The organism is Sphingomonas sp. R-74633 (assembly GCF_013416555.1).
Lineage (GTDB): Bacteria > Pseudomonadota > Alphaproteobacteria > Sphingomonadales > Sphingomonadaceae > Sphingomonas.
Genome location: NZ_JACCFG010000003.1, coordinates 328,065 through 681,984, shown reverse-complemented (window position 1 = coordinate 681,984; position 353,920 = coordinate 328,065). Strand labels below are relative to the sequence as shown.

The 353,920-nt window shown below is 66.9% G+C and carries 363 protein-coding genes, 3 tRNA genes and 2 riboswitches (1 of these 368 running past the window's edge); of the genes, 193 read left to right on the top strand and 173 right to left on the bottom strand.

Features of this window, described 5'->3' with window-relative positions; all coding sequences use genetic code 11:
- Positions 1-493: 493 nt before the first annotated feature.
- Entirely contained in the window at positions 494-823 is a 330-nt protein-coding gene (locus HZY97_RS13565) for a hypothetical protein (RefSeq protein ID WP_180144457.1), read from the top strand.
- 16 nt (positions 824-839) lie between these two features.
- Here HZY97_RS13565 and putA read toward each other — a convergent pair whose 3' ends face one another.
- Positions 840-4,424, bottom strand: coding sequence for a trifunctional transcriptional regulator/proline dehydrogenase/L-glutamate gamma-semialdehyde dehydrogenase (gene putA / locus HZY97_RS13560; protein ID WP_180144454.1), 3,585 nt, complete (start codon positions 4,422-4,424; stop codon positions 840-842).
- Positions 4,425-4,522: 98 nt separating this feature from the next.
- On the opposite strand from putA, the gene HZY97_RS13555 reads away from it, so the two are divergent.
- Complete coding sequence (locus tag HZY97_RS13555) at positions 4,523-4,984, top strand: Lrp/AsnC family transcriptional regulator (RefSeq protein WP_180144452.1); 462 nt, start codon at positions 4,523-4,525, stop codon at positions 4,982-4,984.
- Between the two features lie 70 nt (positions 4,985-5,054).
- On the opposite strand, the gene HZY97_RS13550 is transcribed toward HZY97_RS13555, so the two are convergent.
- Genes HZY97_RS13550 through HZY97_RS13535 form a run of 4 tightly spaced genes read right to left on the bottom strand, consistent with a single transcriptional unit; the run spans position 5,055 to position 9,343 of the window.
- The gene (locus HZY97_RS13550) at positions 5,055-5,876 is read right to left on the bottom strand and encodes an FkbM family methyltransferase (protein WP_180144448.1); all 822 of its coding nucleotides are present in this window, start codon (positions 5,874-5,876) and stop codon (positions 5,055-5,057) included.
- Positions 5,876-6,922, bottom strand: coding sequence for a hypothetical protein (locus HZY97_RS13545; RefSeq protein WP_180144446.1), 1,047 nt, complete (start codon positions 6,920-6,922; stop codon positions 5,876-5,878). The genes HZY97_RS13550 and HZY97_RS13545 overlap by 1 nt, the downstream gene beginning before the upstream one ends.
- Positions 6,919-8,010, bottom strand: a complete 1,092-nt coding sequence (locus HZY97_RS13540; protein ID WP_180144444.1) for a polysaccharide biosynthesis/export family protein — start codon at positions 8,008-8,010, stop codon at positions 6,919-6,921. Before HZY97_RS13540 ends, HZY97_RS13545 begins: the two co-directional genes overlap by 4 nt.
- Positions 8,003-9,343, bottom strand: coding sequence for a glycosyltransferase family 1 protein (locus HZY97_RS13535; RefSeq protein ID WP_218943030.1), 1,341 nt, complete (start codon positions 9,341-9,343; stop codon positions 8,003-8,005). Before HZY97_RS13535 ends, HZY97_RS13540 begins: the two co-directional genes overlap by 8 nt.
- Before the next feature lie 111 nt (positions 9,344-9,454).
- Here HZY97_RS13535 and HZY97_RS13530 point away from each other — a divergent pair, with 111 nt between their 5' ends.
- The gene (locus HZY97_RS13530) at positions 9,455-10,123 is read left to right on the top strand and encodes an ABC transporter ATP-binding protein (RefSeq protein ID WP_180144442.1); all 669 of its coding nucleotides are present in this window, start codon (positions 9,455-9,457) and stop codon (positions 10,121-10,123) included.
- Here HZY97_RS13530 and HZY97_RS13525 read toward each other — a convergent pair.
- From HZY97_RS13525 to HZY97_RS13510, 4 genes are read right to left on the bottom strand one after another with little or no spacing between them, the layout of a single operon-like run.
- A complete protein-coding gene (locus HZY97_RS13525; protein WP_180144440.1) occupies positions 10,120-11,271 on the bottom strand; it encodes a hypothetical protein in 1,152 nt (383 codons plus the stop codon). The genes HZY97_RS13530 and HZY97_RS13525 overlap by 4 nt on opposite strands.
- A gap of 25 nt (positions 11,272-11,296) precedes the next feature.
- A complete protein-coding gene (locus HZY97_RS13520) occupies positions 11,297-12,076 on the bottom strand; it encodes an ABC transporter permease (RefSeq protein WP_180144437.1) in 780 nt (259 codons plus the stop codon).
- Entirely contained in the window at positions 12,076-13,203 is a 1,128-nt protein-coding gene (locus HZY97_RS13515) for a glycosyltransferase family 4 protein (RefSeq protein WP_373684363.1), read from the bottom strand. The genes HZY97_RS13520 and HZY97_RS13515 overlap by 1 nt, the downstream gene beginning before the upstream one ends.
- Positions 13,200-14,462 (bottom strand): capsular biosynthesis protein, encoded by a 1,263-nt coding sequence (locus tag HZY97_RS13510; protein WP_180144434.1) that lies wholly within the window; start codon positions 14,460-14,462, stop codon positions 13,200-13,202. The genes HZY97_RS13515 and HZY97_RS13510 overlap by 4 nt, the downstream gene beginning before the upstream one ends.
- Before the next feature lie 70 nt (positions 14,463-14,532).
- Here HZY97_RS13510 and HZY97_RS13505 point away from each other — a divergent pair, with 70 nt between their 5' ends.
- A complete protein-coding gene (locus HZY97_RS13505; protein ID WP_180144431.1) occupies positions 14,533-15,276 on the top strand; it encodes a 3-deoxy-manno-octulosonate cytidylyltransferase in 744 nt (247 codons plus the stop codon).
- On the opposite strand, the gene HZY97_RS13500 is transcribed toward HZY97_RS13505, so the two are convergent.
- Positions 15,259-16,425, bottom strand: coding sequence for a phosphatidylserine/phosphatidylglycerophosphate/cardiolipin synthase family protein (locus tag HZY97_RS13500; RefSeq protein ID WP_180144642.1), 1,167 nt, complete (start codon positions 16,423-16,425; stop codon positions 15,259-15,261). The two genes, HZY97_RS13505 and HZY97_RS13500, sit on opposite strands and share 18 nt — an antisense overlap.
- Positions 16,426-16,616: 191 nt before the next feature.
- Between HZY97_RS13500 and rpoZ the strand changes: the two genes are divergently transcribed.
- Positions 16,617-16,961, top strand: a complete 345-nt coding sequence (rpoZ, locus tag HZY97_RS13495; protein WP_180144428.1) for a DNA-directed RNA polymerase subunit omega — start codon at positions 16,617-16,619, stop codon at positions 16,959-16,961.
- A gap of 86 nt (positions 16,962-17,047) precedes the next feature.
- The gene (locus HZY97_RS13490) at positions 17,048-17,479 is read left to right on the top strand and encodes a hypothetical protein (protein ID WP_180144426.1); all 432 of its coding nucleotides are present in this window, start codon (positions 17,048-17,050) and stop codon (positions 17,477-17,479) included.
- Position 17,480: 1 nt separating this feature from the next.
- Here HZY97_RS13490 and HZY97_RS13485 read toward each other — a convergent pair whose 3' ends face one another.
- From HZY97_RS13485 to HZY97_RS13475, 3 genes are read right to left on the bottom strand one after another with little or no spacing between them, the layout of a single operon-like run.
- The gene (locus HZY97_RS13485; RefSeq protein WP_180144423.1) at positions 17,481-17,768 is read right to left on the bottom strand and encodes a hypothetical protein; all 288 of its coding nucleotides are present in this window, start codon (positions 17,766-17,768) and stop codon (positions 17,481-17,483) included.
- Complete coding sequence (locus tag HZY97_RS13480) at positions 17,765-18,448, bottom strand: RlmE family RNA methyltransferase (RefSeq protein WP_373684362.1); 684 nt, start codon at positions 18,446-18,448, stop codon at positions 17,765-17,767. Before HZY97_RS13480 ends, HZY97_RS13485 begins: the two co-directional genes overlap by 4 nt.
- Positions 18,445-19,476 (bottom strand): Ppx/GppA phosphatase family protein, encoded by a 1,032-nt coding sequence (locus HZY97_RS13475; RefSeq protein ID WP_257215038.1) that lies wholly within the window; start codon positions 19,474-19,476, stop codon positions 18,445-18,447. Before HZY97_RS13475 ends, HZY97_RS13480 begins: the two co-directional genes overlap by 4 nt.
- Before the next feature lie 187 nt (positions 19,477-19,663).
- Between HZY97_RS13475 and HZY97_RS13470 the strand changes: the two genes are divergently transcribed.
- Positions 19,664-19,737, top strand: a tRNA-Gln gene (locus tag HZY97_RS13470).
- A 305-nt stretch (positions 19,738-20,042) separates the two neighbouring features.
- Positions 20,043-21,077, top strand: a complete 1,035-nt coding sequence (locus tag HZY97_RS13465) for an acyltransferase (protein WP_180144414.1) — start codon at positions 20,043-20,045, stop codon at positions 21,075-21,077.
- 60 nt (positions 21,078-21,137) lie between these two features.
- On the opposite strand, the gene HZY97_RS13460 is transcribed toward HZY97_RS13465, so the two are convergent.
- The 6 genes from HZY97_RS13460 to HZY97_RS13435 form a co-directional block, all read right to left on the bottom strand.
- A complete protein-coding gene (locus tag HZY97_RS13460; RefSeq protein ID WP_180144411.1) occupies positions 21,138-21,683 on the bottom strand; it encodes an RcnB family protein in 546 nt (181 codons plus the stop codon).
- Positions 21,684-21,737: 54 nt separating this feature from the next.
- Positions 21,738-22,802, bottom strand: coding sequence for a pyrimidine utilization protein A (gene rutA / locus HZY97_RS13455; RefSeq protein ID WP_180144409.1), 1,065 nt, complete (start codon positions 22,800-22,802; stop codon positions 21,738-21,740).
- A 4-nt stretch (positions 22,803-22,806) separates the two neighbouring features.
- Positions 22,807-23,583 carry a pyrimidine utilization protein D gene (gene rutD / locus HZY97_RS13450; RefSeq protein WP_180144405.1) on the bottom strand — a complete coding sequence of 259 codons (777 nt, stop codon included), beginning with the start codon at positions 23,581-23,583 and terminating at the stop codon, positions 22,807-22,809.
- On the bottom strand, positions 23,583-23,966 hold the full coding sequence (locus HZY97_RS13445; RefSeq protein WP_180144402.1) for a Rid family hydrolase: 384 nt from the start codon (positions 23,964-23,966) through the stop codon (positions 23,583-23,585). Before HZY97_RS13445 ends, rutD begins: the two co-directional genes overlap by 1 nt.
- Positions 23,967-23,969: 3 nt before the next feature.
- A complete protein-coding gene (gene rutB, locus HZY97_RS13440; RefSeq protein WP_180144400.1) occupies positions 23,970-24,710 on the bottom strand; it encodes a pyrimidine utilization protein B in 741 nt (246 codons plus the stop codon).
- Between the two features lie 379 nt (positions 24,711-25,089).
- The gene (locus HZY97_RS13435) at positions 25,090-25,572 is read right to left on the bottom strand and encodes a TlpA disulfide reductase family protein (protein WP_306670065.1); all 483 of its coding nucleotides are present in this window, start codon (positions 25,570-25,572) and stop codon (positions 25,090-25,092) included.
- Positions 25,573-25,681: 109 nt separating this feature from the next.
- On the opposite strand from HZY97_RS13435, the gene argH reads away from it, so the two are divergent.
- Genes argH through HZY97_RS13410 form a run of 5 tightly spaced genes read left to right on the top strand, consistent with a single transcriptional unit; the run spans position 25,682 to position 30,268 of the window.
- Positions 25,682-27,076 carry an argininosuccinate lyase gene (gene argH / locus HZY97_RS13430; RefSeq protein ID WP_180144395.1) on the top strand — a complete coding sequence of 465 codons (1,395 nt, stop codon included), beginning with the start codon at positions 25,682-25,684 and terminating at the stop codon, positions 27,074-27,076.
- On the top strand, positions 27,073-27,309 hold the full coding sequence (locus tag HZY97_RS13425) for a hypothetical protein (RefSeq protein ID WP_180144393.1): 237 nt from the start codon (positions 27,073-27,075) through the stop codon (positions 27,307-27,309). Before argH ends, HZY97_RS13425 begins: the two co-directional genes overlap by 4 nt.
- Positions 27,310-27,327: 18 nt before the next feature.
- Complete coding sequence (lysA, locus tag HZY97_RS13420) at positions 27,328-28,590, top strand: diaminopimelate decarboxylase (RefSeq protein WP_180144390.1); 1,263 nt, start codon at positions 27,328-27,330, stop codon at positions 28,588-28,590.
- Complete coding sequence (locus HZY97_RS13415; RefSeq protein ID WP_180144387.1) at positions 28,587-29,318, top strand: bifunctional precorrin-2 dehydrogenase/sirohydrochlorin ferrochelatase; 732 nt, start codon at positions 28,587-28,589, stop codon at positions 29,316-29,318. The genes lysA and HZY97_RS13415 overlap by 4 nt, the downstream gene beginning before the upstream one ends.
- Complete coding sequence (locus HZY97_RS13410) at positions 29,315-30,268, top strand: CorA family divalent cation transporter (RefSeq protein WP_180144384.1); 954 nt, start codon at positions 29,315-29,317, stop codon at positions 30,266-30,268. Before HZY97_RS13415 ends, HZY97_RS13410 begins: the two co-directional genes overlap by 4 nt.
- 13 nt (positions 30,269-30,281) lie before the next feature.
- On the opposite strand, the gene HZY97_RS13405 is transcribed toward HZY97_RS13410, so the two are convergent.
- Both HZY97_RS13405 and HZY97_RS13400 read right to left on the bottom strand, forming a co-directional pair.
- The gene (locus HZY97_RS13405; protein WP_180144381.1) at positions 30,282-30,833 is read right to left on the bottom strand and encodes a PleD family two-component system response regulator; all 552 of its coding nucleotides are present in this window, start codon (positions 30,831-30,833) and stop codon (positions 30,282-30,284) included.
- A gap of 62 nt (positions 30,834-30,895) precedes the next feature.
- Complete coding sequence (locus tag HZY97_RS13400) at positions 30,896-31,432, bottom strand: NADPH-dependent FMN reductase (protein ID WP_180144378.1); 537 nt, start codon at positions 31,430-31,432, stop codon at positions 30,896-30,898.
- A 97-nt stretch (positions 31,433-31,529) separates the two neighbouring features.
- Here HZY97_RS13400 and HZY97_RS13395 point away from each other — a divergent pair, with 97 nt between their 5' ends.
- Entirely contained in the window at positions 31,530-32,609 is a 1,080-nt protein-coding gene (locus HZY97_RS13395) for a CaiB/BaiF CoA-transferase family protein (protein WP_180144375.1), read from the top strand.
- On the opposite strand, the gene fliS is transcribed toward HZY97_RS13395, so the two are convergent.
- From fliS to HZY97_RS13305, 18 genes are read right to left on the bottom strand one after another with little or no spacing between them, the layout of a single operon-like run.
- Positions 32,606-33,004 carry a flagellar export chaperone FliS gene (fliS, locus tag HZY97_RS13390; protein WP_180144372.1) on the bottom strand — a complete coding sequence of 133 codons (399 nt, stop codon included), beginning with the start codon at positions 33,002-33,004 and terminating at the stop codon, positions 32,606-32,608. The two genes, HZY97_RS13395 and fliS, sit on opposite strands and share 4 nt — an antisense overlap.
- Positions 33,004-34,425, bottom strand: a complete 1,422-nt coding sequence (gene fliD, locus HZY97_RS13385; RefSeq protein WP_180144369.1) for a flagellar filament capping protein FliD — start codon at positions 34,423-34,425, stop codon at positions 33,004-33,006. The genes fliS and fliD overlap by 1 nt, the downstream gene beginning before the upstream one ends.
- Positions 34,426-34,473: 48 nt before the next feature.
- Positions 34,474-35,610, bottom strand: coding sequence for a flagellar type III secretion system protein FlhB (gene flhB, locus HZY97_RS13380; protein WP_180144366.1), 1,137 nt, complete (start codon positions 35,608-35,610; stop codon positions 34,474-34,476).
- Complete coding sequence (gene fliR / locus HZY97_RS13375) at positions 35,610-36,383, bottom strand: flagellar biosynthetic protein FliR (RefSeq protein WP_306670064.1); 774 nt, start codon at positions 36,381-36,383, stop codon at positions 35,610-35,612. The genes flhB and fliR overlap by 1 nt, the downstream gene beginning before the upstream one ends.
- Positions 36,384-36,390: 7 nt before the next feature.
- Positions 36,391-36,660, bottom strand: coding sequence for a flagellar biosynthesis protein FliQ (gene fliQ, locus HZY97_RS13370; protein ID WP_180144363.1), 270 nt, complete (start codon positions 36,658-36,660; stop codon positions 36,391-36,393).
- A gap of 2 nt (positions 36,661-36,662) precedes the next feature.
- Positions 36,663-37,490: a flagellar type III secretion system pore protein FliP gene (gene fliP / locus HZY97_RS13365; protein WP_180144636.1), complete on the bottom strand. Its 828-nt coding sequence runs from the start codon at positions 37,488-37,490 to the stop codon at positions 36,663-36,665.
- A gap of 2 nt (positions 37,491-37,492) precedes the next feature.
- Entirely contained in the window at positions 37,493-37,756 is a 264-nt protein-coding gene (locus tag HZY97_RS13360; RefSeq protein WP_180144360.1) for a flagellar biosynthetic protein FliO, read from the bottom strand.
- Position 37,757: 1 nt separating this feature from the next.
- Positions 37,758-38,054: a flagellar motor switch protein FliN gene (fliN, locus tag HZY97_RS13355; protein WP_180144357.1), complete on the bottom strand. Its 297-nt coding sequence runs from the start codon at positions 38,052-38,054 to the stop codon at positions 37,758-37,760.
- The gene (locus HZY97_RS13350) at positions 38,051-38,998 is read right to left on the bottom strand and encodes a flagellar motor switch protein FliM (RefSeq protein ID WP_180144355.1); all 948 of its coding nucleotides are present in this window, start codon (positions 38,996-38,998) and stop codon (positions 38,051-38,053) included. The genes fliN and HZY97_RS13350 overlap by 4 nt, the downstream gene beginning before the upstream one ends.
- A 3-nt stretch (positions 38,999-39,001) precedes the next feature.
- The gene (gene fliL / locus HZY97_RS13345; protein ID WP_180144353.1) at positions 39,002-39,634 is read right to left on the bottom strand and encodes a flagellar basal body-associated protein FliL; all 633 of its coding nucleotides are present in this window, start codon (positions 39,632-39,634) and stop codon (positions 39,002-39,004) included.
- Between the two features lie 18 nt (positions 39,635-39,652).
- Positions 39,653-41,095, bottom strand: a complete 1,443-nt coding sequence (locus HZY97_RS13340; RefSeq protein WP_180144351.1) for a flagellar hook-length control protein FliK — start codon at positions 41,093-41,095, stop codon at positions 39,653-39,655.
- Positions 41,096-41,123: 28 nt separating this feature from the next.
- The gene (locus HZY97_RS13335) at positions 41,124-41,549 is read right to left on the bottom strand and encodes a hypothetical protein (protein ID WP_180144349.1); all 426 of its coding nucleotides are present in this window, start codon (positions 41,547-41,549) and stop codon (positions 41,124-41,126) included.
- A complete protein-coding gene (locus HZY97_RS13330) occupies positions 41,542-42,870 on the bottom strand; it encodes a FliI/YscN family ATPase (protein WP_180144346.1) in 1,329 nt (442 codons plus the stop codon). Before HZY97_RS13330 ends, HZY97_RS13335 begins: the two co-directional genes overlap by 8 nt.
- Positions 42,864-43,595, bottom strand: coding sequence for a FliH/SctL family protein (locus HZY97_RS13325; protein ID WP_180144343.1), 732 nt, complete (start codon positions 43,593-43,595; stop codon positions 42,864-42,866). The genes HZY97_RS13330 and HZY97_RS13325 overlap by 7 nt, the downstream gene beginning before the upstream one ends.
- Complete coding sequence (gene fliG, locus HZY97_RS13320) at positions 43,588-44,604, bottom strand: flagellar motor switch protein FliG (RefSeq protein ID WP_180144340.1); 1,017 nt, start codon at positions 44,602-44,604, stop codon at positions 43,588-43,590. The genes HZY97_RS13325 and fliG overlap by 8 nt, the downstream gene beginning before the upstream one ends.
- Positions 44,601-46,295: a flagellar basal-body MS-ring/collar protein FliF gene (gene fliF, locus HZY97_RS13315; RefSeq protein ID WP_180144337.1), complete on the bottom strand. Its 1,695-nt coding sequence runs from the start codon at positions 46,293-46,295 to the stop codon at positions 44,601-44,603. The genes fliG and fliF overlap by 4 nt, the downstream gene beginning before the upstream one ends.
- Before the next feature lie 3 nt (positions 46,296-46,298).
- Positions 46,299-46,670: a flagellar hook-basal body complex protein FliE gene (gene fliE, locus HZY97_RS13310; protein ID WP_180144334.1), complete on the bottom strand. Its 372-nt coding sequence runs from the start codon at positions 46,668-46,670 to the stop codon at positions 46,299-46,301.
- Positions 46,667-47,923: a sigma-54-dependent Fis family transcriptional regulator gene (locus tag HZY97_RS13305; protein ID WP_180144331.1), complete on the bottom strand. Its 1,257-nt coding sequence runs from the start codon at positions 47,921-47,923 to the stop codon at positions 46,667-46,669. Before HZY97_RS13305 ends, fliE begins: the two co-directional genes overlap by 4 nt.
- Positions 47,924-48,145: 222 nt before the next feature.
- On the opposite strand from HZY97_RS13305, the gene HZY97_RS13300 reads away from it, so the two are divergent.
- Positions 48,146-48,964 carry a flagellin gene (locus tag HZY97_RS13300; protein ID WP_180144328.1) on the top strand — a complete coding sequence of 273 codons (819 nt, stop codon included), beginning with the start codon at positions 48,146-48,148 and terminating at the stop codon, positions 48,962-48,964.
- Positions 48,965-49,081: 117 nt separating this feature from the next.
- Here HZY97_RS13300 and HZY97_RS13295 read toward each other — a convergent pair whose 3' ends face one another.
- From HZY97_RS13295 to HZY97_RS13255, 9 genes are all read right to left on the bottom strand, one after another.
- Positions 49,082-50,449 (bottom strand): M28 family metallopeptidase, encoded by a 1,368-nt coding sequence (locus HZY97_RS13295; protein WP_257215037.1) that lies wholly within the window; start codon positions 50,447-50,449, stop codon positions 49,082-49,084.
- Positions 50,450-50,768: 319 nt separating this feature from the next.
- Complete coding sequence (locus HZY97_RS13290) at positions 50,769-51,503, bottom strand: sigma-70 family RNA polymerase sigma factor (RefSeq protein WP_180144325.1); 735 nt, start codon at positions 51,501-51,503, stop codon at positions 50,769-50,771.
- A 29-nt stretch (positions 51,504-51,532) separates the two neighbouring features.
- Complete coding sequence (flhA, locus tag HZY97_RS13285) at positions 51,533-53,584, bottom strand: flagellar biosynthesis protein FlhA (protein ID WP_180144629.1); 2,052 nt, start codon at positions 53,582-53,584, stop codon at positions 51,533-51,535.
- 36 nt (positions 53,585-53,620) lie between these two features.
- Positions 53,621-54,514 (bottom strand): lytic transglycosylase domain-containing protein, encoded by an 894-nt coding sequence (locus HZY97_RS13280; RefSeq protein ID WP_180144323.1) that lies wholly within the window; start codon positions 54,512-54,514, stop codon positions 53,621-53,623.
- Positions 54,515-54,599: 85 nt separating this feature from the next.
- A complete protein-coding gene (locus HZY97_RS13275) occupies positions 54,600-54,911 on the bottom strand; it encodes a flagellar protein FlgN (RefSeq protein WP_180144321.1) in 312 nt (103 codons plus the stop codon).
- Positions 54,898-55,191, bottom strand: coding sequence for a flagellar biosynthesis anti-sigma factor FlgM (flgM, locus tag HZY97_RS13270; protein WP_180144318.1), 294 nt, complete (start codon positions 55,189-55,191; stop codon positions 54,898-54,900). Before flgM ends, HZY97_RS13275 begins: the two co-directional genes overlap by 14 nt.
- 69 nt (positions 55,192-55,260) lie before the next feature.
- Positions 55,261-55,791 carry a flagella basal body P-ring formation protein FlgA gene (locus tag HZY97_RS13265; protein ID WP_180144315.1) on the bottom strand — a complete coding sequence of 177 codons (531 nt, stop codon included), beginning with the start codon at positions 55,789-55,791 and terminating at the stop codon, positions 55,261-55,263.
- A complete protein-coding gene (locus HZY97_RS13260) occupies positions 55,788-56,288 on the bottom strand; it encodes a flagellar motor protein MotB (protein ID WP_180144312.1) in 501 nt (166 codons plus the stop codon). The genes HZY97_RS13265 and HZY97_RS13260 overlap by 4 nt, the downstream gene beginning before the upstream one ends.
- Positions 56,285-56,947: a motility protein A gene (locus HZY97_RS13255; protein ID WP_180144309.1), complete on the bottom strand. Its 663-nt coding sequence runs from the start codon at positions 56,945-56,947 to the stop codon at positions 56,285-56,287. Before HZY97_RS13255 ends, HZY97_RS13260 begins: the two co-directional genes overlap by 4 nt.
- A 230-nt stretch (positions 56,948-57,177) precedes the next feature.
- On the opposite strand from HZY97_RS13255, the gene flgB reads away from it, so the two are divergent.
- The 13 genes from flgB to HZY97_RS13190 all read left to right on the top strand — a co-directional run bounded on the left by flgB (position 57,178) and on the right by HZY97_RS13190 (position 68,020).
- Positions 57,178-57,531 (top strand): flagellar basal body rod protein FlgB, encoded by a 354-nt coding sequence (gene flgB / locus HZY97_RS13250; RefSeq protein WP_180144308.1) that lies wholly within the window; start codon positions 57,178-57,180, stop codon positions 57,529-57,531.
- A gap of 2 nt (positions 57,532-57,533) precedes the next feature.
- The gene (flgC, locus tag HZY97_RS13245) at positions 57,534-57,944 is read left to right on the top strand and encodes a flagellar basal body rod protein FlgC (protein WP_180144305.1); all 411 of its coding nucleotides are present in this window, start codon (positions 57,534-57,536) and stop codon (positions 57,942-57,944) included.
- Positions 57,945-57,946: 2 nt separating this feature from the next.
- Positions 57,947-58,660 carry a flagellar hook assembly protein FlgD gene (locus HZY97_RS13240; protein WP_180144302.1) on the top strand — a complete coding sequence of 238 codons (714 nt, stop codon included), beginning with the start codon at positions 57,947-57,949 and terminating at the stop codon, positions 58,658-58,660.
- 27 nt (positions 58,661-58,687) lie between these two features.
- On the top strand, positions 58,688-59,995 hold the full coding sequence (locus HZY97_RS13235) for a flagellar hook protein FlgE (protein WP_180144299.1): 1,308 nt from the start codon (positions 58,688-58,690) through the stop codon (positions 59,993-59,995).
- A gap of 26 nt (positions 59,996-60,021) precedes the next feature.
- Positions 60,022-60,765: a flagellar basal-body rod protein FlgF gene (flgF, locus tag HZY97_RS13230; protein WP_180144296.1), complete on the top strand. Its 744-nt coding sequence runs from the start codon at positions 60,022-60,024 to the stop codon at positions 60,763-60,765.
- Positions 60,766-60,780: 15 nt separating this feature from the next.
- The gene (gene flgG / locus HZY97_RS13225; RefSeq protein ID WP_180144294.1) at positions 60,781-61,569 is read left to right on the top strand and encodes a flagellar basal-body rod protein FlgG; all 789 of its coding nucleotides are present in this window, start codon (positions 60,781-60,783) and stop codon (positions 61,567-61,569) included.
- A gap of 10 nt (positions 61,570-61,579) precedes the next feature.
- Positions 61,580-62,278 (top strand): flagellar basal body L-ring protein FlgH, encoded by a 699-nt coding sequence (locus tag HZY97_RS13220; protein ID WP_257215036.1) that lies wholly within the window; start codon positions 61,580-61,582, stop codon positions 62,276-62,278.
- A 16-nt stretch (positions 62,279-62,294) separates the two neighbouring features.
- On the top strand, positions 62,295-63,392 hold the full coding sequence (locus HZY97_RS13215) for a flagellar basal body P-ring protein FlgI (RefSeq protein ID WP_180144288.1): 1,098 nt from the start codon (positions 62,295-62,297) through the stop codon (positions 63,390-63,392).
- Positions 63,389-63,745 carry a rod-binding protein gene (locus HZY97_RS13210; RefSeq protein WP_180144286.1) on the top strand — a complete coding sequence of 119 codons (357 nt, stop codon included), beginning with the start codon at positions 63,389-63,391 and terminating at the stop codon, positions 63,743-63,745. The genes HZY97_RS13215 and HZY97_RS13210 overlap by 4 nt, the downstream gene beginning before the upstream one ends.
- A complete protein-coding gene (gene flgK / locus HZY97_RS13205) occupies positions 63,742-65,085 on the top strand; it encodes a flagellar hook-associated protein FlgK (protein ID WP_180144284.1) in 1,344 nt (447 codons plus the stop codon). The genes HZY97_RS13210 and flgK overlap by 4 nt, the downstream gene beginning before the upstream one ends.
- 6 nt (positions 65,086-65,091) lie before the next feature.
- Positions 65,092-65,991, top strand: coding sequence for a flagellin (locus HZY97_RS13200; RefSeq protein ID WP_180144282.1), 900 nt, complete (start codon positions 65,092-65,094; stop codon positions 65,989-65,991).
- A gap of 187 nt (positions 65,992-66,178) precedes the next feature.
- Positions 66,179-67,042, top strand: a complete 864-nt coding sequence (gene motA / locus HZY97_RS13195) for a flagellar motor stator protein MotA (protein ID WP_180144280.1) — start codon at positions 66,179-66,181, stop codon at positions 67,040-67,042.
- A gap of 3 nt (positions 67,043-67,045) precedes the next feature.
- Complete coding sequence (locus HZY97_RS13190) at positions 67,046-68,020, top strand: flagellar motor protein MotB (RefSeq protein ID WP_180144278.1); 975 nt, start codon at positions 67,046-67,048, stop codon at positions 68,018-68,020.
- Positions 68,021-68,166: 146 nt separating this feature from the next.
- Here the strand turns inward: HZY97_RS13190 and HZY97_RS13185 are convergent, their stop codons facing one another.
- Positions 68,167-71,217, bottom strand: a complete 3,051-nt coding sequence (locus HZY97_RS13185) for a TonB-dependent receptor (RefSeq protein WP_180144275.1) — start codon at positions 71,215-71,217, stop codon at positions 68,167-68,169.
- Between the two features lie 152 nt (positions 71,218-71,369).
- A tRNA-Leu gene (locus tag HZY97_RS13180) sits at positions 71,370-71,456 on the bottom strand.
- 128 nt (positions 71,457-71,584) lie between these two features.
- On the opposite strand from HZY97_RS13180, the gene HZY97_RS13175 reads away from it, so the two are divergent.
- The gene (locus HZY97_RS13175) at positions 71,585-72,937 is read left to right on the top strand and encodes an MATE family efflux transporter (protein ID WP_257215035.1); all 1,353 of its coding nucleotides are present in this window, start codon (positions 71,585-71,587) and stop codon (positions 72,935-72,937) included.
- A 6-nt stretch (positions 72,938-72,943) separates the two neighbouring features.
- On the opposite strand, the gene HZY97_RS13170 is transcribed toward HZY97_RS13175, so the two are convergent.
- Positions 72,944-73,684 (bottom strand): MJ0042-type zinc finger domain-containing protein, encoded by a 741-nt coding sequence (locus tag HZY97_RS13170; protein WP_180144272.1) that lies wholly within the window; start codon positions 73,682-73,684, stop codon positions 72,944-72,946.
- 201 nt (positions 73,685-73,885) lie between these two features.
- Here HZY97_RS13170 and ftsE point away from each other — a divergent pair, with 201 nt between their 5' ends.
- The 4 genes from ftsE to HZY97_RS13150 are packed head-to-tail and all read left to right on the top strand — an operon-like array spanning position 73,886 to position 76,681.
- The gene (gene ftsE / locus HZY97_RS13165; protein ID WP_180144269.1) at positions 73,886-74,590 is read left to right on the top strand and encodes a cell division ATP-binding protein FtsE; all 705 of its coding nucleotides are present in this window, start codon (positions 73,886-73,888) and stop codon (positions 74,588-74,590) included.
- Positions 74,587-75,471: an FtsX-like permease family protein gene (locus HZY97_RS13160; RefSeq protein WP_180144267.1), complete on the top strand. Its 885-nt coding sequence runs from the start codon at positions 74,587-74,589 to the stop codon at positions 75,469-75,471. Before ftsE ends, HZY97_RS13160 begins: the two co-directional genes overlap by 4 nt.
- Positions 75,468-75,998, top strand: coding sequence for a YdcF family protein (locus tag HZY97_RS13155; protein ID WP_180144265.1), 531 nt, complete (start codon positions 75,468-75,470; stop codon positions 75,996-75,998). The genes HZY97_RS13160 and HZY97_RS13155 overlap by 4 nt, the downstream gene beginning before the upstream one ends.
- Entirely contained in the window at positions 75,998-76,681 is a 684-nt protein-coding gene (locus HZY97_RS13150) for a 1-acyl-sn-glycerol-3-phosphate acyltransferase (RefSeq protein ID WP_180144262.1), read from the top strand. Before HZY97_RS13155 ends, HZY97_RS13150 begins: the two co-directional genes overlap by 1 nt.
- Here the strand turns inward: HZY97_RS13150 and HZY97_RS13145 are convergent.
- Positions 76,678-77,586: a prephenate/arogenate dehydrogenase family protein gene (locus HZY97_RS13145; protein ID WP_180144259.1), complete on the bottom strand. Its 909-nt coding sequence runs from the start codon at positions 77,584-77,586 to the stop codon at positions 76,678-76,680. The two genes, HZY97_RS13150 and HZY97_RS13145, sit on opposite strands and share 4 nt — an antisense overlap.
- Complete coding sequence (gene hisC / locus HZY97_RS13140; protein WP_180144256.1) at positions 77,586-78,683, bottom strand: histidinol-phosphate transaminase; 1,098 nt, start codon at positions 78,681-78,683, stop codon at positions 77,586-77,588. The genes HZY97_RS13145 and hisC overlap by 1 nt, the downstream gene beginning before the upstream one ends.
- Positions 78,684-78,768: 85 nt before the next feature.
- On the opposite strand from hisC, the gene HZY97_RS13135 reads away from it, so the two are divergent.
- The 5 genes from HZY97_RS13135 to HZY97_RS13115 are packed head-to-tail and all read left to right on the top strand — an operon-like array spanning position 78,769 to position 83,347.
- On the top strand, positions 78,769-80,316 hold the full coding sequence (locus HZY97_RS13135; RefSeq protein WP_180144253.1) for an NAD(P)/FAD-dependent oxidoreductase: 1,548 nt from the start codon (positions 78,769-78,771) through the stop codon (positions 80,314-80,316).
- Positions 80,317-80,348: 32 nt separating this feature from the next.
- On the top strand, positions 80,349-81,470 hold the full coding sequence (locus HZY97_RS13130) for a homoserine O-acetyltransferase (protein ID WP_180144249.1): 1,122 nt from the start codon (positions 80,349-80,351) through the stop codon (positions 81,468-81,470).
- Positions 81,467-81,904 (top strand): GNAT family N-acetyltransferase, encoded by a 438-nt coding sequence (locus HZY97_RS13125; protein ID WP_180144246.1) that lies wholly within the window; start codon positions 81,467-81,469, stop codon positions 81,902-81,904. The genes HZY97_RS13130 and HZY97_RS13125 overlap by 4 nt, the downstream gene beginning before the upstream one ends.
- Entirely contained in the window at positions 81,901-82,488 is a 588-nt protein-coding gene (gene metW / locus HZY97_RS13120; RefSeq protein ID WP_180144243.1) for a methionine biosynthesis protein MetW, read from the top strand. Before HZY97_RS13125 ends, metW begins: the two co-directional genes overlap by 4 nt.
- Before the next feature lie 4 nt (positions 82,489-82,492).
- On the top strand, positions 82,493-83,347 hold the full coding sequence (locus tag HZY97_RS13115) for a pirin family protein (RefSeq protein WP_180144240.1): 855 nt from the start codon (positions 82,493-82,495) through the stop codon (positions 83,345-83,347).
- Here the strand turns inward: HZY97_RS13115 and HZY97_RS13110 are convergent.
- Both HZY97_RS13110 and ssb read right to left on the bottom strand, forming a co-directional pair.
- A complete protein-coding gene (locus HZY97_RS13110) occupies positions 83,344-83,778 on the bottom strand; it encodes a hypothetical protein (RefSeq protein WP_180144237.1) in 435 nt (144 codons plus the stop codon). The two genes, HZY97_RS13115 and HZY97_RS13110, sit on opposite strands and share 4 nt — an antisense overlap.
- 17 nt (positions 83,779-83,795) lie before the next feature.
- Positions 83,796-84,353, bottom strand: coding sequence for a single-stranded DNA-binding protein (ssb, locus tag HZY97_RS13105; protein WP_180144234.1), 558 nt, complete (start codon positions 84,351-84,353; stop codon positions 83,796-83,798).
- Positions 84,354-84,395: 42 nt separating this feature from the next.
- On the opposite strand from ssb, the gene HZY97_RS13100 reads away from it, so the two are divergent.
- Positions 84,396-84,569 (top strand): DUF4169 family protein, encoded by a 174-nt coding sequence (locus tag HZY97_RS13100; protein ID WP_180144231.1) that lies wholly within the window; start codon positions 84,396-84,398, stop codon positions 84,567-84,569.
- A gap of 219 nt (positions 84,570-84,788) precedes the next feature.
- Here the strand turns inward: HZY97_RS13100 and HZY97_RS13095 are convergent, their stop codons facing one another.
- The 4 genes from HZY97_RS13095 to HZY97_RS13080 are packed head-to-tail and all read right to left on the bottom strand — an operon-like array spanning position 84,789 to position 88,536.
- A complete protein-coding gene (locus tag HZY97_RS13095) occupies positions 84,789-86,639 on the bottom strand; it encodes a ferrous iron transporter B (RefSeq protein ID WP_180144222.1) in 1,851 nt (616 codons plus the stop codon).
- On the bottom strand, positions 86,636-86,905 hold the full coding sequence (locus HZY97_RS13090; RefSeq protein WP_180144218.1) for a FeoA family protein: 270 nt from the start codon (positions 86,903-86,905) through the stop codon (positions 86,636-86,638). Before HZY97_RS13090 ends, HZY97_RS13095 begins: the two co-directional genes overlap by 4 nt.
- Positions 86,906-86,950: 45 nt before the next feature.
- The gene (locus tag HZY97_RS13085; protein WP_180144624.1) at positions 86,951-87,607 is read right to left on the bottom strand and encodes a COQ9 family protein; all 657 of its coding nucleotides are present in this window, start codon (positions 87,605-87,607) and stop codon (positions 86,951-86,953) included.
- Positions 87,607-88,536, bottom strand: a complete 930-nt coding sequence (locus HZY97_RS13080; protein WP_180144215.1) for a DMT family transporter — start codon at positions 88,534-88,536, stop codon at positions 87,607-87,609. The genes HZY97_RS13085 and HZY97_RS13080 overlap by 1 nt, the downstream gene beginning before the upstream one ends.
- A 56-nt stretch (positions 88,537-88,592) precedes the next feature.
- On the opposite strand from HZY97_RS13080, the gene HZY97_RS13075 reads away from it, so the two are divergent.
- Positions 88,593-89,687 carry an alkene reductase gene (locus HZY97_RS13075; protein ID WP_180144212.1) on the top strand — a complete coding sequence of 365 codons (1,095 nt, stop codon included), beginning with the start codon at positions 88,593-88,595 and terminating at the stop codon, positions 89,685-89,687.
- Here HZY97_RS13075 and HZY97_RS13070 read toward each other — a convergent pair.
- The 8 genes from HZY97_RS13070 to gltX all read right to left on the bottom strand — a co-directional run bounded on the left by HZY97_RS13070 (position 89,684) and on the right by gltX (position 95,745).
- Complete coding sequence (locus HZY97_RS13070; RefSeq protein WP_180144209.1) at positions 89,684-90,148, bottom strand: hypothetical protein; 465 nt, start codon at positions 90,146-90,148, stop codon at positions 89,684-89,686. The genes HZY97_RS13075 and HZY97_RS13070 overlap by 4 nt on opposite strands.
- A gap of 5 nt (positions 90,149-90,153) precedes the next feature.
- Positions 90,154-90,573 (bottom strand): 6,7-dimethyl-8-ribityllumazine synthase, encoded by a 420-nt coding sequence (gene ribH / locus HZY97_RS13065; RefSeq protein WP_180144206.1) that lies wholly within the window; start codon positions 90,571-90,573, stop codon positions 90,154-90,156.
- A gap of 1 nt (position 90,574) precedes the next feature.
- Positions 90,575-91,711 (bottom strand): 3,4-dihydroxy-2-butanone-4-phosphate synthase, encoded by a 1,137-nt coding sequence (ribB, locus tag HZY97_RS13060; protein WP_180144204.1) that lies wholly within the window; start codon positions 91,709-91,711, stop codon positions 90,575-90,577.
- Positions 91,698-92,306 (bottom strand): riboflavin synthase, encoded by a 609-nt coding sequence (locus HZY97_RS13055; protein WP_180144202.1) that lies wholly within the window; start codon positions 92,304-92,306, stop codon positions 91,698-91,700. Before HZY97_RS13055 ends, ribB begins: the two co-directional genes overlap by 14 nt.
- Entirely contained in the window at positions 92,306-93,232 is a 927-nt protein-coding gene (ribD, locus tag HZY97_RS13050; RefSeq protein ID WP_180144621.1) for a bifunctional diaminohydroxyphosphoribosylaminopyrimidine deaminase/5-amino-6-(5-phosphoribosylamino)uracil reductase RibD, read from the bottom strand. Before ribD ends, HZY97_RS13055 begins: the two co-directional genes overlap by 1 nt.
- A 14-nt stretch (positions 93,233-93,246) precedes the next feature.
- Positions 93,247-93,603 carry a hypothetical protein gene (locus HZY97_RS13045; RefSeq protein ID WP_257215034.1) on the bottom strand — a complete coding sequence of 119 codons (357 nt, stop codon included), beginning with the start codon at positions 93,601-93,603 and terminating at the stop codon, positions 93,247-93,249.
- A gap of 55 nt (positions 93,604-93,658) precedes the next feature.
- Positions 93,659-94,333, bottom strand: a complete 675-nt coding sequence (locus tag HZY97_RS13040) for an energy transducer TonB (protein WP_180144200.1) — start codon at positions 94,331-94,333, stop codon at positions 93,659-93,661.
- An 86-nt stretch (positions 94,334-94,419) separates the two neighbouring features.
- Positions 94,420-95,745 (bottom strand): glutamate--tRNA ligase, encoded by a 1,326-nt coding sequence (gene gltX, locus HZY97_RS13035; RefSeq protein WP_180144199.1) that lies wholly within the window; start codon positions 95,743-95,745, stop codon positions 94,420-94,422.
- 129 nt (positions 95,746-95,874) lie between these two features.
- Between gltX and HZY97_RS13030 the strand changes: the two genes are divergently transcribed.
- Positions 95,875-96,810 (top strand): ribose-phosphate pyrophosphokinase, encoded by a 936-nt coding sequence (locus HZY97_RS13030; protein ID WP_180144197.1) that lies wholly within the window; start codon positions 95,875-95,877, stop codon positions 96,808-96,810.
- A gap of 1 nt (position 96,811) precedes the next feature.
- On the opposite strand, the gene HZY97_RS13025 is transcribed toward HZY97_RS13030, so the two are convergent.
- Positions 96,812-97,561, bottom strand: a complete 750-nt coding sequence (locus tag HZY97_RS13025) for a sulfite exporter TauE/SafE family protein (protein ID WP_180144194.1) — start codon at positions 97,559-97,561, stop codon at positions 96,812-96,814.
- A 55-nt stretch (positions 97,562-97,616) separates the two neighbouring features.
- Between HZY97_RS13025 and HZY97_RS13020 the strand changes: the two genes are divergently transcribed.
- Positions 97,617-97,940 carry an antibiotic biosynthesis monooxygenase gene (locus HZY97_RS13020; protein ID WP_180144190.1) on the top strand — a complete coding sequence of 108 codons (324 nt, stop codon included), beginning with the start codon at positions 97,617-97,619 and terminating at the stop codon, positions 97,938-97,940.
- The gene (locus HZY97_RS13015) at positions 97,937-99,223 is read left to right on the top strand and encodes an MFS transporter (RefSeq protein ID WP_180144187.1); all 1,287 of its coding nucleotides are present in this window, start codon (positions 97,937-97,939) and stop codon (positions 99,221-99,223) included. The genes HZY97_RS13020 and HZY97_RS13015 overlap by 4 nt, the downstream gene beginning before the upstream one ends.
- A 90-nt stretch (positions 99,224-99,313) precedes the next feature.
- Here HZY97_RS13015 and HZY97_RS13010 read toward each other — a convergent pair whose 3' ends face one another.
- On the bottom strand, positions 99,314-101,608 hold the full coding sequence (locus tag HZY97_RS13010) for a CDC48 family AAA ATPase (RefSeq protein ID WP_180144184.1): 2,295 nt from the start codon (positions 101,606-101,608) through the stop codon (positions 99,314-99,316).
- A 287-nt stretch (positions 101,609-101,895) separates the two neighbouring features.
- On the opposite strand from HZY97_RS13010, the gene HZY97_RS13005 reads away from it, so the two are divergent.
- Positions 101,896-102,795 (top strand): LysR substrate-binding domain-containing protein, encoded by a 900-nt coding sequence (locus tag HZY97_RS13005; RefSeq protein ID WP_180144181.1) that lies wholly within the window; start codon positions 101,896-101,898, stop codon positions 102,793-102,795.
- A gap of 47 nt (positions 102,796-102,842) precedes the next feature.
- On the opposite strand, the gene HZY97_RS13000 is transcribed toward HZY97_RS13005, so the two are convergent.
- Positions 102,843-103,274, bottom strand: a complete 432-nt coding sequence (locus tag HZY97_RS13000) for a peptidylprolyl isomerase (RefSeq protein WP_218943062.1) — start codon at positions 103,272-103,274, stop codon at positions 102,843-102,845.
- Between the two features lie 136 nt (positions 103,275-103,410).
- Between HZY97_RS13000 and mgtE the strand changes: the two genes are divergently transcribed.
- The 3 genes from mgtE (at position 103,411) to HZY97_RS12985 (ending at position 105,876) form a co-directional block, all read left to right on the top strand.
- A complete protein-coding gene (mgtE, locus tag HZY97_RS12995; RefSeq protein ID WP_180144175.1) occupies positions 103,411-104,820 on the top strand; it encodes a magnesium transporter in 1,410 nt (469 codons plus the stop codon).
- Positions 104,821-104,851: 31 nt separating this feature from the next.
- Positions 104,852-105,250: a DUF1489 domain-containing protein gene (locus HZY97_RS12990; RefSeq protein WP_180144172.1), complete on the top strand. Its 399-nt coding sequence runs from the start codon at positions 104,852-104,854 to the stop codon at positions 105,248-105,250.
- 65 nt (positions 105,251-105,315) lie between these two features.
- Entirely contained in the window at positions 105,316-105,876 is a 561-nt protein-coding gene (locus HZY97_RS12985; RefSeq protein ID WP_180144170.1) for a sugar O-acetyltransferase, read from the top strand.
- Here the strand turns inward: HZY97_RS12985 and msrA are convergent.
- From msrA to pabB, 3 genes are read right to left on the bottom strand one after another with little or no spacing between them, the layout of a single operon-like run.
- On the bottom strand, positions 105,873-106,529 hold the full coding sequence (gene msrA, locus HZY97_RS12980) for a peptide-methionine (S)-S-oxide reductase MsrA (protein ID WP_180144167.1): 657 nt from the start codon (positions 106,527-106,529) through the stop codon (positions 105,873-105,875). The genes HZY97_RS12985 and msrA overlap by 4 nt on opposite strands.
- Positions 106,530-106,555: 26 nt before the next feature.
- Positions 106,556-107,755 carry a pyridoxal phosphate-dependent aminotransferase gene (locus tag HZY97_RS12975; RefSeq protein WP_180144165.1) on the bottom strand — a complete coding sequence of 400 codons (1,200 nt, stop codon included), beginning with the start codon at positions 107,753-107,755 and terminating at the stop codon, positions 106,556-106,558.
- A 34-nt stretch (positions 107,756-107,789) separates the two neighbouring features.
- Positions 107,790-109,547: an aminodeoxychorismate synthase component I gene (gene pabB / locus HZY97_RS12970; RefSeq protein WP_180144163.1), complete on the bottom strand. Its 1,758-nt coding sequence runs from the start codon at positions 109,545-109,547 to the stop codon at positions 107,790-107,792.
- 80 nt (positions 109,548-109,627) lie between these two features.
- Between pabB and HZY97_RS12965 the strand changes: the two genes are divergently transcribed.
- A complete protein-coding gene (locus tag HZY97_RS12965) occupies positions 109,628-110,290 on the top strand; it encodes an MBL fold metallo-hydrolase (RefSeq protein WP_306670062.1) in 663 nt (220 codons plus the stop codon).
- On the opposite strand, the gene HZY97_RS12960 is transcribed toward HZY97_RS12965, so the two are convergent.
- Positions 110,287-110,715 (bottom strand): MAPEG family protein, encoded by a 429-nt coding sequence (locus HZY97_RS12960; protein ID WP_180144161.1) that lies wholly within the window; start codon positions 110,713-110,715, stop codon positions 110,287-110,289. The two genes, HZY97_RS12965 and HZY97_RS12960, sit on opposite strands and share 4 nt — an antisense overlap.
- Before the next feature lie 188 nt (positions 110,716-110,903).
- On the opposite strand from HZY97_RS12960, the gene rpmF reads away from it, so the two are divergent.
- From rpmF to HZY97_RS12935, 5 genes are all read left to right on the top strand, one after another.
- Positions 110,904-111,083, top strand: a complete 180-nt coding sequence (rpmF, locus tag HZY97_RS12955; protein ID WP_180144159.1) for a 50S ribosomal protein L32 — start codon at positions 110,904-110,906, stop codon at positions 111,081-111,083.
- Between the two features lie 26 nt (positions 111,084-111,109).
- Entirely contained in the window at positions 111,110-112,141 is a 1,032-nt protein-coding gene (plsX, locus tag HZY97_RS12950; RefSeq protein ID WP_180144157.1) for a phosphate acyltransferase PlsX, read from the top strand.
- A 10-nt stretch (positions 112,142-112,151) separates the two neighbouring features.
- Positions 112,152-113,123 carry a beta-ketoacyl-ACP synthase III gene (locus HZY97_RS12945; RefSeq protein WP_306670061.1) on the top strand — a complete coding sequence of 324 codons (972 nt, stop codon included), beginning with the start codon at positions 112,152-112,154 and terminating at the stop codon, positions 113,121-113,123.
- 114 nt (positions 113,124-113,237) lie between these two features.
- Positions 113,238-113,537, top strand: a complete 300-nt coding sequence (locus HZY97_RS12940) for an integration host factor subunit alpha (protein WP_257215033.1) — start codon at positions 113,238-113,240, stop codon at positions 113,535-113,537.
- 11 nt (positions 113,538-113,548) lie between these two features.
- Positions 113,549-113,911: a MerR family transcriptional regulator gene (locus HZY97_RS12935; RefSeq protein WP_180144153.1), complete on the top strand. Its 363-nt coding sequence runs from the start codon at positions 113,549-113,551 to the stop codon at positions 113,909-113,911.
- A 1-nt stretch (position 113,912) separates the two neighbouring features.
- Here the strand turns inward: HZY97_RS12935 and HZY97_RS12930 are convergent, their stop codons facing one another.
- Genes HZY97_RS12930 through HZY97_RS12920 form a run of 3 tightly spaced genes read right to left on the bottom strand, consistent with a single transcriptional unit; the run spans position 113,913 to position 118,230 of the window.
- Positions 113,913-114,446 carry a histidine phosphatase family protein gene (locus HZY97_RS12930; protein ID WP_180144151.1) on the bottom strand — a complete coding sequence of 178 codons (534 nt, stop codon included), beginning with the start codon at positions 114,444-114,446 and terminating at the stop codon, positions 113,913-113,915.
- Positions 114,447-114,457: 11 nt separating this feature from the next.
- The gene (locus HZY97_RS12925; protein ID WP_180144149.1) at positions 114,458-117,160 is read right to left on the bottom strand and encodes an ATP-dependent DNA helicase; all 2,703 of its coding nucleotides are present in this window, start codon (positions 117,158-117,160) and stop codon (positions 114,458-114,460) included.
- Positions 117,157-118,230: a hypothetical protein gene (locus HZY97_RS12920; RefSeq protein WP_180144147.1), complete on the bottom strand. Its 1,074-nt coding sequence runs from the start codon at positions 118,228-118,230 to the stop codon at positions 117,157-117,159. Before HZY97_RS12920 ends, HZY97_RS12925 begins: the two co-directional genes overlap by 4 nt.
- 102 nt (positions 118,231-118,332) lie before the next feature.
- Here HZY97_RS12920 and HZY97_RS12915 point away from each other — a divergent pair, with 102 nt between their 5' ends.
- The 3 genes from HZY97_RS12915 to nhaA are packed head-to-tail and all read left to right on the top strand — an operon-like array spanning position 118,333 to position 121,644.
- A complete protein-coding gene (locus HZY97_RS12915) occupies positions 118,333-118,737 on the top strand; it encodes a hypothetical protein (RefSeq protein ID WP_180144145.1) in 405 nt (134 codons plus the stop codon).
- 46 nt (positions 118,738-118,783) lie between these two features.
- Entirely contained in the window at positions 118,784-120,361 is a 1,578-nt protein-coding gene (locus HZY97_RS12910) for a lysine--tRNA ligase (protein WP_180144143.1), read from the top strand.
- Complete coding sequence (nhaA, locus tag HZY97_RS12905) at positions 120,358-121,644, top strand: Na+/H+ antiporter NhaA (protein ID WP_180144142.1); 1,287 nt, start codon at positions 120,358-120,360, stop codon at positions 121,642-121,644. Before HZY97_RS12910 ends, nhaA begins: the two co-directional genes overlap by 4 nt.
- On the opposite strand, the gene HZY97_RS12900 is transcribed toward nhaA, so the two are convergent.
- Together HZY97_RS12900 and HZY97_RS12895 are read right to left on the bottom strand one after the other, a co-directional pair.
- Positions 121,545-122,720, bottom strand: coding sequence for an MFS transporter (locus HZY97_RS12900; RefSeq protein ID WP_180144140.1), 1,176 nt, complete (start codon positions 122,718-122,720; stop codon positions 121,545-121,547). The genes nhaA and HZY97_RS12900 overlap by 100 nt on opposite strands.
- A gap of 72 nt (positions 122,721-122,792) precedes the next feature.
- The gene (locus tag HZY97_RS12895; RefSeq protein WP_180144138.1) at positions 122,793-123,689 is read right to left on the bottom strand and encodes an HNH endonuclease; all 897 of its coding nucleotides are present in this window, start codon (positions 123,687-123,689) and stop codon (positions 122,793-122,795) included.
- 144 nt (positions 123,690-123,833) lie between these two features.
- Here HZY97_RS12895 and HZY97_RS12890 point away from each other — a divergent pair, with 144 nt between their 5' ends.
- Together HZY97_RS12890 and HZY97_RS12885 are read left to right on the top strand one after the other, a co-directional pair.
- Complete coding sequence (locus HZY97_RS12890; RefSeq protein WP_180144136.1) at positions 123,834-125,069, top strand: MFS transporter; 1,236 nt, start codon at positions 123,834-123,836, stop codon at positions 125,067-125,069.
- Positions 125,070-125,118: 49 nt separating this feature from the next.
- Positions 125,119-125,778, top strand: a complete 660-nt coding sequence (locus HZY97_RS12885) for a hypothetical protein (protein ID WP_180144134.1) — start codon at positions 125,119-125,121, stop codon at positions 125,776-125,778.
- A gap of 64 nt (positions 125,779-125,842) precedes the next feature.
- Here HZY97_RS12885 and HZY97_RS12880 read toward each other — a convergent pair whose 3' ends face one another.
- From HZY97_RS12880 to sucC, 3 genes are all read right to left on the bottom strand, one after another.
- The gene (locus tag HZY97_RS12880; RefSeq protein ID WP_180144133.1) at positions 125,843-126,772 is read right to left on the bottom strand and encodes an electron transfer flavoprotein subunit alpha/FixB family protein; all 930 of its coding nucleotides are present in this window, start codon (positions 126,770-126,772) and stop codon (positions 125,843-125,845) included.
- The gene (locus HZY97_RS12875) at positions 126,769-127,521 is read right to left on the bottom strand and encodes an electron transfer flavoprotein subunit beta/FixA family protein (protein ID WP_180144131.1); all 753 of its coding nucleotides are present in this window, start codon (positions 127,519-127,521) and stop codon (positions 126,769-126,771) included. The genes HZY97_RS12880 and HZY97_RS12875 overlap by 4 nt, the downstream gene beginning before the upstream one ends.
- A 282-nt stretch (positions 127,522-127,803) precedes the next feature.
- Entirely contained in the window at positions 127,804-129,006 is a 1,203-nt protein-coding gene (sucC, locus tag HZY97_RS12870; protein ID WP_180144130.1) for an ADP-forming succinate--CoA ligase subunit beta, read from the bottom strand.
- Between the two features lie 159 nt (positions 129,007-129,165).
- On the opposite strand from sucC, the gene HZY97_RS12865 reads away from it, so the two are divergent.
- The 4 genes from HZY97_RS12865 to HZY97_RS12850 are packed head-to-tail and all read left to right on the top strand — an operon-like array spanning position 129,166 to position 132,836.
- On the top strand, positions 129,166-129,654 hold the full coding sequence (locus HZY97_RS12865) for a hypothetical protein (RefSeq protein WP_180144128.1): 489 nt from the start codon (positions 129,166-129,168) through the stop codon (positions 129,652-129,654).
- Between the two features lie 23 nt (positions 129,655-129,677).
- A complete protein-coding gene (locus tag HZY97_RS12860; protein WP_180144126.1) occupies positions 129,678-130,178 on the top strand; it encodes a sterol desaturase family protein in 501 nt (166 codons plus the stop codon).
- A gap of 34 nt (positions 130,179-130,212) precedes the next feature.
- On the top strand, positions 130,213-130,644 hold the full coding sequence (gene msrB / locus HZY97_RS12855) for a peptide-methionine (R)-S-oxide reductase MsrB (RefSeq protein ID WP_180144609.1): 432 nt from the start codon (positions 130,213-130,215) through the stop codon (positions 130,642-130,644).
- A gap of 41 nt (positions 130,645-130,685) precedes the next feature.
- Positions 130,686-132,836, top strand: coding sequence for a transglycosylase domain-containing protein (locus tag HZY97_RS12850; protein WP_180144124.1), 2,151 nt, complete (start codon positions 130,686-130,688; stop codon positions 132,834-132,836).
- A 50-nt stretch (positions 132,837-132,886) separates the two neighbouring features.
- Here the strand turns inward: HZY97_RS12850 and HZY97_RS12845 are convergent, their stop codons facing one another.
- From HZY97_RS12845 to HZY97_RS12835, 3 genes are read right to left on the bottom strand one after another with little or no spacing between them, the layout of a single operon-like run.
- A complete protein-coding gene (locus HZY97_RS12845; protein ID WP_373684365.1) occupies positions 132,887-133,564 on the bottom strand; it encodes a M48 family metallopeptidase in 678 nt (225 codons plus the stop codon).
- Entirely contained in the window at positions 133,558-133,992 is a 435-nt protein-coding gene (locus tag HZY97_RS12840; protein WP_180144122.1) for a YcgN family cysteine cluster protein, read from the bottom strand. The genes HZY97_RS12845 and HZY97_RS12840 overlap by 7 nt, the downstream gene beginning before the upstream one ends.
- Positions 133,989-134,570, bottom strand: coding sequence for an SCO family protein (locus tag HZY97_RS12835; protein ID WP_257215032.1), 582 nt, complete (start codon positions 134,568-134,570; stop codon positions 133,989-133,991). Before HZY97_RS12835 ends, HZY97_RS12840 begins: the two co-directional genes overlap by 4 nt.
- Before the next feature lie 69 nt (positions 134,571-134,639).
- Here HZY97_RS12835 and HZY97_RS12830 point away from each other — a divergent pair, with 69 nt between their 5' ends.
- Entirely contained in the window at positions 134,640-135,254 is a 615-nt protein-coding gene (locus tag HZY97_RS12830) for an ankyrin repeat domain-containing protein (protein ID WP_180144118.1), read from the top strand.
- A gap of 3 nt (positions 135,255-135,257) precedes the next feature.
- Here the strand turns inward: HZY97_RS12830 and HZY97_RS12825 are convergent, their stop codons facing one another.
- The 11 genes from HZY97_RS12825 to HZY97_RS12775 all read right to left on the bottom strand — a co-directional run bounded on the left by HZY97_RS12825 (position 135,258) and on the right by HZY97_RS12775 (position 142,081).
- On the bottom strand, positions 135,258-135,755 hold the full coding sequence (locus HZY97_RS12825; protein ID WP_180144116.1) for an MmcB family DNA repair protein: 498 nt from the start codon (positions 135,753-135,755) through the stop codon (positions 135,258-135,260).
- 49 nt (positions 135,756-135,804) lie between these two features.
- Positions 135,805-136,440, bottom strand: a complete 636-nt coding sequence (locus HZY97_RS12820) for a cell wall hydrolase (protein ID WP_180144115.1) — start codon at positions 136,438-136,440, stop codon at positions 135,805-135,807.
- Between the two features lie 155 nt (positions 136,441-136,595).
- The gene (locus HZY97_RS12815) at positions 136,596-136,937 is read right to left on the bottom strand and encodes a DUF1491 family protein (protein WP_180144114.1); all 342 of its coding nucleotides are present in this window, start codon (positions 136,935-136,937) and stop codon (positions 136,596-136,598) included.
- A complete protein-coding gene (locus HZY97_RS12810; RefSeq protein ID WP_180144113.1) occupies positions 136,934-137,437 on the bottom strand; it encodes a PaaI family thioesterase in 504 nt (167 codons plus the stop codon). Before HZY97_RS12810 ends, HZY97_RS12815 begins: the two co-directional genes overlap by 4 nt.
- Entirely contained in the window at positions 137,397-137,864 is a 468-nt protein-coding gene (locus HZY97_RS12805) for a PTS sugar transporter subunit IIA (RefSeq protein WP_180144112.1), read from the bottom strand. Before HZY97_RS12805 ends, HZY97_RS12810 begins: the two co-directional genes overlap by 41 nt.
- A gap of 43 nt (positions 137,865-137,907) precedes the next feature.
- A complete protein-coding gene (gene hpf, locus HZY97_RS12800; RefSeq protein WP_180144110.1) occupies positions 137,908-138,495 on the bottom strand; it encodes a ribosome hibernation-promoting factor, HPF/YfiA family in 588 nt (195 codons plus the stop codon).
- A gap of 72 nt (positions 138,496-138,567) precedes the next feature.
- Complete coding sequence (dnaQ, locus tag HZY97_RS12795; RefSeq protein ID WP_180144108.1) at positions 138,568-139,260, bottom strand: DNA polymerase III subunit epsilon; 693 nt, start codon at positions 139,258-139,260, stop codon at positions 138,568-138,570.
- Between the two features lie 7 nt (positions 139,261-139,267).
- The gene (gene coaE / locus HZY97_RS12790) at positions 139,268-139,861 is read right to left on the bottom strand and encodes a dephospho-CoA kinase (RefSeq protein WP_180144107.1); all 594 of its coding nucleotides are present in this window, start codon (positions 139,859-139,861) and stop codon (positions 139,268-139,270) included.
- Positions 139,858-140,667: a shikimate dehydrogenase gene (gene aroE, locus HZY97_RS12785; protein ID WP_180144105.1), complete on the bottom strand. Its 810-nt coding sequence runs from the start codon at positions 140,665-140,667 to the stop codon at positions 139,858-139,860. The genes coaE and aroE overlap by 4 nt, the downstream gene beginning before the upstream one ends.
- The gene (locus HZY97_RS12780) at positions 140,664-141,260 is read right to left on the bottom strand and encodes a nucleoside triphosphate pyrophosphatase (RefSeq protein ID WP_180144103.1); all 597 of its coding nucleotides are present in this window, start codon (positions 141,258-141,260) and stop codon (positions 140,664-140,666) included. The genes aroE and HZY97_RS12780 overlap by 4 nt, the downstream gene beginning before the upstream one ends.
- Positions 141,257-142,081, bottom strand: a complete 825-nt coding sequence (locus HZY97_RS12775; RefSeq protein ID WP_373684358.1) for a pyruvate, water dikinase regulatory protein — start codon at positions 142,079-142,081, stop codon at positions 141,257-141,259. Before HZY97_RS12775 ends, HZY97_RS12780 begins: the two co-directional genes overlap by 4 nt.
- 302 nt (positions 142,082-142,383) lie before the next feature.
- Here HZY97_RS12775 and hemE point away from each other — a divergent pair, with 302 nt between their 5' ends.
- The 4 genes from hemE to HZY97_RS12755 all read left to right on the top strand — a co-directional run bounded on the left by hemE (position 142,384) and on the right by HZY97_RS12755 (position 146,151).
- Positions 142,384-143,406 (top strand): uroporphyrinogen decarboxylase, encoded by a 1,023-nt coding sequence (gene hemE / locus HZY97_RS12770; RefSeq protein ID WP_180144603.1) that lies wholly within the window; start codon positions 142,384-142,386, stop codon positions 143,404-143,406.
- 5 nt (positions 143,407-143,411) lie between these two features.
- Positions 143,412-143,864, top strand: coding sequence for a CopD family protein (locus HZY97_RS12765; RefSeq protein WP_180144099.1), 453 nt, complete (start codon positions 143,412-143,414; stop codon positions 143,862-143,864).
- 222 nt (positions 143,865-144,086) lie between these two features.
- On the top strand, positions 144,087-145,343 hold the full coding sequence (rho, locus tag HZY97_RS12760) for a transcription termination factor Rho (RefSeq protein ID WP_180144097.1): 1,257 nt from the start codon (positions 144,087-144,089) through the stop codon (positions 145,341-145,343).
- A gap of 106 nt (positions 145,344-145,449) precedes the next feature.
- Complete coding sequence (locus HZY97_RS12755) at positions 145,450-146,151, top strand: TerC family protein (RefSeq protein WP_180144095.1); 702 nt, start codon at positions 145,450-145,452, stop codon at positions 146,149-146,151.
- 48 nt (positions 146,152-146,199) lie between these two features.
- Here HZY97_RS12755 and HZY97_RS12750 read toward each other — a convergent pair whose 3' ends face one another.
- Both HZY97_RS12750 and HZY97_RS12745 read right to left on the bottom strand, forming a co-directional pair.
- Positions 146,200-146,901, bottom strand: a complete 702-nt coding sequence (locus HZY97_RS12750; protein WP_180144094.1) for a dienelactone hydrolase family protein — start codon at positions 146,899-146,901, stop codon at positions 146,200-146,202.
- A complete protein-coding gene (locus HZY97_RS12745) occupies positions 146,898-147,374 on the bottom strand; it encodes a methylated-DNA--[protein]-cysteine S-methyltransferase (protein ID WP_180144092.1) in 477 nt (158 codons plus the stop codon). The genes HZY97_RS12750 and HZY97_RS12745 overlap by 4 nt, the downstream gene beginning before the upstream one ends.
- A 48-nt stretch (positions 147,375-147,422) precedes the next feature.
- On the opposite strand from HZY97_RS12745, the gene HZY97_RS12740 reads away from it, so the two are divergent.
- The 7 genes from HZY97_RS12740 to HZY97_RS12710 are packed head-to-tail and all read left to right on the top strand — an operon-like array spanning position 147,423 to position 153,281.
- Complete coding sequence (locus tag HZY97_RS12740) at positions 147,423-147,656, top strand: DUF6489 family protein (RefSeq protein WP_180144090.1); 234 nt, start codon at positions 147,423-147,425, stop codon at positions 147,654-147,656.
- Positions 147,656-148,939: a tRNA uridine-5-carboxymethylaminomethyl(34) synthesis GTPase MnmE gene (mnmE, locus tag HZY97_RS12735; RefSeq protein ID WP_180144088.1), complete on the top strand. Its 1,284-nt coding sequence runs from the start codon at positions 147,656-147,658 to the stop codon at positions 148,937-148,939. Before HZY97_RS12740 ends, mnmE begins: the two co-directional genes overlap by 1 nt.
- Before the next feature lie 57 nt (positions 148,940-148,996).
- Positions 148,997-150,829, top strand: coding sequence for a tRNA uridine-5-carboxymethylaminomethyl(34) synthesis enzyme MnmG (mnmG, locus tag HZY97_RS12730; RefSeq protein ID WP_180144087.1), 1,833 nt, complete (start codon positions 148,997-148,999; stop codon positions 150,827-150,829).
- On the top strand, positions 150,826-151,449 hold the full coding sequence (gene rsmG / locus HZY97_RS12725; RefSeq protein ID WP_180144085.1) for a 16S rRNA (guanine(527)-N(7))-methyltransferase RsmG: 624 nt from the start codon (positions 150,826-150,828) through the stop codon (positions 151,447-151,449). The genes mnmG and rsmG overlap by 4 nt, the downstream gene beginning before the upstream one ends.
- A complete protein-coding gene (locus HZY97_RS12720; protein WP_180144083.1) occupies positions 151,446-152,228 on the top strand; it encodes a ParA family protein in 783 nt (260 codons plus the stop codon). Before rsmG ends, HZY97_RS12720 begins: the two co-directional genes overlap by 4 nt.
- On the top strand, positions 152,225-153,106 hold the full coding sequence (locus HZY97_RS12715) for a ParB/RepB/Spo0J family partition protein (RefSeq protein ID WP_180144081.1): 882 nt from the start codon (positions 152,225-152,227) through the stop codon (positions 153,104-153,106). Before HZY97_RS12720 ends, HZY97_RS12715 begins: the two co-directional genes overlap by 4 nt.
- Positions 153,107-153,110: 4 nt before the next feature.
- On the top strand, positions 153,111-153,281 hold the full coding sequence (locus tag HZY97_RS12710) for a hypothetical protein (protein ID WP_180144079.1): 171 nt from the start codon (positions 153,111-153,113) through the stop codon (positions 153,279-153,281).
- A gap of 16 nt (positions 153,282-153,297) precedes the next feature.
- On the opposite strand, the gene holA is transcribed toward HZY97_RS12710, so the two are convergent.
- The 4 genes from holA to HZY97_RS12690 form a co-directional block, all read right to left on the bottom strand.
- Entirely contained in the window at positions 153,298-154,314 is a 1,017-nt protein-coding gene (gene holA / locus HZY97_RS12705; RefSeq protein WP_180144077.1) for a DNA polymerase III subunit delta, read from the bottom strand.
- On the bottom strand, positions 154,311-154,826 hold the full coding sequence (lptE, locus tag HZY97_RS12700; RefSeq protein WP_180144075.1) for an LPS assembly lipoprotein LptE: 516 nt from the start codon (positions 154,824-154,826) through the stop codon (positions 154,311-154,313). Before lptE ends, holA begins: the two co-directional genes overlap by 4 nt.
- Positions 154,823-157,291: a leucine--tRNA ligase gene (gene leuS / locus HZY97_RS12695; protein ID WP_180144600.1), complete on the bottom strand. Its 2,469-nt coding sequence runs from the start codon at positions 157,289-157,291 to the stop codon at positions 154,823-154,825. Before leuS ends, lptE begins: the two co-directional genes overlap by 4 nt.
- Positions 157,292-157,414: 123 nt before the next feature.
- Positions 157,415-157,852: a DUF3576 domain-containing protein gene (locus HZY97_RS12690; RefSeq protein ID WP_180144073.1), complete on the bottom strand. Its 438-nt coding sequence runs from the start codon at positions 157,850-157,852 to the stop codon at positions 157,415-157,417.
- 221 nt (positions 157,853-158,073) lie between these two features.
- Between HZY97_RS12690 and HZY97_RS12685 the strand changes: the two genes are divergently transcribed.
- Positions 158,074-158,802, top strand: a complete 729-nt coding sequence (locus HZY97_RS12685) for a hypothetical protein (RefSeq protein ID WP_257215030.1) — start codon at positions 158,074-158,076, stop codon at positions 158,800-158,802.
- 3 nt (positions 158,803-158,805) lie between these two features.
- Here the strand turns inward: HZY97_RS12685 and HZY97_RS12680 are convergent, their stop codons facing one another.
- Entirely contained in the window at positions 158,806-159,288 is a 483-nt protein-coding gene (locus HZY97_RS12680; protein ID WP_257215029.1) for a thiamine phosphate synthase, read from the bottom strand.
- Positions 159,289-159,346: 58 nt separating this feature from the next.
- Here HZY97_RS12680 and HZY97_RS12675 point away from each other — a divergent pair, with 58 nt between their 5' ends.
- Both HZY97_RS12675 and HZY97_RS12670 read left to right on the top strand, forming a co-directional pair.
- Positions 159,347-160,015: a YggS family pyridoxal phosphate-dependent enzyme gene (locus HZY97_RS12675; protein ID WP_180144067.1), complete on the top strand. Its 669-nt coding sequence runs from the start codon at positions 159,347-159,349 to the stop codon at positions 160,013-160,015.
- Complete coding sequence (locus HZY97_RS12670) at positions 160,012-160,674, top strand: HAD family phosphatase (protein ID WP_180144065.1); 663 nt, start codon at positions 160,012-160,014, stop codon at positions 160,672-160,674. The genes HZY97_RS12675 and HZY97_RS12670 overlap by 4 nt, the downstream gene beginning before the upstream one ends.
- Here HZY97_RS12670 and HZY97_RS12665 read toward each other — a convergent pair.
- The 5 genes from HZY97_RS12665 to HZY97_RS12645 form a co-directional block, all read right to left on the bottom strand.
- The gene (locus HZY97_RS12665) at positions 160,671-161,048 is read right to left on the bottom strand and encodes a hypothetical protein (RefSeq protein WP_373684357.1); all 378 of its coding nucleotides are present in this window, start codon (positions 161,046-161,048) and stop codon (positions 160,671-160,673) included. The genes HZY97_RS12670 and HZY97_RS12665 overlap by 4 nt on opposite strands.
- Before the next feature lie 59 nt (positions 161,049-161,107).
- Positions 161,108-162,151: a GTP cyclohydrolase II gene (gene ribA, locus HZY97_RS12660; RefSeq protein WP_180144064.1), complete on the bottom strand. Its 1,044-nt coding sequence runs from the start codon at positions 162,149-162,151 to the stop codon at positions 161,108-161,110.
- A complete protein-coding gene (locus tag HZY97_RS12655; RefSeq protein WP_180144062.1) occupies positions 162,148-162,930 on the bottom strand; it encodes an exodeoxyribonuclease III in 783 nt (260 codons plus the stop codon). Before HZY97_RS12655 ends, ribA begins: the two co-directional genes overlap by 4 nt.
- 224 nt (positions 162,931-163,154) lie before the next feature.
- The gene (locus HZY97_RS12650; RefSeq protein ID WP_180144060.1) at positions 163,155-163,772 is read right to left on the bottom strand and encodes an outer membrane lipoprotein carrier protein LolA; all 618 of its coding nucleotides are present in this window, start codon (positions 163,770-163,772) and stop codon (positions 163,155-163,157) included.
- Positions 163,773-163,859: 87 nt separating this feature from the next.
- Complete coding sequence (locus tag HZY97_RS12645) at positions 163,860-166,190, bottom strand: DNA translocase FtsK (protein ID WP_180144058.1); 2,331 nt, start codon at positions 166,188-166,190, stop codon at positions 163,860-163,862.
- 132 nt (positions 166,191-166,322) lie between these two features.
- Between HZY97_RS12645 and HZY97_RS12640 the strand changes: the two genes are divergently transcribed.
- From HZY97_RS12640 to HZY97_RS12630, 3 genes are read left to right on the top strand one after another with little or no spacing between them, the layout of a single operon-like run.
- The gene (locus tag HZY97_RS12640) at positions 166,323-167,540 is read left to right on the top strand and encodes a UbiH/UbiF/VisC/COQ6 family ubiquinone biosynthesis hydroxylase (protein WP_180144056.1); all 1,218 of its coding nucleotides are present in this window, start codon (positions 166,323-166,325) and stop codon (positions 167,538-167,540) included.
- A gap of 17 nt (positions 167,541-167,557) precedes the next feature.
- Complete coding sequence (locus HZY97_RS12635; RefSeq protein WP_180144053.1) at positions 167,558-168,187, top strand: hypothetical protein; 630 nt, start codon at positions 167,558-167,560, stop codon at positions 168,185-168,187.
- Positions 168,184-168,498, top strand: coding sequence for a hypothetical protein (locus HZY97_RS12630; protein ID WP_180144051.1), 315 nt, complete (start codon positions 168,184-168,186; stop codon positions 168,496-168,498). Before HZY97_RS12635 ends, HZY97_RS12630 begins: the two co-directional genes overlap by 4 nt.
- 4 nt (positions 168,499-168,502) lie before the next feature.
- Here HZY97_RS12630 and HZY97_RS12625 read toward each other — a convergent pair whose 3' ends face one another.
- Positions 168,503-169,126 carry an LON peptidase substrate-binding domain-containing protein gene (locus HZY97_RS12625; protein ID WP_180144049.1) on the bottom strand — a complete coding sequence of 208 codons (624 nt, stop codon included), beginning with the start codon at positions 169,124-169,126 and terminating at the stop codon, positions 168,503-168,505.
- Positions 169,123-170,025 (bottom strand): tetratricopeptide repeat protein, encoded by a 903-nt coding sequence (locus tag HZY97_RS12620; protein ID WP_180144047.1) that lies wholly within the window; start codon positions 170,023-170,025, stop codon positions 169,123-169,125. Before HZY97_RS12620 ends, HZY97_RS12625 begins: the two co-directional genes overlap by 4 nt.
- 177 nt (positions 170,026-170,202) lie before the next feature.
- Here HZY97_RS12620 and HZY97_RS12615 point away from each other — a divergent pair.
- The 5 genes from HZY97_RS12615 to HZY97_RS12595 all read left to right on the top strand — a co-directional run bounded on the left by HZY97_RS12615 (position 170,203) and on the right by HZY97_RS12595 (position 175,439).
- Positions 170,203-170,277: transfer RNA gene (locus tag HZY97_RS12615), tRNA-Gly, on the top strand.
- 133 nt (positions 170,278-170,410) lie between these two features.
- Positions 170,411-170,812, top strand: coding sequence for a DUF2147 domain-containing protein (locus HZY97_RS12610; protein WP_180144045.1), 402 nt, complete (start codon positions 170,411-170,413; stop codon positions 170,810-170,812).
- A gap of 201 nt (positions 170,813-171,013) precedes the next feature.
- Positions 171,014-171,352 (top strand): DUF2147 domain-containing protein, encoded by a 339-nt coding sequence (locus HZY97_RS12605; protein ID WP_373684356.1) that lies wholly within the window; start codon positions 171,014-171,016, stop codon positions 171,350-171,352.
- A 59-nt stretch (positions 171,353-171,411) separates the two neighbouring features.
- Positions 171,412-172,212, top strand: coding sequence for a DUF72 domain-containing protein (locus tag HZY97_RS12600; RefSeq protein ID WP_180144041.1), 801 nt, complete (start codon positions 171,412-171,414; stop codon positions 172,210-172,212).
- A gap of 266 nt (positions 172,213-172,478) precedes the next feature.
- Positions 172,479-175,439, top strand: a complete 2,961-nt coding sequence (locus tag HZY97_RS12595; protein WP_180144039.1) for a TonB-dependent receptor domain-containing protein — start codon at positions 172,479-172,481, stop codon at positions 175,437-175,439.
- Positions 175,440-175,501: 62 nt separating this feature from the next.
- On the opposite strand, the gene HZY97_RS12590 is transcribed toward HZY97_RS12595, so the two are convergent.
- From HZY97_RS12590 to hemC, 6 genes are all read right to left on the bottom strand, one after another.
- The gene (locus HZY97_RS12590) at positions 175,502-176,608 is read right to left on the bottom strand and encodes a CaiB/BaiF CoA-transferase family protein (RefSeq protein ID WP_180144037.1); all 1,107 of its coding nucleotides are present in this window, start codon (positions 176,606-176,608) and stop codon (positions 175,502-175,504) included.
- Entirely contained in the window at positions 176,605-177,123 is a 519-nt protein-coding gene (locus HZY97_RS12585; protein ID WP_180144035.1) for a GNAT family N-acetyltransferase, read from the bottom strand. The genes HZY97_RS12590 and HZY97_RS12585 overlap by 4 nt, the downstream gene beginning before the upstream one ends.
- A complete protein-coding gene (locus tag HZY97_RS12580; RefSeq protein ID WP_180144033.1) occupies positions 177,123-178,307 on the bottom strand; it encodes an acyl-CoA dehydrogenase in 1,185 nt (394 codons plus the stop codon). Before HZY97_RS12580 ends, HZY97_RS12585 begins: the two co-directional genes overlap by 1 nt.
- 89 nt (positions 178,308-178,396) lie before the next feature.
- Complete coding sequence (locus HZY97_RS12575) at positions 178,397-179,230, bottom strand: hypothetical protein (RefSeq protein WP_180144031.1); 834 nt, start codon at positions 179,228-179,230, stop codon at positions 178,397-178,399.
- 44 nt (positions 179,231-179,274) lie between these two features.
- Entirely contained in the window at positions 179,275-179,943 is a 669-nt protein-coding gene (locus HZY97_RS12570; RefSeq protein WP_180144029.1) for a uroporphyrinogen-III synthase, read from the bottom strand.
- A complete protein-coding gene (gene hemC / locus HZY97_RS12565; RefSeq protein ID WP_180144027.1) occupies positions 179,940-180,854 on the bottom strand; it encodes a hydroxymethylbilane synthase in 915 nt (304 codons plus the stop codon). Before hemC ends, HZY97_RS12570 begins: the two co-directional genes overlap by 4 nt.
- A 106-nt stretch (positions 180,855-180,960) precedes the next feature.
- Here hemC and tsaD point away from each other — a divergent pair, with 106 nt between their 5' ends.
- The 3 genes from tsaD to HZY97_RS12550 are packed head-to-tail and all read left to right on the top strand — an operon-like array spanning position 180,961 to position 183,493.
- A complete protein-coding gene (gene tsaD / locus HZY97_RS12560; RefSeq protein ID WP_180144025.1) occupies positions 180,961-181,986 on the top strand; it encodes a tRNA (adenosine(37)-N6)-threonylcarbamoyltransferase complex transferase subunit TsaD in 1,026 nt (341 codons plus the stop codon).
- Positions 181,983-182,960 carry an NAD(P)H-dependent glycerol-3-phosphate dehydrogenase gene (locus HZY97_RS12555; protein ID WP_180144023.1) on the top strand — a complete coding sequence of 326 codons (978 nt, stop codon included), beginning with the start codon at positions 181,983-181,985 and terminating at the stop codon, positions 182,958-182,960. The genes tsaD and HZY97_RS12555 overlap by 4 nt, the downstream gene beginning before the upstream one ends.
- Positions 182,957-183,493 carry a DUF1697 domain-containing protein gene (locus HZY97_RS12550; protein ID WP_180144022.1) on the top strand — a complete coding sequence of 179 codons (537 nt, stop codon included), beginning with the start codon at positions 182,957-182,959 and terminating at the stop codon, positions 183,491-183,493. Before HZY97_RS12555 ends, HZY97_RS12550 begins: the two co-directional genes overlap by 4 nt.
- Here the strand turns inward: HZY97_RS12550 and HZY97_RS12545 are convergent.
- Entirely contained in the window at positions 183,490-183,642 is a 153-nt protein-coding gene (locus HZY97_RS12545; RefSeq protein WP_180144021.1) for a DUF1674 domain-containing protein, read from the bottom strand. The two genes, HZY97_RS12550 and HZY97_RS12545, sit on opposite strands and share 4 nt — an antisense overlap.
- Before the next feature lie 35 nt (positions 183,643-183,677).
- Between HZY97_RS12545 and HZY97_RS12540 the strand changes: the two genes are divergently transcribed.
- From HZY97_RS12540 to purH, 4 genes are read left to right on the top strand one after another with little or no spacing between them, the layout of a single operon-like run.
- Positions 183,678-184,964 (top strand): RsmB/NOP family class I SAM-dependent RNA methyltransferase, encoded by a 1,287-nt coding sequence (locus tag HZY97_RS12540; RefSeq protein WP_180144020.1) that lies wholly within the window; start codon positions 183,678-183,680, stop codon positions 184,962-184,964.
- Positions 184,965-185,007: 43 nt separating this feature from the next.
- A complete protein-coding gene (gene rpe / locus HZY97_RS12535) occupies positions 185,008-185,664 on the top strand; it encodes a ribulose-phosphate 3-epimerase (RefSeq protein ID WP_180144019.1) in 657 nt (218 codons plus the stop codon).
- Positions 185,661-187,394: a heparinase II/III family protein gene (locus tag HZY97_RS12530; RefSeq protein ID WP_180144018.1), complete on the top strand. Its 1,734-nt coding sequence runs from the start codon at positions 185,661-185,663 to the stop codon at positions 187,392-187,394. The genes rpe and HZY97_RS12530 overlap by 4 nt, the downstream gene beginning before the upstream one ends.
- Before the next feature lie 57 nt (positions 187,395-187,451).
- Positions 187,452-189,023: a bifunctional phosphoribosylaminoimidazolecarboxamide formyltransferase/IMP cyclohydrolase gene (gene purH / locus HZY97_RS12525; RefSeq protein ID WP_180144016.1), complete on the top strand. Its 1,572-nt coding sequence runs from the start codon at positions 187,452-187,454 to the stop codon at positions 189,021-189,023.
- Between the two features lie 31 nt (positions 189,024-189,054).
- On the opposite strand, the gene HZY97_RS12520 is transcribed toward purH, so the two are convergent.
- The 7 genes from HZY97_RS12520 to nadB form a co-directional block, all read right to left on the bottom strand.
- Positions 189,055-190,581, bottom strand: coding sequence for a lipopolysaccharide biosynthesis protein (locus tag HZY97_RS12520; RefSeq protein ID WP_373684355.1), 1,527 nt, complete (start codon positions 190,579-190,581; stop codon positions 189,055-189,057).
- Complete coding sequence (polA, locus tag HZY97_RS12515) at positions 190,578-193,349, bottom strand: DNA polymerase I (protein WP_180144014.1); 2,772 nt, start codon at positions 193,347-193,349, stop codon at positions 190,578-190,580. Before polA ends, HZY97_RS12520 begins: the two co-directional genes overlap by 4 nt.
- A 43-nt stretch (positions 193,350-193,392) precedes the next feature.
- Positions 193,393-194,013 (bottom strand): hypothetical protein, encoded by a 621-nt coding sequence (locus tag HZY97_RS12510; protein ID WP_180144012.1) that lies wholly within the window; start codon positions 194,011-194,013, stop codon positions 193,393-193,395.
- A 61-nt stretch (positions 194,014-194,074) separates the two neighbouring features.
- The gene (locus HZY97_RS12505; RefSeq protein ID WP_180144011.1) at positions 194,075-194,767 is read right to left on the bottom strand and encodes a 2OG-Fe(II) oxygenase; all 693 of its coding nucleotides are present in this window, start codon (positions 194,765-194,767) and stop codon (positions 194,075-194,077) included.
- 55 nt (positions 194,768-194,822) lie between these two features.
- Positions 194,823-196,004: a serine hydrolase gene (locus HZY97_RS12500; RefSeq protein ID WP_373684354.1), complete on the bottom strand. Its 1,182-nt coding sequence runs from the start codon at positions 196,002-196,004 to the stop codon at positions 194,823-194,825.
- 160 nt (positions 196,005-196,164) lie between these two features.
- A complete protein-coding gene (locus tag HZY97_RS12495; RefSeq protein ID WP_180144010.1) occupies positions 196,165-197,553 on the bottom strand; it encodes a hypothetical protein in 1,389 nt (462 codons plus the stop codon).
- A gap of 68 nt (positions 197,554-197,621) precedes the next feature.
- Entirely contained in the window at positions 197,622-199,226 is a 1,605-nt protein-coding gene (gene nadB, locus HZY97_RS12490) for an L-aspartate oxidase (protein ID WP_180144009.1), read from the bottom strand.
- Positions 199,227-199,427: 201 nt separating this feature from the next.
- Between nadB and HZY97_RS12485 the strand changes: the two genes are divergently transcribed.
- Entirely contained in the window at positions 199,428-200,198 is a 771-nt protein-coding gene (locus HZY97_RS12485; RefSeq protein ID WP_257215028.1) for a PHB depolymerase family esterase, read from the top strand.
- Positions 200,198-200,719: a hypothetical protein gene (locus HZY97_RS12480; RefSeq protein WP_180144007.1), complete on the top strand. Its 522-nt coding sequence runs from the start codon at positions 200,198-200,200 to the stop codon at positions 200,717-200,719. The genes HZY97_RS12485 and HZY97_RS12480 overlap by 1 nt, the downstream gene beginning before the upstream one ends.
- Here the strand turns inward: HZY97_RS12480 and HZY97_RS12475 are convergent.
- Both HZY97_RS12475 and HZY97_RS12470 read right to left on the bottom strand, forming a co-directional pair.
- A complete protein-coding gene (locus HZY97_RS12475) occupies positions 200,716-201,639 on the bottom strand; it encodes an ABC transporter ATP-binding protein (RefSeq protein WP_180144006.1) in 924 nt (307 codons plus the stop codon). The two genes, HZY97_RS12480 and HZY97_RS12475, sit on opposite strands and share 4 nt — an antisense overlap.
- Positions 201,640-201,679: 40 nt before the next feature.
- Positions 201,680-202,774, bottom strand: a complete 1,095-nt coding sequence (locus HZY97_RS12470) for a sensor histidine kinase (protein ID WP_180144005.1) — start codon at positions 202,772-202,774, stop codon at positions 201,680-201,682.
- 87 nt (positions 202,775-202,861) lie between these two features.
- On the opposite strand from HZY97_RS12470, the gene HZY97_RS12465 reads away from it, so the two are divergent.
- The 5 genes from HZY97_RS12465 to HZY97_RS12445 are packed head-to-tail and all read left to right on the top strand — an operon-like array spanning position 202,862 to position 206,187.
- Positions 202,862-203,095 carry a zinc-finger domain-containing protein gene (locus HZY97_RS12465; protein ID WP_180144003.1) on the top strand — a complete coding sequence of 78 codons (234 nt, stop codon included), beginning with the start codon at positions 202,862-202,864 and terminating at the stop codon, positions 203,093-203,095.
- 18 nt (positions 203,096-203,113) lie between these two features.
- Positions 203,114-204,541 carry a metalloprotease TldD gene (tldD, locus tag HZY97_RS12460; protein ID WP_180144001.1) on the top strand — a complete coding sequence of 476 codons (1,428 nt, stop codon included), beginning with the start codon at positions 203,114-203,116 and terminating at the stop codon, positions 204,539-204,541.
- Positions 204,538-205,041 carry a type II CAAX prenyl endopeptidase Rce1 family protein gene (locus tag HZY97_RS12455; RefSeq protein ID WP_180143999.1) on the top strand — a complete coding sequence of 168 codons (504 nt, stop codon included), beginning with the start codon at positions 204,538-204,540 and terminating at the stop codon, positions 205,039-205,041. The genes tldD and HZY97_RS12455 overlap by 4 nt, the downstream gene beginning before the upstream one ends.
- A 10-nt stretch (positions 205,042-205,051) precedes the next feature.
- Entirely contained in the window at positions 205,052-205,984 is a 933-nt protein-coding gene (locus HZY97_RS12450) for a DUF5996 family protein (protein WP_180143997.1), read from the top strand.
- The gene (locus HZY97_RS12445; RefSeq protein WP_180143995.1) at positions 205,984-206,187 is read left to right on the top strand and encodes a DUF2007 domain-containing protein; all 204 of its coding nucleotides are present in this window, start codon (positions 205,984-205,986) and stop codon (positions 206,185-206,187) included. Before HZY97_RS12450 ends, HZY97_RS12445 begins: the two co-directional genes overlap by 1 nt.
- On the opposite strand, the gene HZY97_RS12440 is transcribed toward HZY97_RS12445, so the two are convergent.
- On the bottom strand, positions 206,184-206,783 hold the full coding sequence (locus tag HZY97_RS12440; RefSeq protein ID WP_180143994.1) for a TetR/AcrR family transcriptional regulator: 600 nt from the start codon (positions 206,781-206,783) through the stop codon (positions 206,184-206,186). The two genes, HZY97_RS12445 and HZY97_RS12440, sit on opposite strands and share 4 nt — an antisense overlap.
- Positions 206,784-206,844: 61 nt before the next feature.
- Between HZY97_RS12440 and HZY97_RS12435 the strand changes: the two genes are divergently transcribed.
- The 6 genes from HZY97_RS12435 to HZY97_RS12410 all read left to right on the top strand — a co-directional run bounded on the left by HZY97_RS12435 (position 206,845) and on the right by HZY97_RS12410 (position 212,188).
- Positions 206,845-207,459, top strand: a complete 615-nt coding sequence (locus HZY97_RS12435) for a glutathione binding-like protein (RefSeq protein ID WP_180143992.1) — start codon at positions 206,845-206,847, stop codon at positions 207,457-207,459.
- A gap of 123 nt (positions 207,460-207,582) precedes the next feature.
- Positions 207,583-208,746: a lycopene beta-cyclase CrtY gene (gene crtY, locus HZY97_RS12430; protein WP_180143990.1), complete on the top strand. Its 1,164-nt coding sequence runs from the start codon at positions 207,583-207,585 to the stop codon at positions 208,744-208,746.
- Entirely contained in the window at positions 208,743-210,221 is a 1,479-nt protein-coding gene (locus HZY97_RS12425) for a phytoene desaturase (RefSeq protein WP_180143988.1), read from the top strand. The genes crtY and HZY97_RS12425 overlap by 4 nt, the downstream gene beginning before the upstream one ends.
- Positions 210,218-210,661 carry a T6SS immunity protein Tdi1 domain-containing protein gene (locus tag HZY97_RS12420; RefSeq protein WP_180143986.1) on the top strand — a complete coding sequence of 148 codons (444 nt, stop codon included), beginning with the start codon at positions 210,218-210,220 and terminating at the stop codon, positions 210,659-210,661. Before HZY97_RS12425 ends, HZY97_RS12420 begins: the two co-directional genes overlap by 4 nt.
- Before the next feature lie 4 nt (positions 210,662-210,665).
- Positions 210,666-211,247, top strand: coding sequence for a TIGR00730 family Rossman fold protein (locus HZY97_RS12415; RefSeq protein WP_180143985.1), 582 nt, complete (start codon positions 210,666-210,668; stop codon positions 211,245-211,247).
- Positions 211,244-212,188 carry a phytoene/squalene synthase family protein gene (locus HZY97_RS12410; protein WP_180143983.1) on the top strand — a complete coding sequence of 315 codons (945 nt, stop codon included), beginning with the start codon at positions 211,244-211,246 and terminating at the stop codon, positions 212,186-212,188. Before HZY97_RS12415 ends, HZY97_RS12410 begins: the two co-directional genes overlap by 4 nt.
- On the opposite strand, the gene HZY97_RS12405 is transcribed toward HZY97_RS12410, so the two are convergent.
- Together HZY97_RS12405 and HZY97_RS12400 are read right to left on the bottom strand one after the other, a co-directional pair.
- Positions 212,185-212,529: a hypothetical protein gene (locus HZY97_RS12405; protein ID WP_180143980.1), complete on the bottom strand. Its 345-nt coding sequence runs from the start codon at positions 212,527-212,529 to the stop codon at positions 212,185-212,187. The two genes, HZY97_RS12410 and HZY97_RS12405, sit on opposite strands and share 4 nt — an antisense overlap.
- A 57-nt stretch (positions 212,530-212,586) precedes the next feature.
- Positions 212,587-212,826, bottom strand: a complete 240-nt coding sequence (locus tag HZY97_RS12400; RefSeq protein ID WP_180143978.1) for a hypothetical protein — start codon at positions 212,824-212,826, stop codon at positions 212,587-212,589.
- A gap of 81 nt (positions 212,827-212,907) precedes the next feature.
- Between HZY97_RS12400 and HZY97_RS12395 the strand changes: the two genes are divergently transcribed.
- Both HZY97_RS12395 and HZY97_RS12390 read left to right on the top strand, forming a co-directional pair.
- Complete coding sequence (locus HZY97_RS12395) at positions 212,908-214,734, top strand: ABC transporter ATP-binding protein/permease (protein ID WP_257215027.1); 1,827 nt, start codon at positions 212,908-212,910, stop codon at positions 214,732-214,734.
- A 10-nt stretch (positions 214,735-214,744) separates the two neighbouring features.
- Entirely contained in the window at positions 214,745-215,662 is a 918-nt protein-coding gene (locus tag HZY97_RS12390; protein WP_373684353.1) for an alpha/beta fold hydrolase, read from the top strand.
- Here HZY97_RS12390 and HZY97_RS12385 read toward each other — a convergent pair.
- The 3 genes from HZY97_RS12385 to HZY97_RS12375 form a co-directional block, all read right to left on the bottom strand.
- Positions 215,659-216,531 carry a hypothetical protein gene (locus HZY97_RS12385; RefSeq protein WP_180143974.1) on the bottom strand — a complete coding sequence of 291 codons (873 nt, stop codon included), beginning with the start codon at positions 216,529-216,531 and terminating at the stop codon, positions 215,659-215,661. The genes HZY97_RS12390 and HZY97_RS12385 overlap by 4 nt on opposite strands.
- Before the next feature lie 64 nt (positions 216,532-216,595).
- The gene (locus tag HZY97_RS12380; protein WP_180143972.1) at positions 216,596-218,053 is read right to left on the bottom strand and encodes an ATP-binding protein; all 1,458 of its coding nucleotides are present in this window, start codon (positions 218,051-218,053) and stop codon (positions 216,596-216,598) included.
- A gap of 57 nt (positions 218,054-218,110) precedes the next feature.
- Positions 218,111-219,481, bottom strand: a complete 1,371-nt coding sequence (locus tag HZY97_RS12375; protein ID WP_180143970.1) for a glycoside hydrolase family 47 protein — start codon at positions 219,479-219,481, stop codon at positions 218,111-218,113.
- Between the two features lie 98 nt (positions 219,482-219,579).
- On the opposite strand from HZY97_RS12375, the gene HZY97_RS12370 reads away from it, so the two are divergent.
- Genes HZY97_RS12370 through HZY97_RS12350 form a run of 5 tightly spaced genes read left to right on the top strand, consistent with a single transcriptional unit; the run spans position 219,580 to position 223,187 of the window.
- Positions 219,580-220,110, top strand: coding sequence for a hypothetical protein (locus HZY97_RS12370; RefSeq protein ID WP_180143968.1), 531 nt, complete (start codon positions 219,580-219,582; stop codon positions 220,108-220,110).
- Between the two features lie 38 nt (positions 220,111-220,148).
- Positions 220,149-221,921 (top strand): DNA helicase RecQ, encoded by a 1,773-nt coding sequence (gene recQ, locus HZY97_RS12365; protein ID WP_180143957.1) that lies wholly within the window; start codon positions 220,149-220,151, stop codon positions 221,919-221,921.
- Positions 221,918-222,400, top strand: coding sequence for a hypothetical protein (locus HZY97_RS12360; RefSeq protein ID WP_180143955.1), 483 nt, complete (start codon positions 221,918-221,920; stop codon positions 222,398-222,400). The genes recQ and HZY97_RS12360 overlap by 4 nt, the downstream gene beginning before the upstream one ends.
- Positions 222,397-222,828: a TIGR01244 family sulfur transferase gene (locus HZY97_RS12355; RefSeq protein WP_180143953.1), complete on the top strand. Its 432-nt coding sequence runs from the start codon at positions 222,397-222,399 to the stop codon at positions 222,826-222,828. Before HZY97_RS12360 ends, HZY97_RS12355 begins: the two co-directional genes overlap by 4 nt.
- Positions 222,825-223,187: a hypothetical protein gene (locus HZY97_RS12350; protein WP_373684352.1), complete on the top strand. Its 363-nt coding sequence runs from the start codon at positions 222,825-222,827 to the stop codon at positions 223,185-223,187. The genes HZY97_RS12355 and HZY97_RS12350 overlap by 4 nt, the downstream gene beginning before the upstream one ends.
- A gap of 5 nt (positions 223,188-223,192) precedes the next feature.
- Here HZY97_RS12350 and HZY97_RS12345 read toward each other — a convergent pair whose 3' ends face one another.
- On the bottom strand, positions 223,193-223,681 hold the full coding sequence (locus HZY97_RS12345) for a hypothetical protein (RefSeq protein WP_180143951.1): 489 nt from the start codon (positions 223,679-223,681) through the stop codon (positions 223,193-223,195).
- A 74-nt stretch (positions 223,682-223,755) separates the two neighbouring features.
- On the opposite strand from HZY97_RS12345, the gene HZY97_RS20980 reads away from it, so the two are divergent.
- Positions 223,756-224,721 (top strand): sterol desaturase family protein, encoded by a 966-nt coding sequence (locus tag HZY97_RS20980; protein WP_180143949.1) that lies wholly within the window; start codon positions 223,756-223,758, stop codon positions 224,719-224,721.
- Positions 224,655-226,232, top strand: coding sequence for an FAD-dependent oxidoreductase (locus HZY97_RS12335; RefSeq protein ID WP_180143947.1), 1,578 nt, complete (start codon positions 224,655-224,657; stop codon positions 226,230-226,232). Before HZY97_RS20980 ends, HZY97_RS12335 begins: the two co-directional genes overlap by 67 nt.
- 245 nt (positions 226,233-226,477) lie before the next feature.
- On the opposite strand, the gene HZY97_RS12330 is transcribed toward HZY97_RS12335, so the two are convergent.
- Together HZY97_RS12330 and HZY97_RS12325 are read right to left on the bottom strand one after the other, a co-directional pair.
- The gene (locus HZY97_RS12330) at positions 226,478-227,893 is read right to left on the bottom strand and encodes an ammonium transporter (protein ID WP_180143945.1); all 1,416 of its coding nucleotides are present in this window, start codon (positions 227,891-227,893) and stop codon (positions 226,478-226,480) included.
- Positions 227,894-227,906: 13 nt separating this feature from the next.
- Positions 227,907-228,245: a P-II family nitrogen regulator gene (locus HZY97_RS12325; RefSeq protein ID WP_086127851.1), complete on the bottom strand. Its 339-nt coding sequence runs from the start codon at positions 228,243-228,245 to the stop codon at positions 227,907-227,909.
- Positions 228,246-228,436: 191 nt separating this feature from the next.
- Between HZY97_RS12325 and HZY97_RS12320 the strand changes: the two genes are divergently transcribed.
- The 7 genes from HZY97_RS12320 (at position 228,437) to HZY97_RS12290 (ending at position 234,878) form a co-directional block, all read left to right on the top strand.
- Positions 228,437-229,171, top strand: coding sequence for a hypothetical protein (locus HZY97_RS12320; protein WP_180143943.1), 735 nt, complete (start codon positions 228,437-228,439; stop codon positions 229,169-229,171).
- Complete coding sequence (locus HZY97_RS12315; protein WP_180144583.1) at positions 229,171-229,893, top strand: sterol desaturase family protein; 723 nt, start codon at positions 229,171-229,173, stop codon at positions 229,891-229,893. The genes HZY97_RS12320 and HZY97_RS12315 overlap by 1 nt, the downstream gene beginning before the upstream one ends.
- 102 nt (positions 229,894-229,995) lie before the next feature.
- Positions 229,996-230,844 (top strand): MipA/OmpV family protein, encoded by an 849-nt coding sequence (locus tag HZY97_RS12310; RefSeq protein WP_180143941.1) that lies wholly within the window; start codon positions 229,996-229,998, stop codon positions 230,842-230,844.
- 34 nt (positions 230,845-230,878) lie between these two features.
- Positions 230,879-230,988: riboswitch (TPP riboswitch) on the top strand.
- Between the two features lie 34 nt (positions 230,989-231,022).
- Complete coding sequence (gene thiC, locus HZY97_RS12305; protein WP_180143939.1) at positions 231,023-232,882, top strand: phosphomethylpyrimidine synthase ThiC; 1,860 nt, start codon at positions 231,023-231,025, stop codon at positions 232,880-232,882.
- Positions 232,883-232,940: 58 nt separating this feature from the next.
- Positions 232,941-233,714 (top strand): hypothetical protein, encoded by a 774-nt coding sequence (locus HZY97_RS12300; protein ID WP_180143937.1) that lies wholly within the window; start codon positions 232,941-232,943, stop codon positions 233,712-233,714.
- Between the two features lie 75 nt (positions 233,715-233,789).
- Entirely contained in the window at positions 233,790-234,266 is a 477-nt protein-coding gene (locus tag HZY97_RS12295; protein ID WP_180143936.1) for a DUF1579 domain-containing protein, read from the top strand.
- Positions 234,267-234,434: 168 nt separating this feature from the next.
- Positions 234,435-234,878, top strand: a complete 444-nt coding sequence (locus HZY97_RS12290; protein WP_180143935.1) for a hypothetical protein — start codon at positions 234,435-234,437, stop codon at positions 234,876-234,878.
- A gap of 48 nt (positions 234,879-234,926) precedes the next feature.
- Here HZY97_RS12290 and HZY97_RS12285 read toward each other — a convergent pair whose 3' ends face one another.
- The 3 genes from HZY97_RS12285 to HZY97_RS21130 all read right to left on the bottom strand — a co-directional run bounded on the left by HZY97_RS12285 (position 234,927) and on the right by HZY97_RS21130 (position 236,455).
- The gene (locus HZY97_RS12285; RefSeq protein ID WP_180143934.1) at positions 234,927-235,832 is read right to left on the bottom strand and encodes an ImmA/IrrE family metallo-endopeptidase; all 906 of its coding nucleotides are present in this window, start codon (positions 235,830-235,832) and stop codon (positions 234,927-234,929) included.
- 73 nt (positions 235,833-235,905) lie between these two features.
- Entirely contained in the window at positions 235,906-236,238 is a 333-nt protein-coding gene (locus tag HZY97_RS12280; RefSeq protein WP_180143933.1) for a hypothetical protein, read from the bottom strand.
- Positions 236,231-236,455, bottom strand: a complete 225-nt coding sequence (locus HZY97_RS21130; protein WP_180143932.1) for a colicin E3/pyocin S6 family cytotoxin — start codon at positions 236,453-236,455, stop codon at positions 236,231-236,233. The genes HZY97_RS12280 and HZY97_RS21130 overlap by 8 nt, the downstream gene beginning before the upstream one ends.
- A gap of 288 nt (positions 236,456-236,743) precedes the next feature.
- Here HZY97_RS21130 and HZY97_RS20975 point away from each other — a divergent pair, with 288 nt between their 5' ends.
- Positions 236,744-236,878, top strand: a complete 135-nt coding sequence (locus tag HZY97_RS20975) for a hypothetical protein (protein WP_257215025.1) — start codon at positions 236,744-236,746, stop codon at positions 236,876-236,878.
- Positions 236,879-237,110: 232 nt separating this feature from the next.
- Here the strand turns inward: HZY97_RS20975 and HZY97_RS12270 are convergent, their stop codons facing one another.
- From HZY97_RS12270 to nth, 5 genes are all read right to left on the bottom strand, one after another.
- Positions 237,111-237,491: a hypothetical protein gene (locus HZY97_RS12270; protein WP_180143930.1), complete on the bottom strand. Its 381-nt coding sequence runs from the start codon at positions 237,489-237,491 to the stop codon at positions 237,111-237,113.
- Positions 237,488-238,144 carry a hypothetical protein gene (locus tag HZY97_RS12265; protein WP_180143928.1) on the bottom strand — a complete coding sequence of 219 codons (657 nt, stop codon included), beginning with the start codon at positions 238,142-238,144 and terminating at the stop codon, positions 237,488-237,490. The genes HZY97_RS12270 and HZY97_RS12265 overlap by 4 nt, the downstream gene beginning before the upstream one ends.
- Positions 238,145-238,238: 94 nt before the next feature.
- Positions 238,239-239,669, bottom strand: a complete 1,431-nt coding sequence (locus HZY97_RS12260; RefSeq protein WP_180143926.1) for a S41 family peptidase — start codon at positions 239,667-239,669, stop codon at positions 238,239-238,241.
- A gap of 68 nt (positions 239,670-239,737) precedes the next feature.
- Positions 239,738-240,439, bottom strand: a complete 702-nt coding sequence (gene ung / locus HZY97_RS12255) for a uracil-DNA glycosylase (RefSeq protein ID WP_180143925.1) — start codon at positions 240,437-240,439, stop codon at positions 239,738-239,740.
- A gap of 30 nt (positions 240,440-240,469) precedes the next feature.
- Positions 240,470-241,174: an endonuclease III gene (gene nth / locus HZY97_RS12250; RefSeq protein ID WP_180143923.1), complete on the bottom strand. Its 705-nt coding sequence runs from the start codon at positions 241,172-241,174 to the stop codon at positions 240,470-240,472.
- Between the two features lie 58 nt (positions 241,175-241,232).
- Between nth and HZY97_RS12245 the strand changes: the two genes are divergently transcribed.
- The 4 genes from HZY97_RS12245 (at position 241,233) to HZY97_RS12230 (ending at position 242,926) form a co-directional block, all read left to right on the top strand.
- Complete coding sequence (locus HZY97_RS12245) at positions 241,233-241,580, top strand: GFA family protein (RefSeq protein ID WP_180143920.1); 348 nt, start codon at positions 241,233-241,235, stop codon at positions 241,578-241,580.
- Between the two features lie 39 nt (positions 241,581-241,619).
- Complete coding sequence (locus HZY97_RS12240; RefSeq protein ID WP_180143919.1) at positions 241,620-241,991, top strand: tRNA-binding protein; 372 nt, start codon at positions 241,620-241,622, stop codon at positions 241,989-241,991.
- A gap of 78 nt (positions 241,992-242,069) precedes the next feature.
- Positions 242,070-242,645: a hypothetical protein gene (locus tag HZY97_RS12235; protein WP_180143917.1), complete on the top strand. Its 576-nt coding sequence runs from the start codon at positions 242,070-242,072 to the stop codon at positions 242,643-242,645.
- A gap of 68 nt (positions 242,646-242,713) precedes the next feature.
- Positions 242,714-242,926 (top strand): DUF4287 domain-containing protein, encoded by a 213-nt coding sequence (locus HZY97_RS12230; RefSeq protein WP_180143915.1) that lies wholly within the window; start codon positions 242,714-242,716, stop codon positions 242,924-242,926.
- Here the strand turns inward: HZY97_RS12230 and ubiG are convergent.
- Complete coding sequence (ubiG, locus tag HZY97_RS12225) at positions 242,923-243,654, bottom strand: bifunctional 2-polyprenyl-6-hydroxyphenol methylase/3-demethylubiquinol 3-O-methyltransferase UbiG (RefSeq protein ID WP_180143914.1); 732 nt, start codon at positions 243,652-243,654, stop codon at positions 242,923-242,925. The genes HZY97_RS12230 and ubiG overlap by 4 nt on opposite strands.
- A gap of 84 nt (positions 243,655-243,738) precedes the next feature.
- On the opposite strand from ubiG, the gene HZY97_RS12220 reads away from it, so the two are divergent.
- Positions 243,739-245,019 carry an aspartate kinase gene (locus HZY97_RS12220; RefSeq protein ID WP_180143913.1) on the top strand — a complete coding sequence of 427 codons (1,281 nt, stop codon included), beginning with the start codon at positions 243,739-243,741 and terminating at the stop codon, positions 245,017-245,019.
- Positions 245,020-245,022: 3 nt separating this feature from the next.
- Here HZY97_RS12220 and HZY97_RS12215 read toward each other — a convergent pair whose 3' ends face one another.
- Positions 245,023-246,180 (bottom strand): aspartyl/asparaginyl beta-hydroxylase domain-containing protein, encoded by a 1,158-nt coding sequence (locus HZY97_RS12215; RefSeq protein WP_180143912.1) that lies wholly within the window; start codon positions 246,178-246,180, stop codon positions 245,023-245,025.
- A 188-nt stretch (positions 246,181-246,368) separates the two neighbouring features.
- Here HZY97_RS12215 and HZY97_RS12210 point away from each other — a divergent pair, with 188 nt between their 5' ends.
- Both HZY97_RS12210 and HZY97_RS12205 read left to right on the top strand, forming a co-directional pair.
- Positions 246,369-247,097 (top strand): hypothetical protein, encoded by a 729-nt coding sequence (locus HZY97_RS12210; protein WP_257215024.1) that lies wholly within the window; start codon positions 246,369-246,371, stop codon positions 247,095-247,097.
- 41 nt (positions 247,098-247,138) lie between these two features.
- Positions 247,139-248,170: an NAD(P)H-dependent flavin oxidoreductase gene (locus tag HZY97_RS12205; RefSeq protein ID WP_373684350.1), complete on the top strand. Its 1,032-nt coding sequence runs from the start codon at positions 247,139-247,141 to the stop codon at positions 248,168-248,170.
- 14 nt (positions 248,171-248,184) lie between these two features.
- On the opposite strand, the gene HZY97_RS12200 is transcribed toward HZY97_RS12205, so the two are convergent.
- Together HZY97_RS12200 and HZY97_RS12195 are read right to left on the bottom strand one after the other, a co-directional pair.
- Positions 248,185-249,141, bottom strand: a complete 957-nt coding sequence (locus HZY97_RS12200) for a hypothetical protein (protein WP_180143910.1) — start codon at positions 249,139-249,141, stop codon at positions 248,185-248,187.
- Positions 249,141-249,482: a PadR family transcriptional regulator gene (locus tag HZY97_RS12195; protein WP_218943027.1), complete on the bottom strand. Its 342-nt coding sequence runs from the start codon at positions 249,480-249,482 to the stop codon at positions 249,141-249,143. Before HZY97_RS12195 ends, HZY97_RS12200 begins: the two co-directional genes overlap by 1 nt.
- A gap of 207 nt (positions 249,483-249,689) precedes the next feature.
- On the opposite strand from HZY97_RS12195, the gene HZY97_RS12190 reads away from it, so the two are divergent.
- The 6 genes from HZY97_RS12190 to ftsH all read left to right on the top strand — a co-directional run bounded on the left by HZY97_RS12190 (position 249,690) and on the right by ftsH (position 257,780).
- Positions 249,690-250,307 (top strand): hypothetical protein, encoded by a 618-nt coding sequence (locus HZY97_RS12190; RefSeq protein ID WP_180143907.1) that lies wholly within the window; start codon positions 249,690-249,692, stop codon positions 250,305-250,307.
- Positions 250,308-250,376: 69 nt separating this feature from the next.
- On the top strand, positions 250,377-252,656 hold the full coding sequence (ptsP, locus tag HZY97_RS12185) for a phosphoenolpyruvate--protein phosphotransferase (protein ID WP_180143906.1): 2,280 nt from the start codon (positions 250,377-250,379) through the stop codon (positions 252,654-252,656).
- A 107-nt stretch (positions 252,657-252,763) separates the two neighbouring features.
- Positions 252,764-253,702: a helix-turn-helix domain-containing protein gene (locus HZY97_RS12180; RefSeq protein ID WP_180143904.1), complete on the top strand. Its 939-nt coding sequence runs from the start codon at positions 252,764-252,766 to the stop codon at positions 253,700-253,702.
- 89 nt (positions 253,703-253,791) lie between these two features.
- Entirely contained in the window at positions 253,792-254,775 is a 984-nt protein-coding gene (locus HZY97_RS12175; protein WP_180143902.1) for a tol-pal system YbgF family protein, read from the top strand.
- Positions 254,776-254,779: 4 nt separating this feature from the next.
- Positions 254,780-255,751 (top strand): tRNA lysidine(34) synthetase TilS, encoded by a 972-nt coding sequence (gene tilS, locus HZY97_RS12170; protein ID WP_218943026.1) that lies wholly within the window; start codon positions 254,780-254,782, stop codon positions 255,749-255,751.
- Positions 255,752-255,818: 67 nt separating this feature from the next.
- Entirely contained in the window at positions 255,819-257,780 is a 1,962-nt protein-coding gene (gene ftsH, locus HZY97_RS12165) for an ATP-dependent zinc metalloprotease FtsH (protein WP_180143898.1), read from the top strand.
- A gap of 175 nt (positions 257,781-257,955) precedes the next feature.
- On the opposite strand, the gene HZY97_RS12160 is transcribed toward ftsH, so the two are convergent.
- Positions 257,956-259,020, bottom strand: a complete 1,065-nt coding sequence (locus HZY97_RS12160; RefSeq protein WP_180143896.1) for a DUF3667 domain-containing protein — start codon at positions 259,018-259,020, stop codon at positions 257,956-257,958.
- Positions 259,021-259,060: 40 nt separating this feature from the next.
- On the opposite strand from HZY97_RS12160, the gene HZY97_RS12155 reads away from it, so the two are divergent.
- The 9 genes from HZY97_RS12155 (at position 259,061) to HZY97_RS12115 (ending at position 265,859) form a co-directional block, all read left to right on the top strand.
- Positions 259,061-260,323, top strand: coding sequence for a glutamate-5-semialdehyde dehydrogenase (locus HZY97_RS12155; RefSeq protein ID WP_180143894.1), 1,263 nt, complete (start codon positions 259,061-259,063; stop codon positions 260,321-260,323).
- Entirely contained in the window at positions 260,320-260,949 is a 630-nt protein-coding gene (locus HZY97_RS12150; RefSeq protein ID WP_257215023.1) for a nicotinate-nucleotide adenylyltransferase, read from the top strand. Before HZY97_RS12155 ends, HZY97_RS12150 begins: the two co-directional genes overlap by 4 nt.
- Positions 260,950-261,029: 80 nt before the next feature.
- Positions 261,030-261,338: a ribosome silencing factor gene (gene rsfS, locus HZY97_RS12145; RefSeq protein WP_180144577.1), complete on the top strand. Its 309-nt coding sequence runs from the start codon at positions 261,030-261,032 to the stop codon at positions 261,336-261,338.
- A 23-nt stretch (positions 261,339-261,361) separates the two neighbouring features.
- Entirely contained in the window at positions 261,362-261,784 is a 423-nt protein-coding gene (locus HZY97_RS12140) for a 23S rRNA (pseudouridine(1915)-N(3))-methyltransferase RlmH (protein ID WP_180143890.1), read from the top strand.
- 4 nt (positions 261,785-261,788) lie between these two features.
- The gene (locus tag HZY97_RS12135; protein ID WP_373684349.1) at positions 261,789-262,961 is read left to right on the top strand and encodes a murein hydrolase activator EnvC; all 1,173 of its coding nucleotides are present in this window, start codon (positions 261,789-261,791) and stop codon (positions 262,959-262,961) included.
- A gap of 68 nt (positions 262,962-263,029) precedes the next feature.
- Positions 263,030-264,382: a S41 family peptidase gene (locus HZY97_RS12130; protein WP_180143888.1), complete on the top strand. Its 1,353-nt coding sequence runs from the start codon at positions 263,030-263,032 to the stop codon at positions 264,380-264,382.
- 4 nt (positions 264,383-264,386) lie between these two features.
- Positions 264,387-264,869, top strand: a complete 483-nt coding sequence (locus HZY97_RS12125; RefSeq protein ID WP_180143886.1) for a disulfide bond formation protein B — start codon at positions 264,387-264,389, stop codon at positions 264,867-264,869.
- On the top strand, positions 264,866-265,399 hold the full coding sequence (locus HZY97_RS12120; protein ID WP_180143884.1) for a demethoxyubiquinone hydroxylase family protein: 534 nt from the start codon (positions 264,866-264,868) through the stop codon (positions 265,397-265,399). Before HZY97_RS12125 ends, HZY97_RS12120 begins: the two co-directional genes overlap by 4 nt.
- Before the next feature lie 52 nt (positions 265,400-265,451).
- Positions 265,452-265,859 carry a hypothetical protein gene (locus HZY97_RS12115; RefSeq protein ID WP_180143882.1) on the top strand — a complete coding sequence of 136 codons (408 nt, stop codon included), beginning with the start codon at positions 265,452-265,454 and terminating at the stop codon, positions 265,857-265,859.
- Positions 265,860-265,971: 112 nt separating this feature from the next.
- Here HZY97_RS12115 and HZY97_RS12110 read toward each other — a convergent pair whose 3' ends face one another.
- On the bottom strand, positions 265,972-267,192 hold the full coding sequence (locus HZY97_RS12110) for a glycosyltransferase 87 family protein (protein WP_180143880.1): 1,221 nt from the start codon (positions 267,190-267,192) through the stop codon (positions 265,972-265,974).
- A gap of 72 nt (positions 267,193-267,264) precedes the next feature.
- On the opposite strand from HZY97_RS12110, the gene HZY97_RS12105 reads away from it, so the two are divergent.
- The 5 genes from HZY97_RS12105 to HZY97_RS12085 all read left to right on the top strand — a co-directional run bounded on the left by HZY97_RS12105 (position 267,265) and on the right by HZY97_RS12085 (position 272,719).
- On the top strand, positions 267,265-268,512 hold the full coding sequence (locus HZY97_RS12105) for a putative DNA modification/repair radical SAM protein (RefSeq protein WP_180143878.1): 1,248 nt from the start codon (positions 267,265-267,267) through the stop codon (positions 268,510-268,512).
- A gap of 30 nt (positions 268,513-268,542) precedes the next feature.
- Positions 268,543-269,025 (top strand): hemerythrin domain-containing protein, encoded by a 483-nt coding sequence (locus tag HZY97_RS12100; protein ID WP_180143877.1) that lies wholly within the window; start codon positions 268,543-268,545, stop codon positions 269,023-269,025.
- A gap of 68 nt (positions 269,026-269,093) precedes the next feature.
- Complete coding sequence (locus HZY97_RS12095) at positions 269,094-270,287, top strand: parallel beta-helix domain-containing protein (RefSeq protein ID WP_180143875.1); 1,194 nt, start codon at positions 269,094-269,096, stop codon at positions 270,285-270,287.
- A complete protein-coding gene (locus HZY97_RS12090) occupies positions 270,284-271,303 on the top strand; it encodes an SO2930 family diheme c-type cytochrome (protein WP_180143873.1) in 1,020 nt (339 codons plus the stop codon). The genes HZY97_RS12095 and HZY97_RS12090 overlap by 4 nt, the downstream gene beginning before the upstream one ends.
- Positions 271,304-271,324: 21 nt before the next feature.
- Positions 271,325-272,719, top strand: coding sequence for a UdgX family uracil-DNA binding protein (locus HZY97_RS12085; RefSeq protein ID WP_180143871.1), 1,395 nt, complete (start codon positions 271,325-271,327; stop codon positions 272,717-272,719).
- Between the two features lie 145 nt (positions 272,720-272,864).
- Here HZY97_RS12085 and HZY97_RS12080 read toward each other — a convergent pair whose 3' ends face one another.
- Positions 272,865-273,554 (bottom strand): DJ-1/PfpI family protein, encoded by a 690-nt coding sequence (locus tag HZY97_RS12080; RefSeq protein WP_180143869.1) that lies wholly within the window; start codon positions 273,552-273,554, stop codon positions 272,865-272,867.
- Between the two features lie 20 nt (positions 273,555-273,574).
- A riboswitch (ZMP/ZTP riboswitch) is annotated at positions 273,575-273,654 on the bottom strand.
- Between the two features lie 64 nt (positions 273,655-273,718).
- On the opposite strand from HZY97_RS12080, the gene HZY97_RS12075 reads away from it, so the two are divergent.
- The 7 genes from HZY97_RS12075 (at position 273,719) to HZY97_RS12045 (ending at position 281,104) form a co-directional block, all read left to right on the top strand.
- A complete protein-coding gene (locus tag HZY97_RS12075) occupies positions 273,719-273,877 on the top strand; it encodes a hypothetical protein (protein ID WP_180143867.1) in 159 nt (52 codons plus the stop codon).
- 112 nt (positions 273,878-273,989) lie between these two features.
- Positions 273,990-274,613, top strand: a complete 624-nt coding sequence (locus HZY97_RS12070) for a CerR family C-terminal domain-containing protein (protein WP_180143865.1) — start codon at positions 273,990-273,992, stop codon at positions 274,611-274,613.
- Positions 274,610-275,617: an HlyD family efflux transporter periplasmic adaptor subunit gene (locus HZY97_RS12065; protein ID WP_180143863.1), complete on the top strand. Its 1,008-nt coding sequence runs from the start codon at positions 274,610-274,612 to the stop codon at positions 275,615-275,617. The genes HZY97_RS12070 and HZY97_RS12065 overlap by 4 nt, the downstream gene beginning before the upstream one ends.
- A 132-nt stretch (positions 275,618-275,749) precedes the next feature.
- A complete protein-coding gene (locus tag HZY97_RS12060; RefSeq protein ID WP_373684348.1) occupies positions 275,750-277,474 on the top strand; it encodes an ATP-binding cassette domain-containing protein in 1,725 nt (574 codons plus the stop codon).
- Positions 277,471-278,598 carry an ABC transporter permease gene (locus HZY97_RS12055; RefSeq protein ID WP_180143861.1) on the top strand — a complete coding sequence of 376 codons (1,128 nt, stop codon included), beginning with the start codon at positions 277,471-277,473 and terminating at the stop codon, positions 278,596-278,598. Before HZY97_RS12060 ends, HZY97_RS12055 begins: the two co-directional genes overlap by 4 nt.
- Complete coding sequence (locus HZY97_RS12050; RefSeq protein ID WP_180143859.1) at positions 278,599-279,702, top strand: ABC transporter permease; 1,104 nt, start codon at positions 278,599-278,601, stop codon at positions 279,700-279,702.
- Between the two features lie 4 nt (positions 279,703-279,706).
- Positions 279,707-281,104 carry an efflux transporter outer membrane subunit gene (locus tag HZY97_RS12045; RefSeq protein ID WP_180143857.1) on the top strand — a complete coding sequence of 466 codons (1,398 nt, stop codon included), beginning with the start codon at positions 279,707-279,709 and terminating at the stop codon, positions 281,102-281,104.
- On the opposite strand, the gene HZY97_RS12040 is transcribed toward HZY97_RS12045, so the two are convergent.
- Genes HZY97_RS12040 through HZY97_RS12030 form a run of 3 tightly spaced genes read right to left on the bottom strand, consistent with a single transcriptional unit; the run spans position 281,074 to position 284,998 of the window.
- Entirely contained in the window at positions 281,074-282,693 is a 1,620-nt protein-coding gene (locus HZY97_RS12040) for a sensor histidine kinase (protein WP_373684347.1), read from the bottom strand. The two genes, HZY97_RS12045 and HZY97_RS12040, sit on opposite strands and share 31 nt — an antisense overlap.
- Positions 282,678-283,379: a response regulator transcription factor gene (locus HZY97_RS12035; protein WP_180143854.1), complete on the bottom strand. Its 702-nt coding sequence runs from the start codon at positions 283,377-283,379 to the stop codon at positions 282,678-282,680. Before HZY97_RS12035 ends, HZY97_RS12040 begins: the two co-directional genes overlap by 16 nt.
- 11 nt (positions 283,380-283,390) lie before the next feature.
- Positions 283,391-284,998 (bottom strand): DUF4173 domain-containing protein, encoded by a 1,608-nt coding sequence (locus HZY97_RS12030; protein ID WP_180143852.1) that lies wholly within the window; start codon positions 284,996-284,998, stop codon positions 283,391-283,393.
- Between the two features lie 111 nt (positions 284,999-285,109).
- Here HZY97_RS12030 and HZY97_RS12025 point away from each other — a divergent pair, with 111 nt between their 5' ends.
- The 11 genes from HZY97_RS12025 (at position 285,110) to HZY97_RS11975 (ending at position 301,049) form a co-directional block, all read left to right on the top strand.
- The gene (locus HZY97_RS12025; protein ID WP_180143850.1) at positions 285,110-286,399 is read left to right on the top strand and encodes an Hsp70 family protein; all 1,290 of its coding nucleotides are present in this window, start codon (positions 285,110-285,112) and stop codon (positions 286,397-286,399) included.
- A gap of 128 nt (positions 286,400-286,527) precedes the next feature.
- A complete protein-coding gene (locus HZY97_RS12020; RefSeq protein WP_180143848.1) occupies positions 286,528-287,130 on the top strand; it encodes an RNA polymerase sigma factor in 603 nt (200 codons plus the stop codon).
- On the top strand, positions 287,096-288,082 hold the full coding sequence (locus tag HZY97_RS12015) for a FecR domain-containing protein (protein ID WP_257215021.1): 987 nt from the start codon (positions 287,096-287,098) through the stop codon (positions 288,080-288,082). The genes HZY97_RS12020 and HZY97_RS12015 overlap by 35 nt, the downstream gene beginning before the upstream one ends.
- An 89-nt stretch (positions 288,083-288,171) precedes the next feature.
- Complete coding sequence (locus HZY97_RS12010) at positions 288,172-291,519, top strand: outer membrane beta-barrel protein (protein ID WP_180143844.1); 3,348 nt, start codon at positions 288,172-288,174, stop codon at positions 291,517-291,519.
- Between the two features lie 23 nt (positions 291,520-291,542).
- Entirely contained in the window at positions 291,543-292,988 is a 1,446-nt protein-coding gene (locus HZY97_RS12005) for an alkaline phosphatase family protein (RefSeq protein ID WP_180143842.1), read from the top strand.
- Positions 292,988-293,311, top strand: a complete 324-nt coding sequence (locus tag HZY97_RS12000) for a c-type cytochrome (protein ID WP_257215057.1) — start codon at positions 292,988-292,990, stop codon at positions 293,309-293,311. The genes HZY97_RS12005 and HZY97_RS12000 overlap by 1 nt, the downstream gene beginning before the upstream one ends.
- A 2-nt stretch (positions 293,312-293,313) precedes the next feature.
- Positions 293,314-294,585: a serine/threonine protein phosphatase gene (locus HZY97_RS11995; protein ID WP_257215020.1), complete on the top strand. Its 1,272-nt coding sequence runs from the start codon at positions 293,314-293,316 to the stop codon at positions 294,583-294,585.
- A 202-nt stretch (positions 294,586-294,787) separates the two neighbouring features.
- Complete coding sequence (locus HZY97_RS11990) at positions 294,788-296,257, top strand: sulfatase (protein ID WP_180143836.1); 1,470 nt, start codon at positions 294,788-294,790, stop codon at positions 296,255-296,257.
- A 23-nt stretch (positions 296,258-296,280) separates the two neighbouring features.
- On the top strand, positions 296,281-298,038 hold the full coding sequence (locus HZY97_RS11985) for an arylsulfatase (protein WP_180143834.1): 1,758 nt from the start codon (positions 296,281-296,283) through the stop codon (positions 298,036-298,038).
- Between the two features lie 48 nt (positions 298,039-298,086).
- Positions 298,087-300,054, top strand: coding sequence for a glycoside hydrolase family 2 protein (locus tag HZY97_RS11980; RefSeq protein WP_257215019.1), 1,968 nt, complete (start codon positions 298,087-298,089; stop codon positions 300,052-300,054).
- A gap of 86 nt (positions 300,055-300,140) precedes the next feature.
- Positions 300,141-301,049 (top strand): formylglycine-generating enzyme family protein, encoded by a 909-nt coding sequence (locus HZY97_RS11975; RefSeq protein WP_180144562.1) that lies wholly within the window; start codon positions 300,141-300,143, stop codon positions 301,047-301,049.
- Between the two features lie 241 nt (positions 301,050-301,290).
- Here HZY97_RS11975 and HZY97_RS11970 read toward each other — a convergent pair whose 3' ends face one another.
- Positions 301,291-302,739 carry an arylsulfatase gene (locus HZY97_RS11970; RefSeq protein ID WP_180143832.1) on the bottom strand — a complete coding sequence of 483 codons (1,449 nt, stop codon included), beginning with the start codon at positions 302,737-302,739 and terminating at the stop codon, positions 301,291-301,293.
- Between the two features lie 152 nt (positions 302,740-302,891).
- Between HZY97_RS11970 and HZY97_RS11965 the strand changes: the two genes are divergently transcribed.
- Entirely contained in the window at positions 302,892-304,694 is a 1,803-nt protein-coding gene (locus HZY97_RS11965; protein WP_180143831.1) for an arylsulfatase, read from the top strand.
- Positions 304,695-304,730: 36 nt separating this feature from the next.
- Here the strand turns inward: HZY97_RS11965 and HZY97_RS11960 are convergent, their stop codons facing one another.
- The 4 genes from HZY97_RS11960 to HZY97_RS11945 are packed head-to-tail and all read right to left on the bottom strand — an operon-like array spanning position 304,731 to position 309,203.
- Positions 304,731-305,549 carry a class I mannose-6-phosphate isomerase gene (locus HZY97_RS11960; RefSeq protein WP_180143830.1) on the bottom strand — a complete coding sequence of 273 codons (819 nt, stop codon included), beginning with the start codon at positions 305,547-305,549 and terminating at the stop codon, positions 304,731-304,733.
- The gene (locus HZY97_RS11955) at positions 305,546-306,451 is read right to left on the bottom strand and encodes an ROK family protein (protein ID WP_257215018.1); all 906 of its coding nucleotides are present in this window, start codon (positions 306,449-306,451) and stop codon (positions 305,546-305,548) included. The genes HZY97_RS11960 and HZY97_RS11955 overlap by 4 nt, the downstream gene beginning before the upstream one ends.
- 9 nt (positions 306,452-306,460) lie before the next feature.
- Positions 306,461-307,759, bottom strand: a complete 1,299-nt coding sequence (locus HZY97_RS11950) for a sugar porter family MFS transporter (RefSeq protein WP_180143829.1) — start codon at positions 307,757-307,759, stop codon at positions 306,461-306,463.
- 25 nt (positions 307,760-307,784) lie between these two features.
- Entirely contained in the window at positions 307,785-309,203 is a 1,419-nt protein-coding gene (locus HZY97_RS11945; RefSeq protein WP_373684346.1) for a glycoside hydrolase family 125 protein, read from the bottom strand.
- A gap of 128 nt (positions 309,204-309,331) precedes the next feature.
- Between HZY97_RS11945 and HZY97_RS11940 the strand changes: the two genes are divergently transcribed.
- Complete coding sequence (locus tag HZY97_RS11940; RefSeq protein ID WP_180143826.1) at positions 309,332-310,516, top strand: glycoside hydrolase family 76 protein; 1,185 nt, start codon at positions 309,332-309,334, stop codon at positions 310,514-310,516.
- A gap of 16 nt (positions 310,517-310,532) precedes the next feature.
- A complete protein-coding gene (locus HZY97_RS11935; protein ID WP_257215017.1) occupies positions 310,533-311,258 on the top strand; it encodes a FadR/GntR family transcriptional regulator in 726 nt (241 codons plus the stop codon).
- A gap of 1 nt (position 311,259) precedes the next feature.
- Here the strand turns inward: HZY97_RS11935 and HZY97_RS11930 are convergent, their stop codons facing one another.
- Positions 311,260-312,480 carry an ROK family transcriptional regulator gene (locus tag HZY97_RS11930; RefSeq protein ID WP_180143824.1) on the bottom strand — a complete coding sequence of 407 codons (1,221 nt, stop codon included), beginning with the start codon at positions 312,478-312,480 and terminating at the stop codon, positions 311,260-311,262.
- A 355-nt stretch (positions 312,481-312,835) separates the two neighbouring features.
- On the opposite strand from HZY97_RS11930, the gene HZY97_RS11925 reads away from it, so the two are divergent.
- From HZY97_RS11925 to HZY97_RS11900, 6 genes are all read left to right on the top strand, one after another.
- A complete protein-coding gene (locus HZY97_RS11925; RefSeq protein WP_180143822.1) occupies positions 312,836-315,529 on the top strand; it encodes a TonB-dependent receptor in 2,694 nt (897 codons plus the stop codon).
- A 62-nt stretch (positions 315,530-315,591) separates the two neighbouring features.
- The gene (locus HZY97_RS11920; protein ID WP_257215016.1) at positions 315,592-317,568 is read left to right on the top strand and encodes a glycoside hydrolase family 2 protein; all 1,977 of its coding nucleotides are present in this window, start codon (positions 315,592-315,594) and stop codon (positions 317,566-317,568) included.
- Positions 317,569-317,628: 60 nt separating this feature from the next.
- Positions 317,629-319,143, top strand: coding sequence for a sulfatase (locus HZY97_RS11915; RefSeq protein WP_180143820.1), 1,515 nt, complete (start codon positions 317,629-317,631; stop codon positions 319,141-319,143).
- A complete protein-coding gene (locus HZY97_RS11910) occupies positions 319,143-320,732 on the top strand; it encodes a sulfatase (RefSeq protein ID WP_180143818.1) in 1,590 nt (529 codons plus the stop codon). Before HZY97_RS11915 ends, HZY97_RS11910 begins: the two co-directional genes overlap by 1 nt.
- Positions 320,733-320,761: 29 nt before the next feature.
- The gene (locus HZY97_RS11905) at positions 320,762-321,601 is read left to right on the top strand and encodes a hypothetical protein (protein ID WP_180143816.1); all 840 of its coding nucleotides are present in this window, start codon (positions 320,762-320,764) and stop codon (positions 321,599-321,601) included.
- Positions 321,602-321,877: 276 nt separating this feature from the next.
- On the top strand, positions 321,878-323,302 hold the full coding sequence (locus tag HZY97_RS11900; protein WP_180143814.1) for a hypothetical protein: 1,425 nt from the start codon (positions 321,878-321,880) through the stop codon (positions 323,300-323,302).
- 71 nt (positions 323,303-323,373) lie between these two features.
- On the opposite strand, the gene HZY97_RS11895 is transcribed toward HZY97_RS11900, so the two are convergent.
- Positions 323,374-324,339, bottom strand: coding sequence for a hypothetical protein (locus HZY97_RS11895; RefSeq protein WP_218943025.1), 966 nt, complete (start codon positions 324,337-324,339; stop codon positions 323,374-323,376).
- A gap of 298 nt (positions 324,340-324,637) precedes the next feature.
- Between HZY97_RS11895 and HZY97_RS11890 the strand changes: the two genes are divergently transcribed.
- Positions 324,638-325,387, top strand: coding sequence for an SDR family NAD(P)-dependent oxidoreductase (locus tag HZY97_RS11890; protein ID WP_180143812.1), 750 nt, complete (start codon positions 324,638-324,640; stop codon positions 325,385-325,387).
- On the opposite strand, the gene HZY97_RS11885 is transcribed toward HZY97_RS11890, so the two are convergent.
- Complete coding sequence (locus tag HZY97_RS11885) at positions 325,384-326,022, bottom strand: response regulator transcription factor (protein ID WP_180143810.1); 639 nt, start codon at positions 326,020-326,022, stop codon at positions 325,384-325,386. The two genes, HZY97_RS11890 and HZY97_RS11885, sit on opposite strands and share 4 nt — an antisense overlap.
- Entirely contained in the window at positions 326,012-329,119 is a 3,108-nt protein-coding gene (locus HZY97_RS11880; RefSeq protein ID WP_180143807.1) for a sensor histidine kinase, read from the bottom strand. Before HZY97_RS11880 ends, HZY97_RS11885 begins: the two co-directional genes overlap by 11 nt.
- Before the next feature lie 91 nt (positions 329,120-329,210).
- Here HZY97_RS11880 and HZY97_RS11875 point away from each other — a divergent pair, with 91 nt between their 5' ends.
- From HZY97_RS11875 to HZY97_RS11860, 4 genes are all read left to right on the top strand, one after another.
- Positions 329,211-329,672, top strand: a complete 462-nt coding sequence (locus HZY97_RS11875) for a hypothetical protein (protein ID WP_180143805.1) — start codon at positions 329,211-329,213, stop codon at positions 329,670-329,672.
- Between the two features lie 75 nt (positions 329,673-329,747).
- Positions 329,748-330,413, top strand: a complete 666-nt coding sequence (locus tag HZY97_RS11870; protein ID WP_257215015.1) for a response regulator transcription factor — start codon at positions 329,748-329,750, stop codon at positions 330,411-330,413.
- Between the two features lie 82 nt (positions 330,414-330,495).
- Complete coding sequence (locus HZY97_RS11865; protein ID WP_218943024.1) at positions 330,496-330,861, top strand: response regulator transcription factor; 366 nt, start codon at positions 330,496-330,498, stop codon at positions 330,859-330,861.
- The gene (locus HZY97_RS11860; RefSeq protein WP_180143803.1) at positions 330,855-332,480 is read left to right on the top strand and encodes an ATP-binding protein; all 1,626 of its coding nucleotides are present in this window, start codon (positions 330,855-330,857) and stop codon (positions 332,478-332,480) included. Before HZY97_RS11865 ends, HZY97_RS11860 begins: the two co-directional genes overlap by 7 nt.
- A gap of 41 nt (positions 332,481-332,521) precedes the next feature.
- Here HZY97_RS11860 and HZY97_RS11855 read toward each other — a convergent pair whose 3' ends face one another.
- Positions 332,522-333,343 (bottom strand): alpha/beta fold hydrolase, encoded by an 822-nt coding sequence (locus HZY97_RS11855; RefSeq protein ID WP_373684344.1) that lies wholly within the window; start codon positions 333,341-333,343, stop codon positions 332,522-332,524.
- 353 nt (positions 333,344-333,696) lie between these two features.
- Between HZY97_RS11855 and HZY97_RS11850 the strand changes: the two genes are divergently transcribed.
- The 8 genes from HZY97_RS11850 (at position 333,697) to HZY97_RS11815 (ending at position 339,226) form a co-directional block, all read left to right on the top strand.
- Positions 333,697-334,530 (top strand): SDR family oxidoreductase, encoded by an 834-nt coding sequence (locus HZY97_RS11850; protein WP_180143801.1) that lies wholly within the window; start codon positions 333,697-333,699, stop codon positions 334,528-334,530.
- Between the two features lies 1 nt (position 334,531).
- Entirely contained in the window at positions 334,532-335,293 is a 762-nt protein-coding gene (locus HZY97_RS11845; RefSeq protein ID WP_180143799.1) for an SDR family oxidoreductase, read from the top strand.
- Positions 335,290-335,739 carry a hypothetical protein gene (locus HZY97_RS11840; protein WP_257215014.1) on the top strand — a complete coding sequence of 150 codons (450 nt, stop codon included), beginning with the start codon at positions 335,290-335,292 and terminating at the stop codon, positions 335,737-335,739. Before HZY97_RS11845 ends, HZY97_RS11840 begins: the two co-directional genes overlap by 4 nt.
- 23 nt (positions 335,740-335,762) lie before the next feature.
- On the top strand, positions 335,763-336,227 hold the full coding sequence (locus HZY97_RS11835) for a carboxymuconolactone decarboxylase family protein (protein WP_180143797.1): 465 nt from the start codon (positions 335,763-335,765) through the stop codon (positions 336,225-336,227).
- Positions 336,228-336,295: 68 nt separating this feature from the next.
- On the top strand, positions 336,296-337,030 hold the full coding sequence (locus HZY97_RS11830) for a sensor histidine kinase (RefSeq protein WP_180143795.1): 735 nt from the start codon (positions 336,296-336,298) through the stop codon (positions 337,028-337,030).
- Positions 337,027-337,656: a glutathione binding-like protein gene (locus HZY97_RS11825; protein ID WP_180143793.1), complete on the top strand. Its 630-nt coding sequence runs from the start codon at positions 337,027-337,029 to the stop codon at positions 337,654-337,656. Before HZY97_RS11830 ends, HZY97_RS11825 begins: the two co-directional genes overlap by 4 nt.
- Entirely contained in the window at positions 337,653-338,426 is a 774-nt protein-coding gene (locus HZY97_RS11820) for an SDR family oxidoreductase (RefSeq protein WP_180143791.1), read from the top strand. The genes HZY97_RS11825 and HZY97_RS11820 overlap by 4 nt, the downstream gene beginning before the upstream one ends.
- A 20-nt stretch (positions 338,427-338,446) precedes the next feature.
- Complete coding sequence (locus tag HZY97_RS11815) at positions 338,447-339,226, top strand: alpha/beta fold hydrolase (RefSeq protein WP_180143789.1); 780 nt, start codon at positions 338,447-338,449, stop codon at positions 339,224-339,226.
- 151 nt (positions 339,227-339,377) lie between these two features.
- Here HZY97_RS11815 and HZY97_RS11810 read toward each other — a convergent pair whose 3' ends face one another.
- The 3 genes from HZY97_RS11810 to HZY97_RS11800 are packed head-to-tail and all read right to left on the bottom strand — an operon-like array spanning position 339,378 to position 345,873.
- Positions 339,378-341,900 (bottom strand): TonB-dependent receptor, encoded by a 2,523-nt coding sequence (locus HZY97_RS11810; protein WP_180143787.1) that lies wholly within the window; start codon positions 341,898-341,900, stop codon positions 339,378-339,380.
- Positions 341,900-345,664, bottom strand: a complete 3,765-nt coding sequence (locus HZY97_RS11805; RefSeq protein WP_180143785.1) for a PAS domain-containing protein — start codon at positions 345,662-345,664, stop codon at positions 341,900-341,902. Before HZY97_RS11805 ends, HZY97_RS11810 begins: the two co-directional genes overlap by 1 nt.
- Positions 345,661-345,873 carry a hypothetical protein gene (locus tag HZY97_RS11800; RefSeq protein ID WP_180143783.1) on the bottom strand — a complete coding sequence of 71 codons (213 nt, stop codon included), beginning with the start codon at positions 345,871-345,873 and terminating at the stop codon, positions 345,661-345,663. Before HZY97_RS11800 ends, HZY97_RS11805 begins: the two co-directional genes overlap by 4 nt.
- Before the next feature lie 68 nt (positions 345,874-345,941).
- Here HZY97_RS11800 and HZY97_RS11795 point away from each other — a divergent pair, with 68 nt between their 5' ends.
- A complete protein-coding gene (locus tag HZY97_RS11795) occupies positions 345,942-346,610 on the top strand; it encodes an NADPH-dependent FMN reductase (protein ID WP_306670059.1) in 669 nt (222 codons plus the stop codon).
- Between the two features lie 52 nt (positions 346,611-346,662).
- Here the strand turns inward: HZY97_RS11795 and HZY97_RS11790 are convergent, their stop codons facing one another.
- Together HZY97_RS11790 and HZY97_RS11785 are read right to left on the bottom strand one after the other, a co-directional pair.
- Complete coding sequence (locus HZY97_RS11790) at positions 346,663-347,289, bottom strand: isochorismatase family cysteine hydrolase (protein ID WP_180143779.1); 627 nt, start codon at positions 347,287-347,289, stop codon at positions 346,663-346,665.
- A 27-nt stretch (positions 347,290-347,316) separates the two neighbouring features.
- Positions 347,317-347,841 carry a hypothetical protein gene (locus tag HZY97_RS11785; protein WP_180143777.1) on the bottom strand — a complete coding sequence of 175 codons (525 nt, stop codon included), beginning with the start codon at positions 347,839-347,841 and terminating at the stop codon, positions 347,317-347,319.
- A gap of 215 nt (positions 347,842-348,056) precedes the next feature.
- On the opposite strand from HZY97_RS11785, the gene HZY97_RS11780 reads away from it, so the two are divergent.
- From HZY97_RS11780 to HZY97_RS11770, 3 genes are read left to right on the top strand one after another with little or no spacing between them, the layout of a single operon-like run.
- On the top strand, positions 348,057-348,293 hold the full coding sequence (locus tag HZY97_RS11780) for a 4-oxalocrotonate tautomerase family protein (RefSeq protein WP_180143775.1): 237 nt from the start codon (positions 348,057-348,059) through the stop codon (positions 348,291-348,293).
- Positions 348,290-348,763: a DUF3237 domain-containing protein gene (locus tag HZY97_RS11775; protein ID WP_180143773.1), complete on the top strand. Its 474-nt coding sequence runs from the start codon at positions 348,290-348,292 to the stop codon at positions 348,761-348,763. The genes HZY97_RS11780 and HZY97_RS11775 overlap by 4 nt, the downstream gene beginning before the upstream one ends.
- Positions 348,764-348,769: 6 nt before the next feature.
- On the top strand, positions 348,770-349,627 hold the full coding sequence (locus HZY97_RS11770) for an alpha/beta fold hydrolase (RefSeq protein WP_180143771.1): 858 nt from the start codon (positions 348,770-348,772) through the stop codon (positions 349,625-349,627).
- Between the two features lie 53 nt (positions 349,628-349,680).
- Here HZY97_RS11770 and HZY97_RS11765 read toward each other — a convergent pair whose 3' ends face one another.
- The 5 genes from HZY97_RS11765 to HZY97_RS11745 all read right to left on the bottom strand — a co-directional run.
- Positions 349,681-351,021, bottom strand: a complete 1,341-nt coding sequence (locus HZY97_RS11765) for an epoxide hydrolase family protein (RefSeq protein WP_180143769.1) — start codon at positions 351,019-351,021, stop codon at positions 349,681-349,683.
- A gap of 137 nt (positions 351,022-351,158) precedes the next feature.
- Positions 351,159-351,989, bottom strand: coding sequence for an enoyl-CoA hydratase/isomerase family protein (locus HZY97_RS11760; RefSeq protein ID WP_180143768.1), 831 nt, complete (start codon positions 351,987-351,989; stop codon positions 351,159-351,161).
- 15 nt (positions 351,990-352,004) lie between these two features.
- Positions 352,005-352,715, bottom strand: coding sequence for an SDR family NAD(P)-dependent oxidoreductase (locus HZY97_RS11755; protein WP_180143766.1), 711 nt, complete (start codon positions 352,713-352,715; stop codon positions 352,005-352,007).
- 43 nt (positions 352,716-352,758) lie between these two features.
- Entirely contained in the window at positions 352,759-353,790 is a 1,032-nt protein-coding gene (locus HZY97_RS11750; protein WP_257215012.1) for an MBL fold metallo-hydrolase, read from the bottom strand.
- 116 nt (positions 353,791-353,906) lie between these two features.
- A protein-coding gene (locus tag HZY97_RS11745) for an SDR family oxidoreductase (RefSeq protein WP_180143764.1) crosses the window boundary here: on the bottom strand, positions 353,907-353,920 show its 3' end. Its footprint extends 802 nt past the window's final position; only the last 14 of its 816 coding nucleotides appear in the window; its start codon lies beyond the right edge, outside the window; its stop codon occupies positions 353,907-353,909.

Sequence of the window (353,920 nt, the reverse complement as noted above, 5' to 3'; positions counted from 1 at the left end):
TCCGACAAAGCTAAGCCCATGGAACGGCTTGGTTTATCTGAGTTACTCACGCCTAGAAGCCGTGAGACCCAGGGCCGCCGCCCACATGTCCCTTCATCAAAATCACAATGTCAAAGAGCGCGTCCTTGCTCGAAGCGAACTTCGAACATCCCCTGGAGGGGCCCAAGTCAGTAAGGCGAAAGCCCTACCAGCTAGTTGAGAACTGCCCGGACCGAGGCCCGGAAGAGCGGAGAAGCGAGTGCCTCGCCGCCGGGAGGTGGGCATCTATGAGCCCAACCGATTCGCGTCAACCGCTAAAATGCAGTTTTTTTCGGAATCTGAAAAAACATCGCGAAACCGAACCGGCCCGCGTGCATTCATACGGGTTCAGGCCATGGTGCCGCGCCTGGCGACAGCGCGGCCTCCGTGGCGTCGTGCGCATTGGCGAAACCTTCCAGTCTGTTTTGTGGTACAGTAATGGGGTGGAGCCCGCACGGATGCGGACGGGGCATGCATGAACAAGCAGCATGACTATTATCAGGCGCGTGCAGCGCATCAGCGCGAGATGGCCGCTGAGCTAACGGGGAGCGCCAAGGAGCAACACCTGACGCTCGCCGCGATGTATGAGGCGCTGGCGACCGAGCCCAAGGCTCCGCAGCCCTCCGCCAAGGCGGAAGAAGCCAGGCCGGAAATAGCAGAAGAGGAAGACGAGCGGGCCTATCTCCAGCGCCGCGCCCGGGAAGAGCGCGCACGGGCAGCCGACACCGACGACCCTGCGGTACGCCGCATCCGCTTCGAGATGGCCGACGAGTATCTGCGGCGCGCCGAAGCGGCCGGGGACTAGCCCCAGCCGCCCGCCTTCAGCCGATGGTCATCAAACTGGCATTGCCGCCGGCCGCGGTGGTGTTGATCGAGATCGACACTTCCTCGAGCAACAGGTCGAGCGGATAGCCAGCCTCGCCGCGGGTCAGGACCGAGACGATCGGGCCGTCCAGCGCCGCCATCTGCTCGGCGAGCGGCTTTGGATCGCCTTCGACGAGCGCCGATGCGGGGTGCGTACCGGATGCAGGGGCGAAGACTGCGGCGATGCGCGGCGGCAGGCCCTGGGGCAACGTCATGCCCTCCAGCGCGCCGCGATTGCCCGTCGCCAGTACGGCGGCGATCTGCTCGAACAGGCCGGCCCGGGTTTCGGGGCGCATCAGGATGCGGCCGCGCGGATGAAGCGCATAGAGGTTGCGCTCGCCGACCGGACCGGGAAGCTCGCGCTCTACGCCCAGCGCCGAGGCTGCTCCATAGCGGCGCGCGGTGGCGGCGGCATCGGCCTCCCCTTGCCCATCGAGCCAGTCGGCGAATTCGGTCAGCAACGCCGGCGTGGCGCCGGGCTCGACTGCCACAGGGGCGTCGTGGGTCAGGCGGCCGAGATAGAGCGGCCCGCCGGCCTTGGGCCCGGTTCCCGAAAGCCCGCGCCCGCCGAAGGGCTGCACGCCGACGATCGCGCCGATCACGTTGCGGTTCACATAGAGATTGCCGGCGTTCACCCGCGACGTGACTTCGGCGATCGTCTCGTCGAGCCGGGTGTGGAGGCCGAAGGTAAGGCCATAGCCGGTGGCGTTGATCGCATCGATCAGCGCGGAGAGGTCGTCTCGGGCATAGCGCAGCACGTGGAGGACGGGACCGAACACTTCGCGCTCGACATCGGCGATCGTATCGATCTCGATGATCGTCGGCGCGACGAAGGTGCCGTGCGCGGCGCTCGCCGGCAGCGCCTGTTGCTCGATGCGATGCCCGCGTCCGCGCATCGTCGAGATGTGATGCTCGATATTGGCCTGCGCTTCGGCAGTGATCACGGGGCCGGTATCGACCTGGAGTGCGTCGGTGCGGCCGATGCGCAGCTCCTTGAGCGCGCCCTTGAGCATCGCCAGCGTGCGATCGGCGACTTCTTCCTGCAGGCACAGGATGCGGAGTGCCGAGCAGCGCTGGCCGGCGCTGTCGAACGCCGAGGCGAGAACATCGGCGACAACCTGTTCGGCGAGCGCCGAGCTGTCGACGATCATCGCATTCTGACCACCGGTCTCGGCGATCAGCGGGATCGGCTTGCCGGCGGGCGACAGGCGCGGGGCGAGCTGGCGCTGGATCAGCCGGGCGACGTCGGTGGAGCCGGTGAACATCACGCCGGCGGTCTGCGGCGCCCCGACCAAAGCGGCGCCGATCGGGCCATCACCGGGGACAAGCTGGAGCGCATCGGCGGGAACGCCCGCCTCGTGGAGCAAGGCCACCGCCTGCGCGGCGATCAATGGGGTTTCCTCGGCCGGCTTGGCGAGCACCGGGTTGCCCGCGACCAGCGCGGCGGCAACCTGGCCGGTGAAGATCGCCAGCGGGAAGTTCCACGGGCTGATGCAGACCACGGGGCCGAGTGGCGCCTGGGCCGGGCCGAAGGTGGCGCGGGCGCGGGCGGCGTAATAGCGCAGGAAGTCGATCGCTTCGCGTACTTCGGCAATGGCGTTGGGCAGCGACTTGCCGGCTTCGCGCACGATCAGGCCGAGCAGGACCGGCATGCGCGCCTGCATCGCATCGGCGGCGCGTTCGAGTATCGCCGCCCGATCAGCGACGGGGGTCGCGCTCCAGGAAGACGCGGCGGCGCGGGCAACGGCGGTGCTGGCGGCCTCTGACGAGACTTCGACGACGATGCCGACGGTGTCGCGGTGATCGGCAGGGTTCAAAACCTTGCGTTCGGTACCCTGCCCGTCCGCCGGCGCGGCGCGCCAATCGATCGTGGCGCTGTACTGGAGCGCTTCGGTAAGTGCGGCAAGCGCATCCTCGTTGCTGAGATCGAGCCCGTCAGAATTGCGGCGATCGGGATAGAGCGCGCGCGGCAGCGCGATCAGATCGTGATGCGCGCCAGGGTGCGACATCGCCTTCACCTGCTCGGCGGGATCGGCGACCAGCTCGGAAACCGGCACGTCGGGATCGGCGATGCGGTTGACGAAGGAGGAGTTGGCGCCGTTCTCGAGCAGGCGGCGGACCAGATAGGCGAGCAGTGTCTCATGCGTGCCGACCGGGGCGTAGATACGGCAGGGGCGGTTCAGCTTCTCCTTGCCGACGACCTGCTCGTAGAGCGGCTCACCCATGCCGTGCAGGCACTGGAATTCGTACTTGCCGACCGCGAAGTCAGGGCCGGCGAGCTGGTAAATCGTCGCCAGCGTCTGGGCGTTGTGCGTGGCGAATTGCGGGAAGACGCGGTCGGTGGCGGCAAGCAGCTTCCGCGCGCAGGCTATGTAGGCCACGTCGGTGTGGATCTTGCGGGTGTAGACCGGGAAATCGGGCAGCCCATCGACCTGCGCGCGCTTGATCTCGGCATCCCAATAGGCGCCCTTGACCAGCCGGACCATGATCCGGCGATCAGCGCGTGCGGCGAGATCGATGATCCAGTCGAGCACATAGGGGCAGCGCTTGCCATAGGCCTGGACGACGAAGCCGAGGCCGTTCCAGCCGGCGAGATCGGGGTCAAGCGCGAGGCTTTCGAGCAGGTCGAGCGATAGTTCGAGCCGGTCGGCTTCCTCGGCATCGATGTTGAGGCCGATATCGTAGCTGCGGGCCAGTGCCGCGAGCGTCTTCACCCGGGGGAGCAGCTCGCCCATCACCCGCTCGGCCTGCGAGCGGGCATAGCGCGGATGCAGCGCCGACAGCTTGATCGAAATGCCGGGACCTTCATAGATGCCACGCCCGGCCGACGCCTTGCCGATCGCGTGGATCGCATTCTCGTAATCGCGGTAATAGCGCTCGGCGTCAGCACCGGTGGTCGCCGCCTCGCCGAGCATGTCATAGCTGTAGCGGAAGCCCTTGGCCTCCTCGTGGCGGGCGCGCTTCAATGCCTCGGCGATCGTCTCGCCGGTGACGAACTGCTCGCCCATCATCCGCATCGCGATATCGATGGCGCGGCGGATCACCGGCTCACCGGCGCGGGCAACGAGGCGCATCAGCGCGGCGCCCAGCCCTTTGTCGTCGGCGGTACCGACCAGCTTGCCGGTGACCACCAGCGCCCAGGTCGCGGCGTTGACGAAGAGCGGCTTGCCGCCGAGATGCGCGCGCCAGTCGCCATCGGCGATCTTGTCGCGGATCAGCGCGTCGCGGGTGGCATCGTCGGGGATGCGAAGCAGTGCCTCGGCGAGGCACATCAGCGCGACGCCTTCCTCGCTCGACAGCGCATATTCCTGGACCAGCGATTCGACCGCGCCACTGCGCTTGCGGGCGCGCAGGCCGGTGACCAGCTGAGTCGCCGTCTCGCGCACCGCCGCCCGGGTGGCCTCGTCGAGCGTCGCGGCTTCGATCAGCGGCGCTAGCGCTTCCGCCTCGTCGCGGCGATAGGCAGCGGTGATCGCCGCGCGGAGGGGAGTCGCCAGGCGGACGGGCGGGGCGAAGGCGGCGAACGGAGCGGACAGGTTCATGTGCTACGTATACGCCTAAATCGCTAGTCGATCCGACTTATCGGGGCCCCATCATAGGCGGAATGGCCATATTGCCGGGCACATGCTAGGCCAAATGTATGAAAAAGGACGCACCCGCAGTCGAACTGGATGAGTTCGATCGCAAGATAGTGGACGCTCTGGTCGGAAACGGACGGATGACGGTTACCGAGCTGGCGAAACAGGTCGGGCTTTCGAAGACTCCGGCGCAGGTGCGGCTCAAGCGGCTGACCGATTCAGGGGTCATCCGCGGCTTTCGTGCGATCATCGATCCGGCGCGGATGGGTCTCGACCATATCGCCTTCACCGAAGTGAAGCTGGCCGACACGCGCGAAAAGGCGCTGCAGGAGTTCAACGCGGCGGTGCGGCGCATTCCCGAGGTGGAGGAGTGCCATATGCTGGCGAGCAACTTCGACTATCTGCTCAAGGTGCGCACCGCGGACATCCGCCGCTACCGGATCGTGCTGGGCGAGAAGATCTCGAGCCTGCCGCATGTCGCCAGCACCTCGACCTATGTCGCGATGGAGACGGTGAAGGATTAGATCGCATTCACGTCTCGTGAGGCCGTCGGCGTTCCGCAAATCCTCTCCCGCAGGGAGAGGATTCCTATGGTTAGCGGCTGAGGCAGAGCATGTGATCGATCGTGTGCGGACCGTCGAGTAGCTCGTCCGGGGCGATCGGGCGGATCTGCCCGTCATGATGGATCAGCCCGAGCGCAAAGCCCTCGCCGAGAATCTCGGACAGGAAGCCCGCCGGATCGGGATAGCGATTGACGGTGAACTCCATGAACACGGTGAGCGGATTGCCGCGCGCCAGGATGCCGGTCATCCCGCGCCACACCTGCTGCTCATGCCCCTCGACATCGATCTTGATGAACTCGGCATCGAGCGCTTCGGGGAAGCTGTCGAGCCGGCGGATCGGGATCAACCCGGCGCCATCCTCGCGAACCCGCGCGCCGCCCGGCGCATGGGTCTCGACGTCGAGCGCGACCAGCCCCTCAGCGGCGCCGAGCGCGCAGCGATGGAGCGCCGTGAAGGGGCCGAAGCCGTTGACCGCGATGCTCGACGCCAGCCGCCCCGCCAACCCGTCATTGGGCTCGAAGGACAGCACCCGGCCCTCCGGCCCGGTCAGATCGGCGAGCAACAGCGTGAAGAAGCCGAGATTGGCGCCGACATCGATCACGGTGGCCCCGCGCCGCACCGTGCGCAGCATCGCCTCGGTGACCCACATCTCCCAGAAGCCATCGAGCATCAGATGCGCGGCGATGCCGGTGTCGCGCGTGTCGACATAGAGCTTGTAGCGGCCAAGGACGCGGGCGAGCGCCGTGTGATCGCCGCAATAGGCGGTGCGGCACAGCGCGCGGATCTCGGCCTCGACCTGGTCGCGCGGTTCGGACAGCAGGCGCCAGATGTCGTAGATCGGTGCCGTTTCCATCATCGCTCCCTTGCCCGGCGGGCGGCATGCCATGCAGCCAGATGCGCGGCAATCGAGGCGCGCGGGCTTTTCGGACCGGTTCGGGCCAGTGCCTCGACAAGATGCTCGGGCGTGCAGCGCGCGCCGGTCACCGGATCGGCATATAGCGGATAGGCGATCAGCGCGGCGGCGGCGAGTTCGGCGAGCGAGCGGCGACGGGTGCGGCGCGCCGGCGCGGCATGGTCCCGCGTCAGGCCCCAGCCGGCATAGAAGGGAGCGCCGTGCACCACCACATCGCGGCCACGGACCAGCGCCTCGAACCCGGCGAGCGAAGTGAGCGTGTGTACCGCGTCGGCCCGATCGAGCAGGCGCGGCAAATCGGCATAAGGCAGGATCAGGTCCGCCTCCGGTGCGGTGAGCGCGCCGCTGCGCAATCCGGCGACAACATCGGGATGCGGCTTGTAGACAAGATAGGCATCGGGCTCCTCGACACGCGCGCGGGCGAGCAGATCGGCGGTGGAGAGCCCCAGCCCGCCGAGCAGCATCGAGCGATCGTCCTCGACCTGGCCGATCGCCAGCACGATGCGGCGTCCGCGGGGCAGATCGGGCGTCGGGCCGGCGAGGTTGTACTTGGTCACCGCGGTCTCGCGCAGCCGGGCGAGGAGATGTTCGGCGCGGGCGATCTCCTCAGCCGTGAAATCGCGTGTCTCGAGCATGACTTCGAGATCGCTCGGGCCGGCTGCGTCGTAATGCGGACGGCGGCTGTCTAGCGTGATCGAGCAGGGCGGCACCAGCGCTGCGCCCAGCCCCGCCGAGCGGATAAAGCCATCCTCGATCCACCAGATCGGCACGTCCGCAGCAGCGGCTTCGGCCTCCAGACCGGCAGGCGCCCGCGAGGCCCAGCAGGCGATCGCGCCGCCGCGCCCTCTTGCCGTCTGCACCGCCTGATGCGCCGTGTTTGCAAATACCGGTCCGTGCGCGTTGCAAAGCATCGCGGCGAGCCGCTTGCGCTTCCACTGCGCGATCCCGGCGAGGCATGCGATGCCTTCGACCCGGGGGTCGGTCACCGGGTCAGCAGTTCGACGGTGAGCGCCGGCGTGATCAGCGTGTTGAGCAGCTGGACGAGCTTGCCGAACTGCGCCGAGCGGGCATTGGCGATGAGCAGCACGTCCTTCTCGTGCATGCGGAAGCGCTGCGCGGCGAAATAGCTGCGCGGATCGATCAGGTTGAGCCGGTAGATCACCGGCAGCTCCTTGCGAACGCCATCGACCAGTGCCGGCTCATAGCGGAAGACGAACACGCCGGTGGCATCGGCCTGGCTGTCGAGCGGGCCGCCGGCGCGGGCGAGCGCCTCGGCAAGGCTGAGCGCGTCGCTGTCGAACGGCAGCTCGGAGACGGTGCGCGCGGCACCGAGCACGGTGACCGAGCGGACCGCGCGGAGCAGCTCGACATGGTCGCCGGGGGCAAGGCGGACATTGGCGGACGCGCCGACGCGCAGCCGATCGAGGCGGATCTCGGCAGACTGGTCGGCGCGGGTGAGCCGCACCGACGTGTCGGCGGAACGGGCGGTGGGGCCGCCGGCGACCGCGATCACATCGAGCAGGCGTTCGCCCGCAGCGGTGAGCGGCTGGCGGCCGGGCGTCTTCACGTCGCCGCTGACCACCACGCTGCGCGCCGGGCCGCGATCGACAGTGACGCTGGCCTGGGCGTTCTGCGACAGGCCGCGCAGGCGCCGTTCGACATCGCCTGCAACTGCCTCCGGCGTGCGGCCGAGCACCGGGACGGTGCCGATATAGGGCAGGTCGATCGTGCCGGCCTCGCCCACTTCCATCCGGGGCAAGGCGCGGCCGGCGGCGCTGGGCGCGGCGTCGTCCTTCGCTGCGCCGAACAGGGCATAGCCGACCTCGAAGACAGTGACGCTCAACCGGTCACCGACCGCAATCGCATTGTCGGCCGGAGCGGCGTCGGCGATCGGCCAGACGGGCGCTTCGGGCTCGGCTTCGGCGGCGAGGCCGGGCGCATCGACGATGTCGATCACGGTGACGCCGGCGGCTGCGGCCGGATCGACCACCTGGTGCGCGGTGGGCGCGGCGGCGGGCAAGGCCGCGCAGCCCGAGACCAGCAGCAGCGCGCAAAGGAGCAGGCCGCTACGCATGGGCGGGCCGCAGCGTGCCGGCACGGGCGCGTTCCTCGAACAAATCGCCATAGAGGCGGGCGAGGCGTTCGCTGTAGCGTTCGGGCGAGAAGAATTCGGCGCGGACCTTGCCGGCCGCCGACAGCCGCTCGCGCAGCTCCGCATCGCTGTCGAGCGCGCGCAGGCCGGCGGCGATCGCGGCGGGGCTGTAGGGATCGACGAGCAGCGCCGCATCTCCCGCAACTTCGGGGAGCGCGCTGGTGTTCGAAGTCAGCACCGGCGTGCCGAGCGCCATCGCCTCGAGCACCGGCAGGCCGAAGCCTTCGTAGATTGACGGGAAGGTCACTGCCTTTGCGCCGCGGACGAGGCGCAGCAGCAGGCTGCGCGGGAGATAGTCGATCCGGCGGACATTGCGGAACTGCGCGACCAGCGGGTTCAACTCGTCGCGGCGGAGCAGGCGCAATTCCTGGCGGCTGCCGAAACTGCGCTGTCCCACGATCACCAGCGGCGTATCGGTGCCGAGCGAGAGATAGGCCTCGATCAGCCGCGCGAGGTTCTTCTTGGGCTCGATCGCACCGAAGAACAGGAAATAGCCGCGCCAATCGAGCCCGAAGATGCTGCGCACGGCGCGGGCCACTTCCTCCTCGGGGTCCTCGGCAGCGCCTGCGGGCAGGCGAACGGCCTGCCAGGTGTTGACCAGCCTGGGCTCGGCCTCCGGGAAGAGCTGAAGGATGTCGGCGCGGCTCGCCTCGGAGACGGTGACGATCCGGTCTGCCGTCGCCACGACCTTGCGGATCAGCCTAGCGTAGAAGCGTTTGTTGTCCGCGCTCGCATAGGGGAGCTTGAGCGGCACCAGGTCGTGAATCGTATAGAGATTGGGCACACCGGGCATGCGGACCGGCAACGGGTAGGTCCAGTGCATCACATCGGGCGCGCCGCCGGGGATCATGGCGCGGGTGAAGAAGCCGGTCCGCTTGAAGTTGCGCGCGGCGAGGTCGAACAGGTCGGGCGAACTGTGGAGCGCATCGAAGCGCGGCAACCGGTGCGCGAATTGGCGGGCGACCACCTGGCCGTCGATCGGGATGGCGCGGGCGCGGCGCGGAGTGGCCAGCCAGCCGAGCTCGCGCAGCCATGCCGGGCTGGCGGGGAAGGGCCGGCGGGTCGCATGGCCGTTGCCGAGCGCTTCGTAGAACAGCACTTCGCGCAACCGCGGGTTGAACGGCGCCTTCAGGCCGTACAGCCCCTCGACTCCGATCCCGAGCGCCTGCGCGGCGGAAGCGAGCTGATGGCCATAGGTGGCCACGCCCGTGCCCTGGGGGAGCGCCAGATTATAGCCGTCGATCATCAACCGCATGCGGCGCCGTCCCCCTTTCTTCCGCCTGTCGTACAGGGGTGGGCGGCATGCCGTAAAGCGCTTGCGAAGCCTGCACTTTCACAAGCTGCGCCAGCAGTTTAGCCTGACGCCATGATTCGCTTCGACCGCGTCGCCAAATCCTACCCGCTGCGCGGCGGCGGGCGGCGGAACGTGCTCGAATCGGCGAGTTTCCTTATCCTGCCCGGCCAGTCGATCGGCATTTGCGGGCATAACGGCGCGGGCAAGACGACATTACTGCGCCTGATCGCCGGGGTGGAGAAGCCGAGCGCTGGCACGATCGAGCGCGACATGCGCGTCTCCTGGCCAATCGGCTATGCCTCGAGCTTCCAGTCGACGCTGAGCGGCGCCGACAATGTCCGCTTCATCGCGCGCATCTACCGCCGGCCGGTGGACGAGGTACTGGGCTTCGTCGAGGATTTCGCCGAGCTGGGCGACTATCTGTTCATGCCGATCCGCACCTATTCGGCGGGGATGCTCGCGCGGCTCGCCTTTGCCGCGAGCCTGGCGGTCGATTTCGACTGCTATCTGATCGACGAAGTCATTGCCGCGGGCGACGAGCGCTTCCGCGCGCGCTGCCATGCCGCGCTGATGGAGCGGCGGCGCAAGGCCAGCCTGGTGCTGGTGAGCCACGAGATGCAGACGCTGCGCGACTATTGCGACACCGGCGCGGTACTCGAAGGCGGGCGGCTGACCTTTTACGACCATATCGAGGAAGCGATCGCGCGGCATTTCAGCGCCCGCGAGGTGAAAGTCGCCTAGGCCTGGTGCTCGCGCAACCCGGCGAGCAGCATCCAGCCGATGCCATAGGCGATGACCAGCGCGGCGAAGATCAGCAGGGTCGTGCGCCACGGCGTGGGGCGATCGGGCTTTTCGGGGAGGTTGGGCTCTACGACAGGGACGACGAACAACCGCTCTTTGACCGCGCGGGCGCGGGCTTCCTCGAGCCGGGCGCGGGCGGCTTCGTAGCGCTTGGCGGCGAAATCCTGGCGCAGGCGCAGCTCTTCGTAATTGCCCAGCCGCGCGGCGACCGCACCGGGCTGGCCGGCGATCCGGCCGCGCGCCGCGGCGACTTCGGCCTGCAGCGCTGCGACGCGGCCGGCGACGGCGCGGACCTGGGGGCTGGCGGGGCTGAGCTGGCGGCGCATGTCGGCAAGCAGCGCGCGCTGGCGGCCGAGATCGACTTCGGCTTCCGCCAATGCTTTCTGCCCCGCCGCACCGCTGGCGGCAGGATCGATGTCGGCATTGCCCTGGCGGAAGGCGGAGAGCTGGCGCTCGACGGTGCCGAGTTCCTGTTCGGCGGCCTGGGTATCGGCTGCCGCGGCGCGCAGCGAGGCGTCGAACAGCCGGGCGTTGAAGGCATTGACCCGTTCCTCGCCGAGCTGGAGCAGCGCCCCGGCGATCCGACGGGCATCCTCGGGCGCGAAGGCGCGGACCGAGAGGCGGGTGATATTGTCGTCGGGATCGAAGGTCACGTCGACATGGCCGCGATAAAAGTCGAGCAACGTCTCGGCGCGCGGCCGGGCGGGGCGCAGGTGCGAGAGCCAGTCGATGCCGGGCCGGGCGTAGAGCGCGGCAAGGTCGACGCCCTTCCCCTTGAGCGCCGCCACGGCGTCATGCGAGCGCAGATATTCGCGGACGCTCTGCGCCTCCTGTTGGCCGGGCGCGAGCGCACCGCCCAGGCCGAACAACTGGCCCATGCCGCCGACGCGCGGCCCCTGCGCCTCGAGCCCGCGCACCACGAACTGCGCTTCGGAGGCATATTGCGGGCTGGCGATCGCGAAGAGATAGAGCGCGGCGAGCAAGGTCGGCAGGATCACGGCGAAGGCGAACGGATGGCGCCACCAACGCTTACGGTCGGCGAGCGGAACCGCGTCCTCGGCCGGGGAAAGATGGACCATGCGGTTCATGCCCGCCATCTCGGCTGAAAGCGCATCATAGTTCAAGCCGCCCGCGCAGATGGGCGAGCGCGAACAGCCCGAGCAAAGTGAGCACGCCGCACCAGCCGATCACATACCCGATATCGGCATAGTGCGAGGTGAAACCGGCGAATTGGCCGATCTTGAGCAGCTCGAAAATATGGACCAGCGGGATCCAGGCGAGCCAGGCGCGCACGTCTTCGGGCAGCCAGGCCATGGCGAAGAAGGCGCCCGATGCTGGCATCGAGAGATAGAGCAACGGGTGGACCAGCCGCCCGATAATCGGCGCGGCATGCGACGCGGCGGCGACCAGCATGCCGAGCGCGAAGGAAAACCACGCCATCAGCAGCACCGCGAGCAGCACCGCTTCGGGCCGGGCGGGCGGATCGGCGAGGCCGAGCGCGGCGGCGGTGCCGAGCAGCACGACCAGCACCACGATCGTGCTGGCCAGTTCGAGCAGCGAGCGCGCGGCGAGCATGTCGAACAAGGTGACCGGGCGGTGGTGGAGCAACGGCCGGTTGGCCTCGAGCACGGTCTCGGCGCGCGAGATCACCGATCGGAACATGATGAACAGCCCATAGCCGCCGATCGCGAAGGGGATCGGCTTCACGCCGCCGCTGATCGGCAGGTGGCTCGATCCGTGAAGCAGGGCGACCGCGGCGGCGAGCAGCATCGGCTCGGCGAACAGCCAGAGATAGCCGATATTCTCGCGCCCGAAGCGGGTGTGCAGTTCGCGCAGGATCAGCGCGCGGATCACGGCGCCCTGCGTATCGGCGGCGGCGAGCAGCGCGCGCATCACAGATTGTCCAGGAAGGGCAGGACGGCGGCGAAATGCGCGTCCCAGCTGGGAGGCTGCCAGCTTTTCAGCCGCTCGAACTGGGCCGCGCGGGGCACGCTGCCGGGTGCGGCATAGTCGCGGATCGCCTGGGTCCAGCCGGGGCCGTCGAGCGGGTCAAGATAGTCGGGGACGGAGCCACCTGTCTCGCGCAGCGCGGGCAGGTCGCTGGCGATCACCGGCACGCCGGCAGCAAGCGCCTCGGCGACGGGCAGGCCGAAGCCTTCGGCGAAGCTGGGCATCAGCACGGCGCAGGCGCCCGCGACCAGACCGCCGAGCCGCGCATCGCCGACCCGCCCGGCCTCGACCACCAGCTCCCGGATTGCCGGGCTGCGCTCGAGCATGTCGACGACATTCTCATTCTCCCAGCCGCGCCTGCCGACAAGGATTAGCCGGGGTGCGCCCGCCTCACCAGCCAGGTTGCGCCAGATATGGAGGAGGAGAAGGTGGTTCTTCCGCGGCTCGATCGTGCCGAGGCAGAGGAAATATGGCCGGTCCTGTGCTTCGGGCGCGACGGCGGCACGGCGGGGCTCGACACCGAGTGGAGCGACCAGCAGCGGTGGCCGGCGCGCCTGGAGGAAGCGATCGAGCGACGCCGCGGTGGCGTGCGAATTGACCAGGATCGCATCGGCGAGCGCGGCAGCGTTGCGCAGGCGGCGTTCGTGCTTCTCAGCACCGCCGGGGCGCGCGTATTCGGGAAAGTCGGCAGGGATCGCGTCATGGATATAGACGCAGGTCTTCGCCTCCGGGCGGTGGCGGCGCTCGAGCTCGGCGAGATGGTGATGCGAGACGAGCAGGCGGACTTCACCGTCGCGCGGCTGACGCAGGCGCAGGCCCGAGAGTGCGATTCCGGACGCCTCGCCGGCGGCCCAGCGCGCCTCGATCTCGGGGAGCAAGACTTCCAGCGCGGCGCGGGCATAGCCGCAGGCGCCGACGCCGGGCACCCAGGCCTCGAACGCGACCGGGCGATCGCGCGCGGCGAGCAGCGCGCGGGCATAGGCCAGCTCGAGCCGGTCGATGCCCGTCGGCGTGGCGTGGCGGCGGCGGAGCAGCAGCCGGGTGATGTCGAGCGTCAGCGGACGCTTCACGCGAGCAGCCGCTCGGCGCTGCCGCGAACCAGCAGGTCGAGCCCACCCGCGCTATGGAATCCGCCATTGACCAGGCATTTGGCGCGCAGCACCCGGCAGAACAGCGCGAAATTCGCGGCGTCCACCATCGGCGGATCGCGCCAGAATTCGGCAAGGCTGCACGCGGCGGTGATCCCCGGCATCCGGTAGATCGCCGCGCCGAGCGCCAGCACCGGTACGCCCTCGGCCAAAGCGAGCGGACCGACCGTGCTGTTGATCGTCACGACACCGCGCGCGACGCGCAGCAAGGGCAACAGGTCGCCGCGCTCGATAAAGGCGACCTTGTCGCCCACGCCGATCCGGTGCGCTGCTTCGGTAACCAGCGCGCGCCAGCGGATCACGCCGGGATCGAGCGGGTGCTGCTTGACCAGCAGCCGCGCCTCGGGCGGGGCTTCGCGAAACGCTTCGAGGACATGCTCAACCGCCTCGGCGACCGAGGCGAAGGGCGAATGAACCGCGAGCTGCGAATCGCCTTCGATCTGGAGCGGGAGGAGGAAGGTCGGGCGGCCGGCAAGGCTGGCGAGCGCGTTCAGGCTGTCGCGGCGCTCGCGGTGCCGGTGGAGCCGCCGGCCGAGCCACCCCGCTGCCTCGCGCCAGGCCGGCCAGAAACGATGGTTGCTGTGATGCGGGAAAAGCGGGCGACCGAGCAGCGAGAAGAGATGATGGAGCACCGCCTCGCGCGCCCGAGGCGCGAAATCGCCGCGGACCTGCACCGGATCGGCGGGCGGCGGGATCCGCTTGTCCAGCAGGCGCAGCGCGTGCAGCGAACGCGGGAAGCTCGAATGACCGTTCACCCCGCCGCGTTCGAGAGTGACATGGTCGGGGCGCAGATAGCCTTCCTCAAAGGCATGGAAGCGCAGGCCGCGGCGATCGGCGAGTTCGCGGGCGGCGACATGCGGGCCGCGGCAATCGCCGAACACCACGATGTCGGTCACGCCGCGCGCGGTGACAAAGGCCTCCAGCCAGGCGGGGAAGTCGGCCGCCGCGCCGCGAAAGCCGGTGCCGCCGGGCCAGTCCCACCAGTCGCCGCCGCTGAAATTGACGCGTGACACACTGGCGCCTTCGCCGCGCAGATGGCGGCCCAGGATGCGGAGAAAGGGGCCGGGGAGGCCCTGGAGGAACAGGAAATGGCGGGGGCGCTCGACCAGCCGCAGCGGCGCGCGCGCGGCATGGGCCCCGGCCATCGGCCCGTCCTCGACGCTGCTCGGCCCTGTCGCCACTGATTCCCCCTTGTCCCCAGTCTCTTACGACGCGCATCGCCTTTGCGGAAGCGCGCTCCTAAGAGGAGGCATGGCCGATGTGCTGATCGTCATCCCCGCGCGGTTCGCCTCGACGCGCTTTCCCGGCAAGCCGCTGGCGCTGCTCGGCGGCAAGCCGCTCGTCCAATGGAGCTGGGAAGCGGCGATGCGCGCCGCGGACCTGGGCGAAGTGGTGGTGGCGACTGAGGATTCGCGCATCGCCGATGCGGTGCGCGGCTTTGGCGGCACGGCGGTGATGAGCAGCGCCGACGCGCGCAACGGCACCGAGCGCTGCGCCGAAGTGGCAGCGCTGCGGCCGGAGGCAAGGCTGGTGGTCAATCTCCAGGGCGATTCGCCTTTGGTCCGGCGATCGGACATCGCCGCGCTGGTGGCTGCCTGGCGCGAGACCGGGGCGCCGATGCTCACGCCCTGTATCGCCTGTGACGCGGCAACCGAGGCCCGCCTGCTCGCCGATGCCGCCGCCGGGCGCGTCGGCGGAACGACGGTGGTGGCGGACCGGGCGGGCAATGCGCTCTATTTCTCCAAGCGCGTGTTGCCGCATGGCGGGCGGCCGAAGCTGCACATCGGCCTTTATGCCTATGCGCCCGAGGCGCTCGCCGCTTATGCCGGCTGGGGTCCGGGCCCGCTCGAGATGGCCGAAGGGCTCGAGCAGCTCCGTTTCCTCGAGAATGGCGCGCCGATACGCCTGGTCGAGGTGCCTGCGCCCGCGACCGGCTTCTGGGAAGTCAATAATCCCGAGGACGTGGCCTTGGTCGAATCAGCCCTGGGGGCGTGAGCCGCGCCCGAAATTGAGCCGGCGGGTGACGTTATAATCGAGCACCGCCATCACGAAATAGGCCGCTGCCTGCTTCACCCGCGTCCAGGGACCGGTGCGCGCCTTGTAGAGCTCGGGCGTGATCCGCTCGGAATTCGCCACCTCGCCATCGATGAAGCCGCGGACATAGGCGGCAAAGCCCGGATCTTCGACGCGGAACATCAGCTCGAGGTTCAGGAACATCGAGCGGATGTCGAAATTGGCCGAACCAATGTTCACGACATCGTCGAGCAGGAACAGCTTCGCGTGGAGCTTGGTCGGCTGATATTCGTAGATCTGCACGCGCTTCCGGAGCAGGCCGGCATAGGTGAAGCGCGCCGCCCAGATCGCCGCACCGTGATCGAGCTTCGAGGGAAGCACGAGCCGCACCTGCCCGCGCTGCCCGGCACGATCGAGGCGGCGAAGCATCGCCGGGTTCGGCGCGAAATAGGCGGCGATGATGTCGATCGACTTCGCTCGTTCCATGTCGCGCTTCACTTCGCGCGCCCAGGGCGAGAGCCGGCGCATCGGGCCGCCGAGCAACCAGCGGGTGGCGCCTTCGGGCTCGCTCCACGCGCGCAACGTCCTGGCGAGCTTGCGCAGCGAGGGCTTGGGGCGCTTGGCCCAATTGGACAGCGCATCGAAATAGCCGACCAGCCGCCCGGCCGCCGGCCCTTCGATCAGCAGCCCGAGATCGCGCCACGCCTGTTCGGCGACGGTGCCGAAATAACTGTCTTCGATGTTGAACCCTCCGACGATCACCCGCGCCTCGTCGGCAAGCGCGAGCTTCTGGTGGTTGCGCAGCAGATAGCGCCGCCCCCAGCGCGGCACGAAGCGGCAGACATCCACCCCGGCTTCGTGGAGCGGATCGAAGAAATTGTGGCTCTGGGCATGTTCGCTGCCGAGCCCGTCGACGATCAGGCTGACGCTGACGCCACGCGCCGCCGCCTCGATCAGCGCCTGACGCACTGCGGCGCCGGCATCGTCGTCGACATAGATATAATAGAGCACGCGAAGCGAGCGCGTGGCGCCGCGGATCAGGTCGAGCAACGCCGCCAGCCGCTCGGGGCCGTCGGGCAGCAGCGTCAGCCGGTTGCCGTCTACGTCGTGGCTCGGCTGCGAGAACTCCATCCCGGCGTGATGGGGGAGCGATGCGGCGGCGGCAAGGGGGGCGAGCGCTTCCATGATGTCCTGAGTCGTTGCGATTGCGTTCCCAACGCGCATCGCCCCGATTTGTTCGCCGCCCGATTTTCTTGACTTTTCCGCGAGCCAACCCTAGATCGCCGGCTTTCCCGGATACTCCGTTTTTCAAGGAAGCGTAGATGGCGCGCGTCACAGTCGAAGATTGCGTCGACAAGGTTCCCAACCGTTTCGACCTGGTGCTGTTCGCGGCGCAGCGTGCCCGCCAGATCTCTGGTGGCGCGGACCTGACCATCGATCGCGACCGCGACAAGAACCCGGTCGTCGCGCTGCGCGAGATCGCCGAGGAGACGGTTCGCCCGACTCACCTCGAAGAGCAGGTGGTCGCAAGCCTGCAGCGCGTCCAGATCGACGATGAGGAAGCCCCGGACGAGGTCGGCTCGATCGCAGCTTCGGCCGAGGCGCTCCGCCTCACCGCCGCTGCCCCGCCGCGCAACCAGAATCTGGGCGGCGACTACGACGGCTGAGCCGGCGAATCGCTGAATATATGCAAAGGGCCGGGGGCAACTCCGGCCCTTTTGCTTTTTGGCCGCCGGCGCGGTTAGAACGGCGCATGGCCAGCGCTTCCCCGCATCATATCGACAGTTCGTTCCTGCTGGATGCGCTCGATGCGCTGAAGCAACGCCAGGCAACGCTGCCGAACCAGGACGTAGCGCCAGCCATCCACCGGGCCATCGAATTTCAAGGCGGCGTTCCCCGCGCGCGAATCGAGATCCTCTTCCAGCAATGCCGCAGCCAGATGCTGTCGATTCACCTCTGGGAGGATCGCGCGATCTCGCTCCATGCCGGCGAGGCGATGCCGAATGGCGGCTGGATGTTCCGATATGGCAGCGCCGGACGCTTTCCCGGGCCGAATGAAGGGCCGGAACTGATGGCGGCCGCCGAAGCATCGCTCCTGGCAATGTCCGACAGCAGCGAAGCGGATCCCGAGCGGCTGGAAGCGATCTGGCGGCCGCTGATCGCCAAGGGGCCAAGGCTGGCCTGAGCTAGGCCGTGCGGCCGAAGCGGCGCCAGACCATGATCGGCACCGCGACCAACACAAAGGCCATCAGCAGCGGATAGACGACCAGCCCGGCGCGATCCTGCTCGATCCAGGCGACAAGGATCAGGCAGGGCACGGCGAGGATCGGCGTGATCTTGGTCGCCCACCAGAGCCGGCGGCCCTGCCGGGTGGCGAGCCGCGCCTCGGGCGGGCGGCCGAGCAGGATCAGCGTGGCGATCACCTTGAGCCCGAGCAGCAGGATCACTGCCAGCCAGAGCAGGCCGACGATCATTCCTCCGCCGGTTTCGCGACGCGCCCCTTGAAGCCCTGTGCCACCACGAACCACTCGACCGAGCCCTTGCGGCTGGCGGCTGGCTTGGCGTGCTTCACGGTCGCGAAGCTGCGCTTCATCTGCGCGACGAATTGCGAATCGGCACCGCCCGCGAACACCTTGGCGACGAAATCGCCGCCCGGCTCGAGCACCTGGATCGCGAAGTCGAATGCGGCTTCGACCAGGCCCATGGTGCGGAGCGCGTCGGTCTGCGGGTGGCCGACGGTGTTCGCTGCCATGTCCGAGATGATCAGGTCGGGCGCGCCGCCCAGTTCCTCGATCAGCCGATCGGGCGCGGCATCGTCCATGAAGTCCATCATCAGGATCGTCGCGCCGTCGATCGGATCGACCGGCAGCAGATCGATGCCGACTACCGCGGCCTTGGGCAGCTTGCGGCGGATCACCTGGGTCCAGCCGCCCGGCGCGATGCCGAGGTCGAGCACGCGCTTCTTGCCACGCAGGAAGGCGAATTTCTCGTCGAGCTCGGTGAGCTTGTAGGCCGCGCGGCTGCGATAGCCCTCGGCCTTGGCGCGCTTGACGTACGGATCGTTGAGCTGGCGCTCGAGCCACCGCGTCGATTGCGCGGTGCGCTTCCGCGCCGTCAGAACGCGCGTATGGCCGCGTGCGCCGCCTCTGCTCACAAGGTTCTCCCGTTGATCAAACGGCGGAGGATGCCCTCGCGGATGCCGCGGTCGGCGATCCCAAGCCGTTCGGCGGGCCATAGATCGAGAATCGTTTCGAGGATAGCGCAGCCGGCAACGACGAGGTCGGCCCGCTCCGAGCCGATGCACGGCACCTGGCTGCGCTCGGCCATGCTCATCGCCGAGATGCGCTGGCTCACTTCACGCATCGCCGGCGCCGGAACGATAAGCCCGTCGACCACCGAACGGTCATAGGCGGCGAGCCCGAGATGGACGCTGGCGAGCGTAGTGACGGTGCCCGAGGTGCCGAGCAGCCGCCTTGTGCCGCGCGGCACGCGCAGGCGCCTGGCGAAGGGGGCGAAGCTCTCCGAGACGCGGGCACGCATGCTGGCATAGAGCGCGGCGCGATCCTCGGCGCTCTCCGCGCTGCCCGACGCCTCGGTGAGCGAGACGACACCCCATGGCGCGCTATGCCAATCGAGGATGCGGGGCACTTCGCCGCGCGAATCGACCAGCACCAGCTCGGTCGAGCCGCCGCCGATGTCGAACACTAGGGCCGGGCCGTCGCCCGGCTCGAGCAGCGCGTGGCAGCCGAGCACGGCGAGGCGGGCCTCTTCCTCGGCGGTGATGATGTCGAGCGCGATGCCGGTCTCGCGATAGACGCGCTCGATGAATTCGGTGCCGTTGACCGCCTGGCGGCAGGCTTCGGTGGCGACCGAGCGGGCAAGCAGGACGTTGCGGCGCTTCAGCTTCTCGGCGCAGACGCGCAGGGCGGCGATGGTGCGCTCGATCGCAGCATCGGAAAGCCGGCCGCTGGTGGCGAGCCCCTCGCCCAGCCGGACGATTCGCGAAAACGCATCGACCACCGCGAAGCCCGATCCTTGCGGACGCGCGATCAGCAGGCGGCAATTATTGGTGCCCAAATCGAGCGCCGCATAGTGGCGCCCTTCGGGCCAGCGGCCGCGAACCGGCCTTTCGGCAGGCGGCGCGGGCTTCCGGGCTCTGCCGGGATCCCGGCCGCGGGGCATATTGGCGGTGCCATCCCCCATTACATCACTCGCTTATGTTCTGTTCCGTCACGGCTTTTCGCCGCCGGTGCTTGGAAGCGAGGCTAGCGGAGACCGTCGCGCGGAGCAAGGCATCCGCCTTTTCCCGCGTTGACAGCGCCGTTTGCCCGCCTTATTGGCCCCCGCCTGCGGTTCTGATGCCGCGTGATGCCCTGTCGTCTAAAGGTAAGACTACGGACTCTGACTCCGTTAATTGAGGTTCGAATCCTCACGGGGCATCCAATTCTCTTCAGCCAAGCATTTGATAACAAGGGAAGTCGGCCTCTTGCGCCGCCTACCCCGCATCGTTCCCACATTTCCATCCAGGCCTAGGCGATCCCACGCTTGCTTTGGCGGCCGATTCTCAGCGTGCGTCGCGCAATGACGACAGGTCATCCCCGGAAATCGAAATTTAAGGCAGCGCCGCTAGGGTCACGCGCGTGCAAACCAGCGATTGCCACCTCCCTGAAGAACCGCTCGAGAAGCGGACAGCCCGGAGGTGGCGAGGCGTCGAACTGACGCGAATCCTGAAGCGGCCTGGATCGCCGATGCCCGCAGCCGGGCATGTCGCCTGGCTGGATGGCTGGCGAGGCCTGTGCATCCTCTTGGTCCTGCTTGGCCATTTCGCGCCACGGCATCTCGGCCATCTGGCACCGCTTGGGGTAGAAATGTTCTTCGTTCTCAGCGGCCGGCTGATGGCGGAGCTGCTGATCGTGCGCCGACAGGCGCTGCCGAGCTTTGCCCTGCGCCGGGCATCGCGCATCCTCCCCCTGCTGATGCTCTATGTAGGCGTGATCGGCACCGGGCTTGCCCTGGCAGGCCTGATTGCGGGCACGGCGGTGAACTGGCTGAGCATCGTCGCGTCGCTGCTGTTCTTCAGCAACTATCTCTCCGATCCCTCGCCGCTGCTCGAACACACCTGGTCGCTCGCAGTGGAGGAGCATAGCTATCTGCTGCTCCTGCTCGTCGCCGGCATTTCCGCTCGAAAGCCGGGCATCGCGGCCTGGCTTGCCTTCGCGCTTGCCGGCCTGATGCTGCTGAACGGCGCGCTGCTCTTTCACGCCGGGCACGAGAGCGGCCCCTATGTCTTCTGGCGATCGGACGTTCGCGGCGCCTCGGTCCTGCTTTCCTTCGCGCTCTTCCTGATGCTGCGGCAGTGGAAACCGACGGCATGGGCGCCCGTCCTGCCCTGGCTGTCGCCGGCCTGCCTCCTCCTGGGCGCAGCGAGCATGATCCCTGCCGACCCGGTGACGCCGCTGCAAATGACCGCCTGCACGGTGTTCGCGGTGATCGCCGTCAACACGATCGAGTTCGCGGCGCCGGCCTATCGGCGGCTGTTGTCGACAGGTCTGCTGACCTGGCTGGGGCTGCTCTCCTTCTCGATCTATATCTGGCAGCAGCCGTTTTTCCTGGCGACCAAGGCCGGGTTCCCCGCGATCCTGGCGCTGCCCCTCGTTCTGGCCTGCGCGATCTGGAGCTATGCCCGGGTGGAAGCGCCGGCGCGGCAGTATCTCAATCGGCGGTGGGGCGAGACGCGTACCGGCATGCAGGGGCCCGCGTCCGCGGCAAATCACGCGGGATAGCGCGGGGCCGACGGGGCGGGAAAAAGGGGCGCGATCCGGACTCGGATCACGCCCCCTCGGTCAGTAGAAGGCGCCGTAGATCACGTCGACCACACGGCGCGTGCGCAGATTGACCAGCAACAGATCCGGCCCATAGCGCACCCAGCGATAACCCATCGGCGGCGCGCCGATGCCGAGGCCGTACCAATCGTCATAATAATAGCTGTTCGACAGGAAGGGCGTCGGCAGCAGGACGCCGATCGACCAGCGGCGGTAATTATAGCCGGGCGGATAGCGATAGGGCGGGCGGTGCACCGGATGGAAGTTCGGCGGACGCCCGGCGCCCGGGCGATGTGGCGGGCGCGAGGGCGGCCGGGCTATCGGCGGGCGCGGCGCGGGCGGACGCGTGCCCGGGCGGCCCGGTTGTGAGGGACCCGTGCCGGGGCGCCCGGGCTGTGACGGACCCGGCGCAGGCGGACGGGCGCCGGGGCCGCCAGGCTTGCCCGGTCCGCCCGGCTTGGGCCCCGAAGGGGGGCGCTGGCCCTGGCCGGGACCGTGATTCTGCGCCTCGGCGAGCGGCGCCGCGACCAGGATCGCCATCGCGGCGAGGGACAGGAGCTTCTTCATTCTCTCTCTCCGGCAGTGAAGGATCTTGAACGCGTATCCCCCGCAAACAGGCCCTCAGCGTGCCGCGCGGCTCTTCATCAGCGGCTGGATGCGCGTGCCGAAATTGTCGACGCCTTCGAGGAAGTTGTCGAACGTCAGCAGCACGCCGCCGGTGTTGGGAACCTCCGCCATCTCGTCGAGCATCCGCGCGACGCTCTCATAGCTGCCCACCAACGTGCCCATGTTGATGTTGACCGCGCCCTCGGGCGCGGCGAGCTGGCGGACGTTGGTGGTGGGGTTGTTCTTGTCGGCGGCGCCCTGGTCGATCAGCCAGCGCACCGCGTCCACGTCGAGGCCGTCGCGGTACGACTGCCACTTGGCCATTGCCGCTTCGTCGGTCTCGTCGGCGATGACCATCACCAGCACGAACACCTTCACGTCGCGACCGGTCTTTGCGGTGGCTTCGGCCAGCCGCTCGTTGTTGAAGGCGAAGGCAGTGGGGGTGTTGACGCCCTTGCCGAGGCAGAAGGCATAGTCCGCCCATTTCGCCGAGAAGGCGAGGCCCTCGTCCGACGAGCCGGCGCAGATGATCTTCATGTCGCCCTGGGGCGTCGGACGGACGCGGCAATCGTCCATCTGGTAATATTGGCCCTTCAAATCGCTACGACCGGTCTCCCACAGCTCGCGCAGGATCTGGGCATATTCGTCGAGCATCTGGTAGCGGTTGCGGAAATGCTCGTCTCCTGGCCACAAACCCATTTGGCTATATTCTGGACGCTGCCACCCAGTGATCAGGTTAAGTCCGAAACGGCCATGGCTGATCGAATCGATCGTGTTGCACATCCGCGCCGCGAAGGCCGGCGGGATCACCAGCGTGGGGCAGGTGGCGTAGATCTTGATCTTCTCGGTGACCGCGGCGAGGCCGGCCATCAGCGTGAAGCTCTCCAGACCGTACTCCCAGAACTCGGTCTTGCCGCCGAACCCGCGCAGCTTGATCATCGAGAGCAGGAAATCGAGGCCATGCTCCTCGGCCTTCTGGGCGATCGCCTTGTTCATGTCGAAGCTCGGCATGTACTGCGGCGCGCTCTCGCTGATCAGCCAGCCATTGTTGTTGATGGGAACGAAGACGCCGACTTCCATGTGATTAGCTCCCCAGAAATTCGAGCACGCGGGCCTCGAAGCCCGTCGGATCGGTCACGTTGCAGGCGTGCCCGCCCCAAGGCATCCGGACATGCTGCGCCCGCGGAATCGCTTGTGCAAGCCGCGCCGAGCAGCGGGGCGGGACGAGCGCGTCGTCGTCGCTGGCGAGCAGCAGCACCGGGGTGGCGAGGGGGATGGCTTCGAGCCGGTCGAGCAGGTCGAACGCAAGCGCTTCGAGGATGCGCGCCTCGACCATCTCGACGGGGAAGCCCGCGACATGGTGCTTCGCCTCCTCGTCGAGCCGGGCGCTGTTGTCCGAGATCCATTGCGGCGGAAACAGGAAGATCGGCTGGGCATCGACATATTTGCCCGGGCCATAGGCGCGCAGCAGCGCCAGCCGCGCGTCGAAGCAGCGCTTCGTATAAGGATCGAGCCGCCCCCAGCCATTGACCACCACCAGCTTGTCGACCCGATCCGGCGTGTCGAGCGCAAGGCTCAATCCGCCCATCCCGCCGATCGCGTGGCCGAGGATCGCAGCCTTTTCGATGCCGAGTTCATCCATCAACCGGCGGATGTCGTCGCCGATGCTCTCGAGGCGCGGGGTGACGGTGCGGTCCGAACGGCCGGTGCCGCGATGATCGTAGAGGATGACGCGGTGGCGCTGGGCCAGTGCAGCCAGATTGGGCCGCCAGTAATTGCCCGAGCCGCCCATGCCGGCCGAGAGGATCAGCGGCGGGCCGCCGCCATGTTCCTCATAATAGAGCCCGGCCGCCTCGGGCATCAGCCGATATGTGCCACCGAGGCGATCTCGACCAGGCAATCGGGCTTCACCAGATCGGCCTTGATGCAATAGCGCGCCGGCTTGGCGCCAGGGAAATACTCGGCATAGATCTGGTTGAAGACAGGATAGTCGGCGAAATCCTTGAGGAAGATGTGGTTCATCGCCACGTCCTCGAGACGAGCCCCGGCCGCTTTGAGCGTGGTCTTGATTACCTCGAGGATATGGCGAGTCTGGCCGGCGGCGTCGCCGATATGGAGGACGATTCCGCCCTCGCCCAGCGCCAGCACGCCGGAGACATAGACCGTGTTGCCCGCCTTGGCGCCCGCCGAATAGGGGGCGATCGGGGTGGGGAATTGGGGCGGATTGATCGGCTCGAACGGCATCGCTTACTCTCCTGAATCCTGGCTCGGCAATTGGCCGAAGCTGCCGCAGAAGTCGGCGGTGGTGGAGACCCAGCCGAAGAACTTCTCGACATTGTAGACGGTGGCTTCCTGCATCATCGGCGGGCCGAGATGGTGCGTCGCATCCTCGAGCATCACTCCGAAATATTCGAGGTGGAAGCCGTCGCGCAGCGTGCTCTCGACACAGACATTGGTGGCGATGCCGACAAACACGATGTTGCGGATGCCGCGCGATCGCAGCGTCGAATCGAGCTGCGAGTTGAAGAAGGCGCTGTAGCGCGTCTTGTGGAGGCGGATGTCGCCGGGCTTGGGCGCCAGCGCGTCAACCAGCTCGTAATCCCAGGTGCCGCGGGCGAGCAGCTTGCCGCTGAGTTCGGGCTTCGCGCGCATCGTCTTGAGCGCATTGGACTTGTGCCAGTTGGGCGAGCCGGGACCGCCGGCCTCGACATAATCGGCATCCCAGCCGTTCTGCAGATAGATCACCGGCATGCCGGCGGCGCGGGCGGTGTCGAGCACCGCGGCAATCTTGCCGATCGTCCCCGCAGAACCCGAAATGTCGAACCCCGCCTGATCAACATAGCCGCCGGGCGAGGCATAGGCGTTCTGCATGTCGATCACGACGATCGCGGTCTCGTCGGCAAGCACGCGGATCGGCTCGGGCCGGGCGGGAAGCGTGACGACCCGCGGACCTTCGAGGTCGCGGCCGACGGTAGGTTCGCCTGTCATTTCGGGGAGTGTTCCCGAGAATGGCGCGGCGCACAAGCCCCGCCCCATGCCTTCCAACATCCGGCGCGGCGCCGACTCGCCAAAGTAGATGAACTAGGGGCCGAAAGCGGGTTCTCGCGGTGCTTGCGTTGACTCGGTTCGGGGAAACGGGCCGCGTCTCGCAACATCCTTGCGCGAGCGGGATCCTATCTTTCCTACAGCGTCAAAGAGCGGCCGATCCTGAGACCGGCCGAGAGAGCCAAGCAGGCGAAATCCTACATTGCAAGGTGGGCTATCCGCTTTCTGCTCCCCGGCGAAAGCCGGGGCCCAGGGTCACAAGCGATCCGGAAGAGAAACCCTGGACCCCGGCTTTCGCCGGGGAGCGAGGAAGGGAAAATTCCTAGCTGGCCTCCGCCAGCAGCGCCGCTGCCTTGGCGCCGGCCCAGTCCATCTCGCCCGAGACGCGCCAGACTTCCTTGCCCGCAGAATCATAGAGGATCGTCGTCGGCAGATTGGCCCCCATGTTCAGGCTGAAGGCGGCGTCGGTATCGGTCCAGGGCTTGAGGTTCTTGAACCCGGCCTTGGCGAAATAGGGATCGACTTCGGCGCGGCCCTTGAAGTCCTGGCTGAGCGTGATGACCGGCAGCGCGGCGCCCTTCTGCCCGGCAAGCGCGTCGAGCGTGGGCATTTCGGCGCGGCACGGGATGCACCAGGTCGCCCAGAGATTGAGCAGCACCGGCTTGCCCTTGAAGACGGCGAGCGTCGTCTTCTTGCCTGCGGGATCGGTGAACGCGGTGTCGGGCGCAGCCTCGCCCTTGTGGCTGCGGTCCACCGTACCCTTGTCGGCAGTCGCCGCGCCCGATGTGGCATTGGCCGACGGCAAAGTTTCGTTTGCTTGGCTTCCGGGCCCGGAGCGCTTATCGCACCCCGCGATTGCCAGCGTGGCCAGAAGGAGAAGTGAGATCGCCGAGCGCAAGGACAGCTCCAATGCAATGTGGGGTGGGCGCTTCGCTGAGGGCCCGTCTGCAGTCATGCGCGAGATTAACGCCTCGATCCCGTTCGACAAGCGGATGTGGCGCCAGGATCTGCGCGGCAGTCAGGCGCATGTGACGATGCTGGGCGCGCAGGGCATTGTGGCGGCCGAGGATGCGGCGGCGATTCATGCCGGGCTCGACCAGGTCGCCGCGGAGTTCGAGGCCGAGGGCGTGCCCGAGGATCTGGCGCTCGAAGACATTCATATGCTCGCCGAATCGCGGCTGTCGCAGAAGATCGGGCCGACCGCGGGCCGCCTGCACACCGCGCGCTCGCGCAACGACCAGGTTGCGACCGATTTCCGCCTGTGGGTGCGTGACGCGGTCGACCAGGCCGAAGCGGCGCTGGGCGCGCTGCAGGACGCGCTGCTGGCGCGCGCCGAGGAACATGCCGAGAGCGTGATGCCGGGCTTCACCCACCTTCAGGTCGCGCAGCCGGTGACGCTCGGCCATCATCTGATGGCCTATTTCGAGATGTTCGCGCGCGATCGCTCGCGGCTTCGCGATGCCCGGGCGCGGCTCAACCTGTGCCCGCTCGGTTCGGCCGCGCTCGCCGGCACCGGCTTCAACCTCGACCGCGAGGCTACCGCCAAGGCGCTCGGCTTTGACGGGCCGACGCGCAACTCGCTCGATTCGGTCTCCGACCGCGACTTCGCAATCGAGTATCTGACTGCGGCTGCACAGACCGCGCTCCACCTGAGTCGTCTCGCGGAAGAGTTCGTGATCTGGGCGAGCCAGCCCTTCGGTTTCGTCAGCCTGAGCGACCAATGGTCGACCGGCAGCTCGATCATGCCGCAGAAGCGCAATCCCGACGCGGCCGAACTGGTGCGCGGCCATTCGGGGCGGATCACCGGGGCGCTCGTCAGCCTGATGATCACGATGAAGGGCCTGCCGCTCGCCTATTCAAAGGACATGCAGGACGACAAGCCGCCGGTGTTCGAGGCGCATGACCTTTTGGGCCTCAGCATCGCGGCGATGACCGGGATGGTCGAGAGCGCGACCTTCCGACTCGACCGGATGCGCAGCGCCGCCGAGGCCGGCTTCTCGACCGCGACCGACCTGGCCGACTGGCTGGTGCGCGAGGGCGGCATCCCGTTCCGCGAGGCGCATCACATCACCGGGCGCGCGGTGGCGGCGGCGGAATCGGGCGGAATCAGGCTCGATCAGCTATCGATCACGCAACTCAAGGAAATCGACGCGCGGATCGATGAACGCGTATATGACGTTCTCAGCGTCGATGCTTCGGTATCGAGCCGCACCAGCTTCGGGGGCACTTCCCCCAGGCGCGTGCGCGAGGCGATCACGGCCGCACGCCAGACTCGGTTTGAGGATGGCCGCGAGGAGGAAGGGCGATGAAGCGACTGGTAGTGCTGGCTCTGGGTCTTACCCTGGCAGGCTGTGGCAACCGCGCCGAGCTCAAACCCGCGGCGACGGCATCGCTGCCGGTAGCGCCCGAGGGTGCGAAAGCGACGCCGTCGCCCGGAGACCTGCTCAAGCCCCCCGTCCAGACGCGCCCGGCACGTAGCGACGACCTTATCGAAAGCACGAATGAGCGGCGAAGCGACAAGTACGATTTGCCGCCGCGCTAAATCCAGGAAGTCTGTTCAGTGTCCCATTTCGAAGTCATCGGCGGCCAGCTGCACGCCGAAAATACTCCGCTCGCGCGCATTGCCGAGCAGGTCGGCACCCCGGTCTATGTCTATTCGACCGAGGCGTTTCGCGAAGCCGCCCGCGCGTTTCGCGACGGGCTGAAGCCGGTCGGGCGCCACCATGTCGCCTTTGCGGTGAAGGCCAATCCGAATCTGGCGGTGCTCCGCCTGCTCGCCAATGAAGGCTATGGCGCCGACGTCGTCTCGGGCGGCGAGCTGTCGCGCGCACTGGCGGCGGGCATCCCGGCGCATGACGTGGTGTTCTCCGGCGTCGGCAAGACCCGCAAGGAACTGCACCAGGCACTCGACGCCGGGATCGGCCAGTTCAACCTCGAGCTCGAGGAAGAAGGCGTCGTCCTCGCCGAGATCGCCGCGTCCAAGGGCATGACCGCCCCGGCGGCGTTGCGCGTCAATCCGGACGTGGACGCGGGCACGCACGAGAAGATCTCGACCGGCAAGGCCGAGAACAAGTTCGGCCTGCCGATCGACCAGGCCCCGGCGATCTTCGACCGGCTGGCCAAGCTCGAAGGCATCAATCTGCGCGGCGTCGCAGTGCATATCGGCAGCCAGCTGCTGAGCCTCGCCCCGCTGGAGGCGGCGTTCGAGCGCGTCGGCAAGCTGGTTGCCGAGCTGCGCGCCGCGGGCCACACGATTACCCATGTCGATCTGGGTGGCGGCCTGGGCGTCGCCTACCAGCCCGGCGACGTGCCGCCGACTTCGGAAGCCTTTGGCGAGATGGTCGCGCGCATCACCAGGGACTGGGACGTCGAGCTGATGTTCGAGCCGGGCCGGCATATCTCGGCCAATGCCGGGGTGCTGCTCACCGAAGTGCTGTGGGTGAAGCCGGGCGTGACCAATCCCTGGGTGGTGGTCGATGCCGCGATGAACGACCTGCAGCGCGTGGCGCTGTACGACGCCTATCACGGCTTCGCCTCGGTCACCCCGACCGGCGAGACGATGGTCGCCAATGTCTGCGGGCCGGTGTGCGAGAGCAGCGACGTGTTCCTCAAGAACCGCGAGATCGACGTGCTGAAGGGCGGCGACCTGGCGGTGCTGCAGAGCGCCGGCGCATACGGCGCGACGATGGCGAGCACGTACAACAGCCGCGCGCTGGTGCCCGAGGTGCTCGTCTCGGGCGACCGCTTCGAAGTGGTCGCCGGGCGGATCACCGCCGAGACGATCATGGGCGAAGAGCAGATTCCGGACTGGCTGAAGGCATGACCCTGACCGCCCTGCCGATCTTTCTGAGGCTGGCAGGGCGGCCGGTGATCCTGATCGGCAGCGGCGAGGCGGCGGACGCCAAGCGCCGGCTGCTTGAGCGGGCGGGCGCGGTGATTGTCGGCGAGGAGGCCACGGCCTCGCTCGCCATCATCGCGACGGACGACCCCGAACCCATTGTCGCGCGGTTGCGTTCTCGCGGCATGCTCGTGAATACCGTCGACCGCGCCGATCTGTGCGATTTCACGCTGCCGGCGATCGTCGAGCGCGATCCCGTGCTGGTCGCGGTCGGCACCGGCGGGGTTTCCGCCGGGCTGGCAGCGGCGATCCGGCAGAAGCTCGAGGCCGAGCTGCCCGCCGATCTGGGCGACACCGCCCGGGCGCTGCACGCAGCGCGACCCGAATTGCGCGCGCGCTTCCCCGACATCGCCGATCGGCGCCGCGCGATCGGCGCCGCGCTGGCCGAGGGACTGGGCAGTGACGTGATCGCGCGGATGCGAGACCCGCAGGCCGAGCGGCTGGAGCGCATCGTCCTGACCTCCGCCGATCCCGACGAACTGACGCTGCGCCAGGCGCGCGCGCTTGCACAGGCCGAGCGGGTGTATCACCTTCCCGCGGTGCCGACCGCGATCCTCAACCGCGCCCGGGCCGATGCCCCGCGCATCGCCTGCAGCGCGCCCCCTGAAACCCTTGGGCCGGGTCTCTCGATCTGGCTGGAGATCGCCGAATGAGCGGCTTTGCGTATATCGTGCATGACGGGAAGGTCGATCAACCGGTGCTCCACGAGGCGCTCGGCAAGGATGCCGGGCTGAGCTGGATCCACCTGACCACCAATGACGAGCGCGCCCAGCTGTGGCTCGGCGGCGAGGCCAAGCTGCCCCAGCCGGTGATCGAGGCGCTGACCGCGACAGAGACGCGCCCGCGCTGCGACATGTTCGGACCGGCAGCGCTGGTGAATTTGCGCGGCATGTCGTCGGAGACGCTCGACAGTTCCGACCCGCTCGCCTCGATCCGGATGTACGCGCATGGCGGCTGCGTATTCTCGGTGACGCGCAAGCCGCTCAATGCCGTCGCGCCGGTGCGCAAGCTGGTCGAGGACGGCAAGATCCTCGATCCCGGCGACCTGATCGCCGCGATCGCGCAGGCGATCACCGAGGAGCTCGACCCGATGGTCGCCGAGCTCGGTGATTCGCTCGACGATTGCGAGGAGCAGATCTCGAAGCATCGTGCCTTCGACCTGCGCCGGATGGTCAATGCGACGCGCGTCAAGGCGATCGGGCTCAGGCGCTTCCTTTATCCGCAGCGCGCCGCGCTGGAGAAGCTGGCCGGGCTGCCGGTCGAATGGCTGGCCGAGGATGACCGGCTCCACCTCACCGCCGCCGCCGACCGCGCCGCGCGCATGGCCGAGGAACTGGAGAGCATCCGCGAGCGCGCCGCGCTGACGCACGAGACGCTGACCGACCTGCGTTCGGAGCTGATCGACCAAAGATCGCTGATGATCGCGATCGTGGCGATGGTGTTCCTGCCGCTGACGTTCATCACCGGACTGTTGGGAATGAACGTCGCCGGCATACCCTTCGCGCACGAACCCTGGGCCTTTGCCGGCGTCGTGGTGATGTGCGTGGTGATGGCGGTGGCGATCGCCGGCTATTTCCTGTGGCGGCACTGGTTCGAGGGCTAAGGCCCCCGGGGTTTCAAGCGCGCTGGCGGCGCTCCAGCTCGGCGCGGGCTGCTGCGAGTTCGCTGCGGACCTCACCCAGTTCGATCGCGCGGGCGGCGATGCGGGCGTCAAGCGCCAGGTTGGAGCGCTTCAGTTCCTCCATCCGTGCGGCGCGGGTCAACGTGCGCTCGATCCGGGCGGCGAGGACTTCGAAGGCATAGGGACGCGAGAGATAATCGTCGGCGCCGGCCTGCAATGCCTCGACCGCGCCTTCGGGATGGTCCTGGCTGGTGACCATGATCACCGGCAGGTCGGCGGTATCGCGCGAGCCGCGGATCTCCTGGAGCACGTGCAGGCCCGAAACCTCGGGCATCACGCAATCGAGCAGCACCATGTCGAAGCCGCGCGCCGAGATCAGCTCGAGCGCCTGGGCACCGCGATCGGCGAGGACGACGAGATAGCCGAGCTGGCCGAGCCGGTGCGCGAGGACATGCAGGTTGGTGCGACTGTCATCGACCGCAAGGATGGTGCGCGTGGCGCGACGGCGCGCACTGCTGATCCCCTCCTGTGCCGAAGCTTCGTCCATGGCCGCTGCTGTACGCCAGCAACAATCACGAAACAGTTAAACGGGGTGCAACGCTTCTTGGATCAGCGTTCCAGGAAGTTGAAGATTTGTCCCACCATCAGCGCCATCGGGCCGCTGCACTTGGCGATCGGGTCGCCCGGCTCGACGGTGTTGATTGCCAGGCCCATCGGCGTGGGCCAGCCGCGCAGGGCATGGGTGATCGTGCGCAGCGCCTGTAGCGTCGAGACCGCCGCCTGCCAGCCCGCGGCGGTGGCGACGAGGCCGACGGGCAGGCCGTCGAAATAGGGACGCTCGTCCTTGCTCAGCGCCTCGACATAGTCGAGCGCGGTCTTGACCAGGCCGGAAAGCGTGCCGTGATAGCCGGGCGAGCCGACGATCACTGCGTCGGCCGAGCGCAGCGCCTCGAGATAGCGCATCACCGCGGGGTTACCCTCGACATTGCCGGGTTCGTAATGCGGGAAGGCGATCGCCTCGCCGGTGAGCAGAGTGGTGCGGGCGCCACGCGCCTCGGCCATTTCCAGCGTGGCCGCAAGCAGGCGCCCGGTGGCAGATTCAGCGCGCAAGGTGCCGCCCAGCGCGACGATATGAGGTGCCGTCATGCCCCTTGCGCTAGCCCAAAGGCGGGGCGAGCGCCAGTCCGTGGACCCGGGGGCCGGGCAGCGGCTATGCAGGGGCAGAATCGCGCGCGGGGAACATATGGTTGCAGCAACGCACGGGCCCCTTTCGGGCGTGCGCATCGTCGAGTTCGATAGCCCGGGCACGATATTGTTCGCCGGCATGCTGCTTGCCGATCTCGGCTGCGACGTGGTGCGGATCCTGCGCCCCGGGCAGGAGGGCAGCGGCGTCGCGGCCAGTCTGTATCGCGGGCGTTCGCAGCTGGCGCTCGACCTGACCCAGGCGGCGGGGCGTGAGCAGGCATTGTCGCTGATCGCCGAAGCCGACGGCGTGATCGAGGGCTATCGGCCCGGCGTCGCCGAGCAGGTCGGCCTCGATCCGGCGCGTTGCCTCGCGCTCAATCCGCGGCTCGTCTATGCCCGCACCAGTGGCTGGGGACGCGAGGGACCGCTCGCGGGTGCCCCGGGCAACGACATCAACCATCTGGCACTGTCGGGCGCGCTCCACGCGATCGGCCCGGGGCCCGGACCGGTGCCGCCGCTCAACCTGATCGGCGAATATGCCGGCGGCGCGCTCTATCTGGCGCTGGGCCTCGTCTCCGCGATCCTCGCCGCGCAGGCGACCGGCAAGGGGCAGGTGATCGAGGCGGCACAGATCGACGGGGCGGCATCGATGATGACGCTCTATTACGCGCTGCACGGCGCCGGGCGCTGGGCCGATGCCCGGGCGGCGAACATGATCGACGGCGGCGCCCCCTATTATCGCTGCTATGCCTGTGCCGACGGGCGGCATGTCGCGGTGGGCGCACTCGAGCCGGCGGCGTTTCGCGCGCTATGTGCGGGCCTCGGCATCGCGGCGGACGCGTTCGACCCATATGACCGCGCCTGCTGGCCGGCGCTGGGTGAGGTGCTCGCCGCCGGCTTCGCATCGCGCGGACGCGACGACTGGGCAAAGCTGTTCGAGAGTGGCGAGGCGTGCGTGACGCCGGTGCTTTCGCTCACCGAGGCGCCGCTCCATCCGCACAACCGGGCGCGCGGCAGCTTCTCGGCACAGGCTGGCGTCATGCAGCCAGTGCCGGCGCCGCGCTTTTCGGCGACGCCCGCGGAGGCGATTCCGGCGATGGACGAGACGATAGCGGACGTGCTCGCCCGCTGGGCTTAACCAGCCTTGAGGCTGTTCCAGGCCTTGGCGATTTCCTCGAGGCTGTCGGCCGCCGTCCGGAACGGTGCGGGATCGATGCCGGTGGCCGCCTGCAATATCTCGCCGCGCAGCCCGTAGTAGAAGGTGCCCAGCGTCTTCGCGACGTCGCCGCCCTTGTCGAAATCAAGCCCCGCCTCGAGCGCGAACAGCACTGCGGTAGCCCGTGCCACGCGCTCGCCCTTGACCGCATAATTGCCGCGCTCGGCGGCCCAGGCAGCGGTGCGCAGCGCAGCCACGCCTTCCTCGTAGAGCAGGCCGACCAGCGCATGCGGATCGCCGCCGGCGCCGCGGCCGACCAGATCGATCTGGCGATAGGTGGCCGCCGGATTGGCGGCGAGAGCCGAAGCGTAGCGCATCAGTTGTTCTGCGCGTTCCAGGCTGCGATCTGCTGGGTGAGGAAGCTCTGGGTCGACTTATAGGCCGCCACCTTGGCATCCATCGCGGCGAACTGCTGGGTCATCCGCTCGGTCATCGCCGCGCTATCGGTGGTCACCTTGTCCTGCTGTTGCGCAATCTTGTCCTGCTGCTTGGTATAGGTAGCCGTGCTCGAGGCGAGGCCGGTTTCCTTGCCGGAGGTGCTGCTGCCGATCGCGGTGGCGACGAGCGTCGACAGCGCCTTGCTGATGCCGGCACTCTCGCCGAAAATCGCCTCGACATCGTCCGGATAGGTCGACAGCACCTTGGACAGACGCGCTGAATCGACCGAGAGGCTGCCGTCGCGGTTGGTCTTCACGCCGATATCGGCGAGCTTGTGGGGCACGTCGTCAGTGGCGCCGGGGATCAGCTCGGTCAGCGTCAGCCCCTTGAGCTGGCGCAGCAGGTCCTTCGCCGCCGGATCGGTGCGCAACGGCCCGCTGATTGGGTTGGTCGCGTCGGTCACCGCCTTGAGCACCTGGTTGTAGGTGTCGACGAAGTTGCTGACCGCCTGGCTGATCGCCGTAGTCGGCGCGGCGGCGCCGATCGCCACCTTGGTGCCGACCGAAGCGGCGACGAGATCGATCCGCGCGCCCGGGATGAGGCCCGAAATGCTGTTGGTCGGGTATTTCGCCTCGACTCCGTCCATCGCCACGCGCGCGTCCTGCGCGACCTGGTTGACAGAGGAGGCGCTCCCGACGCCGACATTGAGCGCGGAGAGATCGCCGGTGCCGCTGAGTGTGAATGCCTGCGAGGCGCCGGTCGCGCTCTTCAGCACGAGGCGCGCGCCATTATTGTCGCTGAGGATCGAGGCCGTGACACCGGCCTTCTTGGCGTTGATCGCGTCGGCGATGCCCTTGAGCGTCGTGTGCGTCGAATCGATATCGATATCGATCGAAGCGGCGGGCCCTTGGGTGAAATCCGTCATCGCGCCGTCGGTGACGGTGCCGGTGCCGAAGGAGACGGTGAGCTTGCCGGTGCCGATCGTGGTGCCGCTGCCCCCGCTGAACAGCTGCGAGCTGGTCACCTGGCCTTGGGCGAGCTGGCGGACTTCCACCGTCGCACTGAGACCGGCAAGGTCGGCGCCGGGCAGGCGGGTGATGCTGAGGATGCCGGAGTTCGAGCTGGTCGGCTGAGTCGCGAGCGAACCCGAGCCGGTCAACGAAGTCAGCGCGGAGGCGAAATCGCTGATGTTGCTCTTGAGCATGCCGATCGCCGAGATCTGCGCGGTCAGCGCATCGTTCTGGGTCGTGAGCGTGTGGTTCTTGTTGGCATAGGCATTGGTGACCAGCGACTCGACCAGCGCATTGGTGTCGATCCCGGATCCGGTGCCCAGCGTCTTTGCGATCGATTCGACGGCCATCTTCGTTCCCCCTGCTCTCTTCGTTAAACGGCCGCCGCCGCGCAGATTTTAGTGCGCGCGCGCCTGTTTGCGGCCGTGTTCGTCGAAAAGTGCCGTCTCGGGCACGGTGATCGCCGGCATGACCGCGCCGGCGCGCTTGCTGAGCTGGAAAACGAAGGCGAGCACGGTGGCGACCGCCATGTAGAGATCGTCGCGGATCTCCTGGTTTTCCTTGCTGGTGTAATAGACCGCGCGGGCGAGCTGCGGATATTCGAGGATCGGCACGTCGAGCTCACCGGCCAGTTCGCGGATCGCCAAAGCTGTCGCACCGCGCCCTTTTGCGACCAGCACCGGCACCTGGTCCTTGCCCGGTTCGTAGCGCAGCGCGACGGCGAAGTGCGTCGGGTTGGTGATCACTACGTTCGCGGTGGCGACCGACTTGCGGAAGCCGCCCTTGAGGATCTGGCGGGCACGCTGGCGCTGCGCCTGCTTGGCCTCGGGCGAGCCTTCGGCTTCCTTGTGCTCGTCCTTCACTTCCTGCTTGCTCATGCGCAGCCGGTTCATGTGGCGGATGATCTGGATCGGCAGGTCGATGCCGGCGATGAGCAACAGCCCGCCCGCCATGACGAAGAGAAGGTGGATGAACTCGCCGCCCATCGCGCCGATCGCGCCGTGCAGATCGGCCTCGACCAGCCCGAGCGAACGCTGAGTCATCGACCAGAGCAGCCAGGTGCCGATGCTGCCGAGCAAGGTGACCTTGAGCAGGCCCTTGCCAAGCTCGATCCAGCCATTGGGGCCGAACATCCGCGCCAGACCCGAGGCCGGGTTCACGCGCGAAGCCTTGGGCGCGAACAGCCCGGAGTTCCAGCGCAGCCCGGCGAGCCCGGCATGGCTGAGCACCGCGCCGACCACCGCGACGAGCAGCAGCGCGCCGATCGGCAGCGCCAACTTCCAGCCGGCTTCCATGAGCGGGCGCCAGGGCTCGAAATCCTCGACATCCGCCACCCCGAAGGTGAAGCTGCCGACCATCACTTCCTTGCACGCGCGGACCAGCGAGGGTCCGAACATCGCCATCCAGGAACAGCCGAGAAGGACGATCAGCGCAGTGCCGAAGTCCTTCGAGCTGAGTATCTGGCCTTCTTCTTGCGCCTTGCGTTTGCGCTTGGCTGTTGGGGCTTCTGTCTTTTCGCCAGCGGACTCCGACATCAGCCGAGCACCAGCTGGGGCATCATCGTGAGCGCTTCACGGACGATGACGACGAGATAATCCCCCATCGCAGGCAGCGCGAGCAGCATTGCGACCACGCCGAACAACAGGCTGGCGGGCAGGCCCACCGCGAACAGGTTGAGCGCGGGCGCGGCGCGGCTGAGCATGCCGACGATCAGATTGAGGCAGAGCAGCAGGAAGCCGATCGGCAGCGAGAGCAGAAGGCCGGCAAGGAAAGTATAGCCGCCGAACATCGCGATGCCGAGCAGCCGCTCGGGCGCGATCCACGTCCCGGGGGGCATGACGGCATAGCTGCGCACCACCAGGTCGACGAGGACCAGATGGCCGTCGACCGCGAGGAAGAGCAGCGTGAGCATCAGCGACAGGAAGGTGCCGATCGCAGGCGTGGGATGGCCGACGGTCGGGTCGACCGTGTTGGCGAAGCCCAGGCCCATCGACATCGAGATGACTTCGCTCGCCACCATCGGCGCGGCGAAGGCGACCTGGAGCACGAAGCCCATGGCAAGGCCGATCAGTGCTTCGGCGGCGACAGCCAGGAAGGTGGTGAGCGAGAAGATCTCGGCGGGCGGGGTGATGTGCGCGACATTCATCGCCAGCACGCCGATCGCGCCGGTGAGCGCGATACGCGCCGGCAGCGGGATCGCCATGTTGCTGAACACCGGCGCCGCGATGAACGCCGCGCCCACCCGCACCATGGCGAACAGGAGCGCCCAGAGCTGCGGCTCGATCGAGAGGCCGAAGCCCATCATCATCGCTAGATTACTTCACCAGATCCGGAATGCGCTCGAAGATGCTCACCGTGAAATCGCCGAGCAGCCCGAGGATCATCGAGCCGAAGATGATCAGGCTGAGCCCGACCACGATCAGCTTGGGCACGAAAGTGAGCGTCTGCTCCTGGATCGACGTGGCCGCCTGGACCATGCCGAGGACGAGGCCCGCGAGCAGCGCCGGCACGAGGATCGGGGTGGCGGCAAGCGCCAGCACCCACATCGCCTCGCGGCCGACGGTGAGGAAATAATCGGCGTCCATGGCTAACTCACGAAGCTCGAGGCAAGCGAACCCATCGTCAGCGCCCATCCGTCGACCAGGACGAAGAGCAGCAGCTTGAAGGGCAGCGAGATGATCGTTGGCGACATCATCATCATGCCCAGCGCCATCAGCACGGTGGCGACGACGAGATCGATGACGATGAAGGGCAGGAAGATGAGGAAGCCGATCTGGAAGGCGGTCTTCAACTCGCTGGTCACGAAGGCGGGGAGCAGCACCGAGAAGGGCACGTCCTGCGGCTTCGCATAGGGGCCGCTCTTGGCCAGACCGGCGAACATGGTGACGTCCTTGGTGCGGGTCTGCTTGATCATGAAGCCGTGGAGCGCGTCGCCCGACTTGGCGATCATCTCGCTCGCGCCGATCTTGCCGGCCGAATAAGGCTGGATCGCGGTGGTGTTCATCGTGGTCAGCGTCGGCGCCATCACGAAGAAGCTGAGGAACAGCGCTAGGCCGATCAGCACCTGGTTCGGCGGAGTCTGCTGGAGGCCGAGGGCCTGACGGAGCAGCGACAGCACGATGAGGATCCGCGTGAAGCTGGTCATCATCAGCAGGATGCCCGGCAGAACCGAGAGCAGCCCCATGATGATGAGGACCTGCAGCGACAGGCTGAGCGGCGCATTGCCACCGCCAAGATCGCCGAGTGCGCGGTCGACCGCCTCGCCCACGCCCGGGGTGGCGACCGGAGTCGGCACTACCGGCGCCGCGCCCTGCGCGAAGGCCGGGAAGGCGAAGAGGACGAGGAAGGCGAGCAGCCCGATAAAGACCGCGGCGCGCCCACCGATCGTGCGCGGGGCCGGGATGACGGCGCGCATCATCACTCTGCCTGCCCTTGGGCCTGCTTGTCCACGAGCGTGACACCGCTGCGGCTCACCGAGACGAGCAGCTTCTGCCCTTCGAACTCGAGCACCGCGAGACGTAGGCCCGGGGAGAGCATCATCGTCTCCTTGAGCTGCACCATGCGGGTCTGCTGATTCTTGGGCAGCCGCGATTCGAGCTTGCGCCAGGCATAGAGGCAACCGACCAGCAGACCGCAGACGAGCGGCAGCAGTACGATCAGCTTGATGATGTACCAGGTCATGTTAGCGGCCCGCGCGCTTGTCCGGGCTGACCAACTCGGTCATCCGCACGCCGAACTTCTCGCCGACCGTGACGACTTCGCCGCGGCCGATCAGCGTGCCGTTGACGAACACGTCGAGCAGCTCATTGGCGTCGCGGTCGAGCTCGATCACGCTCTCCTCGCCGAGCGCGAGCAGCTCGCGCAGGGTCAGGCGGGTCGAACCGATCTCGACGGTCAGCTTGACATCGACGTCCTGCAGCAGCCGGAAATTGGCCGCCAGCGCCGTGTCGGCCTGAAAATTGGCCGTCATGTCGTTCATTGGAAGTCCTCTGCGCTAAACTGTTCGAGTTGGGTGAGGCGGACCGCGGCGCGGCCGTTGGCGGTGCCGACAAGGCCGGTGCCGAGGCGGCGCTTCGCCACCATCACCGGAACCTCCGGACCGAAATCGATCGGGATGACGTCGCCTTCCTTGAGCTCGAGCAGGCGGCCGAGTTGCATGGTCGGTTCGGCGAGCACCGAGCGGACGGGCAGCGTCACTGCCATCACTGCGCGGGTGAGGCCCGAGCGCCATTCGGGCTCGACCTCTTCCTTGGGCCCGTGAACCTTGACCATCAGCGCGGCGCCGTGCGGCTTGAGCGCGGCGACGGGATAGAGAATGTCGAAGAAATGCGGCTTGCCCTCGCCGGCGGCGAGGCCGAAGCGCGTGACGACCACCGGATCGTCATTGGCGAGATCGGGCGCGGCGGCGAGATTGGCCGCGGTCTCGGCGCGGAAGGCAACGCGCGAAAGCGGCTCCCAGGCCTTGTCGAGCAGCCCCGAGGCCGACTGGGCGAGGCGGCCGACCAAAGCTTCGGCGGCGGGCGTGAATTCGGTGGGCAGCGGGTGCGAGGCTTCGCCGTCGCCGCCGAAAAAGGCGTCGAGCATCTCGAAGACCAGCCCGGCATCGAGCACGAACTGGGCACGGGCGCGGGCAGGACCCATCGCCAGCGGCTGCCAGGCCGAGAGGGCGCCGCCACGCTCGGCCTTGTAATCGGCGAAGCGCTGGACCGAGAGCGGCTCGGCCCAGGCGCGGAGGTCCTTGCGCAGCAGCCCTTCAAAGGCACCCTTTAACGACTTGGCGAGCCGCGCACTCAGGTGCTGCAGGGTGACCAGGTCGCCGAACGGATTGAGATTGACCGTCCCCAGCGCCGGCGCGTGTTCCGCGCTGGTCCGGGGGCGTTCGCGCCGTTCGGCCGAGCCGTCTGGTGAAGGGCTGTTAACCATGTCTCACTGAACGATGAAATTGGTAAAGTAGACGTTACTAACCCCGCCAAAACCTTCCTTTTCCTTCAAAACGCCGTTGATTGCCTTCGCCAGGCGGTCCTGGATGTGGCGCTTGCCCTCGGCGGTGAAGACTTCGTCCTCGGTCGTCTCGCCCAGCGCCATCAAAATGGCCGAGCGGATCGCGATCTCATGCGTCTTGATGTTCTCGAGAACACGCTCGTCATAGGGCGTCGACACGGCGACGCCGACCTGGACGAAATGGACGCTGTCCTGGAGGTTGGAGGTGAACTCCTTCTCCATCGGATAATAAGTCGAGGCGTATTTGTCGCCGCCTTCGCCCTTTGGCGTGGGCATGCCGCCATGGCCGGGTGCTTCGCCGCCCTCGCCTTCGCCGCCGCCATGCCCGCCCTCGCCGGCTTCCTTGGCCGAGGCGCGCTTCTCCTCGCTCTTCGGGACGAGCTTGGGGTCGTTATTCTCCTCGGCATGGGCCGCGGCGCTGAACCAGCCGGCCTGCATGCCGTAGAAGGTGACCCCGCCGCCGGCGCCGAGCAGCACGACGGGTGCGCCGACGAGCAGCAGCAGCTTGCCCTTTTTCTTCTTCGGCGCCGCGGCGCCATCGGTCTTGGTGTCGGACATCATCTATCTCCGGGAAACTCAGGCGACCCGTTCATCGCTGTTGGTGGAAGACTGGGCCTCGCGGCGCGCGCTGGGCGGCGCCGAAGGCTGGTTGCGCTGGGGCTGCGCGTCGTTGCGCTGGCCCTGGTTCATCTGCGGATTGGTGTTCGAGCCCGCGCCGGTACCCCCATTGGTTCCCGACGCGTTGGATTCGACGCTGGTCGAGCCCAGTCGGATGCCGCGCTCCTGCGCGATCTCGGCAAGCTTGGGCTGGGCATCGGCGATCACCTGGCGCGCGGCCTGGGTGTCGGTGTTGAACTGGACGTGGAGGCTGCCGGCATCGTCCTGGCGGATCGAGATGTCGACCTTGCCGAGCCCCTCGGGCATCAGGCTGAGCCGGGTCTCGCGGACCGGGCCGCCGCCCTGCAGCGTCTCGATCTTGTCGATCATCTTCGCGGTCCATTGCTGGTCACGGGTATCGAGCGTGGCGTCCTGGCCCTGGCCGGTGGCCGTGACCGCCGCGACGGTCTGGGTGCCGGTGGCGGGCGCGGCCACGGTGGAGAGATCGACCTGCGGTTCCGCTGGCGCACGCGACGTCCGCGTTTGGGGCAGCTCGAACGCGGCGACGATCTGGTCGGCGAGCGGAGGGGAGGCGGGTGCGGTTGCCGCCTGGCGCTGGTTCTGGGTGATGTCGGCGATCGACAGCTTCTGCTGCGGCTCGGGCTTGTCGAGCGCGATGCGGACTACGGGCGCATCGGCTGCGGCCTTGCGCAATTCGCGCGGCGGCTGGGCGAGAACGGGCTGGGCAGCCGCTTCCTTGTCGGTGTCGCTGGACGCCTTGGGCGCTTCGCTGCCGGCTTCGACCACCGGCACTTCCGCCGGATCGACGGGCGCCGTGGCGTCCGCCTTGGGCTGGCGTTGCACGTCGCCGCGGCGAGCCGGCTGCGGCTTGGCCTGGGGCATGACCGGCGGAGTCGTGCTAACGGTAGCCGGCGCGGCGGTCTTCGCTTCGGCGGGCTTGGTCTCGCCGGCCTCGACAATCGGCACCTGCACGTCGGGACGCGCGCGCTTGCCAGCGGTATCGATCGTCACGCCGGCAGGCGCCTCGACCTTGGCTTCCGGCTGGGCAGCGGGTGGCGGGGCGATCGCGAACCAAGCGAAAGGCGGCGGCGGCGCATCCTCGGCGCTCGTATCGTCGCCGCCATCGGCTTGGGCTTCGGGCTGATCCTCGCTCTTGCCGTCAAGGCCCAGCACCGCATCCGGCAATTCCTTGCCGGGTTCGGCAAGATCCTGCCCCTCCGGCAACGGCACCGCGGCGTCGCCCGCCTTGCCCGGCAGGCCGACAACCGGCGCGGCGATCTTGGGCATCAGCGCTCCCAGGGCCAGCGCAAAGCCGCTCGCATCCACGGAAATCGCGGCGTTCGGCTTTACGGGCCCCACGGAAATTGCGGGAAGCGCGGTGGCAAGCTGGATCAAGTTCAAGTCCCCGTGACACGAGTTCACAGGGTACTCAGCAAATATCGTGCCGGTTTTTGCCCATGGGCGGAAGAGCTTCAAGTTCGCGCAATGCCTTGAGCGCGGCATCGGCTTCGGCACGGGTGAGCAGCTTCTCGATCGCGCTCTGATCGCGGCGCGCCTCGCGGGTGGCGGTGCGGGCAATCTCGAGGCTCTGCTCGGCGACTTCGACGCGCTTGTCGGCGGCGAAGGCGGACTGGTGGAGCCGGTCGCGGAAATTCGCGGCGGCGGCGAGGCTCGATGCCGATTCGGACGCGCTGGCGACCGGAGCGACATTGGCCGCGAGGCTGGCGATACGATCGCGCAGCCTGGCTTCCTGATCGACCTTGGCGACCGCGCGAACTTCGTCGGCGCGGACCAGATCGAGCTGGAGCGTGCGGACGCGGAGCAGCCGATCGAGCTTCTTGACCGACCTAGCCATGACCGAACACGCCGACCAGCTCGGTCACTGCGTCGGGCAGGGTCACGATCTCGTCCGAACCCTGGCGGATATATTCCATCACCGCCGGATGGCAGGCGATCGCCGCGTCGATCTCGGGATCGGCGCCGGCGCGATAGGCGCCCATCAGCACCAGGTCGCGATTCTCTTCATAGGTGGCGAGGTGCCGGCGCAGCACGCGGGCGGCGGCGACATGCTCCCTGGGCGCGATATCGGTCATCACGCGGCTGACCGACGGGCCGAGGTCGATCGCCGGATAGACGCCGCGCTCGGCAAGGGCGCGCGAGAGGACGATATGGCCGTCTAGGATCGAGCGGGCGGAGTCCACCACCGGATCATTGCCGTCATCGCCATCGGCGAGCACGGTGTAGATCGCGGTGATCGATCCGCCGGTGTGGACATCGGTGCCGGCGCGCTCGATCAGGCTCGGCAGCATCGCGATGGCCGAGGGCGGATAACCGCGCGCCGAAGCCGGCTCGCCCAGCGCCAGGCCGATCTCGCGGCCGGCATGGGCGACGCGCGTGAGCGAATCCATGATGAGGAGGACCTTCTTGCCCTCGTCGCGGAATGCCTCGGCAATCGCAGTGGCGCGCAACGCGCCGCGGATGCGGAGCACCGGCGAATGGTTGGCGGGAACGGCGACGACGACCGAGCGCGCGCGGGCCTCGCCCGCTACCTTGGTCTCGAGAAAGTCGGCGACTTCGCGGCTGCGCTCGCCGATCAGCCCGATGACGATCACATCGGCCTGGGCGGCGCGGACCATCATACCGAGCAGCACCGACTTGCCGACGCCCGATCCGGCCATGATGCCGACGCGCTGGCCCTGGCCGATGGTGAGCAGCCCGTTGATCGCGCGGACGCCGACATCGAGCGGCTGGAGCACGCGGCCACGATCGAGCGGCGACTGAAGCTTGCCGGCGAGCGGCCATTTGCCCGCGCCGCGGATCGGGCCGAGCCCATCGATCGGCTTGCCCGAGCCATCGACCACGCGGCCGAGCATCGCGGCGCCGACTTCGGCCTCTCCGGGAGGGCCGATCGGGCGGACTGGGGCGTTGGGCAGCAGCGCGGCGGGGCCACCCAGATTCATCAGCAGCGTCTTGCCCGAGCGGAAGCCGATCACTTCGGCTTCGACTCGGCTCTCGCCATCGCCGATCGCGCAGACGGTGCCGACGGGAAGCTGCAGGCCCACGGCCTCCATCAGCAGCCCGTCATAGGAAGACAGCCGGCCCGAGATCCGCGGCTTCGCCACGAAATCGCCGAGGCCGAGGCCCTCCAGATAATTGTCGGTGAAGCGGTTCAGCATGCGGGCGGGATCGGCACGCGATCGATCGCCTGGGCGAGCTGCTCGAGCCACAGATCAGGGCCGTCCTCGACAATGGTCGAGGCGCTCTCGATCACGAAGCCGCCGCGGGCGATATGCGGGTCGCCAACCGGAAAGACGGTGGCGGGAAGCTTGCCGTGGACGAAGGGAACATCCTCCGGATTCATGCGAAGCAGCGCGGATTCTGCGCTGTCCGCGAGCATGTCGACGGCGGCGTTGATCCGCGCAGCAAGGACATCGGGCGCTACGCCGACTTCGCCGACCATGCGGGTCACGAGGTGCAACACCGTCTGGCGCAGCTGGCCGGCCATGCGCTCGCGATCGAAATGCGCACCGGTGGCGAGCGCAGTCGAGACCTGGTCGAGCAGGGCGGACTCGCGCGCCTGTGCAGCCTCGATCTCGACGACCGCCGCGGCATGGCCTTCGGCAAAGCCGGCCTCATGCGCCGCCGCGATCGGATCGACGAACGGGCCGTGCTCCTGCGCGTGCTGCGTGTCGGCAGCAAAGGGATCCCAACCCTCGGTGGGGTTGGCATCGGGATTGGCGGGCGCGAAATGACGCGGCTGGGCCGGCGCCTCTTCGAAGACCCGGCGGCCGATCCGCTCGACTTCCGAGGGCGCGAAACCGGCGCCGTCGCCGAATGCGCGCTGGAGAACATGGCCGGCCGCGCTGATCCGGCCGGCAAAGCCCGGCGCGAAATCAGACATAATCGTCGTCTCCGCCCTTCGACGGCATCTGCAGCGTGCCGTCCTTCACCAGGCCGCGCGCGATCGCGATCATGCCCTTCTGCGCCTCGAGCACATCGGCCATCTTCATCGGGCCGAGCGCCTCCATCTCGTCGCGGATGCCATCGGCGGCGCGGCTCGACATGCAGCCCAGGAACCGCTCGCGAACCTCTTCCTCGACGCCCTTCAGGGACTTGACCAGGATCGTGGTGTCGACGTTGCGGATGAGCGTCGACAGGTTCTTGTCGTCGAGCTCGAGCAGATTGTCGAAGACGAACATCGCCTCTTCGATCGCGCGGGCAACCTCACGGTCGATCTTGGCGAGCTTGGGCATAACGCGCTGCTCGGTGACCTTGCGGGCACCCGACAGGATCTTGGCCGCCTCACGCGTGCCGCCGAGCTGGAGGCCGCCGCTCGACTTGCGTCCGCCGGCACCGGCACGGCCCTTGAGCATCGTCTTCAGCGTCTCGATCGCCTCGGGCGGGATCGGGCCGAGCTTGGCGATGCGGCGCAGGATCTGCGGTTGCGCGGCTTCGGGCAGATGCTCGAAGACCTTGGCGGCGATATCGGGATCGAGATTGGCGAGCAGCACCGCGGCGATCTGCGGATGCTCGGCCTCGATCATCCCGGCGATCTCCTCGGGCTCGAACCAGTCGAGCCACTCGATCGACGCGGCCTGGCTGGCCGGCATCACCCGGGCAAGCACGCCCGAGGCGCGCTCGGGGCCGAGTGCCTTGTTCATGATGCTTTCGATGCGCGGCGCCGGATCGAAGGAGACGCCGGTGCGCTCGCGCGCCTTGAAGACGAAATCGTCGAGGACGATCTCGACCTCGGCCTCGCTGACATCGGCGACGTTGAACATCGCCTTGCCGAGCGAGCGGACCTCGTCGGGATCGAGCTTCTGGAGGATGGCCGCGGCCTCTTCCTCGCCGACCAGCATCATCAGGACAGCGGCGCGCTCGACGCCGTTGAAGCTGCGAATGGCGTTCATTGCGCGTCTGCCTTGATCATGTCGCGGACCGCCAGCGCGGCGCGTGCCGGATTGTCGCGGGTGAAGCCGCGGACCAGGCCCACGCGCTCGTCATAGCTGTTATGGCTGCCCTCGAGCATGTCGATAGACACCGGCGCACCGCCGCCGTTTTCGTGGCCATCCTCGCCGGGCGCGCCGCTCATCGCCAGCGCGGGGCGATTGCCCGCCGCTATCGGCTCCTCGCGCTTCTTGAGCAGCGCCTTGGTGAGCGGGCGGACGCCCAGGAACAGGACCAGCAGCGCAATCACCAGCGCAGTGGCGTTGCGCGCGGCGAGCGGCACCCAATCGGCTTCGTACCAGGCCGGGCCCTTTTCGGCGGCGCCGGCGACGGCGTTGAACTTGCGGCTGATCACGGTCACCTGATCGGCGCGGCCCTGATTATAGCCGACCGCGGCCTGGACGAGCTGGGTGATCTGCTGGATCTCGACGGTCGAGCGCGGCTTGCCGCCCTCTTCGCGCAGCAGCACCGCGACCGACAGGCGCTTGATCGCGCCCGGGGCCTGGCGGGTGACCGAGACCTGCTTGCCGGTCTCATAGGTGCGGGTGAAGCTGTCGCTCTGCTTTTGCGGCGTCGACTGGCTGGTGCCGGCGGCAACCGTGGTGCCGGGTGCGGCGGGCGCGGCGCCGGGCGTGGGCTGCGCATTGGGCGCGGTGATCACACTGGCCGGCGGCGGCGTGTTCGACAGCGCGCCGGGGATACCGCCGGGCGCATTGCCGTCCTTGTTGCCGGTCCACGCACCCTGCTCGGCAGCGAGCACGCCTTCCTTGTCATAGCTTTCGCGCGTCGCCTGATTCTCGTCCAGGTCGACATCGGCCTGCACTTCGGCGGTGAAATTGCCGGCGCCGACGAGCGGCGTCAGCAGCTGGTTGAGCTGCTCGCGATACTTGTCCTCGATGCGGCGCTGATAATCGATGCGCGCGTCGCTCGCCGAATTGGCCTCATTGCCCTTCTTCGAGAGCAAGGCACCCATCTGGTCGACGATGGTGACGTTCTCCGGCGCCATGCCGGGCACCGACGAGGCGACCAGATTTACGATCGCGCGGGTCTGCGCCTCGCCCAGCGCGCGGCCGGGCTGGAGCTTGAGGATCACCGAGGCGGTGGGCACCGCCTTGTCGCGCACGAAGACACTGGCTTCGGGCGTGGCGAGATGGACGCGAGCCTCTGCCACCGCATCGATCTCCTCGATCGAGCGGGCGAGTTCGGTCTCGCGGGCCTGGCGCAGGCGCTCGCCCTCGACGGCGCGTGAAACGCCCATCGGCAGCTGGTCGAGAATCTGGTAGCCGCCCGGCGCTGCCTTGGGCAGGTTCTGGCTGGCGAGCAGCATCCGCGCCTTGTGATAATCATCCTCGGCAACGGTGATCGAGCCCGAGCTGTCGATGCTCGACTTGATGCTGGCACCTTCGAGCGCCGTGCTGATCGCGGCCTTGTCGGCATCGGTCACGTTGGCGAACAGGATCCGCTGCGGCGACGTCGCGACCAGCGACCATGCCAGGAAGCCGGCGGCGATGAGGCCGAACAGGAAGATCAGGGGCATGGCGCGCTTGACCGCGGGCTGGCCAAGCAGGCCGCGCATCTGTGCGAGCGGCGCGCCAAGGCGGCCTGCAGTGGCGGGCAGGATCGACGCATCGGTGGGGGTGAGGGCGTTGCTCATGGATTACACCGGCATGCTCATGATGTCCTTGTATGCGGACAGGAGTTTGTTGCGGACCTGGAGGGTCGCTTCGAAGCCGACCGATGCCTGCTGGCGGGCGAGCATCACCTTGGCGATGTCGACCGTGTCGCCGCGCTCATAAGCCTCGGACAGTGCACCGGCCTGGTTCTGGGCGGCGTTGACCTGCTTGAACGCGTCTTCCATCGACGCGGTGAAGCTCGTGGCCTTGCTGTCCGAGGCGCCGGTGACGGCACCCGCGGGCGTCTCATTGGCCTTGGCGAGCGCGGTGTTGCGCTCGAGGATCGAAGCGCGGAGCGCCATGACCCGGTCGACGCTCATCGCGCCGCCACCCCCGATACCGTCGATACCGCTCATGCCGAGGCCCTCGCCTTGCTATCGATCTGCTCGCCCTGCTCGCGCGCCTTGGCGAGGCGGTAGCGCAGGGTGCGTTCGGAGATGCCGAGCCGCTTGGCGGTCTCGATCCGGCTGCCGCCGCATTCGGCGAGCACTTCGCGGATCGCGGCGAACTCGTGCATCTGGACGATGTTGGAGAGCGTGCCCGACGCCTCGACGTCGAGGCGCGGTGCGCTCGGGCGGTCGAAGATCAGATGCTCGGGATCGATCGTGCGGCCGCCGCAGAGCAGCAGCGCGCGCTGGATGACATTCTCGAGCTCGCGGACATTGCCCGGCCAGTCATGGTCGCTGAGCGCCTCGAGCGCGGCGTTCGAGATCCACGGCATCGCGCCGCGGCCGCCGGCGTGGCGCACGACCATCGCGGCGGCGAGCGCGGCGATGTCGCCCTGACGCTCGACGAGCGCCTTGGTCATCAGCGGGAAGACCGACAGGCGGTAGTAAAGATCGGCGCGGAAGCGGCCGGCGGCGACTTCGGCCTGGAGGTCGCGGTTGGCGCAGGCGACGACGCGGACATCGACCTTCTCCGGCATCGTGCCGCCGATCGGCACCACTTCGCGCTCCTGGAGCACGCGGAGCAGCTTGGCCTGGAGGGCCAGCGGCATCTCGGCGATCTCGTCGAGCAGGATCGTGCCGCCATGCGCGGCGCGGAAGAAGCCCTGGCCGCCCGAGGAGGCGCCAGTGAAGGCGCCCTTCTGGTGGCCGAACAGCATCGCCTCGAGCATCGTCTCGGGCAGTGCTGCGCAGTTGATCGCGACGAACGGCCCGTCCTTGCGGGTCGAGCCATTGTGGATGGCGCGGGCAAGGACTTCCTTGCCGGTGCCGGTCGGGCCGTTGATCAGCACGGTGATGTCGGAAGCGGCGACGCGCTCGGCCAGCGCCAGCAGCGCCAGGCTCTCGGGGTCGGCGGCAACCGGCTCGTGCGGCCCACGCAGCAGCGCGGTGGCGAAGCCGGCGCCGACGGCGCTGTCTTCGCTGGTGTAGGAAAGGCGGGCGGGGTTGCCGTCGCCGAACGCGATCGCCTGGCGGCCTTCGTCGCCGAGGATCAGCGTGCGGGCGGCTGCGGGAGGCACTTCGCCCTCGGCCACCAGGAAGAGATCATTCGCGGAAGGGCGGCCTTCCTCGCAGGAGCCGACGGCGAAACCCTGGGCACGCAGCGACGACACGAGCGCATATTTCTGGCGCAGCACGGCAGCGGACGGAACGATGGATCGCATTGGTAAACCCCCTGGACACCATCCTTTTGGCGCTAGGTTGGTTAACGGCGCGTAAATTTACGTAATCCGCCACCACCTTGGTCCGGGCGCGTCTACGCGTGCGCATGTAGAGGCGAAATTTTTTGCTTAAGTCGGTCACGCAGCGGCCGTTCCTTGGCTTGGCGGCTCCGAGCTCCCGTTCAGGGGGGTAAATGGGAAGCCGACGAGCATGGAGTAAAGAACATGACTGTTATCGGAACCAACACCGCGGCGCTGCGCGCCGCCAATGCTTCGACCGGTGCCAACAGCGCGCTGGCCACTTCGATGGAGCGCCTGTCGACCGGCAAGCGCATCAACAGCGCGAAGGACGACGCCGCCGGCCTGGCGATCGCCTCGACCATGACCGCGTCGATCCGCGGCATGAACCAGGGCATCCGCAACGCCAATGACGGCATCTCGATGGCGCAGACCGCCGAAGGCGCGCTCGGCGAAGTCACCAACATGCTGCAGCGTATCCGCGAGCTGTCGGTCCAGTCGGCTTCGGGCACCTATTCGGACGACGACCGTTCGAACCTGCAGACCGAAGTCACCGCGCTGACCACCCAGATCACCAACATCCTGACGAACACCACCTTCAACGGCGTGGCCCTGTTCGACGGTTCGGCCGGTGACTCGGGCAGCGTGACCATCCAGACCGGTTCGACCGCAGCTGACACCGTCGACCTCGACTTCAGCGAGATCGATCTCGACGACGCCGTCGCGATCGACATCTCGGACAAGGACGATGCTTCGGACGCGCTGGATACGCTCGACGACGCACTCAAGACGGTCAACACTGCCCGCGCCGCCCTCGGCGCCGGTCAGAGCCAGCTCGAGTCGGTGGTCAACAACCTCCAGTCGAACGTGGCAAACCTGAGCGACGCACGCAGCCGTATCGAGGATACGGATTACTCGACCGAGACCGCGGCGCTCGCCAAGGCTCAGATCCTGTCTCAGGCTTCGACGGCGATGCTCGCCCAGGCGAACCAGAGCCAGCAGTCGGTCCTCAAGCTTCTTCAGTAAGCGCGTGCCGGTCGGGGTGTCACCCCCCTGACAGGCACCAAGGCCGGTCACCCCTTCTTGCCGGAGGGGGCGCATGGGGAGCCCCGGTGGTCCTAGTGACCACCGGGGTTTTTCCTTTTACTTCTTCTCGGGCTGCCCGCCCGGCTTCCATTGCGGCTTGTCGGCGCTGTTGGCGAGGCTGCGCACGGGCGCGATCAGCGACTGGATCGCGCGGGTCATGAACGGAATGTCGAGGTTGGCCAGCGTGTCTTCGGGGCTGTGATAGGTCGGAACCACCGCCCAGCCCGACAGCGTGTGTGCAACCACGCCGACCTTGGCGAGCGAATAATTGTCCGAGCGCTCGAAGAAATGCTGGTCGGGATAGGGATCCGCGGCGACCAGCGCGCCATGCGCCTTGAGCGTGTCGCCCAGCGTCGAGCGCTCCATCCCCGTCATCATCATGTGCCCGGCCGGGAGCTTGGGATCCTGCGCGCCGATCATCTCGATCTCGATATTGGCGACGATCTGGTCGATCGGCACCGGCGGATGCTTGCCGAACCAGGTCGATCCGAACCCGCCAATCTCCTCGCTGCCATAAGCGACGAACAGGATGCCGCGCTTCATCGGCTTGCCCGAGGCGAGCGCGTGCGCCAGCTCGAGCACCGCGGTGGTGCCCGAGGCATCGTCATTGGCGCCGTGCATGATCACGCCATCGGGACGCACGCCCAAATGATCGAGATGCGCGGTGAGGAGCAGATACCCCGCCGCCGGATCGGTGCCGGGCAGATAGCCGATCGCGTTGGTGGTAACGCTCGTCTTCTTCTCGACATCGAAGCTCGCGGCAACCGTGGCGCCTGGCTTGGCCGCTAGCGCGTCGAACGCGGCGGCGGGAAGCACGAGCAGCGCCGGGCCGTTGCCGTCCATCCCGGCCTGCCCGTCATCGAGATAGGTCGGCATGCGCGGCTTGCCGCCGAACTTCTCCAGCGTTTCCTTGGTCGCGGCGTTTTCGCGGACGATCACCAGCTTCGCACCATTGGCACCGGCGGCGCGGTAAAGGCCGAACATCTGCATGCCGGGGCCGTCGACACGCGCCAGGACGACGTCCCCCTTGGGCAGCTTGGCCAGATCGGTGCCGGCAAAGACAACCGTCTTGCCCGACACCGGCTGGAGCCCGCCGACCAGCACCGAGGTTCCGCCGATCGCAGCGCCATCAGCAGTGAGCGTTACGCCTTTCAGGCTGGTACGCACGATCGTCGCGGGCTGAAGATAGCCGGGCATGCCCGGCGCGGTCTTCAGCCCGAAACCCTCGAACTGCGATGCGACATAGGCGGCGGCGATCGCTTCATCGCGGGTCGCGCTGCCGCGGCCCTGCAGGGCATCACTCGCCAGGAAGCTCTCATGCGCGCGCACCCATTCGGGGCGGACGGTCCACTTGTCCTGGGCAAGGGCCGGCGTTGCCAGCATGCCGAACGCGATCGCGCCGGCCAGGAACAGATGCTTGGTCAATGGAAATCCCCCAAATGGTTCGTTGGGCGGATTTCTGGGGCAAGCCTCGGGGTCGCGCAAGCGGAGACACGGCGCCGAAAGTCACGAAAGTCACGACACTCACGCGCGGGCGTACGCGCGCGCGTGAGAAGAAGCGGGTGCGGAGCGAGCGCGGAAGAGGATGCTGCCAAGGCCATGGAAGGAGCCTTGCAGACGAAATCCTACATTGCCAGCCGCTTATTCCCCGGCGAAGGCCGGGGCCCAAGACCACAAGCGCCCGAGCAGAGAAACCCTGGGCCCCGGCTTTCGCCGGGGAGCAAGGAAGGAGATGACGAAGGGGTTACCCCAACCGCCGCGCCAAGCCTTTCTTCAGCCGGGCATGCGCGCTCGCCTTGATCTGGCAGATGCGCGCGGCGCCGACGCCGAGGACCTGGCCGATCTCCTCGAGGTTCAATTCCTCGACATAATAAAGCTGGATCACCTGCTGCTCGCGCTCGGGCAGCTCGGCGATCGCTTCGATCAGCGCCTCGCGCTGGCCGCTTTCGGCGAGCTGCTCAAAGGCATTGGGCTCGTCGGACATGAACCAGGGGCTCTCGTCCGAATAAGCGTCGTCGATCGAATCGAAGCGCACCGCCTCGGCATTGGCATAGTCGGTGCGCAGCTTCTCGGGCGTGACGCCGAGCCGGGCGGCGAGCTGCTCGTCATCGGGCGCGTGGCCAAGCTCGGAGGTGAGCGCCGAGACCGCCTCATGATAGGCCTTGCGCCGGCGCATCGCCCCGCGCGTGGTCGTCGCCTGGCGGCGCAGTTCGTCGATCATCGCACCGCGCAAGCGCGTGGCGAGATATTGCTCGAACGTGACCTGGCCGCGATCCTCGAAATTCGCCGAGGCCTCGATCAGCGCGACGAGCCCGATCTGGATCAGGTCCTCGACCTCGACGAGCGAACTCATCGAGCCGTGGATGTGCCACGCAATCCGCCGCACCAAAGGCAAATGCTTGCGCACCAGTGCCTCGGGATCGCGCCGGGGCGGCGCGGGCGTGTAGGTCAGCGGTGGGTCAAGTGCCAATGAAGCCATGGCGTCTAGTTTCCCTGGGGTGAAAGCGTTCATGCGGGCAGCGCCTCCGGCGCACCGATCACGGCGACGACTTCGACGGCCTTGTCCTCGGGCACTTCGAAGAAGCTCATCACCGGCGTGTCGGGCAGGACGTTGCGGATCAGCTTGCGGATCGCGATGCGGATCGACGGCTGGACGACGAGCGCAAAGGGCTTGGCCTCGGCGATCAGCGGCTGCGCGGCGTGCTGCAGCGCATCGGCGATGCGGCGGCCGAGATCGGGCTCGATCGTGTGGCGCTTCGACGGATCCGAGCGGACCGCCTGGCCGAGCAGCCCCTCGAGCTGGCCCTCGAGCGTCATCACGCGCAGCGGCTCGCGCACGCCGCACAGGCGCTGGATGATCAGCGGGCCGAGCTCGGGACGGATCAGCTCGATCAGTTCCTCGGCATCGAGCGTCCGCTGCGCGGCGACCGCGATGGCGGCGGCGATGCGGCGGAATTCCTTGAGCGGGATGCTCTCGGCGAGCAGGCCGCGCAGCACCTGGGTGAGCGTGGTGAGCGGCAGCGGCGACGGGCAGAGCGCGGCGACCAGCTGGGCAGAGCGTTCCTTGAGCCCGTCGAGCAGCGACTGGACTTCGTCCGGGCCGAGCAGATCGGTGGCGTTCTGGATCAGGCACTGGTTGAGATGCGTGGCGACCACGGTGCCCGGATCGACGACGAGATAGCCAAGCCCGGTGGCGGCATCGGCGTCGCCGGTCGCGATCCACTGCGCGTCGAGCCCGAAGGTGGGATCCTTGACCGGCTTGCCGCCGACACGGCCCGAAGCCTGGCCGGTATCGATCGCCAGCATCTCGTCGGGCGAGACATTGTCTTCGGCAACGACGACGCCGCCGATGACGATGCGATAGGTGAAGGGTGCCAGGTTGATGTCGTCGCGCACGCGCACCTGCGGCACGACGAAGCCGAGCTCCTTGGAAAGCTGGCGACGCACGCCGGTGATGCGGCCCATCAGCGGCCCGCCGCGACGCTCGTCGACGAGCGGGACGAGGCCATAGCCGATGTCGAGCATCACCTGCATGTTGTCGGTGACTTCGTCCCAGCCGATCTTCGACAGATCGGTCGGCTCGGCCGGCGGCGCGGCGACGATCTTGGGGCGGTTGGCGATCTTGCGCAGGCGCCAGGCGGCAAAGCCGGCACCGGCGGCGGCGGGCAGCATCAGGAAGTGCGGCATGCCGGGGAAGACGCCGAGCAGACCGAGGATGACCGCGACCGGCATCCAGGTCTTGTAGCTGGCGAACTGGCTGCCGATCTGGCCGGCAAGGTCGTCGCTCGACTTGACGCGCGTGACGATGGCGGCGGCGGCGATAGAGAGCAGCAGCGCCGGGACCTGCGCGACGAGCGCGTCACCGATGGCGAGCAGTACATAGGTCGAAGCCGCCTCGCCCACCGCCATGTGATGGCTGGCGACGCCGAGGATCAGGCCGCCGACGACGTTGATCGCGAGGATCAGCAGGCCGGCGACCGCATCGCCCTTCACGAACTTGGACGAACCGTCCATCGCGCCGTAGAAATCGGCTTCGGTCGAGACTTCGAGGCGCTTGGCGCGCGCGTCGTCGGGCGTGATCAGGCCGGCGTTCAAATCGGCGTCGATCGCCATCTGCTTGCCGGGCAACGCATCGAGGGTGAAGCGCGCGCTGACTTCGGAGACGCGGCCCGCACCCTTGGTGACGACGATCATGTTGATGATCACGATGACCGCGAACACGACCAGGCCGACGACATAGTCGCCGCCGATCATGAAGGTGCCGAATGCCTCGATCACATGGCCCGCGGCGCTCTCGCCCTCATGGCCATGGACCAGCACGACGCGGGTCGAGGCGACGTTGAGGCCGAGGCGGAACAGCGTGGCGAACAGCAGGACGGTGGGGAAGGCGGAGAAGTCCAAAGGCTTCTGCGCGTTCAGCGCCACCATCAGCACCGCGAGGCTGATCATGATGTTGAGGATGAAGAAGGCGTCGAGCAGGAAGGCCGGGATCGGCACGACCATGAGCGCGACGAGCAGCAGGATCGCGCCGGGCAGCGCGAAGCTCTTCAAGGCAGGCACCGTGCCCTGCGGAAGCGTGATTGCGGACACTGGGCGTTACGCTCCGAGGTTTGCGAGCATGAGATAGGCGAGCCGGGCATTTTCCGGCGTCGGGCGCAGCGGATCGATGCGGCGGCCGAGCGGATCGGTGGCCGCGGCGCCATCGGGACGCGAGACGTTGAGCTGGGCGAGGGTGTTCTGCACCCAGTGCCGGTCGTTATCGACCGCGCCATTGCCGAGCACGACTTCATTGTCGCCGTCGGTAAAGGCACGGGCGGCGGCGTCGAAGCTGCCGTTCAGGCCATCCGACGCGGCGCCGGTGGCACCGCCGGCGGCGGCACCCTGGTCGAGCTTGCCGGCGAAGCGGCTGTAGATTTCCGACAGCGTGCGCGGCTGGCCGTTCGACGCGTAGAAGACGCTGCGATTGGCGCGCGCGGCGGCGGGGAACATGCCGGCGCCGGTGCGGTCGGGGCTGTCGGCCATCGCGCTGAGGAACTTGTCCGCGCCGCCAAGGCCGAGGAAATGCGCCATGTAAAGGTCGGTGCCGGTCGCCGGGCGGCCGAGGCTGTCCTCGAGCCTGGCCTTGTTGTCCGAGGCGTGCTCGGCGGCCATCAGCGCCGCGGTCTGCGGGTCGCTGCGCATATTGAGGATCGCGGTGCGCGCGGCGGGATCGCTGACGACATAGCGGCCATTGCTGGTCTGCTTGATGCTGTCGGCGGCCCAGGACAGGCCGTGCTCGGCACCGTGCTGCTTGACCACGCCGAGCCAGCTCTGCTCGATGAACTGATAGAGGCCGGTGGCGGACGAGGTGCCGGCGCGCGCATCGGCCTTCAACCCGCTTTCGACCTGTGCCTGGCCGAGCAGATAGTTGAAGTCGATGCCGGTCTTGCGGCTCGCCGTGGCGATCGCCGTCTGGACGCTTGCCCTGGAGTTGACCGAAGTGACGCTCATCTAATCCCGATCCGGATTGCCCTTATTCGGGGCCATCGGAGCAAGGACCGTGCCAGTTCTGGTTAATGCGCGTTATCCACGCCCGTCAGGCGAGCGCGTAGCCTGCAGCCTTGTAGGCCGGCGCCTGCTGACCGGAAAGAAGTTGCAGGCGGCGGCGAACATTTGCCGCCATCAGGTTCACATAGATGCGGCAGGTCTCGTTGAGCTTGTGCGCCTCGGCGGCGAGCTCGCGGACCTCGGGGCCCGGGGCCTCGCCGTCATAGAGCGCGACCGTGTCGATCGCGACGATCTTGTCCTGGGTGGCGCGCTCGAGCGCGGCGACGTCGTTCGCCTTCAGCGCCGCGATTTCGGCGTGCAGGCATTCGATCACCTGGATCAGCGCTTCACGACGGGTCACGGGACTTCCAATCGAGCTTGAAGGCGAGCAGCCGGTCGGCGATCGTCGACGGCGAGAGCGGGAACTTGTTGTCCTGGATGGCCTTGCGGATCCGGGCGACACGCTCGGTATCGACCGGGGGCTGGGCCGCGGCCTGGCCGGAGATTTCCGCCGCTGCGCTCTGCACCGCGGGGCTATCGGCCGCCACGGCGCGGACCGCCGCCACTCGGGCAGCGGGTTCAACGGGCACAGTGCGACGGTCGGTGACCGCGCCTGCCTTCGTGCCGATTGATTCCACCATTGCCTGCAATCCTTGCTGTGCCTGCAATGCTTCAAACGACCGCAGGCGCGCAGGCTTTACAGAAAAATTTCAGTCGCCCTCGGCAAAGCCCGGCAGGCGGGCGCGGCCGGGCTCGATCGCGATCGCCTGGATCGGCGGCTGCTTGTCGTCGACCTTGACGCTGATGCGGCCGCCGGGAGGGGCGTCGTTCATCGCCACGCCCTGGCGCGAGATCGAGAAACCCTCGGATCCGGCCTCGACCGTGACGGCGTCGCCGCGCTTGATCACCGGCTCGACCTTCACCGGCGCAGTGGGGCGGACGACGACGTTGGCCGGCATCGGCGCGGGGACGGCGGCCTTGGGCCTGGGCACCGCGGCGACGGGCACGAAGATCTTCCATGCGGGTGCCATGCAGCGGATCACGACGGCGTCATGGGTCTCGCTGCGCCAGTCGAGCTGGGGCGCGGCGCAGGCGGCGAGCTTGAGGCGGCGGTCGATCGGGGCGATCGCCCCGCCCTGCTCGCCGACGTCCTTGCCGGTGAACTGGGTGACGACAGTGTCGAGCGCAGTGGTGGACTGGAAGTCCTGCGCGGCGAGGCTGAGCGCGAGGGCGAGGATCATGGCCGGTCTCCTTCGAAGCCGAGAGTAAGGACGGCGCGGCGCTGGCCGCGGCCGGTGGAAATCACGATGCGCGAGGGGTCGATCGCATGCGCGCGAACAAGCAAGGCGGCGACGGCGCGGGCGCGGTCGGCGGCGAGGATCGGACCGCTGCCGGTCGCGGGGTCGACATCGGCGGGCGAGCCATCGACTTCGCCGGTCACGCGCAGTCGCGTACGCGGGTCCCGCGCGGCGGTGCGCGCCCATTCGAGCGCGGAACTGGTGTCCGTGGGCAGCGCTGAGCCGGGTGCAAACCCGGTGGCGGTGGCAAGGTCGACCGGCATCGGCGCCGGCCCTGCCTCGCTCGCGCCGAAGCCCGAGCGGATGCCGGCGGCGAGCTTCATCGGATCGACCTGGGTCGCCTGGAGGAAGACGAAGAAGCCGACGAGCAGCAGCGACAGATCGGCCAAAGTGACCAGCCAGGGCGCGCGCGCGGGCTCATCTTCGTCGAACACGGTCACGCGGCGATCTCCTTGAGCGACCCGATGCCGGGCTCGACCGCGGCCAGCGCGGCAAGGCCGGGCTGGAGGCGGAGGCGCTCCTGCGCCTCGTGGCGGGCGCGGCGCTTCAAACGGGTCGCGATCGGCAGCAGCACGAGATTGGCGAGCAGCGCGCCGTAGAGCGTGGCGAGCAGCGCGACGGCCATTGCGCCGCCGATCGCCTGCGGGTCCTTCATCGCGGCGAACATGCCGACCAGGCCGAGCAACGTGCCGACCATGCCCATCGCCGGCGCCAGCTCGGCGGCACCCGACCACAGCTCCCAGGCGCCGCGGTGGCGCTCGAAGCGCGTGCAGCGGCGCTGCTCGAGCAAGGTCTCGACGTCCCTGGGCCCGGCGCCATCGACGATCGCGGCGACTGCGGCAGCGATGTCCGGATCCTCGATCTTCGAGCGATCGAGCGCGATCACGCCGTGGCGCCGCGCGATCCGGGTGAGCGCGGCGACCTGGCCGATCAGCGGCTCGGCATCGAAGCGGCGGCGCGGCAGCACGGCGAGCGCCGCGACACCGCGGACGAGGTCGCCCGACGCAGTGCGCAGCACGGCGCCAGCAGCCACGCCCCCGCCGACAATGGCGAGTGCGAGCGGATCGAGGAAGGTCCCGAGCGCGGGAAGCACATTCATATCCATGCCTGCGTGGGTGCAAGAGACGGGCCAATTGCACGCACGAGGGCGGACGGCAGCCAAGGCCCCAAAAGGCGGCAACCGGCTGCCGACACACCGGCAAAAGCTTGCCGCCGCTTGCCGCTCCTGAGGGGAAAGGCGGTTTTTTCACGCTCCCAGCCAAATTGGCACGACGGTTGCAAAGAGGTCCGCAAGCCATCTGGCGAAACCTTTTGTGCGGGAGACGTGCAATGCCCAACGACAGCCTCTTCGGCGTACATGGCGCAGCGCTGACTGTGCGCTCGCAGCGCATGGGCATGCTCGCGTCGAACATCGCGAACGCCTCGACCCCTGGCTACAAGGCCAAGGACGTCGATTTCCGCGCGGCGCTCAACAGCGCCACCACCACCGGCGGCTCGCTGGACGCGGCGATCGACAGCAACACGCTCTACCGCGTGCCGCTCCAGCCCTCGGCCGACGGCAACACCGTCGAGCTGACCACCGAGCAGACCGCCTTCGCCGAGAACGCCGTCGCCTATCAGACCACGCTGTCGTTCCTGAACGGCCGCATCGGCCAGATCACGCGCGCGCTGAAGGGAGAATAACCATGGGTGACCAGCCCCTTTCGATCTTCCAGGTCTCCGGCCGCGCGATGAGCGCGCAGCTGGTACGGATGAACACGACGGCGTCGAACCTGGCCAATGTCGGCAATGTCGCATCAAGCCCCGAGGCTGCCTATCGCACGATCAAGCCGGTGTTCCGCACCGCCTTCGACCAGGCGAGCGGCATGTCGACCGTCGATGTCGAGCAGGTCGTCACCGCGGGCTCCGATCCCACCAAGCGCTACGATCCCGGCAACCCGATGGCCGACAAGGACGGCAATGTCTGGGAAGCCGCGGTCGATGAGACTCGGGAGCTGGTCGACATGATGGAGACCTCCCGGAACTACCAAAACAATGTCGAAGTGATGCAGACTGCCAAGCAGCTCATCGTCGACACCCTCAAGCTGGGTCGCTGAACATGAGTGATTTCGATTCCACCCTCGCCGGTCTGGGCATCAACCGCTACAACGGCAGCACGACGTCGTCGTCGGGCACGACGCTCAACAACACCACCGACACGTCGAAGACCGGCACCACCGACATGGACGTCTCCGACTTCCTGTCGCTGATGACCGCGCAGCTGAAGAACCAGGACCCGTTCGCGCCGGTCGACAACACCCAGATGGTCGCCCAGATGGCGCAATTCTCGTCGCTCTCGGGCATCACCGAGATGGGCTCGACGCTGAAGACGATCGCGGGCCAGCTCGGCACCAGCACGCTCAACGATGCGATCGGCTATGTCGGCAAGAACGTGCTCGTCGAGGGCTCGACTGCCTATCCGCGCACCTCGGGCGGCCTGGCCGGCGCCGTGGCGCTGGAGGACGACGCGACCAATGTCAGCGTCACCATCAAGGATCAGGACGGCAACACGCTGAAGACGATCGAGATGGGCAAGGAAACCGCAGGCGCGGTCGCCTGGGACTGGGACGGCAAGACCGACTCCGGCGAAGACGCCGGCGCAGGCCCGTTCAACGTCAGCGTCACCGCCACCGACGGCAGCGGCAACGTCAAGGCGCATCCGCTCGTCTGGGCGCCGGTCACCGCGGTCTCGATGGGATCCGACGGCAAGCCCCTCCTCACGCTTCCGGGCATCGGCAACGTGTCCACCGACTCCGTCTGGCAGGTCGGCTGAATCAGTTTTTCCAAGGAGTAACGGAAAATGTCCTTCTTCACTTCGCTCTCCGGCCTTCAGGCGGCTCAGACCGACATGTCGACGATCTCGCATAACCTTGCGAACGTGCAGACCAACGGCTTCAAGAAGAGCACCACCCAGTTCGCCGACGTCATCGCGTCGACCGCCAACATGAACCCGAGCCAGATGGTCGGTTCGGGCGTGGTCGTGAAGGCAGTGCGCCAGCAGTTCGGCCAGGGTGGCTTCACCCAGAGCTCGTCGGCGCTCGACGTCGCGATCTCGGGCGACGGCTTCTTCATCGTCAAGGGCGACGAGAAGAGCGGCAACGGCGTGTCCTATACCCGCAACGGCAGCTTCCAGGTCGATGCCGACCGCTATGTGGTCGACGCCCAGGGCAACAAGCTGCAGGTCTATCCGGTGGACGGCTCGGGCGCGGTGGTCGCGACCGGCCTTTCCTCGACGGTCAGCCTGCGCCTGCCGCAGACCAGCGGCACGCCCGAGGAGACCGAGAACGTCAAGCTCGGCCTCAACCTCAACGCCGGTTCGGCGATCCCGTCGGACAACGTCAAGTTCGACGATACCGAATATAAGTTCGACCGTTTCGACCCGACCACCTACAACCAGTCGGTCCAGACCACGGTCTATGACGCCAACGGCAACGCGCTGACGCTGACCAATTATTTCGTCCGCGAGACCAAGCCGGCCGGCACCGACGCGACCAGCACCTGGAAGGTCTATTCGTTCGTCGGCGACCAGCAGCTCAACGCCGGCGACGATCCCAACACGATGAAGCAGATCGAGCTGACCTTCGACAGCACGGGCAAGCTTTCGGACCCGACCACGCCGATCACCTTCATGGGCTTCCTGGCGCCGGGCGCGACCTCGGAGCAGGTGCTCAAGCTCGACCTGACCGCGGGTACCACCCAGGTCAGCTCGCCGTTCAGCCTCAACTCGACCAGCCAGGACGGTTCGCCCGTCGGCCAGATCGAAGGCGTGACGATCGGCGACGACGGCACGGTGACCGCGAGCTTCTCGAACGGCGACACCCAGGCACTGGGCAAGGTCGTGCTGGCCAGCTTCACCAACAATGCGGGCCTGCGCCAGCTCGGCAACTCGACCTGGGCCGCCACTGGCTTCTCGGGCGATGCACGCCTGGGCGAACCGGGCACCAACGGCTTTGGCGGGCTGATGTCGGGCGCGATCGAGCGCTCGAACGTCGACATCACCGAAGAGCTGGTCAATCTGATCGCGGCACAGCGCAACTTCCAGGCGAATGCCAAGGCGCTCGATACCGCCAGCCAGATGTCCCAGACCATTTTCAACATCCGCAGCTGATCGGTTCGGCTGAGGAGGAGTAAAAAATGGACCGGCTTGTCTACACCGCGATGTCAGGGCTTCGGAGCCAGATGCAGTCGCAGGCGACGATCGCGAACAACATCGCGAACGCCTCGACCATCGGCTTTCGTGCCGAGCGCGTCAGCTTCGACCGGCTGGTCCTTCAGGGTACGGGCCTGGACTCGCGCCAGTTCGCCGCGGAGGAAGTCAACGACTTCGACCGGACGAAGGGCACGATGGTGCAGACCGGCAACCCGCTCGACGTTGCGGTGAACGGCGATGCCTGGATGGCTGTCCAGGCGACCGACGGCACCGAAGCCTATACGAGGCGCGGCGATCTCAAGATCGCGGCCTCGGGCGTGCTGGAAACCGGAGACGGTTTCCCGGTGATGGGGTCGGGGGGCCCCATCACCGTGCCGCCCGCCGACAAGATTTCGATCGCCGAGGACGGCACCGTCTCGATCGTGCCGCGTGGCGGCGATCCGACGCAGCCGCAGGTGATCGACAAGATCAAGCTGTGCAGCACCGACGGCAGCCAGACTGCCAAGGGGCTGGACAATCTCCTCCATGTGAAGGGCGGCGGCGTGCTGCCCGAGGACATGGACGCCAAAGTTGCCTCGGGCTCGCTCGAGCAATCCAATGTGAACCTGACGCAGGCGCTGGTCGACATGATCGAGAACCAGCGCGCCTACGAAGTACAGGCAGGCATGCTCAAGGACGCAAAGAACATGGACGAAAGCTCCGCATCGCTGATGCGGATGCCGTCCTGATAGGGAGTTAGACCGATGGGTTCGGCAGCAATGCACATCGCGCGTACGGGTCTCGACGCGCAGGATACCCGGATGCGGGTCATCTCGAACAACCTCGCGAACGTGAACACCACCGCGTTCAAGAAGGATCGCGCGAGCTTCCAGACGCTGGCCTATCAGGTCGTCACTGCGCCTGGCGCCGCCTCGACCGCGGAGACGAAATACGCGACCGGCCTGAACCTCGGCACCGGCGTGCGCACCCAAGGTACGCAGCGCATCGAGACGCAGGGATCGCTCCAGACGACCGGCAACGGCCTGGACATGGCGATCGACGGCAATGGCTATTTCCAGATCCAGCTGCCCGGCGGCGGCATGGGCTATACCCGCGCGGGCAATTTCTCGCGCTCGGCGGAAGGCCAGCTGGTCACCTCCGAGGGCTATCAGGTGATGCCCGGCGTCACGATCCCCGAGGGCGCGATCTCGGTCACCGTCGGCAGCGACGGCACGGTCTCGGCGCAGATGCCGAACCAGACCGACCTCACCCAGATCGGCCAGATCCAGATCGCGAGCTTCCCCAATGCGGCGGGCCTGCAGGCGGTGGGCGACAATTATCTGATCGAGACGCCGGCGAGCGGCACGGTCGCGCTGGGCAATGCCGGCGTCGATGGCCGCGGCACTGTCCGCCAGGGCATGCTCGAAGGCTCGAACGTCAATGTCGTCGAGGAGCTGGTCGACATGATCGAGACCCAGCGCGCCTATGAGGTCAACTCGAAGATGATCTCGGCGACCGACGAGATGCTCAAATATGTCAACCAGAACATCTGAGGGCGCAGCCATGAAGTTTCTCACCGGCCTCGCCGCCGGCGCGCTCATCGCCGCCGGACTCGCCTTCACCGCGACGCCCGCCAAGGCGCAGTTCCTTGGCATCGGCGGCAAGAAGAAGCCCAAGGAGGATTACTCCGTGACGCTTCCGACTGCGGCGCCAGCCGCGCCGCCGGCCAATGGCAGCATCTTCCAGGCGAGCGATGGCTATGCCGCGCTCTACGAGGGCCAGCGCGCCCGCCGCATCGGCGATCCGCTGAGCATCCTGCTGGTCGAGAAGACCGCCGCGTCCAAGTCGGCGGGCAGCAAGCTCGACAGCTCGGGCGGGTTCGGCATCACGCCGCCGACCACCGGCAATCTCTCGCTGTTCAAGGACACCGATGCGAGCGTGAGCGGCAAGCGCAACTTCTCCGGCACCGGCGCCGCCGACCAGTCGAACGCGCTGTCGGGCGAGATCAGCGTCACCGTTGCCGCGGTCTATCCGAACGGCACGATGCTGGTGCAGGGCCAGAAGCGCGTGACGCTCAATCGCGGCGACGAGTTCGTCCAGATCAAGGGCATCGTCCGCGTGGCGGACATCGATGCGAACAACCGCGTGCTCTCCACGCGCGTCGCCGATGCCCGCATCGCCTATACCGGCAAGGGCGACGTCGCCCGCGCCAGCCGTCAGGGCTGGCTGAGCCGGTTCTTCTCCGTGATCAGCCCCTTCTAAGAGCCGGAGCAGACCTATGATCCGCCGCTTCCTCGCACTCGCCGCCCTGGCGCTTGCCGCCGCTACGCCGGCCCAAGCCCAGCGCGTGAAGGACCTGGGCAATTTCCAGGGCATCCGCACCAACCAGCTCACGGGATACGGCGTCGTCGTCGGCCTGCCGGGCACGGGCGACGACAATCTGGAATATACCGTCCAGTCGATGAAGGGCGTCACGTCGCGCTTCGGGCTGCAGCTGCCGCAGGGCGTCGCGCCGGGGCTCAAGAACGCCGCGGTGGTGATGATCACTGCCGAGCTGCCCGCCTTCGCCAAGCCGGGCCAGAAGCTCGACATCACCGTATCGTCGATGGGCAAGGCCAAGTCGCTGCGCGGCGGCACGCTGATCCTGACGCCGCTCCAGGGCGCCGACGGCCAGATCTACGCGATGGCGCAGGGCAACCTCGCCGTGGGCGGACTTGGCGCCGAGGGTGCCGATGGCTCGAAGATCGTGGTGAACACCCCCTCCTCGGGTCGCATCCCGGAGGGCGCCACGGTCGAGCGCAGCGTCGATACCGGCTTCGACAAGTCGCCCTTCATCACCTTCAACCTCGCGCGTGCCGACTTCACCACGGCGCAGCGCGTGCAGGACGCGATCAACACCCGCTTCGGCCCGGGCCGCGCCCGCGCGATCGACGGCGTGTCGATCGCGATCCAGGCGCCCGAAGGCCTGGACGTACGCTCGGAGATGATGAGCGAAGTCGAGAACCTCCAGGTCGAGGCGGCCGAGGCGGCTGCCCGCGTCATCGTTAACGCGCGTACCGGCACGGTGGTGATCAACTCGGCCGTCCGGGTGAGCCCCGCCGCGGTAACACATGGTAAACTCACCGTTCGTATTGATGAAAATCAGCGCACGAGCCAGCCCGCGCCGTTCAGCAAGGGCGAGACCCGCACCGAGCAGCACAGCACGGTCGGCGTGGAGGAGGAGAAGCACCCGATGTTCCTGATGGCACCCGGGCCCAAGCTGTCCGACGTCGTCAAGGCGGTGAACGCGATCGGCGCGTCGCCGGCGGACCTCGTTGCGATCCTCGAGGCGCTCAAGGAAGCCGGCGCGCTCAAGGCCGAGCTGATCATCCTGTGAGCAACGCTATCGCCCCCATCGGCAGCCCGTCGGGCGGCGTATCGACCGATACGTCGCGCCTGGCGTCCAAGGAGAATCTCGACGCTGCCGGGCAGCGCTTCGAAGCGGTCTTCACGGGCATGATGCTGAAATCGATGCGCCAGGCGAAGCTGAGCGACGGGCTGTTCGACAGCAAGGGCGAGGACCAGTTCCGCGACATGCAGGACCAGCAGCTCGCCCAGAGCATGGCCGCGCACGCCCCGATCGGCATCGGCAAGGCGATGACCGCCTTCCTGGCCAAGAACCTCAAGACCGATGCCGGCGCCGAACCGGCCGCCGCGCCGGCTGCGCCTGATGGAGGCACCGTCAAATGACCGACCTGCTGTCGATCGGCGCCAGCGGCGCGCGGGCCTATCAGTCCGCGCTCGCCACCACGTCCGACAATATCGCCAATGCCGCGACCACGGGCTATTCGCGCCGCGTCGCCACCGTGCGCGAAGTCGTCGCGATCGGCGGCAATACCAGCGCGACGACGTCGGGCCTGGGCGCCAATGTGGGCGGCGTCGTCCGCTCGGCCGACCAGTTCCGCGCCGCCGAAGTGCGCAGCTCGAGCTCCGATCTCGCCCGCACCATGGCCGGCGCGACCTGGCTGGGACGGATCGATTCCGGCCTTACCCAGAACAAGCTGGGCGACCAGCTCACCGCCTTCTTCACGTCCGCCAAGGCCGTGGCGGCGGACCCGACAGCCCTGCCCGCGCGCGCCAACATGCTGGAGAACGCCTCGAGCGTCGCGGCGGCGTTCAGCGCGACCGGCAAGGCGCTCGACGGCGCGATGACCGATCTCAAGGCCTCGGCCGACACGGCGGTGACGCAGCTCAACAATCTTTCCGCCAGCCTCGCCAAGGTCAATGCCGGCCTTGCCCGCGCCACCGAAGGCACCGCCGGCCAGGCCGCCCTGCTCGACCAGCGCGACCAGATGCTCGAGCAGATGAGCGCGCTCACCGACGTGACCGTAAGCTTCGACACCTATGGCCGCGCCACCGTGCAGGCGGGCAACAACACCGGCCCCAAGCTGGTCGAAGGCGCGCAGGCGGCAATCGTCTCGGTGACGAGCAATGACGAGGGCGCCTTTTCCTTTGCGGCGAAGCAGGCCAGCGGCGCGGTGCAGGCGATGTCGCCGAACGGCGGTGCGCTGGCAGGCATCGCCGAGAGCGGCGCCCGTATCGGCGCGGCGCGCGACGAAATCGGCCAGATGGCCCAGGACTTTGCCGACGGCGTCAATGCGGTCCAGGCTGCCGGCAGCGATCTGCAGGGCAATGCCGGCCAGCCGATGTTCACCGTCGGCGACCCGCCCTATCAGCTGAGCATGGCGATGACCGATCCGCGCGGCATCGCTGCCGCCGCATCGGGCGGGGGCACACGCGACAACGCCAATCTCGCCGGGCTCGACGCGCTGCGCACCAGCGGCAATTTCGAACAGGGCGTGACCGACCTGACCGCGGCCAATGGCGCCGCGCTCGCCGGCCGCAACAGCATCGTCGATGCGCAGACCTCGATCCGCGACGCCGCGGTATCGGCGCGCGATTCGGTGAGCGGCGTCAATGTCGACGAGGAAGCGGTCGATCTGATGCGCTTCCAGCAGGCCTATCAGGCGTCGGCCCGGGTGATCCAGGTCGCGCGCGAGACGCTCCAGTCCATCCTCGATATCAGGTAAACGATCATGCGCATCTCCACTTCGCAGATGTATACCCGGCCGGTGTCGCTGATGACCCAGCTCACCGCCGAGGCCGACAAGACCCAGACCCAGATCGCCACGACCAAGCTGGGCGTGACTGCGGTTTCGGACGCGGCCGCCTATGTGAAGCTGCAGCAGATCCAGCGCGCGACCACGGGCGATGCGACCTACAAGTCGAACATCAACGTAGCACAGGGTGTGCTCTCCCAGGCCGACCAGACGCTGGACAGCGTCGAGACGCAGCTCCAGCGCGCGCTCGAACTGGCCACCCGCGCCGCCAACGACACGCTTTCGGACTCGGACCGCGCCGCGATCGGCGAGGAACTGGGCGCGATCCGCGACACGATCTACGGGCTGGCCAACACCAAGGACGATATTCGCGGCCAGCCGCTGTTCGGCGGCGCGACCGGCGACACCGCCTATGTGAAGAACGCCGACGGCTCGATCAGCTTCGCCGGCACCGGCGAGCCTTCGGGCATCCCGGTTGCAGACGGCGAGAGCATCCAGCCTTCGATCAGCGGCCAGCGCGTGTTCACTACCGCCGATGCCGACATGTTCGCGATCATCGGCAATCTGGCCGATGCGCTGAAATCGGGCACCGATGTGAAGGCCGCTGCGGGCACCGCGCTTACCGGCATCAACACGTCGCTCAACACAGTCGCGCTCGCCCGCGCTTCGGTGGGTGCACGCGGCGCGCGGCTCGACCTGAAATCCGAGCAGATGACCAACGTGGCCGAGACGCGCGAAGTGGCGCGATCGGGCATGGAGGATACCGATATTCCGACGGCGGTGGCCAATCTCCAGAAGACGCTGACCGTGCTTTCGGCGACCCAGTCGACCTTCACCAAGCTGACCAGCATGTCGCTGTTCAACTATCTCAAATAACGCGTCGAAAAATCGGGATTTTCCACCGCGCCGGTCGAAAAGCCGGGCGCCGTTAGACAGCGCACGGGCGAAATCCAAGCAAAAACCGCAAATTATTCGCGCCGGTAACGAATTAACCATGTTTTTCCGCTGAAGATCACGGCGAAACGGTCGTTAACCGTGATGACAATTCGGGGGTTTCGCGCACATGTTTCCGGCAATCGGCCTAGTCATCCTGCTAGCGATGGTCTTCGGTGGTTTCGCAATCACCGGCGGCGCGCTCGGCCCCGTGCTCGAAGCAATCCCGCACGAGATGCTCATCATCGGCGGTGCCGCCGCAGGCGCGCTCATCATCGGTAACTCGATGAAGGAGCTGAAGGCGCTCGGCGGCGGCCTGGGCAAGGTGCTCAAGGGGCCGAAGTACAAGAAGCAGGACTATCTCGACACGATCTTCCTGGTCTCCAAGCTGATGAAGATGCTGCGGACCGAAGGCCCGATCGCGCTCGAGCCGCATGTCGAGGACCCGAAGTCCTCCGCGATCTTCTCCGAATATCCGCGCCTGCTCGCCGATCACACGCTGATCAACCTGATCACCGATACGCTGCGCCTCGTCGTCGTCTCGTCGGGCACGCTCGACGTGCACGCAGTCGAAGAGGTGATGGATAATTCGATCAAGACCCACCACCACGAAGTGCAGGGCCCGCAGACGACGCTCCAGTCGCTGGGCGATGCGCTGCCGGCGCTCGGCATCGTCGCCGCGGTGCTCGGCGTGGTGAAGACGATGGGCTCGATCGACAAGCCGCCGAGCATCCTCGGCGCGATGATCGGCTCGGCGCTGGTCGGCACCTTCATGGGCGTGTTGCTGGCCTATGGCATCGTCGCACCGCTGGCCGGCCGCCTGCAGCAGGTGATCGACGCCGATTCGGCGATCTATCATGTGGTGAAGCAGATCATCATCGCCTCGCTCCACGGCCACCCGCAGCCGCTGGTGATCGAGGCCGCCCGCTCCAGCATCGCGCACGCCAACCAGCCGGGCTTCGGCGAAGTGTTCGACGGACTCCGGGGCCGCTAAGCGATGGCCGCGGCACGCGCACCTCATGGCGTAAACGCGCCGCCCAAGATCATCGTCAAGAAGATCTATATCGAAGGGCATGGCGGCCATCACGGCGGCGCCTGGAAAGTTGCCTATGCCGATTTCGTGACGGCGATGATGGCGTTCTTCCTGCTGCTGTGGATCCTCGGCGCCACCACCGAGAAGCAGCGCAAGGCACTGGCCGATTATTTCGCGCCGACATTGGTCGAGCTGAAGCAGAACAGCGCCGGCTCGAACGGGCTGTTCGGCGGCGAGGCGATCAACCAGCGCGACAATTATCCCGGCAAGGCATCGCAGACCGGCACCAAGTCGCTCACCGTTCCAGTGGGCGGCAGCGGCGGCAAGGATGTCGGCACCGGCGCCAAGGGCACGCTTAAGGACCAACGCGCGCTGACCCAGCAGGACCAGAAGAATTTCGACGACGCGGTGAAGCGGATCCGTCGGCGCATGCAGATGACGCCGTCGCTGTCGAAGCTCGCCAACCATATCCGCTTCGTGCCGACGCGCGACGGGATGCGGATCGACCTGCTCGACGACGCCAATTATTCGATGTTCAACCTGGGCACCACCGCGCTGGTACCCGAGGCGAGCGCGCTGGTCGGCACGATCGCGGACTCGATCAAGGGCATGGAAAACCCGATCATGATCCGCGGCCATACCGACAGCGTGCCCTATGGCGACCCGCTGGCGATGAACAACTGGATGCTCTCGAGCGGCCGCGCCGAAGCCACCCGCCGGCGCCTGCTTTCGGGCGATGTCACCGAGATGCGCTTCGAGCGGATCGAGGGCGTTGCCGACCGCGAGCCGCTGATCGTCGAGAACCCGACCGACCCGCGCAACCGCCGTGTCTCGATCACCCTGCTCTATCGCCGGATCATGGACCAGGACCAGCAGGGCCGCTTCCGCCCGGGCCTGCGCGCCAGCCGCGAAGCCGACGCGCCGCTCGCGACGCACTAAAACGGATCGCCATGCGGCCTGGCTGCTCCCCGGCGAAGGCCGGGTTCAGTTGCAAAGGTCTTCGAGAGGTTCGACTACCTCACCAACTGCGCCGAGACTGGGCCCAGGCCTTCGCCGGAGAACCAGAATGATCGATGGCTACTGGCTTAGAAGAACTGCTTGCGGAAGGTCAGCTTGACCGTGCGGCCGATCGGGTCGCGCAGATTGGGCGCATAGGCCGCCGGGGTCAGGCCATTGTCGTCGGTCACCCGCTGGCGCGCATCGAAGACATTGTCGACCCGCAGCTGAATTCGCGAGCCGCGGAACCAGGGATGCTTGAGCAGGAAATCGATGTCCTGGCCCGGGTTGAACTCCGCGAGGAGCCCGACCTTGGCGAGGCTGCCGAAATGGAGCTCGCTGCTGTTACCCGGCGTGCCCGTGGTCGTATCGGTACCGCTCGTCCAATTGCCGTTGAGCTGGAAGAGCAAAGCGTCGCGCTTGACGCCGGCGATCACGTCGACGCGGTGTGAGGCGATCGTCTGCGCGCTCGATCCGTCGAGCCGGTTGATCACGGGCAGGCCCGGGCGGATCATCACTTCGTCCTTGAGCACCCAGGTGTGATAGGCGCTGAAGATCAGGCGATTGCCACCGCCGCCGAAACCGCCCCGGCTGCTGCTGCGGCCACTGCCGCCCCCGAAGCTGCTGCGGCTGCGGCCGCTGCTCTGGCCACCGCCGGCATTACCGCCGGACTGCTGGCCCGGGCTGTCGGTCTGCGTGCGCGGCTGGCCCTGATCCTGGCTGCCCTGCGCCTGCGAAGTACTCTGCGACGAGCCCTGCTGGCCTTCGCCGCGCTGGCTGCCCTCCGGCCGACGGCCACCGCCATATTGGCTGCTCAGCGACCCGCCGAACAGGCTCGACTGCTGGCCGAGCTTGCGGAACTGGTCGAACATCGCAGTCATTTCCGCAGGCATCGGCTGACCGGTGCGGCGCGATTCCTCGCGCGCCTTCATGAACGCCTCGCGGCGCTCGCGCATCCGCGTCGCCTGGGGCGAGGCGATCGGCAGGAACAGGTTGAAGCCCCAGCGCAGCTCCTGATGCTCGGTGCGGTCGTAATTGACCGGGCGATAGTCGACGCTGAGCAGCTCGCCCGCACCGTTGCGCACGAAACGATCGGGGAAGGCCGCCTCGACTTCGGCCGAGGCGCCGGGGAAGCTCTGCACCGCGTTACGGAAGCGCGTGCTGGTATAGTTCACGACGATGCCGAGATTGGTCTTGTCGAGCGGGCGGATGTTGAGCCCGGCGCGAAACACCTTGCGGCTGTCAGCCGTCAGCGTGGGATTGCCGCCGGTGATCTGGGTGATGTCGACGCTCTCGTTGCGCACATAGTCGAACACGCGGACGTTCGGCGTGACCACGGTGGGATTGCCGAGCTGGCCGGGCGACGGCGCGTTGCTGTCGTCGATGAAGCTGACGATCGCCTGGACCTGGGTGATCGGCGACCAGTTGAAGCCATAGCCGGTGGTGGTCAGCCGGCCGAAGTCCGAGAGCTGCTCGACTTCGAAATTGGCATTGACCGACAAGTCGCCGATCGCGTCGAGAAAGGCGCGGCGGCGGCTGGTCAGCGGGATGCTGATATTGCCGCGCACGCTGCCGGTGTCGCGCGAGACGGCGCCCGCAGTGACGACGCCGAGGCGCGAGGAGGTGCTCGACAGATCGTTGGTCCGCCCCGCGACGCGCAGGCTGGTGGTGATGTCGCCCGCCGGCAGCTTGAGCAGCGAACCGTTGGTGAGGAACTCGATATTGCCGACCTTGGTGGTCGATTCGTTCCAGCTGTCGGGCCGGTTGCCGAGCAGCTCGACGGGAACCGGGCCGAACGGATTAAAATTGGGGTCGCGCGCGTCGAGCCGCGCCTGGATCTGGGCGGGATCGAAGCTGACCGTGGTGGTCTGATCGCTGCCGGTCTGCTGGTAGTTGGCGTTGACCGACCAGCGCCAGCTCTTGATCCACGGGGCGCTGTCGCCGTTGACCGTCAACTCGCCGCGCAGCGACTGGCTGCCATTGCCGCGCGAGAGCGGATTGAGATTGTCGTAATAGCGCAGCAGCTGCACGTCGCGGCTGAACGGCGACCAGGGATTGCCCGCGGGCAGGGTCAGCGTCGCGCTCGGCAGGCCGAGCAGCGATTCGCTCTCGGTCACGTCGAGGTTGATCGTGGCGGTTGCGGAGACGTTGGACGACAGCGCACGGTTGTAGATGCCGCTCACCGTCAGGTTTTTCGCCGGATTCACCAGGGTGCGATAGGGCGAGAGATCGGTGACGTTGGGATCATTGGCATTGGCGGCATAGGCGCCGAGCCCCTGCGGGCCGCCCGTGGCGCCCACCGGCACGCCCGCGATGGTCACCGGCGTACCCGCCAGCGCGCTGAGCGCGGGGTCGATCTCGTAGCGCTGGCCGGTGATCGGATCGATCACACGGTGCTGGCCGGTGACCGGATCGATCGGGCCGAGGCCGCCGATATTGCCGACGGTATCGAACAGCGAGCTGCTCGCGCGCGTCACGCCGCGCTCGCTTTCGAGGATGCCCGAATTCTGGTTGTACTTCACATCCAGCGTCACTCGCCCGTTGCGGTTGAGCTTGAGGATGTTGACGTTGCCGCTCCCGGTGAAATTGCCGCCGGCGGTGGGCATCTGCCCCTCGAGCACGGTGGTGACCGCCTGGAAGCGGGTGCGCAGGACGAAATTGATCACCTTCTGCGTGGCCGAATAGCCATATTGCAGCGCGACTTCCTCGGGCAGGATGTCGATCCGGTCGATCGCCTCGGTCGGCAGGTCGCGCACTTCGTTCATGCTCGAGCGGCGCCCGCTGATCAGGATCACCGGCTGCTCGTCACCGCGGCCCGAGCTGCTGCCGAGCTGCGCCTGGAGCGCCGTGATCAGCTCGGAAACATTCGAAGCGCCATAGGCGCGGATATCCGCCGGGTTGAGCTGCACCTCGGGCTTCACATCGGTCTTCACCGCGCCGGGCAGCACGCCGTTGACGACAATCGCGCCTTCGTCGCCCAGCTCGTCGCTGCCGGTATCCTGCGGGACGGCAGGTGCCGAATGGGTCGAGGGCGGCGTGGGCGTGGAAGTGGTCTGCTGCGTCTGGGCCAGCGCTGCTCCCGGCATCGCACCGACGAGCAAACCGGCAACCGCACAGCCCAGCATCAACTTCGAACGCATCGAATTCCCCACTCTTTCGCAAACCCCGCGGCGCACCTGACACCGCTCGCATGAACGATGGGTGGCTAACCGCGACATGTCGCAGAAATGTGCCGGGGTCCCGAAAAAATTGCGGCACCGCGGCGAGATCGCCGGGTGCCTGCATTTTTCAGTGGTGCGGTCGAGAAGACTCGAACTTCCACGGCCTTTCGGCCACAACGACCTCAACGTTGCGCGTCTACCAGTTCCGCCACGACCGCACGTGAAATCCGTCAGTTGGGATACCGACGGCTGGTAAGGCAGCGGCCCCTAGCAACGCGTTTCAGGCAATGCAAGCCAATACGCCGCGCTTTCCACAACAGGCCGAAATCGGTAGGCCCGCCGTCCCATGTGGCCATCCCCCGCCCTTTCCGCCGAGACGCGGCGAATCCTGGCCCTGGCCTGGCCGGTGATGCTGACCAGCCTCAACTGGACGATCCTCCATGTCACCGACGTCGTGGTGGTCGGGCTCACCGGGACCGAACAGGTCGCGGCACTGGGTGCGAGCCGGGCGCTGACCTTTCCGGGAATCGTGATGGGGTTGGGGGCGCTGACCGGCGTGCTCGTCCATGTCTCGCGCGCCGATGGCGCCAGGGACCTGCCGGAAACCGGCCGCGTGCTGCACCAGGGCGTGCTGCTTGCAATCGCGCTGGGCCTAGTCAGCGCATTGCTGCTCTTCGCATTCGCCGAGCCGATGCTGCTCGGCATCGGCGTGGCGCGCGAGGTCGCACCGCTCGCCGCCGATGTCGTCAAGGTAATGGCGCTCGCCTATCCCTTCCAGCTGCTGATCGTCACCGGCAGCTTCTTCCTCGAGGGCGTGAGCCGGCCGCAACGGGTGACGGTGGTCAACCTCGCCATATTGCCGATCAACGCCGTCCTCGCCTGGGCGCTGTCGGGCGGGCATCTCGGTCTGCCCGAAATGGGCGCGACCGGCGCGGCACTGGCTACCGCGATTGCCTCCGCACTGGGTGCCGCCGGCATGATCGGCGCGGCCTGGACCTTGCCCCGGGCAAAGCAGCGCGGCGTGCACGACCTCGCCGACATCTTCAGCCGCGAATCGCTCAGGGGCGCGCTGGGGCTCGCCAGGTTCGGGCTGGTGCCCGCCATTGCCTCGGGGCTCGAGCTGGTCGGCTTCTCGATCCTGATCGCATTGTCGACCGAGCTGGGCGACGTGACGACCCATGCCTTCCAGATCGTCTTCTCGATCCACAATGTCACCTTCTCGGTGGCGCTGGGGCTCGGATCGGCGGCGGGCGTGCGCGTCGGCAATGCCGTGGGCGAAGGCGTGCCCCAGGCAGCCGCGCGGCGCACCGTCATCGCTGCCGCGCTTGCCGCGCTGATGACCGGCGGGCTCGCGATCCTGCTGATCCTCGCCCCCTGGCCCTTTGTCGCGCTGTTTCCGTCCGTACCCGCGGTCCATACGCTCGCGCTGGCGATGCTGCCGGTCTGGGCGCCGTTCATCCTGTTCGACGGGATGCAGGTGGTGTTCGTCTATGCGCTGCGCTCGCTCGGCGACCAGGTCGTGGCGGGGTTCAACTCGGTGATTGCCTTCTTCATCGTCACCGGCGGCGCGGGACTGGCGCTTGTCCATCTCGCCGGATGGGGCGCCTATGGCCTCGTAATGGCATCGGGCAGCGGGATGGTGGTCGCCGCGACGCTCCATGGCGCGCGGCTATGGGTGGTCAGCCGAAGATTGCGCTAGCGGCGGTCAGCCGCCGATTTCAGTCGCGAAGGTCAGCCGCGCCGAACGCGCACTGCGCGGCGGATCGAGCTGCGCCGAATTGAACTCGATCGTCTGCTTGGGGCCGAGCTCGCGGACCTGCGGCGTGACCCGCCAGCTATAGACCAGCCGATCCTGCTCGTCCTTCAGCTCGATGCGGATGTCGGGCACATGCTGCTTGTCGGCCGTCGGGTTGGCGACCTTGCCCGAGATGATGAACAGCTCGCTGCCATTGGTCTGCGGCTTCAGTTCGACATTCTTGTCGGTGAACAGCAGCGGCGTATCGACTTCGGCGCCGAGGCCCAGGCCGAGCTGCGCGGCAAGGCCGGGCGCGCCCGAATAGAGAATCGCGCCGGTACCGAGCAACATCGAGAAGCCGGCGACGAACGCCGCGGCAGTCCAGCGCCGGGCCGGATTCCGTCGCGGCTTGAACGGCGGCTGGGTCGCAAAGGGATCGTAGTCCGGCGAAGGACCCGCCCCGGCCGCTGCGGCTGCGGTGATCGAGGCATCGTCGAACACGCGCGGCCTGGGCGCCTCCGCCTCGCGCCGGTGCGGAGCGGTGACCGGGCCGTCGCTCACCGAGGCACGCGTCGTCAGGTCGAGCGCGGCAACGGGAGCCTGGAACCAGCTATGCTTGCAGCTCGCGCAGCGCACCGTGCGCCCATCGGCGCCGATGGCGCTGTCGGGCACCAGATAGCGTGTACGGCACTGGCTGCATTCGAGGATCATTACGCGTCTCACGCCACCAGGCGCCCTGTCGCCCGATTGTCACGATTCTAGACCCATCGATTCGCGCGAACAAGAGTCCCCATCGCCTGTATCCCCAGCTTCTTCGGCAATGGTGTCGATCGGGACACAGCGGCAAGCACCGTGCTTGAGCCCGTCAAATCCCTGTGCGATGGCTGGCACAGGGGAAGCGCCGGGAGCCAGATGGCCAGCATCGTTCAATTCGAGAATGTCGGCCTGCGCTATGGTTCGGGCGACGAGACTCTCTCGGATGTCAGCTTCTCGCTGAACACCGGCAGCTTCTATTTCCTCACCGGCCCCTCGGGCGCAGGCAAGACGTCACTCCTCAAGCTGCTCTACCTTGCCCAGCGGCCGAGCCGCGGCACGGTGCGGCTGTTCGGCGAGGATGCGGGCGCCCTGCCCCGCGCCCGCCTGCCCGGCTTCCGCCGCCGCATCGGCGTGGTCTTCCAGGACTTCCGGCTGGTCCCGCATCTTTCCGCCTATGACAATATCGCCCTGCCCCTGCGCGTCGCCGGCGTGTCGGAGAGCGATATCGAGGCGCCGGTGCGCGAGATGCTCGCCTGGGTCGGGCTCACCGATCGCGGCCGCGCCAAGCCGCCGACGCTTTCGGGCGGCGAGCAGCAGCGCATCGCGATCGCCCGTGCGGTGATCGCCCGGCCCGAACTGCTCGTCGCCGACGAACCCACCGGCAATGTCGATCCCGACATGGCCGAGCGGCTGCTCCATCTGTTCGACAGCCTCAATCGCCTCGGCACCACCGTGGTGGTGGCGACGCACGACTTCCATCTGCTCAACCGCATCCCCAACGCGCACATGATGCGGCTCGAGAAGGGCCGGCTCAACGATCCCACCGGCGCGCTGCGCAACCCGCCGCGAGGCGCGCAGTGAAGCTGAGCCTCAACCCCAATGCACCCGACCGGCGCCTGCTCGACGAGAGCCGGCGGACACGCGCCATGACCTGGATCATGGCGATCATGCTGTTCCTCACCGTGCTCGCCGGCGCGCTGGGCCTCGGCATGTTCGCCGCGACCGCGCAACTCGACCGCCAGCTCGCCGGACGGCTGACCATCCAGATCGTTGAACCCAATGCCACGGTACGTGACGGCGAGGCGCGGGATATCCGCATCGCCGTCTCCAAGCTGCCCGGGGTAGTGCGCGCGCAGGAAGTCGACCGCCAGCGGCTGGCCGAACTGCTCAAGCCCTGGCTGGGCGATACCGGGCTCGATCCCGACCTGCCGATGCCCGCGATGATCGACGTCGAGACGCGCGGAGGGAATACCAGCGCGGTCGAGCGGGCCGCGCGCGAGATCGTGCCCGGCGCGCGGATCGACCGGCATGCGCAGTGGCTGTCGCCGGTGCGCAGCTTCATGACCACGATGAGCTGGCTCGCGGTGGGGCTGATGCTGCTGATCGCCACCGCGACCGCCGCCGTGGTGCTGCTCGCCGCGCGTTCGGGGCTGGACACGCACCGCGACACCATCGATGTGCTCCACATGCTCGGCTCCACCGATGTCCAGATTGCCCGCCTGTTCCAGCGGCGGATCGCGTTCGACACGCTGCTAGGCGGCCTGCTTGGCACCGGGGCCGCGCTGGGGCTCGTATGGTTCCTGCAATCCCGCATGGCGCTGGTCGGCTCGGAGATGCTGAGCGGCGTGGCGCTGCAGCAGCGCGACTGGTTCCTGCTCCTGCTGCTGCCGCTTGGCTTCGCGCTGCTCGCCACCTTTGCGGCGCGCAACACCGTGCTGCGCGCGCTCGGCCGTACGCTGTGATCCTGCGCCTGATTGCCTTGGTGGTGATCGCCTGGCTGCTGGGCTTCGCCGCGTTCATGCTGTCGCTCGGCAAGCCGCTCGAGGGTCGCAAGACCGATGCGATCGTGGTGCTGACCGGCGGCCCGAAGCGGATCGACCGCGGGCTCGAAGTGCTGCGCGCCGGCGACGCCCAGCGCATGCTGGTCAGCGGCGTCGACCCGGACGTGCGCCCCGGCGAGTTTGCAGCGGAATACAAGATCGACCGCAAGCTGATGCGCTGCTGCGTCGATCTTGGCTGGCAGGCGGTCGATACGCGTTCCAACGCCGAGGAGACGGCGGAGTGGGTACGGGAGCACAAGTATAAGACGGTGCGCCTGGTGACCTCCGACTGGCACATGCCCCGCGCCCGGATGGAGTTGGCGCACACGCTGAACGGCGTCGAAGTGGTCGGTGACCCGGTGCGCAGCCAGCCCGGCTTCGCGATGCTGTTCCGCGAATATCACAAATATCTGGTGCGGCGAATCGCACTGCTGCTCGGCGCGAACTGATGAACCTGCTGCGTACGATCCTCTTCACGATCGTCTTCTATGGCCTGTCGGTGGTGCTGGTAGCGCTTGTCCCGCTGGTCGCGCTGCTTGGCGGCGATTCGCTCCGGACTTATGCGATGGCCTGGGTGGGGACGATGACCTGGCTGGCGCGCTGGATCATGGGGATCCGCGTGCGGATCGAGGGCGAGATTCCCAAGGGGCCGGTGCTGTTCGCCGGCAAGCATGAAGCGATCTTCGAAGCGATGGAGTTGAGCCGGCTGCTCGGCTCGCCCGCCACGGTGATGAAGCGCGAGCTGGCGCGGATCCCGCTCTGGGGCTGGGCCGCCAGGCGCTATGGCGTCATCATCGCCGACCGTACGGCCAATGCCGCGGCGCTGCGTTCGATGATGAAGGACGCGAAGGCGGCGCTGGCCGAGGGCCGATCGGTGCTGATCTTCCCCGAGGGAACGCGGGTGAAGCCCGGCGAAGCGCCGGAGCTGCGCTCGGGCTTTGCCGGGCTCTACCGCATGCTCAACCTGCCGGTGGTGCCGATCGCCGTGAGGAGCGGCCATGTCTGGCCCAAGCACGGGATCAAGAAGCGGGGTGTAATCACCTTCCGCTTCCTCGAGCCGATCCCGCCCGGCCTGCCCCGCGCCGAAATCGAGGCCCGGGTCCATGCGGGAATCAATGACCTGAACGCCTAGTCGTGCGAGCGCCCGAAATCGGGCGCGGCGTCGTCCTGGCCCTGCTCGATGATCGAGCGGCGGATCGTGCGGGTGCGGCTGAACAGTTCGAACAGCTCGTCGCCCTTGCCCCAGCGGATCGCGCGCTGGAGCGCGGTGAGATCCTCGGAGAAGCGCTGGAGCATGTCGAGCACCGCTTCCTTGTTCGCCAGGAACACGTCGCGCCACATCGTCGGGTCCGACGCGGCGATGCGCGTGAAGTCGCGAAAGCCGCCGGCCGAATATTTGATGACTTCGGACTGAGTGACTTCCTCCATGTCCGATGCGGTGCCGACAATCGTATAGGCGATCAGATGCGGCAAATGGCTGGTAACGGCGAGGACGCGGTCGTGGTGATCGGGGGCCATCGTCTCGACTTCGGCGCCCAGGCGGCGCCAGAATTCGAGGACGCGCTCGACGGCGAACGGGGCAGTGCCCTCCACCGGCGTGACGATGCACCAGCGGCCGTGGAACAGCGTCGCAAAGCCCGCCTCGGGTCCGCTATTCTCGGTGCCCGCAACCGGGTGAGCGGGGACGAAGACGGCGTCGGGCAACGCTGCGTGCACCGCCTCGACCACGCTCGCCTTGCACGAACCCACATCGCTGACGATCGCGTCGGCAGGCAGATCCGCGGCGATATCCGCCGCCACCGCGCCCATCGCGCCGACGGGGACGCAAAGGATGACGAAGTCGGCATCGATCACCGCGGTGCCGGCGGTGTCCGCGATATCGTCGCACAACTGGATGCGCACGGCAGTCTCGCGCACGGTCGGATCGGCGTCATAGCCGGTCACCCGCACGGTCGGCATGTGCTGCTGCACCGCGCGCGCGATCGATGAGCCGATCAGGCCCAGCCCGATGACGGTGACGCGCGCGAAGGGCAGCATCAGTCCTCGCCCGCCATCTTGCGGAGCGACGCCATCACGCCGCGCGTCTCTTCCTCGGTGCCGATGGTGATGCGCAGGCCGTGCGGCAGCCCTTGGCCGGGCAGCCAGCGGACGATATAGCCGGCGTCCATCAGGCCCTTGTATGCCGCCTCGGCGGTGAGCTGGCCCTCGAACAGCACCAGCACGAAATTCGCCTGGCTCGGCACGGCGCGCAGGCCCTTGTTGCCCAGCTTGGCGATCTCGTCGGCAAACCAGCGGCGCCACTTGGCGTTGTGCGCCTTGGTGTGTGCGACGAAGTCCTCATCGCCCAGCGCCGCGACGGCCGCCGCAGTGCCCGCGATGGTGATCGAGAAAGGCAGGCGGATGCGGTGCATCGCCTCGATGATCGGCGCCGAGGCATAGCCCCAGCCGATCCGCTCGGCGGCGAGGCCGTACATCTTGGAGAAGGTGCGCGTCACCAGCACGTTCGGCGCGGTACGGGCCAGCTCCATGCCGCCGTCATCGTCGTCGCCTTCAATATACTCGGCATAGGCGTGGTCGAGGACGAGCAGGATATCGCTGCGGAGTCCGGCGTGGAGGCGCAAGATCTCCGCGCGCGGCGCATAGGTGCCGGTCGGATTGTTGGGGTTGGCGACGAAGACGATCTTGGTCTTGTCGGTCACCGAGGCAAGAATCGCATCGACGTCGGTCGCGTAATCCTTATCGGGCGCGACCACCGGGATCGCGCCGACGCGCCGGGTGGCGATCGGGTACACGGTGAAGCCGTAATGGACGTAGATGATCTCGTCGCCCGGACCGGCGAACGCGCCGGCGGCGAGGTGGAGGACCTCGTCCGAGCCGTTGCCATAGATGATCCGCGCAGGATCGAGGCCGTATTTGGCGGCGATCGTGTCGCGCAGCTCGACGGCGCTGGCGTCCGGATAGCGCTCAAGGCTGGTCGCGGCGGTCAAAAATGCCTCGCGGGCCTTGGGCGAAGTGCCGAGCGGATTCTCGTTGGACGAGAGCTTGGTCACCTTGCGGCCGTCATCGGTAGTGGAGCGCCCCGGCACATAGGGGGCGATTTCCATGATCCAGGGCTTGGGAATAGGTGCGGTCATGGCCGCGCGGCTTGGCGGAATGGTTACCGGATGGCAAGGGTCAGCCACTAGGGCTTCATGGTTAAGCGAAGGCCGAGGAGGGGCAATGCGGGGAAACGGGATCGTCTGGCGCGCACTGGAAGCGGCGCGACGACGTAATCTGGAAGCGGCGGGTGAGGCGCAGCCGGTCAAGGGCACGAGCGGCGCCACGCGGCGCGGCGTGCTCAAGGCAATGGCGGCGGCACCGCTCGCGGGCGCCCTGCCCCGCCCCGCCATGGCCCGACCATCGGGTCGCGTCGCGATCATCGGCGGCGGCATTGCCGGCCTGACCGCGCTGCATCACCTGCGGGAAGCGGGCGTCGACGCGTTCCTCTACGAGGGGCGCAATCGCACCGGCGGGCGGATGTACACCCACAAATCGGGCGACTGGACGTTCGAAGTGGGCGGCCAGCTGGTCAACACCGACCATTATGACATGCACGCGCTGCTGAAGCGCTTCGACCTCCCGCTGATCGACCGCAAGGCCGAGCCGCACGACACGCTGATCCTAGCGAATGGCCGGCTGATCACCGACGATGAGCTTGCCGAGGCGCTGCGTCCGATCGCCGCGCAGATCGGCAAGGACGCTGACCGGCTCGACAAGGATCAGGCGCGGGTGGCGCCCGATCTCGATCGCATGTCGATCCACGATTATCTCGACAAGCATGCCCGGCTGATTCGCGAGCCCTGGCTGCGGCAATTGCTCGAGGCGACCAGCCGCACCGAATATGGCGTCGAGCCGAAGCGCGCCTCGGCGATCGAGCTGATCTTCAACCTGCCGACAGTGGAAGGCGAGCGCGCCGAAGTGCTGGGCGGCGCCGATGAGCGCTATGTGATCGAGGGCGGCAGCTCGGCTTTGGTCGAGGCGATGACCGCCCATTATTCGGACCGGATCGCGACGGGCAGGCGCCTGCTCCGGGTTGAATCGGGGCTGAAGCTTCATTTCCTCGACGGTTCGGTCGAGACGGCGGACACGCTGATCGTCGCGGTTCCCGCGCCGCTCACCCGCCAGATAGACTTCCGCGTGCCGCTCCCCGCCGAATGGCGCGCCTTCATCCAGGTGATGGAGCTGGGCTTCAACGAGAAAGTCCAGTCGGGCACCAATGCGACGCCGTGGCGCCAGCCGATGGGGGTCGGCGGCGAGCTGTGGCAGACCGATGCCGATGCCGGCTGGGCACTTGGCTGGGATGGCAGCGTCCACCGCAAGGAAGGGATCTCGCCTGTCTGGACCTGGTTCCTGGGTGGCGACGAAGTGCTCCGCGCCGAGAGCGAGGCGCCGTCGGAACTGGCCAGGCGCTTCGCCGCCAGCGCCGCACCGGCAATCCCCGGGCTGATCGAGGCGGCGACCGGCCCTTTCACCCGCACCAACTGGCACGCCCAGGCGCTGACCCTCGGTGCCTATTGCAACTACGCCCCCGGCCAGCTCACCCGCTTCTCGAAGCTGCTTTGCGTCGAGGACGAAGGCGGCAATCAAACGCCGCATGCCGGGCGGGTCTGGTTCGCCGGCGAGCATCTCTCCGATGCCTTCCCGGGCTATATGAATGGCGCGGCGCAGACCGGGCGGATGGCCGCAGCGGGGATCCTCGGCAAGCGGATCGACGCCAAGGTCGCTTGAACCGGCGGGCGCAGGCCCCTAACGACCGGGGAATGTCCGTCGATCCGCGCTTTGGCACTGGCCGCTCGGTGACGCTGCCGGGGCCGCTGCGCCTCGACGGCGGCGTGCTGCTGTCGCCGGTCGATATCGGTTATGAGACATACGGCACGCTCGCCCCCGATGGCGGCAATGCGATCCTGGTCTGCCACGCGCTGACCGGCGATCAGCATGTCGCCTCCAGCCACCCGCGCACCGGCAAGCCCGGCTGGTGGGCGCGGATGGTCGGGCCGGGCAAGCCGATCGATACCGACCGTTATTTCGTAATCTGCTCAAACGTACTGGGCTCATGCCTTGGCTCCTCCGGCCCGGCGACGATCAATCCAGCGACGAGCAAGCCCTGGGGCATGAGCTTCCCGGTGATCACCATCCGCGACATGGTCCGCGCGCAGGCGATGCTGCTCGACCATCTCGGGGTGGAGAAGCTCTTCGCCGTCGTCGGCGGGTCGATGGGCGGGATGCAGGCACTGAGCTGGGCAGCGACCTTCCCGGATCGCGTCGCCTCGGCCGTCGTCATCGCCAGCGCTGCGCGGCACTCGGCGCAGAACATCGCCTTCCACGAAGTCGGCCGCCAAGCCGTGATGGCCGACCCGAAGTGGCGCGGCGGCGATTATTATGAGTCCAACGATCCGCCCGTTGCCGGGCTGGCAGTCGCGCGGATGGCGGCGCACATCACCTATCTTTCCGAAGCAGGCCTCACCGCCAAGTTCGGGCGCAAGCTGCAGAGCCGCGAGACCAAGACCTTCGGCTTCGACGCGGACTTCCAGGTCGAGAGCTATCTGCGCCACCAGGGACTGGCGTTCGTCGACCGGTTCGACGCCAACTCCTATCTCTACATCACCCGGGCGCTCGACTATTTCGACCTGGCCGAGGAGCATGGCGGGCTGCTCGCCGATGCCTTCAAGGGCGCCGACACGCGCTTCTGCCTGGTGAGCTTCGACACCGACTGGCTCTACCCGACCGCCGAATCGCGCACGATTGTCCATGCACTCAACGCTGCCGGCGCGCGGGCGAGCTTCGTCGAGCTGAAATCGCCCTTCGGCCATGATGCCTTCCTGCTGGAGAGCCCTGAGCTCGACCGGGTGCTGGGCGGCTTCCTCGAGGCGGGCAAGCCATGAACGACTATCGCATCTCGCTCGACAAGGCCGAGCTCGACCTCGACCTGATCCATGCGTTCCTGAGCGGCTCCTATTGGGCCAAGGGCATTCCCCGGCACATCGTCGAGGCCTCGATCAAGCACAGCTTCTGTGCCGCCGTGTTCGCCAAGGACGAAGCAGGCCAGGACGAACAAGTCGGCTTTGCCCGTCTAATCACCGATCATGCGACCTTCGCCTATCTGGCCGATGTGTTCGTGCTGCCCGCCCATCGCGGCAAGGGCGTGGCGATGCAGATGCTCGAAGCGGTGCAGGCGCATCCTGAGCTGACGGGCCTGCGGCGCTGGCTGCTGTTCACCCGCGACATGCAGCCGCTCTACGCCAAGCTCGGCTGGGCACCGATCCCGCATCCGGAGCGCTGCATGGAGCGGCACGATGTGGACCTCTACACGCGATGAGTCTCCGCCCCGACCTTGCGATCATCGCGGCGAACGTGGCGGCGGGCAGCCGGGTGCTCGATGTCGGCTGCGGCGACGGCGCGCTGATGGCGGCGCTGCGCGACACCCGCCAGGTCGACGCGCGCGGGCTTGAGCTCGACGCGGGCGATGTGGCGGCCGCCGTAGGTCGCGGGCTTTCGGTGGTGCAGGGCGATGCCGATACCGACCTGTCCGACTATCCCGATGGCAGCTTCGACTATGCCATCCTGAGCCAGACGCTGCAGACCACCCGCCGCCCCGATATGGTGCTCGAGAACCTGCTGCGCATCGGCAAGCACGCCTTCGTCTCCTTCCCCAACTTCGCGCATTGGCGGGTCCGGGCCTCGCTGCTGTTCGGCGGGCGGATGCCGGTGACGCGGCTGCTGCCGATCGCCTGGTACGCCACGCCCAATATCCACCATGTCACGATCGACGATTTCCGCGCGCTGGTGGCCGAGCGGGGGATCATGATCGAGGGCAGCTGGTTCCTGTCGGGCGACCAGCATTGTGGGTCGGCGATGGCGAATCTGTTCGCCGAACATGCGGTGTTCCTGCTCAGGAGGTAGTGCGATGCGGACGGTGAAGCGGGTCCATCCGGCGTTTCGCGACGACATCGGCGACCTCGTCACGCGGCGGCCGGTGCCGGGCCCGGCGATCGGGCATGTCGGCGCCTTCCTGTTCCTCAATCATCACGGCCCGCAGAGCTATCCGCCGAACAATCGCGGGCTGCCGTTCGGCCCGCACCCGCATCGCGGCTTCGAGACAGTAACCTTCATCCTCGAGGGCGAGCTGGCGCATACCGACAGCGCGGGCCATGCCAGCATCATCCGCGCCGGCGGCATCCAGTGGATGACCGCGGGCAGCGGCATCGTCCATGCCGAGATCTCGCCGCCCGACTTCAAGCGCGACGGCGGGCCGATGGAGATCCTCCAGCTCTGGGTGAACCTGCCCGCGCGGCTGAAGATGACGGCACCGCGCTATATCGGCGCGCAGACGGAGACGATTCCGGCGGTGCGCGCCGAGGGTGCGACAGTGCACCTGATCTCCGGTGACTTTGGTGGGGCGAAGGGCGTGGTCGAGTCGTTGACCGGCGTGTTCCTGACCTGGGTGGAGATGCAGCCCGGCGGCAGCGTGACGTTCGACGGGCTCGAGGGGCGCGACGTCTTTCTTTATTGCGCGCGCGGCATGTTCCACGTGGAAGACACTGCGGTGCAGCATTTCCACCTCGCCGAACTGACCGACGGCGACAGCGTAACGATCACCGCGACCGAGCCCGCGCTCTTCCTGTTCGGCCATGCCGAGCCGATCGACGAGCCTATCGTGGCGCATGGGCCGTTCGTGATGAACAGCGAGGCGGAGATCCGCCAGGCGTTCATCGACTACCAGGCCGGCAAGTTCGGCGTCGCCGAGATCGTGGAAGCCTAGTTCGCCACGCCCCAGTTGACGGTGACGTTGGTGGTCGCGGTCCCCGCCTCGGCCATCACCTTGAGCGTGCGCTTGTCGCCTTCGCCGGCGCTGAACGACTTGCCGTCCTCGATGCTGAGCGACAGACCCGAGGCGATCGCCTGCTGCTTCGACCAGGTGAGGATCGTCGAGGGCGAGGCGAAGTCGGTGTAGATTACGGTACCGCTGCGCTTGCCCGTCACCGTGACGTTGGCGCTGGTGCAGCTGATGACCTTGGCTTCCTTGAAGATCGGCACGAAGTCGGGCTTGCTGTCGCAGGTGCCCGCGGCAACTGCGGCGGGCACGCCCTTGCTGGTCGCGTCGATGACATTCTGCGCGGCGGGGTCGTTGGTCGTCTTGGGGCCGCCACAGGCCCCGGCCAGCAACGCCAGCCCGATCACCACACCACGCATCAGCTCATCTCCCGGGCTCAGAACGGAACGTCGTCGTCCAGATCGTCGGGGAAGCCGCCGCCGAAGCTGTTGCCGCCACCGGCCGCCGCGCCGCCCGAGCGCTGGCCGCCGCTGTTGAAATTGCCGCCGCCACGGCTGGACGACTGACCAGCAAACTCGTCGCCGCCGCCCGCGTTCCAATCGTCCCCGCCACCGCCGCGCGAGGCGCCGCCGCCGGCACCCGGTGCGCCGTCGAGCATGGTCAGCACCGAATTGAAGCCCTGGAGCACGATCTCGGTCGAATAGCGGTCTTGGCCTTGGGCGTCCTGCCACTTACGGGTGGTCAGTGCGCCTTCGATATAGACCTTGCTGCCCTTGCGCAGGAAACGCTCGGCGACATTGGCGAGGCCTTCGTTGAAGACCTTGACCGTGTGCCACTCGGTCTTTTCCTTGCGCTCGCCCGAGTTGCGGTCCTTCCAGCTTTCGGACGTGGCGATGCGCAGCTCGACCACCTTGCCGCCGTTCTGGAAGCTGCGGCTTTCCGGGTCACGCCCGAGATTGCCCACCAGGATCACTTTGTTGACGCTGCCGGCCATGGAAACTCCGCTTCTTATTCTCTATTCGGTTGATCCGAGGATATGGCCGAGATCATCAACTTCAACAAGGCGCTGAAGGCCAAGGCGAAGGCGGACAAGGCGATCCGTTCACAGGAAAATCGCGCGCGCTTCGGCCGCACCAAGGCCGAGAAGCAGGCCGAGGCTGCCGAGAAGGCGCGGATCGCCAAGGTGATCGACGACGCGAAGCGCGACTGACGTCCTACATCGCGGCGCCGCGCGACTCGTCAAAGTACATGAAGGTCACGCCCGGAGCGGGTTTTGCAGCGGCTTGGCTTGACTCTGTTCGGGCAAACGGGCCGCATCTCGCAACATTCTTGCGCGCAGATGATCCAATCTTTCCAACAAGCCAAAGAGCGGCCGGGCAGTTGCTCCCGGCCGGCAAGGCAAGCAGGCGAAATCCTACATTGCAAGGGCCTAGAGCCCCAGCGCCACCGCGCTCCAATAGGTGAGCCCCGCCGCGACATAGGCGAGCGCGAAGAGATAGCCGATCATGAACGCCGGCCATTTCCAGCCATTGGTCTCGCGCCGCGTCACCGCGATCGTCGAGATGCATTGCGGCGCGAAGACGAACCACATCAGGAAGGCGAGCGCGGTCGGCAGGCTCCAGCGGGCACGGATATTGTCGCGGATCGTCGTCTCGCCCTGCGCATCGTCGGGATTGTCGACCGCATAGACGGTGCCGATCGCCGCCACCGCAGCCTCACGCGCGGCCATCGCGGGGAGGAGCGCCAGCGAGATATCGTGGTTGAAGCCGATCGGCTTGACGACGACCTCGATCCCGCTCGCGATGCGGCCGGCGATCGAATATTCGCTCTGCTTCTGGCCGGCAGGCGCCTGGGGGAAGGTGGTGAGCAGCCAGAGGATCGCGACGGTGGTGGCGATGGTGGTGCCCGCGCGCTTCAAAAAGATCATCGCGCGCTGCCACAGGCCGAGCGCGACGTCGCGGATGCTCGGCATCTGGTATTTCGGCATCTCCATCATGAAGCCCGAAGTCGCGCCTTTGGTCACCGTGTGCCGCAGGAACAGCGCAGCGCAGAAGGCGCCGAGGATGCCGAGGATGTAGAGGCCGAACAGCACCAGGCCCTGCAATCCGATGCCGGGCAACACCGCGCGATCGGGGATCACCGCACCGATGACGATCGCATAGACCGGCAGGCGCGCGGAGCAGGTGGTGAGCGGGGCGATCAGGATCGTAGTGAGCCGCTCCTTGTCGTCCGAGATCGTCCGCGTCGCCATGATGCCGGGGACGGCGCAGGCAAAGCTCGAGAGCAGCGGGATGAAGGCGCGGCCGGACAGGCCGACGCTGGCCATCACCCGGTCCATCAACATAGCGGCGCGGACCATATAGCCGGTCGCCTCCAGCACCAGGATGAAGGCGAACAGGATCAGGATCTGCGGCAGGAAGACGACGACCGCGCCGACGCCGGCGATCAGGCCCTGGACGAGGAAATCGCGGATGAAGCCATCGGGCAGCGCGGCTGCCACGGTGTCGGAGAGCCAGCCCATCCCGGCCTCGATCGCGTCCATCGGCGCCGCCGCCCAGGCGAAGACCGACTGGAACATGACGAACATCAGCGTGAGCAGGATCGCCATGCCGAATACCGGATGGAGCGCGATCGCGTCGATCCGGTGCGTCCAGCGGCGCGCGGCGGTCTCGGAGACGGTGACCGCCGTGGCGATCTGGCGGGCGCGGCGCTGGAGGACGACGATGTCGTGCTGGACGCCGCCGCCTTCGCGCAACTTGTGATTGCCCTTGAGGACTTCGGCGAGCCGATCCTTGAGCGCATCGAGCCCGCGCTTGCGCACGGCGACGGTGGAGACGACCGGCACGCCGAGCTCGCGTTCGAGTGCCTCGGCGTCGAGCACGAGCCCGTCGCGCTCGGCCATGTCGACCATGTTGAGCGCGACAACCATCGGCAGGCCGAGCGCGGCGAGCTGGAGCGTGAAGCGCAGGTGATTGTCGAGATTGGTCGCATCGACCACGACGATGATGCCGTCAGGGAGCTTCTCGCCTTCCTGCTTGCCGAACAGCACGTCGCGGGTCACCGCTTCGTCGGGCGAGGAGGGATCGAGGCTGTAGGTGCCGGGCAGGTCGAGCAGCTCGACCGGTCGGCCATCGGGCAGCGCGAGCCGGCCGGCATGGCGCTCGACGGTAACGCCGGGATAATTGCCGACCTTCTGCCGCGCACCGGTCAGCGCGTTGAACAGGGCGCTCTTGCCGGCATTGGGATTGCCGACCAGCGCAACCAGCGGGGCGGGGTTCATGCGCCGGGACTGACGTGGATGGCAGCAACGACGTGGCGCCGCAGCGCGACGGTCATGCGGCCGATGCGGCAGGCGAACGGCCCGCCGAGCAGGCCCGAGCGATGAAGCAGCTCGACCTCGACGCCTTCATCCAGCCCGAGCTCGCGCAGGCGCCGGCTCTCGGGCTCGCTCAGCTTGCCCCAATCGACGCTGGCGACGGCGCCGGGCTTGTGGCGGGGCAGGCTGGCGAGCGGAATCGGCACGGGAATCGCAGCGGGGGCATTCATGCTGCGAGTCATTATCAATTGCGGGTGCGGTGCGCCAGTGCGGTTTTATACCGCGGGGTAGCGAAGCCGGCCAACGAAGCGCGAGAGGCTGAAGCGATGCTCGGGCGGAGTCAGCCATTTGGCCTTGGCGCGCTCGAACTGCATGATGTTCTCGATCCGGCGGCCGAGAAAGGCGCGCGTATCGGCATGGCCCTCGCTCTCATCGTCGAGGAAGACGGCGATCGTCGAGGCATAGACGGCACCGAGCGTCATGCGCTTGGAATAATGGTTATAGTCGGTCGCGGTGTCGCCGGCGGCGCGCCACATCGCATCGGCGGCGCGCCAGCCGAGCTGGGCGCCGCGGGCGACGTTCTGCGGCATGGCAAGGATGGCGAGCGCGCGACGGAGCGCATCGCGGTGGGGAGCGGCGAGCTCGAGCCGGGCTTCGACCAGCGCCGTGATACGCGCGCGGATCTTCATCGCGGCGAGCTGCTCGGGGGTGAAGCGGGCGAGCATGCCGGCATCGATCGCGGCGAACCAGGCGTCGATCATCGCGACCGGGCCGTCGGTGAAAGCGAGGCGGGCGACGTCATGATCGACACCGAGCGCATCCGCCGCGGCATCGAGCGCGCGGTTGTTCCAGCCGTCGAACGCGGCGTTTGCCGCCACTTGCGGCGCCAGCGCGGCGCGCAGTTCGTCGAGAGTCGCGTCCTGAAGGTCCATCATGCCGGTTTAGGCTCCTGCGCTTCGGGCGCAACCCGTGGGCCGCCGCTGCGGACCAGTACCAGCGCGATCGCGACGAGGACGGCACCGAGGAAATCGGCGGGGCCGAGCGTCTCGCCATAGACGATCCAGCCGACGGTGCCAGCGATGACCGGCTGGGTGAGCAGCGCGATGCCGACGATCAGCGGCGAGAGATGGCCGATCGCGTAGATCATCAGCCCCTGCCCCACCACCTGGCTGGCCAGCGCCAGGCCGATCAGCACGCCCCAATGGCCGGGCCAGACCTTCTCGCCGAGCAGCAGCGCGGCGATCAGCAGCGGGAACACGCTGGCGAGCGTGGAGAGCGCGAGCGTGGGGATCGGCGCCATCGCGGCGCGCGCCCTGGCCATCAGCACGAAATAGACGGTGTAGAGCGTGCCCGCGAGCAGGCAGAGCAGGTCGCCGACCAGATGCTTGGGCGAGAGCTGGAAGGAGCGGCCGAGCAGCAAGGCGGCACCGGCGGCGGCAAGCGCGAGCGCCAGGCCCTGCGTCTTGCTCGGCCAGGCGCGCGCGACGAAGAAGCCGTAGATCGGGAACATCAACGTCGCCGAATTGCCGAACAAGGTGGCGTTGGCGAGCGTGGTCTGGAGGATGCCGACATGCCAGCTCGCCAGATCGGCCGCGAAGGAGACGCCGCCCAGCGCGATCGGCAGCCACAGGCCTTTTGCGGCGGCGAACGGCTTGCGCTGCACCGCAAAGGCGAGCGCGACGAGGATCGGTGCCGCCAGCGCGATCCGCCAGAAGCCCGCCGCGACCGGGCCGACATCGGTCAGCCGCACGAACCACGGGCCGAAGGCGAGCGCGAGATTGCCGCAGAGCAGCGCCGCGATCGGCAACGCATGGGCGGTTTGCGGGGGCGTAGCTTTTCTTGTGGACGCGGGGCGATGCATGCGGCCCCTTAGCGCCCTATTTCCTGCCGTCACAGTCGTTAGGGAATTAGCCGACAATGCCGAGCCTGTTCGATCCGATCCAGTTGGGCGCGATCCATGCCCCGAACCGCATATTGATGGCGCCGCTGACCCGCGGGCGCGCGACCCGGGGCCATGTGCCGACGCCGGTAATGGCAGACTATTATGCGCAGCGGGCGAGCGCCGGGCTGATCATCACCGAGGCGACGGGCATCAGCCAGCAGGGGCTGGGCTGGGCCTATGCGCCGGGGCTCTGGTCGGACGAGCAGACCGATGCGTGGAAGCCGGTGGTCGAGGCGGTGCACGCAGCCGGCGGGCGCATCGTCGCGCAACTCTGGCATATGGGGCGGCTGGTCCATCCCGATTTCCTCGGCGGCGAAGCGCCGGTGGCGGCTTCGGCGAACACCGCGCCGGGCACCGTGCGGACCTATCCAGCCGAGGAGAGCGGCGAGATCAAGCGGCCCTATGCTGAGGCGCGGCCGCTGCGCACCGACGAGATCCCGGGCCTGCTCGACGATTATGCGCGCGCCGCGAACAACGCGATCCGCGCCGGGTTCGACGGGGTGCAGGTCCATGCCGCCAATGGCTATCTGATCGACACCTTCCTGCGCGACAACGCCAATTTCCGCGACGATCAATATGGCGGCTCGATCCCCAACCGCGTGCGGCTGCTGCGCGAGGTCACCCAACGCGTGGTCGACACGATCGGCGGCGACCGCACCGGCGTGCGCCTCTCGCCCAATGGCGAAGTGCAGGGCGTCAATGACAGCAACCCCGCGCCTTTGTTCGAAGCCGCCGCCGCAGCGCTCGACGAGATCGGCATCGCCTTTCTCGAAATGCGCGAGCCGCGGGCGACGGGGACGCGCGGCAAGCCCGATCATCCGCCGGTCCATCCGGGGATGCGCAAGGTCTTCAAGGGACCGCTGATCCTCAATTCGGATTATCATCTCGACGACGCCCAGGCGGCGCTGGATTCAGGCGAGGCCGATGCGATCGCCTATGGCCGCACCTTCCTGGCCAATCCGGACCTGCCGCGCCGCCTGCGCGAGGGGCTGCCGCTCAATGAACAGCGCGAGGACTTCTTCTATATCGGCGGGGCCGAGGGCTACACGGACTATCCGGTGGCAGCCTAGCCCTCGTTCGCGTCGAGCGCAGTGAGCCAGGTCGTGGCGGCGGTGCGAAGGCCGCCACGGACCTTGGGGTTCAGCACGAGGAACGCGAGCACCAGCGCGATCGGCCAGCCAATGATCGCGATGAAGAAGCCGCCGACCACCAGCATCACGATCAGGACTATGCCGAGCTGGGTCTGGCCGTCCTGACTGACGCGGATCGTGCGTGGGCCTTCATTGTCGAACCAGCGCGCGGTGGTGAAGCTGAGCCCCTCCCCGCCCGCATAGCGGCCGCGCAGTTCGGATCGCGGGGCGGGTCGCGCGGGCGCGGGCGCGGGCGGCGGCGCCTGCAGCGCGCGGCGGCGCTCGCCGGGCATTTCCGGCGGGCGCGCCGTGTTCTGGACCGGGCCGCCGGTCCAGTTATCGATGACGACGAGACGACGCCCCTGCTCCACTACACGGTAGCGGGTCGGGGGCATGTCCATGCCGCTCAGCCGAACTTGCTTTTGAGCGCCAGCATGGCGAGCGCGGCCTTGGCAGCCTCGCCGCCCTTGTCCTTCTCGTCGGGCTTGGCGCGTGTGAGTGCCTGCGCCTCATTCTCGACCGTCAGGATGCCGTTGCCGATCGGCAGCGAGTCCATCGCCAGCGCCATCAGGCCGCGGGCGCTCTCGTTCGAGACGATCTCGAAATGATAGGTCTCGCCGCGGATCACGACGCCGAGCGCGACGAATGCGTCATAGCGGCCGGTCTCGGCGGCCATCGCCACTGCGCCGGGGATCTCGAGCGCACCGGGGACGGTGATCGTCTCATGGCTGTGGCCCGCTTCCTCGATCGCGGCGCGTGCACCCTCGAGCAGCAGGTCATTCAGATGCGCGTAGAACCGCGCCTCGACGATCAGTACACGTGCCAAGTCATTCTCCGGTGTCGATGGGGCGCTCGCCGACGATCGACAGGCCATAGCCGTCGAGCCCCACGAGCGTGTGGTGGGTGTTGGTGAGCAGGATCATGTCCTGCACGCCGAGTTCGGTGAGGATCGTCGCGCCGACGCCATAGTCGCGCAGCTCGTCCATGTCCTTGGGCTCGAGCGTGCCGGCACGCGCTTGGAGTGCCATGGTGAACTGGTCGGGACGCGGCTTGTTGATCACCACGACCACGCCCGCGCCCTCTTCGCTGATGATCTCCATCGAGCGGCGCAGCAGCCCGCCGCGATCGCCGCCTTCGCCGAAGATGTCGGAGAAGGGCGAGAGGCCGTGCATGCGGACCAGGGTCGGCTTGGACGGATCGATCTTGCCCTTGACGAGCGCGACCTGCTCGCTCTCGGTCGCCTTGTTCCAGAAGGCCATCGCGGTCCACTCGCCGCCCCACTCGCTTTCGAAGCGCGTCTCGGCGCGCTTCTCGACGAGATGGTCGTGGCGGCGGCGATACGCGATCAGGTCGCGGATCGTGCCGAGCTTGAGGTTGTGGAATTGCGCGAAGGCGATGAGATCGTCGAGACGGGCCATCGTCCCGTCGTCCTTCATGATCTCGCAGATCACGCCCGACGGATTGAGCCCGGCCAGCCGCGCCAGGTCGACCGCCGCCTCGGTATGACCGGTGCGGACGAGGACGCCGCCGTCGCGGGCGATCAGCGGGAAGACATGGCCGGGCGAGGTGATCGCATCGGGGCCGTTGGCCGCATCGATCGCCACCGCGACGGTGCGCGCGCGATCGGCGGCCGAGATACCGGTCGAAATGCCTTCCTTCGCCTCGATCGAGACGGTGAAGGCCGTGCCCAGCGGCGTGCCGTTGACGCGCGCCATCGGCTCCAGTTGCAGCTGGCGCCCACGCTCGGCGGTGAGCGCAAGGCAGATCAGCCCGCGTCCGAAACGCGCCATGAAGTTGACCGCATCGGGAGTCGCCATCTGGGCGGGGATGACGAGATCGCCTTCGTTCTCACGGTCCTCGTCATCGACCAGGATGACCATCCGGCCGTTGCGGGCCTCGTCGATCAGCTCCTCGGGCGAGGAGAGGAAACCGTGCTTGAGACGGGCGAGTTCAGGCTTTGCCACGGAGGGACTCCATACGCTGCAGATAGCGGGCGAGCACGTCGATCTCGAGATTGACGGCCTGGCCGGCTTCCAATGCCCCGAATGTAGTGACGGAAGCGGTGTGGGGAATGATGTTGAGGTCGAATTCGACACCGGCATCGGTATCGCGAACCGCATTGACGGTGAGCGAGACGCCGTCGACGGTGATCGAGCCCTTGGGCGCGATGTACGGAGCCAGCTCCGGTCCCGCGAGGATCACGATGTGATGCGAGCCGCCGATCTCCTCGATCGACTTGACCGTGCCGATGCCGTCGACATGGCCGGTGACGATATGCCCGCCCAATTCGTCGCCGAGGCGCAGCGCGCGCTCGAGGTTGAGCTTGCGGCCCGAGGTCCACATGCCTTTCGCCGTGCGGCTGATCGTCTCTCCCGAGACGTCGAACGCCACCCAGCCAGCAGCCTTGTCGACCACCGTCAGGCATACGCCCGAACAGGAGATCGAGGCGCCCAGGTCGATGCCTGTGGTTTCATAGGCGGTGGAGACGCGGACATGCAGGTCACCCTGCTTCTCCGTGGCCTCGACCGTGCCGATATCGGTGACGATTCCCGTGAACATTACGCGCGCTCGTAGACCTCCATCCTGTCACTGCCAAGCATGCGGCTATCCTGCAGCTTCCAGCGGCCATGCGCATCGCCCAGCCGGGTAAGCCCGATATCGCCGAGCGCGGCCTTGCCCGCGCCGATCAGGATCGGAGCGCGATAGAGCAGCAGGCGGTCGACCAGGTCGGCGCGGAGAAAGGAGGCGGCGGTTTCGGCGCCGCCTTCGACGAAGAGATGGTCGATGGCTTCGAGAGTGGCGATGTCCTCGGGGCGCTTGAGGTCGCCGGTCGAGGAAAGCGTCAGCCGGCGCGGCGAGCGGTCCTCCAGCCCGGGCAGGCGGACGTCGAGCCGGGGATTGTCGGCTTCCATCGTGCGGCGGCCAACCAGGATCGCCTCGTGCCGGGCGCGTTCGAGATGCGTGTGGGCGCGCGCCTGAGCACCGGTGATCCACTGGCTTTCGCCCGAAGCGAGCGCGATCTGGCCGTCGAGCGACGTCGCGAGCTTGAGCGTGACGAAGGGACGGCGCTTTTCCAGCCGCGTCAGGAAGCCGGCCATCGAGCGGCGCGCTTCGGCGGTGCGAACGCCCTCGGTCACGTCGATTCCGGCGGCACGCAGGCGCGCAGCCCCTGCCCCATTGGTTCGCGGATCGGGATCGCCGAGTGCGATCACCACACGGGCGACCCCAGCCTCGATCAGCAGGTTAGAGCAGGCCGGGCCGCGCGCGGATGCGTGCGCGCAGGGCTCGAGCGTGACATGGACAGTTGCGCCGCGCGACTTTTCGCCCGCCTCCGCCAGCGCCTTCGCCTCGGCATGGGGGCGACCGCCCGGCTGGGTCCAGCCGCGGCCGACGACGACGCCGTCACGAACGATGACGCAGCCGACATTGGGATTGGGCGCAGTCCGGCCCCGCCCGCGCTCGGCCAGAGCCAGCGCGGCGCCCATCCGGCGCGAATCGCTCAGAAGCCGTGGTTGGTCAGCCAATCGTCATATTTCTTGAATTCAGCGGCGCGCTTTTCCTGGCGTGCCTTGAAATCGGCCTTGGCCTTGAGTTCGCCGGGCAGATCCTTGGCCTGCTGCGCCTTGATGTCGGCATCGGTGCGATCGAGCCGCCACTGCTGCACATAGATGATGTCGCGCTTGTAGGGCGTGGGAACGTGCGAGTCCTTCACGAACACGTACAGCACGACCAGCGTGATCCCCATCGAGAGCATCATGAACCACAGCTCATGCGGCTTGCGCTGGGCAAGGAAGCGCCGGAGGTCGCGAATCGCGCGCAGCGGGGAAATATACTTCAGGAAGGTCATCTCGGGCATGAAGATAGGGGCGCGGGGGCCCGAGAGCCAGCCCCCGCGCCCCCTCCAAGCCCTGTTACTGGTCCTGGATCCGGAAAGTGACGGTGAGCGTCATCCAAGTCTCCTGCGCCACGCCACCGCGCGTCGCCGGCTTGAAGCGCCATTTGGACAGCGCCTGGCGCCGGGTCGCATCGAAGAATGCCGAGCTGGTGGCACTGAGCTGCTCGACGGCCTTCACCCGGCCATTGGTACCCACAAGCACTTTGACCGAGACGCTGCCGTCGCGCTGGAGACGAAGCTCCGACGCCGGATATTCGGGCTGGAATTCCGCGCGGCCATCGCGGGTTGCGCCGATCAGGGGCGGGGCCGGCTCGACGCGAGGCTCGACCCGGGTGACAGGGCCGGGATCGAGCGGCTTGACCGGATCGGGGAGCGCGTCGGGAATCTTGTCCGTGGTCTTCAGATCGAGATTGCTGTCGGTCTTGAGGATCGGATCGGGGGCAGTGATGGGCGGCTGGGTCGGCGACTTTTGCTCGACCTTGGGCTGCTCCTTGGGCGGATCGATCGGCGGCGGCGGCGGCAGATCGCGGACATTATAGGTGTCCATTGATCTGGGAAGCACGGTTTTGACGAAGTCGGGCGCCGAATAGATCATTCCGGCGATGATCGCGCCGTTGATCAGGAAGGCGGCACCCAGGCTGACCGCGCGCGGCTTGCGGGGCTGATAGCCAGTTTCGGCATAGGTGGACATGGCGTTGCACTCCTTCTCCAACGCCGGTCTTTGGCCGGCATAAGCGATGATACAACATTACATATCCCGGGTAAATAGTTCCCGAATCAGCCGCTACGGAGACGATCCAAGGCATTTTCCTTGCCGATCAGCGGCAGCAACGCGGCCATGTCGGGGCCATGTTCGCGCCCGGTAAGCGCGAGTCGCAGCGGCAGGAACAGCGCGCGGCCCTTGCGGCCGGTGGCTTCCTTGAGCGCGCCGGTGAGCGCGGGCCACGGGTTCGACCAGTCGATGGTGTCCGCGATTTCGGCGGCCTGGGAGATGAAGGCGTGGTCTTCCTCGGCGATCGTCGCGGTCACCGGCCCCTCGACCACCTGCCACCAGTCCGCCGCCTCGGCGACACGCGTGAGGTTGGGGCGGATCGCGGCCCAGCCCGCCTCGGTCATGCTCGCGGGGAGCCGGTCGCGGACCGCGGCATAGTCGAGCTGGTGGACGATGCGGGCATTGAGCTGGGCGAGCTCCTCCTCGTCGAAGCGCGCCGGCGCGCGGCCGAAGCGGGCAAAGTCGAAGGCCTCGATCAGCGGGGCGGAGTCGACGAGCGGCTCGACGGGATCGCTGGTGCCCAGCCGGGCGAGCAGGGCGATCAGCGCCTGGGGCTCGATACCTTCCTCGCGGAAATGCGCGATACCGAGCGAGCCGAGGCGCTTGGAGAGCTTGCCCTCGGCGCCGGTGAGCAATGCCTCGTGCGCGAACCGGGGCGCGGAAGCACCGAGCGCCGCGAACATCTGGAGCTGGCTGGCGGTGTTCGAGACATGGTCCTCTCCACGCACCACATGGCTGATCCCCATGTCGATATCGTCGATCACCGAGGGGAGGAGATAGAGCCAGGAACCGTCGGCGCGGCGGACGACGGGGTCGCTCATCGTCTTCGGATCGAAGCGCTGGGGGCCGCGGATCAGGTCGTCCCATTCGATCATGGCGTCATGATCGAGCTTGAAGCGCCAGTGCGGGCGGGTGCCTTCGTCCTCGAGTTTGGCGCGGTCCTCGTCGCTGAGCGCGAGCGCGCTGCGGTCATAGACCGGAGGCAGGCCGCGGCCGAGCAGCACTTTGCGCTTGAGCTCCAGCTCCTGCGCGGTCTCATAGGCCGGATAGACGCGGCCGGCCGCCTTCAGTTCCGCGAAGCGCGCCTCGTAAAGATCGAAGCGGGCGGACTGGCGCGCCTCGCCATCGGGATTGAGACCCAGCCAGGCGAGGTCGGCGCGGATCGAGTCGACGAAATGCTCCTGCGACCGCTCGCCATCGGTATCGTCGATGCGCAGCAGGAAGCGGCCGCCCTTGGCTTTCGCGAACATCCAGTTGTGGAGCGCGGCGCGCAGATTGCCGACATGGAGATTGCCGGTGGGGCTGGGCGCGAAACGGGTGACGATGGTCATTGAGCGGCCTTAGCCCCGCCGCGAGCCCCACGCCACCGGCGCATTTGCCGTGTATAAGCCATTCCCCGGCTTGCCCCGCCCGGAATCGGCTGACAAAGGGGGCGTCGAGGGACACGCGGGAGATTTTCGATGAAACTGTTGGCCGGCAATTCGAACGCGCCGCTCGCCAAGGCGATCGCCGAGTATCTCGAGATTCCGCTGACGCAGGCCAACGTCCGCCGCTTCGCCGATGAGGAGATCTTCGTCGAGATCCTCGAGAATGTCCGCGGCGAGGACGTGTTCGTGCTCCAGTCGACCTCGTTCCCGGCGAACGACAACCTCATGGAAATGCTGATCATGGTCGACGCGCTGAAGCGCGCATCGGCGCGGCGCATCACCGCGGTGCTCCCCTATTTCGGCTATGCCCGCCAGGACCGGAAGCCCGGCCCGCGCACTCCGATCTCGGCCAAGCTGGTTGCCAACCTGGTGACCACCGCCGGCGCCGACCGCGTGCTCTCGGTCGACCTGCATGCCGGGCAGATCCAGGGTTTCTTCGATATCCCGACCGACAATCTCTTCGCCGCGCCGGTGATGAGCGCCGACATCCATAGCCGCTTCCCCGGCAAGCAGTGGATGGTCGTCTCGCCCGACGTGGGCGGCGTGGTCCGCGCCCGCGCGCTGGCCAAGCGGCTCGACAATGCGCCGCTCGCCATCGTCGACAAGCGCCGCGAGCGCCCGGGCGAGTCCGAAGTGATGAACATCATCGGCAATGTCGAAGGGCGTTTCTGCATCCTGATCGACGACATCGTCGATTCGGCCGGCACCTTGTGCAACGCCGCCGCCGCACTCAAGGCATCGGGCGCCGAGGGCGTGGTCGCTTATTGTACCCACGGCGTGCTTTCGGGCGGCGCGGTGGCGCGGGTCGACGGATCGGCGCTGACCGAGCTGGTGATCACCGACTCGATCGGCAACCATGCGGTGATCGCCGAGAGCAGCAAGATCCGCCATCTGACGATCGCGCCTTTGCTCGCCGAGGCGATCAAGCGGATCGCGGACGAAAGCTCGGTCTCCTCGCTGTTCGACTGAGCTAGCGAATCGCCTCGGCAACGAGTGCGGCCCCGACCAGCATCATCAACACATAGATCGCGGTGTAGAAGCGCGCCGCGTCGACCCTTCGCACCAGCCACACACCGGCGACGGTGGAGACCAGCGCCAGCGGCAGCAGCGCGGCTGACGTCATGACGTTGGCGGGCGTGAACTGGCCGAGCGCCCAATAGGCCGGGACCTTGATCCAGTTGGTCGCCGCGAAGAACAGCGCGGTGGTGCCGACGAGCAGGTCGCGCGGCAGGTTGCGCGGCAGCACCCAGAGCTGGAAGGGCGGCTGGCCGGCATGGGCGATCTGGCTGGTGAAGCCCGAGGCCACGCCGAACAGCGAGCCGATCCAGTCGGGCCAGTGCGCGGTGTCGCCCGGTGTCTTGTGGCGCGCGGCCCAGAGGCGATATGCGCCGAACAGAATCGAAATCGCGCCGACCATCGCCATCACCGCGGCCGAGGAAACACTCGCCGCGAACCAATAGCCGAGCGCGATGCCGAGCATCGAGCCAGGGAGCATCCAGGCCAGCAGCCGCCAGTCGACCGTACGGCGGAACGCCCAGACGCCGACCACGTCCTGCGCGATCAGGATCGGCAGGGTGATCGCGGCGGCGCGTACCGGATCGATCGCGAAGGCGAGCAACGGGAGCGAAAGCGCCCCCATCCCGGCGAACCCGCCCTTGGAGAGGCCGAGGAGGATCACCGCGGGCACGGCGAGCGCATAGAAATGCCAATCGGTGATCATTTCGCAGGCGGTAGCGGGTTTGCGCGCACGGACAAACTGCCTAAGCGGGTGAGCCATGGCTGAGGATCGCACCGGGCAAACCGCCGTCCTGTTCATCTCCGAGCGCACCGGCGACGATGCCGAGGGCTATGCGATCGCCGCCGCCGCGATGGACGCGCTGGCCGCGCAGCAGCCGGGCTATCGGGGCGTCGACCATGTCGGCGACGCTGCGGGCAATGCGATCACGCTCAGCTATTGGGCCGACGAAGCCAGCGCGGTCGCGTGGCGCAAGCATCCCGACCATGCTGAGACACGCGAGGCCGGGCGCGGGCGCTGGTACAAATGGTACATGCTCCACGTCGCCGAGATCGGGCGCAGTTATAGCTGGGAGCGGAAATGAAGCTTCGGCATTTCGACCGGACCTTCGGCCTGCTTTTCACCGTCATGCTCGTCATCGCGGCGGGGAATACCGCGCTGCAATCGGTGCTGCCGGCGCTTGGCCGCTCACTCCATGCGCCGGACAGCGCGGTCGCCGCGGTCTTCTCCGTCTCGGCGCTGCTCTGGGTGATCGCCGCACCCTTCTGGGCCAACCGATCGGACCGGCATGGGCGGCGCGCGATGGTGCTGGTCGGGATCGCCGGCTTTACCGTGTCGCTGGGAATTTGCGGACTGTGCCTGGCGATGGGAATCAACGGGCTGCTCGGACCGGTGGCGACCTTCATCGCCTTTGTCGCCGGGCGGGTGATCTACGGGACATTCGGATCGGCCGCGCCGCCCGCGGTGCAGGCTATCGTCGCGGGGCGGACCAGCCGCACGGAGCGGACGCAGGCGCTGACCTTGCTCGCCTCGGCCTTCGGGCTCGGCACGATCCTGGGCCCGGCGATCGCGCCGCTGCTGGTGATGGGGCGGCTTTGGCCGGACGGACCGATGATCGGACTCGCCGGACCCGCCTTTGCCGCGAGTGCGATCGGGATCGTGATCTGGATCGCGGCGGCGCGCGGACTTTCCAAGGACGAGGGCAATGCGCATGGCGCGGCGATCTCCTATCCGTCGATCGGCGGGCAGGGCACCGGCGCCAACGTCACCGCGGCGACGAGCGAGCCGAGCCAGCCTGTGCGTTATTTCGACCCGCGCATCCGCGCCTGGATCATTGCCGGGCTGATCATCGGCCATGCCCAGGCGATGACCGGCCAAGCGATCGGCTTCCTGATCATCGACCGGATGCAGCTGGCGCCGGTGGAGGCGATTCATCCCACGGGACTTGTTTTGATGATCGGCGCGGGATCGTCGCTGCTCGCCCAATGGGGCCTGATCCCGCTGCTCGACCTGAAGCCGCGCGCGCTGATCCTGACCGGCTCGGCGCTGGGCGCGGTCGGCTGCATCGCGACGGGGACAGCGACGACGCTCTACGGGATCGCGATGGGCTATGCGCTGCTCGCGCTCGGCATGGGGCTGGCGCGGCCGGGTTTCACCGCCGGCGCTTCGCTGGGCGTCGGTCCCGAGGCGCAGGGTTCGGTGGCGGGCAAGGTCACGTCGGTGAACGGCGCGGCGTTTGTGCTCGGCCCGTCGCTGGGGGTGGGGCTGTACGAGCTGTGGCGGCCGCTGCCCTATCTCACTGCGGCGGGGTGGCTGGGGTGTCTGCTGGTCTATGCGTGGATGGCGACGCGGCGCGTCCCCAAGTGATCGTCACCCCGGGAAAGCCGGGACCCAGAGCCAAACAGGACATCGCCCGTGACCCTGGGCCCCGGCTTTCGCCGGGGGTGACGACCAAGGTCAGTCCGTGCCCTTCGGCCCGTGCCCGCGAAGCATGCCGGGGGCGATGAAGCCGATCGGCTGGATCGCCGAGGCCTGCTGCTTGAGCCGGCCCGACATGGCGAGATATTCCTCCTCCATCTCGGGCGTGACCGTGGCACGCGAATCGGCGAGCGCCGCTTCGAAATGCGCTTGGGTCACTTCCTTAGTCTGGAGCGACTCGCGGAGCGCGATCAGGCCGGCGCGGCGAACCACATCCTCCAGATCAGCACCGGTATAACGCTCGGTCTGGCTCGCGACCGCCTTGAGATCGACATCGCTGGCGAGCGGCATCTTCTCGGTCTGGATCTTGAGGATGCGCTCACGCCCGGCCGCATCGGGCACGCCGACATAGATCAGCTCGTCGAACCGGCCCGGGCGCAGCAGCGCCGGATCGATCAGATTGGGGCGATTGGTCGCACCGATCACCACCACCGACTGCAGCTCCTCGAGCCCGTCCATCTCGGACAGGATCGTGTTGACCACGCGTTCGGTCGCCTGCGGCTCGCCCAGGCCGCCGCCGCGCGCGGGGACCAGCGAATCGAGCTCGTCGATGAAAATCACGCAGGGCGCGACCTGGCGGGCGCGGGCGAACAGCCGGGCAATCTGCTGCTCGGACTCGCCATACCATTTGCTCAGCAGGTCGCTCGACTTGGTGGCGATGAAATTCGCCTCCGCCTCGCGCGCGACCGCCTTGGCGAGCAGGGTCTTGCCGGTGCCGGGCGGGCCATAGAGCAGGAAGCCCTTGGCCGGGCGGATGCCGAGGCGGCGGAACGCGTCGGGGTCCTTCAAGGGCAGCTCGACGCCTTCCTTCAGGCGCATCTGCGCATCATCGAGCCCACCGACATCGTCCCAGCGGACGCGCGGCGCCTCGACCATCACTTCGCGCATCGCCGAAGGCTGGACGCGCTTGAGCGCTTCGAGGAAATCCTCGCGGGTGACGGCGAGCGTATCGAGCACCTCGGGCGGGATCGTGCCCTTGTCGAGATCGAGCTTGGGCATGATCCGGCGCACCGCCTCGATCGCCGCCTCGCGGGCGAGTGCGGAGAGGTCGGCGCCGACAAAGCCATAGGTCGTGCGCGCGAGCTCGCCGAGATCGACGCGGTCGCCGAGCGGCATGCCACGCGTGTGGATGCCGAGGATCTCGCGGCGGCCGCGCTCGTCCGGCACGCCGACGACGATCTCGCGGTCGAAACGGCCGGGACGGCGTAGCGCCTCGTCGATTGCGTCGGGACGGTTGGTCGCGGCGATCACGACGATATTGGCACGCGATTCGAGCCCGTCCATCAGCGTGAGCAGCTGGGCGACAAGGCGCTTCTCTGCCTCGCCCGAGACCTGGCCGCGCTTGGGCGCGATCGAATCGATCTCGTCGATGAACACGATCGACGGTGCCGCCTTGGCCGCTTCCTCGAAGATCTGGCGCAGGCGGCCTTCGGACTCGCCATAGGCCGAGCCCATGATCTCGGGCCCGTTGATCAGAAAGAACTGCGCATCCGATTCGTTCGCGACGGCCCGGGCGAGGCGCGTCTTGCCGGTGCCGGGCGGGCCATGGAGCAGCACGCCCTTGGGCGGATCGACACCGAGGCGCTGGAACAGCTCGGGATAGCGCAGCGGCAGCTCGACCATCTCGCGCAGCTGGTCGATCGTGGCGGCCATACCGCCGATATCGTCATAAGTGACGTCGGCGCGGCGCGCATCGCCGCTGGCCTCCTCATATTCGGGGCGCAGCTCGACCTCGGTATTCTCGTCGATATGGACGATACCCTTGGGGGTCGCCGAGACCACGGTGAGGCGGATCTCCTGCAGCGCATAAGCGGGCGCGCGGAGGAACTGGGCGACCTGGGGCGGGATGTCCTGGCGCTGCTGGCCGGCAGTGGCGACAACGTCGCCCTGCGCGAGCGGGCGCTGGAAGAAGACGCGCTTGAGCGCCTCGCCGCTGCCCTGGAGGCGCAGATTCTGCTGGGCGGGGGCGAACACCACGCGCGTCGCGGGCTTCGAGACCGCCTTGCGGATCTCGACGAAATCGCCCGAGCCGACGCCGGCATTGGCGCGCTGAAGGCCATCGATGCGCAGAATCTCGAGGCCTTCGTCCTCGGCATAGGGGAGCACGGCGAGCGCCGGGGTGGTGCGCTTGCCGACGATCTCGATCACATCGCCTTCGGTGAGGCCGAGCCGCGCCATGAGCGTGCGCGGCAGATGCGCAAGGCCGCGGCCGCTATCCTCGGGCCGGGCATTGGCAACCTGCAGCTTGATCGGCTGCGCTTCTTCGTCCGCCATTTTCTGTTCTCCCCAGGCGTGAAGCGCGGAACGTGGGGAATCGTTCAAACAAAAAAAAGGCCGATCACGAGGACCGGCCGGGAAAGTTTTAGGAGAGGATGCCTGAAAGGCACGTGCTTTGTGCAGTGCGGCCGGTTTTTGTGCAAGTGCGAAGATAAACATTAACGCGTGCATAACTTGCAATCGCGAATAACAAGGGCGATATATGCGCTACACCCAAAAGGGCATTGGCGTGGGGCGAAACCCGCGCCAAGGATAATGACGCAGCGCAACAAAAAGAGAGCGAAATGCGACGACTTCCTCCCCTCACGGCAATCGAGGCTTTCGTGCAGGTGGCACGGCTGGGCTCCATCAAGGCCGCTGCCGAGGAGCTGGCGCTGTCTTCGCCCGCGCTCAGCCGGCGCGTCCAGGCGCTCGAGCGCTTCATCGGCAAGCCGCTATTCGAGCGGCGCCACCAGGCGCTCAAGCTCAACGATGACGGCGACCGGCTGCTCGGCATGATCGCCCCGGCGCTCGATACCATGGCCGATGCGGTGGAAACGATGACCAGCGGCACCGAGCTGCTCCGCCTGCGTCTTGGTCTTTTGCCATTGTTCGCGACGCAGCGGCTGATGCCGCATTTCGGTGACCTCAAGCGCAAGCACCCCGAGCTGCACCTCGATGTCGACACCGGCGCGCATGCGGTGGCGCGGCTCGGCGACGGGCTCGACGCGGCGATCGTGGTGGCGCGCGACATCGATCCGACGCTCTACGCCAAGCGACTCGACCGCAATCGCGTCTATGTGATCGGCGCGAAATCGCTGCTCGAGGGGCCCGATCCGATCACCAAGCCGGAGCAGCTATCGAAGCTGACCGCGCTTGTGCACCGCGACATGGCGGACACCTTCACCGCGTGGCGCGCGGCAGCGGGTCTCGCCGAAACCGAGATCGAGCCTGCCGCGGTCGACCATTTCGATTCGGGCACGCTGATGCTCGAGGCGGCGGCGCAGGGGCTGGGCGTGGCGTTCATGCTCGAATCGCATTTCGAGGCGGCGCGCGACGACCGGCTGGTCCAGCTCTTCGACCTGACCGTGGACAGCGACTACAGTTACTGGTTCGTCTGCCGCCCGCGCGCACTGACGACGCGGCCGGTGAAGCTGTTCCACGACTGGCTGATCGCGACGCTCCATGCGGAGCAGGTCGAATAGGCAAGAAAAAACCCCTCCCGGACGGGGAGGGGTTCTTCTGCTTCGGTTCAGGCCTCGGTGCGGGCCTTGACGATCTTGCCCGGGTTGCGCGGCGGCTCGCCCTTGGGAAGCGCGTCGACATGCTCCATGCCCTCGGTGACGACACCCCAGACGGTGTACTGGCCGTCGAGGAAGGTCGCATCGTCGAGGCAGATGAAGAACTGCGAATTGGCGCTGTTCGGATCCATCGTGCGCGCCATCGAGCAGACGCCGCGGACATGCGGCTCGCGGCTGAACTCGGCCGGGAGGTTGGGCAGCTTCGAGCCGCTCATGCCGGTGCCCGAGGGATCGCCGCCCTGGGCCATGAAGCCGTCGATCACGCGGTGGAACACGACGCCGTCATAGAAACCCTCGTCCGCGAGGGTGGCGATGCGCTCGACATGCTTGGGCGCGAGATCGGGGCGCAGCTGGATATGCACGTCGCCGGTATCGAGGGTCATGACAAGCTTGGTCGGTTCGGACACGATATTACTCCTGAGAACGATTTGCACCGCAAGTAAGCAGCCTTCCGGCGACTTGCAAATCCCGCCATAGGGTGGCAGCGGCGGGACAGGGGCCAAACAGGGAGGTCGGACGATGAGCGAGACCGAACTTCAGGCGGATAGCCTGGCACCCGAGCCTGTCGGCCAGCTCGACGAAGACGATCGGCTGCGGCCGCAATTCGTCGATGCGGTGCTCGATGCCGTCCATGCCGGCGACGCCGCGCGTGCGCATGAACTCGCCGAGCCGCTCCACCCCGCCGACATCGCCGATCTGGTCGAGCTCACGCCGTCCGAGGACCGCGCCGCGCTGGTCAGCGCGATCGCCGACCTGATCGACGGCGACGTGCTGGCGGAGATGAACGACTGGGTGCGCGAAGCGCTGGTCGAATCGCTTACCGCTACCCAGGTGGCGGACATCGCCGCCGAACTCGATACCGACGACGCCGTCGCGATCATCGAGGACATGGACGTCGAGGATCAGCGCGAGGTGCTCCGCGCACTCGATCCGGACGACCGTGCGGCGATCGAGGAAGCGCTTTCCTATCCCGAGGAGTCCGCCGGCCGCCTGATGCAGCGCGAGCTGATCGCGGTGCCCGAGCATTGGAGCGTCGGCGACGTCCTCGACTATCTGCGCAAGAACGAGGACCTCACCACCGATTTCTGGGAGATCTTCGTGGTCGACCCGGCGCACAAGCCGGTCGGCACCTGCCAGCTCTCCTGGGTGCTGCGTACGCCACGCGTCGTCTCGATGGGCGATGTGATGAAGCGCGAGCAGACGCTGATCCCGGTCGACATGGACCAGGAGGAAGTGGCGCTGCGCTTCCAGAAATACGCACTGATCTCCGCCGCGGTGGTCGATCCCAATGGGCGACTTGTCGGCATGATCACGGTGGACGACATCGTCCACATCATCTCCGAAGAGGCAGGCGAGGACGCGCTGCTGCTCTCGGGCGCCGGCGAAGGCGACATCAACGAGCCGGTTCTGGACAGCTACAAGGGCCGGGTACGCTGGCTGCTGACCAATCTCCTCACCGCGCTGGTGGCGGCGACGATCATCAGCCTGTTCGAAGGCACGATCCAGAAGATGGTGGCGCTGGCGGCGCTGATGCCGATCGTCGCGGGCGTGGGGGGCAATGCCGGCACCCAGACCATGGCGGTGACGGTGCGCGCGCTGGCGACCAACCAGTTGACCCAGTCGAACACGATGCGAGCGATACGGCGCGAAATCTCGATCGCCCTGCTCAACGGGGTGACCGTGGCAGTGGTGATCGGCACCGCGGTCGGCCTGTTCTATCACCATGCTGCACTGGGCGGAGTGATCGCGGCGGCGATGATGACCAACATTTTCATCGCCGGGCTGGCCGGCGTGGTCGTGCCACTCACGCTCGACCGGTTGAAGGCCGATCCGGCAGTGGCGTCTTCGATCTTCGTGACAATGACCACCGATTCGATGGGCTTCCTCGCATTCCTGGGCCTGGCCAGCGCGAGCGGCCTCGTCGGTTGATTGGCGCGGGCAGAGCGCCCAGATTAGCGCCGTGCCACTTCACCTGACCAAGGTCGCCTTCGGTTGCGACTCCGTAGACTATCTCGCCCAGCGCCTCGCCGCCCGGAGCAATCCATGGGAGCTGACGACGCGCTATCTGCCCAAAAGGCATGAAGAGATTGGCGGGCAGGGCTCGCTGTTCTGGATCCTCAAGCACCAGCTGATCGGGCGCACGCCGATCATCGGCTTCGGCGAGGCGGACGGCGGGCGCACTGCGATCCTGATGGAGCCGCGGCTGATCCTGGTCGCCAACCGCCCCAAGCGCGCCCACCAGGGCTGGCGTTATCTCGAGGATGCGGACGCGCCGAAGGACCTGGGCGCGGCGGGGGCCGGACTGGACGAATTACCGCCCGCGCTGATGGGCGAGCTGGCGGGGCTGGGGCTGATCTGATTCGGCGGATTCCGGTGTCGGCACCTTGCGGCTAGGCTGACGGATCAGCCGCGCGAGGGAGCCGAATGTCGAACACCACTGCCAGGATGATTCGCCGCAGGACGCCGGAATCGGCCGCGATGGCCGCCAGCGTGCAACGGGCGATGGCGATCACGCCGAGGCTCAACCGACTGGCCTATGACGACGCGGCACAGATTCGCGCGGTGTTCGGCGAACTGATCGGCGCGGCGCTTGACGACGGCTTCTCGCTGATCCCGCCCTTCTACACCACCGGCGGCGAGAATATCCGCATCGGACGTGGCGTTTTCATCAACCAGAATTGCACGATGTATGACCTGGGCGGGATCACCATTGGCGATGACGTGCTGATCGGCCCCAATGTGAGCCTGATCACCTCCGGCCACCCCATCGAGCCTGCGCAGCGACGCGACGGCGTAACCGCGGCACCGATCGTGATCGAGCGCAACGTCTGGATCGCAGCCGGCGCGATGGTCATCGGCGGGGTGACGATCGGCGAGAATTCGGTGGTGGCGGCCGGCTCGGTAGTGACGCGCGACGTGCCGCCGAACAGCCTGGTCGGGGGCAACCCGGCCCGGCTGATCCGCACGATCGGCGAACAGGCTTAGTTCACCAGCATCGGATAGGCGTTGCGGAACGCAGCCACCTTGGGCTTGTCGTAGCGCACGATGTAGGGGTGCGTCGGGTTCCGCCAGAAGAAGTCCTGGTGATAGGCCTCGGCCGGGTAGAAGGCGCCGGTCTCGAGCTTGGTCACGATCGGCTTGGGGAATGCCTTCGCCTTGGTCAGCTGGGCGATATAGGCGGCGGCGACGCCGCGCTGCTCGTCATCCTGCGGGAAGATCGCCGAGCGATAGCTGGGGCCGGTATCGGGATATTGGCGGTTGAGCTGGGTCGGGTCGTGCGCGACCGAGAAATAGATGCGCAGCAGCGTGCCGTAGCTGACCTTGCGCGGATCATAGACGACGCGCACCGCTTCGGCATGGCCGGTTCGCTCGGTCGAGACCTGGGCATAGGTGGCGGTCTTGGCGGTGCCGCCGGCATAGCCGGTGGTTACCGAATGGACGCCCTTCACCGACTGGAAGACCGCTTCCATCCCCCAGAAGCAGCCGCCGGCCAACACCGCGACCTGTTCGCCCTTGCTCGGCTTCACATCGAGCGCAGGCACGGGCACCGGAACGGCGCGTTCGACGGCGCTCGACGCAGGGGCAAGGAACAGCGCGGCTCCCAGGAGCGCGACAACGGGGATCGACCATTTGAGCATGGCCGTAATGTCGGGCTTCGAAGGCCTCAGCGCAAGGCCGCGCAGGCTTCCTGAATGCGGCCGCATGCCTCGGTGAGCAAAGCCTCCGAGGTTGCGTAGCTGATGCGGAGCGCCGGCGAGAAGCCGAACGCCGCGCCATGCACCGCCGCGACCCGCGCATCGTCGAGCAGATAAGTGACCATCTCCTCGTCGGTGGTGATCTTCACCCCCTTGGGCGTGGTCTTGCCGATCAGCGCTTCGAACTCGGGATAGACGTAGAATGCGCCTTCCGGACGCGGGCAGGTCATGCCGTTGATCTGGTTGAGCATCGACACGACGAGATCGCGGCGGCCCTGGAAGGCGGCGACGCGTTCGGCAAGGAAGCTCTGGTCGCCGTTGAGCGCCGCCACCGAAGCGGCCTGCGAGATGCTCGACGGGTTCGAGGTCGACTGCGACTGGAGCTTGCCCATCGCCTTTATCAGCCAGGCCGGGCCGCCGGCATAGCCGATGCGCCAGCCGGTCATCGCATAGGCCTTGGACACGCCGTTGGCGGTCAGCGTGCGGTCGAACAGCGACGGACAGACCTGCGCGATCGTGGCGAACTCGAAGCCGTCGTACAGGATGTGCTCGTACATATCGTCGGCATAGATCAGCACATGCGGGTGGCGCTCGAGCACTTCGCCCAGCGCCTTCAGCTCAGCAGCGCTATAGGCCGCACCCGTCGGGTTGGACGGCGAGTTGAGCACGACCCACTTGGTCTTCGCAGTGATCGCGGCCTCGAGCTGCTCGGGCTGGATCTTGTAGCCCTGCGCCGCGCCGGCCGAGATGAAGACCGGCTTGCCGCCGGCGAACTCGACGACGTCGGGATAGCTGACCCAATAGGGTGCCGGGATCACGACTTCGTCGCCCGCGTCGATCGTCGCGCAAAAGGCGTTGAACAAGGTGTGCTTGCCGCCCGAGTTCACGCTGATCTGGTTCTCGGCATAGGTCAGGCCATTGTCGCGCGCGTATTTCGCGACGATCGCCTGCTTGAGCTCGGGCGTGCCGTCGACATTGGTGTATTTGGTCTTGCCCGCGCGGATCGCCTCGATCGCGGCTTCCTTGACGAAGTCGGGCGTATCGAAATCGGGCTCGCCGGCGCCGAGGCCAATCACGTCGATCCCCTGGCGCTTCAGCTCGAACACCCGGCTCGTCATCGCGAGCGTGGCGGAGGGCTGGATGCGATTGAGCGCGGCCGAGGTCTGCATGAAAGGCGCCTTTTCCGAAGGGGAGACGCCGCGCCTATAGGGCCGCGTTTACGGCCTCCGCAACCGTTACGGCTGAAACCAATCCCCGGAGCGCATTTCCGACGTAAAAGCCGCCTGCGAGATCGGCTGCACTGAGGTCGCCCTCAACCGCGCGACCGCTCTCGATCAGCTCGGCACGAAGCACCCCCGGAAGCAGCCCGCGGGCAAGCGGCGGGGTGACCAGGGTGCCGCCGCGTTCGACGAAGATCGACGTGAAGCTGCCCTCAGTGAGATAGCCGTCCGCATCGGCAAACAGCACTTCCCAGGCGCCCGAGGCCTTGCGCGCCTCGTCATAAAAACCGCGGCGGCTGGTCTTGTGGGCAAGGCGAAAGTCGTCCCGCGCGACTTTGCGCGGCTGGATCGCGACCTGGACCGGGCCCGAAGGCGCTTCGGGCAGCGGCGCGATGCCGATGGCGATGGCGCCCGAGGGAGCCAAGAGGAGCCTCACGCGCGCGGGCGCGCGAAGACGGAAGGTCGCGGCCTGCAGCTCGTTGCGCGCCGAATGGCGATCGAACTCGAAACCGAAGGCATTGGCGCTCGCCTTCATCCGCGCCAGATGCCGCTCGAGCAGCACCAGCCCGGCGAGCGGATCGAAGCGCATCGTCTCGATCAGGTCGAATGGCGCTTCACCGGACGTGACGAAGGCGCCCTTGGCCAGGCACTCGTCCCATTCCTCCGCGGCGTTCGAATCAGCAACCACGCCCGATCCTAACCCGAGCAGCGCGCGTGTCGCCCCCTGATCTATGGTCAATGTGCGGATCGCCACGTTGAACAGCGCCGAGCCGCCGGGCGCGATCGCGCCGATCGACCCGGTATAGACGCCGCGGGCATCGCCCTCGACCTCGGCGATCACTTCCATCGCACGCAGCTTGGGGGCGCCGGTGACCGAGCCGCAGGGAAAGAGCGTGGAGAGCGCATCGACCGCGGTGATGCCGTCGGCCGGCTGGGCGACGACCGTCGAGACCATCTGGTGGACCGTCGGGTAGCGCTCGACTTCGAACAGCGAGGGCACGCGTACCGTCCCCGGGCGGGCGACGCGGGTGAGATCGTTGCGCATTAGATCGACGATCATCAGATTCTCGGCGCGCTGCTTGGGATCGGCGGCGAGCTGGGCGGCGAGGGCGTCGTCCTCGGCCGGCGTGGCGCCGCGGCGCGCGGTGCCCTTCATCGGCTTCACGGTGAAGCCGATGTCGCCCAGCGTGAAGAACAGTTCGGGCGAGAAGGACAGGATCCAGCGGCTGCCGGTGAAGACCAGCGCGCCATAGCCCGCACGCGCGCGCCCGCGAAGCAGCGCGTAGAGTGCTGCCGGATGTCCGGCGAAGGGCACGTCGGCTCGGAAGGTGAGGTTGGCCTGATAGATGTCGCCGGCTCTTATATATTCGGCGACACGCGCGAACTGTCCTTGATAGGCGGCGCGGCTGGTCCGCGGGACCGGCGCGCCGGCCCAGGCGCCGGCGGGATCGGGGAGCAGCGTTTCGAGATCGACAGGCTCGCACTTGGCGAAGCTGCCGAACCACAGGCAGGGCGCGGTGCCTTCCTGCGTCGCCGCGCGCGGCTCGATGCCGGAGGAGGCTTCATAGGTAAGATAGCCGGCGCGATGGCCCTGGCTTGCGCGCAGCTTCGCCAGCGCGGCCGCGACGTCGCCCGGCATCTCCGCCTGCACGATTTCCTGCACATCATAATAGAGTCGCGCACCCGCGCCGCCGGGGCGGGCGTCATCGAGCAGCACGAAGGGAGTGTCGGGCAGAGTCATGCCACGACCCGCATGCAACCCCGCGCCGCCGACGGCAAGCCCATGTTGCCGTGCGGCAAGTCGGGCCCTATCTCGCGACCATGTCCAATACTCCGATGCGCGCCGCGGTGATCCCGGTCACTCCGCTCCAGCAGAATTGCTCGCTCCTGTGGTGCACCGAGACGATGCGCGGTGCGTTCGTCGATCCGGGCGGCGATCTCGACAAGCTGCGCGCTGCGGCGAAGCAGCACGGGGTGACAGTCGAGAAGATCCTCGTCACGCACGGCCATATCGATCATTGCGGCGCCGCCGGCGAGTTCGCCAAGGAACTGGGCGTGCCGCTGGAAGGGCCGCACGAGGCCGATCGCTTCTGGATCGCGCGACTCGATGAGGACGGGCGCAACTACGGCATTCGCGGCACCGTGTTCGAGCCCGATCGCTGGCTGGAGAATGGCGACCAGGTAACGATCGGCAACCTCACGCTCGACGTCTATCACTGTCCCGGCCACACGCCGGGCCATGTCGTGTTCCACCATCCCGAATCGAAGTTCGCGACGGTGGGCGACGTGCTGTTCCAGGGATCGATCGGGCGCACCGACTTTCCGATGGGCAATCACCAGGACCTGATCGACGCGATCATCACGCGGCTCTGGCCGCTCGGCGACGAGACGGTGTTCGTGCCCGGCCACGGCCCGCTGAGCAATTTCGGCCACGAACGGAAGACGAATCCCTTCGTGGCCGATTCGGTGCTCGCCAAGGCCTAGTTCTTCGGGCCGATCTTGAAGACGGTGGTCGGGGCCGCCTGCGCAGTCTGGCTGATATAGATGCCATAGGCAGCCAGGCCGAGCATCGTCAGCATGGTGAGCGCGATGCCGATTCGGCGGCCGAGCCCCCAGCCGTCCATGCCGAAGGCGTGGCAGATGCGCCCGACAATCAGCGCCGCGCCGACACCCCACAGCCAGATGCTGGTGCCCGCCGCCAGCTCGACCAGCGCGAGCAGCACCAGAATCAGCGGCACATATTCGGCGAAGTTGAGTTGCGCGCGCATGCGGCGGACGAGTCGGTCGTCGCCGCCATCGCCGACGAAGATCTTCTCGGCGAGTCGCAGCCGGCTGATTCGCAGGCCGAGCCAGAAGTTGATCACGGCGGCGGCGCCGGCGGTGCAGAGCGTTACGGGTAATAGGATCATATAAGGTGTCCCCTCCAAGGGGATCACTCCTACACTCCCTTGCTTCCCCTGCAAGAATCGCTATACGCGCGCACTCGCTTTCGTGACCGTCTCCTGGTCCGGCGAGCGCCGGATCCCTCCGTCGCTTGCCCGCTGGACCCTGTGGGCGTATCGCGATTTAGACTTTGGTTTCGTTAGAAGGTGCCGAAATGGCCGTTCCCAAGAGAAAGACCTCGCCGTCGCGGCGTGGCATGCGTCGCGCTCATGACGCCCTGGTGCCGCAGGCATTCCAGGAATGCCCGAACTGTGGCGAGCTGAAGCGTCCGCACGTGCTGTGCGGTTCGTGCGGCCACTATAACGGCCGCGAGATCGTTTCGGCCGAAGACTGAGCCGAAACGCGCGGGGGCATGCGGGTATGACGAATTCCTCTCGAATCGCCGTCGATGCGATGGGCGGTGACGAGGGAATTGCGGTGATGCTCGCCGGTGTCGCCCGTGCGCGCCGTCGATTCGAAGGCATGGAGTTCATCCTCGTCGGTGACGAGGCACAGATCCGCGAGGGTCTGAAGAACCACCCGAATCTGACGGCCGCCTCCGAAATCGTCCACGCACCGGACGTCGTCGCCTCGGATGAGAAGCCGAGCGCGGCGATTCGGCGCGCCAAGACCACGTCGATGGGAATCGCCATCGACCTGGTAAAGAAGGGCAAGGCGGGCGCCGCCGTCTCTTCGGGCAATACCGGGGCGCTGATGGCGATGGCCAAGCTGTCGCTGCGCACCATGCCGGGAATCGATCGCCCCGCGCTCGCCGCGCTGATGCCGACTCTCGGCGACAACGACACGGTGATGCTCGACCTCGGCGCCAATACCGAAGTCGATGCGCGCAACCTCGTCCAGTTCGCGGTGATGGGTGCCGCCTATGCGCGCACCGCGCTCGACCTGGAAAATCCCCGCGTCGCGCTGCTCAACATCGGCACCGAAGAGATGAAGGGCACGGACAATATCCGTGAGGCCGCCGCCGAGCTGCGCGCCGCCGAGCATCTCCGCCTCGATTTCCGCGGCTTCATCGAAGGCAACAAGCTGTCGCGCGGCGAAGTCGATGTGATCGTGTGCGACGGCTTCTCGGGCAATATCGCGCTGAAGACGATCGAAGGGACCGCGCGCTTCGTGGCGGACCTGCTCAAGCGCGCCTTTTCGAGCTCGACCCGCTCGAAGATCGGCTTCCTGATCTCCAAGCCGGCGACCGAGCTGCTGCGCACCCATCTCGACCCCAACAACCATAATGGCGCGGTCTTCCTCGGCCTCAACGGCATCGTCGTGAAGAGCCATGGCAGCGCCAACGAACTCGGCGTCGATACCGCGATCGGTTTCGCCGCAAAGATGCTGCGCGACGACCTCAATCGCCGCATCGCCGAGGATCTCGGGAACTTCGAAGCAAAGGCGGCGTAGACACTGTAAGATGACCCTGCGTTCCGTCATCACCGGTACCGGTTCCGCCCTGCCGCCCCGCCGCGTTTCCAACGCCGAACTCGCCCAGGAAGTGGATACGAGCGACGAGTGGATCGTCGAGCGCACCGGCATCCGCTTCCGCCACATCGCGGGCCCGGACGAGACCACCGGCACGCTGGCCACCGAAGCCGCCAAGGCCGCGCTGGCCAAGGCCGGCACCGCCGCCGCGGACATCGACCTGATTGTCCTCGCCACGGCGACTCCGGACCAGACCTTCCCCGCCACCGCAACCAAGGTGCAGGCCGCACTCGGCATCAACGACTGCGTGGCGTTCGACGTCGCCGCGGTCTGCTCGGGCTTCCTCTATGCCGTGCAGGTCGCCGATTCGATGCTGCGCGCGGGCGTCCACAAGCGCGCGCTGGTGATCGGCGCCGAGACCTTCAGCCGCATCCTCGACTGGGAAGACCGCGCGACCTGCGTGCTTTTCGGCGACGGCGCCGGCGCAATCGTGCTCGAAGCACAGGACACGACGGAAGAGGGCGGCCGCGGCATCCTGGCGACCAAGCTCCACGCTGATGGGCGCTATAACGACATGCTCTATGTCGATGGCGGCCCCTCGACCACGCAGACCGTCGGCAAGCTGCGCATGAAGGGCCGCGAAGTGTTCCGCCACGCCGTGGTCAACCTCGCCTCGGTGATGTCCGAGTCGCTCGCACTGGCCGGGCTCGAGGCATCCGACGTCGACTGGGTGGTGCCGCACCAGGCCAATGCCCGAATCCTCGACGCGACGGCGCGCAAGCTCGACCTTCCGGCTGAAAAAGTGATCGTCACCGTCGACCAGCACGCCAACACTTCCGCCGCCTCGGTACCGCTCGCGCTCGACGCCGCGGTCAACGACGGACGTATCCAGCAAGGAGACCTGCTGGTATTGGAAGCTATGGGCGGCGGCTTCACTTGGGGCGCCGCGGTGGTGCGTTTCTGAAGTCTGCGCAAAAACGCAGATAATCATTTCGGAACCACAATGTTCCCGTTTGCTGTGTCGAAACAATCTGATACGACCGACTCGACACAGACCAACTCAAGGGGGAGTTGCCGCATGACGGCCTCGGGCACGCTGACCAGAGCCGATCTCGCAGAATCACTGCACCGCGAGGTTGGTCTCTCGCGCGCCGATGCCGCGCGGCTGGTCGAGCAGATCCTCAGCCATATGTGCGAAGCGCTGTCCAAGGGCGAGAACGTCAAGATCTCGGGCTTTGGCAGCTTCATCCTGCGCGACAAGGGCGAGCGCGTGGGCCGCAACCCGAAGACCGGTGTCGAAGTGCCGATCGCACCCCGCCGCGTCCTTACGTTCCGTGCCAGCCAGATGATGCGCGACCGCATCGTCTCGGCCGACTGAGGGGTTTGGCGATGCCAGGGCCGGAAAAGGCTGCTGGCGCGCTGCGAACGATAGGCGAGCTCGCCCAGGAGATCGGGCGGCCCCAGCACATCCTGCGTTATTGGGAAACGCGCTTCCCGCAGCTGCGCCCGCTCACCCGGGCGGGCAATCGCCGCTACTACCGGTCCGAGGATGTCGCGCTGGTGCGGCGCATCCATGACCTGCTTTCCAACCAGGGCTACACCATCCGCGGCGTGCAGAAGCTGCTCGTGGCGGAGAAGGGCAGCCGCACCGCGCGCGCCGCGGCAGGAACCGCCACCGCGCCCGTAGGGGACAAGAAAGGTCTGGAGGCGGTACGCGATTCGCTCGCCCAGGCGCTGGACGAAGACAGCTGAGCTAGTTGTAGTCCGGCCCCAATGTCGGATCGAGATCGCGCGGGCGGGTGAAGCGCAGCAGCTCGCCGCCGCCCGGCTTCACATCGGCCCAGCGCACCACATCGAAACGCATCTCGGCAAGGCTCGCGGTGGGGAACTTCACCTCGACCGAATCGCGCAGCGCATTCTCGCCGGACAGCAGCAGCACCAGCTCTTCCAGGCCGGGGTTATGCCCGGAGAACAGCACTTTGTCGGCGCCGTCGGGCAATTCGTGGACGACGTCCAGCAGCGTGCCCGCCGAGGCGAGATAGAGTCTTTGGTCCCAATGTGGCGCGAGATCGCTGCCATAGCCAGTCGCGACCTGGCCCAACGTTTCGATCACGCGCACTGCGGGTGAGGCGACGACATGATCGAACGCCAGCCCCTCGGCGCGCATGTGCCGCCCGACCATCGCGGCGGCGCGCTGGCCCTTGGGGTTGAGCGGACGATCGAAATCGCGGGCGACCGGATCGTCCCAACCCGATTTGGCATGGCGGAGCAGGGTGAGCGTCTTCATGGAATCCCCGGTCAGGCGTTCGCGGGGGCCTCTTGCCCCAGCTTCGCCGACAAGGAAAGCCGAACCCGCTCGACGGCCTGATCGAGCGTGACGCGCGTCACTCGCGTGCCCGGCGGAAAGGCGTCGAGCAGCCGCGACGGGCTGGCGGCTGAGAGCAGGACGAAGGTGCCGCGATCGTCGGCACGGCGAATCAGCCGGCCGAACGCCTGAGCAAGACGGGCGCGGACGATGCGGTCGTCATAGGCGGTGCCGCCCCCGGCCAATCGCCGCGCGGCGTGAAGCACGCTCGGCTTGGGCCAGGGAATCCCCTCCATCACCACCAGCCGCAGCGAATCACCGGGGACATCCACCCCATCGCGCAGCGCATCGGTGCCGAGCAGCGAGGCGCGCGGATCGTCGCGGAAGATGTCGACCAAAGTGCCGGTGTCGATCGGGTCGACATGTTGGGCGAGCAGCGGCAGCCCCTCGCGCGCCAGCCGATCGGCGATTCGCGCATGGACGGCGCGCAGGCGCCGGATCGCCGTGAACAGGCCGAGCGTGCCCCCTTCGGCGGCGACGACCAGCCGGGCATAGGCATTGGCGAGCGCGGGCATGTCGCCGCGCTTCACATCAGTGACGATCAGCACCTCTGCCTGTTCGGCATAGTTGAACGGGCTGACCGCTTCGAAGCGCTGGGCGGGGCGCATCAGATGGACCGCGCCCGATCGCGCTTCGGCCACCTCCCAGTCGCCGCCCGCGCGCAGCGTCGCGGAGGTGACCAGCGCGCCATGTGCCTGCTTCAATACGGTTTCGGCGAACGGCTTGGAGGGATCGAGCCAGTGGCGATGCAGCCCGACATCATATTCGCGGCCCTCGACACGATCGACCGCGAGCCAGTCGACGAACGCCGAATCGGCCGGACCGCCGATCCGCGCGATCAGCGCGAGCCAGGCGCCGACAGTATCGGCACGCCAGCCGAGCGAGGCGACCGCGCCTTCGATCCGGGCACGGGCCTGGCTGTCCATCCAGTCGGGCGCTTCGGTGAGCACCGCTTCGAGGCGTCGGCCAAGATGGACGAGCGGGCGGAGCAGCGCATCGAGCGCTTCGCCGGCAGGCCCTGCCGCATCGACCAGCGCGCCGTCGGGCTCGGCCAGTTCGGTCTCCAGCCCATAGCCGGCGTCGGCGGCGCCATTGACGTCACGGGCGTAGACCAGCCCGCGCACCGCCGCGAGGAGATGCTCGACGGGGCCGAAGGGCTCGCCTTCGTTGAGGCGCTGGAGCCAGCCGTCGCTCGGCAACGCGCGCGCAGCATCGACGGCCTCCGAAATCGCCCCGCCGCCTTCATCGTCATAACTGGCGACGTCGGACAGGCGCGCGGCGAGACCCCGGCGTCTTCCGCGCGAGCCCGATTCGGGGCCGGTGACCCAGCGGCGGATCTCGATCGCTTCCTGACCAGTGAGCGCGGCGGCGAACATCGCGTCGGCGGCATCGAACAGATGATGCCCCTCGTCGAAGACATAGCGGGTGGGGCGGCTCGCCGTTTCGCGCCCGCGTGCCGCGTTGACCATCACCAGCGCGTGATTGGCGATGACGATGTCGGCGTCGGCGGAGGCGCGGGCGGCGCGCTCGATGAAGCATTTCCGGTAGTGCGGGCAGCCGGCATAGATGCACTCGCCGCGGCGATCGGTGAGTGCGGTCGAGCCGTTGCGGCGGAACAAAGTGGGCAGCCAGCCGGGCAGATCGCCGCCGATCATGTCGCCGTCCGCCGTATAGGCCGCCCAGCGCGCCACCAGCTGTGCAAGGATCGCCGCGCGCCCCTGGAATCCGCCCTGCAGCGCATCCTCGAGATTGAGCAGGCAAGCGTAATTCTCGCGGCCCTTGCGGGTTACGATCTTCTTCTTGCGCAGCTCGGCATCGGGGACCAGCCGCTCACCCTCATGCCCCAATTGCCGCTGCAGCGCCTTGGTGAAGGTGGAAACCCACACCGCGCCGCCGGCCTGCTCGGCCCAGAGCGAGGCGGGGGCAAGATAGCCGAGTGTCTTGCCAATGCCCGTGCCGGCCTCGGCCAGCACGACATTGGGCGATTCGCGCATGTCGCGCGGGGCGAAGGCGCCCGCGGCCGCGGCGGCATAGTCGCGCTGGCCCTGGCGGCGCTCGGCACCGCTGCCGGTGAGCCGCGCAAGCCGCTCGGCAATGTCGGTATCGCTCAGCGTCACGGTGCGCGGCGGCACGCGTGGCGGCTGTTCGGTCCATTCGGGCAGCTTCGAGAACAGCCAGCGCTCGGCGCGTTCGGGCTTGGCGATGGCCTGAGAAAGCGCCGGCGCCCAAGGCCAGCGCAGGCGGAACAGCGATTGCACGCCGTGCCAGGCGCCCTCGCGCTCGGGCCACTCGCCCTTGGCCAGCGCGATCAATGCCTCGGCCGCCTGGCGCAGGAACGGCGCGACTTCGGTATCGGTTTCCGGTGCGCCGAGCCCGGTGACGCGGGCGAGCCCCTTGGGCGTCGGCACCATGAAGCGCGCCGGATGCAGGAAGGCGAACAGCTCGAGCAGATCGAGGCCCGACAGCTCCGCATAGCCGAGCCGCTGGCCGATCAGCGGCGCGTTGAGCAGGATCACCGGCGTATCCGCGGCAATGCGGATCGCCTCGCCCCGGCTGATCGCGCGGCATTCGCCCTCCGGCGTGGCGAGCCAGACGCCGCCATGGCTGGCGTGAAGGGCTGGATAGGGGAGGCTCATCGCGCGCGCAGGTCCACCGCGGCGAGGAAAGCTTCGGCATCGGGCACGCCGCGCAGGTCCTGCTCGCGCACATCCTGCGCGCCCTTGCGCACGGTCAGGGCGATCCAGGCGCGGCGCCCGCGTTGCTCGACGATCGCGGCATCGACGAGCTCGGAGAGCATCAGTTCGCGGTAGAAGTGGCCGGAGCCGGGCGCTGCCCAGGCGATACGCCGGTCGGTCACCACAACGGCGCCGAACGCATCGAACAGCCAGACGCGCAGCCGCCCGGAATAGGTGATTAGCGCGGCCAAAGACGGCCAGCCGAACAGCGTGAGCACGAAGACCGTCAGCATCAGGCCGAAAAAGGGTTCGGGGTCGCTTCCCCACAGCCAGAGGAGCACGCCGACGAATATCGCGAAGGGCAGCAGGATGCCGACCACGCTGATCGCCCGGCCCTTGTCGAACGAAGCCAGGCCGGGCCGCCCCCGCCAGCGCACCGGTTCACCGGTGGCGAGCCTGGGCTTGCTGGCAGGCAGCTCGATCGCATCGAGCGCGCCGCACGGCACGCCCAGCCCCTGCAGCACCGAAAGCACGTGCACCGCATCTTCCGCGCCGAGCAGCATCTCGATGCGCTGCCGGTTGACGCCGGTGATCCGCACTCGCTGCCAGCCCAGGACCTCCGACGCCGAGACGCGGCGTATGTCGGAAATCGCGATGCCGGCTATCACGCCGTCCGCCGCCACTTCCGCGGTGCGGCCGTCGATGCGGTAGCGCTGCCGCACCGCCTTCATCGTCGCCGCGACGGCCACGCAGATGACGACGGCGAGGATGAAGAGGATCGCGCCGGGGAGCAGCATCGCAGCGCCCGGATCGAGCGGATATTGCTCCCAGCCGCCGACACCGCGGATCCGAAGATATTTGGGCGCCGGATTGAGCATGAAGAGGAGGGTCAGCGCCGCGAAGATCGCGAGGAGGATGACACCAGGGAGCAACTTCGCCAGCGCCGGCCCCGGTGTGGCGCGCCCTTCCCACAACGCGGGGCCGCGCGGCGCATCGCCATGGCTGGCGTCAAGGTCGGAACCAGATGTCATGTACGCCTTTCGTTCTAGCCTTGCTTGCACGGCAAAGGGAAGGAGGCGGGCGAAACTCTTTTTGCTCTGCCCCGTGTCGCCGGGCCGCGCCATAAGACGGGGATGCACGAGCTTTTCCCCAATTCGCCAGCTTATCGCGAGCTCCAGCCGCTGCGCATCCCGGCGGGCTGGGCGATCGCGTGGAACGAGCTCTCGACGACGGGGCGGGTGGAAGACGGGTATTACGGCGGGTCTTCGGTTTTCTACGCTGTCAACAAGGCGCGCCGCTTCGCGATCGACGTGGCCTTCTCGCCCGAGTTCGATCCGGCGGGCTGTTTCCACCTGAATGTGATCTACCAGCCTTGGCCGCGCACCGAGAAAGGCCGCCGTCGGCAGGACCTGCCCTTCGACTTCGACGACAAGGCCGAAGACATCCACAGCTTCGAGACCAGGTCCTATGTCCAGTTGATCGTCGCGCTGGAGCATTGGATCGCGAAATGCACGGTCTGGGAGCGCGAGGGCAACTAACCCGAGTCTGGCCCCCGGCGCCGCTCTTCGCTATCGCGCCAGAACCATGACAGACGAAGCTACCCTGCGCGCCGCCGCATTCGAGTCCAAGGCCTGGCCCTATGAAGAGGCGCGCAAGCTCGTCAAACGCTATCCGGACGGCAAGCCCGACGGTTCGCCGGTGCTGTTCGAGACCGGCTATGGTCCTTCGGGTCTGCCGCATATCGGCACCTTCCAGGAAGTGCTGCGCACCACGATGGTGCGCCACGCCTATGAGGAAATGACCGGCCACAAGACGCGGCTGATTGCGTTCAGCGACGACATGGACGGGCTGCGCAAGGTGCCCGACAATGTGCCCAACCAGGCGCTGCTCGCCGCGCATCTCGGCAAGCCCTTGTCGCGCATCCCCGATCCGTTCGAAAAGTTCGACAGCTTCGCCGCGCACAACAACGCGATGCTGCGCGAATTCCTCGACCGCTTCGGCTTCGAATATGAGTTCGCCTCATCGACCGACTATTATGGTTCGGGCCGCTTTGACGACACGCTGCGCACGGTGCTGCGCAACTATTCGGCGATCATGGACGTGATGCTGCCGACGCTGCGTGCCGAGCGCGCAGCGACCTATTCGCCGGTGCTGCCGGTGAGCCCCAAGTCGGGCGTGGTGCTGCAGGTGCCGGTCGAGGTGGTTGATGCCGAAGCCGGGATCATCCGCTTCGTCGATGAAGGCGAGACGATCGAACAGTCGATCTTCGGCGGCCAGGCCAAGCTCCAGTGGAAGCCCGACTGGGGCATGCGCTGGGCAGCACTCGGCGTCGATTATGAGATGTACGGCAAGGATCTGATCGACAGCGGCGTGCAGAGCGGCAAGATCGCCCAGGTGCTGGGCGGGCGGAAGCCCGAGGGGCTGATCTACGAGCTGTTCCTCGATGCCAAGGGCGAGAAGATCTCCAAGTCCAAGGGCAATGGCCTGTCGATCGACGAGTGGCTGACCTATGGGCCGGATGAGAGCTTGTCGTTCTACATCTATCGTGAACCCAAAAAGGCCAAGTCGCTGCATCTCGGGCTGATCCCGCGCGCGATCGAGGAATATTGGCAGTTCCGCGCGAACTATCCGACCCAGGAACTCGCGCAGAAGCTCGGCAACCCGGTGCACCATATCCACAATGGGAACGTGCCGGCCGAGACTCTGCCGGTGACCTTTGGGCTGCTGCTCAACCTGGTCAGCCTGCCGGGCGTGGGCAATCGCGAGACGATCTGGGGCTTCCTGCGCCGCTATTCGCCAGACCTGTCGCCGGAGAGCCATCCCGAGCTCGACCGGATGGTCGGCTATGCGATCCGCTATGCGAAGGATTTCGTCGAGCCTACGCTCCAGCGCCGCGCGCCGAGCGAAGCCGAGGCGGGCGCGCTGCGCCAGCTCGACGCACAGCTCGCCGAATTGCCCGAGGATGCCTCGGCCGAGGACATCCAGAACATCGTCTATGAGATCGGCAAGACCGACGCGTTCGAGAATCTGCGCGACTGGTTCAAGGCGCTCTATGAGACGTTGCTCGGCAGCGAGCAGGGGCCCCGCATGGGCAGCTTCATCGCGCTCTACGGGATCGAGAACAGCCGCAAGCTGATCGCCGAGGCGCTCGCCAGGGCATGAGCAAGCTCGAGGAGGAAATCGAAGCGGTCGCCGAAGCCGCGAGCAACGCGGAATCGGCACTGCGCGACTTCCTCAAGAGCGAAGCGGCGGGCGGCATCTTCCTGATCGTCGCCGCGATCCTGGCGATGGTCGCCGCCAATGTGCCGGCGGTCGCCACCACCTATTTCCATCTGCTGCACATGGTTGTGGGGCCAACGCTCTCCGCCGCGCATGGCCCGATGACCGTGCATCTGTGGATCAACGACGGGCTGATGGCGATCTTCTTCCTGCTCGTCGGGCTGGAGATCAAGCGCGAGTTCGTCGACGGGCGGCTGGCGAGCTGGGAGCGGCGACGCCTGCCGGTGGTGGCCGCGGCGGCGGGCATGGTCGGTCCGGCGCTGATCTATCTGGCGATCACTGCGGGCACCCCGGGGCTGAGCCAAGGCTGGGCGATCCCGGCGGCGACCGACATCGCGTTCGCGATTGGGGTCCTCGCGCTGCTCGGCAGCCGCGTGCCCGCTTCGCTCAAGCTGTTCCTCACTACCGTGGCGATCGTCGACGACATGGGTGCGGTGGCGATCATCGCGCTGGCCTATACCGCGCATATCAGCCTGCTGGCGCTGGCGGGGGCGGCGATCGTGCTCGCGGCGATGTATGCGCTCAACCGCAGCGGCGTGCGCAGCCTTGCGCCCTACCTGCTGCTCGCGGTGCTGCTGTGGGTTCTGGTCTTCCTGTCGGGCGTGCACGCCACGGTCGCCGGGGTCGCGGCGGCGATGATGATCCCGATCGTCCCCTCGCCCGCCGCGCCCGATGCCGCGCACTCGCCGCTGCACCGGCTCGAGCACGCGCTGCATCCCTGGTCGGCCTATCTGATCGTGCCGCTGTTCGGCTTCGCCAATGCCGGTGTTTCGCTGACCGGCATGTCCCCCGGCGTGCTGCTCGAGCCGCTGCCGCTGGGCATCGCGCTGGGGCTGTTCGCCGGCAAGCAGCTGGGCATCTTCGGCGGCATCTGGATCGCGGTGCGCACCGGCTTTGCCAGCAAGCCCGGCGGCTGGCGCCAGGTCTACGGCATCTCGCTGCTCGCCGGCATCGGCTTCACGATGAGCCTGTTCATCGGCGGCCTCGCCTTCCCGGACCGGCCCGAGCTGATCGATCACGTCAAGATCGGCGTGCTCGCTGGATCGATCCTGTCGGCGCTCGCCGGTTACCTGCTCCTGCGCTCGACGAGCACCGCCACCACCAGCACCGCAAACCCGCCGAGCGAGAGCAGTGCCCCGACCCAGCCGGTCGACGTCCAGCCATAACCCGCCGCGATGGCGAGGCCGCCCAGCCAGGGGCCGAGCGCATTGGCGAAGTTGAACGCGGAGTGGTTGAGCGACGCCGCGAGCCCTTGCGCTTCGCCGGCGACGTCCATCAGCCGGGTCTGCAGCACCGCCCCCAGCGCGCCCAGGAAGCCGATCGCGGCGATATCGAGCGACAGGCTCCACAGCTGGCCGGCGGCGAAGGGGAACAGCGCCAGCGCCACCGCACTGCCGAGCAGCAGCACCGCTGCTGTGGGCATCAGTGCGCGATCGGCGAACTTGGGCACGATGATGCTGCCCGCGGTCGCGCCGACGCCGAAGATCGCCAGGACGATCGGGATCACGCTCGCCGGCGCCTTAGTCACTTCGAGCAGCGTCGAGGCGACATAGGTATAGACGCAGAACATGCCGCCAAAGCCGATCGCGCTGATCCCGAGCGTGAGCCACACCTGGCCATTGGCGAGCGCGCCGAGCTCCTTGAGCGGGCTCGCGCCATGCTGGGGCGGGTCGCGCGGGGCGAGCGCGGCGACCAGCGCCACCGTCGCCAGCGCGAGCACGCCGACCACAACAAAGCCCCAGCGCCAGCCCACCGCCTGGCCCAGCCAGTTGGCGAGCGGCACGCCGAGGATCGTCGCGACGGTCAGCCCGAGCATCATCCGCCCGACCGCCTGCGAGCGCTTGTTCGCGGGCACCAGCGACGCGGCGACCAAGGCGGCAATGCCGAAATAGGCACCGTGCGGCAGGCCGGAAAGGAAACGGAAGAGCAGCAGCCAGTGATAGTCCGGCGCCAGCGCGCTCAGCGTATTGAACAACGCGAAGCTGGCCATCAGCAGGATCAGCAGGAACCGCCGCGACAGCTTGGCGCCGGCAACCGCGATCAGCGGCGCGCCGACCACAACGCCCAGCGCATAGGCGCTGATGACATGGCCGGCGGACGGCACGTCGATCCCGAGGCCCTGCGCCATATAGGGCACCAGACTCATCGTCGCGAATTCGGTGGTGCCGATCGCGAAGCCGCCCATCGCCAAGGCGAAATGGACGAGGCCGACATTGTGAGTTCGGGGTGCGGGGGCGTGCATCGATGCCAAGTGGTCATGCTGCACTGCAGCGTCAATGGTTATGCGGCACACATACGAATGCAGCGGATGCATTCAGCCCTTGAAACAGGTTTCGCGATGCCAGCCGAGGAACAGCGGATGCGGATGATCCGCCGCCCGCGCAGGAAGCCGGGCGTGGCCCGAGCGATTGAGCAGCGCCATGATGCTGTCGCGGTCGTTGACGTGGCGCGAGACAAGGATCGAGAGATCGTCGCCGAGCGACAGCAAGCCACGATCGAACATCCAATGCACCGTCCCCGACAGTGCCAGGCCGTTGGAGACGATGTCCGGGCCATTGGCTTCGACCGGGCGGATATGTGCGGCTTCGGCTTCTGCGCGCCCGCCGCCATTGATCAGCTTGAGACCGGTCAGCGCGCACCGGGCGTCATAGGCATCGAGCACAGTGCGGCGGAAGGCGCGATCCCGAAGCGGGCGTGAAACCAGTTGCTGGACGCGCTCCCGCTCTTCGAAATGGAAGGCGGGTCCGTCCTCGCGCACGCGATTCTCGGCCGCCGGTTCGTCCCGGCGGGGCAGCATCTCGTCCTCGTCGCGCAGGCCCAGGTTGACGATCCGGATGAAGTCCTGGGTCGAGATCGGGCGCACCGCCGCCTGGGCACGACCGGAGATCTTTGCTTGCTCGTTGAGCAGGCCGCGCTCGACCACCGTCCCATCAAGGACAAATGGCACCGGCGTGCTGAATTGCAGGAAGCTGCCGGGCTCAATCATCGCATAATACATGCCGGGCTGATCCGGATCCGGTACGACCGATTCCACTCGAGCGATCGCCCAATAGCCGCGGCTCTGCCGCACCTTCACCGGCTCGTAGTAGAGAATCCAGTCGCCGATACAGGCCCGCGCCCGCTCGAGATATTGCTTGGGGAAATGATAGCTGACGGCCGGCGTGTCCCGATAAATCGAGTCCTCGCGGTGAATGAAGACGCCGTTGGCCATGCGCGCCCGACTATGGCCCCCGATCGGGCTTTGGCAAGCCGGCCTCGACACCGCATGTGCTGCGCACTTGCCCTATAAGGAAGTGTAGCTGCGAAAAATGCAGGTGCGCCGTGTACTTGAGGGGTTCAGACGCGTTGGCCAACCATGACTGAACCTGGCGGCTACGCGCGCGGCACCCCCGGCTATAGGCGATTGACGCTCGCGATGCTGTTCGCGGGCTTCTCGACCTTTTCGCTGCTCTATTCGGCCCAGCCGCTGCTGCCGCTGTTCGCCAGCGAGTTTCACCTCAGCGCCGAAGCGGCGAGCCTGGCGATCTCGCTCGCCACCGGGCCGCTCGCGGTGGCGATCGTCATTGCCGGCATGCTCTCCGACAAGCTGGGCAGGCGCCCGCTGATGGTGGGCGCGATGTTCGGCGCGGGGCTGCTGACCATGCTCACCGGGCTGGCGCCGGGCTGGGATACGCTGCTCGGCCTGCGCTTCCTTACCGGGATCGCGCTCGCCGGGATGCCGGCGGTCGCCATGGCCTATGTCAGCGAGGAGATCGAGCCGCGCTCGGTGGGGCCGGCAATGGGGCTCTATATCGCCGGCAGCGGCATCGGCGGCATGGCCGGGCGGCTGGGGGTGAGCGTCGTCACCAGCCTGGTCGACTGGCGCTGGGGGCTGATCTTCGTGGGGCTGGTCGGCCTCGCCATGGCCGAGGGCTTCCGCCGCCTCGCCCCGCCCTCGCGTCGCTTCGTGCCGCAGGAAGTCCATCCGAGCGCGGTGCTCGCGGCCGGGCGCGAGCTGTTCAAGGACCGCGCCATGCCTTTGCTCTATGCCGAGGCATTCCTGCTGATGGGCGTCTTCGTCACCGTCTACAATTACGTCGGTTTCCGCCTGCTCGCGCCGCCGTTCGGGCTGAGCCATGCGGCGATCGGCGCGATCTTCCTGCTCTATCTGCTCGGCTCGGTCAGCTCGACCTGGTTCGGCCATCTCGCCGAGAAGCGCGGGCGGCGGCTGATCTTCTGGATTCCCACCGGCATGCTGCTGATCGGAGTGGCGCTGACCGCGTCGAACTGGCTGACACTGGTGGTGGCGGGAATCGGCATCGTCACCATCGGTTTCTTCGGCGCGCACTCGATCGCCTCGAGCTGGGTCGGCCGTCGCGCACGGGCGAGCCGGGGGCAGGCGGCCGCCTTCTACCTGTTCTTCTATTATCTCGGATCGAGCCTGCTCGGCTCGGCGGGTGGGGTTGCCTGGACCGGCTGGGGCTGGAACGGCGTGGCGCTCTATTGCGGGGTCCTGACGGTGGTGGCGCTGGCGATTGCAGCGAAGCTGTCGACCGTGCCGCCGCTGGCGTTGCCCGAAGTCACGCCGCCCCGACCGATGGGGGCGGATTAGGTTGCAAGACCAGATGGCAGGATCGCCGAACACGCGTTAGCTTTGCGGGATGGATCCTTGGGTCATTGCCATTGCCGCAGGCGCCGGGGTCGCGTTTCTGGCGTTGCGCGGCGTGCGGCAGCTGTCCGCCGTCACCGGAGAACCCGGGCCTGCCCGGCGCGACACAGCGGTGCCCTCTCCTCCCGCCCAAATCGCGTCACGCGATTTCCACTATTATTCGGGCCTGCCGAGGGATGGCTATGTCCGCTACACCGACAGCGTCGCGATGCAATATGCATTGAACCACGCGCTGCTGGACCTCGCGCCGGACGCGCAATTCGAGCGGACAGGGTTCGCGCAGGGATTCCTCGCCGCGCTACTGGCACGCATCGATGAAGGGGAAGACCCGCGAGAGGCCGACTTTCAGGCAGACCGCGCTTCGGACGAGGAAGCGATCCTCATCGGATGGCTCGGCCGCCTGCAGACCCAGGGTACCGACAATGCGGGACCCTCGACGCGCCATATGCGTGGAATCGTCGACCGGGTGGCAAAGGAGCTTTTGACGACGGGGCCGTATCGCCATGCCTATTGGAGCAAGGCAAAGGGCGAAGCCAGGGAGAGCCTTGCCGAGTCCGGCTTGTCGGACGAGCAGTTCGCGGGCCTCTCGGAAGCGATGCAGCGCGCGCGCTGGCAGGGCGAAAGGCTGGCAGCTAGCGCGAACCGCATTTGAACGGCCAAATAGAAAGGGGCGCCCCTTTCGGAGCGCCCCATCCTGTCGTTTCGGCGATTGCGCCTCAAAGCTTCTCGGTCAGCTCCGGCACCACCTTGAACAGGTCGCCGACCAGGCCATAGTCCGCCACCTGGAAGATCGGGGCGTCCTCGTCCTTGTTGATCGCGATGATCGTCTTGGAGTCCTTCATGCCGGCGAGGTGCTGGATCGCGCCCGAGATGCCGATCGCGACATAGACTTCCGGAGCGACGATCTTGCCGGTCTGGCCGACCTGATAGTCGTTGGGAGCATAGCCCGCGTCCACGGCGGCGCGCGAGGCGCCGACGCCGGCGCCGAGCTTGTCCGCCAGCGGATCGATCAGCGCGTGGAACTGCTCCGACGAGCCGAGCGCGCGGCCGCCCGAGACGATCACCTTGGCGCTGGTCAGCTCGGGACGCTCGGACTTGGCGATCTCGGCACCCGCGAAGGTGGAGAGGCCCTTGTCGCCCTCGCCCGACACGGCTTCGATCATGCCCGAGCCGCCGGTGGCCGAAGCCTTGGCGAAGGCAGTGCCGCGCACGGTGATCACCAGCTTCTTGTCGCTGGTCTGCACCGTGGCGATCGCGTTGCCGGCATAGATCGGACGGGTGAAGGTGTCGGCACCCTCGACCGAGAGGATGTCCGAGATCTGCATCACGTCGAGGCCGGCGGCGACGCGCGGCGCCACGTTCTTGCCCGTGGTGGTTGCGGGGAAGAGGACCGCATCATGATCGGCCATCAGGCCGGTGATCAGCGGTGCGACGTTCTCGGCGAGGAAATGCTCATAGGCCGCGTCATCGGCGACATGGACCTTGCCCACGCCTTCGATCGCCGCCGCCTGCTTGGCCACGCCGTCGACGCCCTTGCCGGCGACGAGGAGATGGACTTCGCCCAGCTTCGCAGCGGCGGTGACCACGGCGAGCGTTGCGTCCTTGAGGTTCTGATTGTCGTGCTCGACCCAGACCAAAGTCTTCATTTCACGACTCCCAGACCCTTGAGCTTCTCGACCAGCTCGTCGACCGAGCCCACCTTGATGCCGGCCGAGCGCTTGGCCGGCTCGACGACCTTGAGCGTCTTGAGGCGCGGGGCCACGTCGACGCCGTAATCCGCGATGGTCTTCTTCGCGACCGGCTTGGACTTGGCCTTCATGATGTTCGGCAGCGTCGCATAGCGCGGCTCGTTGAGGCGAAGATCGGTGGTGACGATCGCGGGGAGCTTGAGGTCCACGGTCTCGAGGCCACCATCGACTTCGCGGGTGACCTGCACGCCCTGTCCGCCCAGCTCGACCTTCGAGGCAAAGGTGCCCTGCGGCCAGCCGAGCAGCGCGCCCAGCATCTGGCCGGTCTGGTTCGAATCGTCGTCGATCGCCTGCTTGCCGAGGATGATCAGCCCGGGCTGCTCTTCCTCCGCGACCTTGGCGAGGAGCTTGGCGACGGCCAGCGGCTCGATCTCGTCATCGGTCTGGATCAGGATCGCGCGGTCGGCACCCATGGCGCGCGCAGTGAGCAGCACATCGGTTTCCGCCTTGGCGACGCCGATCGTGACAACAACGACTTCGGTCGCGGCGCCCTTTTCCTTCAGGCGCACGGCTTCCTCGATCGCGATCTCGTCGAACGGGTTCATGCTCATCTTGACGTTGGCCAGGTCGACCCCGGTCCCGTCCGCCTTCACGCGAGGCTTCACGTTATAGTCAAGCACGCGCTTGACCGGCACCAGAACTTTCATTGAAATCCCTCTCCCTCGGTGGAAGGTCGGCAATGCCGATCGCTAATGAACGAGAATCGATTCAAGTCCACCCCAAAAGCGCGTCCAGCATACCCGATCATCGAAAAAGCGGCGCGAACTGCCTTGTTACGGAGACGAGACGGACTCACCGTATATTCGGGAGCGACGTAGCGGCGCCCTAGCGTCGAGCGCCCGCAGGGACCGGACGCAAAAAGGGCGGAAGACCGGGTTCCGGTCCTCCGCCCATTTTTTCGGAAAATCGCCGCGAGCGGCGAAGCAGGCTCAGGCGGCCAGCTTCTTCACTTCGGCCACGATCTTCTTCGCGGCATCGCCCAGGTCGTTCGCCGGAACGATGGCGAGGCCCGAATTGGCGAGGATTTCCTTGCCCTCGGCGACATTGGTGCCCTCGAGGCGCACGACCAGCGGCACCGAGAGGTTCACTTCCTTCGCCGCGGCAACGATGCCCGCGGCGATGATGTCGCACTTCATGATGCCGCCGAAGATGTTGACCAGGATGCCCTTCACGTTCGGATCGGCGAGGATGATCTTGAACGCCGCGGTCACCTTCTCCTTCGAAGCGCCGCCGCCGACGTCGAGGAAGTTGGCCGGGAACATGCCGTTGAGCTTGATGATGTCCATCGTCGCCATGGCGAGGCCGGCGCCATTGACCATGCAGCCGATGTCGCCGTCGAGCTTGATGTACGCCAGGTCGTACTTCGAAGCTTCGAGCTCGGCGGGATCTTCCTCCGACTCGTCGCGCAGTTCGGCGAGATCCTTGTGGCGGAACATCGCATTGCCGTCGAAGCCGACCTTGGCGTCGAGGACGAGGAGGTTGCCCTGCTCGGTCAGCGCCAGCGGGTTGACTTCGATCTGCTCGGCGTCGGTCGCGAGGAACGCGGCGTAGAGCGACGAGGCGACCTTGGCCGCCTGCTTGGCGAGGTCGCCGGTCAGGCCGAGCGCGGCAGCGACGGCGCGGCCGTGATGCGGCATGAAGCCGGTCGCGGGATCGACCGAGAAGCTGTGGATCTTCTCCGGGGTCGAGTGGGCGACTTCCTCGATGTCCATGCCGCCTTCGGTCGAGACGACGAAGGCGACTTCGCTGGTGGCGCGATCGACGAGGAGCGCGAGGTAGAATTCCTTGGCGATGTCGGCGCCGTCGGTGATGTAGAGGCGGTTGACCTGCTTGCCATGCTCACCGGTCTGAATCGTCACCAGCGTGTTGCCGAGCATGTCGGTTGCGTGGGCGCGGACTTCGTCGAGCGAGAAGGCAAGCCGGACGCCGCCCTTCGCATCGGGGCCGAGCTCCTTGAACTTGCCCTTGCCGCGGCCGCCGGCATGGATCTGCGACTTCACGACGAAGAGCGGCCCAGGCAGCTTCTTGGCGGCCTCGACGGCCTCCTCGACGGTGAAGGCGGCAAAGCCGGCAGCGATCGGCGCGCCAAACTTCGCGAGCAGTTCCTTGGCCTGATATTCATGGATGTTCATGGGGACGCGCCCTCGTCTTTTGTGGGGAAGGGGTTTGCGGCTGCCTTAAGCACGGAGCGCTGGGGAATCCAAATCTTTTCGGCGCAAATGCGATTGCGAGGTAATTGCAATAGTAGCTTGTGGTGGCCGCTCCCGGAACCCATTGCTAGGGGCGCATTTATGACTCTCGCCCTTGCCACTGCGCTGTTCCTCACACCCGCTCCGGATCCCGCCCATGCCGCACTCGATGCGCTTGTCGGCTGCTGGGAAGCGCCGGGCGAAGTAATGGGCAAGCGCGTGGCGACTCGCGTGCGCGCCGCGTGGCGCCTGGGCGGGCGCTATCTCCTGCTCGAGTCGCACGGGCTCGACCCCGCCGATCCCTATGACGCGGCGATCGTCATCGGTGACCATGACGGCGACAAGCTCAGCGCCTGGTGGATGGACAGCTTCGGCGCCGGCTACAGCGCGGCGGGCAAGGGGCGGACCGAGCAGGGCGGGCTCGCGATCGATTATGCCTATCCCGATGCGGTCTACGCCAACCGCCTGGCGCCCGAGGGCAAGAGCTGGCGCTGGACGATCACCGCGCGCAAGCCCGATGGCAGCGAGAAGCCGTTCGCTTCCTATACGCTGACGCCCGCCAAATGCGGCGACACTGGGTTCGCCTTCTGAACGAGAGCGCCTATCTAGCGATCATGCCCGTCTGGATCGGCCTTGCCCTGTTTTGCGCGACCATCGCCGCGATGGAGAGCTTTGCCTGGGCGATGCACCGCTGGGTGATGCACGGGCCGGGCTGGTTCCTGCACGCCAGCCACCACCGCGCCCGCAGCGGCTGGTTCGAATGGAATGATCTCTATGCAGTGATCTTCGCCATCCCCTCGATCATCCTGCTCTATGGCGGGGTGCAGGCGGGCTGGTGGCCGGGCTCTACTTGGATCGGCGCGGGAATCGCCGGATATGGCGCAATCTATTTCGGCTTCCACGACGTGATCGTCCACCAGCGCGTGGCGCACCGCTATGTGCCGCGCTCGCGCTACATGAAGCGAATCGTCCAGGCGCACCGGTTGCACCACGCCGTCGAATCAAAGCACGGCACGGTCAGCTTCGGCTTTCTCTGGGCGCCGCCCGCCGAGGAATTGAAGCGGCAATTGAAGGTCAACAAGGGTTTAGCCCGCTTCCGCGCGAACCCGGATTGACGCGGACCCCGGGCACGCACACATGCTTGATGCCATGGAGCATCTGAACCTCCCCGAGTCCGAATGGCGCAAGCGCCTGACCCCGGAACAGTTTCACGTGCTGCGCGAGGCGGGTACCGAACGCGCCTTTGCCGGCCGTTACACCGACAACAAGGCCGACGGCGTCTATGCCTGCGCCGCGTGCAAGCTCGAGCTGTTCGACAGCCTCGACAAGTTCGACTCGGGCTCGGGCTGGCCGAGCTTCACTCAGCCGATCGACCCGGCCAATGTTTCCGAACACGCCGATGTCAGCCATGGCATGCGCCGCGTCGAGGTGCGTTGCGCGCGCTGCGACGGGCATCAGGGCCATGTCTTCCCCGACGGCCCACCGCCGACGGGACTGCGATATTGCATCAACTCGGTGAGTCTCGATTTCCGTTCACGTGGCGGAAACCCGGCTTCGGCTAGCGACTCCACCACCGCCTGAACCTTGTGACCAGGCCGAATAGGGCTTAATCGACCCCCCCGATGGCATCCAACCTGCCCGCAGTCATCCGCAGGTCCAAATGGCGTGACCTCGCCTTTTGGAAGCGTGTAACCTTCTGGACGCTGATCGGCGGCGGCAGCCTGGCGCTGCTTGCCTTCATCGCGCTGCTCATCGCGGTCTATTCGACCAAGTCGACGCTGCCGAGCTTCGACGAGCTCAAATCCTCGCCCAACGGCCAGATGATCCGCGTCCATGCCGCCGACGGCACCGTGCTCGTCTCGCTCGGACCGAGCTATGGCGAGTGGATCAAGTACAACCAGATCCCGCAGGTGATGAAGGACGCGATCATCGCGACCGAGGATCGCCGCTTCGAATCGCACTGGGGCGTCGATCCGGTCGGCGTCGCCCGCATGTTCTGGCGCGCCAAGCAGCTGCATGACGAGGGCCGGCGCCTGCAGGGCGGCTCGACGATCACCCAGCAGGTGGCGCGCACGATCTTCCTGTCGAACAAGTACGACCTCGGCCGCAAGGTGCGCGAAGGCGTGATCGCGCTGGCGATGGAGCGCAAATTCTCGAAGGACGAGATCCTCGAGCTCTATCTCAACAAGGTCTATTTCGGCGGCGGCGCCTATGGCATCGACGCGGCGAGCCGGAAGTTCTTCGGTCATTCGGCGACCAATTTGACCTTGGCCGAGGCGGCGGTGATCGCCGGCCTGGTCAAGGCGCCCTCGCATTATTCGCCGACCGCCGACGCAGACGCCGCGATCAGCCGCGCCAGCGTGGTGCTCGACCTGATGGCCGAGACCGGCAAAATCAGCGACGCCCAGGCAAAGGCGACCGATCCGCGCACCGTGGCGCTCGCCCCCGAGCCCAAGCAGAACAGCGTGCGCTATTTCACCGACTGGGCGCTGCCCCAGCTCGAAGTGCTGATCGACGAGACCGAGGCCCCGCTCGAAGTGTGGACCACGCTCGACCTCTCGATGCAGCGCGCCGCCGACGATGCGATCCGTGCCAATGCGCCGAAGAATGCCCAGGGCGCGCTGATCGCGCTCGACCGCGACGGTGCAGTGCGCGCGATGGTGGGCGGCAAGGATTATGTCGCGTCGATCTACAACCGCGCGACTCAGGCGACCCGCCAGCCGGGCTCGGCCTTCAAGCTGTTCGTCTACCTGACTGCGCTCGAAGCGGGCCACAAGCCCGATGACCTGGTGGTCGACGAGCCGGTGACGATCAACGGCTGGAGCCCGCGCAACAGCTCGGGTGCGTTCCGCGGCGAGATGAACATCCGCACCGCCTTCGCCTATTCGGTCAACACGATCGCGGCGAAGCTCGGCCAGGAAGTCGGCTTCGGCGACATCGCCAATATGGCGCGCCGCTTCGGCATCACCACCCCGGTGGACACCCATCCGGCCATGGTGCTCGGCACCTCGGACGTGCGCCTGATCGACATGACCCGCGCCTTCGCCTCGGTGGCGAGCAAGGGCGTGGCGGTGACGCCCTATGGCATCACCCGCGTCACTGCGAACGGCGCAGTGATCTACCAGCACGAGGTCGACACCAGCCATGTGCTCGTCGCCCCCTATGTCGCCGCGCAGATGACCGACCTGATGCAGACGGCGGTGGCCACCGGCACCGGCCGTGCCGCGCAGATCGGCCGTCCGGTGGCGGGCAAGACCGGCACCACCACGTCGAACAAGGATGGCTGGTTCATCGGCTTCTCGAGCGGAATCACCACCGGCGTATGGATGGGCCGCGACGATGCCAAGGTCGTTCCCGGCCTGCAGGGCGGCACCGCCCCGGCACGCGCCTTCCATGATTTCATGATCAAGGCGGTGGCGAAGCGCCCGGCCGAGGCCTTCGACACGCAGGTGACGCTGCCCGAATATCAGCTCGACGAAGAGAACAGCGCCTATGGCGAGCCCGACAACGGCATGTTCGTCGACCAGGACGGCAATCCGCTGCCCCAGGACCAGCAGCCGCGCGGCGACGGCACCGACCAGCAGGAGCAGCCGCAGCCCGGGCAGCAGCAGCCCCAGGGCGACGAGCAGCTCGACCAGGACTGGATCGACCGGATGACCGGCAAGCGGGCTCCAGCACCTGCACCCGCCCCGGCGCAGCGCGATCCGCGCGATGCCCCCCGCCAGCCGGGTCCGGCACCGCGGAACGAAGCGCCGCGCGGCGAGCAGCAATAATCCCGCGCCCTTCCTGATCCCCGGCGAAGGCAGGGGATCAGTTCAGGCGGTTACTTGCCGTACCAGTGCAGCCCGGAACCATTGCGCCGCAGCCACGCCCGCGCGCGGTCCGGATCGCCTTCGTAGAGCTCCGCGACCACGCGGTGGAACGCGGGCGAATGATTCATATGGATGCGGTGCGCGACTTCATGCGCGACGGTGGAGCGGCGGACGAAGCTCGGCGCCAGCAGCAGCCGCCAGCTGTAGCGGATCTGGCCCGACGAGGCGCAGCTGCCCCAGCGTCCGCGCGGGTCGCCGATCGAGACCTTGGTGACGCTCACCCCGGCCCGCTCGGCATATTCGGCGGTCTCCTCGCTCAGCAAATCGAGCGCCGCCTGGCGAAGCCAGCGCTCGATGCGCTTCTCCAGCCCCTCGCGCGGGCCGCCGCAGAGCAGCCGGTCGCCGTCGAGCTTCGGGGTGCGGCCGCAGCCGGCCGCGGGCCAGACGATCTCGACCTCGGCATCGCCCAGCGGAATCTTGGCGCCGGGCTCAAACGGCCGCGCCTCGGGCATTTTCGCCTGCTGCAACGCGATCCAGCCCTGTTGTTCGCGCGCCCAGTCCATGGCCTTTTTCAACGAGGCACGCGGCGGGAGCGTGAGCTTCACCTTGCCGCTGCGGGGATCGACCGAGAGCCGCATCCGCCGCGCACGCGCGTGACGGACGACTTCGATCTCCGGCTGGGTCACAATTCGCGGTCCACCAGATGATGCTCGAAATCGATCACATCGTCCTCGCTGACCGTCCAGCCCCGGGTCGACTGGCCCGCGGCATGGACCGACTCGGGGTCGCCGCTCACCAGATAATGCCAGTCGGGCAGCGGCTTTCCTTCACCGCGCAGGCGATAGGCGCAGGTGGAGGGGAGCCACTCGATGTTGCCGACGTTGTTGGCGTTCAGCCGCACGCATTCGGCGACATAGGCGTGGCGATGCTTATAGTCGGAGCAGCGCCCCATCCGCCGGTCGAGCAGGCGGCAGGCAACATTGGTGGCGAGGAGCTCACCGGTCTCCTCGTCCTCCAGCTTGTGGATGCAACATTTGCCGCAGCCGTCGCAAAGGGATTCCCATTGCGCCCGGTCGAGCTTTTCCAGCGGCAGATCTTCCCAGTATTTTCCGGTCATCGCACCCAATGGTCGAGCTGCGCCACCATTGCCGCAGCATCCTTCTCGATCGGCAGCGACGTGATCGGCTTGCCGTCCGGATCCATTAGATAGGCAATCTGGCTGTGCCCTACCAGATAGCCGCCGCCGGCACCGGGGGCTTCCTTCCTGGCATAGACCGCATATTGCTTCTCGACCGCCGCGATCGCCGCCGGGCTGCCGGTGAGGCCGACGACGCGATCGTCGAAATTGCGGACGAACTCGCCGACCACCTGCGGGGTGTCACGCTCGGGGTCGACAGTGATGAAGATCGGCACGATCTTCGCCGCCTTGGCCGGCGCGCTCTTGTCGAGCGCCTTCATCGCCTGGCCGATCTTGAGCATGTCGGTCGGGCAGATGTCCGGGCAATAGGTGTAGCCGAAATAGACGATGCGATATTTGCCGGCGAAATCGCTGTCGCGCACCGGCTTGCCTGCCTGGTTGGTCAGCGTGAACGGCCCCCCGATCCGCGCGCCGGTGAGCGGCGCTTCCTCGGACACACCGCTGCAACCGGAGACGATCAGCAGCAAAGGTGCAAAGCTTTGAAATATCCTGCTCATGGTATCCACAGCCATGATCTGATAGTCCGGGGCTTGCAAGCACTGCCGCTATGGGGTTTGGGCAAAGACATGATGGTTCGCGTAATCGGTGCCGCCGGCGCCGCCCTGCTGACGCTCGCTGCCGTACCGGCATCGGCCCAGCAATTCTCCGACAGCTATAATTTTCTCCAGGCGATCCGCGAGACGGACGGCACCAAGGTGAACAAGTTCCTCGAGGACAAGTCGCTGCGGATCGTCAACACCAGGGACCGCAATACCGGCGACGGCGCGTTGCACATCGTCGTGCGGCGCAGTGACTCGACCTATCTGCGCGTGCTGCTCCAGCAGGACGACATCAACGTCAATCTCCAGGACGGCCGCGGCAACACGCCGCTGATCATCGCGGCCGAGCGCGGCTGGGACGAGGGCGTGCAGATCCTGATCAAGTACGGCGCCAATGTGAACATGCCCAATTCAAGCGGCGAAACCCCGCTGATCCGGGCCGTCCAGGTCCATGATGCCGATGTCGTCCGCGCGCTGCTGACCGCGGGTGCCAATCCGGACCGTACCGACAATGTCACTGGCAAGTCGGCACGCGACTATGCCCGCGACGAGACGCGCTATCCGCAGATCGCCAAGCAGCTCGCCGATGCTCCCAAGGGCGGCAAGTCGGGCGGCATGGGCGCCGCGGGACCGAAGCTCTAAGCCTTAGAAGCTCGCTTCCGCATCGGGATCGAGGATCTGGATGACCCGGCGCGCAGCGCGCCGGGCAAAGGCCAAAGTGCATTTCTTGCGGGTGGGTGCCGGCAGCGGCACCGTCGCCGCCTCGCGCATCACCGCCGCATCATAGCGATCGGCGACGATGATCCCCGCGCGCGCGGGCAGGAAGCCTTCCTGCTCGAGCGGGCGCAGGTCGAAGCCCTCGGGCACCGCCCAGAAGAAGCGGTCGCAATGCGCGAGATAGTCGGTCCATTTGCCGTCGCCGAGCAGATCGGCGCGCGAGACCTTGATCTCGACGATCACGATATTGCCGCGCGCATCGATCGCCATCAGGTCTGCGCGCCGGCCGCCCTCGAGCGGTACTTCGGCGAGCGCGACGCAATCGTGGCGAAGGAGAAGACGGGTGACGCCGCGCGCCACCTCGGCGGCGATCAGGGGATCATTGGGAAGCGGGTCTTCCTGAATCGAAACAGCCGGAGAGTTCATCCCCGGCTGCTTAGAACATTAGGCGAACGCGGGAAACCCCGCGACTCACTCAACGATAGAAAACGTGATTGCCCACCGAACCGACGCGCGGGCGCTTCCAGCTCGGCTTCACATAGCGCGCGTGGAAATAGAGCGCTTCCGGAACGGGCGAATTCCACTGTTCCTTCATCGCCACCTGGGCAACGGCGAGCGCCTTCTTCCACTGGCCATTTGCCGGCGGAGTCGGCAGCTTGCCGCCGCGCACGAACGAGAACTGGCCGCGCTGGGTGACCACACCGCAGACCGAGCGCGGGAAGCGACCCGATTCGGTGCGGTTGAGGACCACGTCCGCCACGGCGAGCTGGCCGGCGAGCGGCTCGCTCTTGGCTTCGTAATAGACGCTCACGGCGAGGCAGTTGAGCTCGCTGTCGAGCGACGCGGGCGCGTCCTGCGCTGCCACGGCTTCGGACAGGGAGTCGAAATCTTCGTCCGCAGTCGCATTGGGGATCTGCTGGACAATCTCCCCCTTGATGGGGAGCGGCGCGGCCTGGGCGGCCGGCGTGGGAACAACCTGGTGTTCCAGCGAGTTGACCATCTGAACCGGCGAATCCTGGTTCAGCGTCACATCGAGCGTGGCGGCGTTCGCAAGCGCGCCAGCGCAAAAAGTCACGGTCGCGAAAGCCGCGACGCGGTGGATGAGCTTCATTATTATTCGTTACTGTGCGGTTGGTGCGCGGCCGGTCCGGTTTCTCATGTGGACCGCCGGGCTTCCCCCCCGACTGCGTAACCGACCGACTTCACACCCCGGGCAGCACAACGCGATTGATAGTGGAGCGCCTTTCGCTTCGCGCGGGCGCAAAGTCAATTCGCCGCGATCGTTTCAGCGGCGAAGCGTTCCGCATCCGCGATGTCCAGTTCAACCACCCAAAGGTCGGAATCGCTGTTCCGACGCCTTTTCCAATAGGCGGTGACCTCGGTGTCATCGGCGAAATCGCGGGGTCCGGCGGGGATCAGGGCGGCCTTGCCGGAGGCGCCCAAGCCGCGCTCGACGAAGCGCGGATTGGCGCCCCGCTCGACTAGCAGGAGCAGGATTGCCCCCGCCGTCGCATCACCCTTGGCCAGCACCATCGCGCCACCGCCCGCCCCCTCGGCACGCCGGATCAACGCATTGACCAGCACGCCGGTGGCCAGCCGGGACATCATCGCTTGGTATAGCCGGGCAGCGAGGAGAGCGGGATGCGCGAGCGCATGAAGGTACCAGTGCCGCGCGCCGCTTCCTCGCCGGTTGCGTCGATCAGCCGCGCCTCGCCGACGAACACGCGGCGCTGGCCGCTGACCCAGCGGCCTTCCGCGACCACCGGGCCGGGGCCGAGCGGCTTGGTGAGCAGCAGGTTGAACTGCGTGGTTAGCACGAAGCGATCGGTGACCAGGCTGTTCACTGCATAAAAGGCGGCATCGTCGAGCATCTTGAAATAGCTCGTGCCGTGCGCCGCGCCGGCGGCATGGAAATAGCGCTCGTCTATCGTGAAGCGGATACGCGCGACGCCGGGCTCCGGAATCTCCAGAACCGAATCGAACAGACGGTTGATCGGCGCCGCGGCATAAAGCGACTCCAGGGCCCGGAAATGCGCCTCCGCCCCGGTGGCTTCAGGCCCGGTCACCTCAGGCAGCGTCACGCGCCTCCACGCCGGCGAGCAGCGCATAGAGCGCGTCCTGCGAGCCCGCCCCGCGCAGCTTGGCCGCGGTGGTCTTGTCACGCAGCGCGCGCGAGACACAGGCCAATGCCTTCAGGTGATCGGCGCCTGCGCCCACCGGCGAGAGCAGCATGAAGACAAGGTCGACGGGCAGCTCGTCCACCGCGCCGAAATCGACGGGCTTTTCCAGCCGCACGAACACGCCGCAGACGCGGCGGATCGCATCGAGCTTGCCATGCGGAATGGCGATGCCCGCGCCGAAGCCGGTCGAACCCAGCTTCTCGCGTTCGGCGAGCGTTTCGGTCACGGCACGCGCGTCGAGGCCGTAAGCCTCGGCGGCGGCAGCCCCCAGCGCAGTGAACAGCGCCTTCTTGCTAGCAACACTCACGCCGGAGAGCACAGCCTCCGGCACGAGCAATTCAGTGATGGTCGTCATCGATAGTCCAGTTGAGGTCCGCCCCCCGGGGCCTGCCTAATACTCAGGCCGCGCGATTGGGTTCCACCCAGCCGATCGTCCCGTCGCCGCGCCGATAGACCATGTTATGGGCACCCGTCGCGCTATTTCGAAACAGCAGCGCGTTGGTGTGGCGGAGATCGAGCATCATAACTGCGTCCGAAACGGTGGCATCGGGCACGTCGACCCGGGTTTCGGCGATGATCAGCGGTGCATCCGAAGGCTCGTCCTCATCGGCCGCCTCCTGGAAGAGCGTGTAGCCCGCATTATTGTCATAGGCGCCATTCTCGGCGAACGCGCTGACCACGCCGTTCTGGCGATCCTTCAGCCGGCGCGTGTAACGCCGCAGCTGCTTGTCGATCCGGTCGGCGGCACCGTCGAAGGCGCCATGCGCCTCCATGCCCTTGTTGGTCGCCTTGAGTACCAGCCCCTGGGTCACGTGCATCACGATGTCGCAGGTGAAGCCATTGTCGTGCGGCCCCTTGCCGAAGGTCGCCTGGGACGAGATGGCGCGCGAGAAATACTTTCCCGCAATCCCCTGGAGCCGTTCGTTGACCTGCGCCTTGAGCGCAGCGCCCGTTTCGACCTGATGCCCAGAAACCCGGATGTCCATCTTCACCTCCGCTTTTACGAGGACGTTAGCTGGGGCGGGGTCCCAGCCCTTTGACCCTGGCCAAAGCCGGGCTCAACTGGCTGCGGCGGCGCCCCAGAGCGGCTCCTCCATCTTAGAGAGAAAGGCTGCGTGGCGCTCAAGTTCCGCCGCGCTCGCCGTAAACTGTCGCGCGGGGCGCACATGTACCCGCATCGGCGCTTCCGCCGGGGTCTCGCGCATTACCGGCGCGTCCACCGCCAGCCCCAAAGTGATCTGCCGGCCGCCGGTCAGCTCGACATAGACCTGCGCCAGCAGCGAGGCGTCGATCAGCGCGCCGTGCAGCGTGCGCTGGGTAAGGTCGATGCCGTAGCGCGAACACAGCGCGTCGAGTGTGTGCTTGGCGCCGGGATGCTTCACCCGCGCGATTGCCAGCGTATCGACCATACGGGAGAGGTCGACGATCGGCCGGCCGCACTTGATCAGCTCGCCATTGACGAAGCCGAAGTCGAAATTGGCGTTGTGCGCGATCATCGGGCTGTCGCCGATGAACTCGAGCATGTCCTCGACCACGTCGTGGAACAGCGGCTTGTCCGACAGGAACACTTCGGAGAGGCCGTGGACGTTGAACGCCTCGATCGGCATCGGCCGCTGGGGATTCACATAGGCGTGGAACGTCCGCCCGGTCATCACCCGGTTGACCAGCTCGACACATCCGATCTCGACCAGCCGGTCGCCACCCGAGAAGCTGAGCCCGGTGGTTTCGGTGTCGAACACGATTTCACGCATTTGTCACTTATCCTCCCGTGCGGCCCGCTAGGCAAGCGATGACATCGCGCACCGCGGCGCGCGTCTCATCCAGCGAACCGCCTGTCGGAATCACGAAGTCCGCCCGGGCGCGCTTGCCGGCATCGGGCAGCTGGCGGCCGAGGATCGTCTCGAAACGCTCCACCGTCATGCCCGGCCGGGCGAGGGTCCGCGCGCGCTGGACCTCCAAAGGTGCGGAAACCACCGCGACTCGATCGACTCGGGCATCGCCGCCGGTCTCGAACAGCAAAGGCACGTCGAGCACCACCAGGCTCGCCTCGGCATGGCGGCTCAGGAACGCCTCGCGCTCTTCGCCAACCGCTGGGTGGACAATCGCCTCGAGCCGGGCAAAGGCCGCCGCGTCGCCGAACACCCGCGCACGCAGCGCGGGGCGGTCGACGCCTTCGGCACCGGTGGTCCCGGGAAACACTTCCTCGATCGCCGCGACGATGCGCCCGCCCGGCCCCTGAAGCGCGTGGACTGCTTCATCGGCGTCGAACACCGGTACGCCCTCGTCGCGGAACATGCCCGCAACGGTCGACTTGCCCATGCCGATCGAACCGGTGAGGCCGAGCCGAATCATGCGATCAGCAGGGCCCGCAGTTCCTCGTCGCGGTCGCGCGGCGGCTCGGCGCCGAAGAACAGCTCGAAGGCGAGCGCGGCCTGGCCGACCAGCATTTCGAGCCCGTCCACCGTATCGAGCCCCCGATCATGCGCCTGGGCGAGCAGATCGGTCTCGAGCGGCGCATAGACCGCGTCATAGACCACGGCATCCTCCGGCAGCGGCGAAAGGTCGATCGCGAGCGGCGGCTGGCCGATCATGCCGAGCGCACTGGCATTCACCAGCAGCGCGGCGGACGGCAGCTTGCTGTTCAGGGGGAGCGCCTCGCCCTTGATCCCGAAGCTGGAAAGCAGGGCCGCGCCCTTGAGCACATTGCGGTTGAGCAATGTCACTCGGCCGATCCCCACTTTGGACAGTGCGAACAGGATCGCCCGCGCTGCGCCACCGGCACCGATCACCACTGCGTGCGCACCGTCGAGATCGAGCCCGGCGATCGGGGCATAAAAGCCCCCCGCATCGGTGTTCGTCCCGATCAGCACGCCGTCCTCGGCACGCAGCACGGTATTAATCGCACCGATCGACTCGCGGATGCCGCCGCGGTCCTCGACGAATTCGAGCGCGGCCTGCTTGTGGGGCAAGGTGATGTTGCAGCCGCGCCAATTCGGATCCTGACGGCGCGAGTCGAAATATGCGGCGAGACCTTCGGGCGTCACATGCGCGCGGCGATATTCGGCCTCGATGCCGAGCTGCTTCAGCCAGAAACCGTGGATCAGCGGCGACTTGGACTGGGCGATGGGGTCGCCGATCACTTCGGCATAGGCTGTCATGACGTCAATATTCCCCGGGTGCGCAGATAGGAGAGGATCGGCAGCAGCGGCATACCGAGGATGGTGAACTGGCTGCCGTCGGTGCGGCTGAACAGCTGGACGCCGGGACCTTCGATCCTGAAGCAGCCGACGCAGCCGGCGATCGCCGGCCATTCGACATCGAGATATTGCTCGATGAATTTCTCGGAAAGCGGGCGGACATGAAGCTTGGCGCGATCGACATGGCGCCACACCGCGCGGCCGCCCTCGGCGATCACGGCGGCGCTGTAGATGTCATGCGTCCTGCCGGACATCCGGCGGAGATGATCGGCGGCCTGTTCCCGGCTCTCCGGCTTGTCGAGCAGCGAGCCGTCATCGAGCGCGACCAATGAGTCGCCGCCCAACACCAAAGCGCCGGGCACCAGGCCGGAGACCTTCAATGCCTTGAGCTCGGCCAGCGCATCGGCGAGATCGCGCGGGGAGATACCGTCAGCGAGCAGCGATTCCTTGGCCGAGGCTTCATCGACCTGCGCCGTCACTGCCTCATGCGGCACCCCGGCATCGTTGAGCATCGCCCGGCGCGAGGCGCTTTGCGACGCGAGTACGAGTTTCATTGGTTTCCTTTTTCGAGCGTACGCTCGTTGCAGAGCTGGATGATCGCCGCGGCGGTCTCTTCGATCGAGCGGCGCGTCACGTCGATCACCGGCCAGCCATTGTCGGCGAACATCCGCCGCGCATAGGCAACTTCGCGCGTCACTGCGTCCTGCTCGACATAGCTCGTCTCGGTCGCCTGATTGAGCGAGAGCAGCCGGTTGCGGCGGATCTGGATCAGCCGGTCGGCACTGGTGGTGAGGCCGACGATCAGCGGATGCTTGAGATGATAAAGCTCGGGCGGCGGCGGCGATTCGACCACGATCGGGATGTTGGCCGTCTTGTAGCCGCGGTTGGCCAGATAGATCGAGGTCGGCGTCTTCGATGAGCGCGACACGCCGGCGAGCAATATGTCCGCCTCTTCCCAATCCTCGGCGAGCAGCCCGTCGTCGTGCGCGATCGTGAACTGGATCGCATCGACGCGCGCGAAATAGGCGGCGTCGAGCGTGTGCTGGCGGCCGGGGCGCGCCTTGGCTTCCTGGCCGAGCAGGTTGGATAGCGCGTGGTTGACCGGATCGAGCGGCGCGATCGCCGGCAACCCCATCGCCCGGCAGCGGCTTTCGAGCGTGCGGCGCGTCTCGGGATTCACCAGCGTGAACAGCACCAGCCCGGGGTTCTGCGCGATCTCCTGGAGGATCCGCTCGAGATGCGCTTCGCTGCGTACCATCGGCCAGAAATGGCGGAGCGTCTCGACGTCGTCATATTGCGCGAGCGCCGCCTTGGCGATGTTCTCCAGCGTTTCGCCGGTGGAGTCGGAGAGGAGGTGGAGGTGTAGGCGCATCACACCGTTGGTGAATCTGTGGAGAACATGCCCCACAGTCACTAGCGCAACCGGACGCACGAACCAATCGAGTCAAATCCGGGACTCGTGCTCGTGATTCGTCCACAACCACGTCCCCAGCCTGTCGTTCCGATCCACACTCTGTGGATAATGGGGATAGCGCCGCCGAATCCGGGGACTTCCGTGGGGCGGCTGGAGTCAATCTGTTGGCAAGTCGCGGACGAGTGCATAAGCCCCGGCTTTCACGCACCAACAGACTCCAACAATCCTTAGATTCTCTTCTTTATAGTTTTAGGACCGAGGCCCTGACCGCACTTTCCCCCAAGCCGCTGCTCGAAACGCTGAAGGGCGTTCGACAGGAGATTCCGCCCGTCTGGCTGATGCGTCAGGCCGGTCGCTATCTGCCCGAATATCGCGCGCTCCGGGCCGAGAAGGGCGGGTTCCTCGCACTGGCGCTCGATCCCCACGCTGCTGCCGAGATCACCCTCCAGCCGATCCGCCGCTTCGGCATGGACGGTGCGATCCTGTTCTCCGACATCCTGATGGTGCCGATGGCGCTTGGGCAGGAGCTGTGGTTCGAAACCGGCGAAGGGCCCCGCCTGGCACCGACCGTGACGGCCCGCACCATCCTGGATAGCCTTGAATCGCGTCCTGAGGCCCTGCAGCCGGTCTATGCGACCGTCCGGCAGGTGTCGGCCGCCCTAGACGCCAAAACGACCTTCCTGGGCTTTGCAGGCAGCCCCTGGACCGTCGCCACCTATATGATCGCCGGCCAGGGCAGCCGCGAACAGGCCGAGGCACGACGGCTGGCCTATAGCGACCCCGGGCTGATGCAGGCGCTGATCGACCGGATCGCCGATTGCACGATCGACTATCTCACGGCGCAGATCGATGCCGGCGTCGAGGCGGTGCAGTTGTTCGACAGCTGGGCCGGCAGCCTCAGCCCGGAGCAGTTCGAGCGCTGGGTGATTGCGCCTACCGCGCGGATTGCTGCTGCGATGAAGGACAAGGCGCCGGTGATCGGTTTCCCCAAGGGTGCCGGCGGCAAGCTCCCCGCTTATGCCCGCGAGACAGGCGTCGACGCGCTCGGGCTCGACGAGACGGTCGATCCCGTCTGGGCGAATGCCGTTCTTCCCGAGGGCCTGCCCGTGCAGGGCAATCTCGATCCGCTCGCGCTCATCGCCGGCGGTGAGACGCTGGATCGTGCGGTCGACCGGATCCTTTCGGCCTTCCCAAGCCGTCCGCATGTCTTCAATCTGGGCCACGGCATCCAGCAGGACACGCCGATCGCGCATGTTGAGCGGCTGCTGGCACGGATCAGGGGATAAGCGAAATGGCTGGCTGGCTGGGCAATGCCTATTTGTGGGTCAAGGCGTTCCACATCATCTTCGTGATCTTCTGGATGGCCGGCCTCTTCCTGCTGCCGCGCTATCTCGTCCATCACCAGGAAGCGCTGGGCACGCCCGAGGCCACTGCCTGGGAAAAGCGCGAGGCGCTGCTCCGCAGGATGATCCTGTCGCCGTCGATCGGCATGGTCTGGCTGCTCGGCCTCGCGCTTGCCGCCAATGTCGGACTGTTCGACGGGCTGCCGGGGCTCGGCTGGCTCCACACCAAGCTGCTGATCGTCATCCTGCTTTCGGGCTATCAGGGCTGGGCGGTCGGCTATTCGAAGAAGCTGGCGAAAGGGCAGGGCAAGATCGCCTCGCGGCGCCTGCGAATGATCGGCGAATTGCCCGCGCTGGCAGTGATCCTCATCGTGATCCTGGCGGTGGTGAAGCCCTTCTGAGCGTTCGCGTAACAAAATTGCGCCATACTCTCGTCGTCCGCAACTTGAAGTCTGTCGCAAAAGCGCATCACAGACCGTCGGGACCGGTTGACTTGGGGGTGCGCCACTCCTAATTCGACGCTGTGGACCGGGTCACCGGGACATCCCTCCTCCAAGCATCGACTTTCGCGCGCGACCTTACCGCCGACCGACGCTCCCCCCAGATCAACATCCGGACTCCAAATGCACCTCAAGGAACTCAAGAAAACCCCGCCCGCAGAGCTGGTCTCGATGGCCGAGGAGCTGGGCGTCGAGAGCGCGTCGACGCTGCGCAAGCAGGACCTGTTGTTCGCGATTCTCAAGGCCCAGGCCGAGAATGGCGACCAGATCATGGGCGAGGGCACGATCGAAGTGCTGCCGGACGGCTTCGGCTTCCTGCGCAGCCCCGAGGCGAATTATCTCGCCGGCCCCGACGATATCTATGTCTCGCCCAACCAGGTCCGCAAGTTCGGCCTGCGCACCGGCGATACGGTGGAAGGCGAGATCCGCGGACCCAAGGACGGCGAGCGCTATTTCGCGCTGATCCGCCTGGTCTCGGTCAATTTCGACGATCCCGACGCAGTCCGCCACCGGGTCAATTTCGACAATCTCACCCCGCTCTATCCCGAGAGCAAGCTGACGCTCGACCAGCTCGACCCGACCCAGAAGGACAAGTCGGCGCGCGTCATCGACATCGTCTCGCCGCAGGGCAAGGGTCAGCGCACGCTGATCGTTGCGCCGCCGCGCGTCGGCAAGACGGTGATGCTCCAGAACATCGCCAAGGCGATCACCGACAACCATCCCGAAGTCTTCCTGATCGTGCTGCTCATCGACGAGCGCCCCGAGGAAGTTACCGACATGCAGCGCTCGGTGAAGGGCGAGGTGATCTCCTCGACCTTCGACGAGCCGGCGCAGCGTCACGTGCAAGTCTCTGAAATGGTGATCGAAAAGGCCAAGCGCCTGGTCGAGCACAAGAAGGACGTGGTGATCCTGCTGGACTCGATCACCCGTCTCGGCCGTGCCTACAACACCGTGGTCCCGTCGTCGGGCAAGGTGCTGACCGGCGGTGTCGACGCGAACGCCCTGCAGCGCCCGAAGCGCTTCTTCGGCGCCGCGCGCAACATCGAGGAGGGCGGTTCGCTCTCGATCATCGCTACTGCGCTGATCGACACCGGCAGCCGCATGGACGAAGTCATCTTCGAAGAGTTCAAGGGCACCGGTAACTCGGAAATCGTCCTCGACCGCAAGGTGGCCGACAAGCGCATCTTCCCGGCGCTCGACGTCGGCAAGTCGGGCACCCGCAAGGAAGAGCTGCTCGTCGACAAGGCCAAGCTCACCAAGATGTGGGTCCTGCGCCGTATCCTCATGCAGATGGGCACGATCGACGCGATGGAGTTCCTGCTCGACAAGATGAAGGACTCGAAGACCAACGAGGACTTCTTCGACTCGATGAACCAGTAATCTCGCTTCGCTTTCCTGCGAGGGAAGGGAGCCGAGGATCGGACAAGCGAAGGCCGGGCGTGCTGCCCGGCCTTTTCTTTTGCCCGCGCCGCGCTAGGGCTTTGGGATGCTCGACATGCTCCTCAGCGCCGCGACGGCCGGCATCGGTTCCCCGCTCGACATCTGGCACCATATCGTCGCCGATTTCTCGAACATCACCGAGCCTGCCGCGCTCGCCGCCTTCGGCTCGGTGCTGATGATCGACCTGGTGCTGGCCGGCGACAATGCGATCGTCGTCGGCGCGCTTGCTGCCGGCCTGCCTGCGGACGAGCGCAAGAAGGTCATCCTGATCGGCATCGGCGCGGCGCTCATCCTGCGCATCATCTTCGCGCTGGTGGTGAGCTGGCTGATGGGGATCGTCGGTCTGATCTTCGCCGGCGGCCTGCTGCTGCTCTGGGTGAGCTGGAAATTCTGGCGCGAGATCCGCGAGGGCGGGCCGCATGCCGACGAACATGAGTCGGGCCTGAAGCCAGCCAAGAGCTTTGCGGCTGCCGCCTGGGCGGTCGCAGTCGCCGACGTCTCGATGAGCCTCGACAATGTCCTTGGCGTTGCCGGCGCCGCGCGCGAGCATCCCGGCATCCTCGTCGTCGGCCTTTTGCTCTCGGTGGCGCTAATGGGCTTTGCGGCGAACCTCATCGCCCGCCTGATCAACCGCTATCCCTGGATCGCCTATTTCGGCCTGGCAGTGATCGTCTTCGTTGCGGTGCGGATGATCCATGAAGGCTGGGTCGGCACGCCGCAGACGCCGGGGATCACCAGCTTCTTCTGAGGATCCGGTATCCCCCGGCTTCCGCCGGGGGCTCGCAAACTCAAGATCTTAGCCGAGGTTCTTCGCAAAGAACTCGGCCGTCCGTCCATCGGCCAGCCTGGCAGCCGCGTCGGAACGGCGCTTGCCGAAAGTATCGGCGAAGCCGTGGTCCTCGCCGGCATAGTCGAACAAAGTCACCTTGGGATGGTCGTCCAGCCCCGCATGCATCGCCGCCTGTGCTTCGGGGCTGACGAAATGATCGGCCTGCGGAATGTGCATCAGCACCGGGCGCGAGATGCCGTGCTTCTCGCCGAGCAGATTGTCGATGCCGACGCCGTAATAGCCGACGCTCGCGTCGCTGTCGGTGCGCGTCGCGGTCATGAATGCCAGGCGGCCACCCAGGCAGAAGCCGACCACGCCGACCTTGCCGCCATCACCGAGCAGCTTGCGCGCCGTCTTGATCGTCGCCTCGATGTCGCGGATGCCGGCGTCCTGGTTGAACTTGCCCATCAGACCAAGCGCCTGCTGGAACTGCTCGGGGACATCCGCGTCGAGCACGATGCCCGGCTCGAGCCGCCAGAACAGGTCGGGCGCTAGGCTCAGATAGCCCTTGGCGGCCCAATCATCGCACTTCTGGCGGATTCCCGGGTTCACGCCGAAAATCTCCTGGATCACGATGATCGCGGCCCTGGGCGCGCCTTCGGGACGGGCGACATAAGCCTGGAAGCTGCCGCTGCCGTCGATCGTGTCGATGCTGATCATTTCGCTCATAATAAGGTCCTTCCGGAGAGGCGGCGCTCATGCTCGAGCAGCCAGGATTTGGTCTTGGGTCCGTCACCGCCCGAATAATTGCCGAGCTTGCCGCCATCGGCGAGCACGCGGTGGCAGGGGACGAGGATCGGAAAGGGGTTGTTCGAGCAGATCTGCCCGATCGCCCGCGCGCTGGAGCCGGTAAGCCGGGCGAGTTCGCCATAGCTCAGCGTTTCGCCATAGCCGATGCCGATCATCGCCTGGCGCAGCTCTTCTCCGCGCGGCGTGGGCAAGGGCTGGAGCGGAAGATCGAAAACCTGCCGTTCGCCGGCGAACCAGGCTCCAAGCTGTGCGATCGCTTCTCGGACCGCGGCGGCGCTGCCCGGGGAGGGCGATCCCTCGCCAATCTGGACCGAGACAAGCGCAGTTTCGCTGCCCTCGACCCGCACCGGGCCGATGGGCGTTGCGATCACACCATGGTCGCGCGCATACATGGCCTTTGGACTAGCAGCCGCGGTGCGGCGCGCGCAACGGAGATGCCCATGAAGATCAACGTCGAGGTGGAATGCACGCCCGAGGAAGCGCGGCGGGCAATGGGGCTTCCCGATCTCGCACCGGTGCATGAGCGCTATGTCTCGATGATGGTCGATGCGATCGACAAGCAGGGCAGCCCCGAGGCCTTCCAGCAGATGCTGCAGAGCTGGTCGCCTATGGGTGAAGCGAGCATGGGCCTGTGGCGCGCGATGTTCGACGCCGGGAGCAAGACCGGGAAGTAATGGATACGATCTATGCGGTTTCCAGCGGCGCCCCGCCCGCCGCGATTGCGGTGCTGCGCGTCAGCGGGCCGCAGGCGTTCGCGGTGGTGCGCGACTTTGCCGGGGACCTGCCGGCTCCGCGCCGGGCTGCGGTGCGGGCGCTGCATGATCCTAGTGACGGTGCGCTGCTTGATCGCGCGCTTGTGCTCTGCTTCCCGGGGCCAAACAGCGCGACCGGGGAGGACCTTGCCGAATTCCATCTTCATGGCGGACGCGCGGTGGTCCGTGCGGTCGAGACGGCGCTGGCTGCCCGGTCGGGTCTCCGGTCAGCCGAGCCTGGCGAGTTCACGCGCCGCGCGCTGCTGCACGGGCTGATCGACCTGAGCGAGGCAGAGGGGCTGGGCGACCTGCTGTTGGCCGAGACTGAGGCGCAGCGCCGGTCGGCGATCCGGTCGGCGGAAGGGGCGGTGCGCTGCGAAGTCGAAGGCTGGACCGATCGGTTGCTCGGGTTGGCCGCCCGTGTCGAGGCCGAGCTCGATCATAGCGACGAGGACGATGTCGCCGACGCGGCGCTGTTGCCCGCGATCCGATCGGGTGCGGTGGCGTTGGCGGCGGACATTGCGGCGGTGGCAAGCCGTCCGCCGGTCGAACGGCTGCGCGACGGCATACGCGTGGTACTCGCCGGCCCGCCCAATGCGGGCAAGTCGTCGCTGTTCAATGCAATGGCTGGTCGCGATGCCGCGATCGTCTCGCCGATCTCCGGCACGACCCGCGACCGGATCGAGGCACCGGTGGTCCGCAGCGGGATCGCTTGGCTGCTGATCGACACCGCCGGCCTGGCAGAACTGCCCGGCGACGCGATCGAGGCGATCGGTATTGCCCGTGCTCAGGCCGCTCAGGCCGAGGCGGATATTCTCCTGTGGCTGGGCGATGAGGTGCCGCCCGCACATGACAATCTCCTGTGGCTCAATCCTCGCGCCGATATGCCGGGGCGCGGTACCGATGCGCTGCGCCTCTCGCTGTCTTCATTGACCGGGGAGGGCATGGATCGGCTTTGGGAGGCGATGGCAACCCTTGCCGGAAAGTTGCTCCCGCCACCCGATCAGATGGCGCTCAACGCCCGCCAGCGAGAGCTCTGCCAGGCGGCGGCGGCATCGCTTTATGCGGTCGAGCGCGAGGCCGACCTGCTTCTCATCGCCGAGCATATCCGCAGCGCGATGCGTGCGTTCGACGGAATCACCGGCCGAGCGGGGGTAGAAGCGATGCTCGATGCGCTGTTCGGCCGGTTCTGTATCGGCAAATAAACTGTTCCACGTGGAACGGTTTTGACGCGCGGCGCCGGATTCTGTAGCGCGCGGGCAATGGACTTCGACGTCATCGTCATCGGCGGCGGCCACGCCGGGACCGAAGCGGCTGCCGCTTCGGCGCGCCGCGGCGCGCGCACGGCGCTGCTCAGCTTCGACCTGGCGAAGCTCGGGGCGATGTCGTGCAACCCGGCAATTGGTGGGCTCGGCAAGGGCCATTTGGTGCGGGAAGTCGACGCCTTCGATGGGCTGATGGGCCGCGCCACCGACGCTGCCGGCATCCATTACCGGATGCTCAACCGCTCCAAGGGTACCGCGGTGCAGGGGCCGCGCGTCCAGGCCGACCGGGTGCGCTACGCTGCTGCGATCCAGAAGATGCTCGCGGAACAGCCCGATCTCCACCTCGTCGCGGGGGAGGCGGAGGCGCTGGAACTGGCGAACGGCGCTATCGCCGGGGTTCGCCTGGCCGATGGCACGCTGCTATCCTGCCGAGCGGTAGTGCTCGCGACCGGCACCTTCTTGGGCGGCCGCATCTTCCGGGGCGAGGAGCGCGAGACCGGCGGCCGGGTAGGCGAAGGCTCTGCCATCCGCCTAGCCGAGCAACTGCGTGAGCTCAGCCTTCCCATGGCCCGGCTCAAGACCGGCACGCCGCCGCGTCTCGACGGCCGCACGATCGACTGGGCGCGGATCGAGGAGCAGCGCTCCGACAGCGATCCCTGGACGATGTCGCCGCTCACCCGGGCACGTCTCCTCCCGCAGCTTCACTGCGGCGTCACCCGCACCACCCATGCCACGCATGATGCGATCCGCTCCGGCCTCGACCGCTCGCCGCTGTTCACCGGTGCGATCGACGCGCAGGGGCCGCGCTACTGCCCGTCGATCGAGGACAAGATCCATCGCTTCGGCGATCGCGACGGCCATCAGATCTTCCTGGAGCCGGAAGGGCTCGACACCCACTTGATCTACCCGAATGGCATGTCGACTTCGCTGCCGGTTGATATTCAGGTCGCGATGGTCAACTCGATCCCGGGGCTGGAGGCGGCGGCTATCGTCACCCTTGGCTATGCGGTGGAGTACGACCATATCGACCCGCGTGCGCTCGACGCCACACTGGGCCTCCCGGCGATCGCGGGTCTGTGGTGCGCCGGACAGATCAACGGCACCACCGGCTATGAAGAAGCGGCGGGGCAGGGGCTCGTGGCCGGCCTCAACGCCGCCGCGCATGCCCGCAGCCTCGCCCCGCTGATCCTCGACCGGGCGACTTCCTATCTTGGCGTCATGGTAGATGACCTGGTGCTGCAGGGCGTCACCGAGCCCTATCGCATGCTCACCGCCCGCGCCGAGTTCCGCCTGCGTCTCCGCGCGGATAACGCCGGCACCCGCCTCGGCCCGATCGCTGCCGAACTCGGGTGCCTGGGGGCCGAGCGGCTCGCCTGGCTCAAGGATCGCGAACAGGGCAGGGCCGCGCTCGACCAGCTCTTCGCCGTTGAGCGCACCGCCTCCGCACTTGGCAACCGCGGCGCTCCGGTATCCCAGGATGGCGCTCGCCGGCCCGCACGCGACTGGCTACGCTTCCCCGGCATCGAGCTCGAGCATCTCGACGTGCAGCCCAACGCCGATCCGGCGCTGCTGGCCGAATATATCGAGGATGCGCGCTATGCGCCCTATCTCGAGCGCCAGGAGGCGGAGGTTGCCCAGCTCCACGCCAATGATGCCGTGAAGCTCCCTGAAGCCATGGACTTCACTGCAATCGCCGGCCTCTCCAACGAGATGGTCGAGAAGCTCACCGCCTCCCGCCCCGAGACCATTGGCGCGGCAGCGCGTATCCGCGGCATAACGCCGGCGGCGCTGTCCGCCATTCTCCTCCACGCGAAACGGCGAGCTGCATGACTGAAGACGAAGCCCGGGGCTGGATCCGTGCACATTTCAATGTTTCACGTGAAACGCAGCTACAAAAGTTCGCAGAGATATTGCGCGAAGAATCGACCCAACAGAATCTGATTTCGGCGTCGTCGTTCGACACGCTTTGGGCACGCCACTTCGTCGATTCCGCCCAGCTTATCCCACTGGCTGAAGAAGCCGGAGAGGGCGCTTGGGTTGATGTCGGCACGGGCGCCGGCATGCCCGGCCTGATCGTTGCGCTGCTGATCGACCGCCCGATGGTGATGGTCGAGCCCCGCATTCGCCGCGTCGAGTTCCTTCGCGCGGCTGTCGAGGCGCTGGGTATCGGCGATCGAGCAAAGGTCGAGCACGCCAAGATCGAAGCGTACAAGCCCAAGCGCAAGGCGGCGGTCATTTCGGCCCGTGCGGTCGCTGCATTGCCCGATCTGTTCAGATCCACAGGCCATTGCACAGACTCATCCACAATATGGTTGCTTCCCAAGGGGCGTAGCGCGCATTCGGAGGTGGAAGCCGCGCGCGCGAAATGGCAGGGTGTGTTTCACGTGGAACCCAGCATTACGTCGCCTGAGTCAGGTATCGTGGTCGCGCGAAAGGTACGCCCGAGATGATCGTCATCGCTATCGCCAATCAGAAGGGCGGGGTGGGCAAGACCACCACGGCGATCAATGTCGGCACCGCGCTCGCCGCCACCGGCCAGCGCGTGCTGCTGATCGACCTCGACCCGCAGGGCAATGCCTCAACCGGCCTCGGCATCAGCCGCGCCGAGCGCGAGCATTCGAGCTATGATCTGCTCGTCACCGATGTCGATCTGGTCGATGTCGCCTCGCCGACCAAGGTGCCGGGGCTCGACATCGTTCCCGCGACGCAGGATCTGTCGGGCGCGGAGATCGAGCTGATCGAGTTCGAGGCACGCACCCATCGGCTCGACGCGGCGATCGCGCGGCACAATGCGCAGCGCTGGGATGTGATCCTGATCGATTGCCCGCCGTCGCTTGGCCTGCTGACCGTCAACGCGATGGTCGCGGCGCACGCGCTGCTCGTGCCGCTCCAATGCGAGTTCTTCGCGCTCGAAGGCCTTGGTCAGCTGCTCAACACCGTCGAGCGCATCCGCAGCCGCTTCAACCCCGGCCTGTCGATCCTCGGCGTGGTGCTCACCATGTATGATCGCCGCAACCGCCTGACCGATCAGGTTTCGGACGATGTCCGCGCCGTGCTCGGCCGCGTCGTGTTCGATACGGTAATCCCGCGCAACGTCCGCCTGTCCGAGGCGCCGAGCCATGGTTTGCCGGCGTTGATCTACGATCATCGCTGCCCGGGCTCCGAAGCCTATATCGCGCTGGCCCGCGAAGTGATCGATCGCCTGCCCAAGCTCAAGAAAGCCGCATGACCGAAGCAACCCGCAAGCCTCGCCCCGGCCTCGGCCGCGGGCTCTCCTCGCTGCTCGGCGACAATGTCCCCGAAGCCCCGGTCTCGGGCACGCCCGAGGCGAATTCCGGGCTGCGGATGCTGCCGGTCAGCTCGCTGGTGCCACATCCGGACCAGCCGCGCCGCCATTTCGACGAGGAAGCGCTCGAAGAGCTCGCCCAGTCGCTCAAGCAGCGCGGGCTGATCCAGCCGATCGTCGTTCGCCCGTTCGGCCATAACTACCAGATCGTCGCCGGCGAACGCCGCTGGCGCGCGGCGCAAAAGGCGCGGCTGCACGAAGTCCCGGTAATCGTTCGCGATTTCGACGATACCGAGACGATGGAAATCGCGCTGGTGGAGAATATCCAGCGCCAGGACCTCAATGCGATCGAAGAAGCCGAGGCCTACGCCCGGCTGATCCGCGAGTTCGGCCACAGCCAGGAAGCGCTGGGCAAACTCGTCCACAAGTCGCGCAGCCACATCGCCAATCTGCTTCGCCTGCTCGATCTGCCCGAAGGCGTTCGCCAGATGGTCGTGGTCGGCGATATCGACATGGGCCATGCCCGCGCGCTGATCGGTGCGCCCGAGGCAGAGAAGCTTGCCCGTGAAGTCGCCAGCAAAGGGCTGTCGGTGCGCGAGACCGAAAAGCTGGCCCGCCACGCCAAGCCCAATTCGAAGCGCAAGGCCGATCCCAAGATCCGCGATGCCGATATCATGGCGCTCGAGCACCAGCTCGGCGATGTGCTCGGCCTCAACGTCAAGATTGCCCATAGCGCCAAGGGCGGCACGCTGGTGCTCGCCTATTCGACGCTCGACCAGCTCGACATGGTCTGCCAGCGCCTGAGCGGCGAGCGGATCTGATCCGATGGGTGAGCGGCTCCAGCTGTTGCGGGACCGCTATACGCTGTTCCTCGGTCCGCTGGTGCTGCTGATGGCCATCGGTATCGCAAGCGCCGCGGTGCTCGCTTGGGTGGCCGGTATTTTGTTGCTGCTACTTACGCTGAACAAGCTGGTCGGGCTGGCAGCGAAGAAATAGCCGTGATCCCGGCGCTCTAGCCCCGAGCTCGCGCTGCCTGGCGTGCGATCGTGACGGCTTCCGCTTCCGCCAGCACTTCGCCGGCGCTGCCCGAATGCATCAGGGCCCGCTCGGCTTCGCGGACGCGATCGATTGCGCGAGCGAGCTGGACGCTGTTCCAGCGGCGGAGCGCGCGGCCGGTCGATGCCTTTTCGCGGAAGAAAACGCGATGTTTTTCAAGTACTTCGTCTATGTCGCCGCCGCGATCGAGGTCGATGCGCATATCGGCCATGCCCTGTAGCCGCCGGGCGAGCTGGCGCATCAGCGGCACGCCGATGCCCTCGCCCAGCCGGGCAAGCTCGGTGCCGATGTCGCTCACCCGGCCGTCGACCACCGCAGTGATTGCGTCGCTCAGGTCCGAATCGCCCAGATCCGCGCCGATTGCATCCAAAGCGGTGCTATCGGCATCCTTGGGCCGCTCAGGCGCTGCATCGAGGTAAAGCGCCAGCTTCTCGATCTCGCGCGCCAGGATCGCGCGGTCGCCCGCGGTTGCTGCGGCCAGCCGCTGCGGCACGTCGCCCATCAGGCGGAGGCCGTGCTCGCGCGCGACATTGGCCGCCAGGCGGGTCGCGTCCATGCCCTCGGGCACGTAACAGGCATGGGCATAGGCATTCTGCGCGGCGATCACCGCCTTGACCAGCTTGCCGCTCGCCTTGAGCCCCGGGCCGATCGCCACCACCGGATTGCCGGCGCGCTCGGCGCTGAGCAGCAGCCCGATCGCCTCGGCAGCGCCTTCCTCGGCACCAAGCAATCGGATGAAGCGCGTTCCCCCGAACAGCGACATCGACGCGGCCTCATCGGCAAGCCGCCCCGGCTGCTCGCGCAGCATCTTCATGTCGAGATCGACACGCTCGGCGTCGGGACCCAGCGCCTGGCCGAGCCTGGTGGCAAGATCGGCGGCGCCAGCCTCGTCGGGGCCGTGGAACAGGTAAAGCCGCGTGTCGGGCTTGGGCTTCTCGATCGCGGCGCGGATCTGCGTCGCGTTGGCCTTCACTGGCCGCCCGCCGCGGGCGCGGTCTGCGCATAGCGGGCGACGCGCGCCACGATCTGGTCCGCGACGATGCCCGAAAGCCGCTCGAGCGCGGTCTTCTCGGCGGCGATCGTCGCATATTCGCTGCCGACCACGTCGATACCGGCGTCCGAGCCGGCGGTGGCGTCAAGCACGACATTGCCGTTGCTCAGGTCGACGAGCTGGTAGCGCGCGCGCAGGATGCGCCGCTCGCGCGTCACCGAGTCATCGCGGCGCACGCCGAGGCCAGAAATCTGGTCGTCGAGCTGGACGTCGAGCCGGTAGCGCGCGGTGCCGCCATGATCGAGCCGGTCCTTGAGCGCATTGGCGACCAGCCAGCCCGACTGGCCGCCCTGGATCGGCGCGACTTCGATCGCGGAAAGCGTGGAGCGCACCGTGCCGTCGGGTCCGCCGCCATAGAGCGGACGCAGGCCACAGCCCGAAAGCGACACGGACAGGGCCAGCGCGGTGGCGGCGAGGAGCGCTACTCGCTTCATGCGACGATATTGACCAGACGATCGGGCACGACGATCACCTTCTTCGGTTGGTTGCCTTCGAGCGCCCTAACGATCTTCTCGCTGGCAAGTGCCGCGGCCTCGACATGATCCTTGGCCGCGCCCTTCGGCATTAGCAGCGTATCGCGCAGCTTGCCATTCACCTGGACGGCGATCGTCACTTCATCGTCGACGAGCAGCGCGGGGTTCACTTCGGGCCAGTCCGCGTCGGCGATCAGGCCGGTCTGGCCCATGGCGGCCCAGGCTTCCTCGGCGATATGCGGCACCATCGGCGCGACGATGCGGGCGAGTGTACGGATTGCGTTCGTTCTGGACGCCGAAGCTTGCGCCTTCTCGATCGCGCCGACCAGTTCGTACAGCTTGGCGACCGACTTGTTGAAGGTCAGCGCCTCCACATCCTCGGCGACGCCGGCGATCGTACGGTGCAGGCGCTTGTCGAGCTCCTTGTCCTCGCCGGTGCCAACTTCGTCTTCCGTAACGCTATGGAAGAGTCTCCACAGCCGGTTCACGAAGCGCCAGGCGCCTTCGATGCCGTTCTCGCTCCACTCGAGATCGCGCTCGGGCGGGCTGTCGGAGAGCATGAACCAGCGCACCGCGTCGGCGCCGTACTGGTCGACGATCGGCTCGGGATCGACGGTGTTCTTCTTCGACTTGGACATCTTCTCGATGCGGCCGATCTCGATCGGCTCGCCCGAGGCACGTTCCACTGCGCCGGCGCTGTCCTTGCGGATCTCCTCCGGCGAGAGCCAGCGGCCGTCGAGGCTCTTATAGGTCTCGTGCGTCACCATGCCCTGGGTGAACAGGCCCTGGAACGGCTCGGCCACGTCGAGCTTGCCGATATGGCGCAGCGCCCGGGTGAAGAAGCGCGCATAGAGCAGGTGCAGGATCGCATGCTCGACACCGCCGATATACTGGCCGACCGGCAGCCACTGTTCGGCCACTGCCTTGTCGAACGGCTTGTCCGCAGGCTGGCTGGCGAAGCGAATGAAGTACCAGGAGGAATCGACGAAAGTGTCGAGCGTGTCGGTTTCGCGCCGTGCGGGCGCGCCGCACTTCGGGCAGTCGACATGCTTCCAGGTCGGATGCCGGTCGAGCGGGTTGCCGGGGATGTCGAACGACACGTCCTCGGGCAGCACGATCGGCAAAGAGTCGCGCGGGGCGGGGACCACGCCGCAGCTCTCGCAATGGATGATCGGGATCGGCGTGCCCCAATAGCGCTGGCGGCTGACACCCCAATCGCGCAGGCGCCACACTGTCTGGCCCTTGCCCCAGCCGCCATCCTCGGCACGCTGGATCACCGCGCGCTTGGCGTCGGTCACGTCCATCCCGTCGAGGAAGTGCGAGTTCACCAGCGTGCCCGGGCCGGTATAGGCCTCAGCATCGTGGAATGCGGACTCGGTCTTGTCGCCTTCGGAGACGACGCGACGGATCGGAAGCGAATATTTGCTGGCGAACTCAAAGTCGCGCTGGTCGTGCGCGGGCACGCCGAACACCGCGCCGGTGCCATAGTCCATCAGCACGAAATTGGCGATGTAGACCGGAACTTGCCAAGCGTTATCAAAGGGATGCGTGGCAGTGAGGCCGGTGTCATAGCCCAGCTTCTCCTGCGTCTCCAACTCGGCCGCGGTGGTGCCGCCCTGCTTGCACAGCTCGATGAACGCGCCAACTTCCGCGTTCGAAGCGGCCAGTTTCTGTGCGATCGGATGGTCGGCTGCGACGGCAATGAAGCTCGCGCCGAAGATCGTATCCGGCCGGGTGGTGTAAACTTCGAGAGCTTCGCCGTCTGAAAGCGTCCAGTGGAACTGCAGGCCTTCCGACTTGCCGATCCAGTTCTCCTGCATCAGCTTGACCTTGTCGGGCCAATGCTCGAGCCCGCGCACGCCCTCGAGCAGGTCGTCGGCGAACTGGGTGATCTTGAGGAACCATTGGCTGAGCTTGCGCCGCTCCACCAGCGCACCCGAGCGCCAGCCGCGCCCGTCGATCACCTGCTCATTGGCGAGCACGGTCATGTCGACCGGGTCCCAATTGACCGCCGATTCCTTGCGATAGACCAGCCCGTTCTCGAAGAAATCGAGGAAGATCGCCTGTTCGTGCCCGTAATAATCGGGCTCGCAGGTGGCGAGCTCTCGGGTCCAGTCGAGCGCGAAGCCCAGCCGCTTCAGCTGCGCCTTCATCGTCGCGATATTGGCGCGGGTCCAGTTGCCCGGATGGACCTTCTTCTCCATCGCCGCATTCTCGGCCGGCATGCCGAACGCGTCCCAGCCCATCGGGTGGAGCACTTCCATGCCCTTCATCCGCCGGAAGCGCGCAAGCACGTCGCCCATCGTGTAGTTGCGGACGTGGCCCATATGGATGCGCCCCGACGGATAGGGGAACATCTCGAGGACGAAGCTCTTGGGCTTGGGCGAATCGTCACGCGCGGCGAAAGTGCGGTTCTCTTCCCACATTTTCTGCCACGCGGCGTCCGCCTTCAACGGGTTGAAGCGAGACAAATCAGTTCCTGCTGCTCTCTTGCGATGCCGGCCTGCTTCGCCGGACGGGAGAGCAGGCAGGTACCGCCACTAATGAAATTACTTGGTCGCCACCGCGGCACGGCGCAGATCGCGGGCGCGGGTAAGGATGATGTCCTCGAGCTTCTGCACCGTCGCGGCCTGGACCGGCGCGGCGACCCAGGCGCCGCTGCGGTTGACTTCGCGAAGGGCGGCCACGCGCAGCGCATCGGCACGGAGATCCTGGTCGAGGATCGTCACGGTCACCTTCATCCGCTCCGTCTGGACGTTCGGGTTCACATACCAGTCGGTCACGATCACGCCGCCGTTCGAATCGGTCTGGAGCAGCGGCATGAAGCTCAGCGTGTCGAGGCTGGCGCGCCACAGATAGGAATTCACGCCGATCGTGGTCACCTTCGACGCGGCGAGGTCAGCCTCCACGCCCTTGTTCTTATGGCCGCACGCGGTGATCGAGAGAGCAAGCGACCCCAGGATCGCGGTGCGCAACAGGCGGTTCATCGTCACATTCCTACCAGGCAAAAAGTCGAAAGCATCTATAGGGGCTCATGTGGCGGGAGCAAGGCGGAAGCCGAGAGCCGATTCGTGCGTTGGGACAGGGTGGTTAAGGCCCTGAAAAGCGGAATCTGTGGGTCTTGGGCAACACCGTCACGAAATTTGTGCCACCGGTGGAACCTCGGTTCTGAATCATGGTAGGCGATCCTATCTAGGGAAACATGCTGATGCGAGTCGTACAGGTCAGGACAGGGATTGCACTGGGGGCGCTTAGCGTCGCCGGGCTCCTGCTCGCGCCTGCGATTCAGGCGCAGACCAGCAGGACCGAGCGTGTGGCCCCGGCCAAGCGCGCGGCGCTTCCGCTGCGCGGCGACATCGGTACTTTTACCCCCGCCGCGGCTGATCCCAAGCTCGCTGCGGTGCTCGCCCGTTCGGGCCTGCCCGAAGGCAGCTTCCGCTTCACTCCGGCTGAATCGCGCGGCAATGCCCGCGGCGTGACGGTTGCAGTCCGCTCGAGCACGAGCCGGGCGCTGCGCAGCCGTGACGTAACGCGCGAAGTCGCGTCGGCGGCGCCGGTCAGCCTGGCGCCGATCTCCTACAATCTCGGCGTCTCGGTCGGCTGGAAGCGTCTCGCCGTTTCGGGCGACGTGACTCGCGTCGAACTGGTCGATCAGCCGGGCAGCCGTGAGCGTGCTGATGTCGGCGTCAGCTATACCGGCAAGCGCCTCAGCGGCCGCGTCAGCGCCGCCGCCGATCGTCCGCTGGCCAACACGCCGGTGTTGATCGGCGACAAGCCGAGCTACTCGATCGATGTCGGCGGCAGCTATTCGCTGACCCGCAACCTCGATGTGACCGCCGGCGTGCGCTATCGTAGCGAGGAAGATCGCCTGCCCAAGCTCAACGACACCCGTCGCGAGAGCCAGGCCGTCTATGTGGGCACCGCCTTCCGCTTCTGAGCGTTAGCGGGTCCAGGCGTCGATCGCCGCCCATCCATATAGTCCGAACGGCTTGAGGCTCGCAGCCTTGCGCGCGTCCATGCCGCCCAGAGCAATCACCGGCACGTCGAGCCCGCGCACCAGCAGCCCGAACCGTACCCGGCCCAGCGCCCGCGCGCCGGGGTGCGAGCGGGTGGGGAACGCTGGTGAGACGAACAGCGCGTTTGCGCCTGCGCGCAGTGCTGCGACCGCCTCGCGCCGGTTATGCGCCGGCGCGGTGCGGAGTCCGCGACCACGCCTGCCATGCGCGCCTGCTTCGCCGCGCATCGGCTGCGACCCTGCGCGGACCAGCACCAGCCCGCGCCGCCTGGCGACCTTCAGCACCCTCGCGAACAGCGCCCGGCGTTCGACAGCGGCCAGGCCATAATGCCGGAACACCACGCCGGCGCCGCGCGGCAGCCGCTCGAGCGCATCCCACAGCGCTTCGCCCATGCGTTCGTCGGTCATCAGCCAAAGGCGCGGGAGGGGGTGGCGGCGGCGCATCGCCCTGCCTATAGCGCGGACCATGCCGATAGACGAAACCAGTCAGCGCCTTGCCGATGTGCGCGCCCGAATCGCGCGTTCCGCGAAGATCGCGGGGCGCAAAGCCGATGATGTCACGCTGATCGCCATCTCCAAGATGCACGACGTCGACGCCATCCAGCCGCTGATCGACGCCGGCCAGCGCGTGTTCGGCGAGAATCGCGTGCAGGAAGCCGAAGCCAAGTGGCCGAAGTTGCGCGAGACGACTCCCGACATCGCGCTCCATCTGGTCGGGCAGCTCCAGTCGAACAAGGCGGACGAGGCCGTCGCGCTGTTCGACGCGATCCATTCGGTCGACCGCCCCTCGCTGGTCGCTGCGCTGGCCAAGGCAATGGACAAGGCCGGCAAGCGCCCGGACTGCTTCCTCCAAGTCAATATCGGTGACGAAGAACAGAAGGGCGGCTGTCCGGTCGCCGATCTGCCGGCCTTGCTCGTCGAGGCGCGCGCCGCTGACCTGCCCGTACAGGGCCTGATGTGCGTGCCTCCGCTCGAGCTCGAGCCCGCGCCTTATTTCGCCCTGCTCGCCAAGATCGCCCGCGACCACGGCCTCACCGGCCTGTCGATGGGCATGTCGGGCGATTTCGAGACCGCCGTGACCATCGGCGCGACGCATGTCCGCGTCGGCACTGCCCTGTTTGGAGTTCGTGGATGAAGTACGACGCGATCCTGTTCGATTTCGATGGCGTGCTGCTCGAGAGCGAAGCGGCCGGCAACCGCCAGATCGCGGCGTATCTGACCAGCATCGGTCACCCGACGAGTCCTGAGGACTCGATGGCCAACTTCATGGGCCTGGCGGGTGCCGATTTCCTCGGCGCGGTCGAGAAGTGGATCGGTCGCGCGATCCCGGATGACTTTCACACTGCCCGCGCCGAAGAGGATGCCCGCGTGCTGGAAGAGGGCCTGCCCGCCGTCGCCGGTGCGATCCGTTTCGTCGAAGGATTGCCGGCTTCGTTGCCCCGCGCGATTGCCTCGTCGAGCACGACGCACTGGATCAGCAGCCATCTTGAGCATCTCGGCATCCGTGCCGCGTTCGGCGACCATATCTATAGCGGCCGCGAGCACGTTACGCGCGGCAAGCCCGCGCCCGATCTCTACCTTTATGCCGCCGCCCAGCTCGGCGTGCCGATCGAGCGTTGCGTGATCCTCGAGGATTCGCCGGTGGGCGTCACCGGCGCGGTGGCGTCCGGCGCGGATGTGATCGGCCTGTGCGCCGGCTCGCACTGCGCGCCCGACCATGCCGAGCGGTTGCGGGCGCTCGGGGTGACGCTGATCGCGCACGACTTCGACGAAGTCGCGCGGTTGGTCGCTTAAAAGCCCTTCGCCTCTCGGGCGAGGAGATAGTCGCGTAGCGCCATGGCGTCAGACAGTGCGTTGTGCGGGCGTTTGCTGAGCGCGGCGCTGTCGAAGCCGAAGGCGTCGCACAGCTCGAAGCGGATGCGGTCGATCGGATAGCGATGCCCCGGTGCCGCGATCAGCAGCGTCGCGGCATGGGCGATATCCTCGGGCCAGTCGGCAACCAGCAGCGGATCGGGATCGTCGCCGAGATAGGCCGCGAAGGCCCGCCCCATCGCCTCGCGCGAGATCGGCGCCACGTCGAGCGCGGGCAGGATATGCTCGGCCACCCAGTCGGTGGGGTCGGGGCAGGGCAGCGCCGCGTAGAAGGGCGCGCCGCCATCCTCGGGCACCAGCGCCAGCGCGATCAGCGCCCCGCCGAATCCGTTGAACTCGGTGTCGAGGAAATACCTCAGAACTGATGCCCGGTGCGGTCGCGCTTGGTCGCGAGATAGCGCTCGTTATGCGGGTTCGGCGGCAGGAAGTGGGGGACGCGCTCGGCGACCTCGATCCCTGCGGCCTCCAGCGCCGCCACCTTCTCCGGATTGTTGGTCAGCAACCGGATCCGTCGCTGGCCGAGCAGCGACAGCATCCTGGCCGCGGTGGCGAAGTTGCGCGCGTCTACCGCGAAGCCCAGCCGAGTATTGGCATCGACCGTGTCGAAGCCCTGATCCTGCAGCGCATAGGCGCGCAGCTTGTTGATCAGCCCGATCCCGCGCCCTTCCTGGCGCAGATAGAGCAGGATGCCCCAACCGCTCGCCTGGATCTCGCGGATCGCCGCCTGGAGCTGTGGCCCGCAATCGCATTTGAGGCTGCCCAGCACGTCACCGGTCAGGCACTCGCTGTGCAGGCGGACGAGCGGCGGATTGCCGTTCGGCTCGCCGATCAGCAGCGCAACATGCTCGCCGGGCATCTCGTCGGTACGGAAGGCGACGATCTCGCTGTCTTCGGCATCGAGCACCGGCAGATGCGCACGCGCGACGATGCGCAGGCGGTCAGCATCTTCGTGTGCGTCGATATCGGCCGGGGTGATTGTCTCCTCGCTGGCAGCGGGACGGACGAAAAAGGCCGGCAGCAGCCCCGCCACCCGAGCGAGCCGCAAAGCAGCGGCGGCCAGTTCGGGCTCGACCAGCGGAATCGCGCGGAAGGGCCCCTTCAAGGGTGTGGCGAGATCGAACTGCGGGTCGGCCAGCGCCGTCGCAGTATCGAAGTCGAGCCAGGGCGCACGCTCGACCAGCACCGGGGCGTCCGGAGTCGCGGCATCGCGCTGGTTGGCGAGCTTGAGCGTCGCCGCGCGGCCGGCGGACAGCAGCAGATCGGCGGTACCCGCTTCATCGAACGCCGCCAGCCGCCGCGCATCGGCAGTCTCCACCGCGAGCAGCGCCAGCTCGCCGATCGCCACGGGCCAGCCGCGGCGCAGCGCGTCGACGGCACGGGCGGCGGCGTGCGCGCTCAAAAGGCGAACTCGGTGATGATCGGGACGTGGTCGGAGGGCTTGAGCCACGAGCGGCACGGCTCGCACACCTTGTGGCTGGTCGCCTTGGCTGCGACGTCGCGGCTCGCCCACATATGATCGAGCCGGCGCCCGCGGTCCGATGCGGCCCAGTCCTTGGCGCGGTAGCTCCACCAGGTGAAATTGCGCGTCGGCGCGGGGATGAAGTGGCGGCCCAGATCGACCCAGTCGTTCGCCGCCTGCAGCCGGCCCAGCGTCTCGACTTCGATCGGGGTGTGGCTGACCACGTCGAGCAGCTGCTTGTGGCTCCACACGTCGCTCTCCAGCGGCGCGATGTTGAAGTCGCCGGTCAGGATCGAGGGGACGTCGAGGCCTTCGGACCAGCCGATCATCCGCTCGAGGAAATCGAGCTTCTGGCCGAACTTGGGGTTCACCTCGCGATTGGGCACGTCGCCGCCGGCAGGGACGTAGACATTCTCGAGTCGCACGCCGTTCGGCAGCCGCACGCCGACATGGCGGGCCTCGCCATTGGCCTGCCAGTCGAACCGGTCGTCCTCGACCACCGGCACGCGCGCGATGATCGCCACGCCGTGGTGCATGCGCTGGCCGTGCTTGATGATGTGGTCATAGCCCATCGCGCGGAAGGCGCCTTCGGGGAAGTCCCCGTCGATCACCTTGGTTTCTTGCAGGCACAGGATGTCGGGAGCCTCTTCGCGCAGGAACTGCTCGACGATCTCGATGCGGAAGCGGACGGAGTTGATGTTCCAGGAGGCGATCTTCATCGCGCCGGATTTAGGGAGTGTTTCGCCCGCGCACCAGTCCAAGTCCATCAGACAAGGAAAGGCCCTCGCTCCGGGGGCATTGGAACGAGGGCCGACCTAGCGTTCGTCACGCAGGCGGGGTGTGAAGATCCCGAGCAACAGGGGGAAAATCCCGGGTACGCCCTCACATCCGCAAGACAGGTTCTATGCCCGGCTACCTGTCGCCAGCATGAACGGTGTTCAGCCTAGCGCGGACCCTGCTTCCGCGGGTCGTTCCAGCGGAACGCTCCGTCGCTGATATTGGCATTGAACTGCTGGTTCGACAGCCGGATCGTCGTGCGGTTGTTCTGCGAATCCAGCGCCACCCAGCCCTGGAGCATCAGCCCGCCGGGCGCCGAGGCGTTCTTCTGGAAGATCATCGTGATCCGGCCATATTCGGGATGGTCCGAATCATGGACCTCGATCGAGACCAGCTGGGGGCTGCCCGTCGGCACCAGCTTGGCGAATTTGGTGATGTCCTTCTTCGGGTTGAGCAGCACCGCCAGCGGCGAATTGCCGATCGGCCAGCGATCAACCTGGCGCACCTGGTAATCGATGAAATAGAGGCTGCGCCCGTCCGCCACGATCAGCTGGGGGACGCCCTTCTGATATTGGAAGCGGATCTTGCCGGGGCGCTTGAGCGTCATCGTGCCGGTGAGCGTGCGGCCGTTGCGGTCGGTCTGCGCGAAACCGGCGGTCATCGAGGTCACGCCCGAGAGATGCTGCTGCACCTGCGCGAGTTCGCCAGCTGCGGGCGCGGCAGCCGCAGAGATCAGCGCAGGCGCTGACAGGGCGAGGCTGAAGGCGAGGGGCCGTGCAAACACGTGTTCATTCTCCAGATTGCGGGGAATGCCCCTGAAGGGCGGGGCTTGAATGTCCCCTGAACCCCCTGAGCCCGCTTTTCGATCCGTTTAGAGCTGCCGCCCGTCGGTATCCATCAGCACTTCGCGGCGGCCGACATGGTCGGGGCGAGAGACCAGCTCGTCCTTTTCCATCCGCTCCACCAGCCGCGCCGCGGAGTTGTAGCCGACGCGCAGCTGGCGCTGCAGCCACGAGGTCGATGCCTTCTGGCTTTCCGCCACCAGCTGGATCGCGCGGCGATAGAGCTGGTCCTCCGGCGAATCGTCACCCTCGGGCGCGCCGTCGAGGCTGAACCCGCCATCCTCGGGCTCCTCGGTGACCGCAGTGATATAGTCGGGCGTCCCCTGCGAGCGCCAGAAATCGGCGACCGCCTGGACTTCGTCGTCGCTGACGAACGGGCCGTGGACGCGGACCAGCTGCTTGCCGCCCGGCATATAGAGCATGTCGCCCTTGCCGAGCAGCTGCTCGGCGCCCTGCTCGCCTAGGATGGTGCGCGAATCGATCTTGCTGGCGACGTAGAAGGAGAGGCGGGTCGGCAAATTCGCCTTGATCACGCCGGTGATGACGTCGACCGAGGGGCGCTGCGTCGCCATGATCAGGTGGATGCCCGCCGCGCGCGCCTTCTGCGCGAGGCGCTGGATCAGGAATTCGACTTCCTTGCCCGCGGTCATCATCAGGTCGGCGAGCTCGTCGACGATCACCACGATCTGCGGCAGCGGCTGCAGGTCAAGCGCCTCTTCCTCGTAGATCGGCTTGCCGCTGTCGGGGTCGTAGCCGACCTGCACCTTGCGCCCGAGCTTCTGGCCCTTGGCCTTGGCCTGGCGCACCTTGTCGTTGAACGAGGCGAGGCTGCGGACATTGGCATGCGCCATCATCCGGTAGCGGTCTTCCATCTGCTCCACCGCCCATTTGAGCGCGCGCACGGCCTTGGCCGGCTCGGTCACCACATCGGCGAGCAGATGCGGAATGTCCTTGTACATGCTCAGTTCGAGCATCTTGGGATCGATCATGATCATCCGGCACTGCTCGGGCGTCAGCCGGTAGAGCAAAGAGAGGATCATCGAGTTGAGGCCCACCGACTTGCCCGAGCCGGTGGTACCGGCGACGAGCAGATGCGGCATTGGCGCGAGGTCGGCGATGACGGGATCGCCGCCGATATTCTTTCCGAGCACCAGCGGCAGCGTCGCGCCCTGGTCCTCGAATGCCTGGCTGGCGATCAGCTCGTGCAGATTGACCGGCTCACGGATAGCATTGGGCAGCTCGATGCCGATCACGCTGCGCCCCGGGATCGTCGCGATGCGCGCAGAGGTGGCGGACATGTTGCGCGCCACGTCGTCGGCAAGCTGGATCACGCGGCTTGCCTTGATGCCGGCGGCAGGCTCGAGCTCATACATGGTGACGACCGGGCCGGGGCGAACCTCGACGATCTGGCCCTTCACGTTGAAATCGTCGAGCACGCTCTCGAGCAGCCGGGCGTTGCGCTCCAGCGCCGCCTTGTCGATCCCGGCATTCTTGTTGACCGGGGGTGCCTTGAGCAGGTCGATCGGCGGAAGCTGATAGCTGTCCTTGAAATCGAGGCTGGTCTGAGTCGGCGGCTTGGTCCGCGCAGGAGAGGGCGCGACCATCCGGTCGGCGATCACCGGGCCGGGGCGATTGTCGGGCACCACGGTCTTGCGCGGCTCGCGGCCCTCGCGGATCTTCGGTTCGGCGACTTCACGTTCGCGCTCGCGCGGCTCGGGCCCGCCGATCAACGCGGTCTTGCCCGGCCCCTTCAGGCTCGGGATGCTCGGCATGCGGATCGCGCGCTCGGGCAGAGTGAAGTCGAGGCTGCGCCACCAGATGAACAGGCCGATCAGCCCGCAGACCAGGCCGAGCCCGCGTCCGGCCCACCAGCTTATGCCCGGGTCGCCGGCAAAGCCGATCGCCCAGTTGAACAGCCCGGCGATGCTGAGCCCGACCACGCCGCCCCAGCCGCCCGCCAGCGAGAGCACCGCATCGGTGGAGAAAAAGGCGAGCGCGGTGGCGACGAAGATCACGCCCACGCCGACGCCGCGGAACATCGTGCCCCAATTGCCCACCGGCCGGTCCTTGAGCAGGCGATAGGCGACGATCAGCCCGATCGGCAGGAACAGCCACACCGCGGGTCCGAGCAGCGCATAGAGCAGGTCGGCGATCCACGCGCCGGGCTCGCCCATCCAGTTGCGCGCCGGGCCTGCCGCGGCGGTGTTGAGCGACGGATCGGTCGGCTGATAGCTGCCCAGCGCGACGCCGAGCGCCAGCACGCCCAGAAACAGGGCGGCTCCGCCGATCACCGCGCCACTGCGGCGCGCGCCGGCCTTCATCGTTTCGCGCCAAAGCGGCGCCTGTGCCCGGGACGCCATGCCCAGCCTCCAGAATTTCAGGGGGTGCGAGCCGGTTAATCGCCTGCCGGGACTCCGCCGTCAAGCGTTCCCGCCACGTTCCGGCGCATCCGTGCCATTGGCAGTCCGTTCGTGCCACGCTACGGCACGCCTATGGATCGCGCAGATGTCCTCATTCTCGGCGGCGGGCTGGTCGGCTCGGCGCTGGCCACCGCGCTCGATGCGCATGGCATTTCCTCGATCGTCGTCGATCCCGCCGATCCGGCGCAGATCCTCGCTGCGAAGCATGACGGCCGCGCCTCGGCGATCGCCAGCGCGCCGATGCGGATGTTCGAAGCGATCGGCGTTGCGCCGCGCCTCGCCGGCAAGGGGTGCCCGATCCAGGGCATCCGCGTCTCGGACGGGCTCGAACCCGGCAAGCTCGATTTCGCGCCGGGCGAAGGCGATGGCGCGCTCGGCCATATGTTCGAAAACCGCATCCTGCGCACCGCGCTCTACGAAGCCGCGGTCGCCGCACCGCTTGCCGATGTGCGCATGCAGACCCGCGCGCTTCACGTGGAACGCAGTGAATTCGGCGTCACCGCGCAGCTCAGCGACGGCACCACCGTCCACGCCCAGCTGCTGATCGGCGCCGAGGGCCGCAACTCGCCGACGCGCGAGGCCGCCAATCTCAGCACCGCGCGCTGGAGCTATGATCATGCCGCCATGGTCGCCACGCTCGGCCACGAGCGCAGCCACGAGAATATCGCCTTCGAGATCTTCTATCCCGAGGGGCCGTTCGCGATCCTGCCGCTGCTCGACGATGAGAATGGCCATCGCTCTGCAGTGGTGTGGACGGTCAACGCCCGCGATGCCGCCGGCATGATGAAGATCTCCGAGCGCGCCTATCTGCACGAGGCGGAGAAGCGGATGGGCGGGTTCCTGGGCAAGCTCGGCCCGCTTACCGCGCGCTTCAGCCATCCGCTGGGCTTCCACCACGCCGCCTGGATCACGAGCGACCGGCTGGCGCTGGTCGGCGATGCCGCGCACGGCATCCATCCGATCGCCGGCCAGGGCGTCAATGTCGGCTTCCGCGACGTTGCCACGCTGGTCGAGGTGCTGGTCGACGGCAAGCGCCTCGGCCTCGACATGGGCGACCCGCAGCTGCTCGCGCGCTACCAGCGCTGGCGCGGGCTCGACACCTTCATGGTCGCCGCTGCCACCGACGGGCTGACCCGGCTGTTCGGCATCCCCGGCAAGACCGCCAGCGCCGTCCGCCGCTTCGGCCTCTCTGCGGTCGACAAGCTGCCGCCCTTGAAGGACTGGTTCATGGCCGAGGCGCGCGGCGAAAGCGGCGATGTGCCGAAGCTGCTGCAGGGAATGACGGTCTAGCTTTTCGGGGGATTGGGATGTCGGTTTTGGTGCTAGCGTTGCTTCTCCAGGCCGTACCCGACGCACCGCTGCCCAAGGGCGCGCTAGTTCAGGTCAAGCCCGGCCCGCAGCGCTTTTTCTATGACGATGCCGAGCGAAAGGGCTGCCCCGCGCGCACCCCTGTCTGCCGGCGCAAGGCCTATGTCCTGCCCGGCGACCAACTCGTCGCCACCGAAGTTCGCGGGAACTTCACCCAAGTCACCTATGTCGCGCCGGGTCGGAGCGACCCAACCAGCGGCTGGATCGAGAGCGATGCTCTGCGCGCAGTTGCGCTACCCGCACCGGCGCCAGGCTCCTGGCTGGGCAGTTGGAAGAGCTGGGACAACGACATCGACATCACGCGCAGCCCGGCTCGCGGCGCGCTTCACATCACCGGCAGCGCATTATGGGGAAGTCGCGACCGCGACAGGGTGGAGCGCGGCGGGGTCCATGTCGGGCAGATCGAAGGCGATGCGACGCCGATCGCCGGCATGCTCACCTACTACAACGACGCGTTCAGCGACGATTGCCAGGTCCGGATCAAGCCGCTGGGCGCGTATCTCGTCGTGACCGACAATAATCGTTGTGGCGGCGCGAATGTCAGCTTCACGGGCACTTATCGGAAATGAGTGATCGCCTTGCCGCGCTGCCCGACTGGAAATTCGCGGTTATCCCGGCCACGCAGCTCATGGCGTGCGTTATTGGCGTCCAGTTGGTGTTCGGCACGCTGCTCTGCACCGATGCGTCAGACCCGGGGCATCGCGCCGCCGCGGTCTTTGTCTGGTGCCTGCTCGCCGCATCGCTGCCGATCGGATTTGTTGCGATCGCGGCGCGCCAGTTGCGGCTGGCCTATCTGATTCTGCTGGCGCTGATGCCGGTTGCCCTGGCGGCGCAGCAATGGCTGCTCGACCGCGGCGTGCTGAGCTGCGACTGGGTCTAGCCCGCTATTGCAGCGTTCCGCCCTCGTCGCCGTCGTGGCGGCCGTAGAATTGCATCAGCTGCACGATCAGCTCGCTGCGCTCCGCCAGCGAATCGGCCTCGAGCAGCGCCTGTTTCGAGGCCACGTCGAACGGCGCAATCTGCGCAATGCCGTTGACCAGCGATTCGTCGTCGAGCCGGCTTACCGCTTCCCAGTCGACCGCATAGCCCAGCCCCTCGGCGAAGCGGCGCGACTCGATTTCCAGCGCGGCGCGCTCGGCGATGGCGAGGATCTCGCTCTCCGCCACGCTCTCCAGCTCGGCTTCGACCTGGCGGAACGGCGTCGTGACGTCGAGCTCGCGCAGGATCGCGAAGCGGGCCAGCCCTTCGAGCACGATGTCGAAACGGCCGTCGTCGAGCGCCTCGACTTCCGCAATCCGGCCGACACAGCCGATCTCGAACAGCCCCGGCGGGGAGTTCGTATCGCGCGGCTGGATCATGCCGATCCGCCGGTCGCGGGCCAGCGCGTCCGACACCATCGCCCGGTAGCGCGGTTCGAAAATGTGGAGCGGCAGGTGCATCCGCGGCAAGAGCAACGCGCCGCCCAGCGGGAACACCGAGAGGCGCGTGGTCTTGCCCGATCCTATCATCCGAACAGGATCGCGGAGAGCTTGCGGCGCTGCGCTGAGACCCAGGGGTCTTCGAGGCCGACCGCTTCGAATAGCTTGAGCAGCCGCTGGCGCGCGGCGCCCTCGTTCCATTCGCGATCGTCCTGCACCATGGCGAGCAGCGTCTCTGCCGCGGCGTCGCGGTCGCCCGAGGCCATCTGGCCGCCGGCGAGCTCGTAGCGCGCTTCCATGTCGCCGGTCGCGGCCTGCGCGGCGAGGCCGGACAGGTCCTCGACCGGAGTCGCTTCCTTCGCCAGCGCGATTGCGGCGCGGGCCTGCTCGATCTCGGCGCCTTTGGCGTCCTCGGGCAATGCAGCGAGCACCGACTCGGCCTCGTCGGCGCGGCCGAGCGCGAGCAATGCGCGGGCTCGGCCGGCGGCGACCTGGACATGCTCGGGCGCCAGTTCTGCGATCTGCTCGAAGATCGAGAGCGCGCGTTCGGCATCATGTTCGGCCAGCGCCTGCTCGCCCATCGCGATCAGCGGCTCGAGCTCAGCTTCCGCCTGCGCTTCGGTGCTGTCCACCGGCAGCTGGCGCAATATCTGGTCGAGCATCGTGCGCAGCTGCGTCTCGGTGCGCGCCGTGCTCAGGTCGGCGACAAGCTGGCCCTGGAACATCGCATAGACCGTCGGGATCGAGCGGACCTGGAACTGGTTGGCGATGAACTGATTCGCATCGACATCGACCTTGGCGAGCAGCACGCCCTTGCCGGCATAATCCTCGGCCACCTTTTCCAGCACCGGGGTCAGTGCCTTGCAGGGGCCGCACCACTCCGCCCAGAAATCGATGATGACGAGCGCGGTCATGGAGGGCTCGACGACGTCGCGGCGGAAGGCGTCGACGGCTTCCTTCTCCGCGGGGGTGAGTCCAAGCGTGGCCAAGGCGCGTGCTCCTGAAATAGGCTAGGTTTAGGTCAGCGCGCTATGTGGGCTTTCGCACGCGATGCGCCAAGCCTCTAAAAAAGTTGCGTCCATGGGGTTGCCCACCCCCAAAGCCGGTGCTAGTGGCCGCGCCTCACCCAGCCCGGAGCGCTCGCCGCCCGGTGCTAGAACGCCAGAGCGGGCGTAGCTCAGGGGTAGAGCACGACCTTGCCAAGGTCGGGGTCGAGGGTTCGAATCCCTTCGCCCGCTCCAGCGTTTCTCGCCGCATTTCATGCGGTTATCCGAGAAACTTCAGAAGCCATTCCCGAAGCCGGATGCTGCGCCCCTGGGCCTACCCTTTTGGATGGGTTGCAACGCCGCGGGCGCAGATGACAGAAGGCGCGCGATGATCGCACGGCTCGTATTGGCGCTCGGCGCCGCTTTCCTCCTTTCCGCTGCCCCGCTTCCGGACGGAATCGAGGGCGTCTGGGCCAATCCGCACAACAGCGTGCACATCCGCTATGAATCCTGCGGCAAGGGCGCGATCTGCGGCACCGTCGTCTGGGCCAGCGACAAGGCGAAGGCGGACGCCAAGCGCGGCGGCACCGACCAGCTGATCGGCACCCCGATCTTCCGCAATCTCTACAAGGACGGCCCGAATCGCTGGAAGGGGAAGGTCTTCGTGCCCGATATCCGCAAGACCTTCTCGGGCACCGTGACGATCGAGGGCGACAAGATGACCGGCCGCGGCTGCCTGCTGCTCGGCGTCGGCTGCAAGGCGCAGACCTGGTCGCGAATCCCGGACTGACACGCACCGGCTGATTCGAGAACGCTGCGTTTCCGAAACGCCCCTTGTCCGGGGCCGCCGCGATTTCCACTTCACCGTGCGTACAGGTTCCAACCGCAAGAAGCCCCCATCATGTTCGGTAAGATTCTCCGGGCGATTCTGCCCGCGCTCGCACTTTCCTCCGCTTTTGCGCTCCCCGCCGCTGCCGGCTCTCCGCCGGACGTGGCGCCGATCGCCAGCGAGTGGCGCAATCCCAGCAACAGCGTGCATGTCCGCATCGACCGGTGCGGCGGCGCAGTCTGCGGCACGATCACCTGGGCCAGCGACAAGGCAATCGCCGACGCCAGGCGCGGCGGCACCGACCAGCTGATCGGCACGCACCTGTTCCGCGATCTCAAGCCCGCCGGCCCCGGCAAGTGGAGCGGCAAGGTGTTCGTGCCGGACATTCGCCAGACCTTCTCGGGCACGATCGAGTTCCAGGACGGCAACAAGATGGTCGGCAAGGGCTGTGTGCTGTTCGGCATCATCTGCAAGGCGCAGACCTGGTCGCGCGTGCACTGATCCGGTTTGGCCGCAGCCTTCGGGCTGGCGGCGCCAACCGGAGCAGCTAGGGTGCCGGCATGAGCATGGCACCCATTCGAGTCGGCATTGGCGGCTGGACCTTCGAGCCCTGGCGGGGCGGCACCTTCTATCCGGAGAAGCTCTCCCAGAAGAAGGAGCTCGAATATGCCTCGCGCCAGCTCACCGCGATCGAAGTCAACGGCACCTACTATTCCACCTTCAAGCCGGCGACCTTCGAAGGCTGGGCGAAGACGGTGCCCGACGGCTTCGTATTCGCAGTGAAGGGCTCGCGCTTCTGCACCAATCGCAAGGTGCTCGCCGAAGCCGGCGAATCGGTCGCGCGGTTCGTCGGCCAGGGCATAGTCGAGCTGGGCGACCGGCTCGGGCCGCTGATGTGGCAGTTCATGGCCACCAAGAAGTTCGACGCCGCCGATTTCGGCGCGTTCCTCGATCTGCTGCCGCGGACCCACGAGGGCGTGCAGCTCCGCCACGCCGTGCAGGTGCGGCATGCGAGCTTCGCGGTGCCTGAGTTCATCGATCTCTGCCGCAACGCCGGCGTAGCGATCGTCTATGCCGATTCGCCGCAATATCCTGCGATCGCCGATGTGACCGGCGACTTCGTCTATGCCCGGCTCGAGGCCGGCCAGGACGAAAACCCCTTTTGCTACCCCGAAGGCGATCTGCCGCGCTGGACCGAGGCGGCGAAGACCTGGGCCGCAGGCGGCCGCCCGGCCGGCCTGCCCTATGTCGAGGACAAGGACCCACCGAGGACCAGTCGCGAAACCTTCATTTTCTTCATCCATGGCGGCAAGGTGCGGGCTCCCGCAGCCGCGCAGGAGCTGATTCGCCGCATCGGTTGAGCAGCACCGGAGCTGCGACAACTGGTTGCATTTGAGCATTTCCGCGCAACATAGTTACAATGTTGCAAAGCAGCAGAAACAAACCAGTCACGATCCGTGCCTTTCCGGCTACAGCCGGGGGCGAAAGTGCGGCGTTCATGCGACTGCTGCTTTACGTGCGATTCCCACGCTCTCATCGATTGCGCCGCGCGTGTCGTTTTGGACGGCATGTGCCGGTTCGTTCCCCCAGGCAATGTGCGCGTGGGGCAGTATGAAAGTAGGGTAACATGTTTACGCGTAATATCGCTCGCACGCTGCGTGCGGGGACCGCCCTGTCGGCGCTCACCCTGGCCACCAGCCTCCTCGCCGTCCCCGCCTTCGCGCAGGACACCGCCCCCACCCCCAGCACCGATCAGACCGCTCCGGCCACGCCGGCGGCCGACGAAGCCCCCGAAATCGTCGTCACCGGTTCGCTGTTCGCGACCAAGGTGACTGCGTCGCCGGTGACCACCGTCACCGCCGAGTCGCTCGACGCTCGCGGCATCACCACCGTTCAGGACGGCCTGCAGCGCCTCGCCGCCAATAACGGCCCGACCCTCACCAACAGCTTCTCGGCCAATGGCGCGTTCGCCGGCGGTGCCTCGGCGATTTCGCTCCGCGGCCTGTCGACCAACTCGACGCTGGTGCTGTTCGACGGCTTGCGCGCCGCTTATTATCCGCTCGCGGATGACGCGACCCGCAACTTCGTCGATCTGAACACGATCCCGGACGACATCATCGACCGTATCGAAGTCCTGAAGGACGGCGCTTCGTCGAGCTACGGCGCCGATGCGATCGCGGGCGTGGTGAACATCATCACCAAGCGCAGCTTCACCGGCATCTCGGCCCGTGCCGAAGCCGGCGTCTCGCAGAACGGCATCGCCGCGACGCAGCGCCTGTCGGTCACCGCCGGCACCGGCGATCTCGATCGCGACGGTTTCAACGCCTATATCAGCGCCTTCTACTATCACGCTGACTCGGTCAGCACGAAGGATCTGCCCTATCCGTTCAACTCGGATAACCAGACCGGCATCGGTGGTCCGAACAACCTGGTGAACGCCGAGAATTTCGCGCCGACCTATGCCGGCTCGAACGTCTATGTCGCGCCGGGCGCGGGCGGCCGCTACCAGCTGCTCCAGAATGGCTGCGTCAACGGCAACCTGACCCAGACCACGGCGGCCCAGCAGGCTGCCGACGGCATGCTGCCGACCTCGATCTGCCAGCAGGACCTGATCAACCAGTATGGCGTGGTTGCGCCGCAGATCGATCGCTTCGGCTTCTCGGCGCATGTCGCCAAGACGCTCGGCGATTCGGCCGAGGCCTATCTCGAAGTGAACTTCCAGCAGTCGCGCAGCCAGTATAGCGGCCTGGCCTCGTCGATCTATGCCAATGCCCCGGCGGGCATCTACTACGCGCCGTATTCGACGCGTGGTTCGGGTGCGGCCTTCGCGGCCGGCTCGGGCGCGCTGACGCTTCCGGTTTATGTTTGCGCCGCGCGCGTGAACTGCACCGCGGCCAACGGCACGCTCAACCCGAACAACCCGTTCGCGGCGACCGGTGACACGGCGACCGTGATCGGCGCGATGCCCAACCTTACTCGCTTCGACGAGACGCGCAGCCGCGTGTACCGTGCAGCGGCAGGCATCAAGGGCAGCTTCGGCGACGACTGGAACTACAAGGTCGACGCGACGGCGATGCACACCGACCTGCGTCGTACCTCGGAAGGCTATATCTACATCCAGCACCTGCTCGATGTGATCGCCGACGGTTCGTACAACTTCGTGAACCCCTCGGCGAACAGCCAGTCGGTGCTCAACTATCTGGCCCCGACGCTCAACGTCGATGCGTCCTCGGATCTCTACCAGATCCAGGCGAGCGTGAATAAGTCGCTGTTCCAGCTGCCCGGCGGCCCGGTGCAGGTCGCACTCGGCGGCTCGCTGTTCTACGAGGCGGTCGATTCGCCGTCGGCAAACAGCGACGTCAACGGCCCGACCGAGCGCTACTTCACGATCAACGCGTTCGGCACCGAAGGCCACCGCACCGTCGCTTCGGCGTTCGGCGAAGTCAGCATCCCGGTGTTCAAGCAGCTCGAGCTCAATGCATCGGGCCGCTACGATCACTATTCGACCGGTCAGAGCACCTTCTCGCCGAAGGTCGGCGCGAAGTTCACGCCGTTCGACATGCTGACGCTGCGCGGCAACTGGTCGCGTGGTTTCCGTATCCCGTCCTTCGGTGAGGCGAACGCGCTGCCGACGACGGGCTATGTCACCAACTCGGCCGGCCTGTTCAACGATGCGTACCTCTCGCAGTACGGTTGCACGGTCGCGACGTTCAGCACCGCCTGCCCGCAGTATCTGCGTACCGCGAGCTATGGTGCCACCACGCTCGCGTCGCCGGATCTGAAGCCGGAGAAGTCGCGCAGCATCACGCTGGGCGCCGTCTTCCAGCCGATGCGCAACGTCTCGCTCTCGGTCGATTACTTCAACATCAAGAAGACCGACGCGATCACCTCGCTCTCCTCGGCAGCGGCCCTCCAGGCCTATTATGCCGGCGAAGCGATCCCGACGGGCTACACGATCATCGCCGACGCGGTTGATCCGGCCCATCCGGGTGCGCTGCCGCGCGTCGCCTATGTGCAGTCGCACTATGTCAACGCGAACACGATGAAGTCGGAAGGCATCGACTTCGGCGCCAATGCACGCTTCCGCTTCGGCGACGTGACCTGGACGTCGAACCTCGACGCCACGCTCCTGCTCGAGCTCAGCACCACGCTGGCCGACGGCACGCGCGAGACCTATGTCGACACGATCGGCAACTACAACCTGACCGCCGGCTCGGGCACGTATCGCTGGAAGGGGAGCTGGATGAACAGCTTCGCGATCGGCAACTACACGCTGACCGGTACGGCGAACTACACCTCGGGCTATGACCTCTCGGCCATGGACCAGGGCAATGCGTATGAGGATTGCGGCCTCGCGCCGTCGCCCGCGTACACGGGTTGCCGCGTGAAGAGCTACTTCACCTTCGACCTCAACGCGACCGCCAAGATCGCCGACAAGTTCACGATCTATGCGAACGTGCTCAACCTGTTCGACCGTCTGCCCGACGTCGATCCGGTCACCTATGGCGCGTATCTCTACAACCCGGTCCAGGCCGGCGAAGGCATCTATGGCCGCCGCTTCACGGTCGGTGCCAAGGTCAACTTCTGATCTTCTGAGGAGAGGAGAAGGGGCGGTTCCGCAAGGAGCCGCCCTTTTTCTATGCGCGGCTTTTAGGGGCGCCGGGGGCTCGGCGTGTCGGCGACCATGCGCTCGCCGTCGATCGTGATCGGCGAGGCGATGCCCGGCACGCCGTCGCGCTCGATCCGCATGCCGCGCGCGATCACCTGCGGGTCGGCGAACACTTCGTCGACCGTGTTGATCGCCCCGGCCGGCACGCCCTCGGCCTCGAGCGCCTCGTAGAGATCGGCCTTGGCCCATTGCCGGATCGCCGCCTCGAGCAGCGGCAGCAGCGTCTCGCGGTGCATCACCCGCTGCGGGTTGGTCGCGAAGCGCGGGTCGGTGCCGTAATCGAGCCCGAGCACCCCGCAGAGCTTCCTGAACTGCGAGTCATTGCCGACCGCGATGATCAGCTCGCCATCCCTCGCGTGGAACGCCTGATAGGGCACCAGATTGGCGTGGCCATTGCCCATCCGGTGCGGCACCTTGCCCGAGGCCATCCAGTTGAGCGCCTGGTTGGCGAGCACGCCGACCTGCGTGTCGAGCAGCGCCATGTCTATATGCGCACCCTCGCCCGAGACGTCACGACGTCGCAGCGCGGCAAGGATCGCCACCGCCGAATAGACCCCGGTGAAGATGTCGGCATAGGCGATGCCCGCCTTTTGCGGCGCGCCGTCGGGCTCGCCGGTCAGCGACATGAAGCCGCCCATCCCCTGGATGATGAAGTCGTAGCCGGCGCGCGGCGCATAGGGGCCGGTCTGGCCGAAGCCGGTGATCGAGCAGACCACCAGCCGGGGGTTGAGCGCCCGCAGCGAAGCCGCGTCGAGCCCATATTTGACCAGCCCGCCGACCTTGTAATTCTCGATGACGACGTCCGCGTCCGCCACCAGCGCGCGCACCGCTGCTTGCCCCTCGGGCGTAGCGATATCTATCGCCTGCGAGGTCTTGCCCCGGTTGCAGGCGTGGAAATAGGCCGCGTCGCGATTCTCGCCCTGCGCGTCATGCAGGAAGGGCGGCCCCCAATGCCGGGTATCGTCGCCTTCGCCCGGCCGCTCGATCTTGATCACCTCGGCGCCAAGATCGGCGAGCAGCTGCCCGCACCACGGCCCGGCGAGGATCCGCGCCAGTTCGACGACCCTGATCCCCTCGAGCGGCTTCATGCCCGGTGGATCTCGTAGATCACATGCGGCTTCATCTCACCCGCCATCAGCCGGTCGACCGTCCCTGGCCGCACCGTCCCGCCGATCTTCTCCATCGCTTTCCGCGAACGGATATTGTCGACCCCGACGGTGAACACCGCGGTGCGTACGAAGCGGAGGATATGGTTGAGCATCAGCCGCTTGATCTCGCGGTTGTAGCTGCCGCCCCAATAGGCGCGCGCCAGATAGGTCCAGCCGATCTCGATCTCGTCGGCCTCGGCTTCCCAATTGTCGAAGCGCGAAGAGCCGATCACCTGGCCCGTCGCCTTGTCGACGATGGTCAGTGCGCCACCACTGGCCAGCCCCGCGTCGAAATAGGCGCGGAACACCGGCTCCTGCCAGCGGTCATGCGCCGGATGGACTTCCCAGACCAAAGGGTCGCTCGCCACCGCGAACAGCGCGTCCCAGTCCCCGGGCGTGCTCGGGCGCAGCAGCACCCGCTCGCCTTCGAGGATCGGTTGCCGCTCGGGCGTCATCAGAACGCCGCGATGCCGGTGATTGCGCGGCCGAGGATCAGCCCGTGCACGTCGTGCGTGCCTTCATAGGTGTTGACCGTCTCGAGGTTGATCGCGTGGCGCAGCACATGGAATTCGGCGGAGATGCCGTTGCCGCCATGCATATCCCTGGCAATGCGCGCGATATCGAGCGCCTTGCCGCAATTGTTGCGCTTGATGATCGAGATCGCTTCCGGCGCCAGCGTACCTTCGTCGAACATCCGCCCGCAGCGCAAAGCCGCCTGCAGCCCGAGTGCGATCTCGGTCTCCATATTGGCGAGCTTCAACTGCACCAGCTGGGTGGCGGCGAGCGGCTTGCCGAACTGCGCCCGGTCGAGCGTGTATTGCCGCGCGGCATGCATGCACGCTTCGGCCGCGCCCATCGAGCCCCAGGCGATGCCGTAGCGCGCGCGGTTGAGGCAGCCGAACGGCCCCTTGAGCCCCTGGACCTCGGGGAGCAGTGCGTCTTCGCCCACTTCCACGCCGTCCATCACGATCTCGCCGGTGATTGAGGCACGCAGCGAGAGCTTGCCCTCGATCTTCGGCGCCGACAGGCCCTTCATGCCCTTTTCGAGCACGAAGCCCTTGATCCCGCCGCCATGCGCCTCGCTCTTCGCCCAGACGACGAACACGTCGGCGATCGGCGAATTGGTGATCCACATCTTCGACCCGGTCAGCCGGTAGCCGCCGTCGATCTTCGCCGCGCGGGTGCGCATGCCGCCCGGATCCGAGCCCGCATCGGGCTCGGTCAGCCCAAAACAGCCGATCCATTCGCCGGTCGCCAGCTTGGGTAGGTACTTCCGCTTCTGTTCTTCGGTGCCATAGGCATTGATCGGGTGCATCACGAGCGAGCTCTGCACCGACATCGCCGAGCGATAGCCCGAATCGACCCGCTCCACTTCGCGCGCCACCAGGCCATAGGAGACATAGCCCAGGCCCGCGCCGCCATATTCCTCGGGGATCGTCGCGCCGAGCAGCCCTAGCGCGCCCATCTCGGACATGATCTCGCGGTCGAAATGCTCGTCGAGATAGGCGCGGGTCACGCGCGGCAGCAGCTCGCCCTGCGCATAGTCGCGCGCGGCATCGCGTACCATCCGCTCCTCATCGGTGAGCTGCGCATCGAGCCCGAAGGGATCCGCCCAGTCGAACCGGCCCATCTCTGCCATTTTCCTCGTCCTTCTTTCGCTACTCAGCCGTCCTAACGGCTCCGCATCCCGATACGTGTCGGGATGCCTTCATGGGGTATGCGGTGCGGCTATCCTGCCTGGGGGGCAGGAGCCGGTGGCGGCAGGTCCATCGCCGCGCGTTCGATCTCGGTGAGCGCGGTGCGGGCCGCGACATAGCGGCGTGCGGCGCCGGTCCAGCTCTCGGCCAGCGATACGCCGGGCATATGCGCCACTTCGGCCAGCGCCGCCTCGACGTCGCCGCGGTCGAGCGCGCGCCGCGCGCGGCGCAGCCGCTCGGCGGGCAACGGGCTCGGCGTGTCGGCCTGACGCAGTACCACCAGATTGCCGAGCATCCGGCGCACCCGGTTCCACAGGCTGTCGCCCGGATCATTGGCCAGGCGCGGCCCCAGTGTGTCGAGCGCCAGGCGCAGATCCTCGAGCGTCACCGGCTGCGCTGCGGCGCGCAGGATCGCTGCCACTGCCTCATTGTTGCGCTCGCCGAAGCGTGCCCGCAGCTGGCCGTCGAGCGCCCCCAGCGGCTGGCCGCGTTCGATCGCGCGGCGGGTGGCAAAGGCCACCATCATCCGCTCGGCGCGGGTCGCATAGCTCGCGGCACTCCGCGAACTGGCGTCCGCATCCTTCATGCGCAGCTCGATCTGGTCGAGCTTGCCCGCCAGCGTGGTCTCGCGTGCGGCCAGCGTCGCCAGGTCGGTGCCGGGCGGCAGTTGCGGGATCGTTACCTGCGCGCTCGCGCTCGGGCTGGGCATCGGCACCGGCGCCGGATCGCGGGACGAAAGCCCGCCCGCCAGGCCGAAGGCGCCAAAGGTCACGCCGACTCCGCCGACAAAGGCGATCGTTCCAATCAGGCTGGCACTGCGCCACCAGGGCACGCGCGGCGGCGGCACGAGGGTCTCGTCGCTCATGCGCCCTTATTCGCCGCGCCAAAGCGTCTGGTCAATGCGTGCGGTCAATCGGCGAGCTGCAGTGCAAGCTCGATCAGCGTGTCGGGCCTTGTGTCCGCAGCGACTTCGATCCGCCGCCAGCCGGGGCCTGCCGCCTCAGCCGCGCGCGCGCTGATTGCCGCGACGCTGGTGATCGCACGGTGGTCGGGCGCCACCAGTTCGGCCAGCCGTTTCGCCGCCCGCGCGGACTGGACCAGCACCACCGCACCGCGCAGCCGCACTGCCTGCGCGGGATCGATCTCCAGCGCCTCGCTCGCATAGACGGTGATCGCCTGCGCCACCACGCCGCCGGCGCCCAGCATCCGTTCGCGCCCGCCGAGCAGCAGCGCCCGGCGCACGCCCGCCGCCTCGGCAGCCGTCACCAGCTCGGCCGCGCCCCCGGTGCCGATATGCGCCACCTGGAAGCCGATGCGCCGCGCCGCCTCGGCGGTGACATGGCCGACGGCATAGACGGGCAAATGGAGCAGCGCGTCGAGCTGCGGCCCGCCGTGGCGCAGCGCATTGGCGCTGGTAAGCAGCAGCGCGTCGAAAGCGGCGGGGTCGAGCACCGTCCACGCGACAGGTCTGGCGGTGAACAAGGGCAGGCGGATCGCCTCGCGCCCCGCCGCTTCGATTGCGGACGCCGTCACGCGGTTGCCCGGCTCGGGCCGCAGCACGGCGATCGGGCGGCTCACCCCTCGAACAATCGGCGCACCGCTTGCGGCGCCCGCGCCAGCAGGTCCCGGGCAAGCGCAGCCGGCAGCGCGGGGTCAAGCGGGGCGCCTTCGATCATGCCATGGACATGCTCGGCGCCGTCCTCGCTCAGCAGCTCCGCCTCGATCGTCAGGATCGCCCCCTCGATGCGCGCCAGCGCGGCGACCGGCGAATGGCAATCGGCCTTGAGCGCGGCGAGCAAGGCGCGCTCGGCAAGGACGCAGCGATGCGTCTCGGCATGGTCGATCCCGCCGACCAGCTCGCGGGCACGCGCATCGTCGGCGCGGATCTCGATGCCCACTGCGCCCTGTGCGGGGGCGGGAAGAAGCACATTGGTGGGGATCTCGACGCCGACGTCATGACGTCCCAGTCGCTCCAGCCCGGCCGCGGCGAGCAAGGTCGCGTCGGCCTCGCCCGCGGCAAGCTTGGCCAGCCGCGTGTCGACATTGCCGCGGAACAGCACAGTCGAAAGATCGGGCCGCAGTCGCTTCACCTGCGCGGCGCGGCGCGGCGAGCTGGTGCCGAGCACGCCCCCCTGCGGGATCGCGTCTATGGATGCCGCACCGACCAGCCGGTCGCGCACATCGGCGCGCGGCAGGATCGCGGCGATCGCGATCATTTCCGGGCGGAAGGTCTCGACATCCTTCATCGAATGCACCGCGCAGTCGATCTCGCCGCCGAGCAGCGCGCGGTCGAGCTCCTTGGTCCACAGCGCCTTGCCGCCGATTTCTGCGAGCGCGCGGTCCTGCACCTTGTCGCCCGTGGTCCTGATCACGACGATCTCGAAGTCGCTGGCGGGCAGGTTATTCGCCGCGGCCAGCGCGTCGCGCACCAGATTCGCTTGCACCAGCGCCAGCGGTGAACCCCGCGTCCCAAGTTTGAAAACGGTCATGGCCCCGCCCTTAAAGGCTCGCGCGGTGCTTGTCGAAAGGGCGCGGACTTCGACAATCGCGCTCCGGCACACTAGATGCGCAAACAACGAACGTACGGAAGTGTAAATGGCCCTGATCCTCGGCCTCGAATCGAGTTGCGACGAAACGGCTGCCGCCCTGGTCACCAGCGATGGCCAGGTTCTGGCGCATAAACTGGCGCGCCAGGAGGCGGCGCACCGTCCCTATGGCGGGGTCGTGCCAGAGATCGCGGCGCGCGCGCATGTCGAGGCGATCGGCCCGCTGATCCAGGCCGCCTTCGAAGAAGCGAACGTTTCGCTCGCCGATGTTGACGCTGTCGCTGCAACGGCCGGTCCCGGACTGATCGGTGGCGTCATGGTGGGGCTGGTCGCCGGCAAGGCGCTGGCGCTCGCCGGGGGCAAGCCGCTGATCGCGGTCAACCATCTCGAAGGTCATGCGCTCTCGCCGCGGCTCACCGACCGTGACCTTCAATTTCCCTATCTGCTGCTGCTTGTCTCGGGCGGCCATTGCCAGCTGCTGCTCGTCGAGGGGGTAGGGCGCTACCAGCGCCTCGCCACCACGATCGACGATGCCGCGGGCGAGGCGTTTGACAAGACCGCCAAGATGCTCGGCCTGGGCTTTCCCGGTGGCCCTGCGGTCGAGGAAGCGGCGGCGCGCGGCAATCCCAAGGCGGTGCCGCTGCCGCGCCCGCTGCTGGGCTCGGCCGAGCCGCATTTCTCCTTTGCCGGGCTCAAGAGCGATGTCGCGCGCAAGGTGGGGCTCTACAGCGCCGAGGATATTGCCGCCTCCTTCCAGCAGGCAGTGGTCGATTGCCTGATCGACCGCACCCGCCGCGCGATCGAGAAGGTCGATGCGACGGCTCTCGTCGTCGCCGGCGGCGTTGCGGCGAACAAGGCGGTGCGCGGCGCACTGGAACAACTTGCCGCGGAAGTTGGCATGCGCTTCGTCGCGCCGCCGCTCTGGCTCTGCACCGATAATGGCGCGATGATCGCCTGGGCGGGAGCGGAGCGCTTCCTGGCGGGTTACAGCGATCCGCTCGACGTGGCGGCGCGGCCGCGCTGGCCGCTCGATCCGAATGCGGAGAAGGTGCGCGGGGCAGGAGTGAAGGCATGAGGATAGGTGTCATCGGCGGCGGCGCGTGGGGAACGGCCCTGGCCCAGGTCGCGGCGCGCGGCGGGCAGGACGTCCTGCTCTGGGCGCGCGAGCCCGAAGTTGTCGAGAGTGTCAACATCCGCAACCGGAATGAGCTGTTTCTCTCTGGGGTCCCTCTGAGCCCCTCGATCCGCGCTACCCGTGAACTTAGCCAACTTCGGGATACGGAAGCGTTGCTTGTCGTCGCCCCCGCCCAGCATGTCCGATCGGTCCTGACCGAGCTTGCGCCGGGCGACACCCCCTTGGTCCTCTGCGCCAAGGGCATCGAGGCCGGCACCAAGCTCCTCGTGGGCGAAGTCGCCCACCAGGTCGCTCCCCAGGCCCCCCTCGCGGTCCTCTCCGGCCCGACCTTCGCCCATGAGGTCGCCGCCGGCAAACCCACCGCCGTCACCCTCGCCTGCGAGGACGAGGCCCTGCGCAATGCCCTTTCCGAACGGCTCGCCGGTCCCGCCTTCCGCACCTATGGCTCGGCCGATGTCGTCGGCGCGGAGATCGGCGGCGCGGTCAAGAACGTCCTCGCCATCGCCTGTGGCGTGGTCGAGGGGGCAGGGCTGGGCCTCAACGCCCGCGCCGCGCTTATCGCGAGGGGTTTCGCCGAGATGACTCGTTTCGGCCTCGCCCGCGGCGCCCAGGCCGAGACGCTGACGGGCCTGTCGGGCCTAGGCGACCTCGTCCTCACCTGCTCCTCCACCAACTCGCGCAACTTCTCGCTCGGCCTGGGCCTCGGCCAGGGCAGGAGCGCCGCCGAGCTGATGGCCGACCGCAAGACCGTCGCCGAGGGCGCGCATACCGCCCCAGTCCTGCGCGAAGCCGCCAAGGATGCCAGAGTCGACATGCCGGTGACCGAGGCGGTCAACGCCCTGCTCGAAGGCGCGCCGGTGGCAAAGGTCATCGAAGCGCTGCTGACCCGCCCGCTCAAGGAAGAGGCACTGTGAAGTGGGCGGCGATGCTCCGGGGGATCAACCTCGGCAAGCGCCAGCTCAAGTCGGCCGAACTCAAGGCCGTGGTCGAGTCGATGGGCTTCACCGCGGTCAAGACGATCCTCGCCTCCGGCAATGTCGTGTTCGAGGCCGGCGATGCGGAGCCCGAAGCGCTGGAGCGCGACCTCCACGCCGCGCTCGAAAAGGCGACCGGCCTCAAGTCCGACGTCTATGTGCGGAACCGCGCCGATCTCGAAAAGCTGGTCGAGGCCAATCCCTTCCCCAAGGAAGCGGAGGAGCGTCCGAGCTTCCTCGTCGTCAGCTTCCACCGCGAATCGCCCGATCAGGCGGCGATCGACAAGCTGCTCGAAAGCTATGACGGCCCCGAGCGGATGGTGATCCTCGGCCGCGAGCTGTTCACCGATTTCCCCGACGGCCAGGGCCGCTCGAACCTGATTCCGGCGATGCAAAAGGCGAAGCTGTCGCACGCCAATACCGGGCGCAACTGGAATACCGTGCTGAAACTGCTCGCAGCGGTGCGCGCCTAGAAGTCGACTGCCACGCCCTTGCGCTCCCAATCGCCATAGCGAGTCGGGTCGAGCGCATCGGGCTTTTCGGTCGCCGGCGCGGGCTTGGGCACAGGCGTGCTCGGCGTAAGATACGCGGGCGGTTTCACATTTGCGGGGCGCTGGGCCATAGGCGGCAGATCGTCCTTCCAATCCAAGAGGTCAAGTGCAGCCACCGCGTCGCCCCAATACCCGCCAGAGCGCCCCCGACGGGCCCGGCGTTCCCACCCGCCGTGCAGCGCTGAAGCTGCTCGACGCGGTGCTGCGGCGTGGGCTGGCACTCGAGCAGGCGCTCGACTCGGCTGCGCAGGGGCTGGCGCCGAATGACCGCGGCCTCGCCCATGCCATCGCCGCCGAAGTGCTGCGCCGGCTGCCCGATCTCGACGCGATGATCGATTCGGCGACCAAGCAGACTTTGCCCGACGATGCCAAGGCACGCTTCGCGCTCCGCATCGCGCTCGTCCAGGCGCTCGCGCTCGGCACGCCGGGCCATGCCGCGATCTCCACCGTGCTGCCGCTGGTCGATGGCGGCCCGCGCAAGCTGGTCCACGGCGTGTTCGGCACGCTGGTCCGCCAGGGCGTGACGCTGCCCGAGCCGCCGACGCTCCCCGACGCGGTGGCGCTGCGCTGGCACGCCGCCTGGGGCGACCAGATGATCGAAGATGCCGAGCGCGCCATTGCCGTGCCGCCGCCGCTCGATCTTACCCTGCGCGACCCGGCCAAACTGCCCGATCTGCCCGGCAAGAGCCTGATGCCCGGCCATCTCCGCCTCGACGAAAAGGGCCAGGTGGTGATGCTCGACGGCTATGCCGAGGGCGACTGGTGGGTGCAGGACCTCGCTGCCTCGCTCCCCGCCCGGCTGATCGGCAAGGGCAGCGGCACCGCGCTCGACCTGTGCGCCGCGCCCGGGGGCAAGACGCTCCAGCTCGCCGCGGCCGGCTGGCAAGTGACTGCGGTGGACGTCTCCGAAAGTCGTCTGGCGCGACTTCATGAGAATCTCGAGCGCACCGGCCTCAACGCCGAGGTGGTCGAGGCCGATCTGCTCAAATGGAAGCCGGCCGCCCCGGCCGATGCGGTGCTGCTCGACGCGCCGTGCAGCGCCACCGGTATCTTCCGCCGCCACCCCGACGTGCTCCACCGCGTGCGCCCCAGCCTGATCCGCGAGATGGCCGAGCTGCAGGGCAAGCTGCTGTTCCGCGCGGCGGAATGGGTGAAGCCCGGCGGCACGCTCGTCTTCTCCACCTGCTCGCTCGAGCCGGAAGAAGGCGAGGCCCAACTCGCGACGTTCCTCAAGGCGCGCTCCGACTATGCGATCGTGCCGGTTAAGCCAGAGGAGCTCCCCCATGGCGTCATGCCGCGTGAAGACGGCAGCTTGCGCCTGCTGGCGGGAACGCTGGCCGATGCCGGCGGGTTGGACGGGTTCTTCATCGCGAGGCTTACCCGCAAGGCCTAGAAGGCCGGTTGCGCGCGAATCGCGGGGTGCCTAAGGATTCATCATGGCCGTCCGCATTGCACCTTCGATCCTCTCCGCCGATTTTGCCAAGCTGGGCGAGGAAATCCGCGCCATCGACGCCGCCGGCGCCGACTGGATCCATGTCGACGTGATGGACGGGCATTTCGTACCCAACATCACGATCGGACCGGGGGTGATCAAGGCACTGCGCCCGCACACCGCAAAGCCGTTCGACGTGCATTTGATGATCGCGCCGGTCGATCCGATGCTCCAGGCGTTCGCGGATGCCGGAGCGGACTGCATCTCGGTGCACCCGGAATCGGGCCCGCACCTCCACCGCACGCTCCAGACGATCAAGGGCCTCGGCAAGCGCGCGGGCGTGGTGCTCAACCCCGCCACCCCGGTCGAGAGCATCGACTATGTCATGGACATGCTCGATCTGATCCTGGTGATGAGCGTCAACCCGGGCTTTGGCGGCCAGAAGTTCATCGACAGCCAGCTCGGCAAGATCGCAGAGCTACGCAAGCGGATCGACGCGAGCGGCCGTGCGATCGATCTTGAAGTTGATGGCGGGATCGACCGCGTCACCGCCCCACTCGCGATCCAGGCCGGCGCCGACGCGCTGGTCGCCGGTACCGCGACCTTCACCGGCGGGCCTTCCCAATATGCGGCGAACATCGCCGCATTGCGGGGCGGGTGAATGATGGCCCGACCGACTCCGGAGCCGACGGAGTCGAGCAGGGCAAGCGGCTTATCCGGACGGGCGGCGAGCGCGGCCTCAGCCTGGCCGAGCGCGTCTCCGAACGTTTCCAGCGCCTCGCCTGGCGCACGCCGCTCCACAATATGCGGCTGAGGGGCCGGCACCCGCTCAAGCTGATCGCCGTCGGCGAAGACCCGTTCTTCGGCGATGTCGAGCGCGGCAATGCGCTGCTTGACGGTATGGTGAGCTTCCGCGGCGAGGAACGCTCGATCGCCGGCCTCGATTTTGCCCGGCCCGACTGGTCGGTGGCGATGGGCGAGTATCTTCACAGCTTCGGCTGGCTGCGCGACCTCTCCAGCGTCACCACCCGCGTCACCGCCGCACCGATCGCCGAGGGGCTGATGGCGCGCTGGCTCGCCGTGCATGGCGACAAGGTCTCCGATCCCGCCTGGCGTGCCGATCTCGTGGGCCGGCGCATTCTCGCCTGGACGGCGCATGCGCCGCTGATCCTCTCGGCCAACGACCTGGTCTATCGTTCCTCGGTCCTCCACGCGCTGGCCAAGGGCGCGCGCCATCTCGATCGTGCCGCGGACCGCGTTTCGCTTGGCGTGCCGCGCATTGCCGCCTGGTGCGGCGTGCTGGTGGCGGGCCTGATGATCCCGGGCGGCGACCCGCGCCGTTCCTTCGGCGAGACGGGCATGCGCCGCGCGCTCGAGCAATCGATGTTCGAGGACGGCGGCACCGTCGGCCGCTCGCCTTGGGGCCAGCTCGACGCCATCCAGCAGCTCGCCATTCTGTCCAACGCCTATGCCGCGCGTCGGCTCGAGCCGCCCGCCTTCGTCTCCTCGGCGCTGAACCGCATGGTCACTGCGCTGCTCGGCGTCTGTCACGGCGACAAGGGGCTCGGCAGCTGGCAAGGCTGTGCGCCCGTATCCGGTGCGCTGATCGAGCAGGTGGTGGAGGCCACCGGGGTCCGCACCCGTCCGCTCAAGCAGGCGCGCGAATGGGGCTATCAGCGCCTGAACGCCGGCGGCACGGTGCTGATTGTCGATGCGGCGCCTCCGCCGCTCGCCCGCCTCGCCGCCGGCGGCTGTGCGTCGACGCTCGCCTTTGAGCTTTCCGACGGCCCGCACCGGATCGTCGTCAATTGCGGCGGGTCGAACATGGCCAGCGCATCGCTGCCCGCCGCGCTCACCGAAGGGCTGCGCACCACCGCGGCGCATTCCACCCTGGTGCTGGCCGACAGCAATTCGACCGCGATCCATCCCGATGGTTCGCTCGGTCGCGGCGTGGTCGAAGTCGAGCTGGCGCGTACCGAGAGCGAGAATGGCAGCCGGATCGAGGCCAGCCATGATGGCTATGTCCGCCGGCTGGGCTTCCTCCACCGCCGGCTGATCGCGCTGGGCGGGGACGGGCGCGACGTGCGCGGCGAGGACATGCTGCTCCCCGCCGACAAGCGCAAGCGCAAGACCAGCACACCCTTCGCGATCCGCTTCCATCTTGCGCCGCAGGTCGAGATCTCGCCTACCGCCGACGGCCAGGCCGCGATCCTGCGCCTGCCGAGCGGCCATCTCTGGCAGTTCCGCTGCAAGGGCGGGGCGCTGGCATTCGAGGACTCGATCTGGATCGACGGCACCGGCAAGCCCGTGGCGACCCGCCAGCTCGTCATCACCGGCGAATCGCTTGCCGGCGGAGCGAATGTCAGCTGGCTGTTCCACCGGGCGAAGTAAGCCCGCGGGCGTTTAAGGGTTGCCAGCGGCCCCCCGATCCGTAGAGGGGCTTGCCGCATGGACCAGATCAAGATCAGCCGTGCGCTACTCTCCGTCTCCGACAAGACCGGGATCGTCGAACTCGCAACCGCGCTCGCCGCGCAGGGTGTGGAGCTCGTCTCGACCGGCGGCACCGCCACCGCGCTGCGCGATGCCGGGCTCACGGTCCGTGACATCTCCGATCTCACCGGTTTTCCCGAGATGATGGACGGTCGGGTGAAGACGCTGCACCCCAAGGTCCATGGCGGCCTGCTCGCGGTGCGCGGCAATGCCGAGCACGAAGCCTCGATGGCCGAGCATGCAATCGGCCCGATCGACCTCGTCGTCGTCAACCTCTACCCCTTCGCCCAGACCGTGGCGCGCGGCGCCGACCGCGAGACGATCATCGAGAATATCGATATCGGCGGCCCCTCGATGGTCCGTTCGGCCGCGAAGAACCATGAGAGCGTCGCGATCCTCACCGATCCGGCCGATTATCCGCTGGTCCACGACGCCACGACGACGCTCGAGCAGCGCCGCAAGTTCGCCGCCAAGGCCTATGCCGCCACTGCCGCCTATGATTCGATGATCTCGAGCTGGTTCGCCTTTGCCGATCAGGGCGAAGCCTTCCCCGAGACGCTCAACTTCAGCCTCAAGCGCGGCCAGGCGCTGCGCTATGGCGAGAACCCGCACCAGTCGGCCGCCTTCTATGCCGCGACCGGCCCGGCCGCGCAGGGCATCGGCCAGGCACGCCAGCTCCAGGGCAAGGAGCTGAGCTACAACAACTATAACGACGCCGATGCGGCGCTTGAGCTGGTCAGCGAATTCCGCGACGGCCCGCCGACCGCGGTGATCGTCAAGCACGCCAATCCTTGCGGCGTGGCGAGCGGCGCGACGCTGGCCGAGGCCTATGCCGCGGCCTTTGCCTGCGACACCGTCTCGGCATTCGGCGGCATCATCGCGGTCAACCGTCCGCTCGATCGCGCCACCGCTGAGCAGATCACGTCGATCTTTACCGAAGTCGTGGTCGCGCCGGGCGCCGACGAGGAAGCGCTCGCGCTGTTCGCGGCCAAGAAGAATTTGCGCCTGCTGCTGACCGACGCGCTGCCCGATCCGGCGCGCACCGGGCTGATGGCCAAGTCGATCACCGGCGGTTGGCTGGTCCAGAGCCGCGACAACGGCATTGTCGGCCCGGCCGAGCTCAAGGTGGTGACCAAGCGCCAGCCGACCGAGCGCGAGCTGGCCGATTGCCTCTTCGCCTGGACGGTGGCCAAGCACGTCAAGTCGAACGCGATCGTCTATGCCAAGGACGGCTCGACCGCCGGCGTCGGCGCGGGCCAGATGAACCGGCTCGAGTCGGCCCGCATTGCCGCCTGGAAGGCCAAGGACGCCGCCGACAAGGCCGGCTGGGCCGAGCCGCGCACGCTGGGTTCGGCAGTCGCCTCCGACGCCTTCTTCCCCTTCGCCGACGGGCTGCTCGCGGCGGTGGAAGCCGGCGCAACGGCGGTGATCCAGCCGGGCGGCTCGATCCGCGACGAGGAAGTGATCGCGGCGGCCGATGCGGCCGGCCTGGCGATGGTCTTCACCGGCATGCGCCACTTCCGGCATTGAGCCGGTCTCCCTCCCGGAACGGAGGGAGGATCTAGGCCTCGGCGTTCTCCGGCAGCGTCGGCGCGGCCGCAGGGGCCTTGCGGAACAATGCCCGGTCTTCGGGGCCGAAGCCGAACTTGATGATCACGAACAAATAGGTGACCAGGATCGCCGGCATGCCGAGGCTGAGCTCGGCCCATTCATAGCTGTGCGGCAGCGACATGAAGGCGGCGCCGACCAGGCAGGCAATCGCGATCGCCGCGAAGAAACTCGGCCGGATGCTCACCACCGGCGCGCCGAGCAGCCGGCGCAGCACCAGTGCCTTGACCGCCGATCCGATGGTCAGCGCCGTAGCGAGCGCAATCGCCGGCGCCGCGACCAGCACCGGCAGTGGCCAGCCTTCGGAGCGCGCAATGAACAGCAGGATGAAGGTTAGCGAAATCTGGAGCAGCAGCACGCTGATCGAAATCGCCAAATTGGTATGGCGGGCGATATAGACGAGCGCGGTCTCGCACACTGCGCCGGGCGAGGCGAGCACCTCGGCGACCAGCAGCACGCACAGCGCCAGCCATCCCGCGACGAAGTCCTTGCCGAGCAGGCCCATCACGCCTTCGCTGGGAATCGAGAACATCACTGCCAGCGCCGCCTGCGCGCCGAGGATCCAGAAGCCGACCTGGTAGACCTGCCGGGCGACTGCCTTGCGGTCCTCATCGGCCAGCGCCTTGGTCACTACGGGTCCGAGGATCGGGTCGAAGCTCGACTTGAGCTTCTGCGGCACGGAGGAAACCTGCTGCGCCATGTAATAGATGCCGACCACCGCCGGCGGGTAGATCAGCGCCAGCATGAAGCGATCGACGTTGCGCGTCGCCCATTCGATCGTGTCGGCGCCGGCGAGCGGGGCGTTGCGGCGGGCGAGCGTCCAGATGTCGGCCAGGCGCGGACGCCAGCCATAGGGCAGGCCATATTCGCGGACGAACGGCACCAGCGAAGCGATCACCGCCGCCGTCATTGACGTGACATAGGCGAGGACGAGCCCGTCGCGCGGGGCGATGAACGCGAAGCCGGCAGCGGCGATGCTGATCGTCCAGGGCTCGATGATCGCGCGGGCGGTCACGGAGGCGCCGATATTATGGCGATAGGCGAGCGCGGCGAGCGACACGTCGGAAAGCGCGATGGCGACCACGACGAGCGCGAGGAAGCGCTCCAGCCCCATCACCGGGCTGTTCGGGAACAGCGCCTGGGGAAAGGCGACGAGGAGACCGCTGACAATCAGCGCCGCGATGAACGCCACCGCCATCGCGTCCCACACGACATGGGTATGGGGCCGCTCGGTCTTCGACAGCGCCTGGGCCAGCCCGCGCTTGAGGCCGAGCGTCGCGACGAGCGCGGCGAACTCGATCACCAGCACTGCGATCGCGTAGCGGCCGACAATATCCGGGCCATAAGCACGGCCGGCGATGAATAGGAATGGCAGCCGCGCGGCGAGGCGTAGCAGGAAGCCTAGCATGTTGGTCCGCCCGCCCTTGGCGAGCGCATTGATGTCCTCGCCCCCGGCCGCCGCGGTCGGAGCCTCGGTCAATGCGCGGCGCCCCAGCTCGGACCCACGCCGATCTCGACGCCGAGCGGCACGGTGAGCTTGATCGCCGGCTCGGCGGCGGTCGCCATTACGCGCTCGATCACCGGTTTCGCGGCTTCGACATCGCCCTCGGGCAGCTCAAACACCAGTTCGTCATGCACCTGGAGGAGCATCTTGACGTTCGGGAGGCCCGCTTCAAGCAGCGCCGGGCCCATCCGCGCCATCGCGCGCTTGATGATGTCGGCGCAGGTGCCCTGGATCGGCGCGTTGATCGCCGCGCGCTCGCTGCCGGCGCGCTCATTGGGGTTGCTCGCCTTCAGGCGCGGGAAATGCGTCTTCCGCCCGAACAGCGTGGTGGTGTAGCCACGGGCCTTGGCTTCGTTGAGCGTGTCGGCGATGTAGCGGTTGATGCCAGGGAAGCGCTCGAAATAGCGGTTGATCATCGCCTGCGCCTCGTCGGGCGTCACATCGAGCCGTCCGGCCAGGCCCCAGCGCGAGATACCGTAGAGGATCGCGAAGTTGATCGTCTTGGCGCGGCCGCGGGTGTCGCGGTTGACTTCGCCGAACAGCTCCATCGCGGTGCGGTTGTGGATGTCCTCGCCCTGCTCGAACGCGTCGCGCAGCGCCGGCACATCGGCGATGTGCGCGGCCAGCCGCAGCTCGATCTGCGAATAGTCGGCGGACAGGATCACATTGCCCGGTTCGGCCACGAACGCGTCCCGGATTTGTCTGCCGGTCTCGGTGCGGATCGGGATGTTCTGGAGATTGGGGTCGGTCGAGGAGAGGCGGCCGGTCTGTGCGCCGGTGAGCGAGTAGCTGGTGTGCACGCGGCCCGTCGCCGGGTTGATCTGCGCCTGCAGCGCGTCGGTATAGGTCGATTTGAGCTTGGTCAGCTGGCGCCAGTCGAGGACCTTCACCACCATCTCGCGGCCCGGCGAATCCTTGTCCGCCGCGATCCGCTCAAGCTCGTTCACGTCGGTGGAGTAGACGCCCGACTTGCCCTTGCGCCCGCCCTTGATGCCCATCTTGTCGAACAGCACGTCGCCGAGCTGCTTGGGGCTGCCGATGGTGAATTTGAACCCGGCGATGCCGTGGATCTCTTCCTCCAGCGCCGCAATCTGGTGGGCGAAGTCGGTCGAGAGCTTGTGGAGCACCTGCGCATCCACCTTGATGCCTTCGCGCTCCATGCCCGCGATAACGCTGACCAGCGGGCGGTCGACCATCTCGTAGACGCGCGTCGAGCCTTCATACGTCAGCCGCGGCTTGAAGCGGCGCCACAGCCGCAGCGTCACGTCGGCGTCCTCGGCGGCGTAGCGAGTGGCGGCCTTGAGATCGACTTCGCTGAAGCCGAGCTGGCTCTTCCCGGTGCCGACCACGTCCTTGTACGCGATGCACGAGTGCGAAAGGTGCGTCGCCGCCAGCTCGTCCATGCCGTGGCCGTGCAGGCCGGCATCGAGATCGAAGCTCATCACGATCGTGTCGTCGAACGGGGCAAGCGCCAGGCCGCCCATATCCTTGTACGCGCCGCCGAGCACGATCATGTCGTATTTCAGATTATGGCCGATCTTGAGGATGGCGGGGTCCTCGAACAGCGGCTTGAGCTTGCCCAGCGCCACCGCGCGGTCGAGCTGCACCGGCCTTTCGGCGAACATGTCGGTGCCGCCATGGCCAAGCGGGATGTAGCACGCCTTGTTGGGCGCCAGCGCCATCGAGACGCCGACCAGCTCGGCCCGCGTAGCATCTACGCCCGTGGTCTCCGTGTCGATCGCGACCCAGCCCTGATTGCGTGCTGCTTCGAGCCACTGGTCGAGTGCGGCTTCATCGACGACGGTCTCATAGCCGTCGTGGTTGCAGGGCGGATCTTCCTCCAACCCGGGCGTGTCGTGCGTCTCGACCGGAGCGTCCGCTACGGCGGAGAGCCGGTTGAGCAAAGTGCGGAAGCCGTGATGCTCGAGGAATGCACGCAGCGGCGCGTCCGGGATGCCCTTCAGCTCGAAATCCTCCAGCGGCTCGGGCAGCGGCACGTCGCTCGCGAGCTGCACCAGCTTGTGCGACAGGCGCGCCATCTCGGCATGCTCGATCAGATTGTCGCGCATCTTCGAGGGTTTCATCGTCGGCGCCGCTTCCAGCACGCCTTCGACCGTGCCGAATTCCTGGATCAGCTTGGCGGCGGTCTTGGGACCGATGCCCTTTACGCCCGGCACATTGTCGACGCTGTCGCCCATCAGCGCCAGCACCTCGCCCAGCTTCTCGGGGAGGACGCCGAACTTCTCCTCGGTGTCCGCGGGGCCCAGCCGCCGGTTGTTCATCGTATCGAGCATGTCGACCGACGGATCGGTCATCAGCTGCATCAGATCCTTGTCGGAGCTGACGATCGTCACGCTCCAGCCCTGCACGAGCGCGGCCTTGGTATAGCTCGCGATCAGATCGTCCGCTTCCCAGCCCAGTTCCTCGATACAGGGCAGCGAGAAGGCGCGCGTCGCGTCGCGAATCATCGGGAATTGCGGGACCAGGTCCTCGGGCGCCGGCGGGCGGTGCGCCTTGTACTGGTCGTACATCTCGTTGCGGAACGTGTGCTCGCTCTTGTCGAGTACCACCGCCATGTGGGTCGGCCCATCCGCCTTGTTCAGCTCATCGACCAGCTTCCAGAGCATGGTCGTATAGCCATAGACCGCCCCCACCGGCTCACCATGCTTGTTGGTGAGCGGCGGCAGCCGATGATAGGCGCGGAAGATATAGCCGGAGCCGTCGACGAGATAGAGATGTGGCATTGCCTGGCGGGGATAGCCGAGCCGGTCCGCCGAACAAAGCCCCTCAGGCCATTACGATATTTTCGAGGGTGAACTCGAAGGGAGTCGCCTCCGGTCCGTTACCCCCGCCGCTCATCACGATGTCGGCGCTGGCGATGCCGAGCAGCGAGAGTTCGGTATTGACGGCGGAGAGGATTGCCGAGTTCATCACCTGGCCTTCGACGATTTGCGAGACCACACCGATCCAGATCGTCGGCTTGAATTCGAACACTGCCTTCTGCCCCGGCGCGACCCCGGTCTTCTGCGCGAAGACGCGTCCGTCCTTGTAAACCAGTGCGTTGATCGCGCCCTGCTCCAGTGCGTTGGCCATCTCGATTTCGTCGGGCGCGGCGGCGGGCTCGGTCGAGAGCTGGATCACGTCGCCGCTCATATTCTTCACTGCCTCGAAACGCTGGCCGGGCAGGGCAGTTATCGGGGCAGTGTAGTTGCCCCAGCTATCGGCATAGGCGACCTCGCTCGCCATCGGATAGGAAAAGGGATGGTGCGAGCCGAGGCCGCAATTCTGGATCACCGTCCAGGCGATCGAGGGCTCCTCATATTCGGTCGCGACATTCTTGCTGAAGATCACGATGTCCGAATTATTGTGGTCGTTCGATCGGTTGATCAAGTTGAGCTTGATATCCATTGAACCCCTCCCGTTTTCGCGGCGGAGTATCCGGCGAATTCATTTCGGACGCGAGTCGAGATTACACCGAATCATGAAGTATCAGCCCGAGCACATGGCGTTGCCCGGACCGCATTTCGCTGACGCCATGACGCATATTGACGCGGTAGTCGCCCCGGCTGCCGCGCACCGGGCGCTGGTGGACGGCGAACACCACGGCGTCGCCCTGCCGGAGCGGAACGACCGCGGCGCGCGATTGCATGCGCGGGCGCTGCTCGGTCAGCACGAACTCGCCACCGGTGAAGTCGCGCGCGGGCTCGGAAAGCAGCACGGCAAGCTGGAGCGGAAAGACATGCTCGCCGTACAGATCCTGATGCAGGCAATTATAGTCGCCCGGCCCGTAGCGAAGTAGCAGCGGCGTAGGGCGAGTCTGGCCGGCTTCGTGGCAGCGCTTCAGGAAGTCGCCATGCGCCGGCGGGAAGCGGTGCGCGATCCCCATCCGGTGGTGCCAGAGATTGGCAATGGCGGCGAGTGGCGGATAGAGCCCGGCCCGGAGCGCGGCGACGGTCTCGGGCAGCGGATAGGCGAAGTAGCGATATTCGCCGCGCCCGAAGCCGTGCCGCGCCATCACCACCCGGCTGCGAAAGCCGGTCTCGGCGTCATAGAGCGCTGCGGTGTCGGCGCATTGGGTGGGGGAGAGCAGCCCGGGCAGCACGGCCCAGCCCTGCGCGTCAAGCGATGCGGCGATCGCGGTCCAGTCGAAACGGTCAAGCATGGATGCTCGCTAGCGTGGGCACGGCGCCCGCGCCTTCCGCCGCTTGCGCTCGAACTTATTTGCCGGCGGTGAAGGCCTTCCACGCGGGATCGGCGCTGTCCTGCACCCGCGGCCCCGAGACATGGTTGGCGACGATTGCCTGCGCCACCGCCTGCATCAGCAACTGGCGCTCGCGCACCGGGCGGCGGGTGTCGCCGATCATCACGGCCAGCGCATAGGCCTTGCCGTCCGGCGCGGTGAGGATGCCGACATCGTTGAAGCCGGCAGTGCGCGCGCCCAAATCCTGGCCGGTGCCGGTCTTATGGCCATAGACCCAGCCGGCGGGCACGGCGCCGTGCACGCGGGCGCGGCCGGTCTTGGCGCCGTCCATCGTGGAGATCAGCCAGGCGGTAGAATTGGGCGAAAGCAGTTCGCCGCGCTTCAGCCGGGCGAGCGCGACCGAGATGCCGGCGGCGGCGGCGCCGTCGGGCGGATCCTTCACATAGGCTTCATAGGCGGAGAGGCGCACGGCGGGGGACAGGCGCGAGCGGGCGATAGCAAAGGCGTTGCCCATCGAATATTCAGGCCGCCACGCCAGTCCCGCAGTGCCGGCCTGGAGCAGCTTCTCGCCGGGGCCGAAGCGCACGCCGCCAATGCCCTTGCGCGCCAGGAAGCTGCGGATGGCATCGGGCCCGCCGACCAGTCGGAGCAGCTTGTCGTTGCAGGTATTGTCACTCATCTGCATCGCACGGCGGACGATCTCGCCCACGGTCGCGGTGTAGCCGACATCGCCCTTCACCAGCGCCGCGATCGGCTGGTGGAACAGCGTGAAATCGGCCTTGGTGATGGTGATCGGGTCCTCGAGCCGGATGCGGCCCTGATCGACCGCGTCGAGCACGGTCATCGTCACCCAAAGCTTGGAGACACTCTGCTGCGGCATGGGCCGGGCGGCATCGTTCGACGTGACGATCCAGCCGTCCTGCACGCTGGTCACCGCCACGCCGACCAGGCCGTCGAAATTGCGGGTGATGCCGTCGATCGCATTTGCCAGCCCCTGGGGGGCGGGCGCAGTCGGCTTCCAGCTGGGCGTGGCGGCCTTGGCGCTGTCGCCCCAGGGAAGCATCAGACTCACGCCGGCGGGCAGATAGGAAGCGAGCGAAGGGTCCCCGTGCACGGTGCAGCCGACCAGCAGCGCCGGGCCAAGACCCGCTACCGTTACTGCCCGTTGAATTGCCGAGAAGTCCTCGAACTTAAACACTTTAACTCAGACCCCTTGCCCAAAACGACAATGGTGCGGATGCGCGCGCCGGGAAAGTCCGCGCGGGCTGCGTTGCGACGAATGAATGTCTTGTAGCGGTGAAGCGTGAACGCGGGGAGAACGCACACCGCTTTTGCGGTGAAACGCAGCAGCTCGGCGATCAGTTTCCGCCGGCTTCGAGCCAGGTCTGCAGCGTAGGTGCGTTGGGATCGGGCGTGCAGCTGCCGGCGCGGCGGAGCACGCATCCGGGCGCATCGGTGATGCCCGGTGCGGCACAGCTCTCCAACACATAGTCGCGCGGCAGTTCGCCGAGATGCGTCTGCGGGGTGACTACCACATCGAAGGCGCCCGCCCGGCGCCTGGCCTCTTCGGGCGTGGTCAGCACATAGATCGGCGTGGCACGGCGATAGAGTGCATAGGATCCCGCCACCGTGTCACGCGGGCGGTATAGCGCCAGCCCGCAGGTCTTGCCCGGCCGGCCGGCTTTTTCCAGCGCCTCGGCCAGATCGGCTTCCATCGACCAGTTGGGCCGGAAATTGCCGTTCGCGAGCACCGCGGAGGCGCCGCCCCACACCGTCAGTGCGGCCAGGGTCGCCAGCACCAGCCTTTGGCGCGGCACTCGGCGGAGCAGGTCGGCGCTGCCGATCGCCGCCAGGATCACCAGCAGTGCAGTGCTCGCCAGCACGAAGCGATATTCCTTGTGCCCGATCAGCGAATGCACCGCGAGATGGACCAACGCGATCCACAGGAGCGCCGGGTAGCGCTTCGCGCCGATCCAGGCGAGCAGCAGGATCGGCACCATCGCGAGATACCAATACCAGGCGATCAGCGAGAAATAGCCGGTGAACGGCATCGTGCCATAGGCTTGGGCACGACCCTCGAGGATGTTGATCCGCGCCGCCTCGATCATCCAGCGGAACGGCACTGCGCCCATCGCGAGATTGGCGAGCGCATCGATCGCCAGCGCGCCGCAGCCGCCCGCCACCAGCGGCAGCCAGGCGCCGCGCCAGTCCTTGCGTGCGGTCAGGATCGCCAGGGTGAGCAGCGCCGGCGCATACTGGATGCGCGCGACGAAGCAGAGCCCCATCAGCAGTCCGGCAATGGCGAACTGGCGCGGCCCGGGCTTGCTCTGGGCAAGCAGCAGCCAGATCGCGCCCATCAACAGTGCCAGCCCGATCGGCTCGGACAGCGCGCGCGGGGCGAAATAGACCAGCTCGAACCAGGTCGCTGCGACAAAGCCGGCGAGGATCCCATGGAGCCGCGACAGCCTCAGCCCCAGTGACACCGCCGCGCCGACGATCACCAGCGACAGCGCCGCCAGCGTCAGCCGCACGAGCAGCAGATGCAGCGTGGTATCGGGCGAAAGCGCATGGCCGATCCCCATCGGCACGCTCAGCAGCTCGGGGATCAGCCAGCTGCGCAGTCCTGCGCGATAGTCCCAGGTCTGCACCCAGGACCCCGCGACCAGATGCCATGCGGGCTCGAGATATTGCCAGATCTCGTCGAACCAGTTGACCATGAACGGCAATGCGGCGACCGCGCGCAGCACCGCCGCCAGCAGGATGGACGACCAGAAGACGCGCTTCGCGCTTAGGCCCCAGAAGATCCGCTTTGCAGTCAGGGCACCAGCACCGTGTCGATCGCCTCGGGCAGCGTCTCGGGATAGTCGAGATTATAGTGGAGCCCGCGGCTCTCCTTGCGGTGGAGCGCCGAGCGGACGATGAGGTCGGCGCTCTCCAGCAGGTTGCGCAGCTCGATCAGGTCCGGGGTCACGCGGAAATGGCCATAATAGTCCGCCACTTCGTCACGCAGCATCTTGATCCGGTGCGCCGCGCGCTCGAGCCGCTTGGTCGTCCGTACGATACCGACATAATTCCACATGAAGCGGCGGATCTCGGTCCAGTTCTGCTTGATCACCACTTCCTCGTCGGAATCGGCGACGCGACTCTCGTCCCAGGCGCGGATCGCCGGCGGCGGCGCCAGCTCGCTCCAATGCGCAGTGATGTGGTTGGCCACCGCCTCACCGAACACGAAGCATTCGAGCAGCGAGTTGGAGGCGAGGCGATTGGCGCCGTGCAGCCCAGACTGGCTGACTTCGCCGGCGGCATATAGGTTGGGCAGGTCGGTGCGCCCGTCGCGATCGATCACCACGCCGCCACAGGTATAATGCTGGGCGGGGACGACCGGGATCGGCTCCTTGGTCATGTCGATATCGAGATCGAGCAGCCGGGCATGGATCGTCGGGAAGTGATGCTTCACGAACTCCGCGCCCATGTGACTGATGTCGAGATGGACATAGTCGAGGCCGAGCCGCTTGATCTCATGATCGATCGCGCGCGCCACGATGTCGCGCGGCGCCAGCTCGGCGCGCGGATCGAACTCGGGCATGAAGCGCTTGCCCGCTTCCTCGCCGGCATCGGGCGGGAGCAGCAGCCGCCCGCCTTCGCCGCGCACCGCCTCGGTGATCAGGAAGTTCTTGACCTCGAGATTGTAGAGGCAGGTCGGGTGGAACTGCATCATCTCCATGTTCGAGATGCGGCAGCCCGCGCGCCAGGCCATGGCGATGCCGTCGCCGGTCGCGCCGCGCGGCGCGGTCGAGAAGAGATAGGTCCGCCCCGCACCGCCCGTCGCCAGCACCGTGGCGTGTGCAGTGAACAGTTCCACTCGGTTGGTCTGGCGGTTGAAGGCATAGACGCCCCAGACATTGCCCGCGCCCGAATAGCGCTCCTCGTGCCGGCTGGTCGCGAGGTCGATCACTACTTGATCGGGGACGAGCGTGATGTTCGGATTGGCCTGCGCCGCCTTGAGCAGGGCGGTCTGCACCGCCAGCCCGGTCGCGTCGTCGACATGGACGATACGGCGATGGCTGTGCCCGCCCTCGCGGGTGAGGTGCAGCGCGCCGCCCTCGGTGTTAAACGGCACGCCAAGTTCGGCGAGCCGGCGGATCGCGGCCGGGGCATTCTCGACGACCATCTCCACCGTGGCGCGGTCATTGAGCCCGGCGCCGGCGATCATCGTGTCCTCGATATGGCTCTCGAACGTGTCGCCCGGCTCGAGCACCGCGGCAATGCCGCCCTGCGCCCAGGCGGTCGAGCCCTCGGCGAACCCGCCCTTGGCGAGCACGGTCACCTTGAAATGCTGGGCAAGGTTGAGGGCGGCGGTGAGCCCGGCCGCGCCTGATCCGATGACGAGGACGTCGCTGCTATGGGGGTCTTGCGCCATGTCTCTTCCGCTGGTTCGTCCCCGGACTAGGCGCTAGGCAGGGGTGCTGGCAACGGGGAGAGAGACATGCGCCGCCAAAGCCTGGGTTTAGTCGTTGCCGTTTTGGCAGTGCTTTGGGGTGCTCCGGCCGCCGCCAAGGGCTGCGCGCTCGGCGCCGTCGGGCAAACGGTGCAGCTGACCGTGGGCGATAGCGGCCGCACTATGATGTTGCATCTGCCAAGCGGCCTCGCACGCTCGAAACCAGCGCCGCTGGTTCTGCTGCTCCATGGCAGCGGCGGCACCGGCCGGCAGATGCTCGAAGCCTCGAAACTTGCGGATGCGGCCAATCGTCACGGCTTCATCGTCGCCGCGCCCGATGCCGGCATCCCGGTGCAGAAGGGGTTTGTCTGGAACATCCCCGGCGTGCCTAGCGTCACCGGCAAGGTTCCTGGCCCCGGCGACGCAGATGATGTCGCGTTCCTCGGCAAGCTGGTGGACTGGCTCGCCGCCAATCGCTGCATCGACCCCGCGCGCGTCTATGCCACCGGCCTGTCGGGCGGCGGGCGGATGAGCAGCTGGCTCGGCTGCGTCGCCGCCGATCGCTTCGCGGCGATCGCTCCGGTTGTGGGTCTTCGCGCCGGCAATCCGCTGGCGAGCAATCCGCGTGTTCCCGATCCCGCGACCTGCAACCCCTCACGCCCGATGCCGGTGATCGCCTTTGCCGGCGATGCAGACAAGACCAACCCGATCCAGGGCGGCGGCGCCGGCTATTGGCAATATACGATGGCGACGGCGCTCTCCCGCTGGGCCGATCTCGACCTGTGCCGCGCCGGCCCGCTGCAGCGCGACTTGGACGATAAGCTATACGAAGTCCGCTATTTGAACTGCCGTGCCGGCACCGAAGTGATCGGCCGGATCACTCGTGGCGCCGGCCATGTCTGGACGGCGGACAATGACGCGATGTGGGTTTTCTTCGCCAGGCACCGCCGCTGATGAACGAGGCCCGTCGCGCCGAGCTCAAGGCCCGCCGAACCGCGCTTCTGGAGGAAACCGCCCGGCTCGACCGGATCAGTCGCCGCGCCGAATATGTCCGCATGGTCCCGATCCTGTCCGCGCTCGAGGACTCGGGAGAGGCATATGACAGCCATGGCTATCGCGCGCTGCACGGTTGCTTCAACGAATGGGCGCACGATCCGCGCGTCTACGCGATGCGCGAGCATACCCATGCAAAGCTGCCGCCCGATTCGGTGGCGCGCAATGCGGTGATTCTCGCCCGGCTTGGCGAGCATCTTGGCGAAGGCGAACCGGCCACGGTCATCCTGCGAAGAGAGGAGCTGGTGCTGACCCTCACCCTGGCCGTGCTGGCCCGGCACCTCGATACGCTGTTCGACAATGCCCGCAGCGACTGGCTGGCCTTTGTCGCCCCGCCCGCCGACTGGATCATCGCCACCCATCATGTCGATGCGCTCGAACTGAGCCAGATCGTCACCGGCGTGCTGATGGAGCACCCCTAGGCGTTCGCCGCCCGCGTCAGGTTAAGGAACACATCTTCAAGGTCCGCCTCGCGGGTCGAGACATCGACAATGCCGAGCCCCGCGCCCTGCACCGCGCCGAGCACCTCGCCGGCATTCGCCTGGTCCTTGCGATAGGTGATCACGAGGGTGCGCTCACCCTTCATCTCGACCTTTTGGAAACAGGCATTGGCCGGCGGCGCGCCTATGTCACGATCGACAGTCACTTCGACCACCTTCTCCTGCGCCATGCCCACCAGCTCGCGGGTCGGCTTGTTGGCGATCAGCTTGCCGTGGTTGATGATCGCGATCCGGTCGCAGAGCTGCTCGGCTTCCTCGAGATAGTGGGTGGTCAGCACCACCGTCACGCCGCGCTCGTTCAAGGTGCGAACATAGGCCCAGAGCTGCTGGCGCAACTCGACGTCGACGCCTGCGGTCGGCTCGTCGAGCACCAGCACTGGCGGCGAATGGACCATCGCCTTGGCGACCATCAGCCGGCGCTTCATGCCCCCCGAGAGCGTGCGCGAATAGGCATCGGCCTTGTCCTCCAGATGCACTGCGCGCAGCAATTCCATCGCGTCGAACCTGCCCTTGGCGACACCGTAGAGGCCGGCCTGGATCTCCAGCGTCTCCTTCGGCGTGAAGAAGGGATCGAAGATGATCTCCTGGTTGACGATGCCGATGCTCGCCTTGGCATTGCGCGGGTGCGCGTCGATGTCGAAACCCCAGATGTCGACCTTGCCGTCGGTCTTGTTGACCAGCCCCGCCAGGATGTTGATCAGCGTCGACTTGCCGGCGCCATTGGGGCCGAGCAGCCCGAAGATCTGCCCGCGCGGCACGTCGAACGTCACGCCGTCGAGCGCGCGCTTGCCGCCCTGGTAGGTCTTGCAGAGATTGTCGATCGCAATGGCCGCTTGAGTCATGGCTTTGCGCATATCGCGTCGCGGCGCGCCGGCAAAGGCCTCAAGCAGCGTCGCGCAGCGGATCGGGCGTTGTGATCGGCAGCCGGATCGTCGCGCGATAGCCTTGGTCGATGGCCCCGCTCTCGAGCGAGGCGGCATCGCCATAGAGCATTTCCAGCCGCGCATGGGTGTTGGCCAATCCGATGCCATGGCCCTCCCGGCCGGGATGCGCTGCGTTCTCGCCCTCGCTGCGATTTTCCACCGTCAGCACCAGCATCTCGCCATCCCGGTCCGCGCGAATCGCGATCTCGCTCGCGCCGGACATCGCCTCGACGCCATATTTGATCGCGTTCTCGACCAGCGGCTGAAGCAGGAAGCTCGGCACCGGCACCGCGGCGAGCTCCGCCGCCATGTCCATGGCGATCTCCAGCCGCGCGCCGAAGCGAGCGCCTTCGATCTCGAGATAGCGCTCCACCGTCTCCAGTTCCTCGGCGAGCGGCAATTGCTGGGTTTCGACGTCCATCGACGCCTGGAGGAAGTTGGCCAGCCCCTCGGTCATGGCGTTCGCCTCCGCCGCGCGGCCGGTCATGATCAGGCTCGACACGACGTTGAGCGAATTGCACAGGAAATGCGGGTTGAGCTGCAGCCGCAACATGATGAGCCGGGCCTCCAGCCGGGCCACCTCGGCCTCGGCCAGTGCGCGCTCGCGTTCGCGAATCCTGCGGATCGTGCCCGCGATGACGAAGAGCGAGAGGTTGCAGGCGTCGATCAGGAAATAGATGGTGCTGACCAGCAGCAATGATTGGGCGGAGTGATCGGGCAGGCGCGTCGCCAGGAATTCATGCGTGGTGAATTGCCCGGCGTAATCGGCCGCCATCTGGAGCACGCTCGTTACCGTCAGCACCGCCAGCCCGGCGGGAAGCGTCAGCCACATGCTTTTGCCAATGGCCCAGCGCAGCGCGGCATAGGGCAAGGCGACCAGCACCATCGCAGCGATCGTGCCCCATAGCAGGGTGACCCATTCGCCGAACCCGACCAGCTGCCCGGAGAAGATCATGCCCGGGACGATCACGGACAGAACCGCAGCCCATAACACCATGCTCAGCTGCACGGCCTGTTTCCCAGTCGGGGCGACGATGTCCAGTCTATGTGCCATAGTGTGATGCAATACTAACACACGCATGTGATGCGCAACCCATGCCGAGCGTTGCGAGGGGGCTGCGCGCTTGCTATCGGGCGACTCATGACCGCGCACCTGCCCGAGACCATCCGCACCGCTTCCGCCCGAGTCGCCTGTGACGGCACCGGCCCCGGCCTTCCCGCCGCACTGGGCCACCCGCGCGTATTCCTGCAGATCGATGAGCATGGCTATGTCGATTGCGGCTATTGCGACCGCCGCTTCATCCTGATCGGCGGCCCGGCCGATGGCGCCGACCAGTCGCAGCTCCCGGATCATCCGGCTGGCGCGAGCATCTAAACGTCCTATATCGTCGGGATGAGCATTCCCTCCGATCCGCGCAGCTATATCTATCGCGACTCGCTCGATCCCGAGACCGCCGCGAAGCTCACCGCCGAAGCGCTGGCCAGCGCCGAGGATGGCGAACTCTATCTCCAATATCGCAAGACCGAGGCGTTCGGCTTCGACGATGGCCGGCTGAAGACCGCCTCGTTCGACACGCAGTCGGGCTTCGGCCTGCGCGCTGTGTCGGGTGAGACCACCGCCTTCGCGCATGCCAATGAGATCAGTCCCGCCGCGATCCGTCGCGCTGCCGAGACGATGGCGCTGATCGAACCGGGCAAGGCCGGCAAGGCGCCGCCACCCCAGGGCAATAACCGCCATCTCTATACGCACCAGGACCCGCTCGACCTGGTGCCCTTCGCCGACAAGGTGAACCTCTGCCAGTCGATCGACGCCGCCGCGCGCGCCCGCGATCCGCGCGTCGCGCAGGTCTCGGTCGGGCTCACCGGCTCATGGAGCGTGGTCGAGATCGTTCGTCCCGACGGCTTCATCGCCACCGATGTCCGCCCGCTGGTTCGCCTGAATGTCAGCATCGTCGTCGAGCAGAATGGCCGGCGCGAGACGGGCAGCTTCGGCCTTGGCGGCCGCACGCTCTATGACAATCTGTTCGAGCCGGAGACCTGGAATCGCGCGATCGACGAGGCGCTGGCCCAGGCGCTGGTCAATCTCGACGCGGTCGATGCCCCCGCCGGCGACATGACGGTGCTGTGCGGCCCCGGCTGGCCCGGTGTGCTGCTCCACGAAGCGGTCGGGCATGGCCTCGAAGGCGATTTCAACCGCAAGGGCACCAGTGCTTTCTCGGGCCGCATCGGCGAGCGCGTCGCCGCGCCCGGCGTCACCGTGGTCGATGACGGCTCGCTGATGGATCGCCGCGGCTCACTGTCGATCGACGACGAGGGCACACCGACCCGCGAGACCATCCTGATCGAGGATGGCATCCTAAAGGGCTATATGCAGGACCGGTTGAATGCCCGGCTGATGGGCGTCGAGCCCACCGGCAATGGCCGCCGCGAATCATTCCAGCACGCCCCGATGCCGCGCATGACCAACACCTTCATGAAGGGCGGCAAGGACGACCCCGCCGAGCTGCTTGCCCGCGTCAAGAAGGGCATCTTCGCCAAATCGTTCGGCGGCGGGCAGGTCGATATCGTCTCGGGCAAGTTCGTCTTCTCGTGCACCGAGGCCTATCTGATCGAGAACGGCAAGCTCGGCGCCCCGATCAAGGGCGCGACGCTGATCGGTGACGGGCCGACCGTCCTCAACAAGGTTACCGGCACCGGCAACGACTTCGCGCTCGACGAAGGCGTCGGCATGTGCGGCAAGGGCGGGCAGAGCGTACCGGCCGGCGTCGGCCAGCCGACCTTGCTGGTGGATGGACTGACGGTGGGCGGCACGGCCGCGTGAACCGGGCGGGGCGTCGCCTGCACGCGGCGCTCACCACCTGGCCCGATTCGCGCGGCTGGAGGGTAGTCGCGCGCGAGCTGCTCTGGGGCCTTTCTCTTATTGCGGTGCTCGCCTTCGTCACTGGGCTGGCCCGGTTCGATCCGATGCCATTTGATGTGCGCTGGCTCGGCTTCTTCTTCGGCTTGATGTTCGTGCCCGCCCTGGGCGAGGAACTGGTCTTCCGCGCGTTGCTCGTCCCGCCGCCCCATCAGCCGTTTCCAGCATGGCAGTGGGCGCTGGCGATCGCGATCTTCGTCGCTTGGCACCCCTTCCAGGCACTAACCTTCGGTCCGCCCTGGTCGGAAATCTTCCTCGATTGGCGCTTCCTGACCATCGCCGCGGCGCTCGGCGCGCTGCTCGTCCGCCTCTACCGCGCGACCGGCAGCATCTGGCCTTGCGTCGCCACGCACTGGCTCATGGTTGCGGCGTGGAAGCTGTTGTTCGCCGGGCCGATCGGCTAGAGGCAAGGTCATGATCCAGGCGCTTCCCCCGCTCGACTGGTCCCACTGGCGCGAGACCGCCCAGCATCTCCATTTGATCACCCAGATCGTCGGCAAGGTCCGCCTCGCCCAGACGCCGTGGCTCAACCATAGCTGGCATGTGGTGCTCTATCCCACCGCCTGGGGCCTCACCACCGGCCCGGTCCCTTGCACGGAGGCGACGCTTCAGCTCGATCTCGACCTGCTCGCCGGCGAGCTTCGCCTCTCGACCGATACCGGCGGCGAGGCGAGCCTGCCGCTCGGCGCAGGCAGCATCGCAGATTTCCATGCCGCGCTGATGGCCGCGCTCACTGCGCTCGGCACCCCGGTCGAGATCAACGGCACGCCGAGCGAAATCCCCGACGCATTGCCCTTTGCCGAAGACACTGCCGAGCGCCCTTGGGACGGCGAGGCGGTGCGCGATTTCCACCGGGCGCTGCTCTGGGTCGACCGGGTGTTCCAGCAATTCCGCACCGGCTTCCTTGGCAAGGCGAGCCCGGTCCATTTCTTCTGGGGCAGCTTCGACCTTGCGGTCACCCGCTTCTCGGGCAGAGTCGCGCCGAAGCATCCCGGCGGCTTCCCCGGGCTGCCCGATGCGGTGACCTGCGAGGCCTATAGCCATGAGGAAGCCAGCGCAGGCTTCTGGCCGGGTACCGATGCGTTCCCCAAGGCGGCCTTCTACGCTTATGGCTATCCGGCCCCCGCGGGATATGCCGACGCCAGTGTCCCGGCACCTGCCTATTTCGACACCGGTCTCGGCGAATGGCTGCTCGACTATGACTCGGTCCGCGCTGCGGAAGACCCCAAGGCGATGCTGCTCGGCTTCCTCCATGCCACCTATGATGCCGCCGCCGACCTCGGCAAATGGGACCGCGCCCATCTCGAATGCACGCCCGGCGTGCCGCGCAAGCCAAGGATCGTCTGATGGCATTGGTCGAGATCGGCCGGTTCGACCGGCAGGAAGCGTTCATCGTCCAAGGCCGGCTGGAGGATGAGGACATCCCCAGCTTCGTGTTCGATGCGGGCACCAGCATCGCCGACGGCTCGTATCTGCTCATCCCCGTCCGCGTGATGGTCGATGACGAGGACGTGGAGCGCGCGCTCGAGATCCTCCGCGCGGTCGGCTAGCCGAGCAGCAGCGCGGTCGCCTTCTTGCCGATCGCGATCAGATCGGCGCGCGGCGTGCCGGCGCGGGCGCGGGTACTCAGCGAGTGGATCACGGAGGAGGCGATCTGCGCGTCGCCCAGCGGATCCTTGCTGCCCGCCTGCGTCATCAGCTTCTCGATCCACCCGTCCTGCAGCGCGACGAACGCTGCCAGCGCGGCGCGAATGTCAGGATCGCTAACCGCCTCGGTCGCCGCGGTGTTGACCGCGATGCAGCCCGACGGGCCGTCCTCGCCGGTCAGGAAGCCTTCGAGCGACCCGAGGAACAGCGCCTTTAGCATCTTCTCCATCGGATAATCGACGGCGTAGAGCGCGGCGAATGTCGCATCGACGCTGGCATGGGTGCGGGCGAGCCCGGCCAGGTACAGCGCCTTCTTGTCGCCGAACGCGGCATAAAGGCTCGGCCGGTTCACGCCGGTCGCCTCGGCCAGGTCATCGAGCGAAGTGTTCGAATAGCCGAGCGTGCGGAAGCGCTGGAGCGCGGCGCGCAGCACCGCTTCCTCGTCGAACTTGCGCGGCCGACCACGCCCTCGCGGCGCTATTTTTGTATCGTTTCGCATTAAATTCCTTGACCGACTCAATTTTGTGCGAGATCGTACAAAAATACAAGGGAGACTCGCCATGAAGCTCTATTTCACCCCCTTCGCCTGCTCGCTCGCGGCGCGAATCGCGCTGGAAGAGGCCGGGCTCGACGCCGAATATGTCCAGGTGCCCAAGGATCTGCGCCTGCCCGACGGGCGCGATTTCACCGAGATCTCGCCAATGGGCTATGTCCCCGCGATCGAGACTGCGAACGGCTTCGTGCTCACCGAAGGGCCGGCAGTGCTCACCTATATCGCCGAGTTGGCGCCCGAGGGCTCGCTGAGCTTCACCGGTTTTTCCGACGCGCATTACCGGATGCTCGCCTGGCTGAATTTCATCAGCACCGAGCTGCACAAGGCGGTCTACATGCCGATCCTCGGCAAGGTCTATGGCGAGGCCGACCAGGCTGCCGCGCGTGCCCGCCACGCCAAGCCGTTCGCGGTGCTGTCGAAGCATCTTGAGGGCCGCGAATTTCTCGACGATCGCTTCACCGTGGCCGATGCCTATCTGCTCGCGGTGCTCAACTGGTCCGAGTTCAGCAAGGTGCCGATCGCCGATTGGCCGGTGCTCTCGGCATACCGGGAGCGGCTGCGCGCCCGCCCGGCAGTGGCGCGCGCAATGGCGGCCGAATGGCCCCTCCTCAAGGCCGCCTGACCCTATCGCAAGCTCCGGGCGCGGCCGCATCATCGCCGCTCCCGCCACACCTGCCCCTTCCGTCTCGTACGGAAGGGGCATTTTTGTTGGAATCGCGCGAATCGCTGGGTTAGGCCTAGGACCATGCCCGCCACCCTCTCCTGCGATGTCGCGATTGTCGGAGGCGGGCTTGCCGGCGGACTGATCGCGCTGGCGCTGCGCAGGCGCCGTCCCGATGTCGATGTCCGCATCATCGAGGGCGGCAGCCGGATCGGCGGCAACCATCTCTGGTCCTTCTTTGCCAGCGATGTCGCACCTGCCGATCGCTGGCTCACCGCGCCACTGATCTGCCATGGCTGGCGTAGCTATGACGTCGCCTTTCCCGAACTGACGCGCACGCTGCGCCAGGGCTATTATTCGATCGAGTCCCGGCGCCTCGACCAGGTCGTCCGCGCCGATATGCCTGAAGATGCAGTGATGACGCGGCGCAAGGTTCTCGCCGCCAGCCCCAACGCCGTCGTCCTCGCCGATGGCGACCGGATCGAGGCCAAGGGCGTGATCGATTGCCGTGGCCCGGCGGACATGAGCGCGCTCCATTGCGGCTGGCAGAAATTCTATGGCCGCGAGCTGCAACTGGCCGAAGCGCATGGGTTGGAGCGTCCGATAATCATGGACGCCAAGGTCGAGCAGCTCGATGGCTATCGTTTCGTCTACGCACTGCCCTTCGATGCCTGTCGCGTCTTCGTCGAAGACACTTATTACAGCGACACCCCCGATCTCGATCCGGCCGTTCTGGGAAACCGGATCGAGGGCTATGCCAAATCGCGCGGCTGGCACGTCGATCGCATCGTCCGCGAGGAAGGCGGCGCGCTGCCCGTGGTGATGGGCGGCGACTTTGAAGCCTATTGGCAGGCCGGCGGCAACAAGGTCGCGAAGGCCGGCAGCCGCGCCGGGCTCTTTCACCCACTCACCAGCTATGCGCTGCCCGACGCAGTGCGCACCGCCACGCTCGTCGCCGCTGCGAGCGACCTGAGCGGCGCGGCGCTCCACCGCCTTCTCCACGATTTCGCACGATCGACATGGCGCCGCCGCCGCTTCTACCGCATGCTCGCCGCCATGTTATTCAAGGCCGCCGAACCCCAGGAGCGTTACCGTATTCTCCAGCGTTTCTATCACCTCGATCCCCAGCTGATCGGGCGTTTCTATGCCGGGCATTCCACTTTGTTCGACCAGCTCCGCCTCGTCTCGGGCAAGCCGCCAGTGCCGATAGGCCGCGCCGTCTCGGCGATCCGGGAGTCGTTCAAGTGAAGCGCGCCGCAGTGGTCGGCGCCGGCATAGGCGGGCTTGCGCTCGCGATCCGGCTGCAATCGGCGGGCGTCGATACCGTGGTACTCGAGGCGCGCGACAAGCCGGGCGGCCGCGCTTATTATTGGGAGAAGGATGGCTTCACCTTCGATGCCGGCCCCACCGTGATCACTGCGCCCGATACGCTGGAGGAGCTGTGGCAGCTTTCCGGCCACCGCATGTCGGACGACGTGATGCTCAAACCCGTCACGCCCTTTTACCAGCTCTCCTGGCCCGACGGCACGCGCTTCAACTATTCCAATGACGATCACGCGCTCGCCGCCGAGATCGCCCGGCTCGAGCCGCAGGATGTCGCCGGCTATGGCCGCTTCCTGGAATATGCCGCCAACGTCTATCAGGAAGGCTATGTGAAGCTCGGCCATGTCGCGTTCCAGGACGTGATGTCGATGGTCCGCGCCGCGCCTGCACTGGCGAAATATGGCGCCTGGCGCTCGGTCTATTCAAAGGTCGCCAGCTTCATCCGCAACGAGAAGCTGCGCCAGGCCTTCTCGTTCCACACGCTGCTGGTCGGCGGAAACCCGATGACCGCGAGTTCGATCTACGCGCTGATCCACCAGTTGGAGCGCAAGGGAGGCGTCTGGTGGGCCGAGGGCGGCACCAACCAGCTGATCGCCGGTATGGTCCGCCATTTCGAGCGGCTGGGCGGCACGCTCCGGCTCGGCGATCCGGTGGCGCGCATCGATACGCTCGGCGATCTCGTCACCGGCGTGCGGACGATGGGCGGCTATGAGCTGCAGGTCGATGCCGTCGCCTGCAACGCCGATGTGGTGCACAGCTACCGCGACCTGTTGAAGGGCTCGCGCTCCAGCCAGCGCGCGGCGCAGAGCCTGCAGCGCAAGCGCTTCTCGCCCTCGCTGTTCGTCGTCCATTTCGGCCTGCGCGGGACCTTCCCGAACATCCCGCACCATTCGATCCTGTTCGGCCCGCGCTATCAGGGGCTGCTCGAGGACATCTTCGACAATGGCGTGCTGAGCGAGGATTTCTCGCTCTATCTCCATCACCCCAGCGCGAGCGATCCCGCAATGGCGCCCGAGGGCCATTCGACTTTCTATGCGCTTTGCCCGGTGCCGCATCTCGGCAAGTTCCCCGCCGACTGGAGCGAGGTCGGCCCGATCCTCGAGGAGCGGATCCTCGCCGAAGTCCAGCGCCGGCTGATCCCCGATCTCAAGGACCGGATCGTCACGAAGTTCAGCTACGCCCCGCCTGATTTCCGCGATGACCTCGCCGCGCATCTCGGCTCGGCGTTCAGCCTCGAGCCGATCCTCACCCAGAGCGCCTGGTTCCGCACGCATAATCGCGACGATGCGATCGACAATCTCTTCTTCGTCGGCGCCGGCACGCACCCGGGCGCGGGCATCCCGGGTGTGGTCGGCAGCGCTAAGGCGACCGCGGGGCTGATGCTTGGAGACGGCAAGTGACCGTTACGCTGGTCGAAGCTGTCCGCGACGGGTGGGGCTGGCAGGGCATCGATCCGGAAGCGGTTCTGGCGGTCAGCCCTTTCGGGCATCTGATCGTATGCGACCAGGCGGGAGCCTTCTGGTATCTCGATCCTGAATTGCGTTCGCTGGAGCGCATCGCCTCGGATGAAGCGGGGCTGTTCGCGTATATGAACGATCCCGAGGTGCGCGAGGTCTGGCTTGCGGAGGCCTTGGTCGAGCGTGCGCGCGCCGCGATAGGCCCGCCGGGTGAGGGGCGCTGCTATTCGCTGTCGATCCCCGCCTTGCTCCGCGGCGACTATGCCTCCAATGACTTCTGGCATCCTCCGGTAAACGAGCTGATCGGCGCGATGGGCGATATCGAGCGCCAGACACGCGATCTTCCGGACGGCAGCGTGGTGAAATTGAAGGTCAAGGATTGAAGTGATGAAGCGCGTCGCAGTCTATTGCGGTTCGGCCACCCCGGCCGATCCCGTCTATATCGAGGCCGCGCGCCATGTCGGCCGCACGCTGGCCGAGCGCGGCATCGGCGTCGTCTATGGCGGCGGTAAGCTCGGGCTGATGGGCGCGGTGGCGGATTCGGCTTTGGAAGCCGGCGGCGAAGTGATCGGCATCATCCCCGAGCTGCTGGTCAATGCCGAAGTCGCGCATCGCGGCTGCACCGAGCTCCAGGTCGTCGGCACGATGCACGAGCGCAAGGCGCGCTTCACCGAACTGTCGGACGGGTTCATCAACCTGCCCGGCGGCACCGGCACGATGGATGAATTGTGGGAGGCGCTGAGCTGGGCCCAGCTCGGCTATCACAGTGACCCGGTCGGCCTGCTCAACATCGCCGGCTATTACGACAAGCTCGTCGATTTCTGGGAGCATATGGGCAAGGTCGGCTTTGTCCGCCCGCAGCACCAGAACATGCTGATCGTCGATACCACGCTGGAGGGGCTGCTCGACAAGATGGCGGCGGCCCAGCCGATCGAGACGATCGTCCGCATGAAGCGCGACGATCTGTGAGCGGGCTGCTTCCTTCGCGCGCCGCGCTCGTCGCGACCGCGCAGGAAGCGATTGCGCGCGGCTCAGGCAGCTTCGCGGCTGCCAGCAAATTGTTCGACCGCAAGACCCGCGAGCGTGCGTGGCTGCTCTATGCCTGGTGCCGCGCCTGTGACGATCTCGCCGATGGGCAGGATCACGGGCATGAGGGAGGCGAGGCCGATGCCCAGGCCGGCCTCGAGCGGATGCGCCTGCTCACCGAGGCGGCCCTGGCCGGCCAGTGGGTCGGCGATCCCGCCTTCGACGCACTACGCATCGTCGCGGCCGAAGCGAACCTGCCGCACCGCTATATCCGCGACGTGCTCGAGGGTTTTGCGCTTGATGCTGCCGAATGGGGACCGCGTCACGAGAGCGACCTCTACGTCTATTGCTATCATGTCGCCGGCGCGGTTGGCTGCCTGATGGCAGTGATCATGGGCGTTTCGCCCGACGATGAAGCGACGCTCGACCGGGCCTGCGACCTCGGCATCGCCTTCCAGCTTGCCAATATCGCCCGCGACATTGAGGCCGACGACCGGATGGGGCGTTGCTATCTGCCCCAGGACTGGCTGACCGAGATGGACATTCCGCCCGGCCAGCATGTGAAGCCGCCCTTCCGCCAGCGCCTCGCCGTGCTCGCGGGCCGGCTCACGGCTGGCGCTGCCGACTATGCCGAGAGTGCGCGAGCCGGCACCCCGGCGCTGGGTTTCCGCTCGGCTTGGGCAGTGCTCGCCGCCGCCGGTATCTATGGCGACATCGCGAAGAAGGTCAGCGCGCGCGGCGAACATGCCTGGGATCACCGGGTCGCGACCTCGGGGCTGGAGAAGCTGCGCTGGATTGCCCGCTCCTGGTGGCAGGCGCTGCGCCGCAAGGGCCTCTATCCGCCCGCCCCGCGTGATCCCGAGCTCTGGACGCGCCCGCGCTAGGCCGGGCGCGCGATCCCCGAGACGACCACGCCCGCCAGGAACGGTGCCGCCACCGCCGCGATCTGCATCCACAACGGGTGTGGGCTCATCAGGCTGGTCGACAGTGCATAGCCGATCGCGATCAGTGCGATGATCCAACCGCTTACCGGCCACGCGCCAACGCGCACCGCTGCGACTCCGCCGGCTAGCGCACCCAATGCCCAGCCGCCCACGGTCGCTGCCTGGGGCGTGTCTGCGATGAAATCGTCAGGAAGCGCTAAACGGGAGCCCAGCCAATTGACGCAAAATATGACGGCGACGCCCACGACCAGACCGATCGCCAACCCAAGCAGCTGCTTCATCCCGCTTCCCCCGGAACAGTTTCGCATCTGCAACATAATTGAAACGCGAGCCCGGCGCTAGCGGCCTTTGCCGTCCGTTTTCGAGGCAGCCTGGCGCGCCATTTCGGGGGTCTGGCGCTGGCAGGCGCCGGCAATCACCGGATATTCGAGGTCGGTGTTGCGCTGTAACACATCGGCCATCGCCTCCTGGCAGGTGGCATAGCTGGTATAGCGCACCGGCTCGACGCGCGCCTGCTTGCAGTCGAGATTGTCGTCGCTGCAGCCCATGATCGCCAGCAGATAGAAGACCTGATCCATCGCCGCCTCCTTCAAAGGTTAACAACGGGCAGGGCGGTCAAGCGTTGCATCCCGGCGCCGGACGCCCCAAATTTAGCGGCAATGGCTTCCAAACCCGATGCACCCGCCGGCGAGCGCCCGATGCTCGCAACGCTGCGGCGTTTCCTCCCCTATCTCTGGCCGCGCCACGCGCCCGGCCTGCGCGCGCGTATCGTCGTCGCGATGCTGCTCGTGCTGTGTTCGAAGCTCGTCCAGGTCTTCGGCGCGCCCTTCGCGCTCCAGGGCGCGATCGACGGGATGGCGGGTGGCTCGCGCGATGCGGTGTGGTTCGTCATCGCGCTCGTCGCCGGCTATGCCGCCGCCCGGCTCGGCACCGTCCTGTTCGACAATCTGCGCAACGCCGTGTTCGAGCGAGTGGGGCAGGACGCGACGCGCCGCCTCGCCGCCGATGTATTCCGCCATCTCCACCAGCTGAGCCTGCGCTTCCATCTCGAGCGGCGCACCGGCGCGGTCACCAAGACGGTCGAGCGCGGCACCAAGAGCATCGATACGATGCTCTATTTCCTCTTGTTCAACATCGCCCCGACGATCCTCGAGCTCGCGCTGGTGATCGGCATCTTCGCCGTGAAGTTCAACTGGTGGCTGATCGCCGGCACTGTGGCGATGGTCGTGGTCTATATCGGCTTCACCCGCATGGTGACCGACTGGCGTTCGAAGCTGCGCGAGAAGATGAACGACCTCGACACCGGTGCGGTCGCGCACGCGGTGGATTCGCTGCTCAACTTCGAGACGGTGAAGTATTTCAACGCCGAGGAGCGCGAGGCCACCCGCTACGAGAACGCCGTCACGGCCTATGCCAAGGCGGCGACCACCAGCGAGAACAGCCTCGCCTGGCTCAATATCGGCCAGTCGGTGATTACCAACACGATGCTCGGCGCGGGCATGGCGCTGATCGTTTATGGCTGGTCGCAGGCGCGCTTCACGCCGGGCGACGTGATGCTGGTATCGACTTTGCTCAGCCAGCTCTTCCGCCCGCTCGACATGCTCGGCTGGGTCTATCGCACGATCCGCCAGGGCGTGATCGACATGGGTGCGATGTTCGACCTACTCGACAGTGCCGCCGAAGTGAAGGACGCGCCCGACGCCACGCCGCTCGCCGTCGATCGCGGTCATGTCCGCTTCGAGGGCGTGCATTTCGGCTATGATCCCGACCGCGAGATTCTGAAGGGCATCGATTTGGACATCCCGGCGGGTGCCACCGTCGCGGTGGTCGGCCCCTCCGGCGCCGGCAAGTCGACGCTCGCGCGGCTGATGTACCGCTTCTACGATGTCACCGGCGGGCGCATCACGATCGACGGGCAGGATATCCGCGACCTCACCCAATCGTCGCTGCGCGGTTCGATCGGCATCGTCCCGCAGGACACGGTGCTGTTCAACGACACGATCGGCTACAACATCGCCTATGGCCGCGAGGGCGCGGGCGCCGAGGAGATCGCGAGTGCCGCGCGCGGCGCCGCGATTGCTGGCTTCATCCAGTCGCTTCCGGAGGGATTCGAGACGCGTGTCGGCGAGCGCGGCCTCAAGCTGTCCGGCGGCGAGAAGCAGCGCGTCGCGATCGCGCGGACGTTGGTCAAGAACCCGCCGATCCTGATCCTCGACGAAGCGACCAGCGCGCTCGACAGCCGGACCGAGGCGGACATCCAGGCCACCCTAGAAGCCATCGAGCATGGCCGCACGACGATCGTCATCGCGCACCGCCTCTCCACCGTTGTCCATGCCGACCGGATCATCGTGCTTGAAGCCGGCCGCGTCGCCGAGCAGGGCACGCACGCGCAGCTCTTGCGCAAGAACGGTCTCTATGCCGAGATGTGGGCGCGGCAGGCGCAGGAGCGTGAGGCCGAAGGCGGCGAGGAAGTCCCCGCCGAATAAGGAGGGGCATGTGATCTGGTTCGTGGTTGCGCTGGCAGTGGTGATCGGCGCGCTGATCCTCTGGTCGGCCTATGTCTCGCGCGGCGTCGAGCGCTGGATCCCGATGGACGGCAGGCAGGTCGAAGTACCGGGCGTGCGCATCCATTATGTCGAGATGGGCCCGGCCGATGCGCCTGCGATCGTGATGATCCACGGCATCATGAGCCAGCTGCGCGTCTTCAGCTACGCGCTGGCCGGCAAGCTCGCCACCGATCGCCGCGTCATCGTCATGGACCGCCCCGGCTGGGGCTATTCGACGCTCACCGGCCCGCGGCTCGACATCCCCGGCCAGGCCGATGCCATCGCCGCTGCGATCCGCGCGCTGGAGCTGGAGAAGCCGCTGCTCGTCGGCCATTCGATGGGCGGCGCGGTCAGCCTGGCGCTGGCGCTGCGCCACCCGCAAGCGGTGCGCGGCCTCGGCCTGATCGCGCCCTATACCCAGCCGGTCGACACCCCGCCCGAGCCCCTGAAGAGCCTGGTCGTCCCCGCGCCGCTACGCCCGCTGATCGCCTGGACGATCGCGGTGCCGCTGGCGATGCGCCGGGGCAAGGCTTCCACGGTTGCGGTGTTCGCGCCCGATCCGGTGCCCGAGGATTTTCCGATCAAGGCCGGCGGCGCGCTCGCGATCCGGCCCAGGAGCTTCGAGATGGGTTGCTACGAGCTTGGCATGGCGCCCGAGGTGATGCAGGCGCAGGCCCCGCGCTATGGCGAGATCGCGCTGCCGGTCTCGATCCTCTATGGCCGCCAGGACGCGCTGCTCGACCCCGAGCTGCACGGCGGCAAGACCGCGTCGGACGTACAGAACGGCAAGGTCGACTATCTCGACGGCGGCCATATGCTCCCGGTGACGCATATCGACGCCACCGAGGCGTGGTTGCGGACGCTCTAGCGGCAGCTCAGCGTCACGGTCTTCGCCGGCTTGTCGAACAGGATCGACGAGCAGCCGGCCAGCGCATCGCGGCCGATCTCCACGAAGTAGCGCTGCTTGCCCTTGGCCTTGGCGCCGGTGACGACGATCTCGTCGGGATCGACCTCGGGCGCATTAGCGTCGGGGATCGCCGCAGCGCTGCCGAAGTCGCCGGTACGCACGAAGATCCGATCGAGCGCGAGCGGCCCGACGCCGAGCGGCCGCGCCAGCGTCATCCGGCGCACCGGCCGCATCACGTCGAGCCGAATCTTCATCGTCTCGCTCGCCCCATCGAACTTGCCGTCCTGCGCTGCGGCGATCGCAGCGCCTGCCGCCGCCGTCGCGATCGTCCGGGTGCGGGCGAGGGCGAACAGGATCCGCACCTTCTGCGCGGCGACCATGATTTCGCTGCCCATGCCCAGATAGCCGAAATCGGCGAGCGGCAGCACGACGCTGCGCTCGCCCGGCGCCGCTTCACGCAGGACGAAGCGGACACGGTCATCGGGGAGCCCGCCCGGCCCGATCGTGCCGTCGGCATCGCTGGCATAGGGCGCCTCGAACCAGGTCACGCGCCGCTTGAACGCGCCTTGCCCCAGGTCGAGCCGCACCACCGCCGAGCGGCCGTTGACCTTGACCGGCCCGATCGCGCCACGTGTCGCGAACGGCCCGGCGCGCAGCCCGGCCTTCGCCGCGAAATCGGGATTGAACACCGGCATCGATGGCGCGCCGGGATCGATGCGCAGCCGCGCCGGACTGCCCTGGATCGTTGCCGGCACGGGCGTATCGGCGATCACGCGCTCGCTGTTGTCGGCGACGAGCAGGAACATGGCGGCAAGCACAAAGGATTTCATCTGGGCCCTCCCTTGGCCTCAGCCTCCTGCGCGATGGCGGCGGGAGAATGGCCGAAACCCGGCCTCAGCCGATCTCCGCCGGCTGGGTCGTCCAGCCCAGTCGCGGGATCGTGATCGAGCGCTTCCCCGACAGGTCGGTGCGCGTCACGAACAGCTCCTTGCTCTCGATATATTGGAGCAGCCGGCGCACGCGCCCCAACGACGAGGTGCCATAGGTCGCGGCGATCTCGCCGTCGCTCGGGCAGGGGGCGGCCTCGCGTGCGGCGCGGGCGACGAGCAGGAACGGCCCCAGCATGTCGTCGGGCAGCGCGCGCGCCGCCTCGAGCGCCTGCGCCCATTCCGCGTCGGGATCGCCGTGAATGCCCGCGCGCGCTGCCGACAGCCGACGGACAAAGGCGGAGAGGTCGAGCGGGGGCCGCGCAAGGCCGACCATCCGGCAGCGCACCAGAAAATCCTGATAGAGCACCGAAGGCGAGCGGAAGCTGGTCTCGGTATCCGCCACGATGTCGCGCAGCACATCGGCGATCTTTGCCGCGGCTTCCTCGGGATCAACCTCGGGTACTTCTTCGCGTGCCGGTGCCGAGCGGGCGAGCGCCTCGAGCAGCCGGTCCGATGCGAGCTGCGGCGGCGCGGCGGGTGTGGGCGGCGTCGGCGGCGTCCATTCGGGCTCGGCCGGAGCGAGCAGCAAATCCTTCAGCTCGGCCGAGGGCGCCTCGGGCAGAGGCGTCAGCTTGGGGCTGCCGCTGCGCGCGCTGGTCTCGACCGCGCCGATCTGCACCGAGATCGGCCGGCGCGACACCGCCGGGCCGAGCGCCAGGAAATGGCCCCGCGCCAGATCGCGGATCGCCTCGGCCTGGCGGCGCTCCATGCCGAGCAGGTCGGCGGCGCGCGCCATGTCGATGTCGAGAAAGGTGCGCCCCATCAGGAAGTTCGAGGCCTCGGCCGCGACATTCTTGGCGAGCTTGGCCAGCCGCTGCGTGGCGATCACCCCGGCAAGCCCGCGCTTGCGCCCGCGACACATCAAATTGGTCATCGCGCTGAGCGAGGCCCGCCGCACATCCTCGGCCACTTCGCCGCCGCCCGAGGGCGCGAACAGCTGCGCCTCGTCGACCACGACCAGCGCCGGATACCAATGGTCGCGCGGCGCATCGAACATCGCATTGAGGAACGCCGCGGCGCATTTCATCTGCCCCTCGGCCTCGAGCCCCTCCAGGCTGAGCACCACCGAGGCGCGATGCTCGCGGATCCGGGTGGCGAAGCGGGCGATCTCGCGCTCGCTATAGTCGGCCGCCTCGATGGCGATATGGCCATATTTGTCGCTGAGCGTGACGAAGTCGCCCTCGGGATCGATGATCACCTGCTGGACATGGCCGGCGCTGCGCTCGAGCAGGCGGCGCAGCAGATGCGACTTGCCCGACCCCGAATTGCCCTGGACGAGCAAACGCGTCGCCAGCAGCTCCTCGAGGTCCATGGTGACGGAATCCCCCTTGCCGTCCACCCCCATGTCTACGCGCACCGTCATCCGCTCCGCTTTGGCCGATGGCGGGGGCGGGGGGAAGCTCGGTTCGCCGAAAAGCTGTTAGCGCCTGAACCCCTGCAGCACATTCCCCTCGGTCGTCAGGTAGTTGCGCTTGTAATCGAAGCGCCGGCAGTCCGCGAAGATCAGCCAGTAATATTTCATCTGCTCGGACCACCAGTAACCGGGGCAATGGTCGGCCTGCGCCTTGGTGGTGACGTCGGCCATCACCGCATAGCCATAGGGCGCCTTGTTCCACTGCTGCATCGCGCGGAAATGCCGGGCGACCAGCGCGCGCCATTCTTCCTTGCCGTCGAGCAGCCAGTGGTTGAATGCGGCATCGGCCAGTTCGGGGCGCAGCGCGTTGGTCTTGTAGGTCGGCGCGCCCTGATAGGGGTCATAGCCCTCGGGCAATATGCCGTAGCGCGCCTGCACCTTGTCCCACGCATGGGTATAGGCCTCGCCCACTGCCCGGTCGCCGCCCTGTGCCAGCAGTCCGCCATAGAAGGACGACAGCTCGTCCTGCTCCCAGTTGATCCGCTTGCCGGTCTCGAAATCGACATCGACGAACCACAGGTCGCCGTTCAGCGTGGCGCGCTGGTGCTTGAGGATCGCAGCGGTGCAGGTGCGGTACATGCGCAGGCAATCGCGGTCGCCGAGCAGCTGCCAGCCGTCCCACAGATATTCGTAATAGCTGTCGGAGGGCGGGCCGGTTGTCGCGCGCCGGCTCTTCCACTCGCCGGTCATGCAATCGACTGCGTCGGGGATCAGCCCGATCTTCGAGCGCCGGTCATAGAGCGCGACCAGCGCCTGTTTCGCCGCCTTGAAATAGCGGTCATCGCCGGTGAGGTTGCTGAGCATCCCGAACTCGGTGATGCAGCTGCCCACTTCGGCCGGATTGGTCACCGGTCCGCGCACCGCACCGGTCTTCAGATTGACGAAGCGGTGCGGCAGCCCGATCGGCGAGGCGGTGAAGGCCGGCATCAGCCGGTCGGTCAGGTCCTTTGCCTTGGCGAGCAATACCGGGTCGCCGCCGGCGAGGTGCCCGGAGAGCAGCCCGCCAACCAACCGGATGATCGTCTCGAACACCGAGACTTCGCCGTCCACGTCGAAATCGAGATTGGCACGGATCCAGTCGACCCCGTCCTTGAACTCGGCATCGAGCTCCATCAGCCACAGCGTGTCGAGCGCCTCGATCAGGCTGAGCCCGATATGCCGTCCCTTGATCGAGAAGCTCTCGGCGCCGCCCGAGACCGGCATGATCTGGTCCTTGCCCCACGCCTTTTCGCGATAGTTTTTCCACGCCCAGCGCATCGCCTCGCGCACTTCGTCGCCGAGCGCGCGCCAGTCCTCCTTCGCCGTGGCGGGCAAAGGGAGCAGCGCGGCGGCGCTGCCGGCGATCAGGCCGCGTCGGCCGATGCGGAAGGAAGTCATGCGCACAGGCTAGGCGAGCCGCCGCACCGGTGCAAACCGTGCTTGCCGCCTCGCACCGCGTATCGGATAGTTGCGGGGCGACAGCGGGAGAGCGAGCGATGCGCAAGACGGCATGGGGTTTGGCGGTAGCGACGATGGCGATCGCGAGCCCGGCACTGGCGCAGGGCATCACGCTGGAAAAGGGCGAGGAAGCCATGCTCGCGATCGACGATGGCGGCACCGCCGACGCCGCGCGCGGTCCCGCCACGCCCACGCCGTTCGAAGTGGCGGTCGGCCGGCAGCTTTCGGGCATCGCCCCGCCCAAGGCGCCGGTGACCGAGGGTGTGCCGATGCAAAACGGCACGGGCCTGCCCGATGCACCGGTCCCCGAAGCCGGCCAGCTCCGCTTCCGCTTCCTGCCCGTGCCCGGCACCGACCATTCGCTGCTGATCATCCATAACGGCTATGGCCAGGCGCTTCGCTATCGCGCCAGCATCACCCGCGCCGGCAAGGCCCAGCCGACCGATGTCTGCCTGGTCATTCCCGGCAAGGTGGGAGTCGAATTCTGGCCCTTTGCGATCACTGCGATCGAAGTGAGCGCGTTCCGGCTGGTTCCCTGGAAGCCCGCGGACGGCGCTCCCTGCGAATAGCCTCGACTTCACTGCCCTTCGCCCGCTAACCGCCTCCAATGACTCCCCCCACCGATACCCTGCGCCGCGTTTTCGGCTTCGACGCTTTCCGCGGCGTGCAGGACCAGGTGGTGGCGCGCGTCCTCGCCGGCGAGCGCACGCTGGCCGTGATGCCCACCGGCGCCGGCAAGTCGCTCACCTATCAGCTCCCTTCGGTGATGCTCGACGGCACCTGCGTGGTGATCTCGCCGCTGATCGCGCTGATGCACGATCAGCTTCGCGCCGCCGAAGCGGTCGGTATCCGCGCCGCGACGCTGACCAGCGTTGACGAGAACCGCGCCGAGACGATCGAGCGCTTCCGCGCCGGTGAGCTCGACCTGCTCTATGTCGCGCCCGAGCGCGCCTCGAGCGAGCATTTCCGCAACCTGCTCGGCCAGGCGAAGCTCAGCCTGTTCGCGATCGACGAGGCGCATTGCGTCTCCGAATGGGGGCATGATTTCCGCCCCGATTATCGCCTGCTCCGCCCGCTGCTCGATCGCTTCCCCGAGGTGCCGCGCCTCGCGCTCACCGCCACCGCCGACGCGCATACCCGTGCCGATATCCTCGAGCAGCTCGGGCTGCCGCAGGAGGGGCTGATCGTCGCCGGCTTCGACCGGCCCAATATCCGCTATGCGATCACCCCGCGCGAGAACACGACCCGCCAGGTGATCGACCTGATCGCCGAGACCCCCGGCCCCGGCATCGTCTATGCCCAGACGCGCGCGGGCGTCGAGAAGCTTGCCGAGAAGCTCGCCGCCGAGACCGGCCGGCCGGTGCTGCCCTATCATGCCGGGCTCGACCCCGATGTTCGCCGCCGTAACCAGGCGGCGTTCGTCGCGTCGGAAGAGATGGTGATCGTCGCGACCGTCGCCTTCGGCATGGGGATCGACAAACCCGATGTCCGCTTCGTCGCGCATGCCGGCCTGCCGAAATCGATCGAGGCCTATTATCAGGAAACCGGCCGTGCAGGGCGCGACGGCGATCCCGCGGTGGCGCATCTCTTCTGGGGCGCCGATGATTTCGCCCGCGCCCGCCAGCGGATCGGAGAAGTCGAGCCGCAGCGCCAGCCCGGCGAGCGCACGCGGCTGACCGCGCTCGGCGCGCTGGTCGAGACCGCGGGTTGCCGCCGCCGCATCCTGCTCCGGCATTTCGGCGAGAATGACGCGCCCGAAAGCTGCGGCAATTGCGACAATTGCCTGACCGCGCCCGCCGCGATCGATGCGACGGTGACTGCGCAGAAATTCCTCTCCGCGGTGTTCCGCACCGGCATGATGTTCGGCGTCGGCTATATCGAGAGCATCTTGCTCGGCCAGTCGACCGAGCGGAGCATGATCAACGGGCATGAGGCGCTGTCGGTGTTCGGCATCGTCGAGGGCGACGAGGTCGCACTGGTCAAGCCGGTCGCCCGCGCGCTGCTGCTGCGCGATGCGCTGCGCGCCAACGAACATGGCGGGCTGGAGTTCGGGCCCGAGGCCAAGGCGATCCTCAAGGGCGGGGCCAAGGTCGAACTGGTCCTGCCGCCCAAGCGCGAACGCAAGCGGCGCGGCAGCAAGTCGAGCGTCCCCAATCCGATCGGCAATCCGCTGTTCGAGGCGCTTCGCGCCCGGCGCCGCGAGATCGCGCAGGAGGCACAGGTGCCGCCCTATATCGTCTTCGCCGACGCGGTGCTGCGCGACATGGCCGAGATGCGCCCCAGCAGCCTTGCCGCCATGGCCAACATCTCCGGCGTTGGCGCGCGCAAGCTCGAAGCCTATGGTGACGCCTTCCTGCAAGTGATCCGCGAGGCCGCGTGAGACTGTTGCTCGCCTCTGCTTTGCTGCTGACCGCCTGCGCGCCGGCGCCGCAGGTCGAGGCGCCCTCCACGCGCGCGACCATCTCGATGGACCGCAACAGCTGGGGCCATCTGGTCTCGCGCTGGACGATCGATGCGGCGGGCAATGGCCGCTACACCGTGGCCGAGCCCGATGGCTGGCAGCCGAAGCAATGGGTTACGCGCGGTTTCTCCGCCGGCCCGGCGGGCTTTGCCGAGATCCGCAAACTGCTGGCGCTGGGCGAGGCGCATGCCGGGCGCGAGCTCGAATGCGGGCCCCGGATCACCGATCAATATTACGGTACCGCCCGCTGGGACGGCGCCAGCCTGACCTACGACATGGGCTGCCAGGCGCCCGCGACCGAAGAAGTGCTCAAGGGCATCACCGCCGCCGAGCGCCGGGTCGCGGCCTGGGCGGCCGGCCAGCCGATCCTCGAAACACAGAAGGTAGAAAGCCAATGAACCTGCGCCGCGTCGATGACAGCATCTCCGTCGCTCCCCAGATCGCGGCCGAGGACATGGCGCTCCTCGCCGAGCAGGGCTTCTCCTATGTGATCAACAACCGGCCCGACGAAGAAGAGATGGGCCAGCCCGGCGGCGACACGATCCGCGCCGCGGCCGAGGCGGCCGGGCTCGGCTATGCCGCAATCCCCGTCACCCATGCCGGTTTCTCTTCCGCCCAAGTCGAGGCGATGGCCGCCGCGCTGGCCGAGGCCAAGGGCCCGGTGCTCGCTTATTGCCGCTCGGGCACGCGCTCGTGCAATCTCTGGGCGCTGGCCGAGGCGAGCAATGGCGGCGACCCGGCGGAGATCACTGCCAAGGCCGCCCAGGCCGGCTATGACATCTCCGGCATCCGCCCGCTCCTGGACCAGCTCTCGGGCAAGGCGTGACGCAGCTCTATATCTTCGCCGGCTCGCTCGCCTCGATCCTGTTTATGACGGCGGTCGCCTGGGCGCTCGGGCTGGGGCGGGGCAGCGCGATCGCCGGGACGCAGGAAGCGCGCGAGACCGCCGAGGCGATGATCTCCGGCTTCGATGCCGGTGAGGCGCTGCTCGGCAGCGACGGCAAGGCTGCGCTCGTCCATGGCAACGCCGGCGATGTCGCGCTGCTCAAGATGCACGGCGCCCGGGTCGCGGCGCGCCATCTCCGCCTGCCGCTCGCCACCGAAGCGACGCCCGAGGGCCTCCGCATCGATAGCGGCGACCGGCGCTTCGGCGCGGTGCTGCTGAAGGGGGTCTCCGGTTTCTAGGCTGTTCAGCGGCGCATCATCGGCATTTCCGCCGGTGCGGTCCGGATATCGGCGAGCTTGTTCGCGGCGATCGTGACGAAGGATAGCAGGGCGAGCCGGTCGCCGCGCATCCATTCGATGCGGATGCGTCCGTCGGCGAGCAGATAGGGCGCGTTGTGGCGCAGGCCTGCCGGTACGCGCCAGTCGGTGAGCGGCGCGCGCTCCTGGCATGCCGGCGACATTTCCGCGCAAAAGCTGACGGTTGCATCCCCGGTGCGCAGCGCAGCGGGTAGTGGCGCTCCGCGGTCATAGTCGGCGAGCGCAGCGGCGATGGTCGTGGCGGTCTCCGTCGGGATCGGGCCGCCCGCCTCGCGTGCCGGGAGCAGCGCGATGATCTGGAGCATCCCGTCCTGCGACAGTATCGTGCCCGGGCACATGCCCTCGGCCGGGCCTCCCTTGAAGGGCGTACAGGGTTCGGCGGCTGCCGCGACGGCGAGAAGCAAGGGAGCGATCATGCCCGACTGCTACCGCCCATGCGTGACACGGCCAAGGCGTGACAGGCTACTGACATTGAAGTAAGCAGGGCATCATGCCCGTGCATCTGCCCGATCCGGTCAACTATGCCATTCCCGGCTTCGTGCTGCTCGTGCTCGCCGAAATGGCAGTCGCGCGCCTGCGTGATCGCAAGCGTTTCTGCCCGAAGGACACGCTGACCAGCCTCGCGCTCGGCCTTGGCAGCACCGTCGCCGGGCTGCTCACCGCCGGCTTCGTCTATGCGATCGCGATGGGGATCTACCAGTTCCGGATCTTCACCATCCCGTTCGCCTGGTACTGGTTCGTCCTCGCCTTCGTCCTCGACGATCTCGCTTACTACGCTTTCCACCGCTCGGCGCACCGCGTCCGCTGGTTCTGGGCGAGCCATGTCATCCACCATTCGAGCCAGCATTATAACCTGACCACCGCGCTGCGGCAGACCTGGACGGGCTTTGTCAGCCTGGGCTTCCTGTTCCGCCTGCCGCTGTTCCTGATCGGCTTCCACCCGGCGATGATCTTCTTCGTCGCGGCACTGAACCTGATCTACCAGTTCTGGATCCACACCGAAGTGATCGGCCGGATGCCGCGCTGGTTCGAAGCGGTGATGAACACGCCCTCGCACCACCGCGTCCACCACGCGACCAATGCGCGCTATCTCGACCGCAACTATGCCGGCGTGTTCATCGTCTGGGACAGGATGCTCGGCACCTTCGTGGAAGAGCGCGCCGACGACCGGCCGCGCTACGGCATCGTCAAGGATCTCGGTAGCTTCAACCTGCTCTGGGCGGCCTTTCACGAATGGGTCGGCATCGCCAAGGACGTGTGGGCGGCGCCGAACATGAAGTCCCGAATCGGGTACATGATCGCGCCGCCGGGCTGGAGCCACGACGGCAGCCGCGATACATCGGAAGTGATAAAGGCGCGCTGGGAGGCGCGGGAACAAGCGGGGGTCGCGTGGAAGCAGCCGACATCGTCGTCATCGGCGGAGGATCCGGCGGAAGCGCCGTCGCGGGCCGCCTGAGCGAAGGCGGCAAGTACAGCGTAGCATTGCTCGAAGCAGGCGGCCGCAACACCGGCATCAAGACGCGGATGCCCGGCATGCTCCCGTTCCAGCCGCCGGCGACCAACTGGGCCTTCGAGACCGTCCCCCAGCGTGGCCTGAACGGCCGCCGCGGCTACCAGCCGCGCGGCAAGGGGCTGGGCGGATCGAGCGCGATCAACGCGATGCTCTATGTCCGCGGCCACCAGCGCGACTATGACGAGTGGCGCGATCTCGGCTGTCCCGGCTGGGGCTGGGACGAGATGCTCCCCTGGTTCCGCCGCTCCGAGCACAATGTGCGCGGCGCCGACGCATTCCATGGCGACAAGGGTCCGCTCTGGGTCAGCGACCAGCTTTGGGCGCACCCGGGCAGCGAGGCGTTCATCGAGGCAGCGGGCGAACTCCAGATCCCGCGCAACGACGATTTCAACGGCGCCCACCAGTCGGGCGCCGGCCTCTATCAGGTGACGCAGAAGCATGGCGAGCGCTGGACCGCAGCGCGCGCCTATCTCACGCGCCGCGACACGCTCGAGATCATCACCGACGCCACCGTCGAGCGCGTGCTGTTCGAGGATGGCCGCGTCTGGGGCGTCGCCTATCAGCGCGACGGAGTGGCGCGCGAGATTCGCGCGCGCCGTGCCGTGGTCCTCGCCGCCGGCGCCTTCCAGACGCCGCAGCTGCTGATGCTCTCGGGCATCGGCCCGGGCGAGCATCTGCGCGAGAGCGGCCTGTCGGTCCGGATCGATCGCCCGGCGGTCGGCGGCAATCTCCAGGACCATGTCGATTATGTCGCCGCGTTCGAGACGCCGGGCAGCTTCTTCCTCGGCCGCTCGGCGGCGGGATCGCTCAAGTCGCTCGGCTCGATGGCGCGCTGGATGCTCACCCGCAAGGGCCGGATGACCACGCCCTATGCCGAGGGCGGCGCCTTTCTGCGCACCGATCCGGCGCTCGAGCGGCCCGACATCCAGCTCCATTTCCTCATCGCCATCGTCGAAGATCATGGCCGCACCCCGGTGCAGGGCCATGGCTTCTCCTGCCATGCCTGTGTGCTGCGCCCCGAAAGCCGCGGCACCGTCCGCCTCCAGTCGCTCGACCCGCGTGTCGCGCCGCTGATCGATCCCGATTTCCTCGGCGATCCGCGCGACATGGAGGTCCTCAAACAGGGCGTCCGGACGATGTACCGCGTGCTCGAGGCACCGCAGCTCGCCCAGTATAAGGGCCGCGACCGCTATCCGATCGACCTTGCCGACGATGCCGCGCTCGAACGGCTGATCCGCGCGCGCGCCGACACGATCTACCACCCCGTCGGTACCGCCCGCATGGGTTCGGACGGCGGCGCCGTGGTCGATCCGCGGCTGAAGGTCCGCGGCGTCGAGGGGCTCTACATCGCGGACGCCTCGATCATGCCCCGGCTGATCGGCGGCAACACCAACGGCCCGACGGTCGTGATCGGCGAACGCTGCGCGCAGTTTATCCGCGAAGACCTGGCCTGAACTCCCTCTCCCATTGGGAGAGGGAAGGGGCCCGCTCGGCGACGCCGAGTGGGAAGGGTGAGGGCAGCCTTCCCACTCGATCCTCACCCTTCCGCCGACTGCGTCGGCTCCCTCCCTCTCCCAATGGGAGAGGGAGCTTCGAATGAAAAAAGGGCCGGCGCTTTCGCACCGGCCCAGTCGTCCGCAGGAGGAACCTCGGTTGGGCGCCGCGCTCGTGTAGGAGAGCTGCGCGGCGCCCGATTTCGTCAGTAGTTGTAGGCACGCTCGCCGTGCGCGTTGATGTCGAGACCTTCCATCTCGACTTCGACGCTCGGGCGGATGCCGATCGTGTACTTGAGCAGCAGGAACAGGATCAGCGACACGCCGCCCGAAAGGGCCAGCGTGGTCAGTACGCCCTGGGTCTGCACCCAGAGTTGCGTGGTGAGATTATACTCACCGGCCACTGCCGGGATGACCGCGAAGTTCATGAAGCCCTGGCCGCCCAGCGTCGGGTCGGCGACGATGGCCGTGCCGATCGCGCCGATGATGCCGCCGACGCAGTGGACGCCGAACACGTCGAGCGTGTCGTCATAGCCGAGCTTGTTCTTCACCGTGGTGACGAAGAAGAAGCAGCCGATCGACGCGACGATGCCGAGCACGACCGAAGTCATCGGGGCAGCGAAGCCTGCAGCCGGCGTGATCGCGACGAGACCGGCGACGACGCCCGAGGCTGCGCCGAGCAGCGAAGGCTTGCCGTGCACCACCTGCTCGATGATCGCCCAGGCAGCACCCGCCGCCGCAGTGGCGACCATGGTGTTGATGAAGGCGAGCGAGGCGAACTTGTTGGCTTCGAGGTTGGAGCCGGCGTTGAAGCCGAACCAGCCCACCCAGAGCAGCGACGCGCCGATCATGGTCATGGTCAGCGAGTGCGGCGCCATCGGCTCCGACTTGTAGCCGGTGCGCTTGCCGATCACGAGGCAGCCGACCAGGCCGGCAATGCCTGCGTTGATGTGGACGACGGTGCCGCCCGCGAAGTCGAGTGCGCCCTTGCCCCACAGGAAGCCATGGTCGTCAGGCAGGCCGGCGGTGAAGTCTGGGCCCGGCCAGTACCACACCATGTGCGCCATCGGATAATAAGCGAAGATCGACCAGAGCACGACGAAGATGATCAGCGGGGTGAACTTCACCCGCTCGGCGAAGGCGCCGACGATCAGCGCCGGGGTGATCATCGCGAAGGTCATCTGGAAGACGACGAAGGTCGTCTCGGGCAGATAGACGCCGTTCGAGAAGGTCGCGGCGAAGGTATTGGCGTCGACGCCGTGCATCAGCGCCTTGGAGAAGCCGCCGACGAACAGGTTGAGCGCACCACCATTGGTGAAGGCCATTGAATAGCCGATCGTCACCCAGAGCAGGCCCGCCACGCAGACGATGGTCAGCACCTGCATCAGCACCGAGAGCATGTTCTTGGTGCGGACGAGGCCGCCATAGAAGAGCGCGAGGCCCGGCACCGACATCATCAGCACCAGTGCCGACGAGACCAGCATCCAGCTGACATCGCCCTTGTTGACCATCGCGTCGGTCGGCACGACCGGGGCGGCGGCGGGTGCCTGCGCAAGCGCCGGCATCGCGGCGAACAGGGCGCCCAGCCCCGCTCCCGCGGCAATCTTCATCGCTAGTTTCATCTGGACCCCCATCTTACAGCGCCGTCTCGTCGGTTTCGCCCGTGCGGATGCGCACGGCCTGGCCGACATCGAGGACGAAAATCTTGCCATCGCCGATCGCGCCGGTGCTGGCGGCTGCCTGGATTGCTTCGACCGCGCGGTCGGCCAGATCGGCCCCCACGACGACCTCGATCTTGATCTTGGGCACCATGTTGGTGCTGTATTCCGCGCCGCGGTAGATCTCGGTCTGGCCCTTCTGGCGGCCAAAGCCCTTCACTTCCGACACGGTCATGCCCGCTACCCCGACGCCGGTGAGCGCCTCGCGGACTTCGTCCAGCTTGAATGGTTTTATGATGGCGATGATGAGCTTCATGTCGCCCCCTCGTTGGCGGTTATCCCGGGGGACGGCATCGCAAGGGGCGTGCCAGAGGCAAGAATCCCACGATTCCGGGGATTCTCGCGCAATCATATATTACCCAGCGGTAAATTTTTGTGCAGTTGCGAACGCGTGCCCAAAAAACGGGCAGCCATGACGCGGTCGCGAAAGCGGTCTAGACGGATAGCATGATCCTCATCGCTCCATTGCTCGCACTCGCCTTCTCCGCCCCGCAGGACGATCTTCCCACGGTTCGCTATCCGGTGCTCGTCGCCGAGGCCGCGAGCGCTGGGGGCTTCGTGCCAAGGGGCTGGTTGCTGGAGAGCAGTGCCACCGGCGATCTCGACGGCGATGGCCGGCCCGATCTCACCTTTGCGCTGCACATGGCGGATCCGGCCAATGTCCTGAAGAACGAGGGCGGCTTCTGCGGCGAGACGATCGACACCAATCCGCGCATCCTCGGTATCGCGCTCGCCAGGCCGAGTGGCGGCTATCGCCTGGTCGTCCAGAACCACAGTCTGGTGCCGCGCCGCGACAATGCCTGCGCGGACGACTGGTTCTCGTCCGATGGCGAGATGGGCGGCGGCCTTTCGATCGCGCGCGGCAATGTTGTCATCACGCTCGGCCGGTTCATGAGCGCGGGCGGCTGGGGGATGGGCCGCACTGTCTTCACCTTGCGCTGGAGGGAGAACGCGCTGCGGGTGATCGGCTTCGACGTCTTGAATGTGCAGCGCAACAGTGGCGCGATCGCGTCGCTCAGCATCAACTATCTCACCCGCAAGGTGCGGATCGCGCACGGCACGACTGACAGCGACAAGGAGAAGGTCCGCTGGAGCCGGCTCCCCGGCGCCGGGCTTCCGACGATCGACGCGGTCGGCGACGGTCTCGAATATGATCCTGCCGGACTGGCCGGCGCCCTTTGATACTGCTCGCCATCCTCCTCTCCGCGCTCGCGATGACGCTGATCGTCGGCATCCGCTATCTGCTGGCGAGCGGAGGCTTCGCGCTGGCGACGCGGGTGAAGCATCCCGGCCTCTATACCGGGCTCGACAAGCAGATCCGCCGCGAGGTCGGCTGGAGCCTCGCCTCGGCCGCGATCTACGGCATACCCGCGGGCGTGGTCGCCTGGGGCTGGCAGAACCATCACTGGACGCGGATCTATACCGACGTCCACGCCATGCCGCTCTGGTATCTCCCTGTCTCGGTGCTGCTCTATCTGCTCGCGCACGACACGTGGTTCTACTGGACGCATCGCTGGATGCATGTGCCCGCGCTGTTCCGCCGGATGCACGCGGTCCACCATGCCAGCCGCCCGCCGACCGCCTGGGCGGCGATGAGCTTTCATCCGCTCGAGGCAGTCACCGGTGCGGTGGTCATTCCCGCGCTTGTCTTCCTCATACCGATCCATGTCGGCGCCCTGGCGCTGGTGCTGACGATCATGACGGTGATGGGCGTCACCAATCACATGGGCTGGGAGATCTGGCCGCGCTTCATCTGGCAGGGGCCGCTTGGCGGCTGGTTGATCACTGCCAGCCACCACCAGCGCCACCATGAGCGCTACAACAGCAATTACGGGCTCTATTTCCGCCATTGGGACCGGTTGTGCGGCACCGATGCCGGTCTCGGCAGCTTCGAGCGCCGCTAGGGGCGGTTGCCCAAAAGCAACAGGTTTCGCTTCGCTACCGATCGGCAGGAACCGCTTTCGCGCCCGCCGCGTTTCGCGGCTGCAACATCTGGAAATGAAGCTATGCGCCTGATCCCCCTCGCGATTCTGGGCTCGATCGCCCTTGCCTCGCCCGCCCTTGCCCAGCAGGAGCGCGGGCCCACCAATTCGGAAACCGGCGATTTCGCCATGGTCGGCGTCGGCGCCGCCATCCTGCCTGATTATGAGGGCTCGGACGATTATCGCATCGTCCCGGCGCCGCTCGCCACCGGCCGGCTCTCGGGCTTCGGCTTCGAGCTCGCCGGCACGCGGCTCAGCGTCGATCTGATCCCCGACTATGATTCCGGCACCGGCCTCGACTTCCAGGCCGGCCCCACGGTCAACGTCAATCTCAACCGCACCAGCCTCAAGAGCATCGAGGATCCGCGGATCAAGGCGCTCGGCAAGATCGATACCGGCATCGAGGTCGGCGGCTTTCTCGGCGTCGCCAAGACCGGCGTGTTCACCAGCGATTATGACCGGATCGCCTTCCGCGCCTCCTATCGCAAGGATGTCGCCAATGCCTCCAAGGCCGGCGTGTTCAATCCCTCGATCACCTACATGACTCCGCTCAGCCGCAAGGCGATGGTCGGCATGTTCCTCTCCGCCACCCGTGTCGAGAAGGGCTATGCCACCACCTATTTCGGCGTCACGCCCGCCGGGGCCGCCGCCAGCGGCCTCGCGGTGTGGAACCCGCGCGGCGGCTGGAAGGACTGGACCGCGGGCCTGGGCGGCGCGATGTCGCTCACCGGCGATCTCACCCATGGCCTGCAGCTCTTCGCCGGCGGCACCTATCGCAAGCTGATCGGCGATTTCGGCGACAGCCCCATCGTCCGCACTGCCGGCTCGCGCAGCCAGTGGCTCGGCAGCGTCGGGCTCGCCTACAGCTTCTGAGCGCTGGACCTGCCGAACCCAAGCGCCTAAGACTTGGCCATCCCCGGGGGAGCGCTGACGCGCGCTTGAGAGGGAAGCAGCAGCTTCCGACCCGCTGAACCTGATCCGGCTGACACCGGCGTAGGGAGGGAGCGGCCTTTACCCGAAGTCCGTCCTCTCCCCTTTGGAGAAGTGACGAATGGCCGACATCCCCGCCAAGACCGAGCTCGCCGTAACCACCGGCGCGATCCGCGGCTCGAAGAAGATCCATGTCGGCCCGCTCAAGGTCGCGATGCGCGAAATCCATCTCGAGCCCGGCTCGGGCGAGGCCCCGGTCCGCGTCTACGACACTTCGGGCCCGTACACCGACCCCGAAGCCCGGATCGACATCATGGCCGGCCTGCCCGAGCTGCGCGCCCAGTGGATCCGCGCTCGCGGCGATGTCGAGGAAGTCACCCAGCGCGAAGTCCGCCCCGAGGATAACGGCCAGCTCGGCCCCGATCGCTCGGGCGGTGTCCAGCCCTTCCCGAACGTCCGCAAGAAGGTTCTGCGCGCCAAGCCCGGCGCAAATGTCTCGCAGATGTACTACGCCAAGCGCGGCATCATCACGCCCGAGATGGAATATGTCGCCGAGCGCGAGAATCTCGGCCGCGCCCGCCTGGCGGAATATGTCCGCGACGGCCAGGATTTCGGCGCGTCGATCCCCGATTACGTCACCCCGGAGTTCGTCCGTGACGAGATCGCCCGCGGCCGCGCGATCATCCCCAACAACATCAACCACCCCGAATCCGAGCCGATGGCGATCGGCCGCAACTTCCTGGTCAAGATCAACGCCAATATCGGTAACTCCGCCGTCGCCTCGAACGTCGCGCAGGAAGTCGACAAGATGGTCTGGGCGATCCGCTGGGGCGCCGACACGATCATGGACCTCTCCACCGGCCGCAACATCCACGACACGCGCGAATGGATCATGCGCAACGCGCCCGTCCCGGTCGGCACCGTGCCGATCTACCAGGCGCTCGAGAAGGTCGGCGGCATCGCCGAGGACCTGACCTGGGAGATCTTCCGCGACACGCTGATCGAGCAGGCCGAGCAGGGCGTCGACTATTTCACCATCCACGCCGGCGTCCGCCTGCCCTATGTCCCGCTCACCGCCAAGCGCGTCACCGGCATCGTCAGCCGCGGCGGCTCGATCATGGCGAAATGGTGCCTCAGCCACCACAAGGAGAGCTTCCTCTACGAGAAGTTCGACGAGATCACCGAGATCATGAAGGCGTATGACATCGCCTATTCGCTCGGCGACGGCCTGCGCCCCGGCAGCATCGCCGACGCGAATGACGAAGCCCAGTTCGCCGAGCTCTACACTTTGGGCGAGCTGACCAAGCGCGCCTGGGAGCAGGACGTCCAGGTGATGATCGAAGGCCCCGGCCATGTGCCGATGCACAAGATCAAGGAGAATATGGACAAGCAGCTCGAAGCGTGCGGCGAGGCACCCTTCTACACGCTCGGGCCGCTCACCACCGATATCGCGCCGGGCTATGACCATATCACCAGCGGCATCGGCGCCGCGATGATCGGCTGGTACGGCACCGCGATGCTCTGTTACGTCACGCCCAAGGAGCATCTGGGGCTGCCGGACCGTGACGACGTCAAGGTCGGCGTCGTCACCTACAAGCTCGCCGCCCACGCCGCCGATCTCGCCAAGGGCCACCCGGCGGCCAAGGTCCGCGACGATGCGCTCTCGCGCGCCCGCTTCGAGTTCCGCTGGCGCGACCAGTTCAACCTGTCGCTCGATCCCGACACGGCGGAGAAGTATCACGACCAGACGCTCCCGGCCGAAGGCGCCAAGACCGCGCATTTCTGCTCGATGTGCGGTCCCAAATTCTGCTCGATGAAGATCACGCAGGAAGTCCGCGACTTTGCCGCCAAGCAGAACGCCCCGGTCGAGGGCTTCCTCGCCGCCGAGGATGCCGAAGCCGGCATGGCCGCGATGTCGCAGCTCTACAACGAGACCGGCCGCGAGCTGTACATGGGCCAGGGCGACCGCGAGCACGATTGACACCGAAACGGCAGGCGGCGCGCTGGCGGGCGCGCCGTCTGGTCTGTAGCCTGGCGCGATGCTGATCCGCCTCGCGCTCGCCTTTGCGTTGCTCGTCCCGCCCGCCGCCGCCCAGCAGCGGCCCGCGCCGCTCCCGCCCTATTGGTCGAACGCGCATTCCAAGGAGGATGCGGCGGACTATCGCCCGCCCGCGGCGCTGCGCGGGATCGCCGCGCACGGCTTTTCGGGCGGCGACCTGATGGGCAATGGCAGCGAAGCCGTCTGCAAGGGCAGCGATGCGGAGCAGCGCGGGCTGGTCGAGCGCGTGCCGCATCCGACCGAATTCTGGTTCTACGCCACCGGCGCACAGGCGGTGCTGTTCCGCCGCACCCTGTCGATCGCGCCCGATCAGCCCTGCGCCACGGCTGCAAGCTGGCACTATGACATCGCGCGTGCCTTTGTCGCCGACGGCCTGATCCACAGCTTCGCGGTGAACGTGGACAACACGCTCGAGGATGGCGAGACGCGCCCGGCCGACAAGAGCAACGGCGTCTATTCCGGCGCCTTCAGCCCCATCGCCAATCTGATGGCACGCACCGGCCTGCCCACCGGAAAGCTGGCGAAGGATGAGCGCATGCTCGGCCTCGCCGTGCGCTGCGGCGGCATGTCCGGCCTTATCTGGCATCGCACCTGCGTCGTCGCCCAAGGCAAGTTGCGCGGGATGATCGTCTATGGCGCAGCAGGCGACGACGAGCAGGAGATGTTCCACCTCGAATTCGATCGGCTCGATCCCGACGCGCGGCTCGACGGCAAGCTGTTCGAGATCGATCGCGAATGGGACTCCGCCGACTAGCTCGATATTGTTCGCGCTATGTTCCAATCCGCCGCGAAGCTGCTAAGCCCGGCGCATTGCAGCAGGAGCCCGTCCGTGACCGCCACCACGCATTGCCCCGATTTCGACTTCCAGCAGGGCTGCTGGACCGTCCACCACCGCCGCCTCAAGGCCCGCCTCGCCAACTGCACCGATTGGGAAACCTTCCCCGGCACCAGCGAGCAGCGCCCGGTGCTCGGCGGCAACGGCAATATCGAGGACAATCTCCTCCACCTTCCCGGCGGCGACTATCGCGCGATCGCGGTGCGCTCTTATGATCCGGCGAGCGGTACCTGGGCGATCTGGTGGCTCGACGATCGCAATCCCCATGCGCTCGACACCCCGGTGATCGGCCGCTTCGAGAACGGCACCGGCAGCTTCTACGCCGACGACATGCACGAAGGGCGCCCCGTCCGCATGCGCTTCCTCTGGCTGCGTACCGACACGGAGCGCCCGCGCTGGGAACAGGCGCTCTCGGCCGATGGCGGCGCGACCTGGGAAACCAACTGGACGATGGACTTCACAAGGGCCTGAGGCCGGTTAATTCCTCCCCGAGCTCGTCTCGGGGAGGGGGACCGTTCGCGCAGCGAATGGTGGAGGGGCACGAAGGGGCGGCGAACCCTCTCCGAAACGGACAAGCTTGCCGCCAAAGCGGAGGCGAAACGCGATAGCCTCCCGGCACTGGCAGCGGGGGAGGCGGCGATGGCACGGCAATGGCGAAACCGGTTAGGCGCGCCCTTGCTGCTCGGCGGCCTCGCCACCGCGCCCGCCGCGCTCGCCCAGACGATCTATGTGCCCGCCCCCATGCCCGTGTTCGTGCCCGCCCCCGACTTCACCGCAGTGAAGACCCGGCCCCTCGCCGAACGGCTGACCGGCGAGCGCTGGCTGGTGAAGAGCTGGTTCTTCCCCACCGAACTGGGCGGCCAGGAGGACCCCGAGAACATCGCCTATATCACCCCCGCAGCGGCCCGCGCCCGCGCGGCGCTGATCGAAAAGCTCAAGCGCCTGATGGAGCGCGACCTGGTCGACCGGCTCGACGTCGAGGCCGATTACAAGGGCGACAGCATCGTCCCCTCGCGCATCCGCTATATCGCGACGCACAGCCGGGGCGGCGCGCGGGTCGAGGAGGAGGTGGAGGTTTGGTAGCGGCGAGAAGTAGAGGCTCGAATTTGGAATGAACTCACATTAGGCGATTCAGGCCGCTTGGCTTCTTTCGTAGACTCTACTCAGGACATAGTCATCAAATTTTGGATGAGATAGGAGCATGCTCAGATGCATATCTGCGGAAGATCTATTCTGCAGGCTGGCAACTGCCCTAGCGTATATGACATCAACAGGGGAGCCCTTTGGTTCTTTCCCTATGGCGTATCCTACGATGGCATTAATTTGCCTCCTTATCTGCTCCGATTTCTCTTCTGGAACGAGCTGAAGCATTTCAGAAAGTATAGTTCTCCACCCTTCGCTCGGCGCCCGGCGAGGAGGTTTAATTGACCCCCTTTCCTTCCACCAAAGGTAGCTCGTTTGATTATAGCGAAGTATCTGCGGCTCCTCGCAAGCTGGCATGTCGATGGTTGAGACAAGCTCGCCCTCGTTTGGGCCATGGGATCGAGTGCCCTTGGTGCGACCAGTCCACTCAATCACATCATTTCGCGCTGCCGCAACCAAGTATCCTGGAGGCCCGAGTCTCAAAACTCTAAGCGCCGCCGCTCGTAACGAGACTTCTGCTCGCTGCGCTATTACATGCATAGCGTCCCTGAGGTGCGTCGAGCGTCGACAAATATCATCTGCCCACACGCTCGGCATGAGAAGCTCCGCGGCAAAGCGATTTGCCTCACCTTCCCACTCGAAGTATTCAGAAGTAGTTTTTTTTGGCTTCGCGTCAATCTCATCTAAGATCGTCCCGAAGTGCCAAGGAATTACCACGTGTCCTACTTCGTGCGCGATTGTAAACCTCTTGCGTTCGAGCCGAAGGTTTTTTGACACCCATATAGTTGGTCTTTTTCCAGCGACTTTCAGATCGAGGCAAATTCCATCAATATCTACTGGGAATGACTTTTCAGAGAAGGTCGCGAGAGAGTGAGCTACTGCGACGACATCCACTGGTACGCGCAATGAACGGCGTTCGGCGAAACGCCGAGCGAGTCGCTCTTCCCTGGTTTCGAGGGTAACCACCTTAAAATGGCCGAGTTCGTTGCGCTGCAATCCAGTTCTGGAGAACCTTTAGTTTCTTAGTGTGGGAACTGCGCGCGGCAATCCTATCCTGAACAAGATTGTCATTCACAGCGGCAAGCAGCGGGCGGCCACTTACTCGCGCGCCAACTATGAGCGCAATCAGATCGGGTTCGGCCACCCAAAGAGTATATTCTTCGTGGGTCAGGCCGAGAAAGTCATGCAGCTTAAGGCCCGACCCCCCTTTGTGCCAATCCGACACGAAGTCATCAATTTCATCCGGCTCACGATATCCATCTATCGCGAGTTCCATGAAGGATTTTCTGGGATCAGACATCTATTCGACGCCCTTCAACTGCTTCATCTTTCCAGTTTCCATCGACATCAAATACCGCGATGTGCTCGCCACGGGAGTTATATACCTCGATTTCCCCGTGAAGAGAATCCCACTCGTAAAGCCTTTTACCGTTTTGGCTTCGCCATCGTTTTCGGCCGCTTGGCGCTCCGATCGGAGTGCAATCTTCCAAAAAACTGCCAGCTGGTACCGGGATCATAACCTAATTAAGCAAAGATGGGCTCGCCATTCAAGATAAGATATCTAATCAATCTTTACCCGGTGATTGTAGAGGCTAGAGACCCATTTAATCGAGCGATGTACAAACGAGATTTGGCTACATCGAAACACTTAGAGTATAACGGCGCCAGCACTTGCCTTCTTCAACACGCTTTCGTTCGCGCCTATGCTGAGCTCTCTGCAAGAAGGGAGCTCACATGCCCACCGAACCCCACCCCTCCTCAGCCCCCAAACCGCCCGCGCCACGATCCGCGTCGGCAGCTTCGTGATGGAAACCGAGGCCCGCGCTACCCCGCTCGGGCTGCTCGCAATCGGCGGCATGGTCGCGGCGATCCTGCTGGCGATCCCCCCGATCGTCCACGCCAAGCGCGGCCCCAAGGCGTTGCCGCCGCCTCAGGCCTGAGCCCCAAATCCTGACGGATGCCCCCGCGCAACGCTCGCGGAAAATCCCTCCTACAGCTCTCGAAATGTAGGAAACCCTCTGATCTACCCTGCCGGATGAGCAGGAAACGCATCGCCCCTCCCCGCGCGCACGCCCGCGCGTGAGTGTCGTGACTTTCGTGACTTTCCAGGACCGACGAGCCGGTCGCGGCACGGCGCTTCCCCGCCGGCGCGGGTCCGTCGGGGCCGCGAGATCAGGGGACGGTGAAGCGCGCCTCGCCAAGCCCGGCGCCGCCGTCCACGCCCAGCCGGTATGGTCCCGGCGCCAGCGGGATCGGCTTGCCGAGCACGTCATAGCCCTGGGGCACGGCGGGGAAGGCGAAGCGCGTCGGGCAGGGGGCCTGGCTGCCATTGTGGCGGCGCAATTCCCACAGCGCCGCGCCACCGTCCTTCGCGTCCTCGCCCTCGCGCACGATGCTGGCGCTGAGCAGGCAGAAGCCCTGGGGCGCGTGCACCACCTCGAAGCGAATCTCTTCGGATGAGATCACGGTCGCGCGGATCTCGGCGCCCTGGGTGCAGCCGGCAAGCAGGAGCAGCGCTGCGGCGGCGCGCAGGCGGGGGCGGAGCCGCGTCACAGTCCGGTGCGGCGTCGCTTCCAGTCGAGCGTCACGCCGATGCGCTTGTCCCAGGTTCCGTCCCACTGCGTCTCGAGGCCGTGCGCCTCCAGCTCGGCGACGATCGTGCGGGCCACCGCCAGCGCGGCGTCCTCGCCATCCTCGCAGGCGCCGTAATTGAGGTAGAGCCCGCCGCCGTCCACCGCGCCCTCGGTGTCCTGCATATGGTAGAAGGCATAGCCCTGGACGGCGCTGCCGGTCTCTTCGACGGCGCGGACCTCGTCCCAGATCTCGGTCGACCCGCAATTGCCGCAACAGGCGAAGTTCTGGCGGGCGACGACGCCGTCTTCCTCGAGTGCGGCAAACGCGGCGTCGAGCCGGTCGCAATCGGTCTCGTCGGGCCAGTGCTGCTCGGCGGCGCGCTGCTCGGCCAGTGCCTGGCGCAGCAGCTTCTGGGCGAGCGGGCGGAGTTCCTCGGGGCTCAGGTCGTCGGCGAAGGCGTCGGCCGCGTTGGTCAGGATCGCGTCCTCGTCATAGAAGCCGCTCGCCACGTCGCGGCGGATCTGGTCGCGCACCCACTCGGCCTTTTCCTCGGGCGGGGCCAGGGCGGGGGCGAGCTGGTCGGCCTCGGCCGGAGCGCGCTTGCCGAACAGGCGGCCAAACAGGGACTTCATCGCTTCCTCCATCGTCCGGAGGGGAAGATAGCAAGCACCGGCGCCCGCGCCTACTCGGGCAAAGCAGAATCGTCGTTACCGTGTCTTCGGCGCCTCAGAACAGCCCCGGCACGTCGCGCTGCGGCACGCTCGGCCGCGCCGGCGTCAGCGGCTCGCGCGCGATCTCGGCCTGGGCGGTGGCTTTGGCGGCGGCGCTGGCGGTGATCGGGGTGCAGGCCTTGCCCTCGATGAAGTCGAGCGCGGCGCGGGTCGAGGCTTCGCGTGCATCGCCCATCGGCCAGGCGATGTCGTCGGCGGCCTTGCAGGTGTTGGGCACCAGGCTGGCGAGCCCGGTGAAATAGGCGCCCTGATGGTCGCGGTTCTGCAGCGCGAAGGCGATGATGCGGAAGCGGTCGTCACAGGCGGCCTTGTCGACTGCGATCTGGCCGACCGGCTTGCCATAGGTGTTGCCGCCGACCAGCGCGAGGTTGTTGCCGAGATAGGGCAGCATCGCCGCCGCGACGAGCTCGCTGGCCGAGGCGGTGCTCGACGTGCCGATGAACGCGACCCTGGTCGGCGCGACCGACTGGCTCTGTGCGGCGAAATAGCTGGTGGTGTTCGACGAGGACTTGCTCGCGCGGAAGGTCATATAGTCGAACACGTCGGAGGGGGAGCGGTTGGCACCGAGCAGATTGCCCATCAGCTCGGCGATCGAGACGAGGCCGCCGCCATTGTAGCGCACGTCGACGATGATCTCGGTCACGCCCGCCGCCTTGAACTGGGCGAAGGCGTTGCGGAGCGGCGTCTCGGCGGTGTTGATGAAGGTGCGCAGATTGACATAGCCGACGCGGTGGCCGCCATCGTCGATGATCTTGGCGCCGTAGCGCGCGGAGACCGGGGTGAGCGAATAGTCGGTCTTGCTGAGCGTCACCACGCGGTTGCCCGCCGCCGCATCGGTCACCCGCATCGCGCGGGTGGTGCCCGCGGTGTTGGGGCCGAGCGCGTCGGTCAGCGCGGCGGAGCCGCCGGCGGCGAGGATGCTGCTGACGCTGCGCAGGCTCGACGCGTCATTGCCGATCTCGGTGATCTCGGTGCCGCGGTCGATCCCCGCGGTCAGCGCGCTGGTGCCCTCGAAGGTCTCGGCCGAGAACAGCCGGTTGCCGTTCAGATACAGGCGGAAGCCGAAGCCCGCGCTCGCGCCCGAGTTGTAATAGGCATTCTCCTCGGCGATCGAGGTGACATAGGTGAAATAGCGGTCCTTGCCCTGGCTGCGCGCGGTGGCGGTGAGCGCGTCGACATAGCTGGTGAGGTCGGCATAGGGCGCCGGGTTGAGGCTCGCCGGCAGCGTCTCGGGGAAGAGATACCATTCATTGAGCTGCGCCGAGGCCCAGTCCTGCCGCTCGCGCAGGGTGCAGCCCGCGGCGGCGCTGGGGGTAGGCGTCGAGCCCCCACCCGATCCGCCACCGGCGACCACGCTGCCGCTGCCGCCCCCGCCGCTGCAGGCAGAGAGGGACAGGGCGATCAGGGCGGACAGGGTGCGACGCATGGAAACTCTCCTTGGATGCGAGCCTATGGCAGCTCGGCATCCGAGTCATCCCCTTGTTTTCGGGGGTTTTAGTCCGAAACTGGCGGCAATGCCCAGTCGATCGGCTTCTGCCCGATGCTCTTGAGGAATGCATTGGCCTTGGAGAAATGGCCCGATCCGAAAAAGCCGGTATAGGCGGAGAGCGGCGAGGGGTGCGGCGCCTTGAGCACCAGATGCCGCCCGCCCTTGTCGATCGAATCGACGAAGGCAGCCTTTTTCTGGGCATGGCTGCCCCAGAGCAGGAACACCACCGGCTCGGCCCGGGCATTGACCAGCCGGATCACTGCGTCGGTGAACCGCTCCCAGCCGCGCCCCTGATGCGACGCCGCCATGCTCATCTGCACGGTCAGCACCGCGTTGAGCAGCAGCACGCCCTGCTCGGCCCAATGCTCGAGAAAACCGTGCCGCGCCGGCGGGATGCCGAGGTCGGTCTCCATCTCCTTGTAGATGTTGACCAGGCTCGGCGGCGTGCGCACGCCCGGCTTCACCGAGAAGCAAAGGCCATGCGCCTGGCCCTCGCCATGATAGGGATCCTGGCCGAGGATCACGACGCGGACCTTGTCGAGCGGGGTCAGGTCGAGCGCGCGGAACCACTCGTTGCCCGCCGGGAAGATGCGCTTGCCCGCGGCCTTCTCGGCGACGAGGAACTGGCGCAGCGCCGCCATGTACGGATCGGCGAACTCGCCCTGAAGCGGCTCGAGCCAGCTTTGATGGAGTTTCACATCGCCCATGGCCTCGTGTCGGAAAGCCGGGCGGCGCTGTCAACGGCTGGCAGAGCGGCAATCGTTGCGCAGCGGGCAGCGCGTGCATTCGGTACCCTCGTGGCGGCAGAAAGTCTGGCCGAGCTTCTTGGTGCCGATATGGAAGTCGAGGAAATCCCGCCCCCGCCATTCGGGCATCGCCGCGGTCACTGCCTCGCTGGCATCACGCCCCTCTGCACGGCGATGGACCAGCCCCAGTCGCTGGAGCACGCGCAGCACATGGCCGTCGACGATCAGCACCGGCCGGTCGAGCGTGCTGCCGTTGAGCGTCGCCGCCGCGACCTTCTGGCCGACGCCCGGCAGCCGCTCGAGCCAGGTGAGTGCGTCCTCGAGCGGCATCGCGCCCAGAAAGCCCAGGTCGAAGCCCTTGCGCTCGCTGGCGATCCGTCCGAGCGCGCCGATCACATAACCCGCCTTGTCCTCGGCATGGGTGACGGCGCCGATACAGCGCAGCACCTCGTCACGTCCCGCCGCAAGCACCTGCCCCGGCGTGCCGAACGCCGCGACCAGCCGGTCATAGGCCGCCAGCGACACCGCGTCCTTCGTCCGTCCGCTGATCATCGACTTGACCAGCGCCCCGATCGGCGAACGACGGGGTAGCGGTCCGGCCAAAGCACGCATAGGCTCCAGCGCGCGCTGCCAGCGCTGGATGTCGTCGTGCCCGTAGAATCCGAAGCCCGATTGCATGCCGGCAGCGTAGAACATAATAAGAACAAGAACAATGGGTGACGCCCGAGCGTTGGCCCGAAAACAGGAGGAGCCGATGCCGTTCACCGGAAGCTGCCATTGCGGCGCGATCGCCTATACGGTCGCCGAGGATCCGCCCGGCCAGGCGATGCAGTGCAACTGCTCGATCTGTCGCCGCAAGGCGCCACTCCACCATTTCACCACGCCGGAGAAGTTCACGCTGCACACGCCGCGCGAGGCAGTGGCGACCTATGAGTTCAACCACCACGTCATCCAGCATCACTTCTGCAAGAATTGCGGCGTGGCGCCTTTCGCCGAGGGGGGGGGGCCGAACGGACCGATGGTGGAGATCAACCTGCGCTGCGCCGACGGCGTCGATCTCGATGCGTTGAACGTCCAGCTCTACGACGGCGCCAGCCGCTGAGGCTGGCCCGGGCGGGGCGGCGGTGGCAGAGGGGCGGGCATGCACGTCTCCCATGATCCCACCGCCCCCGCCGCCGAGGCGATCGGCTTCGACCAGTTCCTCGCCGTCGACATCCGCATCGGCACGATTCTGGAGGCGCATCCGTTTCCCGAGGCACGCAAGTCGGCCTACAAGCTGCTGATCGATTTCGGGCCGGCCATTGGCCGGAAGCGCTCCTCGGCGCAGATCACCGAACACTATGCGCTCGAGCAGCTGCCCGGCCTTCAGGTCGCAGCCGTGGTCAACTTCCCACCGCGCCAGATCGGCAAGTTCATGTCCGAAGTGCTGACGCTCGGCTTCCCCGACGAGGCCGGCAAGGTCGTGCTGTTCCATCCCTCGACACCGGTGCCGAACGGCGGTCGCCTCTTCTGAACGATAGCGCTAACAATTTTCGTTGAAACAAGCCGGACACGCGCATAGCCTCGCCGCAAAATAAGAAGGGGAGGCAATATGATCACGCGACTGGCGCTCGCCGCCATTGCTCTTTCGATTCCGGCAGGGGCGTCCGCCCCGCTCGTTGCGCAGACCGCCCCGGCGGCGGCGCCAGCCGAGCCCGACGTGCTCAACAACGCCAATCCCGACAGCTTCCAGGTCTATGGCCTGCCGGGTGGCGCCAAGCCTGCGTCGATCAAGGATGCCAAGGTCCAGTTCGGCAAGGCGATCCGCATCGATACGCCGGGCAGCGGTAATGTGTGGAGCGTCGGCGTCAATTCGCCGCTGCAGGCGGGCGTGAAGAAGGGCGACAAGCTGCTCATCGCTTTCTACGCCCGGGTTGAGAAGCCCGCCGACGGCGCGACCACCGCGACGATCGCCTCGGCCCAGCTCCAGCTCGCCGCCGCGCCCTATACCAAGCTGTTCGGTGACGGCGTCACCGTCGGCCCCGAGTGGAAGCTCTACAAGGTCACCGGCCATGCCGACCGAGACTATGCCAAGGGCGAGCTCGCCGCCGCGCTCCACGTCAACACCGCCAAACAGACGCTCGATATCGGCGCGATGGCAGTGCTGGACTTCGGCCAGAAGCCGTAGGACTGCGGTTGCCTGGCGGATGCCCCTAGGCCAATTGGTTCAGCCCTAAACAACTGGAGCATGCTTGCGTGGCTGACGAACCAATCAAGGGACCGGCTTCCTATTTCCCGTCGATCGAGAAGAAATATGGACGCCCGATCGGCGAGTGGCAGGCGCTGGTCCGCAAGAACCTGCCGGCAAAGCATATGGAGCTGGTCGCCATGCTGAAGAACGACCACGGCATGGGCCACGGGCATGCGAATGCCGTGGTCGCGCACGTGTTGGCGGCGGACAAAAGCTAGGTCCGCACCACCGTCACCAGATAGTTCAGTACCTCACTCGTCCCGGTGACGAACCCGCGCGCCGGCGAGAAGCCCAGCCCGGTGCGGTCGATCACCTTGAGCCCGGCGGCGACCAGCAATTCCTCCAGCTCCTCGGGGCGGAGGAACTTGCTCCAGTCATGCGTTCCCGGGGGAATCGCGCCAGTGCCTTCGGCCAGCGTGATCATCGCCAGATGCGAGGCAAGCGTGCGGTTGGGGGTCGAGAGGAGCATCAGCCCGCCCTCCGCGAGCGCGCCCGCCAGCGCCCCGACGAACGCCGCCGGATCGGTGACGTGCTCGATCACTTCCATCGAAGTGACGAGGTCGAAGGTCCGCCCCGGCAGGTCCTCGATCCCGCCGGCGATATACTCGATATCGAGGCCGGTCGCTGCGGCGTGGGCGCGGGCGGCGCCGATATTCTCGGGCGCGGCGTCGATGCCGGTCATCGTCGCGCCGAGCCTCGCGAGCGGCTCGACCAGCAGCCCGGCACCGCAGCCGACATCGATCGCGGTCTTGCCGGCAAGCGGCGCGAAGCTCGCGGAATCGCCGCCCCAATGCGCGTCCACCGCGGCGCGGATATAGCCCAGCCGCGCCGGATTCAGCCGGTGGAGCATCGCCGACGAACCCTTGGGATTCCACCAGTCCGCGGCGAGCTTGCCGAAATGCTCAGCTTCACGCGGGTCAATAGTTGCTTTGGTTGCGCTTGCCATGAGCCGCTCCTATCAGGACGCCCCATTATCGTCATCCCCGTCCAGGCGGGGACCCAAGCCCGCAAAGCAGACAGGCTCTTTCCAATGGCGCGTATCGTGATGAAGTTCGGCGGCACCTCGATGGCGGGCATCGAGCGCATCCGGAACGTCGCCGCGCGCGTCAAACGCGAAGTCGAAGCAGGCAACCAGGTCGCGGTGGTCGTCTCGGCAATGGCCGGCGAGACCGACCGGCTGGTCAATTTCTGCCGCGAGGCGAGCTCGCTCTACGATCCGCGCGAATATGACGTGGTCGTCTCGGCCGGCGAGCAGGTTACCTCGGGGCTGCTCGCAGTCGCGCTCCAGGCGCTCGGCGTGCCGGCGCGCTCCTGGCTCGGCTCGCAGGTGGCGATCCATACCGATGCGGCGCATGCCAAGGCGCGCATCCAGACGATCGACGCCGCCGGGCTCGAAGAAGGCTGGTCGCGCGGCGAAGTCGCAGTGATTCCGGGCTTCCAGGGCGTCACCAATGACGGCAGCAACCGCGTCACCACGCTCGGCCGCGGCGGCTCGGATACGTCGGCGGTGGCGGTGGCGGCGGCGGTCAAGGCCGATCGCTGCGACATCTACACCGATGTGGACGGGGTCTATACCACCGATCCGCGCATCGTGCCCCGGGCCCGCAAGCTCAAGAAGGTCACGTACGAAGAAATGCTCGAGCTCGCCAGCGTCGGGGCCAAGGTGCTCCAGACGCGCTCGGTGGGCCTGGCGATGAAGGAACAGGTCCGCGTTCAGGTGCTGTCGTCGTTCACCGGCGAGAATGCCCCGATGGCGGACACGCTGCCCGGCACGATGATTGTGGGCGAAGAGGAGATACAGGACGTGGAAAGCCAGCTCATCACCGGCATCGCGCATGACAAGAACGAAGCCAAGATCACGCTGACCTCGGTGCCGGACAAGCCCGGCGCGGTGGCGTCGATCTTCAATCCGCTGGCCGAGGCCAACATCAACGTCGACATGATCATCCAGAACATCGCGCACCAGAGCGCGGGTTCGACGAGCGCGACCGACGTGACCTTCACCGTGCCGGCCGCCGATCTCGCCCGCTCGATCGAGACGCTCAACCAGGCCAAGGGCTCGATCGGCTTCGCCGAGCTGCTCCAGGACACCCGGGTTGCCAAGATCTCGGTGGTCGGCGTCGGGATGCGCAGCCATGCGGGCGTCGCGGCAACGATGTTCAAGACGCTTGGCGAGCGCGGGATCAACATCCAGGCGATCACCACCTCGGAGATCAAGGTCAGCGTGCTGATCAACGAGGACGAGACAGAGTTGGCGGTGCGCATCCTCCACACGGCCTACGGCCTTGACGCGACCGACGAAGCGGCCTGATTTCTAGCTCAGGCTCGGCCCGGCGAGCAGCGCGCCCACTTCGCGGCGCTCCTGTTCGCTGAGCTCGGGGCGCCAGATATCGAAGATCAGCACCACGCGGTCCTCGTCGCTGCCGTTCCAGGCTTCATGCTCGATCGAATCGTCGAAGATCAGCAGCTTGCCGACCTGCCATTCGCGGACTTCGTTGCCGACGCGGAAGCCGCAGCCGGGCGGCACGACCAGCGGCAAGTGGCAGGTCAGCCGTGTGTTGACCATGCCGGTGTGTGGCGCGATCCGCGCGCCGGGGCGCAGCAGCGAGAACATCGCGGTCGGCGAATTGGCGATCAGCGGCTGGGGTGCGGTCTGCACCGCCGCCCAGGTGCGCGGGCAGCGCGCCACCGTGGCCTCGTCCACCCGGCCGTTCTCGCACAGGAAGCGCGTGCTCCACTGCGCACTGTCGAGCAGGGCGTTGTCGTCGAGCCGCGGACGGTTGGGATCGGACTGGATATAGGGGCGGAAGCCTTGCAGCCCGTCAGCGAGCAACCCGTTGAGCTCCGCGAGGATCGCGCCGGTCGCCGCTTCGATGCCGGGTACCCAGTCGAACTGGCTGGTGTCGAAATACTGGATTGGTGCCAGGCCGGGGAAATAATAGCCGGTCGGTGCCTGGGGATAGACCTGTTTGCGCCCCGCCATGATGTCGAGCGATTCGCGGAAGCGCGGGCTGCGCGCTGCCTCGGGGAAGCCGCGCGCCGCCAGCGTCGCTTCGCGCTCTGCGGCGGCATCGTCGGTCGCGGTTGCCAGCGCCGCCTGCGCGCGGTGGAGCTCGCCGCGCAGATCGTCGGGCACGGTCTCGCCCTCGGCGACGCGCAGCGCGCTGGTGTAGAAGTCGAGCGCGCCCTTGCGATCGCCGGCGCGGGCGCGGCAATCGGCCTTCATGATATGCGCCCGGATCGCGCGGGGCTCGATCGCAAGCAATTGGTTGAGCGCGGCCTCTTCCGCCGCATCGTCGCTCGCCGGGTCGGCGCGGCAGGCCATAGCGAGGATCAGCCAGATCTGCGCGTTGGCGCGCCCGGTCGCGGTGATGCGCTCGAGCAGCGCGCGTGCCTCGGCCGGGCGGCCAGCGCGATAGGAATCCACGCCCTGGCGGACGAGCGTGGTCGCCTCTTCATTGGTCAGTTGCATCGCTGCCAGCTTACAAAGCGACGCGGTTTCGTCCAGACGGCTGCAATCTGTTGTAACGTGCGGCGCGATGCTGCCATGTTTCGGTCGCGCTGCCGCCGCGCAGCCATGGTGCTGGACCTGTCGTGATGATGTGGCTGCGTTCCCGTCTCTTTGCTGATTCGGGGCTGCTGCGCAGGCGCGGTGCGGCCTTGCTGCTTGCGCTCATCATCGAGCTGCTGCTCGCGCTGCTGCTGCTCTTCCTCGCCCCGCCAATGCCCGGCCGGAAGGAGGGCAGCCGCACCACCATGTTCGGGATCGAGGCGTCCAAGGGCGAGGACAGTCCGGACAAGAAGCCGGCCGAGAAGCAGCGGCAGAAGAGCGCCAAGGCGCAGAAGCAGCAATCCCAGCCCGTTACCCAGCCGCCGCCACCGATCCCGTCGCCGATCGAGACGCCGGTGCCGGTCGGCCCGCCGACCTTTCTCAAGCTTTCGCGCAACGACTATCAGCAGGGAGACATCTCGAAGGTGCCGTCGCGCAACAGCGATGCCGACGCGTCGGACAACGCCACTGCGGATGCGGGCGGCGGGGGCGGGGCGGGCGACACGCCGACGGCGGGCCGCAAGGGGCGGCACGGCGAGACACTTTATGTCGCCGAATGGTATCGCGAGCCGCGCAATTCCGAGCTCTCGCCCTATATCAACGAGAACCGTGCCCGCTATCCGGGCTTCGGGCTGGTCGCCTGCCGCACGGTGGCGCGGTACAAGGTCGAGGATTGCTACGAGCTCGACGAGACCCGCGGCACCGGTTTTGCCGGATCGGTCCGCCAGGCCGCCTTCCAGTTCCTCGTCCGCCCCCCGCGGGTGGGCAACAAGCTGATGGTCGGCGAATGGGTGGCGATCCGCATCGACTATACCCAGACGCGCCGCGCCGCGCCCTAGCGACTCTTGCCGGGTACCCCCAAGCGCGGCTAGGCGGGGGCATGACCAATGCACTTTCGATCGGCGCCGAGCGCCTCGCCCGCCGCATGGCCCGTGGCTGTGAGTTCCTCGGCAGCGAGGTCGCCATCCTCGGCGGCGCCATGTCCTGGGTGTCCGAGCGCAATCTGGTCGCCGCGATTTCCAATGCCGGCGGCTTCGGCGTGATCGCCTGCGGTGCGATGAGCCCCGAACTGCTCGACGCGGAGATCGCGGGCACCAAGGCGCTCACCGACAAGCCGTTCGGCGTCAACCTGATCACGATGCATCCGCAGCTCTTCGACCTGATCGCAGTGTGCAAGAAGCACGGCGTGACACATGTCGTGCTCGCGGGCGGATTGCCGCCGGCCGGCAGCCTTGATGCGATCAAGGAATTCGGCGCCAAGCTGATCTGCTTCGCACCTGCGCTCAGCCTCGCGAAGAAGCTGATCCGTTCGGGCGTCGATGCGCTGGTGGTCGAAGGCATGGAAGCCGGCGGCCATATCGGCCCGGTCTCGACCAGCGTGCTCGCGCAGGAAATCCTTCCCGAAGTCGCCGAGCAGGTGCCGGTGTTCGTCGCCGGCGGCATCGGCCGGGGCGAGGCGATTGCCGGCTATCTCGACATGGGCGCCGCCGGCGTCCAGCTCGGCACCCGCTTCGTCTGCGCCAGCGAGTGTATCGCCCACGCCAACTTCAAGAAGGCGTTCATCCGCGCTTCGGCGCGCGACGCGATCGCCAGCGTCCAGATCGATCCGCGCCTGCCCGTCATCCCCGTCCGCGCGCTCAAGAATGCCGCCGGCGAGCTGTTCACCGCCAAGCAGCGCGAAGTCGCGCAGGCGCTCGACGAGGGCAAGATCGAAATGATGGAAGCCCAGCTCCAGATCGAGCATTACTGGGCCGGCGCACTACGCCGCGCAGTGATCGACGGCGATGTCGAACATGGCTCGGTCATGGCCGGCCAGTCGGTCGGCATGGTCTCGAAGGAAGAGCCGGTCGCTGACATCATCGCCACGCTGATGGCCGAGGCGGCGCACGCCCTGGAGAAGCGCGCCGCCTGAGCCTGAGGAGCGCCTCAGCGGCGCTCCCGGTAGAGCTGGTACAGCTCCTTGGCACACTGGAAGGCCGTCACCGCGGCGATGACGATCACCGCGATCTCCAGGCTCTTGTCGAGGCTCTCCTGGATTCGCGCGGCCTTGGCGGTGTCGGTGCCGACGACGGTGACGATCTGGCCGGCCTCGTGCAGTATCTTGGCGATGGCGAGCGTGCCCGCCGTGCAGCCGAGTATCAGCGCCGCGCGCACCGGCTTCCAGGCAGGACGCAGGAAGCCGATCAGGCTCAGCGCGATCCGCGCCCAGACGAGCAGCACCACCGGCCAGTAGAGCGTCGTCCACACCTGCGCGCCGGTAATGCGCACATCGGCATCGTGCGGCGCGAAGGGGATGGTGAAGCCGCCGGCCCACCAGATCAGGAAGGCGATGCCGAAGCCGATCTCGAACAGCGGTTCCCAGCGCTTGCGCGGCGGCAGGTCGAGGCGAAGCTTGCCCAGGTCGGGCAGCTCCTCGGGCTTCCACTTCGCCAGATACGCGTCGAGCCAGCCGAGCCGCTCGACCACGGCGAAGGCGATCGTGACGAGCGCGGCATTATAGATCAGCGAATGCACCAGCGCGTTCGATCCGTGCGCCACCGCGCGGACCAGATCGCCGCTCACCGCAACCGCGCCGCCAATCGGCACCAGCTGGATCACCGCGACGACCGCGAGCACTACCTTGAGCACAAACCAGTAAAAGGGGAACACGTCGGCCCCGATCAGCGCGCGCTGGCCATGATATTGCCCGGCAACCGCGAGCGGATGGCCGAATTCGCGCAGGATCTGGCTGACCTCGTCCTGGCTGAGCGGGCGGCCCAGCGCCTCCTCGCGATCCTCGATCCGCGCGGCGATCAGATCGGCCAGCTCGGCGATGATGTCGTCGGCCTTGGCGGCCGGCAGGTTCCAGCGCACCGCGCCGAGATAGCGTTCGATGAGGTCCATCACTTGTCTCCCTGCGTCAGGCGGAGGATCGATTCCGAAATTGCGTTCCATTCGGCGAGCAACTGGCCGAGCACGTCGAGCCCGACCGGGGTCAGCCGGTAGAAGCGCTTGTTGCGCTTGGCTTCCTCGCGCCATTCGCTGGTCAGCAGACCCTGCGTCTCGAGCCGGCGCAGCAGCGGATAGAGCGCGCCTTCGTCGATCGGCAGGCCTGCTTCCTCCAGGCTGGTGCGCAGCGTGTAGCCGTAGCGCTCCTCGCGCAGCGCGCCGAGCACCGCCAATACCAGCGAGCCGCGCCGGAGCTCGACGCGGAGCTTCTCGAAAAGATCTTCCTCGATTGGCACTTCACTATGCCTCATATCGTGTATGACACATACTATGTATTGCACAGTATTATGGAATGCAAGGGCCAATGCGATCGTTACGCAAGTGATTGGAATATGCGACGAATCGAGGAGGTAAACACCTGATTCACAAGGAATATTTAGGAGCGATTCAGCGCGCTGGGCGAAGCTGGCAGCAGGGGATTAGAGACCGGGGGGTTTCACCAAATGAAGACCAAGTTCTGGAGCGCGCTCGCGCTCATCGCATCCGTGTGCGCGGTTCCGGCGCATGCGCAATACAGCTACGCCAACGAAGATGCGCGACCGCTGCCGCCGGCCGGTTCGGCGCCGAACCAGCTTGTCCCGGCGCGCGCCGGCGACGGGCATTACATGACCGTGAACGACGGCATCTCGCGCGACCAGGCCGCTTGGCATGTCCGTGCCGCGCTCAACGTGGCGGCGCTCGGCTGCCGCGATGAAGCGGAGCGTGAGACGGTTGCGGCGTACAACGCGCTGCTCAGCCGTCACAAGGGCCCGCTCGCCGCAGCCGACACCGCAGTGAAGGCGCAGTACCGGGTGCGCTACGGCGCGGGCTGGGATTCGCGGCACGATCGCGACATGACCCGCGTCTATAATTTCTTCGCCCAGCCGCCGGCGCAGACCAGCTTCTGCCGCGTCGCGCGCGATGTTCTGGCCGAGGCGCGCCAGGTCAGCCCCGATCAGTTCGCGGCCTTCGCAGCCGATGCACTGCCGCGGCTCGAGGCGCCCTTCACCGACTTCTATCGCAATTATGACGCGTGGAAGGTCGCCGATCGCGCCTGGCAGGGCCGTCTCGCACGGCGTTGATCCCGCAAGGGCAGAATGTGTTCGCCTGCGTAATGGCGCGGGCGAACACAATCTGTTAGCGCCCCTTGCATGCCTGTTTCCGCAGCCGCCTCGGCCCGTGAGATACTGACCCGCCTTCACGACGTGATGGCGTCGCGCAACCCGGCGCAGTCCAAGCTCAATTCGGTGGTCAATACGATCGGCGAAGCGCTCACCAGCGAAGTCTGCTCGATCTATCTGCTGCGCGAGGGGCTGCTCGAGCTATACGCGACCCGCGGCCTGTCGCAGGACGCCGTCCACGTCACCAAGCTCGCGCTCGGTGAGGGCCTTGTCGGCACGATCGCCCAGAATGTCGAGACGCTGAACCTCGACGAGGCCGAGATGCATCCCGCCTTCGCCTATCGCCCGGAAACGGGGGAAGAGGCGTTCCACAGCTTTGCCGGCGTACCGATCATCCGGCGCGAGCGCGCGGTGGGTGTGCTCGCCGTACAGCACGCCGAATCGCGTCGCTATGCGAGCGAGGAGATCGAGGCGCTGCAGACCGTGGCGATGGTGCTCAGCGAGCTGATCGCCAATGCCGACCTGATCGATCCGGCGGGTGGCGGCGGCTCCACCCGTCTCCAGTCGACTGCGCCCGAGCTCGGCCACGGCTTCAAGCTGGTCGAGGGCATGGCCGCCGGTGTCGCGGTCTTCCATCAGCCCCGCATCACGATCGAGCATACCGTCGCCGAGGATACCGAGGCGGAACGCCACCGCGTCTATGCGGCGTTCGACAAGATGCGCGAGCAGATCGACCGGATGGCCAGCCAGGCCGAGTTCGGCGGCGGCGGCGAGCATGACGAGATCCTCGCGACCTACAAGATGTTCGCCTACGACGAAGGCTGGTCGCGCCGGATCAACGAGGCGATCGATTCCGGCCTGACCGCCGAGGCGGCGATCGAGCGTGTCCAGCAGCGCACCCGCCAGCGCATGCGCGAGATCGATGATCCGCTGCTGCGTGACCGGATGCACGATCTGGAGGATCTCTCCAACCGGCTGCTCCGCATCGTCTCGGGCCAGCTCGGCACGGCGGCGCAAATGGGTCTGCGCCAGGATTCGATCCTGATCGCGCGCAATCTCGGCCCCGCCGAGCTGCTCGAATATGATCGCCGCCGGCTGAAGGGCGTGATCCTCGAAGAGGGCTCCCTCACCGCGCACGTCACCATCGTCGCGCGCGCCATGGGCGTGCCGGTGCTGGGCCGCGTCCGAAACATCCGCCAGATGATCGCCGAAGGCGACATGCTGCTGCTCGATACGAGCGAGGAGAGCCTGTTCGTACGCCCCACCCCGGCGATGCAGGAAGCCTTCGAGACCAAGCTCGAGCTCAGCCAGAAGCGCCGTGCCGCCTTCGCCCAGATGCGCAATGTTGCGCCGGTGACGGCGGATGGCCACCGCGTCACGGTGATGGTCAATGCCGGCCTGCGCGATGATCTCGCCGCGCTCGACTTGACCGGCGCCGACGGCATCGGCCTGTTCCGCACCGAATTCCAGTTCCTCGTCTCGGCAACCCTGCCCCAGCGCGAGGCGCAGAAGCGGCTCTACAAGGATGTGCTGGAAGCCGCCGGCGACCGGCCGGTCACCTTCCGCACCGTCGATATCGGCGGCGACAAGGCGCTGCCCTATCTCAACCATGACGAGGACGGCGAGGAAGAGAATCCGGCGATGGGCTGGCGGGCGCTGCGCCTCGCGCTCGATCGCGATGGCCTGATGAAGGCGCAGGCGCGCGCGCTGATCGAGGCGGGCGCGGGCCGTTCGCTCAACATCATGTTCCCGATGGTCTCCGAGCCCTGGGAGTTCGACGCGGCGCGCGACCTGTTCGAGGCGCAGCGCGCCTGGCTCGCCGCGCGCGGCCGTAAGATGCCGAGCGAGATCCGCTATGGCGCGATGCTCGAAGTGCCGGCGCTGGCCGAGGTGCTCGACATATTGCTGCCCAAGGTCGACTTCCTGTCGATCGGCACCAATGACCTCACCCAGTTCCTGTTCGCCGCCGATCGCGCGCACCCCAAGCTGGCGCTGCGCTATGACTGGCTGAGCCCGTCGATCCTGCGCTTCCTCCAGCGCGTCGCCGGCGCGTGCCATGCGGCCGGCGTGCCGGTCGGCGTGTGCGGCGAAATGGGCGGCAGGCCGCTCGAGGCGCTCGCGCTGATCGGGCTCGGCATCGATCGCCTTTCGATCACGCCGGCGGCGGTCGGGCCGATCAAGGCGATGGTCCGGTCGCTCGATCGCGGCAAGCTGGTGGCGGCGATGGCCGGCATGCTCGCCGATCCGCGCGGCTCGTTGCGTGCGCCGCTCCAGGCCTGGGCGAGCGAACATTCGGTCGAACTGGCCTGATCTGCTGGCAAAATCACCGTCGGTGGCGTTGACAGGCGCGGCTTGGTGAACGACAGCTTCAGGCGTGGCGGAAGCATCGGGCGCAACCCTTCCGCCGGAGAGTATGGATGGAAGGCGAAGCCGCCGAAGACCCGAACCTGTTCCCCACCACCGTGGGCGAAAAGCTGCGCGCCGCGCGCGAAGCGCAGGGGCTCGATCTTCCCGAAATTGCTTCGCGTACCCGCATCCCGCAGCGCCATCTCGAAGCGATCGAGAAAGGCAATTATGCCGGGCTTCCGTCGATCACCTATGCGCTGGGCTTTGCCAAGGCCTATGCCCGTGCGGTGAATGCCGACGAAGTCGCGATCGCCAAGGAACTGCGCACCGAGCTGAACCGCAATCCTGAGCGCGCCGCGCCGGTGCCCGCTTACGAGACCAGCGATCCGGCCCGCGTGCCGCCGCGCGGCCTCGCGATCTTCGGGGTGATCCTGGCGCTGGTGCTCGTCGTCGGCGGCGTCCTTTATTACGGAACCGATCTTTTCCGCGGCAGCGCGCCTGCGCCCGAGACGCTGGCCAGCGAGGAGCCGCTGGCGAACGTCGCCGATAACGGCACCATGGCCAATACTGCCACGCCCGTGGCGGCGAGCGGCGGCCAGGTCGCGCTGATCGCACTCGACACGGTCTGGATCCGCGTGACCGATGCCAAGGGCACCAAGCTGGTCGAGAAGGAACTGGCTCCCGGCGAGCGCTATGACGTGCCGGGCGATGCCGATCATCCGCGCATCCTGACCGGCGGTCCCGAGAAGCTTCAGGTCACGCTCAACGGTTCGAACATTGATCCGCTCGGCAAGCCCGGCACCACGGTCAACGTCGATGTGAGCGCCGATGCGCTGCGCACGCGCGGCCAGCCGGGCGCCACACCCACTGCCACGCCGACCTCGGCGGCAAGCAGCGCGACCACGCCTGCCGCGCGCCGTCCGGCACCGCGCCCGACCGCCAGTCTTTCGATTGCGACACCGACGCCGGCCGAGCCGGTTGCGACGAGCACTGCCAACACCGCGCCGTAAGGACTGGCCTTGGGACTGGCGGGGCGCACTGCCTCGCCTGTATAGCGAAGCCGTTCTCCATGTTTGACCTGCACCGGGGGGTGTAATCGATGCGTTTTCTTCTTGCCGCCACTGCAATGGCCGTCGTGTTCGGCGCCGCCGGCACTGCCCAGGCCCAGGATTCCGCGCTGAATGGGCGCGTCGACCGGCTCGAGCGCGAGATGCGCGCGGTACAGCGCAAGGTATTTCCCGGCGGCGCCGGCCAGACCGTCGAGCCGCAGATCACGCCTGAGACAGACACCAATATTCCCGGCAGCCCGTCCAGCTCGCCGCTCGCCGACATGAGCAGCCGCGTTACGGCGCTCGAGGAGCAGCAGCGCACGCTCACCGGCCAGGTCGAGCAGGGCCAGTATCGCCTGCGCCAGCTTGAGGACGCCTTCAACGCCTATAAGCGCGGCACCGATGCCCGCATCAAGTCGCTCGAGGACCGCTCGGTGGCCAATGCGGCGCTGGGCGGCGAGGATACGACCGTCCCGGCCGATACCGGCGGCGCCGTGATCCGTCCGCCCGCGAACAATCCGCGCCCGTCGATCCCCGCCCCCGGCACGAGCACGCCGGCCGCGGGCACGCCGAAGCCGGCCGCGTCCGGTACCGGCACCCGCGCGCAGCAGCTCGCTGCGATCGAGAAGCCGGCTACGGGCGATCCGGCGGAGGATGGCTATACCTATGGCTATCGCCTGTGGCAGGCGAAGCTTTATCCGGAAGCACGCCGCGAGCTCGAAGCCGTGGCGACCAAGTATCCGACCCACCGCCGCGCCAGCTACTCGCAGAACCTGCTCGGCCGCGCCTATCTCGATAGCGGCGCGCCCAGCCTGGCGGCCGTCGCCTTCTACGAGAACTACAAGAAGAACCCCAAGGGCGAGCGCGCGCCCGACAGCCTTTATTATCTCGCCCAGGCGCTCATCAAGCTGAAGAAGCCCGCGAGCGAAGTGTGCAAGGTCTATACCGAGCTCGACCAGCTTTATGGCGACAAGCTTTCGGCCGAGATGAAGACCGGCATGGCCGAGGGACGTGCAAGTCAGAAGTGCAAGTGACCGGTTGACGCTCGACGCTCAGGCAGTCGAGCGTTTCCGGGGAGACGTGCTGGCACTGACCGGCACTGAGCCCGGTGCCCAGCAACTCGGCCTCGCGGTCTCGGGCGGGCCGGACAGCCTGGCGCTGCTGCTCTTCGCCCATGCCGCCTTCCCGGGCGCGGTGATCGCGGCCACTGTCGATCACGGCCTGCGCCCCGAAGCGGCGGAGGAGGCGGCATTGGTCCGGCGGCTGTGCAACCAGATCGACGTGCCGCACGATACGCTTGCCGGCATCGTTCCCGCCGAGGGCAATCTCCAGCAGGGCGCGCGGGCGCTGCGCTACGCGCTGCTCGCCGATTGGGCGCGGGGCCGTGCCGGCTGGATCGCCACCGCGCACCAGCAGGACGATGTCGCCGAGACCTTTCTGATGCGTGCCCGCCGCGGTGCCGGCGTGGGCGGGCTCGCCGCGATGGCGGCGGCGCGACCGCTTGGCGAGGCCTTGCTTATCCGCCCACTGCTCGGTTGGAGCCGCGCGGCGCTGCTCGACATCGTCGAAAGCGCGGGCATCGCCCCGGTCCGCGACCCCTCCAACCAGGATCCCCGTTTCGACCGTGCCCGTATCCGCGCGCTGCTCGGCGAGAGCGAGGACTTGCCCGCCGACCGCCTCGCCGCCGCCGCGCGCAACCTGCGCGATGCCGAGGATGCGCTCGCCTGGACCGAGGCGCGCGAATGGGCCGCGCGCGCGGTGCAGGAGGGCGATCTGCTCACGGTCGACCCCGCCGGCCTGCCCCGAGAACTACGCCGCCGCCTGCTCGAACGCGCCGTCGCCGCGGTCCGCGCCGCGCACGGCCTCGGCCCCGATTGGCGCGAAACCGGGCTCGATCCGCTGCTGGGCCAGCTCGATGCCGGCGGTACCGGTACGATTGCGGAAGTGATCGGGCGAGCCAAAGCGGGTATCTGGCGTTTCGAACTGGCGCCACCCCGTCGATCACACTGATCGACGCTGTTCCATTGCCATTAACTTGGCCGTGCCTATCTTGGTGCGTGAAAGGTACCGATTCCGCATGAGCGACAACGACAAGCAGCAACAGGGTCCGGAAAATGGGGGCAACCCCTGGATGAAGAGCCTGTTGATCTGGGTGGGCATCCTGGCGGCGCTCGCGCTGTTCGTCACGATCTTCGACAATCGCAACGCCCCTGCGGCGGGCGATGCGGTCGCCTATTCCGATTTCATGGCCAAGGTGAACAATGGCGAAGTGAAGTCGGTCAACATCTCGCGCACCACCGGCGTGGTCAGCGGCGAGCTGTCGAACGGCGGCAAGTTCCGCACGAACGCGCCCGAGGATCCCTCGATGATCGGGACCCTCCTCTCCAAGAACGTCAAGGTTTCCGCGCGCGCCGAGGAAGGTCCGAACATCTGGATCTATCTCCTCTACCAGTCGCTGCCGTTCCTGCTGATGCTCGGCATCGCCTTCTTCGTGATCCGCCAGATGCAGAAGGGCTCGGGCTCGGGCGCGATGGGCTTTGGCAAGTCGCGCGCACGCCTGCTGACGCAGAAGGAAGGCCGCGTTACGTTTGACGACGTGGCGGGCATCGACGAGGCGCGCGAGGAACTGCAGGAGATCGTCGAGTTCCTCAAGGACCCGACCAAGTTCGCTCGTCTCGGCGGCAAGATCCCCAAGGGCGCGCTGCTCGTCGGCTCGCCCGGCACCGGCAAGACGTTGCTTGCCCGCGCGATCGCGGGTGAGGCGGGCGTGCCCTTCTTCACCATCTCGGGCTCGGACTTTGTCGAGATGTTCGTCGGCGTCGGCGCGAGCCGCGTCCGCGACATGTTCGAACAGGCCAAGAAGTCGGCCCCGTGCATCGTCTTCATCGACGAGATCGACGCCGTCGGCCGCTCGCGCGGCGCGGGCCTCGGCAACCAGAATGACGAGCGCGAGCAGACGCTCAACCAGCTGCTCGTCGAGATGGACGGCTTCGAGGCCAATGAAGGCATCATCATCATCGCGGCGACCAACCGCCCCGATGTGCTCGATCCCGCGCTGCTGCGTCCGGGCCGCTTCGACCGTCAGGTCCAGGTGCCGCGTCCGGACATCGAAGGCCGCGTGAAGATCCTCCAGGTCCATATGAAGAAGGTGCCGCTGGCACCCGACGTGGACCCGCGCGTCATTGCGCGCGGTACCCCGGGCTTCTCGGGTGCCGATCTTGCCAACCTGGTCAACGAAGCAGCCCTGCTCGCGGCACGCCGCGGCAAGCGGCTGGTCGCGGCGCAGGAATTCGACGATGCGCGCGACAAGGTGCTGATGGGCGCCGAGCGCCGCTCGATGGTGATGACCGACGATGAGAAGCGGATGACCGCCTATCACGAAGCCGGCCACGCCCTGGTCTTCGCGCACGAGCCGACCGCCGATCCGATCCACAAGGCGACGATCATCCCGCGCGGCTTCGCGCTGGGCATGGTCCAGCCGCTGCCGGAGCGCGACAGCTACTCGTACCACCGCGACAAGATGCACGCCGATATCGCCGTGGCGTTCGGCGGCCGCATCGCCGAGGAGCTGATCTTCGGCTATGACAAGGTCTCCTCGGGCGCGTCGAGCGACATCCAGCAGGCGACGCGGCTTGCCCGCTCGATGGTCACCAAATGGGGCCTGTCGGACGCGGTCGGCCCGCTCGACTTCTCCGAGAGCGAAGAGTCCTACGGCTATTCGATGTCGCGCTCCAAGCCGATGTCGGACGAGACTGCACGGCTGATCGACAGCGAAGTGAAGGCCTTCGTCGAGCGCGGCCTCGGCCGCGCCCGCCAGCTGCTCACCGACCATATCGACCAGCTCCACACCATCGCCCAGGCGCTGCTCGAGTACGAGACGCTGACCGGCGAGGAGATCAAGCGGCTGATCGCCGGCGAGGATCTCGGCCGTGAGGATCCGGGCGCCATCGCCCGGCCGACCGCGGTGGCGGGCACCTCGATCCCCAAGATCCGCAAGCCCAAGGGGCCCTTCGGCCAGCCGGCGCCGCAAGGCGCGTAAGGCCCGAAGCCTGGTAAAAGAAAAGCCCTCTCCCGAGCGATCGGGGGGAGGGCTTTTTCTCTGGCTGTATGTTCCCCGGCGAAAGCCGGGGCCCAGGGTTTCCAGGTCGTGTCGCTTGGTGCCCCTGATACCGCTGGCCCCGGCTTTCGCCGGGGAACGGGGAAGACGTGGCAGACTAGCCGAACATCCCCAGCGCCAGCAGGATCAGCACGAACAAGGTCAGGATCCAGGAGATGAAGAAGGTCAGCAGGCAGGCGCGCAGGATCGCGGAGAACCAGCGGAGCTGATAGGCCTGCTGCAGCTGGCGAGTGATGTGGACGAAGGGGATGATCAGCGCCGCGAGTGCCAGTATTCCGCCGCCCAGCCCGATTGCGTTCGCCACCGCCACCACGATGTAGAACAGCGACATGAACGCGATCGAGTAGATGATGAAGATCGTGTGGTCGTACAGCTTGTACTGCCGCTTCCAGAAGAACAGCAGCCACAGGAAGGGCAGCGACAGCGGGATCAGCAGCCAGGAGAATTTGTAGCTGGCCGACTGGAGCTTGTACATCATCAGCGCGGGGTTCTTCTGCCACTTCTCGATCCCGTGATCGAGCGCGTGCCAGCCGGTATGCGCTTCCGTCGTCTCGACATGGAGATCACCGCTGCCCAGCGATTTGGCGGCCTTGTCTAGCCCGGCCAGGTCGTCCTGTGCATCGGCGATCTTCTCGCGATATTTGGCGCGCTTCGCCTCGGTCTTGGCCTCGGCCAGGTTCTTTTGCGCCGAGACGAGATCGTTCTGCGCATCCTTGCGGGCGAAGTCGATCGCAGCGACCGGCTTCAGATTGCCGGTATTGAGGTCGGTCGGCGCCGAGATCCCCACCCAGGAAAAGACCGCGAACATCGCGAAGACCGAGAAGAGGAAGATCGCCATCGGCGATACGAAGCGCGCGCGCTCGCCGGCGATATAGCGCTTGGTCAGGTCGCCCGGGCGCCAGGCCAGCATCGGCAGCGTGCGCCAAAGCTTGCCGTCGAAATGGAAGACGCCGTGCAGCAGGTCATGCCCGATCGCGTGGAGCGAACGGTGGACATGCCCCGCCTGGCCGCAAGCATGGCAATGCGGCCCGATCAGCGCGGTGCCGCAATTGAGGCACATATGGTGCCCCCCGCCATGGCCTTCGCCCGCGCCCGGCTCGAACGCGCGTCCGAGCAATGCCCCTGTCGCCAGTTCCCCGGCTGCTTCGATTTCCCCCGACATGGCCGGGACCTATCAGCTTCATGTTGCACGTGCTAGGCGCATGCGCAGCATGACCGACACCGCAGCCCTTGTCGCCCAGATGGCCCGACGCGCGCGTAGCGCAGCCGTGCAGCTCGCCGCGATGCCAACCGCTGCCAAGGCCCGGGCGTTGCGCGCCGCCGCCGCCGCGATCCGCGCCGACGCTGTTTCGATTCAGGCCGCCAATGCCGAGGATATGGCTGCTGCCGAAGCCAATGGCCTGTCGGGCGCGCTGCTCGATCGGCTGAAGCTCGACGAAAAGCGCATCGAGAGCATGGCCGCCGGCGTCGAGGCCGTGGCCGCGCTCGCCGATCCCGTCGGTGATGTGATCGACCGCGTCGATCGCCCCAACGGCCTGGTCCTGACTCGCGTGCGCGTGCCGATCGGCGTGATCGGCATCATCTATGAGAGCCGGCCCAACGTCACTGCCGATGCCGGCGCGCTCTGCGCGATGGCGGGCAATGCCGCGATCCTGCGCGGCGGCTCGGAAGCGATCCGTTCGAACCGCGCGATCCATGCGGCGCTTGCCCGCGGTCTCGCCGAAGGCGGCATGCCCGAAGATGCGGTTCAGCTCATCCCCGTCACTGATCGCGCCGCGGTCGGCGCGATGCTCACTGCCGAAGGCATGATCGACATGATCGTTCCGCGCGGCGGCAAGAGCCTTGTCGCGCGCGTCCAGGCCGAGGCGCGCGTGCCGGTGCTCGCGCATCTCGACGGACTCAACCACACCTATATCGATCGTGCCGCCGATCCCGAGATGGCGCGCGATCTCGCGCTCAACGCCAAGATGCGCCGCACCGGCATCTGCGGCGCCACCGAGACGTTGCTGATCGACCGGGCCTTCGCCGATCCCAAGCCGATCCTCGCGGCGCTGGCCGATGCCGGTTGCGAGCTCCGCGGGGATGCCGATGTCCGGGCGCTCGAGCCGCGCATGGTCGCCGCCACGTCCGAGGATTGGGACACCGAATATCTCGATTCGATCCTCTCGGTGAAGCTGGTCGACGGGGTGGACGCTGCGATGGCGCACATCGCCGCGCACGGCTCGCACCATACCGATGCGATCGTCACCGCCGACGAAGCCACCGCCGAGCGTTTCCTGGCGCAAGTCGACAGCGCGATCGTGGTGTGGAACGCCTCCACCCAGTTTGCCGATGGCGGCGAGTTCGGCCTGGGCGCCGAGATCGGCATCTCCACCGGCCGCCTCCACGCGCGCGGTCCGGTCGCGCTCGAAGGGCTGACGACGTATAAATGGGTAGTGCGCGGTACGGGGCAGGCCCGGCCTTGAAGCGAATCGGACTGCTCGGCGGCTCGTTCAATCCGGCGCATCTCGGCCACCGCAAGCTCTCGCTCCACGCCATTCGCGCGCTGGGGCTCGACGAGGTCTGGTGGCTGGTCTCGCCGGGCAATCCGCTCAAGGACAAGGCGGGCATGGCGCCGTTCAAGGCGCGCATAGCCTCGGCGCAACGGATGGCGCGCCACGCCCCGATCCGGGTGAGCGACATCGAGAAGCGGATCAAGACGCGCTACACCGCCGATACGCTCCAGAAGCTACCCCGCCTGTTCCCGCGCCACCGCTTCATCTGGCTGATGGGGGCGGACAATCTCGCCCAGTTCCACAAATGGCAGCGCTGGCGCTTCATCGCCCATCAGGTTCCGATTGCGGTAATCGCCCGTCCGGGCTATGATCGGGACGCCCATGCAAGTCCTGCAATGGGTTGGATGCGGCGCGCTGTGCGGCCCGCAGCCCAGGCAAAGAACTGGACGCGTTGGAGATTGCCGGCCCTCGTGCTGTTGCGCTTCCGCCCCGATCCTACCTCGGCGACACGCCTTCGGGCCGCCGATCCGGCCTGGCACCGGCGCTACGCGGCGTCGTCTCCATCACAATTCCGCACAGACAAGTTGCAACCCTAGGAGGCCCCTTGGCCACTTCGCCCAATGTTCTGCGTTCCTCTGATGCCAATGCTAGCATCGAAGCGCTGCACCAGCTCGTGATGGCGTCGCTCGACGACGATCAGGCGGTCGAGACGGTCTCGATCCCGCTCGCCGGCAAGAGCAGCATCGCCGATTATATGGTCGTGGCCTCGGGCCGCTCGACGCGCCAGGTCGCGTCGATGGCGATGAAGCTCGCCGACAAGATCAAGGCCGAGTTCGGCCGCACCCCGCGCGTGGAGGGCCTGCCCACCGCCGATTGGGTGCTGATCGATGCCGGCGACGTCATCGTCCACCTGTTCCGCCCAGAAGTGCGCAGCTTCTACAATCTCGAGCGGATGTGGTCGTTCGGCGAAACCGGCCAGGCCTGATCTTCTAGCGGAGCCGCAGGGCAATGCAGCTCCACATCGTCGCGCGCGGCAAGATCGGCCGGAGTCCGGAAGCGGAACTGGTCGATCGCTATCTGAAGCGCATCCAATGGCCGACGCGGGTGACCGAGCTGCCCGATACCGGCGGCAAGATCCCCGATATCTCCGGCGCTACCCGCATCGTCATGCTCGACGAGCTGGGCGAGAACCTTCCGTCGAAGGTGATCGCCGAGCGGCTCGGTGCGTGGCGCGACGAGGGGGTGCGCGAGACGCGGTTCCTGATCGGTGCGGCGGACGGCTTTGACGATGCCGCGCGCGCGCAGGCGCATCTGCTGATCAGCTTCGGCCGCGCGACCTGGCCGCATATGATGGCGCGCGCGATGCTCGCCGAGCAATTGTGGCGCGCCACCTCGATCCTTGCCAACCACCCCTATCATCGCGAAGGTTGAGCCTGTGCTCCGCCCGCTGCTCTTCAGCGCCAGCCTACTGGCGATCCTCGCGACCGGCAGCCTCGCCGCCGCGCAGGTGCCGAGCCTGGCCGAGCAGCAGGGCCGGTTGCGCGATGCCAATGCCCAGTCCCAGACAGCACAGGCCCGCAGCGCCCAGCTCGAGCGCCAGGCCAGCGCCGAGCGCGACCAGGCCGCGCAGGCCCGTGCGCAGGAAGCCGCGGCCGCCGAGCGGATCAAGGCCGCCGAGGCCGACATCGCCGCCGCGCGCGCGCGCATCGGCATCGTCGATCGCCAGCTCGCCGACCAGCGCACCCGCGTCGCCGAGCGCCAGGGGCCGATCCTCCGCCTGATCGCCGCGCTCCAGTCGATGGCGCGCCGTCCGGCAGTGCTCGGCCTCGTCCAGCCCGGCTCGACCGGCGACATGGTCCATGTCCGCGCAGTGCTCGGCACCGTCATGCCCGTGGTCGAGGCGCGCACCCGCGACGTCCGTGCCGAGCTGAGCCGGGTCCGCGCGCTCCGCGCCGACGCGCAGGCAGCGGTGACCAGCTTCCGCGATGCGCGCCAGCGAATCGAGAATGAGCGGATCGGGCTTGTAAAGCTCGAGGCCGATCACCGCGCCCGCTCGGCCGAACTCGGCCGCAACGCGCTGGTCGAATCGGATCGCGCGATTGCGCTGGGCGAGCGCGCCCGCGAGATCGTCGACCAGATGGAGACCGCCGGCGAGGCCGCGCAGATCCAGGCCGGCCTCGCCGCGCTTCCCGGCCCGCTCCCGCGCCCGGGCAGCGCCGTGGCCGCCGCCACTCGGAAGGGCGGCGCGCCCTATATCCTCCCCGTCGCCGGCGCGGTCGTCACCGGCATGGGCGAGCTTTCCCCCACCGGCGTGCGCGCCCGCGGCGTCACGCTCGCCTGCGCCGCCAATGCCGACGCTGTTGCGCCCGCCCCCGGCCGCATCCTCTTCGCCGGCCCGTTCCGCGATTATGGCGGCGTGGTGATCATCGATCATGGCAATGGCTGGACCAGCTCGGTCACTGGGATCGGCGGCATCGCCGTGCGTGTCGGAGCTCAGGTCGGGCAGGGCACCCGCATCGGCCGCGCCACCGCAGGCGACGCCCCGCGCGTCACCGTCGAGCTGCGCCGCCGCGGCGAGCCCATGGACCTTGCCCGCCTGTTGGGCTGATTGGGCCGTGCAATTGCCGCGATCCCGTCCTAGATTGCTCTTGAAGAACGCGTTTCCGGAAAGTGATTATGCTTCGTTCGTTTCTCCAGGTCACCGCCGCCGTCGGCGCGCTGGCGCTTGTTCCCGTCGCCTCCGGCGCCATGGCCAGCGTCGACACTTCGAGCTTCAAGGAGCTCGATACCTTCATGGAAGTCTACAGCCAGGTGAAGGCGAATTACGTCGACAAGGTCGATGACGCCACGCTGATGAAGGGCGCGATCCAGGGCATGCTCGCCGCGCTCGATCCGCATAGCAGCTTCGCCGACGGGCTCGAGTACGACAATCTCAAGATCCAGACCGACGGCAATTACGGCGGCCTCGGCCTCACCGTGACGCAGGAAGACGGCGCCGTGAAGGTCGTCGCCCCGACCGAGGACACTCCGGCGGCACGCGCGGGCATGAAGACCGGTGACTTCATCACCCATATCGACGGCAAGTTCATCGTCGGCGGCCAGCTCGACGATGCGATCGAGCAGATGCGCGGCAAGCCGGGCACCAGCGTCACGCTCACCGTGGTCCGCCCTGGCGCCGACAAGCCGCTCACGTTCACCATGACGCGCGAGATCATCGTCCAGCGCCCGGTGAAGTGGGAGATCAAGGACGGCGTCGGCATCCTCAACATCAACACCTTCACTGCGCAGACCGGCGCCGACACGATCAAGGCGATCCAAGCGATCGACGCCAAGCTGGGCCACAAGCCGCTCGGCTATATCGTCGACCTGCGCGAAAATGGCGGCGGCCTCTTGTCGCAGGCGATCGAGGTCTCCGACATCTTCCTCGGGCACGGCGAGATCGTCTCGCAGCGCGGTCGCGAGAAGACCGATATTGAGCGCTGGTATGCCGATGTGAACGAGCCTGGCATCGCCTCGGTCCCGGGCGATCTCGCCAAGGGGCTGCCGGTGGTCGTGCTGATCGACGCGGGCACTGCCTCGGCCTCCGAGATCGTTGCCGGCGCGCTCCAGGATCATCACCGCGCGCTGGTCATGGGTGTGCGCAGCTTCGGCAAGGGCTCGGTCCAGTCGATCCTGCCGATGGGCCCGCGCGCGGCGCTCCGCCTCACCACGGCGCGCTATTACACGCCATCGGGCCGTTCGGTGCAGGAAGGCGGCATCAAGCCCGACCTGCTCGTGCCGCAGCTCAGCGATCCCGATTACAAGAGCCGCCCGTCGATCCGCGAGGCCGATCTGCGCAGCCACCTGATCAACAACGACAAGGTCGATGATTCGGTGCTCGAGGATGATCAGCGCGCCGATCCGCGCTTCTCGAAGACCGCCGAGCAGCTCAAGAAGGAAGGCGTAGAGGACTTCCAGCTCCATTATGCGCTGCAGACCATCTCGCGCCTCGGGCCCAAGACCCAGGTAGCCGCGGCGAAGAGCAAGTAAGACGATGCAGGCAGACGGGCTCCGCACCGCGCGCTGGATCGCGCTCCTTCTGCCGCTGGCGCTGGTCGGCGGCGCGCACATCACCGAGCATTTCGGGCTGGTGCCGTGCGAGATGTGCTGGTGGCAGCGCTATCCGCATTATGTGGCGATCGTGATTGCCGCGTCCGCCTTTCTGGTGAAGGATCGCCGCGCCCAGCTCGGCCTGGTCCTGCTCGCCGGGCTCGCGGTGGCGGTCAGCGGCGGCATCGGCGTCTACCATGCCGGGGTCGAGTATAAATGGTGGCAGGGCTTCACCGCCTGCACCGCGCAGGTCCACGGCGCCACGCCGATGGACATGCTTACCGACGCGATGCGCCGCCCGCTGATCCGCTGCGACGTGCCGCAATGGACGTGGTTCGGGATCAGCCTGGCCGGCTTCAACGCGATCTTCTCGCTCACCGGCGCGGCGCTGATCTTCGCGCTGGCCGCACGCAAGGGCCGCGCATGAGCTGGAAGCCCGGCGATCGGCGCGAAGGCATGACCTCGATGGTCCGTGTCGATCAGGCGGGCGAATATGGCGCGACGCGCATCTATGCTGGCCAGCTCGCGGTGATGGGCGATCGCACGCCGGTTGCGCGGATGATCGCCGGCATGGCGAGCCAGGAAGAGCGCCACCGCGCCTTTTTCGATTCGATGATTGCCCGGCGCAGCGTGCGCCCCACCGCGCTCCAGCCCTTCTGGGATGTCGCCGGCTTCGCACTGGGCGCGGTCACCGCGGCGATCGGGCCCGAAGCGGCGATGGCCTGCACCGCGGCGATCGAGACCGAGATCGATCTCCACTATCAGCAGCAGCTCGAAGAGATCGGCGCCTCCGACCCCGAACTGCATGAAGCCGTGGCGAAGTTTCGCGACGAGGAGCTCGAGCACCGCGACACCGCGCTCGCCCATGGCGCGGAAAATGCGCCGGCCTATCCGGTCTTGTCCGGATTGATCCGTGCCGGCTGCCGTGCTGCCATTGCGGTCTCGAAACGGATATAAACCCCCCATTCAGCCGTTTGAGTCGATGCACGGCACAGCAGGAGTGAAGCCCATGTTGAACCGGATCCTGATCGCAGGCGCGCTCGCAGCCATTCCGATGCTGATGCCCGCCGCCGCGCACGCGCAGAACGCGGCGCAGAACGGCGTGCTGATCATCTACGGCAACGACAAATGCCCGACCAACTCGAACGGCGAAGAGATCGTGGTCTGCAAGAAGCTCGACGAGCGCGAGCGCTACCGCATTCCGTCGAACCTGCGCGAGCAGGGCGGTCCGCCGCAGAAGACCGAGAGCTGGGCGGTCCGCTCGCAGGACGCGGTCACCGCGGGCGGCTTCGGCACCGGCAGCTGCACCACCGCTGGCGTCGGCGGTACCACCGGCTGCTTCGTCAAGGAAGCCACCGCCGCCCGCGCCGATGTCCGCGCGCGCAAGAAGGCGGAAGAGAATCTGCCGCTGCCGTGATCATTTCCTGACCTGATCCCCGGCGAAGGCTGGGGCCCAGTATCGGGCACAGGGAGAGGGCGGACGAATCTCTCGAATATCATCGCAACTGGGCCCCGGCCTTCGCCGGGGATCAGCTTTGGGATGCCCTGACCGGCCACCGCCCCACCCATTCCGGCGGGCGCTTACGCAAGCAATCCGCGATGATCCAGAGCATCACCAATGCCCGCGCCATCGCGGCAAAGGCGATGTCGATCGTGCTCGCCGACGGCCACGCCCCGTCCATCCCGGCGAAGAACCAGAACTCGGAGAAATAGGCCCAGATTCCGGTCGCCGCGAACAGCGCCACCGGCCATAGCCGCGGCGCGGTCATCACCAGCAGCGGCCATAGCCACAGGTCGAATTGCGGCGAATAGACCTTGTTGGTCAGCAGGAACCAGGCGAGCAGCGGCGTCGCGAGCAGCCACAGCCGGTCGCGGTGCCGCCGCCAGCCGAGCGCGACGATCGCGGTCCCGCCGGTCGCAAAGGCCAGCGTCGCGTAGAGATTCTTGTCCGCGACGCTGGTCTGCAGCCAGCCGAGATTGCCCAGCACGTCCCAGCTGCCCGCCGCCGTGCCGCTGCGCGACTGCGAGAAGAGATAGAATTCCGCCCAATTGCCCGGCGCCGCCAGCGCAACCGGCAGGTTTACCAGGCCCCAGGCGCCCACCGCCGCCAGCGTTACCAGCGCTGCCCGGCCCAGGCGCTGCGGCCAGCTCCGCTCGCGCTCGAACAGTGCCGCCAGTCCGACCAGCGGCAGGATCACGATCGGGAACAGCTTGGCTGCCACGCCCAGCCCGGCCAAAGCCGCCGCGCGCACCAGCCGGTTCTCGCGCGCCTGCAGCAGCGCGGCCACCGCCAGCGCCACGGCGATCATGTCCCAGTTATGCCCGACATAGAGGATCAGCGGCGGCGCCGCCGCCCACCACCATAGCCGCTGCCGGTCCAGCCCCGCGCGCCACAATATCCACAGCATCAGAAAGGCGAGCGCGATGTTCACCACCGTCACCACGCCCAGGAAATCGCCGTCATTGGCATGGCGGCCGAAGAGCAGGCGGGTGGCACTCCCCTCGACCCAGATCGCCGCGCCGGTCAGCACGGGATATTCGATCGGTGTCTGCAGATAGGGGACCTTGCCCTTGTCGACCCCGCGCGCGGTCCAGAAGGGCACCGCGTCGCTATAGCAGCCCGTGATATACTGCTCGGAATCGGTCCAGCCGCCCGGCATGCAATGCTGCTTGAAGCCGAAGCCCAGCGCGCAGGTCACGGCCAGCGCGATCAGCAAAATCCGCAATTGCCGGTCGAGCTTCCACCGCATCCCACGCTCCCTTCGCCGTGCCTCTCCCACATGCCACTGGACACTGCAATATCAAGAACATACAAGGAACAAATGTCGCAGCTCGATCTCCGCGCCAAGCTCGCCATCCTCGCCGATGCCGCCAAATATGATGCCAGCTGTGCCTCGTCGGGCACATCCAAGCGCAACTCGGCGGGCGGGAAGGGCCTGGGTTCGACCGAGGGCATGGGCATCTGCCACGCCTATGCGCCCGACGGCCGCTGCATCTCGCTGCTCAAGATCCTGCTGACCAACAGCTGCATCTTCGACTGCCATTATTGCATCAACCGCAAGAGCTCGAACGTCCGCCGCGCGCGCTTCACGCCCGAGGAAGTCGTCGATCTCACGCTCAATTTCTATCGGCGCAATTATATCGAGGGGTTATTCCTCTCCTCGGGGATCATCCGCTCGTCCAACTATACGATGGAGCAGATCGTCCGTGTCGCGCAGCTGTTGCGCGAGGTCCATGATTTCCGCGGCTATATCCATTTGAAGACTATCCCCGATGCCGATCCCGAGCTGGTCCACCAGGCGGGGATGTTCGCCGATCGCGTCTCGATCAATGTCGAGCTGCCCACCGTCGCCGGTCTCACCCGGCTCGCCCCCGAGAAATCGGCGCCGCGTATCGAAGGCGCGATGCAGGACGTCCGCACTGCAATCGACGACACCGTGGATGCCGGCAAGCGCTACAAGTCCGCGCCGAAATTCGCCCCGGCCGGCCAGTCGACCCAGATGATCGTCGGTGCCGATGCTGCGACCGATGGCGACATCATCCAGCGCGCCGCGGGGCTCTACTCGAAGTTCCAGCTCCGCCGCGTCTATTATTCGGCGTTCAGCCCGATCCCCGATGCCAGCGCGGTGCTTCCCCTGCAGCGCCCGCCCCTGATGCGCGAGCACCGGCTTTACCAGTCCGACTGGCTGATGCGCTTCTACGACTATAAGCCGAAGGAAGTCGCCGAGGCCGCCGATCCCGCCACCGGCATGCTCCCGCTCGACATCGATCCCAAGCTCGCCTGGGCGTTGAAGTTCCGCGAATCCTTCCCGGTCGACGTCAATCGCGCCCCGCGCGAGGCGCTGCTGCGGGTCCCCGGGCTCGGCATCAAGGCGATCGATGCGATCCTCGCCACCCGCCGCTGGCGTCGGCTGCGCCTCGCCGATGTCGCGCGGCTCACTGCCTCGATCGCGAAGGTCCGCCCCTTCCTGATCGCCGAGGACTGGCGCCCGGTCGCGCTCGCCGACCGCGCCGATCTGCGCGCGCTGGTCGCCCCGAAGCGCGAACAGCTCGAACTATTCGCCGCCTGAGCGGTTCTCGCTCCTGACCAAGGAGCAGACATGGCCGACGCACGCATTTTCCGGGACCTCATCGCCGACCATGATCGCCAGCGCGTGCTGCTGGAGCGAGTGGGCGAGACGGTGGGCGACAGCAAGGATCGGCGCGCGCTGTTCGAGCAGCTTCGCCTCGAACTACAGTCGCACGCCGCGGCCGAAGAAGAAGCGCTCTATGCGACAATGCTCGCCGATCCTGACCTGCGCGAGGATGCGCGCCATTCGGTTTCCGAGCACAAGGAAGTCGACGACTATCTCGGCGAGCTGATCGCGATGGAGATGTCCTCGCCCGGCTGGCTGGTGAAGTTCAAGGAGATGCGCCACCGCTACCTCCATCATATCGACGAGGAAGAGGAAGAGATGTTCCCCACCGCGGCGAAGCATCTTTCGGCGGCGCAGGAAGAACAGCTAGGCAAGCTGTTCGAGAAGCGCAAGCCGAAGGAGCTCGCTCGTGCTGAAGCCAACCCTCCGGGCGATGAACGCGAGTAACTGACAGGACTGTCAATTCGCGTCCGAAGGCGTATCATCCCTCGAAAATACGCAAGAGGGAGAGAGGGATGCTTCGATTCTGTGCGCTCGCCGCGGTGCTCGCCGCGACGCCTGCCTTGGCCAAGGACATCCTCGTCGAGGCCGGCCCCAACGCGCAGGAACGCCTCCAGTCCGCCTTGCTCGATGCCAAACCCGGCGACACCGTCCGCATCGGCGCCGGACGCTTCGAGCTGACCGACGGTCTCAGCCTCGACGTAGCCGGGGTCACGGTGCGTGGCGCCGGCACCGACAAGACCGTGCTCAGCTTCAAGGGCCAGTTGGGGGCCGGGGAGGGCTTGCTCGTCACCTCCGACGACGTCGTGCTGCGCGATTTCGCCGTGGAGGACAGCAAGGGCGACGGCATCAAGTCCAAGGGGGCCGACCGCATCGTCTACAAGAATGTCCGCGTCGAATGGACCGGCGGGCCCAAGGCGAGCAACGGCGCCTATGGCGTCTACCCCGTCGAGAGCAGCGACGTGCTGATCGACGGTGTCACCGTCAGCGGCGCCTCGGACGCGGGCATCTATGTCGGCCAGTCCAACCGGATCATCGTCCGCAACTCGACCGCCATGTACAATGTCGCCGGGATCGAGATCGAGAATAGCGGCTATGCCGAAGTGACGAACAACCTTGCCACCCACAATACCGGCGGGATCCTGGTGTTCGACCTGCCGGCGCTTCCCAAGCGCGGCGCAGGCTATGTCCTGGTCAAGGACAACAAGTTGATAGACAACGACACACCCAATTTCGCCCCGCCGGGCAATACCGTCGCCACCGTGCCCACCGGCACCGGCGTGCTGGTGATGGCCGAGAACGACGTGCAGGTTGTCGCCAACACCCTGTCGGGCAATGGCACCGCCAACATCATGGTCGTCGCGTATCGCCAGCCTTTCGAGGACAAGAGCTACGACCCCTATCCGCGCGACATCTATATCGGCCATAACAAGCATGGCCGCGCCGGCTTCGCTCCTGCGATGCCCGGCGGCGCGGCGCTCGCGCAGGCGCTGGGCGGCACGCTGCCGCCGATCTTCTGGGACGGCACCGGCGGCGACAAGGTCAACCTCACCGGCGTCGCTGACGCACCGGTGCTGACGCTCAACCTTGCGCTGGGCGCCGGGATCGAGACGGCAAAGCCGCAGATCATCGCGCTGCAGGAGAAGGCGTTGCAGAAGGTGGCCGCGCGCATCTTGCTACCCGCCGCAATGGAAGCCGCCGCCAAATGAAGATGCTTTTCGGCGCGGCAGCCCTGTTCGCCGCCGCGCTGCTCGGCCGCCCCGGCAGCGTGAACGACGCCGCGATCACCGGCGAGGGCTGGCCCGCGCACCTTTCCGACTATGCCTTCTTCGCCGACCTCAAGACCCGCGCTCCGGCCCAGCGCATGATCGCCTACGATCTCGAAACTCCGCTCTTCTCCGACTATGCCGAGAAGGAGCGCTACCTCTACCTGCCCGCCGGCACCCACGCGAAGTACGAGCCCGACAAGCCGCTCGACCTCCCCATCGGCGCCGCGCTGATCAAGACTTTCGGCTACCGCCCGAACGGCGTGTTCAAGCCGCTCGAGACGCGCGTCCTCCTCCACCGCGCCTCGGGCTGGACCCCGATTCCCTATGTCTGGAACGCCGAGGGCACCGACGCCGACATCCGCCGCGCCGGCACGCGTATCCCGGTCGCCTTCACCGACCCCTCGGGCGAGCAGCACAGCATCAGCTACGCCGTGCCCAACCAGAACCAGTGCAAGGACTGCCACGGGCTTGCCGGCCAGGTCACCCCGATCGGCGTCAAGACCCGCTATCTCAACCATGCCGGCCAGCTCGAGAGGATGCTCGCCGCCGGCATGCTCGATCGCTTGCCAAAGGACGCCCCGCGCGTCGCCCGCTGGGACGACAAGTCCGCTCCTGTCGATGCCCGCGCCCGCGCCTGGCTCGAAATCAACTGCGCCCATTGCCACAACCCCCAGGGCGCCGCGTCCAACTCCGGCCTGTTCCTCGATCTCGGGCGCACCGATCCCGAGCAGCGCGGCATGTTCAAGCGCCCCACCGCCGCCGGCCGCGGCGCCGGCACCCGAGACTTCGACATCGTCCCCGGCCAACCCGACGCGTCGATCCTGCTCTACCGCATGCAATCGACCGACCCCGGCATCGCCATGCCCGAACTCGGCCGCGCTACCGTCCACAAGGAAGGCGTCGCGCTGGTCCGCGACTGGATCGAATCGATGCCGAAATCGGCGGACAAGCGTTAGAGCCCTCCGGTCGGAGGCAATGTGCGCGTCGTAACCCTTTCCACTGAAGACGATTTCGAGGGCTGGCGCGACGCCGCGCGCGGGCTCGCCCAGGCTCGCGTCCCCGCGTCCGAAATCCTCTGGCAGGTCGGCGAAACACCCATCGACCTGTTCGCCGACGAAGCCGTCATGCCGCCAGCCGCGCCGCGCGCGCTCAAGGTCCCGCGTGCCTTTCTCGACCTCGCCCAGTCGGCGATCCTCCATTCGGACCCCGAGCGCTTCGCCCTGCTCTACGCGCTTCTCGCCGGCGACCCGCACCGCATCGCCGACCAGGCCGATCCGCTCGTCCGCCGCCTCGAGGCCATGGCCCGCGAAGTCCGTCGCGACATCCACAAGATGCGCGCCTTCGTCCGCTTCCGCGAAGTCCGCGATGCGCTACCTTTCCCCGGCACCGGCGAACCCAACACCCGCTATGTCGCCTGGTTCGAGCCCAGCCACCACATCGTCCGCGCCAATGCCCGTTTCTTCGTCGAGCGCTTCGCCAATATGCGCTGGTCGATCCTCACCCCCGAACTCTCGCTCCACTGGGACACCGAGACACTCAGCGAAGGCCCCGGCGCGACCAAGGCCGACGCCCCCGGCGAAGACCCGGTCGAGGATATTTGGAAGACCTATTACGCCTCGATCTTCAATCCGGCCCGCCTCAAGACCGGCGCGATGCTCAAGGAGATGCCGCGCAAATATTGGAAAAACATGCCCGAAACCGCGTTGGTCAGGGAGCTGGTCGCCGGTGCGCGCCAGCGGGAGACGGCGATGGTGGCAAGTGCGATCCGCCCCGGCGGCAATATCGAAGGCGCCTGGCAGGCGCTGCGCGAGGAAGCCGCGCATTGCACCCGCTGCGACCTCTACAGGCACGCCACGCAGACCGTGTTCGGCGAAGGCCCGGTCGATGCCCGCATGATGATCGTCGGCGAGCAGCCCGGCGACCAGGAGGATCTTGCCGGCCGCCCCTTTATCGGCCCCGCCGGCGAGATGTTCGACAAGGCGATGGCCGCCGCAAAGATCGACCGCGCCGCCGTCTACGTCACCAATGCCGTCAAGCACTTCAAGTTCGAGCCGCGCGGCAAGCGCCGTATCCATTCCAAGCCCGATGCCGGCGAGATCCAGGCCTGCCGCTGGTGGTATGAGCAGGAGCGGCTGCTGATCAAACCCGAGATCACCGTGGCGCTCGGCGCCACGGCCGCGCGCCAGTTGCTCGGCAAGGCGGTGACGATCACCGCGACACGCGGCTGGCCGATCGAGCTGCCCGAAGGCGGCCTCGGCTGGGTGACGATCCACCCGAGCTTCCTGCTGCGCCTGCCCGACCGGTCAAAGGCCGAGGACGAGTTCGCCGCCTTCGTCGAGGATCTCAAGGGCGCGGCGAAGATGCTCGCGTAAATTCCTCCCCCAGCTTGTCTGGGGGAGGGGGACCGCCGCCGAAGGCGGTGGTGGAGGGGCGCGCCGGGCACCGGCGCGTGGTGCCGACCCCTCCACCATTCGCTAAAGCGAATGGTCCCCCTCTCCGAGCAAGCGCGGGGAGGAATTAGAACCCCAACCCCTCGGCAATCGCCTTCACCTTCTCCGCTCGCCCCGGCGCGAACTTCTCCACCATCGCCCGATACCGCGCCACCGTCTCCACCCCGGCGCGTTCCGGAGAGCCGGCATCGAACGGCGGCGCCGGATCATACTCCAAACTCAGCTGCACGAACCGCGCATGCTCCTCGCCGCGGATCGCTGCGGTCAGCGCCAGCGCGAAGTCGATCCCGGCGGTCACCCCGCCGCCCGTCACCCGGTTGCGGTCGAACACCACGCGCTCGGCGACGGGCTCGGCGCCGAACCAGGCGAGCTGCTCGCGCGAACCCCAATGGCAGCCCGCACGATAGCCCCTGAGCAGCCCCGCCGCGCCGAGCAGCAGCGATCCGGTGCACACGCTAGTCACCCAGGTCGCGCCCTCGGCCACCTCCCGCAGCCACGCCAGGGTCTCGGCGTCCTCCATTGCCGCCACCGTCCCGAACCCGCCCGGCACACAAAGAATATCGGCGCGCGGCACCTCAGCGAAGGTCGCAGTGGGATGCAGATCGAACAGCGCGTCGGTACGCACCGGATCGCGCGTCTTCGCCACCAGGTCGAGCGTCACATTGCCCAGCCGGGAGAGCACCTGCGCCGGCCCGGTCAGGTCGAGCTGGGTAATGTCGGGAAACAGCAGGAATGCGATGTGCAAAGGTTCGGCCATGCGGGTCCTCCATTCGTTCGAAGGGGTGCCCAGGCGATGCGGCTCATACTCTCGCGCTTCCCGATGGTGCTCCATCCAGTCGCCAGTCACGCGAGTCAGTCGAGATTAAGCGGAGACGGCGCGAAAGTCATGCGTTGTCCGAAGGCCCAAAGGAGAGAGAGAATATGCGCATGTTACGCATCGCCGGCGCGCTGGCGCTGGCATCAATGGCCCTGAGCGGCTGCTATGGCGACCGCCCCGGCTATAATGGCGACCGCCATCATCGCGGCGACCATCACCGCGGCGATCACAATGGCGGCGATCACGACCACCACGATCATTGATCTTCGCTGATCGGCTGAACCCCAGGCCCCGCTGCGCGTTATGCGCGGCGGGGCTTGTCGTTTGCGCATTCCTGCAGTATTAGTTCGTTCGAACGAACTAGACTCGGACGGAATGACCAGCCAGACACTCATCGAAACAGCCATCGACCAGTTCGGACGCCACGGCTTCGAAGGGGCGAGCACGCGGGAGATCGCGCGTGCCTCGGGCACGGCGATGTCGTCGATCACTTATCATTTCGGCGGAAAGCAGGGGCTCTACCTCGCCGCCGCCGACCATATCGCCGCCTGCGTCCGCCAGATTCAGGGGCCCGCGATCGAGGGCGCCCGCGCCGTTGCGGAGAACGGTACCCGCGAACAGGCAACCGAAGCGCTGCTCGCGCTGCTCGACGGCTTCGCGATGATGATGCTCAGCCCGCAGACCGAAGCCTGGTCGCTGTTCATCACCCGCGAACAGCAGGCGCCCACTGAAGCGTTCGACCGGCTCTATACCGGGGTGATGCAGGGCATCGTCGATGTCTTCGTGTCGCTGATTGCCCGCATCCGCACCGATCTGCCCGAGCGCGAAGTGCTTGCGCTCGGCCTGATGCTGTTCGGCCAGTGCCTGGTGCTGCGTGTCTGCCGCGCCGCCGTGCTGCGCATCCTCACCGTCGAGACAATCGACGAGCCCACGACCAAGCTGCTCCGCGCCCGCCTGCGCGCCAACGCCCTCTGCATCCTGTCGGAGAATCCCGCATGAACCGTCGCCGCATTGCGATCATCGTCGTCATCGCTGCGATCGTGATCGCCGCGATCGCCACCAGCGGCTTCGGCCTGTTCAAGGCGCGCGACGATGGCCCGCTCAAGCTGAACGGCAATGTCGATATCCGCGAAGTCGATCTCGGCTTCCGGGTGAACGGCCGCATCGCCAGCATTGCGGTGGAAGAGGGCGCACACGTCAAGCAGGGCCAGATCCTCGCGACGCTCGATGCCGCGACGCTCGACAGCCGCATCGCCCAGGCGGATGCCAGGGTATCGCAGGCCGAGGCCCAGCTCTCCAAGCTTCGCAACGGCAATCGCAGCCAGGACATTGCCCAGGCGCGCGCTCGCGTCGCCGCCGCCGCCGCGGTCGCGCAGGATGCCGATCGCGATTTCGCCCGCCGCCAGCCTCTGGTCGAGCCCGGCGCGATCAGCCGCGACATCTGGGAACAGACAATTGCCCAGCGCGACAAGGCGCGCGCCGATCTCCAGCAGGCGCAGCAGGCGCTGTCGCTGATGAACGCCGGCAGCCGCCAGGAAGACGTTGCCGCTGCCGCAGCTGATGTCCGCTCCGCCGTCGCCGCGCGCCAGAGCGCCGCTACCGACCTTGGCGACGCCCGCCTGCTCGCCTCCACCGACGGCACCGTCGTGACCCGCGCGCGCGAGCCCGGTGCGATCGTCCAGCCCGGCGAGACTGTGCTGACACTGGCGATCATGCGGCCGCTGCGCGTGCGCGCCTATGTCGCGGAGAGCGATCTCAGCCGGATCAGCCCGGGGATGAAGGTGGTGGTCACCGCCGATGGCAATCCGAAGAGCTATCACGGCACGATCGGCTATATCTCGCCGCGCGCCGAGTTCACGCCCAAGACCGTCGAGACCGAGAATCTGCGTACCGATCTCGTCTATCAGCTGCGCATCATCGTCGACGATCCCGACGATGCGCTGCGCCAGGGCCAGCCGGTCAGCGTCGGCATCCCCTCCGCCCGCCCCAAGCACAAGGGCTGAGGCGATGATCGCCCCCTTCCTTCTTGTTCCCCTCCCTGGAAGGGAGGGGTCAGGGGTGGGTGGGCCTCCCCAAACTGCGGATTCGCGGATGGCGACCCACCCCCGACCCCTCCCTTGCCAGGGAGGGGAGGAGTGAGTTCCCTCGCCCATACCGACAACCTCGTGAAGTGCTTCGACGCCAATCGCGCACTCGACGGCGTGTCGATGGCGATCGAGCCGGGCCGCATCACCGGGCTGGTCGGACCGGACGGCGCGGGCAAGACCACGCTGATCCGCATCCTCGCCGGCCTGATGGCGCCAACTTCGGGGACCGTAACTGTCCTGGACGGCAAGCCCGGGGAAAAGCTCGATGATCTGGGCTATATGCCCCAGCGCTTCGGCCTCTACGAGGATCTCTCCGTCCTCGAGAACCTCAAGCTGTACGCCGAAGTTCGCGGGCTTGCGAAAGACGAGCAGCAGGCGAGCTTCGACAAGCTCATGGAGTTCACCGATCTCGCCCGCTTCCAGGATCGGCTGGCGGGCAAGCTCTCGGGCGGCATGAAGCAGAAACTCGGCCTCGCCTGTGCGCTGGTGAAGACGCCCAAGGTGCTGCTGCTCGACGAGCCCGGCGTCGGCGTCGATCCGATCAGCCGGCGCGAGCTTTGGTCCATGGTGGGGGATCTCACCGAACAGGGCATCGGCGTGCTCTGGTCGACCGCCTATCTCGACGAGGCCGAGAAATGCGACACCGTCTATCTGCTCAACGAAGGGCAGCTGCTGTTCGACGGGCCGCCGGCGGACCTCACCAATCGCGTCAAGGACCGGGTGATCCGGGTAACCGGCTTCGAGGAGCGCCGCCGCCATTTCCTCACCCAGGCGCTCGACCGCGACGATGTGATCGACGGCAGGATCCAGGGCCGCTCAGTGCGCCTGCTGATCGGCGACGACAAGCAGGTGCCCGACGCAGCGGCTTTTAACGCTGGTCCGGACACCAAAGTTGAGACGGCCGATCCGCGCTTCGAGGACGGCTTTATCGAGCGGCTCGGCGGCGGGCCGAAAGGCACGTCTGCGCTGGCGGAACGCTACCGCACCATCCCCGAGACCGACGAGTGCGCGATCGAGGCAAAGGGCCTCACCAAGGTGTTCGGCGAGTTCACCGCGGCCAAGGATATGAACTTCCGTATCCCAAGGGGACAGATATTCGGCCTTTTGGGACCCAACGGCGCTGGCAAGTCGACCACCTTCAAAATGCTCTGCGGGCTACTTTCGCCAACTTCGGGGACCGGATCGGTCGCGGGCAAGTCACTCCGCCACAGCAGGGCGGATGCCCGTGCGTCGCTCGGCTATATGGCGCAGAAATTCTCGCTCTATGGTGACCTTTCGGTCCGCCAGAATCTCGATTTCTTTGCAGGGGCTTACGAGCTTCCCCGCGACAAGGCGAAGCGCGCGATCGAGGCGATGATCGAGATCTTCGAACTGAAGGACAAGCTAGGCGTCAACGCGGGTACGCTCCCCCTGGGCTTCAAGCAGCGCCTCGCCCTGGCGTGCGCGGTGATGCACGAACCCCCCGTGCTCTTCCTCGACGAACCCACTTCGGGCGTCGATCCCGTCACACGCCGGGAATTCTGGATGCACATCAACGGCTTGGTCGAGAAGGGCGTGACCGTCTTGGTCACCACCCACTTCATGGACGAAGCCGAATATTGCGACCGCGCCACGCTGATCTACCGCGCCGAGCAGATCGCCACCGGCACCCCCGATGAGCTCAAGGCCGAGGCGGCGCGCCTCACCAGGGCGGAGGACCCGACGATGGAGGACGCCTTCATCGCGCTGATCGAAGAGTTCGACCGCAAGCGAGAGGAGAAGGAGGCAGCATGATCCGCTTCGACCTTCGCCGCCTGGCTGCGCTCGTCCGCAAGGAAACCTGGCAGATCCTGCGCGACCCCTCGACTTTCCTCATCGCCTTCGTGCTGCCGATGATCCTGTTGTTCTTGTTCGGTTATGCCGTGTCGCTCGACACTGCGAAGACGCGGGTTGGCGTGGTGCTCGAGGACAGCAGCGCGCCGGCGCTGCGGCTCGCCCAGGCCTATCAGAGCTCGCGCTGGTTCGAAGTGACGATGGCGCGCACTGTCGCCGAGGTGCGCGACCGGATGACCGACGGCCAGCTCCGCGCGATCATCGTCATCCCCCAGGATTTCGGCGAGGGCGTGAAGCGCGGCAAGGTCCCGCCGATCCAGATCATCGCCGACGGCTCGCAGCCCAATACCGCCAATTTTGCAGCGGCTTACGGCGAAGGTATCCGCGCCAATTGGGCGGCGTCTGAGGGGTTGCAGAAGAACCCCGGTGCCGCCGGCGCCCCGGTCATCGTCTCGGCGCGCTATTGGTACAATCCCGAGCTCAAGAGCCGCTATTTCCTCGTCCCGGGCTCGATCGCCAACGTGATGACCATGGTCGGCACGCTGCTCACCGCGCTGGTCATCGCGCGCGAATGGGAGCGCGGGACGATGGAGGCGATCATGGCGACGCCGATCTCGATGGTCGAGTTCATCGCCAGCAAGGTCATCCCCTATTTCCTCCTCGCGCAATGCTCGATGGCGCTGTGCGCGGTGATCGGCATCTGGGTATTCGGGGTGCCGTTCCGCGGCTCGATCTTCGCCTTGCTGGCCATCTCCTCGGCTTTCCTGATGCCAGCGCTTGGCCTCGGCCTGTTCATCTCGGCGGCGACGAAGAACCAGTTCGTCGCCAGCCAGGCGGCTTTGCTCTCCGCGTTCTTGCCCACGTTCCTGCTCTCGGGCTTCATCTATGAGATCGGCTCGATGCCTTGGCCGATCCAGGCGCTGACGTACATCGTCCCGGCGCGCTATCTGATCCCCAGCCTCGAGACCGTCTTCCTGGTCGGCGACCAATGGGGGCTGATCCTGCCCAATATCGGCATCATGCTGCTCTTCGGGATGGTGTTCTTCACGCTGTCCTTCCGCGTCACCCGCCGGAGCCTCGACTAGATGCGCCGCTTGCTCGCCATGATCGTCAAGGAGATGTGGGCGGTGCTGCGCGATCCGCAGTCGCGGATCGTGCTGTTCGTGCCGCCGCTGATGCAGCTCTTCATCTTCACCTTCGCGACCACGCTCGACGTCAAGAATGTCGATATCGGCATCCTCGATCGCAGCTCGGGCGCGCATTCGGTCGAGCTGGTCCAGCGCATTGCCGGCAGCCCTAATTTCCGGACGATCAAGCCGCTAGCGACGCCCAAGGATCTCAAGGCGGCGATCGACGATCAGAAGGTGATCGCCGCGCTGGTGATCGACGAGGATTTCGACCGCAACCTCGCGCGCGGCACGCCCGCGACGATCGGGCTGGTGCTCGACGGCCGCCGCTCGAACGCCGCGCAGATCGTCGCGGGCTATGTCACGCAGATCGCCGGCGGCATGGGCGCCGAGCTGGCTCCCGCACAGGTGCGCGGTGCGGCGGGCGGCAGCGTCGTGACCAACTGGTACAACCCCGCGCTCGACTATATCTGGTTCACGCTCCCCTCGCTGGTGGCGATCATAACCTCGGTGGCGGGCCTGGCGATCACCTCGCAATCGGTGGCGCGCGAGCGCGAGCTGGGTACGTTCGACCAACTGATGGTCTCGCCGCTGCGCGTCCACGAGATCCTGATCGGCAAGATGGTGCCGCCCTTCATCATCGGCATGATCAACGGCAGCGTCTATCTGATCGTCGCACCGCTGATCTTCGGTGTGCCCTTCACCGGATCGCTGCTGCTCTTCTTCCTGTCGCTCGGCATGTACCTGCTCGCGCTGATCGGCATGGGAATGCTGGTCTCGGCGGCGTCGCAGACCCAGCAACAGGCGTTCCTCGGCGTGTTCCTCGTCACCACGCCGCTGATCCTGCTTTCCGGCTATGCCAGCCCGATCGACAACATGCCCGACTGGCTGCAGGTCGTGACCTATCTCGATCCCGCCCGCTATTTCCTCGTCATCGTCCAGGGGCTGTTCCTCAAGGCGATGCCGGCGGCGGCCGTATTCCACCAGCTCTGGCCGCTCGCGCTGATCGCGTGCGTCACGCTCTCCGCCTCGGCCTGGCTCTTCCGTGCGCGCATGGAGTAACCGAATGACCCGCTCGCTTCCCTCACTCCTGCTGCCCCTGTTGCTGGCGTCCGCCTGCACGGTGGGGCCGGACTATCATGCGCCCGAGACCAGGGCCGCGCCCGACTGGATCGAGACCGGCACGCCCGGCCAGGTCGACCTGACCTGGTGGGACCGGTTCGGCGACCCGCAGCTCTCCTCGCTGGTCCAGCGCGCCGTGGCGTCGAGCCCCGACCTCAAGGAAGCTGAGGGCCGCCTTGCCGAGGCGCGCGCCAATCGCGAGGCGATCGCGGGCGGGCGGCTGCCGACCGTCACCGCCAAGGGCTCCGCGACCGAGAATATCCTCAGCAAGAACGGCCAGCTGCCGATCGGCAACATCCCCGGCTTCGCGCGCGACTTCCCGCTCTACGACCTTGGCTTCGACGCGAGCTGGGAGATCGACCTGTGGGGCCGGCGCACCCGCCAGATGCAGGGCGCCACCGCGCGGGTGGAGAGCGCCACCTATGCCCGGCGCGACGTGATGCTCACGCTAATCGCCGAAGTCGTGCGCAGCTATATGGACCTGCGCGCAGCCCAGGCTGACGGCGCCACCGCCGAGGCGCAGGCGACGTCGAATGCCGAGCTGGCCCGGCTCACCCAGCTGCGCTTCAACGCCGGCGAAGCCTCGCGCCTCGAGCTCGATCGTGCCGACGCCAGCGCCAAGGCAAGCGCCGCCGCGGTGCCCAATGCCCGGGCCCAGGCGAGCGCGGCGGCCTACCGCATCGCCACCCTCGTCGGCGTCCCGCCCGAGCAAGTCGTGCCCGAGCTCCAGGCACCCGCGCCGCTACCGGCGAGTCCCGATGCGATCCTGGTCGGCCTGCGTTCCGAACTGCTCGAGCGCCGTCCCGACGTGCGCCGCGCGGAGCGCGACCTTGCCGCGGCGACCGCGGATGTCGGCGTTGCCACTGCCGATCTCTTCCCGCGCTTCAGCCTGCTCGGCAGTCTCGGCCAGCAGGCGCGCAAGCCGGGCGACCTGGTCTCGGGCGATTCCTTCCGCCTCCAGATCGGGCCGAGCTTCTCCTGGCCGATCTTCCAGGGCGGCACGATCCGCGCGCAGATCCGCGCCAGCGACGCGCGTGCCGACCAGGCCGCGGCACGCTATGAAAAGGCCGTGGTCGGCGCGCTTTCGGACAGCGAGGTGGCGATCAACCGCTTCCTCAACGCAGGTGCCGCCGCGGACGACGCCGCAGCCTCGCTCCAGCGCGAACAGAATGCCTTCGCGCTTGCCCAGAAGCGCGCGGACCGCGGCGAGGACGACCGACTGACGCTCGAGCGCGCGCGTCAGTCGCTGCTCTCCGCCCGGCAGCGCGACCAGCAGGCCCGCGCCGCCAAGGCGCAGGCGGCGACCGCGCTCTACAAGGCGCTGGGCGGCGGCTGGAGCTGAGCCGCCGGCACGCGGATCTCGAAACAGGTTCCGGATTCCGCCGCCGCCAGCGTGATCGTCCCGCCATGCGAGGCGAGCAGCGATCGGGCGATCGGCAGGCCCAGCCCGGTGCCGCCCGACGCCCGCCGGCTGGTGAAGAACGGCTCGAAGATTCGCGCACGGTCGGCCTCGGGGATGCCGGGGCCGTCGTCCGCTACCGTCACGAGGATTTCGCCGTCCGTCTCCGTCGCCGCCATGCGCACCACGCCTGCACCGGCCTGGCGGCTATTCTCGACCAGGCTCTCGACGATCGCTTCGAGCATCGGCCCAGGCATGGCGGCGCGGGGCAGTGCCTCGGGCAGTTCAACCGTGATCGCGAGCCCGCGCTCCGCCCAGGCATCGGCGATGCGGCGCAGTGGCAGCGCCACGTCGGTCGCCGCATCCGCATCGGTCTGCGCCATGTCGGCCCGCGCCAGTTCGAGCAAGCGGGTGACGAGCTGCGCCAGCCGGTCGGCGTCGGCGCCGGCGTTGGCGAGGAAGCGGCGGCGGTCGTCCTCGCTCATCTCGCCATGATGGTCCTCGAGGATCTCGATCGCGCCCCTTATGCCGGCGAGCGGAGTCTTGAACTCGTGGCTCACGGCATGGGCGAAGTCGCGCAGATAGCGCGAGCGCCGGTCGATCGCATCGGCCATCGTGGCGAAGTCGGCATAGAGCGCCTGGATCTCGATCGCGGCGGTACGCGGCACTTCGGGCACAATGCCGCCGCCGCGCGCCACGTCGCGCGTCGCCTGGCTGAGCATCTCGATCGGCCGGGCGATGCCGCGCGACAGCAGCCCGCTCAACACCACCAAAGTGGCGAAGATCGCGCCGATGCCGAACAGGATCTTGCCGCGATCCTCGTAGAGCCCGCGGAACAGCGCGCGCGGCGAGCGCGACAGCAGCAGCACCGCCACCACCTTGCCGTTCACCACTACCGGGCGGGCATGGTGGATGCGCAGGCCCGAGGCGCGGCTCAGCCATTCAAGGGCATATTCGGGATGATAGTCGCCGCGCCGGCGGATCACTGTCTTCGGCCGGCCGTGACTGGCCGCGACAAGCTCGGGCAGTCCGGCCAGGCTGTCGCCGGACTCGGGCCCGATCAGGATGCGGCCGTCGGGCGCGAGCAGCGAGATTGCGGCGAGCGTCGCCCCCGAAGTTGCGTCGATCAGCGGCGTGAGGCGTGCGGCTGCGGCCTGGGCATCCGGTGGCGCGGCGCCGGGCCGCGCGACGGCCGGCGGGCGTTCGGGCAACGGCGCATTGCCAAGGTCGATGGTCGAGAGCGGGCCGCCGGCCATCCCGCGCGCGGCAGGCGGGGGCTCGCGGATCAGCTCGGGGCCGGTCGATCCCGGCCATTCGGCGCTGGCGGCGGCGGCGAGCGCCGTGCCTTGCGCGATCAGCTCGGCCTCGGTCTGGCGCACCAGCGTATTCTCATAGACGCGCAGGAACAGCGCGCCGACGCCCGGCAGCGCGGCGACGAACACGAAGGTGACGAGCAGGATCGTCCGCAGCCGCAGCCGCGGCCAGTGGCGCCGCACCGGCGCCTTTACGCTCTCGATCAGGCGCCCGAGCACGGGCCGATGCGATAGCCGATCCCGGCCCGCGTCTCGATCAGATCGTCCGCGCCGGGCTGGGCGAACTTGGCGCGCAGGTTGCGGACATGGCTGTCGATCGTCCGGTCGGTGAGCGCGAAGCCGGGGCCGCGCAGCCGGTCGATCAGCGCGTCGCGGCTGAACACCTTGGAGGGCATCGCGGCAAGCGTGCGCAATATGCCGAACTCGGTGACAGTAAGCGGCACCGGCGCGCCCGCCCAGCTCGCTTCCCAGCTTTCGGGATCGAGGCTGAGCTTGCCGTGGCGGATCGCCCCGGCGCCCCGCTCGACATCGGGGGCGTGCGCGGCGGTGCGGCGGAGTACCGCCATCACCCGCGCCACCACTTCGCGTGGGGAGAAGGGCTTGGTGACATAATCGTCCGCGCCCAGCTCGATGCCGATGATCCGGTCGATCTCGTCGTCGCGCGAGGAGAGGAACAGGATCGGCAGCCCGCCCTCGGCGCGCAGCCGGCGGCAGACTTCCAGCCCGTCCATCCGCGGCATGTTGATGTCGAGCACGATCAGGTCGGGCGCGCGGGTCTCGGCGAGGTGCAGCGCCTCCTCGCCGTCGCCCGCCTCGATCGTCTCGAGCCCGGCCTTGGCGAGTGCGAAGACGAGCAATTGCCGGATATGCGGATCGTCATCGGCGACAAGGATGGTGCGGGGCATGGGGCATTGGATCATCGCGAGGGTGTCCCGGTCAACGGCGGAGTGGTGTTGGCGACCGCATTGGCGACGGGATCCTCCGCCGTTCGTGCCGCTGGCTTGGGCGACGGGGTGGTTTCCACCGGGGGCTCGGGGAAGCCGATCGTGCCGTCGCAGTTCCGATAGGCCTTTGGCGGCAAGGGAGCGGGCAGCGGCGGGTTGGCGCCGAGCAGTCGCCGCGCCGCGGCCAGCCGGTTGGCGCCACGCCAGGTCCAGCGGCGCCAGTCGGACTGGGCTTGCGTCAGTGCGTCGAACTGGAGGTTGCGTACATAGCGCACCCGATCGCGGAAGGCGGGAGTGAGCGGGCGGCGTTCCAGTTCGACCAGCGAGAGCAGCGCGGAGGTCCCGCTGTAGGAGAGGTAGCACAGGTCCAGTTCCACCCCGCGCCCACCCGCTTCGCGGGCATGGCGGACATTCCAGGCCGCCGCACTGGCGTCGAGATCGACCACGCTCGCGGCGCTCAGCACCAGCGCCGCCATCAGCGCATTGGCGTTTATCAGCCAGGCCGCGCTCTTGCCCGCGAGCATCCGCCAGCAGATCAGCGCGAGCCCGATCGCCACCAGGCCCATCCAGGCGAGCGCAGCGATGCGAAAGCCGGTGAGCGAATAGGCGTCGACATAGTCGAGCGTGCGCAGGATCGAGGAGGCGACGAGCAACAGGTTCTGCGCCACCCACAGCACGACCAGCCGGCGGATCATGGGATTGGCGGCACTGGCCGACCCCGGCTTGAGCGCGACGAGCACGAACAGCCCGGCAAGCAGCGCGGTGGCGATCAGCGGATAGGCGCCACGATGCGCATAGTCGGCGAGCGTGACGCCCTTGGGCAGCGGAGCGCCGCTCCACAGAAAGGCGAGGTCGAGCCCGTTCTGGATCGCGAACACGATGTTGAACAGGAAGAGCGAGAGCAGCAGCGAAGCGCCGGGGATCGCAGGCAGCACAATGTCCGCGCGCAGATGCCTGGGGATGCGGGTCGCCCAACGCGCGGGGCGCAGGCTGGGCCAGACCACCGCGAGCGTCAGGCCCCAGAACAACACTTCATCGAATCGGGGCAGGCGAATCTGGCCGAGCGCCTGGGCGATGATCGGGTTGGCAGTAGCAAACAGCGCGACGAACAAAGCGGTCATCGCCAGCGGCAGCGCGAGCAGCACCGCGAGCCCCGATGCTGAGCGTCCGCCGCGCCGCGGCCGGGCGCGGGACAGGCTGATCAGGTCGAACACCGGCGTCAGCGGTCCGCTCAGCCCGTGGGTGAGCAGGCGCAAGCTCCAGCGCCAGGCATCGTCGAACCGTCCCAGCCGCGGCATCAGCGCGGCGATCGAAAGCGCGCTCCAGAAGAGCACCCAGCCGAGCAGGCCCGGATCATGCGCCATCGCCGCGGCAAAGCCCGCGGCGATTGCCAACGCCACCAGGCTAGGCCGGCGGCGCAGTGCCGGGCGTGCGAGCAGCAGCAGCGCGATCCAGCCGAGCGCGAGCACGCCGATCCAGGATCCCATGCCGCCACCGAGGAACAATGGGTCCGCCGCGACGATCATCGCGACTACCGCCGCGATCTTGAGGTGGAAGCTGAAGCGTGTCGTGCGGGCCATGCGGATCTCCCAGGTTCGGGAGCGCTGATCGCGCCGTGCCATCCAGTAGGCGCGGCGAAGGCGAAGGAGAGGTTGTGCAAAATCGGTGCAGGGCGATAGAGGCGCCCGACCATGACCGTACATTCTGCTCTCGGCTTCGATTTCGGCACCACCAATTCGGTCGCGGCGCTCGCGGGCGATACGGGCTCCGAACTGGTGCAGCTCGATGGCCCCGAGCGTGCCGACCCGGTATTCCGATCGGCCTTGTGCTTCTGGCAGGACGAGGACGAGCGCGGCGGGATGGGCGCGGCGGCGGGACCCTGGGCGATCGCCGAATATCTGGAGTTTCCGGAAGGCAGCCGTTTCCTCCAGTCGTTCAAGTCGGTCGCGGCCAGTGCGAGCTTCGAGCACGCGATCGTCTTCGAGCGGCGCTTCCGCTTCGAGGAGATCGGCCGGCGCTTCCTGGATCTGATGGCGGCGCGGGCAAAGGGTGCTCTGGATGGCGGCGCGCGGCGCGTCGTGGTCGGTCGCCCGGTCGAATATGCCGGCAGCCGGCCCGACGAGGCGCTCGCGCGGCAGCGCTACGACATGATGTTCGCCGGTTTCGGCGCCGAGATCCACTATGTCTACGAGCCGCTCGGCGCGGCATTCAGCTACGCCTCGCGGATCGAGGATCCGGCGACGGTGCTGGTGGCGGACTTCGGTGGCGGCACCAGCGATTTCTCGGTGGTGCGGATCGAAGCGCCGGGCGCGGCGCGACGTTGCACGCCGCTCGCGCATGCCGGTGTCGGCATCGCGGGAGATCGGTTCGACCAGCGCATCGTCGAGCATCTCGTGCTGCCGCTGCTCGGCAAGGGCGGCAGCTATCGTTCGTTCGACAAGATCCTCGACATCCCCGCCGGCTGGTTCACCGATTTCTCCGACTGGTCACGCCTCGCGCTGATGCGCAACCGCAAGACGCTCGCCGAGCTGGAAAAGCTCAAGCGTGCCGCGCTCGATCCCGACGCGATCGGGCGGATGATCGCCGTGATCGAAGGCGAGCTTGGCTATCAGCTCTATCATGCCGTCGGCGCGCTCAAGCGGGCGCTATCGGCGGAGGAGGCCGCGCATTTCCATTTCGCCGGCGGCGATCTCGCGATCGAGGCCGATGTCACCCGCGCCGAGTTCGAGGCGTGGATCGCGCCGGACATGGCGCGGATCGAAGCCGCGGTGGACCGTGCGCTCACCCAAGCGGGAACCTCGCCGGCGGCGATCGACCGGGTGTTCCTGACCGGCGGCACCTCGCTCACGCCCCGTGTGCGCCGCATGTTCGCCGAGCGTTTCGGCATGGAGAAGCTCGCCACCGGCGGCGAGCTCACGTCGATCGCCCACGGCCTCGCGCTGATCGGCCAGCAGGAAGACATCGCCGCCTGGACCGCCTGAGGTCGTTTCGGGCGCACAAAGACTGTCACATTAGCCGCCTAACGGGGTCTCGACTCGCTGCGAACGGGCCCGCTCGAAGGCTCCGCCGCAGCGTCTTAGGACTGGGTTGCTCCGTTCAGGGAAAGCTGATGCGCGCGATCGATCGGGACCGGACGCGGTGGTTCCTACGCAATGTACTGCCGCATGAGCCGGCGTTGCGCGGCTGGCTCGGCCGCCGCCTGCCCGTGGGCCTCGATGCCGATGACATCATCCAGGAAGCCTATGCGATCCTGGCGGACCTCGAGAGCGTGGACGAGATCCGCAATCCGCGCGCCTATCTGTTCCAGGTCGCCCGGTCGGTGATCACCCGGCATGTACGCCGCGCGCGGGTGGTGCCGATCCACACCGGCGAAGATTTGTCCCAACTCGAGCAGGCGGACGACCGCCCCTCGCCCGAGCAGGTCGCCATCGATCGCGACGAACTGCGCCGGCTCGCGCTGGCGATCGGCGCGATGCCGGCGCGGACGCAGGAAGCTTTCATCCTGCGCCGCGTCGACGGGCTTTCGCAGCGCGACATCTCCGCGCGCATGGCGATTTCGGAGAATACGGTTGAAAAACATATCTCGCGCGGGCTTCGTTTCCTGATCGATTGGTTTGGCCATGGCGGAAAAGCTTTGGCAGAAGCCTCTAGGGACAGAGAAATGGAGGTTGCCTCTTTTGACGGCCGAGCGAGAAACCAGTCGATCCATTGACGATACAGCCGCCGACTGGATCGCCAGGCTCGATCGGGGGCCGCTGTCGGAAGAGGAAAATCAGGCATTCGAGGCCTGGCTGCGCGGCGATCCCCGCCGCCGCGGAGCGCTCCTGCGCGCCGATGCCGTCGCGATGCTGAGCGAATCCGCGCAGGCGCTCGGCCCCCAGTTCGATCCCAGGCAATTCGCAGCCGGGGAGAAGCCGCGCGGCGTGTCGCGGCGCAAGCTCATCGCGGTGATCGGAACAGGCGGTACCATCGCGGCGCTTGCGGGGCTCGGCTTCAGCCTGCCCGCTGCGGCGATCACTACCGGCCTTGGCGAAGTGCGGCTGGTGACACTCGACGACGGCTCGACGGTGATGCTCAACACGCAGACCAGCGTGAAGGTGCACTATGGGGCAAGCGAGCGGCGCGTGGAGCTGCTCTATGGCGAGGCCTTTTTCACCATCCTCCAGGATGCGCGCCGGCCCTTCTTCGTCGAAGTGACGGGCGCAAGGCTTCGCGCCAGCCAGGCGAATTTCCGGGTGCGCAAACTGGCGGGGAAGCCCATCGATGTCCTGGTCGATCAGGGCGATCTCGAGTTGCGCGCGGCGCGGCTTCCCGCGCCGCTGGCGATCCCGGCAAGCAGCCGCGTCATCCTCCCGCCGAACCTTGGCCCTGCGGCGCTGCCGGCGACGCAGCCGATCGCCCCCGATCTCGTCTCGCGCGAGCTCGCCTGGCGTGAGGGCAAGATCGCCTTTGAAGGCGAGCCGCTCGATCAGGCCGCCGCTGCCTTTGCGCGCTACAGCAGGACCCGCATCGAGATCCGCGACGCAGAGCTGGCGCGCGAGCCGGTTGCCGGGCTGTTCTCGGCCAGCGACCCGGTGGGGTTCAGTCGGGCGGTGGCGCGGCTGTTCGATGCCGAGATCGAGCAGCGCGGCGATGTGGTGGTGCTCAGCCGGCGTCAGCCTTAAAATTTATAACCGGAATGGCGGAACCTACCCGCCCAAACCTCTCAGCCCCTGAGGGCTGCAGTGACATGCGGCGCGAATGGGGTTCGAACATGGGTTCCCGGCACGCCATCCTGACAACCACGGCGCTTGCCGCTGCGTTCGTCGTGGCGGCGCCGGCCCAGGCGCAGGTCCGCAGCTTCGACATTCCGTCCGCGCCCGCTGTCAAGGCGATCCCCGAGTTCGCCCGTCAGGCGCAGATCCAGGTGCTCGCCTCGGCGCGCGACCTAGCCGGCGTGCGCACGCCCGCGATCAAGGGCAACATGGATGCGCGCGTCGCGCTGCGCCGGTTGATCGCCGGCACCCCGCTCGAGATCGCCGGCGACGATGGCCAGGTCGTCACGCTGCGCTCGCGCCGTGTCCCCGCCAAAGGCCAGGCCGCGCAGGTCATTGGCCGCGGCAGGATTGCCGGCCAGGTAATCAATCCGGCGAGCGGCGAATATCTGCGCGCCGCCGATGTCGAGCTGGTCGCCGCCAACGGCGAACGCCGCTCGGCCAGCTCGGGCGAGGCTGGCGCCTATCACTTCAACGATGTGCCGGCGGGCCACGCCATGGTGACGGTGCGCTTCACCGGCTATGCGGCGCAGGCAGGCGCGGTCGAGGTGCATGCCCGCAAGACCGCGAAGCTCGATTTCAGCCTGCGCGAGAGCGATGCCGACGACGAGCAGCCCAGCAATCGGATCGTGGTGAACGGTGCGCGTGAGGACTATGCGCAGGACATCATGGCGCAACGCAAATCGATGAACATCGTCGATGTGCTGTCCACCGAAGCCTATGGGGATATCGCCGGCGGAAACCCGGCCGAGTTCCTGAAATACATGCCCGGCGTGGACGTCGACGGCACCAACGGCACCGCGCTCTATGCGTTTCTGCGCGGCCTGCCGGCGGAATATACCCGCACCCAGCTGAACGGCATGGATGTGGTCTCGGCCAACTCCAACGCGCCTTCGGGCTATGCCAATTCCGCCGCGGCGGCGCGCATCTTCAGCTATGAGTCGATCTCGATGTCGGCGATCGACTCCGTGACGGTCTACAAGACGGTCAGCGCCGACAATAATGCGGACGCGCCAGCCGGCATCATCGATCTGCGCACCCGGCATGCCTATGACCGCAAGAAGCCGGCACTGGTCCTCTCGGTGGGCGGCTTCAGCCACCAGGATATGTGGGACGGCAACACCCATACCGGCCCCGATCCGCAGGGCTATGGCAAGGATCGCTTTCTGCCCGAGGCCTCGCTGTTCTACGCCAACAGCTTCTTCGATCGCCGCCTCGGCGTGATGCTCTCGCTGGGCTACAACAACAGCTATATCGAGCGCGAGCAGCTCACGATGAGCCGCAACTATGTGCCCACCGCCAAGAGCCCCGACCCGCTCGCCTTCAGCGCGATGGAGTTCGAGACTTCGGCCCGCCAGACCACGCGGCGCACGGGCTCGCTGATGCTCGATTTCAGGGCCGACGACCGGCTGACGCTGTCGCTGCTCGGCATCGCGTTTCGCGGCAACGTCTATCAGAACCAGTCCGATGCCACCTTCACCACCGGGATCCGGGCCAACGGCGCGACCGGCGACATTCTCAGCAACTACACCACGCTGAATCCTGCCACCGCCAAGAGTTTCCAGAGCGCCAACACGACGCAATACAAGGTCAACAACGGCAACATCATCGCGCCGAGCTTCGCGTGGAACCGCGGCAACGCGCATATCGACGGCTATTTCGCCTATTCGGATTCCAGATCCTATTACGACACCCCGCATATGGGGCAGGTCACTTCGTTCATCCCGACGGTGACTTCGACCGGCAATTTCTCCGCGGTGAAGGGAAGTTCGGGCCTGGCCACTGCCGATTGGGACATCACCCAGGTCAGCGGGCCGGACTGGAGCAAGATCGACTCCTACACACTCTCCGCCGCGCCGCAGATCCGCACCTCGAGCGGCGCCAACGCCTTTATCTACGAAAAGTCGGGCGCGCTGAACGCCAGCTATGATGCCCGGCTCGGCACCGTGCCGATCACCTTCAAGGCGGGCTTCAAGGTCACCGACACCGTCTACCGGTTCGGCGATAGCTCGGGCGACAATCTCTACACCTACACCGGCGGCCTTTCGAACGCCGATTTCCTCGCGGCGATCACCGGCCCCTATACCCGCACGTCGTGGGACAAGAGCAACGCCAGCTTCACCTCGATCTCGGGCTCGGCCTATGTCCCGATGATCGACCTGTCCAAGCTCTACGATCTCTACATCAACCACCCGGGCGATTGGACGCATACGCTGAGCGCGGCGAACTATGCGGCGGCCAATTATGCGAACAACACCCGGTTCGAAGAGAACATCAAGTCGGCCTATGCGATGGCCACCGCGACCATCGGCAAGCTCAGGCTGCGCGCCGGCCTGCGCGCCGAATGGACCGCCAACACCAGCTGGGGCTGGTCGCCGCTCTCCGCCACCGAAGTGAAGGCAGCGACGATCGATGGCGTAAAGTGTGCGGTCACCGCGTCCACCGGCATCGCCACTACGATCCCCTGTGTCGACTATCAGTTCCGGACCAACGGCTATGGCTCGACCCGGGGCGACTATTTCAACCTCTATCCCAGCGCCTCGGCCAAGTTCACGCTCGGCCGCGGCACCGATATGGAAGTCGGCTATAGCCGCACCATCCTGCGTCCGGGCCTCAACGCGATCGCCGGCAACGCGAGCGTGGACGATGCCGATAAGGTGATCTCGGTGCCCAATCCCGAGCTTACCCCGGCGCTGTCGGACAATATCTCGGTGCGCGCCTCGCATTATTTCAAGTCGGTCGGCCTCGCGACGATCGGCTTTTACTACAACCGCATCGATGGGCTGGCGGACCTGCAGGAGGGCCTGAGTGCCGATCAGGTCGGCACCGGTGCCGATGGCTATGCCGGGGATCCGGCCTATGCCGATTATAGCTACACCACCTATCGCCAGCTCGGCGTGGTCAGCATCAAGGGCATCGAGGCGTCGTTCCAGCATGCGTTCAGCTGGCTGCCGGCGCCGTTCGACGGCCTCTCGATGCGCGGCGCCTTCATGCACAACGCGCCGAGTCAGCCGATCACTCGCGTCGGCAGGAATATCGGCTCGGCGGCGCTCATGTACGAGAAGGGGCCGGTCAAGCTCTTCGTCAACCTGCTGTGGAACGACGATAAATATCGTTCGACCACGCCCAGCTGGTTCCAGGCGCGCACCGATCTCAGTGTCTCCGGCCGCATCAAGCTGGCCCGGCATTGGGAGGCCTATTTCTCGGTCAACAACCTGCTTGCCCAGCCTTACAACGTGATGGTGCCGGGCGAACTCGCCACCACCGCCAGCAACGTCCCCAACCACAGCGCCATCTTCGTGCAGAACGGCCGTACCGGCACGTTCGGCATCCGCGCCCGCTTCTAACCCTCGCCGATCGGAGCCCTGCCATGACCGACACGCCTCAATTCACGCGCCGCCGCCTCGTCGCCAGCGCTGCGCAGCTCGCCTCGGTGGCGGCTGCGTCGACGCTGATGCCGCCCAATGTCCAGAAGGCGCTGGCGGCGGGCGTGGGCAAGTCGGGCTCGCTCAAGGATGTGAAGCATGTCGTAATGCTGATGCAGGAGAACCGCTCCTTCGATCACTATTTCGGCACGCTCTCCGGGGTGCGCGGCTTCGACGATCCGAATGCGCTCAAGCTGGCCGACGGCAAGAGCATCTTCCACCAGCCCGATGCCGAGAATCCGGCCGGGCATCTGCTGCCCTTCCATCTCGATACCGCGACCACCAATGCGCAGAAGCTGCCCTCGACCAGCCATGCCTGGAAGGTGCAGCACCAGGCGTGGAACGGCGGCAAGATGGACCAGTGGCTGCCCGCGCACCGCGGCGCCGATGGCGCGGACGGCCCCTATACGATGGGCTATTTCAAGCGCGAGGATATCCCGTTCCACTATGCTTTGGCCGAGGCGTTCACGATCTGTGATGCCTATCATTGCTCGGTGATGGGGCCGACCTGGCCGAACCGGCTCTACTGGCTGACCGGCATGATCGACCCGGACGCGACCGGCGGCGGCCCGGTGATCAGCAACAAGGCCCCGCCCGAGGGGTTCCGCTGGACGACCTATGCCGAGCGGCTCGAGACGGCAGGCGTGCCGTGGCGGGTCTACCAGTATGGCGAGCAGGGCAAGCGCGCGCACAGCCTGCTCAAATATTTCGCCCAGTTCCGCAACGCCCCGGCGGATTCGCCGCTCGCGATCAAGGGCATGCCCGATACCGATGAGAGCGCCTTTGCGCAGGACGTGATCCACGATCGCCTGCCCGCGGTCTCGTGGATCTTCCCGAGCGCGATCGCCAACGAGCATCCCGAGAATATGCCCGCCGCCGGTGCCAAGTTCATTGCCGACCGGCTGAACGAACTCGCCGCCAATCCCGAGGTCTGGGCCAAGACCGTGTTCATCCTCAACTATGACGAGAATGACGGGCTGTTCGACCACGTCGCGCCGCCGGTGCCACCCGAAGGCACGCCGCATGAATATGTGAACGGGCTGCCGATCGGCGGCGGCTTCCGCGTGCCGTGCATCATCGTCTCGCCCTGGACGGCGGGCGGCTGGGTGTGCAGCCAGAATTTCGACCACACGTCGGTCCTGCAATTCTGCGAGCTGGTCACCGGCGTGCGCGAGCCGAACATCAGCGACTGGCGGCGCAAGGCGTTCGGCGACCTCACCGCCGCATTCCGCTTCGATCAGCCCAAGGGCAAATATCCCGCGATGCCGGGCACCGACAAGATGCTCGAGCGCGCCAACTATGCCGCGGTGAACCTGCCCAATCCGCCGATCCCCGGCGCCGAGCAGCAGGTGCCGGTGCAGGAAAAGGGCACGCGCAAGCGGGTCAAGTGATGCGATATGCGGCGCCCCTGCTCCTCGCGGCAGTGGCGCCGCTGACGGTTGCTGCTCTGGCCGGGTCGCCGATCCAGCCCGAGCGCGGCCGTGCGGTCTATGTTGCCAAATGCGCCATGTGCCATGGCCGCAGTTTCGAAGGCGGGGCCGAGGATGCGCCGGCGCTGGTCGGCGCGCGCTTCGAGACCAAATGGCGGGGGCGCGAGGCTGCGCTCTATTCGAAGATCAAGCTGTCGATGCCGCAGGACGATCCGGGGCTGCTCACGCCGGAACAGGCGGCGGACGTCACCGCGCTGATCCTCGCCGCGCAAAAGGGGAAATGACGATGATCCGTGCTCTCAGGCTTCTCGCGCTGGCCGGTGCGGCCGCCATCCTGCCCGCCGCCGCGGCGCCGAAATGCGGCGAGTTCACCGTGGCGATGATCCCGGATACGCAGAATTATCTCGACTATACGCACCAGAAATCGGCGGGCTATCCGATCGACGGGGTCGAGCTGTTCTTCGCGCAGATGCGCTACATCGCCGAACACGCGAAGAGCGCCGGCGGCGACATCGTCTTCGCCACGCATGTCGGCGATGTCTGGCAGCATTATTCGGCCTGGACGGACCCGGCACACGAGCTGCGCGGGTTCAAGTCCATGCCCAATTCGGGAAGCTCCGAAGTGGCCGAGGGACCACGCGAGGAGACGCGCAGCTTCGAGATCCCGAATGCGATCCGGGGCTTCGAGATGCTCAAGGGCAAGCTGCCCTTCTCGGTCGTCCCCGGCAATCACGACTATGACGCGCTGTGGACCGATCCCGCCTATCCGCCCAATCCCGAGCGCAAGGATTCGCTCAAAATCGGCCTGCGCCATCTGGGCGGACTCGATGGCTTCCGCTCGGCCTTTTCCGACCAGTCCGAATTCTTCAAGGGCCAGCCCTGGTATGTCGATTCGCACGATGGCGGGGCGGACAGCGCGCAGATCTTCACCGCGGGTGCCTGTCGCTTCCTCCATATCGGCCTGCAGTTCGACGCGCCTGACGCTTCGCTCGCCTGGGCGACGCGGGTGATCCACCGCTTCCCCGGCGTGCCGACGATCGTCACCACGCATAAATATCTCGATCGCGACGGCAGCCGCGCCGACACGCCGGCGCTCGACCAGAGCATCCTCGATGCGCGCGACAACAACCCGCAAATGGTCTGGGACGAGTTCATCAGCCAGAACGACCAGATCTTTCTGGTCCTGAGTGGTCACATCGGCGGCCAGGGTTACAGTGTCGATCGCAACCTCGCCGGCCATCAGGTCCACCAGATGATGGCCGATTATCAGGGGCGCTGGCAGGTCGCGAAGGATCTCGGCTGGAAGAAGGCCAGCGCGACGCTGGGCGATGGCTGGCTGCGGCTGCTAACTTTCCGGCTCGATGGGACCAGACCGAGCGTTCGTGTAAGGACCTGGTCGACGCACTACGGCCAGTTCAGCACCGACTTGGCCGCCTATCCCGGCTGGTACAAAAGCCATGACGGGATGGGGAAGCTCGCCGATGCGGACTATGCCGCACGGGACGATTTCAGCTTCGACCTGTCCGATTTCCGCGCCCGCTTTGGCGCGCAACCCTGAGCAGCGGGACTGGAAACACTTTGTAACACAGCTTCTCGGGAGAGGGGCTGTACGGCGGCGCAGCCTACCGTTATTGACCAGTCATGATTTATCTTATAAAAGTCATTTAATAAAACAACCTTCCTAATTCGAGCGCGGGCCAACCGTGCCGTCGGAAAGGCTTGCGGGCGCAACCTTTGCACCGCTTAGAGAGGGAAACAGGATGGGCGCTCTGCCTGCGAAGAAGCTGCGTTTCGGCTTCCGGACCGCGCTTGCCACGGCGTCGTTGGCAATGCTGGCCCAGCCGGCGCTGGCGGGGGACAAGCACCGCAAGGCATCCGAGCCGCAGCGCCCGAACCTGGTGATCTTCCTTGCCGACGATCTTGGCCGCGACGTGCCGCCCTGGGGCGACGGCAATGCCCGCACCCCCAACATCACTCAGTTGGCGAAGGACGGCGTGTCGTTCGACCGCGCCTTCGTCGCCTCGCCCGCCTGCGCCCCGAGCCGCGCGGCGCTGCTGACCGGCCTGATGCCGGCGCGCAACGGTGCCGAGGCCAATCAGGCCGCGCCGCGCGACGATGTCCGCAAGCTTCCCGCCTATCTCCACGATCAGGGCTATGAGGTCGTCGCCTTCGGCAAGGTCGCGCACTACAAGCAGACCGGGATGTACGGGTTCGACCATTACGAGCACGACAATTTCCACGACCCAGAGGGCATTCCCTCCGCGATCCGCTGGATGAAGGCGCGCAAGGACAAGTCGAAGCCGCTGGCGATCTTCATCGGCAGCAACTGGCCGCACGTCCCCTGGCCGGTCACTACCGAGGGCTATGACCCGGCCGCGCTCAAGCTGCCCCCCAAGACGATCGATACCCCGATCACCCGCGACGCTCGCGCCCGCTATTATGCCGCGGTCTCGAAGCTCGATCAGGAGCTGGGCGAGACGCTGGCGACGGTCGATTCCACGCTCGGCCCCGATACCTTCGTGCTCTTCTCCTCCGACCACGGCGCGCAGTGGCCGTTCGGCAAATGGAACCTCTACGACACCGGCACCCGTGTCCCGATGATCGTGCGCTGGCGCGGCCATGTCCTGCCGAACACGCGCAACGATGCGATGGTGAGCTGGGTCGATATCCTGCCGACGTTGGTCGATCTCGCCGGCGGCAAGCCCGCCGCGGACATTGACGGCCGCTCCTTCGCCGCTGCGCTGCGCACCACCAAGGTGAATTTCCAGGGGCGCAGCGAGATCTACACGACCCACAATAATGACGGCAGCATCAACGTCTATCCGATGCGCAGCGTGCGTACCGACCAGTGGAAGTACATCGCGAACCTCCACCCCGAATATACCTACACCACGCATATCGACCTGTGGGTGAAGCGCGTGGATTCGGGCACCTATTTCCCCTCCTGGCGCCGCGCTGCGGAGAGCGATCCCGCTGCCAAGGCAATCGTCGACGGCTATTATCACCGTCCTGCGGAAGAGCTGTACGATGTGAAGGCCGATCCCGAGGAACGGCACAATCTTGCGACAGATCCACGCTACGCCGACGTTCTGAAGGGGCTGCGGGGCAAAGTCGCCGCGTGGCGGGCGGAGCAGAAGGATGACCATCCGGTCGCCGGCAAGCCGCATTTCGAAGAGGGACCGGTCGACGGGGTGCCGGAGCCTGCCAAGAAGCCCGGCGCGGGCGAGTAAACAGAGAGAGTTCGGAGAGAAGAATGGCTGACGACGTGAAGGGCATGAACCGCCGCCAGGCGCTGAAGGGCGGGCTTTCGCTGGGTGCGATGGCTGCCGCGGCGTTCGGCGCGGGCAAGACGCTGGCCTGGACCAGGCGCCGCGACAGCCGGCCCAACATGATCGTCATCATGGGCGACGATATCGGCTATTCGGATCTCGGCGCCTATGGCGGCGACACTGACACGCCGAACCTCGACGCGCTCGCCGGCCGCTCGGTGCGCTTCAACAATTTCTACAACATGTCGCGCTGCTGCCCGTCGCGCGCCAGCCTGCTCACCGGTCGCTATCCGCACCGGGTGAACATGACCGGCAACGGCACCAGCCTCTCGCTCGACACGCCGACAGTGGCAGAGCAACTGCGTGACAGCGGCTATGCCACCACCATGATCGGCAAGTGGCACCTCACCGCCGCCGAGCCGCTCACGCCGCCCGCCGAGCACCTCAAATGGATCAACCATCAGGGCCATTTCGACCTCGATTTCGGCGACAAGCGCACCTACCCGGCGGCGCGCGGTTTCGATTATCACTGGGGCATCATCTGGGGCGTCTGCGACTATTATGACCCCTTCTCGCTGGTCGAGAACTTCACGCCGGTCCGCGAAGTGCCCAAGGACTTCTATTTGACCAACGCGATCAGCGATCACGCGGTTGAGCAGGTGGGCAAGCTCGGCAAGGGCGACAAGCCCTTCATGATGTACCTGGCCTACACTGCCGCGCACTGGCCGCTGATGGCGCCGGAGAACCTCATCCAGAAGTATCTCCCGCGCTTCGAGGATGGCTGGGACGCGATGCGCAAGCGCCGCTACGAGCGCCAGGTGAAGATCGGGCTGGTCGATCCCAAGACCAATCCGCTCCCGCCGCTCGATGATGATTACGCCGCCAATGCCAAGACCGACTGGGACGCACTCACCCCCGAGCATCGTGCCGAGCAGGTCCGCAAGATGGCCACCCACGCGGCGATGATCGACGTAATGGACCAGGGCATCGGCCGCGTGATCCAGGCGCTCAAGGACAGCGGTGCGTATGACAACACCGTCGTCATGTTCCTGGTCGACAACGGCGCTTCGCCCGAGATCATGACCCGTGCGGGCTATGACCGGCCGAGCGAGACGCGCGACGGTCGCGAAGTCGGCTATGGCGAATATCCGGGCGGTATCGGCACCGAGCTCAACCAGACCGGCATCGGCGCGCACTGGGCGAGTGCGGCCAATACGCCGTTCCATTGGTGGAAGGCCGAAAGCTACCAGGGCGGCACCCACACGCCGTTCATGATCAGCTGGCCCGCCGGCATGAAGGGCCGCGAGAACACGACGGTCGATCAGGGCACGCACATCATCGACGTGACGCCCACGCTGCTCGAACTGGCCGGGGTCACCCCGTCGCAAAAGGGTTCGCCGATGGACGGCAAGTCGTTCGCCGGCGCGCTCACCGGCAAGTCGTTGCCCAAGGTCCGTCCATTCTTCTTCGAGCATTATGGTGCCCGCGCCGTGATCGACGGCGACTGGAAGATCGTCTCGCTCGCACCGCGCGGCAAGGCGCACAACTATCGCCAATGGGCGCTCTACAATCTGGCCAAGGACCGCACCGAGACGCAGGACCTGGCCGCCCAGCACCCCGAGATCGTCGCCCGCCTTGCCAAGGAATGGCTCGGCTGGGCGGCCTCGGTCGGCCTCAAGCTGCGCCCCGAAGCGGGTGCCGGCGGCGGCGCGCCGGAGAAGGAAGAGCGCTTCTCGGACTGAGGTCCGCTCACGCCACGATATCCAGTTCCTAAGCCAAGGAAGACCAACATGATCCGACACGTACTTGCCGGAACCGCGCTGCTCGCCCTGACCGCGGCGATGCCCGCGCTCGCCCAGACCGCACCCAAGCCCAAGAACTCGGTCACCGGCACTGCCGGCGCGACCGCGCCCGATGCCGCCGCCCAAGGCGGTCCAGCCTATGCCGGTCCGATCATGACCAAATGGGGCAAGGCGGTTACCCCGGCCAATGCCTGGCGCAGCTATCCGCGGCCGCAAATGGTCCGCGAAGCCTGGCAGAACCTCAACGGGCTGTGGGACTATGCCATCGTCAAGGCCGACAAGCCGAAGCCGACGAAGATGGACGGCAAGATCCTCGTGCCGTTCCCGGTCGAATCGAAGCTTTCCGGCGTGCAGCGCAAGGTGCTGCCCGACGATCGCATCTGGTATCGCCGCGGCTTCACCGTGCCGAAGGACTGGGCGGGCAAGAGCACGCTGTTGCACTTCGGCGCCGTTGATTTCGAAGCGACGATCTGGGTGAACGGCGCGCTTGCCGGCACCCACAAGGGCGGCTCCGATCCGTTCGCGATCGACGTCAGCCCGTTCCTCAAGGCGGGCAGCAACGAGCTGGTCGTCCAGGTCGCCGATCCGACCTCGACCGGCAGCCAGCCCCGCGGCAAGCAGACGCTCGAGCCGCGCGGCATCTGGTACACTGCGGTCAGCGGCATCTGGCAGACCGTGTGGCTCGAGCCGGTCCCGGATCTCCACATCGCCGAAGTCCGCGCCACGCCGGACATCGACAAGGGCGCCGTCACCGTCCAGGTCGCGCTAAGCGGTTCGGGTACCGCCAGCGACGCCGTGAAGCTCACCGTTCGTAGCAAGGGCCAGGTGGTCGGCACGGCGCTGATCCGCGGCAACCGCCGCACCACGATCGCCATCCCCAATGCGCATCTCTGGTCGCCCGAGGACCCGTTCCTCTACGATCTCGATGCCGAGCTGGTGAAGGTCACCCCGCCCGCCGGGAAGCCGGCGTCGCCGTCGAGCAACAAGGAAGCCGAAGCCTATGCCGCGCTCCAGCCGGTGTCGGGCGGCGGCGACAAGGTCTCGTCCTATTTCGGCATGCGCAAGGTCGCGCTGGGCGCCGATCCCGAGACCGGCAAGCCGGTGATCCTGCTCAACAACAAGTTCGTCTTCCAGAATGGCGTGCTCGACCAGGGCTGGTGGCCGGAAAGCCTGCTCACCCCGCCGTCGGAAGAAGCCGCCAAGAGCGACATGGTCTTCCTCAAGAAGGCCGGGTTCAACATGCTGCGCAAGCACATCAAGGTCGAGCCCGCCCAATATTATGCCGATGCCGACCGGCTCGGCATGCTGATCTGGCAGGACATGCCGTCGGGCGCGTTCGCCGACCAGGCGATCCACCGCGGCAGCGACGAGGAAGCGACTTTCTCGTCGGAAGCAGCGGCGCAATATCAGCTCGAATCGACCCGGATCATCGGCGCGCTGCGCGGGCACCCCTCGATCATCACCTGGGTGACCAACAATGAGGGCTGGGGCCAGTATGACGCCCGCACCATGGCCTCGATGGTCCGCAGCATGGACCCGAGCCGCCCGGTCGACGCAACCAGCGGCTGGCTCGATACCGCGGGCGACGCGTCCTCGATGTACGACATCCACACTTATGAGGAAGTGCCCAAGACCCCTGAGCCGCATGGCAACCGCGCGCTGGTGATCGGCGAATATGGCGGCGTCGGCCTGCTGGTCCCGGGTCATATCTGGTTCCCCGAGCGCGCCAACAAGATCTACCAGACCGCCGGCGACAAGGCCGATTACGAGGCGCGCTACAAGCGCAAGTTCGAGGAAGTCGTCCGCCAGGCCCGCGAAGCCGGGCTGAGCGCGTCGGTCTATACCCAGACCACCGACGTCGAGGGCGAACTCAACGGCCTGCTCACCTATGACCGCGAAGTGGAAAAGCTGCCGGCGGAGGCCTTCGCCGAAATGGCCAAGCCGCTAAAGCCTTGATCGGACAGGGGCGCGACCCGCATATGAGTAGCACGATGAAAAAGGTCGCGTCCCGTACCGCCGCCCGCGAAGTTTCGCATGAGGGCATGAAGCTGATCCCCGGCGGCAGCTTCACCATGGGCTCCGAGCAATTCTACGAGGAGGAGCGTCCGCTGCGCCGCGTGCGGGTGGACAGCTTCTGGATCGACGAGAAGCCGGTGACCAACGCCCAGTTCGCCGAATTTGTCGAGGCGACCGGCTACAGGACCTTCTCCGAGATCCCGCCCAATCCGAAGGACTATCCGGGGATGGACCCGGCCTTTGCGGTGGCGGGATCGCTGGTGTTTACCCGGACGCCCTATCCGGTCTCGCTCGACGACCATAGCCAGTGGTGGGCGTTCGTGCCCGGCGCCGACTGGCGCCATCCGACCGGGCCGGACAGCTCGATCAAGGGGCTGGAGGACCATCCGGTCGTCCATGTCGCCTATGAGGATGCCGATGCCTATGCCAAATGGGCGGGCAAGGCGCTGCCGACCGAGGCCGAATGGGAATTCGCCGCGCGCGGCGGGCTGGTCGACAAGGAATTCGCCTGGGGCGACGAACTCGCCCCCGACGGCGCGATCCTCGCCAATTACTGGCAGGGCATGTTCCCCTTCGCCACGCTCAAGCCCGACGATCAGTATCGCACCAGCGCGGCGGGCAGCTTTCCGGCCAATGGCTATGGCCTGTCCGACATGATCGGCAATGTCTGGGAGTGGACCCGCGACTGGTACGGCGCGGCGCAGCCGGCCAAAGGCGGGTGCTGCGAGGCAGTCAATCCGCGCGGCGCGACGATCGGCGACAGCTACCAGACGAACGCGCCGGGCGCGAAGATCGGGCGGCGGGTGCTCAAGGGCGGATCGCATCTCTGCGCAGTCAACTATTGCCAGCGTTACCGCCCGGCGGCGCGCCATCCGCAGCATATCGACAGCGCGACCAGCCATATCGGCTTCCGCTGCATCTCACGGAAGGTCTGACTTTTACCCAGATCGGGGAACCGAAAGTCACGAAAGTCACGACACTCACGCGCGCGCGGGGGAAGCCGGCGTGCCGCGGATCGACTTACCCCGTTTGAATATGACCGGCGCGCTGCGCCATGCGAAAGAGCGGCGGGGCAAGGCGCTCCGCCGGGAAAGCCAAACAGACGAAATCCTACATTGCAAGGCGTTCGCGCTATTCCGTATCCCTGCCTGCGGGGGATGACGAATGAGGGAATGGCTATTTCGGCCGCGTCCGCCCGGCATCCTGTTGCGCCTTGAGCAGCGCGGTGAGGCGGGCGACGATTTCGGGATGCTCGGACCAGACATTGGTCGTCTCGCGCGGATCACTGGCGAGATTGTAGAGCTGCCCCTGCGGCCCGCCGGGCACTGGATCGATATGCGCGGGATGCGAAAAGCCGCCCGAGCCGAGGCCGAGCTCGAGCTTCCAGTCGCCTTCGCGGATCGTGAACATGCCGTCGATCGAATGATCGATGATCGAAGACCGGATCGGCTTGCGGTTGGTGCGCTTGAGCGCGGGCGTGAGATCGAAACTGTCCTCTGCTGCATCCGTGGGCAGCGGCGTGCCGGTGATCGCGGCGGCGGTGGCCATGAAATCGGTGAGCGAGGCGGTTTCGGTGGACGTGGTGCCCGGCGCGACCTGGCCCGGCCAGCGGATCACGAAGGGAATGCGGTGGCCGCCTTCCCAGACATCAGCCTTCATCCCTTTCCAGTCGCCATTGGCGTGGTGGTTGGGGAACTGGCGCTGGTCGTCGGGCTTCCAGTGCGCGCCGTTGTCGCTGGTGAAGATCACCACGGTGTTGTCGGCCTGGCCGTTCTTCTCGAGCGCATCGAGCACGCGGCCGACCATCGCATCGGTCTCCCGGACATAGTCGCCATAGAGGCCGGCCTGCGACGTGCCCTTGAACTCGTCGGTGGGCAGCCAGGGCGTGTGCGGCGAGGGCAAAGGGAAATAGAGGAAGAAGGGCTGGTCGGGCCTTTTGGCGCGGTCGTTCAGCACCGAGACTGCCTTGTCGGTGAGGGTGGGCACCACCGCCGGAAAGTCGAAGCCAGGCGCCATCTCGCCGGCGCGCCAGAACACGCCGCCCTCCTTCTTGCCCTCGGTCCGCGCGGTGGGGGCGGCGAGCGCGCGGTCATTCTCGAAATAGAGGTAGGGCGGGATGTCGAGCGAGGCGGGGATGCCGAAATAATAGTCGAAGCCGTGATCGGTCGGCGCGGGATGAAAGGGCTTGGCGAAATCGACCGGCTTGGTGTCGCCGAGGCCGAGATGCCATTTGCCGACGCCGGCGGTGTAATAGCCCGCGCGCTTGAGCATGCCGGCGACGGTGAGGCGGCCGCGCTCGATTAGCGAGGGATCGAAGCCGCCGGTCACGCCCTTCTTGAGGCGCGAGCGCCAGCAATAGCGGCCGGTAAGGATCGAATAGCGGCTGGGTGTGCAGACCGACGAGGAGCTGTGCATGTCAGTGAAGCGCATGCCTTGCCTGGCGAGCCGATCGATGTTCGGCGTGTTGGCACCGGATTTTGCGTTGAAGGCGGTGGGATCGCCCCAGCCCATATCGTCGGCGAGGATGAAGACGAAGTTGGGGCGTGGCTTGCCCTTGGCGAGGGCCTGGGTGGCGAGGATGCTGCCCAGCGCACCCAGGCAGAAGTCACGACGCCCAACGCCCATGTACCCGCTCCCTTCTTGCGTCGCGTTTGATACAAGTTGCGACACTTTTCTTATTCCGATTTATCTTATTTAATTGAGGCGCTTCTGTAAAGCCGATATGGTTTTGGCATGGGCCACAGAGCCCCGACTGCAATCAGAAGAGGGATGAAGGCATGAGCAGGATTTCGAGGCGCGGTGTGTTCCGGCGCGGGTTGCTCGGCGTGACGGCACTGGCGTTGCTGGCCGGGCCGGCAATGGCACGAGGCCCGGACCGGCCCGGCACGAACGCACCTCCCGCCGCGCCGGTACAACAGGCCAAGCGCCCGAACGTGATCGTCATCCTGGTGGACGACATGGGTTTCTCGGACATCGGGCCGTACGGCAGCGAGATCCCGACCCCGAACCTCGACAAGCTTGCCGCGAACGGCATCCGCTTCACCCAATTCTACAATAATGCCCGCTGCAGCCCATCGCGCGCCGCGCTGATGACCGGCCTCTATCCGCACGAAGCCGGCATGGGCGGGCTCGAAGTGGTCCATCAGCCGGAGTCGCAGGGCTTGCACGGCCGCATCGACGACCGCGCGGTGACGATCGCGCAGGTGCTCCAGCCGGCCGGCTATTTCACCGGCATGGCGGGCAAATGGCATCTGGGCGACAGCCACGGCACGCCGCCGGAATCAAAGGGCTTCGACCGCGCGTTCGACTTCCCCGGCGGCACCTATTTCCCCGACCAGCCCAAGGGCGCGGTGCGTATCGACGGGCGCAAGGTGCCGCTCAACTCGCCGGAGGTGGGCGAGGGCGACTGGTATGCCTCGGACCTGCTGGTCAACTGGACCAACCGCTTCGTCACCGAAGCCAAGGCCGCGAAGAAGCCCTTCTTCCTCTATCTGCCCTTCACCGCGGTGCACTTCCCGGTGATGGCGCCGGCCGAGGACATCGCCAAGTTCAAGGGCAAGTATATGAGCGGCTGGGAGCCGCTGCGCCGCGCCCGGCTGGAGCGGCAGAAGAAGATGGGGATCATCGCGCCCGACGCGAAGCTCTCCGCGCCGCTCGACGAAGCCTATGACTGGGACAAGCTCTCGGCCGCCGACAAGGACCGGTTCGACACGATCATGGCGATCTATGCCGCGGCCGTTTCGCGCATGGACAAGGCCGTCGGCACGCTGGTCGAGGACCTGAAGAAGCAGGGCGAGCTCGACAATACGGTGATCCTGTTCATGGCCGACAATGGCGGCAACGCCGAAAGCGGTCCCGACGGGCGCACCGGTGGCAAGGCGCCGATGGGCGGGGCGCAGTCGATGGTGTTTGTCGGCCTCAATTGGGCGACGCTGCAGAACACGCCGTTCCAGTATTTCAAGCATTATACCGAGGAAGGCGGCATCTCGACTCCGCTGATTGCCTCCTGGCCGGGCGGCATCGATCCCAAGCTCAAGGGCAGCTTCGTGCGCGAGCCCGGGCATCTGATCGACGTGATGCCGACGATCGTCGAGCTGGCGGGCGCGAAATACCCGACCGAATATCAGGGCCATGCCATCATTCCGATGGAGGGGCGCTCGATGGTGCCGGCGTTCTCCGGCGAGAAGCTGGTGCGCGGCAAGCCGATCTTCTGGGAGCATGAGGGCAATCGCGCGGTGCGCGACGGCAATTGGAAGCTGGTGGCGCGCTTCGGCGAGCCCTGGGAACTCTACGACATGGCCAAGGACCGCACCGAGACCAACAATATCGCGGCGGCGCATCCGGATGTCGTGAAGCGGATGGGCGACCAATATGAGGCCTGGGCCAAGGCCAGCTTCGTCGATGTCTGGCCGAACCGGATCCCGGGCGGCGTGATCAAGGGCAAGCTCGAGGGCGGCTCCGGCGAGGAAGGTGCGGGCGACAAGCCGGGCGCGGGGCCGGGCAAGAACAAGAAGGCGAAGAAGGCGGCGAAGCGGGCGCGGCGCGCCGCGGCCGGGGCGCCGGCACCGGCCGAGGATTGAAGTGAAAGGGGCGGGCTTCGGTCCGCCCCTTTTCTGTCAGATGCGGGTGTCGCCGGGATAGGCGAAGAGCAGGTCGCTGCCGGGCGCGGCAAGCAGTTCGGCGGCGCCCTCCACGGCGATGCATTCGCCGGCGCGGAAGGCGAGGCCATCGATCAGGCCCTCGCCGCGCAGCGGCACCAGCCAGCCGGTCATGCCCCCCGGCAGCGCGAGGCTGCGCGGGCCGCCGGCCCAGCGTTCGAGCACGAAGCTCGGGCCTTCGACCAGAATAGTCCGGCCGGGCTCGACCAGGCCGGGCATCGGATGCGGCTGGTAGGGCACCGGCTCCGACACCGCGATGCCCTCGTCGAGGTGCAGTTCGCGTGGGCGGCCATAATCGTAGAGCCGGTAGGTGGTCTCGCTGTTCTGCTGGACCTCGACCAGGGTGATCCCCGCGCCGATCGCGTGGATCGTCCCCGAGCCCGAATAGAAGAAGTCGCCGGCCTTGACCGGCTTCCAGTCGAGCAGTTCGACGATCGATCCGTCGAGCGCGGCGGCGCGCAGGGTCTCGCGGTCGACCGGCTGCTTGGTGCCGAGCGCGATCGTCGAGTGCGGTTCGGCATCGAGGATCACCCAGCATTCGTCCTTGCCGCGCGGAAGGCCTGCGGCTTGCGCCTGCGCGTCGTTCGGGTGGACCTGGACCGACAGCTTCTCGCTGGTGAAGAGATATTTGATCAGCAGGTCGGGGGCGGTGTCGCCCGGCGACTGGAACCAGATCTCGCCGACGGGATCGGTCATTGCCTGGTCGAAGCCGGGCCAGAGGCGGTGGCGGCCCCAGGGCTTTTCGACGCGGTGGGTGGCGAGCGGCGTGGCGGTCATGCTGCCCAGAGCCTCGCTGCGCCGCGTACGCCCGAGCTGTCGCCCCAGCGCGCCTGGACGATGCGCGCGTCCCAGCTGTCGGCAAAAGTGTAGCGGCGGACGGCGGCGGGGAGCTGTTCGTAGAGCTCCTCGACATTCGACATGCCGCCGCCGAGCACGAAGGCGTCGGGGTCGACGATATTGGCGAGCATCGCGATCGCGCGGCCGAGCCGGTCGATATAGGCTGTGAAGGTTGCGCTGGCGGCGGGGTCGCCGCGGCGCGCGGCCTGGATGATCGCCTCGCCGTCGAGCGTGTCGCCGGTGCGGGCATGGTGGTCGCGGCGCAGGCCCGAGCCCGAGATCCAAGTCTCGAGGCAGCCGCTTTGGCCGCACCAGCAATCGGGGCCGGGATATTCCTCGGCGGTGGCCCAAGGCAAAGGCACGTGGCCCCATTCGCCGCCGATGCCATTCGCGCCCTCGACAATCTGCCCGTCGACGACGAGCCCGCCGCCGCAGCCGGTGCCGAGGATCAGCCCGAAGGCGACGCGGGCGCCTGCCGCCGCGCCGTCGACCGCTTCGGACAGCGCGAGGCAGTTCGCGTCGTTCGCGAGGCGAACCTCGCGGCCGAGCGCGCGCTCGAGATCCTCGCGGAACGAGCGGCCGTTGAGGAAGGTCGAATTGGCGTTGCGCATCAGCCCGGTGCGCGGGCTGATCGAGCCGGGCGAGCCGATGCCGATCGTGCCCTCGGCGCCGGCCTCATGCTCGGCCTGAGCGATAAGGCCGCGCACCGCTTCGATCGCCGCGTCATAGCCGCCCGGATTGGGAACGCGGCCGCGGCTGAGGAAGCGGCCGCTCGCATCGAGCGCTGCCGCTTCGATCTTGGTCCCCCCGAAATCCACCCCGATCTGAATCATGTTACGCATACACCTTGGTCATTCGGGGATTTTCCTGTCGAGCGGCAGCCGCTTGGTCTCGGGGAAGAAGAAGGCGACGACGACGAACTGCAGCGCCATCATCGCGGCGAAGAAGGCGAAGGGCGCGCCGGCGGAATGTGCGGCGATTACCGGGAAGCCGGTGGCAATGATCGCGTCCATCAGCCAGTGCGTACCCGAGCCGAGCGCCTGGCCGCGGGCGCGGACCTCGGTCGGGAAGACCTCGGCGATGTACACCCAGATCACCGCGCCCTGCGAGAAGGCGAAGAAGGCGATGAAGCCGGCGAGGAGGTAGAGCAGCAGCTCGCGGTGCTGGCCGGTGGCCATGATTGCGGCGACGCCGGCGAGGGTGGCGGTGAGGCCGACCGCGCCGATCAGCAGCAGCGTGCGGCGGCCGAGCTTGTCGATCACCGCGAGCGCGAGGCCGGTGAAGAGCAGGTTCATCGCGCCGATCGCGATCGCCTGCTTGTCGGCCGAGACGCCGTCGAAGCCGGCCGCGGCGAAGATGTCGTTGAGATAGTAGAGGATCGCGTTGATCCCCGAGAGCTGGTTGAACATCGCGACGGTGACCGCGAGCAGGATCGGGCGCTTGTGGCGCGACCAGCTCAGGCGGGCATTGCCGCTTTCGCCCATTGCGGCCAGCGCATCGATCTCGGCCTGCGGGTCGGCGACGCCGATCGCTTCCATCACCTGCAACGCCTCGGTGCGGCGGCCCTTGAGCGCCAGCCAGCGCGGGCTTTGCGGGATCGCATAGAGCAGGGTGAGGAGCAGGGCGGCGGGGAGCGCGGTGATGCCGAACTTCACGCGCCAGTCGAAATCGCCGAGCGCCATCGTGCCGACGAGATAGTTGCTGAGATAGGCGACGAGGATGCCGAACACGATGTTGAACTGGAAGGCGCCGACCAGCGCGCCGCGCCGGGCGGGCGGGGCGATTTCGGAAAGATAGACGGGCGCGAGCACCGACGAGGCGCCGACGGCGATGCCGGCGAGGAAGCGGAAGGCGATCAGCGTTTCCCAGCTCGGCGCGAGGAAGCAGCCAAGACCCGAGAGAAGGTAGAGCCCGGCGACCCAGCGCAGGCAGGCGCGGGCGCCGTAGCGGTCACCGGGGCGCCCGGCGAAGATCGCGCCGAGGAGCGTGCCCCAGAGTGCGCTCGACACGGTGATGCCCAGGCCGGTGGCATCGAGATCGAAGGCGCGGCGCAGACCCTCGGTGGTGCCTGCGATCACGGCGGTATCGAAGCCGAACAGCAGCCCGGCCAATGCGCCGACGATTACGCCGCGCCACAAGGTCCCCGTCATGATCTATCCCCCTTCGATGCGACGTTCAGGCGAGCAGGTGCGGCTTGCGCGCGGCGAGATCGAGCATCAGCTCGCCGAACAGGCCATTCGCCCAGGCGAACCAGGGGCGGGTGAAGTTGGTCGGATCGTCCTTGTGGAAGCTCTCATGCATGAAGCCGGTGCCGGCCTCGCTCGCCTTGAGCTGGGTCAGGCAGCGGCGGATGGTCGCATCGTCATCGGCGTTGAGCGCGTGCATGATCAGCGACATCGGCCAGATCATGTCGAGTCCGACATGCGGACCGCCAATGCCTTCGGAGGCCGTGCCCTTGAAGAAGAAGGGGTTGTTCGCGCTCCAGGCGCGGGCGGCGGTGCGGCGCCAGACCGGATCGGTGCGCGGCACTGCGCCGAGATAGGCGAGACCGCACAGGCTCGGCACATTGGCGTCGTCCATGAACAGCGCGCCGCCAAACCCGTCGACTTCATAGGCCCAGATCGGCTGGCCGGCTTCGTCGCGCAGGCGGCCATATTTGAGCAGCGCGGCCGCGACCTGCGCGGCGAGTGCCTCGGCCTCGGCGGCGAGCTTCGCGTCGCCGCGCGCCTCGCGCAGCACGACCGCGACCTTGCGCAGCGCACTGACCGCGAACAGGTTCGACGGGATCAGGAAGGGCAAAGTGCAGGCATCGTCCGAGGGGCGGAAGCCCGAATGGATCAGCCCGACCTTGCGGGTGGGCGAACCCAGCCCCTTGAGCATCAGCGTCTCGGTCGGCGTGTCGGCGCGGCGCTGGAAATGATAGGGACCCGGCCCGTGGAGCCGCTGCTGGACGCGGAACGTGTCGATCGAAACGCGGACGCCCTCGGCCCATTCGCTGTCGAACGGCGCCTTGTCTTTCGTCGCGATCCAGTAGCTGTGCGCCAGTCGCATCGGATAGCAGAGGGAGTCGATCTCCCATTTCCGCTCGGCGACGCCCGGCTTCATGTCGGTCTGGTCGTGCTTGGCGGCGTCGTGGTTGGTTGCCGCGGTCGGATCGCGGGTGAAGGCGTTGGCATAGGGATCGATCAGGATGCAGCGCGCCTGGCGGCCGATCACGCCGCGGAACAGGTCGCGCAGGCCGGCGTCCTTCGGCGTCAGGTGGACATAGGGATTGATCTGCGCCGAGCTGTCGCGCAGCCACATCGCGTCGATGTCACCGGTGATGACGAAAGTGTCGGGCTTGCCGTTCAGGCTGCCCGGCGTGACCGTGGTATCGAGCGTGTTCGGGTAGCAATTCTCGAACATCCAGGCGAGCTTGGGGTCGCCGATCCGCGCCTTCACCCGCGCGATTTCCGCCTCGACCACCGGACTGGTGAAGTGGCGCGCGCTTGCGGGCGGGCGGCGGGTGTCCATCGCCGGGCGCGCGAGCACCTTCGGCGCGGCGAGCGTAACGCCCATGGCACCGGCAGCACCCATGATTTCCCTGCGGGTCATTCCTCGCATCACTCTCCCCTTCGCACCGTATCGCAGCTTTATTTTTAATGAAATTTATTTTTTGTATTGTCAGGTCGCCCTGTCAAGGCGATTTATATGTTCAATAAGTAAAAAGAGGGAGACGGAGAATGCTGCGCGCCGAGTTCTGGGCGGCAACGAGTCTATGCGCGGCGGTGCTGGCACCCGCCGTGGCGGCGCCGGACGTCGCCCATGCGCAGGCCTTCGATGCCGCGGCGAGCGCGCAGCACGCCGAGGAACTGCTCGCGGCGACGCGGAAATATCTCGGCACCGGCGACGATACCGGCCTCTATCAGGAACAATATCCGGCGCACTCACCCGACGGGAAACATGCCGATGAATGGCCCTTCTCGCAGGTCCATATCGGCGTGCTCGACCTGAGCAATGTGCCGGGGACAGGGGAACGCTACCGCGATACGCTGGCGGCGCACCGCAAGGCGCAGATGCTCTATTGGGTCTCGCGCAGCGCCACCGGCCTGCCCGGCTTCGCCTCGCGAGTCGGCCCGCCGCATGGGCGCGGCGGCGACCTCTATTATGACGACAATGACTGGGTGGGGCTCGCCGCGATCCAGCACTGGCTGCTTTACAAGGACACCGAATCGCTCGACCTGGCGAAGGCGATCTTCGCGCTGGTCAGCGCCGCCTGGGACGACAATCCGAAGCATCCCGCGCCGGGCGGGCTGTTCTGGTCGCAGCAGCCGGGCAATTCCGATCGCAACACCGTGTCGAACATGCCCGCCGCGCAATTGGGGGTACGGCTCTACCAGGCGACGGGCGACAAGGCGTATCTGGACGAAGCGCTGCGCTTCTACACCTGGACCAATAGCGCATTGCAGCGGCCGGACGGCTTGTATCTCGACCATCTCGATCTGGCGGGGAAGATCGACACCCGCATATTCAGCTACAATCAGGGCGTGCCGATCGGCGTGAACGTGTTGCTGCACGAAGCGACCGGGGATGCGAAATATCTCGCCGAGGCGAAGCGGATTGCCGAGGCGAGCTTCGATCACTTCGTCACCGGCAGGCAGCTCGATCGCCATTCGGTCCAGTTCAACGCGATCTGGTTCAAGAACCTGCTGCTGCTCGAATCGGTGACCGGCGGCACGCGCTACCGGGACGCGATACGCGACTATGCCGCACGGATGTGGCGCGAGCATCGCGATCCGAAAACCGGGCTGCTTGTGCGCCAGGACGGCCGGCATCGCGGCGAAATCCATCTGATCGACCAAGGGGCGATGCTCCAGATCCTCGCCGTGCTCGCATGGGACCCAAAAGATTATGGCAAGCTATATTGAGCCGGGAGCAGCACGCATGATGAGCCTTCCCATCACCGCGGCGGAGCATCCCGATCTCGGCCGCAACCTGACCTATGGCCTGCTCGAGCTACTCGGGCGCGGCATCGTCACCGGGCAATATCGGCTGGAGGACTTCCCCACCGAAGGCGAACTGTCGAAGCGCTTCGGCGTGAGCCGGTCGGTGACGCGCGAGGCAGTGAAGATGCTGTCGGCCAAGGGGCTGGTCGAGGGGCGGCCGAAGACCGGCACCTACGTCCTGCCCGACCAGAGCTGGAACCTGTTCGATACCGATGTGCTGCGCTGGCATGTCGACCGTGCGCCGCCGCTGCGGTTGCTGCGCGAGTTCAACGAGCTGCGCCGGGCGATCGAGCCCGAGGCGGCGGAGCTGGCGGCGATGCGGGCGGACCGCGGCGAGATCGATTCGGTAGGCGCGGCGCTGGAGCGGATGCGCGCGGCCGAGCAGGGCGGCTATGAGGATCCGTTCGCGGCGGAAGTGGCGTTCCACCTCGCGCTGCTCGATGCCTCGCGCAATCCGTTCTTCCGCCAGTTCCGCGCGATCCTCGCGGCAGTGCTGCCGGCCTCGGCGCGCTTCGTCCACCGCGTCTCTGGCCGGCCGGCGGACCTGGCCGGGCACGAAGCCGTCTATGCAGCGATCGCCGCCTATGAGCCCGATGCGGCGCGCAAGGCGATGCGCCAGCTGCTCGGGCATACGATCCGCACGCTCGAGCAGCAGCCCGAATAGGTCAGGCGACCAGCGGCTCGCCGTCGCTGGTGCCGGGCACCTTCCACAGCGCACCGGGAGTCGGCAGCAGGAAGTGGCTGAACGGCAGGATCGCCGCGCCCACCGCCGGGGCATCGTCGGACAGAGCGGCGCGCGCTACCGGGGCGACCGCGGGAAGCAGCGAAGCGGTCTCCTGCGCACGCGCGTTGACGCGTTCCGCAAGCCGATCGACCAGCGCCATCGGCAACCGCCCGCCGAGCAGGATCTGCGCCGGATTGATCAGGCAGTTCACCGCCTCGAGCGGCGCGGTGAGCCGGTCTGCTGCATCCTCGATCCAGCGATCGACACAGGCGGCGAGCGGAGCCGGCCAGTCGTTCGAGGCCGTCACGGCGTCGCGGGCGAAGCCCTGCGCCGCAAGCCGGTCGGCCAGCGCCGAGAGCGAGACGAGGTTCTGGAGGGGCTCGCGTGCCGCGCTGCCCGTGCGCATCAGCCCGATCTCGCCGCTGCGCCCGGTCGAGCCGCGGACATAGGAGCCGTCGACGACGAGCCCGCCGCCCAGGCCCGCGGAGATCAGCAAATAGAAGAAGTTGCTGTACTTCTGGCCGTGCCCGAGCTGCATCTCGCCCATCGCGGCGGCGGCGGCGTCGTTCTCGGTGAAGATCGGCAACTCGAAGGGCTCGGCGAACAGATCGGTGAGGTTGGCGCTTTCCCAGCTCGAATAAGCTTCGGGCCGGCCGGGCAGCTCGATCTTGCCGAGATCGTCGGGCATCGCGATGCCCAGGCCGACGACGCTCTCGATCGATACGCCGGCGCGGCGCAGCATTGTCTTGATCGACTGGCGATAGAGCGCGCGCACGTCCTGCGGCAGCGCATAGGCCATTTCGCGCGAGACACGGGCCAGCGTCTCGCCGGCGAAATTGACCAGCACGATGGTGATGTGGTCGCGGTCGATATTGACGCCGATCGAGTGGCAGGCGCCGCGGCGGACGACGAGCTTGGTCGGCGGCTGGCCGCGGCCGCCGAGGCGCCGTCCGGCCTCCTCGATCAGCCCGTCCTGGAGCAGGCGCTTGGTGATGTTGGCGATCGCCGGTGCGGTGAGGCCGGTGATCGCGGCCAGCTCGACGCGGGTGAGCGAGCCCGACACGCGGATCGCGTGCAGCGTGACGCGCTGGTTATGATCGGCGGCCCGCTCGAGATTGGTGCCCGACAGGCGAGGGCGATCGCGATGTGCGGCGCTCGTCATGCGAAGAAGGATTCCTTGGTTGCCCTGCGAAGCGGCGAACAGCGGTTGAACGGGAAAGTCGGCGACTTACTAGCCAATCGGGGTTGCTGGCGCCAGTGCGCGACGGACCGGTTTGGTGCTGTATGGGCCCATTTCAAGCCTTTTTGTCTTACGAATTCGGACGTCGATTCGTGATCGCAACGGATCAAGATGTTGATATGAAATGACAAAATCCACCCTCCCGAATCGTTGACAGCCTCTGATTTATCTTATAAACCTCATTAAATAATACAAACTTATTTAATAAGTAGGTCATTCCGCTTGGGGGCGGGCAGCCTCGCAAGGGCTGGAAAACATGGCCTAACGGGGAGAGGAAATGTCGAAGGTTCTTATTCGCGCGAGCGCGTTGTTCGCGGCATCGTCGCTGGCTCTGGCAGTCAATATCGCGCATGCGCAGGACGCTCAGGAGACGCCCAGCGCAGAGAAGCAGCGCGAGGAAAACATCATCGTCACCGGCACGCGCGGCTCGCTCGAAAATGCCGAGCGGTTCAAGCGCGATAACGATGTGCTGGTCGACGGCATCAGCGCCGACGACATCGGCGCGCTGCCCGATGAATCGATCGCGGACTCGCTGGTCCGCATCCCCGGCCTGACCGCGAATGACGACGAGAACGGCTTCAGCGAAGTCTCGGTCCGCGGCCTCGGCCCCGATCTCGCCAACACCACTTATAACGGGCGCATCCTGCCCTCGACCCGGCTCGACAGCCGCCGCCTCGACCTGGGCGACCTGCCGACCGAGGGCGTGGCGCGCGCCTATGTGCAGAAGACTTCGGACGCCGGCACGATCGAAGGCGGCCTGGGCGGCACGATCGGGCTGGAATCGGTCCACCCGCTCGAGACTCGCCGCCGCGGCCTCACGCTGGTCGCACGCGTGACGACCGACGACGTCGCCCAGGCGCTCGACGGTGTCTATGGCTTCCAGCCCTGGGGCTATCGCACCGAGGCAAGCTATGTCGGCAAGATCACCGACAATTTCGGCATTGCCGCGAGCTATGCACATGTGAAGCAGACCAATGCGGCGCCTTCGACCCAGCTGGTCAATCCGCGCACGCGCACGGGGCTTGATGCCGACAAGGACGGGCAGCTCGACATCGTCGCGGGCAATGCCGGCATCAACATGGGCGCGGGTACGCAGGTACGCGATTCGGTGATCGCGACCGCGCAGTGGCGCCCGATCTCGTCGCTCACCGCGACGCTTGACGGCTATTATATCTCGAACGGTGGCCAGAGCTCGCCGATCAACTTCATTGCGACGTCCAACGACACCGTCGCCACCGCACCGACCACCATTGTGTCGCAGGACAGCCTGGTCCGCCGGTATGTGGGCTCCACCACGCTCTATCAGGAGACGGTCAATGTCTCCGAGCAGAAGAGCCAGCAGATCCAGGGCGGTTTCAACCTGAAATGGGATAATGGCGGCCCGCTGCAGGCGGCGTTCGACATCTCCTGGGCGCGGGCGAAAGTGAGCGGGCACAATGCCAGCGCGGTCATCAAGACGCGGCCGACCAACTATCCGAAGCCTACCGCCGCGACCCAGATCCGCCCGTTCGGCTACGACACGACCGATCCGCACAACATCGTCTTCGATTTCGGCACCCAGCTGCCGACCGATTACATGCTGACCGAGATCGACGAGAATAACCCGTATCTGACCGATACGGCCAAGGCGGCGCGGCTCGATTTCAAATATGACCGCGCGATCGGCTTCATCGGATCGATGGAGTTCGGCCTGCGCGCCGATCGCCGCGTGAAGGACAACACGCCGGACGGCAACGCCTATACATTCGGCGGCCTCGCCACCAATCCGGCGCTCGACGCGGGCTATCTGATCAGCCGGCCGTTCCCGCTGCAGAATGCGGCGCAGTGGCTGGGCGGCGCGAGTGCGGGCACGGTGCCGATCTTCGACCTGCTCAAGCTGCGCGCGTTCGAGACCAGCCCGGCTGCGGTCTACAATACGCAGCGCGTGAACGACGTGCGCGGTGACTCGACTGTCAGCGAAGACACTTACGCGGCCTATTACCAGGCGAACATCGATGCCGGTCCGCTCAAGGGCAATATCGGCCTGCGCTGGTTCAAGACCAATGCGACGATCGACGGCTTCGCGCTCGCCAATGCCACTGCCGTGGCGGTCGCTCAGGAGGTCAAGCACAGCTATGATTTCTGGCTGCCGTCGCTGAACCTGCGCTATGCGCTCAGCAACGACCTGTTCCTGCGCCTGGGCCTGAGCAAGACCGTGTCGCGCCCGATCTTCTCGGCAGTGCGCATCGGATCGGCGATCGACTTCACCACGATCGTGGCGGGCAGCACCGTCACCCGCGGCAATCCGGACCTGAAGCCGTACACGTCGAAGAACGCCGATCTCAGCCTGGAATGGTATCCGAACAAGGCGACGTCGTTTGCGGTCCAGGGCTTCTACAAGCAGGTCAATAACTTCATCACCAACGACCTGATCGACGGCGAGCTGGAGACCCCCAGCGGCTCGACGATCCCGGTGATGTTCAACACCAGCGTCAACGATCCGACGGTGCGCCATTTCTACGGCGTCGAGGTTATCGCGCGGCGCGATTTCGACTTCCTGCCGGGCATCCTCAGCAATCTGGGCGTGCGTTTCGACTATGCGCACAACTGGACGGATGCGAACCAGGACTATCAGACCGTCAATGGCGGCCGGATTTTCCTGACGCCGAACAACTTCACCAAGGAAACGGTGAACGGCCAGCTCTATTATTCGTCGCGCGGCTTCGACCTGCGCTTCGCGTACCGCTATTACTCGCCGTACATGCGCGAGAATTCGAACGGCTATCAGAGCCGTCCGGGCGGCACGCTCGACGTGACGACCAGCGTCACGCTGGCGCGCGGCTTCCGTCTGATTGGCTCGGTGCGCAACCTGACCAAGTCGAACATCTACTCGACCCAGGTCGATGCCCGTTTCCCGGACGCCTACGGCATCCCGCGCAACGTGCTCTATTCGGGCCGTCAGTTGACCGTCGGCGTGCGCGCCCAGTTCTGATCTGAGAAAATTGGAGGCGAGCCAGCGGTGTCGGCTCGCCTTTCGAATGTGGAGTTGATGCGTTGAACCGAGCCCTGTTGGGAAGCGCCGCGGCGCTGATCGCCCTTGTCGCCGCCCAACCGGGCCTGGCCCAGCGCGCGCCGGCCAAGCCGGCGGCGCCCGGCCATGTCTATACCAGCGACCTGATGACTCGCTGGGGCAAGACGGTGACCCCCGACAATGCCTGGCGCAGCTATCCGCGCCCGCAGATGAAGCGGACCAAGTGGCTCAATCTCAATGGCCAATGGGATTATGCGATCCGGCCCAAGGCGGATGCGCGGCCGAACGCGATGGACGGCAAGATCCTGGTGCCGTTCGCAGTGGAATCGAAGCTTTCGGGCGTGGCGAAGCATGTCGGCCCCGAGGACCGCATCTGGTATCGCCGCAGCTTCAACCTGCCCGCCGACTGGAAGGGGCAGGACGTGCTGCTCCACTTCGGCGCGGTCGATTATGAAGCGCAGGTCTTCGTCAACGGCGCGCTGGTCGGCGCGCATCGCGGCGGCTCGGATACGTTCGAGTTCGACATTTCGGATTATCTGAAGCCGGGCGCGAATGCCCTCGAAGTGCAGGTGCTCGATCCGACGTCGGACGGACCGCAGCCGCGCGGCAAGCAGCAGCTCAACCCGAAGAGCATCTGGTACACGCCGGTAAGCGGCATCTGGCAGACGGTGTGGCTGGAGCCGGTGCCCAAGCTTCGCGTCCAGGACATGAAGATCACGCCCGACATCGACAAGGGCGTGCTCGCGGTGAACGTCGCGCTCAATCGCAGCGCCGCGGATGACGACGCAGTGCGCATCACGGCGTCGAGCAAGGGCAAGGCCGTGGCGAGCGTGATCGCGCGTGCCAATCGCCCGGCCGAACTGGCGATCCCGAACGCGCATCTCTGGTCGCCCGACGATCCCTTCCTCTACGACCTCAAGGTCGAGCTGGTGAAGGTGCAAAACCCCTATAAGCAGCCCGAAGGCGCGAAGGGCGCGAACCGCGAACGCTGGCAGGAGCTGCAGACGCCCGCGGAGAGCGCGCGCTATGCTTCGGCGAGCGTGACGGGCACGGCCAGCGACACGGTCGACGGCTATTTCGCGATGCGCAAAAGCTCGATCGGCCCCGGCAAGATCGCCGGCCAGCCGCAGATGCTGCTCAACAACAAGGTGGTCTTCCAGAACGGCACGCTCGACCAGGGCTGGTGGCCGGACGGGCTGCTGACGCCGCCGTCCGAAGAGGCGATCCGCTGGGAGATCGGCTATCTCAAGAGCGCCGGCTTCAACATGCTGCGCAAGCACATCAAGGTGGAGCCCGCCCAATATTATTACGAGGCGGATCGCCAGGGCATATTGATCTGGCAGGACATGCCTTCGGGCGAGGAGGACGATCTCCACGACCAGTTCCTGCGCGAGAAGTCGCAATACGAAGTGACGATGCCGCAGGATGTGACCAACGAGTTCGAATATGAGCTCACCCGGATGGTCGCCGATCTGCGCAACCATCCCTCGATCGTCACCTGGGTGGTGAACAATGAGGGTTGGGGGCAGTACGCCTCGATCCGCCTCGCCAAGATGGTCAAGGAGCTCGACCCGAGCCGCGTGGTCAACAAGGTGAGCGGCTGGCTCGACACCGGCGACGCGGGTTCGGACCTGTTCGACATCCACACCTATGAAGACGTGCCGCGCGTGCCGGCAGCGAACAGCAAGCGCGCGATCGTGATCGGCGAGTTCGGCGGGATCGGCCTGCCGATCGAAGGGCATCTGTGGTTCGGCGGCGACAAGCGCAGCTGGGGCTATCAGGGCGCCAAGGACGCGGCCGACTACGAGGCGCGCTATCGCCGGAAATATGCCGAGGTGATCCGCCAGGCCAAGGAAGTCGGGCTGAGCGCCGCGGTCTACACGCAGACGACCGACGTCGAAGGCGAGATCAACGGCCTGCTCACCTATGACCGCGAAGTGAGCAAATTGCCGGCGGAAACCTTTAAAAAGATCCACGCCCCGCTTTTTGACAAAGATTAGCGACAAGTCGGGGCTAGCAACGACCCCGACAGCGAAAACAAAGGCTTAGGGAGCAGAGTAATGGCACGCGTGCGAGGATTCGGCAGGACTGCGGAGCTGCTTGGGGCAACCGCCCTGGCATTGGGCGGTGCGGCCGTGACGACGGGCGCGGCGCATGCGCAATCTGCGCCCGCCAAGGGTGCGCAGCGGCCGGACATCGTGCTGTTCGTCGCCGACGATCTCAGCCGCGAGGATGTCGGCGCCTATGGCAGCCCCGACGCCCGCACGCCGAACATGGATGCGATGGCGAAGGAAGGGATGCGCTTCAATTGGGCGTTCGCTTCCTCGCCGACCTGCACCGTGTCGCGTTCGTCGATCCTGACCGGCGACTATCCGATCCGCCACGGCGCTTTCTCGAACCACAGCGCGGTCCATGACGGCATCCAGACGCTGCCGATGTACCTGAAGAAGCTCGGCTACCGGGTGGTGATCGCGGGCAAGACCGATTTTGGCGAGCGCCGCAACTTCCCCTTCGAATATCTCTCCACTTCGGTGGTGGGGAAGGGGCTGAACGGCAAGCTGCAGACCGGCGAAGTCGACAAGCTGCTCGCCAGCCGCGACCGCAAGCAGCCGATCGCGATCATCGTGGCGAGCTTCGCCTCGCACGTGCCGTGGCCCGACAATCAGGGCTATGATGCGAAGAAGCTGACGATCCCGCCCTATCTCTACGACACGCCCGAGCTGCGCGATGCGCGCACGCGCTACCTGACCAAGGTGACGCTGGCCGACACCGAGCTGGGCGAAGTCCGCAAGTCGATGGCCAAATACGGCGATCCGAAGAACACGTTGTTCCTCTTCACTGCCGATCAGGGCGCGCAATTCCCCTTCGCCAAGTGGAATCTTTACGACGCAGGCATCGCCACCCCGCTGCTCGCGGTATGGCCGGGTCACATCCAGGCGGGGAAGAGCAGCGATGCCTTGGTCTCGCTCGTCGATCTGTTGCCGACCTTCGAGGAAGTCGCCGGCGGCCCCGCGCCGCAGGGCGTCGACGGCAAGAGCCTGGTGCCGCTGCTTACCGGCAAGGCATCGAGCATCCGCGACGAAGTCTATGCCGCGCACACCGGCGACGGCACCAACATCGCGCCGATGCGCACGATCCGCACCAGCAAGTACAAGCTGATCGTCAATTACCACCCGGAGATCGAGGTCAGGAACGCGATCACCGAGAACACCCAGAAGCGCGACAACACCTATTGGCTGTCCTGGCTGGAAGCCGCGAAGAGCGATCCCAAGGCGAAGGCTGTCGTCGATCATTTCCAGCATCGCCCGGCGGTCGAGTTCTTCGACATCCAGAAGGACCCCTATGAGCTGCACAATCTGGCGGGCCAGCCCGGCACCGCGGCGATCGAGAAGGATCTGCGCGGCAAGCTCGAGAAATGGATGGTCAGCCAGGGCGAGGACCTGAACCACATCGTCATGCCGGCGGACGCGACCAAGGGGCATTTCCCCTATGGCCAAGTGTCGGACGAGGCGGAAGCGCAGCGCAAGGGGAACGGCAAGCGCCGGCCGGGCGCCAAGCAAGAGGATAGCGAGTGATGCGTAAGCGCGAATTTCTGACCAGCAGCTTCCTGGCCACCGTCGCGGCGGCGATGCCCGCCCAGGCAGCGAACGCCAAGCCGGCGCTGCCCGCCGGTGCCAAGCGGCTCAATGTGCTGATCATCACCTGCGATGACATGGACATCTCGGCGCCCGGCTACATGGGCAACAAGCATGGGCTGACGCCGAACCTCGACAAGCTCGCCGCGCGCTCGCACGTGTTCGAGGCCTGCCGCGGCGCCGCGCCGATCTGCATGCCTTCGCGCGAAGCGTTCATGAGCGGCCTCGTGCCCCACCGCAACGGCCCCGGCGGCTTCGATCCGATGTACGAAGGCACGCCTTCGCTCTGCTCGATCCTCACCAAGGCGGGCTGGTATAGTGCTGCGAGCCACAAGCTCGAGCATATGCAGCCGCGCAGCTCCTTCCCGTGGGACGACATGCTGGGCGGCGGCGATCGCAACGTCCTGTCGCACGCCGCGGAGATCAACCGCGCGACCGCCAATGCCAAGGCGAAGGGCGCGCCGTTCTTCATCAACTGCAATATCAACGATCCGCACCGGCCCTTCTACGGCAGCCCCGGCGGGCTGAAGAAGGACAACAACAACCAGGGCCCGTTCAAGATTCCGCGCGAGCTGGGTCCGGACGATGTCGATGTGCCGCCGTTCCTCGAGGACCTGCCCGACATCCGCCGCGAGATCTCGCAATATTGGAACAGCATCCAGCGCATGGACATCGCGGTCGGCGAGATCCTCAAGGCGCTCAAGGCCAGCGGCGAGGAAGCCAACACGATCGTGCTGTTCTGCAACGATCACGGCATGCCTTTCCCCTTCTCCAAGGCCAGCGGCTATGACCATGGCACGCGCGTGCCGGTGATCCTCGGCTATCCCGGCATGGGCAAGCCGCAGCGCTTCAAGGACCTGTGCTGCAATGTCGACATCATGCCGACGATCCTCGAGCTCGTCGGCATGCCGGTGCCCAAGGGGATCGACGGCAAGTCGTGGCTCCCGCGGATGCGCGGCGAGAAGGTTGCCGCACCCGAGTTCATCGTCACATATGTGAACGGCGTGTCGAACGGCTCGCTGTTCCCGGTGCGGACGATCCAGGACCATCGCTATTCGCTGATCTACCAGATCTGGGCGGATAGCGGCCGCAAATTCTCGGTCGATTCGCTGACCGGCCTCACCTTCAAGGCGATGGTCCAGGCCGGGCAGAGCGATCCGAAGATCGCCGAGCGCGCGCGGCAATGCGCTTATGGCGTGCCGATCTCGTTTTTCGACCGCGAAGTCGATCCCGGCCAGCGCAACAACCTGATCAACGATCCCGCGCAGCAGGCCCGGATCGCGCATATGCGCGACGCGCTGCTCGCCGAGATGGTGCGCACCAAGGATCCGCAGCTCGACAATGTCCGCACGATGATCGCGGGCGGCAAGCCGGTGGTGGTGCAGACCGGGCGCAAGGGCGCGGGCGAAGGCGAGGGCGCGGAAGGCGCGGCGCCGTCGGCCGAGGCCCCCGCCGCCGCGTCCGAGCCGGCCCCGGCCGGCCGCCGCCGTCGCCGCCGCCGTCGCGGAGGCGGCGCGCAGGAGGAATAGTCCGTCATCCGCGTTTGAGGATCCGTAATATGCGTCACGCCGCCCTACCGCTGCTGCTCGCCGCCCTGCTGACCGCGCCCGCCGCCTGGGCACAGGACAAGCCGGACGGCGCAATCACCGTCACCGGCAAGCAGCAGCCGCCGGTCAAGCAGGCCGAGCGCTTCGTGCGCCAGGTCGTGGCGATGGACACCGGGCAACTGGCGCGCTTCATCGAGCCGGTCTGCCCGCTCGTGCTCGGGGTGCCGGCGTCAAAGGCCGAGGCGATCGCCGACCGCCTGCGCCGGGATGCCGAGGGCGCGAAGGTGCGGCTGGGTGCCGAAAAGTGCGAGCCCAATCTCGTCGTGGTGATCGCCGCCGATGCCGATGGCTTCATCGCAATGATGCGCAAGCGCCATTCGACCTTCTTCGACGATCTCCAGGACGTCGATCTGCGCGATGCGTTTCGCGCCGGGCCGGTCCACGCCTGGCGGCTGATCGAGGAGCGCGACGAGGATGGCGCGCCCAAGACGGCGCTGAGCGACAGTCATTCGAGCTCGGTATTCGGCCAGCCGACCCAGACCGCGACGGTCAATGCGGTCGTGGTGCTCGACAAGAAAGTCGTGCTCGACAAGACGATCGCGCAGATCGCCGACTATGTCGCGATGCGCACGCTTGCTGGCGCGCATCCGCCGGAGAATGGCAATGCGGTCGATACGATCCTGACGCTGTTCGACCCCGACGCGACTGCGCCCAAGGAACTCACCAGCATGGACGCCCGGCTGCTCGCCGGCCTCTATGCGATCGACGGCACCGGCTATGCGACCGGTCAGGCGCACCAGATTGCGCGCGACATGGCCAAGCCGGGCGAAGCACCGAAGCTTCCGAACTGACACGCGGCGGACGGCGAAAGCCGGCGTTGCGAGGCAGTTCGGCAGGGAGATCAGGGCTGAAATGCAGGGCCGTCCTGCCGCCACGTCGCTGCGATCTTGCAGCGCGAATGTCAGCCATGTCCGCAGCTATTAAATAAAATAAATTTCATTATTATCATTGAGATATATGATAAATTGTATCAATCATTGCGCGGGCAGCGCGCCTCGCACGGCAAAGCCGGCGGGGCCGACGGATGAGAATGGCAGTGCTGCCCATCAACGCATGGGAGAGATGCAATGCGGATGAAGAAGCAGTATTTGCTTGGCCTCGTGGCGCTGACGGCGCTCGCGGCGGGCGCGACGGCGTGGCAGGCCGGAAATCAGGGACAATCGGAAAACAGCGCGGGCTCGGTGGTCGTGCCGCTCGCCGCACCGGCCGGGACCACCTCTGCGAATACACAGGCCGGCGGGGTCACTCCGCTGCTGGCGACCGATTACCAGGCAGTGGCCAAGACCTTCCTGACCAAGGTCCACAATGCCTTTATCAAGACGACCAGCACGCCGAATTCGAGCGTGATGATGTATGCCAATGTGCTGAACTATCAGCCGGGCCCCGATAATTACGTCAAGGGCAGCGACGTCGCCTATCTCTGGACCGAGGATAACATGGTCCGCGCGCTCTATTGGGGTGCCCGGCTCGATTCGGCGACGTACAAGCCGCTGCTGCTGAGCGCGGTCGACCAGCTCGACTGGTATTGGAACCCGAACTGCGCGGGCAGCGCGCCGGGCGCGACCCCCGGCGGCTATGGCGTGCGCCACGGCCAGCCATGCTATTATGACGACAACGCGCTGCTCGGCGGCAACATGCTCAACGTCTATCTCGACGTGTCGCTGACCCAGTCGGTGTCGGACAATGCGTTCAAGGCGCTGGGCTATGTCGACAACAACCAGAACAGCCACAATGGCGTGTCGCAGAAGCCGGGCGATCCCGATTGGTCGACCGCCTTCTACATGAGCCCGGTCACCCGCGTCGGCGCGGCCTATTCCCGCTGGGCGGCGCGCTTCCCGAACAAGCCGGCGGCGCCCGGCCGCCTGACCTGGGGCACCGACATGTTCAACCAGGTCAATCTGGCGAGCATGGACCTGCTCGCCCCCTCCGGCCTGTTCCGCGGCGGCGCGACCTGCAACACTGCGGGCCAGCCCTTTGTCTGCGATTCGGGCAATTCGGGCGTGCTCGCCGGCAACTCGACCGGCGTGGCTGCGCTGGCGCTGGCGATCCACAAGAACAATCCGAGCGAGACTGCCAAGCTCGCTTATGCCCAGAGCATGATGAACACCGTGCTCGCGCACAGCGCCTGGTTCCCCAGCAGCGGCGGAATCAAGCAGAACGCACCGACCGGCGGCTATGCGACCATCGACCTGCTCTGCCAGCTCTATCTGCTCGACAATGACGTGACCTGGTACAATTCGGCGAAGAGCCTGGTCGACTTCCTGATCGCCTCGAACAAGGACCGCTATGGCTGGTACGCCAATGGCGTGCCGGGCGACGGCGACACCGGCGAGACCGATGGCGATCCGAGCGGCCTGGCCGGCACCTGGGCGGAAGACCGCACCGGCAACACCCGCCCGGCGGATACCCAGGCGCGACTGATCACCCAGGCAGCCGCAGCGGCCGCGCTGCTCCAGTTCGCCTATATCGACAAGATCAAGAACGGCGGCTGACGCCGTGGGGAGCCATGCCGGCCGGTTCCCGGCATGGCTCCTCTTCTCTCAAATAAGGCCGTGCCACCGATTCAGTAGAAGGCGGGCGGATCGCTCGCGGGGAAGCTTTCGTCGAGTGCCTCGTCCAGTTCCCCCTCCCGCGGGTCCGGCGATCGCCCGGCAAGCCAGAGCGCGAGATTGCGCACATAGGTCCGGATCGAGGCCTGCGCTTCCGTAGAATGGGCGAGCGCGCTCCCCGGCAATTCGCTGACGAAGCTCGGGCAGCCTTTGTCCAGGTCCCAATTATAGTCGGTGAAGTGGTGGAAGGTCGATTCCGCGATCGCCGGTCCATCCGCCGGCGACGGTTCGAAGGCCACCGCGAGGTTGAACTGCCGTCCGCTCACCTTGCTCACGCCCGTCGCGATCACGCGCGCGCTGGGATCGCCGGCCGGGGCATCGACCGCGCCTTCATGCGGATGGGCAGGCAGATAGCGGACCAGCCCGTCCGGGGCCTCCCGGTCGCGCAGCACCGGATGCGGCGGATCGATAACCGTCACCTGCTGGAAGTCACCGTTCGCGCCCGAATGATAGTTGGGCCAGAGGATGTCGCTGGTCTCACGATCGTCGATCACGCGCCGGCTGGGATCGGGATCGAGGTGGCTGCTGTGAAAGAAATGCGCGGCGCCGACGCCGCCCAGCGTGCAGACCGAGCAGCCCAGGTCCATATGGTCCCGCGTCACCAGCAGCCCGCGGCCCTTCTCGCGGAAGCGGCCGATTGCGGCACAATCCTCCGGGTCGAGTCCGTCGCCGGTATCGACGGCGAACAGCCAGAGCTCGTCGAAATCGGAGCGATCGATCGTGGAAAGCACGGGATCGGGGCCGCCCGGCGCGACGCGGTCGCGCGCGGTCACTTCGCAGAGCGGCGTGCCGTCTTCACCGGCCAGCCCGGCGAGATAATCGCGCAGCATCGAGAAGCGGCTGATGTTCCAGTCGTCGGCGATGGTCGGGATCGTCGTCTGGAGCAGGATGCGGATCGGCGACGGCATAAACTTCTCCATGGGCGCTAGAAGAGCCGGACAGGTGGGACGCTCGACTGCCATTTCGTTGGCCGCAGGGTGAAATCGGAAAAACCCCTGCGTTCATCATCCCTGTCGCGTCCGATTAACACGGCCCTCCAAGCTGCTCCAGCGCATCGTCCGGAGCCTGGCCCGCTTCTGCCGTGGCCGCGTGGGGCCCGCATCTGCGCGGGGGGAGGGCGCGGCCCCTACTTTGGACGATGCGGAGCTGAACCAAGGGACAGGTGACGCGCCGCACCCGCAGCGACCATCTCCGGGTAAACGCATTTTCGGAGGAACTATGACCCTGCTTACCGGCAAGACTGCAATGATCACGGGAGGCACCAGCGGCATCGGGCTCGCGATCGCCAGGCTCTTTGCGACGGAAGGGGCGCAGGTGATCGTCTCGGGCCGCCGCGAAGAGGCGGCAAAGCAAGCGGTGCTAGAGATCGGCGGCGCCGCCGCCTATGTCCTGGGCGACGTCGCCGATCCCGACTTCCATGCCTGGGCGGCGGACGACATCGCCGAGCGGTTCGGCGGTCTCGACATCTATGTCGCCAATGCCGGGGTCAACACGATCCGCCACTCTGCCGATGTACCCGAGGCGGAATATGACGCGCAGTTCGCCACCAACACGCGCGGCGTGTTCATCGGCGTCCAGAAATTCGCCCCGATCCTGCGCGACAATGGCGCTATCGTGATCACCGGCTCGCTCGCCAGCGAGAAGGTGCTCGACGGTCATGCCGTATATGCCGGTTCCAAGGCGGCGATCGGCGCCTTCGCGCGTAGCTGGGCGCTGGAACTCAAGGACCGGGGCATTCGGGTCAACCTGCTGAGCCCGGGGCCGACCGATACCGAGATACTCGGCAAGCTCGGCGTCACGCCCGAGCAGCGCCCTGCCTTCGAGGCGCAGATGGCGGCAGCGATCCCGCTCGGCCGGCTGGGCCGGCCCGAGGAACTGGCCAGCGCGGCGCTGTTCCTCGCCTCCGACATGAGCAGCTTTGTCACGGGCGTGAACCTGCGCGTCGATGGCGGGATGGCGCTGCTCTAGAGCTCGATGATTCCGCGGCGCGCGGCGACCGTCACTGCGTGGGTGCGGTCGCTCACGTCGAGTTTGGCGAAGACGTTCTTGAGATGCGCCTTCACCGTCTCCTCCGAGAGCGACATGGCGTGCGCGATCTCCTTGTTCGCCTTGCCCTCGGCGACGAGGCGCAGCACGGCAATCTCGCGCTCGCTCAGATTGTCGTCGGCAATGTGCAGCGCGATTTCGGTGGCGACTTCGCCGTGGACATGGCGGCGGCCGCGATGGACGTTGTGGATCGCATCGAGCATCTCGGTGCGCAGGCTGCTCTTGAGCAGATAGCCGGTCGCGCCGGCCTTCAACGCGCGCACCGCCTGCACATCGCCGGCATAGGTGGTGAGGACGAGGATGCGCGCATCGGGAAATTCGCCGCGGATCGCGATGATCGCATCGACGCCGTTCATCACCGGCATCTGCAAATCCATCAGCGTCACGTCGGGGCGCAGCTCGCGGAAGCGGGTAACTGCCTCGGCGCCGTCCCGCGCCTCGCCGATCACCACCATGTCGGTGCGGTCCTCGAGAATCGAGGTGACGCCTTCGCGAAGCACCGGATGATCGTCGACGATCAGGATTCGGACGGGCGTTGCGCCCTTCTCAGCCGACATGGCTTGGATCTTTCTTGTTGCGGGAAAGCCGGGAGAGGAAGCGCCAACGCCGGCCCGGCGCATGATCGGCAAAGGCGAGGCGGGCGGGCAGGGTCATCGTCACGGCGCAGCCCATGCCCGGGCGGCTGTCGATCGAGAAGCTGCAGCCGATCCGCTCGGCGCGCTCGCGCATCCCGATCAGCCCGAAATGGCCGGGCTTGTGGCCCTGCGCGAGCACCTCGGGCGGCATGCCCACCCCGTCGTCGCGAATCTCGACACCGAGCTGGCGATTGCCGAAGCGGAGGATGATCTCGACGGCGCTGGCATGGGCATGGCGGCAGATGTTGAACAATGCCTCGTCGACGATGCGGCCGAGCTCGACTGCGACGAGCGGATCGACCGGGCGCTGGCGGCCTTCCACGACGATGCGCACGCCGATCGCGGCATCGAAACCGGCCGCGACCGCGCGCTCGCGCAGCAGTTCGGGTAGATCACCCTTGTCATCGACACCGCGCAGGTCCTGCACGCGGTTTCGCCCCTCTGCGATGATGTCGTCGGCGCGGGCCAGGGCTGATTCGAGCTGGCCGCGCGCCGGGCCTTCCGGCGGCATCTTGTTGGCGACCGACTGGAAGCGGAGCACCAGCCCCTGCACGCTTTGCAGCAGCGTGTCGTGCAGCTCGCGGGCGATACGCTCGCGCTCGCCCATCCGCTCCTCGAGCCGTGTCCGGATCCTGCCCGCGACCTGCGCCACCCGCAGCCGATAGGCGAGCCAGAGCAGCGCCAGCACCAAAGCTGCGCAGAGCGCGATGAAGTAGCGCGACTGGACGAAGGTGGGCGGAATGGTGAACTCCACCGTGGCGCCGGCCTCGTTCCACACCCCATTGTCGTTCGCCGCGATCAGCTGGAAGCGGTAGGTGCCGGGCGCGAGGTTGGTATAAAAGGCCTGGCGCCGCGTGCCGGCCTCGACCCAATCGGTATCCTGACCCTCGATACGGTAACGTACGCGCGCAACGCGGGGGTTGGAGAAGCTCAGCACTGCAAAGTCGATCTGGATGTTCGAGCGGCCGGCGGGCAGCGTGACATTGGTGGGATCGCGATAGACCTTGTCGGCGACAAGCGCGCCCACTGCGACGTGCGGCGGGGTGTGGCTGCGCCGCACATCGGCCGGATCGAGCCACAGCGTGCCGGTCTGGGTGGCGATCCACAGCCGGCCGTCGCCGCCTTGCACGATCGCATTGCGGCTGTGCGAATGGGGCCGGCTCCTCAGGCCGTCGGCGGCGGCGAACACGTCCATCGGCGGCGACCAGGCCGGGTCGGCGAAGGCGCGGTCGAGATCGGCGGTGCGCAGGCGCGCTATGCCACCGGGGCTCGCCAGCCAGGTGTCGCCCGTCGGGCTGCGCACCATGCCGTTGATACCGCTGAACAGCGGCACCCGCTGCGCGGAGATGGTCCGGAAGCGGTCTCCCTCCAGCCGCGCGAGGCCATATTTGCCGGCAGTGAGCAGCTTGCCCGGCGCCTCGGGATAGAGCGAGATGTCGTCGGGCTCATATCGGCCGAACGGGATGGCAAGCGACTGGCGGGACAGGCCATCGAGCCGGCTCAGCACGCGGTCGCTCCAATGAACGAAGACACGGCCTTGCGCGTCCGCCACCATCGAGCGTGGCGCGAAGGGGCGGCCCGGCTGGCCGGCGATCCATTGCCATTTCCCGGCATGAAGTCGCGCCATCCCGCCCATCCAGGCGGTAACCCAGAAATCGCCGCGCCCGTCGAATGCGCAGTCATAGACGATGTACTTCAGCGGGATGTGTGGGCCGGGGCGTAGCTGGCCGTTCCGCCAGATCATGATCGGCTTGCCGCGGTTGGCGCCATCCTCCTTGGTCAGGCTGATCCAGATCGCACCGTCGGGCGCCTCGCACAGCGTGCGCGGTTCGTTGTCGGGACTGCGGAAGATCGGCTCGGGCGGCGCGTTCGGCCGCACCCGATAGACGGTCCTGGCCTCTCCGATATAGACGCTGCCGTCGGACGCGCGCAGCAGCAGGTCGCCGAACGCGGCTGGCTGGGCGAGCTGCGGCTCGTAACGCAGGGTCGCCGGCCAGAACCGGTCGAGTCCGTTTTCGGTCCCCGCCCAGACATTGCCTTCCGCATCCTGGAAGATCCGGGTCGTGGCATTGGACGACAGCCCGTCCCGCGCGGTGAAATGCTCTACCCGCGCCGCCGCCTCGGCCGGCGTAGCAGCACCGCGCGGGTCGGGCCGGGTGACGCGCTGCAGCCCGTCATAATAAGTGGCGATCCAGAGATTTCCCTCGCGATCGAAGCGCGGCCACCCGCGAATCTCGGTGGGGTCGGTTGCATAGGGGTAGCGAAGTGGGGGCGGGCTGCCCTGCGCGCCCGGGCCGGTCAGCGGATAGCTGCCGTGCGCGTCGCTGATCCACACGCGTTCCTGCGGATCCAGCGATAGCCGCCCCTGCGCGCCCGGATCGCGGTGGAGGAACTCGAATTTGCTGGCGCCGGGACGCAGCCGGGCGACCGCACCGGTCAGGGCGAAGCTGATCCAGGGCGTGCCGTCGGCGGTGACGACCATGCTGAACGGATTATCGACCGGCGCACCCGCCTCCACGCCGAAAGATGTCCAGCGGCCATTTCGATAGCGCAGCAATGGCAGGCCCAATTTCTCGGTCAGCACCCAGATCGTGCCGTCGGCCGCCTCCTGCATCGCGAGCACCCGATCAGGCGAGGGAGGTGCATCGAGGAAGCGCAACCGGCCGTCGCGGTAGACGGCGAAGCGGCCCGTATGTTCGAAATTGGTCCATACCTCGCCATTGCGGCGGACGAGGATCGCCGAGGGCGCGCCCTCCGCAACAAGGTCGATGCCGGTGCTCACCGGCTCGAAGCGAATGCCGTCGAAGCGGAACAACCCCGCTGCGGCACCAACCCACAGATATCCGCGCTGGTCCTGCGCCAGCGCGAACACCGGCCGCGGCGCGTCGATCTCCTCGCTCCAGCGCTGGTGCGTGTAGTGCGCCATCAGCCGGGTCGAGCCGGTACCAGAGCCCGCCGCGGTCACGGCAAGCGGCTGCAGCAGCAGCGCCGCGGCGAGAAGGACCCTGATCAGTTGCATCGTCGTTCCGGCAACTCCCCCGGGTCCCCGCCTGCGCCCAATCCGAAGCAATCCGCACTTCGCTGCCAGACGGTGGCGATGCTACCCCCGAATGGGGGAGCGGAACATCCCCGGACCGAAGGCTGGCGAAGGCCCGGAGGCGGTCTATCGCCTGTCGGTGCCCAAATTGATCCTACGCTATCCGGACGGCCTCTTCGGTGCCGCGCTCCTGCTCCTGCGGCTGTCCTATGCGCTGATCGCGTCTCCGGCGCTTGCCCGTGCCTGGTCCGTGCCGACGGTAACCGTCCCGATCGGCCTCGCCGCCGCGGGGATCGCGCTGGCGCTCGTGCTCGGGTTCGGCGCGCGGGCCGCGGCGTTGCTGTTGGCCGTCGCGCTGGCAGCGGGAGCGGCGGGTGCGCGGGACGACCTGGTGTGGATCCTGGCCGCCTGTGCCGGTGGGGCGCTGGCGCTCGTGCTGCTTGGCCCCGGCGCCTGGTCGATCGATGCGCATTTTTATGGCCGACGAGTGATCCGGTTGGAGCCACGCTCCCCGGAACGGGGAGGCCAGGGGTAACTGGGTTCGGGATTATGCCGCGCCGCGTCCGATGAGAAGCTTGCCTGTCTCCAGCTCTAACCGCCGGGAGGTCGCATGATGAACCAGGGATCGCAGATGAACCAGCCGGCTGCGGCGGACCGCCCGCTGGTGGTGATCGTCGACGACGATGCCGCCGTCCGCACCTCGATCGAGGAGCTGATGCTCTCGGTGGGGATCGATGCCGCCGGCTTTGGCTCGACGCGCGAGTTGCTCGAGGCGACGCTGCCCGAGCGCCCGGGCTGCATGGTGCTCGACGTGCGGATGCCCGGATCGAGCGGGCTCGACCTGCAGCAGCATCTTGCCGCCACGGGCAATGCGAAGCCGATCATCTTCCTCACCGGTCACGGCGACATTCCGATGAGCGTGCAGGCAATGAAGGCCGGCGCGGTGGATTTCCTCACCAAGCCGGTGCGCGATCAGTCGCTGCTCGATGCAGTGACGGTCGGCATCGAGCGCGATCTTGCGCTGCGCTCCGGTGCGCAGGTGACGAAGGTGCAGGCCGATCGCTACGCCGCGCTCACCCCGCGCGAGCGTCAGGTGCTCCGCCAGGTCGCGCAGGGCCGGCTAAACAAGCAGATCGCTTTCGATCTGGGCATCAGCGAAGTCACGGTGAAGCTCCACCGCAGCAGCGTCATGCGCAAGATGGCGGTGAACACGGTGGGGGAGCTGATCCGCGCCTGGGATCTGCTGCCCGAGCCCCTCCGGCAGGAGGCGACCTAGACCATGGTATGGTACCAGAAAGCAGTGGATTCAGCGACATGCGGAGGCGGGCGCGGCTTGCGCGCCGAAAAGGACCCTCCGCTTGTCCAGACCATCGGTGATCGCGATCGTGGATGATGACGAGGCCGTGCGCGATGCGCTGTTCGATCTGCTCCAGGTGGAGGGAATGCCTGCGCGCGCCTTCGACGGTGCGGCCGCCTTTCTCCAGGCGTGCGGCGATTTCGATTGCGTCATCACCGATGTCCGCATGCCTGAGATCGACGGGATCGAGCTGCAGCGCAGGCTGCGTGCCGGCGGATCGGCGATGCCGGTGATCTATGTGACGTCGTGCGACGAAGAGGTGCTGCGTGCCCGCGCCTTCCAGGGCGGCGCGGCAGGCTGGTTCACCAAACCGGTCGATGATGCGCAGCTGCTCGGCATGCTCAAGGCGGTGCTCCCGTCATGCTGACCGGCCCGATACCGGCGCGAGACACTGCGGAGCCTGCCTGTTGGCAGGTCGACCTGTCGCGGGTGCGGGCGCTGATCGACATTGTCGCCGCCGGCGGCGAATGGGCGGACTGGGCCGCGGCGCTGCTCCACGGCGCACGCATCGTTGAGGCCAATACCCGCAGCCTCGAACTGGTCGGCGCGCCCTCGGCACGCGAAATCATCCTCGACCAGCCGGTTGCCAATTTCTGCCCGCAAGAGAGCTGGAATGCGCTTGCGGGGCTGATTGTCGCGGTCGTCACCGATCCCGCGCATGCCGAGCGCACCGAGAGCATCAATTCCTTCATGCTGCGTGACGCGACGCTGACCGTGTGGGGCGCACCGGGCGTGGCCGATACGGTCTGGGTACAGGTGGATGGCGACGTCGCTGACGATCGTTCCTTCTGGGCCGTGCGTGCCAGCGAGCAGCGCTATCGCCGGCTTATCCATCATCTCCCCGGCGCGCTGCTCCAGGTCGATGCCCGGCCGATGGGCGCGGTCTTCTACCAGCTCCGCGCCGAAGGGGTGACCGACATCGTGGCGCATATGGAGGCGCATCCCGGGCTGGTCGAGCAGGCTTGCGCGATCGTGCGGGTGACCGATGCGAATGGTGGCGCCGCCCGGATGATGGGAGCGGGCGGTGTTGAGGACCTGATCGGCCCGGTCGCGTTCGTCTTCGCCCAGGCGCCCGACACCGCGCGCAACGTTACCATCGCCCATTTCGAAGGGCGGCGCACCTATGTCGAGCTGATCAAGCTCGGGACCTTCGACGGGCGGCTGCTCGATGTCGAGCTCACCGTCACCTTCCCAACGCCGCCCGAGCGGCTCGACGTGACGCTGCTCACGCTCGAGGACAAGACCGAGAAGCTGCGCACCGAAGCGCAGCTCCGCCAGCTTCAGGAAGAACATGCCCGCGCCGCGCGCATCTCCACGCTTGGCGAGCTGGCCAGCTCGATCGCGCATGAAGTGAACCAGCCGCTCGCGGCGATCGCGATGAACGCCGAGACGAGCCTGCGTTGGTTGTGTCGCGACGAGCCCAATCTTGCCAAGGTCGAGCAGCTCACCCGGCGCATCGCCGACAGTGCCCGGCACGCCAGCGAGATCGTCCAGCGGATTCGGGGCATGGCGTCGCGCCATGTGCCCAATCCGGTGTCGCTCGACCTGAACGCGGTGGTCGAGGAAGCGCTGATGTTCGTCTGTCACGACGTCGAAACACGGGCGATCCTGCTGTCGGTGCGGCTCGATATCGCCCTGCCACGCGTGCTCGGCGACCGGGTCCAGCTCCAGCAGGTCGTGATCAATCTGCTGGTCAACAGCCTCCAGGCACTGGCCGGCATGCAGAAGGGGCGGATCGAGATCGCCACCGGCCCGGACGGTGGGGGCGGCGTCCGCTTCTCGATCCGCGACAATGGTCCGGGTATCGCGGCAGCGGATCTCGATCGCATCTTCGAGGGCTTCTTCACCACCAAGGCGGACGGGATGGGCATCGGCCTGGCGGTCTGCCAGTCGATCATCGCTGCGCATGGCGGCAGTATCGCCGCGGCGAACCATGATGAAGGCGGCGCCCTCTTTCACTTTTCCCTGCCCCCGATTTCCGCCTGAACGCCCGGCGGCGCTGGGGACGCCGCCGGACGCCCCGCGCATCAGCTGCGCAGGAACGCGAGCAGATCGGCGTTGAACCGATCGGCGTGCGTGGCGGTCAGTCCGTGGGGCAGGCCCGGATAGAAGATCGTCTGCGCGCCCTTCACCAGCCTGGCCGATTTGTGCGCGGAGTCCGCGATCGGCACGATCAGGTCGTCCTCGCCATGGACGATCAGTGTCGGCACGTCGAATTTCTTCAGATCCTCGGTGAAGTCGGTCTCGCTGAACGCCTTGATGCAGTCATGCGCGTTCTTCAGGCCGGCCTGCATGCTGATCAGCCAGAACTCGCCGAGCAGGCTCTGCGGCACCTCCGCGCCCTCGCGATTGGCGCCGTAGAAGGGGATTGCGAAGTCCTTGTAGAATTGTGAGCGGTTCTTGAGGATGTCGCGGCGCAGCCCGTCGAACACCTCGATCGGCAAGCCCTCTGGATTGGCCGCGCTCTTCAGCATCACCGGAGGGACCGCGCCGAGCAGCACCGCTTTCTTGACCCGGCCAGTGCCGTGGCGGCCGATATAGCGGGCGACTTCGCCGCCGCCCGTCGAGTGACCGACCACGGTGATGTCCTGCAGGTCGAGCGCCGCGAACAGCTCGGCCAGGTCGTCGGCATAACCATCCATGTCGTTGCGGGTGTCGGTCTGGGCGGACTTGCCGTGCCCGCGCCGATCATGCGCGATGCAGCGATAGCCTTGCTCGGCGAGGAACTGCATCTGGATGCTCCACGCGTCCGAACTGAGCGGCCAGCCGTGCGAGAAGGTGACGACCGGGCCTTGGCCCCAGTCCTTGTAGTAGAGCTCGTGTCCGTCGCTGGTGGTGAAGATCGGCACCGAAATTCTCCCTGGATTGCGCCGCACGACCCGCCTCGGGCCGCGTCCCGGCAGGTGCGAGCTAGGCGGGAAGGCGGCGACGGATCGACCGCACCTCGGGCGCGATCCGCCCCGCCGGGGGGAGGGGATTGGCTGTCCGATCGTCTCGGACGCCTATGCCTTTGATAGCGATTTTGGGCGCCGGAGGCCGGCTGGCCCGCTGCCAGGCGGGCCTGACCTGACCCTAGGCATAGGGTCGCCTGCCCAAAGGCGAGCTTCGCGCATCCCTGGGCACGATGGAGGCACAGGGCGCGATCCGCGATCTTCCTTCCAGACCGAGGCGCTGTGCCGGCGCCGGGGAGAGGAGAGGGATCATGCGCATCGTCGTGGTGGGAGGGACCGGCCGGGTCGGGGCGAAGCTCGTCCGCCAACTCGAGGCGGCAGGCCATGACATCGTGGCCGCTGCACGCTCCACCGGCGTCGACATCGTAACCGGCGCGGGGCTCGATCGCGCGCTGGAAGGGGCAGAGGTCGTTATCGACGTCTCCAACCCGGGCTATGCCGATCCCGACGCGATGCTGCGCTTCTTCGAAGCCGCGGGCGCCACCCTGCTCGCCGCCGAGCGTGTGGCGGGGATCGCGCACCATGTCACCTTCTCCGCGATCGGTGCCGAGCGGATCGGCGCGGAAAATGATCCGCCATGTCACATTCGCGACGGCGATCTCGTCATGCCTGCATCCATCAGGGAGATGCACGATGACGCCTCGGCTCGACACGCCCGCCGCAGTGCCGGCTATTACCGCGCCAAGAACGCCCAGGAGGCGCTGGTGACCGGAGCCGGCATCCCGTTCACCATCGTCCGTTCGACCCCGTTGTTCGAATATATCCACGACATCCTCTACGCCGGCCGCACGCGCGACGAGGTCCGCGTCCCGCCGGTTCGCGTCCAGCCGATCGCCGCGGACGATGCGGCGCGCGTGCTGATGGAGGTCGCGCTGCGCGATCCGGCCAATGCCGTGGTCGAGCTGGCCGGGCCCAATATCTACGCGCTGCCCGATCTCGCCACCCAGATGCTGACCGGCGACGAGGATTATCGCCCGGTGGTGGTCGATGCCGACGCGCTCTTCTTCGGCGCGCGGCTCGGCGCGGAGGCGCTGGTTGCCGGCGCCGGCCACCGGCTCCCCGAAATTCAAAGCGAAAGGACATGAAATGAAGATCGTCGTTATCGGCGGGACCGGCCTGATCGGCTCGAAGACCGTCGCCCTGCTCGCCAAAGACGGGCACGAGGTGTTCGCCGCCGCACCGAATACCGGCGTGGACACGCTGACCGGGGAAGGGCTCGACCGCGCGCTCGCCGGCGCCGAGGTGGTGATCGACGTTTCCAACTCGCCGACGCTCGACGGTCCGGCGGCGCTCGATTTCTTCGAGAAGGCGGGGCGCAATATCGCGGCGGCAGAGCAGCGGGCAGGGGTGCGCCATCATATCGCGCTCTCCGTGGTCGGCACGGAACGCCTCCAGGCCAGCGGCTATTTCCAGGCGAAGCTCGCCCAGGAAAAGGGGATCGCGGCCTCGGGCATTCCGTTCACGCTGATCCACGCCACTCAGTTCTTCGAGTTCCTGCGCGGGATCGCCAATTCGGCGACCGAAGGCGACACGGTGCGCCTTTCGCCCGCGCGCTTCCAGCCGATGGCGGCGCAGGATGTCGCGGTCGCCGTCGCACGGGCGGCGCTCGGGGTGCCCGCGAACGATCTTGTCGAAGTGGCCGGGCCGCAAGCCTATCGCATCGACGAACTGGTCGCGCGGGTGCTGGCGTTCGACAAGGATCCGCGCCGCGTGATCGCCGATCCCGCCGCCGCCTATTTCGGCGTCGCGATCGATGACGCGTCGCTGATGCCGGGGCCCGATGCCCGGCTCGGCACCACCAGCTTCGACTGGTGGCTCGCCAATGTGCCCGCGCCGGTGGCGAAATGAGCACGCGCGCGCTCCACGACGCGCGGCGTGCGCCGGTGCTCCGCCCGACCGTGATCTTCTTCGCGATGCTGCTCGGCGTCGGCGGCATCGAAAACGGTCTCTACATGCTGATCTCGCCGACCGGCTGGTATTTCGCCGTGCCCGGCGTGACCACCACCGGCCCGTTCAACCAGCACTTCATACGCGATATTGGGATCATCTTCCTGTTCATCGGCGCCGCGTTCCTGACCGGCACCTTCCGGCGCGAGATGCGCCTCGTGCTGTGGGGCGGGGCGACGCTCTGGCTCGCCTGCCATGCGCTCTTCCATCTGTGGGAAGTCGCGGCCGGCATCTGCGGCCCCGCGGTGCTGCTGCGCGACTTCCCCGCCGTCACCTTACCCGCGCTGATCGGCGCCGGCCTCACCCTGTTCGCGCTGCGCGACCGCGCCGCCACCCCCAAGCCCTGACCCCCAAAGCAAGGAGACTATCCATGACCCCCCGTATGAACATCTTCGAGGTCGCGCCCGACGGCGCAAAGGCGATGATCGCCGTCGAAACCGCGATCATGAAGAGCGGCCTCGAGCACAGCCTGCTCCAGCTGGTGAAGATCCGCGCCTCGCAGATCAACGGCTGCGCCTTCTGCATCGACATGCATGTGAAGGATGCGGTGAAGAGCGGCGAGAGCCACCAGCGCATCCACCTTCTCGACGGCTGGCGCGATTCCCCGGCCTTCACCGATCGCGAGCGGGCCGCGCTCAATTGGACCGAATTGGTCACCCGCATCGGCAAGGCGCATGCGCCGGATGCCGATTATGCGGCGCTCCAGGCGCAATTCAACACCAGCGAGATCGCCTGGCTGACCCTGGCGATCGGGGCGATCAACCTGTGGAACCGCGTCCAGATCAGCCTGCGCGCCGTCCATCCTGTCGAGACGCCGGCGGCGGTTGCCGCCTGACCGGCCGGGCCGCGGGGACTGCTCCCCACTAACGCCCCGCGGCCCCCTTTCTCCGAAAGGAACACCCGATGCTCTGCCATTCCACCTCGCATGGACCCGAGATCCTCCCGCCCATCGACGCGGGGCAGGGCAACCGGGAATTCGCAGTTGCCGCGGCCGGCGTGCTGCATGATCTCGGCAATCTGATCCAGATCGCCAGCTCGGCGCTCAATATCCTGGCCCGCACGCCGGAGATGGCGGGCACCCACCGCGAGCCGATCCTGCATCGCGCCCGCACCTCGCTCGATCACGCGGGAACGATCGTGCGCCAATGCGTCGTGCACGCGCGCGATACCGCCGAGGCGCCGCCGCGCAGCGACATCGCCGGCTGCCTGGCGGACATCGCGGCGTTGATACTCGCGGATGAGGAGCCCAGCGTGGCGCTCGACATCGCGCTTCCGGGCGACCTGCCCGATATCGCCTGCGATCCGATCGGGCTGCGCCGTGCGGTGCTCAACCTCGTCTTCAATGCGCGCGACGCGATGGGTGGGAAGGGACGGGTGCGCATCGAAGCGCGCGCCGTTGCCGGATCCGTCGACCTTCGTGTCGGGGATCATGGGATCGGCATGCCGCCCGCAACGCTCGCCCGCGTGTTTGATCCGTTTTTCACCACCAAGCGCGACGGCCTGGGCGGCATCGGCCTGCCAATGGTCGAGCGCTTCGTCCGGGGAGCCGGCGGCAACGTCTCGATCGAGAGCGAGCCCGGTATCGGCACCCTCGTCACTCTGCGCCTGCCGGCGCTTCCTCAGGAGACCAGATCATGAAGCTCTATTACGCCCCCGGCGCCTGCAGCCTGTCCGGCCGGATTTCGCTGCACGAGGCCGGCCTCGCCGCCGAGTTCGAGCGGGTCGATATCAAGACCAAGACGACCGAGCATGGTTATGACTATGTCGCGATCAACCCGCGCGGCTATGTGCCGCTGCTGGTGCTCGACGATGGCAATGCGGTGAGCGAGAACACCGCGATCCTCGAATTCATTGCCGGGCTGGACGCGAATCTCGCGCCCGGCGGGCTGCTTGGGCGCACCCGGCTGATCGAGATGCTCTCCTGGCTCTCGACCGAGCTGCACGTCGCGTTCAAGCCGCTCTGGCATTCGGAGGACGAAGCCGAACGGGCGGCGGCGATCGAAGCGGTCGCCCAGCGGCTGGCGCTGATCGAAGAGCATATCAACGAGCTTTATCTGTTCGGGCCGCGCTTCACCGTCGCCGATGCGTATCTCTTCGTCATGCTACGCTGGGCGCAGGCGTTCGATGTGCCGATCTCGGCTCCGATGCTCGGCTATTTCGAGCGCGTCGCCGAACGCCCGACGGTCCGCCGGGCACTGACCGAGGAGGGCCTGTTCGTGCCGCTGCCTTCGATCGACGTCTCTTCGATCGAGGCACTGATATGAAGGTCGCGGTGATCGGCAGCCGCGGCCGGATCGGCGAGCGGCTCGTGCGCAACCTGCGCCAGGAAGACCTGCGCGTGGTCGAGGCTTCGCGTCGCAACGGCGTCGACAGCTTCACCGGTGCCGGGCTGGCCGAGGCGCTGGACGGAGCCGAGGTGGTGATCGACGTCACCAACGTCTCGCCCGACGACGGCGACGCGGCGCAGCGTTTCTTCGAAACCTCGAGCCGCAACCTGCTCGAGACGGGGCGGCAGGCCGGCGTGCGCCACCATGTCGTCCTGTCGATCGTCGGCACCGACGGCCTGCTCGCCAGCGGCTATTTCCGCGGGAAGAAGATGCAGGAGGAGATGGCCGCCGCATCGGGCCTGCCCTTCACGATCCTGCGCTCGACCCAGTTCTTCGAGTTCGTCCGTGACGTCGTGCAGAACGGCACGGTGCGCGACATCCGCATTGCGCCTGCACTGGTGCAACCGATCGCCGGCGAGGACCTGGCCGACATGCTGGCCGACGTGGCGTTCAGCGATCCGTGCAACGGCACACTCGAAGTCGCCGGGCCGGAGCGGCTGCGGCTCGATGCGGTTGCGGTGGAGATCGCCACGGCCTTCGAGGACAGCCGCCGGATCGTGGCGGATATCGCCGCACCCTATTTCGGCGCCGAACTGGGCGAGCACTCGCTGCTTCCCGGTTCGGGGGCACGCATCGCCACCCTCAGGTTCGACGACTGGCTGCGCGACAGCCTGCAGCCGCCTCGCATCTCAGCCCCCGCCAACTGACGCTTCCAAGGAGAAACCCCATGCGCATTTCCAATCTGCTGCTCTCGGCCGCGCTGCTCTTCCCAGGCACCGCCATGGCCCAGGTCAAGGCCAAGCCGGTCAAGCCGGTGATCGTGCTCGTGCACGGCGCCTTCGCCGAAAGCTCGAGCTGGGAGCCGGTCATCGCCCGGCTCGAAAAGGACGGCTACACCGTCGTCGCCGCCGCCAATCCGCTTCGCGGCGTTGCGCATGACGCAGTGACCGTCTCGGGGATCGTCCAGTCGATCAAGGGCCCGGTGGTGTTGGTCGGCCACTCCTATGGCGGCCCGGTGATTACCGAGGCGGCCAACGGCAACGCCAATGTGAAGGCACTGGTCTATGTGGCGGGCTTCGCGCCCGACGCGGGGGAGTCGAGCCTCACGCTCTCGTCCAAATTCCCGGGCAGCACGCTGGGCGACACCCTGACGCCGATCGCGCTGCCGGACGGCGACGAGGATCTCTACATCCAGACCGACAAGTTCCACGCACAGTTCGCCGCCGATGTGCCCGCAGCGAAGGCCGCGGCGATGGCGGCGACGCAGCGCCCGGTAACCCTGTCCGCGCTCGGCGAGCCTTCGCGCACGCCCAGCTGGAAGACGCTGCCCTCCTACATGATCTACGGCACCGCGGACCGGAACATCCCCGCCGCGGTAATGAAGTTCATGGCGGAGCGGGCGCATGCCCGGAAGGCGATCGAAGTCCCTGGCGCGTCGCATGCGCTGATGGTGTCGCACCCGGCCGAGGTCGCGGCGCTGATCGAGGACGCTGCTGCTGCGAAATAGCCGAGTGTCTCTGGCGCGCACCTTTGCCACAGAGCGGCCAGCGCTCGGCAGGGCGCGCGCCAGAGATTCCGCAGAACTCTGCGAAAAATGGGACATGTGATTGTGGCGCACACCGGGAGTCTGCGAAGCACTCCCTTAGTGTGGGCTCATTTCACTTTCTGAAGGGACGCAGGGTTAGCCGCAGCCAAAGCTCCCGGCCCCGTTCATAGGCGCAAACGGTTTCTCCCGATCCGGCGAGACCCTTGATCGGGGCTCCGGTGATGATGCCGGGGAATACCCCGCCGCCGCCTGGGTAATTGATGGTCAGGCAGCCGCCGGTCGTCAGCCGATCGGTCAGGTTGTTGCCGATCAGGGCTACTTCCCAGCGCTCATCCCGTGCCCGCAACCGGATGCTGGCGCTGAGCTTGGCGAAAGCCTCCTGCCAGCCGTGATCCCGGTTGCCGAGATCGACGACGTAGCGGGAGGAATATTGAATCTGCCCGCCCAGGCCGAGGGCAAGCTTACCCGATAGCGCGCTATCATAGTCGACGCCGAAATTGCCCTGCCAGGCCGGGGCGCGGTGCAACGGCGTGCCCGACAGATCCTGGCCATTGTACCGGACGGGCACGCCCAGCGCCGGATCGATGCTGTAATATCCCGCCGCGAGCTCACCGGGGTCGGTGACTAGCGTCGGCAGCAGGTTGCAGCCTTCGCTCACGGTTTGCCCCGCCTTGCAGTCGGCATTTATGAAGCGGGTGAAATGGCCGCGGTTCCAGTTCGCCGCGGCGGAGACCTTGAGTCCGGCGATGGCGCGGGGAGCATAGCGGAGCGCCAGATCCACCCCATAGACCTTCGCGGCACCGGCATTGACGGTCGCCAGGGTCGGAATGCCGGCGCTGTTGATCCGGATGATGCCGGCCTGCAGCCCGCTATATTGATAGTGATAGCCGGCGAGCTCGAAATAGAATTGCCGGGCTCCGGCATAGCCCTTGACCCCGGCTTCGCCGCCGCGCCCGCGCTCGTCGCCGAAGGAATTGTCGTCGCCCGGCGTTAGTGCCTGGTTGATGTTGTAGGATCCGGACTTGTACCCCTGCTTCACCGAGCCGAACACCGTGAGGTCGGTGGTCGGGAACCACGAGATCGTCAGCTCGGGCGACCAGTTGCGCGATCGCAGGCGGGGCACCTGCGGGTGAAGCGTCGCACCTTGAACGCCGCTGAAGACGCCGAATACGTCATAGGTCGTCGGCGTGTCGCTGCGCTTCTCGTCGGTCCAGCGCACGCCGCCGGCGATCTCCAGCCGGGTCGTGGGGCGGACGCGCGCCTGCCCGAACAGCGCATAGGAGCGGATGGCGATATCATGCGTCCCCTGCACGACGATCGCAGGGAGGCCGTAGCGTGAATTGCCCAGGAAGGAGATGTCGTTGCGGATGCTCGCATCCTGGAAGAATGCGCCGGCGGTGAAATCGAGTGCGCCGCCGAAATCGGATGTGAGCCGCACTTCCTGCGTCGCTTCCTCGCGGCGCAGCGCCTTGGTGAGCGCCAGCGGCGGCGCCGCCCCGCCCGACCATGGACCGTTCTGCAGGGCATCAACCTTGAGCCGGTAATAGCCGGTCACCGAGGTCAGCATGAGGTGCGGCGCGACCGCCCAGTTCATCTCCAGCGTGCCGAAACGCTGGCCGTTCTCGGTGAAACTGACCCCGCCATTGGGCACGCCGGGATAGGCGGCAGGGTCCATGTCGACGATGTTGAGATTGCGGTCGACGCGGCAGCTTTCGTTCGCGCTATATTCGCTTGGCAGGTTCAGGCCGATTGCCGGCAGGTAATTGTAGGTCCCGTCCGGGCAATAGGTCAGCTGTTCGCCGAGGCCACCCAAGCTGCGATCCTGCGTGACATTGAGCTTGAGCCGTGCGGTGAAGTCCGCGCTCGGCCGGAATAGGCCGGTGAGACGCAGATAGAGCGAGTGCCCGCTACCGAAGCGCGCCGCCGGCTGGCGAGCGCCGCTGTCGGGCAGTGCGATGGCGGTATTGCGGAAATAGCCGTCGCGCGATGCATATTGGGTGGAAAGACGCAGGCCCAGCGTCTCGGTAACCGGGCCCGACAGGATGAGCCGGGTCTGCCATTCGCGCGCCTCCGCCTCATAGCCTGCGCTGGCGCTGACGTCCGTGGCGTCGCCCGGATCGGCGGTCCGGATGGCGATCACGCCGCCGGGGCTGTTCTTCCCGAAGAACAGCGGCTGCGGGCCCTTGAGGACCTCGACGCGGGCCATGTCGAACAGGCCGACCGAATAGGCGGCGCCTTGCCCAAGCGGCAGGCCGTCCAGATTAAGCGCGACCGACTGATCGACTCCGGGATCGAGTGGGCTCGAGCCGACGCCGCGCAGTGAGACTTCGGTGCCGACCTCAAGCGGCGCAGCGCCGAGCACTAGGCCCGGTGTCATTGCCGCAATGGCATAGAGATCGGTCACCTGCCTGCGATCGAGCTCGTCGGCGCGAATAACCGTGGCGACTACGGGGACCCGCAGCGACTCCTCTTCGCGCTTGCGGGCAGTGACGATGATCTCGTCCGGGTCCGCGGTTTGCGCGATTGCACTCGAAACCGGGGCCTGCGCGGTCAGGAGCAGTGCCGCGGGAAGGGCTCGTCTCAGGATGGTTCGTCCACGCCGGGCCGGAACGCGGGAGGCTGGCAGGATCATCATTAGGCTTTCCGCGGTTGCGTGGCGGGCGCGGCGTCGTCGGGGGCGCAGGGCAGGGAGAAGGCGAAGGTCGAGCCCGTGCCGTCGTTGGCGCTCGCCCAGAGCCTTCCGTCGTGGCGATCGAGGATGGACCGGCTCACGGAGAGGCCGATTCCCATGCCGTTCGGCTTGGTGGTGTAAAACGCCTCGAAGATCCTGCCGAGATCGTCGGCGGCCAGCCCGATCCCCGTATCGCTGACCGACAATTGTGCGACACCAGGCGTCGCCTGGGTGGTTTCAATCATGATCCTGCGGGGCTCGTGTCCTCCGCTTTCGATCGCGTCTGCGGCGTTCAGAATGAGGTTGAGGATGACCTGCTGCAGCTGAATCCGGTCGCCAAAGACGGGCGGCAACTTGGGGTCGAGCGTTACGGCCAGCGCTATGCGGCGGCGCTGGAGATCGTGGGTGCAGATCGCCATGACCTCCTGCGCCGCCTCATTCAGGTTGAGCGGCTCCGGGGCGAAATCCTGCTTCCGGAACAGCCCGCGCAGCCGCTTGATCACCTCCGATGCTCGATTTCCGTCGCGAAGCGTGCGCTGGGCAGTCTTGATCGCACCTTCGAAGTCAGGTGGATCGAGCGCCAGCATGCGCAGGCCGGTGTTCGCGTTGGTGATGATTCCTGCTAGCGGTTGATTGACCTCGTGCGCGATCGAGGCGGCCAGTTCGCCCAGGCTCATCACCCGGGTTATGTGCGCGAGTTCGGAGCGCAGCGTGTCGAGCGCGTCCTCGGCAAGCCGCCAGCTGGTGACGTCCTGCGCCACACCGATGCTTTCCAGCCGGCCATCCTCCTGACGGGCGACGCTGTAGGAGGTCCGCAGATATTTTATCCTGCCGTCGGGAAAGACGATCCGATATCCGCCGTCGGGGCTGGTTTCGCCCTGGAACAGACGCGCCGTCCGATCCTTTATCGTCTCGAAGTCATCGGGGTGAACGGTGGCGAGAAGGTTCGGATATACCGGCTCAAGCCCCTCTTCCAGTTCGTGGATCCGGTACATTTGCGTGGACCAGACGAGCTTGTTGTTGCCGAGATCCCAGAAGAACGATCCGGTTTCGCTGATCCGCTCCGAAGTCGTGAGCAGGTGCGCGCGGCGGCGCAGCTCTTCTTCGTCGCGCAGCCGCTCGATCGCGATGCTCGCGACGTGCACCGCGCGGCCCATGATGTCCTGATGATGGGGAAGCGGGTTCGCGGGCGTGCGGTGATAGATGCACAGGCTGCCGAGTATGCCTCCCGCCTTGGAGAGAATGGGCGTGCTCCACACCGATTTCAGCCCGTGTTCGTGCAGCCGCGTGCGGACCGGCGAACCGTGCCAGCGCGCATCGGCGTCCAGATCGGCCGCGATCACCTGAACCTTCAGTTCCGCGGCCAGTCCGCACGGCGAAAGGTCGCCGCGCGCGGGAGTGCCGGTAATCGCGTCGATGAAGCTGACCGGCATAGAAGGCGCGACGGCGAACTCGAAGGTCGCACTGCGTTCGTCGATCGGGCGGATCTCGCAGATACATCCCGGAGATGCCTCTTCGACCACCCGGCACAATGTTTCGAGAACGTCGCGCAACGATCGGCCTGATGCGATCCTTTCGAGCAACTGCTTCTCGCCGGCGAGCATTGCGGTCGCGCGCTTCTGCTCCTCGATATCGGCGTTGACGCCGTACCATTGCACGATCTGCCCGCTATCGTCGCGAAGCGGCTGGGTGCGAAACAGGAACCAGCGATAGACGCCGTCATGGCGGCGTATCCGCGCTTCGACCCCGCCGCCGGTTCCGGCCGCGCGAAAGCTTTCCCAGGCCTCCGCAAGCGCGCCCAGGTCATCGGGATGGACCACCTGCGTCCATTCCCAGCCGCGGACCTGTTCCAGCGACAGGCCGACATAGTCGAGATAATGCTGGTTGAAGAAGTTGCCGGTGCCGTCCGTCCGCGCTGACCAGGCGAGCGCCGGGATCGTGTCGATAGTTAGCCGGAGATGACGCTCGCTGTCCTTCACCGCTTCCTCGGCCAGCTTGCGGTCGTGGATATCGTTGACCACGCCATGCCAGGCGATGATGGCGCCTTCGCCGTCCCGCAACGGCTGCGCCCGGTTGTCGCACCAGCGATATTCCCCGCTATTGTGCAGGAAACGGAGCTCGCGTTGATAGGGTGTGCCGGCGGCCACCGCGCCAAGCCAGGCCTCGACAGTCCCGTCGCGGTCGTCCGGGTGGGTCAGATGCACCCATTCAGCAGCCAGGATCTTCTCTTCGGCGCGGCCGAACCAGGCACGCATCTGCGGGTTGAGATAATTGACCGAGCCGTCCGGGCCGGCGGAAAAGACGTAGGCCGGAATCGTGTCAATCGTCTGGGTGAGGCGCCGCTCGCTGGCTTTCAGCGCTTCCTCGACCAGCTTGCGATCATGCGTGTCGACACAGGATCCATACCACTTGATGATTCGCCCCTCGCCGTCGCGCAGCGGCAGCGCAGTCGTCAGGATCCAGCGGTAAGTCTGATCGGCGATGTGGAAATGGCGGACCTCGACCGAATAGGGCTCACCCGTCGCAATGCACCGCAACCAGATCTCGCCCGTCGGCGCCCGGTCGTCCGGGTGCAGCAAATTCACCCATCCCCCGCCCATCACCTCGTCGGCGGTGAGGCCGCTATATTCGAGAAGCCGCTCGTTGCAGTAATCGATGTCGCCGTCGGCGGTGGCGCTCCAGAGCATTTGCGGGATGGTTTCGGCCTGCTCGCGCAGCCCCTTCTCGCTGGCGCGTACCGCTTGTTCCGCGCGCCTGCGATCGTCGATGTCGGTGAGCAATACGTGCCAGGCAACGATGCGCCCGTCCGCGTCGCGAATGGGCCGGCCCCGGTTGCCGAACCAGCGATATTCGCCGTCGAAACGGCGCAATCGCTGCTCGATGTCATAAGGTGTGCCGGCGGCAATGGCCTTGCCGAACATCTCGGCGACGTGCGGCATGTCCTCGGGATGGACGATGCCATTGACGCCCCAGTGCTGAAGCTCTTCGAGCGGCTCGCCGCAATATTGCTCGATCTGGCCATTCACCCGCTCCACCCGGCCATCCGGGCCGAGCACCGCGACAAAGCCCGGTATGCCCTCGATCATCGAAGTCGCGCTCAGCTCGCTTGCCCGGAACGCCTCTTCCACGCGCTCGCGCTCGGCAATCTCAGCCTTGAGCGCGGCGTTGGCTGCGGCAAGCTCCAATGTCCGTTGTTCGACACGGTGATCGAGTTCGTCGGCGCGCATAGGGGGCTCGCGCTTCAGCCGTGCCTGTTGCAGCGCCACCAGGGCCTGATTGCAGGCGAGGTTGAGCAGCAATTTCTCGGTGTCGTCGGGGAAACCGGGGCGCGCGGCGCCCGCGGCGACCATGCCGAAATCGCGCTCAAGGCCAAGCCGGGCAGTGGCGATCGATACGCTATTGCCGGACAGGCGGTGATGCGAAAGCGGTGGCCAATCGGCAGTGGCTTCGCCCAGCAACGCGTGCAATTCGCGGGTCACGGTTTCGGAGCGCAACGCGTCGAACCCCGAACGGATTTGGGCGAACGTCTCCGATGGTTCGCCGTCGCCGTCCACAACGATATGTATGAAATCCAGCCCGAGCGTCGAGAAAAGCGCTTCGCCCAAAAGACGTGCTTTCTCGGCAGGCGACTTGCCGACCCAGTTGATCGCCAGCGCCTGGAGCGCGACAAGATCGTCGATGCCGCGACGCAGCCGGACAATCTCGATATCCTTCTCGCTGCTGCTCAAGACGCGACCGCCTCGCGATACCCCCAGAGTTCACGGAGAAACTGCTCGGAGGGAACGAAGGCTTGGGTGTCCGGGATGGCCTTGCAATCGCGCGCAAAGCCGTCCGCGACGGACAGCCGGGCTTCGTCGTAATTGTCGAAGGGCGCACGAATCTGGCGGGCGTCACGGAAATGGGAGTGGCCCAGACGGATGGGCATCGCCTCGTTCATGCCTGTCCGCTCCCCAGAAAAGCCGGGGAAATAATGCGCCACCAGCGCGCAGAGCGCCACCCAATACGATGGTATCGGTTTGGGGCATTCCGACACCTAGGTCCAATCGATCGCCCGAGCACGCGTCCCATGTCGCGAGAGGCTGTCAGAAAGGACCTCAAGCCATGGATATTCCGAACATCGCCATTATCATGAGCACTACCCGGACGGGCCGCTTCTGCGACCGGCCGGCGAACTGGATCAGCGACCTGGCCGACGCCCGCGACGACATGCGGACCGAGCTGATCGACCTGCGAGACTATCCCATGCCCTTCTTCGACGAGCCCGCCTCGAATGCCTGGGTGCCCTCTCGGGACGAAGTGGCACTGCGCTGGCAGCGCAAGGTGGCGGAGTTCGACGGCTATATCTTCGTCACCGCCGAATATAATCGCAGCCCGCCGGCGGTGCTGAAGAACGCGCTCGACTATGCCTATCCCGAGTGGAACCGCAAACCGATGGCGTGCCTGGGCTATGGCAGTGTCGGCGCCGCGCGTTCGATCGAGCAACTTCGTCTCATCGCCGTCGAGCTGCAGATGGCGCCGACCCGGACCGGGGTGCATATCCAAGGCGGCGAATTCTTCGAGGCGTTGCAGAACGGCAAGGACCTGAACGCCATCCCTTATATCGCCGACAACGCCGTCACGATGCTGGATGAGTTGGTCTGGTGGACCATGGCGCTTCGATCGGCGCGGATCTAAGGCCGCGCGGTTTTGGCCCCGGGGCGGAGAGTGGCGCCCCGGGGCCGCCGGGTCACGCTCCCGGCAACAGGGGAAGAAGTTCGGCGGTGCTGAGGATCGCATGGGCGAAGGTCGGCCCGTTCAGCGTGTGCGCGGCGTGCATCATCTCCTGCGAGAATGCCGCGGTCGCGTCGCGGACCAGCGTCACATGATAGCCGATCTCCATCGCATAACGCCCGGTGGACTCGACGCAGGTATTCGCCAGCAGGCCGACCAGGATGACGTGGGTGATCCCGCGCTGGCGGAGCTGCTGGTCGAGATCGGTGTTGGCAAAGCCGCTCTGCGCCCAATGCTCTGCAGCGACGACGTCGCCCGGCCGAGGTGCCAGGTCGGGATACCAGTCACCGCCCCATTCGCCGCGGGCGAAGGAGTGGCGATGCATGATCGCGAGCTGGGTCGGGTTGGGATGATCCCAGCCTTCATAATCGCCAGGTTCCCATCGGCGGTGCGGGGCGATGACGACCTGGATCCCCGCCTTGCGGACGGCGGCGTCGATCGCCTTGAGGTTGGCGATCAGATTGACCTCCTCGGCGACAGCCTGGACGCGCGGCCATACCTTGCCGCCGTCGGCGAGGAAGTCATTATAGGGGTCGACGAGCAGCAGCGCCGTCGTCTCCCGAACATAGGTTGGGCGTGACATAAAACGCCTCCGGATGGGGTTGTCGGTTCAGTTTCGCAGCGCCGCGCGCTCGATGCTGGCGGCGAAGAGCGGCGTCTCGCCCTGGTTGTGCGCGATCGACATCGGCTGGCGCTGCGTGCGGAACACGTCGAACGGGATTCCCTGGCGGTCGAGCAGGGTCAGCATGTCCTCGGTGGCGAAGGACTGGACATGATTGGTGAACTCGCAGGTCCGGTCGTCAATCGCCTTGACGCTGAGTTCCCACACCACGCGGATCGTCGTTCGGCCCGAGGGAGTGAACACGTCGGAGATGGAGTCGAGGATCAGGTGGTTCATCTCGCCGAGCGTCTCGACATAGTGCTGCACCATCAGGCTGCCGCCGATGATCTCGACGTTGATCGACATCCGCTTGCCCTCCGGCGACGTCGTGAAACCCGCGGCGACATGAGCAGGCGAGCAACCCTGATATTCCTTGTCAGGGAGAGTGAAGGCCCAGCTGGGCAGGTCGATCTTTTCGATCGGCGCATTGATGATTGCGGTGAAGCTCGAATCCACGATTTTTGTGTCGGTCATGCCGGTCTTCCTCGATCGGGGCAGCACGGAATGGGCTGCCCTGGTTGTTGTCCGGGCATGAGGTGGGGCGTCGTGCGCGCCGGAAATATTGGGCTTTGGTGTTGGTGGCGGACGCCGGGCCGAAGACATCGCGGTGGATACCATCGTCCAATTTCCCGGGGCTCCAGTGGATGCCATGCGCAGCGCTCGAGACAATGTTCGCAGGAGAAAAGACCATGCCTTTCGTCACCGTCCAGCTCACCCGCGAAGGCACGGAGCCGGGTACCGACCGGATGACCCCGGATCAGAAGGCGGCTATCTTTCGCGGCATGAGTCAGGTTCTGTTCGACGTGCTGGGCAAGCCACATGACTGGACCTGGGTGGTGATCCAGGAAGTCGACACTGCGGATTGGGGATGGGGCGGAATGCCGGTGCTCGATTATCGCGAACAGCGCGCCGCCGAACCGAAATGACCCCCGACGTGATGCCGGCGCTGGACACCCGCCCACTCTTCGAAATGCGTCTCGCAGTCGATGGGTTGCTGACGGTCGGTGGGCCAGCAGGCGGCGAGCGGCGCGTCGGCAATATCCCAAGCGGCACCTTTGAAGGCGCGCGGCTGCGCGGCACGGTGCTGCCGGGCGGCACCGACTGGCAGACGGTTCGAACCGACGGCGTAATCGAGCTCGATGCGCGGATTGTCCTGCAGACCGACGATGGCGCGCTGATCGCGATGATCTATTCCGGCCTGCGCCACGGGCCGCCCGAGGTGATGGCGAGGCTTGGCCGCGGAGAGACGGTCGATCCGGCGGCTTATTATTTCCGGACCCTGCCGCGCTTCGCGACGGCCGATCCTCGCTATGCCTGGCTCAACCGCATTGTCGCTGTCGGCATCGGGCATCGCCTGCCCGAAGGGCCGGTCTATTTCGTCCACGAGATAGGGTGAGGCTGCATGACCGTCACCTTCCATTGCGCTGAGGTGGACGGGCTGCAGATCTTCTACCGCGAAGCCGGGCCCCGCGACGCACCGACCATCGTCCTGCTCCATGGCTATCCGTCTTCATCGCGGATGTGGACGCCGCTGCTTCCGCAACTGGCGGAGCGCTACCATGTCATCGCGCCCGACTATCCGGGCTTCGGTCACAGTACCGCGCCGCCGCCGGCCGACTATGCCTATACCTTCGATCACCTCGCCGCGACCGTCGAGGGCCTGCTGCGAGTGCTCGGGATCGAGCGCTATGCGTTGTGCATGCAGGATTATGGCGGGCCGGTCGGCTTCCGGCTCGCCCTGCGCAATCCGGCCAGCATGCAGGCAATCATCGTCCAGAACGCCAATGCCTATCTGGAGGGCCTGGGGCCTAAATGGGCGAGGATCGCGCACTATTGGCGCGATCGCGCGACCCACACGGAAGAAGTCGACGCATTCGTGTCGCTCGAGGGTGCGCGGCAGCGCCATATCGGCAACAGCCCGCATCCGGAACGCTACGATCCGGACAGCTGGACCGACGAGTTTGCGATGCTGTCCCGGCCCGGGCAACGCGCGATCCAGGCCGATCTCCTATACGACTACCGGACCAACGTGGCGGCCTATCCCACCTGGCAGGCGTGGCTGCGGGCGCACCAGCCGCCACTGCTGGTTCTATGGGGGCAGCATGATCCGTCCTTCCTCGTACCGGGTGCGCTTGCCTATGCGGCCGATGTGCCCGATGCGGAGATCCACCTGCTCGATGCCGGTCACTTCGCGCTCGACGAAAAGCCGGAACAAGTCGCCGGCCTGGTGCTGGACTTCCTCGATCGCCGATTGCGATAGCCGGATGAGCAAGGCCGGGCGCGCTCTAAAGCACGCCCGGCCCCGGGGGGAGCTCAGCGCAGCGACCGGAAGCTCTCGCGCAGATCCGCAGTGAGCAGCTGGGGCTGCTCCCAGGCTGCGAAATGGCCGCCCTTGTCGTGGCGCTTGTAGAAAAGCAGGTTGGGGAACGCCTTGCGCGTCCAGCTTTCCGGCGCGGTGTAGATCTCGTCGGGGAAGGCGCTCACCGCCACCGGGATGGTGACGCCCTTCGGCGCGAAGAACGCCAGCTTGCTTTCCCAGAACAGCCGACCCGAAGAGAGACCGGTCCCGGTCAGCCAGTAGAGGGTGATGTTGTCGAGGATGTCGTCGCGCGACAGGCCTTCGCGGCCGCCGTTGAAAACCCGGTTGATGAGCTTCTGGCTCTGCGGGTCATGGTCGATCATCCAGGCCGCAAGCGCGATCGGGGAGTCGTCCAGCCCGTAGAGCGTCTGCGGCCGCGCGCCCATTTCCGACGCATAGCCGACGCGGTTCTTGTAGAAGAAGTCGAGCTGGTTCCAGGCATAGAGCTCGTCGCCCGAAAGGCCGGTCGGCGCGGGGCCGCCGGAGAGTGCTGCGGAGATGTTGTCGGGCAGGGTCCCCGGCATGTTGGTGTGGATCGCGAGCAGGCCCTGCGGCTTCTGCAGCGCCATCTGCTCGTTGATCGCGTCGCCCCAGTCGCCGCCTTGCGCGACATAGCGCGAATAGCCGAGCCGCTGCATCAGCACCGCCCAGGCGCGCGCGATCCGCTGCGGATCCCAGCCGAGCTCGGTCGGCTTGGCGGAGAAGCCATAGCCGGGGATTGACGGGATCACGACGTCGAACGCATCGGCAGCGGTGCCGCCATAGGCGGTCGGGTCGGTCAGCGGCTTGATCATCTTCAGCTGCTCGATCACCGAGCCGGGCCAGCCATGGGTGATGATCACCGGCAGGGCATTGGCGTGCTTCGACTTGACGTGAATGAAGTGGATGTCGACGCCGTCGATGGTCGTGACGAACTGGGGATATTGGTTGAGGTTGGCCTCGGCCTTCCGCCAGTCATAGCCATCGGCCCAATAGTCGGCGAGCTTCCGCATCGTCTCGAGCCGCACGCCCTGGGTATCGTCGCTAACCAACTCGCGGCTCGGCCAGCGCGTCGCTCTGACCCGCTGCTTGAGGTCCCGCAGCGCCTCCTCGGAGGCCCGGTATTTGAATGGCCGGATATCTGCCGCGCTCGGGGTGCGTGCCACCGGTGAAGCGGCGGGTACTGCGCCGGTGCCGGTGCTTCCCGATCCCGCAAGCCCGCCATGTGCCATGGCCGGCATCAACAGGCCCAGCGAGCCGAGCAGGGAAGAGCTGACGAAGAAGCGCCGGTTCAGATACGAGAATATCGGTGTCATGACGAAGTCCCTCTGCTGCAATGTTCGAGAGGAGACATCTGACCGCGAGGGCCGGATTGCGATTGCACTATGGTCTATAGATACTTTGGCATCGTGCCCGAGGCTGGCTGGCGAGCGATATCCATACGGACAGGCGGTCAGCGGCCGCCGCTCTCGCCCGCCACATGGTTGCCCAGGCGAAGTTCGACATCCGATCGGGTTTGCAGCCCCGCCTCCAGCAGCCGCGCCATCCGCGCCCTGGTCTCCGGGCGCGCTGTAGAGCGGAAGAACTGGTCCAGCGCCGGCGGGAACAGGGCGTCGTCGGGCAGTGACGTCTGGTCGACGAACTGCTTGGCCTCGGCCAGCGCGGCCTTGTCGAAGCCGGCCAGCCGGCGTGCGAAGCGATCGACGAATGCGTCGAGCTCGGCGTCGGGCAGCGCCCGGTTCACATAGCCGTAGCGCGCCGCCAGTTCGCCGGGGAAGTCGTCGGCGCCAAGGATGATCTCGAGCGCGCGTCCGCGGCCCACCAGCCCGGCGAGACGCGCCATCGGATTGCCGCCCGGCACTGCGCCGACACCGACTTCGAACTGGCCCAGTATCGCCTTCTCGGCGCTGGCGAAGCGGATGTCGCAAGCGAGGGCGAATTCGCTACCGGCGCCGCGCGCCCGGCCCCGGATCGATGCGATCGAGACCACCGGCGCGCGACTTATCCTGACCAGCACATCGAGCCAGGGATGCATTCCCGTCGGCCCCTTCGCCATCGCCGCCGTCTTGGCCTTGTCGGCAAGGACGTCATAATGGGCGAGGAAGAAGTCGGGATCGCCGCTGTCGAACACGATCACCCTGGTTTCGGCATCGTTTTCCAGCCGCGTCACCAGCGCCGAGAGCTCTCCGATCGTATCCGGATCGACCAGGTTGATCGGAGGATTGAGGAACGTCGCCCGCAAATAGCCTGGCGCCGGCGTGGCGAGCTGGATCTGGTTCGGCATCGGCTCGTTCCTCGATCAGTGGCCGGCGGCCTGGCCGCCATCGACATGAATGGATTCGCCGGTCACGAAGTCGGCGGATTCGAGATAGAGCACGGCCTGCACGATCTCCGATATCTCGCCCAGCCGCCCGACCGGGTGGAGCGCCGCAAGCGCGTCATGCGTTTCGGGCGGATGCATCGGCGTACGGATCACGCCGGGCGCGACCGTGTTCACGCGGATGCCGCGCGTGGCATATTCGATTGCGAGGCTCTTCGACGCGGCGGCGATCCCGCCCTTGGAGAGCGAGGCAAGCACCGACGGGACGGCCGAGAGCGGCTGGTCGACCAGCGCGGTGGTGATGCTGACGACGTGGCCGCCGTCGCCCGCCTCCATCGCGGCGATCGCGGCCTGGGTGGTGAAGAAGAAGCCGTTGAGATTGGTGGCGACGACCTGCGCATATTGCTCCGCCGTGTAGCCGGTGAACGGCGCGGCCACGAAGATGCCGGCATTGTTGACCAGCGTATCGATGCGGCCGAAGCGCGCGAGCGCCTGGGCGATCACTTTGGGCCCTGTCGCGGGATCGCCTATATCGCCCGCGACGGTCAGCAGGTCGGGATTGTTGGATGGTGCGATCGACCGCGACGTGGCCACCACGCGGTAGCCGCGCTCGAGATAGGCCTGCACCAGCGCGGCGCCGATGCCCTGCGATCCGCCGGTGACGACGGCGACCTTGCGTTCGTTGCTCATGATATGCTCCTGGAAAAGGGGGATGAATTGGAGAGCCGCGCACTCAATCGATGCGCAGGCTCTGTTCCATCGCGTAGCATTGGTCCCAGACGTAGACGTCGAACCCGGCCAGCCTGGATTGCCACTTCGGGGTCAGCGTGTTGACGCACTGGACCACGACGCGATCGATATAATTGTCGAACACCGCCCAAGGGTTCGCCTTGTCGGCGGGATCCATCTCTCCGCCGATCTCGGTCGTCTTGAGCGCCGTCGAGGCCGCTGCCTTTAGGTCGGCCATGAATGCGAGCTGCACCGCGACGTCGGCATGCGTGCCGACGCGGCTGACATGACCGCCGACGAACGTGTCGAACGGCACCCGGTCGATCGCGGCGATCTGCTCGAAATAGCCCGGCACATCGTGTGCGACGGCGAAGCGGCGCCACGGCATCCAGCCGGGGAACACCATGTCCACGACCATCAGCACGCGCTGTTCGGGGGCGTAGATGAAGATATTGCCGGGTTCGTGCGCCACGCCGTGATAGCTGAGCTCGAGCCGCTGGCTGCCGAGCTTGAGCGTGTAGCGATCCTTGAAGGTCACCGTGGGCAGCGGCCGTTCCGGATCGCCGTCGCGCGCGAGCAGGCGTTTGGTTTCCTCCTGCGCGATCAGGATCGGATGGCCGCCCAGCGCATTCACGCCGCCGATATGGTCGGTATGCGAGTGACTGTAGATGACATGGGTGATCGGCCGGTCGGTGACTTCGGCGATCGCGGCGCGGATGTGCTGCGCATATCCGGGCGGCGCATCGACCACTACGACGCCGGTCTCATAGACCAGGAACATCGACTGATAGGCATTGTCGGTGACCAGATAGAGGCCGCGTCCCAGCTCCTGGATGCGATAGCCCTTCGCGGGATCGATGGGCGGCCCCTTTGCTGTCTCGGGAACAGGCAGATAGCGATCCGGCCGCACGCCGATCGGCGCTATCGCCGGCATGTCGCGATAGGGGGCGCCGGCCTGCGCTTGCGCCTCACAGGGCGCGGTTCCCAGGATGCCGCAGAGCGCGGCCATCGCCAGCAATGTCGGGCGCAATATCATCGCTCACTCCTCTCGCCCGCTCGCCGCTTCGGCCCGGGTCATGGAAGGCAAATATGCGGTGCTCTCGGGAATTTGATTGGACCAAGGTATCGCCGATACGATCGTCTCGCCCGGCGTCAGGCTTCGGTGC

Bases quoted from the DNA above. Each gene is read 5' to 3' on its own strand.
- HZY97_RS13565 (WP_180144457.1), top strand. From the start codon at position 494: ATGAACAAGCAGCATGACTATTATCAGGCGCGTGCAGCGCATCAGCGC.
- putA (WP_180144454.1), bottom strand. From the start codon at position 4,424: ATGAACCTGTCCGCTCCGTTCGCCGCCTTCGCCCCGCCCGTCCGCCTG.
- HZY97_RS13555 (WP_180144452.1), top strand. From the start codon at position 4,523: ATGAAAAAGGACGCACCCGCAGTCGAACTGGATGAGTTCGATCGCAAG.
- HZY97_RS13550 (WP_180144448.1), bottom strand. From the start codon at position 5,876: ATGGAAACGGCACCGATCTACGACATCTGGCGCCTGCTGTCCGAACCG.
- HZY97_RS13540 (WP_180144444.1), bottom strand. From the start codon at position 8,010: ATGCGTAGCGGCCTGCTCCTTTGCGCGCTGCTGCTGGTCTCGGGCTGC.
- HZY97_RS13535 (WP_218943030.1), bottom strand. From the start codon at position 9,343: ATGCGGTTGATGATCGACGGCTATAATCTGGCGCTCCCCCAGGGCACG.
- HZY97_RS13530 (WP_180144442.1), top strand. From the start codon at position 9,455: ATGATTCGCTTCGACCGCGTCGCCAAATCCTACCCGCTGCGCGGCGGC.
- HZY97_RS13525 (WP_180144440.1), bottom strand. From the start codon at position 11,271: ATGAACCGCATGGTCCATCTTTCCCCGGCCGAGGACGCGGTTCCGCTC.
- HZY97_RS13520 (WP_180144437.1), bottom strand. From the start codon at position 12,076: ATGCGCGCGCTGCTCGCCGCCGCCGATACGCAGGGCGCCGTGATCCGC.
- HZY97_RS13505 (WP_180144431.1), top strand. From the start codon at position 14,533: ATGGCCGATGTGCTGATCGTCATCCCCGCGCGGTTCGCCTCGACGCGC.
- HZY97_RS13500 (WP_180144642.1), bottom strand. From the start codon at position 16,425: ATGGAGTTCTCGCAGCCGAGCCACGACGTAGACGGCAACCGGCTGACG.
- rpoZ (WP_180144428.1), top strand. From the start codon at position 16,617: ATGGCGCGCGTCACAGTCGAAGATTGCGTCGACAAGGTTCCCAACCGT.
- HZY97_RS13490 (WP_180144426.1), top strand. From the start codon at position 17,048: ATGGCCAGCGCTTCCCCGCATCATATCGACAGTTCGTTCCTGCTGGAT.
- HZY97_RS13485 (WP_180144423.1), bottom strand. From the start codon at position 17,768: ATGATCGTCGGCCTGCTCTGGCTGGCAGTGATCCTGCTGCTCGGGCTC.
- HZY97_RS13475 (WP_257215038.1), bottom strand. From the start codon at position 19,476: ATGCCCCGCGGCCGGGATCCCGGCAGAGCCCGGAAGCCCGCGCCGCCT.
- HZY97_RS13465 (WP_180144414.1), top strand. From the start codon at position 20,043: ATGCCCGCAGCCGGGCATGTCGCCTGGCTGGATGGCTGGCGAGGCCTG.
- HZY97_RS13460 (WP_180144411.1), bottom strand. From the start codon at position 21,683: ATGAAGAAGCTCCTGTCCCTCGCCGCGATGGCGATCCTGGTCGCGGCG.
- rutA (WP_180144409.1), bottom strand. From the start codon at position 22,802: ATGGAAGTCGGCGTCTTCGTTCCCATCAACAACAATGGCTGGCTGATC.
- rutD (WP_180144405.1), bottom strand. From the start codon at position 23,583: ATGCCCGAGGCGGCCGGGCTCTATTATGAGGAACATGGCGGCGGCCCG.
- HZY97_RS13445 (WP_180144402.1), bottom strand. From the start codon at position 23,966: ATGCCGTTCGAGCCGATCAATCCGCCCCAATTCCCCACCCCGATCGCC.
- rutB (WP_180144400.1), bottom strand. From the start codon at position 24,710: ATGACAGGCGAACCTACCGTCGGCCGCGACCTCGAAGGTCCGCGGGTC.
- argH (WP_180144395.1), top strand. From the start codon at position 25,682: ATGTGGGGTGGGCGCTTCGCTGAGGGCCCGTCTGCAGTCATGCGCGAG.
- HZY97_RS13425 (WP_180144393.1), top strand. From the start codon at position 27,073: ATGAAGCGACTGGTAGTGCTGGCTCTGGGTCTTACCCTGGCAGGCTGT.
- HZY97_RS13415 (WP_180144387.1), top strand. From the start codon at position 28,587: ATGACCCTGACCGCCCTGCCGATCTTTCTGAGGCTGGCAGGGCGGCCG.
- HZY97_RS13410 (WP_180144384.1), top strand. From the start codon at position 29,315: ATGAGCGGCTTTGCGTATATCGTGCATGACGGGAAGGTCGATCAACCG.
- HZY97_RS13405 (WP_180144381.1), bottom strand. From the start codon at position 30,833: ATGGACGAAGCTTCGGCACAGGAGGGGATCAGCAGTGCGCGCCGTCGC.
- HZY97_RS13400 (WP_180144378.1), bottom strand. From the start codon at position 31,432: ATGACGGCACCTCATATCGTCGCGCTGGGCGGCACCTTGCGCGCTGAA.
- HZY97_RS13395 (WP_180144375.1), top strand. From the start codon at position 31,530: ATGGTTGCAGCAACGCACGGGCCCCTTTCGGGCGTGCGCATCGTCGAG.
- fliS (WP_180144372.1), bottom strand. From the start codon at position 33,004: ATGCGCTACGCTTCGGCTCTCGCCGCCAATCCGGCGGCCACCTATCGC.
- fliD (WP_180144369.1), bottom strand. From the start codon at position 34,425: ATGGCCGTCGAATCGATCGCAAAGACGCTGGGCACCGGATCCGGGATC.
- flhB (WP_180144366.1), bottom strand. From the start codon at position 35,610: ATGTCGGAGTCCGCTGGCGAAAAGACAGAAGCCCCAACAGCCAAGCGC.
- fliR (WP_306670064.1), bottom strand. From the start codon at position 36,383: ATGATGATGGGCTTCGGCCTCTCGATCGAGCCGCAGCTCTGGGCGCTC.
- fliQ (WP_180144363.1), bottom strand. From the start codon at position 36,660: ATGGACGCCGATTATTTCCTCACCGTCGGCCGCGAGGCGATGTGGGTG.
- fliP (WP_180144636.1), bottom strand. From the start codon at position 37,490: ATGCGCGCCGTCATCCCGGCCCCGCGCACGATCGGTGGGCGCGCCGCG.
- HZY97_RS13360 (WP_180144360.1), bottom strand. From the start codon at position 37,756: ATGACCTGGTACATCATCAAGCTGATCGTACTGCTGCCGCTCGTCTGC.
- fliN (WP_180144357.1), bottom strand. From the start codon at position 38,054: ATGAACGACATGACGGCCAATTTTCAGGCCGACACGGCGCTGGCGGCC.
- HZY97_RS13350 (WP_180144355.1), bottom strand. From the start codon at position 38,998: ATGGTTAACAGCCCTTCACCAGACGGCTCGGCCGAACGGCGCGAACGC.
- fliL (WP_180144353.1), bottom strand. From the start codon at position 39,634: ATGTCCGACACCAAGACCGATGGCGCCGCGGCGCCGAAGAAGAAAAAG.
- HZY97_RS13335 (WP_180144349.1), bottom strand. From the start codon at position 41,549: ATGGCTAGGTCGGTCAAGAAGCTCGATCGGCTGCTCCGCGTCCGCACG.
- HZY97_RS13330 (WP_180144346.1), bottom strand. From the start codon at position 42,870: ATGCTGAACCGCTTCACCGACAATTATCTGGAGGGCCTCGGCCTCGGC.
- HZY97_RS13325 (WP_180144343.1), bottom strand. From the start codon at position 43,595: ATGTCTGATTTCGCGCCGGGCTTTGCCGGCCGGATCAGCGCGGCCGGC.
- fliG (WP_180144340.1), bottom strand. From the start codon at position 44,604: ATGAACGCCATTCGCAGCTTCAACGGCGTCGAGCGCGCCGCTGTCCTG.
- fliF (WP_180144337.1), bottom strand. From the start codon at position 46,295: ATGAGCAACGCCCTCACCCCCACCGATGCGTCGATCCTGCCCGCCACT.
- fliE (WP_180144334.1), bottom strand. From the start codon at position 46,670: ATGAGCGGTATCGACGGTATCGGGGGTGGCGGCGCGATGAGCGTCGAC.
- HZY97_RS13305 (WP_180144331.1), bottom strand. From the start codon at position 47,923: ATGCGATCCATCGTTCCGTCCGCTGCCGTGCTGCGCCAGAAATATGCG.
- HZY97_RS13300 (WP_180144328.1), top strand. From the start codon at position 48,146: ATGACTGTTATCGGAACCAACACCGCGGCGCTGCGCGCCGCCAATGCT.
- HZY97_RS13290 (WP_180144325.1), bottom strand. From the start codon at position 51,503: ATGGCTTCATTGGCACTTGACCCACCGCTGACCTACACGCCCGCGCCG.
- HZY97_RS13280 (WP_180144323.1), bottom strand. From the start codon at position 54,514: ATGAGCGTCACTTCGGTCAACTCCAGGGCAAGCGTCCAGACGGCGATC.
- flgM (WP_180144318.1), bottom strand. From the start codon at position 55,191: ATGGTGGAATCAATCGGCACGAAGGCAGGCGCGGTCACCGACCGTCGC.
- HZY97_RS13265 (WP_180144315.1), bottom strand. From the start codon at position 55,791: ATGATCCTCGCCCTCGCGCTCAGCCTCGCCGCGCAGGACTTCCAGTCC.
- HZY97_RS13255 (WP_180144309.1), bottom strand. From the start codon at position 56,947: ATGAATGTGCTTCCCGCGCTCGGGACCTTCCTCGATCCGCTCGCACTC.
- flgB (WP_180144308.1), top strand. From the start codon at position 57,178: ATGCCCAACGACAGCCTCTTCGGCGTACATGGCGCAGCGCTGACTGTG.
- flgC (WP_180144305.1), top strand. From the start codon at position 57,534: ATGGGTGACCAGCCCCTTTCGATCTTCCAGGTCTCCGGCCGCGCGATG.
- HZY97_RS13240 (WP_180144302.1), top strand. From the start codon at position 57,947: ATGAGTGATTTCGATTCCACCCTCGCCGGTCTGGGCATCAACCGCTAC.
- HZY97_RS13235 (WP_180144299.1), top strand. From the start codon at position 58,688: ATGTCCTTCTTCACTTCGCTCTCCGGCCTTCAGGCGGCTCAGACCGAC.
- flgF (WP_180144296.1), top strand. From the start codon at position 60,022: ATGGACCGGCTTGTCTACACCGCGATGTCAGGGCTTCGGAGCCAGATG.
- flgG (WP_180144294.1), top strand. From the start codon at position 60,781: ATGGGTTCGGCAGCAATGCACATCGCGCGTACGGGTCTCGACGCGCAG.
- HZY97_RS13220 (WP_257215036.1), top strand. From the start codon at position 61,580: ATGAAGTTTCTCACCGGCCTCGCCGCCGGCGCGCTCATCGCCGCCGGA.
- HZY97_RS13215 (WP_180144288.1), top strand. From the start codon at position 62,295: ATGATCCGCCGCTTCCTCGCACTCGCCGCCCTGGCGCTTGCCGCCGCT.
- flgK (WP_180144284.1), top strand. From the start codon at position 63,742: ATGACCGACCTGCTGTCGATCGGCGCCAGCGGCGCGCGGGCCTATCAG.
- HZY97_RS13200 (WP_180144282.1), top strand. From the start codon at position 65,092: ATGCGCATCTCCACTTCGCAGATGTATACCCGGCCGGTGTCGCTGATG.
- motA (WP_180144280.1), top strand. From the start codon at position 66,179: ATGTTTCCGGCAATCGGCCTAGTCATCCTGCTAGCGATGGTCTTCGGT.
- HZY97_RS13190 (WP_180144278.1), top strand. From the start codon at position 67,046: ATGGCCGCGGCACGCGCACCTCATGGCGTAAACGCGCCGCCCAAGATC.
- HZY97_RS13185 (WP_180144275.1), bottom strand. From the start codon at position 71,217: ATGCGTTCGAAGTTGATGCTGGGCTGTGCGGTTGCCGGTTTGCTCGTC.
- HZY97_RS13175 (WP_257215035.1), top strand. From the start codon at position 71,585: ATGTGGCCATCCCCCGCCCTTTCCGCCGAGACGCGGCGAATCCTGGCC.
- HZY97_RS13170 (WP_180144272.1), bottom strand. From the start codon at position 73,684: ATGATCCTCGAATGCAGCCAGTGCCGTACACGCTATCTGGTGCCCGAC.
- ftsE (WP_180144269.1), top strand. From the start codon at position 73,886: ATGGCCAGCATCGTTCAATTCGAGAATGTCGGCCTGCGCTATGGTTCG.
- HZY97_RS13150 (WP_180144262.1), top strand. From the start codon at position 75,998: ATGAACCTGCTGCGTACGATCCTCTTCACGATCGTCTTCTATGGCCTG.
- HZY97_RS13145 (WP_180144259.1), bottom strand. From the start codon at position 77,586: ATGCTGCCCTTCGCGCGCGTCACCGTCATCGGGCTGGGCCTGATCGGC.
- hisC (WP_180144256.1), bottom strand. From the start codon at position 78,683: ATGACCGCACCTATTCCCAAGCCCTGGATCATGGAAATCGCCCCCTAT.
- HZY97_RS13135 (WP_180144253.1), top strand. From the start codon at position 78,769: ATGCGGGGAAACGGGATCGTCTGGCGCGCACTGGAAGCGGCGCGACGA.
- HZY97_RS13130 (WP_180144249.1), top strand. From the start codon at position 80,349: ATGTCCGTCGATCCGCGCTTTGGCACTGGCCGCTCGGTGACGCTGCCG.
- HZY97_RS13125 (WP_180144246.1), top strand. From the start codon at position 81,467: ATGAACGACTATCGCATCTCGCTCGACAAGGCCGAGCTCGACCTCGAC.
- metW (WP_180144243.1), top strand. From the start codon at position 81,901: ATGAGTCTCCGCCCCGACCTTGCGATCATCGCGGCGAACGTGGCGGCG.
- HZY97_RS13115 (WP_180144240.1), top strand. From the start codon at position 82,493: ATGCGGACGGTGAAGCGGGTCCATCCGGCGTTTCGCGACGACATCGGC.
- HZY97_RS13110 (WP_180144237.1), bottom strand. From the start codon at position 83,778: ATGCGTGGTGTGGTGATCGGGCTGGCGTTGCTGGCCGGGGCCTGTGGC.
- ssb (WP_180144234.1), bottom strand. From the start codon at position 84,353: ATGGCCGGCAGCGTCAACAAAGTGATCCTGGTGGGCAATCTCGGGCGT.
- HZY97_RS13100 (WP_180144231.1), top strand. From the start codon at position 84,396: ATGGCCGAGATCATCAACTTCAACAAGGCGCTGAAGGCCAAGGCGAAG.
- HZY97_RS13095 (WP_180144222.1), bottom strand. From the start codon at position 86,639: ATGAACCCCGCCCCGCTGGTTGCGCTGGTCGGCAATCCCAATGCCGGC.
- HZY97_RS13090 (WP_180144218.1), bottom strand. From the start codon at position 86,905: ATGAATGCCCCCGCTGCGATTCCCGTGCCGATTCCGCTCGCCAGCCTG.
- HZY97_RS13085 (WP_180144624.1), bottom strand. From the start codon at position 87,607: ATGGACCTTCAGGACGCGACTCTCGACGAACTGCGCGCCGCGCTGGCG.
- HZY97_RS13080 (WP_180144215.1), bottom strand. From the start codon at position 88,536: ATGCATCGCCCCGCGTCCACAAGAAAAGCTACGCCCCCGCAAACCGCC.
- HZY97_RS13075 (WP_180144212.1), top strand. From the start codon at position 88,593: ATGCCGAGCCTGTTCGATCCGATCCAGTTGGGCGCGATCCATGCCCCG.
- HZY97_RS13070 (WP_180144209.1), bottom strand. From the start codon at position 90,148: ATGGACATGCCCCCGACCCGCTACCGTGTAGTGGAGCAGGGGCGTCGT.
- HZY97_RS13055 (WP_180144202.1), bottom strand. From the start codon at position 92,306: ATGTTCACGGGAATCGTCACCGATATCGGCACGGTCGAGGCCACGGAG.
- ribD (WP_180144621.1), bottom strand. From the start codon at position 93,232: ATGGGCGCCGCGCTGGCTCTGGCCGAGCGCGGGCGGGGCCGGACTGCG.
- HZY97_RS13045 (WP_257215034.1), bottom strand. From the start codon at position 93,603: ATGCCCGAGATGACCTTCCTGAAGTATATTTCCCCGCTGCGCGCGATT.
- HZY97_RS13040 (WP_180144200.1), bottom strand. From the start codon at position 94,333: ATGTCCACCTATGCCGAAACTGGCTATCAGCCCCGCAAGCCGCGCGCG.
- gltX (WP_180144199.1), bottom strand. From the start codon at position 95,745: ATGACCATCGTCACCCGTTTCGCGCCCAGCCCCACCGGCAATCTCCAT.
- HZY97_RS13030 (WP_180144197.1), top strand. From the start codon at position 95,875: ATGAAACTGTTGGCCGGCAATTCGAACGCGCCGCTCGCCAAGGCGATC.
- HZY97_RS13025 (WP_180144194.1), bottom strand. From the start codon at position 97,561: ATGATCACCGATTGGCATTTCTATGCGCTCGCCGTGCCCGCGGTGATC.
- HZY97_RS13020 (WP_180144190.1), top strand. From the start codon at position 97,617: ATGGCTGAGGATCGCACCGGGCAAACCGCCGTCCTGTTCATCTCCGAG.
- HZY97_RS13015 (WP_180144187.1), top strand. From the start codon at position 97,937: ATGAAGCTTCGGCATTTCGACCGGACCTTCGGCCTGCTTTTCACCGTC.
- HZY97_RS13010 (WP_180144184.1), bottom strand. From the start codon at position 101,608: ATGGCGGACGAAGAAGCGCAGCCGATCAAGCTGCAGGTTGCCAATGCC.
- HZY97_RS13005 (WP_180144181.1), top strand. From the start codon at position 101,896: ATGCGACGACTTCCTCCCCTCACGGCAATCGAGGCTTTCGTGCAGGTG.
- HZY97_RS13000 (WP_218943062.1), bottom strand. From the start codon at position 103,274: ATGACCCTCGATACCGGCGACGTGCATATCCAGCTGCGCCCCGATCTC.
- mgtE (WP_180144175.1), top strand. From the start codon at position 103,411: ATGAGCGAGACCGAACTTCAGGCGGATAGCCTGGCACCCGAGCCTGTC.
- HZY97_RS12985 (WP_180144170.1), top strand. From the start codon at position 105,316: ATGTCGAACACCACTGCCAGGATGATTCGCCGCAGGACGCCGGAATCG.
- msrA (WP_180144167.1), bottom strand. From the start codon at position 106,529: ATGCTCAAATGGTCGATCCCCGTTGTCGCGCTCCTGGGAGCCGCGCTG.
- HZY97_RS12975 (WP_180144165.1), bottom strand. From the start codon at position 107,755: ATGCAGACCTCGGCCGCGCTCAATCGCATCCAGCCCTCCGCCACGCTC.
- pabB (WP_180144163.1), bottom strand. From the start codon at position 109,547: ATGACTCTGCCCGACACTCCCTTCGTGCTGCTCGATGACGCCCGCCCC.
- HZY97_RS12965 (WP_306670062.1), top strand. From the start codon at position 109,628: ATGTCCAATACTCCGATGCGCGCCGCGGTGATCCCGGTCACTCCGCTC.
- HZY97_RS12960 (WP_180144161.1), bottom strand. From the start codon at position 110,715: ATGATCCTATTACCCGTAACGCTCTGCACCGCCGGCGCCGCCGCCGTG.
- rpmF (WP_180144159.1), top strand. From the start codon at position 110,904: ATGGCCGTTCCCAAGAGAAAGACCTCGCCGTCGCGGCGTGGCATGCGT.
- plsX (WP_180144157.1), top strand. From the start codon at position 111,110: ATGACGAATTCCTCTCGAATCGCCGTCGATGCGATGGGCGGTGACGAG.
- HZY97_RS12945 (WP_306670061.1), top strand. From the start codon at position 112,152: ATGACCCTGCGTTCCGTCATCACCGGTACCGGTTCCGCCCTGCCGCCC.
- HZY97_RS12940 (WP_257215033.1), top strand. From the start codon at position 113,238: ATGACGGCCTCGGGCACGCTGACCAGAGCCGATCTCGCAGAATCACTG.
- HZY97_RS12935 (WP_180144153.1), top strand. From the start codon at position 113,549: ATGCCAGGGCCGGAAAAGGCTGCTGGCGCGCTGCGAACGATAGGCGAG.
- HZY97_RS12930 (WP_180144151.1), bottom strand. From the start codon at position 114,446: ATGAAGACGCTCACCCTGCTCCGCCATGCCAAATCGGGTTGGGACGAT.
- HZY97_RS12925 (WP_180144149.1), bottom strand. From the start codon at position 117,160: ATGAGCCTCCCCTATCCAGCCCTTCACGCCAGCCATGGCGGCGTCTGG.
- HZY97_RS12920 (WP_180144147.1), bottom strand. From the start codon at position 118,230: ATGACATCTGGTTCCGACCTTGACGCCAGCCATGGCGATGCGCCGCGC.
- HZY97_RS12915 (WP_180144145.1), top strand. From the start codon at position 118,333: ATGCACGAGCTTTTCCCCAATTCGCCAGCTTATCGCGAGCTCCAGCCG.
- HZY97_RS12910 (WP_180144143.1), top strand. From the start codon at position 118,784: ATGACAGACGAAGCTACCCTGCGCGCCGCCGCATTCGAGTCCAAGGCC.
- nhaA (WP_180144142.1), top strand. From the start codon at position 120,358: ATGAGCAAGCTCGAGGAGGAAATCGAAGCGGTCGCCGAAGCCGCGAGC.
- HZY97_RS12900 (WP_180144140.1), bottom strand. From the start codon at position 122,720: ATGCACGCCCCCGCACCCCGAACTCACAATGTCGGCCTCGTCCATTTC.
- HZY97_RS12895 (WP_180144138.1), bottom strand. From the start codon at position 123,689: ATGGCCAACGGCGTCTTCATTCACCGCGAGGACTCGATTTATCGGGAC.
- HZY97_RS12890 (WP_180144136.1), top strand. From the start codon at position 123,834: ATGACTGAACCTGGCGGCTACGCGCGCGGCACCCCCGGCTATAGGCGA.
- HZY97_RS12885 (WP_180144134.1), top strand. From the start codon at position 125,119: ATGGATCCTTGGGTCATTGCCATTGCCGCAGGCGCCGGGGTCGCGTTT.
- HZY97_RS12880 (WP_180144133.1), bottom strand. From the start codon at position 126,772: ATGAAGACTTTGGTCTGGGTCGAGCACGACAATCAGAACCTCAAGGAC.
- HZY97_RS12875 (WP_180144131.1), bottom strand. From the start codon at position 127,521: ATGAAAGTTCTGGTGCCGGTCAAGCGCGTGCTTGACTATAACGTGAAG.
- sucC (WP_180144130.1), bottom strand. From the start codon at position 129,006: ATGAACATCCATGAATATCAGGCCAAGGAACTGCTCGCGAAGTTTGGC.
- HZY97_RS12865 (WP_180144128.1), top strand. From the start codon at position 129,166: ATGACTCTCGCCCTTGCCACTGCGCTGTTCCTCACACCCGCTCCGGAT.
- HZY97_RS12860 (WP_180144126.1), top strand. From the start codon at position 129,678: ATGCCCGTCTGGATCGGCCTTGCCCTGTTTTGCGCGACCATCGCCGCG.
- msrB (WP_180144609.1), top strand. From the start codon at position 130,213: ATGGAGCATCTGAACCTCCCCGAGTCCGAATGGCGCAAGCGCCTGACC.
- HZY97_RS12850 (WP_180144124.1), top strand. From the start codon at position 130,686: ATGGCATCCAACCTGCCCGCAGTCATCCGCAGGTCCAAATGGCGTGAC.
- HZY97_RS12840 (WP_180144122.1), bottom strand. From the start codon at position 133,992: ATGACCGGAAAATACTGGGAAGATCTGCCGCTGGAAAAGCTCGACCGG.
- HZY97_RS12835 (WP_257215032.1), bottom strand. From the start codon at position 134,570: ATGAGCAGGATATTTCAAAGCTTTGCACCTTTGCTGCTGATCGTCTCC.
- HZY97_RS12830 (WP_180144118.1), top strand. From the start codon at position 134,640: ATGATGGTTCGCGTAATCGGTGCCGCCGGCGCCGCCCTGCTGACGCTC.
- HZY97_RS12825 (WP_180144116.1), bottom strand. From the start codon at position 135,755: ATGAACTCTCCGGCTGTTTCGATTCAGGAAGACCCGCTTCCCAATGAT.
- HZY97_RS12820 (WP_180144115.1), bottom strand. From the start codon at position 136,440: ATGAAGCTCATCCACCGCGTCGCGGCTTTCGCGACCGTGACTTTTTGC.
- HZY97_RS12815 (WP_180144114.1), bottom strand. From the start codon at position 136,937: ATGATGTCCCGGCTGGCCACCGGCGTGCTGGTCAATGCGTTGATCCGG.
- HZY97_RS12810 (WP_180144113.1), bottom strand. From the start codon at position 137,437: ATGCGCTGCTCGCCGGCGTGGAGGCGCGTGACGCTGCCTGAGGTGACC.
- HZY97_RS12805 (WP_180144112.1), bottom strand. From the start codon at position 137,864: ATGACGACCATCACTGAATTGCTCGTGCCGGAGGCTGTGCTCTCCGGC.
- hpf (WP_180144110.1), bottom strand. From the start codon at position 138,495: ATGGACATCCGGGTTTCTGGGCATCAGGTCGAAACGGGCGCTGCGCTC.
- dnaQ (WP_180144108.1), bottom strand. From the start codon at position 139,260: ATGCGTGAAATCGTGTTCGACACCGAAACCACCGGGCTCAGCTTCTCG.
- coaE (WP_180144107.1), bottom strand. From the start codon at position 139,861: ATGATTCGGCTCGGCCTCACCGGTTCGATCGGCATGGGCAAGTCGACC.
- aroE (WP_180144105.1), bottom strand. From the start codon at position 140,667: ATGACAGCCTATGCCGAAGTGATCGGCGACCCCATCGCCCAGTCCAAG.
- HZY97_RS12780 (WP_180144103.1), bottom strand. From the start codon at position 141,260: ATGAAACTCGTACTCGCGTCGCAAAGCGCCTCGCGCCGGGCGATGCTC.
- HZY97_RS12765 (WP_180144099.1), top strand. From the start codon at position 143,412: ATGGCTGGCTGGCTGGGCAATGCCTATTTGTGGGTCAAGGCGTTCCAC.
- rho (WP_180144097.1), top strand. From the start codon at position 144,087: ATGCACCTCAAGGAACTCAAGAAAACCCCGCCCGCAGAGCTGGTCTCG.
- HZY97_RS12755 (WP_180144095.1), top strand. From the start codon at position 145,450: ATGCTCGACATGCTCCTCAGCGCCGCGACGGCCGGCATCGGTTCCCCG.
- HZY97_RS12750 (WP_180144094.1), bottom strand. From the start codon at position 146,901: ATGAGCGAAATGATCAGCATCGACACGATCGACGGCAGCGGCAGCTTC.
- HZY97_RS12745 (WP_180144092.1), bottom strand. From the start codon at position 147,374: ATGTATGCGCGCGACCATGGTGTGATCGCAACGCCCATCGGCCCGGTG.
- HZY97_RS12740 (WP_180144090.1), top strand. From the start codon at position 147,423: ATGAAGATCAACGTCGAGGTGGAATGCACGCCCGAGGAAGCGCGGCGG.
- mnmE (WP_180144088.1), top strand. From the start codon at position 147,656: ATGGATACGATCTATGCGGTTTCCAGCGGCGCCCCGCCCGCCGCGATT.
- mnmG (WP_180144087.1), top strand. From the start codon at position 148,997: ATGGACTTCGACGTCATCGTCATCGGCGGCGGCCACGCCGGGACCGAA.
- rsmG (WP_180144085.1), top strand. From the start codon at position 150,826: ATGACTGAAGACGAAGCCCGGGGCTGGATCCGTGCACATTTCAATGTT.
- HZY97_RS12720 (WP_180144083.1), top strand. From the start codon at position 151,446: ATGATCGTCATCGCTATCGCCAATCAGAAGGGCGGGGTGGGCAAGACC.
- HZY97_RS12715 (WP_180144081.1), top strand. From the start codon at position 152,225: ATGACCGAAGCAACCCGCAAGCCTCGCCCCGGCCTCGGCCGCGGGCTC.
- HZY97_RS12710 (WP_180144079.1), top strand. From the start codon at position 153,111: ATGGGTGAGCGGCTCCAGCTGTTGCGGGACCGCTATACGCTGTTCCTC.
- lptE (WP_180144075.1), bottom strand. From the start codon at position 154,826: ATGAAGCGAGTAGCGCTCCTCGCCGCCACCGCGCTGGCCCTGTCCGTG.
- leuS (WP_180144600.1), bottom strand. From the start codon at position 157,291: ATGTGGGAAGAGAACCGCACTTTCGCCGCGCGTGACGATTCGCCCAAG.
- HZY97_RS12690 (WP_180144073.1), bottom strand. From the start codon at position 157,852: ATGAACCGCCTGTTGCGCACCGCGATCCTGGGGTCGCTTGCTCTCTCG.
- HZY97_RS12685 (WP_257215030.1), top strand. From the start codon at position 158,074: ATGCGAGTCGTACAGGTCAGGACAGGGATTGCACTGGGGGCGCTTAGC.
- HZY97_RS12680 (WP_257215029.1), bottom strand. From the start codon at position 159,288: ATGACCGACGAACGCATGGGCGAAGCGCTGTGGGATGCGCTCGAGCGG.
- HZY97_RS12675 (WP_180144067.1), top strand. From the start codon at position 159,347: ATGCCGATAGACGAAACCAGTCAGCGCCTTGCCGATGTGCGCGCCCGA.
- HZY97_RS12670 (WP_180144065.1), top strand. From the start codon at position 160,012: ATGAAGTACGACGCGATCCTGTTCGATTTCGATGGCGTGCTGCTCGAG.
- HZY97_RS12655 (WP_180144062.1), bottom strand. From the start codon at position 162,930: ATGAAGATCGCCTCCTGGAACATCAACTCCGTCCGCTTCCGCATCGAG.
- HZY97_RS12645 (WP_180144058.1), bottom strand. From the start codon at position 166,190: ATGGCGTCCCGGGCACAGGCGCCGCTTTGGCGCGAAACGATGAAGGCC.
- HZY97_RS12640 (WP_180144056.1), top strand. From the start codon at position 166,323: ATGGATCGCGCAGATGTCCTCATTCTCGGCGGCGGGCTGGTCGGCTCG.
- HZY97_RS12635 (WP_180144053.1), top strand. From the start codon at position 167,558: ATGTCGGTTTTGGTGCTAGCGTTGCTTCTCCAGGCCGTACCCGACGCA.
- HZY97_RS12630 (WP_180144051.1), top strand. From the start codon at position 168,184: ATGAGTGATCGCCTTGCCGCGCTGCCCGACTGGAAATTCGCGGTTATC.
- HZY97_RS12625 (WP_180144049.1), bottom strand. From the start codon at position 169,126: ATGATAGGATCGGGCAAGACCACGCGCCTCTCGGTGTTCCCGCTGGGC.
- HZY97_RS12610 (WP_180144045.1), top strand. From the start codon at position 170,411: ATGATCGCACGGCTCGTATTGGCGCTCGGCGCCGCTTTCCTCCTTTCC.
- HZY97_RS12600 (WP_180144041.1), top strand. From the start codon at position 171,412: ATGAGCATGGCACCCATTCGAGTCGGCATTGGCGGCTGGACCTTCGAG.
- HZY97_RS12595 (WP_180144039.1), top strand. From the start codon at position 172,479: ATGTTTACGCGTAATATCGCTCGCACGCTGCGTGCGGGGACCGCCCTG.
- HZY97_RS12590 (WP_180144037.1), bottom strand. From the start codon at position 176,608: ATGAAGCCGCTCGAGGGGATCAGGGTCGTCGAACTGGCGCGGATCCTC.
- HZY97_RS12585 (WP_180144035.1), bottom strand. From the start codon at position 177,123: ATGACGCCCGAGCGGCAACCGATCCTCGAAGGCGAGCGGGTGCTGCTG.
- HZY97_RS12580 (WP_180144033.1), bottom strand. From the start codon at position 178,307: ATGGCAGAGATGGGCCGGTTCGACTGGGCGGATCCCTTCGGGCTCGAT.
- HZY97_RS12575 (WP_180144031.1), bottom strand. From the start codon at position 179,230: ATGAGCGACGAGACCCTCGTGCCGCCGCCGCGCGTGCCCTGGTGGCGC.
- hemC (WP_180144027.1), bottom strand. From the start codon at position 180,854: ATGACCGTTTTCAAACTTGGGACGCGGGGTTCACCGCTGGCGCTGGTG.
- tsaD (WP_180144025.1), top strand. From the start codon at position 180,961: ATGGCCCTGATCCTCGGCCTCGAATCGAGTTGCGACGAAACGGCTGCC.
- HZY97_RS12555 (WP_180144023.1), top strand. From the start codon at position 181,983: ATGAGGATAGGTGTCATCGGCGGCGGCGCGTGGGGAACGGCCCTGGCC.
- HZY97_RS12545 (WP_180144021.1), bottom strand. From the start codon at position 183,642: ATGGCCCAGCGCCCCGCAAATGTGAAACCGCCCGCGTATCTTACGCCG.
- rpe (WP_180144019.1), top strand. From the start codon at position 185,008: ATGGCCGTCCGCATTGCACCTTCGATCCTCTCCGCCGATTTTGCCAAG.
- purH (WP_180144016.1), top strand. From the start codon at position 187,452: ATGGACCAGATCAAGATCAGCCGTGCGCTACTCTCCGTCTCCGACAAG.
- polA (WP_180144014.1), bottom strand. From the start codon at position 193,349: ATGCCACATCTCTATCTCGTCGACGGCTCCGGCTATATCTTCCGCGCC.
- HZY97_RS12510 (WP_180144012.1), bottom strand. From the start codon at position 194,013: ATGGATATCAAGCTCAACTTGATCAACCGATCGAACGACCACAATAAT.
- HZY97_RS12505 (WP_180144011.1), bottom strand. From the start codon at position 194,767: ATGCTTGACCGTTTCGACTGGACCGCGATCGCCGCATCGCTTGACGCG.
- nadB (WP_180144009.1), bottom strand. From the start codon at position 199,226: ATGGCGCAAGACCCCCATAGCAGCGACGTCCTCGTCATCGGATCAGGC.
- HZY97_RS12485 (WP_257215028.1), top strand. From the start codon at position 199,428: ATGATGTTGCATCTGCCAAGCGGCCTCGCACGCTCGAAACCAGCGCCG.
- HZY97_RS12480 (WP_180144007.1), top strand. From the start codon at position 200,198: ATGAACGAGGCCCGTCGCGCCGAGCTCAAGGCCCGCCGAACCGCGCTT.
- HZY97_RS12475 (WP_180144006.1), bottom strand. From the start codon at position 201,639: ATGACTCAAGCGGCCATTGCGATCGACAATCTCTGCAAGACCTACCAG.
- HZY97_RS12470 (WP_180144005.1), bottom strand. From the start codon at position 202,774: ATGGCACATAGACTGGACATCGTCGCCCCGACTGGGAAACAGGCCGTG.
- HZY97_RS12465 (WP_180144003.1), top strand. From the start codon at position 202,862: ATGACCGCGCACCTGCCCGAGACCATCCGCACCGCTTCCGCCCGAGTC.
- tldD (WP_180144001.1), top strand. From the start codon at position 203,114: ATGAGCATTCCCTCCGATCCGCGCAGCTATATCTATCGCGACTCGCTC.
- HZY97_RS12450 (WP_180143997.1), top strand. From the start codon at position 205,052: ATGATCCAGGCGCTTCCCCCGCTCGACTGGTCCCACTGGCGCGAGACC.
- HZY97_RS12445 (WP_180143995.1), top strand. From the start codon at position 205,984: ATGGCATTGGTCGAGATCGGCCGGTTCGACCGGCAGGAAGCGTTCATC.
- HZY97_RS12440 (WP_180143994.1), bottom strand. From the start codon at position 206,783: ATGCGAAACGATACAAAAATAGCGCCGCGAGGGCGTGGTCGGCCGCGC.
- HZY97_RS12435 (WP_180143992.1), top strand. From the start codon at position 206,845: ATGAAGCTCTATTTCACCCCCTTCGCCTGCTCGCTCGCGGCGCGAATC.
- crtY (WP_180143990.1), top strand. From the start codon at position 207,583: ATGCCCGCCACCCTCTCCTGCGATGTCGCGATTGTCGGAGGCGGGCTT.
- HZY97_RS12415 (WP_180143985.1), top strand. From the start codon at position 210,666: ATGAAGCGCGTCGCAGTCTATTGCGGTTCGGCCACCCCGGCCGATCCC.
- HZY97_RS12405 (WP_180143980.1), bottom strand. From the start codon at position 212,529: ATGAAGCAGCTGCTTGGGTTGGCGATCGGTCTGGTCGTGGGCGTCGCC.
- HZY97_RS12400 (WP_180143978.1), bottom strand. From the start codon at position 212,826: ATGGATCAGGTCTTCTATCTGCTGGCGATCATGGGCTGCAGCGACGAC.
- HZY97_RS12395 (WP_257215027.1), top strand. From the start codon at position 212,908: ATGGCTTCCAAACCCGATGCACCCGCCGGCGAGCGCCCGATGCTCGCA.
- HZY97_RS12385 (WP_180143974.1), bottom strand. From the start codon at position 216,531: ATGAAATCCTTTGTGCTTGCCGCCATGTTCCTGCTCGTCGCCGACAAC.
- HZY97_RS12380 (WP_180143972.1), bottom strand. From the start codon at position 218,053: ATGACGGTGCGCGTAGACATGGGGGTGGACGGCAAGGGGGATTCCGTC.
- HZY97_RS12375 (WP_180143970.1), bottom strand. From the start codon at position 219,481: ATGACTTCCTTCCGCATCGGCCGACGCGGCCTGATCGCCGGCAGCGCC.
- HZY97_RS12370 (WP_180143968.1), top strand. From the start codon at position 219,580: ATGCGCAAGACGGCATGGGGTTTGGCGGTAGCGACGATGGCGATCGCG.
- recQ (WP_180143957.1), top strand. From the start codon at position 220,149: ATGACTCCCCCCACCGATACCCTGCGCCGCGTTTTCGGCTTCGACGCT.
- HZY97_RS12355 (WP_180143953.1), top strand. From the start codon at position 222,397: ATGAACCTGCGCCGCGTCGATGACAGCATCTCCGTCGCTCCCCAGATC.
- HZY97_RS12345 (WP_180143951.1), bottom strand. From the start codon at position 223,681: ATGATCGCTCCCTTGCTTCTCGCCGTCGCGGCAGCCGCCGAACCCTGT.
- HZY97_RS20980 (WP_180143949.1), top strand. From the start codon at position 223,756: ATGCCCGTGCATCTGCCCGATCCGGTCAACTATGCCATTCCCGGCTTC.
- HZY97_RS12330 (WP_180143945.1), bottom strand. From the start codon at position 227,893: ATGAAACTAGCGATGAAGATTGCCGCGGGAGCGGGGCTGGGCGCCCTG.
- HZY97_RS12325 (WP_086127851.1), bottom strand. From the start codon at position 228,245: ATGAAGCTCATCATCGCCATCATAAAACCATTCAAGCTGGACGAAGTC.
- HZY97_RS12320 (WP_180143943.1), top strand. From the start codon at position 228,437: ATGATCCTCATCGCTCCATTGCTCGCACTCGCCTTCTCCGCCCCGCAG.
- HZY97_RS12310 (WP_180143941.1), top strand. From the start codon at position 229,996: ATGCGCCTGATCCCCCTCGCGATTCTGGGCTCGATCGCCCTTGCCTCG.
- thiC (WP_180143939.1), top strand. From the start codon at position 231,023: ATGGCCGACATCCCCGCCAAGACCGAGCTCGCCGTAACCACCGGCGCG.
- HZY97_RS12300 (WP_180143937.1), top strand. From the start codon at position 232,941: ATGCTGATCCGCCTCGCGCTCGCCTTTGCGTTGCTCGTCCCGCCCGCC.
- HZY97_RS12290 (WP_180143935.1), top strand. From the start codon at position 234,435: ATGGCACGGCAATGGCGAAACCGGTTAGGCGCGCCCTTGCTGCTCGGC.
- HZY97_RS12280 (WP_180143933.1), bottom strand. From the start codon at position 236,238: ATGTCTGATCCCAGAAAATCCTTCATGGAACTCGCGATAGATGGATAT.
- HZY97_RS21130 (WP_180143932.1), bottom strand. From the start codon at position 236,455: ATGATCCCGGTACCAGCTGGCAGTTTTTTGGAAGATTGCACTCCGATC.
- HZY97_RS20975 (WP_257215025.1), top strand. From the start codon at position 236,744: ATGGAAACCGAGGCCCGCGCTACCCCGCTCGGGCTGCTCGCAATCGGC.
- HZY97_RS12265 (WP_180143928.1), bottom strand. From the start codon at position 238,144: ATGAAGTCCCTGTTTGGCCGCCTGTTCGGCAAGCGCGCTCCGGCCGAG.
- HZY97_RS12260 (WP_180143926.1), bottom strand. From the start codon at position 239,669: ATGCGTCGCACCCTGTCCGCCCTGATCGCCCTGTCCCTCTCTGCCTGC.
- ung (WP_180143925.1), bottom strand. From the start codon at position 240,439: ATGGGCGATGTGAAACTCCATCAAAGCTGGCTCGAGCCGCTTCAGGGC.
- nth (WP_180143923.1), bottom strand. From the start codon at position 241,174: ATGTTCTACGCTGCCGGCATGCAATCGGGCTTCGGATTCTACGGGCAC.
- HZY97_RS12245 (WP_180143920.1), top strand. From the start codon at position 241,233: ATGCCGTTCACCGGAAGCTGCCATTGCGGCGCGATCGCCTATACGGTC.
- HZY97_RS12240 (WP_180143919.1), top strand. From the start codon at position 241,620: ATGCACGTCTCCCATGATCCCACCGCCCCCGCCGCCGAGGCGATCGGC.
- HZY97_RS12235 (WP_180143917.1), top strand. From the start codon at position 242,070: ATGATCACGCGACTGGCGCTCGCCGCCATTGCTCTTTCGATTCCGGCA.
- ubiG (WP_180143914.1), bottom strand. From the start codon at position 243,654: ATGGCAAGCGCAACCAAAGCAACTATTGACCCGCGTGAAGCTGAGCAT.
- HZY97_RS12220 (WP_180143913.1), top strand. From the start codon at position 243,739: ATGGCGCGTATCGTGATGAAGTTCGGCGGCACCTCGATGGCGGGCATC.
- HZY97_RS12215 (WP_180143912.1), bottom strand. From the start codon at position 246,180: ATGCAACTGACCAATGAAGAGGCGACCACGCTCGTCCGCCAGGGCGTG.
- HZY97_RS12205 (WP_373684350.1), top strand. From the start codon at position 247,139: ATGACCAATGCACTTTCGATCGGCGCCGAGCGCCTCGCCCGCCGCATG.
- HZY97_RS12200 (WP_180143910.1), bottom strand. From the start codon at position 249,141: ATGGACCTCATCGAACGCTATCTCGGCGCGGTGCGCTGGAACCTGCCG.
- HZY97_RS12190 (WP_180143907.1), top strand. From the start codon at position 249,690: ATGAAGACCAAGTTCTGGAGCGCGCTCGCGCTCATCGCATCCGTGTGC.
- ptsP (WP_180143906.1), top strand. From the start codon at position 250,377: ATGCCTGTTTCCGCAGCCGCCTCGGCCCGTGAGATACTGACCCGCCTT.
- HZY97_RS12180 (WP_180143904.1), top strand. From the start codon at position 252,764: ATGGAAGGCGAAGCCGCCGAAGACCCGAACCTGTTCCCCACCACCGTG.
- HZY97_RS12175 (WP_180143902.1), top strand. From the start codon at position 253,792: ATGCGTTTTCTTCTTGCCGCCACTGCAATGGCCGTCGTGTTCGGCGCC.
- ftsH (WP_180143898.1), top strand. From the start codon at position 255,819: ATGAGCGACAACGACAAGCAGCAACAGGGTCCGGAAAATGGGGGCAAC.
- HZY97_RS12160 (WP_180143896.1), bottom strand. From the start codon at position 259,020: ATGTCGGGGGAAATCGAAGCAGCCGGGGAACTGGCGACAGGGGCATTG.
- HZY97_RS12155 (WP_180143894.1), top strand. From the start codon at position 259,061: ATGCGCAGCATGACCGACACCGCAGCCCTTGTCGCCCAGATGGCCCGA.
- rsfS (WP_180144577.1), top strand. From the start codon at position 261,030: ATGGCGTCGCTCGACGACGATCAGGCGGTCGAGACGGTCTCGATCCCG.
- HZY97_RS12140 (WP_180143890.1), top strand. From the start codon at position 261,362: ATGCAGCTCCACATCGTCGCGCGCGGCAAGATCGGCCGGAGTCCGGAA.
- HZY97_RS12130 (WP_180143888.1), top strand. From the start codon at position 263,030: ATGCTTCGTTCGTTTCTCCAGGTCACCGCCGCCGTCGGCGCGCTGGCG.
- HZY97_RS12125 (WP_180143886.1), top strand. From the start codon at position 264,387: ATGCAGGCAGACGGGCTCCGCACCGCGCGCTGGATCGCGCTCCTTCTG.
- HZY97_RS12120 (WP_180143884.1), top strand. From the start codon at position 264,866: ATGAGCTGGAAGCCCGGCGATCGGCGCGAAGGCATGACCTCGATGGTC.
- HZY97_RS12115 (WP_180143882.1), top strand. From the start codon at position 265,452: ATGTTGAACCGGATCCTGATCGCAGGCGCGCTCGCAGCCATTCCGATG.
- HZY97_RS12110 (WP_180143880.1), bottom strand. From the start codon at position 267,192: ATGCGGTGGAAGCTCGACCGGCAATTGCGGATTTTGCTGATCGCGCTG.
- HZY97_RS12105 (WP_180143878.1), top strand. From the start codon at position 267,265: ATGTCGCAGCTCGATCTCCGCGCCAAGCTCGCCATCCTCGCCGATGCC.
- HZY97_RS12100 (WP_180143877.1), top strand. From the start codon at position 268,543: ATGGCCGACGCACGCATTTTCCGGGACCTCATCGCCGACCATGATCGC.
- HZY97_RS12095 (WP_180143875.1), top strand. From the start codon at position 269,094: ATGCTTCGATTCTGTGCGCTCGCCGCGGTGCTCGCCGCGACGCCTGCC.
- HZY97_RS12090 (WP_180143873.1), top strand. From the start codon at position 270,284: ATGAAGATGCTTTTCGGCGCGGCAGCCCTGTTCGCCGCCGCGCTGCTC.
- HZY97_RS12080 (WP_180143869.1), bottom strand. From the start codon at position 273,554: ATGGCCGAACCTTTGCACATCGCATTCCTGCTGTTTCCCGACATTACC.
- HZY97_RS12075 (WP_180143867.1), top strand. From the start codon at position 273,719: ATGCGCATGTTACGCATCGCCGGCGCGCTGGCGCTGGCATCAATGGCC.
- HZY97_RS12070 (WP_180143865.1), top strand. From the start codon at position 273,990: ATGACCAGCCAGACACTCATCGAAACAGCCATCGACCAGTTCGGACGC.
- HZY97_RS12065 (WP_180143863.1), top strand. From the start codon at position 274,610: ATGAACCGTCGCCGCATTGCGATCATCGTCGTCATCGCTGCGATCGTG.
- HZY97_RS12055 (WP_180143861.1), top strand. From the start codon at position 277,471: ATGATCCGCTTCGACCTTCGCCGCCTGGCTGCGCTCGTCCGCAAGGAA.
- HZY97_RS12050 (WP_180143859.1), top strand. From the start codon at position 278,599: ATGCGCCGCTTGCTCGCCATGATCGTCAAGGAGATGTGGGCGGTGCTG.
- HZY97_RS12045 (WP_180143857.1), top strand. From the start codon at position 279,707: ATGACCCGCTCGCTTCCCTCACTCCTGCTGCCCCTGTTGCTGGCGTCC.
- HZY97_RS12035 (WP_180143854.1), bottom strand. From the start codon at position 283,379: ATGCCCCGCACCATCCTTGTCGCCGATGACGATCCGCATATCCGGCAA.
- HZY97_RS12030 (WP_180143852.1), bottom strand. From the start codon at position 284,998: ATGGCCCGCACGACACGCTTCAGCTTCCACCTCAAGATCGCGGCGGTA.
- HZY97_RS12025 (WP_180143850.1), top strand. From the start codon at position 285,110: ATGACCGTACATTCTGCTCTCGGCTTCGATTTCGGCACCACCAATTCG.
- HZY97_RS12020 (WP_180143848.1), top strand. From the start codon at position 286,528: ATGCGCGCGATCGATCGGGACCGGACGCGGTGGTTCCTACGCAATGTA.
- HZY97_RS12010 (WP_180143844.1), top strand. From the start codon at position 288,172: ATGGGTTCCCGGCACGCCATCCTGACAACCACGGCGCTTGCCGCTGCG.
- HZY97_RS12005 (WP_180143842.1), top strand. From the start codon at position 291,543: ATGACCGACACGCCTCAATTCACGCGCCGCCGCCTCGTCGCCAGCGCT.
- HZY97_RS12000 (WP_257215057.1), top strand. From the start codon at position 292,988: ATGCGATATGCGGCGCCCCTGCTCCTCGCGGCAGTGGCGCCGCTGACG.
- HZY97_RS11995 (WP_257215020.1), top strand. From the start codon at position 293,314: ATGATCCGTGCTCTCAGGCTTCTCGCGCTGGCCGGTGCGGCCGCCATC.
- HZY97_RS11990 (WP_180143836.1), top strand. From the start codon at position 294,788: ATGGGCGCTCTGCCTGCGAAGAAGCTGCGTTTCGGCTTCCGGACCGCG.
- HZY97_RS11985 (WP_180143834.1), top strand. From the start codon at position 296,281: ATGGCTGACGACGTGAAGGGCATGAACCGCCGCCAGGCGCTGAAGGGC.
- HZY97_RS11980 (WP_257215019.1), top strand. From the start codon at position 298,087: ATGATCCGACACGTACTTGCCGGAACCGCGCTGCTCGCCCTGACCGCG.
- HZY97_RS11975 (WP_180144562.1), top strand. From the start codon at position 300,141: ATGAAGCTGATCCCCGGCGGCAGCTTCACCATGGGCTCCGAGCAATTC.
- HZY97_RS11970 (WP_180143832.1), bottom strand. From the start codon at position 302,739: ATGGGCGTTGGGCGTCGTGACTTCTGCCTGGGTGCGCTGGGCAGCATC.
- HZY97_RS11965 (WP_180143831.1), top strand. From the start codon at position 302,892: ATGAGCAGGATTTCGAGGCGCGGTGTGTTCCGGCGCGGGTTGCTCGGC.
- HZY97_RS11960 (WP_180143830.1), bottom strand. From the start codon at position 305,549: ATGACCGCCACGCCGCTCGCCACCCACCGCGTCGAAAAGCCCTGGGGC.
- HZY97_RS11955 (WP_257215018.1), bottom strand. From the start codon at position 306,451: ATGCGTAACATGATTCAGATCGGGGTGGATTTCGGGGGGACCAAGATC.
- HZY97_RS11950 (WP_180143829.1), bottom strand. From the start codon at position 307,759: ATGACGGGGACCTTGTGGCGCGGCGTAATCGTCGGCGCATTGGCCGGG.
- HZY97_RS11945 (WP_373684346.1), bottom strand. From the start codon at position 309,203: ATGACCCGCAGGGAAATCATGGGTGCTGCCGGTGCCATGGGCGTTACG.
- HZY97_RS11940 (WP_180143826.1), top strand. From the start codon at position 309,332: ATGCTGCGCGCCGAGTTCTGGGCGGCAACGAGTCTATGCGCGGCGGTG.
- HZY97_RS11935 (WP_257215017.1), top strand. From the start codon at position 310,533: ATGATGAGCCTTCCCATCACCGCGGCGGAGCATCCCGATCTCGGCCGC.
- HZY97_RS11930 (WP_180143824.1), bottom strand. From the start codon at position 312,480: ATGACGAGCGCCGCACATCGCGATCGCCCTCGCCTGTCGGGCACCAAT.
- HZY97_RS11925 (WP_180143822.1), top strand. From the start codon at position 312,836: ATGTCGAAGGTTCTTATTCGCGCGAGCGCGTTGTTCGCGGCATCGTCG.
- HZY97_RS11915 (WP_180143820.1), top strand. From the start codon at position 317,629: ATGGCACGCGTGCGAGGATTCGGCAGGACTGCGGAGCTGCTTGGGGCA.
- HZY97_RS11910 (WP_180143818.1), top strand. From the start codon at position 319,143: ATGCGTAAGCGCGAATTTCTGACCAGCAGCTTCCTGGCCACCGTCGCG.
- HZY97_RS11905 (WP_180143816.1), top strand. From the start codon at position 320,762: ATGCGTCACGCCGCCCTACCGCTGCTGCTCGCCGCCCTGCTGACCGCG.
- HZY97_RS11900 (WP_180143814.1), top strand. From the start codon at position 321,878: ATGCGGATGAAGAAGCAGTATTTGCTTGGCCTCGTGGCGCTGACGGCG.
- HZY97_RS11895 (WP_218943025.1), bottom strand. From the start codon at position 324,339: ATGGAGAAGTTTATGCCGTCGCCGATCCGCATCCTGCTCCAGACGACG.
- HZY97_RS11890 (WP_180143812.1), top strand. From the start codon at position 324,638: ATGACCCTGCTTACCGGCAAGACTGCAATGATCACGGGAGGCACCAGC.
- HZY97_RS11885 (WP_180143810.1), bottom strand. From the start codon at position 326,022: ATGTCGGCTGAGAAGGGCGCAACGCCCGTCCGAATCCTGATCGTCGAC.
- HZY97_RS11880 (WP_180143807.1), bottom strand. From the start codon at position 329,119: ATGCAACTGATCAGGGTCCTTCTCGCCGCGGCGCTGCTGCTGCAGCCG.
- HZY97_RS11875 (WP_180143805.1), top strand. From the start codon at position 329,211: ATGGGGGAGCGGAACATCCCCGGACCGAAGGCTGGCGAAGGCCCGGAG.
- HZY97_RS11870 (WP_257215015.1), top strand. From the start codon at position 329,748: ATGATGAACCAGGGATCGCAGATGAACCAGCCGGCTGCGGCGGACCGC.
- HZY97_RS11860 (WP_180143803.1), top strand. From the start codon at position 330,855: ATGCTGACCGGCCCGATACCGGCGCGAGACACTGCGGAGCCTGCCTGT.
- HZY97_RS11850 (WP_180143801.1), top strand. From the start codon at position 333,697: ATGCGCATCGTCGTGGTGGGAGGGACCGGCCGGGTCGGGGCGAAGCTC.
- HZY97_RS11845 (WP_180143799.1), top strand. From the start codon at position 334,532: ATGAAGATCGTCGTTATCGGCGGGACCGGCCTGATCGGCTCGAAGACC.
- HZY97_RS11840 (WP_257215014.1), top strand. From the start codon at position 335,290: ATGAGCACGCGCGCGCTCCACGACGCGCGGCGTGCGCCGGTGCTCCGC.
- HZY97_RS11835 (WP_180143797.1), top strand. From the start codon at position 335,763: ATGACCCCCCGTATGAACATCTTCGAGGTCGCGCCCGACGGCGCAAAG.
- HZY97_RS11830 (WP_180143795.1), top strand. From the start codon at position 336,296: ATGCTCTGCCATTCCACCTCGCATGGACCCGAGATCCTCCCGCCCATC.
- HZY97_RS11825 (WP_180143793.1), top strand. From the start codon at position 337,027: ATGAAGCTCTATTACGCCCCCGGCGCCTGCAGCCTGTCCGGCCGGATT.
- HZY97_RS11820 (WP_180143791.1), top strand. From the start codon at position 337,653: ATGAAGGTCGCGGTGATCGGCAGCCGCGGCCGGATCGGCGAGCGGCTC.
- HZY97_RS11815 (WP_180143789.1), top strand. From the start codon at position 338,447: ATGCGCATTTCCAATCTGCTGCTCTCGGCCGCGCTGCTCTTCCCAGGC.
- HZY97_RS11810 (WP_180143787.1), bottom strand. From the start codon at position 341,900: ATGATGATCCTGCCAGCCTCCCGCGTTCCGGCCCGGCGTGGACGAACC.
- HZY97_RS11800 (WP_180143783.1), bottom strand. From the start codon at position 345,873: ATGAACGAGGCGATGCCCATCCGTCTGGGCCACTCCCATTTCCGTGAC.
- HZY97_RS11795 (WP_306670059.1), top strand. From the start codon at position 345,942: ATGGTATCGGTTTGGGGCATTCCGACACCTAGGTCCAATCGATCGCCC.
- HZY97_RS11790 (WP_180143779.1), bottom strand. From the start codon at position 347,289: ATGTCACGCCCAACCTATGTTCGGGAGACGACGGCGCTGCTGCTCGTC.
- HZY97_RS11785 (WP_180143777.1), bottom strand. From the start codon at position 347,841: ATGACCGACACAAAAATCGTGGATTCGAGCTTCACCGCAATCATCAAT.
- HZY97_RS11780 (WP_180143775.1), top strand. From the start codon at position 348,057: ATGCCTTTCGTCACCGTCCAGCTCACCCGCGAAGGCACGGAGCCGGGT.
- HZY97_RS11775 (WP_180143773.1), top strand. From the start codon at position 348,290: ATGACCCCCGACGTGATGCCGGCGCTGGACACCCGCCCACTCTTCGAA.
- HZY97_RS11770 (WP_180143771.1), top strand. From the start codon at position 348,770: ATGACCGTCACCTTCCATTGCGCTGAGGTGGACGGGCTGCAGATCTTC.
- HZY97_RS11765 (WP_180143769.1), bottom strand. From the start codon at position 351,021: ATGACACCGATATTCTCGTATCTGAACCGGCGCTTCTTCGTCAGCTCT.
- HZY97_RS11760 (WP_180143768.1), bottom strand. From the start codon at position 351,989: ATGCCGAACCAGATCCAGCTCGCCACGCCGGCGCCAGGCTATTTGCGG.
- HZY97_RS11755 (WP_180143766.1), bottom strand. From the start codon at position 352,715: ATGAGCAACGAACGCAAGGTCGCCGTCGTCACCGGCGGATCGCAGGGC.
- HZY97_RS11750 (WP_257215012.1), bottom strand. From the start codon at position 353,790: ATGATATTGCGCCCGACATTGCTGGCGATGGCCGCGCTCTGCGGCATC.